This window comes from Streptomyces sp. NBC_01257 (assembly GCF_035917255.1).
Lineage (GTDB): Bacteria > Actinomycetota > Actinomycetes > Streptomycetales > Streptomycetaceae > Streptomyces.
Map to the genome: position 1 here is coordinate 512,537 of NZ_CP108472.1, position 452,538 is coordinate 965,074.

General features: G+C 71.9%; 394 protein-coding genes, 2 tRNA genes, 4 pseudogenes and 1 riboswitch (2 of these 401 only partly in view). Of the genes and pseudogenes, 180 read left to right on the forward strand and 220 right to left on the reverse strand.

All coding sequences use genetic code 11. The features are described 5' to 3' along the window. From OG408_RS02265 to OG408_RS02280, 4 genes are all read right to left on the reverse strand, one after another. On the reverse strand, positions 1-955 hold the 5' portion of the coding sequence (locus OG408_RS02265; RefSeq protein WP_285563991.1) for a metallophosphoesterase family protein. Its footprint begins 98 nt before the window's first position; the window shows 955 of its 1,053 coding nt (coding positions 1-955); the start codon lies at positions 953-955; its stop codon lies off the left edge, out of view. Positions 956-1,130: 175 nt separating this feature from the next. Then, positions 1,131-3,665 carry an ABC transporter permease gene (locus OG408_RS02270; protein ID WP_326667834.1) on the reverse strand — a complete coding sequence of 845 codons (2,535 nt, stop codon included), beginning with the start codon at positions 3,663-3,665 and terminating at the stop codon, positions 1,131-1,133. Beyond that, positions 3,662-4,492, reverse strand: coding sequence for an ABC transporter ATP-binding protein (locus OG408_RS02275; RefSeq protein WP_285563993.1), 831 nt, complete (start codon positions 4,490-4,492; stop codon positions 3,662-3,664). Before OG408_RS02275 ends, OG408_RS02270 begins: the two co-directional genes overlap by 4 nt. A gap of 116 nt (positions 4,493-4,608) precedes the next feature. Beyond that, positions 4,609-5,433 (reverse strand): SDR family NAD(P)-dependent oxidoreductase, encoded by an 825-nt coding sequence (locus OG408_RS02280; RefSeq protein WP_266787435.1) that lies wholly within the window; start codon positions 5,431-5,433, stop codon positions 4,609-4,611. A 231-nt stretch (positions 5,434-5,664) separates the two neighbouring features. Between OG408_RS02280 and OG408_RS02285 the strand changes: the two genes are divergently transcribed. The 4 genes from OG408_RS02285 (at position 5,665) to OG408_RS02300 (ending at position 11,691) form a co-directional block, all read left to right on the forward strand. After that, the gene (locus tag OG408_RS02285) at positions 5,665-6,246 is read left to right on the forward strand and encodes a TetR/AcrR family transcriptional regulator (protein WP_266787433.1); all 582 of its coding nucleotides are present in this window, start codon (positions 5,665-5,667) and stop codon (positions 6,244-6,246) included. 30 nt (positions 6,247-6,276) lie between these two features. After that, on the forward strand, positions 6,277-6,714 hold the full coding sequence (locus tag OG408_RS02290) for a glutaredoxin domain-containing protein (RefSeq protein ID WP_285563994.1): 438 nt from the start codon (positions 6,277-6,279) through the stop codon (positions 6,712-6,714). Between the two features lie 133 nt (positions 6,715-6,847). Next, positions 6,848-7,459 (forward strand): sugar O-acetyltransferase, encoded by a 612-nt coding sequence (locus OG408_RS02295; RefSeq protein WP_326667839.1) that lies wholly within the window; start codon positions 6,848-6,850, stop codon positions 7,457-7,459. Between the two features lie 326 nt (positions 7,460-7,785). After that, on the forward strand, positions 7,786-11,691 hold the full coding sequence (locus OG408_RS02300) for a glycoside hydrolase family 2 TIM barrel-domain containing protein (protein WP_326667841.1): 3,906 nt from the start codon (positions 7,786-7,788) through the stop codon (positions 11,689-11,691). A gap of 51 nt (positions 11,692-11,742) precedes the next feature. On the opposite strand, the gene OG408_RS02305 is transcribed toward OG408_RS02300, so the two are convergent. Beyond that, entirely contained in the window at positions 11,743-12,255 is a 513-nt protein-coding gene (locus OG408_RS02305) for a hypothetical protein (RefSeq protein ID WP_326667843.1), read from the reverse strand. A gap of 159 nt (positions 12,256-12,414) precedes the next feature. Here OG408_RS02305 and OG408_RS02310 point away from each other — a divergent pair, with 159 nt between their 5' ends. From OG408_RS02310 to OG408_RS02320, 3 genes are all read left to right on the forward strand, one after another. Beyond that, on the forward strand, positions 12,415-14,031 hold the full coding sequence (locus tag OG408_RS02310) for a phosphodiester glycosidase family protein (protein ID WP_326667845.1): 1,617 nt from the start codon (positions 12,415-12,417) through the stop codon (positions 14,029-14,031). Between the two features lie 59 nt (positions 14,032-14,090). Continuing rightward, positions 14,091-15,098: an alpha/beta hydrolase gene (locus OG408_RS02315; protein ID WP_326667847.1), complete on the forward strand. Its 1,008-nt coding sequence runs from the start codon at positions 14,091-14,093 to the stop codon at positions 15,096-15,098. Positions 15,099-15,192: 94 nt separating this feature from the next. Further along, positions 15,193-15,993, forward strand: coding sequence for a dienelactone hydrolase family protein (locus tag OG408_RS02320; RefSeq protein ID WP_326667849.1), 801 nt, complete (start codon positions 15,193-15,195; stop codon positions 15,991-15,993). Here OG408_RS02320 and OG408_RS02325 read toward each other — a convergent pair. Then, positions 15,985-16,479 (reverse strand): AAA family ATPase, encoded by a 495-nt coding sequence (locus tag OG408_RS02325; protein WP_326667851.1) that lies wholly within the window; start codon positions 16,477-16,479, stop codon positions 15,985-15,987. The two genes, OG408_RS02320 and OG408_RS02325, sit on opposite strands and share 9 nt — an antisense overlap. Then, complete coding sequence (gene rph, locus OG408_RS02330) at positions 16,472-19,099, reverse strand: rifamycin-inactivating phosphotransferase (RefSeq protein ID WP_326667852.1); 2,628 nt, start codon at positions 19,097-19,099, stop codon at positions 16,472-16,474. Before rph ends, OG408_RS02325 begins: the two co-directional genes overlap by 8 nt. A gap of 391 nt (positions 19,100-19,490) precedes the next feature. Here rph and OG408_RS02335 point away from each other — a divergent pair, with 391 nt between their 5' ends. Continuing rightward, positions 19,491-22,661 (forward strand): discoidin domain-containing protein, encoded by a 3,171-nt coding sequence (locus OG408_RS02335; RefSeq protein ID WP_326667853.1) that lies wholly within the window; start codon positions 19,491-19,493, stop codon positions 22,659-22,661. Between the two features lie 101 nt (positions 22,662-22,762). Here the strand turns inward: OG408_RS02335 and OG408_RS02340 are convergent, their stop codons facing one another. Together OG408_RS02340 and OG408_RS02345 are read right to left on the reverse strand one after the other, a co-directional pair. Beyond that, the gene (locus OG408_RS02340) at positions 22,763-23,479 is read right to left on the reverse strand and encodes a cupin domain-containing protein (protein WP_266787411.1); all 717 of its coding nucleotides are present in this window, start codon (positions 23,477-23,479) and stop codon (positions 22,763-22,765) included. Further along, positions 23,473-24,402 carry a PmoA family protein gene (locus OG408_RS02345; RefSeq protein ID WP_442805998.1) on the reverse strand — a complete coding sequence of 310 codons (930 nt, stop codon included), beginning with the start codon at positions 24,400-24,402 and terminating at the stop codon, positions 23,473-23,475. The genes OG408_RS02340 and OG408_RS02345 overlap by 7 nt, the downstream gene beginning before the upstream one ends. Positions 24,403-24,597: 195 nt before the next feature. On the opposite strand from OG408_RS02345, the gene OG408_RS02350 reads away from it, so the two are divergent. The 6 genes from OG408_RS02350 (at position 24,598) to OG408_RS02375 (ending at position 32,492) form a co-directional block, all read left to right on the forward strand. Further along, the gene (locus OG408_RS02350) at positions 24,598-25,728 is read left to right on the forward strand and encodes a LacI family DNA-binding transcriptional regulator (protein WP_405401454.1); all 1,131 of its coding nucleotides are present in this window, start codon (positions 24,598-24,600) and stop codon (positions 25,726-25,728) included. Next, positions 25,725-27,311 carry an FAD-dependent oxidoreductase gene (locus OG408_RS02355; RefSeq protein ID WP_326667855.1) on the forward strand — a complete coding sequence of 529 codons (1,587 nt, stop codon included), beginning with the start codon at positions 25,725-25,727 and terminating at the stop codon, positions 27,309-27,311. Before OG408_RS02350 ends, OG408_RS02355 begins: the two co-directional genes overlap by 4 nt. Before the next feature lie 128 nt (positions 27,312-27,439). Next, positions 27,440-29,569 (forward strand): hydantoinase/oxoprolinase family protein, encoded by a 2,130-nt coding sequence (locus OG408_RS02360; protein WP_326667857.1) that lies wholly within the window; start codon positions 27,440-27,442, stop codon positions 29,567-29,569. Then, positions 29,566-30,159, forward strand: a complete 594-nt coding sequence (locus OG408_RS02365; protein WP_266787405.1) for a hypothetical protein — start codon at positions 29,566-29,568, stop codon at positions 30,157-30,159. The genes OG408_RS02360 and OG408_RS02365 overlap by 4 nt, the downstream gene beginning before the upstream one ends. Positions 30,160-30,163: 4 nt before the next feature. Further along, on the forward strand, positions 30,164-31,441 hold the full coding sequence (locus OG408_RS02370; RefSeq protein ID WP_266787403.1) for a transporter: 1,278 nt from the start codon (positions 30,164-30,166) through the stop codon (positions 31,439-31,441). Positions 31,442-31,496: 55 nt separating this feature from the next. Then, positions 31,497-32,492: a hypothetical protein gene (locus tag OG408_RS02375; RefSeq protein WP_326667861.1), complete on the forward strand. Its 996-nt coding sequence runs from the start codon at positions 31,497-31,499 to the stop codon at positions 32,490-32,492. 46 nt (positions 32,493-32,538) lie between these two features. On the opposite strand, the gene OG408_RS02380 is transcribed toward OG408_RS02375, so the two are convergent. Then, complete coding sequence (locus OG408_RS02380) at positions 32,539-33,717, reverse strand: serine hydrolase domain-containing protein (protein WP_326667863.1); 1,179 nt, start codon at positions 33,715-33,717, stop codon at positions 32,539-32,541. A gap of 216 nt (positions 33,718-33,933) precedes the next feature. Here OG408_RS02380 and OG408_RS02385 point away from each other — a divergent pair, with 216 nt between their 5' ends. Continuing rightward, positions 33,934-35,142: an MFS transporter gene (locus OG408_RS02385; RefSeq protein ID WP_442805999.1), complete on the forward strand. Its 1,209-nt coding sequence runs from the start codon at positions 33,934-33,936 to the stop codon at positions 35,140-35,142. Positions 35,143-35,223: 81 nt separating this feature from the next. Here OG408_RS02385 and OG408_RS02390 read toward each other — a convergent pair whose 3' ends face one another. Further along, the gene (locus tag OG408_RS02390; RefSeq protein ID WP_266787397.1) at positions 35,224-35,958 is read right to left on the reverse strand and encodes an esterase/lipase family protein; all 735 of its coding nucleotides are present in this window, start codon (positions 35,956-35,958) and stop codon (positions 35,224-35,226) included. Between the two features lie 190 nt (positions 35,959-36,148). On the opposite strand from OG408_RS02390, the gene OG408_RS02395 reads away from it, so the two are divergent. Beyond that, a complete protein-coding gene (locus OG408_RS02395) occupies positions 36,149-37,039 on the forward strand; it encodes an LLM class F420-dependent oxidoreductase (RefSeq protein ID WP_326667866.1) in 891 nt (296 codons plus the stop codon). Between the two features lie 108 nt (positions 37,040-37,147). Here the strand turns inward: OG408_RS02395 and OG408_RS02400 are convergent, their stop codons facing one another. Then, complete coding sequence (locus tag OG408_RS02400) at positions 37,148-38,146, reverse strand: GNAT family N-acetyltransferase (RefSeq protein WP_285564007.1); 999 nt, start codon at positions 38,144-38,146, stop codon at positions 37,148-37,150. A gap of 98 nt (positions 38,147-38,244) precedes the next feature. Between OG408_RS02400 and thpR the strand changes: the two genes are divergently transcribed. From thpR to OG408_RS02420, 4 genes are all read left to right on the forward strand, one after another. After that, positions 38,245-38,886, forward strand: a complete 642-nt coding sequence (gene thpR, locus OG408_RS02405; RefSeq protein ID WP_326667868.1) for an RNA 2',3'-cyclic phosphodiesterase — start codon at positions 38,245-38,247, stop codon at positions 38,884-38,886. Positions 38,887-39,090: 204 nt separating this feature from the next. Next, the gene (locus OG408_RS02410; protein ID WP_326667870.1) at positions 39,091-40,257 is read left to right on the forward strand and encodes an alanine--tRNA ligase-related protein; all 1,167 of its coding nucleotides are present in this window, start codon (positions 39,091-39,093) and stop codon (positions 40,255-40,257) included. 84 nt (positions 40,258-40,341) lie between these two features. After that, complete coding sequence (locus tag OG408_RS02415) at positions 40,342-41,256, forward strand: alpha/beta hydrolase (RefSeq protein ID WP_326667872.1); 915 nt, start codon at positions 40,342-40,344, stop codon at positions 41,254-41,256. A 39-nt stretch (positions 41,257-41,295) separates the two neighbouring features. Beyond that, positions 41,296-42,033, forward strand: a complete 738-nt coding sequence (locus OG408_RS02420; RefSeq protein ID WP_326667874.1) for a MerR family transcriptional regulator — start codon at positions 41,296-41,298, stop codon at positions 42,031-42,033. A gap of 69 nt (positions 42,034-42,102) precedes the next feature. Here OG408_RS02420 and OG408_RS02425 read toward each other — a convergent pair whose 3' ends face one another. The 3 genes from OG408_RS02425 to OG408_RS02435 all read right to left on the reverse strand — a co-directional run bounded on the left by OG408_RS02425 (position 42,103) and on the right by OG408_RS02435 (position 44,300). Further along, entirely contained in the window at positions 42,103-43,329 is a 1,227-nt protein-coding gene (locus OG408_RS02425) for a sensor histidine kinase (RefSeq protein WP_266787385.1), read from the reverse strand. 153 nt (positions 43,330-43,482) lie between these two features. Further along, entirely contained in the window at positions 43,483-43,857 is a 375-nt protein-coding gene (locus tag OG408_RS02430) for an ArsR/SmtB family transcription factor (RefSeq protein ID WP_326667877.1), read from the reverse strand. Next, on the reverse strand, positions 43,854-44,300 hold the full coding sequence (locus OG408_RS02435) for an SRPBCC domain-containing protein (protein WP_285564012.1): 447 nt from the start codon (positions 44,298-44,300) through the stop codon (positions 43,854-43,856). The genes OG408_RS02430 and OG408_RS02435 overlap by 4 nt, the downstream gene beginning before the upstream one ends. A 173-nt stretch (positions 44,301-44,473) precedes the next feature. On the opposite strand from OG408_RS02435, the gene OG408_RS02440 reads away from it, so the two are divergent. From OG408_RS02440 to OG408_RS02450, 3 genes are all read left to right on the forward strand, one after another. Continuing rightward, a complete protein-coding gene (locus tag OG408_RS02440; protein ID WP_266787379.1) occupies positions 44,474-45,259 on the forward strand; it encodes a DeoR/GlpR family DNA-binding transcription regulator in 786 nt (261 codons plus the stop codon). Positions 45,260-45,321: 62 nt separating this feature from the next. After that, entirely contained in the window at positions 45,322-45,675 is a 354-nt protein-coding gene (locus OG408_RS02445; RefSeq protein ID WP_266787611.1) for a DUF4406 domain-containing protein, read from the forward strand. Further along, on the forward strand, positions 45,672-46,352 hold the full coding sequence (locus OG408_RS02450; RefSeq protein WP_326667881.1) for an NUDIX domain-containing protein: 681 nt from the start codon (positions 45,672-45,674) through the stop codon (positions 46,350-46,352). The genes OG408_RS02445 and OG408_RS02450 overlap by 4 nt, the downstream gene beginning before the upstream one ends. 64 nt (positions 46,353-46,416) lie before the next feature. Here the strand turns inward: OG408_RS02450 and OG408_RS02455 are convergent, their stop codons facing one another. Continuing rightward, on the reverse strand, positions 46,417-47,034 hold the full coding sequence (locus OG408_RS02455; RefSeq protein ID WP_285564015.1) for a TOPRIM nucleotidyl transferase/hydrolase domain-containing protein: 618 nt from the start codon (positions 47,032-47,034) through the stop codon (positions 46,417-46,419). An 82-nt stretch (positions 47,035-47,116) separates the two neighbouring features. Between OG408_RS02455 and OG408_RS02460 the strand changes: the two genes are divergently transcribed. Further along, positions 47,117-47,695: a GrpB family protein gene (locus OG408_RS02460; RefSeq protein WP_266787373.1), complete on the forward strand. Its 579-nt coding sequence runs from the start codon at positions 47,117-47,119 to the stop codon at positions 47,693-47,695. 68 nt (positions 47,696-47,763) lie between these two features. On the opposite strand, the gene OG408_RS02465 is transcribed toward OG408_RS02460, so the two are convergent. The 4 genes from OG408_RS02465 to OG408_RS02480 all read right to left on the reverse strand — a co-directional run bounded on the left by OG408_RS02465 (position 47,764) and on the right by OG408_RS02480 (position 51,003). Then, on the reverse strand, positions 47,764-48,348 hold the full coding sequence (locus OG408_RS02465; protein WP_266787371.1) for a hypothetical protein: 585 nt from the start codon (positions 48,346-48,348) through the stop codon (positions 47,764-47,766). A gap of 13 nt (positions 48,349-48,361) precedes the next feature. Then, positions 48,362-49,363 carry a zinc-binding dehydrogenase gene (locus tag OG408_RS02470; protein ID WP_266787369.1) on the reverse strand — a complete coding sequence of 334 codons (1,002 nt, stop codon included), beginning with the start codon at positions 49,361-49,363 and terminating at the stop codon, positions 48,362-48,364. A 153-nt stretch (positions 49,364-49,516) separates the two neighbouring features. Then, entirely contained in the window at positions 49,517-50,116 is a 600-nt protein-coding gene (locus OG408_RS02475; RefSeq protein WP_326667884.1) for a dihydrofolate reductase family protein, read from the reverse strand. After that, positions 50,113-51,003 carry a metalloregulator ArsR/SmtB family transcription factor gene (locus tag OG408_RS02480; RefSeq protein ID WP_326667886.1) on the reverse strand — a complete coding sequence of 297 codons (891 nt, stop codon included), beginning with the start codon at positions 51,001-51,003 and terminating at the stop codon, positions 50,113-50,115. The genes OG408_RS02475 and OG408_RS02480 overlap by 4 nt, the downstream gene beginning before the upstream one ends. 189 nt (positions 51,004-51,192) lie before the next feature. Here OG408_RS02480 and OG408_RS02485 point away from each other — a divergent pair, with 189 nt between their 5' ends. After that, positions 51,193-51,837 (forward strand): hypothetical protein, encoded by a 645-nt coding sequence (locus OG408_RS02485; RefSeq protein ID WP_442806122.1) that lies wholly within the window; start codon positions 51,193-51,195, stop codon positions 51,835-51,837. A gap of 108 nt (positions 51,838-51,945) precedes the next feature. After that, entirely contained in the window at positions 51,946-52,509 is a 564-nt protein-coding gene (locus OG408_RS02490; protein WP_326667890.1) for a GNAT family N-acetyltransferase, read from the forward strand. A 102-nt stretch (positions 52,510-52,611) separates the two neighbouring features. Here the strand turns inward: OG408_RS02490 and OG408_RS02495 are convergent, their stop codons facing one another. The 5 genes from OG408_RS02495 to OG408_RS02515 all read right to left on the reverse strand — a co-directional run bounded on the left by OG408_RS02495 (position 52,612) and on the right by OG408_RS02515 (position 56,797). Continuing rightward, positions 52,612-53,217 carry a hypothetical protein gene (locus OG408_RS02495; protein ID WP_266787359.1) on the reverse strand — a complete coding sequence of 202 codons (606 nt, stop codon included), beginning with the start codon at positions 53,215-53,217 and terminating at the stop codon, positions 52,612-52,614. A 111-nt stretch (positions 53,218-53,328) separates the two neighbouring features. Further along, the gene (aroQ, locus tag OG408_RS02500) at positions 53,329-53,985 is read right to left on the reverse strand and encodes a gamma subclass chorismate mutase AroQ (RefSeq protein WP_442806000.1); all 657 of its coding nucleotides are present in this window, start codon (positions 53,983-53,985) and stop codon (positions 53,329-53,331) included. A gap of 222 nt (positions 53,986-54,207) precedes the next feature. Next, positions 54,208-54,645, reverse strand: a complete 438-nt coding sequence (locus OG408_RS02505) for an SRPBCC family protein (protein WP_266787356.1) — start codon at positions 54,643-54,645, stop codon at positions 54,208-54,210. 31 nt (positions 54,646-54,676) lie between these two features. Further along, entirely contained in the window at positions 54,677-55,687 is a 1,011-nt protein-coding gene (locus tag OG408_RS02510) for an aldo/keto reductase (RefSeq protein ID WP_266787355.1), read from the reverse strand. 237 nt (positions 55,688-55,924) lie between these two features. Further along, positions 55,925-56,797 carry an NmrA family NAD(P)-binding protein gene (locus OG408_RS02515; RefSeq protein ID WP_326667894.1) on the reverse strand — a complete coding sequence of 291 codons (873 nt, stop codon included), beginning with the start codon at positions 56,795-56,797 and terminating at the stop codon, positions 55,925-55,927. 89 nt (positions 56,798-56,886) lie between these two features. Between OG408_RS02515 and OG408_RS02520 the strand changes: the two genes are divergently transcribed. Continuing rightward, positions 56,887-57,633: a TetR/AcrR family transcriptional regulator gene (locus OG408_RS02520; RefSeq protein WP_266787353.1), complete on the forward strand. Its 747-nt coding sequence runs from the start codon at positions 56,887-56,889 to the stop codon at positions 57,631-57,633. A gap of 145 nt (positions 57,634-57,778) precedes the next feature. Continuing rightward, a complete protein-coding gene (locus OG408_RS02525) occupies positions 57,779-58,279 on the forward strand; it encodes a hypothetical protein (RefSeq protein WP_285564023.1) in 501 nt (166 codons plus the stop codon). A gap of 122 nt (positions 58,280-58,401) precedes the next feature. On the opposite strand, the gene OG408_RS02530 is transcribed toward OG408_RS02525, so the two are convergent. Beyond that, a complete protein-coding gene (locus OG408_RS02530; protein WP_285564024.1) occupies positions 58,402-59,457 on the reverse strand; it encodes a methyltransferase in 1,056 nt (351 codons plus the stop codon). 456 nt (positions 59,458-59,913) lie between these two features. Here OG408_RS02530 and OG408_RS02535 point away from each other — a divergent pair, with 456 nt between their 5' ends. Then, positions 59,914-63,288, forward strand: a complete 3,375-nt coding sequence (locus tag OG408_RS02535; RefSeq protein WP_326667897.1) for a pyruvate carboxylase — start codon at positions 59,914-59,916, stop codon at positions 63,286-63,288. A 17-nt stretch (positions 63,289-63,305) separates the two neighbouring features. On the opposite strand, the gene OG408_RS02540 is transcribed toward OG408_RS02535, so the two are convergent. From OG408_RS02540 to OG408_RS02550, 3 genes are all read right to left on the reverse strand, one after another. After that, positions 63,306-65,147, reverse strand: coding sequence for a vWA domain-containing protein (locus OG408_RS02540; RefSeq protein WP_326667899.1), 1,842 nt, complete (start codon positions 65,145-65,147; stop codon positions 63,306-63,308). Beyond that, on the reverse strand, positions 65,144-66,205 hold the full coding sequence (locus OG408_RS02545) for an ATP-binding protein (protein ID WP_326667900.1): 1,062 nt from the start codon (positions 66,203-66,205) through the stop codon (positions 65,144-65,146). The genes OG408_RS02540 and OG408_RS02545 overlap by 4 nt, the downstream gene beginning before the upstream one ends. Positions 66,206-66,310: 105 nt before the next feature. Next, complete coding sequence (locus OG408_RS02550; RefSeq protein WP_285564027.1) at positions 66,311-66,751, reverse strand: GNAT family N-acetyltransferase; 441 nt, start codon at positions 66,749-66,751, stop codon at positions 66,311-66,313. Positions 66,752-67,018: 267 nt separating this feature from the next. Between OG408_RS02550 and OG408_RS02555 the strand changes: the two genes are divergently transcribed. Beyond that, on the forward strand, positions 67,019-67,591 hold the full coding sequence (locus tag OG408_RS02555) for a GNAT family N-acetyltransferase (protein WP_326667903.1): 573 nt from the start codon (positions 67,019-67,021) through the stop codon (positions 67,589-67,591). A gap of 107 nt (positions 67,592-67,698) precedes the next feature. Here the strand turns inward: OG408_RS02555 and OG408_RS02560 are convergent, their stop codons facing one another. Continuing rightward, on the reverse strand, positions 67,699-68,205 hold the full coding sequence (locus OG408_RS02560; protein ID WP_266787336.1) for a cupin domain-containing protein: 507 nt from the start codon (positions 68,203-68,205) through the stop codon (positions 67,699-67,701). Between the two features lie 138 nt (positions 68,206-68,343). On the opposite strand from OG408_RS02560, the gene OG408_RS02565 reads away from it, so the two are divergent. From OG408_RS02565 to OG408_RS02615, 11 genes are all read left to right on the forward strand, one after another. Next, a complete protein-coding gene (locus OG408_RS02565) occupies positions 68,344-68,778 on the forward strand; it encodes an RrF2 family transcriptional regulator (RefSeq protein WP_266787334.1) in 435 nt (144 codons plus the stop codon). Positions 68,779-68,831: 53 nt separating this feature from the next. Next, the gene (locus tag OG408_RS02570) at positions 68,832-69,695 is read left to right on the forward strand and encodes a DsbA family oxidoreductase (RefSeq protein WP_326674453.1); all 864 of its coding nucleotides are present in this window, start codon (positions 68,832-68,834) and stop codon (positions 69,693-69,695) included. 578 nt (positions 69,696-70,273) lie between these two features. After that, positions 70,274-71,848: an ABC transporter substrate-binding protein gene (locus tag OG408_RS02575; RefSeq protein ID WP_326667905.1), complete on the forward strand. Its 1,575-nt coding sequence runs from the start codon at positions 70,274-70,276 to the stop codon at positions 71,846-71,848. Between the two features lie 31 nt (positions 71,849-71,879). After that, the gene (locus tag OG408_RS02580; RefSeq protein WP_266787328.1) at positions 71,880-72,908 is read left to right on the forward strand and encodes an ABC transporter permease; all 1,029 of its coding nucleotides are present in this window, start codon (positions 71,880-71,882) and stop codon (positions 72,906-72,908) included. A 3-nt stretch (positions 72,909-72,911) separates the two neighbouring features. Then, positions 72,912-73,802, forward strand: coding sequence for an ABC transporter permease (locus OG408_RS02585; RefSeq protein ID WP_285564033.1), 891 nt, complete (start codon positions 72,912-72,914; stop codon positions 73,800-73,802). Then, a complete protein-coding gene (locus OG408_RS02590) occupies positions 73,799-74,689 on the forward strand; it encodes an ABC transporter ATP-binding protein (RefSeq protein ID WP_442806001.1) in 891 nt (296 codons plus the stop codon). Before OG408_RS02585 ends, OG408_RS02590 begins: the two co-directional genes overlap by 4 nt. Next, on the forward strand, positions 74,686-75,555 hold the full coding sequence (locus tag OG408_RS02595) for an ABC transporter ATP-binding protein (protein WP_285564034.1): 870 nt from the start codon (positions 74,686-74,688) through the stop codon (positions 75,553-75,555). The genes OG408_RS02590 and OG408_RS02595 overlap by 4 nt, the downstream gene beginning before the upstream one ends. Positions 75,556-75,636: 81 nt before the next feature. Beyond that, entirely contained in the window at positions 75,637-76,995 is a 1,359-nt protein-coding gene (locus tag OG408_RS02600) for an NtaA/DmoA family FMN-dependent monooxygenase (RefSeq protein WP_266787322.1), read from the forward strand. A 69-nt stretch (positions 76,996-77,064) separates the two neighbouring features. Further along, the gene (locus OG408_RS02605; RefSeq protein WP_326667910.1) at positions 77,065-77,865 is read left to right on the forward strand and encodes an alpha/beta hydrolase; all 801 of its coding nucleotides are present in this window, start codon (positions 77,065-77,067) and stop codon (positions 77,863-77,865) included. Positions 77,866-77,943: 78 nt separating this feature from the next. Next, on the forward strand, positions 77,944-78,501 hold the full coding sequence (ssuE, locus tag OG408_RS02610) for an NADPH-dependent FMN reductase (RefSeq protein WP_266787318.1): 558 nt from the start codon (positions 77,944-77,946) through the stop codon (positions 78,499-78,501). A 107-nt stretch (positions 78,502-78,608) separates the two neighbouring features. Beyond that, positions 78,609-79,154: an AAA family ATPase gene (locus tag OG408_RS02615; protein ID WP_326667913.1), complete on the forward strand. Its 546-nt coding sequence runs from the start codon at positions 78,609-78,611 to the stop codon at positions 79,152-79,154. A 39-nt stretch (positions 79,155-79,193) separates the two neighbouring features. Here the strand turns inward: OG408_RS02615 and OG408_RS02620 are convergent, their stop codons facing one another. Further along, complete coding sequence (locus OG408_RS02620) at positions 79,194-79,772, reverse strand: TetR/AcrR family transcriptional regulator (RefSeq protein ID WP_266787314.1); 579 nt, start codon at positions 79,770-79,772, stop codon at positions 79,194-79,196. Positions 79,773-79,896: 124 nt separating this feature from the next. Here OG408_RS02620 and OG408_RS02625 point away from each other — a divergent pair, with 124 nt between their 5' ends. After that, a complete protein-coding gene (locus OG408_RS02625) occupies positions 79,897-80,763 on the forward strand; it encodes an SDR family oxidoreductase (protein WP_326667915.1) in 867 nt (288 codons plus the stop codon). 49 nt (positions 80,764-80,812) lie between these two features. Here the strand turns inward: OG408_RS02625 and OG408_RS02630 are convergent, their stop codons facing one another. Further along, positions 80,813-81,913, reverse strand: a complete 1,101-nt coding sequence (locus OG408_RS02630) for a winged helix DNA-binding domain-containing protein (protein ID WP_326667917.1) — start codon at positions 81,911-81,913, stop codon at positions 80,813-80,815. A 159-nt stretch (positions 81,914-82,072) separates the two neighbouring features. Beyond that, the gene (locus OG408_RS02635) at positions 82,073-82,651 is read right to left on the reverse strand and encodes a DinB family protein (RefSeq protein WP_266787308.1); all 579 of its coding nucleotides are present in this window, start codon (positions 82,649-82,651) and stop codon (positions 82,073-82,075) included. A gap of 101 nt (positions 82,652-82,752) precedes the next feature. On the opposite strand from OG408_RS02635, the gene OG408_RS02640 reads away from it, so the two are divergent. Next, on the forward strand, positions 82,753-83,793 hold the full coding sequence (locus OG408_RS02640; protein WP_326667920.1) for a helix-turn-helix transcriptional regulator: 1,041 nt from the start codon (positions 82,753-82,755) through the stop codon (positions 83,791-83,793). A 109-nt stretch (positions 83,794-83,902) separates the two neighbouring features. Here OG408_RS02640 and OG408_RS02645 read toward each other — a convergent pair whose 3' ends face one another. From OG408_RS02645 to OG408_RS02655, 3 genes are all read right to left on the reverse strand, one after another. After that, on the reverse strand, positions 83,903-84,712 hold the full coding sequence (locus OG408_RS02645) for an aminoglycoside N(3)-acetyltransferase (protein WP_326667922.1): 810 nt from the start codon (positions 84,710-84,712) through the stop codon (positions 83,903-83,905). Positions 84,713-84,875: 163 nt separating this feature from the next. Next, a tRNA-Met gene (locus OG408_RS02650) sits at positions 84,876-84,949 on the reverse strand. Positions 84,950-85,036: 87 nt separating this feature from the next. Next, on the reverse strand, positions 85,037-85,744 hold the full coding sequence (locus OG408_RS02655; RefSeq protein WP_266787304.1) for an SDR family oxidoreductase: 708 nt from the start codon (positions 85,742-85,744) through the stop codon (positions 85,037-85,039). Between the two features lie 102 nt (positions 85,745-85,846). On the opposite strand from OG408_RS02655, the gene OG408_RS02660 reads away from it, so the two are divergent. The 4 genes from OG408_RS02660 to OG408_RS02675 all read left to right on the forward strand — a co-directional run bounded on the left by OG408_RS02660 (position 85,847) and on the right by OG408_RS02675 (position 89,373). Further along, positions 85,847-86,686 carry a helix-turn-helix transcriptional regulator gene (locus tag OG408_RS02660; RefSeq protein WP_266787302.1) on the forward strand — a complete coding sequence of 280 codons (840 nt, stop codon included), beginning with the start codon at positions 85,847-85,849 and terminating at the stop codon, positions 86,684-86,686. Positions 86,687-86,796: 110 nt separating this feature from the next. After that, positions 86,797-87,726 carry an LLM class F420-dependent oxidoreductase gene (locus tag OG408_RS02665; RefSeq protein WP_266787299.1) on the forward strand — a complete coding sequence of 310 codons (930 nt, stop codon included), beginning with the start codon at positions 86,797-86,799 and terminating at the stop codon, positions 87,724-87,726. 132 nt (positions 87,727-87,858) lie between these two features. Continuing rightward, positions 87,859-88,737 (forward strand): sigma-70 family RNA polymerase sigma factor, encoded by an 879-nt coding sequence (locus OG408_RS02670; protein WP_326667924.1) that lies wholly within the window; start codon positions 87,859-87,861, stop codon positions 88,735-88,737. Positions 88,738-88,857: 120 nt separating this feature from the next. After that, positions 88,858-89,373 carry a DUF6630 family protein gene (locus OG408_RS02675; protein ID WP_266787295.1) on the forward strand — a complete coding sequence of 172 codons (516 nt, stop codon included), beginning with the start codon at positions 88,858-88,860 and terminating at the stop codon, positions 89,371-89,373. 40 nt (positions 89,374-89,413) lie between these two features. Here the strand turns inward: OG408_RS02675 and OG408_RS02680 are convergent, their stop codons facing one another. After that, positions 89,414-89,701, reverse strand: a complete 288-nt coding sequence (locus OG408_RS02680; RefSeq protein WP_266787293.1) for a DUF2087 domain-containing protein — start codon at positions 89,699-89,701, stop codon at positions 89,414-89,416. A 159-nt stretch (positions 89,702-89,860) separates the two neighbouring features. Here OG408_RS02680 and OG408_RS02685 point away from each other — a divergent pair, with 159 nt between their 5' ends. Next, positions 89,861-90,301: a GNAT family N-acetyltransferase gene (locus tag OG408_RS02685; protein ID WP_285564041.1), complete on the forward strand. Its 441-nt coding sequence runs from the start codon at positions 89,861-89,863 to the stop codon at positions 90,299-90,301. Between the two features lie 63 nt (positions 90,302-90,364). Here OG408_RS02685 and OG408_RS02690 read toward each other — a convergent pair whose 3' ends face one another. After that, positions 90,365-91,612, reverse strand: a complete 1,248-nt coding sequence (locus OG408_RS02690) for an MFS transporter (protein ID WP_326667927.1) — start codon at positions 91,610-91,612, stop codon at positions 90,365-90,367. A 142-nt stretch (positions 91,613-91,754) separates the two neighbouring features. Here OG408_RS02690 and OG408_RS02695 point away from each other — a divergent pair, with 142 nt between their 5' ends. Next, positions 91,755-92,687 carry a LysR family transcriptional regulator gene (locus OG408_RS02695; protein ID WP_266787287.1) on the forward strand — a complete coding sequence of 311 codons (933 nt, stop codon included), beginning with the start codon at positions 91,755-91,757 and terminating at the stop codon, positions 92,685-92,687. Between the two features lie 72 nt (positions 92,688-92,759). On the opposite strand, the gene OG408_RS02700 is transcribed toward OG408_RS02695, so the two are convergent. After that, positions 92,760-94,262 carry a UDP-N-acetylmuramoyl-L-alanyl-D-glutamate--2,6-diaminopimelate ligase gene (locus OG408_RS02700; protein WP_326667930.1) on the reverse strand — a complete coding sequence of 501 codons (1,503 nt, stop codon included), beginning with the start codon at positions 94,260-94,262 and terminating at the stop codon, positions 92,760-92,762. A 452-nt stretch (positions 94,263-94,714) separates the two neighbouring features. Further along, positions 94,715-95,884 carry a S1 family peptidase gene (locus OG408_RS02705; protein ID WP_266787283.1) on the reverse strand — a complete coding sequence of 390 codons (1,170 nt, stop codon included), beginning with the start codon at positions 95,882-95,884 and terminating at the stop codon, positions 94,715-94,717. A 304-nt stretch (positions 95,885-96,188) separates the two neighbouring features. On the opposite strand from OG408_RS02705, the gene OG408_RS02710 reads away from it, so the two are divergent. Next, complete coding sequence (locus OG408_RS02710; RefSeq protein ID WP_285564045.1) at positions 96,189-97,220, forward strand: SCO7460 family lipoprotein; 1,032 nt, start codon at positions 96,189-96,191, stop codon at positions 97,218-97,220. Between the two features lie 42 nt (positions 97,221-97,262). Here the strand turns inward: OG408_RS02710 and OG408_RS02715 are convergent, their stop codons facing one another. The 4 genes from OG408_RS02715 to OG408_RS02730 form a co-directional block, all read right to left on the reverse strand. Then, entirely contained in the window at positions 97,263-98,786 is a 1,524-nt protein-coding gene (locus OG408_RS02715; RefSeq protein ID WP_266787607.1) for a carboxylesterase/lipase family protein, read from the reverse strand. A gap of 189 nt (positions 98,787-98,975) precedes the next feature. Beyond that, positions 98,976-99,425, reverse strand: coding sequence for a spore-associated protein (locus OG408_RS02720; RefSeq protein ID WP_266787279.1), 450 nt, complete (start codon positions 99,423-99,425; stop codon positions 98,976-98,978). Between the two features lie 150 nt (positions 99,426-99,575). Beyond that, positions 99,576-100,661, reverse strand: coding sequence for a PP2C family protein-serine/threonine phosphatase (locus tag OG408_RS02725; protein WP_326667933.1), 1,086 nt, complete (start codon positions 100,659-100,661; stop codon positions 99,576-99,578). Positions 100,662-100,931: 270 nt separating this feature from the next. Next, positions 100,932-101,471, reverse strand: coding sequence for a helix-turn-helix domain-containing protein (locus tag OG408_RS02730; RefSeq protein ID WP_285564046.1), 540 nt, complete (start codon positions 101,469-101,471; stop codon positions 100,932-100,934). Between the two features lie 36 nt (positions 101,472-101,507). On the opposite strand from OG408_RS02730, the gene OG408_RS02735 reads away from it, so the two are divergent. The 3 genes from OG408_RS02735 (at position 101,508) to OG408_RS02745 (ending at position 104,116) form a co-directional block, all read left to right on the forward strand. Beyond that, entirely contained in the window at positions 101,508-102,785 is a 1,278-nt protein-coding gene (locus OG408_RS02735) for an alpha/beta hydrolase family protein (protein WP_326667936.1), read from the forward strand. 136 nt (positions 102,786-102,921) lie between these two features. Next, positions 102,922-103,407 (forward strand): potassium channel family protein, encoded by a 486-nt coding sequence (locus tag OG408_RS02740; protein WP_266787271.1) that lies wholly within the window; start codon positions 102,922-102,924, stop codon positions 103,405-103,407. A 184-nt stretch (positions 103,408-103,591) separates the two neighbouring features. Further along, positions 103,592-104,116 (forward strand): hypothetical protein, encoded by a 525-nt coding sequence (locus tag OG408_RS02745; protein ID WP_266787269.1) that lies wholly within the window; start codon positions 103,592-103,594, stop codon positions 104,114-104,116. A gap of 118 nt (positions 104,117-104,234) precedes the next feature. Here the strand turns inward: OG408_RS02745 and OG408_RS02750 are convergent, their stop codons facing one another. Both OG408_RS02750 and OG408_RS02755 read right to left on the reverse strand, forming a co-directional pair. Beyond that, the gene (locus OG408_RS02750; protein WP_326667940.1) at positions 104,235-105,488 is read right to left on the reverse strand and encodes an amidohydrolase; all 1,254 of its coding nucleotides are present in this window, start codon (positions 105,486-105,488) and stop codon (positions 104,235-104,237) included. A 101-nt stretch (positions 105,489-105,589) separates the two neighbouring features. Then, positions 105,590-106,393: pseudogene (locus OG408_RS02755) on the reverse strand (isocitrate lyase/PEP mutase family protein); the annotation flags it as partial. Between the two features lie 128 nt (positions 106,394-106,521). Here OG408_RS02755 and OG408_RS02760 point away from each other — a divergent pair. Continuing rightward, positions 106,522-107,226 (forward strand): ArsR/SmtB family transcription factor, encoded by a 705-nt coding sequence (locus tag OG408_RS02760; RefSeq protein ID WP_266787262.1) that lies wholly within the window; start codon positions 106,522-106,524, stop codon positions 107,224-107,226. Positions 107,227-107,499: 273 nt separating this feature from the next. Further along, complete coding sequence (locus OG408_RS02765; protein ID WP_266787260.1) at positions 107,500-107,934, forward strand: nuclear transport factor 2 family protein; 435 nt, start codon at positions 107,500-107,502, stop codon at positions 107,932-107,934. Between the two features lie 108 nt (positions 107,935-108,042). On the opposite strand, the gene OG408_RS02770 is transcribed toward OG408_RS02765, so the two are convergent. Beyond that, positions 108,043-110,067, reverse strand: coding sequence for a prolyl oligopeptidase family serine peptidase (locus OG408_RS02770; protein ID WP_326667943.1), 2,025 nt, complete (start codon positions 110,065-110,067; stop codon positions 108,043-108,045). A 109-nt stretch (positions 110,068-110,176) separates the two neighbouring features. After that, positions 110,177-113,578, reverse strand: coding sequence for a CARDB domain-containing protein (locus OG408_RS02775; RefSeq protein WP_326667945.1), 3,402 nt, complete (start codon positions 113,576-113,578; stop codon positions 110,177-110,179). 372 nt (positions 113,579-113,950) lie between these two features. Between OG408_RS02775 and ligD the strand changes: the two genes are divergently transcribed. Beyond that, positions 113,951-114,919, forward strand: coding sequence for a non-homologous end-joining DNA ligase (ligD, locus tag OG408_RS02780; RefSeq protein ID WP_326667947.1), 969 nt, complete (start codon positions 113,951-113,953; stop codon positions 114,917-114,919). A gap of 37 nt (positions 114,920-114,956) precedes the next feature. On the opposite strand, the gene OG408_RS02785 is transcribed toward ligD, so the two are convergent. Beyond that, on the reverse strand, positions 114,957-115,775 hold the full coding sequence (locus OG408_RS02785; RefSeq protein WP_326674457.1) for an isocitrate lyase/PEP mutase family protein: 819 nt from the start codon (positions 115,773-115,775) through the stop codon (positions 114,957-114,959). A gap of 137 nt (positions 115,776-115,912) precedes the next feature. Between OG408_RS02785 and OG408_RS02790 the strand changes: the two genes are divergently transcribed. Beyond that, positions 115,913-116,716, forward strand: a complete 804-nt coding sequence (locus OG408_RS02790; RefSeq protein ID WP_326667949.1) for a methyltransferase domain-containing protein — start codon at positions 115,913-115,915, stop codon at positions 116,714-116,716. Positions 116,717-116,781: 65 nt separating this feature from the next. Here the strand turns inward: OG408_RS02790 and OG408_RS02795 are convergent, their stop codons facing one another. Next, positions 116,782-117,735 (reverse strand): immunity 49 family protein, encoded by a 954-nt coding sequence (locus OG408_RS02795; RefSeq protein ID WP_326667951.1) that lies wholly within the window; start codon positions 117,733-117,735, stop codon positions 116,782-116,784. Between the two features lie 175 nt (positions 117,736-117,910). On the opposite strand from OG408_RS02795, the gene OG408_RS02800 reads away from it, so the two are divergent. Both OG408_RS02800 and OG408_RS02805 read left to right on the forward strand, forming a co-directional pair. Beyond that, positions 117,911-118,321 carry a VOC family protein gene (locus OG408_RS02800; RefSeq protein WP_266787247.1) on the forward strand — a complete coding sequence of 137 codons (411 nt, stop codon included), beginning with the start codon at positions 117,911-117,913 and terminating at the stop codon, positions 118,319-118,321. An 81-nt stretch (positions 118,322-118,402) separates the two neighbouring features. Next, positions 118,403-118,855, forward strand: coding sequence for a helix-turn-helix transcriptional regulator (locus OG408_RS02805; RefSeq protein ID WP_326667955.1), 453 nt, complete (start codon positions 118,403-118,405; stop codon positions 118,853-118,855). On the opposite strand, the gene OG408_RS02810 is transcribed toward OG408_RS02805, so the two are convergent. From OG408_RS02810 to OG408_RS02840, 7 genes are all read right to left on the reverse strand, one after another. Then, positions 118,813-119,463, reverse strand: a complete 651-nt coding sequence (locus OG408_RS02810) for a Type 1 glutamine amidotransferase-like domain-containing protein (RefSeq protein ID WP_266787243.1) — start codon at positions 119,461-119,463, stop codon at positions 118,813-118,815. The two genes, OG408_RS02805 and OG408_RS02810, sit on opposite strands and share 43 nt — an antisense overlap. A 43-nt stretch (positions 119,464-119,506) precedes the next feature. Next, the gene (locus OG408_RS02815; protein ID WP_326667957.1) at positions 119,507-120,508 is read right to left on the reverse strand and encodes a GNAT family N-acetyltransferase; all 1,002 of its coding nucleotides are present in this window, start codon (positions 120,506-120,508) and stop codon (positions 119,507-119,509) included. A gap of 30 nt (positions 120,509-120,538) precedes the next feature. Continuing rightward, the gene (gene fdxA / locus OG408_RS02820; protein WP_266787239.1) at positions 120,539-120,844 is read right to left on the reverse strand and encodes a ferredoxin; all 306 of its coding nucleotides are present in this window, start codon (positions 120,842-120,844) and stop codon (positions 120,539-120,541) included. A 47-nt stretch (positions 120,845-120,891) separates the two neighbouring features. After that, a complete protein-coding gene (locus OG408_RS02825) occupies positions 120,892-122,148 on the reverse strand; it encodes an MFS transporter (RefSeq protein ID WP_285564058.1) in 1,257 nt (418 codons plus the stop codon). 59 nt (positions 122,149-122,207) lie between these two features. After that, positions 122,208-123,485 carry an MFS transporter gene (locus tag OG408_RS02830; protein ID WP_326667959.1) on the reverse strand — a complete coding sequence of 426 codons (1,278 nt, stop codon included), beginning with the start codon at positions 123,483-123,485 and terminating at the stop codon, positions 122,208-122,210. 115 nt (positions 123,486-123,600) lie between these two features. Continuing rightward, positions 123,601-124,302 carry a 2OG-Fe dioxygenase family protein gene (locus OG408_RS02835; RefSeq protein ID WP_266787235.1) on the reverse strand — a complete coding sequence of 234 codons (702 nt, stop codon included), beginning with the start codon at positions 124,300-124,302 and terminating at the stop codon, positions 123,601-123,603. Positions 124,303-124,355: 53 nt separating this feature from the next. Further along, complete coding sequence (locus OG408_RS02840; RefSeq protein WP_266787233.1) at positions 124,356-125,651, reverse strand: ATP-grasp domain-containing protein; 1,296 nt, start codon at positions 125,649-125,651, stop codon at positions 124,356-124,358. Between the two features lie 925 nt (positions 125,652-126,576). Between OG408_RS02840 and OG408_RS02845 the strand changes: the two genes are divergently transcribed. The 5 genes from OG408_RS02845 to helR all read left to right on the forward strand — a co-directional run bounded on the left by OG408_RS02845 (position 126,577) and on the right by helR (position 134,531). Further along, a complete protein-coding gene (locus OG408_RS02845) occupies positions 126,577-128,010 on the forward strand; it encodes a coproporphyrinogen-III oxidase family protein (RefSeq protein WP_326667960.1) in 1,434 nt (477 codons plus the stop codon). 258 nt (positions 128,011-128,268) lie between these two features. After that, complete coding sequence (locus OG408_RS02850) at positions 128,269-129,360, forward strand: DUF1152 domain-containing protein (RefSeq protein ID WP_266787230.1); 1,092 nt, start codon at positions 128,269-128,271, stop codon at positions 129,358-129,360. Positions 129,361-129,381: 21 nt separating this feature from the next. Then, a complete protein-coding gene (locus OG408_RS02855) occupies positions 129,382-130,686 on the forward strand; it encodes an ATP-grasp domain-containing protein (RefSeq protein ID WP_326667961.1) in 1,305 nt (434 codons plus the stop codon). Continuing rightward, a complete protein-coding gene (locus OG408_RS02860) occupies positions 130,686-132,050 on the forward strand; it encodes a hypothetical protein (RefSeq protein ID WP_326667963.1) in 1,365 nt (454 codons plus the stop codon). The genes OG408_RS02855 and OG408_RS02860 overlap by 1 nt, the downstream gene beginning before the upstream one ends. A gap of 339 nt (positions 132,051-132,389) precedes the next feature. Next, positions 132,390-134,531, forward strand: a complete 2,142-nt coding sequence (gene helR / locus OG408_RS02865; RefSeq protein ID WP_326667965.1) for an RNA polymerase recycling motor ATPase HelR — start codon at positions 132,390-132,392, stop codon at positions 134,529-134,531. A gap of 278 nt (positions 134,532-134,809) precedes the next feature. Here the strand turns inward: helR and OG408_RS02870 are convergent, their stop codons facing one another. After that, positions 134,810-136,357: a pectate lyase family protein gene (locus tag OG408_RS02870; RefSeq protein ID WP_266787222.1), complete on the reverse strand. Its 1,548-nt coding sequence runs from the start codon at positions 136,355-136,357 to the stop codon at positions 134,810-134,812. A gap of 632 nt (positions 136,358-136,989) precedes the next feature. Here OG408_RS02870 and OG408_RS02875 point away from each other — a divergent pair. Next, complete coding sequence (locus OG408_RS02875; RefSeq protein ID WP_326667967.1) at positions 136,990-138,081, forward strand: PucR family transcriptional regulator; 1,092 nt, start codon at positions 136,990-136,992, stop codon at positions 138,079-138,081. A gap of 40 nt (positions 138,082-138,121) precedes the next feature. Here OG408_RS02875 and OG408_RS02880 read toward each other — a convergent pair whose 3' ends face one another. The 5 genes from OG408_RS02880 to OG408_RS02900 all read right to left on the reverse strand — a co-directional run bounded on the left by OG408_RS02880 (position 138,122) and on the right by OG408_RS02900 (position 144,452). Then, a complete protein-coding gene (locus tag OG408_RS02880; protein WP_326667969.1) occupies positions 138,122-139,381 on the reverse strand; it encodes an MFS transporter in 1,260 nt (419 codons plus the stop codon). A gap of 50 nt (positions 139,382-139,431) precedes the next feature. After that, positions 139,432-140,190 carry a GntR family transcriptional regulator gene (locus tag OG408_RS02885; protein WP_326667971.1) on the reverse strand — a complete coding sequence of 253 codons (759 nt, stop codon included), beginning with the start codon at positions 140,188-140,190 and terminating at the stop codon, positions 139,432-139,434. 123 nt (positions 140,191-140,313) lie between these two features. Then, positions 140,314-141,714: a carboxylesterase/lipase family protein gene (locus OG408_RS02890; protein WP_326667973.1), complete on the reverse strand. Its 1,401-nt coding sequence runs from the start codon at positions 141,712-141,714 to the stop codon at positions 140,314-140,316. 108 nt (positions 141,715-141,822) lie between these two features. Next, positions 141,823-142,716 (reverse strand): alpha/beta hydrolase family protein, encoded by an 894-nt coding sequence (locus tag OG408_RS02895; protein WP_266787212.1) that lies wholly within the window; start codon positions 142,714-142,716, stop codon positions 141,823-141,825. 209 nt (positions 142,717-142,925) lie between these two features. Further along, on the reverse strand, positions 142,926-144,452 hold the full coding sequence (locus OG408_RS02900; protein WP_326667975.1) for a long-chain-fatty-acid--CoA ligase: 1,527 nt from the start codon (positions 144,450-144,452) through the stop codon (positions 142,926-142,928). A gap of 140 nt (positions 144,453-144,592) precedes the next feature. Here OG408_RS02900 and OG408_RS02905 point away from each other — a divergent pair, with 140 nt between their 5' ends. Next, on the forward strand, positions 144,593-145,804 hold the full coding sequence (locus tag OG408_RS02905; RefSeq protein ID WP_266787208.1) for a PucR family transcriptional regulator: 1,212 nt from the start codon (positions 144,593-144,595) through the stop codon (positions 145,802-145,804). An 89-nt stretch (positions 145,805-145,893) separates the two neighbouring features. Beyond that, positions 145,894-147,030 (forward strand): MFS transporter, encoded by a 1,137-nt coding sequence (locus tag OG408_RS02910; protein WP_326674458.1) that lies wholly within the window; start codon positions 145,894-145,896, stop codon positions 147,028-147,030. Between the two features lie 32 nt (positions 147,031-147,062). On the opposite strand, the gene OG408_RS02915 is transcribed toward OG408_RS02910, so the two are convergent. The 4 genes from OG408_RS02915 to OG408_RS02930 all read right to left on the reverse strand — a co-directional run bounded on the left by OG408_RS02915 (position 147,063) and on the right by OG408_RS02930 (position 150,041). Beyond that, positions 147,063-147,698 carry a DUF4232 domain-containing protein gene (locus OG408_RS02915; RefSeq protein WP_326667976.1) on the reverse strand — a complete coding sequence of 212 codons (636 nt, stop codon included), beginning with the start codon at positions 147,696-147,698 and terminating at the stop codon, positions 147,063-147,065. Between the two features lie 185 nt (positions 147,699-147,883). After that, positions 147,884-148,600, reverse strand: coding sequence for a DUF6215 domain-containing protein (locus OG408_RS02920; protein ID WP_326667977.1), 717 nt, complete (start codon positions 148,598-148,600; stop codon positions 147,884-147,886). A 92-nt stretch (positions 148,601-148,692) separates the two neighbouring features. After that, entirely contained in the window at positions 148,693-149,379 is a 687-nt protein-coding gene (locus tag OG408_RS02925; RefSeq protein ID WP_374771641.1) for a class F sortase, read from the reverse strand. A 140-nt stretch (positions 149,380-149,519) separates the two neighbouring features. Continuing rightward, positions 149,520-150,041, reverse strand: a complete 522-nt coding sequence (locus OG408_RS02930; protein ID WP_285564071.1) for a hypothetical protein — start codon at positions 150,039-150,041, stop codon at positions 149,520-149,522. 298 nt (positions 150,042-150,339) lie between these two features. Between OG408_RS02930 and OG408_RS02935 the strand changes: the two genes are divergently transcribed. Then, complete coding sequence (locus OG408_RS02935; RefSeq protein ID WP_326667980.1) at positions 150,340-151,047, forward strand: DUF2470 domain-containing protein; 708 nt, start codon at positions 150,340-150,342, stop codon at positions 151,045-151,047. A 57-nt stretch (positions 151,048-151,104) separates the two neighbouring features. On the opposite strand, the gene OG408_RS02940 is transcribed toward OG408_RS02935, so the two are convergent. Both OG408_RS02940 and OG408_RS02945 read right to left on the reverse strand, forming a co-directional pair. Beyond that, positions 151,105-151,602 (reverse strand): hypothetical protein, encoded by a 498-nt coding sequence (locus OG408_RS02940; RefSeq protein WP_326667982.1) that lies wholly within the window; start codon positions 151,600-151,602, stop codon positions 151,105-151,107. A 77-nt stretch (positions 151,603-151,679) separates the two neighbouring features. Continuing rightward, positions 151,680-152,777: a M20 family metallopeptidase gene (locus tag OG408_RS02945; RefSeq protein WP_326674460.1), complete on the reverse strand. Its 1,098-nt coding sequence runs from the start codon at positions 152,775-152,777 to the stop codon at positions 151,680-151,682. A 268-nt stretch (positions 152,778-153,045) separates the two neighbouring features. On the opposite strand from OG408_RS02945, the gene OG408_RS02950 reads away from it, so the two are divergent. Both OG408_RS02950 and OG408_RS02955 read left to right on the forward strand, forming a co-directional pair. Further along, a complete protein-coding gene (locus OG408_RS02950; protein ID WP_285564075.1) occupies positions 153,046-153,972 on the forward strand; it encodes a LysR family transcriptional regulator in 927 nt (308 codons plus the stop codon). An 86-nt stretch (positions 153,973-154,058) separates the two neighbouring features. Next, positions 154,059-154,697: a DUF1707 SHOCT-like domain-containing protein gene (locus tag OG408_RS02955; RefSeq protein ID WP_326667985.1), complete on the forward strand. Its 639-nt coding sequence runs from the start codon at positions 154,059-154,061 to the stop codon at positions 154,695-154,697. 95 nt (positions 154,698-154,792) lie between these two features. On the opposite strand, the gene OG408_RS02960 is transcribed toward OG408_RS02955, so the two are convergent. From OG408_RS02960 to OG408_RS02970, 3 genes are all read right to left on the reverse strand, one after another. Further along, on the reverse strand, positions 154,793-155,887 hold the full coding sequence (locus OG408_RS02960) for a serine hydrolase domain-containing protein (RefSeq protein WP_326667988.1): 1,095 nt from the start codon (positions 155,885-155,887) through the stop codon (positions 154,793-154,795). A gap of 136 nt (positions 155,888-156,023) precedes the next feature. Beyond that, on the reverse strand, positions 156,024-157,460 hold the full coding sequence (locus tag OG408_RS02965; RefSeq protein WP_326667990.1) for a sulfatase-like hydrolase/transferase: 1,437 nt from the start codon (positions 157,458-157,460) through the stop codon (positions 156,024-156,026). Positions 157,461-157,628: 168 nt separating this feature from the next. Next, positions 157,629-158,744, reverse strand: a complete 1,116-nt coding sequence (locus OG408_RS02970; RefSeq protein ID WP_326667992.1) for an alkene reductase — start codon at positions 158,742-158,744, stop codon at positions 157,629-157,631. 53 nt (positions 158,745-158,797) lie between these two features. On the opposite strand from OG408_RS02970, the gene OG408_RS02975 reads away from it, so the two are divergent. Next, on the forward strand, positions 158,798-159,175 hold the full coding sequence (locus tag OG408_RS02975) for a MerR family transcriptional regulator (protein ID WP_266787185.1): 378 nt from the start codon (positions 158,798-158,800) through the stop codon (positions 159,173-159,175). 103 nt (positions 159,176-159,278) lie between these two features. On the opposite strand, the gene OG408_RS02980 is transcribed toward OG408_RS02975, so the two are convergent. Beyond that, positions 159,279-159,620, reverse strand: coding sequence for a DUF5713 family protein (locus OG408_RS02980; protein WP_326667994.1), 342 nt, complete (start codon positions 159,618-159,620; stop codon positions 159,279-159,281). A gap of 211 nt (positions 159,621-159,831) precedes the next feature. On the opposite strand from OG408_RS02980, the gene OG408_RS02985 reads away from it, so the two are divergent. Continuing rightward, positions 159,832-160,260 (forward strand): pyridoxamine 5'-phosphate oxidase family protein, encoded by a 429-nt coding sequence (locus OG408_RS02985; protein WP_326667996.1) that lies wholly within the window; start codon positions 159,832-159,834, stop codon positions 160,258-160,260. A 19-nt stretch (positions 160,261-160,279) separates the two neighbouring features. Here the strand turns inward: OG408_RS02985 and OG408_RS02990 are convergent, their stop codons facing one another. Further along, on the reverse strand, positions 160,280-160,846 hold the full coding sequence (locus OG408_RS02990; RefSeq protein ID WP_326667998.1) for a helix-turn-helix domain-containing protein: 567 nt from the start codon (positions 160,844-160,846) through the stop codon (positions 160,280-160,282). 108 nt (positions 160,847-160,954) lie between these two features. Here OG408_RS02990 and def point away from each other — a divergent pair, with 108 nt between their 5' ends. Continuing rightward, positions 160,955-161,614: a peptide deformylase gene (def, locus tag OG408_RS02995; RefSeq protein ID WP_326668000.1), complete on the forward strand. Its 660-nt coding sequence runs from the start codon at positions 160,955-160,957 to the stop codon at positions 161,612-161,614. A 17-nt stretch (positions 161,615-161,631) separates the two neighbouring features. On the opposite strand, the gene OG408_RS03000 is transcribed toward def, so the two are convergent. Both OG408_RS03000 and OG408_RS03005 read right to left on the reverse strand, forming a co-directional pair. Further along, positions 161,632-161,964, reverse strand: a complete 333-nt coding sequence (locus tag OG408_RS03000) for an NIPSNAP family protein (RefSeq protein ID WP_266787177.1) — start codon at positions 161,962-161,964, stop codon at positions 161,632-161,634. Positions 161,965-162,081: 117 nt separating this feature from the next. Further along, entirely contained in the window at positions 162,082-162,903 is an 822-nt protein-coding gene (locus OG408_RS03005; protein ID WP_326668002.1) for an SDR family NAD(P)-dependent oxidoreductase, read from the reverse strand. A gap of 125 nt (positions 162,904-163,028) precedes the next feature. Between OG408_RS03005 and OG408_RS03010 the strand changes: the two genes are divergently transcribed. Further along, on the forward strand, positions 163,029-163,628 hold the full coding sequence (locus OG408_RS03010; protein ID WP_326668004.1) for a TetR/AcrR family transcriptional regulator: 600 nt from the start codon (positions 163,029-163,031) through the stop codon (positions 163,626-163,628). Positions 163,629-163,662: 34 nt separating this feature from the next. Here OG408_RS03010 and OG408_RS03015 read toward each other — a convergent pair whose 3' ends face one another. Further along, positions 163,663-164,250 carry a hypothetical protein gene (locus tag OG408_RS03015; protein WP_266787171.1) on the reverse strand — a complete coding sequence of 196 codons (588 nt, stop codon included), beginning with the start codon at positions 164,248-164,250 and terminating at the stop codon, positions 163,663-163,665. Between the two features lie 142 nt (positions 164,251-164,392). Next, positions 164,393-164,511: transfer RNA gene (locus OG408_RS03020), tRNA-OTHER, on the reverse strand. A gap of 199 nt (positions 164,512-164,710) precedes the next feature. On the opposite strand from OG408_RS03020, the gene OG408_RS03025 reads away from it, so the two are divergent. Beyond that, positions 164,711-164,899, forward strand: a complete 189-nt coding sequence (locus OG408_RS03025; RefSeq protein ID WP_266787169.1) for a DUF6381 family protein — start codon at positions 164,711-164,713, stop codon at positions 164,897-164,899. Between the two features lie 100 nt (positions 164,900-164,999). On the opposite strand, the gene OG408_RS03030 is transcribed toward OG408_RS03025, so the two are convergent. Further along, positions 165,000-165,398, reverse strand: coding sequence for a DUF6221 family protein (locus OG408_RS03030; protein ID WP_266787167.1), 399 nt, complete (start codon positions 165,396-165,398; stop codon positions 165,000-165,002). A gap of 223 nt (positions 165,399-165,621) precedes the next feature. Between OG408_RS03030 and OG408_RS03035 the strand changes: the two genes are divergently transcribed. After that, the gene (locus tag OG408_RS03035) at positions 165,622-166,860 is read left to right on the forward strand and encodes a cytochrome P450 family protein (protein WP_326668009.1); all 1,239 of its coding nucleotides are present in this window, start codon (positions 165,622-165,624) and stop codon (positions 166,858-166,860) included. Between the two features lie 43 nt (positions 166,861-166,903). On the opposite strand, the gene OG408_RS03040 is transcribed toward OG408_RS03035, so the two are convergent. The 8 genes from OG408_RS03040 to OG408_RS03075 all read right to left on the reverse strand — a co-directional run bounded on the left by OG408_RS03040 (position 166,904) and on the right by OG408_RS03075 (position 173,011). Then, the gene (locus tag OG408_RS03040) at positions 166,904-167,350 is read right to left on the reverse strand and encodes a nitroreductase family deazaflavin-dependent oxidoreductase (protein ID WP_326668011.1); all 447 of its coding nucleotides are present in this window, start codon (positions 167,348-167,350) and stop codon (positions 166,904-166,906) included. Between the two features lie 175 nt (positions 167,351-167,525). After that, positions 167,526-168,497, reverse strand: a complete 972-nt coding sequence (locus OG408_RS03045) for an alpha/beta fold hydrolase (protein WP_326668014.1) — start codon at positions 168,495-168,497, stop codon at positions 167,526-167,528. 128 nt (positions 168,498-168,625) lie between these two features. Continuing rightward, positions 168,626-169,138: a GNAT family N-acetyltransferase gene (locus tag OG408_RS03050; protein WP_285564086.1), complete on the reverse strand. Its 513-nt coding sequence runs from the start codon at positions 169,136-169,138 to the stop codon at positions 168,626-168,628. 112 nt (positions 169,139-169,250) lie between these two features. Then, on the reverse strand, positions 169,251-169,766 hold the full coding sequence (locus OG408_RS03055; RefSeq protein ID WP_266787157.1) for a lytic polysaccharide monooxygenase auxiliary activity family 9 protein: 516 nt from the start codon (positions 169,764-169,766) through the stop codon (positions 169,251-169,253). A gap of 275 nt (positions 169,767-170,041) precedes the next feature. Next, positions 170,042-170,761 carry a DUF4230 domain-containing protein gene (locus OG408_RS03060; protein ID WP_266787155.1) on the reverse strand — a complete coding sequence of 240 codons (720 nt, stop codon included), beginning with the start codon at positions 170,759-170,761 and terminating at the stop codon, positions 170,042-170,044. 115 nt (positions 170,762-170,876) lie between these two features. Beyond that, on the reverse strand, positions 170,877-171,392 hold the full coding sequence (locus tag OG408_RS03065; protein ID WP_326668018.1) for a DinB family protein: 516 nt from the start codon (positions 171,390-171,392) through the stop codon (positions 170,877-170,879). 41 nt (positions 171,393-171,433) lie between these two features. Next, positions 171,434-172,216 carry a DUF4389 domain-containing protein gene (locus tag OG408_RS03070; protein WP_326668020.1) on the reverse strand — a complete coding sequence of 261 codons (783 nt, stop codon included), beginning with the start codon at positions 172,214-172,216 and terminating at the stop codon, positions 171,434-171,436. 159 nt (positions 172,217-172,375) lie between these two features. Next, positions 172,376-173,011 carry a VanZ family protein gene (locus OG408_RS03075; protein ID WP_442806002.1) on the reverse strand — a complete coding sequence of 212 codons (636 nt, stop codon included), beginning with the start codon at positions 173,009-173,011 and terminating at the stop codon, positions 172,376-172,378. Positions 173,012-173,214: 203 nt separating this feature from the next. Between OG408_RS03075 and OG408_RS03080 the strand changes: the two genes are divergently transcribed. The 3 genes from OG408_RS03080 to OG408_RS03090 all read left to right on the forward strand — a co-directional run bounded on the left by OG408_RS03080 (position 173,215) and on the right by OG408_RS03090 (position 176,968). Continuing rightward, on the forward strand, positions 173,215-174,744 hold the full coding sequence (locus tag OG408_RS03080) for an SDR family oxidoreductase (protein ID WP_326668024.1): 1,530 nt from the start codon (positions 173,215-173,217) through the stop codon (positions 174,742-174,744). Positions 174,745-174,811: 67 nt separating this feature from the next. Further along, the gene (locus OG408_RS03085) at positions 174,812-176,185 is read left to right on the forward strand and encodes a cryptochrome/photolyase family protein (RefSeq protein ID WP_326668026.1); all 1,374 of its coding nucleotides are present in this window, start codon (positions 174,812-174,814) and stop codon (positions 176,183-176,185) included. Between the two features lie 168 nt (positions 176,186-176,353). Then, entirely contained in the window at positions 176,354-176,968 is a 615-nt protein-coding gene (locus tag OG408_RS03090; protein WP_326674461.1) for a YoaK family protein, read from the forward strand. A gap of 179 nt (positions 176,969-177,147) precedes the next feature. Here the strand turns inward: OG408_RS03090 and OG408_RS03095 are convergent, their stop codons facing one another. Continuing rightward, entirely contained in the window at positions 177,148-177,411 is a 264-nt protein-coding gene (locus OG408_RS03095; protein WP_266787141.1) for a type B 50S ribosomal protein L31, read from the reverse strand. Between the two features lie 62 nt (positions 177,412-177,473). Continuing rightward, positions 177,474-177,638, reverse strand: coding sequence for a 50S ribosomal protein L33 (gene rpmG / locus OG408_RS03100; protein ID WP_285564090.1), 165 nt, complete (start codon positions 177,636-177,638; stop codon positions 177,474-177,476). 220 nt (positions 177,639-177,858) lie between these two features. On the opposite strand from rpmG, the gene OG408_RS03105 reads away from it, so the two are divergent. Further along, positions 177,859-178,152, forward strand: a complete 294-nt coding sequence (locus tag OG408_RS03105; RefSeq protein ID WP_266787137.1) for a hypothetical protein — start codon at positions 177,859-177,861, stop codon at positions 178,150-178,152. A 345-nt stretch (positions 178,153-178,497) separates the two neighbouring features. Beyond that, positions 178,498-179,967: a PP2C family protein-serine/threonine phosphatase gene (locus tag OG408_RS03110; protein WP_326668030.1), complete on the forward strand. Its 1,470-nt coding sequence runs from the start codon at positions 178,498-178,500 to the stop codon at positions 179,965-179,967. A 79-nt stretch (positions 179,968-180,046) separates the two neighbouring features. On the opposite strand, the gene OG408_RS03115 is transcribed toward OG408_RS03110, so the two are convergent. Beyond that, a complete protein-coding gene (locus OG408_RS03115) occupies positions 180,047-181,543 on the reverse strand; it encodes a DNA-binding protein NsdB (RefSeq protein WP_285564092.1) in 1,497 nt (498 codons plus the stop codon). Positions 181,544-181,774: 231 nt separating this feature from the next. Here OG408_RS03115 and OG408_RS03120 point away from each other — a divergent pair, with 231 nt between their 5' ends. Beyond that, positions 181,775-182,908: an aminoglycoside phosphotransferase family protein gene (locus OG408_RS03120; RefSeq protein WP_266787131.1), complete on the forward strand. Its 1,134-nt coding sequence runs from the start codon at positions 181,775-181,777 to the stop codon at positions 182,906-182,908. 117 nt (positions 182,909-183,025) lie between these two features. Here the strand turns inward: OG408_RS03120 and OG408_RS03125 are convergent, their stop codons facing one another. Then, entirely contained in the window at positions 183,026-184,357 is a 1,332-nt protein-coding gene (locus tag OG408_RS03125) for an N-acetylmuramoyl-L-alanine amidase (protein WP_266787129.1), read from the reverse strand. Between the two features lie 401 nt (positions 184,358-184,758). Between OG408_RS03125 and OG408_RS03130 the strand changes: the two genes are divergently transcribed. Further along, a complete protein-coding gene (locus OG408_RS03130; RefSeq protein ID WP_326668033.1) occupies positions 184,759-186,972 on the forward strand; it encodes a terpene synthase family protein in 2,214 nt (737 codons plus the stop codon). Here OG408_RS03130 and OG408_RS03135 read toward each other — a convergent pair. From OG408_RS03135 to OG408_RS03145, 3 genes are all read right to left on the reverse strand, one after another. Next, on the reverse strand, positions 186,948-189,203 hold the full coding sequence (locus tag OG408_RS03135; protein WP_326668035.1) for a glycoside hydrolase family 95 protein: 2,256 nt from the start codon (positions 189,201-189,203) through the stop codon (positions 186,948-186,950). The two genes, OG408_RS03130 and OG408_RS03135, sit on opposite strands and share 25 nt — an antisense overlap. Positions 189,204-189,482: 279 nt before the next feature. Next, positions 189,483-189,983 (reverse strand): hypothetical protein, encoded by a 501-nt coding sequence (locus tag OG408_RS03140; RefSeq protein ID WP_018550733.1) that lies wholly within the window; start codon positions 189,981-189,983, stop codon positions 189,483-189,485. 95 nt (positions 189,984-190,078) lie between these two features. Further along, complete coding sequence (locus OG408_RS03145; RefSeq protein WP_266787123.1) at positions 190,079-190,489, reverse strand: ACT domain-containing protein; 411 nt, start codon at positions 190,487-190,489, stop codon at positions 190,079-190,081. A 214-nt stretch (positions 190,490-190,703) separates the two neighbouring features. Here OG408_RS03145 and OG408_RS03150 point away from each other — a divergent pair, with 214 nt between their 5' ends. Continuing rightward, entirely contained in the window at positions 190,704-192,818 is a 2,115-nt protein-coding gene (locus OG408_RS03150) for a pentapeptide repeat-containing protein (protein WP_326668039.1), read from the forward strand. 48 nt (positions 192,819-192,866) lie between these two features. Here the strand turns inward: OG408_RS03150 and OG408_RS03155 are convergent, their stop codons facing one another. The 5 genes from OG408_RS03155 to OG408_RS03175 all read right to left on the reverse strand — a co-directional run bounded on the left by OG408_RS03155 (position 192,867) and on the right by OG408_RS03175 (position 197,217). Further along, on the reverse strand, positions 192,867-193,136 hold the full coding sequence (locus tag OG408_RS03155; protein ID WP_266787119.1) for a DUF397 domain-containing protein: 270 nt from the start codon (positions 193,134-193,136) through the stop codon (positions 192,867-192,869). 111 nt (positions 193,137-193,247) lie between these two features. Further along, positions 193,248-194,414 carry a thiolase domain-containing protein gene (locus OG408_RS03160; protein ID WP_326668041.1) on the reverse strand — a complete coding sequence of 389 codons (1,167 nt, stop codon included), beginning with the start codon at positions 194,412-194,414 and terminating at the stop codon, positions 193,248-193,250. Beyond that, positions 194,407-195,459: a thiolase domain-containing protein gene (locus OG408_RS03165; RefSeq protein ID WP_266787115.1), complete on the reverse strand. Its 1,053-nt coding sequence runs from the start codon at positions 195,457-195,459 to the stop codon at positions 194,407-194,409. Before OG408_RS03165 ends, OG408_RS03160 begins: the two co-directional genes overlap by 8 nt. Further along, positions 195,460-196,401, reverse strand: coding sequence for a Zn-ribbon domain-containing OB-fold protein (locus tag OG408_RS03170; RefSeq protein WP_266787113.1), 942 nt, complete (start codon positions 196,399-196,401; stop codon positions 195,460-195,462). A gap of 15 nt (positions 196,402-196,416) precedes the next feature. After that, on the reverse strand, positions 196,417-197,217 hold the full coding sequence (locus OG408_RS03175; RefSeq protein WP_285564098.1) for a crotonase/enoyl-CoA hydratase family protein: 801 nt from the start codon (positions 197,215-197,217) through the stop codon (positions 196,417-196,419). A 166-nt stretch (positions 197,218-197,383) separates the two neighbouring features. Between OG408_RS03175 and OG408_RS03180 the strand changes: the two genes are divergently transcribed. The 3 genes from OG408_RS03180 (at position 197,384) to OG408_RS03190 (ending at position 201,332) form a co-directional block, all read left to right on the forward strand. Next, on the forward strand, positions 197,384-199,012 hold the full coding sequence (locus OG408_RS03180; RefSeq protein WP_326668043.1) for an acyl-CoA synthetase: 1,629 nt from the start codon (positions 197,384-197,386) through the stop codon (positions 199,010-199,012). Positions 199,013-199,161: 149 nt separating this feature from the next. Continuing rightward, the gene (locus tag OG408_RS03185) at positions 199,162-200,235 is read left to right on the forward strand and encodes a right-handed parallel beta-helix repeat-containing protein (RefSeq protein ID WP_326668045.1); all 1,074 of its coding nucleotides are present in this window, start codon (positions 199,162-199,164) and stop codon (positions 200,233-200,235) included. Positions 200,236-200,270: 35 nt separating this feature from the next. Next, complete coding sequence (locus tag OG408_RS03190) at positions 200,271-201,332, forward strand: methyltransferase (RefSeq protein ID WP_266787105.1); 1,062 nt, start codon at positions 200,271-200,273, stop codon at positions 201,330-201,332. Positions 201,333-201,405: 73 nt separating this feature from the next. Here OG408_RS03190 and OG408_RS03195 read toward each other — a convergent pair whose 3' ends face one another. The 7 genes from OG408_RS03195 to OG408_RS03225 all read right to left on the reverse strand — a co-directional run bounded on the left by OG408_RS03195 (position 201,406) and on the right by OG408_RS03225 (position 206,731). Then, on the reverse strand, positions 201,406-201,738 hold the full coding sequence (locus OG408_RS03195) for a TcmI family type II polyketide cyclase (protein ID WP_266787102.1): 333 nt from the start codon (positions 201,736-201,738) through the stop codon (positions 201,406-201,408). Between the two features lie 75 nt (positions 201,739-201,813). Further along, positions 201,814-202,293: an SRPBCC family protein gene (locus OG408_RS03200; RefSeq protein WP_266787100.1), complete on the reverse strand. Its 480-nt coding sequence runs from the start codon at positions 202,291-202,293 to the stop codon at positions 201,814-201,816. Between the two features lies 1 nt (position 202,294). Then, the gene (locus tag OG408_RS03205; protein ID WP_266787098.1) at positions 202,295-202,552 is read right to left on the reverse strand and encodes an acyl carrier protein; all 258 of its coding nucleotides are present in this window, start codon (positions 202,550-202,552) and stop codon (positions 202,295-202,297) included. A gap of 39 nt (positions 202,553-202,591) precedes the next feature. Beyond that, positions 202,592-203,839: a beta-ketoacyl synthase N-terminal-like domain-containing protein gene (locus OG408_RS03210; protein WP_266787096.1), complete on the reverse strand. Its 1,248-nt coding sequence runs from the start codon at positions 203,837-203,839 to the stop codon at positions 202,592-202,594. Next, complete coding sequence (locus tag OG408_RS03215) at positions 203,836-205,104, reverse strand: beta-ketoacyl-[acyl-carrier-protein] synthase family protein (RefSeq protein WP_266787094.1); 1,269 nt, start codon at positions 205,102-205,104, stop codon at positions 203,836-203,838. The genes OG408_RS03210 and OG408_RS03215 overlap by 4 nt, the downstream gene beginning before the upstream one ends. Next, entirely contained in the window at positions 205,101-205,535 is a 435-nt protein-coding gene (locus OG408_RS03220) for a cupin domain-containing protein (RefSeq protein WP_266787091.1), read from the reverse strand. The genes OG408_RS03215 and OG408_RS03220 overlap by 4 nt, the downstream gene beginning before the upstream one ends. A gap of 74 nt (positions 205,536-205,609) precedes the next feature. Further along, positions 205,610-206,731, reverse strand: a complete 1,122-nt coding sequence (locus OG408_RS03225; protein WP_266787089.1) for a SchA/CurD-like domain-containing protein — start codon at positions 206,729-206,731, stop codon at positions 205,610-205,612. A gap of 254 nt (positions 206,732-206,985) precedes the next feature. Between OG408_RS03225 and OG408_RS03230 the strand changes: the two genes are divergently transcribed. Beyond that, positions 206,986-208,620, forward strand: a complete 1,635-nt coding sequence (locus OG408_RS03230) for an FAD-dependent oxidoreductase (RefSeq protein WP_266787087.1) — start codon at positions 206,986-206,988, stop codon at positions 208,618-208,620. A 21-nt stretch (positions 208,621-208,641) separates the two neighbouring features. On the opposite strand, the gene OG408_RS03235 is transcribed toward OG408_RS03230, so the two are convergent. After that, complete coding sequence (locus OG408_RS03235; protein ID WP_266787085.1) at positions 208,642-210,165, reverse strand: alpha/beta fold hydrolase; 1,524 nt, start codon at positions 210,163-210,165, stop codon at positions 208,642-208,644. A gap of 374 nt (positions 210,166-210,539) precedes the next feature. Between OG408_RS03235 and paaK the strand changes: the two genes are divergently transcribed. Both paaK and OG408_RS03245 read left to right on the forward strand, forming a co-directional pair. Beyond that, positions 210,540-211,835, forward strand: coding sequence for a phenylacetate--CoA ligase PaaK (gene paaK, locus OG408_RS03240; RefSeq protein ID WP_326668053.1), 1,296 nt, complete (start codon positions 210,540-210,542; stop codon positions 211,833-211,835). A gap of 156 nt (positions 211,836-211,991) precedes the next feature. Next, the gene (locus OG408_RS03245; protein ID WP_266787081.1) at positions 211,992-212,783 is read left to right on the forward strand and encodes an SAM-dependent methyltransferase; all 792 of its coding nucleotides are present in this window, start codon (positions 211,992-211,994) and stop codon (positions 212,781-212,783) included. A gap of 15 nt (positions 212,784-212,798) precedes the next feature. Here the strand turns inward: OG408_RS03245 and OG408_RS03250 are convergent, their stop codons facing one another. From OG408_RS03250 to OG408_RS03265, 4 genes and pseudogenes are all read right to left on the reverse strand, one after another. Further along, positions 212,799-214,298 carry an acyl-CoA synthetase gene (locus OG408_RS03250; RefSeq protein ID WP_326668057.1) on the reverse strand — a complete coding sequence of 500 codons (1,500 nt, stop codon included), beginning with the start codon at positions 214,296-214,298 and terminating at the stop codon, positions 212,799-212,801. A 38-nt stretch (positions 214,299-214,336) separates the two neighbouring features. Further along, positions 214,337-214,679, reverse strand: a pseudogene (locus OG408_RS03255) (hypothetical protein); the annotation flags it as partial. Between the two features lie 80 nt (positions 214,680-214,759). Then, a complete protein-coding gene (locus OG408_RS03260) occupies positions 214,760-216,301 on the reverse strand; it encodes an acyl-CoA synthetase (protein ID WP_326668059.1) in 1,542 nt (513 codons plus the stop codon). Continuing rightward, positions 216,298-217,407, reverse strand: coding sequence for an NAD(P)H-dependent flavin oxidoreductase (locus tag OG408_RS03265; protein WP_266787075.1), 1,110 nt, complete (start codon positions 217,405-217,407; stop codon positions 216,298-216,300). Before OG408_RS03265 ends, OG408_RS03260 begins: the two co-directional genes overlap by 4 nt. Before the next feature lie 182 nt (positions 217,408-217,589). Between OG408_RS03265 and OG408_RS03270 the strand changes: the two genes are divergently transcribed. Then, positions 217,590-219,428, forward strand: coding sequence for a serine hydrolase (locus tag OG408_RS03270; RefSeq protein WP_326668061.1), 1,839 nt, complete (start codon positions 217,590-217,592; stop codon positions 219,426-219,428). A 60-nt stretch (positions 219,429-219,488) separates the two neighbouring features. On the opposite strand, the gene OG408_RS03275 is transcribed toward OG408_RS03270, so the two are convergent. Further along, the gene (locus OG408_RS03275; protein ID WP_326668062.1) at positions 219,489-219,926 is read right to left on the reverse strand and encodes a VOC family protein; all 438 of its coding nucleotides are present in this window, start codon (positions 219,924-219,926) and stop codon (positions 219,489-219,491) included. Positions 219,927-220,568: 642 nt separating this feature from the next. Between OG408_RS03275 and OG408_RS03280 the strand changes: the two genes are divergently transcribed. Further along, on the forward strand, positions 220,569-221,912 hold the full coding sequence (locus OG408_RS03280; protein ID WP_326674462.1) for an endo-1,4-beta-xylanase: 1,344 nt from the start codon (positions 220,569-220,571) through the stop codon (positions 221,910-221,912). Between the two features lie 105 nt (positions 221,913-222,017). Here OG408_RS03280 and OG408_RS03285 read toward each other — a convergent pair whose 3' ends face one another. After that, on the reverse strand, positions 222,018-223,100 hold the full coding sequence (locus OG408_RS03285; protein ID WP_266787070.1) for a LacI family DNA-binding transcriptional regulator: 1,083 nt from the start codon (positions 223,098-223,100) through the stop codon (positions 222,018-222,020). Between the two features lie 225 nt (positions 223,101-223,325). On the opposite strand from OG408_RS03285, the gene OG408_RS03290 reads away from it, so the two are divergent. The 11 genes from OG408_RS03290 (at position 223,326) to OG408_RS03340 (ending at position 237,286) form a co-directional block, all read left to right on the forward strand. Next, complete coding sequence (locus tag OG408_RS03290; RefSeq protein ID WP_266787069.1) at positions 223,326-224,594, forward strand: ABC transporter substrate-binding protein; 1,269 nt, start codon at positions 223,326-223,328, stop codon at positions 224,592-224,594. Between the two features lie 138 nt (positions 224,595-224,732). Next, complete coding sequence (locus OG408_RS03295; protein WP_266787067.1) at positions 224,733-225,575, forward strand: carbohydrate ABC transporter permease; 843 nt, start codon at positions 224,733-224,735, stop codon at positions 225,573-225,575. Continuing rightward, positions 225,562-226,485, forward strand: a complete 924-nt coding sequence (locus tag OG408_RS03300; protein WP_326668065.1) for a carbohydrate ABC transporter permease — start codon at positions 225,562-225,564, stop codon at positions 226,483-226,485. The genes OG408_RS03295 and OG408_RS03300 overlap by 14 nt, the downstream gene beginning before the upstream one ends. Before the next feature lie 45 nt (positions 226,486-226,530). Beyond that, positions 226,531-227,295: an SDR family NAD(P)-dependent oxidoreductase gene (locus tag OG408_RS03305; protein ID WP_285564107.1), complete on the forward strand. Its 765-nt coding sequence runs from the start codon at positions 226,531-226,533 to the stop codon at positions 227,293-227,295. Then, positions 227,283-229,070, forward strand: coding sequence for a heparinase II/III domain-containing protein (locus OG408_RS03310; protein ID WP_285564108.1), 1,788 nt, complete (start codon positions 227,283-227,285; stop codon positions 229,068-229,070). Before OG408_RS03305 ends, OG408_RS03310 begins: the two co-directional genes overlap by 13 nt. 3 nt (positions 229,071-229,073) lie before the next feature. After that, positions 229,074-231,053: a hypothetical protein gene (locus OG408_RS03315; RefSeq protein WP_326668069.1), complete on the forward strand. Its 1,980-nt coding sequence runs from the start codon at positions 229,074-229,076 to the stop codon at positions 231,051-231,053. Positions 231,054-231,055: 2 nt separating this feature from the next. Then, on the forward strand, positions 231,056-231,658 hold the full coding sequence (locus OG408_RS03320) for a hypothetical protein (protein WP_266787057.1): 603 nt from the start codon (positions 231,056-231,058) through the stop codon (positions 231,656-231,658). Beyond that, positions 231,655-232,734, forward strand: coding sequence for a right-handed parallel beta-helix repeat-containing protein (locus OG408_RS03325; RefSeq protein ID WP_266787055.1), 1,080 nt, complete (start codon positions 231,655-231,657; stop codon positions 232,732-232,734). Before OG408_RS03320 ends, OG408_RS03325 begins: the two co-directional genes overlap by 4 nt. Continuing rightward, positions 232,731-233,882: an SGNH/GDSL hydrolase family protein gene (locus OG408_RS03330; RefSeq protein ID WP_326668071.1), complete on the forward strand. Its 1,152-nt coding sequence runs from the start codon at positions 232,731-232,733 to the stop codon at positions 233,880-233,882. The genes OG408_RS03325 and OG408_RS03330 overlap by 4 nt, the downstream gene beginning before the upstream one ends. A gap of 10 nt (positions 233,883-233,892) precedes the next feature. Further along, entirely contained in the window at positions 233,893-236,307 is a 2,415-nt protein-coding gene (locus tag OG408_RS03335; RefSeq protein WP_326668073.1) for a polysaccharide lyase 8 family protein, read from the forward strand. A 4-nt stretch (positions 236,308-236,311) separates the two neighbouring features. Next, the gene (locus tag OG408_RS03340) at positions 236,312-237,286 is read left to right on the forward strand and encodes an acetylxylan esterase (protein WP_285564112.1); all 975 of its coding nucleotides are present in this window, start codon (positions 236,312-236,314) and stop codon (positions 237,284-237,286) included. Positions 237,287-237,296: 10 nt separating this feature from the next. On the opposite strand, the gene OG408_RS03345 is transcribed toward OG408_RS03340, so the two are convergent. The 7 genes from OG408_RS03345 to OG408_RS03375 all read right to left on the reverse strand — a co-directional run bounded on the left by OG408_RS03345 (position 237,297) and on the right by OG408_RS03375 (position 246,954). Then, positions 237,297-238,841: a phytoene desaturase family protein gene (locus OG408_RS03345; protein WP_326668077.1), complete on the reverse strand. Its 1,545-nt coding sequence runs from the start codon at positions 238,839-238,841 to the stop codon at positions 237,297-237,299. A gap of 70 nt (positions 238,842-238,911) precedes the next feature. Beyond that, on the reverse strand, positions 238,912-241,173 hold the full coding sequence (locus OG408_RS03350; RefSeq protein ID WP_326668079.1) for a serine/threonine-protein kinase: 2,262 nt from the start codon (positions 241,171-241,173) through the stop codon (positions 238,912-238,914). A 26-nt stretch (positions 241,174-241,199) separates the two neighbouring features. Then, on the reverse strand, positions 241,200-242,090 hold the full coding sequence (locus OG408_RS03355; RefSeq protein ID WP_326668080.1) for an oxygenase MpaB family protein: 891 nt from the start codon (positions 242,088-242,090) through the stop codon (positions 241,200-241,202). 307 nt (positions 242,091-242,397) lie between these two features. Then, entirely contained in the window at positions 242,398-244,056 is a 1,659-nt protein-coding gene (locus OG408_RS03360; RefSeq protein WP_285564116.1) for a sigma-70 family RNA polymerase sigma factor, read from the reverse strand. 106 nt (positions 244,057-244,162) lie between these two features. Further along, positions 244,163-245,341, reverse strand: coding sequence for an acyl-CoA dehydrogenase family protein (locus tag OG408_RS03365; protein WP_266787041.1), 1,179 nt, complete (start codon positions 245,339-245,341; stop codon positions 244,163-244,165). Between the two features lie 124 nt (positions 245,342-245,465). Beyond that, positions 245,466-246,623, reverse strand: a complete 1,158-nt coding sequence (locus tag OG408_RS03370) for a methyltransferase (RefSeq protein WP_266787039.1) — start codon at positions 246,621-246,623, stop codon at positions 245,466-245,468. A 133-nt stretch (positions 246,624-246,756) separates the two neighbouring features. Then, entirely contained in the window at positions 246,757-246,954 is a 198-nt protein-coding gene (locus tag OG408_RS03375) for a hypothetical protein (RefSeq protein ID WP_266787037.1), read from the reverse strand. Positions 246,955-247,206: 252 nt separating this feature from the next. On the opposite strand from OG408_RS03375, the gene OG408_RS03380 reads away from it, so the two are divergent. Beyond that, complete coding sequence (locus tag OG408_RS03380) at positions 247,207-248,031, forward strand: endonuclease I family protein (protein ID WP_266787035.1); 825 nt, start codon at positions 247,207-247,209, stop codon at positions 248,029-248,031. 78 nt (positions 248,032-248,109) lie between these two features. On the opposite strand, the gene glsA is transcribed toward OG408_RS03380, so the two are convergent. The 3 genes from glsA to OG408_RS03395 all read right to left on the reverse strand — a co-directional run bounded on the left by glsA (position 248,110) and on the right by OG408_RS03395 (position 250,626). Then, positions 248,110-249,447 (reverse strand): glutaminase A, encoded by a 1,338-nt coding sequence (gene glsA, locus OG408_RS03385; protein WP_326668088.1) that lies wholly within the window; start codon positions 249,445-249,447, stop codon positions 248,110-248,112. Positions 249,448-249,461: 14 nt separating this feature from the next. After that, positions 249,462-250,028 carry a hypothetical protein gene (locus OG408_RS03390; protein WP_266787031.1) on the reverse strand — a complete coding sequence of 189 codons (567 nt, stop codon included), beginning with the start codon at positions 250,026-250,028 and terminating at the stop codon, positions 249,462-249,464. Between the two features lie 103 nt (positions 250,029-250,131). After that, positions 250,132-250,626, reverse strand: coding sequence for a DUF1269 domain-containing protein (locus tag OG408_RS03395; protein WP_266787028.1), 495 nt, complete (start codon positions 250,624-250,626; stop codon positions 250,132-250,134). A gap of 121 nt (positions 250,627-250,747) precedes the next feature. Between OG408_RS03395 and OG408_RS03400 the strand changes: the two genes are divergently transcribed. Further along, positions 250,748-251,860 carry a baeRF3 domain-containing protein gene (locus tag OG408_RS03400; protein ID WP_266787026.1) on the forward strand — a complete coding sequence of 371 codons (1,113 nt, stop codon included), beginning with the start codon at positions 250,748-250,750 and terminating at the stop codon, positions 251,858-251,860. A gap of 67 nt (positions 251,861-251,927) precedes the next feature. On the opposite strand, the gene OG408_RS03405 is transcribed toward OG408_RS03400, so the two are convergent. The 4 genes from OG408_RS03405 to OG408_RS03420 all read right to left on the reverse strand — a co-directional run bounded on the left by OG408_RS03405 (position 251,928) and on the right by OG408_RS03420 (position 257,100). Continuing rightward, complete coding sequence (locus tag OG408_RS03405; protein WP_326668091.1) at positions 251,928-254,318, reverse strand: phosphoketolase family protein; 2,391 nt, start codon at positions 254,316-254,318, stop codon at positions 251,928-251,930. Between the two features lie 58 nt (positions 254,319-254,376). Then, positions 254,377-255,780, reverse strand: a complete 1,404-nt coding sequence (locus OG408_RS03410) for an NADP-dependent succinic semialdehyde dehydrogenase (protein ID WP_285571169.1) — start codon at positions 255,778-255,780, stop codon at positions 254,377-254,379. 178 nt (positions 255,781-255,958) lie between these two features. After that, complete coding sequence (locus OG408_RS03415) at positions 255,959-256,462, reverse strand: ATP-binding protein (RefSeq protein ID WP_266787020.1); 504 nt, start codon at positions 256,460-256,462, stop codon at positions 255,959-255,961. Positions 256,463-256,707: 245 nt separating this feature from the next. After that, complete coding sequence (locus tag OG408_RS03420; RefSeq protein WP_326668094.1) at positions 256,708-257,100, reverse strand: hypothetical protein; 393 nt, start codon at positions 257,098-257,100, stop codon at positions 256,708-256,710. A gap of 200 nt (positions 257,101-257,300) precedes the next feature. Between OG408_RS03420 and OG408_RS03425 the strand changes: the two genes are divergently transcribed. Further along, entirely contained in the window at positions 257,301-257,633 is a 333-nt protein-coding gene (locus tag OG408_RS03425; RefSeq protein ID WP_266787016.1) for a DUF6479 family protein, read from the forward strand. A gap of 168 nt (positions 257,634-257,801) precedes the next feature. Further along, a complete protein-coding gene (locus tag OG408_RS03430; RefSeq protein WP_442806003.1) occupies positions 257,802-258,629 on the forward strand; it encodes a VOC family protein in 828 nt (275 codons plus the stop codon). A gap of 24 nt (positions 258,630-258,653) precedes the next feature. On the opposite strand, the gene OG408_RS03435 is transcribed toward OG408_RS03430, so the two are convergent. After that, the gene (locus tag OG408_RS03435) at positions 258,654-259,178 is read right to left on the reverse strand and encodes a DUF6328 family protein (RefSeq protein ID WP_266787012.1); all 525 of its coding nucleotides are present in this window, start codon (positions 259,176-259,178) and stop codon (positions 258,654-258,656) included. 200 nt (positions 259,179-259,378) lie between these two features. On the opposite strand from OG408_RS03435, the gene OG408_RS03440 reads away from it, so the two are divergent. Next, complete coding sequence (locus OG408_RS03440; RefSeq protein ID WP_442806004.1) at positions 259,379-260,872, forward strand: SulP family inorganic anion transporter; 1,494 nt, start codon at positions 259,379-259,381, stop codon at positions 260,870-260,872. Positions 260,873-260,898: 26 nt separating this feature from the next. Here OG408_RS03440 and OG408_RS03445 read toward each other — a convergent pair whose 3' ends face one another. Continuing rightward, a complete protein-coding gene (locus OG408_RS03445; RefSeq protein WP_285571176.1) occupies positions 260,899-261,390 on the reverse strand; it encodes a GNAT family N-acetyltransferase in 492 nt (163 codons plus the stop codon). 60 nt (positions 261,391-261,450) lie between these two features. Further along, positions 261,451-261,855 (reverse strand): J-domain-containing protein, encoded by a 405-nt coding sequence (locus tag OG408_RS03450; protein WP_326668099.1) that lies wholly within the window; start codon positions 261,853-261,855, stop codon positions 261,451-261,453. Positions 261,856-262,085: 230 nt separating this feature from the next. Between OG408_RS03450 and OG408_RS03455 the strand changes: the two genes are divergently transcribed. Beyond that, positions 262,086-262,670 (forward strand): hypothetical protein, encoded by a 585-nt coding sequence (locus OG408_RS03455; protein WP_266787006.1) that lies wholly within the window; start codon positions 262,086-262,088, stop codon positions 262,668-262,670. After that, positions 262,667-263,338, forward strand: coding sequence for a hypothetical protein (locus OG408_RS03460; RefSeq protein WP_326668102.1), 672 nt, complete (start codon positions 262,667-262,669; stop codon positions 263,336-263,338). Before OG408_RS03455 ends, OG408_RS03460 begins: the two co-directional genes overlap by 4 nt. 30 nt (positions 263,339-263,368) lie before the next feature. Here OG408_RS03460 and OG408_RS03465 read toward each other — a convergent pair whose 3' ends face one another. The 4 genes from OG408_RS03465 to OG408_RS03480 form a co-directional block, all read right to left on the reverse strand. Next, the gene (locus OG408_RS03465; protein ID WP_326668104.1) at positions 263,369-264,295 is read right to left on the reverse strand and encodes a hypothetical protein; all 927 of its coding nucleotides are present in this window, start codon (positions 264,293-264,295) and stop codon (positions 263,369-263,371) included. Between the two features lie 140 nt (positions 264,296-264,435). Further along, on the reverse strand, positions 264,436-265,236 hold the full coding sequence (locus OG408_RS03470) for a tyrosine-protein phosphatase (RefSeq protein ID WP_266787000.1): 801 nt from the start codon (positions 265,234-265,236) through the stop codon (positions 264,436-264,438). A 282-nt stretch (positions 265,237-265,518) separates the two neighbouring features. Continuing rightward, a complete protein-coding gene (locus OG408_RS03475; protein WP_326668106.1) occupies positions 265,519-265,872 on the reverse strand; it encodes an SHOCT domain-containing protein in 354 nt (117 codons plus the stop codon). 57 nt (positions 265,873-265,929) lie between these two features. Then, the gene (locus OG408_RS03480; RefSeq protein ID WP_326668108.1) at positions 265,930-266,358 is read right to left on the reverse strand and encodes a DUF6325 family protein; all 429 of its coding nucleotides are present in this window, start codon (positions 266,356-266,358) and stop codon (positions 265,930-265,932) included. A gap of 236 nt (positions 266,359-266,594) precedes the next feature. Here OG408_RS03480 and mutA point away from each other — a divergent pair, with 236 nt between their 5' ends. Genes mutA through meaB form a run of 3 tightly spaced genes read left to right on the forward strand, consistent with a single transcriptional unit; the run spans position 266,595 to position 271,690 of the window. Then, positions 266,595-268,451: a methylmalonyl-CoA mutase small subunit gene (mutA, locus tag OG408_RS03485; RefSeq protein ID WP_326668110.1), complete on the forward strand. Its 1,857-nt coding sequence runs from the start codon at positions 266,595-266,597 to the stop codon at positions 268,449-268,451. Further along, positions 268,451-270,652: a methylmalonyl-CoA mutase gene (gene scpA / locus OG408_RS03490; RefSeq protein ID WP_285571195.1), complete on the forward strand. Its 2,202-nt coding sequence runs from the start codon at positions 268,451-268,453 to the stop codon at positions 270,650-270,652. The genes mutA and scpA overlap by 1 nt, the downstream gene beginning before the upstream one ends. A 12-nt stretch (positions 270,653-270,664) precedes the next feature. After that, positions 270,665-271,690 (forward strand): methylmalonyl Co-A mutase-associated GTPase MeaB, encoded by a 1,026-nt coding sequence (gene meaB / locus OG408_RS03495; RefSeq protein ID WP_266786990.1) that lies wholly within the window; start codon positions 270,665-270,667, stop codon positions 271,688-271,690. Between the two features lie 20 nt (positions 271,691-271,710). Here meaB and OG408_RS03500 read toward each other — a convergent pair whose 3' ends face one another. Continuing rightward, positions 271,711-272,592, reverse strand: a complete 882-nt coding sequence (locus tag OG408_RS03500; RefSeq protein ID WP_326668113.1) for a GNAT family N-acetyltransferase — start codon at positions 272,590-272,592, stop codon at positions 271,711-271,713. Positions 272,593-272,941: 349 nt separating this feature from the next. On the opposite strand from OG408_RS03500, the gene rho reads away from it, so the two are divergent. Next, positions 272,942-274,090 carry a transcription termination factor Rho gene (rho, locus tag OG408_RS03505; protein WP_285571230.1) on the forward strand — a complete coding sequence of 383 codons (1,149 nt, stop codon included), beginning with the start codon at positions 272,942-272,944 and terminating at the stop codon, positions 274,088-274,090. Between the two features lie 17 nt (positions 274,091-274,107). Here the strand turns inward: rho and OG408_RS03510 are convergent, their stop codons facing one another. The 4 genes from OG408_RS03510 to OG408_RS03525 all read right to left on the reverse strand — a co-directional run bounded on the left by OG408_RS03510 (position 274,108) and on the right by OG408_RS03525 (position 280,172). Continuing rightward, positions 274,108-275,469, reverse strand: coding sequence for an NAD(P)/FAD-dependent oxidoreductase (locus OG408_RS03510; protein ID WP_266786986.1), 1,362 nt, complete (start codon positions 275,467-275,469; stop codon positions 274,108-274,110). A gap of 132 nt (positions 275,470-275,601) precedes the next feature. Beyond that, positions 275,602-275,904, reverse strand: a complete 303-nt coding sequence (locus OG408_RS03515; RefSeq protein WP_285571313.1) for a hypothetical protein — start codon at positions 275,902-275,904, stop codon at positions 275,602-275,604. A 74-nt stretch (positions 275,905-275,978) separates the two neighbouring features. Continuing rightward, complete coding sequence (gene ctaD / locus OG408_RS03520; protein WP_266786984.1) at positions 275,979-277,709, reverse strand: aa3-type cytochrome oxidase subunit I; 1,731 nt, start codon at positions 277,707-277,709, stop codon at positions 275,979-275,981. Between the two features lie 240 nt (positions 277,710-277,949). Beyond that, a complete protein-coding gene (locus tag OG408_RS03525; protein ID WP_285571237.1) occupies positions 277,950-280,172 on the reverse strand; it encodes an NADP-dependent isocitrate dehydrogenase in 2,223 nt (740 codons plus the stop codon). A gap of 160 nt (positions 280,173-280,332) precedes the next feature. On the opposite strand from OG408_RS03525, the gene OG408_RS03530 reads away from it, so the two are divergent. Then, a complete protein-coding gene (locus OG408_RS03530; protein WP_285571240.1) occupies positions 280,333-280,833 on the forward strand; it encodes a tetratricopeptide repeat protein in 501 nt (166 codons plus the stop codon). 7 nt (positions 280,834-280,840) lie between these two features. On the opposite strand, the gene OG408_RS03535 is transcribed toward OG408_RS03530, so the two are convergent. Continuing rightward, entirely contained in the window at positions 280,841-281,872 is a 1,032-nt protein-coding gene (locus OG408_RS03535; protein WP_326668119.1) for a glutathione S-transferase family protein, read from the reverse strand. Continuing rightward, positions 281,869-283,386, reverse strand: a complete 1,518-nt coding sequence (locus tag OG408_RS03540; RefSeq protein ID WP_266786975.1) for an MFS transporter — start codon at positions 283,384-283,386, stop codon at positions 281,869-281,871. The genes OG408_RS03535 and OG408_RS03540 overlap by 4 nt, the downstream gene beginning before the upstream one ends. A 143-nt stretch (positions 283,387-283,529) precedes the next feature. Here OG408_RS03540 and OG408_RS03545 point away from each other — a divergent pair, with 143 nt between their 5' ends. Then, positions 283,530-283,925: a TOBE domain-containing protein gene (locus OG408_RS03545; protein ID WP_326668123.1), complete on the forward strand. Its 396-nt coding sequence runs from the start codon at positions 283,530-283,532 to the stop codon at positions 283,923-283,925. Positions 283,926-283,948: 23 nt separating this feature from the next. On the opposite strand, the gene OG408_RS03550 is transcribed toward OG408_RS03545, so the two are convergent. Beyond that, entirely contained in the window at positions 283,949-285,256 is a 1,308-nt protein-coding gene (locus OG408_RS03550) for an FAD-dependent oxidoreductase (protein ID WP_266786971.1), read from the reverse strand. A gap of 105 nt (positions 285,257-285,361) precedes the next feature. On the opposite strand from OG408_RS03550, the gene OG408_RS03555 reads away from it, so the two are divergent. Then, the gene (locus OG408_RS03555) at positions 285,362-285,727 is read left to right on the forward strand and encodes an ArsR/SmtB family transcription factor (protein ID WP_326668126.1); all 366 of its coding nucleotides are present in this window, start codon (positions 285,362-285,364) and stop codon (positions 285,725-285,727) included. Here OG408_RS03555 and arsB read toward each other — a convergent pair. Next, positions 285,667-286,827: an ACR3 family arsenite efflux transporter gene (arsB, locus tag OG408_RS03560; protein ID WP_326668127.1), complete on the reverse strand. Its 1,161-nt coding sequence runs from the start codon at positions 286,825-286,827 to the stop codon at positions 285,667-285,669. The two genes, OG408_RS03555 and arsB, sit on opposite strands and share 61 nt — an antisense overlap. Further along, on the reverse strand, positions 286,824-287,132 hold the full coding sequence (locus OG408_RS03565) for an ArsR/SmtB family transcription factor (RefSeq protein WP_266786965.1): 309 nt from the start codon (positions 287,130-287,132) through the stop codon (positions 286,824-286,826). The genes arsB and OG408_RS03565 overlap by 4 nt, the downstream gene beginning before the upstream one ends. Positions 287,133-287,238: 106 nt before the next feature. Here OG408_RS03565 and OG408_RS03570 point away from each other — a divergent pair, with 106 nt between their 5' ends. Continuing rightward, positions 287,239-287,661: an arsenate reductase ArsC gene (locus OG408_RS03570; RefSeq protein WP_266786963.1), complete on the forward strand. Its 423-nt coding sequence runs from the start codon at positions 287,239-287,241 to the stop codon at positions 287,659-287,661. A gap of 11 nt (positions 287,662-287,672) precedes the next feature. On the opposite strand, the gene OG408_RS03575 is transcribed toward OG408_RS03570, so the two are convergent. Both OG408_RS03575 and OG408_RS03580 read right to left on the reverse strand, forming a co-directional pair. Continuing rightward, positions 287,673-288,218 (reverse strand): DUF1697 domain-containing protein, encoded by a 546-nt coding sequence (locus OG408_RS03575; protein WP_326668130.1) that lies wholly within the window; start codon positions 288,216-288,218, stop codon positions 287,673-287,675. A 51-nt stretch (positions 288,219-288,269) separates the two neighbouring features. Next, positions 288,270-289,577: an MFS transporter gene (locus tag OG408_RS03580; RefSeq protein ID WP_326668132.1), complete on the reverse strand. Its 1,308-nt coding sequence runs from the start codon at positions 289,575-289,577 to the stop codon at positions 288,270-288,272. A 250-nt stretch (positions 289,578-289,827) separates the two neighbouring features. On the opposite strand from OG408_RS03580, the gene dhaK reads away from it, so the two are divergent. The 4 genes from dhaK to OG408_RS03600 all read left to right on the forward strand — a co-directional run bounded on the left by dhaK (position 289,828) and on the right by OG408_RS03600 (position 292,516). Then, a complete protein-coding gene (dhaK, locus tag OG408_RS03585; protein ID WP_266786957.1) occupies positions 289,828-290,814 on the forward strand; it encodes a dihydroxyacetone kinase subunit DhaK in 987 nt (328 codons plus the stop codon). A gap of 75 nt (positions 290,815-290,889) precedes the next feature. After that, on the forward strand, positions 290,890-291,504 hold the full coding sequence (gene dhaL / locus OG408_RS03590; protein ID WP_266786955.1) for a dihydroxyacetone kinase subunit DhaL: 615 nt from the start codon (positions 290,890-290,892) through the stop codon (positions 291,502-291,504). After that, positions 291,501-291,911 (forward strand): PTS-dependent dihydroxyacetone kinase phosphotransferase subunit DhaM, encoded by a 411-nt coding sequence (locus tag OG408_RS03595; protein WP_266786953.1) that lies wholly within the window; start codon positions 291,501-291,503, stop codon positions 291,909-291,911. Before dhaL ends, OG408_RS03595 begins: the two co-directional genes overlap by 4 nt. Before the next feature lie 95 nt (positions 291,912-292,006). Further along, positions 292,007-292,516 carry an NUDIX domain-containing protein gene (locus OG408_RS03600; RefSeq protein ID WP_326668135.1) on the forward strand — a complete coding sequence of 170 codons (510 nt, stop codon included), beginning with the start codon at positions 292,007-292,009 and terminating at the stop codon, positions 292,514-292,516. Between the two features lie 48 nt (positions 292,517-292,564). Here OG408_RS03600 and abc-f read toward each other — a convergent pair whose 3' ends face one another. The 3 genes from abc-f to OG408_RS03615 form a co-directional block, all read right to left on the reverse strand. Further along, the gene (gene abc-f / locus OG408_RS03605; protein ID WP_326668137.1) at positions 292,565-294,208 is read right to left on the reverse strand and encodes a ribosomal protection-like ABC-F family protein; all 1,644 of its coding nucleotides are present in this window, start codon (positions 294,206-294,208) and stop codon (positions 292,565-292,567) included. Between the two features lie 263 nt (positions 294,209-294,471). Next, positions 294,472-295,410, reverse strand: coding sequence for a M56 family metallopeptidase (locus tag OG408_RS03610; RefSeq protein WP_266786947.1), 939 nt, complete (start codon positions 295,408-295,410; stop codon positions 294,472-294,474). After that, complete coding sequence (locus OG408_RS03615) at positions 295,407-295,739, reverse strand: BlaI/MecI/CopY family transcriptional regulator (RefSeq protein WP_266787591.1); 333 nt, start codon at positions 295,737-295,739, stop codon at positions 295,407-295,409. The genes OG408_RS03610 and OG408_RS03615 overlap by 4 nt, the downstream gene beginning before the upstream one ends. Positions 295,740-296,040: 301 nt before the next feature. Here OG408_RS03615 and OG408_RS03620 point away from each other — a divergent pair, with 301 nt between their 5' ends. The 4 genes from OG408_RS03620 to OG408_RS03635 all read left to right on the forward strand — a co-directional run bounded on the left by OG408_RS03620 (position 296,041) and on the right by OG408_RS03635 (position 298,439). Continuing rightward, positions 296,041-296,709: a DedA family protein gene (locus tag OG408_RS03620; protein WP_266786945.1), complete on the forward strand. Its 669-nt coding sequence runs from the start codon at positions 296,041-296,043 to the stop codon at positions 296,707-296,709. Further along, on the forward strand, positions 296,706-297,314 hold the full coding sequence (locus tag OG408_RS03625) for a phosphatase PAP2 family protein (RefSeq protein ID WP_326668141.1): 609 nt from the start codon (positions 296,706-296,708) through the stop codon (positions 297,312-297,314). The genes OG408_RS03620 and OG408_RS03625 overlap by 4 nt, the downstream gene beginning before the upstream one ends. A 182-nt stretch (positions 297,315-297,496) precedes the next feature. Continuing rightward, on the forward strand, positions 297,497-297,916 hold the full coding sequence (locus tag OG408_RS03630) for a hypothetical protein (protein ID WP_326668143.1): 420 nt from the start codon (positions 297,497-297,499) through the stop codon (positions 297,914-297,916). A gap of 154 nt (positions 297,917-298,070) precedes the next feature. After that, positions 298,071-298,439 carry a VOC family protein gene (locus OG408_RS03635; RefSeq protein WP_326668145.1) on the forward strand — a complete coding sequence of 123 codons (369 nt, stop codon included), beginning with the start codon at positions 298,071-298,073 and terminating at the stop codon, positions 298,437-298,439. Positions 298,440-298,500: 61 nt separating this feature from the next. On the opposite strand, the gene OG408_RS03640 is transcribed toward OG408_RS03635, so the two are convergent. Further along, positions 298,501-299,145, reverse strand: a complete 645-nt coding sequence (locus tag OG408_RS03640; protein WP_326668147.1) for a DNA-binding response regulator — start codon at positions 299,143-299,145, stop codon at positions 298,501-298,503. A gap of 92 nt (positions 299,146-299,237) precedes the next feature. Here OG408_RS03640 and OG408_RS03645 point away from each other — a divergent pair, with 92 nt between their 5' ends. Further along, positions 299,238-300,080 carry an oxidoreductase gene (locus OG408_RS03645; RefSeq protein WP_266786935.1) on the forward strand — a complete coding sequence of 281 codons (843 nt, stop codon included), beginning with the start codon at positions 299,238-299,240 and terminating at the stop codon, positions 300,078-300,080. A 175-nt stretch (positions 300,081-300,255) separates the two neighbouring features. Here OG408_RS03645 and OG408_RS03650 read toward each other — a convergent pair whose 3' ends face one another. The 8 genes from OG408_RS03650 to OG408_RS03685 form a co-directional block, all read right to left on the reverse strand. Further along, positions 300,256-300,576 (reverse strand): DUF6191 domain-containing protein, encoded by a 321-nt coding sequence (locus tag OG408_RS03650; protein WP_266786933.1) that lies wholly within the window; start codon positions 300,574-300,576, stop codon positions 300,256-300,258. A gap of 99 nt (positions 300,577-300,675) precedes the next feature. Continuing rightward, the gene (locus OG408_RS03655; RefSeq protein ID WP_326668152.1) at positions 300,676-301,716 is read right to left on the reverse strand and encodes an NAD(P)-dependent alcohol dehydrogenase; all 1,041 of its coding nucleotides are present in this window, start codon (positions 301,714-301,716) and stop codon (positions 300,676-300,678) included. 57 nt (positions 301,717-301,773) lie between these two features. Further along, positions 301,774-302,547 carry an SDR family NAD(P)-dependent oxidoreductase gene (locus OG408_RS03660; protein WP_266786929.1) on the reverse strand — a complete coding sequence of 258 codons (774 nt, stop codon included), beginning with the start codon at positions 302,545-302,547 and terminating at the stop codon, positions 301,774-301,776. After that, positions 302,544-303,215: a TetR family transcriptional regulator gene (locus OG408_RS03665; protein WP_266786927.1), complete on the reverse strand. Its 672-nt coding sequence runs from the start codon at positions 303,213-303,215 to the stop codon at positions 302,544-302,546. Before OG408_RS03665 ends, OG408_RS03660 begins: the two co-directional genes overlap by 4 nt. A gap of 113 nt (positions 303,216-303,328) precedes the next feature. Then, complete coding sequence (locus OG408_RS03670; RefSeq protein WP_326668157.1) at positions 303,329-304,540, reverse strand: PP2C family protein-serine/threonine phosphatase; 1,212 nt, start codon at positions 304,538-304,540, stop codon at positions 303,329-303,331. Between the two features lie 241 nt (positions 304,541-304,781). Beyond that, a complete protein-coding gene (locus tag OG408_RS03675; protein WP_326668159.1) occupies positions 304,782-305,558 on the reverse strand; it encodes a GNAT family N-acetyltransferase in 777 nt (258 codons plus the stop codon). Continuing rightward, positions 305,555-306,475 (reverse strand): NADP-dependent oxidoreductase, encoded by a 921-nt coding sequence (locus OG408_RS03680; RefSeq protein ID WP_285571287.1) that lies wholly within the window; start codon positions 306,473-306,475, stop codon positions 305,555-305,557. The genes OG408_RS03675 and OG408_RS03680 overlap by 4 nt, the downstream gene beginning before the upstream one ends. A gap of 152 nt (positions 306,476-306,627) precedes the next feature. Continuing rightward, positions 306,628-307,365: an SAM-dependent methyltransferase gene (locus tag OG408_RS03685; RefSeq protein WP_285571290.1), complete on the reverse strand. Its 738-nt coding sequence runs from the start codon at positions 307,363-307,365 to the stop codon at positions 306,628-306,630. A 279-nt stretch (positions 307,366-307,644) separates the two neighbouring features. Here OG408_RS03685 and OG408_RS03690 point away from each other — a divergent pair, with 279 nt between their 5' ends. The 8 genes from OG408_RS03690 to OG408_RS03725 all read left to right on the forward strand — a co-directional run bounded on the left by OG408_RS03690 (position 307,645) and on the right by OG408_RS03725 (position 318,854). Further along, positions 307,645-309,291 (forward strand): ABC transporter substrate-binding protein, encoded by a 1,647-nt coding sequence (locus OG408_RS03690; protein WP_326668164.1) that lies wholly within the window; start codon positions 307,645-307,647, stop codon positions 309,289-309,291. 36 nt (positions 309,292-309,327) lie between these two features. Next, entirely contained in the window at positions 309,328-311,436 is a 2,109-nt protein-coding gene (locus OG408_RS03695) for an alpha/beta fold hydrolase (protein WP_266786914.1), read from the forward strand. Continuing rightward, positions 311,433-312,473: an ABC transporter permease gene (locus OG408_RS03700; RefSeq protein ID WP_266786912.1), complete on the forward strand. Its 1,041-nt coding sequence runs from the start codon at positions 311,433-311,435 to the stop codon at positions 312,471-312,473. Before OG408_RS03695 ends, OG408_RS03700 begins: the two co-directional genes overlap by 4 nt. After that, positions 312,470-313,294 carry an ABC transporter permease gene (locus OG408_RS03705; RefSeq protein WP_266786910.1) on the forward strand — a complete coding sequence of 275 codons (825 nt, stop codon included), beginning with the start codon at positions 312,470-312,472 and terminating at the stop codon, positions 313,292-313,294. The genes OG408_RS03700 and OG408_RS03705 overlap by 4 nt, the downstream gene beginning before the upstream one ends. Beyond that, positions 313,294-315,246 (forward strand): ABC transporter ATP-binding protein, encoded by a 1,953-nt coding sequence (locus OG408_RS03710; protein WP_326668167.1) that lies wholly within the window; start codon positions 313,294-313,296, stop codon positions 315,244-315,246. The genes OG408_RS03705 and OG408_RS03710 overlap by 1 nt, the downstream gene beginning before the upstream one ends. 56 nt (positions 315,247-315,302) lie before the next feature. Further along, positions 315,303-315,917 (forward strand): helix-turn-helix domain-containing protein, encoded by a 615-nt coding sequence (locus tag OG408_RS03715; RefSeq protein WP_266786906.1) that lies wholly within the window; start codon positions 315,303-315,305, stop codon positions 315,915-315,917. 311 nt (positions 315,918-316,228) lie between these two features. Beyond that, complete coding sequence (locus OG408_RS03720; RefSeq protein ID WP_266786904.1) at positions 316,229-317,191, forward strand: RNA polymerase sigma factor SigF; 963 nt, start codon at positions 316,229-316,231, stop codon at positions 317,189-317,191. Positions 317,192-317,585: 394 nt separating this feature from the next. Beyond that, positions 317,586-318,854: a sulfite oxidase gene (locus OG408_RS03725; protein WP_326668169.1), complete on the forward strand. Its 1,269-nt coding sequence runs from the start codon at positions 317,586-317,588 to the stop codon at positions 318,852-318,854. Between the two features lie 26 nt (positions 318,855-318,880). On the opposite strand, the gene OG408_RS03730 is transcribed toward OG408_RS03725, so the two are convergent. From OG408_RS03730 to OG408_RS03755, 6 genes are all read right to left on the reverse strand, one after another. Continuing rightward, positions 318,881-319,786, reverse strand: a complete 906-nt coding sequence (locus OG408_RS03730; RefSeq protein WP_326668171.1) for an NAD(P)-dependent oxidoreductase — start codon at positions 319,784-319,786, stop codon at positions 318,881-318,883. 55 nt (positions 319,787-319,841) lie between these two features. After that, the gene (locus OG408_RS03735; RefSeq protein WP_285569356.1) at positions 319,842-320,567 is read right to left on the reverse strand and encodes an adenosylcobinamide amidohydrolase; all 726 of its coding nucleotides are present in this window, start codon (positions 320,565-320,567) and stop codon (positions 319,842-319,844) included. 51 nt (positions 320,568-320,618) lie between these two features. Continuing rightward, positions 320,619-321,920: an alpha/beta fold hydrolase gene (locus tag OG408_RS03740; protein WP_326668177.1), complete on the reverse strand. Its 1,302-nt coding sequence runs from the start codon at positions 321,918-321,920 to the stop codon at positions 320,619-320,621. Between the two features lie 86 nt (positions 321,921-322,006). After that, a complete protein-coding gene (locus OG408_RS03745; RefSeq protein WP_266787589.1) occupies positions 322,007-323,065 on the reverse strand; it encodes a hypothetical protein in 1,059 nt (352 codons plus the stop codon). Between the two features lie 91 nt (positions 323,066-323,156). Further along, entirely contained in the window at positions 323,157-324,830 is a 1,674-nt protein-coding gene (locus OG408_RS03750; protein ID WP_266786868.1) for an OPT/YSL family transporter, read from the reverse strand. An 83-nt stretch (positions 324,831-324,913) separates the two neighbouring features. Further along, a complete protein-coding gene (locus OG408_RS03755; RefSeq protein ID WP_266786866.1) occupies positions 324,914-325,714 on the reverse strand; it encodes an IclR family transcriptional regulator in 801 nt (266 codons plus the stop codon). Positions 325,715-326,200: 486 nt separating this feature from the next. Between OG408_RS03755 and OG408_RS03760 the strand changes: the two genes are divergently transcribed. Continuing rightward, entirely contained in the window at positions 326,201-327,268 is a 1,068-nt protein-coding gene (locus tag OG408_RS03760) for a PRC and DUF2382 domain-containing protein (protein ID WP_266786864.1), read from the forward strand. A 108-nt stretch (positions 327,269-327,376) separates the two neighbouring features. Here the strand turns inward: OG408_RS03760 and OG408_RS03765 are convergent, their stop codons facing one another. The 5 genes from OG408_RS03765 to OG408_RS03785 all read right to left on the reverse strand — a co-directional run bounded on the left by OG408_RS03765 (position 327,377) and on the right by OG408_RS03785 (position 332,686). Next, positions 327,377-328,165 carry an ABC transporter ATP-binding protein gene (locus tag OG408_RS03765; RefSeq protein ID WP_266786862.1) on the reverse strand — a complete coding sequence of 263 codons (789 nt, stop codon included), beginning with the start codon at positions 328,163-328,165 and terminating at the stop codon, positions 327,377-327,379. Continuing rightward, positions 328,162-329,250, reverse strand: a complete 1,089-nt coding sequence (locus tag OG408_RS03770) for a FecCD family ABC transporter permease (protein WP_442806005.1) — start codon at positions 329,248-329,250, stop codon at positions 328,162-328,164. Before OG408_RS03770 ends, OG408_RS03765 begins: the two co-directional genes overlap by 4 nt. Further along, positions 329,247-330,314: an ABC transporter substrate-binding protein gene (locus OG408_RS03775; RefSeq protein ID WP_405401725.1), complete on the reverse strand. Its 1,068-nt coding sequence runs from the start codon at positions 330,312-330,314 to the stop codon at positions 329,247-329,249. The genes OG408_RS03770 and OG408_RS03775 overlap by 4 nt, the downstream gene beginning before the upstream one ends. A 36-nt stretch (positions 330,315-330,350) precedes the next feature. Then, positions 330,351-330,538: riboswitch (cobalamin riboswitch) on the reverse strand. A 73-nt stretch (positions 330,539-330,611) separates the two neighbouring features. Further along, positions 330,612-330,788, reverse strand: coding sequence for a hypothetical protein (locus tag OG408_RS03780; protein WP_285569369.1), 177 nt, complete (start codon positions 330,786-330,788; stop codon positions 330,612-330,614). Further along, positions 330,785-332,686 (reverse strand): acyl-CoA dehydrogenase family protein, encoded by a 1,902-nt coding sequence (locus OG408_RS03785; protein WP_326668187.1) that lies wholly within the window; start codon positions 332,684-332,686, stop codon positions 330,785-330,787. Before OG408_RS03785 ends, OG408_RS03780 begins: the two co-directional genes overlap by 4 nt. 182 nt (positions 332,687-332,868) lie before the next feature. Between OG408_RS03785 and OG408_RS03790 the strand changes: the two genes are divergently transcribed. The 4 genes from OG408_RS03790 to OG408_RS03805 all read left to right on the forward strand — a co-directional run bounded on the left by OG408_RS03790 (position 332,869) and on the right by OG408_RS03805 (position 341,137). Beyond that, positions 332,869-334,185, forward strand: coding sequence for a hypothetical protein (locus OG408_RS03790; protein ID WP_266786854.1), 1,317 nt, complete (start codon positions 332,869-332,871; stop codon positions 334,183-334,185). 109 nt (positions 334,186-334,294) lie between these two features. Next, a complete protein-coding gene (locus tag OG408_RS03795; protein ID WP_326668189.1) occupies positions 334,295-337,408 on the forward strand; it encodes an ATP-binding protein in 3,114 nt (1,037 codons plus the stop codon). 106 nt (positions 337,409-337,514) lie between these two features. Further along, entirely contained in the window at positions 337,515-337,820 is a 306-nt protein-coding gene (locus OG408_RS03800) for a sulfurtransferase TusA family protein (protein ID WP_285569381.1), read from the forward strand. After that, complete coding sequence (locus tag OG408_RS03805) at positions 337,817-341,137, forward strand: S8 family peptidase (protein ID WP_326668192.1); 3,321 nt, start codon at positions 337,817-337,819, stop codon at positions 341,135-341,137. The genes OG408_RS03800 and OG408_RS03805 overlap by 4 nt, the downstream gene beginning before the upstream one ends. Positions 341,138-341,263: 126 nt before the next feature. Here OG408_RS03805 and OG408_RS03810 read toward each other — a convergent pair whose 3' ends face one another. The 9 genes from OG408_RS03810 to OG408_RS03850 form a co-directional block, all read right to left on the reverse strand. Beyond that, complete coding sequence (locus tag OG408_RS03810) at positions 341,264-342,196, reverse strand: carbohydrate kinase family protein (RefSeq protein WP_266786846.1); 933 nt, start codon at positions 342,194-342,196, stop codon at positions 341,264-341,266. Between the two features lie 129 nt (positions 342,197-342,325). Continuing rightward, entirely contained in the window at positions 342,326-343,198 is an 873-nt protein-coding gene (locus tag OG408_RS03815) for an ABC transporter substrate-binding protein (protein ID WP_266786844.1), read from the reverse strand. 101 nt (positions 343,199-343,299) lie between these two features. Beyond that, complete coding sequence (locus OG408_RS03820; RefSeq protein WP_326668195.1) at positions 343,300-343,926, reverse strand: GNAT family N-acetyltransferase; 627 nt, start codon at positions 343,924-343,926, stop codon at positions 343,300-343,302. 85 nt (positions 343,927-344,011) lie between these two features. Next, entirely contained in the window at positions 344,012-344,338 is a 327-nt protein-coding gene (locus OG408_RS03825) for a cupin (RefSeq protein ID WP_266786840.1), read from the reverse strand. A 104-nt stretch (positions 344,339-344,442) separates the two neighbouring features. Further along, positions 344,443-346,068: a glycoside hydrolase family 13 protein gene (locus OG408_RS03830; protein ID WP_326668196.1), complete on the reverse strand. Its 1,626-nt coding sequence runs from the start codon at positions 346,066-346,068 to the stop codon at positions 344,443-344,445. A gap of 138 nt (positions 346,069-346,206) precedes the next feature. After that, positions 346,207-347,166 carry a carbohydrate ABC transporter permease gene (locus OG408_RS03835; RefSeq protein ID WP_266786836.1) on the reverse strand — a complete coding sequence of 320 codons (960 nt, stop codon included), beginning with the start codon at positions 347,164-347,166 and terminating at the stop codon, positions 346,207-346,209. 15 nt (positions 347,167-347,181) lie between these two features. Next, the gene (locus OG408_RS03840; protein WP_266786834.1) at positions 347,182-348,141 is read right to left on the reverse strand and encodes a carbohydrate ABC transporter permease; all 960 of its coding nucleotides are present in this window, start codon (positions 348,139-348,141) and stop codon (positions 347,182-347,184) included. Positions 348,142-348,233: 92 nt separating this feature from the next. Next, a complete protein-coding gene (locus OG408_RS03845; protein ID WP_266786832.1) occupies positions 348,234-349,658 on the reverse strand; it encodes an extracellular solute-binding protein in 1,425 nt (474 codons plus the stop codon). 331 nt (positions 349,659-349,989) lie between these two features. Continuing rightward, positions 349,990-354,279 (reverse strand): discoidin domain-containing protein, encoded by a 4,290-nt coding sequence (locus OG408_RS03850; RefSeq protein WP_326668200.1) that lies wholly within the window; start codon positions 354,277-354,279, stop codon positions 349,990-349,992. A 549-nt stretch (positions 354,280-354,828) separates the two neighbouring features. Between OG408_RS03850 and OG408_RS03855 the strand changes: the two genes are divergently transcribed. The 5 genes from OG408_RS03855 (at position 354,829) to OG408_RS03875 (ending at position 361,512) form a co-directional block, all read left to right on the forward strand. Next, a complete protein-coding gene (locus tag OG408_RS03855; RefSeq protein ID WP_326668202.1) occupies positions 354,829-355,566 on the forward strand; it encodes a 4'-phosphopantetheinyl transferase family protein in 738 nt (245 codons plus the stop codon). 46 nt (positions 355,567-355,612) lie between these two features. Beyond that, complete coding sequence (gene pgm / locus OG408_RS03860) at positions 355,613-357,253, forward strand: phosphoglucomutase (alpha-D-glucose-1,6-bisphosphate-dependent) (RefSeq protein WP_266786826.1); 1,641 nt, start codon at positions 355,613-355,615, stop codon at positions 357,251-357,253. A gap of 108 nt (positions 357,254-357,361) precedes the next feature. Next, positions 357,362-359,734: an FHA domain-containing protein gene (locus OG408_RS03865; RefSeq protein ID WP_285569395.1), complete on the forward strand. Its 2,373-nt coding sequence runs from the start codon at positions 357,362-357,364 to the stop codon at positions 359,732-359,734. 9 nt (positions 359,735-359,743) lie between these two features. After that, a complete protein-coding gene (locus OG408_RS03870) occupies positions 359,744-360,475 on the forward strand; it encodes a hypothetical protein (protein WP_326668205.1) in 732 nt (243 codons plus the stop codon). Further along, a complete protein-coding gene (locus OG408_RS03875) occupies positions 360,475-361,512 on the forward strand; it encodes a serine/threonine-protein kinase (protein ID WP_266786820.1) in 1,038 nt (345 codons plus the stop codon). Before OG408_RS03870 ends, OG408_RS03875 begins: the two co-directional genes overlap by 1 nt. On the opposite strand, the gene OG408_RS03880 is transcribed toward OG408_RS03875, so the two are convergent. Then, positions 361,485-362,801 (reverse strand): streptophobe family protein, encoded by a 1,317-nt coding sequence (locus tag OG408_RS03880; protein ID WP_266786818.1) that lies wholly within the window; start codon positions 362,799-362,801, stop codon positions 361,485-361,487. The genes OG408_RS03875 and OG408_RS03880 overlap by 28 nt on opposite strands. A 141-nt stretch (positions 362,802-362,942) precedes the next feature. On the opposite strand from OG408_RS03880, the gene OG408_RS03885 reads away from it, so the two are divergent. Then, positions 362,943-364,289, forward strand: a complete 1,347-nt coding sequence (locus tag OG408_RS03885; RefSeq protein WP_326668207.1) for a DUF6777 domain-containing protein — start codon at positions 362,943-362,945, stop codon at positions 364,287-364,289. Between the two features lie 45 nt (positions 364,290-364,334). Here the strand turns inward: OG408_RS03885 and OG408_RS03890 are convergent, their stop codons facing one another. Continuing rightward, positions 364,335-365,039 (reverse strand): 2-phosphosulfolactate phosphatase, encoded by a 705-nt coding sequence (locus tag OG408_RS03890; RefSeq protein WP_326668209.1) that lies wholly within the window; start codon positions 365,037-365,039, stop codon positions 364,335-364,337. Between the two features lie 81 nt (positions 365,040-365,120). Beyond that, positions 365,121-366,938, reverse strand: coding sequence for a rhamnogalacturonan lyase (locus tag OG408_RS03895; protein WP_326674467.1), 1,818 nt, complete (start codon positions 366,936-366,938; stop codon positions 365,121-365,123). 331 nt (positions 366,939-367,269) lie between these two features. On the opposite strand from OG408_RS03895, the gene OG408_RS03900 reads away from it, so the two are divergent. Continuing rightward, positions 367,270-369,294 carry a SpoIIE family protein phosphatase gene (locus OG408_RS03900; protein WP_326668211.1) on the forward strand — a complete coding sequence of 675 codons (2,025 nt, stop codon included), beginning with the start codon at positions 367,270-367,272 and terminating at the stop codon, positions 369,292-369,294. A gap of 225 nt (positions 369,295-369,519) precedes the next feature. On the opposite strand, the gene OG408_RS03905 is transcribed toward OG408_RS03900, so the two are convergent. The 3 genes from OG408_RS03905 to OG408_RS03915 form a co-directional block, all read right to left on the reverse strand. Beyond that, the gene (locus tag OG408_RS03905) at positions 369,520-369,987 is read right to left on the reverse strand and encodes a lamin tail domain-containing protein (protein WP_285569407.1); all 468 of its coding nucleotides are present in this window, start codon (positions 369,985-369,987) and stop codon (positions 369,520-369,522) included. A 392-nt stretch (positions 369,988-370,379) separates the two neighbouring features. Continuing rightward, positions 370,380-371,021 carry a DUF6629 family protein gene (locus OG408_RS03910; protein WP_326668214.1) on the reverse strand — a complete coding sequence of 214 codons (642 nt, stop codon included), beginning with the start codon at positions 371,019-371,021 and terminating at the stop codon, positions 370,380-370,382. Between the two features lie 51 nt (positions 371,022-371,072). Next, complete coding sequence (locus OG408_RS03915; RefSeq protein WP_285569411.1) at positions 371,073-371,372, reverse strand: DUF1876 domain-containing protein; 300 nt, start codon at positions 371,370-371,372, stop codon at positions 371,073-371,075. A 276-nt stretch (positions 371,373-371,648) separates the two neighbouring features. Here OG408_RS03915 and OG408_RS03920 point away from each other — a divergent pair, with 276 nt between their 5' ends. After that, positions 371,649-372,482: a PP2C family protein-serine/threonine phosphatase gene (locus tag OG408_RS03920; RefSeq protein WP_266775434.1), complete on the forward strand. Its 834-nt coding sequence runs from the start codon at positions 371,649-371,651 to the stop codon at positions 372,480-372,482. 69 nt (positions 372,483-372,551) lie between these two features. After that, positions 372,552-373,547, forward strand: a complete 996-nt coding sequence (locus tag OG408_RS03925) for an MASE1 domain-containing protein (protein ID WP_266775435.1) — start codon at positions 372,552-372,554, stop codon at positions 373,545-373,547. A gap of 23 nt (positions 373,548-373,570) precedes the next feature. On the opposite strand, the gene OG408_RS03930 is transcribed toward OG408_RS03925, so the two are convergent. The 3 genes from OG408_RS03930 to OG408_RS03940 all read right to left on the reverse strand — a co-directional run bounded on the left by OG408_RS03930 (position 373,571) and on the right by OG408_RS03940 (position 376,987). Next, complete coding sequence (locus tag OG408_RS03930) at positions 373,571-374,830, reverse strand: FAD-binding protein (protein ID WP_326668220.1); 1,260 nt, start codon at positions 374,828-374,830, stop codon at positions 373,571-373,573. Positions 374,831-374,930: 100 nt separating this feature from the next. Continuing rightward, positions 374,931-376,193 carry a glycosyltransferase gene (locus OG408_RS03935; protein WP_326668222.1) on the reverse strand — a complete coding sequence of 421 codons (1,263 nt, stop codon included), beginning with the start codon at positions 376,191-376,193 and terminating at the stop codon, positions 374,931-374,933. Between the two features lie 107 nt (positions 376,194-376,300). After that, on the reverse strand, positions 376,301-376,987 hold the full coding sequence (locus tag OG408_RS03940) for a ribonuclease H family protein (RefSeq protein ID WP_326668223.1): 687 nt from the start codon (positions 376,985-376,987) through the stop codon (positions 376,301-376,303). 192 nt (positions 376,988-377,179) lie between these two features. Between OG408_RS03940 and OG408_RS03945 the strand changes: the two genes are divergently transcribed. The 3 genes from OG408_RS03945 to OG408_RS03955 all read left to right on the forward strand — a co-directional run bounded on the left by OG408_RS03945 (position 377,180) and on the right by OG408_RS03955 (position 378,839). Then, the gene (locus tag OG408_RS03945; protein WP_266775438.1) at positions 377,180-377,362 is read left to right on the forward strand and encodes a DUF6381 family protein; all 183 of its coding nucleotides are present in this window, start codon (positions 377,180-377,182) and stop codon (positions 377,360-377,362) included. A 177-nt stretch (positions 377,363-377,539) separates the two neighbouring features. Next, positions 377,540-378,274: an SDR family NAD(P)-dependent oxidoreductase gene (locus OG408_RS03950; protein ID WP_285569428.1), complete on the forward strand. Its 735-nt coding sequence runs from the start codon at positions 377,540-377,542 to the stop codon at positions 378,272-378,274. Positions 378,275-378,296: 22 nt separating this feature from the next. Further along, entirely contained in the window at positions 378,297-378,839 is a 543-nt protein-coding gene (locus tag OG408_RS03955; protein WP_285569431.1) for an HAD domain-containing protein, read from the forward strand. 15 nt (positions 378,840-378,854) lie between these two features. Here OG408_RS03955 and OG408_RS03960 read toward each other — a convergent pair whose 3' ends face one another. Beyond that, positions 378,855-379,724, reverse strand: coding sequence for a UbiA family prenyltransferase (locus OG408_RS03960; RefSeq protein WP_266775441.1), 870 nt, complete (start codon positions 379,722-379,724; stop codon positions 378,855-378,857). 118 nt (positions 379,725-379,842) lie between these two features. Here OG408_RS03960 and OG408_RS03965 point away from each other — a divergent pair, with 118 nt between their 5' ends. The 6 genes from OG408_RS03965 to OG408_RS03990 all read left to right on the forward strand — a co-directional run bounded on the left by OG408_RS03965 (position 379,843) and on the right by OG408_RS03990 (position 384,568). After that, entirely contained in the window at positions 379,843-380,898 is a 1,056-nt protein-coding gene (locus OG408_RS03965; RefSeq protein WP_266775442.1) for a type III polyketide synthase, read from the forward strand. 12 nt (positions 380,899-380,910) lie between these two features. Then, positions 380,911-381,438 carry an isoprenylcysteine carboxyl methyltransferase family protein gene (locus tag OG408_RS03970; RefSeq protein WP_266775443.1) on the forward strand — a complete coding sequence of 176 codons (528 nt, stop codon included), beginning with the start codon at positions 380,911-380,913 and terminating at the stop codon, positions 381,436-381,438. After that, the gene (locus OG408_RS03975) at positions 381,435-382,448 is read left to right on the forward strand and encodes an NAD(P)/FAD-dependent oxidoreductase (protein WP_326668230.1); all 1,014 of its coding nucleotides are present in this window, start codon (positions 381,435-381,437) and stop codon (positions 382,446-382,448) included. The genes OG408_RS03970 and OG408_RS03975 overlap by 4 nt, the downstream gene beginning before the upstream one ends. 103 nt (positions 382,449-382,551) lie before the next feature. After that, positions 382,552-383,337 (forward strand): SAM-dependent methyltransferase, encoded by a 786-nt coding sequence (locus OG408_RS03980; RefSeq protein ID WP_326668232.1) that lies wholly within the window; start codon positions 382,552-382,554, stop codon positions 383,335-383,337. 30 nt (positions 383,338-383,367) lie between these two features. Further along, on the forward strand, positions 383,368-384,045 hold the full coding sequence (locus OG408_RS03985) for a class I SAM-dependent methyltransferase (protein WP_285569451.1): 678 nt from the start codon (positions 383,368-383,370) through the stop codon (positions 384,043-384,045). A gap of 175 nt (positions 384,046-384,220) precedes the next feature. Further along, entirely contained in the window at positions 384,221-384,568 is a 348-nt protein-coding gene (locus OG408_RS03990; RefSeq protein WP_266775447.1) for a DoxX family protein, read from the forward strand. A gap of 38 nt (positions 384,569-384,606) precedes the next feature. Here OG408_RS03990 and OG408_RS03995 read toward each other — a convergent pair whose 3' ends face one another. After that, positions 384,607-385,632, reverse strand: coding sequence for a DnaJ C-terminal domain-containing protein (locus tag OG408_RS03995; RefSeq protein ID WP_326668233.1), 1,026 nt, complete (start codon positions 385,630-385,632; stop codon positions 384,607-384,609). Between the two features lie 335 nt (positions 385,633-385,967). On the opposite strand from OG408_RS03995, the gene OG408_RS04000 reads away from it, so the two are divergent. Continuing rightward, positions 385,968-386,582, forward strand: coding sequence for a hypothetical protein (locus OG408_RS04000; protein ID WP_266775451.1), 615 nt, complete (start codon positions 385,968-385,970; stop codon positions 386,580-386,582). Positions 386,583-386,644: 62 nt separating this feature from the next. Next, positions 386,645-387,637 (forward strand): aldo/keto reductase, encoded by a 993-nt coding sequence (locus OG408_RS04005; RefSeq protein ID WP_326668235.1) that lies wholly within the window; start codon positions 386,645-386,647, stop codon positions 387,635-387,637. Positions 387,638-387,677: 40 nt separating this feature from the next. Here OG408_RS04005 and OG408_RS04010 read toward each other — a convergent pair whose 3' ends face one another. After that, the gene (locus OG408_RS04010; RefSeq protein WP_266775453.1) at positions 387,678-388,214 is read right to left on the reverse strand and encodes a MarR family winged helix-turn-helix transcriptional regulator; all 537 of its coding nucleotides are present in this window, start codon (positions 388,212-388,214) and stop codon (positions 387,678-387,680) included. Between the two features lie 119 nt (positions 388,215-388,333). On the opposite strand from OG408_RS04010, the gene OG408_RS04015 reads away from it, so the two are divergent. Continuing rightward, positions 388,334-388,747 (forward strand): organic hydroperoxide resistance protein, encoded by a 414-nt coding sequence (locus OG408_RS04015; protein WP_266775455.1) that lies wholly within the window; start codon positions 388,334-388,336, stop codon positions 388,745-388,747. 59 nt (positions 388,748-388,806) lie between these two features. Here OG408_RS04015 and OG408_RS04020 read toward each other — a convergent pair whose 3' ends face one another. The 5 genes from OG408_RS04020 to OG408_RS04040 form a co-directional block, all read right to left on the reverse strand. Further along, the gene (locus OG408_RS04020) at positions 388,807-390,570 is read right to left on the reverse strand and encodes a serine/threonine-protein kinase (RefSeq protein WP_326668239.1); all 1,764 of its coding nucleotides are present in this window, start codon (positions 390,568-390,570) and stop codon (positions 388,807-388,809) included. Between the two features lie 115 nt (positions 390,571-390,685). Then, on the reverse strand, positions 390,686-391,036 hold the full coding sequence (locus OG408_RS04025; protein ID WP_266775459.1) for a winged helix-turn-helix domain-containing protein: 351 nt from the start codon (positions 391,034-391,036) through the stop codon (positions 390,686-390,688). After that, complete coding sequence (locus OG408_RS04030; protein WP_266775461.1) at positions 391,033-391,539, reverse strand: hypothetical protein; 507 nt, start codon at positions 391,537-391,539, stop codon at positions 391,033-391,035. Before OG408_RS04030 ends, OG408_RS04025 begins: the two co-directional genes overlap by 4 nt. A 123-nt stretch (positions 391,540-391,662) precedes the next feature. Continuing rightward, entirely contained in the window at positions 391,663-392,409 is a 747-nt protein-coding gene (locus OG408_RS04035; RefSeq protein WP_266775463.1) for an IclR family transcriptional regulator, read from the reverse strand. A 93-nt stretch (positions 392,410-392,502) separates the two neighbouring features. Next, entirely contained in the window at positions 392,503-393,138 is a 636-nt protein-coding gene (locus tag OG408_RS04040; protein WP_266785949.1) for a DUF1345 domain-containing protein, read from the reverse strand. Between the two features lie 230 nt (positions 393,139-393,368). Here OG408_RS04040 and OG408_RS04045 point away from each other — a divergent pair, with 230 nt between their 5' ends. Continuing rightward, a complete protein-coding gene (locus tag OG408_RS04045; protein WP_326668245.1) occupies positions 393,369-395,702 on the forward strand; it encodes an FdhF/YdeP family oxidoreductase in 2,334 nt (777 codons plus the stop codon). Positions 395,703-395,723: 21 nt separating this feature from the next. Here OG408_RS04045 and OG408_RS04050 read toward each other — a convergent pair whose 3' ends face one another. Further along, positions 395,724-396,146 carry an SgcJ/EcaC family oxidoreductase gene (locus OG408_RS04050; protein WP_326668247.1) on the reverse strand — a complete coding sequence of 141 codons (423 nt, stop codon included), beginning with the start codon at positions 396,144-396,146 and terminating at the stop codon, positions 395,724-395,726. Between the two features lie 149 nt (positions 396,147-396,295). Here OG408_RS04050 and argB point away from each other — a divergent pair, with 149 nt between their 5' ends. Continuing rightward, the gene (argB, locus tag OG408_RS04055) at positions 396,296-397,147 is read left to right on the forward strand and encodes an acetylglutamate kinase (RefSeq protein WP_266775467.1); all 852 of its coding nucleotides are present in this window, start codon (positions 396,296-396,298) and stop codon (positions 397,145-397,147) included. Positions 397,148-397,218: 71 nt separating this feature from the next. On the opposite strand, the gene OG408_RS04060 is transcribed toward argB, so the two are convergent. Continuing rightward, a complete protein-coding gene (locus tag OG408_RS04060) occupies positions 397,219-397,740 on the reverse strand; it encodes a GNAT family N-acetyltransferase (protein WP_326668249.1) in 522 nt (173 codons plus the stop codon). Positions 397,741-397,831: 91 nt separating this feature from the next. After that, a complete protein-coding gene (locus OG408_RS04065; protein WP_266775471.1) occupies positions 397,832-398,044 on the reverse strand; it encodes an MbtH family protein in 213 nt (70 codons plus the stop codon). A gap of 149 nt (positions 398,045-398,193) precedes the next feature. Here OG408_RS04065 and OG408_RS04070 point away from each other — a divergent pair, with 149 nt between their 5' ends. Continuing rightward, positions 398,194-399,288, forward strand: a complete 1,095-nt coding sequence (locus OG408_RS04070; RefSeq protein WP_266775473.1) for an alpha/beta hydrolase-fold protein — start codon at positions 398,194-398,196, stop codon at positions 399,286-399,288. Positions 399,289-399,310: 22 nt separating this feature from the next. Here the strand turns inward: OG408_RS04070 and OG408_RS04075 are convergent, their stop codons facing one another. From OG408_RS04075 to OG408_RS04110, 8 genes are all read right to left on the reverse strand, one after another. Next, on the reverse strand, positions 399,311-401,011 hold the full coding sequence (locus OG408_RS04075) for an ABC transporter ATP-binding protein (RefSeq protein ID WP_326668252.1): 1,701 nt from the start codon (positions 401,009-401,011) through the stop codon (positions 399,311-399,313). Continuing rightward, positions 400,998-411,899: a non-ribosomal peptide synthetase gene (locus OG408_RS04080; RefSeq protein WP_326668254.1), complete on the reverse strand. Its 10,902-nt coding sequence runs from the start codon at positions 411,897-411,899 to the stop codon at positions 400,998-401,000. The genes OG408_RS04075 and OG408_RS04080 overlap by 14 nt, the downstream gene beginning before the upstream one ends. 57 nt (positions 411,900-411,956) lie before the next feature. Further along, complete coding sequence (locus OG408_RS04085) at positions 411,957-413,744, reverse strand: ABC transporter ATP-binding protein (RefSeq protein ID WP_326668256.1); 1,788 nt, start codon at positions 413,742-413,744, stop codon at positions 411,957-411,959. Positions 413,745-413,784: 40 nt separating this feature from the next. Beyond that, the gene (locus OG408_RS04090; RefSeq protein WP_266775481.1) at positions 413,785-414,843 is read right to left on the reverse strand and encodes an iron-siderophore ABC transporter substrate-binding protein; all 1,059 of its coding nucleotides are present in this window, start codon (positions 414,841-414,843) and stop codon (positions 413,785-413,787) included. Positions 414,844-414,957: 114 nt separating this feature from the next. Next, entirely contained in the window at positions 414,958-415,839 is an 882-nt protein-coding gene (locus tag OG408_RS04095; protein WP_442806006.1) for an ABC transporter ATP-binding protein, read from the reverse strand. Further along, the gene (locus OG408_RS04100; protein ID WP_266775485.1) at positions 415,836-416,906 is read right to left on the reverse strand and encodes a FecCD family ABC transporter permease; all 1,071 of its coding nucleotides are present in this window, start codon (positions 416,904-416,906) and stop codon (positions 415,836-415,838) included. Before OG408_RS04100 ends, OG408_RS04095 begins: the two co-directional genes overlap by 4 nt. Then, positions 416,903-417,961 carry a FecCD family ABC transporter permease gene (locus OG408_RS04105; RefSeq protein ID WP_326668262.1) on the reverse strand — a complete coding sequence of 353 codons (1,059 nt, stop codon included), beginning with the start codon at positions 417,959-417,961 and terminating at the stop codon, positions 416,903-416,905. The genes OG408_RS04100 and OG408_RS04105 overlap by 4 nt, the downstream gene beginning before the upstream one ends. Before the next feature lie 65 nt (positions 417,962-418,026). Further along, positions 418,027-419,382 carry a lysine N(6)-hydroxylase/L-ornithine N(5)-oxygenase family protein gene (locus tag OG408_RS04110; RefSeq protein ID WP_326668263.1) on the reverse strand — a complete coding sequence of 452 codons (1,356 nt, stop codon included), beginning with the start codon at positions 419,380-419,382 and terminating at the stop codon, positions 418,027-418,029. Between the two features lie 247 nt (positions 419,383-419,629). Between OG408_RS04110 and OG408_RS04115 the strand changes: the two genes are divergently transcribed. After that, positions 419,630-420,577 carry a methionyl-tRNA formyltransferase gene (locus OG408_RS04115; protein ID WP_266775491.1) on the forward strand — a complete coding sequence of 316 codons (948 nt, stop codon included), beginning with the start codon at positions 419,630-419,632 and terminating at the stop codon, positions 420,575-420,577. 43 nt (positions 420,578-420,620) lie between these two features. On the opposite strand, the gene OG408_RS04120 is transcribed toward OG408_RS04115, so the two are convergent. Continuing rightward, a complete protein-coding gene (locus tag OG408_RS04120; RefSeq protein ID WP_326668265.1) occupies positions 420,621-421,538 on the reverse strand; it encodes an aminoglycoside phosphotransferase family protein in 918 nt (305 codons plus the stop codon). Between the two features lie 87 nt (positions 421,539-421,625). Further along, entirely contained in the window at positions 421,626-423,149 is a 1,524-nt protein-coding gene (locus tag OG408_RS04125; protein ID WP_326668266.1) for a catalase, read from the reverse strand. A gap of 208 nt (positions 423,150-423,357) precedes the next feature. On the opposite strand from OG408_RS04125, the gene OG408_RS04130 reads away from it, so the two are divergent. After that, a complete protein-coding gene (locus OG408_RS04130) occupies positions 423,358-423,846 on the forward strand; it encodes a flavin reductase family protein (RefSeq protein ID WP_266775497.1) in 489 nt (162 codons plus the stop codon). 40 nt (positions 423,847-423,886) lie between these two features. Here the strand turns inward: OG408_RS04130 and OG408_RS04135 are convergent, their stop codons facing one another. Next, the gene (locus OG408_RS04135) at positions 423,887-424,015 is read right to left on the reverse strand and encodes an LPFR motif small protein (protein WP_266775499.1); all 129 of its coding nucleotides are present in this window, start codon (positions 424,013-424,015) and stop codon (positions 423,887-423,889) included. A gap of 244 nt (positions 424,016-424,259) precedes the next feature. On the opposite strand from OG408_RS04135, the gene OG408_RS04140 reads away from it, so the two are divergent. Then, positions 424,260-424,688: a polyketide cyclase gene (locus tag OG408_RS04140; RefSeq protein WP_285570476.1), complete on the forward strand. Its 429-nt coding sequence runs from the start codon at positions 424,260-424,262 to the stop codon at positions 424,686-424,688. A gap of 130 nt (positions 424,689-424,818) precedes the next feature. Here OG408_RS04140 and OG408_RS04145 read toward each other — a convergent pair whose 3' ends face one another. Continuing rightward, positions 424,819-425,907, reverse strand: coding sequence for a lytic polysaccharide monooxygenase auxiliary activity family 9 protein (locus OG408_RS04145; protein WP_326668270.1), 1,089 nt, complete (start codon positions 425,905-425,907; stop codon positions 424,819-424,821). Between the two features lie 674 nt (positions 425,908-426,581). Further along, on the reverse strand, positions 426,582-427,604 hold the full coding sequence (locus tag OG408_RS04150; RefSeq protein ID WP_285570480.1) for a LacI family DNA-binding transcriptional regulator: 1,023 nt from the start codon (positions 427,602-427,604) through the stop codon (positions 426,582-426,584). 469 nt (positions 427,605-428,073) lie between these two features. Between OG408_RS04150 and OG408_RS04155 the strand changes: the two genes are divergently transcribed. Both OG408_RS04155 and OG408_RS04160 read left to right on the forward strand, forming a co-directional pair. Continuing rightward, positions 428,074-429,450 carry a cellulase family glycosylhydrolase gene (locus OG408_RS04155; RefSeq protein WP_326668273.1) on the forward strand — a complete coding sequence of 459 codons (1,377 nt, stop codon included), beginning with the start codon at positions 428,074-428,076 and terminating at the stop codon, positions 429,448-429,450. A gap of 167 nt (positions 429,451-429,617) precedes the next feature. Further along, on the forward strand, positions 429,618-430,769 hold the full coding sequence (locus OG408_RS04160; protein ID WP_326668276.1) for a HEAT repeat domain-containing protein: 1,152 nt from the start codon (positions 429,618-429,620) through the stop codon (positions 430,767-430,769). Between the two features lie 391 nt (positions 430,770-431,160). Here OG408_RS04160 and OG408_RS04170 read toward each other — a convergent pair whose 3' ends face one another. Continuing rightward, positions 431,161-431,907 (reverse strand): DUF2071 domain-containing protein, encoded by a 747-nt coding sequence (locus OG408_RS04170; protein WP_266775511.1) that lies wholly within the window; start codon positions 431,905-431,907, stop codon positions 431,161-431,163. Further along, positions 431,904-432,236 carry a metalloregulator ArsR/SmtB family transcription factor gene (locus tag OG408_RS04175; protein ID WP_266775513.1) on the reverse strand — a complete coding sequence of 111 codons (333 nt, stop codon included), beginning with the start codon at positions 432,234-432,236 and terminating at the stop codon, positions 431,904-431,906. The genes OG408_RS04170 and OG408_RS04175 overlap by 4 nt, the downstream gene beginning before the upstream one ends. A 481-nt stretch (positions 432,237-432,717) precedes the next feature. Here OG408_RS04175 and OG408_RS04180 point away from each other — a divergent pair, with 481 nt between their 5' ends. The 3 genes from OG408_RS04180 to OG408_RS04190 are packed head-to-tail and all read left to right on the forward strand — an operon-like array spanning position 432,718 to position 435,864. Beyond that, positions 432,718-434,013, forward strand: coding sequence for an ABC transporter substrate-binding protein (locus OG408_RS04180; protein ID WP_266775515.1), 1,296 nt, complete (start codon positions 432,718-432,720; stop codon positions 434,011-434,013). Beyond that, entirely contained in the window at positions 434,013-435,002 is a 990-nt protein-coding gene (locus OG408_RS04185; protein WP_266775517.1) for a carbohydrate ABC transporter permease, read from the forward strand. The genes OG408_RS04180 and OG408_RS04185 overlap by 1 nt, the downstream gene beginning before the upstream one ends. Beyond that, entirely contained in the window at positions 434,995-435,864 is an 870-nt protein-coding gene (locus tag OG408_RS04190; RefSeq protein WP_266775519.1) for a carbohydrate ABC transporter permease, read from the forward strand. Before OG408_RS04185 ends, OG408_RS04190 begins: the two co-directional genes overlap by 8 nt. A gap of 99 nt (positions 435,865-435,963) precedes the next feature. On the opposite strand, the gene OG408_RS04195 is transcribed toward OG408_RS04190, so the two are convergent. Beyond that, on the reverse strand, positions 435,964-436,827 hold the full coding sequence (locus OG408_RS04195; RefSeq protein ID WP_326668282.1) for a helix-turn-helix domain-containing protein: 864 nt from the start codon (positions 436,825-436,827) through the stop codon (positions 435,964-435,966). Between the two features lie 149 nt (positions 436,828-436,976). Here OG408_RS04195 and OG408_RS04200 point away from each other — a divergent pair, with 149 nt between their 5' ends. Both OG408_RS04200 and OG408_RS04205 read left to right on the forward strand, forming a co-directional pair. After that, positions 436,977-438,023: an NAD(P)-dependent alcohol dehydrogenase gene (locus tag OG408_RS04200; protein ID WP_266775523.1), complete on the forward strand. Its 1,047-nt coding sequence runs from the start codon at positions 436,977-436,979 to the stop codon at positions 438,021-438,023. A gap of 388 nt (positions 438,024-438,411) precedes the next feature. Further along, a complete protein-coding gene (locus tag OG408_RS04205; RefSeq protein ID WP_326668285.1) occupies positions 438,412-439,797 on the forward strand; it encodes an MFS transporter in 1,386 nt (461 codons plus the stop codon). A 60-nt stretch (positions 439,798-439,857) separates the two neighbouring features. Here OG408_RS04205 and OG408_RS04210 read toward each other — a convergent pair whose 3' ends face one another. Together OG408_RS04210 and lnt are read right to left on the reverse strand one after the other, a co-directional pair. Beyond that, positions 439,858-440,340 (reverse strand): NUDIX hydrolase, encoded by a 483-nt coding sequence (locus OG408_RS04210; RefSeq protein WP_266775545.1) that lies wholly within the window; start codon positions 440,338-440,340, stop codon positions 439,858-439,860. 30 nt (positions 440,341-440,370) lie between these two features. Beyond that, complete coding sequence (gene lnt, locus OG408_RS04215; protein ID WP_266775547.1) at positions 440,371-441,966, reverse strand: apolipoprotein N-acyltransferase; 1,596 nt, start codon at positions 441,964-441,966, stop codon at positions 440,371-440,373. Between the two features lie 194 nt (positions 441,967-442,160). On the opposite strand from lnt, the gene OG408_RS04220 reads away from it, so the two are divergent. Next, a complete protein-coding gene (locus tag OG408_RS04220; protein WP_326668288.1) occupies positions 442,161-443,246 on the forward strand; it encodes an O-antigen ligase family protein in 1,086 nt (361 codons plus the stop codon). A 39-nt stretch (positions 443,247-443,285) separates the two neighbouring features. Here OG408_RS04220 and OG408_RS04225 read toward each other — a convergent pair whose 3' ends face one another. Both OG408_RS04225 and OG408_RS04230 read right to left on the reverse strand, forming a co-directional pair. Further along, positions 443,286-443,855 carry a hypothetical protein gene (locus OG408_RS04225; protein WP_266775551.1) on the reverse strand — a complete coding sequence of 190 codons (570 nt, stop codon included), beginning with the start codon at positions 443,853-443,855 and terminating at the stop codon, positions 443,286-443,288. A 69-nt stretch (positions 443,856-443,924) separates the two neighbouring features. Beyond that, a complete protein-coding gene (locus OG408_RS04230; RefSeq protein ID WP_266775553.1) occupies positions 443,925-444,710 on the reverse strand; it encodes a glutamate racemase in 786 nt (261 codons plus the stop codon). Between the two features lie 58 nt (positions 444,711-444,768). On the opposite strand from OG408_RS04230, the gene OG408_RS04235 reads away from it, so the two are divergent. Continuing rightward, positions 444,769-445,941, forward strand: a complete 1,173-nt coding sequence (locus OG408_RS04235; RefSeq protein ID WP_266775555.1) for a glycosyltransferase — start codon at positions 444,769-444,771, stop codon at positions 445,939-445,941. 16 nt (positions 445,942-445,957) lie between these two features. On the opposite strand, the gene OG408_RS04240 is transcribed toward OG408_RS04235, so the two are convergent. Then, positions 445,958-447,310 carry a TerD family protein gene (locus OG408_RS04240; RefSeq protein ID WP_326668292.1) on the reverse strand — a complete coding sequence of 451 codons (1,353 nt, stop codon included), beginning with the start codon at positions 447,308-447,310 and terminating at the stop codon, positions 445,958-445,960. 256 nt (positions 447,311-447,566) lie between these two features. Between OG408_RS04240 and OG408_RS04245 the strand changes: the two genes are divergently transcribed. From OG408_RS04245 to OG408_RS04260, 4 genes and pseudogenes are all read left to right on the forward strand, one after another. Beyond that, entirely contained in the window at positions 447,567-448,046 is a 480-nt protein-coding gene (locus OG408_RS04245; RefSeq protein ID WP_326668294.1) for a DUF6643 family protein, read from the forward strand. Positions 448,047-448,109: 63 nt separating this feature from the next. Next, positions 448,110-448,349 (forward strand): annotated as a pseudogene (locus OG408_RS04250) (MOSC N-terminal beta barrel domain-containing protein); the annotation flags it as partial. A 281-nt stretch (positions 448,350-448,630) separates the two neighbouring features. Then, the gene (locus OG408_RS04255; protein WP_266775563.1) at positions 448,631-449,236 is read left to right on the forward strand and encodes an Rv1733c family protein; all 606 of its coding nucleotides are present in this window, start codon (positions 448,631-448,633) and stop codon (positions 449,234-449,236) included. Between the two features lie 151 nt (positions 449,237-449,387). Next, the gene (locus tag OG408_RS04260) at positions 449,388-451,823 is read left to right on the forward strand and encodes a right-handed parallel beta-helix repeat-containing protein (RefSeq protein WP_266775565.1); all 2,436 of its coding nucleotides are present in this window, start codon (positions 449,388-449,390) and stop codon (positions 451,821-451,823) included. Here OG408_RS04260 and OG408_RS04265 read toward each other — a convergent pair. Continuing rightward, positions 451,796-452,538 (reverse strand): annotated as a pseudogene (locus tag OG408_RS04265) (hypothetical protein); its annotated part runs 1,527 nt beyond the window's last position; the annotation flags it as partial. The gene OG408_RS04260 and the pseudogene OG408_RS04265 overlap by 28 nt on opposite strands.

Genomic DNA, 452,538 nt, shown 5'->3' on the forward strand with positions numbered 1-452,538 from the left:
TCTGGAGCCCCTGGTTGAAGGCGCCGCTCACCGAGACCTCGCCGCCCTTGCCGTCGTCCGTCCAGCCCGCCTGGACCGCTGCGGTGTTCACCACGGTGAAGCCTTCGAGGTTGCCGGTGCCGGGGACGACCCTGCGTACCACCCAGTCGGACAGGTTGAGGTCCCAGTGGGTGTGGCCGGAGAAGAGGAACACGTCCTTGTGGCGGCCGAGGATCGAGAGGAGCCGGTCCGGCTGGAGGTAGTCGCTCATGTAGAGCTTGTTGTGCGTGCCCGACACCGTGTTGGGCAGCGGGTGATGGGTCATGACCATCACCGGCTTGCGTCGTCGCGCCCAGTGGGCGAGCCGGTCCTCCAGCCAGGCGAACTGCGCGTCGCTGATCCACACCTCGTCCCACAACTTCGCGTCGTGGTAGTGCGCGTAGCGCTCGGTGCCGAGGCTCAGGACCGGAATGCCGCCGAACGACGTCTCCGAGTAGACCTTGTTCCGGCCCGCGAAGTTGTAGAAGCTGCGGAAGAGGGAGTCCTCGGTGGTGCCGTTGGGCCAGGTGTCCTGGGCGAGCGTGTTCGGGTCGCGGTACTTCGGGACGTAGAACTCGTGGTTGCCGATGGCCCACGCGACGTTCCTGGGGTGCTGGTGCTGTCCGAGGGTGCGGCGGACGTCCGCGTACTCGAAGTCGTAGCCGCGGGGCGTGATGTCGCCCGCGATGCCAAGCCCGGCACTGCCGGGATTGATGCGGCGCAGGTCGTCGAGGGCTCTGCCGAAGTCGGTCAGGTCGCCCTGGATGTCGCTGATGATGTTGAACCGCACCGTGCTGTCCCCGCTGCCGTGGCCGCGCCTGTCGTCCAGCGGGGCGGCCGAGGCCGACGCGTCCGTCAGGGCTGCGCCGACGGTGAGGGCCCCGCCCGCGAGCACGGTGGCGCGGCCCGTCGTGGACATGAACGATCTGCGATCCATCGGTAGTACTTCCTTCGTCGTGCGGCCCCGGTACGGGGATGGGACGGGAGAAGCGTTTCCGATCCTGGTGACCTCCCGGCGTAGCGGAGGTGGCCGCGGACTGAAGTCCAAGGGCGCTCACCCCGGCAGGGGGCGGGCGGCGGTGTGATGCCGGCTCCCGCCCCCTGTCCATGCGCTACGACCGGCGGCGCAGCGCCGCACGGGCCGGCAGCGTGACCGCGAGCAGGGCCAGTCCCCCGGCGGCGGCCACGAAGGCTCCGTACAGCAGCGGGGGCACGTACGGTCCTTCGCCTGTCATGCCGCGCATCATGGGGACCAGCGTGGCCGCGGCGATCGCGGAGCCGAGGACCACGCCCACCAGGGAGACCAGCAGGCCCTCCCAGCGCAGCATCCGCAGCACCTGGCGCCGGGTGGCGCCGACGAGTCGCAGCGTGCCCAGTTCGCGGCGGCGGTCGAGAACGGTCATCACCAGTGTGTTGACGGCGGCGACTGCGGCGAAGCCGCCGAGGACCGCGGCCATGGTGGTGTTGGACCAGGCGCCCAGCTTCGCGTCGAGGTTCTGCTCGGTGGCGTAGCCGGAGGCGTCGGTGACCTCGCCCAGGGCGGCGAGCGACTTCGCCGTGCCGCCGCGCACCAGCAGCGTGCTGTCGAAGCCCGAGGTGACGTGCCCGGTCAGGGCGGCCCGGTCCATGGTCACCGTCGCCAGACCGAGGCCACGGCCGTAGACGGCGACGATTTCGGGGCGGGCCTCGGTGCCGTCGGGCAGGTAGAGCGGGAGCCGGTCGCCGACGCCGGCGCCCGCGGAGGTCGCCAGGGTCGTGTCGATGGCGACGCGGTCCCGGCCGAGCCGGTCGAGGCCGCCCTCGCGTACGTCCAGGTCCTGCACCTTCGCGAGCTCGGCGCCGGATCCGGTGACGCCCTGGGTCGCCGCGCCCTGCAGCGACTTGAACTCACCGGAGCCGACGGGCACCAGCACCTGAGTGGTCAGCAGGCCGACGGCCGCGTCCACGCCCGGCGCGCGGGCGGCGCGCGCCACGGAGTCCACCGGGAGCCCGGCCGGGTCGGTCACCACGTGGTCCGCGGTGATACCGGCGCGCAGTTGCTCGTCGGCGATGTGGGTCTCGCTCGTGTGCATGAAGACGAGGGTCGACGCGAAGGCCATGGCGAGCACGATCGGGGTGATCGCGGAGGCGAGGCGGCGGGAGTTGGTACGGGAGTTGGCGACCGCCAGCGCGCCCGCCGCGCCCGCGCCGCGCAGCGGGAGGCCGAAGAGGCCCGCGCACAGCCGCGCCACCAGCGGGCCGAGCAGTGCGACGGCGAGCATGAAGAGCATGACGACGCCGAGGGCCGCCCCTGCCGCGTCGTCCCCGGTGGAGCGGGCGGCGACACCGGTGAGGATCGCGCCGCCGACGAGGGCGACGAGGCCCAGCGCGGTGCGGATCACGCCCGGCCGCAGCCGCTCCACCGACGCCTCGGTGAGCGCCTGCCCCGGCTTGATCCTCGCGGGCCTGCGCCCTGCCGCCCATCCGGCGCCGAGCGCGGTGAGCAGCCCGGCCCCGACCGCGGCGACCAGCGGGATCCAGGAGACGTGCATCCGGACCGCCTCCGGGATCGCCCCGCGGTCCTGCAACTGCCCGAACCACCAGTGCGCGAGCCCGATGCCGGGCAGGCAGCCGACGATCCCGGCGAGGGGGGCGATGAGCAGCGCCTCCGAGGCCACCGCGCGGCGGATCTGTCGCGGCGTGGCGCCCACGGCACGCAGCAGCGCGAATTCGCGGGCCCGCTGGGAGACGGACAGCGCCACGGTCCCGGCCGCGGTGAAGACCGCGACGATGGCGGCGATGCCGCCGAAGGAGCCGCCGATCCCGAAGAGCGTCTGCTTGGCGTAGCCGAGACCCGGGTCCTCGATCGCGCCACGGTCGTCACCGGTGTGCACCTGGGCGCCGGAGCCGGCCAGGACCTTCTCCACGGAACCCGCGAGGGCGTCGGTATCGGTGCCGCCGTCGGCCCGCACGGCGATGGCGTCCGCCTTGCCGGGGTGGCCGGCGAGCGTGGGGGCCTGGGCGTCGGCGAACCAGGCAAGGGCGCCGGTGCTCCGGGCGGTGTCGCCGGGGCCGGTCCTGGCGATGCCCGCGACGCGGAAGTCCTGCCGCCCGGCGAGGGTGTGCAGCGCGACGGTGTCCCCGACGGCGGCCTTCGCCGTGCGGGCCGTGCCGGAGTCGAGCACGACTTCCCCTGCGCGGGGCGCGGAGCCGGTGGTCAGCGCGCTGCCTGTGAAGACGTGCGAGCCCCATCCGTGCCCGGTGAGCGCACCACCGGGCACGGGAAGTCCGGGGGTGCCGGAGCCCGCGCTGTCGTGCGCCGGGCGCACGGGGAAGGTGAAGTCCGCGACGGCGGCGGCCACGCCCGGCACCCGGGCGGCCCTCGCGGCCAGCCCGGCGTCCACCCGTGCGGTGTCCGGCAGCGGGACCGCTTCCTCCTCGCGGTCCTCGCCGCTGCCCGTGACGACGTACTCGTACTGGTCTGCCGCCACGACGACCGGCGCGTCGGCGTACCGCTCCGCCGGCACCGACGCCCGCAGACCGGTTTCGAGCAGGATGCCGCAGGCCGTGACGATGAGCGCGGACATCAGCAGGGCGACGAAGGTCCCCGCGAACGATGCGGGCCTGGAGCGGACGGCCGCGCGGGCGAGTCCGTTGGGAAGCATCATGCCGCGGCACCCGCCATCGTGCCCGTGCGGGAGGCAGGGGCGGTGAACGCCCTCATCCGTGCCGCGATCTGCTCCGCCGATCCGCGCTCCAGTCCGCCGGCGAAGGTGCCGTCGGCGAGGAACAGCACGCGGTCGGCCCAGGTGGCGGCCGCCGGGTCGTGGGTGACCATGACGACGGTGGCTCCGAGGGTGTCGACGGCGTGCCGGAGCAGGCCGAGCACCTCGGCCGCGGTGCCGGAATCGAGGGCGCCGGTAGGCTCGTCGGCGAACACCACGTCGGGGCCGGTGACCAGGGCGCGGGCCACGGCGACACGCTGCTGCTGGCCGCCGGACAGCTCGCCGGGGCGGCGCCGCGCCTTGTCGGCGAGTCCGACCTGCGCGAGCATCGAGGCCGCCAGACGGCGGTCCTGACGGCGGCCCGCGAGACGCATGGGCAGCAGCACGTTCTGCTCCACGGTCAGCGACGGCAGCAGGTTGAAGGACTGGAACACGAAGCCGAGGCGGCTGCGGCGCAACTCGGTGAGCTGGTTCTCGCTCATGCCGGTGATCTCCGTGCCGCCGAGGCACACGGATCCGGACGAGGGCCGGTCGAGACCGGCGGCGCACTGCAGGAACGTGGACTTGCCGGACCCCGACGGCCCCATGACCGCGGTGAACGTGCCGCGCGGGAGAGCGAGATCGATGCCCGCCAGGGCGTGCACGGAGCCCGCGCCGCGGCCGTACTGCCGTCGGACACCGCGCAGTTCGACGGCCTGACCGGGTGTGGGGCCCCCGGCCGCCTCCGCCCGGTCGTCCGCCTTCTGCCGCCTTCCGCTGCGTACCCTCATGTTCCGCCCTCTCGCGATCTTCTCGTGCCGACCGGACGGAGTGTGCGTGGACGGCCGCGCGCCGGGCGTCATACCCGGGAGCCAACATGAGGGTGCTACCGCGGTAGGGGGAGGACCTACGCCGCGTGCTCCTTCGGCTTTGTGGCGCCGGGGGCGCCCCCGGGGCCCAGGACTTTCCGGGTGACGCGTTCGGCGAGGGCGGTGACCAGGGTGCGCGGCCGGCGCGGCAGCAGGTGCGCGGACAGGGCGTTGCCGAGTCCGGGCGTGACGTAGCCGCGGTCGCGGTCGAGGGCGCGCAGGGCGGCGCGTACCACGGGCTCCGGCGTGGTGAACGAGCCGTTGACGGCCGCCTTGCGGGTGCCGATGGCGTCGAAGAACGGGGTGTCGACCGGGCCGGGGCACAGGGTGAGCACGCGTATGCCGCGTCCGCGGTACTCCTGGCGCAGGGCGAGCCCGAAGTTCAGCACGAAGGTCTTGCTCGCGCTGTAGACGGCGAAGTACGGGGACGGCTGGAAGGCCGCGGTGGAGGCGACGTTCACGACCGCGCCGCTGCCGCGCTCCAGCATGTCCGGGAGCAGGGCGTGGGTGAGGTCGACGAGCGCGACGACGTTGACCATGAGCTGGTCGTGGTCACGGTCCGGCGCGATGTCCTCGAAACGGCCGCAGGTGCCGAACCCGGCGTTGTTGACCAGCAGGTCGACGCTCAGCTCCAGGGCGGCGAGGCGGTCGGTGATGTGCCGGGCCGCGTCGGGCTCGGCGAGGTCCTGGACCAGGACATGGGCGCGGATGCCGTGCTCCGCGGCGAGGCGATCGGCGAGGGCGGTGAGCTTGTCCCCGGAACGCGCCACCAGGATCAGATCGTGCCCGCGGGCGGCGAGTTGCGCGGCGAACTCCGCGCCGAGTCCGGATGAGGCACCGGTGACGAGCGCTGCGGTGTGCATGGGAGATCTCCTTCATTCGACGAGCTACGGACCACGAGTGCGAACCACGAACACGAACCACGAACCACGAACGGCGAATCTCGAACGGCGAGCGGCGAACTGCGAATCACGAGCAACTGAGACATGAGAGTACTCACTTCTCCAGCAAGTGCAACAGCACTGATGCAGTTCACCCGAACTTGACTCACCGATGTATCGTTTTGAAGGTCACGCGGATGAGAGGGAGGCGCCATGAGCGAACCGGCGGCACGGCCGTTGCGGGCGGACGCGGAGCGCAGTGTGCGCGCGATCCTGGAGGCGGCCGAACGCGTGCTCTCCGCGGACCCCGGCGCATCGATGGAGCAGATCGCGACCGCGGCAGGCGTGGCCAGGACGACGATCCACCGGCGGTTCACCCACCGGCAGGCGTTGATCGACGCCCTGGCCTCGTCGGCCGCCCGCCAGCTCGCCCAGGCCGTGGAGGACGGCAGGCCGGACACCGCCCCGCCGATGGTGGCACTGCACCGGATCACGGCCAACGTGCTCGAGGTGAAGAGCGCCTGGGCCTTCGCCCTGGGACTGCCGGCCGCCCCCGACAGCGAAGCCACGGCACTCCATCAGGACATCGCCCGCCGTTGCCTCACCGTGCTGGAACGGGCCAGGGCGGACAGGCTCATCGACGAGGCGGCCGACCTCACCTGGGTACGGCGGTTCTACTACGCACTTCTCGGGGAATCCCTGAACGGGAACCCGGACGACGCCGGCGTCGACACCGACACGCTCGCCGCCCGCATCATCGAGACCCTGCTGCACGGCGCCGGACCGCGCCCCTGAGCACCCGAAGCGGCGGTAGCCTGCGTCATCATGATGCGCGCATGGATACCGCCGATACTGTTCGCACTCAGCGGCTCAGCCGTTGCGGCCGAGCTGATCCGCCAGGGAAACCCGTGGGGAGCAGCGGCCGTCCTGGTGGTGTTCGCGCTGCCCGCGGGCGTGAACTCGCCCCTGATCTTCCCGAAGTCGGTCGGTGCGGCGGAAGCACAACGCCGTAGCGCGGCCGATGGCCGGCCGGTCGTCTTCTGGCGGCCCGGCTGCACGTACTGCATCCGGCTGCGCATGCGACTGGGCCGGAACGCCCGCCGGTTGCACTGGGTCGACATCTGGCGCGATCCGGAGGGTGCGGCGGTCGTGAGGGCCGCCAACGAGGGCAACGAGACCGTACCGACCGTGGTCGTGGCGGGCCGGCCCCACGTCAATCCGGACCCCGCCTGGGTGCGCGCGCAGCTTTCCTCATCCGCCTGACCGGGCACGGAAACCCCTCATCGGGATCAGGCAAACCCTGCCGGTGACTGCCTGCTACACGTAGGCTCTCGGCGCAGTGGATCAGGGGCACGTCAATCCGGGGTGCCCGAGCCGGACGAGGGAGTGCCCCGCTGTGACGGACACGCACGACGAGAGAGTGCTCGCCAAGATCGCGAAGGGGCTCGTCTACACCGAGTCGGAAGCATCGTTCCAGGACTCCCAGCGGCGCACCGAGGAGATCTTCGAGTACAACCGGACACCGCCGAGCGAAGAGCAGAAGCGCAGGTCACTCCTCACCGCCATCTTCGGTTCCGTCGGTGAACGCACGGTGCTGCTGCCCCCGTTCCACGCCGGGTTCGGCAGCCGGGTCCACATCGGCGACGACTTCTTCGGCAACGTGAACCTGACGTTCGTCGACGACGTCGACATCCGCATAGGCAACGATGTCATGATCGCGCCGAGCGTGACGCTGACCACGACCGGACATCCGGTGCATCCCGCGCGCCGGGCCGACTTCGGACGCTTCTCCGAGCCGATCGTGATCGAGGACAAGGTGTGGATCGGCAGCAACGTGGTCGTCCTGCCCGGCGTCCGGATCGGCTACGGGTCGGTCATCGGCGCGGGCAGCGTCGTCAGCCGCAGCATTCCCCCGATGGCCGTCGCGCTCGGAACCCCTTGCCGGGTGGTCCGCCCCATCACCGACGAGGACCTCACCACCCGCGCCGCCGGGCACTGGGCGGACTGACCCGCAGGGGCGCCCACACGGCCGGGGGTGCCGTGACCGGCCGCTGCCGATGTGTGCCGATTCGGCCATTCGCATGGCGTGGTGCGAGGCCGCGGATCATGGACGACGCGTTGCGGGCGCCGATCGATTCTTTGCTGCCACCGTGGCCGGAGCGGTCGCGGCCAAGCCATGCGGTGCGTCCGGCCGGGGCACCCAGCCGTCAGAAAACAACAAAACCTGACGTTGTCATTGTGGTGGTTGTGTTCCCTTTCTAGGGTGGGTGCGTCTCAACAGGTGTTATCCGCCACACCAGTTGCACATCTCGGCACCCGAGGAAGGCCCCCGCCATGCCACACTCGAACCCGACCCCCCACCCCCTCCCCCACCGCGTATACGTGAGCCGCCGCCGGCTCATGGAAGCGGGCGCCGCCGTGCTCGGCGGACTCGCGCTGTCCGGCGTCCTGCCGGGGGCCCGTGCCGTCGCCGCCGCCGGGGACGTGCCGGCCGGCGGCGACGAATGGAACGGGCGCATCGACGTCTTCCGGCTCGGCACCGAGCGGCCGCACGCCACCCTCATGCCGCACGCGAACCTCAAGCAGGCTCTCGCCGCCGACCGCACCACCTCCCCCTGGCGTCAAAGCCTCGACGGCACATGGAAGTTCGCGTACGCCGACCGGCCCGCCGACAAGAAGCAGGACTTCTACCGCACCGACCTCGACGACTCCGGCTGGGAGACCACCCCGGTCCCCTCGGCCTGGCAGCTGCACGGCCACGACTACCCGATCTACGTCAACATCACCTACCCGTGGTGGGGCCCCAACGGACTCGGGGAGGACGCCCAGCCGCCCGCCGCTCCGACCCTGTACAACCCCGTCGGCCAGTACCGGCGCACCTTCACCGTGCCGAAGGGCTGGGCCGGCCGGCGTACGTTCCTGCACTTCGAGGGTGTCAAGTCCGCCCACTACGTGTGGATCAACGGGCATCTGACGGGGTACCACGAGGACTCGTACACCGCGGCCGAGTACGACATCACCCCGTACCTCAAGGACGGCACCAACCACATCGCCGTCGAGGTCTACCGCTACTCCGACGGTGACTGGCTCCAGGACCAGGACATGATCCGGCTGAGCGGCATCTTCCGGTCGGTGTATCTGTACTCGACGCCCGGCGTCCATGTCCGGGACTTCAAGCTCGACACCCCGCTCGGGGACGGGTTCACCAGCGCCGAGCTGTCCGTCACCGCGCAGGTCAGGGACTACACGGGCGACGCCGGCGGAGCCGCCCACACGGTCGAGACGCAGCTGTACGACGCCGGCGGCCATGCCGTGTGGGCACGGCCGCTGGCCCTGAGGGCGGTTCCCGCCGACGGCGAGGTGACCGTCAAGGGCACCAGGGCCGTGCCCTCACCGCGGCTGTGGTCCGCCGAGGACCCGTACCTGTACACCGCCGTCCTTCAGCTCCGCGACCCGTCCGGGAAGGTCGTGGAGACGCTCTCGCACCGCGTCGGGCTGCGCGAGTTCGCGCTCAAGGACGGTCTGATGCGGATCAACGGGCAGCCGGTCACCTTCCGCGGCACCAACCGTCACGAGATGCACCCGGAACGCGGTTCGGCTCTCAGCCGTGCCGATCTGGTCGACGACATCACGCTCGTCAAGCGACTCAACATCAACTCGGTCCGTACCTCGCACTATCCCAACAACCCGCTGTGGCTGGAGCTCGCCGACGAATACGGCCTCTACATCGTGGGCGAGACCAACCTGGAGACGCACGGCATCCGCGACGAGTACCCGGCCAGCCGCGCCGACTGGACGCCGGCATGTGTGGACCGTGCGCAGAACATGGTCCACCGCGACAAGAACCACGCCAGCGTCGTCATCTGGTCACTGGGCAACGAGGCCGGCTCCGGTTCGTCCTTCCGGGCCATGCACGACTGGATCCGCTCCTACGATCCGACCCGTGTGATCCAGTACGAGGGCGACGACGGGCCCGCCACCAGCGACATCCGCTCCAGGATGTACGAGTCGCCGAGCCGGATCGAGGCCCGGGCGAAGGACACCACCGACACCCGGCCCTACGTGATGATCGAGTACGCCCACTCGATGGGCAACTCCACCGGGAACTTCAACGAGTACTGGGACACCATCCGCCGCTACGACGTCCTGCAGGGCGGCTGGATCTGGGACTTCGTCGACCAGGCCCTCAGCTGGCCGACACCGACGCGCAAGCTGCTCACGGAGACCGGGCCCGCCGGGCTGAAGGGCGAGGTCATCAATCCGTCGGGCTCGTTCGGCCCCGAGCACGGCGTGAGCGGAGCAACCGTCTTCGCGCGGGACGACCGGCTCGATCTGACCGGCTCGCTGACGCTCGAGGCGTGGATGACCCCGCACGTCCGCGGCTTCCACCAGCCGATCCTGGCGAAGGGCGACACGCAGTACGCGCTGAAGCAGGCCGACAAGGGCCTGGAGTTCTACATCTACGCGAACGGGCAGTGGATCGCCGCCTCCTGGACGACCCCCGACGACGGCTGGACGGGCGAGGAGCATCACGTCGCGGGCGTCTTCGACGCGGACGCGGGGACGCTGACGCTGTACGTGGACGGCGAGGCCAAGGCCAGCAAGAGCACCGGTCTGAAGCCCAGCAGCAACACCGCCTCGCTCTCCCTCGCCGGTGAAGTGGAGAACCCGACACGGGAGTTCAGCGGGACGATCCGCCGGGCTCGGGTGTACGCGCGCGCCCTGAAGGCGGCGGAGCTCGCCGACGACGGACGTGGCCCCGGCGACGACGGTGTGCGCTTCTGGTTCGACGCGCGGACAGCCCGGTACGAGCAGAAGAAGGCCGGGGCGAAGACCTTCCACGCCTACGGCGGCGACTGGGGCGACAATCCCAACGACGGCGCGTTCGCCGGCGACGGCATCGTCCTGCCCGACCGTCGCCACACCGGCAAGGCGGCCGAGGTCAAACGCGTCCACCAGACGATCCGCGCGACCCGGACGGACGGGGCGGCGCCCGGCGAGATCACCCTCACCAACGACAACCTGTTCACCAACCTGCGCGCCTACAGCGGCCGCTGGGAACTCTCGGCCGACGGCGAGACGGTGCGGCGCGGCACGTTCAGCCGTGACCAGCTCGATGTGGCACCGATGAGCAGCAAGGCCGTCACGCTGCCCGTCGCACTGCCCGCCGGCCCCTCCGCCGGGGCCGAGTACTTCCTCCAGTTGTCCTTCGTCACGAAGGAACGCACACCATGGGCCGACGCCGGCTTCGAGGTGGCGCGGGTACAGCTGCCCCTCGACGCGGACAGTCCCGCGATCGAGCCGGTTCCGCTCGCCGAGGTGCCGGAACTGTCGTACCGGACCGATGAGGCCGAAGTCGGCGTCACCGGACGCGGGTTCGAGGTCGTCATCGACAGGTCGACCGGGCTCATCACCTCGTACGAGGCCAACGGCACGAAGCTCCTCGACTCCGGCCCGGTCCCCAACTTCTGGCGCGCCCCGACCGACAACGACCGCGGCAACGGCCAGCACACCCGCAACCAGACCTGGCGGGACGCGGGCGCGCGGCGCGCGGTGACCGACGTGACGGTGCGCGGGATCGAGGGGCGTGCGGTCGAGATCACGGTCAAGGGGACACTGCCGACGAGCACCGCATCGGCGTACACCACCACCCTCACCGTCTTCGGCAACGGCGAGATCAAGGTCGACAACACCCTCGCTCCGGGTGCGCCGGCCCTTCCGTACATTCCCGAGATCGGCACGATCCTGCGCCTGCCCGCGGCGCTGGAGCGGTTCGACTACTACGGGCGCGGCCCCGAGGAAAGTCACTGGGACCGCAAGGACGGCACGGACGTGGGGCGTTGGTCCGGGACCGTCACCGGTCAGTGGAACCCGTACCTGCGGCCGCAGGAGAACGGGAACAAGACCGATGTGCGCTGGGCGGCGCTCACCGACCGGCGCGGTCGCGGGCTGCTCGTCAGCGGCGACGGGCTCCTGGAAGTCAACGCCTCGCACTTCACACCGGAGGACCTCTCCGTGGGGGCCCGCCACGACTACCAGCTGACACCCCGTGACGAGGTGATCCTGCGGGTCAACCACCGGCAGATGGGCGTCGGCGGCGACAACAGCTGGGGCGCGCACACGCACGACGCGTACAAGCTGCTCGCCGACCGGGAGTACACCTACACGTACCGGCTGCGTCCGCTCACGGACGTGCGGGACGCGACGCGCCTGTCCCGTCGGCCGACGGCCGCCGGGTAGCCGCACCCCGGGCGAGGTGCCGTCCCCCGGCACCTCGCCCGGGACAGCCGCTCAGACCCCGGCCGTGCAGAACACGCACGCCTCCCAGAACGGCCGCGCGTCCAGCACCCGGTGGCGTACGCAGGAGGCCGTCGCGGCCTCGTGCGGCCCGGGCAGGACACTCCCGCCGGCCTGCGCCGTCGCGGGGTCGCCGGGGCCGCCGGGGTCGAAATCCGCCACCATCGAGCGGTAGGCGAGCAGGTATCCCTCCGCCCTGGGCGGCTCGTACGTCAGCTCCTCCCACCTGTGGCGGGACAGTGCCAGATCGAGGACGCTCAGCAGGAAGCCCTTCGCCGCCGCCCGCTCCTGCGGTGTGTCCCCCCAGTCGAGCTCGGCCAGGCCGAAACCGACCACTCCACGCCCCATCACGTTCTGGTCCTGGAGCGTCAGCAGGGCGGCGAAGCGGAAGTCCCACGGTTCACGGGCCAGCTCGGACACGGCGAGCATCAGCACGTCCACGAACACCGCCGTGCCGCCGTTGGTCATCTCCAGGAACCGGCCGTCACCGCCCTCGAACATGTTCATGCTTCCAGGCTATAGAGAAGGGGGCGTGCTCTTGCGCCTCGCGTCCGCACACCGAGCGGCCGGCGCGTCAGCAATACGCTCATTGACGTGCACACGTCTTGACTGAAGGTCTCTCCCGCACGCACCTTTGCTGAGCCCGATCTTTCCCAGGGGGTCGACATGAACAGCAAGGTCCTCGGCGCGTCCACGGTGCTGGCGCTGTTGGCCGTGGTGGGCGGCCTGCCTGCGCCCGCCTCGTCCGAGCCGCGCCCGCGGTCCGCCCGCGCCCTTCCGCTGGGCGCGGGCGGCCTGACCGAGACGCGCAGCACGCGGACACTGCAGCCCGGTGTCACCCTCACGCGGATCGTGCGCGGTGCCGAGGCCCCGGCGCTCGCGTGGACGGTCGAGCTGTCGATCCCCGGTGGTGCGACCTCGCCGGATCCCGACGCGCCGCCGACGGCGCTGAAGGACCGGGCCAGTGCCGATGAGCTGACCTCCGACGTCGGGGGCGACGGGTTCGACGCCCGGCTCGAGGAGGTCACGACTCCGGCCGTCGCCGACTACGCCGGAGGATCGCTCGGGTGGCGGGTGCGGGTCGGGCGGTTCGGCGCGCAGTCCGCCGCGACGGCCGAACTCGCCCGGCTGAAAGCGGCCGGGTACGCCGGGTCGGCCGTGTACACCGGCTGGGACGGCGATCCGGCGGACCGCGGCCCGTGGCGCGTCGACGTGCTCACCATCGACCCGCACCGCTTCCGCGGCAGGCTCGAACCGTCGTACGGCCCCGATCTGGAGAACCGCGAGAGGACCAGCGAACTGGCGGCCGCGGCCGGCGCGACCGCGGCGGTCAACGCCGGGTTCTTCGTCCTCGACCCGAAGGCCGGGGCCCCGGGCGATCCCGCCGGTGTCGGCGTCTACGACGGCCGGCTGCTGAGCGAGCCGGTGAGCGGACGTCCCGCCCTGGTGATACGTGACTCCGGCCGGCACACCGGCGTCACCCGGCTCACCTGGCAGGGGCGAGTGGCCGGCCGGGGCGCGTCGCAACCCCTGGACGGCATCGACCGCGTACCGGGCCTGATCAGGAACTGCGGCGGCACCGCCGACGACACCCCGACCTCACTGCCGCTGCACGACGCCACCTGCACCGACCCCGACGAACTCGTCGCCTTCACGCGTGAGTACGGCGGGCAGACCCCGCACGGCGACGGCCTCGAAGCCGTACTGGACAGCCATGACCGGGTCGTGGAGCTGCGCTCACCGCGCGGCGGCGCCCTGCCGGCCGGCGGCAGCTCCGTACAGGCGACCGGCAACCGCGTCGCCGGGCTGACCGCCCTGGCGCAGGCAGGCAAGCCCCTGCGCGTCGAGAAGACACTGCGGGACGGCGACGGCCGCAGGGTCCCGCTGTCATCGACGACCGGCATCCTCAACGGAGGGCCCGAACTGGTCCGCGACGGGCGGCTGCACGTCACTCCGGCCACCGACGGGATGGTGCAGCCGGGCAACGCGAGCTTCTACTACGGCTGGGTGCACAAGCGCAATCCGCGCACCCTGGCCGGGGTGGACGCGGCGGGCCGAACGGTCCTGGTCACGGCCGACGGACGCGGCACGGCCGCACTCGGGCTGAGCATCCCCGAGAGCGCCGCCGTCGCCCGGTCGCTCGGCCTGCGCGACGCGGTCAACCTCGACGGCGGCGGGTCCACCACCCTCGTCGTCGACGGAGCAGTGCTGAACACCCCGTCCGACGCCACCGGTGAACGCCCCGTCGGGGACGCCCTGCTGATCCTGCCCGACCGGAGCTGATCCCGCCGCCCGGTCCGGGAAGGCCGGGCCGGCGCCCCCCACCGCGAGGAGACGATGCCATGACCGCCCTCCCGATCCGACGAACCCGCCTCCTGCTCGTCCTGGCCGCACTGCTCCTGATCCTGGTGTCGGCCCCGTCCGCACCGGCCGACGCCGCGGAAACGGACGGGCACGCCCCGAACCGGGGTGCGGAAGTCGTCGCGGTCACCCAGGTCGCCGACCGGCAGATCGACCTGTCGGTCCGGTCTGCGGCTCTCGGCGGCCAGACCGTGAAGGTGCGTCTGCTGACGCCCGACGGGTGGAAGCCGGGCGGACGCGGCCGCCACTGGCCGACCCTCTGGCTGCTGCACGGCTGCTGCGGGGACTACACGTCGTGGACCGGTCAGACCGATGTCGCGCGGACCGAGAGCCTGCGCGATGTCCTCGTGGTCATGCCGGAAGCCGGCTGGAACGGCTGGTACAGCGACTGGTGGAACTACGGCGAGGGCGGCGCCCCGGCGTGGGAGACCTTCCACACCCAGGAGTTGCGTCTCCTCCTCGAACGCGGCTGGGGCGCGAGCCCGAACCGCGTCGTGGCCGGACTCTCGATGGGCGGCCAGGGGGCGCTGCTGTACGCCGCCCGGCACCCCGGCATGTTCAAGGCCGCCGCCGCCTACTCCGGCTCGGTGCACCCGCTGCTCAACGACGAGTCCGTGAACCGCGTCATGGGGTTCTTCGCCGGCCAGGGCAACGATCCGCTGCGGGTCTGGGGCGACCCCGTCGCGCAGCGCGGCGTGTGGGAGGCCCATGATCCGTACCACCTGGCCGGGCGCCTCACATCGATCCCCGTCTACCTGTCCTGCGGTGACGGCACCGCCGGGCCCTTCGACCCGCCCGGCGCCACGGATGCGCTCGAAGCGGACTTCAACCGGCAGAACCAGGCCCTGGCGAGCGAGCTCGAACGCCGTGGCGCGCGGCATGTGACCACCCACTTCTACGGACCGGGAACCCACGGCTGGGCCTACTGGCAGCGCGAGTTGCACGCCTCGCTGCCCATGCTGCTGCACGCGTTGCGGGTCGATCGCTGAGCGATGCCACAGGGGCCGGGGGTGCCGGTTGCGGTGTTCCGCCGACGGTGAAGTCCGGCCCGATCGGGCCGGACTCACCTTACGGTCGGTTCTCATGACGACAGTCACCGCACACCCGGTCACGTACTCGGCCGACGGCCTGACGATGACCGGACACCTCGCGCTCCCCTCCGGTACCGGCCGCCGGCCCGCCGTCCTGATCGGACCCGAGGGAACCGGTCTCAACGACTTCCAGCGCCGCCGGGCCGAAGCCCTCGCCGAACTGGGCTACGTGGCCATGCTCTTCGACCTGCACGGCGACGGGCACTGGTTCACCGACCCGGAGGAGATGCTGGCGCGCGTGATGCCGCTGCTCGCCGACCCCGGCCGGATGCGCGGCATCGGCCTGGCGGCACTCGACGTGCTGCGTGCCGAACCCCGTACCGACCCCGACCGGATCGCCGCCATCGGTTACGGCACCGGGGGTGCGATCGCGCTGGAACTCGGGCGGGCCGGCGTCGACCTGCGCGCGATCGCGACGGTCAACGGGCTGACCGCGGGCCTGCCGGGCGAGGCCGCACGCATCCGTTGCCCCGTCTGGGCCGGGGTCGGGTCGGAGGACCCGATCATGTCCGCGGAGCACCGGGACGCGTTCGCGGCCGAGATGCGTGCCGCGGGCGTCGACTGGCGCCTCGTGGTCTACGGCGGGGCCCAGCACGCCTTCCACCATCCGAAGGTCGAGCAGACCGTGCGCCCCGGCGTCGGCCACCACCCGTTGCACGCGCAGCGGGCCTGGCGCGATGTCGTCGACCTGCTCACCGAGTGCCTGCCCGTCACCTTCCCGCCGCACGCGGCACCGGCCGCGGCCGCGGACACCTCGCCCGCGCCGGACCGGACCGCGACTCCGTCAGGCTGAGCCGGGAAGGACCGGGGGCTCCTCCCCCTCGCCCACGGGGGCTTCGGAGTGCTCGGCGATCCAGGCCAGTGTCTCCCGCGAGATCACGCCGTGCTCCGGTTCGCCGTTCCGCTTCGCCAGCCTCCGCAGCAGCTCGTCGTGCGCGACCTGGAAGTGGACGAGCCGCCACCTGCCGCCGCACTCCGTGACCAGGCCCTTGTAGTCGTCCCTGACCGCGCGGGTGCCCAGGCCGTGGTCCAGCACGACCGAGCGGCCTTCCCCGAGGAGCGCGGCGAACTGTCGCCGCACGTCCTCGATCACGGGAGCCTGAAGCGCCAGGTGGTCGCTCGCGGCGTGGTCCTTGCCGATCCGTCCGTGCAGGGCCGTCATCCGGTCATCCACCGACAGACGGACGACTGCGCCCCGCGCCAACGCCGTCGCGAAGGTGGTCTTGCCGGAGCCCGGCAGGCCGGTGAGGAGCCACGCGACGGGCCGGGGGTCACTCACCGGACCGGTGCTCCGGTGCCGTGGAGGGCAGGAACTCCACGTACCCGTCCGTTCCGTGCACGCGGATGCGCTGCCCGTCCCGGATGAGCCGGGTCGCCTGTTCGACGCCCACGACGGCCGGCAGGCCGTACTCGCGGGCGATCACCGCACCGTGGGTCATCAGTCCGCCCACCTCCGTCACCAGGCCCGCGATCCCGACGAACAGCGGAGACCAGCTGGGGTCCGTGAACGTCGTGACCAGGATGTCGCCCGCTTCGAGATCGGCCTCCGCCATGTCCAGGATGACGCGGGCCCTTCCCTCGACCGTCCCGGCGGAGACCGGGAGACCGGTCAGGGCGCCGGCGGGCACGTCGTCGCGCCGGTAGGACCCGGTGACGGCCTCGCCGTCCGATGTGAGCACCCGGGGCGGTGTGAGCGCGTGGTACGAGCGGAACGCTTCCTCACGCCGCGCGAGGAGCCGGTCGTCCACCCGGTTCGAGCGTGCCACGTCGTGGAGTTCCTGGAACGTGAGGAAGAAGATGTCCTCCTTCTCAGCGAGCACCCCGGCCCGCACGAGGCGTTCGGCCTCCGCCAGCAGCGCCTGCTTGTAGACGAAGTAGCGGCTGATGATGCCGTACTTCGGGTACTCCCGGTACCCGATGAAGGTGCGGACCCGGTCGATCATCCGCTCGGCCTCGTCGGCCTTCCGGTCGCCGTCCGGCAGGTCCCGCAGGCGTGTCAGCACGTCCTGCGCCTTCTTCCCCGCCTTCTGCCGCCCCTCCTCGAAGCGGCGCCCGGCGGCGCCCGGCTCGAAGATCCTGACGTTGTCGAGGATCACGGGCACCAGCGTGCTGGGGCGTTCGCGCCAGCGTGGCCTCGTGATGTCGATCTCGCCGACGCACCGCATGCCGTAGCGGTCGAGGTAGGACTCGATGGCGTCGCGCGCCTCGGTGCCGCCCTCCAGTTTCGGCAGCCCGTCCAGGAAGTTCTCGTCGTCGACGCCCTGCAGGAACGCCACCACCTGCGGATACGGGCGGATCACGTCGGCGACGTCGAGCAGTTCGAGTCCCATCTCCGACGTGATGTTGTCGGGGGCGGACAGCGTGAGCGTGTCCGCCGCGTTCTTCTCGCCCAGCCACTCCTGCAGCTTGTCGTTGAGCCACCAGGTGGCCTCCATCCCCGCCATGATCACTTTCATGCTCTGCGGGTCGCTCAGCACGCGCCTGTGCTCGACGAACGCCTCAAGGAGGAAGTCGAACAGCTCCGGTCCGGTCTTCGTCCGGATGTCGCGCTCCAGGGCGGCGATCGACACCCTGCTGCGCTCGATCAGTTCGGTGACGATCGCCGGATCGGTGTCGATCGGGGCGGGCGCGTCCCCGGCCGGCGGGCGGCCGGGGGCCGTGTCCGGAAGCGTCGGAACGAAGTCGCCGCGGTCCAGGACGGTCTCCAGAGCGTCCCGGATCAGCGGATCGCCCTTGCCCATGGCATCCAGCAGTCCCGCGCGCGTCGCGGGTGAGGCCAGGCGCCCGGTGACGTCGACGAACAGCCGCCCGCCCGCCTCGTGCATGGCCACCATGGCCGTCAGCTGCCACATGGAGTACCCCAGGGGCTTCATGGGGTCGGTCATCATCTGGCCGTGGCCTACGGAGACGTAGACGTGGTTCTCCTCGTCGTCGGACTCCGGGACGGGGAACAGCGTCGTGATCGGTCGGCTCTGCACGATCCGGAAGCCGTCGTCGACCAGGCACCACTCGATGTCCTGCGGGCTGCCGAAGTGTGCTTCGATCCGCCGCCCGAGCCTGACGAGCCGCACGGCCTGTTCGTCCGTCAGCGCCGGCTGCTCCTGCTCCCGCGCGTCGACCGCCACTTCCTGCGTGCCGCCGGCCGGCAGGGCCTGGATGGCCAGCTGTTTGGTGCCGATCACCTTGGCGACGACTTCGTCGTTCCGCACCGTGAAGACGTCCGGGTTCACCAGGCCGGAGACGAGTGCCTCGCCGAGGCCGAAGCCGGCGTCCACCGTGGCGGTCTTCCGGTTGCCCGTGACGGGGTCGGCCGTGAACAGGATTCCGGCCGCCTGCGGGAAGACCATCTGCTGCACCACCACGGCCATGTGCACCGTGCGGTCGTCGATGCCGTTGCGCCGCCGGTAGGTCACGGCCCGCTCGGTGAACAGCGAGGCCCAGCACCGGCTGATGTGCCGGAGGATCTCCGCTGGCCCCACGATGTTCAGATACGTGTCCTGCTGGCCGGCGAAGGAGGCCGTCGGCAGGTCCTCCGCCGTCGCGCTGGACCGTACGGCGCAGGCGGTCCCCTCGCCGAGCCGGGCGAGCGCCCGGGTGACCGCCGCCGCGACCTCGTCCGGGACGGGGGTCTCCTCGATGGTCCGGCGGATCTCCGCACTCAGCGTGCGGATCCCCTCCCGGTCGTCCGGGCTCACGCGCGACAGCTCATCCAGCCGGTCGTCGAGCGACGGGGTGCCGGCGATGACCCGCCGGAAGGCGTGCGTGGTCACACACAGCCCGGGCGGCACCCGGACGCCGTCGATCCGCGACAGCGCGCCCAGGTGCGCGGCCTTGCCGCCGACGACCGCGATCTGCGTCCCGTCGACGTCCTGAAGATCCAACACATACCGCTCGTTCACCGCGTTGCCTCCGAGGCAGTCGTGTCCCATTGCCCTGCACTGGCCAAGCCAACCACCGGTGCCGCCGGCTCCGGCGCACCCTTCGTCAGGCGCGTCCCGCTCACCGTCGGCGCTCTCCCACCGGAGCCACGGCCGTCCCGTACGTCGACCGCACGCACGCCGTCGGTCCCTCGTATCCGCAGGTGGTGGGCTCGGCCGGGACATTCTGCGCCACCCCCCGGGCCTTGCCGCAAGCCCCCCGGTGCGCTATAAGTTAAGAGTGGCAGGGAGAGGTCTCCCTGCCTTTTGCTTTGGGCTCCCCCGCACGGCAGAACCCTTGACGGGTACCGGGACAGAGGAAAGGATGATCGCGCCTGACGTTTGACAACGTTGTCATCACCCGGAGGACCCCATGCCCGAAGCACCCGCCTACTGCGACCGGCGCAGATTCGTTCAACTCGCAGGACTGACCGGACTGTTGACCGCCGGTTCACTCGCTCTCCCGGGTGCGGCCACCGCCGCGGGCCCGTCCGCCGCCGCCAGCGGCAGCCGTCACGGCGGCGGTGCGGAGCAGGACAGCATCGCGGAAACGTACTACCAGGTGCTGCTGACGCACACGCGCTGGGCGGAGACGCAGTGGGACGCCGCCCTCGGCCACTACACGGCCAAGGACTTCGGCTTCGCGGTGGTGCTCGGCAACGCGGTGCTGCTGACCCAGGGCACGTACGACTCCGGACGCGCAGGCATCGCCAAGGACGAACTGCTCTCCCGCACGCTGGCCACCCTCAAGCACTTCGCCGCCTCCAACCGCCTCACGGGCGGCACCGAGTGGGGCCGCAAGCTGTTCTTCGACACGACCTTCCAGCTGTACTTCGTGCTCGCCGCGCGGCTGCTCTGGGACCAGCTCGACGACGCCACGCGGCGGAACGTCGACACGATCGCCCGCGAACAGGCGCAGTACACCACCGCCCTCGGCGACAGGACCGATCCCGACTCCGGGGACTGGACGCCGAACGGGCTCAAGGGCGGCTTCGTCGGTGACACGAAGCTGGAGGAGATGGGCGTCTACGCCCAGTCGCTGGCACCGGGCCTCGCCTGGGCCCCCACCGATTCCCGTTACGAGGCGTGGTCCGCGGCCTTCGGCCGGTGGACCCGGAACGAGGCGGGCCTTCCCGCGGCGGACCTGGCCAATCCGGCCCTGGTCGACGGGGTCGCCGTGGACGCGAACACCGCGACCAACCTGTACGACACGTTCATCGTCGAGAACCACAACTCCTTCGGCCCTCACTACCAGGAGGAGTTGTGGCGGACCTCCGGCCGCAACGCCGCCCACTTCATCGCCGCCGGCCGTCCCATGCCGCAGGTCCTGACCTCGCAGCCGAACGCGGGACCGCTGTGGCGCACGCTGCTGATGGTGATGAGCGACGCGGGCGAGCCGCTGATGCCCATGGTGGCCGACCGCGAGCACCTCTACGGACGCGATGTGATCCCGCTGGCGTTCCTGGCCCAGGTCACCGGGGACCGTGCCGCCGCCTGGGCGGAGGCCGCGATGGCGAAGCGGCTGGAGCCCTACCAGGCGTACGCGCCGGAGTACCGGCTCGCCAAGTTCTCGGGTGAGGCGAAGTACGAGCCGGAGGCCCGGGCCGAGATCGCCATCAGCTACCTGCTGCACCGGTGGCGGGCGGCCCACGGCGGCCCGGTGACACCGCTGTCCGACGAGGCGTTCTACGACCTGGCCTCCGGTGTGCGGGACTTCGCCGAGGGCCCCGGCCTGGTGGTCCAGCAGACCCGGGCGGCCTGGGCGGCCGCGGTGAGCAAGCCGGGCTTCGTCAAGTTCGCCTGGCAGCCCGCTCATGACGACTGGCTGTTCGCGCTGAGCGGCAGCACACCGATGTTCCTGCCGTCGACCGGGAGCAAGGTGCAGCGCCGCTCCGTCACGACCTACCGCAAGGTCCGCGACGGCATCGACGCGACCGCGTCGGTTCTCGAACTCGACACCGGCATCGCCGGCTTCACCACCCTCCCGTCGGGTGCGGTCGTCTACGCGACGAGCGGCACGGCCGCCGGTGAGGGGCACCTCCAGATACACAACCTGACGATGCCGGGCCTGGCGGGCCTGGACGGCAGCCGTACGTACACCTCGGCCGAGGGATCGGTCCAGGTGAAGTCGAAGGACAGCGGGAACACCTCGGGCGGGACCGGACCCCGGGTGGACACCCTCGCGCTCCCCCGGGGCTCCCACCGCTTCGTCCGCATGCAGGGCGTGGCCGGGCACCCGCAGTACGGGTACTCCCTCTACACCGTCTCCGTCCGGGACGGCGCGGACGGCACCGACCTCGCCCGCACCGCCACCGCCACCGCGTCCTCGGCGGCGACGGGCCGCGAGGCGGCATACGTGCTGGACGGGGACGGCACCACCCGCTGGGCCGTCGCCGTCGCCGAACGGGGCCGCCAGGACAGCTGGCTGACGGTCGACCTCGGCAGCGCCGTCGCCTTCGACCGCATCACTCTGGCATGGGAGTCCGCGGCCGCGGCCCGGTACCAGGTGCAGGTCTCCGACGACGGGAAGACCTGGACCGAGCTGACCCGGTTCCCCGAGGCGGAGCTCACCAGCTCCGGCGGCTGGCTCTCCGTGGACGGACGGGCCGGACTCGTGGTCCGTGACGCCGCCCATCCGCTCGCCGTGTACGGCGACATGGTCGTGCTGTCCGACGGTCCCGCCGAGGCCCTCACCGTCGAGGGCCATCCGACCGGGGATCCCGCCGTGTTGAAGGCGGCGGCGGCCCGCGAGGCGCCACGGGCCGCGAACCCCGTCGTGCACGCCAGCACGGCCGGCGGGCACCTGAGTCTGTTCAACCTCTCCCCCGACTCCGTGAAGACCGTGGTGGCCCTGCCCCGGCAGGACGCCGCACTGGTCCTCTACGCAGGTACGCAGACGGTGACCGCCTCCGGCACGGACTTCTCGGCCGAACTGGACGGCGCGACCGCGGCTGTCGCCGCGGCCCGCTTCACCCTGCTTCCGGCGACGGGGCGGACGGTGCCGCCGGGTGTCCGGGCGGACGTGGTCGACGCCGCGACCGTTCGGCTGACCGGTCCGTCGTGCGATCTGTTCGTGACGGCGGGCAACGGCCGGCGCACGAAGGTCCGGCTGCGCCGTGGCCGCACCACGACGGTGTCGGTGCGCGACGTCGTCCCCTATCCGCTCGACGACGCCGCCCTGGGCCGCGACACGTTCCCGAACGCCCCGCGTCCCGCGGGCATGTCGGACCCGTCGGCCGCGGTGGACGGCGACCGGCACACGTCGTGGACTCCGGGTTCCGACGGGGCCCGGATGGTCGTGGACCTCGGTTCCGTCCTCCCGGTGGAGCGGATCCTCGTGGAGTGGACGACGAGCAGGGTGCCGCGCGCGACGGTCGGGTTCAGCGACGACGGCGTCAGTTACCGGCCCGGCGGCACGCTGCGGGGCCGCGGCACCATGACCGCCCTCACGGCCGGCGCCACCGCCCGCTATGTGGCGCTCGACGTCTCGGGCTGGAGCAGTGGGCACGCACGTCTTCGGGCCCTCTCCGTGCTCCCCCGGTAAGGGACCGCGACACCCACGCACCCGGACACGCCCCCGCCGGCAGCACCAGCTGCCGGCGGCAGGCGCGCCCGGTGGCCGACGCCGGTTCGGCTCGCGGCGGCTCAGGCCCCCGGGAGCCGGTAGGTGTCCAGCCGCCCGCACATGCCGTACCTGCCGGCCTCCGCGGGGACCGCGGCGTGCACGGAGGCGTCCGCCAGGTGTCCGGCATCGCCCTCCGCGAGCCGGCCGAGCTGTTCCCCGGTGACCCGGGCCGCCTCGGCGGCCCCTCGTTCCCAGCGCTGCCGCCAGTCGGCGACCCGGGGCCGCACCAGCGCCGCGGCTGCCTCGTGGAACGCGAGCAGCGGGCCGTTGTCGCCGGCCTCCGAAGCGCGACGCAGCACCTCGAACCCTTCGAGCGCCAGGTCCCGGCGGCGGCGCGCGGCCCGCGCGGGGTCATCCGCCGGGAGCGCAACGGCCTGCGCGTAGCGGGCGGGGTCCGTCAGATACGGCGGGGGCAGCGTGAGGACGGCGTCACCGGCCTCCGGGAGCCCGTTGTTCTGCATGAGCACGGTGATCCGCAGCCCGCCGTCCTCGTTGACCAGCCGGTGGATCGTGCCGGGGGTGAACCAGACCAGGGACCCGGGAGCGAGCGGGGTCACGGTGAACCCGTCGGCGGTCAGGGTGTGGACCGCCCCGCGCCCGGCCTGGACCACGTACCCCTCGGAGCAGGTGAGGTGCAGGTGCGGGGTGCCTCCGTGCAGACCGTCGGCCGCCTCCCAGTCGTAGACGCCCAGATGGGAGACGCCCACGGCTCCGGGCAGTCCGGCGAAGGTCACCACGGGTGGTCCGCCAGGTACTTGACGATGTCCGCGCGCCCGAGCCGCCCGTCGGCCACGACGACCCGGTAGCGCCGGGTGAGGGTGTCGCCCGGGGGCAGCACCAGTTCGTCGTAGAACGCCCAGGAGGGGGCTACCGCGGCGAAGGGGTCGTTGCGGACGAACCAGTGGGCGGGGTGGTTGGCGCCCTCGCCGGTGTGGTCGTTCTCGGGTGCGTGCGCGAAGACGAGGGTGGCGTGTCCGTCGACGCCGTCGAGCTCGCCCGTGAAGCCGAGCCACGGCGACTGGGTGCCCATGGCGTCGGGTCCCTCGGCCCCGGCGGTCAGGATGTTCCCGCCGCGGAAGGCGCGCGGCCCGCGCCAGAAGAGGCCGGTGTAGCCGGCCATCTCGCGGCCCGCGGTCGTGGGACTGCCGAACCGCAGTTCCTCGTCACGGAGGTTGGTGATCGCGGTGGACACGGTGAGGTGCCAGCTGCCGGACGCCGGGTCCGTGACGGCCGCCTCGATCCTGCGCGTCTCGCCGGCCCACGGGTCGCCGTCGTGGTTGCGCCAGGTGAGCCGCTCCGCGATCACGGCCAGGCCGTCCTCGGCGCGCACGTCGTCGAAGCCGTCGTGGGTCATGGAGCCCACCCGGCCGGGGAGTGCGCGGTAGCCCTCGCCGTGGACGTAGCTGTTGCCGCCCCAGAGGTTCTGGCCGGAGAGGTGGGACGCGGTGATCTGCAGGCCCTTGTGCCAGCGGTGGTCGTTGGGGCGGTAGTCCGTGACGACCGCGCCCGACAGCGTGGCGAGCGGATGCAGGTAGGGCTTGGGGGCCTCGAAGGGTGCCTCGGGCGCGTAGACGTAGGAGAGCAGGCGGGTTCCGTCCTGCGACACGTCGATGCGCTCGCCGTGGACGTGTGTGAGCTTCGTACGGAACAGAGTGAACACCCCACGGTACGAGTCGGTTCAGTGAGCGCTTTCCGGGAGGAAGCCTACACAGAAAGCGCTTCCCTCCAGGTCCGGCCGCCCTGGCGCACCGGTCAAGTGCGGCGGCCCCTCGCACGGTTCGCACCGGAATCCTTGTCGAAACCCTTGACGCGCCCGGCGGGCAGCCGCAAAGTACTCCACTAATGCGCATCAGTAATGCGTATTAGTTCAACGGAGGCATGGGTGGAACACGAGAACAGGCGGACCGGGCGCGGGCGTTCGGCGTCGCCGCGCAGCCGGACCGCACGGCCGCGGCAGGCGGAGGTCGCACGGCTGGCCGGGGTCTCCCAGGCCACGGTCTCCCTGGTCCTGGCCAACAAGCAGAACGGCGTGGTGATCTCCGACGAGACCCGTCAGAAGGTCCTCGACGCCGCTCAGGAGCTGGGCTACGTCCCCGACCCGGCCGCACGCAGTCTGGCCGCCGCGCACAACAACCTCCTCGGTGTCTTCAGCTTCACCTCGACCTTCCCGACGGATGTGCGGCACTCGTACTACCCGTTCCTGGTCGGCGTCGAGCAGGAGGCCGCGGCGCGCGGCTTCGACCTGGTGCTGTTCACCGGGTCCAGCAGCGGGGGCGCGGGGGCGCAGGCGCCGGAGGCGCTCGGCCGGGTGCGGCTGGCCGACGGCTGCCTCTTCCTCGGCCGCCACATCCCCACGGACCAGCTCCGCCGGTTCGTGGACGAGGGGTTCCCCGTGGTCCACCTCGGCCGCAGGGACGAACTCGAAGGCCTGTCCTGGGTGGGTGCCGACTACGTGAGCGCCACCCGCGAGGTCGTCGCCCATCTGGCGGCCGCGGGCCACCGGCGCCTGATGCTCGTCCGCGAGAACGACGAGGCCCCCGCATCGACCGACCGTGAGCGCGGCTTCCGCGAAGGGCTCGCGGAGGCCGGGATCGAGGGCGAGGTGTTCCGCTCGGCCGACCCCGCGGAGCAGCTCACCGCACAACGGCTGCGCGGGTGGCTCGACGACGGCGTCACCGCGCTCGTCGCGGAGGAGACCGACACCGGCAACGCCTGGCGTGCGCTGCTCGCCGCGGTGCGCGCGGCCGGGCTCCGTACCCCGGCCGACGTGTCCCTCGCGCTGCTCGGCAGTCCGCCCGCGGATCTCGCCTCCGATGCCGTACCCACCGGATTCGACATCCCCCGCAAGGAGTTGGGTGCGGCGGCGGTACGCCTGCTGGCCTCTCTCGTCGCGGGGGATCCCGTCCCCGAGCCCCTGGTGGCCTGCACCTTCCGGCCCGGTGCCACGTCCGGGCCCGTCCACAGCACCTCGCAAGGAGTTTCGTGATACCCGAACCCGACATCCTCATCGTGGGCGGCGGACTGGGCGGCGTCGCCGCCGCTCTCGCCGCCTGCCGGGCCGGCCGCACGGTCGTGCTGACCGAGGAGACCGACTGGATCGGCGGTCAGCTCACCGCACAGGCCGTACCTCCCGACGAACACCCGTGGGTCGAGCAGTTCGGCACCACCGCGTCCTACCGGGCCCTGCGCGAGGGCATCCGTACGTACTACCGCCAGTGGTACCCGATGCGCTCCGAGGCCGCCGCGCTGACCGACCTCAACCCTGGGGCGGGCCGGGTCAGCAAGCTGTGCGCGGAGCCGCGTGCCGCGCTGACCGTCCTGGAGGGCATGATCGCGCCCTACCGGTCGGCCGGACTGCTGACCCTGCTCACGGAGATCCGCCCGGTCTCGGCCCGGACCGAGGGCGACTTCGTGCGCTCGGTCACCTTCGACGACGGCTCCACCGTCGGGGCGCGCTACATCATCGACGCCACCGAGACCGGTGAACTCCTCGAACTGGCCCAAGTGGAGAACGCGCTGGGCGCCGAGGCCCGTGCGGAGTTCGACGAGCCGCACGCGCCCGAGGTGGCCGACGCCGCCAACCAGCAGGGCATCACCGTGTGTTTCGCGCTCTCGCACCACGAGGGCGAGGACCACACCATCGAGCGGCCCGCCGACTACGACTTCTGGCGCGCCTACCGGCCGGACTTCTGGCCCGGTCCGCTGCTGGGTTTCCAGGCTCCCGACCCGCGCTCGCTGGAGTCCGTCCCGCGCACCCTGGCCCCCAACCCGGAGCTCGACCCGCTCGACGTCTCCGCCGACCAGAGCACGGACGCGGGCGACAAGGAGCTGTGGGGGTTCCGGCGCATCCTCGCCCGCAGGATGCACCGGGACGGCGCCTTCGACTCCGACATCACGCTCGTCAACTGGCCGCTGAACGACTACTGGCTGAAGCCGTACATCGGGGAGACCCAGGCCGAAGCACTGGACGAGGCACGGCAGTTGTCGCTCTCGCTGCTGTACTGGCTCCAGACGGAGGCCCCCCGCGAGGACGGCGGGAAGGGGTTCCCGGGGCTCCGGATCCGTCCGGACGTCACCGGCACCGCCGACGGTCTCGCCAAGTCCGCGTACGTGCGCGAGTCCCGCCGCATCAAGGCCGTCACGACGATCACCGAGCACGACGTGGCCATCGACATCGTCGGTCCGCGGGGCGGCACCCGCTACCGCGACTCGGTCGGGGTCGGCGGCTACCGCATCGACCTGCACCCGTCCACCGGAGGTGACAACTACATCGACATCGGCTCGGTGCCGTTCGAGATCCCGCTCGGCGCGCTCGTCCCGCGGCGCGTCCGCAACCTTCTCCCGGCGTCCAAGAACATCGGCACCACCCACATCACCAACGGCTGCTACCGACTGCATCCGGTGGAGTGGAACATCGGCGAGGTCGCCGGCGCGCTGGCCGCGCACTGCCTCACCGAGGGTGTCGAACCGCACCGGGTCCAGGCCGAGGACAAGCGGTTCGCACGGTTCGCCACCCTGCTCGACCGCGCGGGAGTCCAGCGCCACTGGCCCGACGTCCGGGGTTACTGACCCGGTTCCGCACCCCTGTCCCCGTACCCCGGCTCCCGCCGGGGAGCGGAACGCCGGGGGGACAGCTCCACCTGTCCCCCCGGCCCGCCCACGCAGCACAGCCCACACGCACAAGGAAGTGCCCAGCCATGACCACGCACCGCATCCGCGTCGGCATCGACGTGGGCGGAACCTTTACCGACGCCGTGGCCGTAGACGCCACGACGCTCGCGCTCCTGGGGCAAGTGAAGGTTCCCACCAGCCACCACCACGAGGACGGAGTCGCCCACGGCATCGTCGAGGCGCTCGGCCGACTGCTCGAACAGACCGGCTGCGCGCCCGATGACGTGGCGTTCCTCGCCCACGGCACCACACAGGCTACCAATGCTCTCCTGGAGGGCGACGTCGCCACCGTCGGCCTGCTGGGGATCGGCAACACCCCCGGCGCGGTCTTCACCCGCCGGCTCGCCTCACTGGCCAAGCTCGAACTGGCCCCCGGCAAGCGGCTTCCGCTCGTCTACGCCCATGTCGCCGACCCGGACGACACCCCTGCCGTGGAGCGGGCCGTCGCCGAGGTCGTCGGGCGGGGCGCCGAAGTGCTGGTCGCCAGCGAGCCCTTCGGCGTCGACCTCCCCGACGGTGAGCGCTCCGTGCTCGAATCGGCCCGGCCGCACGGACTTCCGATGGCGGCGGCGCACGAGATCACCTCGCTCTACGGACTGCACAAGCGCACGCGAACCGCCGTGGTGAACGCGGCGATCCTGCCGCGGATGCTCGCCACCGCGGACCTCGTGGACACCTCCATCACCAAGGCGGGCGTCACGGCGCCCCTGATGGTGATGCGCTGCGACGGGGGTGTGATGTCCCTGGACGAGATGCGCCGCAGACCGCTGCTGACGGTCCTTTCAGGGCCGGCGGCGGGCGTCGCCGGTGCGCTGATGCAGGAACGCATCAGCGAGGGGGTCTTCCTGGAGACCGGCGGGACGTCCACCGACATCAGTGTCGTGCGGCGGGGCAAGGTCGCGGTGCGGCACGCGACGATCCTCGGCAAGGGCTCGTACCTCTCGGCCCTCGACGTCCGCACCGTGGGCGTCGGAGGCGGGTCGATGGTCCGTGTCGGTGACGGCAGGGTCGTCGGCGTCGGTCCGCGCAGCGCTCACATCGCGGGGCTGCCGTACGCCTGCTTCGCGTCCCTGGAGGATCTGCGCGACGCCGAGGTCGCCACCGTCCGTCCGATGGACGGCGACCCCGACGACCATGTGGTCATCGACGCGGCGGGCGGCCGGTTCGCGCTCACCATGACCTGCGCGGCCAACGCCCTCGGCCGGGTCGGCGAGGGCGACTTCGCCCGGTGCGACCAGGAGGTGGCCCGGGCCGCTCTGGAGCCGCTCGCCCGGCACCTCGGTGTCGACGTGGCCGCCGCGGCCACCCAGGTCCTCGACGCCGGCTGCGCGCAGGTGCGCAAGACGGTCGACGCGATGATCAGGGACTACCGGCTCGACGAGGACGCGGTCGTCCTCGTCGGCGGCGGAGGCGGCGCGGCGGCCGTCACCCCGCACCTCGCCGCGCTGACCGGGATGGAGGGACGCACCGCCCGCCACGCCGAGGTGATCAGTCCCATCGGTGTGGCGCTCGCCCTGGTCCGGGAGCAGATCGAGCGGATCATCCCGGGGGCCGGCCAGGAGCAGATCCTCGCCGTCCGGGCCGAGGCCGAGCAGGCCGTGATCGCCCAGGGAGCTTCCCCGGAGGGCGTCGAGGTCGAGGTCACCGTCGACCCGCAGACCTCCACGGTCCGCGCCGTCGCCACCGGCGCCACCGAACTGCGCACGCAGGACCGGGCGCACCGGGCCGACGGCGACGAACGGCTGCGGGCCGCCGCCGCGAGCCTCAAGGCGGATCCGTCGGCCGTGCGCGTCCTGGCGGGCACCCCCGCCCACACCGTGTACGGCACCGAGGTCCGGCGGCGTTTCCGCGGTGTGCGCCGGCCGGTCCGCGTCGTCGACGCCGACGGCGTGGTGCGACTGCACGCGCCCGACGCCCGGGTGGAGACCACGACCGTGGCCGCCGCGCCGGAGTTCCTGGCCCGCCTGGTCGCCGAGTCCACGTCGTACGGCGACGGGGGCGTGCGCGCCCCTGCGCTGCGGCTGCTGCTCGGCGCCCGGATCGTCGATCTCTCCGGTGTCCTGGATCCGCAGCCGCTGCTCGCGCTCGCCGCCGGGGAGCTCCGCCCGCGTGCGGCCGACGAGCCGGTGGTCGCGGTCCTGGAGACACGCTCGTGACGGCCGCGCTCCCGACGGCGGCCGGCCCGGCCGCCCGGCTCGCCGCCGTCGACGACATCGCGTACGGCGCGGAGCTGCTGGCCTCGACGCCGACGCACGAGGGCCGCGATCCGGAGCTCCTGCGCCGGTGGGCCCGTGCGGCAACGGAGTTCGGTTCGGCGATGGCCCCGGTGGAGTGCCGGGCCCGGGTCGTGGAGAGCTCCGGCGGCCTCGCCCTAGGGCTGCTGGCCCGCTACCACTCGCGGCCCGTGCCCACCGTGGAACTGTTCACCGACACGATCGCCCTCGCCGAGGAGACGATCGACGCGTACGGCTGGCGGCACTGGTACCCGGCCGGTTCGGTCAGAGCCGCGGCGCTCGCCCACGAGGCCGTGCACGAGCGGCTCCACCACGGCCCCGCCAAGCGCGAGTTGAAACAGCTCCTCGGCCACACCGTGCTGCGCCTGGGCCGCCACCGCGTCCACGGCCATGTGGCCGGCGCCGACGAGGTCGCGGCGCACGCCTACGCCCGTACCGCCTGCGGTCTCGGCCGCAGCCCCCTGCTTCTGACCGCCGCCCTCGTGGCCGCGTCCTCCGGAAAAGAGAACTGACGCCATGGGTGTCGTCATCCTGCTCATCATGGCCGTCGGCGTCGTCGCGATGCTGACCCGCAAGATCCCCACCGCGTTCGCCCTGGTCCTGCTGGCCGTCGCCATCGCGTTCGCCGCCAAGGCGCCGCTTACCGGCGAGAACAGCGTCATGGACGGGGTCATCCAGAACGGGGCGCCGCTGCTGGCCTCGACGATGATCGCCATCATCCTCGGCTCCTGGCTCGGCAAGCTCCTGGACGAGACCGGCATCGCCGGCACCCTCGTCCGCAAGATCGTCGAGTTCGGCGGCGACCGCCCGGTCGTGGTGGCGCTCGGCATACTCGCGGTGTCCACCCTGGTCGGCACCGTCACCGGTTCCGCCCCGGCGGCGATGCTCGCGGGCATCATCGGGATCCCCGCGATGATCGCGGTCGGCATCCCGAAGGTGACGGCGGCCGGCACGATCCTGATGGGGATCGCGGCCGGAATGCCGTTCGAGCTGCCGATCTGGCAGTTCTTCTCCACGGCGCTGGAACTCCCCGTGGACACCGTGCGCGGCTTCATGCTGAAGCTGTTCCCGTTCGCGCTCGCCGCCGCGGTCCTGTTCGTCCTCGTCGAGTCCCGCCGCCGCGGCGTCGAGCACGCCTGGGCGCTGAAGTCGGCGCCCGCCCGCCCCTCGCAGCGGGAGCGCCGGGGCGACGCCCCCTGGTACGCGCTGCTCACACCGGTGATTCCGCTCGTCCTGGCCCTGGGCTTCGAACTCGCCATCATCCCCTCGCTGCTGGCGGGCATCCTGTTCGCCCTGTTCACCACCACCCGCCCGGGTGAGTACGGCAAGCGCCTGCTGCGGACCCTGTACAGCGGCTTCGAGGTGGCGGCCCCACCGATCACGCTCTTCGTCGCGATCGGCATGCTGCTCGCCGCGGTGAAGCTCCCCGGTGCCGTCTCCGCCCTCGAACCCCTGGTGAAGGCGGTCAGCCCGGACAACCCCGTGCTGTTCGTCGCCGTGTTCACCGTTCTTGTCCCGCTGTGCCTCTACCGGGGCCCGCTGAACGTGTACGGGCTCGGGGCCGGCATCGCGGGGGTCCTCATCGCCGCCGGCATCTACCCCGCCGTCGCCGTGCTCGGGCTCGCCACCTCGTACAACCAGGTCTTCGGCGTCGCCGATCCGACCAGCACCCAGACCGTGTGGAGCGCGCAGTACGCGGGGGTCTCCCCGCAGCAGGTGATGGTCCGCACGCTGCCGTACGTCTGGGCGGTCGCGCTGGCCGGGCTGTGTGTCACCGCCGCCACCTACCTCTGAGCGCGTCGCACGCCCGTCCCCCCACTCGCCCCTCCGAGCTCACCTGGAGCCATCGATGTCTCCTCTCGACCGTCGCCACTTCCTGCGCGGCAGCGCCGCCGCCCTCACCGTCGGCGCCGCCGGCGGCCTGAGCGCCGGCCCCGCCGCGGCAGCCGTCCCGGCCGGGTTCCCCGCGTACAAGTACGTCCGTACGCTGCTCACCCCGTCGCAGCTCTCCTACAACCCCACCGGAGAGATCATCTTCCCGTGCATCCGGGGCGTCGCCGGGCGCATCGCCTCGCCGCTGGGCCGCTACTACCTCTACTACGCGCCGCACGACGCCCCCGGCGGCATCTGCCTCTCCTACGGTGACTCGCTCGAAGGGCCGTTCACGGAGTACCCGGGCAACCCCATCGTGCGCAACGACTGGTCGCCGCACTACAAGGTCAGTCATGTCTCGTCCCCGCACGTGATGTGGAACGAGGACGCCAAGGAGCTGTGGATGTACTTCCACGGCGAGAACACCACGACCCGCCTGGCCCGTTCCAAGGACGGCATCAACTTCACCTACGACAAGGGCGTCCTCAGCACGGCGATGCTGCCCGCCGGCACCACCGAGACGTCGTACGCCCGGGTCTTCCGGCACGACCTGCCCGCGCGCGGGGCGCGGTACGTGATGGTCTTCATGCTCAACAACACGACCAACCACCGGGACATCGGCTGGGGCTGGTCGGCCGACGGCCGCACCTGGACGTTCTCCCAGACACCGCTGGTCCGTCACGACGAGGTGGGCGCGCTCAACATCGGGGGCCCGCACCTGCTCTACCGCAACGGCAGCACGTACGTCGTCTACAACTCGAACAAGGAGAACGGCGGGAACCTCCTGCTCACCGAGGTCGGCAACGACTTCAGCCTCCGCAAGCACCTCGGGATCTTCTACGACTCCGGGTCCGCGGCGCCGGAGAACGGCCGCGCGGCGGCTCCCTCGTTCGGCACCGACGGCGGTGTCCCGTACATGATCTACGAGGCCGGCGAGCGGCTCGCCGGATCGATCGCGATGGCCCGCGGCTGATCCTCCACGCGGTCGCCGGACGGCCCGTCCGGCGACCGCGTCCTGGTTACGGCCTGCGCAGCAGCGCGCAGACGAAGTTCTCCTCCACGGTCCGCAGCCGCTCCAGCAGTTCCGGCTTGTTGGTCTTGTTGACCTGGGTGGTGAGCGAGAAGGTCAGGGACCGCTTGCCGTCCGGGGTGGCGGCGATCAGCTGGGTGTAGCCGGGGAAGTTGCCCGTGTGGCCGTACACGACGCCGCACCGGGTGTCGTACCGGAAGAGCGCGAGCCCGGCCTTGTTCGTGCCGGGGCCCGCGGGTTCGGACGCGCCGTTCACCCACTTCAGCTGCTGCCGGCGGGTCCGGTCGGAGATCAGCTTTCCGCCGGCGTAGCCGCGGACGAAGGCCGTCATGTCCTTCGGGGTCGAGACGATGCCGCCCGACGCCCACACGCCCGACGCGCTGATCGCCTCGCTGACGTCCTCGGGCGGGTTCGGCGGGGTGACGTCGTAGCCGTGCATGTACGGCTCCGGCAGCCGGTAGCCCTGGGGCAGGCTGGTGCGGCGCAGGTCGAGGGGCCGGTACACGAGCCGGGCGAGCAGGTCCTCGTAGCGGCGGCCCGTCACGGCCTCCGCCATCAGGGCCACGGCGATGTTGTCGGAGTTGGAGTAGGCGTACCGGGATCCCGGGCGGAAGACCGGCGGCTCGTCGGCGACGAAGTCCAGCAGCCGGCGGGAGTCGAAGTGGCGGCGCGGGTTCGCGGTCAGCAGTTCGAGGAACTCTTCGTTGCTGCTGAAGTCCGGCAGTCCGCTGGTGTGGTTCAGGAGCTGTCGCAGGGTGATCCGGTGCCAGGCGCGGGGCAGCCGGGGCAGCACCTTGCCGATGGTGTCGTTCAGCCGCAGCTTGCCCCGGTCGACGAGCTGGAGGGAGACCGCGCCGCTGTACGCCTTGGCCGTGCTGGCGATGCGCATGTGGTCGGTGGTCCGGATCGGACGGCTGGTGCCGGTCTCGGCGACGCCGGCCCGGTAGACCTCCGTCCGGGAGCCCCGCTTGAGCACGGCGATCACTCCGGGCGGCCCGCCGGGCTCGGTGGTGAGTTGCTGCAATTGCCTCTGCAGGACGCGGTCGGGTCCGTGGTCGGCCGGAACGACGGCGGCCTGCGCGGGTGCGTACAACAGCCCGGCCGTGCAGGCGGCGGCCAGCAGGGCGACCAGGGGCAGGCGGACCTGCGGGGAGCGGGGAAGCGGCACGGAAGGTCTCCTGAGACGTGAGCGCGGTGGGGAGATCCAGCTTCGCCCTCCCGTGCGGACCCCGCGCGGGGGCTGTGCTCCATCCAGCCGACGCCGTGCACACTCCCGGCGCACCGCCCCTGTCCGTACCGGCCCGTCACACCTGATACCGGCTCACCCGGCCACGTCTCGCGCCGAGCACGGGCCGCGCGGGTGGCCGATCGTAGGGTGACGTGGGTGATCGTTCGAGAGCGTGCCGTCAACGCAGGAAGTGGCCGGCGGTCCGGCTACCTGGCCGCGGCCGTGGTGTTCGCCATCGGGATGGCCGGGACCACGCTGCCCACTCCCCTGTACGGGCTCTACCAGCGGCAGATCGGCTTCTCCGAGCTGATGGTGACCGTCGTCTTCGCCGTCTACGCCCTGGCGGTGATCACCGTGCTGGTGGTGGCCGGCAACTACTCCGACAAGGTCGGCCGCAGACCGGTGCTCCTGTGCGCCATGGCGCTGTCGGCGGCGAGTGCGGGGTGTTTCCTGCTGGAGAGCGGGCTGCCGCTGCTCTTCATGGGACGGCTGCTGTCGGGTGGCGCGGCCGGGCTGCTGAGCGGCGCGGCGACGGCGGCGGTGCTGGAGCTCGCCGGCCCCGGGCAGAAGGCGCGGGCCGGGTTCGCCGCCACGGCCGCGAACATGGGCGGGCTGGGCTGCGGGCCGCTGTTGTCGGGTTTCCTGGCCGAGTACACACCGTGGCCGCTCACGCTGCCGTTCTGGGTCCATCTGGGCCTCGTCGCCGTGGCGTGCGGGATCACCTGGCGGCTGCCCGAGACCGTGACGCGGCCTCAGCGGTGGCCCCGTCCGACCCCGCAGGGTGTCGCGGTTCCGGCCGCCATGAAGGGTGTGTTCGTCCGCGCCTCACTGGCGGCGTTCGCCGGCTTCGCGCTGCTCGGCCTGTTCACGGCGGTCGCGCCGAGCTTCGCCGCGCAGACGCTGGGCGTGCACAACCTGGCGGTCACCGGGGCCGTCGTCTTCTCCGTGTTCCTGGCCTCGACGCTCGGCCAGTCCCTGACCCGGCGCGTCGGCACGCGCCTCGCGCTGCCGCTCGGGTGCGGCACGCTCGTCATCGGCCTGCTGCTCGTGGCCTCGTCCCTGCTCGCCGAATCCCTGCCGCTGCTCGTGCTCGGCGCCCTGTTCGGCGGAACCGGCCAGGGGCTGTCCTTCCGCGCGGCACTCACCCTGGTCAGCGACGCGGCACCGGCCACGCATCGGGGCGGCACCATCTCCGCGTTCTTCATCGTCGCGTACACGGGGATCTCCGTGCCGGTCGTCGGGGTCGGTGCCCTCGCCACCTGGCTCGGCCTGCGTGAGGCGGGGCTGATCTTCACGGGCTGCGTGATGGTGCTGGCCGCGGGCGCGGGAACGTACGCCGCGCTCCGGCCGCCCGGGCAGACGTAGCCGCCATCGGCACAACCACACGGCCCGTCCCCGGCGTTTCCGGTGCCGGGGACGGGCCGTGTCCGGGTCGCGTGCGGTGGGTCAGGAGGCGACGAAGCGCGCGATCTGTCCCAGCACGACCGTGTCCGTCAGGTACCCGATGTGGGTCTGGCAGAGCACGTTGTTGTTGGTGGCACCGCTCAGCCGGGTGCTGGTGTACGGCAGGATGATGCCGTCGCAGGCCGAGTACCAGGTGGCGTACTTGGTGTCGCCCGGTGTCTCGTCACCCGAGGTGATCTGCGAGATGAACGAGGATCCCGGGTACATCTGCTGGCACGTCGTGTAGATCAGACAGGCGCCGGCATACGTGGTCCCGTGGTTGGCGCCCGCGATCGAGGCGAGGTGGCTGACGCTGGTGTTGCCGCCCAGCACCTTCAGGTAGTACTGGCTGACCAGGCCGCCCATCGAGTGGTTGACGATCGCGACCTTGCTCGCGCCGGTCCGGGCCTTCACGTTGTTGACGAAGGTGGCCAGGCCCTGGGCGTTGGTGATGTTGTTGCCGTAGGAGTTGTACTCGTACGCGAAGAGGTTGGAGCTCGACCAGCCGTTGAGCTGGAAGACGCTCCTGGCGGTGACCCAGTTGGACGCGTTGCCCGTGTACCCGTGGACGAACACCACGGGGGTGCTGGTCGACAGGGGCTGCACGGCCGCGGACCGCGCGGCCGGGGTGGCCGTGGGCGCCGCCGCGCCGGCTGTCGGCGCCGAGGAGAACAGGGTGAACGCGACCGTGACGGCCGCGAGAACGCCGAGAAGCCGGCGGGGTGAACGACGACGCATGGAGCACTCCTGACGGGGCGTGGGGATGCGGATGCCTGCCCGGACAAGAGTCGGGGTGCGGACGGCGGCCGCCATCGGTGAAATCACCGGCCTCGGCGGAAGACAGCGGACATCCGACCCCGGAGGGGGCCGTCCGTGGGAAGCACGGGAGCCACGGGAATAGGCTGCGCGCCCCGCTGTTGATCACACCATGACTTCTGAGACGCGCGAGGCATTCGGACAGGTCGGCATCTGGAGCGGGGCCCTGCACGGGTCGCGGACGGACGACGCGGGGAGGGCGGCGATCGCGGAGGCGCTCTCCGAGCTCGATGACCTGGGTTACGGCACGGTGTGGATCGGGGGCAGCCCCTCGCCCGACGACGCGGCCGCCGTCGTCTCCGCCACCCGTTCGGTGACCGTGGCCACCGGCATCCTGAGCATCTGGGACCACCCCGCGCAGGACGTGGCGGCACGGATCGCGGCGATCGAGGCCGACGCCCGCGGGCGCTTCGTGCTCGGCCTGGGCGTCAGCCACGGCCCGATGGTGCCGCAGTACGCGAAGCCGTACAGCGCGATGGTGGCCTATCTCGACGCACTCGACAGTGCGACCCCGCCCGTGGAGCCCGGGCGCCGGGTGCTTGCTGCTCTCGGCCCGAAGATGCTCAAGCTGGCGACCGCCAGGGCGGCGGGCGCCCACCCCTACCTCGTGACCACCGAACACACGGCGGAAGCCCGCGAGGCACTCGGCCCCGACGCCCTGCTCGCCCCGGAACTGACCGTCGTACTGGACACCGACCTCGACCGGGCCCGCACCACCGCGCGGACCATGCTGAGCATGTACCTCCAGCTGCCCAACTACACCGACAACCTGCTGCGTCTGGGATTCACCGAGAGCGACTTCGCGGACGGCGGCAGCGTCCGCCTCCTCGACGCGCTGTTCGCGCTGGGCGACACCGAGCGGGTGCGGGCCCGGACGCAGGAGTACTTCGACGCCGGCGCCGACCATGTCGCACTCCAGGTGCTCACGGCCGACGAGGGCGGCTCCGGTCTGCCGCGGGCCGAGTGGCGCCGGCTGGCGGAGGCCTTCGGCGACGCGCTGTAACGGGCCCTTGCGCCGGCCGGGCAGCGATGCCACCGCCCGGCCGGCTGCCGACGGATTCCGGGCCCCGTCGGACAGGTCGGACGAGACGGAGTGGACGGACCGGATGCATCAGGAGCGCATCGGCCTGCGATAGCGGACGTACTCGTTCCGGCGCCGGAACCCCACGCTCTCGTAGAGATCGTAGGAACGGTTCGGATTGGCCGTTCCCGTGAACAGACGCGCTGACCGCGCCCCGTGCTCGCGGAGACATCGCAACCCGTCCAGCAGCAGCGCCCGCCCCAGGCCCAGCCGCCTCGCGTCCGCGCGCACGCTGAGTTCTTCGACCTCGCCGACCGTGGGGTCGTGGCGGCGGAGGGTGCACAGGGCGACGCCGACGATCCCGTCCCCGTCCCGGGCGGCTCGCCAGCACGTCGGGGCGGCCGTGTCGACAAAGCGCTCGAACGTCCATTTCTGGGTGAAGGCGGCATCGGCGTAGGAGTCGACGACCGTCTTCCAGACCGCGTGGTAGCTGCTCGGTTCGACGGGCCCGATGGTGATACCGGCCGGCCGTGCGCCGTCGTGTCCTGAAAGCTCGTGAAGATCGGTCAGTTCCAGCTCCACCAGGCTGAAGACGCGCCGGTACCCGGTCGCGAGCAGCAGCTCCGTCGCGTCGGCATCAGCGAGTGCGGCGTTCGCGCCGAACACGGCGGTCCGCGCGGTTCCGTGCTCCGCCACGAGCCGGCGGATCCGGTTCTCCGCCCAGGCGACCAGTTCCGAGCCGATGCCCCGGTCGCGGTGCTCGGGCAGGAGGTGGCCCCGGTGCAGGTACAGCCAGGTCCCGTCCCGCTCCTGCCACCACCTGACCGTCGCGTAGCCGACGACCCTGCCGTGGTGCTCCACGAGTACCTGGTTCCCGGACGCGTTCTCCAGCCCGGCCGAGGCCTCGGCGATCTCCGCCGCCGTCGGAACCCCCTCCACGACGGAGTGGGGGTCGGCCCCGTCCCGCTCCGCACACCCCCGCCGCACGGCGGCCATCGCTTCGTGGTCCCCGTCGCCGCTCCAGGGCCGGAGGACGTACCCCGCAGGCCGTCCCGACGTCATGGCGCCGCTCCCGCTGTTCGCACCCATCGCGTGTCCTCCGCCAGTGCCGACCGGGACAACCCTAGGGCGTGACGACAGGCCCCGGCCCGAGGAAGCGATCGCGGCGATTACTGCTCGGCCCGCGCATGCGGTACGAAGACCGGGTGAACGAACAGACTCCGCCCGCGACCGTACGCGTGTTCATCGCCCTCGCCCCGCCCGACCGGGCGAAGGACGAACTCGCCCGGGAGCTGCGCCCCGCCTATCGCACGCACCCCGACATGCGGTGGAACCGCATCGAGGACTGGCACATCACGCTGGCGTTCCTCGGCGAGCTGCCGGTCGGGACCGTTCCGCTGCTGTGCCCGCCGCTCGCCGGCCTCGCGGCGGCCGCCGGGCCACCGCTCCTGGCGCTGCGCGGCAGCGGAACGTTCGACGAGCGGGTGCTGTGGAGCGGGATCGACGGCGACCTGGACGGGCTGCACGGGCTCGCCGCGGACGTGCGTACGGCGGTGAGAGGGTGCGGTGTCGCGTTCGAGGAGCGGCCCCTGCGCCCGCACCTGACGCTCGCCCGTGCGCGCCGGGGCGACCGGTCGTCGGCGGGGGAGATCGCCGAGGGGCTCGCCGCGTTCTCCGGTCAGCCGTGGCCGGCCGGCCGTCTGCACCTGGTCGGCAGCAACGCCGGACGCAGCAGTGGGCCGATCCACTACCGCGACATCATGGCCTGGCCCCTCGGCGGCGAGGACCGCACCCGAAATCAGGTGCGTCCGCCGGCCGGGCCGCGTTAGTGTCGTCGGTATGAACGTCAACGGCCCCGGAACCACCGCGACCGCGCGAGCGACCAGCTCGCCGGTTGCCGCCGTCTGACTTCCCTCCCCCCGGCGACCGGAAACGGTCCGCCGGCAGTGTCGTGGAGCCCCTGGCCCCGGCCGGGCAGCTGAGCGGTCCCGTTCTCCGGCGCCTCCCCCGCTGCCCCGCGAAGGAGCCGTCCCATGGACACGGAACAGTTGGTCAGCACGTTCGTCGAGTACTTCGAGGAGCGTGGCCATCGCCGGATCACCGGTTCCACCCTGCTGCCACCACCCGGCGACCCCGTGCTGTTCACCACCTCCGGCATGCACCCGCTGACGCCGTACCTGGAGGGCCGCCCCCATCCCCTGGGCAAGCGCCTGGTCAACGTGCAGCGATGTCTGCGCACCACGGACCTGGACGAGGTCGGCGACGCCACGCATCTGACCGTCTTCGAGATGCTCGGCACCTGGTCGCTCGGCGACTACGAGGGACCGGTGAGTCTCGCCTGGGGATACGGGCTGCTCACCGAGGGCCTGGGGGTCGATCCGGGGCTGCTGCACGCCACCGTGTACGCCGGCGACGACCGGACCGGGCCGGACACCGCCTCCCTGGAGCTGTGGCAGGGCCTCGGTGTCCCGACGGAACTCACCGTGGAGGACAACTGGTGGTCCAACGGCCCCGTCGGCCCCTGCGGCCCGGACTCGGAGATCTTCCTGTGGAGCGGTGACGGCCCGCCCCGGTCGACGCCCACCCGGGACGACCGCTGGGTGGAGGTCTGGAACCACGTGACGATGAGCCACCGCAGGCTCGACGACGGTTCTCTGGTGCCGCTCCCGCAGCGCAACGTCGACACCGGGCTCGGCCTGGAGCGGCTGGCCTCGCTGCTTCAGGGCAGGTCGTCCGTGTTCGACGGCGATATCTTCGATCCCTGGCGACGGCTCGTCCCGCCCCTGTGGCAGCTGGACGAACCGTCGCTGCGTCTGGTCTGCGACCATCTGCGCTCGGCCGTCGTCATCCTCGGTGACGGCGTGCGTCCGGCCAACACCGGGCGGGGCTACGTCCTGCGCCGTCTGATGCGCCGGCTGCTCACCGTGCTGTGGCGGGACGATCCGACCCGTGATGTCGGTGACCTGCCCGGGGAACTGGTGCGGCACACCCTGGACCACTTCCGGCAGGATCTGCTGCCGGACCGGGTACGTCAGGTGCTGGTCGAGGAGCAGCACCGGTTCGGCCGGCTCCTGGAGCGCGGCCGGCACGTGCTCGCCCGGCCCCGGTTCCGGGGCCCGCTGACCGAGGACGACCTCCATTACCTCCACGACACGCATGGACTGCCCCGTGCCCTGATCACCAGCCTGCGTGACGAATGACGACGGTGCCGGTGGGGTGAGGACGAGGGGCGACCGAGGCCGAGGGTTGACCTTGACCCTGCGTCAGGGTTGGAGCCTTGCCGCATGACGAACCACATCACGTCCTCCGTCCGGCCCGCCCCGCCGGTGGGAGGCTTCCAGCAGATCGGGGACCGACGGCTCTTCGTCCACCGCGCGGGCAGCGGTGGACCGGCCGTCGTGTTCCTGCCGGGTGCCAGTGCCGTCGGCCTGGACTATCTCGGTGTCCAGCAAGGTGTTTCGCGGTTCACCACCGCTGTGGTGTACGACCGCGGCGGCACGGGTTACAGCGATCCCCTCGCCCTGCCGCGCACGGCCACGGCCGTCGCCACGGAACTGCACGAGCTCCTGGGCTCCCTGGACGTCCCCGCTCCCTACGTCCTCGTGCCGCATTCCCTCGGCGGCTTCTACGCCCATCGGTTCGCACAGCTGTATCCGCAGGAGGTGGCCGGACTGGTCTGGCTGGACGCCTTCAACCGCGACTGGGACAGGTTCCTGCCGCCGGCCATGCACCTCTCGGCGCTCGAACGGGCGGCGCCCGGTCCTGAGCAGCTCGAACAGTCGCGCCCGGCGGTGCGCGACATGCGCGGCGAGTTGCTCGCGGGCTACCCGGCACACGTGCGGGAACCGCTGATCGACGCCCATGAGAGCGACGCGTGGATGCGGGTGGGCATCGCCGAACGCAGCGGACTTGCCGGACTCGCGGCCGAACTGCGCGCCGGGCCGGGCCTTCCCGACGTGCCGGCTGTCGCTCTCACCGTCCTCGGCGTCGACCCCGCCCAGCGGGCGCAGATGCCGCAGGACACGGTGCGGGAGATGCTGGACGGCAGGACGAGGATGGACGCGGCACTGATGGACTCGGTCTCGTACGGGGAGCAGCGTCTGCTCCCCGACACCCTTCACCACCGGCTGTGCTTCGACCGCCCCGACGCCGTGGTCCGGGCGGTCCGCGACATCTTCGACCGGGTGGCCCGCGTTTAGAATTACATGATCACGTGTCACGACGACCCGAGGAGGACGGTGCTCACGATCAGTCAACTCGCCGCGACCGCGGGGGTGACCGTGCGCACCGTTCGCCACTACCACCAGGTCGGCCTGCTGCCCGAGCCCGAGCGCGATGCTTCCGGCTACCGCCGCTACAGCGCGCAGGCGGCGGTGGATCTCATCCGCATCAGGACCCTCGCCGACGCCGGGGTTCCGCTGGCCAGGATCGACGCCCTGCTGCACGCGGAGCCGGAGGAGTTCGCCTCGGCGATCGACGACATCGACGCCGGGTTGCAGCGCAAGATCGACCGGCTGAGCGAGAACCGGCGCCGGATCGCCGAACTGGCAGGCGGCGAACGTCTTGTGCTGCCTCCCGAGGTCGTCGCCGTCCTGGAGCGGATGCGCGGTCTCGGGGTCGGCGAGCTGAGGATCCGGCTGGAGCGCGACGCGTGGATCCTGATGCGGGCGATGGACCCGCAGGCCGTGGCCCGGCGAGTGCGGGAGAAGAACGCCGAACTCGACGACCCCGAGACGACGCGTCTGTTCCTCGCCTGTGACCGGTCGGCCGACTGGGATCCGTACGATCCGCGTCTGGACCGGCTCATCGACGACCTGGACGCCTGGAAGGTCGCGCACGGGCGGGACGACAGCCGGGGCACGTACCTGAAGCTGGTGTCCTCCCGGATCTCCGAGGCATCGCCCGCGTGGCAGCGGATCATCGGTGCCGTGGCCCACCGGGCCGAGCAGCGCCGGACCGCCCGTCTCGACACCTGACGCCACGCTCCCGTCCACGCCCCGGCAGCACGGAGGGCAGGTGCCGACGCCCGAAGTCCGGCTGCTGTTCTACGCGTCGTGGGGAGGCGTGAGCGGGATCGCGGCGGAGAGCACGGTGCCCTCGCCCGGGGCGGACTCGATGGTCAGGGTGCCGCCGAGTTGCTCGGCCCGGACCCGCATCGCGGGCAGACCGTGGCCTCGTACGCCGCCCGGCCTCTCGACCGGGTCGAATCCCCGCCCGTCGTCGGCGATGTCCAGGACCACCTGGTCGTCGAGGTAGGTCAGGGTCAGGGCGGCGGAACGGGCGCCGGCGTGTTCCCGGATGTTGGCCAGGGCGCCCTGTGCGATCCGCAGCAGCGCGGCCTGCACCCGCTCGGGGAGGTCGGTGACGGCGGCGCCGTCCTGGTGGAAGCGGACGGGGAGGGTGTCCGACGACTCCCGGCCGGCCAGGGCGCGCAGCGCGCCGTCGAGGCTGCCGCCGCCGGCCAGGTCGGCAGGGGCGAGGTCATGGACGAAGCGGCGGGCCTCGGCGAGGTTGTGTTCGGCGATGGAGGCCGCCGTGCGCGCGTGGCGGCGCGCGGTTCCGGGGTCGCTGTCCCAGAGCCGTTCGGCGGCCTGGAGCAGCATCTGCTGACTCGACAGGCCCTGGGCCAGGGTGTCGTGGATCTCCATGGAGAGCCGCTGGCGTTCGGCGAGGGTGCCCTCGCGGCGTTCGGTGGCGGCCAGTTCCCGGCGGGTACGGATCAGGTCGGCGATGACGGCCTGCAGCCGGGCCGCCTGCCGCTGGGCATGGAGGAACACCGCCGTCGCCAGGGCGGCGACCGCCGGCGGGCCGAGCATCAGGTTGGGGTCGAAGCCGAAACGCAGACGCAGTTTGACCTGCGCGACCACGACGAAGACCGTGATCAGTGCGACGAGGACGATCGCGGATCGCGTACGCAGGGAACGCATCGCGGTGTAGAAGAGCGGCACCGCACACATCGCGAAGCTCGGAGCGAGGATCACGAGGGTGAGCCAGACCCCGATCACGCCCGCCAGCCAGAGCCGGGCGTCCCTGATCGCCGTCCCCGGCGCGGGAGCTTCCTTCGGTCCCAGAACGGGGCCGAGTACGTACAGCAGGGACAGCACTACGGCGAGGGCGATCACCCAAGGTGTCGCCGGGGTTCCGGGGTGGACGAGCAGGTACCGGGTGAGCGACGAACACAGGAGGACGAAGAACGCCACGTGCATCACGGTCGCGAGCCACCCGGCATCGGGATCGGCCGACTCCGTGTCGACCGGCGATCGCTCGTTCATCCCCACTGCGCACTCCTCACCGGCGGCCGGCCCCTGGCCTCAGGCTATCCGGAATGATCTCCTCCGATTTGGCGGAGCGCCCGCCTCAGGCACCTGCCGGCAGCGACGGCGACCGCGGGACGCGCGAGAGGCCCGCCCCGCGGTCGCATGCGGTCAGACCGCGCCCCCGTCGGACCGCGGCGGGTGCGCTTCCCGCTCCGCCGCCTCTGCCACGCGCTTGATGGTGGCAAGACGGAGGTCCCAGTCGGCCGCGAGCAAGGCCATCCACCGCGCCGTCGCGTCGAGCGCCGCGGGCCTCACCACGTACCGCACCTCGCGCCCCACCCGGGTACCGGCGACCAGCCCGGCGGCGTCCAGTACGGCGAGGTGCTTGACGACCGCCTGCCGGGAGACGGGAAGCCGTTCGGCGAGCGTCGTCGCGGTGGCCTCACCACGGGCGGCGAGCTGGTCGAGCAACTGCCGTCGCGTCGGGTCGGCAAGCGCGGTGAGGACGCTGTCGACGGCCTCGCCGTGGCGGTCTTCCGTCACGCGGCGGGCTGTTCGGCGCGCGACTTGAGCGCACCGAGCTCCAGGGGCCAGCCGCCGCTGTGGTCCTTGAAGTTCTGGCTGCGCAGCTCCTCGGAGCCGGCCAGTTCCGCGAACCCGCTCTCGACGACGCGCAGCCGCGTCTGCTCGCCCTCCGGGGTCAGCGTGAACTCGACGAGCGTGCTGTTGCTCTCGCGCAGCTCCTCCCCCGGGAACGCGCTGGTCCACCGGTACGCCAGGTACGTCGGAGGCTCGACCTTCTCCACCCGCACGGGGAAGTCGCCGTGCTCGGCGTTCTTGGCCACCATCGACTCCCCCTCCCTGGCCACGGTGCCCGGCAGGCTCGCCTTGTCGGCCACCCAGAACCCGGGCTGGGCCACCAGTGACCAGACCCGCTCCAGAGGTGCGGAGATGAGGGTTTCGCGTTCGATCCGGTCCTCACTCATGACTGTCTCCGTTCATCGTCGCCCTTGACTTGCAACTCCAGGGTTGCACGAGAATGAGACGAGTGCAACCTGTCAGTTGCACATCCATTCGTCGGCACACTCACTCGTCAGCACACTCACTCGTTCGAACATCATGTTGTTCGTTTGCACGCAAGGGTGGTAGAAATGCTCGCATGAGTGTTGCTCACCGTTTGGATCTGACCCTGCGACTGGTGCAGGGCACCGACCGGGTGTCCGTGTCGGAGCTCTCCCAGCGCCTGGGCGTGTCGGAGATGACCGTGCGCAGGGACCTGGACGCACTGGAGGGCCAGGGGCTGGTCCGCCGCGTGCACGGCGGCGCAGTGGCCACGCGTTCCCGGGCCGAGGACGCCGGGTTCGTCGCGCGGGAGCCGTGGCAGGCGGCGACCAAGGACCGGCTGGGCAGCGCCGTCGCCGCACTGGTGGAGCCCGGGTCACGGGTGCTGCTGGACGCGGGCACGACGACGGTGCATGTGGCCGAGCACCTGGCGGCCCGGGCCCCATTGACGGTGGCCGTGCTGAGTCTCCAGGCCGCGGTGTGCCTGGCCGACCGGCCGGGGATCGAACTCCTGGTCGTGGGCGGCCGTTCCCGCCCGGGTGAGCGCTCGTTCGTGGGGCCGCTGGCGCTGCGGACGCTGGAGGCGCTGGCCTTCGACTGCTTCGTCATGTCCATCGGCGGTGTCCACGCCGAGCACGGCTGGTCGGAGTTCTCCCTGGACGACGCCGCGGTCAAGCAGACCGGCCTGGTCCGGGCCGACCGCACCATCGCGGTGGCGGACGCGACCAAGCTCGGCGTACGGGCCTTCAGCCGGGTCGCCCCGCTCGACTCCGCACAGCACTTCGTCACCGACAGCGCGGCCGAGAACGCCGACACCCACCCCCACGGTCCGCAGACCCTGGACGCCCTGCGCGATGCGGGCGTCGAAACGGTCCTGGCCTGAGCCCCGCCTCTTTCCCCCGAACCAAGGAGTGTGCCGTCGTGGCCGCCGATCCCCGCCCTCTGATGATCCTGGTCGCCGGTCCGTACCGCTCGGGCACCGGCGACGACCCGCACAGGCTCGAAGCCAACGTGCACGCCATGAACCGGACCGCCCTCGCCCTCTTCCGCGCCGGCCACCTGCCCGTCACCGGCGAGGCCCTGGCCCTGCCGCTCCTGGACACCGCGGGCAGCACCGGGCCCGGCGACCCGCTGTTCGACGAGATCTTCCACCCCGTCGCCGAACGGCTGCTGGCCCGCTGCGATGCCGTACTGCGGATCGGTGGCCCCTCGCAGGGCGCGGACCGGATGGTCACGCGCGCCCACGACCAGGGCAAAAGCGTCTACACCGGCCTCGCCGACGTGCCGGCCGCCCGATGACCGCCGGTATCGACACCCCGGACCGCCGCGGCCGTACGGGCCTCGACCGGCACGGCCACGACCTGACCGGCAACCCGCGTGTGCGGATCCACGACGTGGAGGTGCTGTCCTGCGACTGGTACGTCCTGCGCAGGACGACCTTCGACTACGAGCACACCGACGGCCACGTCAGCCGCGAGCAGCGGGAGACGTACGACCGCGGTGACGGTGCGACGATCCTGCTGCACAACACCGACCACGGCACCGTGCTGCTGACCCGTCAGTTCCGCCTCCCCGCCTACGTCAACGGGCACACCGACGGCATGCTCCTGGAGACGGCCGCCGGACTCCTCGACGGGGACAGCCCGGACGAGGCGATCCGCCGCGAGGCGGCCGAGGAGACGGGACACGTCATCGGCACCCCCGAGCACGTCTTCGACGTGTTCATGAGCCCGGGCTCCGTCACCGAGCGTCTGCACTTCTACGCCGCCCCCTACGACCCGGCGGACAACCCCACCGACGCGACCGGCATCGCCGAGGAGGGCGAGGACATCACCACGGTCGAGCTCCCGTTCACCGACGCGCTCGCCATGGTGCGGGAGGGCACGATCGCCGACGCGAAGACCATCATGCTGCTCCAGTGGGCCGCCCTGGACGGTCCGTTCCGACCGCCCTCGCCACTCCCCCGGCAGAGCTGACACGCGCGCGGCACCGCAGGGCGGTCACAGCAGTCACGGCCGTTAGGACATCATCCGGCGGTCGTCAGAGGCTGGCGAGCAGGGCGTCCAGCGGGCCCGGTACGCGATCGGGGTCCAGCGCCTCGGTGAGGACCCGACCGTAGTGGATCTTGCGCCCCTTCTTCGTACCGAGGAAGCGCCGCAACTGCTGTTGCGTGGTACGGCCCCGCTGCGCGGGCTGGCGGAGGAAGGTCTGCAGGGCGCGCAGATCGCCCTCCGCCCGGATGAGCTCCTCCACGCGTGTCACGCCCAGCGCACGGATGAGTTCGTCCTCCAGGTCCGCCGCGCAGACGAAGAACTCCTGCTGTGCCGCATCGGCCCGTTCCAGGGCGCGGGAGTAGTACGGCCGCTCCGCCTCGTCGCACAGCCCGGTGAGGCGCAGGCCGAGACCGGCCGGCCCCAGAAGGAGGGCGAAACGTCCCACGCTCATCGCGCCGCCCATGGGCAGCACGCACACGCCCTCGGCGGCCAGATCCCTCCCGCGACCGGCGGCGAGCGCGCCGACCGCTGCGGCGTCGCTCGGCCCTTCCAGCAGAACGGCCGCCCGGACGGACAGCCGCGCGGCGAGTTCACGCGCGGGGTCACCGGCGCCACCCGCCGCCCAGGCAAGGACCGCATCTCGGAACAACCCCATGTCAGCCACGGTACGAGTGTCCGCCATCGCCGACGGCAACGGTAGGCAATTTCCGTCGGCGGACGGGCTGTACGGGATAGCGTGGTGAACCATGCCGTTCCCCGATGAGCCTTCGCAGGTCGATGTCGTCGAGTACCGGCCGCAGTGGCCGCAGGAGTTCGAGGCCCTCGCCGAGGTGCTCCGCGATGCGCTGGGCGGTCTCGCGCTCGGCGTCGACCACGTGGGCTCCACCTCGGTTCCGGACCTGCCGGCCAAGAACTGCATCGACGTGCAGGTGCGGATGAGGTCGGTCGACGCGGCACGTGACGTACCGCTGCTCGCGGCGATCGGCTTCCGGTGCCGCCCGGAGGCCTGGAACCGGATCGAGGTCTCCGGCGGACGGCGGTGCCACAAACTCGTCTTCGCGCCGCCGCCCGGGGCGCGCCGGTGCAATGTGCACCTCCGGGATGCCGACGGGCCCAACGCCCGCTTCGCCCTGCTGTTCCGGGACTATCTGCGCGCGGACGACGTCGCCCGCCGGGCGTGGGGCGCGTTCAAGCAGCGGCTGGCGATGAGCGTGCCCGGCCTCGTCGACTACGGGCAGATCAAGGCTTCCGCCACCGAGGTGCTGATGGCCGCGGCCGAACGCTGGGCGGCCCAGACGGGGTGGAGCGGGCCCTCGGGAGCCTGACCGAGCGTCGTCCGGCCGCGGGCTCACGGTTCTGCCGGCCCCGGCGAACGCGTCGGGGCCGCCGGACCCTACGGCTCCGGCGGGCGCCGAACGTCCAGGACGACCGCGGTTCCGGCCACGGACCGGTCCTCGTGCATGGTGATCACCTGACCGGGCGTGATCCGCCCCCACCTCGACGGGGAGAGCGGAGCGAGACGCACGGTGGCCCGTCCGCCGGGCTCCATGAGGGGCACGGACTCCGCCCACAGGGCGGCGACGCAGAGGTCCGGTTCACCCGTCGGGGTGGTGCCGCCGATGTCCCACATCGGCCGGAGGACACCGGCCCCGGAGAAGGCCGTCCGCCGGTGGGACTCGTGGACGGGCGTCAGGGTGAGCTCGGCCCGGATGATGCCGTGCCGGGTCTCGTAACCGCGCCAGTGGCACCACGCCGCGCTCGTCTCCAGCCGCAACTGCTCGGCGGCCGCGGCGAGGGACTGCCAGAAGGTGACCGGAAGCGGGCGGCCGTCACCGAGTTCCTCCAGCAGGCAGAGAGCCACTTCCCACTCATCGTGAGTGAGGTGGTCCCAGACGTCGTTCACCGTGATGTCGTTCTCGGTGGCCGTCCCTTCCGGCACCAGCAGGGAGGCCGCTTCCAGCAGGCCGACGACGTCCATGCCCGAGCAGGCCCTAATGCCGGACGCGGACGACGAGTTTGCCGGTGGCACGGTTGTGCTCCATGTCGTCGTGTGCCTGCCGCACCTGCTCCAGACCGTCGTAGACCCGATCCACGGGGAAGGCCAGCCGGCCGGCCGCCACCGCGTCGAGGATCTCCTGGAAGACGTCCTGGGGCAGATCGGCGGCATCACCGAAGTAGCCGGCCAGGCGTACTCCCTTCGGCAGGTACTCGTTCGGGGAGAAGTCCCGCACCGTCCACTGGTTGGAGAGGCTGCCGCCGAAGCAGGCCGTGCCGTGCACGCGCACCGCGCGCAACGTGTCGGGCAGGGTCGGCGTGCCGACGAGATCGAGGGCGGTGTCGACGCCGCCCGGGAACAGCTCGCGCACCGCGGGTGCGACCTCACCTGTGTCGAGCAGCGGGTGGTCGACGCCGTGCTCCTTCAGCGAAGCCAGACGTCCGGGCTGCCGGGTGGTCGACAGGACGGTGGCGCCGCGCCACGAGGCGAGGGCGGCAGCGGCCAGGCCCACCGAGGACGTGCCGCCGCGGATCAGTACGGACTGCCCGGACTCCAGTCCCAGACCGACGGTGAGCGAGCCGTGGGCGGTCTGCACCATCTCCGGCAGCGCCCCCAGCACCTCCCACGGCAGGTCCGTATCGACCCGGATCACCTGCGACAACGGCACCGACGTGTACTCGGCGTAGCCGCCGTCGAAGGTGCGCCCCATGTCCCCCATCATGGCGACGACCTTCTGCCCGGGCGCGAGGCCGCTGCCGGCCGGGGCCGCGTCCACGGTTCCGGCGGCCTCGATCCCCGGAACCCGGGGAAAGCTGACGCCCACCCCGAGCCCCAGCCGAAGCTTCAGCTCCGAGCGGTTGAGGCCGAACGCCTCGATCCGGATACGCACCCAGCCGTCCCTCTCGGGCGGGAGCGGGAGCGTGATCAGGTGGAGGTTGTCCACGGGGCCGGGGGCGGAGAGCCGGACGGCGCGCATGGTGGTCGGAGCGGACATCATGGAGCCTGCCTTCTTCCCGGAGGGTCGGACCGCGGTGTCAACACGCGACGGCTGCGCGTTCATTCCCGGCGTTCGTTCCCGGCGTTCATTCCCGACTGGGCCCGGTTGTCCGCCTGTTGACGCCGGCACCGTGGACGGCGCGGGGCGACCGGCTCAGCGGACCCGGTCGTAGACCATGGCCATCTCGCCGAGCCGGCCGGTCTCCTGCGTGGTGAGCGTCCACTTGGAAGCCGGCAGGCCGTCGTCGAACAGCCGCGGTCCGCCCCCGGCGATCTCGGGGAGGATCATGAGGTACAGCCGGTCGACGAGGTCGGCCGAGAGCAGTGCCTTGATGACGCTCGCGCTGCTGTTGACGAGGATCTCGCCCTCGCCCGTGGCCTTGAGTTCGGTGATGACGTCCGCGGCCGGGGCGTTCACCACACGGGCACGTTCCCACGGCGCCTCGGTGAGCGTGGTGGAGAAGACCACCTTCTCCACGTCCACCAGCCACTTCGCGTAACCGCGATCGCGCGGATCGGCGTTCTCGTCGTCGGCGACCGAGGGCCAGAACCCCAGGAATCCCTCGGCGTTGACCCGGCCGAGCACCGCCGTCGTCGCCTCCTCCCAGATGCGGGTGAGGTGGTTGCGTGCGACGTCAGTGGTCACGTACGGGGCGATCATCCCGAAGTCGGCGGGGCCGCCGGGCCCGCTGTACCGCCCGTCGAGGGTCAGACTCAGGTTCGCGGTCACTCTGCGGTCGGTCGAGCCGGTCATGTCGAACTCCTGGTGTCGGTGATCTCAGTGGTTTCGGTGATGTCGGTGATTTCGTTGATGTGCGAGTTCCGCGGGTCCGCGGCAAGGTTCGCCGCGAGCTTGTCGAGGCTCTGACCGAAGCCGATCTCGATCCCTGCGACGAAGGCCGCGGACTCGACCACGCTGTCGGTGATCCGCCAGCGGACGTCAAGGTCCGTGCCGGTGTCGGTCGGCCTCAGGTCCAGGGCGACATGGGCGGTGAAGGCGTGGCCGCCGTCGGGCAGCAGAGGAGAGAGCCGGTAGGCGAGGTGCTCCCCGGGGCGCACCTCCTCGACGACACCCTCCGCGCGCCCGGCTGTCACGTCGGATCCGTCGACGTCCTCGGCCTCGCGGTACTCCTGGACGACCCGCCCACCCGGTCGCACATCGAAGACGAGCTCGGAGACGCGCAGGTCGTCGGGTGTCCACCAGCGCGCCAGCAGCGAAACGTCGGTCAGGTGGCGCCAGACGAGCTCGGGGGTCCCCGCCAGCGGGCGAAGGAAGGCGAACGAGCGTCCGTCGGCCCACCCCGGCTCCTCCGCGGCCAGCTGCTCCTCTTCGACGCGGGCGCCGTAACGGTCATAGGTCGCATGCGACCCGCCTTCCTCTTCCGCCGCGTCGGCCAGCCGGCCGAGCGCAGCCGCCAGATCCCGCAGGGGGCCGGGGCGGAGTGCGTAGACGCGGCGCTGGCCGGTGCGCCGGGAGGTGACGATGCCGGCGCGCTCAAGGTTCTGCAGATGCTTCGTCGTCTGCGGCTGCCGCGCCTCGGCCAGCTGGGCGAGGACACCGACCGAACGGGGCCGTTCGGCCAGAAGGCTCACGAGCCGCCAGCGGGCCGGGTCGGCCAGTGCGGTGAGGAGTGCGTCCATAAGGACAGTATTCTCCACCACGAATATTCTTGTCAAGGAATACATCTGAAGAAGCGCGATCCGGGCGCACGCACCCGCAAACCGTTCGACAGAGCAGGCCGGCACCGAGCATGATCCGCACTCGTGACAACACAGCAGCAACTCCTGGTCGGGCACGCCGCCCGCAACAACGCCGAGTGGTGCGCGGCCATGTGCCGGTCCCATGACATGGCGGGCGAGTTCGGACCACAGTCCTGGGCCGCCCCGTCCCGCACGCCGCTGTACTACCCGGACGCGGTGACCCTGGTCCCCGGGGCCGATCCCGCCGCACTGGTGGAGCGCATCGATACGGGCGCGCCCGGCGCCACCGTCAAGGACAGCTTCGGCGACGTGGACCTGTCAGGGGCCGGGTTTCAGGTGCTGTTCGAGGCACAGTGGATCCACCGCCCGGCACATGCGCCCGCACCCTCGTCGGATCTCGCCCTGGACGTCGTGGACGACCCGGGCTCCTTGCACGACTGGGCGCTCGCCTGGGACGACGGGGGCGGCAACGCGGATCTCTTCCGGCCCGGCCTGCTCGACGATCCGGCCACGTACGTGCTCGCCGGACGGTCGGCCGACGGCCGGCTCGCCGCCGGAGCGGTGGCGAGCCGTAGCGACCAAGTGGTCGGCATCTCCAATGTCTTCGCGCTCGACGGCGGCCCCGACACGGCCTGGCCGCTCGTACTGGGAGCGGTTCACGAGCTCTTCCCGACCTTGCCGGCCGTCGGCTACGAGCACGGCGAGGACATGGCGGCCGCGGTCCGCCATGGCTTCGAACCGATCGGTGCGCTGAGGATCTGGCTGCACGGCTAGAGTCCGTCCCGCACTTCACGGGCACGGTGGCTCGCGCCGGCGGATTGCTTCGCGAATCCGGGACCACCATCGGGAGTAAAGCCGGAATCACCATGGGGAGTAGCCGCCATGACGCATCTACTGACCGCTCCGCGCCCTGACGACTCCGCCGCTCTGGGGCCGCTGCAGCTGAGGGTATGGCTGCAGACCTACTCCGACAGGGCGGCAGGGATCGACGAGGCCTGGATCCGTCGGCAGCGTGGCTCCGCCGCCACCGCGCAAGGTGTCGCCCGGTGGCGGGAGTTCATCGAGGCGGCCGCGCGGCGACCGGACCTGATGTTCTGCCGCGTGGCCCGGGAGGGCACGGAGATCGTCGGGTTCGTGTGCGGCCGCCGGGACGGCGTGGTCACCCTCGGGCCGATGTACCTGCTGGACGAGGCCCAGGGCCACGGTCTCGGCGGCCGCATGATGGAAGCGTTTCTCACCTGGGCGGGAGACGCAGCCGTGCACCTGTGGGTCACGGAGTTCAACACGCGCGCGGTCCGGTTCTACGAGCGCCACGGATTCCGGACCACGGGCGAGCGGGAGCTCTGGCGAGGGCGACTGCCCAACGTACGGATGACCCGCGCCGCCGCCACGTCGCACGAGGATCGCGGCCGGACCGTCGGAGACACCGAATCATCCGATACGTGACGACCTCCGCGGAAACGTGCGGCAGCCCGTCGGTCCGCTGCCGACGCCTTTCCGCTCCGGCGTCGGTGCACCTTCCTCAACAGACATGCCGCGCAGCCGCGTTCAGACCTGCCCCTCGGCCTCGTCCATCAGCTCGTCCAGGGCCGAGCAGGCAAGAGGGGCGAAGCGTTCCTGGGCAAGCTCGACACGCTGTGCGGTTTCCGCGGCAGAGGCCAGGTACAGGTCCCGGCGCGCCTCGTCGAGGATCCCTGCGGCGAGCTCCATCAGGTAGGTGATGGCTGGGTGGATGTGCTGGTCAATGGCTTCCGCACACTCGGCGGCGGCGCGCGCCACACCAGGAGGCCCTTCCAGTTGCACGGTGTTGGCGGCTCGGCGGACAGCCCGTACGGCGTCGATGGCCGCGCCACGCCTGGTGTCGTAACGGCGTTGGTCGTATGGCTCCGAAGTAAGCTGAGCAAGCTGCCAGATAGCGCCCTGCGCCTCGTGTGCCGAGTCCATCAGGTTCTGGTAGGCGGTCTGCCTGCTGTCCCTGCGCCACTTCCGGTGATCCGCTCTCAACTCCCTTAGCTGCACGCGCTCCTGCGCAGCCTCCTGCCGCACCTGTTGCCGTTCAGAGGCCTCGGTCTTCCGGCGTTCGGTCCGCGCAGCCACCAGAGCGGTCAGCCCACTGCCGAACAGAGTGCCGAGAACCGCGATCGCCGTCGTCATCCAGGTGCTCACCATAGGCAGACAGTCTGGAGCAACGGGCCTTACGCAACAGCCGTGCGCGGGGACACAGACCGGACGTGGGCACGAGGCTCGAAGAAGCGGGGCAGCCGCCTAAGCCGAGTGGGAGAAGGAGGATCGCGCGCAGACCGAACGCAACGCCTGCTTCAGCGCCTTCGCGTGGAGGCGTCCGAGGCGGTCATGGATCCGTACGGATGTCTCGGCGGCGGTCAGCGTGCCGCCGCAGGAACGATCCGTTCGTACGGTCGCCGTGTCGGCGATCGCAGCCACCAGGTCGGCGTTGAGCCGGTTGATCTCCTTGCGCACCTCTGCGAGGTCCGGGCGGCGCGAGGGTGCCCGGGAAGGGTCGGCGTCCCAGCGATGGTGCAGCGCGCGCTGCACCTGCTTGTTCGCCTCGATCTGGTCCCGGAAGATCCGTACCGTCGCCGCCGGATCGACTCCGGCCGCGCGCGCCTGCCGGGCAGCCGTGTCGAGGACCTGCTGCTCACGGGCAGGATCGTCGATGGGCTTGCCGGTCCCCCACTTGGCGGCCGCGACCTGGAACGCCGTGGCGAGCCGCCCGGCCGAGAGGCCGGCAAGCAGCCGGAGACCCGCATACCCACTGTCGTGCCCTCCGGTGACGGTCGCGGGCGACGGGGCAACGGCCACGGGCGGCGGGGCCGCTGCCGCGTCCGAACCGGCAAGGAGAGCCGCTGCGACCGAGCCGGAGATCAGCAGGCGTACGGCGTAGGCGGTCGGCTGCATGCGCATGGACCGATGCTACGGGCGCGGCCCGCCGGCGCCACGAGGGCCACTCCGCGTGTCCGGCAGGATTGCCCGGTCCGCGTGCCGGGTCGGCGCGCCCTTTCCGTCTGCCAAGGTCCGCGACCGCGGCTCCGGCTGAGACAGATCGTTGCCAGGCCGGGGGCCAGTCGCGGGGCTGGTGGCGACCGGACGGCCGACTGCCGCACCCGCGGCGCGGGCGGTGTTCCTTCAGGCGTCGAGCGTCCCGGCCAAGGCGGCGAGACCGTCCCGGTAGATCCCCTCGAACAGGGCCTTCGCCTCGCTCTCGCTCACTCCGTCCGGGGTGAACGTACCCGACCATTCCACCCGGGCCCCGTCCGCTCCCCGGTCGATGACCCGCAGGGTGGAGAGGTAGCCCGTGACGGGAAACGGCGCGCGGGCGATGGAGTAGCGGTAGCTGCGGTCCGCTTCGTCGAAGGCTTCGAGGCGTTCGACGATGACGCCGCCGTCGGCGTTCGTCAGCGTGCGCAGCCGTCCGCCTTCGCCGAGCCGGCTGTCCGTGATGTACGGCAGCCAGTCGGGCAGGGACCCGAAGCCGCCGATGACCTGCCAGACCCGGTCGGCGGGGTGCGGGGTGTCGAGGGTGATGGTGGTGCTGGTGCTGTTGGTGGTGCCGGTGGAAGCCATGGTGCGTCCTCGCGGAGTGGGTGTGTGCGGGTCAGCTGGTGGGAACGGGCGCGGACCGGTCGATGATCCGCTCCTCACGGAGGGCCTGCCAGAAGCCGTGCGGGACGTCCTGCGCGAGGGCGCCGAGGTCCTCGGCGATGCGGCTGGGCCGGGTCGCTCCGGGAATGGCCGCGGCAACGGCGGGGTGGGCCAGCACGAACTGGAGGGCGGCCGCCTTGATGCCGATGCCGTTCTCCTCAGCCAGTGCCTTGATACGGGCGACCTTGTCGACGATGTCGGCCGGCGCCTCGGCGTACTCGAAGTGACTGCCGCCGGCGAGGATGCCGGAGCTGTACGGGCCACCGACGACGATGTCGACGTCCTGAGCGGCCGCGGCGGGGAGCAGCCGCTGCAGCGCCCGCTCGTGGTCCAGGAGCGTGTACCGGCCGGCCAGCAGGAACGCGTCGGGCTGCGGCTCGTCCAGGTCCAGCGTCATCTCCAGCGGCTCGACCTTGTTGACGCCGAGGCCCCAGGCCTTGATCACGCCCTCGTCCCTGAGCCGCGTCAGCGCCCGGAAGGCACCGGTGCGGGCGCTCTCGTAGACGCTGACCCAGTCGTCGCCGTAGAAGTCCTGGGCGACGTCGTGGACCCACACGATGTCGAGCCGGTCCGTCCTCAGACGCTTGAGACTGTCCTCGACGGAGCGCAGGGTGGCGTCGGCGCTGTAGTCGTTCACGATCCTGTTGGGACGGCCGTGCTCGAACAGGGCGCCCTTCTCGCCGAGTTCGCGAGTCGCGGGGTCCTCGATCTCGTCGAGGATGACCCGTCCGACCTTGGTGGACAGGACGAACTCGTCGCGGGGCTGCTCTGCGAGGACGTCACCGAGGCGTATCTCAGCGAGTCCCGCGCCGTACAGCGGTGCGGTGTCGAAGTACCGGATGCCCTGGTCCCACGCGGCCTGCACCGTGGCGGCGGCCTCGTCGTCGGGGATGGCGCGGAACATGTTGCCGAGGGGGGCGGTGCCGAAGCCGATGCGGCCGGGCAGGAGGGAGCGAATGCTCATGGGGTGACCTCGATCAGAAGCTGGTGGGGGGGTGAGGTGGTGTCGAAGCGGCGCGGCGCCGGATGTGTGGTTGCCGCTCCGCCCTGGAGACAATACTTGCATGCGCGGGCTATATGCAAACGCGCATTATCGGCGTCCGCCATTCGGCACCTCCCGCCCTGTCGCACCCCACCGGCCTCACGGGTCCGGACCCGCGACTGCATCCGGACCCGCATCCAGCCGTCCCCGCACCTCCGCTCAGCGCACCCCGTCCACGGTCAGGTGCTTGCGCAGGACCTCGGCGAAGCCCGTCGGCTCGCGGCCGATCAGGGCGGCGAGGGTCGGGTCGACGGCGGAGAACTCGCCCGCACGGGCGGCGGCGAAGATGCCCAGCAGCTGATCGGCCGCATCGGCGGGCACACCGTTGCCCACCAGTTCGTCGCGGAACCGGGCGTCGGGTGCCGTGGTCCGGGTGATGGTGCGACCCGTGACAGCCGTGGCGAGGTCGGCAAGGTCGGCGAAGGTGAGCGCCTGCGCGGCGGTCAGCGGAGGCGTGGGACCTTCGAAGCGCCCCTCGTCGGCCAGGATCACGGCGGCCGCCTCCGCCAGGTCGGCGTGCGCGGTCCAGCTGACCGGACCGTCCGCGGGAAGCACCACCTGGCCGGAGTCCATGCCGTGGCCGAGGAACTGCACCGCACTGGAGGCGTAGAAGCCGTTGCGCAGCGAGGTGTACGGCACGCCGGAATCACTCAGTGCCTGTTCGGTGGCCGCATGATCGCGGCAGGCCTGGAAGTGCGAAGCGGCGTCGGCGCCCATGTGGCTGGTGTACAGGATGCGGCGGGCACCCGCGGCGACGGCTCCGTCGATCGCGGCCCGGTGCTGCCGTACGGCCTCCTCACCCATCGCGTCGACGGACACGATGAGGACCTGGGAGGCGCCTTCGAAGGCATCGACGAGTCCCCCGGCCTCGCTGAAGCTGCCGCGTCGCACCCGCACGCCACGGTCGGCGAGCGCCTGCGCCTTCTGCGGGTCGCGGACGCTGACACCGACCCGCTCCGCCGGCATACGGGCCAACAGCCGCTCGACGATCTGACCCCCGAGCCGTCCGGTGGCTCCGGTAACGATGATCATGATGAACTCCTCTTTGCGGTTCCAGTGGAATCACTTCAACCGTAACACCGATACTAACGATGGAACCAGCAAGGCTGTATCGTTGATACATGTCACCACGCTCACAGATCACGGACGGGGCCCGAGCCGATGGGTCCGGCAGCGCGGAGCCGGGTCCCCGGCAGCCGCGGCAGCGCGTCATCGAGGCCGCGGCAGACCTGCTGGCCCGTGAGGGCCGCGACGCGGTCACCACCCGGGCGGTCGCGGTCGCCGCGGGGCTCCAGCCGCCCGCCATCTACCGGCTGTTCGGCGACAAGGACGGGCTGCTCGAAGCGGTGGCCGAGCACGGCTTCGCCACGTTTCTCGCGGCGAAGCACGTCGACCCCGATCCGCGGGACCCCATCGAGGACCTGCGGGACGGCTGGAATCTGGCGGTCGAGTTCGGTCTGGACAACCCCGCCCTGTACACGCTGATGTACAGCGAGCCCGTGGGGTCCCAGTCGCCGGCCTTCAAGGCCGGCATGGATGTACTGATGGGCCGGGTCCGACGCCTGGCCGCCGGGGGCTGGCTCCGTGTGGACGAGGAGCTCGCGGCCATGATCATCCACGCCACGGCACGCGGCGCCGTGCTCACCTGGCTGTCGATGCCCGAGGACCGGCGCGATCCGGCGCTCCTGACCTCGCTGCGGGAGTCCATGGTCGCCGCCGTGACCAACGAGGAACCGGCAGTACAGCACGCGGGCCCGGCCGGTGCCGCGCGCGCCCTGCGCGCCACGCTGCCCGAACAGACGGCTCTCAGCGCCTCGGAACAGCAGCTCCTGAAGGAGTGGCTGGACCGCCTCGCCTCAGACGGCTGAAACGGCCGGGGAAGCCGGGACGGCCTGGGCATCGGACGTCGTACGCACTCACGGGCTGAGGGAATCACCGACACCGCGCATGCCGGGCGCGCCACCTCGCCGAAACCCCCTCGGCCGCGCGGCCCCGACCTGGCAGCATGCCCCCATGCCCACGCCCTGCCCCGACGGCGACTACGCGGTCACGGTCATGTACTCCGTGCCGGACGATGCCTGGTATCTGGAGCTGGACCTGGTCGCCCGTCAGCGGACCCTGGTGACCGCGATCGTGCCCGACGAGGACCCGACGCGGGAGCCCACGGTGTGCTTCGACACCCACGGTCCCCACGTGGACATCCCGTACGCCGTCATACGCTGGTTCATGGACCAGGTCGACGAGGAGATTCGCACGTCCCGCGCCTGGATGCGGATGCGGCCCGAGCTCGTCGAGGTCGTTCGCGGGCTGCGCCAGGAATACCTGGGCGCCATTGCCGACGAGGAGTTCCGCGACGTCCTGCCCGAGGTGCGCCTCGCCGTACCCGAGGCCGATCTCGCCGGCGTCCTCGCGGCCGCGTTCGGCCGGCGCCCTGACGGGAGCACCGTGGACCGACCGCCCGCACCCGTACCGGCGGAAGACCGGAGCGACGGGCGCCCGGATTCCTCGTCCTGATCGTGCCCGGCTCGTCCGGCGCGTCCCGGGTCAGCACGCCGCGGCGCGCGTGATCGGCAGCCGAGCCCGGAGCACTCAGGGCCGTACGCCGTCCGGACCGGCCCAACCGCGGCCGCTTCCCGTCACGGGGCGGAGGACGCCGCGCGCGGGGCGCAGTCCAGGATCACGTGGTCCAGCGGGGTCGTGCGGACGTCGTCGACCCGCAGCCCGGCGGCCGACGCCAGAGCCTCGTACTCGTCGATGCCGCGCTCACGGCCGCCCGCGAGGACCAGCATGCGCAGGTCCATCTCCGCGAACTGCGCCGGGTCCGCGCCGGAGGTGCCATGCGCCTCGATGACGACGACCCGGCCGCGCTCGCCTGCCGCCTCCGCGCATCGGCGCAGGAGGGCGCGTGCCCGGTCGTCGTCCCAGTCGTGCACCACCTTGTTGAGTACGTAGACGTCGGACCCGGCGGGCAGCGGGTCGAAGAAGCTCTGCCCGACGGCCTCGCACCGGTCCGCCAGGCCGCGCGCGGCGAGGAACTCCCGGCCGCGGGCGGCGGTGTCCGGCAGGTCGAGCAGGGTGGCCCGCAGCCCCGGGTGGGTGTCGAGCAACTCGGCGAGCAGGGCGCCGCGTCCCCCGCCGACGTCGGTCACATGCCGGGCCGCGGACCAGTCGTAGCCTCCCGCCGCATCCCTCACCAGCGCGGCGCCGGCGGACATGGTGGCGTCGAAGGAGGCGCCCATCCGCGGATGGGCCGCCAGGTAGGGCCAGAACGGGGCGCCGAAGACCGTCTCCCAGGCGGGCTCCCCCGTGCGGACGGTGTGCAGCAGGCCGGTGAACGCCAGATCCATCGTGCCGCCGAAGCCGTCGAGGTCGAGCGAGAGCCGCAGTTCCGCCGGGTGCTCCGAACGCAGCAGTTCCGCGGTCCCGTTGAGCCCGAAGCGGCCCGGTTCCGGCTCGGTGAAGACGCCGTGGCACACCAGGTGCCGCATCATCCGGCCGAGCGCGTCCGGATCGGTGCCGGAGCGGCGGGCGAGTTCGCCGCCCTGCCCCGCACCGTCGGCGATCAGGTCGGCCAGGCGCAGCGTGGCGGCCACCCGCAGGGCCATGGGGGTGACGAGGTCCATCAGCGGTCCGATGGTCCGCCAGGCGCGCATGACGCGCTCGCCCTCGTCGCCGGATCCCGTCCCGTCCATGGCCGTCTCCTTCGTGGCCGCCCCTGTCGCCGGACACCGGCGGCCGGGGCGGCCTTCGCGCTGCCGATGCCCGCATCAGACCAGACGGCGGGGCACCGCTCCAGCCAACAGGCCGCGCGGCCGCGTTCCCGTCCGCTCCGCCGCGTTCCCGACGCTCCGGCACGGGCGGACCCTGACGGCGCGTCGGGAGCGGACAGCCGCCGCCACTCCACGCCGGCCGGGCACATCGTGGCCCCGGCCGGGAGCGCCTGCGAGCCGGTGCGGCGGCACGTGACGCACGCCATCCTTTGCGCCCGCGATCTCTGGGAAGGTCTCCGGTACGGTGTCGAACGCTCCTGGCCGGACAGCCACGGAGTACTTCGCCACCCGCCACGTGACCATCGGATGCCGCCACGCGTACCCGTGCGACATCGCCCGTCCTGAGGCCACGCGCCCGTGACACGACTGGGGAGTTTGATGTTCGAAAAGGTATTGGTCGCCAACCGCGGGGAGATCGCGATCCGCGCGTTTCGTGCGGCGTTCGAGCTCGGAATCTCCACCGTGGCCGTGTATCCGCACGAGGACCGCAACTCCCTGCACCGGGCCAAGGCCGACGAGGCCTACCGGATCGGGGAGCAGGGGCATCCCGTGCGGGCCTATCTCTCCGTGGACGAGGTGATCAAGGCCGCCCGCAAGGCGGGCGCGGACGCCGTCTACCCGGGGTACGGATTCCTGTCGGAGAACCCGGACCTCGCGGCCGCGTGCTCCGAGGCCGGGATCACGTTCGTGGGGCCGCCGGCCTCGGTGCTGAACCTGACGGGGAACAAGTCCCGGGCGGTCGCGGCCGCCCGGGAGGCCGGTGTTCCGGTGCTGAAGTCGTCCGAGCCATCGGAGGACGTCGACGCGCTCGTCGCCGCCTCGGGTGACATCGGCTTCCCGGTCTTCGTGAAAGCGGTCGCCGGTGGCGGCGGGCGCGGGATGCGCCGGGTCGCGGAGCCGGGTGAGCTGCGCGAGGCGATCGACGCGGCGATGCGCGAGGCCAGGTCCGCGTTCGGTGACGCGACGGTCTTCCTGGAGCAGGCGGTGATCAATCCCCGCCACATCGAGGTGCAGATCCTCGCGGACGCGGCGGGCAACGTCGTGCATCTGTACGAGCGGGACTGCTCCTTGCAGCGCCGCCACCAGAAGGTCGTCGAGATCGCGCCCGCCCCGAACCTCGACCCGGCCCTGCGGGACCGGATCTGCGCCGACGCCGTCGCGTTCGCGCGGCACATCGGCTACGTGAACGCGGGCACCGTCGAATTCCTCGTCGACGAGCGCGGCAACCACGTCTTCATCGAGATGAACCCGCGCATCCAGGTCGAGCACACGGTGACCGAGCAGGTCACCGGGCGCGATCTGGTGATCGCGCAGCTGCGCATCGCCGCCGGTATGACGCTGCCCGAACTGCACCTCACCCAGGACGACATCACCCTCAACGGCACCGCGATGCAGTGCCGCATCACGACGGAGGACCCGGCCAACGGCTTCCGGCCGGACACCGGCACCATCTCCGCCTACCGCTCCCCCGGCGGGCCCGGCGTCCGGCTGGACGGCGGCACGGTCCACACCGGCGCCGAGGTGTCCGCCCACTTCGACTCGATGCTGGTCAAACTGACCTGTCACGGGCACGACTTCGGCAACGCGGCCCGCCGGGCACGCCGGGCCATCGCGGAGTTCCGCATCCGCGGTGTGGCGACCAACCTGCCCTTCCTGGGCGCGGTGCTGGACCAGCCGGACTTCCGGGCCGGGCGCATCACGACGAGCTTCATCGAGGAGCACCCGGAGCTGATCCGGGCCCGCCCGTCGGCCGACCGCGGCAGCCGCATGCTCGGCTATCTCGCCGAGACGACCGTCAACCGGCCGTACGGGCCCCGGCCTTCCGTGATCGACCCGGCGGACAAGCTGCCCGTTCTTCCGACCGGCACCCCGCCGGCCGGCTCGCGGCAACGCCTCGCCGCTCTCGGTCCGGAGGCCTTCGCCGCCGAGCTGCGCGCCCAGTCGGCGGTCGCCGTGACCGACACGACGTTCCGCGACGCCCACCAGTCGCTGCTGGCCACCCGCGTACGGACCCGTGACCTGCTGGCCGTCGCACCGCACGTGGCCCGGACCGCACCGCAGCTGCTGAGCCTCGAATGCTGGGGAGGCGCCACCTACGACGTGGCGCTGCGCTTCCTCGCCGAGGACCCGTGGGAGCGGCTGGTGAAGATCCGGGAGGCCGTGCCCAACATCTGCACCCAGATGCTGCTGCGCGGCCGCAACACGGTCGGCTACACGCCCTACCCCACCGAGGTCACGGAGGCGTTCGTCGCCGAGGCCGCGAGCGCGGGGATGGACATCTTCCGGATCTTCGACGCCCTCAACGACGTGTCCCAGATGCGCCCGGCCATCGACGCGGTGCGTGCCACCGGGACCTCGGTCGCCGAGGTCGCGCTCTGCTACACCGCCGACCTGTCGGATCCCGGCGAGACCCTGTACACGCTGGACTACTACCTGCGTCTGGCCGAGGAGATCGTGGATGCGGGCGCCCACGTGCTCGCGATCAAGGACATGGCCGGGCTGCTGCGGCCGCCGGCCGCCCGTACGCTCGTCACGGCGCTCCGCGAGCGCTTCGACCTGCCGGTGCACCTGCACACCCACGACACGGCGGGCGGACAGCTCGGCACGCTGATCGCCGCGATCGACGCGGGAGTGGACGCGGTGGACGCGGCGGTCGCGTCCATGGCCGGCACCACCAGCCAGCCCCCTCTGTCGGCGCTGGTGGCGGCAACCGACCACACGGAGCGTGCGACCGGTCTCTCCCTCCAGGCGGTCGGTGACCTGGAGCCGTACTGGGAGGCGACCCGCAAGGTCTACGCCCCCTTCGAGTCCGGTCTCGCCTCGCCCACCGGCCGGATCTACCACCACGAGATCCCCGGCGGGCAGCTGTCCAACCTGCGCCAGCAGGCCATCGCGCTCGGCCTCGGCGACCGGTTCGAGCTCATCGAGGACTGTTACGCCGCGGCGGACCGCATGCTGGGCCGGCTGGTGAAGGTGACGCCGTCGTCGAAGGTCGTCGGCGACCTGGCGCTGCATCTGGTGGGTGCGGGTGTCGAGGCGGCGGACTTCGAGTCGGACCCGGGCAAGTTCGACGTACCGGATTCCGTGATCGGGTTCCTCCGCGGTGAGCTGGGCGACCCGCCCGGTGGCTGGCCGGAGCCGTTCCGTACGCGTGCGCTGCAGGGCCGTCCGGAGAAGGCGCAGGCGCCGCAGCTGTCGGACGAGGACCTCCAGGGTCTGCGGGAGTCGCCGCGCGCGACCCTGAACCGGCTTCTGTTCCCCGGCCCGACCAAGGAGTTCAACGCCCACCGGGAGGCGTACGGCGACACGTCCGTGCTGCCGACGCAGGACTTCCTGTACGGCCTGGAGACGGAGACCGAGCACACGGTCACGCTCGACCCGGGTGTCACCCTGCTGATCGAGCTGGAGGCGATCTCCGAGGCCGACGAGCGCGGCTTCCGCAGCGTACTGGCGACCCTCAACGGGCAGTTGCGGCCGGTGTCGGTTCGGGACAGGTCCGTCGCCACGGACGTCAAGGCGGCCGAGAAGGCGGACCGAGGCAATCAGGGCCATGTGGCCGCGCCGTTCGCCGGTGTCGTGACGCTTCAGGTGGAGGAGGGCGCGTCGGTCTCGGCCGGTCAGACGGTCGCCACCATCGAGGCGATGAAGATGGAGGCGTCGATCACCGCCCAGTCCGCGGGCGTGGTGCGGCGGCTCGCGATCGGCAGGGTGCAGCAGGTCGAAGCGGGTGATCTGCTCATCGAGACCGCCTGAGGCGGACCCTCTCGGGATCAGTTGAGCCGGAAGACCGGCCCGCGGGGTGTGAACGGCAGGGAGGCACCCTGCGGGATGAGGAAGGCGTGCTCGCGCCGGATCCGCAGGGTGTCGCACCAGCCGTCGGTGATGAGGAGCAGCGGGGCCGTCGGCGGGAAGTCGTCGGCGCGCCGCAACAGGTCGACTCCGGGCTGGAGTTCGGTGCCGCCGCGGCCCCGGACCCTGACCCGGCCGGCGATCTCGGACGGCGGCAGATAGCCGGCGTCGTAGGCTGCCGCGTCGCAGAAGACGACGCGCGCCGCCGGTACGTCGCGGGCCTCCGCGTACGAGGCGATGGCGCCGAGGGCCTTGCCGAGCAGGACGGTGCTCATCGAGCCGGAGGTGTCGAGGACGACACCGAAGGTGCAGCGGGCCGTCTCCTCGGGCGGGAAGCAGCGGCCCGCGCGCGGGATGTCCGGTGTCGACGCCTGCCGCCGTGCCGGCCGCGCGTAGGACCGTACGGGCTCGGGGCGCGGGACGAACTCGTCGAACCAGCGGGCGAGTTCCGCGTCCCACGGCACGGGCGGGTGGGCCAGGGCCCGGATCTCCTGGACGAGTCCGGCGGGGAGCAGGCCGCGCTCGCCGTACCGGTGCAGGTCGAAGCCCTGGACCAGCCCGCGCCGGTAGAACTCGTCCAGGTCGGTGTACGCACGCGCCTTCGCGTGCGGCAGCGGCTCGTCGAGGATGTCGCCGGTGCCCCTGCCCCTGAGCGTCGCGAGGCGGCGCCGCAGGCGCAGGTCGCCCGCGATACGGTCGTACACCTCCTCGGCGGACAGGCCGCGCAGTTCGGGGTCGTACAGCAGCCCTTCGGGCATGTCGCCCACGCGCATCTGGACGAGCCAGTCGTTGACGACGTAGTCCGCGGCGACGTTGAAGAGGAACGAGTCGCGGCTGCCGCGGCGTTCACCGTGGCGCAGCGCGGCGTGCAGCATCTCGTGGGCGAGGACGAAGCGCCATTCCTCGTCGGTGAACGTGCGCAGCGGGTTGACGTAGATCTCGCCGGCCGCGGGGCTCACCGCGGCGACGGCGATGTTCTGCGAGCGGGCCAGTTCGGCGTCGGCCACGACGGTGAGGCCCGCGGCGATCCCGCCGAGCAGGGGGTAGGAGGAGACGAACCAGTTCAGGGCCCGGTCCCAGGGGCGTTGTGGTGCGCGCACCCCGGTGATGCTGTCCCGACGGCCGCCCGCCACGTCCATGGCGGCGGAGACGCTGCGGGTGAGCGCGTGGGCGAAGGCCGTCTCCCAGTCCGGCACGGCGGAGTTGTTCCAGGTCCGCCAGGTGGTGAGGACCTGGTCCGGGTGCGTGCCCGCGGTACCGCAGTGCTCGTACGCGGCGGGGATGCCGTCACGGCGCCAGCGTGCGGCGAGCTGCTCCTCGTCGCCACCGGGGTAGGAGTCCGGCAGGTCGGTGGGCGGACGCCCGGTGGGGTGCGTGAGCAGGAAGCGGTTGACGACCACGCAGCGCGCCGCGAGGTCGAACCGGTCGGGCTGTTCGCGCGGGTCGTCCGCGGAGGCCGGTACATGTCCGAAGCCCAGATGCAGCAGGCAGTGGGCCAGGGCCCAGGCCCACTCGGCCGGATCCGCCCGCTTGGCGGGGTGCAGGTGGAGGGTGCCGTTGGACGTGACGGCTGCCAGGCCCCCGGCCGGGGTCAGATCGCAGCCGGTCCTTCTGCACACGGATGCCTCGACGCCGGCGAAGGCGGGGTTGCGCTTCGCCATGGCGAGCCCGGCTGCGAACGCCTCGGTGGCCGGGTCGGAGGTGCCACCCGTGCCACCCTTCCCTCCCTTGCCGTTCCCCCGCCGGCCGGCGGCGAGGGTCATCGCCGCGCCTCGACGAGTCTCGGCATGTCGCGTGCGGCGTCGACGAGGAACCAGGCGGGCAGCACCGGCAGGCCGTCGGAGTCGTCCGCGATGACGGTCTGCGCGACCTCGACGGAGATCTCGGCCAGCTGCACGAGCAGCGACTTGGCCCGGTAGGAGGTCTGCCGCATCGCCGGGGACACGTGTTCCTTGCGCCGCGGCAGTTCCTTCACCAGCCGTCCGCGGAACGCCTCGGCCAGGTAGTAGAGCAGGTCGCGGTCCTCCGGTCGGGCGGGCCAGGAGGCGTCTCCCTTGAGGATCGCCTCGATGCCGAAGGTGTGGCGCACGATCTTGGCGTAGCCGCAGAAGGAGACGGCGTGGGTGGGTGTCAGCGTGCCGTGCACGACCACCTTCAGTGTCTCCTCGTCGATGTCCGGCCCGAATGAGTGCAGGGCGTCGGACAGCATGTGCCAGGACCGGGGTGTGGAGAACGGCTCCTCGGTCTTGGGCGGCTGCGACCAGAGGTGGTCGGGCCGGTCGACGAGGTAGTCCGTCACCCACGGGTGGATGCCGTTCTCCCCCGCCCACACCAGCCAGTCCGCCGCCGAGGCCCGCAGATGGACGTGGGTGAGGCGGTTGACGAGCGCGGAGGCGATGGGCCGCGCCAGCGCGTTGTCGGTGGCGCGGTTGCCGGCTCCGATGACGATCGACCCGGCGGGCAGCTCGTACGACCCGATCCGCCGGTCCAGGATCAGCGAGTAGAAGGCCTTCTGGACGTCGGGGGTGGCGGCGTTGAGCTCGTCGAGGAAGAGGCAGTAGGGCTCGTCGCGGGCGATGGCCTCCGGCGGGCAGAAGACGGAACGCCCGTCGCGGATCTGCGGGACACCGATGAGGTCCTCCGGCGCGAGCTGCGTTCCCAGGAGGCTGACGCACTCCAGGCCCAGCGATTCGGCGAACTTCCGTACGAGCGACGACTTCCCGATCCCGGGCGCTCCCCAGAGGAACACGGGCCGCACGGTCGCGAGCCCGAGGAGCAGTTCGGGGATCTGGGCGGGAGTGACGGTGACGGCGGCCTGCACGCTGAAGGGGTCCTTAGAGCCGGGGAGTCGGAGTCCGCCCAGTATGCGGAGGCCGGAAGATGCGCGCAGCCCAATTTCGTCCGGCGCGGAACGGGGACGAACGGGCTAGGAGAGGTAGCGGCGGAAGCCTTGCGCCAGTGCCTTGAAACCACATGCTTCGTAGAAGGTGTGGACGTACGCGTCGTCCGCCGCCAGCAGCTGGATCTTGTAGCAGCCCGCCGTCTCGCCCAGCCGGACGGCGGCGTCCATCAGCAGCCGGCCGACACCGTGACGCCGGAAGGAGCCGGCCACCACGACGTTCTCCACGAACAGGATGGCCCGTCCGCCGCGGGTGAGGTTCGGCATCACGAGGCAGTCGGCGGTTCCGGCCACAGCACCGTCGGCATCGGCCACCAGGACGGTACGTCCGCCCTGCCGCGACATGTCGGCCCACACGGCAGCCGCGGTCGTCCGGGACAACGGGGCGTCGTCGGGGTTCAGCTCGCCGTAGAGGGTCAGCAGATCCGGCAGATCGTCTTCGGCCGCTGTCCGCACGATGATCGTCATGTAGGGAGCCTAATTCGTGCGACGAGGCTCTCCACAGCAGCCGGGAGATCAGGTCCCGCATGTGTTCCGTGACATCGAACGTGACGCACAGCCGGCGGCCGCCCTGTCGAAGGACAACGCCTGCGCGTTACGGGCCATATGACCATCCGCCACGACCGCTTCGGGCCTGTCCCGCGGTCCCCACGGACCGGCGCGCCGCACCGGAATCGACGCACCGCGCGAGCCGTCCTGGGCACGGCCTCCCTCTCCCCGTGTCAGGGTGACGTCATGACCATTGAAGTGCGCCCGGCATCGGACTTCGACGATGTCCGCACCCTCGTCGGCCCGAAGTCACCGGCCGCCAACGTCTGCTTCTGCCTGAGCCACCGCATCCCGTCCGCCCTCAACAACGAGCTCCGCGGACCGGCGCGGGCAGAGTACGTGGCCGAGCTGTGCCGCAAGGAGCCCCCTCCCGGCGTGCTCGCCTACGACGGCGACGAACCGGTCGGCTGGGCCGCGGTCGCGCCGCGCGCGGACACCACGTTCGCGCGCAGCCGCAGGATTCCGCACATCGACGACCTTCCCGTCTGGTCGCTGTGGTGCATCCGCGTGCGGCCCGGTCACCGGAAGCAGGGGATCTCGCACGCCCTGATCACGGGAGCGGTGGAATTCGCCCGCACCCACGGCGCGCCGATGATCGAGGCCTATCCCCTCGACAACCGCGGCGCCAAGGCCGACCTGACGATGGCGTACGCCGGGCTGCGGAAGAACTTCGAGCGCGCCGGATTCACCCACGCCTCCGACACCACGTCCGTGCTGGCGGGACATCCCCGGGTCCTGATGCGTCTGGATCTGCGCTGATGGTTCGTCAGCACCGACAGGGAACCGCCACGTTCTCGGACCGGCAACCCGTCGCTCCCGTCCCCGCCATGGTCGAGCTGGTGCCCCGCTGGAGGGCGCCGCCCCGCTCAGGCCTCGTCGACCGGAAGGGCGTACAGCCTGGGCAGGTTGACGACGATCGCCTCCTGGGTGCTGCGGGCGATGACGACCACGGCCTCCTCGGCGGGGTCGGGGTTCTCCTCGCGGTGCGGGACGAACGGGGGGACGAAGATGTAGTCGCCGGGCGAGGTGCGCAGCCGTACCTCCTCCGGTTCGTCGCCCGATCCGTCGAGGAAGACGAACTCGGGGTGGCCGCTCACCACATGGATCGCGGTCTCGGACTCGCCGTGGTGGTGGTCGGAGGACGAGGTCGCGGGGGCCACGTGGGTCTGGCCCATCCACAGTTTCTCGGAGCCGACGGTCTTTCCGCTGATGGCGGCGAACCTGCGCATGCCTCCGGTCTGGGCGGTGTCGCCGTCCAGGGCGTCCGCACGGATGTGGTGCACGCGGGTGCGCAAGGGCGCGTCCGGGCGGCCCGGGGTGTCGTGGAGGTGGGGGTGGAAGCCCTCACCGGGGGTCGTCAGCGGCTCGCTCATGGCAGGGACGCTAGAGGGGTGCCGAAAAGGATGTCAAGAGGTGTCCATTGCGTTTCACCTGCGGCAATGTTCCCGCAATGAACGGGCGGAATGGCGGGAAACCCGGGTGTGGGGCGGGCCTTCGTGCATGATGTGGGCATGCATATCTCCGCGAAGGCGGACTACGCCACGCGGGCCCTCCTGGAGCTCGCCCGTGAGCCTGGCCGTCCCCTGACCTGTGAGGCCATCGCATCCTCGCAGGAGATCCCGTTCCGGTTCCTGAAGTCCGTGGTGGGCGAGTTGCGCAGAGCAGGCCTGGTGCGCAGCCAGCGCGGCTGCGAAGGCGGTTACTGGCTCGGCCGTCCGGCCGGTGAGATCTCGTTGCTGGACGTCGTGCGCGCTGTCGACGGCGAGGTGATCACTCTGCGCGGCGACTCGCTGGCCGGGCTCGACTATCCCGGGCCCGCCGTGGCCCTGCCCGGGGTGTGGCGCCGGGTCGAGGCGGAGGCCGCGGCGGTCCTCGGCGGTCTCACGCTGACGTCGCTGCTGTCCGAGGGCGTGCGCGAGCGGACGACCGGGGTCGGTGTCTCGTGACGGGGTCGCCGCTCCCGTCCCCGGTGGTGGAGGTCGTCGAGTACACCGATCCGATGTGCCCGTGGGCCTGGGGGTCGGAGCCCGTGTTCCGCAGGCTGCGGGCGGCCCTGGACGGGCGGGTGCGCTGGCGGCGTGCGTACGCGATCCTCTTCGACCACGACGACGACCCGCCGCCCGACCCGGCGGCCGAGACCGCCTGGTACGCGCGGTACGTGGAGGAGATCACCGCACACACGCTGGCGCCCCGGGCGGTCCGGCTGAGCCGGGTCGCGGCCAGTTCCTGGCCCTCCTCGCTGGTCGCCGGGGCTGCCGAGCTCCAAGGGGCCGCCGTGGCCGAGCGGGTGCTGCGGCGGCTGCGGGAGAGCGTGTTCGTACTCGGTGAACCGGCGGACACGCTCGCACGCGCGCTGGCCGCGGCGCGCGGTGTCCCGGGGCTGGATCCGGTACGGCTGGAGTCCGATGCCGCGTCCGCCGCCGTGCTCGAACGGGTCCGCGCGGACCGGGCCGAGGCGCGCCGGCCGGTGCCCGAGGTGCTGTCCGTGCAGGACGCGTCACCGCATCCCGGTGCCGCCCGGACGACCCTCGACGGCGGCAGCCGCTACGCGCTCCCGACTCTCCTGTTCCGCTCCCCCGCCGGCTACCGCGCGGTGCCCGGCCGGCGGCCCTTCGCCGCGTACGCGGCGGCGGTTGACGCCTTGTGCCCCGGGCTGCTGAGCGACCTCGCGCCGCTCCCGCCGGACGAGGCCCTGGAGCACCATCGCAGCCTGACCGGTCCCGAGGCGGAGCTGCTGGCGGAAGGCGGCCGGGCGCCTTCACACGCGGTCCGGGTCGACACCGGAAACGGCCCGCTGTGGCTGCATCCCCAAGAGGCCGCGGTGCACCCCACCACCACCCCCTGGGCAGCAACAGGGCTCTGACCTGCGGTCAGAGCCCGTCCCACCGAATGAGACACCGATTGGTGTCCATTGACAGACGCCCCGGACGGCCAGCAGGATGAGCCCATGCTCACGACGCACCCCGGTGTGGAGTGCCGATACGTGGATCTTCGGCGCACCTCCAGCGCACTCTGTCGCTGACCGCCCACCGCTCCGATCCGCAGGCGCCGCCTGACGCCCGCCGGCAGCACCGACCGCCCGCTGCCGCACCGGGCCGCACCTGCCCCCGCGCCTTCGCCTCCGTGCCCTCTCCCGTGCACGGAATGTCGTGATGTTGCCGCCCCGAGGGACTTCAACTCCCCTTCGGGAAAGCTCTCGTCCGGCACTCCCACCCCCTGTGGTGCCGTCGCCCCGTTCGGGACCCTCACACGTGTGCACGTGCACGTCTGTGGGCCTGCGTGCCCGTGTGCGCTCGGGGTGTGACGGTCCGTCCCGATGCGGTTCCGTATCACTGCCTCCTTCCGGCCGGTACCGCCCCGGTCCACTTCCGCCCGCCCTCCAGCCGCCTCCGCGGTCCGGCCTGCCCTGAACCGGGCGGGGCCTCGTACAGAGAGATCGAGATGTCTCCACGACTCAGCACCTTCCGCACCGGACCGGGTATCCGGCCCTCCCGTCGGGCCGGCAGCCTGCGTACCGCCGCCCTCGGGAGCGCCCTCGTCGCCCTGATCACACCCGCCCTGAGCGCCTGCGGCGGTGACGTCTCCGCGTCGTCCGGTGGCTCCACACTGAAGTGGGCCTCCTCCTACTTCCCCGGCCACTGGGACCCGGTGGTCTCGGGGAGCGGTGCACAGTTCCGCGAACTCGCCTTGGTTTATGCCTCGTTGACCCGGACTGACGAGAGCGGCAAGGCCGTTCCCGACCTTGCCGAGAGCTGGAAGTACAACGCCCGCGGTGACCTGATCACCTTTCACCTACGTCCCGGCCTGAAGTTCAGCGACGGCGAACCGGTCGACGCGACGGCGGTCAAGGCGGCCATCGAGCGGGCCAAGAAGCAGAAGAACTCCGCCCTGTTCGGAGATCTGACCTCGATCAGGTCGGTCGAGGCCAAGGGGCTGGACGCGGTGCTCCACCTCTCCCAGGTCGACTACCAGATTCCGCAGCTGCTCGGTGAGCGCGTGCTGCAGATCGCGAGCCCCAGGGCGGCGAAGGACCCGGGCAAACTGGACCAGAACCCGGTCGGCGCGGGACCGTTCGTCGTCAAGCAGCTGATCCCCGGCACCAAGGCCGTACTGACGAAGAACCCCGGCTACTGGGACGCGAAGAACATCCACATCGACGATGTCGAACTGAGCTCCGCCCCCGATGCCTCGACCGTCGTCTCGGGCCTGCAGACCGGTGTGTACAACTTCGCCGACCTCGACCCGAGTCAGGCCGACGCCGCGAAGAAGGCCGGCCTCGACGTCTTCTCCCAGCCCGGCTTCAACGCCTCCAACATCAGCCTCAACATCAACAAGGCGCCCTTCGACGACGACCGGGTCATCGACGCCGTGCGCCACGCGGTCAACCGCCAGGAGTTCGTCGACAAGCTGACGTTCGGCTACGGCGAGGTGACCGACCAGCCGTTCCCGAAGGGGTACGTCGCCTACGACCCGGAGTCGGCGGACCGCTACCCGTACGACCCCGCGAAGGCGAAGCAACTGCTCGCCGACGCCGGTCACAAGGCCGGTGACATCAAGCTGAACCTGGTCATCCCCTCGGAGGACCCGCAGGCCGAGATCGTCCAGTCGCAGCTGGCCGCGGTGGGCATCACCGTCACGATCAAGATCGACAAGAACTGGGCCACCCCGTTCTTCGCCAAGGACCTGACGTTCTCGCTGTATTCGACGACGGGTCGCGACTCCGCCGTACAGACACTCACCGCCCACTTCGGCCCCAACGGTCCGCTGAACCTCAGCACCCCGTACGAGCCGTCCGGCTTCGAGGCGGCCGTCGTCAAGGTCCGCCGCACGCCGCTGGACGCAACGGACTACACCGAGACCCTGCGGGAGGCGACCCGGGCGGGCCTGAAGAGCAAGGCGCTGGTGTTCACGTACTCCTCGCCGAACCTCTTCGCCAAGAGCAAGCAGGTCTCCGGCCTGCCGAAGAACCCCGCCCACATCGACTGGACCGGTGTGACCCTCTCCGGCCGCAGCTGACACCCACTCACGGAAGAGAGGAGGCAGACCCATGACGACGAACGTTCCTCAGGCCGGACCCGTCCGCCGCGGTTCCGTGGCCACGGCCAGGGCCCGGCACGCGGCAGGCCGCGTCCTGGCGGCTCTCGCCCGGTCGGTCGCGATCTTCGTGCCCGTGTTCCTGGTCGCGACGTTCGTGACGTTCGCCCTGCGGTCGATGAGCGGACTCAGCCCGGCGCGCATCCAGCTGGGCGAGGAGGCGACACCCGAGGCCATCCACCGGATCGAGGCCCAGTGGGGCCTCGACAAGCCCTTCCTGACGCAGTACTGGGACTGGTTCTCCGACGTCCTGCACGGACAGCTCGGCACCAGCTGGGTCAACGGCGCCGACATCTCGACGCTGATCGGACTCGGCCTGGGCGTGAGCCTCTCGGTCGCGACGTTCGCGCTGGTCATCGGGGTGGTCGCCGGCTTCGGACTGGGCACCCTGGCGGCGCTGAAGCGCACCACCGCCGTCGACCGCGCGATCACCGGCTTCGTCACCGTGATCTCGGTGATGCCGGCCTTCGTCGTCGGCATCGTGCTCGTCGCGGTCCTGGCGGTCGGTCTCCATCTGTTCCCCTCGGCCGGCTACATCCCGGCCGAGCAGGGCGTCGGTCCCTGGCTCGCGCACATCACCCTGCCCGCACTCGCGCTCAGCTTCGACGTCATCGCCGACGTCGCCCGCCAGCTGCGCAGCAGTCTCGTCGCGGCGTACGACGAGAACTACGTGACGGGCGCGGTGGTACGGGGGCTGAGCCCGCGGCGCATCTTCTTCGGCCATGTCCTGCGCAACGGTCTCGGTCCCGCGCTCGCCACCCTCGGCCAGAAGTTCCCGGCGCTGGTCGGGGCGTCCGTCGTGACGGAATGGATCTTCGGCCTGCAGGGCTTCGGCCGGTTCGCCAACGACTCCGCCCAGGCCGGCGACGTGCCCGCCGTGCAGGGGGTCCTGGTGGTGTCGATCGTGCTGGTCGTCTCCTTCAACCTGATCATCAATCTGGTGCTGGCACGTGTGATGCCGGCATCCCAGCGGGGGGTGTGACCCATGGTGCGCCGCGTTCTCTCACTCACCACCGGCCGGATCGCCGTCGTCATCCTCGCGGTCGTCGCGCTGCTCGCCGTTCTCGGCCCGTGGATGGCTCCGCAGGATCCGCTGGCCACCAGCGACAACGCGCTCTCGGCCGTGTCCGGCGCCCACTGGCTGGGCACCGACTACCTCGGCCGCGACGTGTTCAGCCGGCTCCTGGACGGTTCCCGCGTCAGTGTCCTCGGCTCGCTCGAAGTCGCGCTGATGGCCCTGGCCGTCGGGGCGGTCCCCGGCATCCTCTCGGTGTATCTCGGCCGGGCCTTCGAATGGTTCACGCTGCGGCTGGCCGACACACTGGTCGCGCTGCCGTTCCTGCTGTTCGCCATCGCCGTGATCGCCCTGCTGGGCAACGGCATCACCCAGGCCATGCTCGTGACGGGCGCGCTCGTCTCGCCGCTGTTCTACCGGGTGGCCAGGGCGGCCACGCTCGCCGTGGCCCGCTCCCCGTACGTGGAGGCAGCGGTCATCTCGGGGGCCTCCGTCGGATGGATCGTACGGCGCCACGTCTGGATCAAGGTGCTCCCGCCGATCGCGGTCGCGCTCGCCCAGACCATCGGCGTCGGCTTCGTCATCGTGTCGAGTCTGACGTTCCTCGGCATCGGGGTGCAGCCCCCGGCACCCACCTGGGGCGGGCTGCTCGCCTCGGACCTGGGCTACCTCAGCCACCAGCCCTGGGCCCCGGTGGCGCCCGCACTGCTGATCATGATCACCGTCTGGGCCTGCAACCTCCTCGCCGACGCCATCCGTGACGTCTCCGGCGAGGCCGGCCGGGCGCTCGTCAACCGGCGCAGGGCCCGGGCCAACCGCCTCGGCAGGACCGGTCCCGTCCCCACCGGAGGTTCACTGTGACGACGCTTTCGCAGAACATCGTCACCCGACACGCCGAACGCACCGTCACCGCCGACGGAGCCGTACCGGCGGCCGAGCCGGTGCTTGCCCTGCGCGACGTACGCATCAGCGACCGGGTCACCGACCGGGAGATCGTGCACGGCGTGAGCTTCGAACTCGCCCCGGGCAACGCGGTCGGCATCGTCGGCGAGTCCGGCAGCGGCAAGACGCTGACCTGCCGGGCCGCACTCGGCATCCTGCCCCCGCACTTCGACGTCTCCGGCGGCTCCATCGAGATCGCCGGAACCGACATCGCGACCCTGACACCGAGCCAGTGGACCGGTCTGCGCGGCTCCACGATCGGCGCCGTCTTCCAGGACCCGGCGTCCTATCTCAACCCGTCGATCCGGGTGGGTGCCCAGATCGCCGAGGTGCTGCGGGCCAAACTCGGGCTGAATCGGCGCGAGGCACGGCACCGCGCCGTCGAACTGCTGCGGGCGGTTCGGCTGCGCGACCCGGAGCTGGTCTACGGCCAGTACACGTACGAACTCTCCGGCGGCATGCTCCAGCGCGTCCTGATCGCGGCGGCCATCGCCGTCGAGCCGCGCACGCTGATCGCGGACGAGGCCACGACCGCGCTCGACGTCACCGTCCAGGCCGAGATCCTCGACCTGCTGGCCGAGCTGCGCGAGCGGACCGGTCTCGCGCTCGTCGTCGTCTCCCACGACCTGGCCGTCGTCGCCCAGCTGTGCGACGAGGTCCTGGTGATGCGGCAGGGCGTCGTGGTGGAGCGCGGCCCGACCCGGTCCGTCCTGCACGATCCGCAGCACGCGTACACCCGGCTGCTGATCGACGAGCACCACCAGTACGGCCTGGAGAAGTTCCTCGCACCGAAGGAGTCGTCGTGACCACGGAGACCGCGGACGCGCGGACGGACACCCCCGCGGAGGTCGCCGGCCCCGTCCTGGACATCGCCGGGCTGGAGGTGCGCTACGGCCGGGGCCGCCGGCGCCGGCGCGCCCTGCACGACGTCACGCTCGGCGTCTCTTCCGGCGAGACCGTCGGGCTCATCGGCGAGACGGGCTCCGGCAAGTCCACGCTCGCCCGTGCCGCGCTCGGGCTCGTGCCACTCTCCGCAGGCACCATCCGTATCGGCGGCGAGGACGTGAGCGCGTACGGCCACCGCCAGTGGCGCGCGCTGCGGCGCCGCGGCGTGGTCCAGTACGTCTTCCAGGACCCGCTGCGCAGCCTCGATCCGGACCTCACCGTCGAGGACTCGCTGACCGAACCGCTGCTCATCCAGGGCGTGCCGCGCAAGGAGGCGGCGGCCAGGGCCCGTTCGTTCCTCGACCGCGTCCACCTGGCCGCCGACCTGCTGGAGCGGCTGCCCGGGGAACTCTCCGGCGGCCAGCGGCAGCGCGTCGCCGTGGCCCGGGCGCTCGTCACCGAACCGCGGCTGGTCATCCTCGACGAGCCCGTCAGCGCGCTGGACTCCGCCAACCGCGTCCAGGTCCTGGAGATCCTCAAGGAGCTCCGGGACACCGGGGTGGCGCTCGTACTGATCTCCCACGACCTGGGGTCCGTGGCCGGGACCGCCGACCGCATCGCCGTCCTCTACCGCGGAGAGCTCGTCGAGGTGGGCGCCGCCCGGGACGTCATCAACCACCCCCGGCACGCCTATACCCGGCTGCTCGTCAGCTCGGCCCCGACCCTGCGCACGGGTCCCGCCGACCGGTCCGAACGCGAAGCCCTGCGTGCCCTGCTGAACGCCTGACCGGCCCGGAATCCGGACCCCCGTCCACACGCACGTCCCGGACCGCCCGCCCTTCGCTGTCCGCCCCCGAAAGGAACACCCATGTCCCGCACGATCCATCTCGCACTGCACCCGTACGGCGTCGGAGGCCCGGGCCAGCACGGCCTCTGGAAGGACCCGCTCGTAGCGAAGAACTCCAGCATCGACATCAACTACTACATCCAGCAGGCCCAGGCCGCCGAACACGCGCTCTTCGACGCGCTGTTCGTCGTCGACAGCCAGTTCATCAACGACACCTACCCGTCGCACTACCTCAACCGGCTGGAACCGCTCACGCTGCTGTCCGCGGTCGCCACCCACACCAGGCACATCGGCCTGGTCGGCACGGCGAGTTCCACGTACAACTCGCCGTTCAACCTCGCCCGCCGGTTCTCCTCCCTCGACCACATCAGCGGCGGGCGCGCCGGGTGGAACGTCGTCACCAGCTTCGACACCGGCACGTCCAGGAACTTCGGCCTGGACGAACACCTCGACTACGCCACCCGGTACGGCCGCGCCCTGGAGTTCGTCCAGGTCGCCCGCGGTCTCTGGGACTCCTACGAGGACGACGCCTTCCCGGCGGACGTGGCACGTGACGTGTTCCTCGACCCGGCCAGGCTGCACGGGCTCGACCACGTCGGAGAGCACTTCAAGGTGGCCGGCCCGCTCAACCTCTCCCGTTCGCCCCAGGGCCAGCCGGTCATCTTCCAGGCGGGGGTCTCCGCCGAGGGGCGCGACCTGGCCGCTCGGGTGGCCGAGGGCATCTACGCGCCGGGCGGTTCCCTGGAGCAGGCGCAGGAGTACTACGCCGACATCAAGACGCGTACCGCCGCCTACGGACGCAACCCCGACCACATCAAGGTCTTCATCCACGGCGGCCCGATCGTCGGGGCGACCGACGCGGACGCCAGGCGGCGCGAGCGGGAGATCTTCGAGGAGGACAACGACTTCGCGCGCAACCTCGCACTGCTGGGCCGCTCCTTCGGCGCGTACGACTTCAGCGTGCACGACCTGGACGCGCCGTTCCCGGACGTCTCCCACCTCGCGGAGAAGGGGGGCCGGACCGGGGCGGCGAAGCTCATCGAGCGCGCCCGGACCGAGAACCTGACCCTGCGCCAGGTCGCCGAGTCCGTCAACGCGTTCCGCAGCTCCCCGTTCGTCGGCGCTCCGGAGACCGTGGCCGACACGATCGAGCGGTGGTTCGAGGCCGGCACCTTCGACGGGATCAACCTCGCCTTCCGGAACAACGACGACCTCGGCCGTTTCGTGGACGGTGTGGTGCCGCTCCTGCAGAAGCGCGGCCTGTTCCGCACGGAGTACGAGGCCGACACGCTGCGCGGCAACCTCGGGCTGCCGGTGCCGGACAACCGCCACACCCTGGCGCGCGCGTCCGAGCCCGAGCCGGAGCTCGTGCACGACTGACCGCCCCCGGTCCACGGCGACGCAGCCGTGCCCCCGCCCCCACCGCACCCGAACCAGCAGGAGTCCGACATGCCCGAGTACACCGACCACTTCGGCCCCGAGGGCCTGCGCACACGCGGCACCGTCCTCGTGGTGCCGGGCCGGGGCGAGACCCGCGCGGCCTACGCCCGTTTCGGCCGGCGCCTGGCCGCCGACGCCTACCGCGTACGCGTCGTCGACGCACCCGGCCTCGACTCCGGCGGTCTGACCGCGGCGCTGACCCGGTTCGGCGCGGAGCTGGCGGAGGCGGCGGACGGCACCGCCGGCGACGACGACGGCGTCGTCCGTCCGGTCGTGGTGGTGGGCGCCGACTCGGGCGCCGCGGCCGTGGCCGCGCTGCTCGGTCCGGCCGCGGCCCCCGGCACCTGGCGGCCGGACGCGGTCGTCCTCGCGGGCCTCCCCGGCCTGGCGTCCACGACGGCCGGGACGTGGGAGCAGGAGCTCGACGTGCGTACGTCCTGCCCCGCCCATCGCCACACGCTCAGCCAGGATTCCGGGGTGCGGCGGGGATCGCTCGGGGAGTCGGTCCCGGAAGCGCTGCTCGCGGCGGCCTACGCCGGCGAGAGCGGCGACGGGTCGGACGCGAGCGCCGCTGTCCCGACCCCGACCCTGATCCTGGTCGGGGACGAGGACCCGCTCGCCGACCACTCCGCACTGGCCGGTACGGCGAAGTCACGCTCCCGGGCCCGCCTCTCGGTGGTCCGCGGCGGCCACCACGACGTGCTGAACGATCTCCAGCACCGTTCCGTGGCTGCCGAGACCGTCACCTTCCTGGAGACCGTGCGCAACGAGCTGACGCCTGTGATCGCGGTGGAGTCCAGTGCCTGGTGACCGATGTCGTCCGGCCGCACGTCCGCCCGGCCGGTACCGCCCCGCCCACTCGCGTTCCCCGATCCGAAAGGTTCCCCCATGGCCACCATCCTGTCCGTGTCCGGCAGCCCGTCCTCGACCTCCCGCACCGCGCGGCTCCTGCGTGAGCTGGACGACCGGCTGAGGGCCCAGGGCCACGACGTGACCTCGCTGGAGGTCCGCACACTGCCTCCCCACGCGCTCCTGGGCGCGGACTTCAAGCACCCGGCGATCGTCGGGGCCACGGAACTCTTCGAGCAGGCGGACGGGGTGGTGATCGCCACTCCCGTGTACAAGGCGGCCTACTCCGGGCTGCTCAAGTCGCTGCTCGACGTGCTCCCCCAGTACGCGCTGACCGGCAAGACCGTCCTGCCGCTCGCCACCGGCGGCAGCATCGCCCATGTGCTGGCGATCGACTACGCGTTGCGCCCGGTGCTGAGCTCCATGGGCGCCGCGCACATCGTGCCGGGGTGGTTCACGCTCGACAAGGACATCACCGTCGGCCACGACGGCGCGCTGACCGTGGCGCCCGACTCGGCCGAGGCGCTGGCGCAGGTGACGGACGGGTTCTCCGCGGCGCTGGACAGCCGGACGGCGGTACTGGCGGCCGCCGAGTAGGCAAGCTGGAGTGCCGTTGGGCAGACGGGGCCGGGGGCACAGAAGCATGCTGAGGACGCAGAGCATGCCGGGGGCCTGCATGGCCCGTTCCTGGAGGAGAGGTCCGTGTGAATGAGCTGGATTCCGCGGTCGTCCTGGTGACCGGTGTGATGGCGTCGGGGAAGTCCACGGTGGCCGAACTGCTCTGCGCTCGTCTGCCGCGGGCCGCACATGTGCGGGGCGATGTCTTCCGCCGGATGACGGTCTCCGGCCGCGAGGAGCTGCTTCCGGAGGAAACGGCGGAGTCCCGGGCCCAGTTGGAGCTCCGCTACCGCATCTCGGCGATGGTCGCCGACGCGTACGCATCGGACGGCTGGACCGCGGTCGTCCAGGACATCGTCCTGGGTGAGGACCTGCTCCGGTACGTGGAAGGGGTGCGCACCCGCCCCCTGTACGTCGTCGTGCTGGCTCCCTCCACGGACGTGGTGCGGAGCCGGGAGGCCGGGCGGGCCAAGACCGGGTACGGGGTCTGGACCGTTGAAGCGCTCGACCGGTCGTTGCGCGTGGAGACCCCGGACATCGGTCTCCGGCTGGACAGTTCGGAGCTGACCCCCGACGAGACCGTCTCGGCGATCCTCGCGCGTCTGCCCGCTGCACGCGTCGATCCCCGATGAGCGTGCGGGCCCCTCGCGGACCCGCACGCTCATCCCCCTCTAACGAGCGCCGGCACCGGCCCGCAGACCGTTGACCATCAGCTCCAGCAGGTGCTCGGCATGGTCGTCGTCCACCTGCTCGCGCATCCAGGCCGCGGCGTTCATCAGCGCGTTCACGTCCGCCGCCGTGACGCCGTCGCCCACCGCACCCGCCCCGTGCGCCGCGGCCAGCAGGTCGTCCGTGATCGCCGCCATCCGCGCGCACGCCTCGTGCAGTTCCGACGCCTCGTCACCGAGGCCGTCCATCTGCAACTCCGCAAGCCCCCGGTAGGCCGCCGCGTGTGTCGCGACGGCACGCATCCACTGCGTGAGGGCGTCCAACGGCTCCCTGTCCCTGCCCAGTTCGTCGCCGAACGCGAACAGCTTCGCGTGCCGCTCGCGCAGCAAGGCAGCACACAGAGCGAGCCGGTTGGGGAAGTGCCCGTACAGCGTCCCGATCGCCACTCCGGCGCGGCGGGCGATCCCGCCCAGTGACGCACCGGTGCCCTGCGCGCGGAACGCCTCGTCCGCCGCAGCCAGGATGGACTCCTGGTTCCGCTGCCCGTCGGCGCGCGGCCGACGTGTTCGAGTGCTGCTCATCTGTGTGCTCACCTGTCCGCCCTTGTGCCTGGTCCTGCGTCTGTTCCTGTGCCTGCCCTTGTCAAGTCGAGGGGTACTCGACTTATTATCCCGAGGGATCCTCACTTTAGACGAAGGACGTCACATGATTCTGGTCACCGGAGCCACCGGCTCCATCGGCAGACATCTGGTCCGCCGGCTGCGGGAACTCCGGGTGGAGTTCACGGCGCTTGTCCGGGATGCCGACAAGGGCCGCGCGCTCGGCTGCCGGTACGTCGTCGGGGACCTCGACGACCCCGGCTCCGTCGCGGCGGCGCTGGTGGGTGTCGACCGGCTGCTGCTCAACTCCGCGGGGGCCGCCCCCACCGCCGACGGGGCACCCCAGCCGATGATCGCCCAGCAGAAGGCCGTGATCGACGCGGCCGTACGTGCGGGCGTGACCCGCATCGTCAAGGTCTCGGTCTGGCACGCGCACCGGGGCGGCAGGCTCGCCGAGGGTGCGCACTGGGAGATCGAGCAGCATCTCAAGGCGTCGGGCGTCGACTGGTCGCTGCTCCAGCCCAGCGGCTTCATGCAGAACTTCCTCACGGGAGCGGGCACGTTCAGCGACGACGGAAGTCTCATCGCGGCCGCTCCCGACGCCCCCGTCTCGTACGTCGACTGCTACGACATCGCCGCCTGTGCGGCCTCGCTGCTCACGGAGGACGGGGGCACGGGACGCGCGTTCGTGCTGACCGGCCCCGAAGCGCTGACGATGGCCGAGATCGCCGGGCAGCTCTCCCCCGTCCTCGGCCGGCCCGTCGGCATCGTGAGCCTGGGGCCCGACGCGATGGCCCTGCGGCTCCGGACGCTGGGGGTTCCCGCGCAGTTCGCCGACGACGTAGCCCACTTGTGGGCCGAGGTCGCGACCGGCTCGCTGGCCGGGACGACCCGCGAGGTCGAGAACCTGACCGGCCGCGAACCCCGCACCTTCGCCCAGTTCCTGCACGCCAACCGGGCCGCCTTCCGTTGATGCGCGGCCAAGGACGCACCGGTTCGCCGTCTCTTCCCGCCGTCGTCCGTCAGCGGGGAGAAGGGGCGATCCGGACGCGTCGGCTCGCGTCGTCCGAGAGGAACGCCGCCAGCTCCCGCCCCTCCTCGGTGACGGCGCTGCGGTCGCTCCGGCCGAGGCGGGTCAGCGGAGTCACCGTCACGGTGTCCTCCTCGACGCTCCACGTCGCGGCGACCCGGCCGTCGACGAGGACGACACGCTCACCGGCGACCGACAGGCCGCGGTGGGCGTCGTCGATGATCCGGGTGCGGTCCTGATAGCCGAGGATCGCGTTGTCGAACGCGGGCAGGAAGCGCACCGGGGCGGGCGTGTCGGGGTCGGGCCTCGGCGCGTCGGGCAGGTCCAGGAGTTCGCGGCCCCGCTCGTCGCGGAAGGTCACCAGCTCCTCCCGGATCGCGGCGATCGCCGCCGGCAGTCCGGCCAGGCCGCTCCAGGCCCGCAGGTCGGCCGAGGCGGCGGGCCCGTAGGCGGCCAGATAGCGGCGGGCCAGGGCTTGACCGACGGGGTCGGTGCCGTCAGGAGCGGGCGGGTCGGCGGCGCGGCCCAGCCAGTCGGCGAGCGGCACGTTGCGCACCCCTCCCTTGGTGCGCCAGAGCCCGCGCGGCGGCGTCTGCACCATCGGGACGAGCGCGGCGACCAGCATCTCGCCGAGGGGGCGCGCCCCCGGCGCCGGCCAGCGGCCGGCGACCTCCCGGGCGAGCCGGCTCATCGAGCGTGGGACACCGTCGGCCATGACGGCACGGCCGGCCGCGGCGAGTTCGTCGAGGTCCACCCCGGCGAGTTCGCTCCGGTACGTGCCGAGCACCCGTTGCCGCAGCATGGCGTCGTGCCGGGCCCGCCAGGTCAGCGCGTCGTCCGCGGTGACGAGGTGGACGGTGCGGCGCATGAGGTGCGTCCGGACCACGTCCCGTCCCGTGAGGAGGTCCGAGAGCACCGCCGGGTCGAAGGCGCGCAGCCGTGACCAGAGCCCGGTGAACGGTTCCTGCGGCTCCTGCGCCTGGAGACCGCCGAGGTGCGCGACGGCGTCGAGCGCGGGCAGATCCGCGCGGTCGAGCAGGAGCTGCCGGGCGAGCGTCGCGCGGTTGAGCGCCCGCGTGCCGAGAACGGTCATCGGGGCGCACCGGGGCGCGCACGGGGGCCGGTCACCGGGGCGTTCGCTTCGGGGGCGACGGCGGGCGCGCTGCCCCGGGCGTCTGCCCGCTCCCGTTCGTACAGCTTCACAGTGGTTCCGTTCTCCTCGGTTCCGTACACGTCGCAGGTGGGCTGCCGGTCAGGTGGCGGTCCGGCCGTCGATCGTCTCGCGGAGGATGTCCGCGTGCCCGGCGTGCTGGGCGGTCTCGGCGATGACGTGCGTCAGGACCCGCCGCACGCTGCGCACCGCTCCCGGCTCGTGCCAGGGTGCCGCGGGCAGCGGGTGGGTCGCGGACAGGTCGGGTACGGAGGCGATGACCTCCTCGGTCCTGGCGGCGACCTGCTCGTAACGGGCGACGACCCCGGCCAGGGTGTCGCCGGGCAGCATCCGGAACTCGTCCTGGTGGTCGGTCATCCACTTCGGGATCTCGCGCGCGGTACCGGCCGCGAGGTCCGCCCAGGTGACTCCCTCGGGCAGGTCGTGGCTCATGGCGGACGGGCCCGAGACCACGAACCGCATCCAGCTCTCCTCCGTGGACGCGACGTGCTTGATCAGCCCGCCCAGGCAGAGCGCGCCCGCGGTCGGGGTCCGTGCGGCCTGCTCGTCGTCGAGGTCCCGGGTCGTGGCGACGAGCGCCGATCTGGCTGCCGCGAGCGCGGCGAGAAGATCCTCGCGCTCGGCGTCGACGGCGGGCCGCGGCGTGGTGGAGGGGGTCATGGCGATCGGTTCCTTCCGGTGGGTCCCGTGGTCCTGCACACACCTACCGTCGCAGGAGAAGCGGTCAGGTCATGGCCGCTTCTCCGGGCACCATGGGAGGCATGCCGAAGACATCAGCGCGACTGCTGTCACTGCTCTCACTGCTGCAGGCCCGCCGGGACTGGCCGGGGGCGCTGCTGGCCGAGCGCCTGGACGTCAGCGCGCGCACGGTCCGCCGCGACATCGACCGTCTGCGGGAGCTCGGCTATCCCGTACTGGCCTTCAAGGGGCCCGAGGGCGGGTACCGGCTCGACGCGGGGGCCGAACTGCCGCCGCTGCTGTTCGACGACGAACAGGCGGTCGCCCTCGCCATCGCCCTGCAGACCGCCACCACGACGGGGGCCGGGATCGAGGAGGCCGCTGCGCGCGCCCTGAACACCGTCCGGCAGGTCATGCCGGCCCGGCTGCGCCACCGCGTCGACACCCTCCGGGTCACCGCCGTGGAGCGTGCGGCACCCGGGGCCCATCCCCAGGCCGACAGCGCCGTGCTCATGGCGCTCAGCGCCGCCGTGCGCGCGCGTGAGGTGCTGCGGCTCGACTACGCCGCCGCGGGCCCGCCGGAGGCGAAATCACCGCGCCGGGTGCAGCCCCACCACCTCGTGACGTGGGGCGGGCGCTGGTACCTCGTCGCCTGGGACCTCGACCGGGAGGACTGGCGCACCTTCCGCGCCGACCGGATCACCCCGCGCACCCCCACGGGCCCCCGCTTCACCCCGCGCGAACTGCCCGGGGGCGATGTGACCGCCTTCGTGGCGGGCCGGTTCCGGGGCACGGACGGCACCGGCACCTGGCCGTGCCGCGGCGAGGTGATTCTCGGCCTGCCCGCGGCCGCCGTGTCGCGCTATGCCCGGGACGGCATCGTCGAGGCCCTCGGCCCGAACCGGTGCCGGCTCGTCCTGGGCTCCTGGTCGTGGCCCGGCCTGGCCGCCGCCGTCGGCGCGTTCGACACCGACATCACGGTCGTCGGCCCGGCGGAGCTCAGGGATGCCTTCGCGCTCCTGGCCCGCCGGTACGCGGACGCGGCGGGAGACCGAGCCGCCGGGCCGCCGATCGGTCACACCGCGAACCCGACCCGTGCCAGTAGCTCGCCTGCCGGTCCCTGACGGTCTGCTCGCCGGCCGGGAACACGGTGTCCGACGGCATCGTGGCTCGGCGGCAACGCGGTGTCCGGTCCGCGCCTTGCCCGAGCGGGCACCGGTACTCAGACCGCGGTCAGACGCCGTGTGCCCGCGGCCGGTGCTCGGGCAGCCAGGCCACCGCATGGGCCACGGCGTCGGTGAGCGGGAACAGCCGGGTCTCCGCGCCGCCGACCCTGCCCCGTGCCACCGGGTGCCCCTTCTCGAAGGACGCGCCCAGGTCGTCGAAGCGTTCGGAGGAGATGGAGGTGTCGCCCACCGTGCTCCAGCGGCGGCCCCGCGAGGTCATGGCCGCGAAGGAGTTCCGCACCTGCGGTGCGGCGATCCGGTACTCGGCCAGGTGGAAGGCGGTACAGGAGTCGAATCCCGCGCCCAGGAGCAGAATCCGGGCGTCCGCCTCCTCCAGCCGGGCCAACGGGCTGCGCTCGCCGAGCCTGCAGTCGAGCGCGTGCCCGTCGACGATCGCGGCGGCGCGCGGTCCCACGGCCGCGAACGAGGTCTGCGGGTGGCTGCTGCGGAGCGCTCCGGGCCAGGTGCGGAGCGTCTCCGGGATGACGCCGACCCCCAGGCTGCGTGTGGTGCGCGCGTCGAAAGCCGGCGTCGCGGCCCGGATGCCGTCCCACCAGGCCTCCGGAACGGGCGGGTTGGTCCAGTGCGCCGGGTCAGAGTTGTCCGCGGAGTGCGTCGGGACGACCAGGGTGCCTTCGGGCCCGAGGGTGTCGAGCAGCGCCGAGACCACGGCACCGGGGCCGCCGCAGACCCAGCCGAGCGAACTGAGCGAGGAGTGCACAAGAAGCGTCTCGCCCGGGCGTATGCCCAGTGCGCGCAGGTCGGAGGCGAGCGACTCACGGGTGCACAGGGGGCCGGTCGGGGGCTTGATCGTCATGAAGGGTCAGTCTCCGGGTGCGGCGGACCCGGCACCAGTGGTTTTCTCCCCGCCGGAAAGCCCTCGCCCGGTCGGCCGCGGGCCGGTGCAAGTGCACTCACCGGCCCACCGCGCACATGCAGCAGGGCCCGGAACCTGATGGTTCCGGGCCCTGCTCCGACAGTAGCGGGGACAGGATTTGAACCTGCGACCTCTGGGTTATGAGCCCAGCGAGCTACCGAGCTGCTCCACCCCGCGTCGTTGTGTTCCCCACCGTATGCCATGTCCGGGGCCCCTCCTGACCACTTCCCCGCCCGGGCCCGGTGTTCCGGGTCGCGCGCGCCGTCACCACGGCAGCGGACCCTCGGCGGAGAAGAAGCCCCCGGTGGGCCCGTCGGGGCCCAGGAGCGCCATCCGGACGATGATCGCGGCGCCCTGCTCGACCGTCTGGACGCCGGTGTTCCCGTTGAGATCGGTCTTCGTGTAGCCGGGTTCCACGGCGTTGATCCGGATGTCCGGGAACGCCTTGGCGTACTGCACGGTGATCATGTTCACCGCGGTCTTCGAGGCGGGATACGCCACACCCGGGTAGGCGTGCGTCGGGGTGCCGGGGTCGGTGACGCGGGCCAGCGAGGCGAGTCCGCTGCTGAGGTTCACGACGACCGGGGCGGCGGACCGCCGCAGCAGGGGCAGGAACGCGTGGGTGACGCGTACCGTGCCGAAGACGTTCGTCTCGAAGGTCCGGCGCATCATGTCGGCGGTGACATCCGCGGCGCCGATCACCTCGTTCTCCGCGCCCCGGCCTTCGACGCCCGCGTTGTTGATCAGTACGTCCAGTCCGCCGTCCGCCTCGATGGCGCGGGCGGCGGCTTCGACGGACGCGTCGTCGGTGACGTCGAGAACGACCGTTCGTGCACCCAGTTCCTCTGCGGCGAGGCGCCCGCGCCCGGCGTCCCGGCTTCCGATGTAGACGGTGTGGCCTGCGGCGACCAGCTGGCGGGCGGTCTCGCGGCCCAGGCCCTTGTTCGCTCCGGTGATCAGTGTGGTGGTCATGGGTCCAGATTGCGGCGGATGGCCGGGCGCAGCCAGACGTCCCGTCTTCCTGGGACTGCCGGTACCAGGAAGACACGCGGCCCTCGGGGCACACTGAGGGGTATGGCGACGTCGGAGTTCGGACAGGCACTGCGACGCTGGCGCGACCGGGTTCCGCCGCAGGCGGCCGGGCTTCCCGCCGGCGGGCAGCGGCGTGCGGCCGGACTGCGCCGTGAGGAGCTGGCCCTGCTCGCGGGCATCTCCGCCGACTACGTCACCCGGCTGGAACAGGGCCGGGCCTCGAACCCCTCGGCCCAGGTCGTCGAAGCCCTGGGCAGGGCGCTGCGGCTGTCGGGGACGGAGCGGACGCACCTGTTCGGGCTGGCAGGCCTCGTCCCACCGGGCCGGGACACGGTGCCCGCGTACATCACGCCGGGTGTCCACCGGCTGATCGACCGCCTGGGCGCGACCCCGCTGGCGGTCCACGACGCCTCGTGGACGCTCCTGCTGGCCAACCCGCCCTACGCGGCCCTGATGGGCGACCCCTCGGGGTGGCGCGGCCACGAGCGGAACGGCGTGTGGCGCAACTTCCTCGGACGGCCGGGGCGGGTACGTCACACCGAGGAGTCGCGACGTGAGCTGGAAGCCGCGCTGGCGGCCGACCTGCACGCGGTCGCCGACCGCTACCCCGCCGATCCGCGGCTGCGCGGACTGGTGGCGGAACTGCGCGCGGGCAGCGACCGGTTCGCCGCCCTGTGGGAGTCCGGCACCGTGGGGCAGCACCGTTCCGCGCGCAAGACGATCGACCATCCGCACGTCGGAGCGCTCACGCTCGACTGCGACGTCCTGACCGTGGAGGGCAGCGAGCTGCGCATCATGGTCTACACGGCCGAGCCGGGCACCGAGGACGCCGAACGCCTGGCACTGCTCACGGTGCTCGGCACCCAGGCCCTCGTCGGCTGACGCGCCGCCGCCCGCCCGCTCCCCCGTCGCCGGCTCCGACCGGTCGGCACGTCAGGAACGCCCTGTCGTAGGGTAGTTGTGGTAGCCACTCACACAGAGGGAGCACACGTATGCCGATCGCACTCGGTCTTGGTCTTCCCCAGACGAAGCAGTACGACCTCAGCCGTGACGTCGCCACCGCGGCGCGCGCCGCGGAGGCCGTGGGATACGAGAGCCTGTGGGTGTTCGAGCGGGTGCTGTTCCCCGAGCCTGCGACACAGGGTCTGTACGGGGTTCCGGGGCTGGCCTGGCCCGAGCACTACCGCGGCGTCTCCGACCCGCTGATCACGCTGACGCTGGCCGCCGCGGCCACGGAGCGGGCCCGGCTCGGCACCAGTGTCCTCGTCGCCCCGCTGCACGTGCCCTTCCAGCTCGCTCGTTCGCTGGCCACACTCGACGCCGCCAGCGGCGGCCGCGTGGTCGCCGGGCTGGGTACGGGATGGTCCCTGGACGAGTACGCGGCCGCCTCCGTCGCCCCCTTCGAGAAGCGCGGCGCGGTGCTGGACGAGCTGCTGGACGTGTGCGCGGCCGTCTGGGGTCCGGACCCCGTCTCGTACAAGGGGGATCTGACCACGATCGCGCCGTCCGAGGTGGGGCCCAAGCCGGCCCGCCCGATCCCCGTCTACCTGCCGGCCGGCAGCTCCCGGGCCAGGCGCCGTCTGGTCGACCGGGCCGACGGCTGGATGCCCGTCGCCATGGGCCCCGCGCAGCTGTCCGAGCAGTGGCGGCAGCTCCAGGACCTCGCGGCCGAGCGGGGACGCGAGCGTCCGGTCGGAGTCTGTGCCCGTGCCAACGCGCGGTACAGCGCGACCCCTGTGGCCGGCCCGGACCGGAAGCCGTTCCACGGCAACACCGCGCAGATCGTCGAGGACCTCGCCGCCCACGCCGCCACGGGCGTGCCGGAGATCATGCTGGACCTCCAGACGCAGCTGCGTGACGTGTCGGAGTACGTCGACGTGGCGACCGAGGTGTACGAGGCCGCGCGGGCGGCCGGCGTCTGACCGCACGGGAGGCGGCGGGGCTGCCGTCACGCTCCGGTCCCCGGTTCCATGACGGCTCCCCGCATCCCCGGCGGATCCCCTGCCACCTGACATTCCCCTTCCGGGACACCCGCCGACGGAGGAACGCGACCGATGGACGACCGCACCGCACTGGCCGAGCGGTTCGAGACGGACAGGAGCCATCTGAAGGCGGTGGCCTACCGGATGCTCGGTTCGGCGGCCGAGGCCGACGACGCCCTCCAGGAGTCGTGGCTGAGGGCCTCTCAGGCCGACATCAGCGAGGTCCGGAACCTCACCGGCTGGCTGACCACCGTCGTCGGCCGGGTCTGCCTGAACATGCTCCGCTCCCGCCGTACCCGGCGTGAGGATCCCATCGACGCGTACGACCGGACGTCCGGTCCCGGCGAGGGGGACGACCCGGAGCAGGAGGCCGTGCTGGCCGACTCGGTCGGACTGGCCCTGTTGGTGGTGCTGGACACGCTGGCGCCCGCGGAGCGTCTGGCGTTCGTGCTCCACGACATGTTCGCGGTGCCGTTCGACGAGATCGGCACGCTGCTCGACCGGTCGGCGGACTCCGCCCGGCAGCTCGCGAGCCGGGCCCGCCGCCGGGTCAAGGGCGGTGGTGCGGCGCCCGTCGCGGATCTGGCACGTCGCCGGCGGGTCGTGGAGGCCTTCCTGGCGGCGTCCCGCGGCGGGGACTTCGACGCGTTGGTCGCGCTGCTTCATCCCGATGTGGTCCTGCGTGCCGACCGCTCGGTCGTTCCCACACCGGAGCCCGTCGTGGTCCGGGGCGCCCACACCGTCGCGCAGGGCGCGATGGCGGCCACCGGACGGGCCCTGTTCACCGGGATCGCGCTCGTCGACGGATCGGTCGCACTGGCGATGGCGCCGCTCGGGCGGCTGCGCCTGGTCCTCGGCTTCACCCTCGTGGACGACCTGATCACCGAGATCGATGTCGTCGCGGACCCCGACCGGATCCGCGGGCTCGACATCGCCGTCCTGGAGGACTGACAGGGGCTGCGGCCGGGCCCGTTGTCATACCCCCGTGGCAGGGTTTTCGACGGATGCCCGACCGGGTGTCCGCCTCTCACTGTCGGACGCAGTCGTACGGCTGCCGAAGGAGCGCTCACCATGTCCGTGGCCGACGACACCCGCACCTCGCTCGCCGCCGCGGCGGCGCTGCTCGCACCCGCCCATCAGGCCGTCGGTGACCGGGTGCTGCACGCCGTCGACGATCCCGGGGCGTACGTGCGCGCCCACGCCGGCGCGCTGGCGGACCGGGGTATCGACGCGCCGGTGCCCGACCTCGCCTGGATAGCGCTCATCGACGCGCTGGCCGACCACCGGCTGCTGGCGGAGCTGGACTGGAAGGAGGACTCCGCGGAGATACGCTCCCAGCTGCGCGGGCTCGACTCGCGGCCGTCCGTGGATCCTTGGGTGCTGTTCGAGGAGGGCGACATGCGCCTGCCGACCCATGAGTTCCTGGAGACGTGCGGGCGGCACTACCGCGAGGTCGGCGGGGCGCTCGTCGTCCTCGACATCGAGTCGGACTGCTATCCCGTGGTGGGCCTGCGCGCCGCACGGGTCGAGGAACTCACCGCGCTCGCCGCCCGGGCGGGGTTCACCGCGCGTCCGCTCGGCGGCTGATCACCGGGCCGGGCGATCGCCCGCCCTGCGGGCCGGTCCGTCATGCCGCCGGATCCTGGGCGCGCCGATAGCTGACGCCGTCCTTCGTCCGGGTCAGCAGGCCGCCGATGACCATGTAGCGGCGCAGAGCCGCGCAGTCCTCGTGAACGGTGAGAAGGGCGTCGTTGACCTCACGTTCGGTGTACGTCCGGCCGGGCTCGAACAGCGTTTCCGTGAGGTGGACGAGGAGTTGCTCGCGGCGGGCCGTCTTGCGCGGGATCGCCGTGAGACGGCCGTGCGAGAAGAGGGCGGCCACCCCGTGGCTGGCGCTGGATCGGTTGTCGGACATGCCGCGAAGCCTGTCAGCAGCTCCGGCCTGCGGCAACACATTTCTCGGCGCTGCCCGGCGGGGACTGACCATCGACGTCCGTCCGTCGGGATGTGCTCTCAGCGGTCTGCCCGGCGGAACCGAGTTGACGCAGGGGTGTTCACACGGTTCCCTGCTGCGATGAGTGACCTTCGCATCGAGCGGGTGGACGGCGACGCCATGCTCCTGGACTGGCGCCGCGTCCACAACACGATCATTCCCACCGCGGTGCTGTCGCTCGCGGAGGTGACCGAACGCGCCGGCCGCAACCTGCTGGCCGTCGCATACCTCGACGACGTTGCGGTGGGCTGCTCGACCGTGCGGCCGCCGGCCGATGGCGCTTCGGTGGCCACCGTGATCGCGCGGGTGCTGCCGGATCACCGCGGCCAGGGGTTCGGCGGTCAGTTGTACGCGCGTGGCCTGGCGGAGGCCCGTGCGCTCGGCGCCGACGTGATCGAGACCTGTGTCCTCGCGTCGAACCCGGAGGGGCTGCGCTTCGCGCTCGGCCATGGATTCGTCGAGACGGATCGGTACGTACTGCCGGGCGACAGCGTGCCGTTCGTCGATCTGAGGCTGGCCTGATCCCATGACGGGCACCCGGTCCATGGACCGGGTGCCGGTGTCCTGGCCCGCGGTCGCGGTGTGTCACGGGTTGCTCGCGACCGGGTCGCCCTCGTGGTGCGGCGCGTGGTCCTGCCCGGGAAGCAGCAAGGGGGTCGTCAGGAGGAGCAGACCGGCGATGGCGATGGCGGTACGGGGGCCGCTGAGGGCCGCCAGCAGACCCCAGAGTGCGGTCAGCGCCGCGATGGTGAGTTTGCTGGTGACCGACCACGCCGACAGCGTGCGGGCGATCCGGTCGGGTGGGACCTGCTCGAGCCGGTAGGTGGCGAACACCGGGTTGAACACGCCCATGCAGGTGATCAGTCCGAACTCGACCGCGACGACGAGCGCGAGCCCGGCCACGCCGGGCTGGACGAAGGCCGGCCCGATGGACCAGCACGCGCGCATCGCCCCGGCGGTGAGCAGCACCTTGTGCCGTCCGAACCGTGCGACGAGCCGGCGGGCCAGTCGTGAGCCGACGATGCCGCCGACGCAGGGCAGGCCGAACGCGAGACCGTACTGCCAGGGGGCGAAGCCGAGGCCGCCGAGCATGAGGACGGCGAGCAGCGGCGAGGTCGCCAGGATCAGGCCGTTGACCAGGACCGTGTTGAGGAACAGGGGGCGGGCCCGGTGGGTCAGGATGTGCCGCCATCCTTCGAGCAGGTCGCCGGGGCGGAGCCGCCCCCGGTGCGCGCCGGTGCGTGCGGGCTGCGGCTCGTTGCCGCCGATCGCGCGGATTCCCGCCGCCGAGAGCAGATAGCTGACCGCGTTGGCCACCACGGTCATGACCGGGCCGAAGAACCCGATCGCGGCCGTGCCGGCGGGCGGCCCGAGCACGGTGGCGGTCCAGGTCGTGGACTCGAACCGCGCGTTCGCGACGAGCAGGTCCTCCGGCCGCACGAGCGCCTTCACACACGCGCCACCGGCCGCGTTGAAGGCGATGTCGGCCGCGCCGACGACGACGGACACCACCAGGAGCTGGACGAAACCGAGCAATCCGAGCGCGTACGCGGCGGGGACGCTCATCAGCGCCACGCACCGGATCAGGTCCATCGCGATCATCACCGGCCGCTTGCGCCGGAACTCCACCCACGGCCCGAGCGGCACCGCCACCACGGCCCCCACCGCCGGCCCCGCGGCCGCCAGCACCGACACCTCGGCCGGACCGGCGCGCAGTACGAGGATCGCGATCAGTGCGAACGCGTCGAACGCGAGCCACGTGCCGAACGTGCTGACCCCGTAGGCCGCCCACAGCCACCCGAACCGCCGGCCCAGGCGTCTGTTGCCCCTCATGCCCGGCTCACCCACCCCTCAAGCTCCCGTCCGCACAAACCGAGGTTGACCAGGAGGAGCAAAGCCCGCAGCACAACAGCAGGTCAAACAACCGAACTGCCCGCAAGCCACAACCAGGAGTTGTCCTCTAGGGTGGATCGGCATGGACCTCGACACCGTCCGGACCTTCGTCGCCGTGGCTGACGCGGGACAGTTCCAGGAAGCCGCCGCCGAGCTCGCGGTCACCCAGCAGGCCGTCTCCAAGCGCATCGCCACGCTGGAGCGCGGTCTCGGCGCCCGGCTGTTCACCCGCACCGCGCGCGGCGCCGAGCTGACCATCGACGGGCAGGCGTTCCTGCCCCACGCGCGTGAGCTCCTGCGTGTCGCGGAGCGCGCGTCCGCGTCCGTGCGCGGCGGCAGCCGTCCGCTGCGCGTGGACGTGATCAACTCGCGCGGCGCGGCGTCGGGCCTGATGCGCGACTTCCATCGCGCGCACCCCGGGATCGAACTCGACGTGCTGATGCTGTTCGACATCGAGGCGGCCGTCGCCGCCGTCCGGTCCGGTGCGATCGACGCGTCCTTCCGCGCCGTCGCCGTCCCCGGTCGCCCCCTTCCCGAGGACATCGAGTCCGTCCGGGTCGTCGACGAGCCGCTCCAGCTCCTCACCGGCCCCGCCCATGCGCTGGCGGGTGCCCGGTCGGTGCCGCTCGCCCGGCTCGCCGGGCACCGGATCTGGATGCCCGGCATCGTCCCGGGTACCGAGTGGGCCGCCTACTACGACGATCTCGTCGCCGAGTTCGGCCTCACCATCGAGGCGACCGGCCCCAACTTCGGCTCAGACGCGCTCCTCGACACCATCGCCGACACCCCGGCCCTGGCCACCTTCATGGGCGGGCAGACCCGCCTCGTCTGGCCCGCGGGTCACGGCCTGCGCCGCATCCCGGTGACCGACCCGACGCCCGTCTACCCGCACTCGCTGATCTGGCGCCGGGACAATCCGCACCCCGCGCTCGCCACACTGCGCGACCACCTCGGCGCCATGCGGCCCGAGCGCCCCGAAGGCGAGACCTGGACACCCGCATGGACACGGCGGTGAGCGGGGCCGCGTCGGCCGGCCGGGCCCAGCGGTGTCCGCGGAGCCCGGCCGGCCGATCCCGCGGCCCCGCGATCAGACCTGCGATCCGTCCTGCGCGGCGGCGAGTTCGCGCACCGTCGCCATGTCGCTGAAGGGGATGAGCTGTTCACCGACGATCTGGAACGGCTCGCTTCCCTTCCCCGCCACCAGCACGATGTCCTCGGGCGCGGCGGATGCCAGGGCGAAGGCGATCGCGTCGCGCCGGTCCGCGTAGCGCTCGAACGGCGTTCCCGTGGCCAGGAGCCCCGGGGTGATCTGGTCCATGATCGCCTCGGGGTCCTCGTTCCTGGGGTTGTCGGAGGTCAGGACGCACAGGTCGGAGCGGGCACCGGCGATCTCGCCCATCCTGGCCCGCTTGGTGACGTCCCGGTCTCCGCCGCAGCCGAAGACGGTGATGACCCGGCCCCGCGCGAAGTCCCTTACGGCGGCGAGGACCTTGTCCAGCGAGTCCGGCGAGTGGGCATAGTCCACGATCACGGCCGTGCCTCGCGCCGTCTCGAAGCGTTCGAGCCGGCCGGGGACCGGGGGCATCCGCTCCAGCGCGGCGACCAGCCCGGCGAGTTCGTGTCCCAGGAGGTGGCAGGCCGCCACGGAGGCCAGCGCGTTGGAGACGGAGAAGCGCCCGGGGACGGGGATCTTCGCCGGGTACTTGCTGCCGTCGTGGTGGAGGATGAACTCGGTGCCGAAGGCGTTCATGTTCAGGTCCGTGGCCCAGTAGTCGGCCGGTGCGTCGATGCCGTAGGTGGCGACCCTGCCCGGCATCGTCGGGGCGATCGCCGCACCCACCGGGTCGTCCGCGTTGACCACGGCGCTGCGGCACAGCCCCTGGAAGAGACGGAGTTTGGCGTCGCGGTAGTGCTCCATCGTGCCGTGGTCGTCGAGGTGGTCCTGGGTGAGGTTGGTGAAGATGCCCACGTCCAGGAAGGCGCGGTCCACCCTGCGGTGCAGGAGTCCCATCGAGGTGGCCTCCAGGACCACCGTGCCGACCTCCTGGTCCCGCATCTGCCCGAGGAGGTACTGGAAGTCCGGTGACTCCGGCGTGGTCAGGACCGAGCGGGGCATCGGGATGAGCGCGTCACCGATCCGGCTGCCCGCCGTTCCGATCACGCCGACCTTCGCGCCCTCGGCGATCCGCAGGACGGACTCGACCATGTACGAGACCGACGTCTTCCCGTTGGTTCCGGTGACCGCCACCATGTCCATGGACCGGCCGGGTTCACCGAAGTAGCGGGAGGTGACCACCGCGGCCGCGATACGGGTGTCCGCCACGCGCACCACACACGCACCGGTGTCGGCGGCCTGCACGGCGGCCAGGATCTCCGGCTCCCCGCTCTCCAGGAGCACGGCGACGGCGCCGCGTGCCAGCGCCGGGCCGACGGCCCCGGGACCGCCCTCCTCGTGCCCGGGAACGGCGATGTAGAGCGAACCCGGTGTGACGCGATGGGCGTCGAAGCAGGCTCCGGCGGTGATCGGGGTCTCCGGATCACCGAGGAGGACCTCGTGATCGTGACCGGCCAGCAACTCCCTCAGATTCATGCAGGGGTCCTCTCGAAAATGCGGCTCGGCCCGTCGGCCGCCGTCGTGGGGTTGCCGACGGCGCGCCGCGGGAGCTGCGCATGGTGTGGGGTGCTGCGCTCGGCGCAGCGAAGGAGGTGGTGCGGCTCCGATGGCGGAGCGGTGGAGCGCGGCCGGGACGGGAAGATCGTCGTGGCGCGGCCGGCTGCGGTGGGTTCCTGGTCAGCCGTGACCGTGCAGGGCGCGGCAGCGCGCCTGGGGAGCGGCGGGGCCCAGCAGGTGAGGCACCTGTCGCAGGCACTCCCTCACCGCATCTGTGTGACCCATGAGTGGAGTGTACGTCCCGCGGGCCGTGCCGGATCCCGGTCGTGGTCGCGGCCCGGAGGGGCGGGGTCCGGGCAGCGCACCGGGGGCCTGCCACGCGGGAGCGGTGTGCTCCCGTGCGACAGGCCCCCGGGACCGGTCGGCCGGCGTCAGGCCGTGTGCAGTGTCAGCCCGTACCGGTTCAGGATCTCGTTGATCGGCTGGTGCCAGGTCTCACCGCCGGAGCTGCAGTTGCCCCACCCGCCCGAGGTGACGCCCTGCGCCTGGTCGCCGCTGATGAAGGATCCGCCCGAGTCGCCGGGTTCGGCGCAGACGCTGGTCTTGGTCATCTCGTGCACCGCGCCCTGGCTGTAGTTCACCGTCTCGTTGGTGGCGAGCACGTTTCCGCAGTGCCAGTGCGAGGTGGAGCCGGAGCGGCAGATCGAGGCCCCGACCGGGGCCACGGCGGAGCCGCGGACCAGCTGGTCGGAGACGGTGCCCCAGCCCAGGACCACGGGGACGGTCCACCAGCCGTTGCCCACGCTGACCCAGGCGTAGTCGTCACCGGGGAAGGAGGATCCCTGGAAGTTGCCTATGCCCGAGCCGTCCCATCCGCTGACGGAGGCGCCGGCCTGCCCGCAGTGTCCGGCGGTGACGAAGCCGCCGTACACGGAGAAACCGATGGAGCACCGGACGTTCCCCGTGTAGTAGGGGTCGCCGCCCACCGTCCCGGCGGAGAGGGTCCGCGGCGCCTCGTCGGTCTGCTCGACGGTGACGGGGCCGGCGTTCCTGGCCTGCGCCAGGAAGGTGCGGACATCGTTGTCAGACTGCGCGGAGGCGACGACGTCGACGACGACCTTGTTCGCCTCGGGGTCGACGTGCCAGCTGCTGACGCCGGCGGGTGCGTGGAGCCGGTCGAGCTTCGCCTTGACGGCGTCGAGGCTGCGTTCGGTGTGGGTCACCAGGCGGACGGCGGCACCCGTCGCCCGCACGGCGGCCGCCTGCTTCCGGCTGGTGACGGCGACGGTCAGGCCGCCCGTCGACGCGTCGAACCAGGAGCCGCCGTAGGAGGCTCCGGCGGCGCGTCGCGCCTCGGGCTGTATCGCGGTCGCGGTCTTCTCCGCGGTGAGCCGCGCCCGGGCCTGACTTTCCGTCAGACCGAGGTCCTGCTGCATGGCGGCGATCAGACCGGTGGAGGCCTGACGGGTGTCGGTCCCGACGGCGGTGGGGGCGTCCGCGGCGGAGGGAGAGGCGGAGGCGGAGGGGAACCCCGCGCCCGCCCAGGCTCCGACGAGGAGCACGGCGGACAGAGCGGTTCGTAAAGCCGTGGTGCGTCTCACGGTATTGGCCCTTCTGTTGTTCCGGCGTGGTGGGGGAGGAACAGCAGGCGTCCGGGAGGCGTCTCGTCTGAGAGCGCTCTCAGAGTGTGCCGATCCGGACTGTAGCCCAGAGTCGTTTGCAGGTCCATGCCAATGACGCGGCCGGAACGGGCCGCGTACCGATGACACCCGGGGACGCCGGGGCCCGCACATTGAGTAGGCGTACTCATCCGGCAGGCCAGCCCCGGTCCTACCTTCACATCAGGTGAACGAAGCGGGGCCGCGCCGGACTTACGGGCACGGCACACGGGCGAGGAGAGCGGACATGGGCGGGCCTCCGGGAACACGCAGGTTCAGGGCCGGGGTCACCGGCGCGCTGGTGTGCGCGGTCGCACTGACACTCGCCGGCTGCGGCGTGGTGAGCACCAAGGAGGACCGGCGCTTCGCCGAGAAGCTCGCCGAGGCGCACTACCCGGGCGTGCTCCGGGTCATCGGCGCCCGCACGCTGTTCCCGCAGTCGGGCGGCTCGGAGATCACCTTCGCCGTGGCCGACGACCCCGACGCGGTCGTCCGGATGCGGGTCGACGCCGAGGCCGGCACGTGCAACACGCATGCCTGCAAAGGAGTTCTCGACGACGCGGTGGAGCGCGGGCGGTCCGAGGCGGCCGGGCTGCGCGTGCTGATCCGTACGTTCCGGAGCTGCGGCTACGAGGTGGTCGGGGTCGAACCGTCGTCCGGCGCCCCGTGGATCGTGGCCTCCCTCACCAACGCCACCGTGACCCGCGTCCTGGCGGACATCGGCTCGTGCGTACGGAAGTGGAAGGAGTCGGACACACGCGGGGACCGGCCCGCCGGCCGGCCGGGCGCCTCGGTGAACCTGGCGTCGCCCTCGGTCGCCGGGAACCGCCCGGCCGGCAATAAGTCCCAGCCGACGGCGATGCGGCTGAGCGAGACCCGCCTCCTGGCGGCCCTCCAGTCACGCCCCTACTACGCCGCGAGCTATACGGCGGCGGACGGCCGGCTCGACACCGCGGGGCGGGCGCGGATCGTCAGACCCTTCGCGACGCAGCAGAGGTTCGCCCGCACCGCGCAGCAGGCCGTCAGGACACAGCTGCTGGCCACGCACCCGCGTGTGCAGGTCAGCGAGTTCAGCGGGGTGTGGAGTCTGGAGCCGGGGACCGTCGACCGACTCACCGGGTACGTCCTCTACTGCGAGGAGCCGGACCGGGACAAGCGGTGCCTGGGCGACAAGGCCGTGGTCGTCACGACGGACGTGCGCGGCAACCCGGTGGGGCAGCCGCGCCCGGTCGGCACGGTCCGCCAGGGCCGGGGCCCCTTGCGGCTTCCGCCCTTGTGACACGTACGCGGACGGGTTCACGCACACGTCGGTGCGTGCGCATCAGGGCAGTTCGGGGCGGTAGGCGAACGGCTCCCACAGGGCGCGCAGCGCCTCGGCGTCCTGCCAGAAGTCGGGTCCCGCAGCGGACTCCGCCGTTCCCCAGATCCTGATCGCGTCGCCCGGGGCGGCGCCGGCCGGCTCCCACCCGGGGTCACCGGAGGCCGCGAAACCGGCCCAGGCCGCCACCATCCGGGCCGAGAGCCGCCGGTCATCGCGCGTGGGCGGGCCGCCGATCAGAAAACGGACGCTCTCCTCGTCCGGATTCCCGAAGGCGAAGGGCACGTCCGCGCAGTGCCAGGCGAACACCCCCGGCTCCGAGCCGCCCCGCTGCCGGGCGAAGCGCGAAAGGAAGGTGCGTCCTCCGGCGCGCACCTGCGCGTCGGCGAGCCGGTTGCTGTACTCGCCGAAGCTCCGGTCCCCGTACAGCGCGAGCTGGATGTCACGCACGCCCGCATCGGGCACGAGACGGCGATACCCGGCCGGCAGGGAGTCCGGGAGCCCGAAGTCCTTGGTGAAGCGGGCCAGTTCCTCCTCGGTCGTGACCTCGGTACAACTGCCGACGGCGGCGAGCAGCCAGTACTCCTGTGTCGTGTGACAGACCAGGAGATCGATGTCCGGGGCCGCCCCTGCCGCGATCAGTTCCAGTGGCTCGGCGCGCAGGAGCCGGCCGTCGGCGACCGGGCCGAAGACGACCGGGTCCCAGGAGAGGCGCCCGGCGGAGGGGTCCTGCCGGTATCCGTCGACGACCGCGTCGGACGCCTGGACCAGGGCCTGTGCGGACAGGGCCGTCAGTCCGGCCCGGGTCGCGGGCGCTCCCGCAGCGGCTGCCACCTGCCGTGTGAGGTGTGCGGCGAGCTCCGGCGCGAAGACCGGGCCGACCGCGCTGTGGGCGATCGCGCGCCGGAACAGCCCCCGTGCCCGGTCCATGGTCATCAGACACGCGACGGACGTCGCCCCGGCGGACTGCCCGGCCACGGTGACGTTGTCCGGCGCTCCCCCGAAGGCCGCGATGTTGTCACGTACCCATTCCAGTGCGGCGATCTGGTCGAGCAGCCCGCGGTTGGGCGGGCAGGCGTCAGCGCCGTCGGCCGGGACGTGGCCGAACCCCTCGAATCCGAGACGGTAGTTGAGGGTGACCACCACCAGGCCGGCGCGCACGAGCGCGGAGCCGTCGAAGTCGGGCTGGGCGCCGGACCCGAAGGTGTAGGCGCCACCGTGGATCCAGACGAGCACGGGCAGCGGGCGCTCGGCGGCGCCCTGCTCGCGCTCGGGCGTCCAGACGTTGAGGCTGAGCACGTCCTCGTCGCCCGGGGACCACCGCGGCGCGCCCGGCAGCTCCGCCGACTGCGGCGGGACGGGGCCGTGCTCCACGCAGTCGCGGATGCCCCGCCAGGGCCGCCGGGGGCGCGGCTCCCTGAACCGGTCGGCCCCGAACGGCGGTTCGGCGTACGGGATCCCGAGTACGCGGACGACGCCCCGGTCCGGGCGTCGTCCGCGCACCCGGCCGCTCGCCGTGTCGAACACGATCGTCAAGGCTGCTCCGCCGTCCTTCGCTCCCCGCCCGGCCGGGCGGGGATGATCACCAGGACACCATCGCCCGTGATCCGTCGCGCGGGCAACCGCATTGCCGGCAGACCGGACCGGCCGTCGCATGTGTGACGGCCGGTCCGGGAGAGCGGCGGTGCGGTTCAGGACGGCCGGCGGGCCGCCGGATCAGCGGATCTCGGTGACCCGGTGCTCCTTGCGTGCCGCGCAGTTGGAGTTGTCCACCGAGACGTACACGTTGGCGATGTTGCCGCCCCAGCTCACGCAGTGGCCCTTGCCGTAGACGTAGGCCGGTCCGGCGTACGACGTGTAGTTCCCGTTGTCCCCGGCCCACTCGTCGGTGTCGGGCACGTAGACGTACGTCGACATGTCCTTGGCCGTGCCCGGGTTGGCGCGGATGGTCGCGACGCAGTTCTTGCCGTTCGAGGGGTTGTAGGTCAGGTAGACGGTGCCCAGCGAGCCGACGGGCACCGAGTTGACGGTCTTGTAGGCACTGCCGCACACCCGCTGCGGAGTGACGTTGGGTGCGGCGGAGGCGGTGGTCCCGAACACCGCCGTGGCTCCCGCCACCAGCGTGGTCAGCGCTCCGACAGTTGCGATATTGCGCGCACTTCGCATATTTCCCCCTTGTGTCCCTGAGAGCTGATTGCTCCCACTTGTTGGGACCCGCGAGGGCTGGGGATGGTTGTGCCGGATACACGACGAAGCACAAATGGACCTATGGATCATCCGATCGGACATAAGGCGACACGGTGAGGCCGGAAAGCGTCAGACGTGTTCGCGCCCCGCTCGCTCCTCCGCCGGCAGCCGCTCCAGAGCGACCATGGCGACGTCGTCCCCCAGACTGCCGCCCGCATGGCGCAGCAGGTCCGCGCAGAGGTACGTCAGCAGGGAGTCGGGAGTGTCGCCGCGGCGCGCGGCGAGCCGTTCCAGCAGGGGGTAGAAGTCCCCGGCCGCGTTCCTCGCCTCGATGACCCCGTCCGTGTACAGGAGCAGCAGATCGCCGACGCCGAATCGGAAGGGCTCCGGAGTGAACCGCGTGACCAGCAGGTGGGCGAGCCCCAGGGGCGGTGCGGGTTCCCGCACGTTCAGGGAGGTGATCCGGCCGTCGCGCAGCACGAGCGGAGGAGGGTGTCCGCAGTTGATGAGCGAGAGGCCGTCGCCCGCGTCGGGGATGTCGAGCACGGCGGCGGTGACGAACCCCTCGGCGGTGCTCTCAGCCTCCTCTCCCCCGTCGCCGGCCGCCATGTCCGCCCGGTGCCCGGCGACGCCCTGCTCCAGCTGCTCCACCAGGCCGGGCAGCGAGGAACCCTGGTGCGCGAGGGCCCGGAAGGCCCCGAGGACGCTCGCGGCCTCACCGATCGCGTCGAGTCCCTTGCCCCGCACGTCACCGATGATCAGCCGTGTCCCGGAGGCGGTGCGGGCCCTGGCGAAGAGGTCGCCGCCCAGTTGCGCCTCGGCCGCCGCCGCGAGGTAGATCGAGGCGGTGCGCAGCGGCCCGCTGCGCACCGGCAGCGGGCGCATCACCACGCGCTGCGCGGCCTCGGCCACCGCCCGCAGCTGCGTCATCCGCGACGCGTTCCGCTCACGCACGTGGGCGAAGAGGGTGACGAGGACCGAGATCAGGAACAGGGCGATGATCTGGTAGGTGTGGTTGAGGTCGGTGAGGCTGGTGCGTATGACGGCGACCAGGGTCTGCGCGAGTACCGCGACGGCCCCGACGAGCGCCGTCATCCGCGGTCCGGCGAACGACGCCGTGACCGCGGGCGCCGCCACCAGGAACGGGCCCATGTGGACGTCCGGCGGCACGCTGACGTCGACCGCGGTCACCGCGGCGATGAGAGCGAAGGGCATCACCAGGAGAGCCTTCCCCGGGCGCCCTGAGACGTGGAGCGACTGCGCGAACCGCCGGAAGTTCATGATTCCGGCATACCTCAGACGGCCCGCCCCCGCCCGGCCGAACGCCGTGACCTGGCCCGATCGCACCAAAATGATCAGGGGCACATCAACACATCGCGCCCTGGGTGCCCGAGGAGCGGCGGCCCTGTTCAGGCAGCGCGAGCGGTCCGGTGAGCATCCCCGGCACTGTCGGCCGGCCCTCCGGCCGCCACGGCGGCCGAGCGGTCACTCGCCCTCCTGGCGCGGGCCCTCCACCGGGAAGTGGATCGGGCTCAGCAGGTACTGCGAGCGCTCGGGGTTCGGCCCGTTCGACAGTCTCGGCGCGATGGCCGCACGCAGGTCGGCGATCAGTCCGTCGAGTTCCGCCGGGCTGAGCCAGAGCGCATGCTGCCGGTAGCCGACCCGGTCGGCCACCGGGTCGGCACCGTCGCGGTCGAGATAGACCTGGAACTCCGCCAGCAGGGCGGTCATCGCGGTGGCGAAGGCCTGCCTGTGGTCGTCGGCGGTCAGGACGCGGCCCGGATCGATCACGGCCCGGTCCCGGCGCAGCCGGTAGTGGCGTTCCACCGCGCCCCGCACCCGGCGCTCCTCGGCCACTTCCAGGACCCCGCCGGACGCCAGCAGTTCGATGTGGCGGTAGACGGTGGCCTTGGACGCCTCGGGAATGCGGGTGCAGAGCTGAGTGGTGGTCAGCAGTCGTCCGCCGCCCATCGCGTGAATGATCCGCAGCCGGATGGGGTGGGCCAGGAGCTCCAGGGAATCCATGCACGAACCTTCTCATGACTGCTACCTTTCTCAATCATGCGAACGGATGAAGTGATGGCGCTCGACGTGGTGCGGGGCCTGGCCAAGCTGTTGCGGGCGGAGCGATTCGCCGAGGTGGTGGAACTGTTCGCGCCCCCGCTGCGCGCCGCGGTCTCCGCGGACGCGCTGCGCCTGGCCTGGGCGGCCGAGACCGCAGGCCGGGGCGGGGTCAGGGAGATCGGGGAGCCGGTGCCAGCAGCCGGCGATGGCGCCCCGGTGCGCGTGTTCCTCCCGGTGACGTGCGCCGACGGCCCTCTCACCGTGATCACGTCGGTGGGCGAGGACGGCCTGTTGCAGGGCCTGCGGCTCGACGGGGGCAGTGGCACCGAGTGGCAGCCGCCGTCCTATGCGGCGACGGACCGGTTCACCGAGCGGGAGGTCGTGGTCGGCACCGGTCAGCTCGCCGTGCCCGGCACCCTCAGCCTGCCCGTCGGCCCCGGTCCGTGGCCCGCCGTGGTGCTGCTCAGCGGCGGCGGCGCGTTCGACCGCGACGAGAGCAGCGGCCCCAACAAGCCGCTCAAGGACCTCGCCTGGGGGCTCGCCTCCCGGCAGGTGGCCGTCCTGCGTTTCGACAAGGTCACCTTCACGCAGCCCGGCCGTCTGCCGCCGGACTTCACCATGGCCGACGAGTACGTGCCGTACGCACGGGCCGCGGTCCGGCTGCTCCGGCAGGAGGCGACGGTGGACGCGGACCGGGTCCACCTCGTCGGTCACAGCATGGGCGGCAAGGCGGCGCCCCGGGTCGCCGCCGCCGAGCCGTCGGTCGCCGGCCTGGTCCTGCTCGCGGCGGACGCCCAGCCGATGCACGAGGCGGCCGTACGGGTGGCCCGCCACCTCACCTCGCTCTCCCCCGGCCCGAGCGCGGACGCGACGGTGGCGGCGCTGGTCCGGCAGACGGCGCTGGTGGCGGGCTCCGGCCTCACACCCGACACCCCGGCGGAGCTGCTGCCGCTCGGGTTCTCCGCCGCCTACTGGCTCGATCTGCGCGCCTACGATCCCGTCTCCACGGCCGCCTCGCTGACCTGCCCGATGCTCGTCCTGCAGGGCGGCCGGGACTACCAGGTGACCGTCGCCGACGACCTGGACCGCTGGCGGGGCGCCCTGGCGGACCGGCCCGACGTGACCTTCCGGATCCATCCGGACGCCAACCACCTGTTCATGACCGGTCGCGGCCGGCCGACGCCTGCCGAGTACGCACGGCCGGGCCATGTCGACACCGCCGTCGTCGACGAGATCGCGGCCTGGGTGACCCGTCGGCGCCACACGACGGAGTGACGGCAGCCGGCAGGACGGGGGGCGTGATGTTCGAGGTCCGGCCGGTTTTCCGGCGTGTGTCGGGCCTCCACCGCGCGTTCACACGGGTAGCGTCGCCGGAGACCTTCCCGTAACCCGGCGCCCGGGAGATCCGCCCGTGCAGCAGTCCTTCTTCCAATTGGTCGGCCGCCTCCTGAGCGACCCGCGGTGGCGCGCCTTCCACGTCCGGGCGGCGCTGGGCGTCACGTCCGCGACCGCCGCCGTCCTGCTGGCCGGCTCGGCGCTCGTCGTGCCCGCCGAGAGAGGTGCTGCGGGCGCGAACATCACCTCCTTCCCCAAGGCCGTCTGGTGGTCGATCGAGACGGCGACGACGGTGGGATACGGCGACCTCTACCCGGTGACCGCGTGGGGCCGGGTCATCGCGTCCGTGACGATGCTCGCCGGGATCACCACGTTCGGCATGGTCACCGCGGCGATCGCCACCTGGTTCGTCGACCGGGCGCAGAAGGAGGCGCGCGAGGTCGGCACGGCCGTACGGCGGGTCTCCCGCGAGGGCGAGGAAGCGGTCGGCTCGGAGATGCGGGTCCTGCACCAGCGCTTCGACCGCATCGAGGAGTTGCTGGAGCGTCACGGCGAGCGCTGACCGGAAACCGCCTCGCGGCGTATGCCGGATTCGCGCCGGACGAACGGCCCTTGACGTGGCGGACGGCACTGTCATCCCTTCCCCCTTCCCCTTCTTTCGGGGCCGAAGATCCACTACCCTCACACCTTGTTCACATTCATGAAGCAATGGCCTGTGGTTCACGGCCGGGGTGGGGTAGCGGCGTATGCGCGATCGTAGACATGGGAGATGGAGCGCTCTGGTCGGGGTGACGGCTCTCGCCTTCTCCCTCCTGACCGCCGCACCGGCACTGGCCGACGAGGCGCCGGACGGGCTTCAGGCCGTGTCGATCCCGGCGGATGCGGAGATCATCGAGGCGACGGCCCCGGAGCTGGGTCCGGAACTTCCCGCCGAAGGATCGGCAGCCCAGGCCGTCTCGCCGCCGGTCGACTGCCTCGGACAGACCGCCGCCTACGGCGCCGAAGGCTGCTTCAAGCACTACGGCGACACCGTGTGGGCGGGCGACACGGAGAAGGACGGCATGTCGGCCGCCATCGGCATCTACACCGACTACGGGCGCGCGGCCGCCGTCTGCATCAACAACCGTGGCGTGAACACGTGGGCCACGTGCAAGTACGACTACTGGGAGAAGGGACACGTGCAGTTGCGCGTGTTCCGCTACGACAGCGACACGGACACCTTCTACCAGCCCGAGAAGTGGTCGAGCTGGATTCCGGTCGACGGCGCCTGATCCGCCGTCCCGAGCAGTGAACCGACCGGTCGCGGCGCCCACATGGCGCGCCGCGGCCGGTCCTGCTGTCCGGGCAGGTGTCAGCCGCCCGGGCGGCCACAGAACGGGCGCACCGCGGTCACCCCTTGCCGAGCCAGGTCAGAGCCGCCACGACCAGGGCCTCCACACCGGTGCTCAGCGTCGGCTCGATGACGGGTGCGAAGAACGGGGAGTGGTTGCCCGGCAGTTCGTCCATCCGCCCTTCGGTGAACGCGGCGACCGTCGACTCCGTCTCCAGCCCGCCCCAGAACCAGAACACGGTCGGCACACCGAGCGACTCACCGAACACCCCCACGTCCTCGCTCGCGTTCACCTGCGGCATCGGAAGAATCCGCTGCGCACCGAAGTACTCGGAGAACGCCGCAACCGTCCTCTCCGTGGCCGCCGGCTCGCTGACGAGGGCGGGTGCGGAGGCGAACCACCTGAACTCCGGATCCCGTTCGGCGCCACTCGTCCGCGACTCCCCCACCACGACGCGTTCGACCGCTGCGCGGACCAGATCGCGTACGGCCGGTGTGAACGAACGTACGTTGACGCCCAGTTCGGCCTTGTCGGGGATGATGTTGTCCTTCGTGCCGGCCTGCAGACGGCCCACCGTCACCACGGCGGTCTCGGCCGGAGGCACCTCGCGCGCGACGATGCCCTGCAGCCGCGTGACCACGTTCGCCGCCATCAGCACCGGATCGATCGTCGCCTCCGGCCGGGACCCGTGTCCGCCGCGGCCGTGGAGCGTGATGTCCAGCGAGTCGGCGGCGGCCATGACCGGTCCGGTGCCGTACCCGATGAAGCCGGCGGGCAGCGGTCCGACGTGCTGGCCCAGGATGATGTCCGGCCGGGGAAAGCGTTCGAAGAGTCCGTCGTCGACCATCCCCCGAGCACCGACCGCCAGTTCCTCGGCCGGCTGGAACACCACCAGCAGTGTGCCGCTCCACGCGTCCCGGGTCTGCGCGAGCAGCGCGGCCGCACCGGCCAGGCAGACGGCGTGCATGTCGTGCCCGCACGCGTGCATCACCGGCACTTCGTGGCCGTCGCCCGCCACGGCACGCGCCGTGCTTGCGTAGGGCAGTCCGGTCCTCTCCTCGACCGGCAGCGCGTCGAAGTCCGCGCGCACCATCACCACCGGGCCGTCCCCGTTGCGCAGGACGCCCACCACACCGGTGAGACCGACCCCTTCGGCCACCTCGTCGAAACCCGCGGTCCGCAGTCGCTCGGCCAGCAGCGCCGCGGTCCGGATCTCCTGCAACGACAGCTCCGGATGGCGGTGCAGATCCCGATAGAGCTCGGCGAGGTCCTCACGCATCCGCGGCAGGCCCGCAGTCACCGTTCCGACCATGTCCCACACCCTCCTGTGCACCGATCCGAGCACCGTACCTCCCGGTCGGTCCGGCGGCGCGGCGGGCCCGACGCTCCGCCGCGCGTCGCAGCGGTCCGGCGCTACCGGCCCTGCGGGCGGGTGCCGGAATCCTCCGCGGTCCCCGCCAGGGCCTGCACCTCGGCGTAGGACAGGACACCCCGGTCCGCGTGCCGCCCGTCACGGATGGCGACTGCCGTGTCCACGGCAGCAGTGAGCGCCGCGCGGTAGAGGAGCGAGCCGAGACTGACCCTGCGTACGCCCAGCTCCGCCAGCTCGTGGAGCGTGGGCCCGGCCGGTGTGTACAGGATGTTCAACGGTACGGCGAGCACCGAGATCAGGCCGGCGATATCGTCCGGATCGGTCAGCCCCGGCACGAACACCCCGTCGGCACCGGCCTGTTCGTAGCATCCGAGGCGCGTCGCGGTCTGCTCCTCCTGCCGGGCCGACCAGTAGGTGTCGGTGCGCGCGTTGACGAACAGCGCGGGAGCGGCTTCCTTGACCGCGGCGATCTTCGCCGCGGTCAACTCCATGGGTGCCAGCGTGCCGTCGGGGCGGCCGTCCTCCAGGTTGATCCCGGCGGCGCCGGCCTCGTACAGCGTCCGGGCCAGTTCGGCCACCTCCGCCACGTCATCGCTGAAGCCGCCCTCGGCGTCGACGGTGAAGAGGAACCGCTCCTCCCCCAGGCGGCGGGCCAGGTCCACGGTCGCCCCCGCCGTGGCGGCCGCCCCGTCCGGCAGACCGGCGGCAGCGGCCACGCCCAGGCTGGTGGTGCCGACGGCCGCGAAGCCCTGCCCGGCCAGGGCCGCGGCGGACGCGTGGTCCCAGGCATTGGGCAGCAGCAACGGGGCGGCCAGGTGATGGAGGCTGGCGAACGGCGTCGGCGGGCCGTCCTCCGCGACCGGCGGGCGCGGATCGGAGGGGTCGGGCTCATGCGTCGGGTGCGTCATGATCCCGACGGTAGTGCCGGTACGGTTCGGCGCACCCCGAACCGTTGCGGCGGCATCATGGCCGCATGTCCTCACTCGCCGAGACCGCCGCCCTGCTCGCCGACCGCACCCGGGCCGTCTTCTGCCAGACGCTTCTCGACGGCCGCGCCTGGACCGCCGGCGAGCTCGCCCGGGTCGCCGGGGTCAGCCCGTCCAGTGCGAGTGAGCAGCTCTCCCGCCTCATCGAGGGCGGGCTGCTGGCCGAGGAACGGCAGGGCAGGCACCGCTATGTGCGGCTGGCCGGGCCGGAGGCGGCCGCCCTGATCGAGGCCGTCGCCTCCTTCTCGCCGCACACCCCCAGCCCCCGTAACCTGCGCCAGTCGGTTCGGCTCAGCGCCGAGGCGAGGGCGCGTACGTGCTACGACCATCTCGCCGGGCACCTCGGCGTGACCCTGGCCGACGCGATGGTCTCCCGCGGTCTGGTCTCCGACGAGTCCGGACTGGCCGTCACCCCGGCGGGCCGGGAGTGGCTGGCCGGCACGCTGGACTACCGGCACCCCTCGGGCTCCCGCCGGCCCTTGGTGCGCAGTTGCCTGGACTGGACGGAACGCCGGTCGCATCTGGCCGGAGCGCTGGGGGCGGCCCTGTGTGCGGCGGCGCTGGAGCGGGGGTGGGTGCGGCGGGTCGGTTCGGGGCGGGCGGTGAAGGTGACGCCGGCAGGTGCCGGGGCGTTCCGGGAGCTGCTGGGGGCGGAGACCGGCGGCCCCGTCCAGGGCGTGTTTCGAAAGTAGCGCCGTCCGCCCGAAGGGCGGGCTCGGCGGCGTCTGGTGCGTGCGATCGCAAGGCGGAGGGTCGCCCCGATACTGGGTGTATCGGGGTGATCCCGACAACGCGGCGAGGGCGCGTGCCAGGCGTCGCCGAGCAGGCGGGACTTTCGAAACACGCCCTGGCGCTGCCCGCTCATTACCCCGGAGGTAATCGACCGTTCCGCCCTTCCCCGGCAGGGTTGAGCACATCGACGGACATCCCCGCCGATGCCCCGGCCCAGCAACGAGGAGCACGCCATGTCCGCCACCTCCCCCGGCTCCACCACCGTCACCGACGCCACCCGCGCCGTCGTGCAGGAGTTCCTGGCCGCCCGGCTGGACGGGGACACGGACCGGATCGCCGCGCTCTTCGCCGACGAGGTCGACTGGCTCCTGGCGGAGAACCCCGTCGTCCCGTGGATCCGCCCGCGGCGCACCGCGGCCGAATGCGCCGCTCAGGCGGCTGAGCTGGCGCGGCACACCGTGCCCGAGGACGCGCGTGCGTCCGTCGGCACCTTCCTCGTCGACGGCGCCGACGCCGTGCTGACGGGTCATCTGTCGGGAACCGTTCGGGCCACGGGCAAGGCCTTCGCCGGCCCGTTCGCACTCCACCTCACCGTCGAGGACGGCCGCATCACCCGGCACCACCTCTACGAGAACAGCCTGTCGATCGCCGAGGCCTGCACCCCGTGAGGGAACGGCGGAGTTCCGCCCGTCCGGCACCACCTCTACGAGAACAGCCTGTCGATCGCCGAGGCCTGCACCCCGTGAGGGAACGGCGGAGTTCCGCCCGTCGCCCGCTCAGGGCGTGTCGCGCGTGAGGTGCTGCCACAGGAAGGTGTGTACCAGGGCGTTGTTGTGGGCCGCCTGTTCGTTGTCGCCGGCGCCCGCGTGGCCGCCGCCGGTGTTCTCGTGGAGCAGGACCCGGTGGCCGAGTTCGCGCAGCCGTGCGGCCGTCTTACGGGCGTGGCCGGGATGGACGCGGTCGTCACGGGTGGAGGTCGTCAGCAGCAGCGGCGGGTAGGCGCGGTCCGCGTCGAGCCGGTGGTACGGGGACAGATCGCTGAGGTGCTCGCGGTCGGTGCGGTCGTCCGGGTTCCCGTACTCGGCGATCCAGGACGCCCCGGCGAGGAGTTCGTGGAAGCGGAGCATGTCCAGCAGCGGCACCTGCGCGACGATCGCACCGAACAGTCCGGGGTAGCGGGTGACCATCGCCCCCATGAGGAGACCGCCGTTGCTGCCTCCCGTGGCGCCGAGCATGGCCTCGGTGGTGACGCCCCGTGCCACGAGGTCGGCGGCGACGGCCGCGAAGTCCTCGAAGGCCCGCGCCCGGTCCGCCCCGAGCGCGGCCCGGTGCCAGGCCGGTCCGTACTCGCCGCCCCCGCGGATGTTCGCGATCACATAGGTGCCTCCTCGTTCCAGCCACGCCCGGCCCGTCACCGCGCCGTACGAGGGGGTCAGCGAGACCTCGAAGCCGCCGTAGCCGTAGAGCAGCGCGGGGCCGGGGCCCGTGGCGGTGCGGTCGGGGCCGATCACGAAGTACGGCACACGTGTGCCGTCCCCGGAGACGGCGAAGTGCTGCTCCACCGACAGACCGGCGGTGTCGAAGCGGGCCGGCGCCTGCTTGACGATCTCCGTGCCGCCGCCGACGGTGCCGTGGTGGAGGGTGGACGGCTGCAGGAATCCCGAGACGTCGAGGAAGTACTCGTCGGAGACGTCCGGATCCGTGTCCACGACGCTGACGGCCGACAGCTCCGGAACGTCTGCGAGCGGTGCGCGGGTCCACCCGTCGCCGGGGACGGGGGTGAGCACCTCGATGCGGGTGCTGACGTCGTGCATCGTCTCCAGGATCAGGTGGTGACGGGTCCAGGTGTGTCCGGCCAGGGCCGTTCGCGCGTCCGGGGTGAACAGGGCCTGCGGGGTGCGGTCGCCCGCCAGGAAGGCGTCGAAGCCGAAGGCCAGCAGTGAGCCCGCGCGGTGGCCGAGCCAGTCGGACTTCAGGGTGACGATCAGGTGCTCACGATGGGCGTAGGCGTCGGCGTCGTCGGGAACGTCGATCCGGACGAGCGAGGAGCCCGCGGTCAGGAGGTACAGCTCGCTGTGGTGGAAGTCCGTCGACCTGACGACGAAGTCCCGTTCGAAACCGGGTGCGGTGTCGTGCCAGGCACCGGCCGCCACGTCCGCCGTCTCGCCCTCGAAGACCGTCTCGGCCTCGTCCAGCGGCGTACCCCGGTGCCATCTGCGGACGGTCCGCGGGTAGCCGGAATCGGTCAGCGAGCCCGGGCCCGTGTCGGTGCCGATGAAGACGGTGTCGGCGTCGATCCAGCCGATCCGTGTCTTCGCCTCCGCCACCCGGAAGCCGTCCTCGACGAACGTACGCGTGGCGAGGTCGAACTCGCGGACCTCCACGGCGTCACCGCCGTCGCGCGAGAGGCTGACCAGCGCCCGGCCGCAGTCGGGGCGGCGCAGCCGCGCTCCGGCCCACATCCACTTCACGCCCTCCGTCTCGGCGAGTGCGTCGATGTCGAGCAGGACCTCCCACGCGGGCACGTCGGTGCGGTACTCCTCGGTCGTCGTGCGCCGCCACACACCGCGTACGTGCTCGGCGTCGCGCCAGAAGTTGTAGAGGAAGGCCCCGTGGCGCGAGACGTACGGGATCCGGTCCGGGGCGTCCAGCACCTCCCGTATGTACTCCTTGAGGGAGGTGAACGCGCCGTCGGCCGCCAGCGCGGCCTCCGTCTCGGCGTTCCGCTCGGCCACCCAGGCGAGGGCGGCCTCTCCCTCGATGTCTTCCAGCCACTGGTACGGGTCGTTGTCGATCACCATCGAATTGTGCAGGCTCCCGGGGCGCGCCGGGACCACATCCGGCCGGTGCGGCCGGAGCCGCCCGGCGTTCCGCGGGTGAGGCGGATCGCCGGACGGCTCCGGTGCGGGACTACTTCCGGGCCGACGCCCCTCCCGCGCCGCCGTTGATGACGAACTGTGATCCGGGTTCGACGAGCACGTCGCCCTGGGCCGAGCCGGTGATGGTCACACCGGTCAGCGTCGCGCTGCCGCGCGCGCCGCCCATCGCGAGGATGCCGGACCCGTTGAGGGAGTTCTCGATGCGGACGTTCGAGATCTCCGCGCCGGGCACCGTCCCGCCGCCCGACTTGAACTGGATCCCGTCGTACGTCGAGTCGTAGATGTCGGTGTCGCGGATCGTGACACCCGGGATGTCCTGGCTCGCCGCGAACAGGGTGATGGCGCCGAACTCCTGGGCCTCGCCCCAGAACGCCCCGCCCGTGCGGTGGAGTGCGTTGTTGGCGATCAGCGTCTTCCCGGAGAAGGGCAGCGGATCGTGGTCCGTGGCCAGCATGATGCCGGGGTAGTTCATCGTGTCGGAGATGATGTTGTTCTCGATCGTGTTGCCGTAACCGCCGTAGACCGCGATGCCGTTGGCCCTCCAGGGGAGCTGGATCGTGTTGTTGCGGAAGTGGTTGTCGTGGCCGATGTCCACCGACTGGTTCTTCACGTACTTGCTCGACCAGACGGCCAGCGAGTCGTCACCGGTGTAACGGAAGGAGGAGTTGAACACCGTCGAATTGCGTGTGCCGTTCGCGAAGTTGATGCCGTCCGCGTACGTGTCGCGAATCCGCATCCCGTTGAACTCGACGCCGTCGCCCGGGCCCCAGAGCTCCGGGATGTTGTCGTAGTCGCGGCCGACCCACACACCCACGTTGGCGTGCTCGAGCCACACGTTGGTGATCTTGGTGTCCTTGCCGAAGCGGCCGTTGAGACCGACGCCGCCCTCGGCGTTGCCGTCACCGCCCCGGATGGTGCCGGAGCCGAAGATCGCGATGTCCGAGATCTGGGTGTTGTCGTCGATGTCGAAGCCGAAGTTGCCCTCGTGCGGGTGGTTGATGCCGCCCGCGTCCTGCGGCGCGGTGAGGGTGTAGAGCTGCGAGTGCCACATGCCGGCGCCGCGGATCGTGACGTCACTGATGCCGACCTGGTTGTACTGGCCCCGGTTCAGCGGGTCGTCGGTCAGGATCTTCTGCTCCTGCCGCCACTGTCCCGCCGGAATCCACACACAGCCGATGTCACCGTTCTGGTCGGCCGTCACCGCCCGCTGGATGGCGTCGGTGTCGTCGATCCCGTCGTTCGGCACCGCACCGTAGGCGGTGATCGAGGTGCAGCCGGCCGGCTGGGCGGACGCCGGTGCCACCTGCTCCAGGTCGACGAGGTCGATGACGTAGAAGGAGGCGGAGTCGCCCGCGTCGCGCTGGAGACGGAACTTCGTCCCGGCGGGGTAGGTCTGGCCGAGAAGGGCGTTGGACTCGTCGAACATCCTGCGGGCGTCGCCCGACGGCCGGTTGGTCAGCCCCTCCGGGCTGTCCGTGTCGCCGTACAGCCAGCTGTGCTTGGAGGAGAGCGTCAGCTTCCGGACGAAGGTGTTGTTGACGTACAGGCTGATGGTGGCCTCGGCGCCGCCGCCGGCGGGGGCGTCGGGTATCGAGTTGCGGACCACGATCGAGTTCGACGGCACGGTCGAGGTGACCTCCACGAACTGGCCGGTGGAGTCGAGCCGCACGGACTGGCGGCCGGAGGACTCGGTGGCGAAGTTGGTGTGCCCGAAGGTGCGCTTCTGGTCGGTCTTGAGCAGCGTGCCCTGGTAGGCACCGGCCTCCGCCTCGTACTCGGTGTACGGGACCGCGGCCCCGCGCCCGACCACGATGGAGCGCGAGAAGACGTTGTTGTTCTCGTTGGTCTCCTCGACGACCCCGGTCGCGTCCGCGGTGGCCGTCAGGTTGGCGCCGCCGCTCTTGGCGGTCCAGCTCCCGCTGAGGGGGACGGTGACCGTGCCGCCGGCGGGGATCGTGCCGGTCGTACCGTTCAGCGTGGTGCTCTCCACGAGGAGGCGGGTGACCGTCGGGGAAGTGACCGCCGTGGTACCGCGATTGTGTACGGAAGCGGTGAACGTGACCGCAGCGCCGACGGCGGGGTTCGAGGGGCTGGAGGTGATGCCGAGCACTTCGAGGTCGGGGCCGGGGCTCTGCGCGATCTGGAGCTTGGTGGCGGCGGTGCGGCTGTTGTTGCTGTTGTCCTGCTCGACGATGGTGTCGGTCGGGTCGACGACCGCCGAGACGCTGTAGGCGCCCATCGGCCGCTTGCCGACGCCGACCTGCACGGTGGCCGTGGCTCCGGCGGCCAGGGCGCCCACGGGTGCGCTGCCCGCGACCACGCCCTCGACGCTGACGTCGACCGTCGTCGCCGCGGCTGCGGCGGTGCCCGTGTTGCGTACGGTGGCCGCGACGGTGACGTCGTCCTTCTCGGACGGCGACGCGGGCGACCAGGTCAGGTCGGAGACGGTCAGGTCGGGGTTGGGGGCTGCGGTGCCGACGACCTGGACCTCCGCGACCTGGGCGCCGGGAGCGCCGGTGTTGGAGAAGAACTTGAGCTGCGCGTCCGCGAACCGCCCGCTGACGGGGATCGTGACCGTGTTCTGGCTGCCGGAGGGGTTGAAGACGTAGTCGGCCCGGGCCTTCAGCGAGGTGAAGCCGGTGGCCGACTGGGCGCGGCCGAGCACCTCGATGCTCTGGGTGCGGGTCGCCCAGGCCTGGTCCGGGGAGAGCTTGACGACGACGGCCTCGATGTCGGCGTCGGCGCCGAGCTTCACCGTCAGGGTCGAGGGGTATCCGTTCGACTCCCAGTACGTGGTGAGCTTGTCGTCATTGGCGTTGGGCGCCACATAGCCCTGCACGAACGACGATGCCTCGATGGGCTTGTTCAACGCCAGGTTGGACCCGACGGCGGGTGACGGGCCGCCGGGGTCGGTCCCGGCGGCCTCGCCGTGGACCTCCACCTGGGAGAGCTGGGCGGCGCTCCAGCCGGTGTTGGCGGTCACCTGCACCCGGATGTACCGCGTCTCCTTCGCGGTGAACCCGATGGTGACGGTGTTGCCGGCCGAGGGGCTGAACGCGCGTGCGGCCGAGGCGGACAGGGCGCTGAAGGTGCTTCCGTCGGTGCTGCCCTGGATGGCGAGGGTCTGGGTCCGCGCCTCCCAGGTGGCCGGCAGCTTCAGGACCACCTGGTCGACGTCGAACCGGCCGCCGAGGTCGATCCTGACCCACTGCGGGAATGCGCCGGCGCCCTCCCAGTACGTCTGCTGGCTGCCGTCGGTGACGTTGGACGCCGGGTAGGCACCGTGCGACCCGCCGGCCGTCACCTGCTTACCGAGGGCCAGGTCGGGGCCCTGCTCGGCGGCCGAGGCGGCGACCGGCAGCAGCCCGACCGTCATCAATGCCGCCGTCACCGCTCCGACGGCGAACCGCCGTCCGAGTTGCTTCCATCTCATGCTGTCCTCTGTTCCGTGGGGCCGCGGGACCGGGAGCGCACGTGGAGGCGCCGCCGGCCTCACGACGCGTGCGGCGTCATGCGGTCGGCGAGGGCCGGATGCGGGCTGCCAGGTACACCGATGGGGGCGATCGGGGACGCCGGCAGGAGGGGAAAGCAGACCGCCCACCGGAAACACACGCTCATTGCCTGGATTTTTGAGTGATCTGGTTCATTTTTTGCGGCGTTGCGGTGACAGGTTTCTATCAGGTCACCAGTTTGTCAACGGTCCTCACACGGGCACCGCCCGCGGCCCGGCAGCGAACGGCCCCGCCGGCGGGCGTTCGCCCGCCCCCGGTCTGCGGAGATCCGCCCGCCGTTCGATCATCGAGGCATGGTCCCGAATCCTTCCGGCGCCCCGGAGCGGCCACCGTCGATCGCACCGATGCTGGCCGTGCCGGGGCCACTGCCCGTACCCGATACGGGCTGGGCGTTCGAGGCCAAATGGGACGGTGTCCGCTGCGTGCTGAGCACGACGGGCGACGGCACGGTGCGGCTGACCTCACGGGCGGGCAACGACGTCACCGCGACCTATCCCGAGCTGCGGGGACTGGGGCGCGCGCTGCGCGGGCGCGGAGTGGTCCTGGACGGGGAGATCGTCGTCCTCGACGCGTCCGGGCGGTCCGACTTCGGCCTGCTCCAGAGCCGGATGGGCGTGGCCGACCCACGCCGCGCCGCCCTCCTGGCACGGAGCTGCCCGGTCCACTTCATGATCTTCGACGTGATGTTCCTCGACGGCCGCACCCTGCTCGCCGCTCCGTACGCCGAGCGCCGCGAGATCCTGTCGGCCCTGGGACCGGCCGGTGCGCACTGGTCGGCGCCCTCCTACGTGCACGGCAACGGGACACAGGTATGGCAGGCCGTGGTGCGCGAGGGGCTGGAGGGCGTGGTCGCGAAGCGGCTGTCCTCCCGGTACACCCCGGGAGCCCGGTCGGCCCACTGGCGCAAGACCAAGCGGGTGGAGACCCTGGACGTGGTCATCGGCGGCTGGACGCAGAGACGAGGGGCACCCGCGGGTGTGCCGGGAGCGGTGCTCGTCGGCGTGGCCGAACCCGCCGGCCTGCGGTACGCCGGCTCGGTGGGCTCGGGCATGTCGGAACGCGAACAGAGCGAACTCACCGCGTACTTCGCGGTCATCGCACGGCCGACGTCACCGTTCGCCGGCCAGGTGGACGTGGCCGGCGCGCACTGGGTGGAACCTCGGCTGGTCGCGGAGGTCACCGCGTCGGAGTGGACCAGGGCGGGCCGGCTGCGCCATCCGGTCTGGCAGCGTCTGCGGCCGGACCTGACCCGGCTGGACTGACCGCCGCCGACCGTCACACGGACGGCTCCGTGGCCGGTCAGCAGGGTGACGACAGCAGTGTGTCGAGCTCCCGGAAGTCGATCGCGTCGGCAAGGGTGCTGTAGCCGCCGGAGCCGAACAGCTCGTCGGCGGCCCGGCGGGCGGCCGCGTACGCGGACTGCGCCACACCCGAGCCGAGACTCACACGGGCCACACCGAGCGAGCCCAGGACGGCCACGTCCGGTGCGCCGGGTCCGGCCATGATGTTCAACGGCACCGGGATTGCAGCGGCCAACGCCGCGACGGTCGCGGGGTCCGTGACACCGGGGACGAAGATTCCGTCCGCGCCGGCGTCGACGTACCGGTGCGCACGGTCCAGGGTGTCCTTCAGACGGGTGTCCGGATCACCGAGCCCGCGCAGGAAGGTGTCGGTCCGCGCGTTGAGGAAGAGGTCCGCGCCCGCCCGGTCAGCGGTCCTCCTGGCGGCGGCCAGGCGCTTCGCGAACTCGGCCGGGGGCCGGGTGCCGTCCTCGATGTTGACGCCGACGGCGCCCGCCTCGATCACCCCGGCCACGGTGTCGGCCACACCCGCGTCGTCCGTCCCGTACCCGCCCTCGATGTCGGCGGTGACCGGCACGGTGACGGCCGCAGCGATCCGGGCGACCAGGTCGAGCGCGCGGTCACGGGCGAGCGCGTCACCGTCCGGGGAGCCGAGGGACCAGGCGACTCCGGCACTGGTGGTGGCGATCGCCGGAGCACCCGCCGCCTCGATGACGCGCGCACTCGCGACGTCCCAGGCGTTGGCCAGCCTGAGGGGCGCGGAGGGCGTATGGAGGGAGCGGAGGATGCGGGCCTTGTCGGCGTACGCGGTGGTCATGCCGGAATGCGTGGTGGTCATGCCGGAATTCAAGCATCGGCCGATGCCCGCGATCTGGCGAGAATCCGACATCCACCTCACCCGCGCACGGCCTGGGGCGGCCGCTGGCCCGCCGACCCTTCTGCGAGGATTGCGCCATGGCTGAACACGACACGGAACACGGTTATCTGCTGGACAACCAGCAGTCCGAGGCGGGTATCCGCTTCGGCGCCCTCAGCGAGCTGTTCGATCCGGTGACGTTCCGGCATGTCGACCAGCTCGGCATCACGGCCGGAATGCGGTGCTGGGAGGTCGGGGCCGGCTCCGCGTCCGTACCCCGGGGGCTGGCCGGGCGGGTCGGCCCGACGGGCAAGGTCGTGGCCACCGACATCGACGTCTCCTGGACGCAGGACGTCGCCGACGGCGTCATCGAGGTGCTGCGCCACGACGTGGCGGCCGACCCGCCGCCGCCCGGCGGTTTCGACCTCGTCCACGCCCGGCTGGTCCTGGTGCACGTCACGGACCGGGCCGAGGCGCTGCGCCGGATGATCCAGTCGCTGCGACCGGGCGGCCGGCTGCTGCTGGAGGATGCCGATCCGGGCCTGCAGCCGTTGTTGTGCCCGGACGAGTCCGGCCCCGAACAGCGGCTCGCCAACCGGCTGCGCTTCGGTTTCCGTGCGCTGATGGCGGCACGCGGCGCGGACCTGACGTACGGACGGACCCTGCCCAGGCTGCTGCGCCAAGCCGGTCTGGAGGACGTCAGGGCCGACGCGTACTTCCCGATCACCTCGCCCGCGTGTGCCGTGCTCGAAGCCGCGACCGTACGGCAGATCCGCGGCCTGCTGGTGACGGAGGGGCTCGCCACCGACGAGGAGATCGACCGCCATCTGGCGAACGTCGCGACCGGGAGCCTCGACCTGGCGACCTCGCCCATGATCTCGGCGTGGGGACGCAAGCCGTGACCGCCCCGGCCATCCCTGGCCGCGTCCGACTGTACCGACAGCCCGGCACGGTGCCCGTTCCCGCCCTACTTGGCGGTCCAGCCGCCCAGGGCGTTCCGTCCGGCCTCCGCCGCCCGTCGCAGCGCGTCCGGGGAACCCAGTAGTCCGTGCGGCAGATAGCCGGACCGGATGCCCAGGTCCCATCCATGCACCTGGACGGCAAGGGCGGCGAGGGCGAGCGTGCCGAGCGGCAGCAGGGTCCTGACGGCGGGATCGGGTCCCACGCTCTTCCGGTGCTCGACGAGCCGGGCCGCGAGCGCCTCGTCGAAGGCGTGACGGTCGTCGTCGAGAAGGACGCGCAGGAGACGCTGGTCGGGTGTCAGGGGACCTACCGCGTCCAGTTTCCGAGCCGCCCCCGCCCGCTCCTCCACGTCGGGCTTGCACAGCGTCACGGTCGGCCAGTCGCGGGGCAGATGCCCGGACGACGCGGTCAGATAGCCGCACAGCGCGTCCATCGCGGCCAGGTCGGCCGGCTCGGAGAGGGAGTCGAACGTCGAGTACGGCACTCCGTCGCGCACCGCGGGCGCGTAGTCCTCCCGCAGCAGCAGGCCGATCACCCGCTCCCATTCCCCCACCAGACCGCTGACCAGGCAGAGCTCGAACGCGTCGCACCACGTCCGCGCCGTGGGAGCCGCCTCGACGAGGTCGCCGAACGCTATGTCCTCGCTGCTCAGCACCTCGTCGATCAGCGGAAACGCGATCTCCTGGTCGCCGTTGGGGAAGCAGCCCACGCTCAGCACTCCGAGCGAGCACTCGGCCGCGGTCCGCAGAGCGGCGCGCGCGACCTCGTCGGGCGCGGAATCCTCCGCGGTGCGGGCCGCGACGTGGTCGAGGAGCTCGTCACACGTCTCCCGCAGCCTCCCCGGGGACGCGTCGTCGTAGCGCATCCAGTGCCATCGCCCATGGGTCCGTCCGGCGATGTCCGCAAGCGCGTCCTCCCTGCGCTGCGTGCCGACCTCGTGGCACATCACTTCCCGCACAGCCCTCGCCGTCCCCTCATGATCGTTTCACCCGGATGCGGCACGCTACCAGCGGGCTCCGACACCACCCCGGCCCAACGGACCGGCGGAGCGCCGTGGGACGCGCGACCCGATCGGCCGGATCGGTCAGGAATCGAGAAGCGCGGGCCATGGGGCCGGATCTAGCATGATCGCCATGGACATCAGCATTCACACGAGCTTCCTCCCGCACGACGACCCGGACGCCTCCGTGGCCTTCTACCGCGACGTACTCGGCTTCGAGGTCCGCAGCGATGTCGGCCAGGGCAAGATGCGCTGGATCACGGTCGGTCCGGCCGGTCAGCCCAGTACGTCCATCCTGCTCGCGCCGCCCGCCGTCGACCCCGGCATCACCGAGGACGAGCGCCGCACGATCACCGAGATGATGGCCAAGGGCACCTATGGCTGGATCCTGCTGGCCACGCCGGATCTCGACGGTACGTTCGCGAAGGTCCGGGCCGGCGACACCGAGGTGGTCCAGGAGCCGACCGAGCAGCCCTACGGCATCCGCGACTGCGCCTTCCGCGACCCCGCGGGCAACCTGGTCCGCATCCAGGAACTTCGCTGATCCGTCCGGCACCCACACCGTCTCCGGCCAGGCCAGGCCGGGACCGGAGTGCCCACGGACCCCGACGAACGGAGTTCACGCATGTGTCACCCCTCGTGGGGGCGGGCGCGCCTCGCGGCGCAGCGCCTCAGCGACCTGGCGCGGCTACGCCGTGTCCGCGACCGAATAGACAGGGAGTACGCGCGCCCCCTGAACGTCGAAACCCTCGCCGCCGACGCGGGCATGACCGCCGGAGAGCTGGGCCGGTCCTTCCGGCTGGCCTACGGCAGGTCTCCGTACGCGTACCTGATGGCCCGTCGTGTCGAGCGCGCCTCGGTGCTGCTGTGGCACGGTGGCCTCAGCATCACCGAGGTCTGCTTCGCCGTCGGCTGCCCGTCGACCGGCACCTTCAGCACCCGCTTCACCGAGCTCGTCGGCATGCAGCCCGACGTGTACCGGCTCCGCGCGACGGCGGCGGCGGCGCCGCGCGTGGTGAGGCAGGCGACCGGGCCTCAGCAGACCCGTGTGCGGCCGTCCTTGGCCACCAGCACCTGACCGTCGCGCAGGGTCCGGTGCGCGATCCCCTTCGCGCGGTAGTCGGCGGCCACCCGTCCGAGAACTTCGGACTCGGGGTGGCCGGGCGAGTCGATGTGCGGCACCACGACGTGGTCCAGGAGGCCCAGCCCGTCCCAGGTGACCGGATCGCCGTAGGTCTCCGTGACCGCGTTCGGATCGTCGCACTGCTCCAGGCCGCGCAGACTCGGTGCGAGCACGCAGGCGCCCGCGCTGTAGCCGCCGTACACCAGGTCGTCCCGGCGCAGCCGCGCGCCGAGCACGGCGTCCGCTCCGCTGCGGGCGAGGGCGTGGCGGAGCATGAACACGTTGCCGCCGCGCACCCAGACGGCAGGGTAGGGGGCGAACGCGGCCTCGACGTCCTCCCTCGGCCTGCCGAAGTACGCGCGCAGGTCGATCTCGGCCGGCCGAAGCCCGATCGAGTGGAGGGCCTCCGTCTCCCGCCGCACCCCGGCAGCGCGTCGGTCCGGGGGCTGGTCGTCCGTCGCGTTGGCGATCACCGCAATGTCGGCGGGCCCGGGCGCGTCCAGGAGGGCGAGCAGCTGGTCGGGATGGTTCCCCATGCGGAAGGAGGAGAGATACATACGCATTCGAGGGACCCTACGGCCTCGTCGCAGGAACAGGGTCCTCAGGTCAGGACCCTTCGAGCGCCCACAGCGGCGAAGTGACCGCTCCCCTGAGGGTTTTGGCCCTGAGGGACTCCATGCCGAGGTGGAGTGCGGTGGCGCCTTGGGCGTAGGCGTCCTCGATGGGGAGGTAGTAGACCAGGTTGAAGTACTCGTGTGCTCCTCGCAGTTGCGCGTAGTCGTATCCGGTGGAGCGGAGCCAGAGGGTTCCCGCGTGGCGGTAGAAGAGGCTGAAGGCGACCATGTGTTCTTCGGCGAAGGCGGCGATGACGACTCCGCTGTCGGCCATGCCGTCGGCCTGGTCGCGCATGAGCCGCGTCATGAAGGCGGGGTCGGCCGGGTGGCCGTGGCGGGCCTGGAGTTGTGCGGCCAGTGCGCCGACGGCCTCGGCGCACTGGGAGAGACGTAGCGTGCGCAGCTCGTATCCGGCTTCCGCGAAGGCGCGGCGTTCGCGGCGGATGGCGACGCGTCGTCTGGAGGGCAGGCCGGCGAGGTAGTCCGCGAAGGTGCTGCCGGGAAGCGGGATGCGGGCGTCCTCGTTCAGCCGCACGGGCTCGGTCCCGCAGACGTCGGCGAGTTCGGTGGCCGCCGTGTCGGTGACGTACAGCCACCACGGCTGGGCCTGCTCGGCGGCGGCGAGGGACCGGACCGCCGTCACGAGGTGGTGCAGCGCCTCGCGCCTGTGGTCAGGGGTGAGGGCGGGGTGCAGGAGCGGGGCGTTCAGGTAGCCGCGGCGGGCGCCCGCCAGGAGGGTCCTGACCGGAGGCCTGCCGGGGACGACCTCGTGCACGCGGTAGAGGTCGTTGGGCTCGCTGTCGACTACGTGGAGCGGGACGGCGGCGATCAGCAGGCCGTCGTCGTGGACCAGTGCGTACCGGACCTGGGCGGTGGGATCGTCCTGCTGGGCGGCGAGCCACTGGTGGCAGAGGTAGAGGCCCGCCGGACCGGACAGCGCGTCCCATGAGTGGGCGGGGATGCGCCGTATGTCGTCGACGAGGGTGATGTTCACGGCCGCACCTCCGCGGCGCCGGCCGCCATGTCATCGCGCCGCGACATGGGGGTGGTCCTTGTCGATCGGGCCGAGCCGCGCGGCGCCACCGGGCGATCCCAGGTCGTCGAAGAACTCGACGTTCGCTTTGTAGTAGTCCTTCCACTCCTCCGGGGTGTCGTCCTCGTAGAAGATCGCCTCGACCGGGCAGACCGGCTCGCAGGCTCCGCAGTCGACGCATTCGTCCGGGTGGATGTACAGGGACCGCCGGCCCTCGTAGATGCAGTCGACGGGACACTCCTCGATGCAGGCCTTGTCCTTGAGGTCCACACATGGCTCTGCAATGACGTACGTCATCGGGTTTCCTCTCTCCGGCGCGAGGCCGTCCGGGCAGTTGCGCGGGGTCAGCCGGCGGAGGCTTCGGCGAGTCCGCTCTCCGCCGCGCGGGGGGCGCGGTGCGTTTCGATGATTCCGGGGCGTACGCAGACGAGGGCGACGACGAGCGCTGCCGCTCCCGAGGCGCAGGTGAGCAGGAAGGCGCTGTGGTGGCCGTGGTGCTCGGCCAGCTGTCCTGCCGCCAGTGCGGCGACGCCCTGGCCGATGATGAGTCCGCTGCCGAGGAAGGCCATGGCTTCCCCCATGCGCTCCATCGGGGCGATGTGTTCCCCGAGGTTGAACACCGCGATGAGGTGCGGGGCCACCGCGAACCCGATACCTGCGATGGCCGCGGTGGCGCCGATGAAGCTGTCGACGAGGAGCAGCGGGAGCAGGAGGAGCGCCTGCGCGGCGATGGCGAGACGGAGCTGGAGTGTCAGCTCCATCGCGCTCGGGCGCATCGTCATGGCGAGGCCGGTGAGTGAGCTGGTCACCGCCATCGCGCCCCACACCAGACCGGCCATTCCGGTGTCGCCGAGGTGTTCGGAGAGTGCGCTCGTGCCGGCGTTGGCGCTTCCCCAGATCATTCCCTGGAGCAGCGCCATGGCGAAGACGGCGATCAGTGCGGGATGCAGCAGCCTCCCGCGTGCGGAGGTCTGTGTGGTTCTGCCCCGTGGGGCCGTGGGGTGGAGGGCGAAGAGGGTCCCGAAGACCGCGATGACCGCTCCCGCCAGGACGAGTCCGGCCGCGGGGTGGATCAGGACCACGGTCACCCCGGCGAGGGCGGGTCCTGCCATGAAGCTGAGTTCGTCGACTGCGGTGTCGAAGGAGAGCGCGCGGCGGGTCAGTTCCCGGGTGCCCGTGCCGGCCTTCCCGTCGGCGGGTCCGGTCAGCACCACCCACCGTGTCCTGGAGAGCGGCCCGATCTGCGGCACGGTGAGACCGACGACCGCGGCGAGCACGGCTTGTACGACGAGCGGCGTGCCGGTGAGCGCCGCTGCGACGAACAGAGCCAGGGCGGCCGCGTTCGCGAGGGAGGCTGCCAGGATGACGGGCCGGTGGCCTCGGCGGTCGGCGTAGCGGCCGAGGAACGGGCCGCCCACGGCCTGGCCGGTCCACAGCATTCCGGCCGCGATTCCCGCGGTGCCGATGCTGTCCAGCTCGGTCAGCATCAGGAGAGTGGCGATGGGGCAGATCGCTGCGGGCAGGCGCGCCGCGAAGGAGATGACGGGCAGCGCGGGGCCCGCGATCTGTGTGACTGCCCGAAGGCCAGTGAATGCCGGCACTTGATCGTATCCAATCGGATGGGCGACGGTTCAACAGGGGCTTTAACAAAGGGAGTTCACTAAGGGCGTTCGACCGGCTCGGCTGTGGGGGCGGCGGCCTTCTCCGTCCGTGGACCGTCCTGCGCAGGGGCGTCGCCGAGGCTCAGCACCAGCGGCACCACCAGCAGGTTCAGCGCCCCGAGGACCGCCCAGGGCCAGGCGGGCCCGTGCCCCAGGAGCATGGTGAGCAGAGCCGGGGCCATGGCGTTACCGAGGGTCCAGGACAGCTGGAAGGCGCCGAGGTAGCGGCCCCGGATGTGCTCCGGTGCCAGTGAGGCGCTCAGCTCGCCGCTCGACGGCACGCTGAGCATCTCGGCAACCGTGAACGCCGCCATCGCCGGCACCAGGCCTGCGACGACGACCCAGCCGGGCACCGCGAGCAGCAGCCCGAACACGGTGAACGCGACGGCGTTGACCACACCGGCCAGTGCCAGTACCCGGGTCGGGCGGCGGCGTTCGGTCATCCGGGCGACGAGGGTCTGCACGAGAGCGACGAGGGCCATGTTGCCGACCGTGCAGGCTCCCACCAGCCACGTGGCGACGTGCAGGGATTCGGTGAGGTAGACGGCGAGAAGGACCGGCAGCACGCTCGCGGCGAGCACGAACGCCAGGTTCGCGAGGACCAGCCGCAGGTAGCGCGTGTCGCGCAGTACGACGGCGTACCCCTCGCCCTTCCGCGTACGGATGTGCCGGGGCGACCGGTCCTCCGTCACGGGTCGCCAGCCGGCGATCAGGCATGCGGCGATCACGAAACTGGCCGCGTTGACCACGATCAGCAGCCGGATCCAGTCGCTGCCGACCGCGAGGGCCAGCGAGGCGACGGCCGCTCCGAACCCGCCCCCGATGTTGCGCAGCGCGCCGATGAAGCCGAACCAGCGGGCCTGGTCGTGACTGTGTGCGGCCAGGAGGACGAGGCCGCGGCCGGCGGTCCAGTAGATGCTGGAGCCCGCCTGGACGACGAACTGGACGACGACGATCTTCCCTACGGTGTCCGCTGCCAGGAAGGCGGTGAAGCCGGCCGCCGAGATGAGGTTGGCGGCGATGACGACCTTGCGGGCGCCGAGCCGGTCGATCAGTGAGCCCGCCAGTACGGGGGTGGGCAGGGCGAGCAACTGCCCCAGCGACAGGGCGGCGCCGATCGAGCCGAGCGACAGCGAGGTCGTGGTGGTGAAGTAGATGACGGTGAAGGCGAGAACCAGCCCGTTGCCGAGGCTGTCCATGATGTTCGCGGAGACGAAGCGGCCGTTCCCCGCCAGGTCGGGCAGCCCCCACTTCTCCAGGACCTCCCGCCCTCTCATCGCGGCCCTCCGCGGTCACCGGAGCCGGCCGCTCCCCGGCGGCTTCGGCCCGTCCCGTCGACGCCCTTGCCACCCGACGGAACGTCACGGGTGTCCGGCCGGCCCGGCAGCGGGCTCATGCACCCGCCCCGTCCGGCTCGCCACCGCGCGGGAAGAAGTCGACGAGCAGCATGTCCCTCACCCCCACGGGCATCCCGTCGGTCACCTCGACCGGCGACACACCGTGGAACACGCGCCGGTCGTCGATGATGAGCGTGTCGAAGGGCTCGCTGAGCAGTGTACGCAGGAGCGGGCTCCTGTCCCGGCCGTACAACTGGGACACACCACCGCGGACGTCCTGCCTGCGCATGAGGACTTGGGCCACGAAGTGGTGGCCGTCCTCGTGCACGCCCTCCGGCGCCGGCAGTCCCTCGGCGTCGCGGGAGGCGAGGATGCGGATCTGGTGGATGCCGATGGCGCCGGAGTCGATGTCGAAGGTGCCGGGGAGCCGGGCGAGGAGCGTGCGGACGAGAGCGGTGAGCAGGGGCGAGGCCGCCACCTCCTGCTCGATGGGCGCGAACTCCCGGTCCACCCCGCCGTGCAGGGGGTTGACCGCCAGTGCCTGGCGGAACGCTCCGTGCGGGGCGCGGACCAGGCCCTTGCCGGTCAGGTGGAATTCGCTGTAGCGGCGACGGCGGTAGCCGGCGCCGTCCTTCAGGTAGCGGTCGGCCCGGAGGCCGTCCCAGGACTCCCGGAGCTGTTTGATCTCGGACTCGCCGTGTGCGGCGAGGGACTCCAGGACGTCGGCGGCAGGCAGGTGGACGTACGGATCGGACATCGGGCGTAGAGGCCTTTCGTGCGGGGCGGGGCCGAGGACACTGGATCCGCCGGTCAGCCGACGGCCTGCGGGGCCGGGGTGGCGAGCAGCCCTTCGAGCTGCGCCAGCATGGCCGGGGAGAGAACGTGGTGGGCCGCGTCCAGGGACGTGATCCGCCGGAGGAAGCCGGCCTCGGCGCCGTACTCGCAGGAGACGATCATCAGTCCGCCGTACTCGCGCCCGTCGACCACGAGGGTGGGGGTGATCTGTACGACGTCCAGGGCCTGTTCGGCTTCCTTGGTGAAGGCGTCGGTCACGTTGTTGACCGGGAACTCCAGGGACCAGCGGCGCCGGGGCAGCACCGGCTCGGCCGGCGCCTTCCACTGGCCGAGCAGGATCTCGGTCATGCTCAGGTACGTGTTGTGGTCCGAGGCGGCCACGCCGAGGGCGGTGGCACCGGAGACCCGTGGGTTGATCTCCAGGACGTAGTAGGTGCCGCGGCTGTAGATGATGTCCAGGTTGATGACACCGGTGACGCCCAGGGTGGTGCACAGCTTCTTCAGCTTCTCCGCGACCGGCGCGAAGGCGGCGTCGTCCGCGGGGCGTGGCGCCGATGAGCGCAGCTCCCAGAAGGCGAAGGTGGGCTTGCCGCCGGTCGGACCGGTGAAGCAGAGCGGCTGCACGGCGTACTCGCCGTCCGCTCCCACGAGTTCGACCGTGCACAGCTCGCCGGTGACGCACTGTTCCAGGACGAAGTTCCCCTCGTCGGGGGTCGCCAGGTACTCCTCCAGATCCGCATGGTCGCGGATGAAGCGGATGCCGTTGCCCGAGCTTCCCCACACCGCCTTGGTGAGGAGCGGGAAGCCGATCTCCGCCGCCTTGAGCCGGATGATGTCCGCGTAGACCGGGACCTCGGCCGCACCGTTCTTCAGCAGTGTGCCGTCGATGAGCATGCCCTGCGGGGTGTCCAGGCCGTGGTCGGCCAGGATCTTCTTCGTCTCCCATTTGTCGGCCAGCAGCCGCGAGGGTTCCAGTCCGTTGGAGACCATCGGGATGCCGTGCCGGGCGAGTTTCGCCTTCACCACCGCGTCGCGCAGCCCGGCCTCGTCGGGGAAGGCCAGCGAGACGACGCCGTCGGCACCCCAGGCGAGTACTCGCTCGACGATCTGGTCGGGGGTGGCGTCCTCGGGCAGCTTCTCCCAGGTGCCGCCGGGGAAGTCCTCGGTGGCGCAGTCACCGTCGGTGTACAGGATGTGGGCGTCCCGGCCGGTGTCCGTGACGGTCCGGGCCAACGCCGGTATGTAGGGGCCGGCGCGCGAGATCGGGATCGATCGGATGTACGCGATGCGCTTGATGTCTGACGCGGTCATGGGTCACTCCAGTTCGATCGTGAGCTCGGCGCCGGCGGCATCCGGCACTCGGCCGGTCCCGTGCCGGATGGGGGCGCGCGGAATCACCCGCTGCGCGGACGTCCCTGACCCGTCCCGGCCGTGGCGGTGCCGGTCACGCGGGTGGGGCGCGACGGCACCGGTTTCCGCGCCCCGCCCCGGGGGTTGACCCTGCGGAAGGCGCCCCGCCAACCGCATGTGCGGGCAGGGGAGAACGGAGGGACGGAGGCGGTGTTCGCGAGCGGGTCAGGACCGGGGACTTCGACTTCGTACGGCTCAGCAGGCCTGTTGGCACTCATGTCGGCAATGGCCGCAGCAAGGCCGGCGGCGCCCTGGCGACCCGAAGGCCGGTCACTTCTCGAGCGGGGCGCGTATGCACAGGCGCGCAGGCCGCTCACGCACTTCCCGGCCGATGGCCCGGAAAGCGAATTCGTGTCCTTCAAAATTCAACGTGTCTTCGCGGCGCCACGGCTTTCCGGTACCTCAACTCGCCTCCTGAGTCGGCCTGTTCGGTCCGGCGACCGTAACCGTACGAGCGTCGGCAGATCACCCTTCCTCCGGTCGGTCTCACAGTGCGGACAAGTTCGGAGAAGGCAACAGTGGACACCCGAGATCGTCGTAGGTTCTGTTCCTGTCGGCCCCCTCGCTCCCACCGCTCTACTGAAAAAGCCTCCGCCATTGCTGTACGCATCGACCGACAAGCTTGATTTGCGTGGCAGTTGGGCGAGAGCAGAGCCGCCGGGGGAAGTGGCTTGCGGGGCGGGGCACCGCCCATACGAATTCCCGCGCGTGTCCCTGAACACGCCCGTTCACTCCACACCTCATTCCGTGCCGCCTTGATCTGCGGCATCGCTCCCGGCCGGCAGGCAGTCCGAAGCCGTACCTCCGTACGTAAGGATCAGGCACGTTGAGCGCTATTCGCGACGAGCTCGCCAGGCACATCGAGCAGGGCGTCATACCGCCCTTCAACTACGCGTACCCTTCCCGCTCCGCCTACCGCCCACTGAACGGAACCCGGAACATCGGGGAGATCTGGGCAGAGGATCTGCAGCGACACCCGGTTCCCGAACTCAACCTGTACCTGCACGTGCCCTTCTGTCGATACAAGTGCGGATTCTGCAACCTGTACACCGTCATCTCCGAGGACATGGACGTGTACGACGCGTACATGGACGCGCTGTGCACGCAGATCCGCGACCACACGGAGATCATCCAGAGCCGCCGCCTGCGCACCATCTACATCGGTGGCGGCACTCCCAGCCTGCTGAGCCTGCGTCACTTCGAGCAGCTCTTCGCCACCTTCGACGAGGTGTACCCCAACTGGCGCAGCACGGTGGAGGAGGTGGCCATCGAGGCCACCCCGGACTCCATCGTGAAGGAGCCCGGCACCCTGGAGGGGCTCATCGACCTGGGTCTCACCAGGGCGAACATCGGCATCCAGTCGCTGGTGCCCTCCGAGATCCGGGAAGCCGGCCGCGGCCAGGCGGGAGAGCAGGTCACCCGCCGGGCCATCGAGATAACCCGCGAGAAGCAACTGCCCAATCTCAGTACCGACTTGATCATGGGCTTCGCGGGGCAGACGCCGGAGAGCTGGCGGCACTCCGTCGACGAACTGGCGGCGCTCGCCCCCGAGACGATCAGCACGTACTTCCTGACCGTCCGGCCGGACGCGTGGTTCTCCAAGACCGGCGCGTACCAGTACATGATGAGTCCGGACCTGTACGAACGGTACGACTACGCGAACGCCACGTTCCGCGAGGCCGGTTACGTGCAGGAGTCGAACGTCCGCTACAAGAAGCTGGGCCGTGGCGGATACCAGCAGAAGGTTCTGACCTTCCACGGTGTTCCGCTGCTGGGGCTCGGAGCCGGCGCGCGCAGTTACACCAGTTCGGTCGACTACATGGTCGGCAGCGTGAAGCCGAGCCTGACCGAGGTGGCGGACTACATCACCAAGGCACGGGCCCACGAACTGACCCCGCTCACCGGCTTCGTCCTCAACGACGAGGAAATCGTCCGCAAGCGGCTCGTCCTCGACTCCTTCGATCTGGACCTGAACGAGCTCAACCGCTTCGGATACCAGGAGATGGCGCATCTCTTCGAGCCGGTACTCGAAGCGGCGGAGGAGGTCGGGCTTCTTCGCAGGCTGCCGACCAACCGCATTCAGCTCACGCCGGCCGGTTTCAAGTATCGCGACACCCTGTCGTGGATGCTCTTCTCGAAGAAGGTCATCGATCTGGACCGCGAATACTATGCCGGCCTGCACATGAGCAACAAGCGCGCGCAGAAGCACATGGGCAGCGAACCGCTCAGTATCTCAGGGCTGAAAACCGCAAAGGCCTGACTGCCTTTCTCAGCCACTCCTCCCGGTGCGGTCATCGAAGAGACGCCGGTGACCGCGCCGGGCCGGTGGTATGCGTTTGCCCGGAAACCCGTAAGGCCTGCATTCCGCACGCGGACCGCCCACCTCACGCACCGACCGATTCATGCCGGGCACCTCGCACATTCGGCCATTGAGACCTTGCACGGGGCTGGTTCACGGCCATCCACCACATTCCTCCGCTGTCTCCGGTGGAATCCTCCAACGACCGAAGGGTGCGCAATGACCCAGCTCCTCATCGCCGCCGGCGGCGGCGGCGACGTGATCGGCACGACCCTCGTGCACCGCGCGCTGCACGGCGACGAACCGGCGGTGGTGCTCAGCTACGCGTGGGAACGTCTGGTCGTCGACCCGCTCCCCGGCCCTCGTTCCGCGCGGGACTTCACAGGCCTTCGGCCCCTCACCCCGAGTGTCTCCCGGATCACCGCGGACTCGGCCGCCCTCGCGCCGGGAGGCTCCACGCTTCCGCGGCTGGCCGCCGAGCTCCCTGTCACGCTGGGGCTGCTCGATCCGTACGGAGGAGTCACTCAACTGGCCCGCCAGATCGCGGAGACAGCCGAGAGGTACGACGTCGACGAGGTCGAGGTCGTCGACGTCGGAGGGGACGTCTTCGCCCGCGGTGACGAGCCCACGCTGCTCAGTCCGCTGCCGGACGCCCTGGTGATCGCGGCGTGCGCCACGGCAGGCGTGCGGGCCACCCTCCACCTCGCGGGCCCGGGGCTCGACTGCGAGATCCCGGAGCACGATCTGCTGCCCGGTCTGGGCACCGACTACTTCACTCTCACCGAGGACGACACCACCTGTGTCGAGCACGTCTTCGCCTGGCATCCCTCGGAGGCCAGTGCGCTCCTGGTCGCCGCCGCCCGCGGCCGGCGTGGTGGGTGCGTCGTACGGGACACCGGCAGGCCGGTGGTCCTCACCGACGCCAGTCCCCGCGTCTACCGCCGCAGCATCCAGCAGGTCCTGGACCGCAACCGGCTCGCGGGCGCTCTCTGTTCGCGTGCTGTGGACACTCTCGACGAAGCCGAGCGGGTCAGCCGGGACGTCTGCGGGTTCTCAGAACTCCAGCGCGAGCGCGACCTGTCGTCGCGGCCGGACGCACTGGGCTCACCCGACGGCTCGGTGACCGAGGCCATGCGCCGCCTGGACCCGTGGCTGGCCCGCCTGCGGACCGACGACGCGCAGGCCCGCTACGTCACGTTCCGCTGCGTGGCCGAAGGCCTCGGTCTCACCGGCGACGCGGCCCGCGCCCTGCGCGCACGTCTCATCAGTCAGCGCCCGCAGCAGTACGCGGCCCCGCTGTTCGCCCTGTGACCCACACACACCCACACCCGAATGCCACGCCGGCACAACGGCGCCACCAGCACACCGACCGCCGAGGAAGGCCCCACCACCATGCCCAAGCTCCTTCTCCTCGAAGCGATGGGGAACACCGGCGAGTACGTCATCGACGCCGCTCGGGACCTCGACGTGGAAGTCGTCGTCGTCACGCACCCGGACGTCTACGAGGAGTGGTACTCCCCCACGCTCAAGCACAAGATCGAGGAAGCCGGAAAGCTCGCCTTCGTCGATCTCTCCGACAGCGAGGGCGCACTGCGCCGGCTCACCGGGCTGGCACGGGCCGAGGACGTCAACGGTGTCGTCGCCTGCTGGGAGTTCCTGACCCCGCTGGTGGCGCAGCTTGCCGCCGCACTCGGACTTCCTGGCAACGACCCGACCCGGGCGCTCAGTTGCCGTAACAAGCGCATCATGGCGCGCGCCTTCACCGAACAGGGCATTCCGGCCCCGCTGACCCTGGCCGCACGCACCCTCGAAGAGGCGTACCAGTTGGTGGACACGGCAGGCCTGGCCTACCCCGTCGTCGTGAAGCCCTCCGAGCAGTCCGGCTCCTGGGGAGTGTCCGTGGTCGGCAGTGACGAGGAGCTGGCGACGGCCTTCGCGACCGCCAGGTCCCATCTCTTCCAGATGCCGCACGGCATCCCGCTGGACGCCCATGTGATCGTCCAGGAGTACGTCGGCGGCACCGAGTTCAGCATCGAGACGGTGGTGGCCGGGGGCGTGGCGACGCCGTTGCCGCCCTACGACAAGTTCACCACCGAAGGCGCCGCACGGGCCGAGTTCGGGCACACCGTGCCGGCGGAACTGGACGAGGCGTCGGTACGCACCCTGCAGCAGGCTGCGGTGGCGGCCGCGCACGCCCTCGGCATCACGAACGGCATCGCCCACACCGAACTCAAGCTGCTCCCCGACGGCACCACCCGCATCATCGAACTCGGGGCCCGGCTGCCCGGGGACCACATCGTCGCCCTCATGCGGCAGGCCCGCGGGATCGACGAGGCGAGGATCTACGTACAGATCGCACTCGGCGAGGAGCCGTCCCTCGCTCCCACCGCCGACACGGCGGCCGGAATCCGCTTCCTGACCCCGCCCCGGGGCGGGGTCCTCCGCTCGGTCAGCGGGATCGGCGACTCGGACGCGGTGGCACGGAGCAGGCTCACCGTCCAGCCGGGCGGCCACGTGCGCGCGCCCGGGGACAACGACTCACGGGTCGGATACGTGATCCTGCACGCCGGCACCGCCGCCGAGGTGAACACGGCCGCGGCCCAGGTGCTCGCGGATGTCCGCATCGAGGTCGCCTGATGTCCGCCGCGGCCCGGCTGGTCCGGGACTACCTGACAGGACTGCCGGCCGGCTGCACCCCGGAACGCGTGTGCGCGGACTCGCCCCTCGCCGGGGACATCTACGGAAGCGAGTTCCTGACCCGTCCGGTCTTCCTCGGCCACGAGGAGAGCCGGCGGGCCGGTGCGAGGCTGAGCCGCCTGTACGACCTCCTTCTGACGCTTCCCGACCGGTTCCACGGCGGTGACCTGCGCGCCTTCACCGCTGCCCTCGGCTGGCCTGCGGTACGGACCGGCGCCGCGCTCCGGGCCGACGGCCGGCCTCGTGTACTCCCTCGCAGCGCCCGCGCCGACCTCTACCGCGAGCGGGACGGCTTCCGCCTCCTCGAACTCAACGGCGGCAGCCCGCTCGGCGGCTGGGACATCGCGCTGCTCAACCACGCCCTGTTGCGCGAGCCCTACATCGCCTCCTTCGCTGCGGAACACGGCCTGCGGTTCACCGACGGGACCGAGGTGCTGCTGGACCTGTGGGAGGAGTCGTTCCCAGACTTCGACCGCTCCGCGAACCCGGTGGTCGCCCTGGTCGAGTGGCCCGGCAGCTACGCGTCGATGGAGCCGCACCTGCGCCGCATGGCCGCCCTGCTCGCACCCCACGGCATCGACGCGGTGCCCTGCCATCTCGGAGAGGTGGAGTACCGCGCGGACGGGGTCCACGTGGCCGGTCGCCGGGTCGACCTCGTACACCGCTGGTTCGTCATCAACGACGTCGCCGACACGGAGGACGTGGCCCTGCTCGCGCCCCTCTCCCGGGCGGCGGACCGGGGGCTGGTCAGTCTGTTCACTCCGCTGGAGAACGAGGTGTACGGCAGCAAGGCCGCGCTGGCCCTCCTCAGTGACACGCGGAACCGGTCCCTGTTCGACGCTGGGGAACTGGAGGTCATCGACGGCCTGCTCCCGTGGACCCGGCTGGTCCGGGACGAGAAGACCGAGGTCGCGGGCGAGCGCGTGGACCTCGTCCGCTTCGCGTTGGCGCACCGCGAGGACCTGGTGCTCAAGGCGAGCAGTTCGCACAGCGGCCTGGACGTGCTCGCGGGGTGGCGGACATCCGCCGGCGAATGGTCAGCCCAGGTGCGCGCGGCGGTGGGCGGCCCGTCCATCCTCCAGCGCCGGGTGCGTCCCGTGCCGGAGGAGTTCCCTGCGCCGGGCGGCGGACCGACCGAACCGGGGGTGCTCACCTGGGGTGTCTTCCTGGCCGGCCACGGTTACGGCGGTGCGTACCTCCGGGGCACGCCCGAGGTTGACAGCGGGGTCATCAGCTCGGGCAAGGGCGGACGTCTCGGGACCATGTTCCTCTTCGATGACACCGACGACGAAGCGGACAGGTGACCTTCGCCGGGAACGCGCTCCGCGGAGCGCTTTCCTCCGCGGCGTCCGTCGGCGGGAATGCGGGCAAGGGGAACCCCCACCTCTTGCCACTTTCAACTTATAGCGCAGTGGGGGGCTTGCGGCAAGGCCCCGGGTGTACCGCACAATCACCCTTCGAGGCCAGAAGCTGAGGAAATGGGAGATTCACGAAGTGCATATGTTTTTGTCGGTTCTCGGGTCGTGCGGCGACGCGGAACCGGTACGGGGAATCCCCTCACGGTCGTGGGCACGGCGCGCGGAGGTGTGGGAGTGCACACCGACGGACTTCGCGGGCACCACCTCGGAACGGAGCCGCTGACCATGACCTCTCTCACCACCAGTGCCTTCGGCCTTCCCGACCGCCTCTCCCCCAAGGCCGAGCCGAAGCTGATCGCCGGCGACGAGGAGCATTTCGCGGCCATCGCCACCTGCCTCGAGGAGTCGGTCGCCGAGCTGTCCGAGCGCCTCGACGCCGAACGCAGGGCGCCCGGCGGCATGGGGCGTCAGGCGATGGACCGGGACATCGAGATCCACCGGCTCACCGCCCGCCTGCGCACGCTGCGCCGGTTCGGGATCGACCTGTGCCTGGGGCACATGGTCGGCGCCGACGGTTCGGAGCCCGTGTACGTCGGCCGGCTCGGCCTCACGGACAGTTCCGGCCGCAGGCTGCTGCTCGACTGGCGTTCCCCCGCGGCCGAGCCGTTCTTCGGAGCGACCCACGCCAGCCCGATGGGGCTGGCGAGCCGCCGCAGGTACCGCTGGGCCCACGGCCGGATCAGCGACTACTGGGACGAGGTGTTCACGCCCGACGGGGTGGCCGGGCATGCCGCTCTCGACGACCAGTCCGCCTTCATCGCCACCCTCGGCGGGAACCGGTCGGCCCGGATGCGGGACGTGCTCGGCACCATCCAGGCCGACCAGGACGCCATCATCCGGGCGGGATCACGCGGCGCTCTCGTCGTCGACGGCGGCCCCGGTACGGGAAAGACCGTCGTCGCCCTGCACCGCTCCGCCTATCTCCTCTACTCCGATCCCCGGCTCGGCCACCACCGGGGCGGTGTGCTGTTCGTCGGCCCCCACGAGCCGTACCTCGGGTACGTGGCCGACGTGCTGCCGAGCCTCGGTGAGGAGGGCGTGCAGACGTGCACCCTGCGCGATCTCGTCGCCGAGGGAGCCGCGGCGACGGCCGAGGGGGACCCGGACGTGGCCCGCCTGAAGTCGTCCGCGGATCTGGTGCGGGCGGTCGAGGCGGCCGTCAGGTTCTACGAGGACCCGCCCACCGAGGGCATGACGGTCACCACCCCGTGGTCGGATGTCCGGGTGACCGCCGCCGACTGGGCGGTGGCGTTCGAAGCGGCACCGGGTGTCCCGCACAACGAGGCGCGCGACCAGGTCCTGGAGGAACTGGTCACCCTCCTGATGGACAAGCACGACGGCGGCGCCCCGGAGGGACTGCTCCGCAAGTCCCTGCTGCAGAACCGGGAGCTGCTGCAGGTATTCGACGGCGCGTGGCCGCTCGTCGAGGCCGCCGATCTCGTGGGCGACCTGTGGTCGGTGCCCGCCTACCTGCGTATCTGTGCGCCCTGGCTCGACCGGGACGACGTGTCACGGCTGCAGCGTGCCGACGCCCGGGCCTGGACCGTCTCCGATCTGCCGTTCCTGGACGCGGCGCGCCAGCGGCTCGGCGACCCGGAGGCATCGCTGCGCAGACGCCGGCACCAGGCGACCGTCGCCGCCGAACGCGAACACATGGCCCACGTCATCGACTCCCTGCTCGAAGCCGACGCCGACGGGGAGGGCGCGGTCACGATGCTGCACGGGCAGGACCTCAAGGACACCCTGGTCGACGGCACGGAACTGCCCGGGGCCGAACCGGACCTGCTCGCCGGCCCGTTCGCCCATGTCGTCGTGGACGAGGCGCAGGAACTCACCGACGCGGAGTGGCAGATGCTGCTGCTCCGCTGCCCGTCCAGGAGCTTCACCATCGTCGGGGACCGCGCGCAGGCCAGGCACGGCTTCACGGAGTCCTGGCAGGAGCGGCTGGAGCGGGTCGGGCTCGACCGGATCCGCCTGGCCTCCCTGAGCATCAACTACCGGACACCGGAGGAGATCATGGCGGAGGCCGAGCCGGTCATCCTGGCGGCGCTCCCGGACGCCAACGTGCCGACGTCCGTCCGCGGCAGCGGTCTCCCCGTCGTCCACGGAGCGGCGAAGGATCTCGACGAGGTCCTCGGCACCTGGCTCGCCGCGCACGCCGACGGGATCGCCTGCGTCATCGGCGATCCCACGTTCAGGGCGACGTCCCGGGTCCGTTCGCTGACCCCGGAGCTGTCGAAGGGGCTCGAGTTCGACCTGGTGGTCCTCGTGGATCCGGCCGGGTTCGGCACGGGCATCGAAGGGGCGGTCGACCGCTATGTCGCGATGACCCGCGCGACACAGCAACTCGTCGTCCTCACGAGCTGACGCCGTCGCGGCCCGGCCACCGCCGCGCGATGGCCGGGCCGGGGACCGTTCCCGGGGGCACGCCCTCGGGAACGGCCGCGGGTCACTCCCCGGGGTCGGGCGGGGACAGGTGGCCGCTAGGGCCTCTCGTTTGGATCATGCCGGGCTCGCGGGCCCCGGCACGCGCATCTGCCGCGTTGTCGTCGGTCGCCAATGCTCCGCAGTGACTCCCTCCTCCGCCTTGCAGCTGCACGCACCGGACCCCGCTCCCTGATCCAGCCTGATCCAAACGAAAGACCCTAGCTGCCGTAGGTCTCGAACTCGGCGATCTTCGGGGTGCCGGTCGAGCCGGTGATCTGGAAGGTGATCTTGCGCAGCGAGGTCGGTGGGATCGTGATGTCGCCCGCCCCCGTGCCGGAGGTCAGAACGGCACCGGTGTCGCCGTTGACCAGCCGCCAGGACCCGAGGCTACCGGCGGAGCCGGACGCCTCCCGGATGCCGACCGAGGAGACGGAGGTGGCCGCGGCCCACTTGACCGAGACGGAGCCGGTGGCCCCTGCGGGTGACCAGTAGGTGCTCAGGTCACCGTCGCGCACGTTGCCGTAGCTCGTCCCGGAGGCCTTGCTGGTCCCGTCGGCGCCGGCGCCGATGCTGAGGTTGGTGCCGGTGGGCCCGGTCGGGTCCGGTGTGGGGTCGGTGGGGTCGGGCGTGGGGTCGGTCGGGTCCGGTGTGGGCGTCTGCGTCGAGCAGTTGCCGTCCGACACCTTCAGGCCCTTGTTGGCGCCTGCCGTCGCGGCCACGATGCCGGGTACGCAGGCGGCCGTGTCCAGGCTGTAGGAGTAGGGGATGCTGACGGTGGTGTTGGACTTCGGGTCGGGTCCGGCCGGGTTGTTCTCGCTGCCGGGGGCGGACCACGTCACGTTGTCGAACGTGTTGCCGCTGACCTGCCAGTAGCCGGCCGCGTCCGTGTAGAAGGTGCCCAGGACGTCCTTGGAGTCCTTGAAGTAGTTGTTGTCCACCTTCGCGCGGGCCCCGGCCCGGGAGTTGATCCCTGACTCGTTGAGCTTCACGTAGTAGTTGTTGTAGATGTGCGCGATGCCGCCCCGCAGCAGAGGGGTCCGGGAGTCGAGGTTCTCGTACAGGTTGTGGTGGAAGGTGACGAAGCCGTTGGACAGTTCGGTCTCACTGGAACCGATGAGGCCGCCGCGGCCCGAGTTGCGCAGGGTGCTGTACGACAAGGTCACGTACTGGGTGTTGTCCTTCATGTCGAAGAGACCGTCGAACCCCTCCGACTCCCCGCCCGAGGCCTCCAGACTGGTGTGATCGACCCAGACGTTGCGGACGTCGCTCTCCATACCGATCGCGTCGCCGCCGTTGGAGGTGGGCGAGCCCGACTTCTTGACGTTCTTCACGGTCACGTTCTGGATGATGATGTTGCTGGACTGGCGTATGTGGATGCCCAGTTGGTCGAAGACGGCGCCGCTGCCGACACCGACGATCGTGACGTTGCTGATCTGCTTGAGCTCGATCACTCCGGCGGCGGTGTTGCAGCTGTCGCCTGACACCTTGGTGGTGTTGCCGTGGTTGATGGTCCCCTCGACCTCGATGGTGATCGGGGTACTGCTGCTGGCCCGGCCGCACAGGGCCTGGTGGATCGCGGTGCCCGTCGTGGCCCGCACCGTCGCACCGCCCGCTCCGCCGGTGGTTCCGCCGTTCTGGGTGGCGTAGCCGGTGGCGCCACCGGTCGCGGCCGATGCCGAGGGCATCGTCACGACGACACCGGCCGCGGCGGCGAGGGCGGCCGTGGCCAGCGCCGCCTGAAGTCGCAGGGCGACTCGTCTCTTCATGTTCGTTCTCCTTGGTCCGTCTGCGGAGGGCGGGTGACTGAACGCCCGAGTGACTGATGACTGGTGACCGAATGACTGAATGACCGAACGCTTGAGTGACATGTTCATGACATGCCAAACCCCGTCGCGTGCCGCACCCCGGAGGGCCGTCACCGTCGAAGCGTGAAGAGCGGCGCGATGTGTCGCCGTCATGACGTGCGTCCAGGACCCCATGACGTACCGGCACCGCGCCCACAGCCCCCGCCGGATCGATGGCGGCTCGCTTGCGGAGTCACGGCGGGCTGCCAGGACTCCACTGTCACCGGCGGGGTCTGATGAAGATGGAAAGCGCTTTCCTGCTGTCTGCCCGTGAGGATAGGACCGCTCGCGACGGGCTGGCAAGACTCTGGACCGACAGTGCCCGCATCTCGTGGACAACAGCCTTATTATTATGGGACTTTGGCGGCAATCCCACGCACCGCAACCATGACCGACGGGGCTCCCGCGCCGCTCCTGATCCGGTGGATCATTGCGTGCAAGCGCATTCTTTCGACCTGCCATTCCGTGTGCCGGTCGTCTCAGCGCGGCGGGCAGCGATTGACGCAGGCAGGGGGCGGTGTGACGATGCGCCGATGCTTGGGCTACATGCACGCATGGCCGTGCGCAGCAGCGATCTCACCGCGGACGTCGTCGCTCGCTGTGCGGCGGAAGTGCCGTTCTACGGGGAGCTGCCGCGCCACACACTCGATGGTGAGGTGACGCGGTCGATCGCCGCGGTCTACGAACTGCTGCTGCGGGCCCTGCGTGACGGCGGGGCGATGGACCCGGGAGACCTCACGCGCCTCATCGAGTGGTCGGGCCGCAGGGCCGAGGAACGCGTGCCCCTGGAGGCGGTGATCGCCGCCTATCTCATCGGCGCCGAGGAGTGGTGGCGGGCCCTGTCCGAGACGGCGGAGCCCGAGGAGCTGACCGGAGCGGGAGCACGGCTGCTGGCCTGCCTGCACTCGGCCATGCCGGCGGTCGTCCTCGCCCACCGCAACGCCCAGGAGGACATCCACAGCGAGGACAAGCGGGTGCGCCGGGCGCTGCTGACCGCCCTGCTGACCGGTCGCCCGCACGAGGAACTGGCGGAGGCGGCAGGGGTCACGGTGGACGGCGCGCACGAGGTGGTCGCCCTGGCCTTCGAGTCGAACCCCGCGGCCAGGCTGGTGCAGTCCTCGCTCGAAGCGCGGGCCGGTGTCCCGGTGCTGATGGACCACGTCGCCGGAATCGCCCTGCTGCCGGGCAGTTGCGGCGTGACCGGTCTGGCGGAGACGCTCGGGAAGGAGGTGGGGCAGCACGTGTACGCGGCCGCCGCCCCGGCCTCGACACCGGCAGCCGTCCCCACGGCGGCGGCGGAGGCGGGGCGGGTGCTGGAACTCGTCCAGCGACTGGGCCGGCCACCGGGGCTGTACCGCCTCGACGACGTCCTGCTGGAGTACCAGCTCGCGCGCCCCGGTGACGCGCTGCGGCGGCTGGCGGCCAAGCTCGACCCGCTGGCGGGGCATCCGTATCTGCTGGAGACCCTGCGGGTGTTCGTCGAGCACGGGCACAACCGGCGCCGGAGCGCCCTGGAGCTCTGCATCCACCGCAACACCCTGGACTACCGGCTGCACCGGGTGGGCACGCTGACCGGACTGGACCTCGCGGTCCCCGCCGAGGCGCGGCTGCTCCAGGCGGCGCTCGTCGCCCGGGACCTCTCCTGACGGACGGCCGGTCCTGCGCGGACCTGCGGGTCGTGACCGCTCAGCGCGCGGGCTCCGGAGCCGTTTCGACGGGCGATCCGCGGAGGGTGCGCAGGGGTGACAGGAAGGTCGGCAGAACGCTCGAGGTCATGCCGGCCGCGCCGATCCACAGGGTGCCCGCCGCTCCGAACGCCGTCCCCGACGCCCCGCCCAGAAGCCCGCCGAGCGGGATGCCGCCCCACGCCACGAACCGGGTCGTCGCGCTCATCCGGCCCATGAGCCGATCCGGCGTAAGGGCCTGCTGGAGGCTCGACTGGGCCACCACGCGGACCACTCCCCCGAACGACAGGGCCGCGAGCCCCGTCGCGGCGGCGTACATGCTCCAGCCCGGTCGCGCCATCGGCATGACGGCGGTCAGCGGACAGGTGGTCAGGGACGCCAGCCAGATCACCCGTCCCTGGCCGGCCCGCTTCGAGAGCGTGGTGGCCGTCAGCGCGCCGAGCAGGGCACCGCACCCCATTCCCGACAGAACGAGACCGACCTCGAAGGGACGGAGGCCGAGCTGCCGGTCCAGGAACACCAGCAGCATGCTCTGATATGCGGCCAGAGAGATGTTGAAGACCGCGTCCGCGAGCACGATGGAACGCAGGGTGGGGTGCTTCAGGACGAACTTCAGGCCCTCTTCGATCTCCCGGCCCAGCCGGGGCCGCCCCCGCGGCTCCGGCATCTCCTCCCGCTTCCGGACGGTCATCGCGAGCAGGCCCGACATCGCCATCCCTGCCGAACCGGCCAGCAGCGTCACGGGGGCGCCCACCAGCCCGATCAGCGGCCCTGCGAGGGCGGGCCCGCCGACGCTGGTCACCGAGCGCGTCGCCGACAGTTTCGCGTTTCCCTCCATCAGGCTTCCGCGGCCCACCAGATGCGGGAGATAACTGACGTACGCGACATCGAAGAAGACGGTCAGCACCCCATGGGCCAGGGCGACGGCGTAGAGCCACCGGACCTCCAGCCGGCCGGACCACCAGCCCAGCGGAACCGTCAGGAGGATCAGCGCGCGGACGAGATCGGTGCCGATCATCACCGACCGCTTGCGCATGCGGTCCACCCACGCTCCCGCCGGCAGTCCGACCAGGAGCGAGCCCGCGGCAGCGGCGGCCGTCAGCAGTCCGACCTGGAACTCATCGGCGTGCAGGGCCGAGACGGCGACGAAGGGCAACGCCAGGAAGATGATGCGGTCGCCCAGCTGACCGACCGCGGTGGCGGCGACCAGACGGCGGAAGTCCGGCTGCCGCAGGAGACCGGGCCGGGACGAATTCGGCATGCGGGTGCCTCACGTTCGTCGGGATGAATACCGCTGACGCGGGTTCCGGTCTACGGGTGGTCGGCCGCGAACTCGTAGACCACTTCCCGGCGTGCGTCCGGAATGACCATGTCGGCCGTCTCGACGGGACGTCCGTCCGCGTCGTGGATGGTCCGCTCGATCTGCAGCACGAGGTCGCCCGCGCCGATGCCCAGCAGGTGTGCCTGCACAGGTGTGGCGCGGGCCGGGTGCGGTACCTCGATCACCGTCGACACGGTCACACCTATGGAGCGCATGCGCTCGACCACGCCCTTTCCCGCCAGAGGCCCCTTCTCGGGCAGCACGACGGGCGTTCCCTCCGTGATCGCCATCGGCTCCCAGGAGTCGGACAGTTGGACGGGGTGGCCGCCGGCCAGGAACTCGTAGTGCGTGTGCACACAGAGGTCTCCGACGCCGATGTCCAGGCGCCGGGCGATGGTCTCGGGGGCGGGCACCCGCACCTGACTGTGCGCGTCCCAGGCGTCGGCTCCGCCCCGCTCCCGGGTGGCGGAGCGGAGCGCAGGGCTCTCCCGGCGTTCGCGGTGCCGCGAGCGGACCAGCCGCAGGCGCTCGCGGGGCGCGCGGACGAAGGTGCCCGAGCCGGCACGGCCTTCGAGGAGGCCGTCGGTGATCAGCCGGTCCATGGCCCGCTGCATGACGTTGCGCCCGACCCCGTACTCCTCGGCGAGCCGTGCCCGGGACGGCAACCGCTCCCCGGTCCCCCACTCCCCGGCGAGGATCCGTGCGCGCAGCACGTCGGCCACGGTGAGGTACGGAGCCGCTCGGGGCATGGGTGAACCTCCGGTTGTCCTGCGTGACGGCAGTGGGTCGCTCCCAGGGAGTGAGGGAAAGCTACTTCACCGGCGAAAAGCTGCTGGAGTAGCACTACGCACAGCGTCAAGAGCACATCTCTCCTAGAGCCAGGCGGCCAGCTCCTCCTGTCGGGGTGCGAGGACGAGGCCCGTGTCGGGGTGGTCGAACACCTTCACCGGGCGGCGTGCGTCCCAGGCCGGCCAGCCCGGGTCGCCCGTGGTGGCGAAGGCGACCCAGGCCCGGTGCATGGTGTCGGCGAGCGGCTGGGGAGCGTCCGGGCCGGACAGCGACTCGCCGTGGCGGAGGTTGTCGAAGACGAAGCCGATCTCCAGGGCGTGGCAGGCGCCCAGGTCCAGGACGGGCGAGCGCCAGGCGAACTCGTACACGAAGGTCCGGGCCGGCCGGGCGTCGGCGAGGCGGTTGAGGGGCCCGCGCAGCAGCAGGTCCGTGGCCATCTCACCGAGGACCACCCCGGGGCTCGCGTCCGGCCGGGCGGCCCGGTACAGCCGCGCCACCCGCCACGGGATCCGGAGCTTCAGCAGGGCCATCCGCAGCGTGATCCCGCTGACGCGGTCCACCGCCCCGCTCGGTACGAACCAGAGGCGGTACTCCTCCCGGTTGCAGCCCAGCAGCAGATCGACCGTGGGCAGCGGGGGCTGCGCCGGTACGACGTCGTCGTCGGCCACGATGTCGAAGCCCGGGCCCCCGCTGATCGGATCGGCCCTGCCCGTCACCGCGGTCTGAGCGTCGAGCAGCCGCTCGCGGTCCACGGCGGCGAACGCCTCGGCCGTGGCGGGCACGCCGAGTTCCTTCGCGATCGCGTGCACGGTCTTCGCGGCCCGGTCGCGCGGCACCGTGTGCGGGGGGCCGCTCTGCAGGACGGCCCGGTGGAACAGGCCGGCCGCGCGTGGGGAGACCGTCAGGGCGGCGATGCTGATCGCTCCGGCGGACTCGCCGCACACCGTGACGTTCGCGGGGTCGCCACCGAACGCGGTGATGTTGTCCCGGACCCAGGTCAGGGCGGCGATCTGGTCCAGCAGGCCCCGGTTGTCGGGGGCGTCGGGGAACACGCCGAACCCCTCGACGCCGAGACGGTAGTTGACCGAGACCAGGACCACACCGTCGCGCGCGAAGGCCCGGCCGTCGTACAGCGGCATGGCGGCGGAGCCGTTGCGCAGGGAGCCGCCGTGGATCCACACCATCACCGGCAGCGGCCCTCCGCCGGCGTCGGGGGTCCAGACGTTGAGGGTGAGGCAGTCCTCGCCCGGGATGCGCACATCGGGGATCAGCCGGTCGAGCGGGGGCAGGTAGGGGCGCTGCGGCGCGGTCGGACCGAATTCCAGCGCGTCGCGCACCCCTTCCCAGGGCTCGACGGGTGCGGGGGCCCGGAAGCGGTGGGCGCCGAACGGCGGGGCGGCGTACGGGATTCCGAGGAAGGCGGCGACGCGGTCGACGACGCGGCCGCGGACCTTGCCCCGGCTCGTGGTCGCGATGGTGTCCATTGCGGGTCCTTTCACGCGTGGTGCCCGCCTCCCTGTCGCGGAGACGACCGGGAGGCGGGTATGGGGGGGCGGGGCGCCGCTCGGAGCCGCGGCGCGGCGGGTGGACGGTTACGGAGCGGTGGCCGGGACGCTCAGCGCCAGGTCGTTGCGCCGGACGTCGGACCAGGTGGCGGTGTCGGTGCAGATGCCGCAGCCGGGGCCGAAGAACTGGGCGCGGGCCTCCTGGTCGCCCATGAGCTGGGCGCGGAACCACGCCGTGGTCGGCGCGGCGAACGGGCCGGCGTCGCCCACGACCGTGAAGTGGTCGGCTCCGCGCACCTCGCCGTACAGCGCCGGTATGTGGTCGGCGGCGTCGTAGAAGGCCTTGACGAGGAAGGGGAAGACGATGCTGTCCTTCTGACCGGCCAGCAGGAGCGCGGGGACGTGCACCGAGTTGATGTTGGCCAGCGGTCCGGGCTGGATCGGCAGGATGGCGTCGATGCGGGGGTCCGAGCCGACGACGATGGCGGCCGCACCACCCTGCGAGTGGCCCGAGGCGCCGATGTGTTCCAGGTCGACGTGGTGGTGGAAGATGCTGTTCGGGTCGGCGTTGCGCTGGGTGAGCATGTCGATGCCCGCGCGCATGGAGATGCCGAGGTTGGACTGCGGGGTGTTCGCCGCGGCGACGATGAAGCCCTGGCTGGCCCAGTGCAGCAGCAGGTCCCGGTAGACGACGGGGAAGGCGAACGTGCCGTTGCCCCAGACGATCACGGGGTGGCTTCGGTCGCTGGTGGCGATGTCACGCGGGTAGTACAGGGTGGTGACCGCGCCGACCTCGACCGCGGTGGCGTACGGGCCGGGGGCACCGAAGTCGGTGGCGGCCAACGCGGTGGGGGCACCGTTGGCGACCGCCGCAGCGCCGGCCGGGGCGGCGGACCCCGTCACGGCTCCCGCGCCGGCCGGCGCCGACAGGACGAGAGCGAGTGCGGCCAACGGGACGAGCAGTTTCCTTCTCCATGACATGGCGGCTCCTGGGTCGGGGCGATCCTGACGGGTCGTCCGGATCACATCGGTGTTCGATGGCACATCCTGGGCGAGCGGGGCCCGGCAGTCTCTGCGCAATCGCGGCAATGACGGACGGCCGGGTTTGTGCAACCTGCCGACAGCCGGGGACCGGGCGGTGCTGTCATGCTCGGTCCGCGGCGTCGTTTCCACCGGCTCATCGGTGCGCGTCAGGCGGGGGCGGTGTCGCCGTGGTTCTCCGCGGCCAGTTCGCGCTTGAGGATCTTGCCGGTGGACGTCAGGGGGAGGCTGTCGCGGAACTCCACGCTGCGGGGGTACTTGTAGGCGGCCATGCGCTCACGGCACCAGGCGATCAGGTCCGCCTCGCTCAGCTCCGTGCCGGGCGCGGGGATGACGTAGGCCTTGACGTCCTCGCCGTGCGTGGCGTGGGGTACGCCCACCACGGCGGCCATGCCGACGCCCGGATGCGTGGTCAGGACCTCTTCGATCTCGCGCGGGTAGACGTTGAACCCGCCGCGGATGATCAGGTCCTTGACCCGGTCGACGACGTAGTAGTAGCCGTCCTCGTCCCGCCGGGCGATGTCCCCGGTGCGGAACCATCCGTCGCGTACCACCGACGCCGTGTCGTGGGGCCGCCGGTGGTAGCCCTTCATGATGTTGTGGCCGCGGATCGCGATCTCGCCCCGGCCGTCGTCCGGGACGGTCTGCCAGGAGTCGTCGATGAGCTTCATCTCGACGCCCCACACGGGCCGGCCGATGGACCCGGGCCGCGGGGGCAGTCCGGGCGGGTTGAAGCAGGCGACGGGTGAGGTCTCCGACAGGCCGTACCCCTCCTGTACGTCCACACCGAAGGCCTTCCCGAACCGCTGGAGGACCTCGACGGGCAGGGCGGCTCCGCCGGAGACGGCGGTGCGCAGCGGCGGCGGCGCCTGTCCTTCGCGGGTGGCGTGTGCGCCGAGCAGGGCCCAGTACATCGTCGGTACCCCGGCGAAGAACGTCACTCCTTCCCGGTGCATGAGCCGGAGTGCCTCGTCCGCGTCGAAGCGGGGCTGGAGGACGAGGGTGGCGCCCCGGAGCAGACCCATGTTCATGACCGCGCTCTGGCCGAAGGCGTGGAACAGCGGCAGCGAGGCCAGCATCACCTCGTCCTGCGCGGCCGTGAACAGCCGGTCGGCGACCATCGCGTTCATCACCATGCTGCCGTGGCTGAGTTCGGCCCCCTTGGGCCGTCCCGTCGTGCCGCTGGTGTAGAGGATCACGGCCGTCTCCTCCGCGGCCGTGGCGACCGTCTCGACGGGCTCCGTACCGTCGTCCTCCTGGTGTCCGGCCCGGCCCAGCAGCAGGAAGTGCGCACAGCCGTCCGCCCGGTCGAAGCCGGCCCTGCCCACCTCGGCCAGGGGGAGCTGCGGGGTGCCCTCGAAGCAGAGGAAGGCCTTGGCCCGGGAGTCGTCGAGGTGGTACGCGACCTCCTGCGGGCGCAGCAGCACGTTGAGCGGCACGACGACGGCGCCGACCCGGAGGATGGCGAAGTAGGCGGCCGGGAAGTCGGGCACGTTGGGACAGGACAGTGCCACCTTGTCGCCCCGGCCCACTCCGTGGCGCCTCAGTGTGCGGGCGATGTCCCGGGACCGTGCGAGCAGTTCGGCGTAGGTCTGGCGGATGTCACCGAAGACCAGGGCGGTGCGGCCGGGGTGTTCCCGGGCGCTGTGCTCCAGCAGGGACGACAGGTTCAGCATCGGTTTCTCCTCAGCGGCTGGTGAGTAGATGCTGAGGCACAGCGGGCCGCGTCGGCGGTGGGCGGACGACCTCGGATGCGGCGCCCTCCTTGTGCGACTGCACAATTGCGGCCCGGCGGCTGAACCGTATGCTGACCGGCATGCCAGTGCAGCTTGCCGAGGACGGTCTGATCGTTCCCCCGCTGTTGTCGGTGTGCGCCGCCGAACTGCTGGATCGCGTCGACGACCTCGCCGACGACCTGTTCCGTGCGATCACCGCCGAGGTCGCCCCGTACGCGCGGCTGAGCGATGAGGTCAGGGCGGACGTACGCGACTTCAACGAACGCAATCTGCGGGAGCAGCTGACCTGCATGGCGCACCGCCGTCCGATGGCCACGGACAGCACCCGGCAGTGTGTGCGCCGCCGTGCCACGCAGGGTGTTCCTCTCGACGCGGTCCTGCACGCCTTCCGGATCGGTTACCGCCTGCTGGCCCATGCCCTCATCGGACGGGCCAAGGAGCGGCCGGGCACGACGATGGACGACATCGCGCAGGCCTCCATGTCGATCTGGTCCCTGCTCGATGCCGCGTCGCAGACGGTCAACGACGTGTACCGGGACACCCTGGTCGGTCTGGCGCGGGCCGACGAGCTCCAGCGGCTGCTGCTCCTGGACGCCCTCCTCACCGGCAAGACGGCCGACTGGGCGATGCTCGGCGGGACCGCGGCCTCTCTGGGCCTGCCCGAGCAGGGGCCGTACGTCTGCGTCGTCGCCGAGCACAGCGACGTCACCGCGCTGGAACAGGCCCTGCTGCGCAGCGGACTGCGCTCGGCGTGGCGTCCTCGTCCCGACGGTCTCGCCGGCATCGTCGCGCTGCCCGGCCCGGCCGCCGGTTCCGCGCAGGTGCCGGGAACCGGTGCGGTCGTGGCGGCCGTCGGTTCCGCGACGACGGGGCGCGCTGGGCTCAGCCCCGCCTACACCCGGCTCCGGGACAGCGCCGATGCCCTGCGCCTGGCGACAGTGGCCCGGTCCTCACTGCCCGCGGGCACGCGCGGGGCGGTCACCCTCGACCACGATCCGGCCGCGGCACTGGTCGCGGCCGGGCACGACCTGGCACTGCGGATGGCCCTCACGCTGCTCGAACCCGTCCTGGCCGTACCCGACCGCAAGGACCTCATGGAGACCCTCACCGCGTGGCTGGAGTCGGCGACGGGGTCGACGTCCGAGATCGCGGAGATTCTCTACTGCCACCGCAACACGGTGCGCAACCGCCTCGACCGCGTCTCCCGCCTCACCGGACGCTCTCTGCTCAGGCCCTCGGACGTCGCCGCCCTCTACGCCGGGGTGCGGGCCATCGAACTGGGCCCGCACTGATCCGCACCGGCCGGGCGACGACGGGACGCGGCCGTCCGGTCGTGGCACAGCCGGCGCCTTGGCACGCATCCGCGGTGCTCGCGGCACTGATGCTGGCGGCCTTCACCTTCAACACCGCGGAGAACCTGCCGGTCGGCCTCCTGGAACTGATCTCCGAGAGCCTGTCGGTGTCGGTGCCGGCGGTCGGCCTTCTCGTCACCGGTTACGGCCTGACGGTGGCCGTGGTATCGCTGCCGCTCGCCCATGTCATGCGGGCCGTGCCCCGGCGGCATGTGCTCACGGGGGTGCTGGGCGCGCTGGTCGTGTCCAGCCTGCTCGCGGCCCTGGCGGACTCCTACGGCCTGCTCCTGGTGGCCCGGCTGCTGACGGCGCTCGCCCAGGCGTTGTTCTGGGCCGTGATGGGCCCGGTCGCGGTGGGGCTTTTCGCACCCGAGGGCCGCGGGCGTGTGGTGGGGGCGCTCTCGGTGGCCGGTTCGTGCGCCCTCGTGCTCGGCGTGCCGGCCGGCACCTGGCTGGGCCGGCACAGCGGCTGGCCCGTGCCGGTCGCCGGTCTCGCGGTTCTGGGCCTCGTCTCCCTGGTGACGATCGCCGTCCTGCTGCCGACGTCACGCCCGGAGGAGGAGCGCGCGGCGTACGGAACCCACCCGGACGCCCGCCGGTTCGGGGTCGTGCTGGCGGCCGGAACGCTGTCCGCCACGGGGGCGTTCGCCGGGTTCACGTACATGGTGAAGTTCCTCGGCGATGTGAGCGGCTTCGCGCCGGGCACGGTCGGCGTGCTGCTCGTCGCCTTCGGTGTCGCGTGTCTGGCCGGGGTGAGCATCACGGGGGCGTTGCTGGACCGGTTCCCGGACGGTGCGCTGAGCGCAGCCGTGACCACGCAGGCCGTGGGCATGCTCGGTCTGTACGCGTCCGGCACTGCTCCGGTGGCCGCGGTGTTCTTCCTCGTCCTCATGGGCGGGGCGCTCGGGCCGGTGTTCATGACGACGCAGAACGCGATGCTGCGGTGTGCGCCGGGCCGCACCGATATGGCGCTCGCCGCCAACTCCGGTTCCTACAACGCCGGGATCGCGGCCGGTGCGGCGCTCGGCGGGCTGGTCCTGCCGCTCGCGGGCGTGCGGGGCACCTTCCTGGCCGGCGGTTTGCTGACCGTCGGATCCGGTGCGGTGCTGCTCGCGGGGTGGCTGCTGCCGGGCAGGGGCCACCCGGGATCCGCACGGAACCGGTGAGCAGACGGGGTGGGGACGTCCCCGTACGTCTGTCAGCCGGCCACGGCCGTGGTGGTGAACCGGTCGCCGCATATGTGGGGCAGGGAGGTCCGCAGGGTCAGTGCGTCCCTGGAGCCGGGCGGGTACACCCTGAGGTAGTCGGGCCGGGCCCAGCAGCCGGAGTCCTTGATTCCCTGGTTCAGGGTGTGCAGGGTGACCCCCGCGGTCCGGCCGGGACCGATCACCGTCTGCTCCGGCATCCCGCCCTCGCGTTCGGCCGGTACCCCGATCACGCTGCCGTCGCGCTTGATCAGTGAGACACCGGGGAAGCCGCGCAGGGTGCATGCGGCGCCGGACTCGTTGGTGAGCGTGAGCCGGTAGTAGATCTGCCCCGCACCGGCGTCGCTGCGGCCGAGGCTCATCTTCAGCCCTTCCGCCTTGCACCGCCGGTCGGTCGACCCCGCTCCGGCGGTGCCGGCCGGTTTCGGGTCGGCGGATCCGCCGGTGGCGGCGGGGGTGGGGTCGGCGGAGTCCGTGCCGGACGGGGTGGCGCTGCCCGGTGCGGAGCCGGCCGACGCGGGGCGCGACGCGGCGGACGGCTCGGCGGGGACGTCGGTGCCGCCGCAGCCTGCCGTGACGAGCGTGATCGAGGCGATCGCGACCGGGACGAGGACCTGCCGGCGGAGCACTGCGGGCTTGCCGGCCGTCCTACGGTCCCGGGACCGGAGCAATCGCGCGGACGGTGTCGAAGTGGTGCGCGAGTGTGAACTCATACCTCTCGCCTGCTCGATTTCGCTCCGTCCGAACCTCTCCTGCGTTCATTGGTACGCGAGAGGCGACGGTGACGGACGAAACCCCCCGCATCCCGTCACCCTCACTTCCCGGCAGCCCACCCGGGAATCGTCGGGAACAGCTTCTCGGCGACGCGGAGCAGCACCGCGTCGTCCGGTGCCCTGCCGTCCTCGCGCCACACGGTCACGTCGTAGGAGCCGCCGCCGTCCTTCGCGTCGCGGGCGACGGTGAGGGCACGGGCCGGGACGCCGGGTCCGGTGGTGGCGTCGCTCCCGTCGAGACGGAAACCGATGCTGACGGTCTGCTGCGAGTAGAGGACCGCCGGGCGTCCCAGGAAGGTCCGTTCCTGTGCGCCGTACCCCAGCAGGGTGGCCGAGCCCTTCACCGGGAACCGGTCATAGGACGCCGAGAGCGTCACGGTGTACGACTCGAACTCGACGCGCGCCGAGGGCGTGGCGATCTCCTTGGCGCCGGCCGGCCCGGTGGACGCGTCGCTGCCGCTCGCGGACTTGGCGATCTCTCCGGGTGTGCCCAGCAGTTCAGCGAGATCGGAGCGGTTCAGTACCGCGCACAGACGCGCCCCGGAGACGGTCCGGGACGATTCGGCGGACTTCTTCGCGTCCTTCCCCGGCTCCCCGCCCGAGCAGGTGGCCGGCGTCGGTTCGCGATCGGATGGCGTGGTGCCTCCGAGCGCCCACACACCGCCACCGAGTGCCGCCACCAGCACCAGGGCCGCGGATGCCTGCGCCCATGCGCTCGGCCCCTTGCTCTTCACGGCCGTGCTGATTTCGTCGCCCATGTCCCCCACCCACCATGATCCCCTGATTCGTGCCCGGGGAACCTATCCCATGATCATCGGGCGGACAAGGCTTCGCCTGGCACGGACCGGGATCAACGGACGGAGGTGAGCCGGGCGTACGCGACGACGTTGCCGTCGTAGCCCGTCTTCCGCGAGTAGCCGCCGCCGCACGTGAGGACGCGCAGCTCCGGGTCGGCCGCGTTCGCGTAGACGCGGTCCGCGGGGAATCCGGCCTTGCTGACGACCTCCACGGCGTAGACGGTGAAAACGGCGGTGCTGCCGTCGGCGCGGCGGATCTCGATGCGGCGGCCCTTGCCGAGCGCGCCGAGGCCGTAGAAGACGGCGGGGCCCGCGGTGTTGTCGACATGCCCCACCACGACGGAGGTGCCGGGTTCGCCCGGGGTGACGGAACCCTCGTACCAGGCGGCCAGGTTGTTGTCGGACAGCGGCGGGGCGTCGATCCACCCGTCCGCGCCCAGAGCCACCTCGCCGACCGGTGCCCGGACGTCGATCGAGGGGATCGTGATCCGCTGGGGCAGGGAGCGGCTCAGCGGTTCGGGTGCCGGTCCCTGCGGCCAGGTCCCGGCGCCCGAGGCGCCGGACCGGTCGCCCACGGCCGATGCGGGCTGCGGGGGCCCGCCGTCGCCTCCGAACCCCTGCCGGAGCAGGGACAGTCCGAGGAGCAGGACGACCGCCAGGGTGCCCCAGCCGGGCCCGCGGCGGCCGCCGTCCGTCGCCCCCGGGTCCCCGTCGTCCTTGGCGGGGCGGCGCCCGAACAGGCCCCGGCGCACCGGCTCAGGGGGTTCGGCGGGTTCGATCCACTCGTGCCACACGGCTCTGTGCACGTCTTCTCCGCTTCCCGGTCATGTGGTCACGGACCGGGCCCGCGACGGGGCCCGGCCCGTCGGCGCACGCACGGTCAGACGTTGCCGCCGGAGCGGCGGCGCATCTTGTGGGCGCCGAATCCCAGCGCGCCCGCGACGAGGGCGGCGCCCGCGCCGATCTCACCCGGGCTCATGCCGGAGAAGCTGCCTCCGGCGCCGGCCCGGACGCCGTTGCCGGGCATCACGGAGCCCGTGTGGTCGCCGTGGCCGGAACCCTCGCGAATGGTCAGCGGCGTGGTGCCCTTCTCGCCCTTGCAGTCGAAGGTCACGTCGTACTCGGCACCGGGCTTGGCGTCGTCGTCGACGCGTGCGGTGGCCGAGTGCCCCTCCTCGAGCCTGACGGTGTCGAACACGCCCGAGGTGACCGTCACGGACGGGACCTCGCACCCGGTGGCGTTGAGGGTGACGGTTCCGCCGGGGGACACCGTCGACGGGGAGACCGTGAAGCCGAACGACGTGATGTTGTGGTTGCCGTCGTCGGCGAGGGCCGCCGGAGCGGCGAGTCCGAGGGCGGCGGCACCGAGCAGGGCGGCGGAAGCGACACGTATCACGCGCATGATGTTTCTCCGGGTCCTCGAGAGACAGCTGCGGACCTTTTGTCCATACAAGCGAGCAATGCCCCTCGGTCCAGGCGACGCTAGGCGCCGCCCTGACGGCCCGCCATTCGACCGGGGTGCACCCGGAGCCGAATGGAGCAGCACCCTCACACCCCGCACGGCACCGCCGACGCGCCGCCTCGGCGGCGCAGACATCCCCTGCTGCCGGCCTGTTCCACAACCCTCGACCGATGAGTTAGGTTAGGCATACCTAAGTAACTGTCATCAGGTCTCGTCACCGCTCCTCAGGAGAACTTGGATGCGCCCCTTCAGTGCCCGCGCCACACAGCCGACCCCCGCCGAGCGCATGCGGTCGATCCTGATCGCCGCCCATTCGATGACGGTGGTGAGCGACGGCCTCGACCCCGTCGAGGTGCACCGGCTCGACGGCACGGGCGCGATGGGCCACATCCACCTGCACGAACCGTCCGGGACCGGACCGGCGCACCCGGCCGCCCCCGTTCCCGTCCGGCTGGAGTTCACGGACGTCGCCCCCACACCCGTACGCGACCGGCTGCGCGCCCGCGTCACGCTGACCGGCCTGCTGGCCGCCCCCTACGACGCCGACGCCGCCGACAGCATCTGCATGGAGTTCGGCCAGGCCGTCCTCGACGACCGCGGCGGCCGTACGTTCGTCACGCTGTCCGCACTCGAAGCGGCGGCCCCCGACCCGGTCTCCGTGCACGAGGCGGACATGCTGACCCACCTCATGGACAGCCACAGCGAACTCGTCCCCCTGCTCCTGCGCCTCGTACGCCCCAGGCCGGACAGGACCATGCTGCGGGCCCTGCCCGTGGCACTGGACCGCTACGGCATCACCCTGCGCCTGGAGTACCCCCGCACGCGCCGAGACGTACGGCTGCCGTTCGCGACGCCGGTCACCGACATGGATCAGGCGGGGCCCCGGATCCATGCCCTGCTGGCCGCCGCGCGGCGCGCCTCCCACCCCAACCGGCTGCTCGCCTGACCGGGCACGAAGGCCTTCTCCGGTCAGGGTGACCGGAGAAGGCCGCGGCAGCTGCCGTCACCGCCCCACGCCGTGCGCCGCCGCCCGGCTCAGCAGGGGCTCCACCAGGGCGGGCTGCATGCCCATGGCCAGGAACGCCAGCCGCCCGGCCGCTCGCCGATCGATCTCGAACCGGTGAAAGGCCATCAGGAGCGACCCGGTGACCAGCACGTTCAGGGCCGTCACATCGCCCCACGCCACGACTCCCCGGGGCCGGCCGAACAGTCCGGTGACGACCAGTCCGCCCGTGAACAGGTAGCACCTGCGGAGCCCGAGCCTGGCGGACACGAGGCCCCACGCGCGGGTCAGTCCCCACACGACGAGCAAGATCCCGACGACGATCGCGCCCTTGACCGGGGCTCCCGAGGGCCTTTTCACGACCAGGAGCACCAACAGGACCAGGCACAGCCCGGTGAGCGCCCGCCGCCCCGTCTGCGCGAGCGCGCCTCCCACTCCCGCGACGGCGTAGTCGCCGCACATCTCGCCCAGTCCGAACCCGTTCACACCTGATCTCATCCGAATCGCCTCCTGGAGAACTGCATCGGGCTGCATGGTCGCCGCGGTCTGTGCGGCCGGCAGGGTCGGGGAGTACGTCATGACCTCGTCCGTGCGACGAGTTCGGCGAGCAGCCGGGTCCGGGCAACCATCCGGGCGACCTCCACGTACTCGGAGTCCGCGTGCGCGCCGGCGCCCACGCCGCCCAGGCCGTCCAGCGTCGGACAGCCGAGCGCCGCCGTGTAGTTGGCATCGGAGGCCCCGCCGACGGAGGCACCGCCGAGTGGCCCCGAACCCTGCTCCGCGGCGATGCGGGACGCGAGGGCGAACAGCGCGACGGAGGACTCCGGCCCCATCGGCGGACGCCGGCGGCCACCCCGCACCTCCAGCCGCGCGCCGGGAGTCCGGGGGCTCAGCCCACGCAACAGGACATCGGCCGTCTCCTGGGCCGCCGTGCTGGGCACCCGTACGTCCACCGACAAGCGCGCCAGCGCGGGCACGGTGTTACGGGCGCTCCCCGCCGACAGCAGGGTGGGTGTGACGGTCGCCGCGCCCAGCGGACTGTCGTCCGCCGCGGCGAAGGAGGCACCGAGGCCGGCGACGGCCAGTACCTGGTGGGCCGCCTCGATGGTGGCGTTCACCCCGTTCTCCGGCTCCTGGCCCGCGTGCGCGGCTCTGCCGTGCACCACGATCTCGTACCGTGAGGTGCCCTTGCGCGCGGTCTTGAGCGCACCCGTGGCGTCGGCCGAAGCCTCCAGCACGAAGGCCGCCGCACACCCGGCGGCCGACTCCTCGATCAGCTGCCGCGAGGTCGTCGAGCCGACCTCCTCGTCCCCGTTGACCACCACACACACCCCCTCGGGCGAGGGCAGGGAGGCCAGTGCGTGGAACATCTGCACCAGCCCGGCCTTCATGTCCAGAACCCCGGGCCCCCGCGCCCGCCCGTCCGTCACCGACCAGGGGCGCGTCCGGATCGAGCCCATGGGCCACACCGTGTCGTGGTGCCCGACCAGCAGGACCTTCGGGGTGCCGAAGGACCAGCGCAGATGGCTCACCCCCCGGACCACGATCCTCTCGGGTGCCGCCCCCAGCAGCCTCGTCCCGAGGCCGGCGACCACCTCCGCGCTGCGCGCCACCGCATCGAGGTCGACCGAGAAGGACTCGCAGCGCACGAGCTCTTCCAGGTCCTCCAGCATCGCGGGGAGCGAAGGCCCCCGCTCCCCGGTCATCGGTCGCGCCCGGACAGCATCCACTGACATGACAACACACGTCCCCCTTGGGTCACTTGGAGCATGGATGGAGTGGCGGAGCCCGCATGTCTGCGGCAACAGCGCCGTACGGACGACGTTAGGACGGGGCCTGGCATTCCACCAGCGACTGGATTGCATGGAAGGCATGCGCCTGATGCATGGATGGGGCCACAATGACGGGCGAGGACGCAGATAACGGAGGGGCGGCAACCGGGTGTTCGAGAACGATGCGCTGCGACTGCTCGTGGCCGTGACGGAGAGCGGTTCGTTCACCCGAGCCGCGATCCGGCTCAACTACACGCAGTCCGCGGTGTCGCGGCGTATCGCCGCGCTGGAGCAGCAGGCGGGCGGGCCTCTGTTCGACCGGCTCCCGAGAGGCGTACGGCTCAACCCCGCCGGCCGGACGCTGCACCGGCACGCCACGGAGGTCCTGGACCGGCTGTCGAGGGCGGAGCGGGAACTGGCCGAACTCCACGCCGGAAAGGGCGGTCCACTGCACGTGGGCGCGTTCGCCACCGCCAACATCTCGCTGGTTCCGACCGCGCTGAGAGCGCTCCGGGACGCCAGACCGAAGATCGAGGTGGAGGCCACGGAGGGCCCGACCGAGACCCTGGTAAGGCGACTTGTCGACGGGGCTCTCGACCTCGCCGTCGTCAGCGACTACCCGTCCGGCCTGCCGGAGGCCGACGGTGTCGGCACGACGGTGCTGTGCGAGGACGAGCTGCGCGTCGCACTTCCCCGGGGACACCGGCTGGCCGGGGCCGACGCCGTCGACCTGCGTGAACTGCGCGACGAGGCCTGGCTCCAGAGCGCGTACGGCGACCGTCCGACGATGCTCGCCGATGCCTGTACCCGGGCGGGCTTCAGCCCGAGGAAGATCATCCGTATCGCGGAGTGGACCGGGAAGTTCGGCTATGTCGCAGCGGGCCTCGGCGTGGCGCTCGTCCCCTCACTCGCCGCAGGCGCGATCCCCGGCACCCTCGTCCTGCGCCGGCTCACCGACCCGGCCCTGCGCCGGACGCTGCATGTCGCGCTGCCCACCGCCCCGTTGCCGGCCGCCCTTGAACTGCGGGAGCTGCTGCGCGCGGCGGCCAACCGGGAGAACGAGGCCGGACCGGCCTTCCCTGCGCCTACGCCGTGACCCGCGGGATCGGCCGGCTGCGACCCTGTTCGCCGTCCTGATCAATCAACATTGCGAGGCCCCGGGAACTGCACCAGAATGCCGCTATGACGGGTGAACCGCGGGCTGCCGACGACTCCTCCGGACGCGACACCAGGCCCGAACTGCGGGCCTCCGACCGGGACCGGGACCAGGTCGTGGAGGTCCTGCAGGTCGCAGCGGGCGACGGCCGGCTCACCGCCACCGAGCTGGACGAACGACTGGACGCCGCGCTCTCCGCCCGCACCATGGGAGAACTGACCGTCCTGACGGCCGATCTGCCGTCGGACGGAATGCCGCCGCAGGCCAAGGAACTGGTCAGGATCGACCAGCGATTCGGCGACGTGACCCGCACCGGCCGCTGGCTCGTTCCCCGCCGGATGGAGATCCGGCTGATGTTCTGCGACGCGAAGCTCGACTTCACGGAAGCGGTGATCACCCACGGCACCCTTCACCTCGATGTCGATCTGCGCGTCGGGGGGAACCTGACCCTGGTGACCAGGCCGGGGATCCTCGTCGACACCGATGGCCTGGAACGCAGCAGCGGCGAGATCAAGATCCGTCCCGTGCCGGAACCGGACGCCCCTCTCACCCTCCAGGTGCGCGTGTCGGGCCAGTCCCGCGGCGGCGACATCACCGCCCGTCCCCCGCGACGGAAGGTCTCGGAGCTGCTGCGACGCCGCGCGCCGGGGAACACCGGCTCCTGAGGCGGGTAGCACGCCGGAACGGCCCGGACGTCGCGGGCGATTCCCCGGGGCGGCCGCCCGGCCCGGCCATGGGCGAACAGCACGCCACGCGTCACTCAGACACGTGGGCCGAGCGCCGCCGAGGTCATGTCCGCGAGTCGTCGTGCGGTGTCGAAGTGAGGGGTGAGAAGGGTCTTGGTCAGGGCGAAGGAGGTGCCGGTCGCGGTGTCGGCGTAGACGTAGCTGCCGCCGCCACCCACCCAGCCGAACGTGGTGGGTGTCTCGTCCGGCCGGGTGCCGATGCGGCCGACGGGATAGCCGAGGGCCAGCCGTGCAGGGTTGCCGAAGACCCGGTCGGTGCCCTCGAAGGCCACCGTCGTCAGCGTTTCGAGCCGCTGTGCGTCGATGAGCCGGCCGTCGAGGACCGCGGCGTTCATGGCCGCGATTCCGCGCGCGGTGAAGGTGCCGACCGACGGGATGTCCGCTTGCAGGATCTCCTGGTTGTTCCCCAGCGCGGCGGCGGGTCGCATTTCCCAAGGCGCAAGCACGGCATCACCGTCGGGTCCGGCGACAGGGCCCGGCGTGCCGTCCTCCAGTCGTGCCAGCCGGGCCAGGTCGGATCGGGGCACCCCGAAGTACAGGTCGCTCTCCAGCCCCAGGGGCGCGGTGACCCAGTCGTGCAGGAGCCGGTGCATCGCTCTGCCGGTGGCCCTGCGTGCGAACTCGCCGACGAGGAAGCCGAAGGTGAACGCGTGGTACCCGGTCTCGGCTCCGGGACGCCACCGCGGTTCGGCGTCGGCCAGCGCGGTGCAGACCCTCGGCCAGTCGGGCAGGTCGGCCGGGCCGATGTCGCGAGGCATCGCCGGCACGCCGACCGAGTGCGTCAGCACGTGCCGGAGAGTCGCGGTCGCCTTGCCGCGGGCACCGAACTCCGGCCACAGGTCGGCCACGCGAGTCTCGTACCCGACCGCACCGGTCCCCACGAGCAGGTGGGCCAGGAGTGATGTCATGACCTTGCCGGAGGAAAAGCTGAAGACCGGAGTCTCCGGAGTCATCGTGCGGCCCGTCCCGGCGTCGGCGATACCGGCGACGGCGTCGACCACAAGGTCGCCGCGGTGGTGGACGGCCACCTGCAGGCCGGTTTCGGCACCGGTGTCGACGAGCTCGTCGAGAACGGTTTGGACCTTCTGCTGCAGCGAGGGGCTGTTCACATGACCCATCCTGTCCTGGATGGGTCATGTCCGGGCGGACAGGTCGGAGCAGCCCAGGTGCGCCGGCGGCCCGGCGATCACCGCTCCGTCCTCGATTGCCGTCCGCGGGGCCGCTCGCCTGTGGACGTGCGGCTTGCTACGGCGCCGGTTCGAAGGAGGTCGCGAGGGAGCCGGGCGTGACCGGGGTCCGCTGGCCGGAGCCGGTGACGGGGAGCCGGGCGCCGTCCAGGGCCGGATCGACGTACGTGGCGAACCAGGCGTCGAGCCGGGCCGCGAGCTCGGTGCGTTCGGCCGCGCGGGAGGGCCGGTCGGCCAGGTTGTCCCGCTCCCCCGGGTCGGCCGTCAGGTCGTAGAGCTCGTGCGGGCCGTGCGGGTAACGGTGGACGTACTTGCGGTCCCGGGTCCGGATCATCCGCACCGGTCCGTACTCGTCGTAGACGACGACCCGTTCCCTCTCCCGCTCCCGTTCCTCGTCGGGGTCTCCGGCCGCCCCGGTGAGGATGTCCGCGAACGACCGGCCCGGCAGGCGTGGGTCGTGGGTGTGGTCGAGGCCGAGGTGTTCGACGAGTGTGGGCAGCACGTCGTACTGGGAGAGCAGCGCGTCGCAGTGGCGTCCCGCCGGTATGCGCCCGGGCTGCGAGATCAGGCAGGGCACCAGGACCGAACTGTCGTACATGTTCTGCGGGAACGTCCCGTTGCCCTTGCCCCAGATGCCGTGGTGGCCGGCGTTGAAGCCGTTGTCGCTGGTGAAGATCACGAGCGTGGACTCGGTGAGGCCGAGCGCGTCGAGCCGGTCCAGGACCCGGCCGATGGAGGCGTCCATGGCCGTGGTGGCGGCGAAGTAGCCGATGAGCGCCTGCCGGGCGTCGCCCTCGCCCCCGACCGGAGCGCCGTTCTCGTCCAGCGGCTGCCAGGGGTGGGCCGGCTCCTGCGGGCAGGTGTCGAAGGCGCAGTCCTCGTACAACGCCGTGTACGCGTCGGGGTGCTGGCCGTGCCAGGGCTTGTGCGGTGCGGTGAAGTGGAGGGACAGGTGGAAGGGCTCCGGCCGGTCCGACTCGGCGGTGAGGAACGCCTCGGCGTCGTCCGCGAGGGCGTCGGTCAGGTAGGCGGGTTCCTCGGTCCGGTTGCCGTCGCGGTACATCGGCGCCCCGTAGTACGGCCCGCCGCCGCTCTCGTGCGCGTACCAGTGGACGAACCCCCTGCGCGGGCGGTCGTTGGCACCGAGGTGCCACTTGCCGCTGAGCCCGAGCCGGTATCCCTCGTCCGCCAGGAGATCCGTGAAGAGCGTCCGTCCGGAGAGGAAGTCGACGCCCGTCCGTCCTGCGTGGTGGTAGGACAGCCAGTCGTGGACCCCGTGCTGGGAGGGGAGTTCGCCGGTGAAGAGCGAGGCGCGGGCGGGCGAGCAGACCGGCGAGGTGCAGAAGAACCGGCTGAAGCGGATGCCGCGGTCCGCGAGGGCGTCCAGGTGCGGTGTGCGGATCTCGTCGTTCCCGGAGCACCCCATCGCCCACTGTCCCTGGTCGTCCGAGAGGATCAGCAGGACGTTGGGGCGTTCGGGGTCGCGGCTGGCCATGGGTTCCTCCTGGAGCGGTGGCCGGTGAGGGCCGGATACGGCGGGGGCTCACGCACGACGTTACGTTGCCCCCGGACACCGCCCGGCCGCGGTCCTCACCGGATCCGGACTCCGGCTCCGGGCTCCGGGCTCCGGCTCCGGCTCCGGCTCACGGTTCGGAGCCCGGAGTCAGAGTTCCGCCAGGGTCGGGTAGTCGTTGTACCCCTCGGCTCCGTGCACGTGCATCAGGAACTCCGGGCGGATCGGGTTGAGCGGCGCGCCCGTGCGCAGCCGCTCCACGAGGTCGGGGTTGGCGAGGAACCCGCGGCCCAGCGCGATCAGGTCGGCGCCTTCGGCCAGGAGGCGCTCCCCGCGGCGCATGCCGCCGTCTGCCGCCAGGTCCTCGCGGGAGAGCGCCGGGTTGGCGATCAGTGTGCCGGGCCACTCCTTGCGGATGGTGGAGAAGAGCGGCTGGTCCGGATCGGCGTAGATCAGGTGCAGATAGACCGGGTCGATGCGGGCGAGAGACGGCAGCAGCGCCGCGTAGATGTCCTCGGTGTCCCCCTCGTCGATGCTGTTGACGCCCAGTCCGGGCGAGATGCGTACGCCGACCCGTTCCGGGCCGATGGCCTCCGCGACGGCCCGCACCACCTCGACGGTGAAGCGGATGCGGTTCTCCGCCGGACCGCCCCACTCGTCGGTCCGGCGGTTGGTGCTCTTGGCGAGGAACTGGTGCAGCAGATGGCCGTTGGCCGAGTGGACCTCCACACCGTCGAAGCCGGCGGACACGGCGTTGCGGGCGGCGGTGGCGAAGTCGGCGATGGTGGACCTGACGTCCTCGGCGGACATCTCGATGGGCTCGACGGCATCCTGGAGCCCGCTCGGTGTGTGCAGTGTCTCCGGGAAGCGCACGGGGGACGGTGCGTGCGGGATGTGGCCGCTGGTGTCGGGGTGGCCGACCCGGCCGCCGTGCTGCAGTTGGAGGAACATCCGGCTCTCGCCGGCGGCCGCGCGCACCGCGTCGGTGACGCGGCGCCAGCCGGCGGTCTGCGCGGCGTTGTGGATACCCGGAATGTGGGGGTAGGTCTGGCCGACGGCGTTGGGTGTCGTCGCCTCGGCGATGATCAGACCGGCCGATGAGCGCTGGGCGTAGTGGGTGGCCATGAGTTCGCCGGGGACACCGTCCGCTCCGGCACGGTTGCGTGTCAGCGGCGCCATGACCAGGCGACTGGGCAGGTCCAGCCGGCCGAGGCGGACGGATTCGAAGAGGCGGGATGCGGTGGATTCCTGCTCGGTGTGCGTCATGCCGGTAACGTAGAACCTGACATTGGTGTCAGATTCAAGTCGAGGGGTGGGGCATGCGCATCGGCGAACTGGCGGCACGTACCGGCGTCGGCGAACGGTCGCTTCGCTACTACGAGGAACAGGGGCTGCTGACAGCCGACCGGACGCCCGGCGGCCACCGCGACTACCCCGAGAAGGCGGTCGACCGCGTCATCCGCATCCAGGAGCTCTACGCGGCCGGCCTGCACAGTTCGAGGATCGCCCGGATCCTGCCCTGCATGAGGGACGAGGACGGCGGTCCGTCCCTGCGGGCCACTCCGGAGCTGGTGGCCGAACTCACCACCGAGCGGGACCGGATCGACGGCAGCATCAACGACCTGCTGCGCTCCCGTGAGGTCCTGGAACAGGTCATCGACACGGCGGCGGGCCGCGCCTCCGCCGAGCCGGCGTAGTGCGCATCACGACGGCGGCGCAGCGGCTCCGGTGAGCCGCCCGCCCCCGTGTGCCCCGTCGCCTCCCCATTGACGTGATGGCCACCTGTTCCGGCCGGACGCCTCACCATTCACGAGCGGCGATGAGCGCCTCCACCTCCGCGTCGCCGAAACCGTAGGCCGTTGCGACGAACCAGAAGTCCTCGGCTATCTCCTCGCGCGCGACGGTCTCGATCTCGCTTCCCGCCGCCTCGAACTCCCCCTCCAGCGCGTTGAACTGCTTCGTCGCCGCTTCCGTGAGGGCGTACAACGCCGTGAGGTCCGAAGGCTGTTCCGCCTCGATCCGCTCGCAGAGGTCCAGGAGGATCTTCCTGCCCTTGTCCACGACGCGATCCGGGAAATACGCGTCCGCGTACAGCCCATGCAGGAACGCGTACCCCATCACTTGCTGGTTCGCGATCGACACAGTGATCCCCCACTCCTTCGGAAGCCGATGTCCCGATCCTGCACCACGCCACTGACAACGGTCCGTGCGAACGGGTCGCGGACGGAGCCCGGTGGCCCGCCCGGCGGGCATCGCCCTTCGGCCACGCTCACCGCACCACCGGCAGAAGCGGGGCGAACGTTGCATAATGCGACACCTGGAGATCCCGAGAACGAGCCCGAAGGAGTCATTCATGCCCTTGACCCATGAAGAGCGCGAGCAGTTCCTGGCCGAACCCCATGTCGCCGCGCTGGCCGTGAACGCGACGGAGACGGACCGCGCCCCTCTCACCGTGCCGATCTGGTACGCGTACGAACCGGGCGGCGACATCTGGATCATGACGGGACGTCACTCACGGAAGGGGATCTCGATCGCCGCGGCAGGCCGGTTCTCGCTGATGGTCGACCGGGTCACGCCGACCGTTCGGTACGTCTCCGTCGAAGGTCCCGTCATCGCGACCCACGCGGCCACCCGCGAGCAACTGGTGGAGATCTCGACGCGCTATCTCCCCGCGGAGCGGGTCGACGGCTACGTCGATCTCGCCTGGCGGGAGCACGGTGAGCAGGTGGTCATCCACATGCGGCCCCAGCACTGGCTCAGTTCGGACCTCGGCGAAGCCTGAGGCGGGGAGGACGGCCGGCTCACTCCTCCAGGAACGGGAACAGGCGCGTGACCACGGCCACGGCCACCGTGCCGGCGGGACGCGCGGCGGGGTCGTGGTCCCGGTCGCGGTACCCGGCCAGCAGGCGGCGGACGGACGCGCCGAGTTCGGCCGTCTCCGCCGGGGTCAGGTGGACCACGGTGCTGAACGACTCGTCCCGTTGCCACACGCTCGGCGCCTGTTCCCGGTGTGCCAGCCAGTGCTGGTAGCTCTCGTCCTCAAGTCCACGCGCCAGCGCGGCGAACTCCTGCGGCGCTTCCCGGCCGCTCACCTCGCCGGAGTGCTCCCAGCGCAGCTGCCACGGCCGCGCCCTGCCACCGCTGTGCGGCGCCTCCTCGATGAGGCCGTGCCGGGCGAGTTGGCGCAGGTGGAAGGAGCAGAGGCCGGAGCTGTGTCCGAGGCGGGCGGCGGCCTGGGTGGAGGTGACCGTGCCGACCTCCGCGAGCAGGTCCAGGAGGGCCACTCGCACCGGGTGGTCGGGGAGGGACCGGCGGACTCGGTGCAGCCGGGGGTCCATGGACGGGACTTGACGATTCTCCTCGCTCATTTTGCAAAGGGTGCTACTTTGCAAAGCATTCGGTCAAGCTGCGCCGCGGACCGGCCGCGGATCCGCGCTTCGGCTGTCCGAGACATGTGCGGAAGGCGCTGGTACCCCATGACCGTCCCGTTCGACGACACCCCGCAGGACCGCCGGGTGCGTGTCATGGGTGAACCGGTGGACTCCTACCCCCGTGTCCCGCCCGAGGCCGAACGGGGCGCGGTGCGCCGCATCACGGTGGCCGGGGAGGAGATCCTGCGGCGGCGGTGCCGCGAGGTCACCGGCTTCGGCACGCCGGAACTGTCGCGGCTGGTCGACGACATGTTCGCCACGAACCGGGTGGCGGAGGGCGCCGGGCTCGCCGCCAATCAGGTCGATGTGGACCTGCGGTTGTTCGTGTGGGACATCGTCGACGAGTGGGGGGTGCGGCACGTCGGGCACATCGCCAATCCGGTCCTGGAGGAGGTTCCGGCGGAGCGGCGGAGCCTGGTCGAGGAGTCCGAGGGATGCCTCTCCGTTCCCGGCCCCTACCGGGTCGTGCCCCGCCTCGACCACGCCGTCGTGCGGGGCTTCGACATGAACGGCGAACCTTTGGTCATCGAGGGCCGGGGCTACTTCGCCCGGTGCCTCCAGCACGAGACGGACCACCTCCGCGGCCACCTCTATCTGGACCGGCTGGCGCAGCGGGACCGGAAGGCGGCCCTGCGTGAGATGGCCGCGTCGAAGGACGAGGTGTTCGCGCGACGGGCCGCCCTCGCCGGGAAACTGGGCAAGTAGCGCCTGTGACTCTGCCGTCAGAGGCCGCTCGGGGCCTGTGACGTGCCGTCGTCGAGCGGGCGCAGGAACCGGCGTTCGTACCGGCGGATGCACTTCGTGCGGCGCGCCAGTTCGAACGCCGCCTGGCACTCGGGGTCGGTGACGCTGTCCGCGCGGTAGCGCTCGTACTCCGCGAAGCCGGGGAACGAGAAGAGGGCGTAGGCGATGTCGCTGTCTCCCTCGCTGGGCAGGAAGTATCCGTGGTGGGTGCCGCCGAACCGGTTGACGAGCACGACCCACCGACGGCCGTACTCCTCGAAGTCCTCGATGCGGTCGGGGTCGATCTCGTACTTCAGATGAATGGTGATCACCTGGGACATGGTGCCTGACCATGGCCCACCGCGGCTCACGCGCCCGTCGCGGTCACGGCCGCAGTCGCCCGGGCGCCGAGGGCTCGCGCCCGCAGGGGCCCGGACCGCCGCCCGGGGTCAGCCCGGGGCCTTGCGGCTGAGTGCTTCCCATGCCCGGTAGACCTCGGCCCGGCCCTGGACCAGTTCCTGGACCTGGTCGAAGGACCGGTCGCCGACGATGAGCCGTCGGGGCGGATCCGGCAGTGACGCCAGTTCCATGATGACGGGGGCGGCCGTGCTCGGGTCCGGCCCGGTCTCGTCGCCCCACATCTCGGCCAGCTGGGCCCGCAGGGGCGCGTAGTGCGGGAGCGCCTCCGTCGCCGTGGTGCCCTGGGTGAACAGGCCCGTGTCGTAGCCCCCCATCTCCACGATGGTGACGTTGATGCCGAGCGGCGCCACCTCCATCGCCAGCGCCTCGCTGACCGAGTCGAGCGCCACCTTGCCCGCACCGTAGAAGCCCACGGACGCCATGCCGCCGGCGGCGCCCATCGAGGTGATCTGCAGGATGCGGCCGGACCCCTGGGCGCGCATGTGCGGCAGGACGGCCTGGGCCACCCAGACCGCGCCGAAGAAGTTCACGTCCAGATGGGACCGGATCTGCTCCTCCGTGGCCTCCTCCACCATCCCGTAGAGCAGTCCCCCGGCGTTGTTGACCACGATGTCGAGCCGTCCGAAGGCCGCGGCCGCGCGCTCCACGCCGTCGAACACGGCGCGGCGGTCGGAGACGTCCAGCGCGAGCGGGACGAGCATGTCCGGATACTCCCGGGACAGGGCCGCGAGCGGCTCGGTGTTGCGTGCCGCGGCCACGACCCGGTCCCCGGCGGCCAGAGCGGCTTCGGTGAACGCTCTGCCCAGCCCCCGGGAGGCACCGGTGATGAACCAGACTCTGGCGGTCGTCATGCAATCCCACTTCCTGCAGCTTCCTGAAACGAGACGGTGCGTCTCGCTTCGATTCAGCCTGCAGGCTCGCACCGCTCTTGTCAATACGAAACGGTCCGTCTCGTTGAAGTGCTAGCCTGAGTCCCATGACCCAGCCGATGAAGCCCGATCGCTCCCGCCGCAGCGAGCGCTCCCGTCAGGCGATCCTCGAGGCGACCCGGGCACTGGTCTCGGAGGTCGGGTACGGGAAGGTGGCGATCGAGACCATCGCCGCCCGGGCAGGGGTCGGCAAGCAGACGATCTACCGCTGGTGGCCGTCCAAGGGTGCCGTCATCTTCGACGCGTTCCTGGCGCTGAGCGAGGGCGCCGAGGGGCAGGGCACGGCGCTGCCGGACACCGGCGACGTCGAGGCCGACCTGAAAGCGGTCATGCGCGCGACGGCCGCCGAGTTCGCCGACCCGGAGTTCGAGAGGCCGGTCCGTGCGCTCAACAACGAGATCAGCAACGATCCCGGCCTCGCCGCGCAGTACCACGAGAAGCTGGCCCGGCCCGTGGACGAGGCCAAGAAGGAACGGCTCCGCAGCGCGCAGCGGGCCGGCCAGCTGGCCGCGGACGCCGATCTCGATCTGGCCCTGGAAGTGCTCTACGCGCCCCTGTTCCAGCGCTGGCTGCACCGCTCGGGCCCGCTGACCGCCGCGTACGCGGACTCACTCGTCGACGTCTGGCTCAGGGCCTTCCGCCCCTGAGCGGTGTCCCCGGCGCAGCGGGCCCGGCCGGTCGTCAGCCGGCGGCCGGCCACTCCAGGGGCTCGTCGTAGAAGCCCTGGCTCAGCTGGACCGCGGCGGCCTTCTGCCCCTCGGGGATCAGGAAGGCCTTGCAGATCTTCTCCGACTGGCCCGCGGTCAGCTTCTTGAGCGAGTCGGGCGCCGGGCAGTCCGGCCACTTCGCCTCACCCATGATGACGATCAGGGCCTTCGTGCGCTCACCCTTGTCCGTCTTCACGACCAGGTCGTCGTCCATGTCGCCGACCTCCATGGCCTTGCCGCTCTTGTGCGTGACGGTCGCCCACACATACACCGGGATCTTGGGGCTCTTGTCCTTGTCCTTGTCCAGGCCGGAATTGTCCATGTCCGCCTTCGTTCCCGTCGCCACCTTCGTGGGTGTGACGGTGAACGTGCTGCCCTTCGACTCCTTCATGGTGCTTTCCTGCGCCGGGCTCGCCTCGCCCAGGCGGTAGGTCTTCTTGTCGTCGGACGAGCCGGAGCCCTTTCCGTCCTTGGCCGAGTCCGTGCCGTTGCAGCCGCTCAGCACCACGGCCAGCGCAAGCGCGCCCATCGCCGCAGGCACGGCGCGCGTCCATGTACGCATGTGTTCCTCGTTCCCCGTTCGTACGTGCTCGTTCGCCCGCCGGAAGCATCGACTCCTGTGAGCGGGCTGTGCGTTCAAGCGCACGATCCTGCCAGAAGGGGCGGCGCGGATCGCACCGGGGGCGCAGGGAGCCGGGCGGTCGCGCGGCCGACGGGATTCGAACCCGCGGACAGGCAGGGGCAGGTCCGCCCGCACCCCGTCAGTCGTCGCGAGGGGGACCTCCCCCACGACGATCGCAATGGGCCGCTCTGCCACGGCCGCGCGACCTACGGGACCGCGCGGTCCCGATACACAGAGCATAGGTGCGGGCGAACCGGGGGCATGAGCGTTGTGCGCACCGGAGCCGTCGCGGCGTTGCGCACCGTATTCCGTAGCGGCGCGTGACCGCTCGAGATGCAGTTGAGGTGGTGCGCTGATTCGCTGGTGAGGTCGGCTCTCCCCCCGAGACCCAGGAGTGACCATGAGCATTGCGGACGAAACCGGCGGCCGCGCCGAGCGTATCCGCGCCAAGGCGCAGGAAATGAAGGAGGCCGCCGAGCGGGTCTCCGATCCTCAGGAGCGGCAGCGCCTCAAGGACAAGGCGCACCGGCTGGAGGAACGAAGCGATCAGGTCTCCACCAAGGGCGAGGGCGGCACGAACCCGCTCTGACCTGCCGTGGCGCTCCTTGCGGACCGGTGTCCCCTGTCATGGGTACGAGGGGGCGCCGGCCCGCATTGAGCCAAAGAACCACGGAACCGAGAGCTACGAGCTACTGCGTGAACCTCGGCAGCCACTTCACCCGGTAGCCCGGGTGCCCCGCGTGTTCCGCCGCCATCTGCCGGACCACGAACCCCAGCCCGAAGGCCCGGCCGGACGCGAAGTCCCGCTGGGGGCGGTCGACATCGAGCTCCGCGACCTCCGCGTACTCGTCCAGGAGCACCCTGCTGGTCTCGATGCGCTGGAGGGTCCGGGCGGGATCCTGCAAGGCGATGTGGTGGTTGTAGCCGTGCGTCCTCAGGGTGAAGGCGATGGCGCCGCCCCGGTCGTGGATCTCGCCGGGCACCTCGGCCGGGCAGCGCCACCCCTCGCCGCCCGCCGCCCGCGCGATCCCCTCTTCCTCGTCGAGACGCGCCCGGACGAACGCGACCATGTCGGAGTTGTCAGTCATCTGGTTGTGCATCCTTCCGCTCGGCTCCGCGCCTCAGGAGCCGTGGTGGACAGTATCCCGTCGCGCCGTCCTCGTCCCGCAGCCGCTCTCGGCGCCTTTGCGCACAGTCTGTGAAAGTGCGCAGCGACATCCCGTCCGGGGTTGCGAGCGTGCGGCGGGTGGGCAGTGTCCCCGCGGTCGGCTCGGACGGAGCCGGCAACGGTCGCCTGCAAGGAGAACCCCGATGCACGCCGCTCCCCACGTCCTGGACCCCTTGGCGCTCGACCGGGTCCGGGAGGACGCCGGTCTCCGTAACCGCGGGCCCGCCACTCGCGTCGACGTGCTGGGCGTCGAGGCCTGGGCCGTCACTCAGCCCGAGCTCCTGCGGCAGCTGCTCACCGATCCGCGCGTCTCCAAGGACCCGCGCAAGCACTGGCCGTTATTCCCGGACGAGGTCGTCGGCAGCTGGCCCCTGGTGCTGTGGGTGGCCGTGAACAACATGTTCACCGCCTTCGGCGACGACCACCGGCGGCTGCGCCGGCTGGTCCGGCCCGCGTTCACGGCGCGGCGCGTCCGGGCCATGACCACGGTCGTGGAAGAGCTCACGGAGTCGCTGCTGGACGACCTGGCCGCCATTCCTGACGGGACTGCCGTCGATCTCAGGGAGCGCTTCTGCTACCCGCTGCCCATCCGGGTCATCAGCCACCTGATGGGTCTCCCGGACGCCTCGCAGAGCGCGTTCCGCCGGCTGATCGACAACGTCTTCTCGACCAACCTCACCCCGGAGGAGGAGAAGGCCAACAGCGCGGCGCTCTACACCGTCCTGCACGATCTGGTCGCATCGAAGCGGACCGACCCCGGCGAGGACATGACGTCCGTGCTCATCGCCGCACGCGATTCGGAGGGCGACGGCAGCGCCCTGACCGAGGACGAGTTGCTGGACACCCTGCTGCTCGTGATCAGCGCGGGGTACGAGACGACGGTCAACCTCCTCGACCAGGCCATCACGAATCTGCTCACCCACCCCGACGAGCGCGAACTGGTGCGCAGCGGCCGGGCGCGGTGGAGCGATGTGGTGGAGGAGACCCTGCGCCGCGACGCTCCCGTCGCCCATCTCCCGCTGCGTTACGCCGTGGAGGACATCACCCTGTCCGACGGGCAGGTGATACGCCGGGGCGAGGCGATCATCGCCGGGCTCGCCGCGGCCGGCCGCCACCCCGAACTGCACGGGGCCACGGCCGACCGGTTCGACCTCACCCGTGCGGACAAGGAGCATCTGTCGTTCGGTCACGGGGTCCACCTGTGCCTGGGAGCGCCGCTGGCCCGGCTGGAGGCGGAGACGGCGCTGCGCGGGCTGTTCGGCCGGTTCCCCGGTCTCACGCTCGCGGTGCCGGAGAGCGAGCTCCGGCCGCTGCCGTCCTTCATCTCGAACGGGCACGACCGGCTTCCGGTGCACCTGGCCGGCCCTTCGGGTTCCGCGTAGCGGGACGGACGGGCGGGCGTTTCGGCCCGTCCGTCCCTGCCGCTCAGTGCGGGGTGTCCGCCGGTTCCAGGACGAGGACCGGGATCTGCCGGTCGGTCTTCTTCTGGTAGTCGGCGTAGTCGGGGTACGCCGCCACGGCGCGCTCCCACCACTGCGCCTTCTCGTCCCCCGTCACCTCACGGGCGGTCATGTCCTGGCGGACCGGCCCGTCCTGCAGTTCGGCGCGCGGGTCGGCCGTGAGGTTGTGGTACCAGACGGGGTGCTTCGGCGCCCCGCCCTGCGAGGCGACCACCGCGTACGAGCCGTTGTGCTCGACCCGCATCAGGGGTGTCTTGCGGATCTTCCCGCTCCTGGCGCCCACCGTCGTCAGGACGATGACGGGCATGTCCCGCAGCGTCGTCCCCTCCGTTCCGCCCGAGCTCTCGTACTGCTCGACCTGGTCACGAACCCATGGGGTGGGGCTCGGCTCGTACTCGCCCTGGAGCGGCATGGCAACTGTCCCGTCGTCGGTGTGCGGCCGCGGCGACGTGTCGGCCGCGGACCCTCATCATGACTTCAACACCGCCGGCCGACGGAAAATCCCGGCACGGCCGACGTGTCGCGCGAACGGTCCGCCGCCCTCGGCGCGAGGAACCGGCCCTGCTGGTAAGGGAGTCCGGGGACGGTCAGCGGGCGAAGCTGTCGCGGCGGCGGGCGGACGACACGAGTCCGCCGCCGAGGAACACGGCGAGCCCTGCGGCACAGCCGGTCAGCGCGAGGACGAGCGTTCTGGTTCCCGTCGCGGCGAGGGGCCGCTGTGCGGGAGGGGTGTCTCCTGCGGCGGCGAGGATGAGGTCGGTGACCGCGTCGGGGCGGGAGGCCATGGCAACGTGCGAGGAGTTCACCTCGACGGTGTGGGCGTGGGCGCGGTCCGCCTGGAAGCGGGCCAGACGGGGCGGCACGATCCTGTCGCCGGTCGCGACCAGCGCCCAGGTGGGGATGGTCCGCCAGGCGGCCGCGGTGGCCTGCTCCTCGAACGCCGATGCGTTCAGGGGGCGTTGGGAGGCCGCCATGACGGCGGCGGCCGCTCGGGGCCGGTCCGCGGCGACGAGGGCGTGGAATCTGGCGTTCTGGATGTAGAGGTCGGCGCCCGGTGTCCCGTCGGCGTTCCGGACGGGTGCGCGCCTGAGCGCCGTACCGAGTCCGCTGCCCGGGAAGCGCGAGCTGAGTGGTCCGAGCGCCTCGCCCCGGTCCGGCATCAGGGCGGATATGTAGACCAGGGACGTGACGTGCGGATTGCCCGCTGCCGCGACGCCGATGACCGCTCCCCCGTAGCCGTGGCCCACGAGCACGACGGGGCCCGTGATGCGCTTGAGCACGTCGGCCGCTCCGGCGGCGTCCGCGGCGAGGCCGCGGAGCGGGTTGGCGGGGGCGACGACCGTGTATCCGTGGCGCTGCAGTCGCTCGGCGACCGCGTTCCAGCCGGACGCGTCGGCGAAGGCGTCGTGCACCAGCACCACCGTCGGCCTGGGGTGCCCGTCCTCGCCCCGGGCGGCCGCGGCGGGTGCGGCCGCCCCGTACAGCACTGCGGTGAGGGCGGCCGCGAGGGCGCATCCGCGTCGCGTACCCCGCTGGCCGAGGAAGGCCGGTATGCGCATGCCGATCCCGATTCTTCAGACGCCGTGACGCCCTCAGCGTCGCCGGACCCGGCCGCTGCGGCGCGGCCCGGGGAGCACGCGGGTGACGGCGGCGGCCATCCGGGTGCCGCTGGCCGCCCGGCGCCGGGTCATTCGGTGTCGGCGTACCCGAGGGTCCGGTTCATCCCGATGGCGCTGTCGTTCGCCGGATGGTGGAAGGTACGGATCCGCCGCACGCCGCTCTCGGCGGCGAACCGCATCCCGAACGTCTTCATCGCGAGCGAGATGCCGCGGCCCCGGTGGGCCGCCCGCACCCCGGTCATCTCGTTGAACAGGAAGTCCCCGTGGTTCGAGGTGGCCGCCATGCCGATCCACTCGTCGCCGTCCAGGGCGATCACGACGCCCCGCGGATCGTACGAAGGGGTGTCGAAGCGGCGTGTGCAGAACTCCTCGTACGAGAAGAACTCGCCCCGCTCCGGGATGTCGGCCGAGCACTCCTTGTTGAGTGCGTACAGCGCACGCCGGTGCTCCGGGGTGTCCCCCAGATCGGCGAGGGTGGTCAGGCGGATGCCCTCGTCACGGCACTTGGTCACGTGCCGCTCGAACCGGTCCGTGTCGAAGGCGGCCAGGTCGAGTTCCAGCCTCACCCAGGTGTCGGCCATGATGCGTCCTCCATCCGTCCCGCACGCCGGGACGAGAGGTTCGCAGGCCGGCGCCGTCGTCGGAGCCCCCACCCTACGCAGGGCGGGGGCTCCTGTTCGTACCGGTGTCCGGTCAGCTGACGTCGACGTCGATGCAGGCGTAGAAGGCGTTGGACGTGTCTGCGATGTTCCACACCGCGAGGACCTTCTGCTTGCCGGTGTGACTGCCGAAGTCCACCTGGTGGGTGACGGTGGCGCCGGGCTGGGCGCCGTTGTCGTTGAACTCGGCGATCTTCTGGCCTCCGGCGAAGTACTGCCAGGTGCTGGTGGAGTGGCGGGCGGTGAGCACCCACTGGAAGGAGGTGCTCCGGCTCACCGGGGTGACGTGCCAGCCCTTGGAGTCGTCGTCGAGATCGGCGAACCTGCTGTTGCCGCCGCTGCAGCTGGTCAGCCCCTTGGGGCCTTCCACGCTCTGGGGTTCGTACGTGATGTCGCCGCAGCTGACGGTGCCGGCGGCACACTGCGCCTGCCTGCTGGGCGGCGAGGAGATGTAGCCGTGGGCGCTGGCGGAGCTCACCGGGAGGGTCAGGGCGAGGACCGGTGCGAGTACGGCACCGATGGCTGCTGCGGTCTTCCTTTTCGCGTGCATGCTTCTCCTTCACATGAGGCGTCGCTGCGCGCGGGCGGACCGTGGGGGGTCCGGGAGCGGCAGACCGGCCTCTCAGGTGTGGGGCCAAGAGGCGCGAAGGGCACGGCAGGATGCGTGGCCGGACAACCCGCTGGAACGCGGGCTTCCGGCGCCGGCCCTGCACTTGGCCTAGACCATACCCATCGAGGAGTGACCGTCAAGGGCGCCGCGGAGAAGGGGAGTTCACGCGTGTGGCCGGTTCTGGGCCCTGTCGGCCGTGATCCGCCGGACAGCCCTCAGCGGGGTGCCTCGCCGTAGTGGACGGTGACCTTCTCGAAGCCGAGTGAGCCGAGCAGTCCCTGGAGCATCGCGGTGGTGTTCTTCTCGGCGCGCTGCGTCAGGCCGCTCTCCTTGGCCGCTTCACCGATGTGCTGGGCGGCGAGTTTGTTGACCGCCTGCTCGCTGCCCGGGTTGTCGGAGAAGAAGTCCCCGATCCGGTCGAAGAGTCCGCGCTGCTTGGACACCGCGTACGAGCGGTCCGGGTCGAGTGCGGCCTTGCCCAGGACGGCGTGCGGCAGCCTGATCTCGGCCTCCGTGCGGTCGTCGTTGACGACGACGCCGTTGCGCGCGGTCCTGCCCAGGTCCACGGAGGCGCCGACGGTGCCGGCGCCGACGTACAGCGTGCGCGAGCCGCGGATCGCGTCGGGGAGGAACTTCGTGTCCTTCTCCAGGTCGACGACGACCTGGAAGTTGCCCGCCGCCGCCTCGTACCGGCTCATGTCCTGGATCGACTTCAGCACGGCGGGACCCGAGCGGTCCCGGGTCTCCTCGCCGAAGACGTCGGAGAGCCCCGGGAGCAGGCTGAGGCGGGTGCCGAGGAGCAGCAGGACGAGGGCGGCCGCGGCGATGGCCGCGATCCTCCCCCATCGATGGGTGCGGCGGTCCCGGACGCGGCCGGGGGCTGCGGTGTCGTCGGGCTGTCGGGACTGGTCCGTTGCCGGGTCGGTGGACGTCATACTCTCCGTGTGACCCGGCACGGGGGATTCACGCCGCCTGCCGGTGCGAATTGCGTCAGGTTCCGTACGGCGGCGCAGACGCACCGGACGTACCGTCACCGTTCGCCGGCGCCCCTCACGCCCCGGTGACCCCGTCCAGCCGCTCGCGAACCAGGTCGGCGTGGCCGATGTGGCGTGCGTACTCGCCGATCATGTGGACGTGTACGAGCCGCAGCGAGAAGACCTCGCCGTCGTGGACGAAGGTGTCGTCGAACGAGGCGCCCGCGACGATCTCGTCCGCCAGCCGGCACTCCTCGACCAGCCGGGCGTAGTCCTCGGCGGCCCGGGCCGGGTCGAGGTCCTCGAAGTCCGCGTCCCTGCCCTTCTCCGGGTCGTACATCGGGGCGAGGTCCTCACCGGCGAACCGCTGCCGGAACCAGGTGCGTTCGACCTTGGCCATGTGGCGGACGAGTCCGAGCAGCGAGAGGTTCGACGGGGGCGCGGTCCGCTCGGCGAGCTGTTCGCCGGTCAGGCCGGCGCACTTCTGGAGGAGGGTGGCGCGGAACCAGCCGAGGTATCCGGTGAGCATGTCCCGCTCTTGGGCGACGAGTGAGCCGCCCGTGCGTTCGGCTTCAGGTGCTGTCCATGTCATCGGGTGATCATGCCTGCATGCGGGTGAATCGCACGAGCGCTTTATCCCTGCGCGTGGTAGTCGCTGTCGTCGGACGACGAGCGGGTCACCGACGTCGTCACGCTGCTGACGAGCCCGAGGACGAGGAAGAGAACCAGCAGCACCTTGCCCGCGGTGCTCATGACCAGGGGCCGGGTCGCGGACCGTGCCTGCTGCTGCGGTACGGACAGGGCGTCCTCGCCGAAGAACCCCTTGGGGTAGGCGGGGGTGAGCATCGAGAGGTAGGCGGACACCCGCATCTCGTAGCGCAGGGTGGCCGCGGTCGCCTCGAACAGGGGGCGGGGCATCCGGCCCAGGATCAGCGTGATCAGCCACCACACGACCGCCAGGACGCACCAGCCGGACGTGGCGAGGCTCTGCAGGATGGCGGCGGGAATCACCAGGATCAGCCGGAAGAACACCGCCAGCCGGTTGAGCCGCGTCGGACGGACGTCGATCGCGACCGGGTAGCCGGACGGCTGGGTCAGGGTGAACGGCGGATAGCGGTCGACGAGGAGCATGCCGCTCGCGGCGACCCGGGTGCGGTAGGCGAGGACCGCCGCGAGGAAGCGGAAGACGGGTTCAGGCAGCCGGCCCAGGACGAGGGCCGCGAACCAGCCGAACACCACGGTGAAGAAGGCCGCGATCTCCAGGACGAACAGCACGATGAAGTGCGGGATCAGCAGGAGGAGGCGGACCAGGACGGTGAGCCGCCGCTGGCGCGTGGGCTCGATGATGTCCAGGACGGGCAGGAATTCGTCCGCGTCCCCGGTCCTTCGCCCCGGGCTCCATTGCGCGTCGGCCATGTCGCTTCTCCTCGGCAGGTGGTCCGTACGCCTGCGGGAGATGCGGCGTCACAGTCACCCCACGCTGGGACCGCCGGGGACGGCCTGCAAACGGCCACGGTCCGATCGGGTGCCACGGCCGGGGCCCGGGCGGCTGCTCCGCCGGGCCCCGGCCGTGGGTCAGCCCTTGCGGACGCGTGTCCGGGTGAAGCCGGCCCGTACTCCCTGGCGCACCCGCGTCCAGGACGTGGCCGCCCGGCCGGTCGGCTTCCCGGTCCGGCCGGTCGGCTTCCCGGTCCGGGGACGGGCGGGCTTCGGACGCGGTTTGCGCGCCGGAGCCTCCTTCTTGCGGGCCGGAGTCTCCTCGGGCTCGGGTCCGGCGGCGAGCACGTGGTAGCGGTGGCTCAGCCGGCGTCCCAGCAGCAGATAACCGAGCAGCGCACCGGCCGTGTTGAGGATGACGTCGTCGATGTCGAACGCGCGCCCCGCGACGAGGGCTCCCTGCACCAGTTCCACCACGACGATGACCAGGACGGTCAGCAGCACCATGCGGACCATGCGCAGCCGCCGCGGCACGAGGATGGGCAGCAGAACGCCGAACGGCATGCCCAGCACCAGGTTGCCGCCCGCCTGTTTGCAGGCGGCGAGGAACGTGTAGTCCTCGGCGTACTGCCGCAGCGAGCGCCCCGGGCGCAGGTTCGACGTGACGATGTCCTCCGACGCGGGCGACGGGGTGAGCGTCACCTTCGCCAGGACGACGGAGAAACCGACCATGGCCAGGAGGGCCAGTACCAGGATGCTGACCTGGAGCAGCACACAGCCCCATGTCCTGTGCCGCGTTCCGTTGCGCGGACCTCTTCCAGCCTCTGCATTCATGGCCGACAGTTGCCCACGACCGGCCACGTCACACCTGCCGGCGGCACACTGCGTCGCGGCGGATCGGAAGCCAGACTGGTCGGAGCGGGCCGGTGTGCGAGCAGTACGCCGGACACGGCAGGACCGACTGATGCGGAGACCCCATGACGAGCGACCGCGGGAATCAGCCGCTGCACTGTCTGGTCACCGGCGCCACGGGCTACATCGGGGGGCGGCTGGTCCCGGAGCTGCTGGCGGCGGGGCACCGGGTGCGCTGTCTGGCGCGTACTCCGGAGAAGCTGCGGGACTACCCGTGGGCGGGCGAGGTGGAGATCGTCCGCGGTGACGTCACGGACGCGGATTCGCTCGAGCCCGCGCTGCGGGGCATCGACGTGGCGTACTACCTCGTCCACGCGCTGACGTCCGGCGAGGGATTCGAGGAGACGGACCGCAGGGCCGCCACGGTCTTCGGTGAGCAGGCGCGTGCCGCGCACGTCGGCCGGATCGTCTACCTCGGCGGTCTCACCCCGTCCGACGTGCCCGAGCACGAGCTGTCGCCCCATCTGCGGTCGCGGGCCGAGGTCGGCAGGATCCTGCTGGACTCCGGCGTCCCGACCGCCGCGCTGCGGGCCGCGGTCATCATCGGATCCGGATCGGCGTCGTTCGAGATGCTGCGGTACCTGACCGAACGGCTGCCCGTGATGGTGACGCCGAGCTGGGTCTCGACACGGATCCAGCCGGTCGCGGTGCGGGACGTGCTGCGCTGCCTGGTCGGCAGCGCCCGGCTGCCGGGCGAGGTCAGCCGCACGTTCGACATCGGCGGACCCGACATCGTCACCTACCGCGACATGATGCAGCGCTACGCGGAGATCGCGGCGCTTCCGCACCGGCTGATCCTGCCCGTCCCGATGCTGACCCCGCGGCTGTCCAGCCACTGGATCGGGCTGGTCACGCCGGTGCCGCGGGCGATCGCGCGCCCGCTCGCGGAGTCCCTGCGGTACGAGGTCGTCTGCCGGGAACACGACATCGCCCGGTACGTCCCCGAAGGTCCCGGGCAGCCGTTCGGCCTCGACAAGGCGCTGGAACTGGCGCTGCAACGCGTCCGGGAGGCCCGGGTCACCACCCGGTGGTCCTCCGCGTCGATCCCCGGCGTGCCCAGCGATCCGCTGCCCACCGACCCCGACTGGGCCGGCGGCAGCCTGTACACGGACGTGCGCGGCCGCGAGGTCGAGGCGTCCGCGGAGGCCCTCTGGCGCGTCGTCGAGGGGATCGGCGGCGACCACGGCTGGTATTCCTTCCCGCTCGCCTGGGCGGTGCGCGGGTGGCTCGACCGGCTGGTGGGAGGTGTCGGCCTGCGGCGCGGGCGGCGTGACACCGACCGGCTGAGGGTGGGTGACTCGCTCGACTTCTGGCGCGTCGAGGAGATCGAGCCTGGCCGCCTGCTGCGGCTGCGCGCGGAGATGCGGCTGCCGGGGCTGGCGTGGCTGGAGATGCACGTGGAGCCCGACGGCCGCGGCCGGGCGCGGTACCGCCAGCGCGCCCTCTTCCACCCGCGCGGACTGCTGGGTCACGCGTACTGGTGGAGCGTGTGGCCGTTCCACTCGGTCGTGTTCGGCGGGATGGCCCGCAACATCGCCCGTACGGCAGAGGGCGCGGCATCACCCGAACGGGCGAGCGCACCGGTGTCACCCTGACCGATGGGCCCGCGGGCGGTCCGGGGACGGCAGCATGGCAGTCCCCGGCCCCCCCAGGAGTAGCGCCATGACCGTAGCGGTCGTCCTGTTCACCGCCGATCTCCGGCTCCACGACCACCCGCCGATGCGGGCGGCCCTCGCGGCGGCTGACGAGGTCGTGCCTCTCTTCGTCCGCGACCGGGCGATCACGGAGGCCGGATTCGGTGCCCCCAACCGACTGGCCTTCCTCGCGGACTGTCTGAGAGACCTCGACGCCGGGCTGCGCGAGCGGGGCGGACGGCTGGTGATCCGCTCGGGCGATGTCGTCGAAGAGGTGGGGCGGATCGTCTCCGAGACCGGCGCCGGCGACGTCCATGTGGCCGCGGGCGTCAGCGCCTACGCCCGCCGCCGCGAGGAACGGCTGCGCGCGGCGCTGGAGTCCGGCGGCCGGCGGCTGCACGTCCACGACGGCGTGGTCACGGCGGTGGCGCCCGGTGCCGTGACGCCCGCCGCGTCGGACCACTTCGCGGTGTTCACCCCGTACTTCAGGCACTGGTCCACGGAACGGATCAGGGACGCGTTCGGCGCGCCCCGCTCCGTACCGGTCCCGGACGGGCCCGGGTCCGAGCCGGTGCCGCTCCGCCCGGACGTGTCCGGGGTCTCGCCGGGGCTCGCCGAAGGCGGGGAACGACAGGCCCGTACCCGGCTGACCGCGTGGCGGCGGCACGGGATCACGGCGTACGAGGACGGGCACGACGACCTGGCCGGGGACGCGACGTCCCGGCTCTCGCCGCATCTGCACTTCGGCACCCTGTCCCCCGTCGAGCTCGTCCACCGGGCCCGTTCCGCCGGCGGGACCGGAGCCGACGCCTTCGTCCGGCAGCTGTGCTGGCGCGAGTTCCACCACCAGGTCCTCGCGGCCCGGCCCGCCGTGTCCCACGAGGACTACCGCACCCGGCACGACCGGTGGCGGTCCGAGGCGGACGCGGCCGAGGAGATCGAGGCCTGGCGGCAGGGGCGCACCGGCTACCCGGTGGTCGACGCCGCGCTGCGCCAGCTGCGCCATGAGGGCTGGATGCACAACCGCGGCCGGCTCCTCGCCGCGGGCTTCCTGACCAAGACCCTGTACGTGGACTGGCGCATCGGCGCACAGCACTTCCTGGACCTGCTGGTCGACGGAGACGTCGCCAACAACCAGCTGAACTGGCAGTGGATGGCGGGAACAGGCACGGACAGCCGCCCCAACCGGGTGCTCAACCCCGTGACGCAGGCCCGGCGCTACGACCCGGACGGCAGCTATGTGCGCCGCTGGGTGCCGGAACTGGCGGGGGTGTCCGGGCCCGCCGTGCACGAGCCCTGGAAGCTCCGGGGGCCGGAGAGCGACCGCCCGGACTATCCGGCGCCGATCGTGGAACTGTCCGACGGGCTGGCCCGCTTCCGGCGGGCGCGCGGCCTGGACTGAGGCCGGGTCCGGACCCGGCACCGCGCCGCGCCGCGCCGCGCCGCGCCGGGGGCAACGTCGCCCGGCCTGCGGGATGGCGGCGAAGATGCTGACGTGCCGACCTCCACCGCCTCCACCGATCCGGCCGGCCGCGACACCGCGGACGATCCCCGCGGGCATGCGGCGCTCCTGCTGCTGTCGGCTGCCTCCGGGGCGGCGGACGCCTTCGTGTTCCTCCGGGTCGGCCAGGTCTTCGCCGGGGTGATGACGGGCAACCTGGTGCTGCTGGGCGCCTCGGCGGCGGGGGCCGGGGAGGACGGAGTCGCGCTGCGCGTGGTCACCGCGCTGGCCGGTTACGGCTGCGGGGTGGCCTGGGGTGCGGTGGCGGGTGAGCGGACGTGGTGGCGGCTGCCGGTGATGCTGCTGGCCGAGGTGGTGCTGCTGGCCGCCGGCGCGGTGCTGTGGGCCTGCGGCGTGATCACCTCGGACGGCGAGTCACTGGGCCTGCTGGTGCTCATGGCGCTGGCGATGGGCATCCAGGGACGGGTGCGTGCCACTCCCACGAACTACTTCACCGGGACGCTGACCTCACTGGTCGGGCGGCTCGCCCGGGGGGCCCTGCGCCGCGGGGACGGCTGGGTCGTCGGCCGGCTGGTCTCCGTGGTGGCGGGTGCGGCGGTGGCCGCGCTGGCGGTGCGCCTGTGGCCGGCGGCCGGGGCCGTGCCGGCGGCCGCGCTGGCCGCTGCGGCGCTGCTCGTCGAAGCGACGGGGCGGCGTGCGGTTCCGGCGCGCGAGGGGCCGTAGGCCCCGGGCAGAAGGAAGCCCCGGCCGGATCGGGGGAATCCAGCCGGGGCGGCTCAGGTGGCGGCGCTCAGCGCATCGTCCACATATAGGTGAACGATAAACCACCGACTCCTGTTCCCGGGAATCCGCACCCCGGACTGTGATCCAGGGCACGGAAGGCCGGGCGGTACGACTCGGCGTCACGCCCCGGGGGCGGACACCCCGGTGCCGTAGCGACGGTTGAACTGCTCGATCCGGCCGGCCGTGTCCAGCACCTGCTGGTTCCCCGTGTAGAACGGGTGGCTCGCCGAGGAGGTCTCCACGTCGATGACGGGATAGCTCCGGCCGTCCTCCCAGGTCACACGCTGATCCGAGTCGGCGGTCGACCGGGTGAGGAAGGCAGCCCCCGAGGCGCGGTCACGGAAGACCACCGGACGGGAGACGGGGTGGATTCGGGACTTCATGGATGTTCCTTCCCTGATGCGGTGGAGTGGGCGGACGGCGGTGCGGCCTGCTCGGCCGCCGGTCAGCGTTCCTCGCGGAACAGCACGTGGCGGCCGGCCGCGGGGTCGAACTTGCGCAGGACCAGCCGGTCGGGGTTGTTGCGACGGCTCTTACGCGTCACGTAGCTCTGCCCCGTTCCGGCGGTCGAGCGGAGGGTGACGACGGGACGGGCTTCACTGCGGGCCATGGGCACCTCCGGACTCGTACAGCGATCCCGGACCCTTGATGGGAACGGGATTCGTTTTCGTTCCGGTCGTGTAACGCGAGCACGGCCCGGAGCATTCCCGCCCCCTCCGCACTCCCGCACGGGGCGCCCAACGCGCTTCCGTGACGCCGTCACGCGGGGCGGCGACGCTCGTTGATCGCTGTGCCCGACACAGCAGAGGACCTCCCGAGGAATGTGAGCCATGCGCCTGAAGAACGCCCTGACCACGCTGGCGGCCACCGCCATGATCGCCGCCTGTTCGATCACCGCGGCCGGCCCGGCGGCCGCCGCGGGTGACACCGCGCCCGCCTGCGTGGCGCGCGAGGTCATCAAGCAGAACAAGACCGCCTGGACGACCAACAACTGCGGCCGCAACATGCACATCCAGCTGGTCATCGACCACGGCCCCGACCGGAGCTGCTGGACCACCACCCCCGGCGAGACCCTCGAATGGAAGTGGAAGATGGGCTCGTACGGCCGTATCGCACTCTGCTGATCCCACCGGCCGCCACCGCCCCGGCGGACCGGACCGGCCGGCCCCGGAGCCCCCGCCGGTCGCGGGGGCTCCGGCCGCATATGCCCCTCGGCCGCCCGCGCGCACCGCGCGCAACCGGCTCGCACAGGCGCTCGACCGTCACCGCGCGCCGGATGACTTGCATCAACACCCGCATCCAGCAAGGGTGTTCGACGGATCGCCGTTCCGGTCAGCCGCTGGCATATGACGGGTGCAAGAACGCATCGAGTGTTGCCAAACCACTTACGGGGTCCCTTCGGCTGTGCAACAGTCGTATTCGGTCCACCCTCAGACCCTGGTTGTACCGCGCCTGTATCGGAGTACGACATGCCGCCCCACCTGTCCGCGGACCGCCCCGCACCCCAGCCGCCCGAGCGCGATGCCGGTGATGCCGTAGACGCGTTGATCAGCCGGACGCGTCGGCTGCGCGGCGACGTGGACGCGGTGCGGCGCGACACCGTCCTGGTCGACGAGGACGACCCGCAGCTGCGCTGGCAGCGCGCGCTCTGCGATCTCGCGGTGCATCAGCTCGACGATCTGGGCGCACATCTGGGACAGCTGAAGGAAGGGCTCTCGCCCGAGGCGGCGGAACAGCTCGCTGCGCGGACGGCCCCGCTGACCGGCCAGGAGCCGATCGCCGACGAGCAGCCGGGCTCCCTGATCGGCCGGGTGGGCAGCGCCGAATGGAATCTGCTCACCGACGAGGTGACCTGGTCCGACGAACTGTTCCAGATCTTCGGCCGCACCGCCGAGGCCGGACCGCTCTCCCTGGACGACCTGCCCGCCGTACTCCTGCCCGAGGACCAGCCGCTGCTCACCGCGCTGGTGACCGACTGCCTCGTCGACGGCAAGCCGATAGACGGTGAATTCCGCATCCTGCGCCCGGACGGGCGGATGCGGAGCCTGCACATGATGGGCGAGCCCGTGCTCGACGCGGACGGCTGCACCGCCTCCATGTGGGCGGTCCTGCGCGATGTCAGCGCGCTGCACCGCAGCCGGCAGACGGTACGCCGGACGCAGGAGTCGGCCCGCCGCCAGCAGGACATCGCCCGGGCCGAGCGCCGGATGGCCATGGATCTGCAGGAGGCCGTGCTCCCGCCGTGGCGGGGCTCGCTGCGCCTCCCGGACCAGGGGCCCGGGGCCCTGGACATCGCGGCCCACTACCTGCCCTCGGAATCGAGCGCCCTGATCGGTGGCGGCTGGTACGACGCGATGGAACTGCCGGACGGCAGGACGCTGCTCACGGTCGGCGATCTCACCGGTCACGGCATCCAGGCCACCTCCGCCATGGCGATGATCCTCGGTGCGCTGCGCGGCATGGCCGTGGCCGGGATCGAACCCGGGGCGCTGATGGGGCACCTCAACCAGTTACTGGAGACATCGATCCAGCCCGCGCTGGGCAGCGCGGTGTGCTGCCGGTTCGACCCCGCCACCCGCAGGCTGGACTGGGCGCAGGCCGGACACCCGGCACCGCTGCTCTTCCGCGACGGGGCCGGGCGCCCGGTCCCTCCGCCGGACGGGGTGCTGCTCGGAGCGGCGTCCGGGGTCACCTACGAGCAGGAAGAACTGCACCTGCTGCCCGGTGACGTGCTGGTCCTGCACACCGACGGGCTGGCCCGGGACAACGGGAACACGCGCAACGGCCTGCGCCCGGGCACGGAGACACTGCTCGGACTCGCGCCGCGCTTCGCCGAGGCCCGTACCGCGCAGGAGTGCGTACGGACCGTCGTCGAGGAGTTCGGCGGCACCGAGCGTCTGGACGACGCGTGTGTGCTCATCGCCCGCATCGGGGCCTAGCGGCAGCACGGACGTACCCCGCGCGACGGCACGGCACGGGTGTCGAGGGGCGGCGCCTCCCCGTCGTGGCGCCAGCAGGTCAGATCCCGGAACTCCTGGGCTTCTTGATGATGGAGCTCTGCGGCAGCGAGAGCTGGATCTCCTCGCGCAGGTCCTCGATCTTCGCGTAGCCGGCGAACTGACCGGTCAGCCGGTACATCTCGCGCAGCCGGTCCCAGGTGCGGTGCGACGAGGTCTCCCCCATCGTCACCAGGGCGAGCCGGGCATAGCGGTCGGCCTGCTCGGGGTCGTCGGCGATGAAGCAGGCCGAGGCCAGCGAGATGTAGTCGAAGATCTTGGACCGCTGGCGTCCGTTGACCCGCAGCTCCAGCGCCTGCTTGGCGTGGCGCTGGGCCATGACGGCCGCCGAGGGGTCGTGCTCGGCCAGCGTGCGGAACGCCAGGGCCTGCATACCGTGCAGATCGGCCTCGTCGAACATCTGCATCCAACTCGGCGGGGGCACGTCGCCCTTGTCCGAGACGAAGAGCTCCTCGGCGCGGCCGAGGGTGCGGCGCATGGCCTGGCCCCGGCCCATGGACGCCTGCGCCCAGGCCTCGATGGTGTGCAGCATCGCCTGGGTGCGCGGCAGGACCATGTCGCCCGAGCCGGACTTGGCGAGCTTCATGAGGTCGAGGGCGTCGTCGGGACGGCCCAGGTGGACCATCTGGCGGGCCGCCCGGGAGAGTGCCTCGCCGGCGCGCGGGCGGTCGCCGCCCTCGCGCGCCGCGTGGGCGGCGATGACGAAGTACTTCTGCGCCGTGGGTTCGAGACCGATGTCGTGGGACATCCAGCCCGCGAGCACGGCGAGGTTGGCGGCGACGCCCCAGAGGCGTCGCTGCAGGTGGTCGGGGTGGCGGTAGGCGAGCATGCCGCCCACCTCGTTGAGCTGGCCCACCACGGCCTTGCGCTGGAGGCCGCCGCCGCGGGAGGCGTCCCAGGCGCGGAACACCTCCACGGAGCGCTCCAGTGCCTCGATCTCCTCCGAGCCGATGGGCGCGGCCTCGTACCGGTCGTAACCGGCCGGGTCCGCGTGCACGGGGTCGTCGATACGTGGGGCGTCGGCCGCCAGTACGGGGTCGGTGTGCAGCCAGTCGTGCATGGGGCCGGCGATCGTGGAGCCGGCGGCGAGCGCGGCGCCCGCGCTCACCAAGCCGCGTCGGTTGAGCATGAGGTCCATTCCCGTGAATTCGGTGAGGACCGCTGCCGTCCGCTCGGGCGCCCACGGGAGTTGGTCGGGATTGTGTTCCGTCCCGGTCTCCTGCCGTTTCCCCACACGCCCGCGTCGGCCGAACCCGAGGTCCTCGATGGTCACGACACGACCGAGCCGCTCGGTGAACAGGGCCGCCAGCACCTTGGGCACGGGATCGCGCGGGGACTCCCCCATGTCGATCCAGCGCCTCACCCGCGAGGTGTCGGTGGCCAGTTGGGGGTGGCCCATGGCCGCCGCCTGCCTGTTCACCATTCTCGCGAGTTCACCCTTGGACCAGCCGGCAAGGCCGAACAGGTCGGAAAGGCGGGTGTTGGGTTCTCCGGTCACGTCAAGCCCCCAGGTTCTCGGCTGTGTTGACAGTAACCCCCTGTCAGATGCCTTGCGACTATTCGCCAGGCTTCGCCAGGGGTCGCCACGTGGTCTGCCACGGGCGGTCCGGTGTCAGGTAGGAGTGCGCCACCCCGCCCGGCAGCCCTAGGTACTCCCCAGGGTGCCGAACGGCCGCCGGCCGGGGCGGCGCACGCAACTTGTCGGCGCACGAAGGGATCTGTCTCGCCCATGTACACAGCATCGTCCTCCGTGTCCGCCCCGCCCCGGCCGCTTCGACCCCTCGGGGCGGGCGGCGGACCGTATCTCGACCCCCGCGCCGCCGCACCGGCGCCCGGCATCGGTCGGACCCGGCGGATGGCAGGGCCGGGCGCCCCTTCGCTCAGCGGAAGACTGGACCTGTCCGGCCCGCAGGGCGCGCAGCTGAGGATGGCGATCGCCTCGGTGCAACGGATCTGCCCCGAGTTCAACCCGGTGCAGGTCCTGCGGCGGAGCGGCCGTTCGGTGCTCCTCGTCGGTTCCACCGGCCGCGCCACGGCGGTCGCCAAGTGTTTACTGGACCACTCCCCCGCGTGGTCGGAGCGTTTCCGCCACGAAATAGCGGCATACCGGGCGTTCGTCCGGCACCGCCCTCCGGTCCGGGTGCCCCGGCTCATCGCCGCGGACCCCGAGAACTGCACCCTGGTCATCGAGCGGATGCCCGGCCGGGTGGCGGCGCTGACGAGGCACCCGTCGGAGGCTCCGCCCCGGGCGGATCTGCGGGCCGTGCTCGGCGCGGTCAGCCGGGTCAACGCCTGGCGCCCGCCGTCCGGTCTGTTCGACGCCCCGCTGGACTACGCGGCACGCATCGCGCGCTATCACGAGCTCGGTCTGTTCACGGACCGTGATCTGGGCGACCTGCAGAAGCTGCTGCACGGTCTCGCCGGGGGCCGTCAGGGCATGGGCCAGTTCTGCCACGGGGACGCGCTGCTCTCCAACATCCTGCTGTCGCCCACCGGCCCGGTGCTGGTGGACTGGGAGCACGCCGGCTGGTATCTGCCGGGCTACGACCTGGCGACGCTCTGGGCGGTGCTGGGTGACGCACCGGTGGCGCGGCGTCAGATCAGCCAGCTGGCCCAGGTCGCTGGTCCCGCGGCGCGGGACGCGTTCCTGGTCAATCTGATGCTCGTGCTGACCCGGGAGATCCGGACGTACGAGACGGCTGTCCAGCGGGCCATGCGGGACACCTCCGCGCCCGCCCGCACCGGCCAGGACCGTCCGGGCGCGCTGTCGTCGGGCGAGGAGCAGCGGCTGCTGCTGCGCCGGCTGCACGACGACTGCGCCATGGCGCGGCGGGCCGTACGAGCCGCGGTCGGCACTCGCTGACCTGACGGACGGGGGATGCGCGCTGCGGGTCCGGTGCCGACACACCGGGCCCGCGGCGCGCGCTGTTGTGGTGCCGTCGGGCCGGCAGCCGGGTTCCCGGGTGCCGGCCCGACGTTTTCAGTGGGCGCGGACGATGTCCACGTCGGACGCCTTCACGAAGGCGATGCGGTGGCCGATCTGGACCGTCACGTACTTCTCCTTGCCACGGAAGTACGCGTGGTCCAGGGGGTAGGAGGCGTCGATGGTCGGCGCGTAGAAGAAGCCGGTGGGGGCCTCGCCGCCGCCGGGGTAGGACTGGCCGGCCTTGATGGTGTACTGCAGCGCCGTGCCCACCCGCTGGTCCGCGAAGTCGGCGGGGTACTCGGACTTCTCGGGGTACGCCACCCCGTAGACCGGTACCTCCGCCTTGCCCGCCTTCGGCCTGACGACGTAGCCGGCCGTGGGGGTGGTGGTGCGGGTCCGGGCCGGGGTCTGGAACCAGGCCTTCTTGCCGTACCACCAGATCGCCGTCCAGCCGGGCGCGTGGTCGGCGACGACGGCCTGCTGGGTGGCGCTGATCTTGCTGCCCCAGTCGGCGGCGCAGTTGGTGCCGGGCGAGCCGTCGGTGTGGAGTCCCGGGTCGGAGAAGAGCGGTGAGGCGGTGTCGGGTTCGGTGTGGAGCGGGACGGCGCTGGAGCCCTGGACGGGCAGGTCGATGTTCTTCTCGCAGTCGCGGAAGGCCTGCTTGTTGTCCTTGAACCGGGGGCTGACGGTGATCAGTTCGCTGCTCTTGCGGGCGGTGGGCACGGTGGGTTTGCCCAGGAGCGCCATGAAGCGGTTCCAGTCCCAGTAGGTGCCCGGGTCCCAGTGCATGCTCGCGGTGCCGGCGGCGCTGGTGGGCGGCACGCCGTCGTGGCCGATGATGTGCTGGCGGTCGAGCGGGATGTCGTACTTGGCCGCGAGGTAGCGCACGAGCGCGGCGGTCGAGCGGTACATCTCGGGGGTGTACCACTTCGCACCCTCGGTGGCGACGCCCTCCTGCTCGATGCCGATGGAGTGGGTGTTGAGGTACCAGTTGCCGGCCTGCCAGGCGACGTCCTTGTTCTTCACCATCTGCGTGACATGCCCGTCGCCCGAACGCACCACGTAGTGGGCCGACGTCTGCTTCAGCGGGTTCTGGAAGATCTTCAGGGTGGTGTCGAAGTCCTCCTCGGTGTCATGGAGGACGATGAACTTGATCTTGTTGCTGTGCGGCCGGTCCGCGGTGTCGTAGTTGCCGTACGTCTCCTTGTCGGCCGGGTCGCCGGTCTGCTGGTAGGCAGCCGGGACCCAGTCGCATGCGAGACCGCGCGGGCACTCCGGCCGCACCCCGTCCGCGCCGGCCTGGGCGGCGGGACTGAGCAGCGCGACACTCAGCGCGCCTGCGGTGGTCAACGCGAGTGCGAGTCTGGTCCTCTGCTTGGACGTCATGACAACCCTTCTTGGAGCTGGGCGTTTCCCGAGCCGTGCGTGTCGAGAGGTCTTCGTGTTCCGATCTCGTGTTCGGTGGTGCGCGCACACTCTGTGACCTGAGGTGATCGCTCGTCAAGAGCGTGGTGGAGGGCGCGAGTCGAGCCAGTGGACCAGACCAGTGGCAGGCACTCTGACCTGCGAGGGGAAAGGGGCGGCGGGATTCTGGCGGTGCCGCGTTACCGGAGTTTTACGCAGCGGCGGACCGGCGGTGCGACCGGTCGGCATCCCTCGAACGGGCGTACTCCTGGTGTGATTAATGGCCGCCGCGCGTGCCTCGAACGGCCGAAGGGTAGTGCTCGCGCGGACACGACCGAACCGCGTGACGTGCACGCGGAGGCTCACCGAAAGGCCTGACGCACATGGCACAGCCCTTCACCCTGCCGGACTTCTACGTGCCCTACCCGGCGCGCCTCAACCCGCATGTGGAGGAGGCACGACAGCACACGAAGACGTGGGCGCGGGCCATAGGGATGCTGGAGGGGTCCGGTATCTGGGAGGAGAAGGACCTCGACTCCCACGACTACGCGCTGCTGTGTGCCTACACCCACCCCGACTGCTCGGCCGAGGCCCTGTCGCTCGTCACCGACTGGTACGTGTGGGTCTTCTTCTTCGACGACCACTTCCTGGAGCTGTTCAAGCGCACCCCGGACCGGGAGGGCGGCAAGGCGTATCTGGACCGGCTGCCCGCGTTCATGCCGATGGAGCGTGGTGCGCCGACGCCGGAGCCGGTCAACCCGGTCGAGGCGGGGCTGGCGGATCTGTGGGCGCGGACGGTGCCCGCCATGTCGGACGCGTGGCGGACGCGGTTCGCCGAGGCGACGAAGAACCTGCTGAACGAGTCGCTGTGGGAGCTCGCCAACATCAACGAGGGCCGCATCGCGAACCCCGTCGAGTACATCGAGATGCGCCGCAAGGTGGGCGGTGCGCCCTGGTCGGCGGGGCTGGTGGAGTACGCGGCCGGGGCGGAGGTCCCCGAGGCGGTGGCCGGTGAGCGGGCGCTGCGCGTCCTGCGCGACGCGTTCTCCGACGGCGTCCATCTGCGCAACGACCTCTTCTCGTACCAGCGGGAGGTCGAGGACGAGGGCGAGAACAGCAACGGTGTCCTGGTCCTCGAACACTTCCTCGGCTGCTCGACCCAGGAGGCGGCGGAGGCGGTGAACGATCTGCTGACCTCGCGGCTCCAGCAGTTCGAGAACACCGCGCTGACCGAACTGGGCCCGCTCTGCGCCGGCAAAGGCCTCGACCCGGCCGGGACCGCGGCCGTGCTGGCGTACGTCAAGGGGCTGCAGGACTGGCAGTCCGGCGGCCATGAGTGGCACATGCGCTCCAGCCGCTACATGAACGACGGCGGGGCCGCGCAGGCCGCTCCGGGCTTCGGCATGTCCGCCGCGTCGATCCGCTTCACACCGCGTTCGGAGTCCGCCAGGCTGCGCAGCCTGACCCATCTGCCGCATCAGCGGGTCGGCCCGTCCCTGCTGCCCGACTTCGACCTCCCGTTCGGCACCACCCTGAGTCCGCATCTGGGCGGCGCCCGGACCCGGATCGTCGACTGGGCGGACCGGATGGGCATCCTCGAAGCGCAGCCCGGGGTGCCCGGCTCACACATCTGGGACGAGGAGCGGCTGCTGGCGATCGACCTTCCGCTGTGCGCGGCGGGCATCCATCCGGACGCCACACCGGACGAACTCGACCTGTCCTCGCAGTGGCTGGCGTGGGGGACGTACGGGGACGACTGGTTCCCGGTGGTGCACGGCCGCACCCGGGACCTGACGGGGGCCCGTCTCGCGAACGAGCGGCTGTCGCTCTTCATGCCGCTGGACGGGTCCGCGCCGCCCGAACCCGTCAACGCGCTGGAACGGGGCCTGGGCGACCTCTGGGAGCGCACCGCCGCGCCGCTGGACGACAGCGGCCGGCGCGCGTTCCGCACCTCGATCGAGGACATGACGGCCAGTTGGCTCTGGGAGCTGGCGAACCAGGCGCAGAACCGGATTCCCGACCCGGTGGACTACGTCGAGATGCGGCGTATGACGTTCGGCTCGGACCTGACGATGAGCCTGTGCCGGCTCGGGCACGGCAGGAGGGTGCCGCCGGAGATCTACGAGAGCGGCCCGCTGCGCTCCCTGGAGAACGCGGCCGCCGACTACGCCGCGCTGCTCAACGACCTCTTCTCGTACCAGAAGGAGATCGAGTACGAGGGTGAGGTGCACAACGGCGTCCTGGTGGTGCAGAACTTCTTCGGGGTCGACTACCCGACCGCGATGGAGATCGTGTACGACCTGATGAAGTCGCGGCTGCGTCAGTTCCTGCACGTCGCCGAGAACGAACTGCCGGTGCTGTACGACGACTTCGGCCTGGACGCCGAGGCGCGGGAGGTCCTCGCCGGTTACGTCCAGGAGCTGAAGCACTGGATCGCGGGCATTCTGATCTGGCACCGGGGCTGCAGGCGCTACCGCGAGGAGGATCTGCGGCGGGGCACCGCGGCCCCGTGGCACCTGGGCGGTCCCACGGGGCTCGGCACCTCGGCGGCGCGGGTGACCTCGCTGTTCGCTCAGCCCTCGGGGGTCAGTGTGTAGCTCTCCCCCGCCTGCGCCCTGATGACCTTCTCGCCGCTCGCGAACAGCGTGCTGCGGACGGTCAGTTCGCGGGTTCGGCTCGCCGTGATCACCGCGCGGCGGGCCTGCCCGCCGGCCCATTCGATGTCGACGGTGAACCCGCCCCGGGCGCGCAGCCCGCGCACCGACCCGGCCGGCCAGGCGGCGGGGAGGGCGGGGAGGATCTCGACGACGTCGTGCTGGCTCTGCAGCAGCATCTCGGCGACGCCCGATGTGGCACCGAAGTTGCCGTCGATCTGGAACGGCGGGTGGGTGTCCCAGAGGTTGGGCAGGGTGGAGCTCTTCAGCTGTTCGGAGAGCATCTTGTGGGCGTGGCTGCCGTCCCGCAGCCGCGCCCAGAAATTGATCTTCCAGGCCTTGGACCAGCCGGTGCCGCCGTCGCCGCGGGCGCCCAGGGAGACCTTGGCGGCCTCGGCCCAGTTGCTGCCGGCTTCGATCTGGCGGCCGGGGTGGAGGCCGAAGAGGTGGGAGACGTGGCGGTGGTCGTCGGCCTGGTCGTCCCGGTCGGTCTTCCACTCCTGGAGCTGCCCCCACGACCCGATGCGCAGCCCGGGGTCGAGGTGGTCGAGAGCCGTTTCGAGACGGCTGCGGAAGGCGGCGGAGTCACCGAGGGTGCCGGCGGCCTCCAGGGTGTTGGTGAGGAGGTCGTGGACGATCTGCTGGGACATCGCGGCCCCGGCGGTGAAGTCGCCGTGCTCGGGCGAGTAGCTCGGAGTGACGACGAGGAGGCCGTCGCGCGGGTCGGTGCGCAGGTTGGCCAGCCAGAACTCGGCGGCCTCCTTCATCGCCGGGTAGGCGGTGGTGCGCAGGTAGTCGGTGGAGCCGCTGAAGCGGTAGTGCTCGTACATCTGCTGGGTGAGCCAGCCGGCGGCCTCGGGGAACCAGAACGAGGTGGCCCAGTCGTGGACGCCGGTGAAGCCGTACGGGTTGGTCTCGTTGTGCACGACCCAGCCCTCGGTCCCGAACATCTCCCGCGCGGTCCGGCGGCCGGGTTCGCGCATCGCCTCGACATAGCGGTCGTACGGTGCGGTCGTCTCGGCGAGGTTGGTGGCCTCGGCGAGCCAGTAGTTCATCTGGAGGTTGATGTTGCTGTGGTAGTCGGCGGACCAGGGCGGGGTGGTGGAGTTGTTCCAGACGCCCTGGAGGTTGGCGGGCAGTGAGCCGGCCCGGGAGGAGGCGATCAGCAGGTATCTGCCGTACTGGAAGAAGAGCGCCTCCAGCGCCCGGTCCGCGGGGGCGGTGCCTCCGGTGTAGCCGCTGAGCAGCTGGTCGGTGGGTACGTCGGGGAGCTGCTGGCCGATGTCGAGGGCGACCCGGTCGAACAGGGTGCGGTGGTCGTTCACGTGGGTGTCGCGGACGCTCTCGTACGAGGTCGCCGCGGCGGCGTCGACGGCGGCCGTGACGGTGGCGTGGGGGTCCTCGCCGCGGTAGGCGGGGTAGGTGTCGGCGTAGTCGGTGCCCGCGGCGAGGAGGAACCAGGCGTTGTCGGCGGCGGTGACGGTGAGGCTCCCGTCGGCACCGGCGGTGACGTTGCCACCGGTGGCCCGCACCCGGATCTGGGCCTCGAAGCGCAGGCCGTTGTCCTGGAGGGCGCCGCGCACGGTGATCCGGTCACCGTCGGCGGAGGCGGTGAAGTCGTTGCGCGGTGAGGTGTAGCGCAGGGTGAACGTCACCTGTCCCGGCCGGTCGGCGGCCAGTCGTCCGGCGATGACGGAGCCGGGGTGGGAGACGAAGAACTCCCGGGTGTGGGCGACCCCTTCGTGGGTGTAGGCGACGGACGCGAGGGCGGTGCGCAGGTCCAGCCCGCGCCGGTAGGAGGCGTCGGGGGCGGCGGGCGCTCCGGGCACGTCGAGGTGCAGTTCCCCGAGGACCTGGTAGGCGCCGTAGCCGCGGCGCGGCTGCCCGAGTTCGGCGGCCACGGCCTCGGGGCCGAGGCCGCCCTCGCTGTCGAGCCGCTCCTGCACTCCGGTGAGGACGCCTGGTCTGGGGGCGGTCCAGTTACCGAAGTCGTAGCCTCCGGCCGAACCGGGGCCACCGGTCCACAGCGTCTTCTCGTTGAGGGTGAGGAGCTCGGAGGCGAGCGTGCCATGGACGCTCGCGCCCAGGGCCCCGCCGCCGATCGGCAGGGATTCGCGCTCCCAGTCGCCGGCGGGCGCACGGTAACTGAGTACCGGGTTCGGTACCTCCGCCATTCGTCGCCTCTTCGCCGATTCATCGGAGGTAACGGCCGCGGCCGCCTCACCGGCGAGAGCAGGAACTCCCAGCGCCAGGGCGCCTGTTGCGCCGATCACTGTCTTCACTGTGGTACGTCGCGTCATCCCTGAAGCCATGCCGAGGACGCTAGAGGTCCGACGACTGTCCGACAAGGGGCATGACAAAACGGCCTCCCGAGAGGAGGCCGTGTGTATGTGGAACGGAAATGGCGCCGCCGGGCCGGGCAGTGTGCGGCCGCCCGGCGTGCGCCGCCCGGCTCAGCCCTGCTGGAAGAGCTCCGCGGGCAGCGGCTTCAGAAGGGTGTACAGGTCGTCGGTGATCGGCCGGTCCCAGCTCGCGATGGTGACGAGCACGCCGTCGCTGCGGTCGAACTGCACGCAGGAGATCCGGCTCTCGGAGAGCTTCACGCGGCGGACGATCAGCAGGTTGTCGCCCTGCATGACGGGCATGTCCTCGGTGCCGGTGACCTCGACCGGCTCGTCGTTCTCCAGCGCGAGCAGCAGCTGGGCGACCTCGAAGGGGACCTGGCCCTCCTCGGTCTCGCGGGCGGGCGAGCCCTCCGGGAGGTTGCCGATGATCATCGCCGGGCCGCGGCCGCCGAACAGGTCGTAGCGCAGGAAGACGCCCTGACAGCTGCCGTCGGGAGCGGGCAGCAGACCGGCGCCGAGGTTTCCGGGCCAGTCGCCCGGGTCCATGGCCAGGACGTCGAAGTCGGGGCCCGCGGGTGTGGCGGCGCTACGGCGGCGGAGGAAGGACATGCAGACATGTTACGTGTCCGGGCCCACCTCGCCGAGCCGGGCCCGGACGGGCCCGCCGCGGTCTCCGCGCCGATCCGCCGGGGCCTGCCTCCGGGTCACCCGGCGCCGGACTCGGCGGCCAGCGCCTCCAGGACGGCGACGGCCTCGTCCGCCCGGTCGTACGGGACGAAGAGGTGGTCGTGGTGGAAGCCGGCCACCACGTTGCAGCTGATGCCCGCATCGGTCAGGGCCAGCGAGACGGCGGCGGTCAGTCCGACGGCCGCCAGCGCGGAGTGAACACGGAGAGTGATCCAGGCGGCCGGATAGTCGGCGGCGGTGAGCCCGGCCGCCGCCGCGTCCGCCTCGGGGAGCACGAGTGTGAGCCCTTCGCTCTCCAGGACCGTGACGACGGGGACGACACCGTCGGGCACGACGCCGCCGGGCGCGGCCGCGTAGACGTAGCGCCCCGGGTGCAGCTCCGGACGCAGGTTGCTCAGCAGGACCCGAAGATCTTTCTCACCTGTCACGCACACCACGCTACCCATGGTGCGCGGCGCCGCCCGCGAAGGCGGGCCGTACGGGCACGGTCACCGAAGGCCGGCGGCGGCCCGCACGGCGAACCGCGATGCCCCGACCCCGCTCGCGAGCCGGGGCCGATTCGCTAGGCTGCGCCGCTCGGGGGCTCGACGGTCGGACGGCCCCCTGCCCGCCATCGGTCGAAACGCCCCGGGAGTTGCCGCCATGAGTCCCACTCCGGCCCCCACCCCGCAGCGGGTCTGCGGTTACGGCGTCAACCTCGGTGCCGATTTCGCGGGGTGCCCCGGCACTCTCGTCCCCGGTCGCACGAGGTGCCTGGCCCATGTCACCGACGCCGGGCGCGACGCGTACCTCGCGGGTCTGACTCCCGGCGCCGACATCGACCACCGGAACACCGTCTTCGCCGGGCCGCTCCTCGCCTCGCTCCTCAACGCCCTTCACGATCCCGCCGGTTCCACGAACCGCACCGGCGTCGCGGACTTCAGGGGAGCGCAGTTCACCCGTGACGCATGCTTCGACCGGACACTGTTCTCGGGCGACGCCAGGTTCGACGGCGCGGAGTTCACCGGAGAGGCGACGTTCGACACGGCGGAGTTCCTAGGCGACGCCGGATTCCGCCGGGCAAGGTTCGCCGGCCCTGCCGCATTCCTCCACGCCCGGTTCGCCGCCCAGGCAAGTTTCTCCGGGGCGGAGTTCGCCATGAGCGGCACCTTCCGTCGGACACGGTTCGGCGGCGACACCGACTTCGACGGGGCGACGTTCCTCGATCTGACCGTGTTCGACGAGGCCCAGTTCCTGGGAGACACCGCATGGTTCGATGGGGCGTCGTTCGGGGGCCTCACGAGCTTCAGTGCCATGCGGGCCTCCGGAAGGATTTCGTTCGCCGGAGCGAACTTCGCGAACTTCGCGAGTTTCGACGGAGTGGAGCTCTCGGAACACGCCGAATTCGAGGCCGCGAAGTTCTCCAGCACGGCGAATTTCCACGGAGCACGTGTGCTCGGCACAGCCGGATTCGATGAGGTGCAGTTCTCCGGACCGGCTCGGTTCAGCGACACGCGGTTCGCGGGAGTCGCCACGTTCTACAAGGCGCGGTTCGCGGAGGACGCCGAGTTCGGTGGGGCGCGTTTCTCCCGGGACGCCGAATTCAGCGAGGCGCGGTTCCCGCTGACCGCGCACTTCGGGCCGCTGACGTGTGCGGGCACGGTGGACATGTCCGGCGCGGTGTTCGACACGCCGGTGACGTGGGAGATCGCGGCGAAGGCCGTGCGCTGCGAGCGGACGCGCTGGGAGTCCACGGCGACCCTGCGCCTGCGCTTCGCGGCCGTGGATCTCAGCCACGCCGTGCTGCTGTTCCCCCTGGCGGTCACCACGCATCACACACGGTTCGTGACCGGCCCCCACTCGGCGGTGGTGGACGAGAACCTGCCGGCAGGCTCCCGGGCCGGAGTCCGGATGGCCTCGATGCGGGGAGTGGATGCCGCGCACTTGGTGCTGACGGACATCGACCTGGCCGACTGTCTGTTCACCGGGGCCTTCCACCTCGATCAACTCCGCCTGGAAGGACGCTGCACCTTCGCCCCCGCGCCCACCGGCCTTCACCGCCGCCACGTCCTGTGGCCGCACCGGTGGAGCCGCCGACGCACCCTGGCCGAGGAGCACCACTGGCGCGCGCAGACCGCGGGCCAACCCGCCCCTCCGGCCGGCCGGCCGCCCTCGCCCCGGACCTGGCGCACCGGCCCCCACCACCCCGACCCGGACCTCACCCCCGACCCGGAGGACGTGGCCACGCTCTACAGGCAGTTGCGCAAGGCGTTCGAGGACGGCAAGAACGAGCCGGGCGCGGCCGACTTCTACTACGGCGAGATGGAGATGCGCCGCCACGACCGCGCCGACACCACGGCCGGTGAACGGTTCCTGCTGTGGGGGTACTGGCTGCTCTCCGGATACGGCCTGCGCGCCTCGCGGGCACTCGGCTGGCTGCTGGTGGCGGTGGCCGCCACCGTCGTGCTCATGATGGGACTCGGCCTGCCCGACTCCTCACCCGAGCAGGTGGCCACGGGGACGGTGCCCGCCGGCGGCGGGCAGGTGACGCTGACCGTGGACAAGGAAGACCCTCGGCTGACGTTGCCGGTCGGTGACCGGTTCACCGGGGAGCGCGCCGACAAGGCCGTGCAGGTGGTGCTGAACTCCGTGGTGTTCCGCGCCAGCGGCCAGGACCTGACCACCTGGGGCACGTACACGGAGATGGTCAGCCGCTTCACCGAGCCCGTCCTGCTCGCACTGGCGGTCCTCGCGCTGCGCAGCCGCATCAAGCGCTGACCACCGGGCTACCTCGGATCGTCGGTTTCCCAGGGGTGGACGAAGCGCTCACCCCCGTGCCGCACCGCGCCCCGGCGTCCCTCCGTCGAACTCACCGTGCCTCGCGTTCACGACGAACGCGCGCCATTCCAGCGGGTTGAAGACCAGCGGGCGGCTGGCCGGCCGCCCGGCGTTGCGCATCGCGATGAAGCCCTCGACGAAGGCGATCTGGACGTCTCCGATGCCCCGGCTGCCGGAACGCCAACGGGCGTTGCCGAGGTCGACCTCCGCCTTGTCCCAGCCGGCGAAGGGCCGCTGGGGCGTCGTCCTGCGAGCCACGTCGGCTCCTTCCGCTCGTCCGGTGCGGCCGGGAAGAGCCTAGCCACGATGGGCGGTCCCGAACAGGCCGCGGAGCGTGGTGGGTGCGGCCTGTCCGGGAGGGTGGGCGGGTCAGCCGGTGGGGGGTTCGGCGCCGACGAGCCACATGGAGAAGAACTGGGCGCCGCCGCCGTACGCATGGCCCAGCGCCCGGCGGGCGCCCTCCACCTGGTGCTCCCCCGCCCGTCCCCGTACCTGGAGGGCGGCCTCGGCGAAGCGGATCATGCCGGAGGCGCCGATGGGGTTGGTGGAGAGCACCCCACCCGAGGGGTTGACCGGAAGGTCGCCGTCGAGTTCGGTGACTCCGGCCTCGGTGAGTTTCCAGCCCTCGCCCTCGTCGGCGAAGCCGAGGTTCTCCAGCCACATCGGTTCGTACCAGGAGAAGGGCACGTACATCTCGACGGCATCGATCTCCCGGCGCGGGTCGGTGATCCCGGCCTGCCGGTAGACGTCGGCCGCGCAGTCCTTCCCGGCCTGCGGCGAGACGAAGTCCTTGCCGGCGAACAGGGTCGGTTCGCTGCGCATCGCGCCGCCGTGCACCCAGGCGGGCGGGTGCGGTGACCGGTCGGCTCCCGCACGGTCGGTGAGGATCATCGCGCAGGCACCGTCGGATGACGGGCAGGTCTCCGAGTAGCGGATGGGGTCCCAGAGCATGGGCGCCGCCTGGACCTTCTCCAGGGTGAGGTCCGGGTCGTGGATGTGCGCGTACGGGTTCTTGAGCGCGTTGCGCCGGTCCTTGTACGCGACGAGCGAGCCGACGGTGTCGGGCGCCCCGGTCCGCCGCATGTAGGCGCGCACGTGCGGGGCGAAGAAGCCGCCGGCGCCCGCCAGGAGCGGCTGCTGGAACGGGATGGGGAGCGAGAGGCCCCACATCGCGTTGGACTCCGACTGCTTCTCGAAGGCCAGGGTGAGGACCGTGCGGTGGACTCGGGCGGCGACGAGGTTCGCGGCGACGAGTGCGGTCGAACCGCCCACGGAACCCGCGGTGTGGACCCGGAGCATGGGTTTGCCGACCGCGCCGAGGGCGTCGGCGAGGTAGAGCTCCGGCATCATCACGCCCTCGAAGAAGTCGGGCGCCTTGCCGATGACGACGGCGTCGATGTCCGCCCAGGTCAGCCCGGCGTCCTGGAGGGCGGCCACGGCGGCTTCGCGGACGAGACCCGCGAGGGAGACGTCGTGGCGGGCGGCGACGTGTTTGGTCTGGCCGACGCCTACGACGGCCACGGGCTCCTTAGGCATGAGCACTCTCCCCTTCGAGGACGGCGACCAGGTTCTGCTGGAGGCACGGGCCGGACGTGGCGTGGGCGAGCGCCCGGTCGGACTCGCCTCGGTGGATACGGGCGGCGGCCTCGCCGAGGCGGATCAGCCCCGCGGCCATCACCGGGTTGGCGGCCAGCGCGCCGCCGGACGGGTTGACCCTGACCTCGTCGCCCAGGCCGAGCGCCTTGCGCAGCACCACTTCCTGGGAGCTGAAGGGGGCGTGCAACTCGGCTGTGTCCACCGGTCGTTCGAAGACCCCGGCGCGTTCGGCGGCGAGCCGGGTCGACGGTGACTCGGTGAGTTCGCGCACCCCGAGCCCGTGGGCCTCGATGCGGTGGTCGATGCCGCGGATCCAGGCGGGCCGGGCGCAGAGGGCCCGTGCGGTGTCCCCGGCGGCGAGAACGACGGCGGCCGCGCCGTCGCCGATGGGCGGGCAGTCGCCGGTCCGCAGGGGCTGGACGAGGTAGTCGCCGGCCGGGACGGCGCCGCTGAGCTGGGCGTGCGGGTTGTCCGACGCGTCCGCGCGGCTGCGGGTGGCGACGGCGGCGAGCGCCGCCTCGTCGGTGTCGCCCGCGTCGATCAGCGCCTGGGCCTGGAGGGCGGCGAGGGCGACGGAGTCGGGCCACAGCGGGGCGGTGTAGTACGGGTCGAGCTGCCGGGTGAGGACGTCGCGCACCTGGCCTGGCGAGGACTTCCCGTAGGCGTACACGAGGGCGGTGTCCGCCTCGCCGGTCTGGATCTTCACCCAGGCCTCGTACAGGGCCCAGGCGCCGTCCATCTCCACATGGGACTCGGAGATCGGCGGGTGTGCGCCCACGCCGTCGAGGGCCATGGTGAAGGAGAAGGCCCGGCCGGCGAGGTAGTCGCTGGAGCCCGAGCAGGTGAAGCCGATGTCGCTGGTCCTGAGGCCCGTCGCGTCGAGGACCTGGTGCAGGACGGGCATCAGCATCTCGACTTCGGAGAGTTCGTCGGTGCGCCGCAGGTGGTCGGTCTGCGCGAAGGCGACGATCGCTACGTCTCGCATCTACAGCAGCTCCTTGTACGCGTCGTAGTCGGCGTCCGGTTCGCCGGTGGGCCGGTAGTGGTCGGGGTGGCGACTGCCCTCGGTCCATACGGGCTCGACGCGCAGCCCCATCCGCACCTGGTCGTACGGGATGCCGCCGATCCGGGCGTGCAGGGCGAGGTCCGCGCCGTCGAGGGCGATGTGCGCGTAGACGTAGGGAACTTCGATGTCGAGGTTCTTCGCCTTGATGTTGACGACGCAGAAGGTGGTGACGGTGCCGCGCGGCCCGACCTCGACCCGTTCGGTGGTGGCGACGCCGCAGGTGGGGCAGGCGCCGCGGGGCGGGACGTACACCTTGCGGCAGGACGGGCAGCGTTCGCCCACGACGCGCCTGCCGGCCAGGGCCTCCAGGTAGGCGCTCTGGGCGCGGCCCGGCGAGTAGGTGTAGTCGAGGCGTGCGGGGGTGACGATGCCGGTGACGGGGTCCGCGAACTCGCCGTCGTGCGGGGCCGCTCGGCCCGGCTCGCCCTCGTACGGCTCGAAGCAGGCGATGTCCGTGATGGCGCCGGTGCGGGACTCGGCCCAGCGGACGCGGACGCGCATGCCGGTGCGGACGGCATCGGGTCCGGGTGCGTCCAGGACGTGCAGGAGTGCGGTGTCGGCGCCGTCGAGGCGGACGAGCACCCAGGCGAAGGGGGTGTCGAGCGGCTGGTCGCGGCGGGGGTGCGGGTTCCAGGCCCAGGTGGTGACCGTGCCGGTGGCCGCGACCTCGACCAGGTCCCGGATCTCCTCGGCGGTGACGGGGTCGTACTCGACGGGCGGGACCAGGATCTTGCCGTCGCAGGTCCGGACGCCGAGCACGGTGCGTTCGCGCAGCCCGGTGAGGAAGGCGCTCTGGACGGGGCCGAGGGAGCGGGTGAAGGGGAATTCGACCACCAGCGGTGCGCTGAGGACGTCGGGCACGGGTGCCTCCTTGTTTCAGGCCCGCCGGTACACGGGCGGGCGCTTCTCGGCGAAGGCGCGGGCGCCCTCCTTGGCGTCGGCGGTGGCGAAGACGGGCCAGCCGCGTTTCAGTTCGGCGGCGAGGCCTTCCGTCTCGGTCATCTCCGCGGTCTCGTAGACCGATGCCTTGACCTCCTCGACGGCGAGCGGTCCGCAGGCGTTGATCTGCTCGGCGACGGCGAGGGCCGCCTCCAGTGCGGTGCCGTCGGGCACGACCCGGCCGATCAGTCCGATGCGGGCCGCTTCGTCCGCCGTGTAGGGGCGGCCGGTGAGCAGCATCTCCAGGGCGTGGGTGCGGGCGATCTGGCGCGGCAGCCGCACGGTGGAGCCGCCGATGGGGAAGAGGCCGCGCCGGACCTCGAAGAGGCCGAAGGTGGCGCTCTCCCCGGCGATGCGGATGTCGGTGCCCTGGAGGATCTCGGTGCCGCCCGCCACGCAGTGGCCCTCGACGGCGGCGATCACGGGTTTGCGGGGGCGGTGGTGGCGCAGCATCGCCTTCCAGTGCAGATCGGGGTCGGCCGTCATCCGGTCCCGGTACTGCTCGCCCTCCATGCCGCCGCCCGCGAGCGCCTTGAGGTCCATGCCGGCGCAGAAGCAGCCGCCGGCTCCGGTGAGGACGACGGAGCGGACCTCCTCGTCCTCGTCAGCGGCGAGCCAGCCGTCGTACAGGCCGACCAGCATCGGCAGCGAGAGCGCGTTCTTGCTCTCGGGCCTGTTCAAGGTGAGCACCAGTGTGGCGCCTTCGCGCTGCACGGTGAGGTGTTCCGTACCGCCCATGGTCTGTCTCCCGTCTCAAGGCTAGAACAGGTTGCAGTAAGCGGGAGGGCAGTTCAATAGTTTTCTGACAGGGAGTCAGATTTCTTCGCCGGGCCCTCTTCCCACTTGTGGCGGTGGGCGCTCTAATGACCGCCGGGCCACTCAGCAACCGGGGTCAGGAGGAACGGTGGAGTACAACCTTGCCGACCTGTTCGAATCGGTCGTCGACGCTGTCCCGGATCGTGAGGCGCTGGTCTACCTCGACCATCCCGGGACGGGCGCCGAGCGCCGGCTCACCTACGCGGAGCTCGACGCCGCGGCCAACCGCATCGCCCACCACCTCATCGAGGCGGGCATCGCACCCGGCGAACACCTCGGCCTGCACCTGTACAACGGCATCGAGTACCTCCAGACCGTGCTGGCCTGCCTGAAGGCGCGCGTCGTGCCGGTCAACGTCAACTACCGGTACGTCGAGGAGGAGCTGGTCTACCTCTACCGCGACGCGGATCTGGCGGCGCTGGTCTTCGACGCCGAGTTCGACGAGCGGGTCGCGGCCGCCGCACCGCAGGCACCGCTCCTGCGCCACCTGGTCCGGGTGGGCGCATCGGCGGACGGGACGACCGGGCCGGAGGCCGTCGCCTACACCGAGGCGGAGGCGGCCGGGGACCCCGGGCGCGGCTTCCCGCCGCGCTCCGCCGACGACCAGTTCATCATCTACACGGGCGGCACCACGGGCATGCCCAAGGGGGTGATGTGGCGCCAGGAGGACCTGTTCTTCTCCGGGCTCGGCGGTGGCGCGCCGACCGGTGATGCGGTCAAGACCCCGCAGGAGCTGGCCGAGCGGGTGGCCGCGGGCGGCGAGGGCATCACCTTCTTCCCCACTCCCCCGCTGATGCACGGCACCTCGACGCTCACGGCGTTCATCGGCTTCAACTTCGGACAGCGGGTCGTCGTCCACCGCAAGTTCGTGCCGCACGAGGTCCTCCGTACGATCGAGAAGGAGAAGGTCACCAGCGTGTCGCTGGTGGGCGACGCGATGCTGCGGCCACTGATCGACGCACTGAAGGGACCGCTGAAGGGCACCGACTGCTCGTCGATGTTCTCCGTCTCCAGCTCGGGCGCGATCATGTCCGACTCGGTGCGGGCGGAGTTCCAGGCGCTGGTGCCCCATGTGATGCTGCTGAACAACTTCGGCTCGTCCGAGTCCGGCTTCAACGGCACCGCGACCGACGACTCCGGACCGAAGAACGGCTTCCGGATCCGGATGAACGCCCGTACGGCGGTGGTGGACCCGTCGACGTACGAGCTGGTGACTCCGGGGCAGCCGGGCCGCATCGCCCAGCGCGGCCACGTACCGCTCGGCTACTACAACGACCCGGACAAGACCGCCGAGACGTTCTTCCAGCGGGGCGACGAGCGGTGGGTGCTGCTCGGCGACATGGCGACCGTCGACGCGGAGGGCGTCGTCACGGTGCTCGGCCGGGGTTCGCAGTGCATCAACACCGGGGGCGAGAAGGTGTATCCGGAGGAGGTCGAGCAGGCGCTGAAGTCCCACCCGGATGTGTACGACGCACTGGTGGCGGGCGCCCCCGACGAGCGCTGGGGCAATCAGGTCGCCGCCGTGGTGCAGCTGCGGGACGGCGCCGACGCGCCCTCGCTCGACGATGTCCAGGCGCACTGCCGGACCCGGCTCGCCGGCTACAAGATCCCGCGCCGTCTGGTGATCGCCCCGCAGATCCAGCGGTCCCCCAGCGGCAAGGCGGACTACCGGTGGGCCCGATCCGTCGTCGCACCCGCCGGCCCGGCCGCCGGCTGAGGCGGCCCGGCCCGAATCACCCGAGTGCACGGCCCCGCGTCCATGACGGGCGCGGGGCCGTGGCATGCCCGTAAGCCATTCGGGCACGCCCCGTGTCCAACCGGACACCCTGCGTGGCATCGGGGGGTGATCGCCCATAGCTTCGGCTCATGAGGAAACGACACATCACCAGCCTCGTGAGCATCGCAGCCGCCTCGGCCGCCGGACTCGGCGCGCTCGCGCCTGTCGTCCCGGCCGCCGCCGCGAGCGGCCACGTGGTACGCCCGGGCCAGTCGATCCAGGCAGCGGTGGATGCCGCGCGGCCCGGCGACACCATCGTCGTCCGTCCCGGCACCTACCGGGAGAGCGTGCTGATCACCACGCCCGGACTGACCCTGCGCGGCTCCGGCAGCCGTACGGTCATCGAGCCGGGCGCGAGCGGGTCGCAGCCGTACAACGCCTGCGCGAAGGCCGGCAACGGCATCTGCGTCCTGGGCACCGCACGCAACACCGTGGACGACGTGTCCCTGCGGTCGCTGACCGTTTCGGGCTTCACCCGGAGCGGCGTCTGGGCATCCTGGACGGACCGGCTCGAGGTCCGCTCGGTGACGTCCAGGTCCAACGGCATCTGGGGCATCGCCCAGCAGCGCTCCACCCGCTCCGACATCCGTGACAGCACAGTCCGCGCCAACGGCGACGCGGGCGTCTTCATCGCCAACAGCGTCGACGAGGAGGGCGGCGCCTCAGACACCCTCGGCACCCGGGTCCGTGGCAACACGCTCACCGACAACCGGATCGGGCTCACCGCCCGCCGCGTGCGCAACATGACGGTCAGCGACAACACGTTCACGGCCAACTGCAGCGGCGTGAACGTCGTGGGCGACGAGGGCACGCCGAAGGCCGGCGCCATGACCATCCGGTCCAACCGGATCACCGGGAACAACAAGTTCTGCGCCGCCACCGAGCGGCTGCCCGCGATGCAGGGCTCCGGAATCGTGCTCACCGGCGCCGAGACCACCCAGGTGCGCTCCAACGTGATCCGCGACAACGTGGGTGCCACGCCGTTCTCGGGCGGCGTCGTGCTGTTCAAGAGCTTCGTCGGAGCGAAGAACACGGACAACACCATCAGCGGCAACGTGGTGACGGGCAACCAGCCGGCGGACCTGGCCAACAAGGACACCGGCACGGGCAACCGCTTCACCGGCAATGTCTGCACCACCTCCGCACCGGCCGGGATGTGCTGACCGGTGTCCCCCCGCACAAGGAGAAGCGAGACGGTATGACCACCGTGAGCACCACCCCCACCACCACACCCGTCCAGCCCGTTCCCACCCCGCAGCCCGCGATGCGGCTGCGCGAGATCGTGTTCGGCGCCGCCCGCTCCGCCGCCGTGCGCGCCGCGGCCCGCCTAGGCGTCGCCGACGCGCTGGGCGACCAGCCGGCCACCGCGGCCGAACTGGCCGCCGTGGTGAAGACCGAGCCCGTGCCGCTTCAGCGGCTGCTGCGCGCCCTGTCCTGCTACGGCATCTTCACCGAGCACGCGGACGGCACCTTCGCCCACACCGACATGTCCCGGCTGCTGCGCGAGGACGACCCGAACAGCCTGCGGGCCATCTCCCTGTGGTGCACCGAGCCCTGGACGTGGGAGGTCTGGCCCCGGCTGGACGACGCGGTGCGCACCGGTGGCAACGTCTTCGAGGACGTGTTCGGCAAGGAGTTCTTCGACTACCTCCACCAGGACGCCCACGAGTCGGCCCAGGTGTTCAACCAGGCCATGACGACCTCCAGCGTGCAGTCCGCGCTGGACGTCGCCGCTCTGCTCGACCTCACCGGGGTGTCCGCCGTCGCGGACATCGGCGGCGGCCAGGGGCACGTGCTGGCGAGCCTGCTGGAGAAGCACCCGTCGGTCAGCGGCACCCTGATGGACCTGCCGGGTGTGGTGGCCCGGGCCGACGAGCGGCTGCGGGACGGCGGTTCGCTGGCAGGCCGGGCGAGCATCGTGGCCGGTGACTGCCGTGAGGGCATTCCCGTCGCGGCCGATCTCTACATCATCAAGAACATCCTGGAGTGGGACGACGACAGCACCCGCCGGGCGCTGCGCAGCGTCGTCGCCGCGGCGCGTCCCGGGGCCCGGGTCGTCGTCATCGAGAACCTCGTCGACGACACGCCCTCGATGCGGTTCACCACCGCCATGGACCTGCTGCTGCTCCTGAACGTCGGCGGTGCCAAGCACACCCGGCAGAGCCTGGTCGAGCGGCTGTCCGACGCCGGGCTGCTGATCGGCGAGATCCGGCCGGTCAACCCGTATCTGCACGCCTTCGAGTGCGTGGTGCCGGACTGACCCGTCCGCTGCGGGCAGTACGGAAACCGCCCCGGGTCCGGCCTTGTGGCCGGACCCGGGGCGGTCTTCCTCGTCACGCGGTGGTGTCGCTCTCCCACCGGTAGAACTCCTGCGCCATCGCGTCCTTGGGTCCCCGCCACGTCTGCGGGTCGTAGGGGCTGACGAACGCGGTGAGCCGGTCGCTGATGTCCTTGAACGCCGGGTGCTCGGTCACCTTGGCGATCTCCGGGCCCGGCGGGCGCTCGGACTCGATCAGATGCAGATAGACGTCGCCGAACTGGAAGAGCTTGCGCCGGGTGACGCCGACCAGGTGCGGCAGCTCGCTGCTGTCGGAGGCGGCGAACAGTTCGGCGATGTCCGGCGCCGACTCCGGCGCCATCCGGGCGACGATCAGAGCGTGGTGCATCGGGTGATGCCTTTCTGGGACCCGGTCCGGTACCCGGCCGGGGGCCGGGCGGCCGGACCGTCGGCGGACGGTACGTCAGTTGGCCGGGACGGAGGCCGTCCGGCGCTCGCGGTCACGCTGCTCGATCTTGTCCCGGATGAGCTCCATCTGGACGCGGGAGTTGCGGTTGATGTTGTCGGTCATCCACGCGTCGTCGACGGGGGCGTCGGGGCGCATCGCGAAGTCCTGCGCCCAGTGCATGCGGGTGCCGCCGGGGACCTCGGAGTACTCCCAGTGGATGTCCATGTGCTGGAACGGGCCGGGCTCGACACGACGGGCCCTGACCTGGCGCCCGCGCCGGTCGGTGGTGCGCTCGGAGACCCAGCTCCACACCTTGTCGTTCTCGTCGGGGTGCATCGTCAGGCGGAAGGTGGTCCGCTCGCCGTCCCGCTCGATGACCTCGACCGCGGCGTACTCGCTGAACAGCGCGGGCCAGTTCTCCAGGTCGTTCGTCATGTCCCAGACCAGGTCCAGGGGGGCGGCGATGACGATCTCGTTCTCGGTGTGTCCGGACACTTCAGGCTCCTGTCATCAGGCTGTTGTTCACGAGGTCGAGGAACTCGCGCGGGGTCTTGCAGCGGTCGGCGTCGGCCGGCAGCGGCTGCCCGTGCCGGTTCTCCAGTACGCCGACGATGCCGAGGAGCCCCAGCGAGTCGAGGCCGAACTCGTCGAAGGCGGCCGCGGACCGGTTCTCCATCTCCTTGGGGTCGACGGTCAGTCCGGCGCCCTTCTTCATCAGGACGGCCAGCTCTTCGTAGGTCAGTCGGTCGGTCATGAGGCACTTCTCCTTCTCACGAGGGGTGTCGGTGGGGGCTCACGCGGGGCGCCGCAGCACCATCGCCGCGTTCGAGCCCATGAGGCCGCGGCTGAGCACGAGGGCCGTGCGCAGTTCGGCGGGGCGGGCCCGGCCCATGACCACGTCGAGGTCGTGGCACACCTCGAAGACGTTGGGCGTGGGCGGGATCAGGCCGTGCTCCATGGCGAGGACGGCGGCGGCGGCGTCCAGGACGGGGGCGCCGCAGTAGGCCCGCCCGATCCCGGTCTTGGGCGCGGTGACCGGGACCCGCCGGCCGTGCGCGCCGAGGGCGTCGGCCAGCGCCAGCGCCTCGGCCCGGTCGGCCTCGGGGACACCGAGCGCGTCCGCGAAGACCACGTCGATCTCCTCGGGTGCGCAGCCGGCCTCGCGCAGCGCGCCCGTGATGGCGTGGGCGAGTCCCTCGCGGGACTCCTCCCAGCGCATCGCGGTGGTGAACGTGGCGGCGTGACCGGCCAGTTCGGCCCGGATCCGGGCGCCGCGCTCCCGGGCCGACTCCGCCTCCTCGACGACGAACATCGCGCCGCCCTCGGCGGGCACGAATCCGCAGGCGTCCGCGGTGAACGGGCGGTAGGCCCGCGTCGGGTCCTCGGCGGGGCTCAGGTCGCGGTAGCCGAGCTGGCAGACAACGGAGTAGGGCGCGAGCGGGGCCTCGGCCGCGCCGACCACCACGGCGTCGGTGCCGCGCCGGACGGACCGGTCGGCGTGCGCCAGGGCGTCGAGGCCGCCGGCCTCGTCGCTGGCCACCACCGCGCACGGCCCCTTGAAGCCGCCGCGGATGGAGATCTGGCCGGTGCTGGCCGCGTAGAACCAGGCGATCGACTGGTAGGGGCCGACGTACTTGGAACCCTGGCCCCACAGCCGTTGCAGTTCGCGCTGGCCGAACTCGCCGCCGCCGGAACCGGCCGCGGTGACCACGCCCACGCCGAACGGCTTGTCCTCGTAGTCGGCGCGGCCCAGCCGGGCGTCGTCCAGGGCCATGTCGGCCGCGGCCATCGCGAAGTGCGTGAACCGGTCGGTCTGGACGAGGTAGCGCTCCTCGATCAGCGAGACGGGGTCGAAGCCCCGCACCTCGCCGGCCACGTGCAGCGGCAGGTCCTCGCAGCCTTCGCGGCTGACCCGGTCCAGGACGCTCAGGCCCTCCTGCGTCCGCTTCCAGAAGGCCTCGGTGTTCGTGCCGTTGGGGGCGACGACGCCGATGCCGGTGACTACCGTCTGCCGGGGCTGCCGGCCCTTTCGGGTGCTCATGGGGTCCTCCCACCGCTTCGGGTCAGGGCCACCGCGGACTGGAATCCACCGAATCCGCTGCCGACCGACAGGACGCTGCGCAGTTTCAGCGGACGTGCGGTGCGCGGCACGTAGTCGAGGTCGCACTCGGGGTCCGGCGACTCGTAGTTGGCCGTCGGCGGAACCGTCTGGTGGACCAGGGCGAGCACGCAGGCGGCGATCTCTATCGCGCCGATCGCCCCGAGCGAGTGGCCCACCATCGACTTGATGGAGCTCATCGGTACGTCGTGGGCGTGCGCGCCGAGCGCCCGCTTCACCGCGGCGGTCTCGTGCCGGTCGTTCTGCTTGGTGCCCGAGCCGTGCGCGTTGACGTAGTCGATGTCCGAGGGGGCGATCCCGGCGTGCCCGAGCGCGCTGTTGATGGCCTCGGCCATCTCCAGGCCCTCCGGGGTCAGCCCGGTCATGTGGTAGGCGTTGCCGAAGGTCGCGTAGCCGGCGATCTCGCAGTACACCGTCGCACCGCGGGCCCGGGCGTGCTCCAGCTCCTCCAGGACGAGTACGGCGCCGCCCTCTCCCATCACGAAGCCGTCGCGGCGGGAGTCGAAGGGCCGGGAGGCGTGCTCCGGGTCCTCGTTGTTGGCCGACGTCGCCTTGATCGCGTCGAAGCACGCCACGGTGATCGGGGTGATCGGCGAGTCGGACGCGCCGGCGATGCACACGTCGACACGGCCGTCCTCGATGGAGTGGAAGGCGTAGCCGATCGCGTCGAGGCCGGAGGTGCAGCCGGTCGAGACGGTCTGCACGGGCCCGTGCGCGCCGACCTGTTCGGCGACGGCCGAGGCCAGCGAGCTGGGTGAGAAGGCCCGCTCCAGATGGGGTCCGGCCGGACGGTGGTCGACGTCCCAGCGCGCTCCGCTGCCGCTGACGGCGACGTAGTCGTGCTCCAGCCGGGTGGTTCCGCCGACCGCCGTGCCGAGCGAGACGCCCATGCGCCACGGGTCGGTGCGCTCCGGGTCGAGGCCCGCGTCGGCGAGCGCCTCACGGGCGGCCACCATCGCGAACTGCACATAGCGGTCCGAGCGGGCGATCTCCTCCTCGTCCAGCCCGTACGCCACCGGGTCGAAGTCGCACTCGGCGGCGATCCGGGACCGGAAGCCGGCCGGGTCGAAGAGGGTGATGCCCCGGGTCGCGGTGCGGCCGTTGGAGAGGAGGTCCCAGAAGGCCGGGGTGCCGATGCCGCCCGGGGCGACGACGCCGACGCCGGTGACGGCCACCCGCCGGGTCATGAAGCGGCCTCGGTTCGTTCTGGCGGCGCGCCCCGCTCGGCGGCTTCGGTGGCCTCGGTGTCGACGTGGCCGAGCTCCGGGCGGGGGGCCAGCGGACCGAGGTGGAAGACCATGCGGGCCTCTACGTCACCGACGTTGCGGAAGCGGTGGCGTACGTTCAGGGGAATCAGCAGCCCCTGGTCGCGTCGCATCGCGTACGGCTCGCCGTCCAGGTCCACTTCGAGCAGCCCGTCCACGACGTAGACGAACTCCTCCGAGTACGGGTGGTAGTGCTCCGCGATGCGGTCGCCGGGCTGAATGATGGCCAGCCCCATGAAGCCGCTGGTGGCGCCCACGGCCGTCGGGGTGAGAAGGGCTCGCAGGTCACCCCCGCGCCTGGTGTTGGGCTGGGTCTCACTGAGGTCCACGATGCGTGGCCGGTGCATGGTCATGAGTGCTTTCCTCCTGGCGCTTGGCGCGTTGTGTCGACGGGTTGAGCGAGAACCCCCGGAGTGCCGAGCGTGGCTCAGGACTCCGCGGCGCGGCGGTCGGTGATCAGCTTCATCTCGGACCGGGCGAGGAAGCGTGCGGCGTCGTCGTCGCTCGTCGGCACGGCGTTCGCCTCGCCGTCGAGGAGGCGGGCGAGCCGGGCGGCCTTGCCGGGGCCGTGGATGCCGAGGGCCTTGGCGGGCTGTGCGTCGAGCGGGCCGCCCACCTCCAGCAGACGGACCACGATGTCGTCGCGCTGGAAGATCGTGCTGCTCTCGATGGGGCTGCCGGCGTTGTCGGCCTCCTCCTCGTCGTGCTCCGCGAGGAGGCGGGCGAGCGCCATTCCGCAGCCCTCCTTGGCCTGGTAGAAGAGCGCGTGGCGCTTGCGCTCCCCGGCTGCGTGGCGGCCCGTCGTCACGTGGTGGACGGTGGGCAGGGCCGCTCGGGTGAAGAACATCCGGGCGGAGTCGGGGTCGGCCAGGTCGCGGTCCTGCTCCAGGTACGGGTTGATCGCCTCCTCGACGGCCCGGACCTCGGGCTGCCGGGAGACGTGGCGCAGGGCCGCGAGGAGGTCGCCCTCGACCTCGACCGCGCGCACCACCCGGTTGCCGTGCATGAAGAGCGAGGTGCGGCGCAGCCGGGTGTGCTCGTCGACCCGGGCCTGCGGGGAGTCGTAGTCGGCGAGGATCTTCGCGACGATCTCCTCGGTGCCCGGCTTGACGGTGAAGGTCAGCGCGTGGCGCACCACCCCGTCCCCGAGGCGGGGCGCGGCCTGGAGACCGCCCTTGAGGGGCTCGAAGCTCTCCTCGAAGGCCGCTCCGGTCTCGCGCAGGACGCTGAAGCGCAGCGAGCGGGTGTCGCGGACGCAGCTGTGCAGGGGCTGGACCGTGGCGACGTGGTCCTCGCTGTTGACCCAGGCGAGGAAGGGCGGTGCGCTCTCCCACTCGCTGGTGATGAGCCATTGGGACGGGTTCTCGATGGACTGGCACAGCTGGTCGCTGATGTGTCCCGGGATCGAGGCGACCTGGTTGCGCATGTGCTCGTACGCCTCCAGGAACTGCTTCTGGGCGCCGTCGTGCAGGTCAAGCAGCAGGATGACCCGCAGCCTTGATCCGTCGAAGGCGGACTGGGAGGTCCGTTCCGAGAGGGTGGTGGTCATCTTGCGAACTCCTTCGAGACGGTGGGAGAACCGGCCGGGCCGGTGGGGAACCGTCGAGTGGGGGGGCGGAGCGGGGAATCTCCCGGCGGATGCGCACGGTCCGCCCGGACCGCGGGCGACGTCTCCGTGACCGATCGTGAAACGCTGGTCCGGCTGACGCGAGATTTATGAACCGTTCAGGTGAGGGGGCGTCCGAACCGCTCGGACAAGGGCATGGACACTGCATCTGTACGGCGTCAGAGCTGGAGCAACTGATGAACGAGAACGTCGACGTCCATGTACCGGTCCTCATCGTGGGCGGCTCCCTGGTGGGCCTGTCCGCGTCCCTCTTCCTCGGCCGGCTCGGCGTCGAGCACCTGCTGGTCGAGAAGCACGACGCCACCTCGACACACCCACGGGGCCGCGGCAACAACGTCCGCACGATGGAGATCTTCCGCCGGGCCGGGGTGGAGCCGCAGATCCGTGCGGCCGCGTCGGTCCTGGCGGAGAACCACGGCATTCTGCAGGCCGGTTCGCTGACCGGTGACGATCAGGAGTGGCTGTTCAAGGAGATCGACCCGGGTGGCGCGCTCGCCCGCTTCAGCCCGAGCGGCTGGTGCCTGTGCAGCCAGAACGACCTGGAGCCCGTCCTGCTGGACCGGGCACTGGAGCAGGGCGGCGATCTGCGGTTCTCCACGGAACTGATGTCGTTCGACCCGGACGGCTCGGGTGTGACCGCGGCCCTGAAGAACCGGCGGACGGGTGAGCACACGACCGTTCGGGCGGACTACCTGATCGCCGCCGACGGTCCGCGCAGTCCGGTCCGTGAGCAGTTGCGCATCGGCCGTTCGGGTGCCGGCGACCTGTTCCACAACGTGAGCATCACCTTCCGCTCCGCCCGGCTCGCCGAGGTGCTGGGCGACCGGCGCTTCATCGTCTGCTACCTGACGAATCCGGAGGCCGACGGCGCGCTGCTGCCGGTGGACAACGAGCGGGAGTGGGTGTTCCACGCGCCGTGGCAGCCGGACCGGGGCGAGACACTGGAGGACTTCACGGACGAGCGGTGCGCGGCGCACATCCGCAAGGCCGTCGGGGCGCCGGACATCGACGTCGAGATCACCGGCAAGGCGCCGTGGCACGCGGCCGAGCGGGTGGCGGACCGGTACGCCCGGGGCAGGGTCTTCCTGGCCGGCGACTCGGCGCACGAGATGTCGCCCACCGGGGCCTTCGGCTCCAACACCGGTATCCAGGACGCGCACAACCTGGCGTGGAAGCTCGCCGCGGTGCTGCGCGGCGAGGCGGGTCCGGGACTGCTGGACACGTACGAGGCGGAGCGGCTGCCGGTGGCCCGGGCGACGAGCGAGCGGGCCTCGGCACGCTCGGGCGAGCACAGCCACCCGGGGTACGCGCCGCCGCCGGCCGTGGGCGGCGGCAAGCGCGGCGGGATGCTGAACGTGGCGCTCGGCTACCGGTACGTGAACGGTGCGGTGCTGGGCGTCGGTCCGGACCGGCCCGTGGTGCCCGAGGGGGTGCTGCTGAACGGTGATCCGGGCAGCAGGGCGCCGCACTTGTGGGTCCGCAGGGCCGGTGAGCGGATCTCCACGCTGGATCTGTACGAGCGGTCCTTCGTGCTGCTCACCGACGCCTCGGACGTGGCGTGGCGCCGGGCCGCGGCGCGGGTCGGTGACCGGCTGGGGGCCCGGCTCGACGCGTTCGGGATCGGCACGGGACCGGGCGGCGATCTGGAGCCGGAGGCCGGTGCCGACTGGGCCGAGGCGCACGGGACGAGCGCCGGTGGCGCCGTGGTGGTGCGGCCCGACGGCTTCGTCGCCTGGCGTGCGGAGTCGGGTGTCGAGGACGCCGAGGCGGCCCTGTACGAGGTCATGGTGGCGCTGCTGCGCCGGGACTGACCCCGGGGCCCGTGTCCCGGGTCAGCCCACACCGAACGACCGGAGGGCGGCGAGGAACTCCTCCGGCCGTTCGGTGTGCACGAGGTGGCCCGCGTCGATGGTGACGTGCCGGGCGCCGGGGATCTGCCGGGCCATCCAGGCGAGGTCCTCCTGGACGATCTGGCTGCCCGGTCCGCCGCCGATGACGAGGGTGGGCGCGGTGATCTCGGCGAGGCGCTCGCGCCCCTCCGGGTCGGGCTCGTTGAGCTGGGCGTTGATGGACGGCACCACCGGCCAGTCGAAGTCGAGCCGTCCTTCGGGGCGTTCGACGGGTCCGCGGGGCGGGTCGAGCGGGAAGGGCGGGGGCGCCTCCTCCAGGACGAGCCTGCCGATGAGTCCGGGCTGCCGCTCGGCGAGCAGGAAGGCCGCGGCGCCGCCCATGGAGTGCCCGACGACCGTGGCACCGGAGAGGTTGCGGGCCTCAAGGAAGGCGTGCAGGTCGTCGCGGAACAGCTCGAAGGAGTAGCGCCCGGTCCAGTCGCTGAGTCCGTGGCCGCGGAAGTCGAAGGCGTACACCCGGTGGCCGGCGGCGAGCCGTTCGGCGACCTCGGTCCAGGTGGTGCTGTCTCCGCACCGCCCGTGGGCGAGGACGACGGGCGGTGCGGAGGGTTCCCCCCACACCCGGTAGGCGAGGCGTATTCCGCCGGCCTGGACGCTGTGCACCTCGGGGTCCAGGAACGCGGTGACGGTCCGGACGAAGGCGCCCGGGTCGTCGAGCCACGGGAAGTGCCCGGCCCCGCGCTGCACGGCGAACTCCGACTCCGGGAAGAGCGCCGCCAGTTCGGCGGCCCGGTCGGGGGTGGTGAGGCCGTCGTACTCGCCGGTCAGGACGAGGACCGGGGCCGGGAACGTACGCAACGAGGCCACCGTCTCGACGGGGTTGAACGCGCCGTCGGCGTAATAGGCCTGGGCGGCAGCGGCGTTGATCTCACGGGCGGACCGGGCCGCGTGCTCCTGCGCCGCCCCGTCCCACCGCCCGTACAGGAAAGGCCGGGAGGCGGCGCGCAGTTCGTCCGTGAAGTGTCCCGCCCAGATCTGTTCCAGGGCGGGGAGCGCCTGCGCGTACCAGGGCTCCGCGCAGCGCAGCGCGGCGGCTTCCCGGGCCGCGCGCTCCACGAAGGCGAATCCGGTGGCCCGGGTGCCGGGGGCGACCAGGATCAGGCTGCGCAGGGCCTCGGGGTGGCGTGCGGCGTAGAGCGAGGCGAGGTCACCGGCCGCCGAGTGGGCGAGCAGATCGACGCGGTCGAGTCCGAGGTGCAGGCGCAGCGCCTCGACGTCCTCGACGAGCCGGTCGCAACGGCAGGTGGACATGTCGTCCGGTACGGCGGAGTCCCCGGTACCACGCAGGTCGAGGACGACCAGTTGCCGGGTGGCGGAGAGCCCGCCGAGGTCTCCGAGGTAGGCGCCGGCCCGCATCGCGCCGCCCGGCAGGCAGATCAGCGGTGCGCCCTCCCCCAGCACGCGATAGGCGAGTTCGGTCCCGTCGTACGTATGGAAAGTCGGCATGGACCCATCCAAACAGGGCCGACCGGGTGATGCAGCCGTGTTCGGTACGGGCGTATCCGCGATGCGGGAGGGTGCCCCGGAGGCGCGTACCGGGGCTCAGGACGGTGCGGAGCTCATGGACGAGGTGTGGGGCGCGCTGCCGGCGCGGCTGCGCGTGGCCATGGCGGTGTTCGAGCCGGAGCGGCCGGCCGAGGCGGCTCTGCGGCACGAGGCGGCAGCGGTGCAGCGGGCCGGCCGGAGGCCGAATGCGTCGTCCCTCTTGCCACGCGGTGCAAGATCCTGAATTACTGCTCCCGGAAGGAACGACCGAATGATCGGTCGTCTGCGCGGTGCGCAGGGGCACGCCACGGGGCGCACGGGAAGAGGGGATCCGCATGACGGCTCTGCTGGACGCGGCGGAACGGATGGGCCGCGAGGAACTGGAGGCGCTGCAGCTGGAGCGGCTGCAGGCCACCCTGCGCCACGCCTACGACCGGGTCGGCCACTACCGGAAGGCGTTCGACCTGGCGGGACTGCGTCCGGACGACTGCCGTTCCCTCGCCGACCTGGCCAGGTTCCCGTTCACCACCAAGGCCGACCTGCGGGACAACTATCCGTTCGGGATGTTCGCCGTGCCCGAGGAGCAGGTGCGGCGGATCCACGCCTCCAGCGGGACGACCGGCCGCCCGACCGTCGTCGGCTACACGGAACGGGATCTGGACACCTGGGCGGACGTGGTGGCCCGCTCGATCAGGGCGGCCGGCGGGCGTCCCGGGCAGAAGGTCCATGTCGCGTACGGTTACGGGCTGTTCACCGGCGGTCTCGGCGCGCACTACGGCGCGGAGCGGCTGGGCTGCACGGTCATTCCCGCGTCGGGCGGGATGACGGCCCGGCAGGTCCAGCTGATCCAGGACTTCCGGCCCGAGATCATCATGGTGACGCCGTCGTACATGCTGACCCTCCTCGACGAGTTCGAGCGGCAGGGCGTCGATCCGCGGACGACGTCGCTGAAGGTGGGGATCTTCGGGGCCGAGCCGTGGACGGAGGAGATGCGCCGGGAGATCGAGGAGCGGTTCGCGATCGACGCGGTCGACATATACGGGCTGTCCGAGGTGATGGGCCCGGGCGTGGCGCAGGAGTGCGTGGAGACGAAGGACGGGCTGCACATCTGGGAGGACCACTTCTATCCCGAGGTGGTCGACCCGTTCACCGGCGAGGTGCTGCCGGAGGGGTCGGAGGGCGAGCTGGTGTTCACCTCGCTGACCAAGGAGGCCATGCCGGTGATCCGTTACCGGACCCGGGACCTGACCCGGCTGCTGCCGGGCACGGCCCGCGTGTTCCGGCGCATGGAGAAGGTCACCGGGCGCAGTGACGACCTGGTGATCCTGCGCGGGGTGAACCTCTTCCCGACCCAGATCGAGGAGATCGTGCTCCGGACGCCCGGGGTGGCGCCGCACTTCCAGCTCCGGCTGACCCGCGAGGGCCGGCTGGACGTGCTGACGGTGCGGGCGGAGGCCCGGGCGGGGGCGACTCCCGAACAGCGGGCGGCGGCCGCCGCGTCGGTCGCGGCGGCGGTCAAGGACGGGATCGGCGTCTCGGTCGGGGTGGAGATCCTGGATCCCGAGACGCTGGAGAGGTCGGTCGGCAAGTTCCGGCGGATCGTGGACGAGCGGGAGCGTCCCGGCAGTTGACCTGCGGCGCAGCCGTCCGGCCGTTCAACTGACCACGGGGCGCGCGTGGTTGCTGTGGCAGGATGCGTGCAGGGGGCACGGTGGATACGGAGATGTGCCCGGCCCCCGCGGCACCGTTCCGCGTGTCCTCCCGTACCGAAGAACTTGGAGCTCGCCATGACGACAGGCCCGGCCAGGACTCGGATCGACACCGGCAGGCCGCACCCGGCGCGCGTCTACGACTACCTCCTGGGCGGCAAGGACCACTACCCCGTCGATCAGGCGCTCGGCGAGCAGATGCCGCCCGAGGCGAAGGACGCCGTCGCGCAGAACCGGGCGTTCATGCACCGGGCGGCGGGCTGGGCCGCGCGGGCGGGCGTCGACCAGTTCCTCGACATCGGGACGGGCATTCCGACCCAGCCGAATCTCCATCAGATCGTCCAGGAGATCAATCCGGCGGCCCGGGTCGTGTACGCGGACAACGATCCGATCGTGCTGCGCCATGCCGAGGCGCTGCTCGTCAGCACGCCGGAGGGCGCCACCGCCTATCTCGAGGCCGATGTGCGCGAGCCCGGGAAGATCCTCGAACACGCCGGTACCGTGCTGGACCTCGGCCGGCCCGTCGCGCTGTCCCTGATCGCCCTCCTGCACTTCGTCCCGGACGAGGACGACCCCTACGGCATCACCCGCACCCTCCTCGACGCGCTGGCGCCGGGCAGTTGCCTGGTGCTGTCGCACTTCACCAAGGACTTCCTCTCCGGCGAGCAGGACAAGACCGACGAATACCGGTCGAGCGGCATCACCCTGAGGCCCCGGACCGGGGCGGAGGTCGCGCGGTTTTTCGACGGGCTCGACGTGGTCGAACCGGGCCTGGTCACCGCCCCTCGATGGCACCAGGACCGGGCCGTCCCCGAGAGCAGGGACGCCACCGACAGTTTCCATGTCGGGGTCGCCCGCGTCCGCCGGTGACGCGCCCGCGCCTCCTCAGGCGAAGCGGTCGCGGAGCTCCCGCTTGAGGATCTTCCCGCTGGCGTTGCGCGGCAGGCCGTCCACGAACACGATCCGCTTCGGGGCCTTGAAGTGGGCCAGCTTCTCGCGGGCGTGAGCGATCAGTTCGGCCTCGGTCGCCTCCCCGCGCAGGACGACGACGGCGGTGACGGCCTCGATCCAGCGCTCGTCGGGCAGTCCGACGACCGCCGCCTCCGCGACCGCCGGGTGCGTGTAGAGCGCGTCCTCCACCTGGCGGGAGGCGACGAGGACGCCGCCGGAGTTGATGACGTCCTTCACCCGGTCGACGACGGTGAAGTAGCCCTCCGGGTCGCGGACGGCGAGGTCGCCGGAGTGGAACCAGCCGTCGCGGAACGCCTCGGCGCTCTCCTCCGGCTTGTCCCAGTAGCCGCTGCACAGCTGGGGCGAGCGGTAGACCACCTCGCCGGCCGTGCCGTCGGGGACCTCCTTGCCGTGCTCGTCGACGACCTTGGCCTCGACGAAGAGGACGGGGCGGCCGCAGGAGTCCATCCGGCCCTCGTGCTCGTCCGGTCCCAGGACGGTGGCGAGGGGACCGATCTCGCTCTGTCCGAAGCAGTTGTAGAAGGCGAGGCCCGGCAGGCGTGCGCGGAGGCGTTCCAGCACCGGTACGGGCATGATCGACGCCCCGTAGTAGGCCTTGCGCAGACCGCCGAGGTCGCGGGTCGCGAAGTCGGGGTGGTTGGCGAGGCCGATCCAGACGGTGGGCGGGGCGAAGAGGCTGTCCGCCTGTCCCGATTCGACGAGGTCGAAGATCCGGGCCGCGTCCGGGGCGTCCAGGATCGTGTTCTCGGCGCCGACCGCGAGATAGGGCAGCAGGAACACGTGCATCTGCGCCGAGTGGTAGAGCGGCAGGGCGTGCACGGGCCGGTCGCCGGCGCGCAGGTCCAGGGCGGTGACGGCGCTGACGTACTCGTGGACGAGGGCGCCGTGCGTCATCATCGCGCCCTTGGGCAGGGCGGTGGTGCCGGACGTGTACAGCAGCTGGACGAGGTCGTCGGCGGCCGGTTCGTGCGCGGGGACGAAGGGGCGCGGGCTGTCGAGTTCGGCCAGGAGGGAGCCGGGGGCGTCGCGCAGCGCCCGTACGGCGTACCCCTGCGGGACCCGGCCGGCGAGGTCCGGGTCGGTGAGGACCAGGGAGCTGCCGGACTGCTCCAGGATGTACGCGAGGTCGTCGCCGGTGAGGTTCTGGTTGACCGGCACGTGGACCAGCCCGGCGCGGGCGCAGGCGAGATAGGCGATCAGGTACGCGTCGGAGTTGTGGGCGTAGGAGGCGACCCGGTCCCCCGGGCGCAGTCCGTGGCCGTCCATGAGGACGGCGGCCGCGGTACCGACCGCCTCGTCGAGCCCGCGGTAGGTCCAGGCCCGGTCGGCGTACCGCAGGGCGGTGCGCTCGGGGGTGCGCCGTGCGCTGCGGGTCACGACGCCGTCGACTGTGCTGCTGCGTACACCGGTCATGGCGTGATCCTGTGCGGCCGGGGCCCGGTGGTCAAGGGCCGGGAGGGCTGCGCGCCCCGGTGGTCGTCCCGTTTGAGGTGGCCGTCCTGGGTGAGCGGGAGGAGGTACTCCCTGTGCCTGACGGTCTGGACGGCGACGAAGAGGCCGTAGAGGAACAGCGAGGCGACGGCGGCGAAGGTGAGCTGGGCGCGGTCACGGCCAGTTCGCCGACGCGGTGGGCGACCACCTCGGCATGGTGCACGGCGGCCAGGACGGCGCCGGCGAGGCAGAGCGCGACCACGGCGACGCGAACGGCGGCAGCTCGCGCGCAGCCCTGAACACCAGCGCGAGCGCCGCGACGAGCGGCACGACCACGGTCCACCGGGTCGCCAGTGCCCGGATCGTCGCGCTCGTGTTCGTAGGCCGTACGCTGCCAGAACCGGCCGGACCCGCGCGGCGGGCCGGACCCGCCGAGGGGGGTTCTACTTGTGTCCCTCCCAGTACGGTTCGCGCAACCGCCGTTTGTACAGCTTGCCGTTGGGGTCGCGGGGCATCGTGGTGATGAATCCCAGGGTCTTGGGTCGTTTGTAGCCGGCGAGCAGCCCCGCGCAGTGTCCGAGGATCTCGGCGGCGAGTGCGTCACCCGCCTCGTGCCCCTCGGCCGCTTCGACCACGGCCCTGACCTCCTCGCCCCAGTCGGCGTGCGGGATGCCGAAGACCGCGGCGTCGGCGACCGCGGGGTGGGTGAGGAGGGCGCCCTCGATCTCGGCGGGGTAGATGTTCACGCCGCCGGAGATGATCATGTCGATCTTGCGGTCGCGGAGGAAGAGATAGCCCTCCTCGTCGAGGACGCCGAGGTCGCCGACGGTGAAGAAGTCGCCGATGCGGTTCTTCCGCGTCTTGCCCTCGTCCTTGTGGTAGCTGAAGCCGCCGGTGCTCATCTTCATGTAGACGGTGCCGAGCTCGCCCGGCCCGAGCCGGTTGCCGTCGTCGTCGAAGACCGCGAGTTCGCTGATCGGCCAGGCCCGGCCGACGGTGCCCGGCTTCTTCAGCCAGTCGTCGGCCGTGGCGAAGGCGCCGCCTCCCTCGCTGGCCGCGTAATACTCCTCGACGCAGCGGCCCCACCAGTCGATCATGGCGCGTTTGACGTGGTCGGGGCAGGGGGCCGCGCCGTGGATGGCGTGGCGCATCGCGGAGACGTCGTACCGCTGCCGGACCTCCTCGGGCAGGGCGAGGAGGCGGTGGAACTGGGTCGGGACCATGTGCGTGTGGGTGCAGCGGTGGGTGTCCATCGCCCGCAGCATCTCCTCGGGCGACCACTTGTCCATCAGGACGAGCGGGTGGCCGATGTGCAGGGCCGCTCCCGCGAACTGCAGCACCGCCGTGTGGTAGAGCGGCGAACACACCAGGTGGACGTTCCCGTCGAACGGCTTGATGCCGAAGATGCCCAGGAAACCGCCGAGGTAGGTCTCCTCGGGGAGCTTTCCGGGCAGCGGCCGGCGGATGCCGCGGGGGCGGCCGGTGGTGCCGGAGGTGTAGTTCATGACCCAGCCGAGCGTGCGTCCCTCCGGGGGCGAGACGGGCCGGTTCTCCAGCAGTTCGGCGTACGGGCGGAAGCCGTCGACCGCGCCGACTCCGTAGCGGTGGCTCGCGGGCAGCTTCGCCTCGTCGGCCGCGGCGGTCGCGGCCTCGGTGAAGCGTTCGTGGGCGACGAGCACCTTGGCGCCGGAGTCGGCGACGATCCAGGCGATCTCGGGCCCGACGAGGTGGTGGTTGACGGGGACGAGGTAGAAGCCGGCCTGCGAGGCGGCGAGGTAGGCGGTGAGGAACTCGACCCCGTTGGGCAGGACGACGGCGAACGCGTCGCCCTCCTCCAGGCCCGCCGCGCGCAGTCCGTGGACCATGCGGTTGGCCTCGGCGTGCAGCCGTCCGGCCGTCCAGTCCTCGCCGTCGGGTGCGATGAGGACCGTGCGGTCGGGGTCTGCGGTGGCCTGGGCCCAGAAGCCGTTGGGCGGCTGGTTCATGAGGCGCTCCGTCCGGCGATGCGGTTGATCCGGTCCACGGCCCGTTCGAAGCCGCGGGTCAGGTCGTCGAAGACGGCCTGCACACTGCGTTCGGTGTTCATCCGGCCGACGATCTGGCCGACGGGGGTGCCGAGCAGGGCGCCCGTCTCGTACTTCTGGATACGGGAGACGGCCTCGGCGACCAGGAGACCCTGGAGCGGCATCGGCAGCGTGCCGGGTCCCGCCGGGTCGTCCCAGGCGTCGGTCCATTCGGTACGGAGCTGACGCGCGGGTTTGCCCGTGAGGGCGCGGGAGCGGACGGTGTCGCCGGATCCCGCGGCGAGGAGTTTGGCGGTCAGCGCCCGGGAGTGCATGTCGGCCTCCTCGGTGGTGAGCCAGAGGGAGCCGAGCCAGACGCCCTGGGCGCCCAGGGCGAGCCCGGCGGCGACCTGTTCACCGCTGCCGATGCCGCCCGCCGCGAGGACGGGGAGCGGACCGACGGCGTCGACGACGTCCGGGACGAGGACCATCGAGGCGATCTCTCCGGTGTGGCCGCCCGCCTCGTACCCCTGGGCGACGACCACGTCGATTCCGGCGTCCGCGTGGTGGCGGGCGTGCCGGGCACTGCCGGCGAGCGCGGCGACGAGGACGTCGTGCTCGTGGGCGCGGGCGACGACGTCGGCGGGCGGTGAACCCAGGGCGTTGGCGAGCAGTCTGATGGGGTAGTCGAACGCCACGTCGAGCTGGTTGCGGGCGACCTCCTCCATCCAGCCGGTGATGCGCCAGCCCGACGCCTCGCCCTCGGCGAGTTCGGGGACGCCGTGCTTGGCGAGGGTCTCCTGCACGAACTGCCGGTGGCCGGGCGGGATCATCGCCTCCACATCGGCCTCGCTCACGCCCTCCACCTTCTTGGCGGGCATGACGACGTCGAGGCCGTAGGGCTTGCCGTCCGTGTGTTCCTGCATCCAGTCGAGGTCGCGTGCGAGGTCGTCGGGGGCGGTGTAGCGGACCGCGCCGAGTACGCCGAATCCTCCGGCCCGGGTGATGGCCGCGGCCACCGCCGGGAACGGCGTGAAGCCGAAGATGGCGTGCTCGATCCCCAGTTTTTGGCTCAGCTCCGTCTCCATGGGCGGCAGGATGCCGCAGTCCGACAACCGAGGGAAGAGATTTTCTGATGCTGTGTCAGATTCTTTGTGACTCCGGGGCCTACGGGGCGGCGAGGGGGGACAGTACTCTCTGCCTCGGCAGGAAGTTTCATGCTCGGAAGAATTTTCGAAAGTTACTTTCAGGCAGTGGGAAGGGGTTCCGGATGACCGAGGACACGGCGGGCGGGGGCATCAGCCGGCGGAGGCTGGGCAGTGGGATGCTGGCCCTGGGCGGGGCTCTCGCCCTGGCGCCCATCCCGTTCGCGGAGGCGGCGTCTGCCACGGAGTCGGGGGCGGGGTCGTCGGACATGGGCACAGGGACCGCGTCGGGGCACGGCAGGCCGACGTTGCGCCGCGGATCGGCCGCGCGCGCGGGGCTGTTGCAGGAGCCGCTCGACCAACTGGTCACCGAGGCGGAGAGATACCTCGCCGACTCGCCCAAACACCCCTGGTACGCGGGTGCCGTGCTGCTCGCGGGGCGGGGCGGGACGGTGGCACTGCAGCGTCCGATCGGCAAGGCGGTGCGTTACGCGGCGTACGACGAGACGACCGACACCGGGGTGGAGTTCCCGGCGGACCAGCAGATCGCCATGGCCGAGGACACGGTGTTCGACCTGGCGTCGGTGTCGAAGCTGTTCACCTCGATCCTGGCTGTGCAGCAGATCGAGCGCGGCACGCTGGAGCTGGAGGCGACCGTCGCCACGTATCTGCCGGACTTCGCCGGCGGCGGCAAGCAGGACATCACGATCCGTCAGCTGCTCACGCACACCTCGGGTTTCCGTGCCTGGATCCCCCTCTACACGGCGCCGACCCGCGAGGGGAAGCTGGAGCTGCTCTGGAACGAGGTCCCGGCGAACCCGCCCGGCACGGTGTACCTCTACTCCGACCTCAATCTGATCTCGCTCCAGCTGGTACTGGAGAAGATCACCGGCCGCACCGAGGACGTACTGCTCCGCGAACAGATCACCGCTCCGCTCGGGATGCAGCGCACCCGGTACAACCCGCCGGCCTCCTGGAAGCCGAAGATCGCCGCGACCGAGGACGCCCGGCTCCCCTGGTCGGGACTGGAGCGCGGCCTGGTCTGGGGCGAGGTCCACGACGAGAACGCCTTCAGCCTCGACGGGGTCGCCGGCCACGCCGGGGTCTTCTCCTGCGCCTGGGACCTGGCGATCCTCGCCCGCACCCTGCTCAACGGCGGGGTGTACGGACGCGCGAGGATCCTCTCGGCCGCATCGGTGGATCTGCTGTTCACCGACTTCAACACCGCGTTCCCCGGTGACGCGCACGGCCTCGGCTTCGAGCTCTACCAGCACTGGTACATGGGCGCGATGGCCACACCCCGTACGGCCGGCCACACCGGCTTCACGGGCACCAGCCTGGTCCTCGACCCGTCCACCGACTCGTTCCTGATCGTGCTGGGCAACTCGGTGCACCCGGTGCGCAACTGGCGCTCCGGCAGCGCGCCGCGGGTCGCGACGGCCAACCAGCTGGCCCGGGCGGTCGCGGTCCGGCCGGCCCGGGGCCGTACCGCGTGGTTCTCCGGCATGGCCAGTGCCTCGACGGCCACGCTGGCACTCCCGCCGCTCACCCCGGCCTCCTCGCGCGCCCGGCTGAGCTGTGCGCTGTGGTGGGACACCGAGCCCGCGTCGGACTTCCTCTTCCTGGAGGCCTCGACCGACGCCGGGGCCAACTGGCAGCCGGTCCCGTTCACCACCACGCCGGCCCCGCAGCAGCACCGCCCACAGCCCGAAGCGCACCCGACGGGCTCGGTCTCCGGATGGTCGGACCGGGTCTGGCACCGCCTGGACGCGGACCTCGCCCAGTGGCGCGGCACCGAGACCGTGCTGCGCTGGCGGTACACCACCGATCAGCTGTACGTCGGACGCGGCGTGTACGTGGACGCGATCAGGGTCGAGGACGGCGGACGCACGGTCTTCGACGAAGGACGGCCGGGCGACGCGCGGCGCATCGAGGCGAACGGCTGGGCCGCTTCGGCGAACTGACCGCACCGGACCGGGACGGCCCGCCTCTGCGGCCGGCCGTCCCGCAGCCGCGCATCCGGGTCACAGCAGGCAGAACTCGTTGCCCTCCGGGTCCGCCATCCAGAGGTGATCGGGCCGCCCGTCGGCCTCGAACTCCTCGACGACCGTCGCCCCCGCGGCAGTCAGCCGCTCCAGCGCCTCCAGCACGCGGGGCCACCGCACCTCCCACGGCACCTCACGGCCGCCACCGGCCTGCACGTCCATGTGCAGCCGATTCTTCCCGGCCTTCGCCTCGGGCACCTTCATGAAGGACAGGCCGGGCCCCTCACCGTCCGGGTCCGCCAGATAGGCGCCGTCGCCCCATTCCTCCTCCGGGACGTCGTAGTGGGCGAACCACTCCTCCCGGCTGCCGAAGCCCTTCGGCGGCGGCTTCTTCGCGTAGCCCAGGGCGAGCGCCCAGAACTCCGCCAGTCGCGCGGGGTGCGCGCAGTCGATCGTCAGACTCCAACGTGTCGCCATGAATCCCTCCGGACAGAAGATCCGGCCCCTCGGCCGACCGCGGGACCGATCGTGCCACGGGGGATTCCGGGGATCTCCGCGATTCGATTCAAGATTCTTTACGGACCGAAATATTTCGGTCTGTTGTGCCGTCGATTTCGATTGATCAGTCATCCGATTCGATGGCGTGAGCGGCAACATGCCTGTTCAGAAGCGCTCCGGCTTGAGCCGACTCCGCCATCGCGACGACCGCTCAACCCTCCCCTCACGCTCGACATTCGGAATCCTTTCGTAACTCTCGATGCCGAATGTACCCATCCGCCCTGCACGTCCCGCGACCAGTTGTGAGCCAAAGGGCATAAGACCAGTTCACGGCGCCACACGGTGGCGATGAAGCGGTTAATCTCACCGAAATATTTCGGAAATGTGGCGTTGACGAGCCGTCCGGGCGCGCGCATACTCTCCCTCGCTCCCTGCATCACCGATCAACTTCGCGCCGCGGAACCGTCGTTGGACGGTTCATCCCCCGCGGCGAACGAACCGCTCAGCGCACGGTCCACCCACCCGTCCGGACGGCCCGCTCAAGCCCGTCCGGCAATCGGAAGAAGGTGTTGGAAAGTGATCGTCAACTCACCGCACGGCGGCGAGGCCGCACGTCCGTGGCTGCGCTCACGGACACGACGGGCCTGCGTGCTCGCCACGGCGGGGGTACTCGCCGCCGCGGGGGTCCTCTCCCTCGCCGGCACCGCCGACGCCGCGACGACGCTCGGGGCATCGGCCGCCGCCAAGGGCCGGTACTTCGGCGCAGCCGTCGCCGCGAACCACCTGGGCGAGTCCGCGTACGCCTCCACCCTGGACACCGAGTTCACCATGGTGACCCCGGAGAACGAGATGAAGTGGGACGCCGTCGAGGCCTCCCGCAACAGCTTCAACTTCAGCTCCGCGGACCAGATCGTCAGCCACGCCCAGGGCCGGGGCATGAAGCTTCGCGGTCACACGCTGGTGTGGCACTCCCAGCTGCCCGGCTGGGTCAGCGGGCTCGGGGCCACCGATCTGCGCTCGGCGATGAACAACCACATCAACCAGGTGATGGCGCACTACAAGGGCAAGATCTACGCCTGGGACGTCGTCAACGAGGCCTACCAGGACGGCAGCAGCGGGGCCAGGCGCAGCTCGCCCTTCCAGGACAAGCTCGGCAACGGCTTCATCGAGGAGGCCTTCCGCACCGCCCGGGCCGCCGACTCCGGCGCCAAGCTCTGTTACAACGACTACAACACCGACGGCCAGAACGCGAAGAGCAACGCGGTCTACGCCATGGTGAAGGACTTCAAGCAGCGCGGGGTGCCGATCGACTGCGTCGGCTTCCAGTCGCACTTCAACGGCAACTCCCCCGTCCCCTCCGACTACCAGGCCAACCTGCAGCGCTTCGCCGATCTCGGGGTCGACGTACAGATCACCGAGCTGGACATCGAGGGTTCGGGATCGGCTCAGGCCGCGAGTTACACCAAGGTCGTCAACGCCTGCCTGGCCGTGTCGCGCTGCGCCGGAATCACCGTGTGGGGCATTCCGGACAAGTACTCGTGGCGCGCCGGCGGCACCCCGCTGCTGTTCGACGACAACTACGGAAAGAAGCCGGCCTACAGCGCGGTGCTCGCGGCGCTGGGCGGCACCGGCGGCGGGGGTGACGGCGGTGGTGGAAGCGGTGCCTGCACGGCCACTTACACCCGGACCAACACCTGGGGCGACCGGTTCAACGGGCAGGTGACCATCACGGCGGGCAGTTCGGCGATCAGCGGCTGGACGGTTCCGGTGACGGTGACGTCGCCGCAGAAGATCGCCACCACCTGGAACGGCACTCCGTCCTGGGACAGCAGTGGCAACGTGATGACGATGAAGGCCAACGGGAACGGGAATCTGGCCGCCGGGGCCTCGACGTCCTTCGGGTTCACCGTCATGACGAACGGCAACACCTCGGCGCCCGCCATCGGCGCCTGCACCGCCTCCTGATCCAGGGGCGTCCGAGGACACCGGCGCGAGGGCACCGCTTCCGGGGCGGTGTCCTCGCGTCGTCCGTGCACCGGCCGGCGGACGACGCCGACGCGCACCGGTGACTCACCGGTGCGCGAGAGCCTCCTCGGCCGCGGCCACCTCGGCGGGGGCGGAAGCCGTCGACTCCCGGACCACGAGTCTCGGCCTGATCAGGAGCGAACGTCCGGCGACCGGGGCGGAGTCGATCCGGGCCTTCAGCTGCTGGAACGTCTCCGCGGCCATCTCGGGCAGCGGCTGGCGGACGGTGGTCAGCGGCGGCTCGAAGAGGTCGGCGAGCAGGATGTCGTCGAACCCGACCACGGAGACGTCCTGTCCCGCGCTGCGGCCGGCGTCCTTCGCGCCCCGGCAGATCCCGATCGCGCACATGTCGTTGATGGCGACGAACGCGGTGGGCGGGCGCGGGCCGCAGAGGAGCTCGCGGGCCGCCCTGCGCCCCAGTTCGGCCGCGTCCTTGTCACCGAACTCGGTGGTGCCGGCGCCGGGCCAGACGATCGCGTCGGCCGGGTCGAGGCCCGCCGACTCCAGGGCGGCCCGGAAGCCGCGCAGCCGCTCGCGGCGGTTGACGCTGTTGACCGAGCCGGAGACGAAGGCCAGCCGGCGGTGGCCCAGTTCGAGCAGGTGCCGGGTGGCGAGCTCGGCGCCCATCGCGTTGTCGACGCTGATCGAGGCCAGTGACGGCGGATCGCCCGCCTGGGCGGTGCGGTCGAAGGCGACCATCTTCAGACCGCGGCTGAGCAGCGGTGCCACATGGTCGAGCGAGGGCAGCGAGGAGCAGAGCACCACACCGCTCACCCCGTCGGCCAGCAGCTCCTCGCCGTACTTGAGCTCACGGGCCGGATCGCGCTCACTGTTGCAGAGCAGTACGTGATAGCCCTCGGCCAGCGCGATGGCCTCCAGCTCCCGGGCCAGCGCCCCCCAGAAGGGGTTGGCGACGGACGGCACGATCAGGCCGATGACCTTGATCCGGCCGGTGCGCAGCATGCGCGCCGCGCGGTTGGGCCGGTAGCTGAGCTGCTCTATCACCTGCTCGACGCGAGCCAGGGTCGCCGCCTGCATACGGTCCGTACGTCCGTTGAGGACGTTCGACACGGTGCTCGCGGAGACCCCCGCGGCCTCCGCGACCTGATGGATCGTTACCCCGCTCATGCCACCTCCGGTTCGGAACGTGTTCGCCAGACTAGTGTACCGATTTACTGAACTCTCTTCACCGGTACACCCGTTAACTTTCCCGAAAATTGTTGTGCATCAGCTGTTGACGAGCCTCTTGGGGCGTTCTTAGTCTCAGTGCATCGATTTACCAGCGCTTCCCAGCCATGGCCGGGTTGCCATCGCTGGATCGATCCACTGTCTCCACCTCAAAAGGGGTGCCCAATGGAACTCAAACGACGGTCGCTGCTCGCTGCCATCGGCGCCGGTACGGCCGCGGCCGCACTCTCCGGCTGCGGCACCGGCTCTTCGACGGCCGGCTCCGCCGACGGTCCCGCCGAGGGCGAGATCACGCTGCTCACCCCGATCTACGAAGGCGCCGACGGCAAGACGCTGTTGGAGAAGGAGATCCTCGGCGGCTTCCGGAAGAAGTATCCGGACGTCAAGGTGAACGTGGACTACACCACGTACGCGCAGCTCAACGAGAAGATCACCACGGGGCTCGCCGGCGGGCTGCTGCCCGACGTGCTGATGATGGGCGTCGGCTGGATCCCGCCGTTCGCCGCGAAGAAGGCCATCGCCCCGCTGCCCGAGAAGTTCGCCACCGCGCACGACTACGAGAAGCGGGTCCTGGAGCCGTCGCGCTACGACGGCAAGCTGTACGCGCTGCCGGTCGTCCTGGACACCCGCATCGTCGTCTACCGCAAGGACCACTTCGCCGAGGCCGGCATCAAGAAGACCCCGGCCAACTGGGCGGAACTGCGGGCCGTCGCCAAGCAGCTGACGAAGGGCGGCCGGGTCGGATTCGACCCGTTCTCCATCGATCTGCGCCAGTGCTGGGAGACGTTCCTGTTCGCCAACGGCGGTCAGCTGTTCAGCGCGGACGGCAAGAAGGTGCTGTTCACCGACAACCGGGGCGTCGAGGCGCTGCAGTTCTTCAAGGACCTGTCCGCGGACGGCTCCGCCGACTACACCAAGAAGACGGCTGCCGGTGCACCGTCGAACGTCCAGACCGGCAAGGCGTCGATGATGATGACGACGAGCGCCCTGTGGGAGCAGGTCCGTGACCAGAACCCGGAGCTGCTGAAGGACGACACCCTCGGCGCGTTCATCCTGGCCAACCGCAAGCCGGCGATGCTCCAGGGCGGCACGCTCGTCACCCAGTCGGCGAGCTCCAAGCACCCGGCCGCGGCACGTGCCCTGGTCGAGTACCTCTCGACCCCCGACTCGATCCTGGGAGCGGCGAAGCAGCGCGGTTCGGTGCCGGGGCTCAAGGACCTCAACGAGTCCGGCTACGTGAAGGAGAACAAGTTCGTCGATCTCTCCCTCCAGAACATGAGCGCGGCCTGCTCCGAGGGCGGCACCGCGGCCTGGATGGAGATCCGCGAGAAGATCAAGCCGACGCTGGAGCCCGCGATCGTGGGCAACCAGTCCGCGAAGGATGCCATCGCGGAACTCGGCCGTCTCGCCGAAGCCGCCATCGGCCGGATGTGAGGCATCACTGTGGGAGCTGTATCCGTACTGAAGGCACGGCCCGCGCGGCTGCCTTCTCCGACTGAGAAGACCCGGCCCGCCAAGCGCCGGACCGGCAGGACCCCCACGGGTCCCGGGCGCCGCAGGCAGCGGGCCGGCATGCTGATGGTGGCACCCGCCCTGCTGCACGCCGCCCTCTGGATCGGCCTGCCGGTCGTCGCCTCGGTCGTCCTGGCCTTCACGAAGTACGACGTGCTGACGCCGCCGCAGTTCGTGGGGCTGGACAACTTCAAGGAGATGATGGACGACGCGGTGTTCCGCAAGTCCATCGTCAACACCGTCATCTACACCTTCTTCACCGTGCCGTTCGGCATGATGCTGGGGCTGCTGCTGGCGCTCGCCCTGCACACGGGTCTGAAGGCCCGCGGCATCTTCCGTACCGCGATCTTCCTGCCGCAGGTCACCGCCACCGTGGCGATCGCCCTGGTCTGGCTGTGGATCTACAACCCGGGCAACGGGCTGCTCAACACGCTGCTCTCGTTCGTCGGCGTCAGCGGTCCGGCCTGGCTCTCCTCGACCACCTGGGCGCTGCCCTCGGTGATCCTGGTCGGCGTCTGGCAGGGCATCGGCATGAAGATGCTCATCTACTTGGCCGCGCTCCAGTCCCTGCCGAAGGAACTGTACGAAGCGGCGTCGGTCGACGGCGCGTCCAAGGCGCGGCAGTTCTTCTCGATCACGCTGCCGCTGCTGAAGCCCGCGACGTTCTTCGTGCTCATCACGTCGATGATCAGCGCGTTCCAGTCGTTCGACCAGGTCTACATCCTCACCGAGGGCGGGCCGGCCAACAGCACCACGATGATGACGTACGAGATCTACAAGTCCGCCTTCCGGGAGTTCCGCGTCGGCTACGCCTGCGCCCAGTCACTGGTGCTGTTCGTCCTGCTGATGGGCTTCACCCTGGTCAACCGGCGGATCATGGGAGGCACCCGTGGCCACAACTGAGCTGCACAAGCCCGGGGTCGCACGGCCGCCCCGCCCCAGGGCGAACCGGAAGCCGGTGTCCGCAGGCCGGATCGCGCTCTATGTGACGCTGTCCGTGATCTCCCTGCTGATGGTGGTGCCGTTCATCTGGATGGTGCTGACCTCGCTCAAGACACCGGTGGAGATCGCGTCGCAGGACGCCGGACTGCTCCCGGAGCACTGGGAATTCGGCAACTACGCGGAGGCGCTGAAGGCCGCGCCCTTCGCCACGTACGCCCGTAACAGCTTCATCATCGCGACCAGCCACACCGTGCTCAACCTGGTGATCGCCTCGATGGCGGGGTACGCGCTGGCCCGGATCAGGTTCCGCGGCAGCGAGGTCATCTTCTACCTGTTCATCGCGGCCCTGATGATCCCCACCTACACCAAGGTGCTGCCCGAGTTCCTGATCGTCCGCTTCATGCCGCTGGCCGGCGGGAACGACCTCTTCGGCCAGGGCGGCAGCGGCTGGCTCGACACCTGGTGGGCGCTCATCGTGCCCGGTGCGGTCACCCCGTTCGCGGTCTTCCTCTTCCGCCAGTTCTACCTGGACCTTCCGGTGGAGCTGGAGGAGGCGGCCAGGCTGGACGGTCTGGGCGAGTTCCGGATCTACGCCCGCATCATGACGCCGCAGGTCAAGCCCGCCCTCATCACGGTGGCGCTGCTGACCTTCGAGTCCTCCTGGAACAACTTCCTGTGGCCGCTGCTGGTGACCCGGACGGACAGTCTGCGGGTCATCCAGGTGGGGCTCTCCGTCTTCAAGACGGAGAACGGCCCCCAGTGGCACTTCCTGATGGCCGGCACCACGCTCGCCACCCTGCCCATGGTCGTGCTCTTCCTCATCGGCCAGCGCTACTTCGTGCAGGGCTTCGCAACCGCCGGTCTCAAGTGACCGGTCCCGGTCCTCAACGGCCGGTTATCGAAAGGGTTACCCCCCATGTCTGCTGATCTCCAAGGTTCCCGCGCGCTGGTGACCGGTGCGGGCCACGGCATCGGCCGCGCCATCGCCGTCGCCCTGGCCGAGGCCGGCGCCGATGTCGCCGTCCACTACCACTCCTCCGCCGACGAGGCCGCGAAGACGGTCTCCGCGATCGAGGCGCTCGGCCGCAAGGCCAAGGCGTTCCAGGCCGACGCGACGGTGACGGCCGAGGTGGACCGCCTGGTCGAGGACGCCACCGGATTCCTCGGCGGGCTGGACGTCCTGGTCTGCAACGCCGGTCATCTGATCGGCCGGGCGACGATCGCCGAGATGTCCGACGACCACTTCGACCGGGTCATCGACACCAATCTGACCTCGACGTTCCGTACGGTTCGGGCGGCGCTGCCGCACCTGAAGGAGTCGTCCGCCGGGCGCGTCATCACGATGTCGTCGCTGGCCGCGCACAACGGCGGCGGCCCCGGATCGGTCGCCTACGCGGCCGCCAAGGCCGGCATCAGGGGATTCACCAAGGGCCTGGCCAAGGAGCTCGGCGGCAGCGGCATCACGGTCAACACCGTCGCCCCCGGCTTCATCAAGGGCACCGCCTTCCACGACACGTTCACCGCGCCCGCGGCGCAGGAGGCGATGGAGGCGGGCATCCCGGTGGGCCGGGCCGGCACACCGGAGGACGTCGCCTCGGCGGTCGTCCACCTGGCCTCGCCCGCGTCCGGCTTCCTGACCGCCACCACGGTGGACATCGACGGTGGCGTATGGCCGCGTTGAGGCGGATCGCGCGGGAGCGCGGCGGCTGGTGGCACGCGTACGTCTGCCCCGCGCACGGGGTGGAGCTCGACCACGGTGACGTGCTCGCCGGGGAGTTCCCGGAGGGCGGTGCGCGCTGTGCGTACGGCTGCCGGGTCGACAACGAGGCGGTGCGCGGTGCCTGGCTGGTGCTGTCGCACCAGGCCTGGGCGCGGCACCTGCGGGTGCTCGCCCACCGGGGCGAGCGTGCCGAGGCGGTGGCGCGGCTGGTGGAGTACACCGCTCTGTACGAGGAGCTGGCCACCGCGCAGCACGGCGAGGCGCAGGGCTGGATGCTGCGCGGCCGGCTCTTCCACCAGGCGCTGACCGACGCGATCTGGGCGGTGAACATCGGGCACACCGTCCTGACCCTCGCCGAGGGTGGCACGGAGGACCTGTCCGGGGTGCTCCCGCTGCTGGACTCCTTGGAGCGGGCCGCACTCGACGCCCGCGCCGTGCTGATCGGCAAGGGGCAGCTCGCCTCCAACTACACCGCGTGGCTCAATGCCGCGGGCGCCGCCGCAGGGCGTGCCGCCGCGGCGGTGCGCGGGCAGGAGTGGGACGGCGCCAAGGAGTGGCTGGAGGGCGACAGCGGTCTCTACGCGCATCTGCGGGTCGCGGTCGCCGGGGACGGCTGGGAGTGGGAGGGCAGCACCTACTACCACGGGTTCGTCCTGCGTGCGGCGCTGCTGGCGCTGCGGGGCACCGACCCGGCGGCCCTGCCGGCCGATGTGACGGGTGTGCTGGCCGGGATGACGGACGTGCTGGCCTCGATCGCGACGCGGGGCGGCATTCTGCCCGCGCTGCACGACGGCCCGTACCTGCGCGCACCGCTGGCCCTGGAGTGGCTGGAGCTCGTCGCGCTGGCCCAGCAGCTGGTTCCGTCGGCCGCGCTGGACGCGGTGGCCGGGCGGGCCCGGGCCGAGCTGGGTGCGGGCGACGACGGGCTGGACCGGGAGCTGGGCGGCTGGTTCACCGGCCCGCCGCTGGCGGAACGTCCGGCGCCGGGTGCGCTCACGCTGTTCACCACGGCGGGCTACGCGGTGCTGCGCGTCGCGGGTGTCCACGCGCTGCTGGACTTCGGCCCGCACGGCGGTTCGCACGGCCACCGGGACAAGCTGTCTCTTTATCTCTACGGCGACACCACGCCGTGGCAGCCCGACCCCGGCCAGGTGCCCTACGCCCACGCCGAGTTCCGCGATCTGTACGCGTCGACCGAGGCCCATCCGGCGTTCCGGGTGGACGGTCTCGAACAGGCGGAGTGCACGGGCGCGCTGCTCGGTTCGGACGACCGCTCGGTCACCGCGGAGGTGACGACGGCGTACGAGGGTGTGCGCGGGGTGCGGCGGATCGCCGCGGGCGAGGGCTATCTGGTCGACCTGCTGACCGTGACGGCCGACGAGTCCCGGCGCATCACCGCGCAGTTGCGCCCCGGCACCGCGCTGGACGTGCAGGTGCAGGCCGCGGGCCCGGTGCGCACCACCTGGTACGGCGACGAGACGCTGCACGGCTGGCACACGCACCGCGCCGACGTGCCGGTGCGCCCGGTGACCGCGCCGGGTCCCGGCCCCGCCGACGACCCGCAGCGGATGCGGACCCGGGTCGACTTCACGGCCGACACCGGCCGGGTCACGTTCGCCTCGGTCTACCAGGCCGCGTCGGCCGGGCCCGCGGTGACCGACGTACATCTGGACGACGACGGACTGACGGTCTGCCTGGCGGACGGCAGCACCGCGCGGTTCCTGACGGAGGACTGACCCTTGTTGCTCTCGGCGACCCCGCCCCCCGGGCCGCGCCCCGCACAGGAGCTGCGGCTGTTCGAGGAGGCCGCCCGCCACCGCGGGCTGACCCCGCCCCGTACACACCCCCTGGCCAGCATCACCTGGCTCGGGCCCGCCGCCTCCAATCCGGCGCTCGCCTACCGGATCTCCGGCGACCGGGCACACCTCGCGGAGAGCGTGCGGTGGATCGAGGCCGCGGTGCGGCTGCCGCACTGGGGCAAGGCCCATATGCCGGACCACGACCTGGACGCCGGCTGGCTGCTGCACCATCTCGCCCTCACGTACAAGTGGCTCGGCGACGACCTGCCGGACGGGGTGCGGGCGCTGCTGCGGTACAAGCTGCTGCTCCAGGGGCGGCGGATGTACGAGTTCGCGGTGGCGAGCGAGGGCAGCTGGTGGTCGTCGTCGTACTGGCAGAACCACAACTGGATCTGCTACGCGGGTCTGGCGACGGCCGGGTACGTGCTGGGCAAGGAGGAGTGGACCGAGCGCGCCAAGGACAACCTCGGGACCGTCCTGGACCTGATGCCCGAGGACGGTTCGCACGCCGAGGGCGTCGTGTACTGGCGCTACGGCGTGCCGTTCCTCGCCATCCATCTGGACCTCCTGAAGGAGGCGGAGGGCATCGACTGGTGGGACCGGGGCGGGTTCATGTCCCGGACGTTCCGCTACCGGCTGCACCAGACGGCGCCCGGGTTCGCGTTCAACGTCGACCACGGCGACTGCCACGACCGGCGCAGCGGCCACAGCGCCGGGCTCTACTACCGGCTGGCCGCGCAGTACGCGATCCCCGAGGCCCAGTGGATGGGCGATCTGGCATCGGGCGAACTGCTGTGGCAGGAGGCGGCCGAGAGCGGCGTGCGGCCCGGCATCCTGCCGGAGGCCTACCTCGAATACCTCTGGTACGACCCGTCGGTGCCGGCCGCCCGGCCCACCGAGACCCGCGCGTTCTTCCCGGACCTCGGGCTGCTGGCCGCGCGCACGGGCTGGGACGACGACGCCACGCTGGTGTCGTTCAAGGCCAGCCCCGGGGGCGGTCACCGGGCGTGGGAGACCGCGGAGAAGCACCGGGTGGAGAAGGGCTGGGAGACGCTCAACCAGGGTCACCACCACCCCGACTCGGGCTCGTTCGTGTTCGTCTCGCAGGGCGCGTTCCTCGCCGTGGACGAGGGCTACAGCAACCGCAAGAAGGCCGCGCACCACAATCTGCTGCTGGTGGACGGGCAGGGGTACGCGGACGAGGACCGGTACCACGTGTACCGGGACATCCCCTTCGAGCGGCAGGCCGGGCAGCGCGATGTGCTCGTTGCCGCCGACTGCGGATGGGCGCACTCCACGGCCGGGATCGCGGCGATGTACGACCCCGCGCTCGGGGTGCGGCGCCTCGACCGGACGCTGGTGTTCACCCCGTCGGGACGTCTGGTGCTGCTGGACCTCGCCGAGGCGGATTCGGCACGGGAGTGGACGTTCCTGCTCCAGACCGACCGGCCCACCGAAGCGCAGGAGGACGGCAGCCGGCTGATCCGCTCCGGTTCGGCCGCGGCCCGGCTGCGGCAGTTCGCCCCCGTCGACGGCCGCGTCGCCGTCGAGGTCACCGAGGTCGAGGCCAATCCGACGTCGAGCACGCCGGAGCTGCGCCTCACCCGCACCCTGCACACCCTGCGCTCCACCACGCCCCGGTCGGCCGAGGGGATGTTCCTCAGCACGATCACCCCGGGCACGGAGACGGACGCCACCCGGGTCCCGTGCACGGAGGGCCAGGGCGTGTCCTTCGGTGACGAGACCGTGCTGCTCTCCCCCGTCACCCGGCGGATCCGCACCGCCGGGCTCCTCGCCGACGCCGCGGCCGTGCTGCTCGGCGGGGACGACGCCCCGTACGTGGTGGCGGCGACCCGGCTGGAGCGGGACGGCGCCGTGCTGCTCGACGTGGCGGAACCGTACACAGGAAAGGTCGGCTGATCATGCAGGCATCTCTCTCGTCCGGCTGGCCGACGCTGCTGCGCCGGCTGGAGTTCGTGGCCTACCCGGCCGCCGCCGGGGCCGCGTGCGCCGTGCTGTCGCTGGGGGTGGTGACCTGGCTGCCCGCGCTCGCCGCGATGGCGCACGGGCTCCAGCGGTGGCGGGCCGAGGGGGACAGCCGGTGCGTCGTCCACACGTTCAGGGCCTTCCCGCAGTACTGGCGGGCCCTGTGGCGGCACTCGCTCGTCTCCACGGCGGCCGGGGGCGTGCTGGCCGCCAACATCGTCCATCTGCTGGGCCGTTCGGAGCCGTGGACCTTCGTACTGCTGGCGGCCCAGGTGGGCATCGCGGCCGCCCTGGTCATCCACCATGTGGCGTTCGCGGCCGAGGCCGGACGGGAGCCGGGCGGCACCGTCCGTACCTGGACCCGGGGCGCGCTCGCGCTCGGCTTCGGTTCGGCCGCCCGGGGCACCGCCCTGCTCGGCGCGGTGGTCTCCGCCGTGCTCCTCTCCCTCGTCGTACCGCTGGGGCCACTGCTTCTCGGCCCCAGCATTCCCGTACTGCTCGCTCTGTCCTTCGCTGATCCCAGGAGGCACACCCCATGAGCCACGCACTGCGCACCACTCTCGTCGCCGCGCTCGCCGTCGGCGCGCCGCTCGTCTTCCCCCCGCCGTCGGTGGCCGCTGCCGCCGCCACCGCCTACTACGTGTCGCCCTCGGGAAGCGACAGCAACTCCGGTACGTCGGCGGGCTCCCCGCTCGCCACGATCCAGAAGGCCGTCGACCTGGCGCCGACGGGAGCGGTGGTGAACCTCGCCTCGGGCACGTACCAGCAGGACGTCGTGACCAAGCGCGCCGGCGTCACGATCACCGGCCCGGCGAACGCCGTGGTGAAGGGGGCGGGCGACGCCCGGATCATCCAGGTGCAGCACGACTCCACGACGCTGAGCGGCTTCACCGTCGACGGGCTGCACGGGTCGTCCACCGATGTGGCGGGGTACCGCCTCAAGCTCATTTATGTCATGAGCACGACCCCAGGTAACGGTGTGGGCGGTCTGCGCATCACCGGGATGACGCTGAAGAACGCCGCCGACGAGTGTCTGCGGGTGCGCTATCTGGTGACCGGCGCGGACATCTCCGACAACACCATCACCGACTGCGGTGTCGCCGACTTCAAGTTCGGCGGCGGCGGGAAGAACGGCGAGGGCATCTACCTCGGCACCGCACCCGAACAGCAGGGTGCGAACGGCGCCCCGGACGCGGCTCCCGACATCAGCAGGAACAACCGCATCCACCACAACACGATCGCCACCCGCGGCAACGAGTGCGTCGACGTGAAGGAGAACTCGACGAACAACTACGTCGAGTACAACGACTGCAGCCAGCAGAAGGACTCCAGCTCCGGCGGCCTGGACGCGCGCGGCAGCGGCAACATCTTCCGGTACAACACCATCCACGACAACACCGGCGCGGGCATCCGGCTCGGCGGCGACACCGCGGCCGACGGCACCGGCACCAGCGTCTACGGCAACACGATCACCGGGAACGCCGGCGGCGGCATCAAGTTCATGCGCACCCCGCAGGGCCCCGTCTGCACCAACACGATGAGCGGCAACACCGGTGGCGACGCCGTGGGTACCTACGGCAGCGAGTACGCCCCGACCGGTGCGTGCCCGCAGTGAGCGGCCGGGGACCCGCGAGACGCGGGGTACTGACGGCGGCGGCCGGGCTGGCCGCGGTCGTGGCGACGGCGCCGGGCGCGCAGGCCGCCGAAGGACCGGGCGCCGGTGCGCGCCGCTCGCGCTGGACGACCTCGTGGGCGACCGCGCAGACCGCGCCGACGCCCACCGACGCGGTGGCGAGCGCCGGGCTGACGCAGGGCACGTTCACCGCGCACGTACGCCTGTCGGCCGGCGGCCAGGTCCGGCTGCGCTACGGGCACGCGTTCGGCACGGTGCCGGTCCTGGTCGGGCCGGTGACCGCGGGCGGCAGGCCCGTGACGTTCGGCGGGCAGCGGCAGGCCTGGATCGCCGCGGGCGCCTCGCTGACCAGTGACGCGGTCGCGGGCCTGCGGGCCGCGGACGGCTCCCTGCTGACGGTCCGCACCGAACTGCCGGGCCCCACCGGACCGTTGTCCTTCCACCGCAACACCCATGCCTCGCACGACGTGGACGGGGAACGCACCACCTCGGTGTACCTGCTGACGGGCGTCGAGGTGACGGGCGCGCACGGGCCGGTCGTCGCGGTGCTGGGCGACTCCATCGCGGAGGGCGTCGGCACGCCCGACGACTCCGATCTGCGCTGGCCCGACCAGCTGGCCAGGCGGCTGCCGGGCGCGGCGGTCGCCGATCTCGGGATCAGCGGCAACCGGGTGCTGCTCGACGACGCCCGGTTCGGTCCCGGCGGACAGGCCCGTCTCGACCGCGACGTGCTCTCCCTGCCCGGGCTCCGTACCGTCCTGATCCACCTCGGGGTCAACGACCTCCAGCAGCCGCCCGCCCAGACCGACCCGGCGCTCGTCCTGGCCGGCTACCGGCAGCTGGTGCTGCGGACCCGGGACGCGGGCCTGCGCGCGGTCGGCGCGACCATCGCCCCGTTCGGCGGCTGGACCCGCTGGACGCCCGAGCTGGAGACGGTGCGCCAGCGGATCAACGCTGCCGTGCGGACCGGCCGGGTCTTCGACGCCGTCGCCGACTTCGACGCCGCCCTGCGCGATCCGGACCACCCCGAGCGGATGCTGCCCGCGTACGACAGCGGTGACGGCCTCCACCCCAACCCATCCGGCCATGCGGCGCTCGCCGCGGCCGTCGACCGCCGACACCTTCTGTGAGGGCCGCACCATGAACCCAGGCACCACCAGGGGCACCACCCGCCGCACCGTGCTCGCCGGTGCGGCGGCGCTCGGCGCGGCCGCCGCCCTGCCGCTCACCCTCGCGGCGGGCACGGCGCACGCCGCGGACCCGGTCGACGACGCCGCCTCCCTGCGGGCCCGGTGGCACACCCTGCTCACCGGCGGCCCCGGCCTCGACCTCACGGACTCCCGGATCGCCGCGGCCGTGGCCAGGATCGGCAAGGCCGCGACGACGTCCGCGAAGGGCCTGGACCCGTCCCGTACCGACGGGCTCTTCCCCGACCTGACGAGCACCACGCTCTCCAACCACGTCACGACCTCGTTCAAGCGCCTGGCGACCGTCGCCACCGCGTGGGCCGTCCCCGGCACCGTCCAGTACGGCGACACCGCACTGCGGGACCTGCTGCTGGCGGGCATCGACTGGATGCTGACGAACCGCTACGGGCCCGGGCACACCCGGTTCGACAACGACTGGGACTGGGAGATCGGCTCCGCGCTCGCGCTCAACGACGCGGCCGTGCTGCTGTACGACGCACTCGGTACGGAACGGCTCGGCCGGATCAACGACGCCGTCCGCGGCTACACACCCGACCCCAACCTCTGGCGGGCCGACCGGCAGATCGCGACCGGTGCCAACCGGGTGTGGATCTCCACCGTCGTCGCCGTGAACGCGGTGCTGCGCGACAGCGGCGACGACCTCGTCCGGGTGCGTGACGCTCTTTCGGACGTCGAGGGTTCGGGCGCCAACAGCGTCCTCGCCTTCAACGACGCGAGCGCGGCGGCCGAGGGCACGGGCGAGGGCTTCTACTCCGACGGCTCGTTCCTCCAGCACTACAAGCACCCGTACAACGGCGGCTACGGCAAGGAACTGCTGAACAACCTCTCCCGCCTGCTGAACCTCCTGGCGGGCACGTCGTGGACGGTCACCGACCCGGACCTCGACAACGTCCGGCTCTGGGTCGACGAGGGTTTCGACCCGCTGCTCGCGCGCGGCGACGTGATGGCGTCGGTCTGCGGGCGCGAGATCGCCCGCCCGAGCAAGCAGGGTCACGTCTCGGCGCAGACCGTCATCGAGGCCGTGGTGCGGCTGATCCCGAGCTTCCCCGGGGAGACCGCCGACCGGTTCACAGCCCTGGTCAAGCAGTGGATCGCCGAGGACACCTACCGCGACTTCCTCGCCGTCACGGACCTCGCCTCGCTCGTCGCGGCCCGCAACGTGATCGCGTCGTCCGTGCCGGCCCGCGGTCCGCTGGTCGCCCACAAGCAGCACCCGCGGATGGACAAGGCGGCCCACCACCGTCCCTCGTTCGCCCTCGGCGTCTCCGCGTACTCCTCCCGGATCTACAACTACGAGTCGATCCAGAACGAGAACCTGCACGCCTGGCACCTCTCCGACGGCATGGTGCTCCTCTACACCGACGACCTCGGCCACTACAGCGAGGACTACTGGCCCACCGTCGACCCGGCGCGGCTGCCCGGCACCACCGTCATCGCCGGCCGGCCCGCCGACGCGACGGGACAGCGCACCACCAGCACCGCCGACTGGGCGGGCGGGACCGCGCTGCCGGGGACGACGCTCGGCGCGTACGGCATGGAGCTGCGGGCGTTCGGCAGCTCGCTGCAGGGCCTCAAGAGCTGGTTCTGTCTGGACGACGTCATCGCGTGCGTCGGCTCCGGGATCAGCGCGGACGCGGGCACGGCCGAGACGGTGGTGGAGAACCGGAAGCTGCGTGACCCGGCGGCGGCACTCACCGTCAACGGGCAGGCGGCGCCGGCCGACACCGGCTGGTCGGCGCGGCTGGACGAGGTGCGCTGGCTGCACGTCGCCGGGACCGGCGGCTACGTCTTCCCCGAGCCCGTCACCCTGAACGGTCTGCGCGAGAACCGGACCGCGACCTGGCGCGAGATCAACCTCAAGTACGGCACGGACACCTCCGTCACCCGCCCGTACCTGACGCTGTGGCAGGACCACGGCACCGCACCGGACCTGGCCGGATACTTCTGGCTGCAGGCCCCGATGGCCTCCGCCGAGCGGACCGCGCAGTGGTCGGCCGCGCCCCCGGTGAAGCTGATCGCGGACTCCACCGCCGTGCACGCGGTACGCCGCTGCGCGGACGGGCTGCTCGCCGCGAACTTCTGGACCGCCGGGACCGCGCAGGAACTCACCGCGGACGGACCGGCATCGGTCCTGGTCCGGCCGGAGGGCAAGACGGTCACCGTCTCGCTGTCCGACCCGACCCAGCTGCGGTCCTCGGTCGTGCTGGAGCTCGCCCTGCGCGGTCTGAGCGTCGTCTCGGCCGACCCCGGCATCACCGTGGCCCCCGCCGGCACGGGCGTCCGGATCACCGCCGACACTGCTGAACGTCACGGTGCAACCCTCAACCTCACCCTGAAGAGGAGCTAGACCCTTGCTGTTCGACATGCCCCTGGACCGGCTGCGCGACTACCGGCCGGAGCCGGAGGAACCGGCCGACTTCGACGCCTTCTGGGAGAAGACGCTCACCGAGAGCGCCCGCCACGCCCTGGACGCCGAGTTCGTCCCGTACGACGCCGGATTCGCCACCGTCGACGTGTTCGACGTGACGTTCCGCGGCTGGGGCGGCCAGCCGGTCAAGGCGTGGCTGATGCTCCCCCGGGAACGCTCGGGCCCGCTGCCGGCCGTCGTGCAGTACATCGGGTACAACGGCGGGCGCGGCATCCCCTACTCCTGGCTCACCTGGAGCGCCCTGGGCTACGCCCACCTGGTGATGGACAACCGCGGCCAGGGCGGCGGCGGCAAGAACACCGCCGACACCGTGGACATCGGCCCGGACGGGAACGGCTCCTCCTCCCCCGGCTTCCTCACCCGGGGCATCGAGGACCCGTACCGGCACTACTACCGCCGGCTGATCACCGACGCGGTGCGGGCCGTCGACGCGGCGAAGGCCCATGACGCGGTGGACGCCTCCCGGGTAGCGGTCCTCGGCGGCAGCCAGGGCGGCGGGCTCGCCCTCGCCGTGGCGGGGCTGCGGGACGACGTCGTGGCGGCCGTCGCCGATGTCCCGTTCCTCTGCCACTACCGGCGCGCCTCGCAGATCACGGACGCAGGTCCGTACGCGGAGATCGCCCGCTGGCTGTCCGGGCACCGCTTCCGGATCGACGAGGCGATGGAGACCCTGTCGTACTTCGACGGCGTCAACTTCGCGGCGCGCGCGACCGCTCCGGCGTGGTTCTCGGTGGGGCTGATGGACAAGGTCTGCCCGTCGTCCACGGTGTTCGCCGCCTACCACCGCTACGCCGGTCCGGCGCAGATCGAGGTGTTCACGTACAACGGGCACGAGGGCGGCGCGGAGTACGACCTGCCGCGCAAGATCGAAGCCCTGCGCGGCGCGTTCGGTCAGTAGCGGATGCCGGTCACCGGCCCAGCGCCGCCATCGCGGCGTTGTGGCCGGGGACCCCGCTGACCCCTCCGCCGCGCACCGCCCCGGCCCCGCACAGCAGCACGTTGGCCTGCGCGGTCTCCACGCCCCAGCGGCCGGTCTCCGGTGCGGCGTACGGGAAGGAGAGGTCCCGGTGGAAGATGTGGCCGCCGGGCAGCCGCAGGTCCCGCTCCAGGTCCAGCGGTGTCTTCGCCTCGATGCAGGGCGCTCCGTCCGCGTCGAGCGCCAGGCAGTCCGCAAGCGGCTCGTCCAGGTGGGCGTCGAGCTCGGCGAACGTGGCCTTCAGCAGTGCGGCACGGGTGACGTCGTTGTCCGCGGCGAACAGGCGCGCCGGAGTGTGCAGGCCGAACAGCGTCAGCGTCTGGTAGCCGCGGGCCGCGAGATCCGCGCCGAGAATCGAGGGGTCCGTCAGGGAGTGGCAGTAGATCTCGGAGGGCGGCGCGGTGGGCAGCCGGCCCGCGGCCGCGTCCCGGTAGGCGTCGGCCAGCTGCCCGTAGCCCTCGGCGATGTGGAAGGTCCCGGCGAACGCCTCGCGCGGGTCCACGGACCGGTCCTTGAGCCGGGGCAGCCGGGTGAGCAGCATGTTCACCTTCAGCTGCGCGCCCTCGGCGGGTACGGGCGGCGCGTCGCCGAGCAGGGCGGCGAGGGCCTCGGGAGAGGCGTTGACCAGGACCCGGCGTGCGCCGACGGTCGACTCGCCGCCGTCGGTCCGCACCGTCACCTCGGCGTGCGTTCCGTCCGTGTCGATACGGACGGCCTCGTGTCCGGTACGGATCTGCGCACCGGCCGTGAGCGCGGCGGCGGCGAGGGCGTCGGTGAGCGCGCCCATGCCGCCGACCGGGACGTCCCAGTCACCGGTGCCGCCGCCGATCACGTGGTAGAGGAAGCAGCGGTTCTGGAGCAGTGAGGGATCGTGCGCGTCGGCGAAGGTGCCGATCAGCGCGTCCGTGAGCACGACGCCGCGGACGAGGTCGTCGGCGAAGTTCTCCTCGACGGCGACGCCGATGGGCTCCTCGAACAGCATCCGCCAGGCCTCCGCGTCACCGATCCGCTCCCGCAGCGCCTCGCGGGTGGGCAGCGGCTCGGTGAGTGTGGGGAAGACCCGCTCGGCGACCTGCCCGGTGAGTCCGTAGAACCGCTGCCACGCCTCGTACTCCCGGTCCGATCCGGTGAGCGCGGCGAAGGAGTCCCGGGTGCCGTCGCCGCTGACGAGCAGTCCGGTGGCGCGCCCGTCGCGGACGGCCGGGGTGTACGAGGAGACGGTCCGCTTGCGTACGGCGAAGTCCAGGCCGAGCTCGCGGACGATCTTCGGCGGGAGCAGGGACACCAGATAGGAGTAGCGCGACAGCCGGGCGTCGACCCCGGCGAACGGGCGGGTCGAGACGGCCGCTCCCCCGGTGGTGGCGAGCCGCTCCAGGACCAGGACGGACTGTCCTGCGCGGGCCAGATAGGCGGCGGCGACCAGGCCGTTGTGGCCACCGCCGACGATCACTGCGTCATAGCTGTCTCGTACGGGCATGCCCCTTGGTAACACGGACACGCGGCGCGGACCAGGGCTCCCCCGGGGCGCGCCCGTGTGCCGGGCCGTCTCATCGCGGCGCGATGCCCCGCCGCTGCCGCAGCGCCGCCACCTGCCGGTAGAGCTCGACGGCCTCCGGGCCGCGGCCGAGCTGTTCGAGGCAGTGCGCCTCGTCGTTGCGGCCGGCGAGCGTGTCGGGGTGCTCGGCCCCCAGTATGCGGGTGCGGGCCTCGGCGACCTGCCGGTACACCTTGAGGGCGTCGGCCCAGCGTCCGAGCCAGCCGAGGCCGACGGCGACCTCACGGCGGCTGACCAGGGTGTCGGGGTGGTCGGCGCCCAGGACGCGGGCGCGGATCTCGCACACGTCACGGGATTCGGTGAGCGCCTCCTCCCAGCGGGCCAGCCGGCCCAGGTTGACGCCCAGGCCGTGGCGGGCGCGCAGGGTCTCGGGGTCGTCCGGGCCGCTGACCCGGGCCCGGTCCGCGACGAGTGCGCGGTAGAGCTCCAGCGCCTCGGCGCTGCGGCCCAGCCGGCCGAGGCTGATGCCGGTCTCGTAGCGGGCGGCGAGGGTGTCGGGGTGGTCGGCGCCCAGCGCCTGCGACCGGGCCAGGACCACCTCCCGGTAGGTCTGCAGGGCCTCCGTCCAGCGGCCGAGCCGGCCCAGGGTGTAGCCGACCTCGTAGCGGGTGACGAGGGTGTCGGGGTGGGTGGCGCCGAGCAGCCGGGCGCGCGCCTCCGCCACGTCGCGCGCCATCGCGTACGACTCCTCCAGCCGCCCGAGCCTGCTGAGGTTGAACGCCAGGTTGTGGCGGCAGCGCAGGGTGTCGGGGTGGTCGGGCCCCGTCGAGCGTTCCCGGGAGGCGAGAACGGCGGCGTACAACTGGTGGGCCTCGAAGTGGCGGCCGAGCTGGCCCAGTACGTACGCCATCTCCTGACGGGCCGCGAGGGTCTCCGGGTGGTCGGGGCCGAGCGTGCGTTCGCGGCCCTGGGCGACGCGGCCGAACTCCCGCAGCGCGTCCGCCGCGCGCCCGGTCCGGCTGAGCGTGAACCCGACCTCGTAGCGGCTGGAGAGCGTCTCGGGGTGGTCGGGGCCCAGTACGCTCTCGCGTTCGGCGGCGACCGCGCGGTGCACCTCCCCCGCCTCCTCCCAGTGGCCGAGCCGGCCCAGGTTGAGGCCGGCGCTGTGGCGGCTGGCGAGGGTCGAGAGGAGGTCGGGTGCCGGGGTGGGCCGCTCGGCGCCGGCGGGACCGCCGGCCGGAACACGCCGCTCGGTGCCGGTGGTCCACTCACCGGTCAGGCCCGCCGAGTGGTCGAACCCGTCCGGCGGGAGGTGCGCGGCCCCGGTCGCCTTGTGCCCGGTGGTCATGCCGCGGGTCCAGTCCGGCAGCCGCGGTGCGGGGACGGCCGGCCCGCCGGGCAGCGCGACCGGGGCCGGCGGCGCGAGGAGGACCCGGCCGGTGGGCTCCAGGTGCGGCTGTTCGCCGGTGCGGCCGACGGCGATCCGGCGGCGCAGGTCACCGGCGTCGACCGGCCGCTGGTCGGGCGTCTTGGCGAGCAGTTCCAGGACGACGCGGTCGAAGAACCCGGGCAGTTCGGCGCGGTGCGTGCGCAGGGGTTCGGGCGGGGTGTCCCGGTGGCCGACGAGCACCCCCCAGGCGTCGTCGAGGTCGAACGGCGGTGCCCCGGTGGCGATCTCGTACAGCACGCAGCCCAGCGAGTAGAGGTCGCTGCGGTGGTCGACCTGGCCGCCGCTGATCTGCTCCGGCGACATGTAGTGCGGGGTGCCCATGGCGATGCCCGCGCCGGTGAGCCGGGAGGTGACGGAGATGTCGTGGCCGAGCCGCGCGATGCCGAAGTCGCAGATCTTCACGGTGCCGTCGGCCAGCCGCATGATGTTCGCCGGCTTGAGGTCACGGTGGACGATGCCCTGCTGGTGGGTGTATCCGAGGGCGTCGGCGACCTGTTCGGCGATGTCCACGACGTCGTCGACGGGCAGCGGGACCTGCTTGTTGTCCTCCAGGAGCTGGCTGAGGTTGCGGCCGTCGAGGAGTTCCATCACCAGGTAGAGCACGCCCTCGTGCTCGCCGAAGTCATGGACGACGGTGACGCCCCGGTGCTGGAGGGCGGCGGCGACCCGGGCCTCCCGCCGGAAGCGTTCGCGCAGGATGCGGGTGAAGTCCCGGTCGTGCTGCGGGCCCATGGGCTTGAGGCATTTGACGGCGACCTGCCGGCCGAGCGATTCGTCGCGGGCGCGCCACACCTCGCCCATGCCGCCGCGCCCGATCAGATCGAGCAGTCGGTACCGGCTCTGGATCAGCCTGGTTTCCGCCATGCCTGCTGTCGCCCCCGTCACTCCGCCTACTGTCGCTGCGCCCTCCCCGGCCCGTCCAGTATGGCTGCCTGCCTTTTCAGTTTGTACGGGGTGGGGCGGCTGCCGGGTCCGAGTCGTGCCATGGCGTTCACAATGTGACCGGGCGGGAGCTGCCAGCGCAGCCGCGACGGGATGGCGCGCAGGGCCGTGCCGGTGGTGCGCAGACGGCGGTCGACGGTGGCCGCCGGCGGGACGGGTCTGCCGTACAGCTCATGGGCGAACGGCGGCAGCGACTGGTAGGCGAGGCTCGCGACACGCCGCCAGAGCACGGCCCGCGCCGGTACGAGCAGCGGGTGCACCGGTGGCCGGCGCAGGAAGTCGTCGACGTCCGACGCCTCCGGCGAGGAGGCGAGCCGGGGCCGTATCCGGGCGAAGTAGGCGGCGAGCTGCGCGGTGCTCGCGGGGACGTCCGCCGGATCGAGGCCGACGAGGCGGGCGCCGGTGCGGTGCTCGTCGACGTACCGGTCGGCCTGCGCGTCGGTGAGCGGGTAGCCGGAGCGCCGCTCGACCTGGAGGTAGGAGTCGACCTCCGCGCAGTGCACCCACAGGAGCAGTTCGGGTTCGTCGACTCCGTAGGTCTCGCCGCTCGGCGGGTCGGTGGCCTTCAGGAGCCGGTGGATCTTGCGGACCCGCGCCCCCGCCTTCTCGGCGGCGTCGGCGGTGCCGTAGGTGATCGTCCCGACGAAGCCCGCCGTGCGCATCAGCCGGCCCCAGGCGTCCTTGCGGAAGTCGGAGTTCTGCATCACTCCGCGCACGGCGCGCGGATGCAGCGCCTGGAGGTACAGGGCGCGGACTCCGGCCACCCACATCATCGGGTCGCCGTGCAGCTGCCAGGTGACCGACGAGGGCCCGAAGAGCCCGGGGTCGGGTTCCGTCATGTGCTCGTACCTCCCGTTGCTCCCGCCCGGCGCGCACCGGCGCACGCGTCGTGAACGGGCGCGCCGTCCCGGATCGCGGCCCCGCACCGGCGCTCCCGCCAGGATCCGCTGTCCGTCACCGCCCCGGCAACTGTCTGCCGGTCACCCGGCGATTCACCGGGCGGTCGCCGTCCACTCCTCGGGGCGCTCGTGAATCATCTGCGGCAGTGCTGTGAAGGCACCCGCGATTCCGCGGGACCGGCCGGCTCCTGTCCGGCGGGAGGAAGCGGGGGCGACGCGTCAACCGCACCGCCGGCCTTCGCACGGTTCAGAGCTTCGCGCCGAAGTCCTGCGTCCACCACGGTCCGCCGGGACCCTGGTGGATACCGATGCCGATGTCCTTGAAGTCGCAGTTGAGTATGTTGGCGCGGTGGCCGGGGCTGTTCATCCAGGACTCCATCACCGAAGCGGGTGTCTGCTGGCCTCGCGCTATGTTCTCGCCGTACGTGGACCAGCGGTACCCGGCGTCGGTGACGCGCTGTCCGGGGTCGGCGCCGTCGGGGTTGGTGTGCTCGAAGAAGTCCCGGGCCGCCATGTCGTCCGAGTGGCGCTGCGCCGCGTCCGTGAGCTGTGAGTCCTCCGTGAGCGGCCCGCACCCGGCGGCGCCCCGCTCCTTGTTGACCAGGGCGACGACCTGGGCCGCGGTGCTCATGGGGGGCGGCTGTGCGGCGGGGCTGCTCGGCACCCGCGGTGCGGTCGTCTGCTTCGGTGCCGGAGGGGCGCTCTTCTTCGGCTTGCGGCTCGGGGTCGCCGAGGCGCTCTTCTTCGCGGACGGCGAAGGCGACGCGGACACGGACGGCGAGGGGGACGGTGAGGTGGTGGCCGGGGTCTCGGGTGCGGTGAGGTCGGTGATGGGCTCGGCCGACGTGCGCGACGCCGCTTCGTCGTCACTTCCCGTACCGGGGCCCAGTGACACGTACCAGAGGCCCCCGCCGGCCACGCAGGCCGCCAGTACCGCGCCGCCCACCGCCCGGCGCCGGACGGTCCGCCTGCGGGCTCGGGCCTCGGCGCGGGAGGTGCCGCGTCCGCCCCCGTGCCGCCCGCCCGGAGAGCGGTGCCGGCCGGGTCCGGCGGGTATCGCTCCCTCGCCCGTCGGCGCGCCGAGCGGGTACGAGGCGGCGACGGGTGCCGTCCCGTCCTGCGCGGGCCACAGCGCGAGCAGGGCCACGGGCACCGCGACCAGCGCCAGCCCCGCCAGCAGGCCCTCGGCGGGCATCAGGCCGCTGCGGAGTCCGGCACACCGGTAGCAGTCACGGGCGTGCCGGGCTATGCGCTTGCGCCACAGGGCCGACGGCCGGCCGTCCCAGGCGGCGAGGACCCCGCGCAGGTCCTCGCACGGCGGCTGCGCGTCGAGCGCCCGCACGACGATGCGGGCCGTTTCCAGCTGCGCCTTCATCCGCTGCACCCGGACCGCCGCGTACTGCGGCGTGAGTTCCAGCGCCTCGGCGACCTCGGTCCGGGTCAGCTCCCCCGCGCACTCCAGCCACCACAGCGACAGCAGGCCCCGGTCCTCCGGCTCCAGCCACCGCGTCGCACGCGCCGTCTCCTGACGCTGCCCGGACAGTTGCAGACGCATCATCGTGAGATCGACGAAGTCGGCCCTCGGATCGGCGACCTGCCCGGCCTCCTCCAACGGGCCTGGCGCGCCGTTGCGGCTCTGCCAGTGGGCCCGGACCTGGTTCATCGCGATCGCCACCAGCCAGGAGCGGAAGCTCTCCGGGGCCCGCAGACCGCCGAGCCCGTGCAGCGCCCGGAGCATGGTGTCCTGCACCACGTCGTCCACGTCCGCCGAACCGTTCAGTGCCCGGCCCACGATGTTGTAGACGAGCGGGAGGTAGGCGCCGGCCAGCGCGTCCCTGGCCGCCGCGTCCCCCTCGCGGGCGGCGGTCACCAGTGCCACCGGGTCCACCGTGTGCTGATGGCTCATGAAGAAGTTCCCTGTCCTGTAGACCGCTGATGATGCCCGATGGCTGGGAGACTGCCGAGGGCGGCCCGGATATCAGTTATCCGCGGACAGGATTTTCCGCGAGGACTCAGCGGCGTACGCGCGGCATCCCGAGGCCGATCCACGAGATGATCTCGCGCTGGATCTCGTTGTTGCCGCCGCCGAAGGTGAAGATGACGGCGGACCGGTAGCCGCGTTCGAGTTCGCCGTGCAGGACGGCGCCCGCGGAGCCCTCCTTGAGCGGTCCGGCCGAGCCGACGACCTCCATGAGCCAGGCGTAGGCGTCGCGGCGCGCCTCGGAGCCGTACACCTTGACGGCGGAGGCGTCCTGCGGGGTGAGGGTGTGGTTCTGGACGGCGGACACCATCTGCCAGTTCAGGAGCTTCATCGCGTCGAGCCGGGTGTGGGTGCGGGCCAGGCGGGCGCGGACCCAGCCGAGGTCGATGACGCGGCGTCCGTCGGCGAGGCGGGTCTCGGCGGCCCAGCGCCGGACGTTGTGCAGGGCGCGGATGGCCATGGTGCCGTGGGCGGCGAGGGTGACGCGTTCGTGGTTGAGCTGGTTGGTGATGAGCCGCCAGCCCTTGTTCTCCTCGCCGACCCGGCGGGAGACGGGGACGCGGATGTTCTCGTAGTAGCTGGCGGTGGTGTCGTGCGAGGCGAGGGTGTTGATCAGGGTGCAGGAGTAGCCGGGGTCGGACGTCGGGACGAGGAGCATGGTGATGCCCTTGTGGGGCGGGGCGTCCGGATCGGTGCGGGCGGCGAGCCAGACCCAGTCGGCGGTGTCGCCGTTGGTCGTCCAGATCTTCTGCCCGTTGACGACGTAGGTGTCGCCCTCACGCACCGCGCGGGTCTTGAGCGCGGCGAGGTCGGTGCCGGCGTCGGGTTCGCTGTAGCCGATCGCGAAGTCGATCTCACCGGCGAGGACCTTCGGCAGGAAGTAGGCCTTCTGCTCGTCGGTGCCGAACTGCATGATCGTCGGTCCGACGGTGTTGAGGGCCATCAGCGGCAGCGGGACGCCCGCCTGGGCCGCCTCGTCGAAGAAGATGAACTGCTCCATCGGCGACAAGCCGCGTCCGCCGTACTCAGTGGGCCAGCCGACGCCGAGCCAGCCGTCGGTGCCCAGGCGCCGGATCGTCTCCCGGTAGAAACGCTTCTGGGCGGCCGGGTCGGCGTAGCGCGCATAGGCGTTGTCGGGAACCAGGGCGGCGAAGTACGTATGCAGTTCGGTCCGCAACTGCTGCTGTTCAGGCGTGTATTCGAGGTGCACGGCCCCTCCAGGAGTCTCGCTTCGCGTCGCCCGTGTGCGGCGGCGCACACAGTAGAACGTGTTGCAAGAATCCGGAAGGGGCACGGGCCCGCGGGCCCGTGCCCCTTCCGCGGCGGTCCGGCTGTCAGCGTTTGACGGCGCGCAGCACGACGAACTTGGGGTCGCCCGCCACCGTGGTGCAGTTGCCGAAGGTCCGGCGCAGCTGGGTGTGGTAGCCGAGGTGCCGGTTGCCCACGACCCAGAGTTCGCCGCCCTGGCGCAGCGCGGTGCGCGCCCCGTGGAACATGTTCCGGGCGGTCGCGTCCGTGGTGGCCTGGTGCGAGTGGAACGGCGGGTTGCACAGGACGAGGTCGGCTCCGGCGGGCTCGGCGCCGGTCAGTCCGTCGGCGACGACGAAGCGGGCCTCGGTGTCCGCGTCGGCGTTGGCCCGGAAGGTCGCCTCCGCCGAGGCGAGGGCCTGGTACGACTCGTCGATGAAGGTGAGCCCGGCCTCGGGGTTGGCGAGCGCGGCGGCCAGGCCGAGCACCCCGTTCCCGCAGCCGAGGTCGACGACCCGGTCCGGGCCGCTGCGCACGGGCAGGTGCTTGAGGAAGAAGCGGGTGCCGATGTCGAGCCGCTCCGCGCAGAAGATCCCGGCGTGGTTGATGACGGTGCGTCCCGCGACGGCCCCCACGTCGTCGGGCAGCTCGTAGCGGTGCGGCCAGGGGCTGGGGGTGCGGGCCAGGGAGGGGTCCGGCGTGCAGTGGATGAGCCGGGCCTTCTTGACCGCGAGCGAGGTGCGGGTGGGGCCGATGATCCGCTCGAACAGCTTGAGGGTGGAGGTGTGGATCTCCTTCACCATGCCGGTGCCGACGACGACCGTGCCGGCGTGGACCGCGGGGGCGAGCCGGTGCAGCTGGTCCTCCAGGAGCGCGAGGCTCTTGGGTACGCGGACGAGCAGCACGTCGATGCGGTCCGGCGGGGTGTCGCGCGCGGAGAGCAGGCGTACGGCACCTGCGTCGGCCCCGTTGCGCTCCAGGTTCGCCGCCGTCGCCCGCTGCGCGAGGTAGGAGTCGGTGATCTGCACGGGGCGGTGCGCGGCCAGCGCCGTGCTCAGGGCGCCCCACCGGTCGCCGACCACGACGAGGGCGCCGGAGAGGGCGACCGGTTCGGCCCCGTCGGTCCCCTCCAGGTGCCGGAGCAGGTATTCGTCGGCCGCGTCCCAGGCTCGGAACGGGTCGCGCGGGTCCTCGGGGAAGCGGGCGAGGTCGTAACCGGCCCCTGACGTCGTCAAACGGTTCATATTCCGTTCAGGCTAACCGAGCGACGGCCGACCCCCGCACACGCACTGCCGCCGCACCGCCCGGTCGCGGCCGCGCACCACCGTGCCCCGGCATGCGCCGGTGGTCACGGCGGGTGCCGCGGCCGCGGGGTGCCTACGGCAGCTGCTTGTCGATGGCCGCCCGGCCCTCCCGGGCGATCCGGCGCTCCGCCCACTCGAGATTCCGGGGTGTCAGGTCCCGCCCGGAGGCGAGCACCACGTCCTCCGCGGACGGATTGTCGCTGGCGCCGGTGTGCAGAAGGGCGTCCGGGGTCACGCCCCGTACGGATACGGATTCGGGCTCGTCACTCATGCCGCCTCCTCGTCCTTGCGGCAATTCTCGCCCCGTGCCGACGGGGGCGCATCCGATGCCGGCGGGGAGGCCCGCGACGGCCCGGGACCGACTCTCACTTGACCTGCACATGATAGGTACGCAGCGTTCACACCTCGGTCACGGTGCGTGTGGAAGGCTCCCGCTGACCACCAAGCGACACGACCACCGCGGAGCCGCCCCCCACCCTGTGACGGCGCCGCGGTGCCCGTATTTCCGGAGAGGACACCCCACATGTCCCGTCGTCACCTTTCCTGCCGGCGCCCACTGCTGGCCACGCTCGCCGCCTTCGTGGTGCTCGCCGGCACCGCGGCCGCCGCGCCGGCCGCGACACCGCAGCCCCCGGCGGCTTCCGTCACCCCGCTCGGCGCACTGGACGACACGTACTACCAGGACGCGCTCGGCAAGACCGGCACCGCGCTCAAGGGCGCCCTGCACACGATCATCAGCGACCAGACCAAGCTCTCCTACAGCCAGGTCTGGGACGCGCTGAAGGACACCGACGAGGACCCGGCCAACTCCTCCAACGTGATCCTTCTGTACACCGGACTCTCCGAGCCGAAGAGCGCCAACGGCGGCGGCGTCGGCCAGTGGAACCGGGAGCACGTCTGGGCCAAGTCGCACGGCGACTTCGGCACCGCCACGGGCCCCGGCACCGACATCCACCACCTGCGCCCGGAGGACGTCTCGGTCAACTCCACGCGCGGCAACAAGGACTTCGACAACGGCGGCACCGAGCTCGCCGACGCGCCCGGCAACTTCACCGACAGCGACTCCTTCGAACCGCGCGACGCCGTCAAGGGCGACGTCGCGCGCATGATCCTCTACATGGCGGTGCGCTACGAGGGCGACGACTCCTTCGCCGACCTCGAACCCAACGACAGCGTGTCCAACGGCTCCGCGCCGAACATCGGCCGCCTCTCCGCGCTGAAGACCTGGAGCGAGCAGGACCCGCCGGACACCTTCGAAAAGCGCCGCAACGACGTGATATTCGACCAGTACCAGCACAACCGGAACCCGTTCATCGACCACCCCGAGTGGGTCGAGTCCATCTGGTGAACCGCCCGTCCTGACGCGACTCCCCGACACGGCGACGGCCCGCTGTGCGGGGAGCGCGAACCGGACGGTCCGGCCGGCTCAGCCGGCGGCGTCCGCCACACACCGGGCCACGGCCTCCTCGCGGGTGGCGAAGCACCGGGGGGCGGCGGCGCCGTCCCCAGGCTCCCGCAGCCGGCCGTCCGGGTCGGCGACCGCGGTGCGCCGGCCGTCGGCGGTGAGCCGGGCCAGCCCGCTGCGCAGCATCGCCCGCGCCACGGTGTCGATGTCGGTCACCCGCAGCAGGTCGAGCACCACGGCGCCGGTCCCCTCCGGTCCCGCCTCGTCCATGGCGTACAGCACCCGCTCCGCCGCCGTGAAGTCCAGCGCGCCCTGGGCGGCGACGACCGCCACCTGTTCGTGCCGGGCCCGGTCCCGCTCCGCCTCCGGCGCGGACGGCAGGTCGTCGGCGGTGGTGACGAGGGTGACGGTGGAGCCCGCCAGCGCCGGGTTGTGCATGAGGTGCAGGCCGAGCCGCTCCGAGAGCCGCCCGATCGCCAGGTGCCCCCGCACGGAGGACCCGCCCGCGTCGAGCAGCGGGCTGTACGTCCCCATGCCGAAGCGGGCGGGACCCGCGGCGATCAGCCCTCCGGACACCCCGCTCTTGGCCGGCAGCCCCACCCTCAGCAGCCAGTCGCCCGAGGAGTCGTACATGCCGCACGTCGCCATGACGGCGAGCACCTGGGCGGCGACGGGTTCGGGGACCACCCGGTCCCCGCTGAGCGGATTGACGCCGCCGTGGGCCAGGGTCGCCGCCATCGCGGCGAGATCCAGGGCGGTGACCCGTACCGAGCACTGACGGAAGTACGTCTCCACCGCCGCGACCGGGTCCACGGGCAGGGGGCCGGTGCTGCGGATGAGGTAGGCGAGGGCGCGGTTGCGGTCCCCGGTGAGCGCCTCGGAGGCGTACACCTCCTCGTCCACGTCGAGCCGCCGGCCGGCGAACCGGCTCAGGCAGTCGAGGATGCGGCCGAACCTGGGCGCGGCCGGAGTGTCGGGGATGAGGGCGGTGGTGACGATGGCGCCCGCGTTGACCATGGCGTTGTCCGGGCGGCCGGTGCCGCGCTCCAGGCTGATCGCGTTGAACGCCTCGCCGCTCGGCTCGGCGTTCACCCAGCGGGACACCTCGTCGAGGCCGAGGACGGACAGGGCCAGGGCGTAGACGAACGGTTTGGACACGGACTGGACGGTGAACGGCACCTCGGCGTCGCCGGTGCTGTAGCGGTGACCGTCCATGCTGATCAGGGCCAGCCCGAAGGCGCCCGGGTCGGCGAGGGCCAGTTGCGGGATGTAGTCGGCGACTTCGCCGTCGTCGACACCGGCGAACTCGGCGTGCAGTTCCCGCAGTGCGTCCGTGACGGCACCGGTGGCGGCACTCACCGCGCTCCCGGCCGTCAGCCGCGCTCGGCCTGGGCGATGCGGGGGAACGACTTGACGCCGGCGGCCTTGCGGCTGTTGGCGTGCTCGCTGACCGTCCGGTTGGGCGGGGCGTCGGCGAAGCCGAGCACCACGGAGTCGAGCACCTTCCCCGAGGCGTCCACGAACTCCACCCGCACGGCGTAGAAGGCCGCCTTGCCGGAGCGGTTGGTGACGCGCACCAGGGCGCTGCGGAACTGCTCCGACGCCGCGACCGGGAGACCGTTGACGGAGACGTCCTCGACGGCGTTGCCCTTCCCGTCGACGCCCTTGAGCGTCGTCACGGCCTTCTGCCGGTTGCGCTCCACATCGGCGGAGACGGAGGCCGCGAAGTCGTCCTGGGTGCGCGGGCTCCTGGTGGCCTCGGGCGAGGCGACCGGCTCCGCCGAGACCGTACGGGTGCTTCTGGCCGTGCCCTGCGAGGAGGTGTCGGAGCTGTCGCAGGCGGCGGTGCCGGCCACGATCACCGCTGCGAGCACGGCGGGGGTCAGGCTGCGGGCTGCGCGGCCGCGCAGCGCGCGCCGCACGGGGCTGGTCTGGTTCACGGACGCTCCGTCTGCTCGGAAGTCGGAAGTACGGATGTGCGGAAGTACGGATGCGGGTGGGGCTGGTGAGGAGGTCCCGGACGCCGGGACCGCTCCCCGGTGGTCATGCCGCGTCGTCGCCGAAGATCTCGCGGAGCCGTTCCTCGCTCCGCGTGTCCAGATTGCTGTGGAGCAGTTCGGCCCCGCCCCCGGGGAACGCGTCGCCGATCCGGTCGGGCACCTCGTTCATGGTGAGCAGGAAGAGGGCCGAAGTGCCGGGGGTGACCTTCTCCTTGACCTCGGCGATGAAGTCGTCGTCGATGCCGACGTCGGCCAGCTTGCCGCCGAGTGCCCCGGCGGCCGCGCCGATGGCGGCGCCCAGCAGCGGCATCAGGAAGATCAGCCCGAAGAGCATGCCCCAGAAGGTGCCGCTGAGGGCGCCCGCGCCGACCAGGTTGAGCAGCTGCTTGGTCCGCGGCTTGGCGCGGTCGGCGGGCCAGCTCACGACTGCGGCGTCCAGGATCTTGATCAGCCCCTCCTTCTGCAGGGACTTCAGCGTCGTTTCCACGTCCTCCGCGCCTTCGGCCGACTGGAATTTCCACACCGTGAGCGTGGACATCGCGCATACCTCCCGAACCCGGAATGACCAACTCGCCCATATTAGGATCAAAAGGTATGAATTGACTCGTCGAATCACCCGCTCCGCACGGCAGTGCGCACGAGTCCCCGGGAGGGAACTGATGGATACGGATGCTCTGACCGCCGGTCTGTTGCAGAAGCTCCGCGCGGCCAGGCCCTATCCGGCCCTGTCCCTGACCATGCCGACCCATCGGCGTGCACCGGACAACGCCCAGGACGCCGTGCGGCTGCGCAACCTGGTGTCGGAGGCGGGCAACCGCCTCGACGCCGACCCCGATGTCACCCGCGAGGCGCGCGACGCGGTCCGCCGGCAGCTCGACCGGGCGGTGGCCGAGATCGATCCGCGCCGGGCCCTGGACTCGCTGGTGGTCCTCGCGACGGCGGACGAGTACCAGATCTGGCAGCTGCCGCGCACCGCGCCCGAGCGGGTGGTGCTGAGCGACACCTATCTGACCCGCAACCTGGTCGCCGCGAAGGCCCAGGCCCAGCCGTTCTGGGCGCTCACCGTGTCGGCGGACCACGCCACCCTGTTCAGCGGCACGGCCGACGCCGCGCACGAGGAGCGGATCGGCGGTTTCCCGCTGACGGCTCCGCGCGAGGCGCCCAACCCGCAGCGCGAGGAGCGGATCGGGGACACGCCCAGCACCTTCAGCGACGAGGAGACCCGCCAGTTCCTGCGCACGGTGGACGAGAAGCTGCGCGGGGTGCTGGCCACCGATCCGCGCCCGCTCTATCTGGTCGGCCTCGCCCCGGCGCTCGCGCTGCTCGACGAGGTCGGTGAGAGCGCCGACGTCGCGGTCGGCCGGGTCACCAAGGGCGCACCGGCCGACACCTCCGCGAGCGATCTGCTGACCGAGCTGCGGCCCGCGCTGGAGGCCCGGCAGAAGCGCTTCGCCGCGGAGATCGACGGAAAGCTGGACGAGGCACGCGGCAGGCGTGCCTTCGCCGGCGGTCTCGACGAGGTGTGGGCCGCCGTCCGGGAGGGACGGGCCGGCCTGGTGGCCGTGGAGGAGCACTACCAGCAGACGGTCCGGGCCGACCGGGAACACCTGGTGCCGGTCGGCGGGGACGCCACGGAGCCGCCGGAGACCGTCCGTGAGGACATCGTCGACGAACTGGTGGAGGCGGCCCTGGACAGCGGCGCCGACGTGGTCTTCGTCGCGGACGACTCGCTGAAGGAACACGGAAGGATCGCGGCGGCACTGCGCTACTGACGGGCCGGACGGCGCGAACACGGCCGGGGCCCGGACGGTCTGCACCGTCCGGGCCCCGGCCGCACGCTTATTGGCCCTGCCAGGTCCAGTCGGCCACTTCCGGCAGGTCCGTGCCGTGTTCGCGGATCCACTCGTGGTGGCGCGTCCGGGTGTCCGCCATCGCCTGACGCACCGCCACGGCACGGACGCCGAGGCCCGGCACGCGGTCGACGACGTCCATGACCAGCCGGTAGCGGTCGAGGTCGTTGCGGACCACCATGTCGAACGGCGTGGTCGTCGTGCCCTCTTCCTTGTAGCCCCTGACGTGCAGCTGGGCGTGGCCGGTGCGGCGGTAGGCCAGCCGGTGGATCAGCCAGGGATAGCCGTGGTAGGCGAAGATCACCGGCTTGTCGCGCGTGAAGAGGGCGTCGTACTCGGAGTCCGGCATCCCGTGCGGATGCTCACCGTGCGGCATGAGCCGGGCCATGTCGACGACGTTCACCACCCGTACCGCCAGCTCCGGCAGATGCTGCCGCAGGAGGCCCGCCGCCGCCAGCGTCTCCAGGGTGGGTACGTCCCCGGCGCAGGCGAGCACGACATCGGGTTCGCGGCTGCCGTCCTCCGTGCCCGCCCACTCCCAGACGCCCGCGCCCCGTGCGCAGTGCGCGCGGGCCTGGTCGAGGGTGAGCCAGTCGAAGCCGGGCTGCTTGCCGGCCACGATCACGTTCACGTAGTCCCGGCTGCGCAGCGCGTGGTCGGCCACGGACAGCAGGGTGTTCGCGTCCGGGGGCAGATAGACACGGACGACCTCGGGGCTCTTGTTCAGGATGTGGTCGACGAAGCCCGGGTCCTGGTGCGAGAAGCCGTTGTGGTCCTGGCGCCAGACGTGCGAGGTGAGCAGGTAGTTGAGGGAGGCGATGGGGCGTCGCCAGGGCAGCCGGCGCGAGGTCCGCAGCCACTTGATGTGCTGGTTGACCATCGAGTCGACGATGTGGGCGAAGGCCTCGTAGCAGGAGAAGAGTCCGTGCCGTCCGGTGAGCAGATAGCCCTCAAGCCAGCCCTGGCACAGGTGCTCGGAGAGGATCTCCATGACGCGGCCGTCGCGGGCGAGGTGCTCGTCGGTCGGGAGCGTTCCGGCCTGCCAGGCCTTGCCGGTGGCTTCGTAGAGGGCGTCGAGCCGGTTCGAGGCCGTCTCGTCGGGGCCGACGACCCGGAAGTCGCGCCGGTCGGCGGTGGCCGTCATGACGGCTTCCAGCAGACCGCCGAGAACCTTGGTCGGTTCGTGCAGGGTGGTGCCGGGGCTGTCCACCCGGACGGCGTGCGCCTCCAGGGGCGGGACCGGCAGGTCACGCAGGAGGAGCCCGCCGTTGGCGTACGGGGTGGCGCCGAGCCGTGCCGTGCCTTCCGGTACGCAGGCGAGGACCTCCGCCGAGGGGTGCCCCTCCGCGTCGAAGAGTTCGTCGGGCCGGTAGGAGCGCATCCACCGCTCCAGTTGCCGCAGGTGCTCCGGGTTGTCCCGGACCCCGGGCAGCGGGACCTGGTGGGCGCGCCAGGTGCCCTCGACGGGCAGCCCGTCCACCTCGTCCGGGCCGGTCCAGCCCTTCGGGGTCCGCAGCACGATCATCGGCCAGGGCGGGCGGCCGGTGTCACCGCCGGTCCGGGCCGCCTCCTGGAGCTCCTGGATGCGGTCGACGGCCCGGTCCATGGCGGCGGCCATCGCCCGGTGCACGGTGAGGGGGTCGTCCCCCGCCACGTACAGCGGTTCGTGTCCGTAGCCCCGCAGCAGCGCGTCGAGCTCCTCCTCGGGGAGGCGGGCGAGCACCGTCGGGTTCGCGATCTTGTAGCCGTTGAGGTGCAGGACCGGGAGGACGGCTCCGTCGTGGACGGGGTCGAGGAACTTGTTGGCGTGCCAGGACCCGGCGAGCGGTCCGGTCTCCGCCTCGCCGTCGCCGATGACGCAGGTGACCAGCAGGTCCGGATGGTCGAGTGCGGCCCCGTAGGCGTGCGCGAGGGAGTAGCCGAGTTCGCCTCCCTCGTGGATGGAGCCGGGTGTCTCGGGCGCGACATGGCTGGGCACTCCGCCGGGGAAGGAGAACTGCTTGAACAGCAGTCCCATGCCCGCCGCGTCCCTGCTCACATCGGGGTAGGTCTGCGAGTAGCTGCCCTCCAGCCAGGAGTTGGCGAGGACGGCGGGGCCGCCGTGACCGGGGCCCCAGACACAGAGCGCGGAGGTGCCGCGCGACCTGATGATGCGGTTCACGTGGGTGTAGACGAGGTTGAGCCCCGGTGAGGTGCCCCAGTGGCCGAGCAGCCTGGGCTTGATGTCCTCGGGGGCGAGCGGCCTGGTCAGCAGCGGGTTGGCCATCAGGTAGATCTGGCCGACGGCCAGGTAGTTGGCCGCCCTCCAGTGCGCGTCGAGCGCGGCGATCTCCTCGTCGGACGGGCCGGTCGTCGATGAGGACGGCGGTGCGTCGCTCATGGTCACCTCTCAGCGGGCGGTGTGCGGTGGTCCGGCCGGTACGGGGCCCGGACCGTGGTCAGGCTCCGTACCAGACGGTCGTGGCGTTGCAGAATTCGCGGATGCCGTGGCCGGCGAGCTCACGTCCGTAGCCGGAGCGCTTCACCCCGCCGAACGGCAGTGCGGGGTGCGAGGCCGTCATGCCGTTGAAGAAGACACCGCCCGCCTCCAGATCGCGGACGCAGCGCCTGCTCTCCTCGGCGTCCCGGGTCCAGACGTTGGAACTGAGCCCGAACGGCGTGTCGTTGGCCAGCTCCACGGCCTCGTCGAGGCTGCCGGCCCGGTAGAGCGTGGCGACGGGACCGAAGGTCTCCTCATGGTGGATGCGCATGGCGGGCGTGATGCCGCCGAGGACCGTGGGGGCGTAGAACCAGCCCCGCTCCAGGCCGCCCGTCAGGCCCTCGGGCCGGCCGCCGCCGCACAGGGCGCCGGCCCCCTTCCCCAGCGCGTCGTCGACGAGCTCCTCCAGATCGGTGCGCCCCTGCTCGGTGGCGAGCGGGCCGATGTCGGTGGACTCCTCCAGCGGATCGCCGACGGCGAGGTCGCGCATGCCCACGGTGAAGCGCTCGGCGAACTCCTCGTACACCTGGGTGTGCACGATGAACCGCTTGGCGGCGATGCAGGACTGCCCGTTGTTCTGGACCCGGGCCGTCACGGCCGTACGGGCCGCCTTGGCGACGTCGGCCGATGGCAGGACGAGGAAGGGGTCGCTGCCGCCGAGTTCCAGGACGGTGTGCTTGACCTCGTCGCCGGCGACGGCCGCGACGGCGCGGCCGGCGGGTTCGCTGCCGGTCAGGGTTGCCGCGGCCACCCGGCGGTCGCGCAGGATCGCCTCGACGGCCCCGGAGCCCACCAGGAGGGTCTGGAAGCAGCCCGCCGGGAAGCCGGCCCGGTGGAACAGGTCGCCCAGGTACAGGGCCGTCTGCGGCACGTTCGACGCGTGCTTGAGCAGGCCCGTGTTCCCGGCCATGAGCGCGGGGGCCGCGAACCGTACGACCTGCCAGAGGGGGAAGTTCCACGGCATCACGGCGAGCACCGTGCCCAGGGGGCGGTAGTGGACGTAGGCACGGGACGCACCGGCGTCCTTCACGTCGGCGGGCGAGGGATGCTCGTCGGCGAGGAGCTCCTCGGCGTGGGCGGCGTACCAGCGCATGGCCTTGGCGCACTTCGCGGCCTCGGCCCGGGCGGCCTTGACCGGTTTCCCCATCTCCAGGGTCATGGTGCGGGCGATGTCCTGCTGGTCCTCGTCGAGCAGGTCGGCGGCCCGGTTCAGCAGCCGTGACCGCTCACCGAATCCGGTGGTGCGGTACTCCCGGAATGCGGCGTCCGCCGCGGCGAGCCGCCGCTCGATCTCGTCCGCCCCCAGTGCGTCGAACGTCCTGAGCGTCTCGCCGTTCGCGGGGTTGACCGTTGCGATGGGCATGACTGTGGCCTCCTTGCCTCGGTACTTCGACCGTGCCGCGCCGCGCGCGGCGACGCAACGCGGACCCCTCCACCCGGATACCCGACCGGCGCGGACCATGCCCGAAAGGGGCAGTGGATCCGCGCCGGAGGGTGCGCCGGGGGGGCGGGGACGGCCGGGGCCGCTCCGTACCGCCGCCTCAGACGAGGGCGAGGGCGTCGGTCCGGACCGGGGCCGCCGCGGGAAGGTCCGTGACGACGGCCGGCGGCCGGCGGAACTCGCGGACCCCGGGCAGTGGCGGCAGCGGCACCAGCTCGATGAGCTGCGGCTCCTGCGCGTACCGGGTGAACCAGACGACCTTGCCCTCGGCGGTCCGGCAGGTGCCCCAGCTGTCGCTGAGCGCCATGACCCGGCTGAGGCCGCCGCCCTCGTGGAGCAGCCGCGGCATGTCGGAACCGTTGTCGGCGACGGAGACCGTGAGGTGCCGTCCGGACCAGCGGAGTTCGAGGACACAGGTGTTGTCGTCACCGACGTGCCGCTGGACGTTGGTCAGCAGCTCCTCCACAGCCCGGCACACGGGCCGGATGTGGAGTTCGAGACTCCAGTGACGGAGGTGTGCGGCGACGATCCGTCGCAGCTGGGACACACGCTCTGCCGATACCTGGAGTTCGACCAGATAGTGCCGGTCGAGTGGAACGGTCATCGTCGAGGCTCCTCACATCGAGGCCCACATGCTTCGCCCCGTTGAACCAACGACCCCCGAATACGAACAGTGAGCAGATGTCACTTCTGGGTCACTCCATAGGGTGACCCGGTGGAGCCGGTCGCGCAACATATCCGGCCCCTCACCCCCTGTGACCGGCGCATATCCGTCCGGTGTGTGCCGTCCGCAGGTCGGCGTGGCGGGCGGATGGAGCAGCGGACGGCGGGCCGTCTCCGGGAGAGGCGCTAGGCGTTCTCCAGCCGCAGCCGGACCTCCTCCTCCTGGTCGCCGGAGACGGTGCCCACGACCCGGACGGCGAAGGCGTCCGCCAGGCTCTGCCGCAGGCGCTCGACCGCCCAGTAGCCGCCCTGCGCGTCGACCGTGACGGGTGCGCCGAGCCGTACGGGCCCCGACACCACGCGGGCCTCGGTGACATCGACCGTCACGACCCATGCGGTCGGACGCTTGCCGTTGACGTCCTGCGGCACGTCGACGGAGGCCCGGTCGGTGGTGAAGGCGGCCCTCAGCACGTCGAAGACCGTGCGCGCGTCGCCCTTCTCGCACCCGCTGACGACGACCGACACCTCACTGCCGGAACGGCTCTGGTCCGTCCGCTGCTCTTCCTGTGTGCTGTTCACCGCGGTTCCTTCCGGAGGGGTCACTTCCAGGCTCGCCCCGCAGCCGCACGCCTGCGACATGAGGGGCCCGGCCGCCCCGCGGGTACCGGCGGCAATTCACCTCACATGAATTCGAAACACTTTTTACGGCCATATCCACTTAAAACATGAATTCGACCGCAGATCCGAGTGACTGCCCCGCCCCGGGGTATCCGGCAAGCATGGACGTATCGGATGGAGCCCTGAATTCCCTCGCCATCACCCTCGCGGACGGACGGAGCGCGACGGGGTGGGTGATGGCCGTGGTCGGCGTGGTCCTGGTGGCCGTGCTGATCGGCGCCGTCTGGCTGGGCAGGCGGCGTCGGGCCGAGGAGTTGCCCCCTCCCCGGCCCGACGAGCAGCCGGTGGTGCCCGATCACCGCGCCCACGTCGAGGAGCACGACGTCCATGGCGACGACAGCTTCCCCGCCGACGGCCGGGGGCTCTCGCCGTACGAGCTCGGTGATCACGGCAGCGGGACCGCCCACCGGGACGACGAGGAGCGGCGCGACTGAGCGGCCCGCGCCGCGGTCCCGGACCGCCGGCCCGGCGGGGCGCCCACCCGGTGCCGCGGCGGGCGGCGAAGCCGCGTGTTGCGGGAGCGGCCGCCCGCGGTGAGGCTGGTGAAGGCCCGAAGGCCACCGGCACACGTCTGCCGCACATCCCATGAAGGCAGTAGGACCATGACCGCAGGCACCTCTGGTATGGCATCCGCGCCCGCGCCGCTGACCGGCTCGGCCGCGCCCTGCTGGGTCAACCTGATGACCCTCGGCCTGGAGTCGGCCCAGGAGTTCTACGGCCCGGTGATGGGCTGGACGTTCCGGCCGGGCAAGCTCGGCCAGGAGTTCTCGGTCGCCCGTCGCGGCGACGTACCGGTGGCCGGCATCGGCGCCGTGGCCAGTACGTTCCGCGTCGCGGTGGCGTGGACGCCCTACTTCGCCGTCCGGGACGCCGATGATGCAGCTGCCCGGATCCGGGAGCGCAGCGGCACGGTGGCGGTGGGCCCGCTGGGGCTGGGCAAGGGGCGCGGCGCGCTGGCCGCCGACCGCGACGGCGCGGGGTTCGGCATCTGGGAACGGACCGAGCCGGCGACTTCGCCGCCGGCCCCGGACGGCCATGCGCACGCCTGGCTGCGGCTGCGCACCCGGAGCGCGTTCGACGCGGCGATCTTCTACGGCGAGGTCCTGGACTGGGCCAGCGGGCGTCCCGGCGCCTGCGAGGTGACGTACGTGAAGGACGAGGTGATCGTGGAGTGCGGCGGCCGCCAGCTGGCCCGCATCAGCTCGGACGCGGTCGAGGCGGCGCCCGATCCGCTCGTCCGCCCGCACTGGCAGGTCATCTTCCCGGTGGACGACGTCCCCGCGGCTGTCGCGGCGGCGCGTGAGCGCGGCGGTTCGCTGGTCGAGGAGCTGACCGGGCCCGAGGGCCGCGAGGCGACCCTGATCGACCCCGACGGCGGGCTCTTCACGCTGACGGACGTCCACACATCTGCGGCCACCGGTACGGCGTGAACAGCCGCCCGGCACCCGGCAGCGTCACTTCTCCCGTCGTGGTCCGGGCCGGGAGCGGGCCAGCGCCCAGGCCGGGAAGACGAACCAGCAGACCAGGAACCACAGCGCCATCCCGCCGACCAGCCACAGGGCGAGGGCGTTGTGCAGCGCCACCCGGAGGATCAGCAGGAGCGCCGAGCACATCGTGCAGAACAGCAGGACCAGCCCGATCACGGTGAGTCGCGACGCCCAGGTGACCGTCTCCGGTTTCATCCGCCTCCCGGTCAGCAGCCGGTGGTACGAGACCGGCCCGATGAGCGCCCCCGCGGTGGCCGACCCGAACATCACCGTGACGACGTAGATCGTGCGGTCGGTGTCGGAGAGGTCCGTGAAGCGCGGCTGGAAGACGACGGCGAGCAGGAAGCCGAAGAGGATCTGCACGCCGGTCTGGGCGACGCGCAGTTCCTGGAGCAGATCGGTCCACCGGCGGTCCGCCCGTTGCTCGGGCGTCTCGCGGCGTCGTCCCCACGCACCGTCCTCGCCACTGTCCCCCTCGGGTGTCGGGCTCACCGTGGACCTCCGTCCGGACAGCCGCGGCGTCCGCGTCATCGCCTTTCCCACACCGTAGACCGCCCGGTGGCCCACGGCCCCTCGCGGAGCGTCCCGGCCCCGGGGCGGGGGGTAGAGTTCCGGGGTCAGCACAACGCCCGGTGCCCGCCGCCGGGCGGGCGGTCCCGGGCTCCGCCCGAACAGGACAGGTCCCGCTCCCCTTGCTGCTCTCCCCCGCACGGTCGCTGAAGGAACTGACCGCCCCCGTCCGGTCGCCGAAGGTGCTGCGTACCGAGGTCCTGGCAGGTCTGGTCGTCGCGCTGGCCCTCATACCCGAGGCGATCTCCTTCTCGATCATCGCCGGTGTCGACCCCCGCATCGGCCTCTTCGCCTCGTTCACCATGGCCGTCACCATCTCCGTCGTGGGCGGCCGGCCCGCGATGATCTCGGCCGCGACGGGCGCGGTGGCCCTCGTCATCGCCCCGCTCAACCGCGAGCACGGTTTCGGGTATCTCGTCGCCGCGGTCATCCTGGGCGGCCTCTTCCAGATCGTGCTGGGCGCACTGGGCGTGGCACGGCTGATGCGTTTCGTGCCGCGCAGCGTCATGGTCGGCTTCGTGAACGCCCTGGCGATCCTGATCTTCATGGCGCAGGTCCCCGAGATGCACGACGTGCCGTGGGCCGTCTATCCGCTGATCGTGGGCGGCCTCGCCCTGATGGTGTTCTTCCCGAAGCTGACGAAGGCCGTGCCGGCGCCGCTGGTCTCCATCGCGATCCTCACCGCGATCACCGTCGGTGCGGCGATCGCGGTGCCGACGGTCGGCGACAAGGGCGCCCTGCCGTCCTCCCTGCCGGTGCCGGGACTGCCGGACGTCCCGTTCACCATGGAGACGCTGACGACGATCGCGCCGTACGCGCTGGCGATGGCCCTGGTGGGGCTGATGGAGTCGCTGATGACGGCGAAGCTCGTCGACGAGATCACCGACACCCGTTCCAGCAAGACGCGCGAGTCGGTCGGCCAGGGCATCGCCAACGTGGTGACCGGGTTCTTCGGCGGCATGGGCGGCTGCGCGATGATCGGCCAGACGATGATCAACGTACGCGTGTCGGGCGCACGGACGCGGCTGTCCACCTTCCTGGCCGGTGCGTTCCTGATGGTGCTCTGCATCGTCTTCGGCCCCATCGTCTCGGACATCCCGATGGCCGCGCTGGTCGCCGTGATGGTGATGGTGTCGGTCGGTACGTTCGACTGGCACTCGGTCGCGCCGGCGACGCTGCGCCGGATGCCCCTCGGCGAGACCGGCGTCATGGTGATCACCGTGGCGTGCGTGGTCGCCACCCACAACCTGGCCATCGGCGTGGTGGTGGGCACGCTCTGCGCGATGGTCGTCTTCGCCCGTCGGGTCGCCGGGGTCGCACAGGTCACCTCGGTGACGGACCCGGAGGGCGACAGCGTGCTCTACGCCGTCACCGGCGAGCTGTTCTTCGCCTCCTCGAACGACCTGGTCACGCGGTTCGACTACGCGGGCGATCCGGTCCGCGTCGTCATCGACCTGTCGGCCGCCCACGTCTGGGACGCCTCCTCCGTGGCCGCCCTGGACACGGTCACCGCGAGGTACGCGCAGCGGGGCAAGACGGTGGAGATCATCGGCCTCAATCAGGACAGCGCCCGGATCCACGGCACCTTGAGCGGCGAGCTGGCCGCGGGTCACTGACGCGGTCCGGCGGGAACGCTGTCGCCTCAGGCGACGGGCAGCACCAGTTCGGGGCGGTCCCACATGACCGCGGGCGGCGCGGCCCGGACGGTTCCCGTCCGCCTGGCGCCCACCTCCGTGTAGAAGCCCTCGGCGGGCGGATGCGACACGATGCGCACATCGGTGAGTCCGGCCGCGCCCGCCTCGTCCCGCAGGTGTCCGATGAGCAGGCGCCCGATACCGGCGCCCTGCGCGGCGTCGGCGACGAACATGAGATCGAGTTCGGGCGGGTCGAGGATCAGGGAGTAGAACCCGAGCAGCCGGCCGGTGGTCTCCCCCACGGCCACGAAGACCCGGTGCGTCTCGACGTAGTCGTGGCCCACCCGGTAGCCCGCCACCATGGGTGCGTACGGGCCCTCGTAGGCGCGGGAGGTCCGCACCAGCCGGGTCAGCCGCTTCGCGTCCCGGGCGGTGGCCCGCCGGATCCCCACCTCTTCGCCCAGCGCCCCGCGCCCCCGTGACGTAATGCCTGATCTCATACAGGGAGTATTACGTACGTGAGTCGGGCCGGAAGAGCGGCCCACGCGCGAACGACCGCGTCAGGAAGCCTCGCGGGCCGCGCGCCACTCGTCGACGAGGGCCTCGACATCGAAAGGCCGGAGGTTCAGCAGGGGGCCGGGCGGCGGGCGTCTGACGGCCGCGTCGATCTTCTCGTTCACCTCGGTCAGCATCCGCCGCACCTCCGCCTCCGTGCGGACCTCCGGCAGGGCTGCGACGGTGTCCTCCGCCTCTTTACGCAGGGCCAGGGTCGGCGGGAGCACGGACACCCCCTCGCGCTGCATCTTCGCCTTGATCCACCACGTGTCGTCGTACGGGCGGTCCATCGCTTCCAGCGGCTTGCCGAACCCCGGCAGCTGGGAGAAGTCACCACGCTGTTCGGACTCACGAATCTGTTTGTCGACCCACGACTCGAAGCTGACGCCCGTGGGCTTGCGCTCGGTCACCGTGATGCCCCTCTCGGAGATGCGTGTGATGCAGCCCCTTCACGATACCCAGGGGCCGTACGGCGGTGGCCGGAGGCCGCCCCCGACTCGGGCCGCGGGCAGACACCGTGCCTTGAACGCGAACGGCGGGGTACACGAGCAGCACGCCCGGCCGGCACAGCGCCGGGACACGGACCGAAAGGGATGGTGAGCGTGGAACACAGCGACCCGCGGACCGAGAACGGGAAGGGGTGGTGACCGTGACGACCGTAGTGATCATCGTCGCTGTCGTCCTCGTCGCCGCCTGCGCCCTCGCCTTCCTCTACACACGCCAGACGGGCGGGCAGGGAATGCGGCGCCGCTTCGGCCCCGAGTACGACCGGACCGTCGCCCGCCACGACGGCGACGCGAAGGCCGCCGACAACGAGCTGCGCGAACGCCTGAAGCGGCACCGCTCGCTGCGTGAACGTCCGTTGACCCCCGAGGCACGCGCGCAGTACGCGGACCGCTGGACGCAGATCGAGGGCGGCTTCGTCGACGCGCCCCGGCAGGCGGTCGCCGATGCGGACACCCTGCTGGCCGAACTGGCCCAGGACCTGGGCTTCCCCGACGGCACGGACTTCGGCGAGCAGAGCGACGCGCTCTCCGTCCACCACGCCGAACACGTCAACGGCTACCGCCGGGTGCACGACGCCAAGCAGAACGACGGCGACACCGAGAACATGCGCGAGGCGCTGCTCGAGGCCCGCGGGCTGTTCGACGTACTCGTCTCCAACGGCACGGACCGGCCGGTCAGCCGGCACTCGAACCACGCAGAAGGAAGTGACAGGGCATGACGCACGACGCCGATCGCACTCCTCGCATCCCCACCGACGTCCCCGAGGCGGCGAAGAAGCCCACGGAGGCCACCACCACCGGCCGCACGGTCGACCCCGCCCCCACGGGCGGCGACGCCGCACGCAAACCGGATGACGCCCCGGCCGGTATCCCGCGCATGCGGACCCCGGCGGCCGCACCGCCCGACGACGGACCGGCGACCCGACTGCCGACCGACACCCGGACGTCCGACACCCGGACCTCCGACGCCCTGTCGTCCGACGCCCGGTCGTCCGACACCCGGTCCCCCGAATCCCGGTCGACCCACACGCGGGAGAAGACACCTGACACCCGGGAGAAGACAATCGGGTCCCGCGATGAGACACCCCGCACCCGGGACGAGACACCCGGCAGCCGCCACTCCCTCATCCCGGACGGCGACCACGACAAGCTCGCCCAGCGGCTCCAGCACGCCGTCAGCGAGTTCGTCGAGAGTCCCCGCAAGGCGGTCGAGGAGGCCGAGAGCACCTTCGACTCCGTCGTCGACGGGCTCACGGCGGCACTCAAGGAACAGCGGCGCACGCTCGGCAGCTCCGGCCGCGACGGCGACCCCGGCTCCCGGACCGAGGAACTGCGGGTCACCCTGCAGCACTACCGCGACCTCACCGAGCGCCTGCTGAACGTCTGAGGGACGCGACCCCCGCACGCCGTGCCGTGATCAGTGGCCGTGTGTGTCAGGTGTCGCAGATCCGGCCCGCCCGGCTTCCGGGCGGGCCGTCGTCCTTGCCTCGACGGTGAACGCGGCGGTGTGCACCGTCCCGCCGTGACGGAAGTCGAGGAAGAGACGGTAGGTGCCCGCGCTCGGCGCGGTGGCCGCGAACGAGACGGCGGGACCGGGACCTCCCTCGTTCGGGTGGACATGGAGGTAGGCGAGGTCGCCGGAGCGCAGGGCGACGAGGTGACCGTACGCACCGAGGTGGGGCTGCAGGTCCGTGACGGGCCTGCCGTTCCTGCTGACGGTCAGTTCCAGTTCGCTCTCCCGGCCGGCGCGCAGCCCTCCGCTCAGCGCCACCTCGTAGCCGTCGGTCACCGCGGTGGGGCGCACGGCCGGCAGTTCCTTGGGACGGTAGCCGCCGGACACGGCGAGGTCGGTTCCCAGCGTCAGGTTCGAGGCGCCCCGCACGGCCGGGGTGAAGTCGGCGAACATGCGGTAGTCACCGGCGGCCGGCAGCGATACGGGCACCGACCAGGTGCCGTCGGCGGCGCGCACGGGGTGCAGATGCCGGTAGACCGTGAGGTCCCGTGAGGCGAGGACGAGGTGCAGTTCCTTGCCGTGCTCGCGCTGATACGCGGTGACCCTGCGGCCGGTCGCGTCGTCGACCACGGCGAACCGCAGGACGGTGCGGGTCCCGGCCCCGAGCGCGGCCGTCCGCAGATCCAGCGTGTAGCCGGCCTCCGAGACCTGCAGCCCGCCCGCCGCCGGGCCGGCAACCGGCTCGGCGGGTCCGTGATCCGCCCCGTGCCCACCCGCGGGCCGCACCTGGGCGGTCAGCTGCGGGCCGACACCGTTCCCCACGCCGTACGCGACACCGAAGGTCGCCGCCAGCGCGGCGGCAAAGGCGGTGATCTTCAGTCCGTTGTTCATCACGCTCTCCTCCGGTGCGGCTGCCCTACGCCTCACAAGATACCCCCTAGGGGTATCAAGTCAACCGGTCGGTCCCGATCGGCAGGACAGACAGCGGGGCGTGCCGGCACCGGAGGACGGGCCGGTCCCCTCCCCCGGATTCAGCCGGTGGAGACCACGAGCTCGTCGCGCAGGCGCCGCAGCGCGGGCTCGGGGATGCGCAGCCCGTCGCGTGCGTAGCCGTCGAGCCCTCCCCAGCGTTCGTCCATGGCGTCCAGGGCCGTGTCGAGGTAGCGGGGGCGCACCTCGATGATCGCGGAGGCGATCGCGGGGTCACCGCCCGCGTCGAGGAAGCTCTGGACGTACGGCCGGAACGCGACGCGCACCACCGGGTTCACCGCGAGGAACTCCGTCCTCGCGACATCCCGCGAGGCGCCGAGCAGCAGGAGCAGCACGGTCGCCGCCCAGCCCGTACGGTCCTTGCCCGCGGTGCAGTGGAAGAGCACGGGGCGCGCGGCGGCGTCGGCGGCCGTCTCGACGAAGGCCCGGTAGGCGGCGGCCGCGCGCGGCGAGAGCACCATCTGGCGGTACGTCTCGGCGAACATCTCCTCGGCCTTCCCGCCCCCGAGCAGCCGCTCGGCCTCGACCGGATCGGCGAGCAGGGCACGGAGCCTGGCGGGCGCCACTCCCGGGTCGTCCCCGAGCACGTCGGCGACGAACAGCCGGGCCCCGGGCGGCAGCCGGTCGGGCGCCGAGGACCGCTCGTCCGCGGTCCGCAGATCGACGACGGTACGGATACCGAGTCCGGCCACCGCCGCGTCGTGCACCGGATCGAGACCGCTGAGCTGACCGGAGCGCAGCACCACGCCCGGCCGCACCTGCCGGCCCGGGCCCACGGCGATGCCGCCCAGGTCCCGCAGGTTGAGAACAGAGGCTGCCGGGACGGCCCTGGCGGTTTGCACGATGAACTTCCTCTTTTCCCGACACGTATCCGAATTGATTTCGGGCTTGGCCGGATCAAAAGTCGCATGATGTCGGGAAATCGACAAAGTAAAACGCCGGAGATGATCGACTGGTCATTCCGGGCCGGGAAAGCGGGCGCGTGAAAGAGCTGCTTCGGGCCCGTGGCCCGGGGCGTTGCACGCTTTCACCGGGCGGGAGAGCAGCCGGACGCGGTCATGCGCCGCCGCACTCCCGGGCGGCGGCGGGAGCAGACATCCGCCGGCCCGCCCTGACAGAGGGAGTCACTCCGCCAGAAGCCTCATCTTCTGGTCGTTGAACTCGGCGTCGGTGAGGATGCCCTGCTTCTTCAGTTCGGCCAGCCGCTCAAGGCGGCTGATCAGATCGTCCGGAGCCGGCTCGGCGGCCTGCTGCTGGGCCGCTTGCTGCTGGGAGGCCTGCTGCTGGGAGGCCTGCTGCTGAGCGGCCTGCATCTGCATCTGCTGCCGCATCTGCTCCTCGGCCAGCTGGTCGGCGTCGTCATCGGCGAACCTCGCCTGCTGGTGCCGCTGCACGCGGCCGCTGACCGCCGATGCCGTGCCGGCGACGACAGCCGTGCGCGCCACCGCCCCCAGCAGACCGGGGCCGCGGCGGTTCATTCCAGGTCCTCGAAAGATCGGCATGTCGGGCGCCTTTCCGGTGCGATGCGGGAGGGGTCAGCGTTCCGTGGCGGCGGCCGCCACCGCGGCCTCCGCGACCTCGGCGGGAATCCGCTCATGGGCGACGAGCCGGCCGCCCGACGCGCGGACCGCCTCGGTGATCGGCAGCGCCCAGAGGTCCTCCCACACGATGAGCGCGGCGGAACTGCCCGGCGGCACGCTCTCGCCCAGCGTCCGGATGTCCTCGCCGTTCAGCATCCCGGTGACCTCACCCTCGACCGGCTCGAACGAGACGAGGTCGTCCGGGTCGAGGTCCTCCAGCTCGACGGTCTCGATCGCGCCGTCCTCGGTCCGGTACACAAAGGTCAGATCGAGGATGCGTACCGCTTTCGAGGCGACCGCTTCGGCCAGCGCCGGCGCGATGGCACCGGTGAAACGGCTGCCGGGAAACGCGACGACGAGGTACTCCACAGGTCCCACAGCCACGAGCGTGTCCTCTCCGGAAGAATGGATTGCCAGCAGCATAACTTCGTACTTTTGGTGCCGCACTGTGGCGAATCATCACCAATCATTGGATCCACATCGGTTACGGATGGATCCGGCAGGCGTCCACGGCACGGGTTAGGCGACGGTGCGTGAAGGATCAAGCGCGTTTCGGAGAGGGCAAGGTCACAGGTCGAGCCCCTGCTGCTGTATCTGAGACCTGTCCTAGCATCGGATCCATGACGGTCCAGCCTGCTGACGGGCTTTCGTTGGCCGCCGAATTCCCGGAACCCACCCATGAGCAGTGGCAGAGCCTCGTCGAAGGTGTGCTGCGCAAGTCGGGCAAGGACGTTTCGGGTTCGGCCGCCGAGGAAGCACTGTCCACCAAGGTGGAGGACGGGCTCATCACTCGTCCCCTCTACACCTCGCGCGACGACGCGCCCGATGCCGGTCTCCCGGGCTTCGCCCCCTTCACCCGCGGCAGTACGCCGCAGGGCAGCACGGCGGGCGGCTGGGGGGTCCGGCAGCGCCACACCTCGACGGATCCCGTCCGGCTCAACGAGGCCGTACTCGGGGACCTGGAGAACGGCGTCACCTCGTTGTGGCTGACCGTCGGAGGTACCGGCGGTGTGCCGGTGTCCGGTCTGGCCCGGGCCCTCCAGGGCGTCCACCTCGACCTGGCACCGCTCGTCCTCGACGCAGGAGACGAACTCGACGCCGCGGCGGAGGAGTTCCTCCGGCTGTGCACGGAGCGCGGTGTGGCGCCGGAAGCGGTGCGCGGCAACCTCGGCGCCGACCCGCTGGGACAGGCCGCCCGCAGCGGCGGCGCGGCGGACACGGCATCCGCCGTGCGCTGGGCGAAGCGCTGCGCGGCCGGGTATCCGGGGCTGCGGGCCCTGACCGTTGACGCGCTGCCGTACCACGAGGCCGGCGGCTCGGCCGCCCAGGAGCTGGGCAGTTCACTGGCGACGGGTGTCGCCTATCTGCGGGCGCTGACCGATGCCGGGCTCGGTGTCGAAGAGGCCTGCGCGCAGCTGGAGTTCCGGTACGCGGCCACCGCCGACCAGTTCCTGACGATCGCCAAGCTGCGGGCCGCGCGCCGCCTCTGGGCGCGGGTCGCCGAGGTCTGCGGGGCACCGGAGGCAGGCGGGCAGCGGCAGCACGCGGTGACGTCGCCCGTGATGATGACCCGTCGCGATCCGTGGGTGAACATGCTGCGGACCACGCTGGCCTGCCTGGGGGCGGGTGTCGGCGGCGCCGACGCGGTGACCGTGCTGCCGTTCGACCACGCACTGGGCCTGCCGGACGCGTTCGCCCGGCGCATCGCGCGCAACACGTCGACGATCCTGCTGGAGGAGTCTCATCTGGCCCGGGTCATCGACCCGGCGGGCGGTTCCTGGTACGTGGAGCGGCTGACGGACGAACTGGCCGACTCCGCCTGGTCGTTCTTCCAGGAGATCGAGCGGGCCGGCGGTCAGGCCGCGGCACTGTCCTCGGGTCTGGTCGCGGACCGCCTCGCGGCCACCTGGGCGGCCCGCAGCAAGGACCTCGCCCGGCGCAAGGAGCCGATCACCGGCGTCAGCGAGTTCCCTCAGCTCGCGGAGCGCGCGGTGGAGCGGGAGCCCCTGCCTGCGGCCGCCGCGCAGGGCGGACTGCCCGTGGTCCGTCGCGACGAGGCGTTCGAGGCGCTGCGCGCCCGTTCGGACGCCCATCTGGCGGCGACCGGAAACCGGCCGCGGGTGTTCCTCGCCGCGCTCGGCCCCGCCGCGGCGCACACCGCGCGTGCCTCGTTCGCCGCGAACCTGTTCCGGGCGGGCGGCATCGAACCCGTCCACGAGCCGGTCCAGGTGGACGTCTCGTCGGCCGCGGCGGCGTTCACCGCCGCGGGCACGGACCTGGTGTGTCTGTGTTCCAGCGACGCGCTCTACGCCGAACAGGCAGGCGAGGTCGCCGGGGCGCTCGTCGCCGCCGGTGCGCAGCGGGTGTACCTGGCGGGGCGGCCCGGTGAGTACCCGGGCGTCGACGAGTTCGTCTTCGCCGGGTGTGACGTGGTGGCCGTGCTCTCCTCCGTTCTCGACCGTATGGGTGTGGCGTAATGCGGATCCCCGATTTCTCCGACATCGAGCTCGGGCCGGGCAGCGGCACCGAGGTGACCGAGGACCAGTGGCGTGCCGCGGTCAAGGAGTCCTCCGGGACCTCCGACGGCGATCTCCTGTGGGAGACGCCGGAGGGCATCGCGGTCAAGCCGCTGTACACCGGCCAGGACCTGGAGGGCATCGACTTCCTCGGTACGTACCCGGGGGTGGCGCCGTATCTGCGCGGCCCCTACCCGACGATGTACGTCAACCAGCCCTGGACGATCCGGCAGTACGCGGGCTTCTCCACCGCCGAGGAGTCCAACGCCTTCTACCGTCGCAACCTCGCGGCCGGGCAGAAGGGCCTCTCGGTCGCGTTCGACCTGCCGACCCACCGCGGCTACGACAGCGACCACCCGCGGGTGACCGGTGACGTCGGCATGGCCGGTGTCGCGATCGACTCGATCTACGACATGCGTCAGCTGTTCGACGGCATCCCGCTGGACAAGATGTCGGTGTCGATGACGATGAACGGCGCGGTGCTGCCCGTACTCGCGCTCTACATCGTGGCCGCCGAGGAACAGGGCGTGCCGCCCGAGAAATTGGCCGGGACCATTCAGAACGACATTCTGAAGGAGTTCATGGTCCGCAACACCTACATCTATCCGCCGAAGCCCTCGATGCGGATCATCTCCGACATCTTCTCGTACACCTCGCAGAAGATGCCGCGCTACAACTCGATCTCCATCTCCGGCTATCACATCCAGGAGGCCGGAGCGACGGCCGACCTGGAGCTGGCGTACACCCTGGCCGACGGGGTGGAGTACCTGCGGGCCGGACGCGACGCAGGGCTCGACGTCGACGCGTTCGCACCGCGGTTGTCGTTCTTCTGGGCGATCGGCATGAACTTCTTCATGGAGGTCGCGAAGCTGCGGGCGGCCCGGCTGCTCTGGGCCAAGCTGGTCAAGGAGTTCGAGCCGAAGAACGCCAAGTCCCTCTCGCTGCGCACCCATTCACAGACCTCGGGGTGGTCGCTGACCGCGCAGGACGTGTTCAACAACGTCACACGCACCTGCGTCGAGGCGATGGCCGCCACCCAGGGCCACACCCAGTCGCTCCACACCAACGCCCTCGACGAGGCCCTCGCCCTGCCCACCGACTTCTCGGCGCGCATCGCCCGCAACACCCAGCTCCTGCTCCAGCAGGAGTCCGGCACCGGACGGGTCATCGACCCGTGGGGCGGCAGCGCCTACGTGGAGAAGCTCACCCACGACCTGGCGCGGCGGGCCTGGCAGCACATCGAGGAGGTCGAGGCCGCCGGCGGCATGGCCAAGGCCATCGACGCCGGCATCCCCAAACTCCGCATCGAGGAAGCCGCCGCCCGCACCCAGGCCCGCATCGACTCCGGCCGCCAGCCCGTCATCGGCGTCAACAAGTACCGCGTCGAGACCGACGAGAAGATCGACGTCCTCAAGGTCGACAACTCCTCCGTCCGCACCCAGCAGATCGAGAAGCTGCGCCGGCTGCGCGAGGAGCGCGACGAGCAGGCCTGCCAGGACGCCCTGCGCGCCCTGTCGGCCGCCGCCGGGCGGGCCCCGGGGCCCGGCCTGGAGGGCAACCTGCTGGCGCTGGCGGTCGACGCGGCGCGCGCGATGGCGACCGTGGGCGAGATCTCCGACGCGCTGGAGAAGGTGTACGGCCGGCACGCGGGCCAGATCCGTACGATCTCGGGTGTGTACCGCAACGAGGCAGGGGAGTCGCCGTCCGTGGACCGCACCCGCGCGCTGGTCGACGCGTTCGAGGAGGCGGAGGGACGCCGTCCGCGCATCCTGGTCGCCAAGATGGGCCAGGACGGGCACGACCGGGGCCAGAAGGTCATCGCGACCGCCTTCGCCGACCTGGGCTTCGACGTGGATGTGGGCCCGCTGTTCCAGACGCCGGGCGAGGTCGCCCGGCAGGCGGTCGAGGCGGACGTGCACATCGTGGGCGTCTCCTCGCTGGCCGCCGGCCACCTCACGCTCGTACCCGCACTGCGTGAGGAGCTCGCGGCCGAGGGCCGCGAGGACATCATGATCGTCGTGGGCGGGGTCATCCCGCCCCAGGACATCGAGGCCCTGCACGAGGCGGGCGCGGCGGCGGTGTTCCCGCCCGGGACGGTGATCCCGGACGCCGCCCACGACCTGGTCACGCGCCTGGGCGCCACACTCGGCCACGAGCTGTGAGCCGCTGAACCGATGGCCCCGAAGATCGATCTCGACAGTTATGTGAAGGGCGTTCTCGACGGGAAGCGCGCGCATGTCGCGCGCGCCATCACGCTCGTCGAGTCCACCCGCCCCGATCACCGGGCGCTGGCCCAGCAGTTGCTGCGCGAGTTGCTGCCGCACTCGGGCAGCGCCCGGCGCATCGGCATCAGCGGGGTGCCCGGAGTCGGCAAGTCCACGTTCATCGACGCCCTCGGCACGATGCTCACCGGGCTCGGGCACCGGGTCGCGGTGCTCGCCGTGGACCCGTCCTCCAGCCGCACCGGCGGCTCCATCCTCGGCGACAAGACCAGGATGGAGCGGCTCGCGGTGGACCCGGCGGCATTCGTCCGCCCCTCCCCCACCGCCGGCACGCTGGGCGGGGTGGCGAAGGCGACCCGGGAGTCCATCGTGGTGATGGAGGCGGCGGGCTACGACGTGGTGCTGGTGGAGACGGTGGGTGTCGGCCAGTCGGAGACGGCGGTCGCCAACATGGTCGACACGTTTCTGCTGCTGACACTGGCCCGCACCGGTGACCAGCTCCAGGGCATCAAGAAGGGTGTCCTGGAGCTGGCGGACGCCATCGCGGTGAACAAGGCCGACGGCCCGCACGAGCGCGACGCCCGCTCCGCGGCACGCGAACTGGCGGGTGCGCTAAGGCTGATGCACCCGGTGGACGCTGCGTGGACGCCGCCGGTGCTGACCTGCAGCGCCCGCGAGTCCAGCGGTCTGGACACCCTGTGGGAGCGCCTTGAGCAGCACCGGGCGCTGCTGGAGTCGACGGGCCGGCTCGCGGCCAAGCGCAGTGAGCAGCAGGTGGACTGGACGTGGACGATGGTGCGGGACGAACTGCTGGAGAGTCTGCGCAGCCATCCCGGGGTGCGCGCCCTCACCCCGGACCTCGAACGGCGGGTACGGGAGGGCTCGTTGCCCGCCACGCTGGCCGCCGAGCAGATCCTGGAGGTGTTCCGGGAACGGGACACGGCGGCCGGGCGCGACGAGGAGCCGGGCCCGGCCTGACCGGGTCGGGTCGGCAGACCTCAGAGGTCGAGCTGGTACTCGAAGGAGCGGTGCGTCGGCTCGTATCCGAACGCGTCGTTGATACGCCGCATGTACGTGTTGCTGTCCGCGGTGTCCGCGAGCAGGCCGCCCAGGTCCGGGTGGTGCTCGCGGGCCCGCAGGATGGACGCCGCCTTCATCCAGCGGGCGAGGCCGTGGCCCCGGTGCTCGGGCAGGACGCCCGTTCCGTAGTGCTGGGCGTCGCCCAGGCGGTCGCCCGGCACGACGAGTTCGGTGAAGCCCGCGATCGATCCGTCGCTCTCGTCGACGGCGGCGACCGTGTGCAGCAGCTCGCCCCGGTCGGCGACGGACCGGGCGACGGACCTGACCCGGTCGACGTCCCAGACCATGGTGCCGTAGTCGGTGTCGTCCATGGGCATGTCGTCCATTGCGCGGCGCGATGCGGCGAAGGTGTGGGCCAGCGGTTCGGGGACGGTGCCGTCCCAGAACTCCAGCCGGTAGCCGGGATGCGGCTCCTCGATGACGGCGGTCAGTGCCGCCGTGTCCACCTGCTTCAGCGGCAGCCGGGCGTAGGTGAGGGCGAGGACCCTGCGCAGCCCCCTGGCCCGCAGGAACAGGTCTCCCGGGGTGCCGTCCCCGGCCTGCGCGACGACGGCCCTGCGGCCGAGGTCCGCCGCGGCCCCGGCGGCCGCCTCCAGCAGCCGGGAGCCGGTCCCCCTGCGGCGTTCGGCCGGGTGGACCTGGATGTCCAGCTCGGCCAGATGGTCCTGGCCCTCCCTGGTGAACACCCGCAGGAACGCCGATCCGACAGGTGCTCCGGCCTCGTCGGACGCCAGCCACGCCAGGCGGTAGTCGTTGGCGCCGCGGTCGGGATCGGTCAGGGCGGTGAGATGTATCGGCAAGGTGACTCCGGGGTCGGGAGTGAGGACCGGACCGGAGTACGAAACCACTCCCGCACCCCCGCCGCAATGGAGTTACCCGCACCACATCGGCGCCCGGAGTCCGGCAGCCGTGCTACATTGCAATCGGTACTTGTGTACGCCTCTCATTCAGGCGCCGGTACCGATTCACCTTCACCACGCTGATGCGCCCGTCCTTTCCGACCGGCGATCCAGCTTCATCGCATTGACTTCCCAGTCCGGTTCGGACTCGTTCCCACCGGTCTTTCCTGCCCGTCGTACGGGGCGTGAGTTGTCCGCCCCCGTCCCTGCCGGGCCCCTTCATTCGCATGTCCGCGAAAGGACCACCCGCATGACCACCACACTCGAACACCCCGTATCCACCACCGCCCGGCCCGCAGCCGCAACGGCCGCCGCCGGCATCCTCGACATCACGCAGCAGGGGCACGGTTCCCTGCGCTCATCCGGCGGCCACCCGGCCCCCGGCGACGTGCAGGTCCCCGCGGCGCTGATCCGCCGGCACGGACTGCGCAGGGGCGACGCCGTCGAAGGCGTCTGCGAGCGGCGCGGCGCCCTGAGCGCCGTCGCACGCGTCAACGGGCTCGCCCCGCAGGCGCTGCGCGGCCGCCCCCACTTCTCCGACCTCACCCCGCTCCACCCCCGGCAGCGGCTGCGACTGGAGACACCGTCCGGCGGCCCCTCGACGCGCATCGTCGATCTCGTCGCGCCGGTCGGCAAGGGCCAGCGCGGGCTGATCGTCGCCCCGCCCAGGACCGGCAAGACGGTCCTCCTCCAGCAGATCGCGGCCGCCGTCGCGGAGAACCACCCCGAGTCCCATCTGATGGTGGTGCTCCTGGACGAACGGCCCGAGGAGGTCACCGACATGCGCCGCTCGGTGCGTGGCGAGGTCTACGCCTCGACCTTCGACCGGCCCGCCAAGGAACACATCGCTCTCGCGGAACTCGCGCTGAACCGCGCCAAGCGCCTCGTCGAGCAGGGCCGTGACGTCGTCATGCTGCTCGACTCCCTCACCCGGCTCTGCCGCGCCCACAACAACGCCGCGGGCAACGGCGGACGCACCCTCAGCGGTGGTGTGGACGCCGCCGCGCTGCTCGGCCCCAAGCGCCTGTTCGGCGCCGCCCGCCTCACCGAGGAGGGCGGCTCCCTGACCATTCTGGCCACGGCGCTCGTGGACACAGGTTCCCGCGCGGACGAGTACTTCTTCGAGGAGCTGAAGGGCACCGGCAACATGGAGCTCCGCCTCGACCGGTCACTCGCCGAGAAGCGGATCCACCCGGCGGTGAACATCGCCGCCTCCGGCACCCGCCGCGACGAACTCCTCGTACCGGCGGAGGAGTTGACCGCCGTACGAGGACTCCGCCGGGCGCTGCACTCCAGGGACGCGCAGACCTCGCTGGAGACGCTCCTCGACCGGATCCGGCACACCCCGGACAACACCGCGTTCCTGCGCCTGATCCGCAACACGGTGCCGTCCGCCTGACGGGTGCCGGCGCCGGCTCACATCCGGGCGTTCAGCGCCGCGGTGTGCTCACGGACCTGCTCCGGGGTGAGATAGCGGTCCGTGTACTCGAAGTCCCGCAGGGTCGCGGGCTTGCGGGACTGGAATCCGGTACGGACGAAGTCGTCGCCCGCCGCCGCGTTGATCAGCCAGTTGGTCATGACGCGCGCCTTCGCCACATTGGTCCGCAGCGCCGACCAGTGGTAGCCGCGGGCCACGGCCTGGGCGGTGATCCCGTGCATCTCGATGCCGAGGGGCTTGGAGACCGCGTCCTTGCCGCCGAGGTCCACGACGAGCCCGAGGTCCTTGTGGACGTACGGCTGCAGCGGCTGGTGCCGGAGCGTGGCCAGCAGGTTGTCGGCGAGCTTGCGGCCCTGACGCATCGCGTGCTGGGCGGTGGGCGGGCAGACCGCGCCGTCGCCCTTGGCGAGGTCCGGCACGGCCGCCACGTCACCGAGCGCGAACATCCCGTCGTACCCGGGCAGCGTCATCTCGGGCGTCACCGCCAGCCTGCCGCGTACCGTCTCCGCGTCGAAGGTGGTGACGAGCGGGCTCGCGGCGACGCCCGCCGTCCAGATCAGGGTGCGGCAGGGCAGGACCCGGCCGTCGGTGAACGTCACCTTGTCGGGGCCGGCCTCGGCGACGGAGACGCCGAGCGACACCTCGATGCCGCGGTCGCGCAGCACCTTCAGAGCGCTCTCGCCGAGCTTGTCGCCCAGCTCGGGCATCAGCTTCGGCGCGATGTCGATCAGATGCCACTTGATGAGCTTCGGGTCGAGCCTGGGGTAGTGCCGCACCGCGTTGCTGGTGAGCCGCTGCAGGCAGGCCGCGGTCTCGGTGCCCGCGTACCCGCCGCCGACCACCACGAACTGCAGCCGCGAGGCCCGCTCCTCCTCGTCCTCGCTGGCGTCCGCGAGGTCGAGCTGGGCGATCACGTGGTCGCGTACGTAGGCCGCCTCGGCCAGCGTCTTCATGCCGCGGGCGTTGTCGAGCAGCCCGGGGATGTCGAAGGTGCGGGTGACGCTGCCCGGGCTGAGCACGATGTAGTCGTACGGCTCGTAGACGACTTCGTCGGTGATCTTGCGGATGACGCAGATCTTCGCCTTGGGGTCCACTCCGATGGCCCCGCCGGGAATGATGCGCGTGCGGTGCCGGCTGCTCCGGCGCAGTGACACCGCGACGGACTGCGGTGTGAGGACGCCGGAGGCGACCTGTGGGAGCAGGGGCAGGTAGAGCTGGTACGAGAACGGCGCCACGAGTGCGATGTCCGCTTCACCCGGACGGAGCCCGCGTTCCAGTCGGCGTACGCACTCGACCCCGGCAAAACCGGCTCCGACAACGAGAATCCTGGGTCGTGCCACAGTGTTCGTCCCTTCTCGGGTCTGGACGGTCGTCCGTTCGCCTGCCCCGTCACACGCGCCCGTCACCTCTCATCTTTACGAGAGGGGCGCGGGTTCGCCTGCTGGGGCGGCAGAACGGACGATCTCACCGGGTCATCTGGCCAGGTATGTCACCACGGTGCAGGCGCCGCCCGCCGTGCCCGCGCAGACGACCGCGGCGGCGACGCAGCGCGCCCTGAGCCTGCGGTAGCGCTCGCTGTACTCGCCGCGCAGTTCGGTGGCGCGCGCCGAGACACGCATCAGCATGGCCCGCGAGGCCGCTGCCCGGTCGGCCGCGTAGACCCGCTCGACGTCCTCGCGCTGGGCCGTCGTGAGCCAGGGCAGCTCGTCGGTGAAGCGGCGGGCGAGCCGGCGCGCCTGCTCGACCTCGGCGCTCCACAGCAGGTAGCCCTCCATCCGGGCCAGGCCGCGGGCGGCCTCCTTGTCGGAATAGGACCCCACGCGTCTCTCCTCTCCCCCTGCCGTCCTGTTCACGCCTGCCGGTCCCCCGGCGCCACCGTCACCGATTGGTCGCCGCGGTTGGCGGCCTCGTCGAGCTCGCGTACGTCGGGGTGGTGCAGGTCGAACGCCGGGGATTCGGAACGGATCCGCGGCAGGGTGAGGAAGTTGTGCCGCGGCGGCGGGCAGGACGTCGCCCACTCCAGCGAACGGCCGTAGCCCCACGGGTCGTCGACCTCGACCTTCTTGCCGTACTTGGCGGTCTTCCACACGTTGTAGAGGAACGGCAGGATCGACAGGCCGAGCAGGAACGAGGAGATCGTCGAGATCGTGTTCAGCGCGGTGAAGCCGTCGGCGGCCAGGTAGTCGGCGTACCGGCGCGGCATTCCCTCGGCGCCGAGCCAGTGCTGCACCAGGAACGTGCCGTGGAAGCCGACGAACAGCGTCCAGAAAGTCAGTTTGCCGAGCCGCTCGTCGAGCATCTTGCCGGTGAACTTCGGCCACCAGAAGTGGAATCCGGCGAACATCGCGAACACCACGGTGCCGAAGACGACGTAGTGGAAGTGCGCGACCACGAAGTACGAGTCCGAGACGTGGAAGTCCATCGGCGGAGACGCCAGGATGACCCCGGTCAGACCGCCGAAGAGGAACGTGACGAGGAAGCCGATGGACCAGAGCATCGGTGTCTCGAAGGACAGCGATCCCCTCCACATCGTGCCGATCCAGTTGAAGAACTTCACCCCGGTGGGCACCGCGATGAGGAACGTCATGAACGAGAAGAACGGCAGCAGCACGCCTCCGGTGACGTACATGTGGTGCGCCCACACGGTCACGGACAGACCGGCGATGGAGATCGTCGCGGCCACCAGGCCGATGTAGCCGAAGATCGGCTTACGGCTGAAGACGGGGATGATCTCGCTGACGATCCCGAAGAACGGGAGCGCGATGATGTACACCTCCGGATGGCCGAAGAACCAGAAGAGGTGCTGCCAGAGCAGCGCGCCGCCGTTGGCCGCGTCGAAGACGTGGGCGCCGAACTTGCGGTCCGCCTCCAGCGCCAGGAGTGCCGCCGCGAGCACCGGGAAGGCCAGCAGGACCAGCACACCGGTCAGCAGGACGTTCCAGACGAAGATCGGCATGCGGAACATCGTCATGCCGGGGGCGCGCATGCAGATGATCGTGGTGATGAAGTTGACCGAGCCGAGGATCGTGCCGAAGCCGGAGAAGGCCAGACCCATGATCCACATGTCTCCGCCGACGCCCGGCGAGCGGACGGCGTCCGTCAGCGGGGAGTAGGCGAACCAGCCGAAGTCGGCCGCACCGTTCGGCGTGAGGAAGCCGGCCACCACGAGGATCGAGCCGAAGAGGTAGAGCCAGTACGCGAACATATTCAGCCGCGGGAACGCCACATCGGGCGCGCCGATCTGCAGCGGCATGATCCAGTTGGTGAATCCGGCGAACAGCGGCGTCGCGAACATCAGCAGCATGATCGTGCCGTGGATCGTGAACGCCTGGTTGAACTGCTCGCTCGACATGATCTGCATCCCGGGGCGGGCCAGTTCTGCCCGCATGAAGAGCGCGAGCAGCCCGCCGATGACGAAGAACGCGAACGAGGTGACCAGGTACAGCGAACCGATCGTCTTGTGGTCGGTGGTGGTCATCCATGTGATGACGACGTTGCCCGGCTGTTTGCTGCGCACCGGGAGTTCGTTGGCGTACGACTCGTCCTCGTCCGTCGGCCCTGCCGTGCCAGTCGTCGTCACTGGGACGCTCCTTCGGTAGTCCTCCGCCGGGTGGACCGCGCACCCGGCCGGATGCAGCAAACCAGCCGTGGGAGCCCGGTGCGTGGCCCTGCGCCCGCCGTGGCGCGACATTCACCCGTCAGGGGGTCCCGCAAACAGCTCCGCCCCGGCTCGACGGAACGTCGGCCGGGGCGGAACGGGTCACCGGTCCCATGGGCGGGTCAGGGGCACTGGTCCCCCGCGCCGCCCGCGTGACTCAGCTCAGGCGAGGCTCGCGATCGCCTGGTTGAACGTCGCCGAGGGGCGCATGACGGCGGCGGCCTTGGCCGGGTCGGGCTGGTAGTAGCCGCCGATGTCGGCGGGCTTGCCCTGGACCGCGATCAGTTCGCCGACGATGGTCTGCTCCTGCTCGGCCAGCGTCTTGGCGAGCGGGGCGAACGCCGCGGCGAGCTCGGCGTCGGCGGTCTGCTGCGCCAGCTCCTGGGCCCAGTACAGCGACAGGTAGAAGTGGCTGCCGCGGTTGTCGATGCCACCGAGGCGGCGGCTCGGCGACTTGTCCTCGTTCAGGAACGTGGCCGTGGCCCGGTCCAGGGTGTCCGCGAGGACCTGGGCGCGGGCGTTGTCCGTGGTCTGCGCGAGGTGCTCGAAGCTGACCGCGAGGGCGAGGAACTCGCCCAGGCTGTCCCAGCGGAGGTAGTCCTCCTTGACGAGCTGCTGGACGTGCTTGGGCGCGGAGCCGCCGGCGCCCGTCTCGAACAGACCGCCACCGTTCATCAGCGGCACGACGGAGAGCATCTTCGCACTGGTGCCGAGTTCCAGGATCGGGAACAGGTCGGTGAGGTAGTCACGCAGCACGTTGCCGGTCACCGAGATGGTGTCCTCACCGCGCCGGATGCGCTCCAGCGAGAAGGCGGTGGCCTTCTCCGGGGTCAGGATCTCGATCTGGAGACCGTCGGTGTCGTGGTCCGCCAGGTAGGTCCTGACCTTGGCGATCAGCTGCGCGTCGTGGGCGCGGGTCTCGTCGAGCCAGAACACGGCCGGGTTCCCGGTCGCGCGGGCGCGGGTGACGGCGAGCTTGACCCAGTCCTGGATCGGCAGGTCCTTGGTCTGGCACATCCGGAAGATGTCACCGGCGCCCACGGTCTGCTCCAGCACGGCGTTGCCCGCGGCGTCGACGACGCGCACGGTGCCGGTGGCGGGGATCTCGAAGGTCTTGTCGTGGCTGCCGTACTCCTCGGCCTTCTGCGCCATCAGACCGACGTTGGGCACCGAGCCCATGGTCGACGGGTCGAAGGCGCCGTTCGCACGGCAGTCGTCGATCACGACCTGGTAGACACCCGCGTAGCTGCTGTCCGGCAGGACGGCGATGGTGTCGGCCTCGCCACCGTCCGGGCCCCACATGTGGCCGGAGGTGCGGATCATGGCCGGCATCGAGGCGTCGACGATGACGTCGCTGGGGACGTGCAGGTTGGTGATGCCCTTGTCGGAGTCGACCATCGCCAGGGCGGGGCCCTCGGCGAGCTCGGCCTCGAAGGACGCCTTGATCTCGGCGCCCACCTGGGGAACCGAGTCGAGGCCCTTGAGGATCCCGCCGAGGCCGTCGTTCGGGGTCAGGCCCGCGGCGGCGAGGACGTCGCCGTACTTGGCGAAGGTGTTCGGGAAGAAGGCGCGGACCACGTGGCCGAAGATGATCGGGTCGGAGACCTTCATCATCGTGGCCTTGAGGTGCACGGAGAACAGGACGTCCTCGGACTTGGCCCGGGCGATCTGCGCGGTGAAGAACTCGCGCAGCGCGGCGACGCGCATGACGGCGGCGTCGACGACCTCGCCGGCGAGCACGGGTACCGACTCACGCAGCACGGTGGTGGTGCCGTCGTCGCCCACCAGCTCGATGCGCAGCGAGCCGGGCTCGGCGATCACGGCGGACTTCTCGGTGGAACGGAAGTCGTCGACACCCATGGTCGCGACGTTCGTCTTCGAGTCGGCCGTCCAGGCGCCCATGCGGTGCGGGTGCGTCTTGGCGTAGTTCTTGACCGACGCGGGGGCGCGGCGGTCGGAGTTGCCCTCACGCAGGACGGGGTTGACCGCACTGCCCTTGACCTTGTCGTAGCGCGCGCGGACGTCCTTGTCCTCGTCGCTCTGCGGGTCGTCCGGGTAGTCCGGGAGGGCGTAGCCCTGCTCCTGGAGCTCGGCGATCGCGGCCTTCAGCTGCGGGATCGAGGCCGAGATGTTCGGCAGCTTGATGATGTTCGCGCCGGGAGTGGTGGCCAGCGCGCCGAGCTCGGCGAGCGCGTCCTCGATGCGCTGGTTCTCCTGGAGGCGGTCGGGGAAGCTGGCGATGATCCGGCCCGCCAGGGAGATGTCACGGCTCTCCACGGTGACCCCGGCCTTCGAGGCGTATGCCTCGACCACGGGCAGGAACGAATACGTCGCCAGGGCCGGGGCCTCGTCGGTGTGTGTATAGATGATGGTCGAGTCAGTCACCCTGTGCTCCGCTCCACGTCTGCAACATTGCTTGACATCAAGATATCTCGTGATCGCCACTGTCTCGACAGGGCCCTGCCCCGTCCAGTCCGGAACCGGCCGTACCGCCCCCGCCCGGCGGATTTGCGATGCCTGCCCGGCCCTGGCAGCGTGCGGCGGTATGACCACGGACAGCGAGCACGACGAGGCACTGGCACAGGCGGTACGGCTGCGCGAGCTGCGGACGCCCGAGGCCCACGAGCGGCTGCTGCGCCTGGCCGCCGACCATCCCGGCCACGGCGGGATCGCCTATCAGACCGCGTGGTCGCACGACCGGCTCGGCCTGGAGGCGCAGGCCGTGCCGTTCTACGAGCGTGCGCTGGAGGGCGCGGGCCTCCCGGCCGGGAGCCGGCACGGGGTCTTCCTGGGGCTCGGCAGCACCTTGCGGGTGCTGGGCCGGTACGAGGAGGCGCACGCCGTGCTGCGCCGGGGCCTCGCGGAGTACCCCGACGACGCCGCGCTGCGGACCTTCCTCGCCATGACGCTGTACAACCTCGGCGAGGCGCGGGAGGCCGTGAGCACGCTGCTGAAGGTGGCCGCCGCCACCTCGGCGGACGACCGGATGCGCGAGTACGTCCCGGCGGTCGAGTACTACGCCGACCATCTGGACGAGACGGAGTAGCGGCGGCTCAGGGCCGGTGCCGCGGGGGTACCTCCTCGTCCGCCGGCACGGGTCCCGGCGGGGTGCCGTCACCGAACGGCCGGCCGCCCAGCTGCTCCCGGTGGTGCGGGGTGAGCCACCCCGACGGATCGGGTCCGACGGGCACGATGCCGGTGGGGTTGATGCCCGTGTGGACCCGGTAGTAGTGCTGCTTGATGTGGTGGAAGTCGACGGTGTCGCCGAAGCCGGGGGTCTGGTAGAGGTCCCTGGTGTAGGCCCACAGCACCGGGTCCTCGGCCAGTTTCGAGCGGTTGCACTTGAAGTGGCCGTGGTAGACGGCGTCGAAGCGCACCAGCGTGGTGAAGAGCCGGATGTCGGCCTCGGTGATCGTGTCGCCGACGAGGTACCGCCGGTCCGCGAGCCGGTCCGCCACCAGGTCGAGCCGGCGGAAGAGCGTCTCGTAGGCGTCTTCGTACGTCGCCTGGCCGTCCGCGAACCCCGCCCGGTAGACGCCGTTGTTGACGTCCCGGTAGATCCCTTCCATGACCTCGTCGATCTCCTCGCGCAGCGGCTCCGGGTAGAGGTCGGGTGCCCCGGGGCGGTGCAGCGCGGTCCATTCGGTGGCGAGGTCCAGGGTGATCTGCTGGTAGTCGTTGGTGACGAGGCGGCCGCTGGGTACGTCGACGACCGCCGGGACGCTGACGCCGCCCGGGTAGCCCTCCTCCCGCGCGTCGTACGCCTCGCTCAGGTAGTGGATGCCGAGCACCGGGTCGCGGCCGTCCGGGTCCAGGGTGAAGCGCCAGCTGCGGTCGTCCTGCAGCGGGTCGGCGACGGCGAGCGAGAGGGCGCTCTCCAGGCCGAGCAGTCTGCGGGAGACCAGGGCCCGGCTCGCCCAGGGGCAGGCGCGGCTGACGACGAGGCGGTAGCGGTCCGCCTCGACGGGCCAGCCGTCGCGGCCGTCGGCGGTGATCCGGTCGGCGAAGTGGCTCCGGGACCGTTTGAAGGGCTTGTGCCCGTACGCGCTGTTGCCGTCCTGGGCGGTGCCGTCGGGGTCGTTCATCGCGTCTCCTTGCGGTCGGCCGGGGAGGGTGCGGACTGTTCCGTACGGCTTCTGCCCCGCCGGGCCCCTCCCACGTCGGCCAGCGCCACGACGAGTCCGGCGAGGACGAAGGCGACGGAGACGACGAGGCCGTGGTCGTAGGCGGTGGACCAGGCGGCGGAGCCCACCTGGGCGAAGAACACCGAGCCGACGGCGGCGATCCCGATCGCGGAGCCGACGCGCTGGCCGGTCTGCAGCGTGCCGCCGGCGCTGCCCGCGGTGGCCACCGGCACCTGCGAGAGGGTCAGGGTCTGGTTGGGGGCGATGACCAGGCCGCTGCCCAGTCCGGCGAGGAGCAGCGGGGCGGCCATCGCCCAGCCGGCGCCCCGGCCGGGCACCAGGTGGACGGCGAGGGCGGTGCCGGCCAGGCCCACCGCGACGGTGGCCAGTCCGATGACGACGAGGGGCCGCCCGTACCGGCCGACCAGCCGGCCGCCGGGTCCGGCGGCGACGGCGGAGCCGAGGGCGAACGGGGTGATCGACAGCCCTGCCTGCAGGGCGGTGTAGTGCAGCCCGCTCTGCAGGTAGAGCGTGGTGATGAAGAAGATCGAGGTGAATCCGGCGAAGTACAGCAGGATCAGCAGACAGCCCAGCCAGTAGGAGCGGACGCGGAAGAGCGACAGGTCGACGACCGGCTGTGTGCCGCGCCGGCCGCACCGGGACTCCCAGCCGACGAACGCGGCGAGCAGCGCGACGGCGACCACCAGCAGCAGCCACTTCCCGTTGCCCGGCCACTGGTGGGCCTGGACGAACGGCAGCAGCAGCGCGAGGACGCCCGCGCCCAGCAGCAGGATGCCGAGGGGGTCGAGGTCCCGCAGCCGCACCGGGCCGGCCGACGGCGTGTCGGGCAGCAGCCGGCGGGCCAGCAGGAGGCAGACGAGGCCGAGCGGCAGGTTCACGTAGAACACCCAGCGCCAGCCCTCCTCGGCGCCGGCCGCCTGGATGAGCAGACCGCCCAGCAGGGGGCCGACCGCGGTGGAGATGCCGACCACCGTGCCGAACATGCCGAACGCCCGGCCGCGTTCCCGGCCGGAGAACATCTGCTGGATGAGGGCGGAGATCTGCGGCGAGAGGAGACCGCCGGCCAGCCCCTGGACCAGCCGGGCGATCACCAGCCAGGTGCTGGACTGGGCGGCGCCGCAGGCCGCGGACGACAGGGTGAAGAGCACCAGCCCGGTCATGAAGACCTCGCGGCGCCCCCGGGCGTCGCCGAGGCGTCCGGCGGGGATCAGGAAGAGACCGAAGGCGAGCGCGTACCCCGAGAGCACCCATTGGAGGTCGGACTCCGGGGTGTGCAGCCCTTCCCGGATGGACGGAAGGGCTACGTTGACGATCGACACGTCCAGGAGTGTCATGAAGCCCGCGACCAGGCAGACGGCGAGTGCCCGCCACCGCCGGGGGTCGGGGGTGTCCGGACCGGTGGCGGAACCCGCCCCCCACCCCGCGTCACCCCGGTGCGCCGCGCTCTCTGCCATGGCTCGCACCCTAGGGCGCACGCCCCGATTCCTCATCCCGACAGGGCCACCCGGCCCACCGGCATCAGTCACCCATGGCATACACCAAGCATTATCGAGAAAATGTTTGCATATGCGACCTGCGAGCCTTTAAGGTGCGGCATATGCAGACCTACACCGTCGGTCAGGCCGCCCGTCTGCTGGGCGTCAGCCCGGACACCGCACGCCGCTGGGCGGACGCCGGGCGCGTCGCCACCCATCGCGAGGAGGGCGGGCGCCGGCTCATCGACGGCCGCGATCTCGCCGCGTTCTGCGTCGAGGTGGCACAGAACGAGCCCGGCGAGGAGGACACCTCGTACACCTCCGCCCGCAACGCCTTCGCGGGCATCGTCACCGCCGTCAAGCTCGGGGACGTGGCGGCGCAGGTGGAGATCCAGGCCGGCCCGCACCGGCTGGTCTCGCTGCTGACCCGGGAGGCCGTCGAGGAGCTGGGCCTTGAGGTCGGCATGCAGGCGACCGCCCGGGTGAAGTCGACCAGCGTCCACATCGACCGCGTCTGACCGGACCCCTTCCCCGGGGCGGGTCAGGTTCCGCAGCAGCCTCCGGCCCCGTCCTGCCCGGCGGCCGGGTCGTCGAAGAGTCCGGCGCCGCCGCAGACCCCGGTCTCCGGGAGGGTGAGTTCGACGCGGTCGGCCGCGTCGGTGTCGCCGGCGAGGGCGGCGGTGACCGAGCGGACCTGTTCGTAGCCGGTCATGGCGAGGAAGGTCGGGGCACGGCCGTAGGACTTCATGCCGACGAGGTACAGGCCCTGCTCGGGGTGGGACAGCTCGCGGTGGCCGTGCGGGTAGACGGTGCCGCAGGAGTGCTGGTTCGGGTCGATGAGCGGGGCGAGCTCCACCGGCGCCTGGAGGCGTTCGTCCAGGGCGAGGCGGAGTTCGGACAGGAAGGACAGGTCGGGGCGCAGACCGGTCAGGACGATGAGCTCGTCGACCGGGTCGAGGCGCCTGCCGTCCTCACCGACGAGGGCCAGCCGGCCGCCGTCGGCGGGCTCGACGGCCTCGGTGCGGAATCCGGTGACGGCGTCGGCGTACCCGTCGTCGACGGCGGCCTTGGCGGCCAGCCCCAGCGCGCCGCGCGCGGGAAGCTGGTCGGCGCTTCCGCCGCCGAAGGTGGAGCCGCTGATGCCGCGGCGGAGGATCCACACCGAGTGGGTGCCGGGCTCGTCCTTCGCGAGGCCGGCGAGGGTGGCCAGGGCCGTGAAGGCGGAGGCTCCTGAGCCGATGACGGCGGTCCGCTTCCCGGCGTACCGGGCGCGGACGGCCGGGTCGGCGAGGTCCGGGACACGGTAGGAGATGCGGGCAGAGGCGGCGCGTTCGCCGAGGGCGGGGAGGCCGTCGGCGCCGATCGGGGCCGGGGTGGACCAGGTGCCGGACGCGTCGATCACCGCACGGGCGAGGATGCGCTCCTCGGTGCCGTCGGCGCGCGTGACGCGGAGGGTGAAGGGCTGCCGCTCGCGGTCCGCGTCGACGATCCGGTCCCGGCCGAGGCGGGAGACGCCGGTGACCGTCGTGCCGTAGCGGACCCGGGCGCCGAGGACGTCGGCGAGCGGCTGGAGGTAGCCCCCGGCCCACTCCCCGCCGGTGGGGTAGGTGTCCGCGGCGGGCCGGACCCAGCCGGCGGGCGCCAGGAGCTTCTCGGCGGCCGGGTCCGTCAGCTCGCTCCAGGTCGAGAACAGCCGCACGTGCGACCAGCCTCGCACCGCGGTCGCGGCCGTGGGACCGGCCTCCAGGACCAGGGGCTCGATGCCGCGCCCGACGAGGTGGGCGGCTGCGGCAAGCCCGGCGGGGCCGGCGCCGATGACGACGACCGGAAGGTCTGCAGTGGTGGTCATGACAGTGATGTCCTCCGGAACGGGCGACCCCACACGGCCGCTGTTTCGATCGATGTCTATATAAGAAGCTTGGCACTCGGCATCGATGAGTGTCAACATAGACGCATGTCGAAGTCAGAGCTCGTGCGGTTGCCGGTCCTGGACGCGGATGCCGTGGTGCCGTGCTGCCCGCCGATCACCGCTGGAGAGCTGTCGCAGGAGGACGCGGAGAAGATGGCCGCGATGTTCAGGGCGCTGTCCGACCCGGTGCGGCTGCGCCTGTTCTCCAAGGTCGCCTCGCATCCGGGCGGCGAGGCGTGCGTGTGCGACATCTCCGACGTCGGCGTCTCCCAGCCGACCGTGTCCCACCACCTGAAGAAGCTGCGCGAGGCCGGCCTGCTGACCTCGGAGCGGCGCGGGACCTGGGTCTACTACAAGGTCGCGCCGTCCGTCGTGGCGGGGATGTCCGCCCTGCTCGACGTGCGCACCTGAGCCGTGTGCACCGATGTGAACCTCTTCCGCCAGGCCAGCGCGACGTACACCAGCCCGATCAGGACGGGGACCTCGATCAGCGGGCCGACGACACCTGACAGCGCCTGGCCGGAGGTGACGCCGAAGGTGGCGACGGCCACGGCGATGGCGAGCTCGAAGTTGTTGCCCGCCGCCGTGAACGCCAGCGTCGCGGTGCGGTCGTAGGCCAGCCCGAGCGCCTTGCCGAGCAGGAACGTACCGAAGAACATGATCGCGAAGTACACGAGCAGGGGCGCTGCGATGCGTACGACGTCGAGCGGCCGCGAGGTGATCGTCCTCCCCTGGAGTGCGAAGAGGACGACGATCGTGAAGAGCAGTCCGTACAGCGCCCAGGGGCCGATCCTCGGCAGGAACCTGGCCTCGTACGGTCCGCGGCCCATCCTCCGCTCGCCGATGCGGCGGGTGAGGAAGCCGGCGAGCAGCGGGACGCCGAGGAAGACGACGACGTTGAGCGCGATGTGCCAGACGGGCACGTCGAGGCCCTGCCCGTCCCCCAGGCCCAGCCACCGCGGGAGCAGGTCGAGGTAGAACCAGCCCAGCGCGCCGAACGCGATCACCTGGAAGACGGAGTTCAGCGCGACGAGGACGGCCGCGGCCTCGCGGTCGCCGCAGGCGAGGTCGTTCCAGATGATGACCATGGCGATGCAGCGGGCGAGGCCGACGACGATCAGGCCGGTGCGGTACTCGGGGAGGTCCGGGAGGAAGATCCACGCCAGCGCGAACATGACGGCGGGCCCGACGACCCAGTTGATGACCAGCGAGGACACCATCAGCTTCCGGTCGCCGGTGACGGTGTCGAGCCGGTCGTAGCGGACCTTGGCCAGCACCGGATACATCATGACCAGCAGGCCGAGCGCGATCGGCAGGGAGATGCCGCCGATCTCGGTCCGCGCCAGCGCGTCGTTCATCCCGGGGACCATCCGCCCCAGCCCCAGGCCGGCGGCCATGGCGAGCAGGATCCACACCGCGAGGTAGCGGTCGAGGGTAGAGAGCTTCCGGACGACCGAGTCGTCGCCACCGCCGACCGGAGCGGGGGAGGTGGCGGGCTCTGCGGAGGTCACGGGCACGCCCTCTTGTTCTCGGAAGCGTTTCGGGCCGAGTCGGCCAGTGCGGCGAACCGCTCCGAGAGCCCGGCCAGGATCTCGGGCTTCAGCTTGTAGTAGGTGAAGCGGCCGCAGGGCTCGGTCTCCACCACTCCGGCCTCCCGCAGGACCTTCATGTGGTTGGAGAGGTTGGTCTGCCTGGCGCCGGTCTCCTCGACCAGGTGCGTCGTGCAGAGCGTCTCGCGCGCCAGCAGGGTCACGATCCGGAGGCGGAGCGGGTCGCTCAGCACCCGCATCAGATCAGCGTCGACTGAAGTCAGCATGCGCTGATACTGTCACATCACCGCAGACTGATACCAGCGGGGGCTGACCTTTCGGGCCTGTCCGCCGGGGCGGCCGCACCTGCCGCGAAGAGGGAGAACGACCACCATGACCGAGTCGGCCCGCAAGCCGTCCGTGCTGTTCGTCTGCGTGCACAACGCGGGCCGCTCCCAGATGGCCGCTGCCTGGCTGACCCATCTGGCCGGGGACCGCGTCGAGGTCCGCTCCGCCGGGTCCGACCCGGGCGCCCGCGTCAACCCGGCGGCCGTCGAGGCGATGGCCGAGGCCGGGATCGACATCTCCGCCGAGAGCCCGAAGGTCCTGACGGCCGACGCGGTCCGCGCGGCCGACGTGTGCGTCACGATGGGCTGCGGCGACGCCTGTCCCGTCTTTCCCGGCAAGCGCTACCTCGACTGGAAGCTGGACGATCCGGCCGGCCTCGGCATCGAGGGCGTGCGCACCGTGCGCGACGGGATCAGGGCGCTCGTCGAGCGCCTGATCGACGAGATCGCCCCGCCCGCTTCGGCCTGACGGCGCGTGGCTCAGGCAGCGCCCTTCTTGGCCGCGTCGAGGATCTTCACCAGGGTGTGGAAGAAGCGCGTCGTCGCGTCGTGGCCCAGGGCGCGTTCCTGGAAGCCCTTGGCGGCGGGTGCCTTGCCGTTGATCAGGTACCAGACGACGAAGGCGTCGTAGCCGGTGCTGCCGATGATCTCCATGTCCTTCTTCGGGGAGAGCAGCGGGAGCTCCAGGTCCGGATCGATCCGCTCGGTCGTGAACACCACGCAGCAGCGCATGTCGTCGGTGACCGGGACGTCCTTGAACGGGTCGAGCGCGATCAGCGCCTCCAGTTCCGGCACCGTGCGCAGGCACACCGCGACCTCGTAGCCGAGCGCGTCGGCGAGGTGGTCACCGATGCGGGTGCCGAGGACGGTCCGGTCGGTCTCGTCGGACTCGAAGAAGACGTTGCCGCTCTGGATGTAGCTGCGTACGGAGTCGAACCCCATGCCGGCGAACAGACCGCGCAGGTACTCCATCTTCACCGAACGGCCAGGCACGTTCATCCCGCGCAGGAACGCGATGTACAGCAATTCCGATCACCTGTCCGTACGAGAAGGGGAGCCGGTCCGGCGCCTGCCAGCCTATGCGGTGTCCCCTGCGGTGTCCCCGTCCGGCGTGATCGCCCGGCCGGGTGGGACCGCCTCCGTACGCGGCGATCCGCCGGGCCCGGACCGCGCGATTCCGGTCAGCGTGCCCGTCAGCGCGACGGCCAGCACGGCGCAGCCGGTCACGAGGAAGACCGGCGTGACCCCGAATCCGGCCGCGGCCGCCGTGGCGGCGGCCGCGCCGAGCGGTCCGAGTGCCGAATGGATGGTCCAGAACGCCGAGGTGACCCGTCCCAGCAGCCGGCTGGGGGTGACCTCCTGGCGCAGCGACATGGAGGAGATGCCGGCGATGCCGGTGCACAGGACGTTCACCGTCATCAGTACGGCGATCACCGGCACGCTCCGCGCCGGCCCCATGCAGACGACGGCCACGCCGGCCAGCGCGAACGCGGTGATCCAGCTCGCGCCGAAGCCCATCCTCGACCGGACCCGCGCCACCAGGGCGGAGGCGATGAACGTGCCGACCGTACCCGCCGCCAGCACATAGCCCACCGTGGTGTCGGGGCGGCCGAGGTCGTGCTTCAGCAGGTAGATGACGAGGTCCGTCAGCCCGTAGGTGAGGAAGGTCAGCAGCGAGAGCAGCACGGTCAGCGGGCGGAGCACCGGATGCGCCCACAGGAACCGTGCGCCCGCCAGGAACTCCCCCCGTACCGTGCCGCGTCCGTCCTTCCCCGGACCGGCCGGCCGGTCCGGACGGATCCTGACGAACAGCACACCGACCGCGGAGACCGCGAAGGTCAGGGAGTCGATGCCGATGGCGGCGGCCGGTCCGGCCGCCGCGGCCACGAACCCCGCGAGAGCGGGACCCGCGACCCCGGCGACCGCGTAAGTGGCGAAGAGGTGTCCATTGGCCCGCGCGATCTGATCCGGCGCCACGAGAGCCGGAACGACCGTCACATAGGTGACCTGGAACAGCATGGAGAAGACCCCGACGACCGGTACGACGGTGTAGATCAGCCAGACCGGCGCCGCGAACAGCCAGACCAGCGGGATGAGCGCGTAGAGCAGGCAGCGCGCACCGTCGCCGACCACCAGGAGCATCTTGCGGTCGAACCGGTCCGCGATCACCCCCGCGAACAGGCCGGTGACGATCGACGCGACTCCGGTGAGACCGGTGACGACTCCCATCTGGACCACCGATCCCGTGCTGTGCAGCACCAGGAGCGGAATCGCCACGTACGAGAAGGAGTCCCCCAGGGCGGAGAGCGTCTGGACCGCCAGGAACAGGCGATAGGCCGGGTCTCTCCACAGGGAGGGCGCGCCGGCCGCCCCGGCTGCCGTCATCCGTTCCCCGGACGGTGTCCCTGCGCCCACTGTGTGCCCCTCCCCGCTGCGTTCCGGCCGCCCCTGACCGTAGGCGCCGCGGCGGGGGCGGCGCGCGCGGTTTTCCGGCCGTCCCCTCGGTACCGGCCCGGGCGGGTCCAGGTGCGGTTCTTCGCACAGGGGCCCTGCGCGTCCTACGGTGGTGGTCCGACGTCGCCCGAGCCCGCCCCCCCGCACAGGTCCGACACTCTCCTGGGAGATTCCGTTGCGCATGCTGATCAACGTCCCCGAAACCGTGGTCGCCGACGCGCTGCGCGGCATGGCCGCCGCCCACCCCGAACTGACCGTGGACGTCACGAACCGGGTCGTCGTACGCCGTGACGCACCCGTCGCCGGAAAGGTCGCCCTGGTCTCCGGCGGCGGGTCCGGGCACGAACCGCTGCATGCCGGGTTCGTCGGCCCCGGCATGCTCTCGGCGGCGTGTCCCGGCGAGGTGTTCACCTCACCCGTGCCGGACCAGATGGTGCGGGCCGCGGCCGCAGTGGACAGCGGGGCGGGCGTGCTGTTCATCGTGAAGAACTACACCGGTGACGTCCTCAACTTCGAGATGGCCGCCGAACTCGCCGACGAGGAGGGGGTGCGGGTCGCCCAGGTGCTCGTCAACGACGACGTCGCGGTGACCGACAGCCTCTTCACGGCCGGCCGGCGCGGCACCGGAGCGACCCTGTTCGTCGAGAAGATCGCCGGCGCGGCGGCCGATGAGGGCGCGCCGCTGGACCGGGTGGCGGCCTTGGCGCGCCAGGTCAACGAGGCTTCGCGGAGCTTCGGCGTGGCGCTGACCTCGGTCACCACCCCTGCCAAGGGCTCCCCCACCTTCGATCTCCCGCCCGGCGAACTCGAACTCGGGGTGGGGATCCACGGCGAGCCGGGACGGGAGCGGCGCCCGATGATGACCTCGCGGGAGATCGCGGACTTCGCGGTGGACGCGGTGCTGGAGGACCTGCGGCCGCACGGTCCGGTGCTCGCGCTCGTCAACGGGATGGGCTCGACGCCGCTGCTGGAGCTGTACGGCTTCAACGCCGAGGTGCAGCGGGTGCTCTCCGAGCGGGGCGTGGTCGTGGCTCGTACGCTCGTGGGGAACTATGTGACCTCGCTGGACATGGCGGGCTGTTCGGTGACGCTCTGCCAGGTGGACGAGGAGATGGTACGGCTCTGGGACGCGCCGGTGCAGACTCCCGCCCTGCGCTGGGGCCGTTGACCCACCGGTCTCCCGGACCGGGTGACCCCTTCCGTTCTCATTCATTCGATTCATTCGACGGACCGAGGAGAGCATGTGCTCGACGCCGATTTCTTCCATCGCTGGATGACCACGACCGCCGCGTCGGTCGACCGCGAGGCGGCACGTCTGACCGAGCTCGACTCCGCGATCGGGGACGCGGATCACGGCAGCAATCTGCAGCGCGGGTTCGCCGCGGTCGTGGCGGCCCTGGCCGAGGAGCCGCCGCAGACGCCGGGTGCCGTGCTCATGCTGGCCGGACGGCAGTTGATCTCGACCGTCGGCGGGGCCTCCGGGCCGCTGTACGGGACGCTGCTGCGGCGCACGGGGAAGGCGCTCGGCGAGGCGCCGGCCGTCACCGCCGAGGAGTTGGCGCAGGCGCTGGGAACGGGGGTCGCGGCGGTGGCCCAGCTGGGCGGGGCGCAGGCCGGTGACAAGACGATGCTCGACGCGCTGCTGCCCGCGGCGGAGGCGCTCGGGTCGTCGTTCGACGCGGGACGGGACGCGGCACTGGAGGGCGCGCTGGCGACCGTGCCTCTGCAGGCGCGCAAGGGCCGGGCCAGCTATCTCGGGGAGCGGAGCATCGGGCATCAGGATCCCGGGGCCACCTCGTCCGCGCTGCTGATCGCCGCGCTCGCGGAGACCGCCGCTGCGACCGGCGGTGACGTGTGAGCGGGGAGAAGCAGGTCGGGATCGTGCTGGTCTCGCACAGCGGTCCGGTGGCCGAGGCGGTGGCCGAGCTCGCCAGGGGGCTGGCGGCCGGTGGTGCGACGGCGCCGGTGGCCGCGGCCGGCGGGACTCCCGCGGGCGGGCTCGGCACCAGTTCGGAGCTCATCGCCCGGGCCGCCCGGTCGGTGGACGGCGGCGCGGGTGTCGCGGTGCTCGTCGACCTGGGCAGCGCCGTCCTCACGGTGAAGGCGATGCTCGCCGAGGGCGACGAACTCCCGGACGGGGCGAGGCTGGTGGACGCCCCGTTCGTGGAGGGCGCGGTGGCCGCGGTGGTCACGGCGTCCGCCGGCGGCGACCTCGACGCCGTGGCGGCGGCGGCCTCGGAGGCGTACGACTACCGCAAGGCCTGAGCGGCCGGTCAGGCACGGAGGTCGTTCACGCGGCCGAGGGTCCCCCGGCCGCGTGAGCGGGGGCGCGGTTGTCCTGCGGGACCACACTGGACGGTATGGCTTCCCACACGGCTCCCAGGCGCAGCGCCGGTCTCCTCCTGTTCCGAAGGCGCGGGCCCTCCTTCGAGGTCCTCATCGGTCATATGGGCGGGCCGTTCTGGGCGCGCCGGGAGAGCGCGGCGTGGTCGGTGCCGAAGGGCGAGTACGAGCCCGGGGAGACGGCACGGGCAGCGGCCGGGCGGGAGTTCGGGGAGGAGTTCGGCCGTCCGGTACCGGACGGTGCGTGGGTGGCGCTGGGTGAGTCGCGCCAGTCCGGCGGCAAGACCGTGACGGTGTGGGCGGTGGAGGCCGAGCTGGATCCGGCGGACGCCGTACCGGGGACGTTCACCATGGAGTGGCCGCGAGGCTCGGGCGTGCAGCGGGAGTTCCCGGAGATCGACCGGTTCGCCTGGTGCGCGCCGGAGGTCGCGGCCGAACGGCTCGTCAAGGGACAGCGGGTGTTCGTGGAGCGGCTGCGCGAACGGCTGGCGGACGGGCAGGGCCCGGACCGGCACGGCGAGGACTGAGGCCGCAGCCGTGGCGGCCCGGGCCCCCCGCCGTCCGGTGGTGCCCGCTCAGGTGCGGGCGACCGGCCGTCCCGCGTCGAGTTCCAGCCGGTCGCCGGTGAACCGGCCGCGGAAGCTGCGGTCGTGCGAGACGACCACGACGGCGCCCTCGTACGCCGCCAGCGCCGCTTCCAGCTCCTCCACCAGGTCCAGGGCGATGTGGTTGGTCGGTTCGTCCAGCACCAGCAGATCGGCGGGCCGGGTGACCAGCCGGGCCAGGGCCAGCCGCCGCTGCTGGCCGACGGAGAGCGCGGCGACGGGAACCGACAGGTCCTCGGGGCGGAAGAGGCCGGGCGCGAGGAGCAGGCCGGTGTACTCGCCGGCGTGGCCGGGCCGGCCGGCCGCGAAGGTCGCGAGCAGGGTGCGCCGGGTCGGCCGGACGGGGAGTTCCTGCGGGAGGTAGCCGATCCTGGCCCGGCGGCGCACCGTGCCCGTGTCGGGGGCGAGGTCCCCCGCCAGGACGCGCAGGAGGGTCGACTTCCCGGCCCCGTTGGGCCCGCTGACCAGGAGCCGCTGCCCGCGGTCCAGTCGCAGCGCGGGCAGGCTCAGCCGGTCGCCGACCGCGACGGAGGTGAGCTCCACGAGCGGTCCCCGGTCCCCCGCGCCCTCGTCGGCGAGGGCGAGTCCGGCGGAGAACCGCAACGGCTGCGGCGGCGCAGGCACGGGCGCCCTGCGGAGGGCTTCCAGCCGGGTCCTGGCCGCCCGGACCTGCCCGGACAGCTTCGCCTCGTGCGAGCGGCGGTGCTTCCCCCAGCCCTCCCCCGGGTCCTTGCCGGTGGCGGCGAGGCGCTGTCCTGCGGCGCCCACGAGCTCTTCGGTGCGGGCCAGTTCGTCCAGCCACTCCTGGTGTTCCTGCGCCCAGCGGCGGCGGGCCGCCGCCTTCGCGGTGCGGTAGCCGTCCCAGCCGTCCCCGTACCGGACGACGCCGCGCAGATCGCGGTCGACCTCGACGATGACGGTGGTGGTCCGTTCCAGGAACGCCCGGTCGTGGGTGATCACCACGAGAGTGCCGCGATGGGCGCGCAGGTGGTCCTCCAGCCAGGTGACGGCCCGGAGGTCGAGGTGGTTCGTCGGCTCGTCGAGGAGCAGCAGTTCGGGTGCTGCCGCCAGCACACAGGCGAGGGCGAGCCGGGACTGTTCACCGCCGGAGAGACTGCCGAGGGTGCGCTCCCGGGCCAGGTGCCCGATCCCGAGCCCGTGCAGTGCGGCGTCGGCCCGCGAGTCGGCGAGATATCCGCCGCGCTCCTCGTACTCCGTCAGCAGGTCTCCGTACGCGGCGAGTCGCGCGTCGTCGGCGCCGCCCGGTGCGGCGAGTGCCGCCTCCGCGTCGCGGATCCGCCGCTCCAGCGTGCGCAGTTCGGCGAGGGCGGTGTCGACGGCGTCCTGGACGGTGCGGGCGGGGTCGAGGGCGAGCGTCTGGGAGAGGTAGCCGGTGCCGCCGTCGAAGCGGACGGAGATCTCGCCGCTGTCCGGCGTCTCGGCACCGGCGATCAGCCGCAGGAGGGTGGACTTCCCGGAGCCGTTCTCGCCGATGACGCCGACGTGGTCGCCGGGGCGGACGGTGAGTGACACCTGGTCGAGGACTACGCGGTCTCCGTACGCCTTGGAGACGTCCTTGACGGTCAGCTGGGCGTGGTCGTGCTGGAGGGGCATGGGTGGTCTTCCCTGAAGGGTGCATGCCTCGGCGGCCCGTGACGGGGCGCGGCGGTCGGGGATTCCGGACGGTCCTGTGGGGGACGGCGGTGCGCGCGGTGAACCGTGCGTCGCGCGGCGGCGTCCCTGACGGAATCAGCGGAAGAAGTAGTACGAACCCATGGATGTCAGTGTAGTCACGGACCCGCGGGGGCTGTCAGGTCCTTTTCCCGGATCGGGTGCGGCTCGGTCCACACGGCGAGCGTGCGGGAACGGGCCTGCACCTACGGGGTCTCGCCCTGGGCGGTCTCGATGCTGCTGTGCAGGTCGTAGGTGGCGTCGAGCGCGGCGGCGCCCGACACCGCCAGGCAGGCAAGGAGGGTCGCGGCCGCGGCCCGGCCGATCCGCGGGCGCACGACGGGCCGGCCCAGCAGCGCGGCGACACGTCGTGGGACGGGTCCGGCGGCTGCCGGAAGCGCGCCTGCGGGGCGGGGTGCGGGCGGGGCTCCGGCGGACCCGGCGGCGAGTGCGGCCCGCCCGATCGCGCGGGCCGCCACCCGGCGGTCCCCGACGGCGAGCGCGGCCGCCTCGTCCGCACAGCGCTCCAGTGCGTAGCCCAGAGGGGCGCGCAGGGCGCGCAGCGCCGGATGGCAGCGCACGGACAGTTCGGCGAGCACGAGGTAGAGGTGGTGGCGGCCGGTGAGATGGGCGCGCTCGTGGGCCAGGAGCACGTCGCGTTCGGCGGGTTCGAGAGCGTGCAGCATGCCGGTGGTGACGACGATGCGTCCGGGGCTGCCCGGCCGCCCCGGCAAGGCGTAGGCGTCCGGGCGGCTGTCCCGCAGGACCGCCAGTTCGTCCCCGTCGTCGCCGTCATGGCGGGCCGCCCGGTGCAGTTGGCTCCAGTGGCCGCGCACCGCACGGGCCAGGGCCACGGCGCAGCACGCGAGCAGTGCGAGGGCGGCCGCCGCGAGCGGGACGGCGACGGCCGGCGCGGCAGCCGCCAGGGGGTGGACGAACTCACCCGCGGCGGCGACGACGGACAGCCGGCCGGCCCCCGGCACCACCAGCAGGGCCAGGGCGAGCACCGTGCACAGGGCCAGACCCGCCGCCGTCACGGCGAGGAGCCGCACGGCCCGTGCGGGCGCGAGCGCGTCGGCCAGCCGGCGTGCGGCGGGCACGACGACGAAGGGCGTCAGCAGGGGAATCCATACGGCGTAGATCATCGGGCGTCGCCGTCGAGGAGCTCGCGGAGCAGCTGCTCGTCCTCGTCCGTGAGCTGCGAGACGAACCGGGCGAGCACCGTGCCGCGGTCGTGCTCCTTGCGCAGTTCGCTGTGCATCCGGCGGGCGGTCAGTCCGGCCGCGTCCTCCGTGGGGGTGTACGCGAACCCGCGCCCCGCCCTGCTGCGGGTGACCGAGCCCTTCTCGTACAGGCGCGAAAGGATCGTGGTGACGGTGGTGCGGGCGAGTTCGGTGCCGATCTCCCGTTGCACCTGACCGGGTGTCAGCGGGGTCCCGGCCGCCCAGAGGGCCGCCAGGATCGTGGACTCCAGAGCGCCGGAGGAGCGTCGCTCGACCGCGGCGCGGTCCGTCGGGGCGGGCCCGGATCCGGGCGGGGACTGCGGGCCGGGGGCGGCCGGCACCTCCTGCTCGGGTGCGGCCCGGCCCGGCCGCGTGGAGGGCGTGGCGCCGTGCTCCCGGGGGTTGCTATCGCCACCCGGTATTCCGTTCACCTGGGACATGGAACTCTCCTCCCCGCCCGAGCGTCTACAGTGATGTAGACCGTCTACATCACTGTAGTCGGTCCGGGCGTTCCGCCGGTCCGCCCGCTCACCATTATGGGAGGCCGTCACCATGCCCGTTCTCCTGTCGGCGCCGCCGCCGTTGGCGGTGAACCCGCTGGACGCCGGTTCGCTGCTGTCGGCGTTCGGTGTGCTCGGCATCGCCGTCGTGCTCTTCGCCGAGACGGGTCTGCTCGTCGGCTTCTTCCTGCCGGGCGACTCACTGCTGTTCACGGCGGGGCTCCTGTGCGTGCCCGGGACCCACGGGCCGGTCGCTCTGTCGTTGCCCCAGGTACTGGTGGCCGCGGTGGCAGGTGCGCTGCTCGGCGCGCAGACCGGGTACGGGATCGGCAGGCGCGGCGGCCGCGCGCTGCTCGCCCGCCGGAGCGCCGGGCGGCTCCGCGAGGGCGCGGACCGCGCCGAGGAGCTGCTCGCCCGGTACGGGCACGGCCGTGCGATCGTGCTGGCCCGCTTCGTCCCCGTGGTGCGCACAGTGCTCAACCCCCTGGCCGGTGCGCTGAACGTGCCGGTGCGCCTCTTCACGCTGTGGCAGGCCGTCGGCGGTGTCATCTGGACGGCCGGCCTGGTCCTCGCCGGATACGGGCTGGGGTCCTCCGTGCCGAACATCGACCGCTATCTGCTGCCGGTCGTCGCCGTGGTGGTCGCGGTCTCCCTCATTCCCCTCGCCGCCGAGCTGCTCCGCTCCCGCGCCCGGCGCACCGCCGAAGGAGAAGGCCAGTGACGACGTCCGCATTCGCCGCCCCCTCGTTCGACGACGGCTTCTACACCTGGGTCACCGAGCTGGCCCAACGCTCCCCCGGCGGCCTGGACTCCGCCGTCCGGCTCTGGTCGGACTACGGGATGGTCCTGTTCGCCGTGCTGATGCTCGCGTCCTGGTGGCGCTCGCGCGGCGGCGATCCCGCGCGCACCGCGATGGCGCTGTGCGCGCCGCTCGTCGTGGTGTCCGCGTACCTCGTCAACGACGTGGTCAAGTCGGTCTTCCACGAACAACGGCCGTGCCGGACGCTGCATGTCGTGACGGTGGAGGCGTGCCCGCCACTGGGCGACTGGTCCTTCCCCAGCAATCACGCAGCCATCGCGGCAGCGGCGGCGACGGCGATCTGGCTGGCCGACCGCCGGCTGGGTGCGGCCGCGCTCACCGCCGCGCTGCTGATGGGCGCCTCCCGGGTCTGGGTCGGGGCGCACTACCCGCACGATGTGCTGATCGGGCTGCTGGCCGGCGCCCTGGTCGCCTGGCCGCTGACCTCGGCGGCGCGCCTCTGCGCCCCTGCGGTGGAACGGCTGCGCGACAGCCGGCTGCGCCCGCTGGTCACCGCTTCACGGTGAGCGGGGCCCTGTCCGAACGAAAGGGCCCAGGGCGTGTTTCGAAAGTCCCGCCTGCTCGGCGGCGTCTGGCACGCACGCTCGCCGCGCTGTCGGGATCACCCCGGCACATCCAGTATCGGGACCGTTCATTCATGCCTCCGGAACCGGCCTCCACGCGGGGGCCGTCGGCCTATCGTGTCGCCATGTCACTGGGTCACATAGTCCTGTTGTCCGGTCGGTGGATCCAGCTCGTCGAGCTGCGGATCTCCTCGACCTACGGGGGAATGCTGGCGGGCTACCCGTGCAAGCGGGTCAACGACCGGAGGATCAGCCGACTCCGGCAGCAGGCCGAGACCGCGTACCCCTCCACGCCGGTCCATCTCGTTCAGCCCACGCCCGAGTACCCGGACCGGGCCCCCGGCCGTCTCGGCCCCGTCGAGGTGCTGCCCGGTGTGGCCTGCGTCGGCCTCTTCGACTCCGCACCGCTCGCCACGGCGATGGACGGCTCCGTCCTGGCCGCGGCCTGGTTCCAGCCGGCCCCGGAGGTGCCGGCCGGCGAGAACGCGGATGCCGCGCTGCGCGCCATCACCTGGGAGGCTCTGGCCGAGGACTACGAGCTGTAGCGACCTGCGCTGATCGCGGCGTCGGCACGGCAGGCCGCCCGGGACGCCGTCCGGCCACCGCCACGCACGCCCTCGGAAAGCCCGGGGCTCGCCGATGAGTTCTCCGTTCGTGAACGGTCCGATCAGTGCCGCGACCGTTCTCGACAGGAGTGCCATGTCCACCATCCAGCCCGTGATCCTGACCGCCGACCAGGACGTCCTGCGCCGGTTCTACACGGACCTGTTCGGCGCCGAGGAGATCTTCCGGGTGCCGGCGGCAGGTCCGGCCTTCTACCTCGGCCTGCGCATCGGCGACACCGACCTCGGCCTGGTGACCAAGCCGGACCCGGGGGACGGGGCGGCGCCGAGGATCCTGCTCAGCATCGGTGTCGACGACGTCGACGAGACCCTCGGCCGGGTGGAGGCGCTGGGCGGCTCGGTCAGCAGCGGCCCCAAGGACATGCCGTGGGGGCAGAGGGTCGCCCACATCCGGGACCCCGACGGCAACGCGGTGAACGTCACGCAGGCGACCCCGGCGGAGTGACGTCACCTCGGCACACGTTCGGAGGGTGTGACCCCACGGCCCCCGCCGTGACGCCCCGCCCTCACCGCCCCGGCAGCCCCAGTTCCCCGGCCCTCAGTCCCGCCTGGAAGCGCGAGGCGGCCTGCAGCGTCACCATCAGGTCCGCCACGCGGCGGCGGTACGTCCGCAGGGAGACGTCCAGCCGACGGGCGGCCGACGCGTCGGTGAGGCCCGTGCTCAGGGCCTCCAGGATGGCGCGGGACTCCGGGTTCAGGTGCGGGGTGTCCGTCGCCAGGTACGTCGTGTAGTCCGCCGACCGGTTCCACATCGCGTCGAACAGCGAGTGGACGCCGTCGATCATGTTCTTCGACGTCGTCACGGAGTACTCGCGGCCGGCAGGCGCCTCGCGGCCGGCCAGGATCATGACGCGGCGGTCGATGATGATCGTCTCGTGCGGGAGCTCCGCGTCGGTGATGCGCACCTGGGCACCCGCGCCCAGCACCAGCCGCAGGTGGTCCCTGGTCGCCTCGTCCGTGAGGGCCGCCGGGGTGAGCAGCTTCCGGGTCGTGAAGTCGGGGCCCGGCGTCGTCCACGTCGCGGGCCGGGGCCACGTCGTCAGGGTGCGGGCGGCGCACAGGAACTCGTTGCGGGCCGATTCGAGGAGGTGTCCGGCGCGCGCCAGCAGCTCCGCGTCGCCGTGGACCGAGAAGATCTGTTCGTTCCGCATACCGCCAGTCTCGCAGCATCCCGCAGCCCGCAGGTCTGGCAGCAAGCTGCCACGCGCTGGGCCGCCCCGGCCCCCACGGAGAGCATGAAGCCATGACCACCACCACCTTCGCCCTCGGCGGCGACCTCCCCGTCAACCGTCTCGGCTTCGGCGCCATGCGGTTGCCCATGAGCACGTTCGACGGCCCCGCCCGCACCCCCGAGGACGGCATCGCGGTCCTCCGGCGGGCCGTCGAGCTGGGCGTGAACCACATCGACACCGCCGCCTTCTACGCCCGGGGCGACGTCCGCGCCAACGAACTGATCCGCGAGGCGCTCGCCCCCTACCCCGAGGACCTGGTCATCGCGACCAAGGTCGGCCCGCTCCCCGGCCCCGACGGCATGCCCAGCGGCCAGGCCACCCCCGACCAGCTGCGCGGCCTCGTCGAGGCGGACCTGCGCGCCCTCGGCGTCGACCGGCTCGACGTCGTCAACCTCCGCGTCGGCGGCATGAGCGGCCCCGGCGGCGAGTCCGTCGCCGAGCGGTTCGCCGTGCTCGCCGGGCTCCAGCGGGAGGGCCTCATCCGGCACCTGGGCGTCAGCAACATCGACGCCGCGCAGCTCGCGGAGGCGCGGTCCGTCGCGCCCGTCGCCTGCGTGCAGAATCCGTACGCCGACGACCTGGCGCTCCTCGCGGAGTGCGAGGCGGCGGGCATCGCGTACGTGCCGTTCTTCCTGCTCGGCGGCGGACGCGAGCCGTTGGACACCCGGCGCCTGGAGAAGGTCGCGGCCCGGCTGGACGCGACCGTCGCGCAGGTGCAGCTCGCCCTGCTGCTCGCCTCGTCACCGGTCATGCTCGCCATCCCCGGCACCGGGAACCTCGCGCACCTGGAGGAGAACATGGCGGCCCGCGACCTCACGCTCACGGACGAGGACCTGGCCGAGCTGCGCGGCTGACGCGGCCCGGTCGGCCCACGGCGGGTCCGCCGTCGGCGCCTCCGGCTCGCCGGCCAGGCGCGGCGTGTGGCAGCCGTCCGCCGCCACGTGGTGGATCTGCCCGGCAAGTGGGGTGCAGCAGGGCCAGGATCTCCGCACGTGTCCTGGGACATGACCAGCACTCTCGCAACGGAGCCTAGGCGCTGTGACCGGGGAGGCGGACGACGGCGAGGCCGCCGTCGAGGTCGACGGTGGTGCGGTGGGGCGGCGCGCCGTCCTCCTCGTCGTCACGCAGGAGCAGGGCGCTCTGGCGCTCCTTGAGCTCGCTCTGCTTGCCGGGCGAGAACGTCGCGTGCAGCTGCTCGAACCCGGTCGCCGAGATCTGGCCCTGCCGCGCGCTGTTGCGCCACGGCAGCAGACCGGCCCGTCCCGCGCGCAGCAGCAGCTGGTCGAGGAAGGCGGCGACGGTCAGCCCGATGACCAGCCCGGGCAGCGTCATCAGCACGAGGAATCCCATGCGGGCAGTGTCTCCGTATCCGTGGGAGGTGCGCAACGGTCCGCGGCACGCCACCGCGGGCCGGCGCGCGATGCGCCGGCCCGCGGGGACGGGCAGGGATCAGCCGTTGGGCAGGATGACCGCGCGGCCGTTGATCTTGCCGTCGTGCAGGCGCTCGTACGCCAGCGGAGCCTCGTCCAGCGTGTACGTCTCGACGTGCACCTCGACGGCGCCCGTGCGGGCCAGGTCGAGGACCTCGGCCAGTTCGGACCGGGAACCCCAGTACGGGGCGGTCACCGACGTGTTGAACGGCAGGGAGCCGAAGCCCACCGGCAGTGCTCCGCCGCCGATGCCGACGATCGTGACGTCGGAGTCGATGGCGGCCGCGGCGCCCGCCGTGGCGACGGTCGGCGGCGCCCCGACGAAGTCCAGGACGACCTGGGCACCGATGCCACCGGTCAGTTCACGGATCCGGTCCGCGGCGTGCGCGTCGGACAGGACGGTCTCGTGGGCACCGACCGTGCGGGCCAGCGCGAGCTTGTCCTCGGTGACGTCCAGGGCGATGACCCGGACGGCCGTCATGGCGCGCAGCAGCTGGATGGCGACGTGGCCGAGGCCGCCGGTGCCGATGACGACGGCGGTCGCGCCGGGGACCAGCTTGGGCAGCGAGCGCTTGATCGCGTGGTACGGGGTGAGGCCGGCGTCGGTGAGCGGCACGGCCTGGACCGGGTCGAGGTCGCCCAGCGGCACCAGGTGGCGCGGGTCGTCGACGATCATGTACTCGGCCATGGCGCCGGGCGCACCCAGTCCGGGCGGGTTGATGCCGAGCTCCTTGGCGCGCAGGCAGTAGTTCTCCTTGCCTTCCGCGCACTTGACGCAGGTACCGCAACCCCAGGGGCCGTAGACCGCGACGGAGTCGCCGACGGTCAGCCCCTCGACCCCGTCGCCGAGTGCGGCGATGGTCCCGACGCCCTCGTGTCCGAGGGTGAGCGGCAGCGGGAACGTCAGCTGCTCCGCGGGCCAGCTCATCACCGCGATGTCGGAGTGGCAGACGCCCGCTGCGGTGACCTTCAGCAGCACCTGGCCGGGCCCGGGCTCCGGGTCGGGCACGGTGACGACCTCGGGTGCGGCGCCGACGGTGCGGTACTGGACGGCTTTCATGGGTCCTCCTTGACTTCTGCTGTTCTCTTTCTCGCCCCCCTGTCCCCCGTCCGCCACTCAGGAGGCGGAGTAGCCGCCGTCCACCAGGTGGTAGCTGCCGTGGATGAAGGACGCGCGGTCGGAGAGCAGGAAGGCGGTGAGTTCCGCCACCTCCTCCGCGGTGCCGAGGCGTCCGGCCGGGTGCAGCGAGATGAGGTGGTCGCGGGCCGGGCCGTCCGTGTTGCGCAGCAGCGGGGTGTCGATGAAGCCGGGGCCCACCGCGTTGACGCGGACGTTCTGTGCCGCGTACTCGAGTGCCGCCGTCTTGGTGAGGCCGACGACGCCGTGCTTGGCGGCGACGTACGCCGGGGAGCCGGCGAAGCCGTTGGTGCCGAGGATCGACGACATGTTGACGATGGCGCCGCCGCCCGCGGCGACGATGGCCGGGAGCTCGTGGCGCATGGAGTAGAAGACGCCGCTCAGGTTGGTGGCGACGACCCGGTTCCAGTCATCGACGGCGTAGTCGCCGGTCGGGTTGCTCGGGCCGCCGATGCCGGCGTTGTTCACGGCGAGGTGCAGGGCTCCGAAGGTGTCGACGGCGAACCGCACACCCGCTTCGACGGAGGCCGGGTCGGTGACGTCCATGGCCACGGCGGCGGCCTTGGCGCCGGTCGCCTCCAGGGCGGCGACCGCCTTGCGGGCGCTCTCCTCGTCGTAGTCGGCGACGACGACGGACGCGCCGGCGGCGGCGAGCCGGTGGGAGAGGGCCAGACCGATGCCGGAGGCCCCTCCGGTGACGAGGGCGGTGCGGCCGGCGAACTCCTGGTCGGCGGGGGTGGGGGTGGTGCTCATGATGTTCCGTTTCCTTCCGTGGTGCTGTGTGACGCCGGTCCGGCGGGCGGCTGCGTGAGCAGGTCCGCCGCAAGGACGTCGAATGCCTGCTCGACGAGCCGGGGCAGCTCTTCGGGGCAGCCTCCGCGCACCCAGGCGGCCTGGGCGGCGAGGAGCGCTCCGGCTCCGGCGGCGACCGTGACGGCGGGGCGGATGTCCTGCCGCGGGTCGACGCCGAGCCGGTCGGCGATGAGGGTGACCGAGTCCTCCTGGGCGTCCACCCGGATGTGGTGGAACGCCGCGTAGAGGGTCGGTTCCCGCTGGGCGAGGACCAGCAGTTCGAAGATCCTCGGGCGGCGGTGCCAGGCCTGCGCCCCGGGGTCCGCGAGCCAGTCCAGAACGGCCCGGCGGTACGCGGTGAGCGGCGGTTCGCCGGCGGGACGGGCCCGCAGGGCGTCGTTGATCCGGTCGCCGTCGCCGCGGACCGAGTCCAGGACGGCGGCTTCCTTGCTCGCGAAGTACCGGCTGAACGTGCGGCGGTCGACGTCCGCGCGCTCCGCGATCTCCTCGACCGTCACGTCCTTCAGACCCCGGTCGAGCACGAGCTCGATCGCGGCCTGGGCCAGCGTGTCCCGGGTCCGGCGGGCCTTGCGGCTCCGCCTCTCCGGTGTCTTCCGTTCCGCGTTCATACATGCACCGTACACCCAGAAATGTCCCGGCGCGACATAAGTCGCATCGGGACATAGTGAGGGCGCGCGGAGGCTCGGTCTCCGGCAGGACCTGGAGGTACGGGGCAGCGCCGTCAGCGGCCGCTGAACACCTCGGCGGCCCGCTGTGCGCCCCGACCGGGCAGGGCGGAGCGGTGCACGCCGGACGGCGTCCGGCGCAGGGCGAGCACGGCGATGTCATCGCGGCGCACTCCTCCGGAGAACTCCTCCAGGTCGGCGTGGAGCGCGTCGAGCAGTTCCCGGGGACCCAGGCCCGCCCAGCGGTCGAGCCGGGTGTCCAGCGGGTAGAAGGTGCCGGCGGCGTCCCGGGCCTCGGTCACTCCGTCGGTGAACATCAGGAGCGTCGCACCGGGCGGGAAGTCCAGCCGTTCCGTGACGCGCGCCTCGCTGCTGAGCTCCGCCATGCCCAGCGGCACCGAGGTGCGGCGCAGCGGGACGGGGCCCGCCACTCCGTCGTGCAGCAGCCGGGGCGGCAGATGGCCGCAGTTGACGGCCTGGACGCGTCCCGCGCCGTCGAGACCGAGCACCAGGGCGGTGACGAAGCGTTCGAGCTCGCCGGTCTGGGCGGAGAAGGCGTTGTGCCGGGCCACCGCGTCCTCCAGGGCGTCGACGACACCGGTCAGGGTGGGTTCGCGGATGGCCGCCTCGCGGAACGCGCCGAGTACGGCGAAGCCCGCGCCGATAGCGGCGAGCCCCTTGCCCTGGACGTCGCCGATGATCACCCGGGTCCCGTAGGGCGACTGGACGACCTCGTAGATGTCGCCGCCGACCAGGCGGTCCTCCTCGATCGGCGCGTAGGTGCCGTGGGCGGCGACCTGGTCGGTCAGGATGGGCAGCGGGCGCAGGATCTGGCGCTGGAGCGCGACGGCGGCGGAGCGCAGCCTGGCTATCTCGGTGGCGTGGCGGATGCGCAGCTTGCAGGCGCCGACGCCGAGGAAACACGCCAGCACCGTGAACAGCACGCTGCTGGTGATGTCCCAGAACGTCCCGCCGGACATCAGCCGCGAGATGACGGCCACCACCATGATCCAGGAGGCCACGCCCACGGTCTGCCGGACCGTGCCGAAGACGGAGACGAGCGCGGGCACGACGACCAGGAGCGGCACGATGCGCAGTTCGTCGCCCGAGCCCATGTCGAGCAGGACGATCACCGCGATGAGCAGGGCCAGACCGCCGAACAGCGCCCGGTTGCCGACCCTCGGCGCCAGCACGGCCGCCTCTCCGGGGTCCAGCCCCGGGAGCACGGGTTCCCGTGTCTTCGGCTGGTGCTGAAGCCCGATCGTCACGGCGGTGTCCTCCCTGGGATGTGCCGGCCCGCTGCCGGCGTTCATTCCCAGTGCACCCGAGCCGCCACGGTCGGCACACGAGGCTTACGGCCCCAGCCGTCGCGCCGAAGGTCCCGGAACCGGCTTCGGCAACAGCCATCGACCCGGGCTCGGCGGCCCGGAGGTCCCGGGCCGGGGTCCGGGGCCCCGGCCGAAGGCCACGGCCCGGGGCCCCCGGGAGCCGGAGGTCCCGGGCCGGCCGTCAGCGCGTGACTGCCTCACGGACGTCGTCCCGTACGGTGCCGGACCGGCGTACCGGCGGGTGCTCCGGTACGAGCGCCGAGAGGAACGGCGTACGGCGGCGGAGCGCGAAGCCGAGCGCCTCGTAGAGCCGGACGGCGTTGGTGTTGGAGGCGGCGGCGTGCAGGAACGGCGTCTCGCCGCGTTCCCTGATCTCGTGGGCGACGGCCCGCACGAGTCCGCCGGCGAGCCCCTGCCCGCGCACGGACTCGTCCGTGCAGACGCCGCTGATCTCGCTCCAGCCGGGCGGGCGCATGCGTTCGCCCGCCATGGCGACCAGCACACCGTCGCGCCGCACACCGAGGTAGGTGCCGAGCTCGACTGTGCGGCGCTCGAAGGGGCCGGGCCGGGTCCGGGCGACGAGGTCCAGCATCTCCGGCACATCGGCGGATCCGAGCCGTACGGCCTCCGGGAACGGGGCGGCGTCCACTCCGGCGTCGACGAGCTGGACGCCCTCGGCGTGGAAGACGACCTCCCAGTCGTCCGGCGGCGGCTCGTGGAACGCGGTGATGGTGACGGAGCCGCCGGGTCCGGCGAGTGCCGCGGCGTCGGCCCAGTCGGCGGCCTCCGGGCGGTCCGGCAGGGCGATCCAGGGGGTGACGTCCGGCGGGTAGCGCAGGATGCGGCCGCGGCGCTCGGCGAAGTGGGCGTGCGGCCCCCTCAGCGCGGTGCCCACCGGGTCGTCCAGGGGATGCGCACCCCCGCCGGCGCCGGCCGGGTCGATTCGTTCGGGACTCACGCGGTCACCTCGATCACGATCTTCCCGAGCGCATGACCGCTCTCCACCGCGCGCAGCGCCTCGCCCGCGCCGGCGAGCGGGAAGGTCCGGGTGACGAACGTGCGCAGGACACCGGAGACGACGAGCTTCGCCACCTCGTCGAGCACGGCCGCGTTCCTGGCCCGTTCGACGGCCGCCCCGCCGAGCTCCACCGCGAGGGGCTTGCCGCCGGCGCTGATCAGCGTGGCGGGGTCGGAGAGCAGCGGGGCCACCTCGCGCAGCGTGTCGCCGCCGACGAGGTCGAAGACCGCGTCGACACCGTCGGGCGCCGCCGCTCGGACCCGGTCGGCGAGTCCGGGGCCGGAGGCGACGTGCACGGCGCCGAGCGACTCGACGAAGTCCTTCTTGGCCGCGCTCGCGGCGCCGATGACCCGCACCCCCGCGTGGCGGGCGAGCTGGACCGCGGCGGTGCCGACACCGCCGCCGGCGCCGGTGACCAGGAGCGTGGCCCCCGGGGCGAGGCCGAGCTGACGCACCCCGTCGTACGCGGTGGCGGCCGCGACCGGCAGCACCGCCGCGTCGGCGAACGGGAGCCCGGCCGGCTTGTGCGCGGTCACCGAGACGGGCAGCAGCGTGTGTTCGGCGTACCCGCCGGTCACCGGGTTGCCGAAGACCTCGTCGCCGGGCGCGAATCCCTCGACGCCCGGGCCGACCGCCTCGACGACCCCCGCGGCCTCGCTGCCGAGCACGGTGGGGAACGGCTGGGGCTCGCTGCCGGGCCTGGTGTAGCCCGCGCGCAGCTTCCAGTCCACCGGGTTGACCCCCGCCGCCCTGACGGCGACGAGCAGTTCCCCGGGGCCGGGCACCGGCGTGTCCTGGTCCACGAGGGCCTCCACCTCCGGTCCGCCGTTGCGGGTGAAGACGTACGCCTTGGACATGGTCTGCCTCTCTCTGTTCGGGCACGGGCACCCGGGCCGGACACCGGACGCCCCGACAGCAGCAAGTCCGTTCCCCTCGCACGTATTCCCGGCGGCGGGTGTGTTCACAGGGCCGCAATGACCACGCGGGTGCGACGGGGCGCGGGCCGGAGTCAGCCGGAGGTGGAGCGCAGCACCAGGGTCACGAAGCCCCATGTCTCCCGGTAGCCGCGCAGCCACTCGGTGCGGCGGGTCGCCGCCGTTTCGAGCACCTCCGCGCTGTCCGGGTGCGCGGGGTTGTCCAGTGCCCAGGAGGCGAGGGATCCCCAGCAGGCCCACTCGTAGGCGTCCAGTTCGCCCCGCGAGCTGATGTGGCCGTGGACGGGTGTCCAGCCGTCGGCGGCGACCAGGTCCAGGGTGGTCGCCAGGTCGGAGAAGTCCCCGAGCATCTCGACGGCCTCCGGTGCCGGTTCGCGTTCCCAGTAGCCGTCACCGATCAGTACGCGGCCGCCGGGAGCGAGGTGCTCGCGGGCGGCCGCGAGGGTCGGCAGCAGTCCGCCGAAGACATGCGCGGCCCCGACGCTGAGGACGAGGTCGAACGGGTCCTGGGAGGTGAAAGCGGCGCCGTCCTGTTGGTGCAGCACGAGGCGCCCGCGCACACCGAGCCGGTCGGCGGCCTCGCCCGCCAGCCGGAGGGAGCCCTCGGAGATGTCGACGCCCTCGGCCCGCAGGCCGGGGTGCCCGTCCAGGGCGCGCAGGAGCCATTCCCCTCCCCCGCAGCCCAGATCGAGCGCCCGCGCGTCACCGTGGGGGACGGCATGGCGGAGAAGCCGTGTCACCGAGTCGTCGTCGAGCGGGGCCTTGACCGGGTGGGCGGCATGGGCGAGCGCGGAGATGTGGTCATGGTTCACCGGCGCAGCCTGACAGCGCCCCCGGCCGTGCGCACGTCGTTTTCGCTGCCGCCCGGGCGGCCCGGCGCGCAATGCCGGCTCTGTGCGGTCACCATCCGACGGCCATATCCACCCGTCGAGAACACGGAGAGCTCTACACCCCTTTCATGGCATAAGTGACGATCTGATGTCCACGTTTCGGACAGTTATTAGCCACCCTTTGACGCCCTCAAAGCCTTCGGATACTGTCCACGCCCAGTTGGGCAGCATCAGTGGACGAAGCGAAATGGATGGTTCCCGATGACTTCGGAACCGGGTGGCACTCTCAGCCGACGCCGAATGCTGGGCCTCGCCGGCATGGGCGCCCTCGCCGCGTCCGGTGTGCTCGCCGCGTGTGCGCCCCCGCCCGCGAAGGACTCCGGGGACGGCGCGGCAGGCTCGGGGACCGGTGCGCAGGGCGCCGACGCGCAGATCGGCACCCTCACGCTCGCTCTGCCGTCGTCGCTCTCCAGCCTCGACGTGGGCCGCGAGTCCGGCGTCCTCAACTACCTGGTCGCGGTGCTCGCCCAGGAGTCCCTGCTGTCGGTCGACCCGTCCGGAAAGCTGGGGCCGGGACTCGCCGCGTCGTGGAAGCAGCCCGACGCCAGGACGTATGTGTACACCCTGCGCCGCGGGGTCACGTTCACCGACGGCAGCCCGTTCACCGCGGACGACGTGGTGGCCTCCGTCGAGGCCATCAGGGACCCGAAGAACGGTTCCGCCCTCGGTTACGCCTACGCGGGCGTCGAGTCCGTGAGGGCCTCCGGCGACCACGAGGTCACCATCCGGCTGAAGGCCCCGGACGCGATGTTCGCCTGGACGACGACGGCGGGCGGTCTCCTCGTGAGCAGCCGCGCCTTCCTCACCCGCAACCAGGGGCGGATCGGTACGTCGAAGACGCTGCTGCTGGGGACCGGCCCGTACCGGATCACCGAGTTCGCCGCCGACGACCACGTCCTGCTGGAGCGCAACGACGCCTGGTGGGGCGAGAGGCCCGCCGTGCGGAAGCTGAAGCTCTCCTTCGTGCCGGACGCGGGTACGCGGCTGGTCGCGATGAAGTCCGGCGCGGTGGACGGCGCCCTGAGCCTCGCGTCGGACGAGGCCCGCGGCTGGGAGTCGAGCGCGCGCGTCACGTACACCGGCGACCGTTCCGTGGTGTCGCTCGCGTTCGACACGTCCCGAGCACCGTTCGACGACGTGCACGTCCGCCGCGCCATCGCCCACGCGGCCGACCGCACGGGCATGGTGAAGGGCATCCTGCACGGCAAGGCCGAGGTCGCCGACGCGCTGCCCTCCCGCGAGATGTGGGGCGATCTGCTGCCGGCGGACGAGGTCCGCTCCGGCTACGACGCGATCCCCTCCCCGGACTTCGACCTGGCGGCCGCACGGACCGAGCTGGCCAGGTCCTCGGCGAAGGACGGCTTCACGGCCGAACTCCACTACCCCAACAGCGGTCCCCAGCTGGGCAAGGCGGCGCTCGCACTCGCCGCCTCGCTCAAGAAGATCGGCATCACACTGAACGTCAAGGAGATCACCCTGGAGCAGTGGGTGGCGGAGCTCGGCTCCGGCAAGCAGCCCCTGCAGTTCCTGTGGTACTTCCCCGTCACCGGCGACCCGGCCGAACTCGCGGACCCGTACCTCAACGCGGCGGCCACCGCGACGGACATCGCGCACTACGACAACACGGCGGTCAACTCCGCCCTGGACACCGCGAAGACCGCGACGGACAAGGACGTCCGCGCCCGGGAACTGATGAAGGCCGTACGGACCGCGGGCGCCGAACTCCCCTACCTGCCCCTGTGGTGGGCACAGACCGCGTCCGCGTTCTCCGAGGAGTTCGTGCTGCTGGACCAGGGGCCGTTCGCGTTCATCGGCCCGTGGGCGACCCGCATCCGCAAGTCCGCCTGACCCGCCGCCACTGCCACTTCCAAGGAACGGACCCCCATGCCCAGTACCGCTGCGACCGTCGTGCGGCGCGCCCGCGAGGCGATGCTGCGCCTGGTCCACCCGGTCGAGGCCCGGATCAGCCCGGACGGCCGCGCCGTCGCCGTGGCGGCGGCCGGTCCCGAGCATGCCGCACTCGTCCTCGCCCCGGTCCCGGCCGGGGCGCGGGACGGCGGAGCGGACCCGGGGACGCCCGCGCTCCGCGCACCGTCCGGGCCGGACGCCCCGACGGACCGTCACAGTCCGCGCTGGCTGCCGGATTCCCGCACCCTGCTGCACATCGCGCAGAGCGAGGGCCCGGCCGGGACCGAGGTGCGGCTCGCGGCCCTGGACACCGTCTCCGGCACCGTCCGCACGGTCGCGACGGCCCCCGGCGCGGTGGAGGAGCTGCTGGTGTCCGACGACGGGAGCCAGGCCCTGCTGCTCTGTGCGGCGGACGGCGCCGAGCGCGACGGCATGCACCTCGGGCTGCCGGTACGCCTCGGATCCGTACCGGCGCCGGAACACTTCGCCCGGGGCACGGGCCGCCGTTCGCTGCATCTCGTCGGCCTCGCCGACGGCTCCGTGCGCGAGGCCGGGCCCGCGGGGCTCACCGTGTGGAACGTCGCCTGGCGCGGCGGGGCGACCGCCGCGGCCACGGTCTGCGAGGACACGCTGCCCGCCGGGTACTACGGCGCGCGTTTCGCCGCCCTGGACCTCGACGCCCGCACCGCCAGGACCGTGTACACGCCGCAGGGGCAGCTGGGCGCTCCCGCGCTCGCAGCCGACGGCCGGACCGCCGCGGTCTGCGAAGGCATCTCCATCGTCGCCGGACGCCCCGTCGTGGTCGGCCTGACGACCGGGGACAGCTCCGTGGTGCCCGGTGTCGAGGACGCGACCTGGCTGCGGTTCGACGACGACGCGCCCGGCGCACTGTGGTTCGCGGGCTGGGACGGGACGGGCTCCCGCGTCGGCCGCACCGGACAGCCCGCCGGCACCTGCTGGTCGGGGCCGGTGACGCTCGGCGGGGCCGGCTACCAGCCCGGACTCTCGCTGAGCGCCGACGGACGGCTGGCCGCCACCGTGCTCGACGCACCGGGCAGGCCACCCGAAGCGGTGGTCGCCCGCACCGAGGGACCGGACGCCTGGAACTGGGCGCCGGTCACCGCGCTCAACACGCCCGACCCGGTGCTCGCCCGTGTCCGCACCGCGCAGACCCTCTGGTCCGCGCCCGACGGCCGCACCGTGCAGGGGCTGGTCCTGTCCAGCGGCGAGCGCACCGGGCCCCGGCCCCTCGCCGTCCTCGTCCACGGCGGCCCCGCCTGGCTCTGGTCCGCCGGATACGCGCCGGGAGACGTACTGGGTCTCGCCCCGGCGCTGGCCGCCGCCGGATACCTGGTGCTGCTGCCCAACCCGCGCGGCAGCAACGGCCGGGGGATCGAACACGCCCGTGCCGTGGTCGGTGACGTCGGCGGCGCCGACCTGGACGACGTGCTGGCCGGGGTGCGCCACCTGGTCGACTCGGGGCTCGCCGACCCGGACCGTACGGCCGTCCTGGGCCACAGCTACGGCGGCTTCCTCGCCGCCCAGGCCGCGGCCCGCACCGATGTCTTCCGCGCCGCGGTCGTCGTCTCCGCGCCCACCGACTGGCTGAGCTTCACGCACACCAGCAACATCGGCGGCGGCTACGACCGCACCTACGGCATCGGTGGCCCGGACGCCCCGGAAGGGCTGATCCGGCGCTCGCCGGTCTTCGCCCGCGGCGGCAGCGGCACGCCGACACTGATCGTCCACGGCTCCGCGGACCGGGTCACCCCGGTCGGCCAGGCCCACGAGCTGTACCGGTCGCTGCTGCGGACCGGCCGCGCGCCCGTCGAGCTGTACGTGTACCCGGACGAGGGCCACGAGTTCACCGACGGCGGCCATCTCCTCGACGCCGCCGCCCGGACCGAGCAGTGGCTCGCCACCCACCTGGCGCCGCGTCCCGCGGCCGCCCCACAGACCGCCGTGCCGGGGGACGCTTCCCCCGAGCCGATCCCCGGCACGGCTCCCGCGGCAGGACCGGACGGCGACACCCCCCTGAAGCCGTCCGGTCCTGCCGTACCCCTGACGGCTGGAGGCGGGCGATGACCGTCACCCGGCGGGCGCGGCTGCGGTCCGCGCTCCCCGCCCGGCTCGTGGTGCGCCGTCTCGGCGGCACGCTGGGACTCCTCGTCGTGCTGTCCGTCGCCGTGTTCGCCCTGCTCCAGGCCGCACCGGGTGATCCGGCCCAGACGCTGCTCGGTCCCCGCAGCGCCACCCCCGAGGCGCTGGCCGCCGTCCGGGCCCGCCACCACCTGGACAGCCCGATGGCCGTGCAGTACTGGTACTGGCTGAGCGACGCCGTCCGGCTCGATCTCGGTACGTCGATCCGTACCGGCGAGAGCGTCGGCGCCGCACTCGGCGACCGGCTGGTGCTCACCGGCCAGCTGGTCGGTCTGGGCTTCGCCGTCGCGCTGCTCGTCGGACTGCCGCTGGGCGTCCTGGCCGGCCTGCGCAACCGGCGGGCCACCGACCGGGCCGTGCAGAGCCTCGGCGTGGTGGCGCTGTCCACGCCGGCGTTCGCGGGCGGGCTGGTGCTCATCTACGTCTTCGCGCTGATGCTCGGCTGGTTCCCCGCATACGGACCGGGCGAGGGGGCGGGCACCGACCGGCTGAGCCATCTGGTGCTGCCCGCGCTGGCGCTCGGCCTCGCCGTCACGGCCGTCCTGCTGAAACTGACCCGGGCGGCCGTGATCCGGGAACTCGACCGGGAACACGTCACGTTCGCCCGCGCCCGGGGGGTGCGGGAGCGGGACATCCTGCTGCGGTACGTGCTGCGCGGCACCGTCGTCCCCGTCCTCACCGGGATCGGGCTGGTCCTCGCCTACCTGCTGGCCGGCACGGTCATGGTGGAGGAGGTCTTCGCACTGCCCGGGCTCGGTTCCCTGCTGGTCGACTCGGTCACCTTCCGGGACGTGCCCGTGGTCCAGGCCGAGGCGCTGCTCATCGCCGCCCTGGTCTGTCTGGCCGGCCTCGCCACCGATCTCGTACAACCCCTGCTGGATCCGCGGCTCCGGACCGCACCCGCGGCGAGGACCTCGGCTGCGGCGCCGGCGTCCGGCGACCGTGAGGAGGAGAACGCATGAAGACCCGCACCTCCCGCAGGTTCTCCCCGCTCACCGTTTCCTGCGCCGTCCTGCTGTCGCTGTTCGCCCTGGCCGCGGCCGTCGGGCAGCTGGTCCTGCCGGACTGGGACGCGCAGAATCTCGCCACCGGCGCCGCCATGCCGGGCGGCGGGCATCCGCTCGGCACGGACGAACTCGGCCGCGACATCGCCCGGATGGTCGTCGCGGGCGCACGGTCCACCCTCGCCGGTGCGGCGCTGGTCGCGATCGGGTCGATGGTCATCGGCAACGTCCTCGGGCTCCTCGCCGGGTACCGGGGCGGCTGGATCGACACCGTCGTGCGGCGCTGGGCCGATCTGCTGCTGGCCCTGCCCGCGCTCCTGGTGACGATCGTCGTCGCGGGAATCGGCGGAGGCGGCTACGCCCTGGCCGTCGGCGTGCTCGTCGTGCTGACGTCGCCCGCCGACATCCGGCTGGTCCGGTCCGCCGTGCTGGAGCAGCGGCACCGGGCGTACGTCGAGGCGGCGGAGACCCTCGGGCTCTCGCGTCTCACGGTGATGACCCGCCACATCTGGCCCAATGTGCTGCCCGTCGTGGTGGCCAACACCCTGCTGAACTTCGCCGGTGCGATCGTCGCGCTGAGTTCCCTGTCGTTCCTGGGCCTCGGGGTGCCGCCCGGCGCCCCCGACTGGGGCCGGATGCTCTCCGAGAACCGCACCCTGCTGTACGACAACCCGTCCGCGGCACTCGCTCCGGCGGTGCTCATCGTCGCGGCGGCCGTGGCCCTCAACCTCCTCGGCGACCGGCTGTTCGAGGCGTTCTCCGACCGTGGGAGGTCCTGATGGCAGCGCACCCGGCGACGGACAGCCGTCCCGCCCCCGCCGCACCGGCCACCGTGCCCCTGCTCGCCGTCGACGGTCTGCGCGTGGCGGCGACGGCCGCGCCGGGCGGCCCGGTCCCGATCCTGGACGGCATCTCGCTGGCCGTCGGCCGCGGCGAGTGCATCGGCATCGTCGGCGAATCCGGCAGCGGCAAGTCCCTGGCCATGCGGGCGGTGGCGGGGCTGCTGCCGGCGGGGACCGGGGTGACGGGCGGTTCCGTTCGCATCGACGGCCAGGAGGTCCTGACCCTGTCGCCGCGCGACCGGCACGCGCTGCGCGGCCGGCGCGTCACCCTGCTGATGCAGGATCCGTTCACCATGCTGCATCCGCAGCTCACCTGCGGGCGCCAGATCGCGGACGGTCTCCGCGGCCTCGACGGCGGGCGGCTGCGGCGCGACCGGGCGGCCCGGCGTGCGGAGGTGGAGCGGCGGCTGACCGAGGTCGGGCTCTCCCCCGATGTCGCCGACCGCTATCCGCACGAGCTGTCCGGCGGGATGCGCCAGCGCGTCGCCGCGGCCGCGGCGCTCGCGGGCGACCCCGAACTGCTGATCGCGGACGAGCCGACCACGGCGCTGGACGCGGCCAATCAGCGCGCCGTGCTGGACCTGCTGCGCGGTCTGCAGCAGAGCCGCCGCATGGGCCTGGTCCTCATCACCCACGATCTGCGGGTCGCGTTCTCCGCCTGCGACCGGGTGTACGTGCTGTACGCGGGCCAGGTGCTGGAGCACGGCCGCTCGCGGGAGCTGGAGTCCGGACCGCGGCATCCGTACACCGCGGGACTGCTGGCCTCCGAACCGTCCGTGCGCGAGCGGTTCGCGCGGCTTCCGGCCATCCCCGGCTCCGTGCCCGCGCCGGGATCCCGGGGTCCGGGCTGCCCGTTCGCCGACCGCTGCGCCCATGCGGCGCAGGTGTGCCGCAGCACACCGGTCGAGCTGCTGCCGCCACCGGCGGCGGGGTCCGGGGCGGCCGCCGGGGACACGGACCGCGGGTCCGCCTGTGTACGGATCGCCGAGATCGCCGGCGTGCTCTCCGCGCCGGCGGCCCGCGAGATCGCCGCGGCCGCACCGGAGTACGGCCAGGAACCCGGCACGCGGCCGGAGCCGGAAGCGGCGCTGGTGGTGGCCTCCGTCGACCGCACGTTCCGCTCGTCGGCCGGGGACCACACCGCGCTGCTCGACGTGAGTCTGACGGTTCCGCGGAACACGGTCGTCGCCCTGGTCGGCGAGTCCGGCTCCGGCAAGACGACGCTCGCGAGGATCGCGGTCGGCCTGGAGACGTTCGACCGCGGCGCGGTGTCCGTGGGCGGGATCGCGCTGCCCGCGGGGCACCGTCCGGGCACCGCCGACCGGCGGCGCCTGGCCGGACAGGCGCAGATCGTGTTCCAGGACCCGTACTCCTCGCTCAACCCGCTGCGGACCGTGGGCGCGACGCTGCGCGAGGCGCTGGCCGCCGCTTCGGGCGGACGCGGGAAGGGCGGCCCGCCCGCGGCCGGGGTGGACGCCCTGCTCGCACAGGTCGGCCTGCCCGCCTCGTACGCCTCGCGCCGTCCGGCCGCGCTCTCCGGCGGCGAGCGTCAACGGGTGGCCCTGGCACGGGCGCTCGCGGCCCGGCCGCGGCTGCTGATCTGCGACGAGGCGGTGGCGGCGCTCGATGTGTCGGTCCAGGCGCAGTTGCTCAACCTGCTCGTCACCCTTCAGCGCGAGGAGGGCTTCGCGGTCCTGTTCATCACGCACGACCTGGGGGTGGTGCGGCAGATCGCCGACCGGGTGGTGGTCATGCACCGGGGCCGGATCGTCGAACAGGGGGCGGCGGCCCAGGTGCTGGACGCGCCGCGGCACTCCTGGACCCGCCGCATGATCGATGCCCTGCCCCGGGCCGCTGACGAGGACGCGAACCCCGGACCGGGCCACTGACACCCGGGTAGAGTGTGCCGCTGACCTGCGCGTACCACCGAGAGCGAGGAGGAGCGGTGTCCGAGCCGACCACCAGCGCCGGACCGCCCGCGGCCGCGCGTCCGCCGGAGGCCCAGCAGTCCGGCGCCTCCGGTGTGCGGGCGTCCCTGGCCGGGAACCTCAACCGCCGCCGCCTCGCCCGTGGCTGGAGCCTGCGCGAACTGTCGGCGGCGACCGGGGTCAGCAAGGGGCTGCTGTCCCAGATAGAGCGGGCCGAGGCCAATCCGACCGTCGACGTGCTGGTCCGGATCGCCGATGTGCTGGGCACCAACTGCACGGATCTGCTGCGCCAGCCGCTGCTGGAGCCGGAGATCATCCGGGCCGCGTCGCTGGACGAACCCGCGGACGAGACCACGGTCAGCCTGCTCTACGCCGGCCACGAACAGGGCCGCATGGAGATCTACCGGACCCGGCTGCACCCGCACGCGCAGAGTCAGGTCAGCTCGCACGGCACGGACTCGGTGGAGTACGTGCTGGTGATGTCGGGCCGGGTGACGCTGGTGGTGAACGACGTCCCGTATCTGCTGGAGGCGGGCGACACGGCCCGGTTCTCGGCGCAGTGCAGCCACTACTACACGACCGAGGACTCGCCCGCGGTGACGCACACCGTCGTCGGCTATCCGCGCGACTGAGTTCCGCAGGCGGGGCCACATCGGGGCACCGTCGATTTTGACTCAACTACCGCCGGATATGCGTCGCCCGGTCCCCCCGGCCGCGGTGGCTGTGGCACTCTGGAGACGACCGCCCCACCGGGCTCCCCCGTACCGGTGGGGCGGTTCTTCGTACCGGTATGCCTGGTACCGCACGTATATGACGAAGAATCACGTCACATCCAGGCCATTGGCCTGCCGCGACATGATCGACTTCCGGTTGTGTGCATGGGAGCGTTCTGACGGGGCACACGCTTAGACCTCATGGCCTACCACCAGGGGAGCGTGACGAGATGACGACGCACACTGCGCGGACTGCCGGTGCGGAGCGAGCGGAGAGTGCTGGGTCGGCGCCCGCCGGCCACGGGACGGTCCTGGCGGCTGCCGCCGGGAGCGAGGAGCGCATCGGGTCCGCACCGGCCCCCGGTGACCTCGGTGATCTGCCCTGGATCGAGGACGCGGGCAAGGTGGCCCCCACCGACGCACGGGAGCTGTCCCGGCTGTTCTTCGACCGCCTCCAGGTCCTGGAGGAGGGCACGCACGCCCATCAGTACGCGCGCAACACGCTCATCGAGATGAACCTCTCCCTCGTCCGGTTCGCCGCCGGCCGGTTCAGGAACCGGGGCAGCGGCGACATGGAGGACATCGTCCAGGTCGGCACCATCGGGCTGATCAAGGCCATCGACCGGTTCGACCTGTCCCGCGAGGTCGAGTTCACCTCCTTCGCGGTCCCGTACATCACCGGGGAGATCAAGCGGTTCTTCCGCGACACCAGCTGGGCGGTCCATGTGCCGCGCCGGCTCCAGGAACTGCGCGTCGACATCGCGAAGACCAAGGAGACCCTGGCCACCGAACTCGACCGGGATCCCACGGTCTCCGAACTCGCCGAGCAGCTGGGGCTGAGCGAGGACGAGATCACCGAGGGCATCGTCGCGGCCAACGGCTACACGGCGGGTTCGCTGGACATGCCGGCCGCTCCGGCGGACGCGGGTCAGCACAGCGCGGCGGGGCGCACCTTCGCCGATGTGCTGGGCAGTCCGGACCCGGCCATGGAGACGGTGGAGAACCTGCACACGCTGGCGCCGCTGCTGGGCGATCTCGACGACCGTGAGCGGCGCATCATCGACATGCGGTTCGGTCAGGAGATGACGCAGTCACAGATCGGCACGGAGCTCGGCATCTCGCAGATGCACGTCTCGCGGCTGATCAGCCGGATTCTGCACAAGCTCCGCGACGGGATGTTCGTCGAGGAGTGAGCGGGGACGAAGGGGCTCCCGGCCGTCACGGCCGGGAGCCCCTTCGTCGTTTCCGGGCACGCGTGACACCCGGCGCCCGTACATTGCGGCCCGATGAATTCGCGCGGGCCCGCGACCCCGTCCGCCCCCGCGCACACCGCCTCGCGCACTCCCCCGCGCGCGGCGCGTCCCCGCAGGCCCAGGGGCCGCAGGGCGGCGCCCGGCAGACCGGCGGGCCGCTCTTCGCCCTTTTCCCGCGGGCCCGTTGCCGCACGGGGACGCTGTTGACGCTCCCCCCGGCCGCTGACACGCTCGCCCGCATGCCCGCGACCGAGGCGCTCCTCCCCGCTGCGCCGAACCGGTCCGGGCTGCTCCTCGTTCACCTCTCCCCGTCCGCTCGTACCTGGAGTTGCCCATGAGACCCGTCCCGCCGTCCGAGGCCGCCTACGACGGAATGCGGCTGCGTCAGTGGTCGCGCGGTGCCGCGCGCTCCGCGGGGATCGAGCGGCGCGATCTGCTGCGGCTGGTCGCGGCGGCTTCCGTGGCGGGCCCGCTGACCGGGCTCGCCGCTCCCGCCCACGCGGCGCAGGGGGCCGCGACCGCCGCTCCGGGCATCGTGAAGCCGCTGCCGCCCGAGGTGTTCACGGTGCGCGGCACCAACGCGGAGACGAACTTCGCCGCGCTGCGGACGACCGGACTGCTCACCCCGGCCGACCGCTTCTTCGTGCGCAACCACACCGTCACCCCGCGGATCGACGCGGCCGGCTGGCGGCTGAGGGTGTGGGGCGACGGGCTCAGGGGTCCGGCGGTGGAGTTCACGTACGACGAGCTGCGTGCCCTGCCCTCGGTGACCCGTACCGCGTTCGTCGAGTGCGCGGGCAATGCCCGCAGCTACTACACGACGCAGCAGAACGAGCAGGTCACCGGGACCGCGTGGACGCTGGGCGCGATCGGTACGGCCCGCTGGCGCGGGGTGCGGCTGGCCGATGTGCTGCACCGCGCGGGCATCGCGCGGGGAGCGGTCGACGTGCTGCCGCGCGGCCTGGACGACGAGGTGATCAGCGACGGGATCAACCTCGGGCACGTGCGCCGGCCGCTGCCGGTGGCGAAGGCGCTGGACGACGTCCTGCTCGCGTACGAGATGAACGGCGAGCCGCTGCCGCCCGACCACGGCTTTCCCGTGCGGCTGATCGTGCCGTCCTGGGTCGGGATCGCGAACATCAAGTGGGTGGGCGACATCGAGGTGAGTGCCCAGCCGCTGGTCTCCCCGTGGAACACCGGTCTCTACCGGCTGTTCGGCCCCGGCTACCCGGCGGAGGGCAGTGCGCCGCTCACCCGGCAGACGCTGAAGAGCGCCTTCGAACTGGCTCCGGGGGCCGAGTTCCCCGCCCGCCGGCGCCAGGTGCTGACGGGGCGTTCGTGGTCGGGCGGGGCGCCGGTGCGCAGGGTCGAGGTCAGCACCGACGGGGGTGTGCGGTGGCGTCGCGCCCGGCTGCGCGACGAGCCGCGCAGCGGGAGCTGGGTCCGCTGGTCGGCCGACTGGGTTCCCCGGGACCGCGGTCCCGCCGTCCTTCTGGCACGGGCGACGGACCGGTCGGGCCGCACCCAGCCGGAGGTCGCCGTCCCCAACACCCAGGGCTATCTGTTCGACGCGGTGGTGCGGCACGAGGTCCAGGTCGTCTGACGGGGTGACGGTCCAGGGGGCCGGGGTCAGCCGCCGTCCGTCTCCGTGGGGCGGCCGGCGTAGTAGGTGGCGATCATGTCCTCGTCGCCGTGCCCGGCCGCCTCGGCCCGTTCGAAGCGGGCCGCCGAAGCGGCGGTCAGGTCCAGCCGGACGCCGGACCGTTCGGCCGCTTCGAGGATGAGCCGGGTGTCCTTGAGGGCGGTGGACAGGGCGAAGCTCGGGGTGAGGTCGCCGGATAGCACCGCGGCGGACTTGCCCTGAAGATAGGCGGAGTCGAGCGGGCCGCCCTTCATCACGTCGAGGAAGGTCTGCGGGTCCACGCCGAGCCCCTCGGCGAGGTTCAGGCATTCGGCGACACCGCCGACCATGGTGATCACCCAGGTGTTGACCACGAGTTTCAGCCGGGAGGCGGCGCCCGGCTCATCGGACACCCAGACGGTGCGCTGCCCGATCGCGTCCAGGACGGGTCCGGTGACCGTGCGGGCGGCGGACGGTCCGGAGACGAAGACGGTCAGGGTGCCCTGTTCGGCGGGCTGCCTGGTGCCGGAGACCGGGGCGTCGAGGTAGACGAGGCCGAGGTCGGCGGCGCGCTGGGCGAGCTCGGCGGTCGCCTCGGGCCCGACGGTGGAGCTCTGCAGGAGGACCTGGCCGCGGTGCAGCCCGTCGGACGCGGCGGTGAGCGCGGCGGCGACGGCGGTGCTGTCGTTGACCGCGGTGAGCACGACGTCGGCGCCGCGGACGGCGTCGGCCGCGGTCTCCGCCACGGTGGCGCCGTCGGCGGCCAGCGGGACGGCCCGCTCGTGCGTGCGGTTCCAGACGCGGACGTCGAGACCGGCCCTGAGCAGGCTGCGGGCCATGCCCGAGCCCATGATTCCGGTGCCGAGCACGGCGACGGCCGGCCGCTCCCGGACGATGTCGGCTGCTGGGGTCATGAGGGCGATTCCCTTCGTCGGCCGCGCCCGGTTCGGCGCGCGGCGCTTCGGATGCTCAGGCTTGTCGCAGCGCGCCTTCGAGGACGGCGGTGTGTACGGCCCTGGCGAGCCGGGCTCCCCAGCGCGAGCGGGGGCCCGCGAACGGTTCACCGGCGCCGGTGTCCGGCGAGGGGGCGGGTGCGGCGACGCAGACGGAGTCGGTGGGGGTGCCGGAGCAGTCGAGGCCGGCGTCCAGGAGTGCCTGCACCTTGGCCTCGGTCGCGGTGGCGACGGCGTTGACGAGTGCCGCGTCGGACAGCGGCACGGGGAGCGTGACGACGATGTTGACCGTCCCCGGCCGCTGCGGTCCGCCGGTTCCCTCGGCCGGTGTCGCCGCCCAGCCGCGTACGCCGAGGCCGCAGGTGGCGGTCGCGGTGACGCCCTGGTCGGCGGCGGCCGTGTACGCGGTCACGTCGGCGGCGGTCATCAGTCCGGCGCCGGGTCCGGTGAGCCGTGCGGCGGCGGCGATCTCGGCGAGGTGGCGGTCGGGGTCCGTGCGCGGATAGCCGCCGGGCACCTGGGCGTTGAGGATCCAGCCGCGCGGGCCGATGCCGCCGCCGAGCACCGCGCTGCTGCACACCCGCCATCCGGGCCCCAGCCGCCACACGAGGTGGTGCAGGTCCTGTCCGTCCTCGCTCCGTGCCAGCAGTTCGCCGCGCTGACCGGGCAGTCCGATGCGTACGGAACGGATGGGACACCCCCGGTGGTGCAGCTCGGCGGTCGGCACGGACCTGTCGATCATAGGTGCCGCGGGCGGGGCGCTCCGGAGCGCCCCGCCCGTCGCCGCGGCGGGTCAGGCCTCGCCGCGCGCCATGGCGATCAGCCGGTCGAGTACGGCGGCGTCGGCCCGGACCCCGTCGTGGGCGTAGGCGTCGGTGACCCAGGTGCGCAGGCCGCGTACGGCGTCGGCGGTGGCCAGGGCGTGCTCCCGGTCCACGTACATGTCGTCGTGGTAGACGGCGGCGACGACGGGGACCTCGTTCGCGGCGAGCCGGTCGAGGTCGTACAGGGCCGGCCAGTCGGTACGGGCGGCGAGCGCCTCGGCGGCGGCGCGCAGCGGGACGAGCGCGGGGTCCTCGTCGAACTGCCACGGGTAGACCATCTCGCCGGTGAGCCGGAGCGGGCCGCCTGCGGTGGCGTCGAACGCGGGGAACTCCTGGCGGATCCGGTGCGCGGACCAGTCCGTGGGGCGGCCGCCCTGGGCGTAGATCGGCTCGTGGAGCGCGGCGTACAGGGGGCGTTCGGCGAAGGACACGGCGGCGTCGACGCCGCGCAGGAAGGTGTCGGTGAGCTCCGGCCCGTCGGCACCCTCGGTGAACGCGGTCTCCAGGAGGTAGTGCAGCGAGTCGAACTTCGACGCGGTGCCGAAGGTGATGCCGAGGGTCTGGAAGCGGCGCACGGTGAGGCGTTCGCCGGTCGGCATCCGTACGTCGTGGGTGTCCAGGTGTGCGGCGACGGCGTCGGCGACGGCCTGGTCGCCGGGGTAGCGCGCGAAGTAGCGTTCGTTGTGGGCGAGGGTCCGGGCGTACGCGGCGCGGTAGACGTCGTCGGCGTGGCCGGTGAGCGTGGGCAGCCCGCCGGTGATGTACGCCCGGGTGAGTCCTTCGGGGGCGAGGGAGAGGTAGGTGAGGGTGGAGAATCCGCCGAAGCTCTGGCCGAGGACGCTCCACGGCTGGTCGCCCTGGAGGCGGCGGCGCAGGAGTTCGGCGTCGCGGACGATCGAGTCGGCGCGGAAGTGCGCGAGATACCCGGCGGCGGCCTCGGCGTCCGTGCCGAAGCGGGCCAGGGTGACGCGGTCGGCGGGGGTGGAGCGGCCGGTGCCGCGCTGGTCCATGAGGACGACGCGGTGTTCGGCGAGGGCGCGGCGCAGCCAGGCACCCGCGGCGTTGGGGCGCTCGGCGCGGCCGCCGGGGCCGCCCTGGAGCCAGAGCAGCCGGGGCAGGTCCTCGTGCTCGCGGTCCTCGGCGACGACCTCGCGGGCGAACAGGCCGATGGCCGGTCCGCCGGGGGTGCGGTGGTCGAGCGGCACGTCGAGGGTGTGGTCGGTGCAGACCAGGCCGCCGTGGCGGTAGGAGACGGGGGCGGGGGTGGTCATGGGCGCTCCTTGCGCGTCTCGGTGCGGTTTCACGGGTGCCGGGCGGGCCCGCACCCCCGAGGGTGCGGGCCCGCCCGACGGTCGGCTCAGTAGCCGGCGACGCCCAGGTCGCGGCAGATCCCGACGAGCTCGGGGTGCACGTAGCGCCCGTTCTCCTCGATCGCGACGCCGTCCAGGTAGATGGACGGGCCGAGGACGCTGCCGTCGGTGTGGGCGGCGGCGACCCACGGTTCGCCGCCGATCCAGGCGCCCTTGGTGCCGATGCCGAGCTCCACGCAGCCGAAGACGCGCTCGTCCTCGACGATGCGGCCGGTCGGGGCGAGGACGCCGGGGTTGAAGCCGAGCGACCAGTGCGCGATCCGGAACATGTTCGGGTCGTCGAAGGACTCCATCCAGCGGCGGAAGGTGTCCGCGTCGGCGTCGCCCTCGATCTTGGTGACGACGCCCTTCTCGACGGTGCAGCGGACCGGCGAGCGCAGCAGGCCGAGCTCGTCCGGCGGCCACAGGGCGCCGTCGAAGACGAGGACGCCGTCCTGGGTCTCCTCCAGGGGGTTCCAGGAGATCTGGCCGGAGAGCATGACGGTCTCGCCGGGCTTCTCGGCGGGCTTGCCGCGGAGGTTGATCGGCCGGTCGCCGTTGCGGCCGACCAGGTCGGTGCCGTTGGCGGAGGTGATCCGTACCTCGTCGGCGGCCTCCAGGAGGGCGACCAGCGCCTTGCCGAGGCGGATGACGCCCTGGAAGTCGGGGCGGCCGACGGTGGCGACCAGCATCTGGACGTCCATCGCGGTGAGGTTGGTGTAGCGGCAGCCGTTCGCCATGGCGGTGCGGAAGGCGTCGGAGTGCATCAGGTACGAGACGGCGAACTCGATCCACACGTCGGCGTCGGCGATGGCTCCGGCGACGGGCCTGGGCGGCTCCATCGAGGCGCCGGGCAGCGTCTCGTACCAGACGACGACGGGGTGCGCGCCGGCGGCGGCGACGGCCTGGGCGGTGGCCTCGATCACGCGGCGGTCGCTGCTGGTGTCGCCGGTGAGGACGACGTGCTCGCCGCGCTTGACGAGCATGACCTCCTCGACGAGCTTGCGGGCGGCCAGGGCGAGTTCGAAGCTGAGGTACTCGGGACGCGGTTCGAGCCTGCTGTACATGTCCACGGGGTGGTTCTCCTTGCCGTGCGGGTGGAGCTGAGTGGTGCGGTGGTGCGGTGGTGCGGTTGGTGGTTCTGGGGGTGGCGGGCCGTCAGGTCTTGAGGATCTGGGCCGAGTCGCCGAGCGAACTGCCGGCGATCAGTCCGGCGCCGACCAGGTTGAGCTCCTCGTCGGCCGCGGGGCCGCGCAGCCTGCGGTAGCCGACCCGGACGACGAGGGCGCCGAGGACCAGCCAGCAGGCCTGCGGGGTGAGGATGAGCAGGCCGGTGGCGAGCATGACGCCCATCTGCCGGCGGGTGCCGCCGAGCAGCTGGATCGCGGCGCCGGGGATGGCCCACAGCAGCATGGTGCGCACCGCGTCCGGGTCGCTGAGACCGCTCTTGATGGTGTCGGCGTAGACCTTGGCGACGGGCGGGATGAGTCCCTGTCCGAAGTAGGAGCGCCAGGCCAGGGCGACGACGGCGAGGGCGACGGCGAATCCGATGAGGGCGGCCATGAACTGCTGGCGGCGGCCCTCGCGCTCGAAGGGGTCCCAGGGACGGTGCTCGCGCCGCAGCAGCCAGCCGGCCTTGAGGTCGTACCCCATGTCGGCGAAGGCGGGTCCGGTGGCGGAGACGTACCCGACCAGCAGGGCGAGCGGCACGGACGGGATGCCGATGGCCAGGCCGAGGATGAGGAAGATCAGGGTGACGGCGAAGGACGGGAACCAGCCGGACTGCATGGCGGCGAGTCCGACGATCAGTTCGTGGACCAGGGCCGCGAAGGCGGCGAACAGCACCCAGCCGACGATGCCGAGCGGACTCATGTCGCCGATCAGCCCGCCGAGCACGGCGAGGACGACGGCGCCCGCGGTGAACAGCGCGTAGCCGCGGATCAGGGAGAGGCGCAGGGCCCGCTCGTCGACGGTGTACGCGGTGCTGGGGTCCGTCTGCACCAGCGTCGCGGCGCTCGTGGCCTCGGCCTCCGCCTCGGCGGCCTTCCGCTTGCGTTCGCGGCGGCCTATCAGGAGATGGACGGCCTGGCCGAGGGCGACGATGCCCGCGCCGACCATGACGCCGTGCGGGATGTAGCCGGCGCCGAGATCGGTGTGGAAGACGTCGGGGCTGTACTGGCGCAGCATCAGGCCGATGCCGAACATCATCAGTGCCCAGACGTTGCCGAGGAAGGCCACGCCGGCCGCGGAGAGCGGCAGGCTGAAGAGGGTTCCGGCGAGGCCGACCGCGGTGCCGCCGGCCAGGATCAGGGCCCGGCGTCCTCCCCGGTCGCCGGCCTTGATGGTCTCGGCCGCGGCGGTGCCGGGCGGCCAGGCCGCGTCGGCGGGCAGCAGCCGGGAGCCGAAGGCCCGGTACAGGACCCAGGCGTCCACGACGAGGCCGATGAAGGCGCCGGCGAGCATCGGCCAGACCAGGTCCTTGCGGCCGAAGACGTACGGCACCGCGACGGAGGTCAGCAGGGCGTTCGCCGAGGCGAAGGTCGCCGCGGAGATGGCGCTCTGGGCGAGGTTCTGCCGGTGCACGGATCGCATCCGGCGCAGGAAGCCCAGCGGGATGCGGCCGATCAGCATAGCGACGAGTGCGCCGACCACCGAGGTGTTGGCGGAGATGCCCAGCTTGGAGACCAGGTCGATGCCGATGACGGCTCCGACGGCGGAGAGCACCACCAGGATGACCAGCAGGACGGGTTCCATCACCCGCGGGTGGGACCGGGGCTCGTCGGGGCCGGCCGGCGGTGGGGCAGGGTGCGGCGCGGAGACGTGGTGCGCCATGAGGCACCCCCTTCGGTGAGCAGGGCTGTGGGTGAGGTCGGGGTGTCCCCCGGTGGCTTGCGCCGGAGAGGCCGGTGCGCGGTTCAGCCGCCGAGGGCGGCGGTGATCTCCGCCGCTCCGGCGCGTACCAGCGTCACGAGGGTGTCGGCGGCCCGGTCCACGCGGTGGGAGGGGCCGATGACGGTGAGGGAGGCGGGGACGCCGTTCCCCTGGAAGACGGGGACGGAGACCGCGGTCACGGCCTCGTCGTACTCGCCGTGGCTGATGCAGTACCCGTCGGCGCGGACCTGCGCGTAGCAGGCGAGCAGCGCGTCCAGGTCGGTGATGGTGCGGTCGTTGAAGCGTGTCAGCCCAGTGGCGCCGAACATCTGCCGGATCTCGCCCTCGGGGTGGTAGGCGAAGAGGGTGTGGCCGGACGCTCCGGCGTGGCCGGGCATGACCGCGCCGATGATCGCCGTGTAGCGGACCGGTCCGGTGCCGTCGACGGCGGCCTCGCAGCGGTAGCTGCCGCCGTGCGGGACGTTGAGGACGACGCTCTCACCGGTCTCGCGGAGCAGGCGGGCGAGTATCGGCCGGGAGATCGAGGACAGCACTCCGCTGTGCTCGCTGACCCGGGCCAGGCGCGAGAGGGCGGGACCCGGGCGGTAGCGGCGGCTGTTGTCGTCGCAGAGCAGGAAGCCGCGCGCGCTCAGGGTGGTGAGCAGGCGCTGGACGACCGCCTTGTCCCAGCCGTGGTGGCGGGCGAGTTCGCTGACGCCCCACTCCGGGCGCTGCTCGGTGAACGTGAGCAGGACGAGCAGGGCCCGGTCCACGGTCTGCAGGACTGCGGGGGCCTGCTGTCCGGCGGGGGCCGGGGTGCTGGTGTCCGTGCCGTGCTCAGCCATGGGGCCGGGCCTCCTTCGTCCACGTCGTCCGTAGGTCGGTGCGGAAATCGCAACGCCGTTGCGATTTCTGGCGAAAGGATGCGGCTGGACCCAGCGGGTGTCAAGGGTTTCCCGGAAATTCACGCGCGGCGGGAACGGCCTGTTCAGAGGTGGTGACGGGCGGGCAGCACACCCTCGCCGCGGCCGGTGTCACGGTGGCCGGGAACCGGCCTCCGCCGGGTACCGCCCGATCCGGCGCACCGTCTCCGCCGGCGGCGGCCGGATCGGAAGGGCACTCCCGAGCCCCGTTCACTCGATTGGCCTAACCGGGGCACCGACCCCGCAGCGGCATCGCACGGGGCCTGTACCGACGCGGCACGGTTCGGCGCCCGGCTGCCGGGCGCCGGGCGGTTGCAGCGTCCATCCGGGTGAGGCGCGATGGAATCCGGACGCGCCTCCCCTGGTGGACCCACCCACAGGACGCGCCCGGGCGAGGAGGAATCGGTCATGGGAGCCGCTGACGGTTTCACGGATTCCGGAGAGCTCGACGGCCTGACGGTGTACGACACCGCGGGCGAGAAGATCGGCAATGTGGGCCGGGTGTATGTCGACGACACCACCGGCCGGCCGGACTGGATCACGGTCAAGACCGGCCTGTTCGGCATGAAGGAGAGCTTCGTGCCGCTCGACGGAGCCCGTCGCGTGGGCTCCGACCTGCACATCTCGCATCCGAAGGACCGGGTCAAGGAAGCCCCGCGGGTGGACGCGGACGCCCATCTGTCCGTCTCCGAGGAGGAGGAGCTCTACCGGCACTACGGCCTGAGCAGGAACACCACCGCCAATCTCGGCGACCGCGCCGGGGCCGGCGGCACCACGAGCGCCAATGCGCCGACCACGACGGGTACCGGCACCATGGGCGCGGCCGGAGCGGGCGCGGCGGCCGGAGCCGGAGCGGCGGGCGCCGCGGGCGCCGCACGCACCTCGGGCACCGACCGGACGACGTCGGCCGGCACCACCTCCGGCACCCCGGCGGCCGGCATGGCCGGCGCGGGTACCGGAAAGCACCGGGACACCGAGACCTCGGGCACGGCCCGTCCGCTGGTCGGAGCCGGAGCGGGCGCCGAACGTTCCGCGGCGGCCGGCCTCGACGGCAAGGAGGAACTGATCCGTTCCGAGGAGCAGCTGCACATCGGGACCGAGGAGTTCGAGAGCGGCAAGGCCCGCCTCCACAAGTACGTCGTCACCGAGAACGTCACCAGGACCGTGCCCGTGACGCACGAAGAGGTGCGGGTGATCCGTGAGCCGCTCAAGCCGGGCGACAAGGCGGCCGGCCGCACGGACATCAACGAACAGGACGTGGAGGTCACCCTGCACGCCGAACGCGCCACGATGCGCAAGGAGACCGTGCCGGTCGAGCGGGTGCGGATGGAAACGAAGAAGGTGACCGAGCAGAAGGAAGTCTCCGCCGAACTGCGCAAGGAGCAGATCGACTACGCGGACGGCACCACCAAGAGCGGCAAGGACATGGGTGGCAAGGACATGGGCGGCGAGTTCGGTCAGGGCCGACGCCGCTGACCCCCCGCACATCGCGGCGGACGGCCGTACGGCACCCGGCGAGGGGCGGACCCGCACACAGGGGTCCGCCCTTTCGCGCGGCACGGCACGAGGGTCCGTACGCGGACGTCAGGGCCGCTCCGGGCGGAAGCGTACGGCGGGGCGCCCCTGCGGGCCGTCCGGTGTCACGACGGCCCGTACCCGGTAGACGTCCGCGATGAGCTCCTCGGTGATCACCTCCGCGGGGGTGCCGCCCGCGACCACCCGTCCCCCGTTCATCACCACGATCCGGTCGCAGAACATCGCGGCGAGATTGAGGTCGTGCAGGGCGACGACCGCGGTCAGCGGGAGCGAGGTGACCAGGGACAGCAGCTCCAGCTGGTGCTGGATGTCCAGGTGGTTGGTCGGCTCGTCCAGCAGGAGTTCACGCGGCTGCTGGGCCAGTGCGCGGGCGATCTGGACACGCTGGCGCTCCCCGCCGGAGAGGGTGTGCCAGGACTGGTCGCGGCGGCCGGCGAGACCGGTCCGCTCCAGGGCCTCGCCCACCGCCCGCTCGTCCTGTGCCGTCGGCGCCGACCAGGCGCGGCGGTGCGGGATGCGGCCCAGGCGCACGACGTCCACGACGCTGAGCTCGACCTGGGTGACGGCGTGCTGGTCGACGACCGCGACCCGTCTGGCCACGGTGCGCCGGCCGACGGCGGCCAGCGGGTCGTCGTCGAGGGTGACGAGACCGGCGTCGGGGGCCAGGACCCCGGCGAGGATCCGCAGCAGGGTGGACTTGCCGGAGCCGTTCGGGCCGATCAGCCCGATGGTCGCGCCGGGCGGCGGGGCGAGCGAGACACCGTCCAGGATGAGACGGCCGCCGGCCTGCCGGCTGACCCGGTCGGCCCGCAGGCCGCCGGGGGTGGTCGCGGTCATGTGGCCCGCCGGGTGCGGTAGAGGACGAGGACGAAGGCGGGCACCCCGATCAGGGCGGTGACGACACCCACCGGGACCTCCTGCGGGTCGAGGACGGTCCGGGCGAGGGTGTCGACCCAGACGAGGAAGACGGCTCCGGCGAGTGCGGTGACCGGCAGCAGTCTGCGGTGCCCGGACCCGGCGAGGGCGCGGGCCGCGTGCGGCAGCACCAGCCCGACGAACCCGATGGCGCCGGCCGAGCTCACCAGCGCGGCGGTCAGCAGCGCGGTCGTGCACAGCAGGACGATCCGGGTCCGGCCGACGTGGATGCCGAGGGTGGCGGCCGCGTCCTGGCCGAAGGCGAAGGCGTCGAGCGTACGGGCGTGGCCCAGGCAGATCAGCAGCGTCACGGCGAGCACGGCGGAGCAGGTCCACACATCGGTCCAGCCGACGCCGCCGAGCGAGCCCAGCAGCCAGAACAGCACCCCGCGGGTCTGCTCGGCGTCGGCCGCGGTCATCACGACGAAGGAGGTGAGCGCGGAGAAGAGCTGCATCGCGGCGACCCCGGACAGGACGACCCGGTCGGTGCTGCCCCCGAGAGTGTGGCTGAGCAGCATGACCAGGGCGAAGGAGCACAGCGCCCCGATGAACGCACCGGCCGACAGGGACACCGCTCCCCCGCCGACGCCGAGGACGACGACCACGACCGCACCGGTCGACGCCCCGGAGGAGACCCCGAGGACGAAGGGGTCGGCGAGCGGGTTGCGCAGCAGCGACTGCATGACGGTGCCGCAGACCGCGAGCCCCGCGCCGCACACGGCGGCGAGCAGGGTCCGCGGCATCCGCAGGTTCCAGATGATGCCGTCGCGGATCGGGCTGAGCCCCGACTCACCGATGCCGAGGTGGGCGGCGACCACGGACCAGACGTCGGCGACGGAGATCCGGGCCGGTCCGATGGTGACGGCGACCGCGACGGACAGGGCGAGCAGCAGCAGCCCGCCGGTCCACAGGAGGCCGGCCCGGATGCCGCTGCCGCCACGCCGGCCGGGGCGGGCGCGCACAGCCGCGTCCCCGGGCGGCGCCACGGCCTGCCCGGTGTCCGTCACCCCGCGAGCCCGAAGGTGCGCAGCGCGGCGGCGACGCGCTCCAGGCCCTCGACCGTCCGGATGGACGGGTTCATGGCCTGGCCGCTGAGCAGCACGTAGCGCTTGTGCCGGACGGCGTCCATGTTCTTCGTGGCGGGGTTGGACTCCAGGAAGGCGATCTTCTTCGCGGCGCTCTCGGCGGTCTGCGACTTGCGGGTCAGGTCGCCGATGACCAGCACGTCCGGGTTGCGGTCGGCGACGGTCTCCCAGTTGATCTGCGGCCATTCCTCGTGGGTGTCGTCGAAGACGTTCTTCGCGCCGAGCTCCCGGGTGATGATGCCGGGCGCACCGCAGCAGCCGGCCAGGTACGGGGCCTCGGAGTTGGCGAACCAGTACAGGAGGGACGTGCCGGAGGCGTCGATGCCGCTCGTCGCCCCGCGCACCCGGGTGCGCAGGTCGGCGACGAGCTTCTCGCCGCGTTCCGGGACGCCGAACACCTTGGCCAGGTCGCGTACTTCGGTGTAGACGCTGTCCATGGTCAGGGCGCCGGTGCGGACCCCGTCGCCGTCCTTGCTGTTGTCCTTGGCGGTGCAGTCGGCGGGCGAGACGTAGGTGGGGACGCCGAGCTTCTCGAACTGCTCACGGGGGGCGACACCGCCCTTGGCGAGCGTCGACTCGAAGGAGGCGCTGACGAAGTCGGGCTCCTGGTCGAGGACCTTCTCGGACGAGGGGCGGTTGTCGGCGATCCTGGGCACCTCGGCGTTGGCCTTCTCCAGGCCCTTCATCACCGGGTCGGTCCAGGTGGCCGTGGCCGCGAGCCGGTCGGCGAGCCCGAGCGAGAGCAGGATCTCGGTCGACCCCTGGTCGACCGGGACGGCACGCCGGGGGGCGGCGGGCACGGTGACGGTGCGCCCGCAGTTCTTCAGGGTCACCGGATAGCCGTCGGCTCCCCCGGACTTGGCGGCGGAGCTGTCCCCGCCGCCGCCGCAGGCCGTCAGCAGCAGGAGTGCGGCGGTGAGCAGGGCGGCGGAGCGGGCGTGGCCGGCTATGGGCGGCACGGAGTACCTCGGCGTCTCTGGGCCCATGCGCGGGGCCCGGTGTACGGAGTGCCGCGATCCGGTCCCGGACCGCGGGTGCCAGCAGGTCTTCGGACTCGGGTTCATGCGGACGGGGCGCCTTCCCGGGGAACCCGTGGGTCTCCCAGTGGCCGTGGCCCCGCCCGTCCCCCTCACCGCTGCGCGTCAGTTCCGGATTCGCACCGGATTCCCTGACCCCTACGTGGAGTTCGACTGGCTCCGGCACGCTACCACGAGCCTCCGTGCAGCTCAGCGGCGGTGCGGCCGGTGGTGCGGGGCCTGCCCGCATGCCACCGGCCGGCCCGGCTACGCCTTGCGGCGAACCGATTCGCCACCCTGGGTGCGCAGCCGTTCGCGCCCTCGGGACAGCACGGCCGCGGTGCCCCAGAACGCCAGCAGGACGACACCGACGCCCAGCCCCTGGACCGCCTCCGCCGCCCGGGGCAGCCGGCCGTGCGCCGCGCGCGGCGGGCCGCCCGTCATCGGGCGTCCCCGGCGGATTCCCGGGCCGGATCGCGGTGCCAGGAGGCGCCCGGGTCGTCGTAGGCCTCGGTGTAGCGCGCTCCTGCGATGGGCCAGTCGGCGAGGAGCTCCGGGGGCAGCGCGAAGGAGTCGGCGAGCTCCGGCAGCCGGCCGCTCACGGCGGCGATGAGCTCCTCGGTGGCGTCGGTCAGTCCGTCGGCCTGACCGGCGGTCAGGTGGCCGGCCGCGAGCAGGTCCCCGCTGTTGCGGGCGATCCAGCGGAGCGCGAACAGCCGGGCCAGGTCGCCCAGCGTCCTGTGGGCCTCACCGGCGGGCAGCTCCGCGAGCGCCGTCCCGTACGCGTCGGCCGCCTGCCGGTACGCGTGGGCCTCGACCCCTCGCAGCGCTGCTCCGGCGGCCGCGTTCCACCGCGTCAGCGGGTCGTCGTCCGGTACCGCGGCGAGGCGCGCGGCCGCCCGGGCGAACCAGATGCGCTCCACCTTGTACAGCAGCCGGCCGAGGAAGCGGAGGTCGTCGAGGTCTCCGCTCAGGGGACCGGCCGGCGGCTCGTCTCCGGTGTCCTGTTCCGCGTCGAAGAGCATTCCGGCGGCGGCCCTGGAGTGGATGGCCACGTTGTCGCCCTCGGCGGTGATGGCGCCCTCGACCCCGGTGACGAGTTCGGTCATCCCGTTGTTCTCCAGCAGCCCCTGGGCGCCGCACCGTTCACGGCATTCGACGATCACGGACCGGGCCTGCCAGGTGATCCATCCCTTGGCGATGTCGACCAGCCGCTCGGCCGCCTCCCGCTCCTGCGGCGGTCCCGCCGCGGCCTGCTCCCAGCGGGCCAGGGCGTGCCGGTGCAGCAGGCTCATCGCGAAGACGGTGGCCATGGCCTCGGCGAGCGGGCCGTGGTGGCTGCGGTGGGCGATCACCGGCACCCGGGGTCCCGGGTGGCTGCCCGAGATGAGGCGGTGCCCTCCGTAGCGGACCGCGATGGCCAGGGTGACGCGGGCGGAGCCCACCGCACTGGCGCTCATACAGATCCGGCCCGCCGTGACCCGCCCGATCGAGGCGAGGAAGCGGCGCCTGCGCCCCTCGGTCCCGCTGCGGAACACGCCGTCGTCACCGACCCGCCCCTGGACGCCGCCGAGCAGCGCCCCCCGCGCCACGAAGACCTGGTCGAAGGAGGTCAGGCAGTGGTCGACGGGGCTGCCCATCCGGGCCGGCAGCCGGCGTACCCGCACCCCGGGCAGGGCGCGGGAGGCGTCGGTGAGGGGCACGAGGAGGAGGAAGACGCCCTGGTCCGTGCCGTCCACGAGCAGCCGGGCGGCGACGAGCCCCGACTTGGGGCCGCCGGCCGGGCTGGTGTTGGGCATGAACTTCTGGGCGCCGGGGTGCGGGGTGTGCAGGACGAACCCGTCCCGCGCGGGGTCGTAGGTGGCGGTCGTCTCCACGGCGGCCGCGTCGTTGCCGTGCGCCACCTCCGTACAGAGGAAGGTGCCGATCCGGCGCAGGTCCAGGAAGTCCGACAGATCGCGGGGGCTGTCGGCGTCGTGGTCCAGGAGGCTGCCGAGGAAGAGGTTGTAGTGGATACCCGCCACGGTGGCCAGGGCCGGGTCGACCGGGGCCAGCCATTCGTGCAGGGCCGCCAGGGCGCGTGGGTCGGCGGCCGGCCTGGCGGCGCTGTCGAGTGCGCCGTTGAGGGTGCGCAGCCGGGCATGGGCAAGGGCGAGGCGCTCGTCGGGCGTGGGGCCGGGAGCGGGGCGTACCGGGCGGCGGAACGGTTCTGTGGAAATGAGCCGACGCCAGAAGCCGTGCTCCCGGCGGATGTCCGTACCGAGAAGAACGGAGGTGAGCAGGTCCACGACCGGCTCGGTGCCGGCTCCCGCGTGGCCGGAGCTGTCAAGAAAGGTGGTCATAAGACGGAAACGATCAGAAAACGCCCAGGACACCCCGGAAGCGCCAGCCCGTCGGTGGGACAGGAGTCCGGTACGCACCGACGGGGCGGCCCTCGCCGGTCAGCCGGCCGCCTCTCGCCCTCGTTCACCTGTTTGCAGCAACCCGCCGCGCTGCGCGGGCGGCCAGGGCATCCCCTTGGGTCATGGAACGGGAACCCGGCCGGCCGGCCGCGCCGGACGAGCACACCGAACTGGAAGCCCTGCGGGCCCGGGTGGCACAGCTGGAGGCCCGCGCCCCGGCCCGGCCCCGGCGGCATCCGCGTTCCTTCTTCGCGGTCGTCCTGATCCTGGTGGCGGCCGTGCTCACCCCGCTGAGCATCGTGTCGAGCTGGGCGAGCGACGTCGCCGGGGACACGGACCGGTATGTGGCGATGATGGAGCCGCTCGCCTCCGACCCCGCTGTGCAGGACGCGGTGACCGACCGGGTCACGGATGCCGTGATGACCCGTCTGGACATCGACGCGCTGCTGGCGGACGTCGCCCCCGCCGACCGGCCGGTCGTCGACAAGGCGCTCGGGAAGCTCGGCGGTCCGCTCACCACGGGTGTCACGAACTTCGTGCGCGGGACCGTGGAGAGGTTCGTGACCAGCGAGGCGTTCGAACGGCTCTGGCGCGATCTGAACCGGCAGGCCCACGCCTCGGTCGTGAAGGCGCTGACGGGTGAGGGCGGCGGCGCGGTGAAACTGACCGACGACACCGTCACCCTGGATCTCGCCCCCGTCATCGACCGGGTGAAACAGCGCCTCGTCGACCGCGGCCTGACGGTCGCCGGCAAGATCCCCGAGATCCACACGGACTTCACGGTGCTGACCTCGGACTCGGTCGGCAAGGCCAAGAAGGGCTTCCGGGCCCTGGAGATCCTCGGCTTCTGGCTCCCGGTGGTCACGCTGCTGGTCGCCGCCGGCGGGGTACTGCTCGCGGTACGCCGCCGGCGCGCGCTGGTCACCGCGGCGATCGCGGTCGCGGTGGGCGCCGCGCTGCTCGGGATCGGGCTCTGGGCAGGACGCGCCTTCTACCTCGACAGCCTCCCGTCCGAGGTCTCGCAGCCCGCCGCGGGAGCCGTCTTCGACGCCCTGGCCGGCTATGTGCGGGCCGGCGTCCGGCTGGTCGTGACCGTGGGCGCGGTGGTGGCGCTCGCCGCCTGGCTCACCGGCCGGGGCCGCGCGGCGACCCGGGTCATGGCGATGTGGGGCGGCGGGATCGGCGCCGTGCGGGACGCGGCCGGTTTCACGGGCGGTCCGGTCGGCCGGTGGGTGCACCGGGCGAGGCGTCCGCTGAACTGGACGGTGGTCGTGGTCGCCGTCGCGGTGCTGGTGGCGTGGGACCGGCCGACGGGCCTGGTCACCGTGTGGATCGCGCTGTGCGCCCTGTTCGCCCTGGCCGTGGTCGAGTTCCTCGACGACGACAGCACCCCGCATCTCGCGGTGCCGGGTGCCGGGCCGTCCATCGGCGGCTCCTGAGCCGGTTCGCACACCCCGCCCCGGGGAACGGCCACCGGTAACGCGTCAGTAACGCGGAGTGGGTATACCGGCCCCGTACGAATGACGGCTGATCGCTGGGGTGTGCGGCATGTCCGGACCGGGGGAACCGCCGCGCGCGGGGCGGCTGTCGCTGCAGCTGCTCGGCGGGTTCGCCGCCGAGCGTGACGACGGGGTGGTCATCGCGCGCCGCTGGCGCCGCAGCACCGCGCGGACCCTGGTCAAGCTGCTCGCCGTCGCTCCGGGGCTGCGGCGCCACCGCGAGCAGGTGATGGACCTGCTGTGGCCCGACGCCCCGATGGAGACGGCGGTCCGCAACCTGCGGGTCACGCTGCACGCCGCCCGGCACTCCCTGGAACCCGAACTGGCACCGCGGGCCCCGTCCTCCTACCTGGTGGCCGAAGGCCATCTGCTGCTCCTGTCACCGGAACGGGTCCGCGTCGACGCGGACGAGGCGGAGGACGCCGCCCGTGCCGCGCTCGTCACCCGGGACGCCGACGCGCTCGGGGCGGCGCTCGCCCCGCTGGAGCGGGAGCTGCTGCCCGAGGACCGGTTCGCCGAGTGGGCCGGCGAACGACGCCGCCGGCTGGAGGTGCTGCGCGAACAGCTCGTACCGGCCCTGGCCGGGCGGCTGTTGGCGTCGGACCGCACCGATGACGCGGTGGCCGTCCTGCGCCGTGCGGTGGACCGCTCCCCCGCCGACGAGATCCTCCATCTGCTGCTGGCCCGCATCTGGTGCGATCTGGGCCGGCCGCGCCAGGCCATCCGCCAGTACCACGCCTGCCGCGAGGCGCTGGACGACGAGTTGGGGGTGCGGCCGGGGGCCGAGCTGGAGGCGCTGCACCGCACGGCGCTGGCGGCGCTGGACGCCCTGGGTGCCCCGCCGCCGTCCCGGGGGACAGCGGAGCCCGCCGCCCTGCCGCCCGCCATCCGCAGGCCCGAACGGTTCCCGCTGTTCGGCCGGGAGCGGCCACTGGACCTGCTCACCGGACACGCGACGGCGGCCGGGGACGGCGCCCCGTTCGTCGTGGTGCGCGGCGAGGCGGGCATCGGCAAGACGCGGCTGGTCGCGGAGGCGGCCCGGCGTGCGGCAGCACAGGGCGTGTGCGTGCTGTGGGGTACCGGCCACGAGGCCGAGGGGCAGACCCCGTACGGGGTGTTCGCGGACGCGCTCGACGGGCATCTGGCCGGGTGCGACGCCGAGGAGCGGTCCCGGGTGAGTGCCGAACACATCGGGCTCGCCGCCCTGTTGCCGTCCCTGGGCGGCGGACCGCCCGCCGCCGCCAGCCCGGAGGAGGAACGCGCCCGGCTGTTCCGTGCCGTCGCCGGGGTACTCACCGACCTCGCGGCGTCCCGGCCCGTCCTGGTCGTGCTGGACGACCTGCACGCGGCCGACCCCGGCTCGCTCGGGCTGCTCCATCACCTGGTGCGGACCACCCAGGCCAGGCGGTGGCGGTTCATCGCCACCTTCCGTGACGACGGCCTGGAACCCGACGACGCACGACGGCAGATACTCGACGGCATCCTGCGGCAGCGGATGGCCGTGGAGATCGACCTCCTGCGTCTGAGCCGCGCCGACTGCGCGGCGCTCGCGGCTGCGGCCGGGGCGAAGGGCCCGCGCACCGGTTCCCGCATCTTCCGCCTGTCCCTCGGGAACCCGCTGTTCGCGATCGAGCTGACCAGCAGTCCCGAGCCCGACCTGGAACGGATGGGACCGTGGCGCGGCACGACCGCCGAACCGGCCGGGGACGCCGTGCCGGACAGCATCCGCCGGCTGGTCGGCGGCCGGCTCGCCCGGCTCCCCGCACAGGCGCGGCGCGTCCTCGCCGCACTGTCCGTGGCGGGCGGGGCGGCCGTGCCGCTCACCGAACTGGAGGCCGTCGCGGCCGGCGGACTGCATCCGCCGGTGGACGCGGCGGCCGTCACGGCGGCGCTCGACACCGCGGCCCTGTCCGGGATCGTGGAGGAACGTGACGTCGTCGTCGGGGGCCGGCCGGTGCTCGGCCACGCCTTCCGCCATCCGCTGGTGCGGCTGGCGTGCGCGGACGGGCTGAGCCGGGCGGCGCGGCGGCGGCTCCACCAGGCGTACGCGGACACGGTGCTGCGGCTGCGCCCCGAAGCGGTGGACATGATCGCCTTCCATCTCACGGTCGCCGGTGATGTGCGCGCGCCCGGTTTCCTGCGCGCGGCCGCCGACCGGGCCGCCGCCCTGTTCGCCAACGACAGCGCCTGCGACTACTACCGGGAGCTGGTCGCGCAGCTCGAACCGGCGGACCCGACGGCTGCCGCCGAGGCCCGCCTCGCCTGGGGTGAGGTACTGCGGCGCGCCGCCCGCTATCCGGAGGCGGAGGAGGTGCTGCGGCGGGCCCTGGCGGAGCTCGTACGCGACGGCGGTCATCCGGCGGCGCTGCGCGCCGCGACCTGCCTGGCCGAGGTGCTCGGCCGGGCCGGGCGCCCCGTCGAGGGGCTCGACGTGCTGCGTTCCGCCCGGGTGCACAGCCGGTCGGCCGCGGCCGACCGGGCGGCCCGGCACCTGGCCGTCGGCGCGCTCGGCTTCCAGACGGGTCGCTACCCGGACGCGATGGCGGCGCTGCACCGCGCGGAGCTGGAGACCGCCCGGATGACGGACTCCGCCCGGCTGCCGCTCCTGTCCCGGCTGTGCACGATCCGGGCGGCCTGTCTGCTGGTCTCCGGGCACCTCCGCGAGAGCCGCGAGGCCGCCGAGGAGGCGCTGCGCACGGCCGAGCGCGCCGACGACGCGGCACTCGTCTCCAGTGCGCTGTCCGTCGTCGGCGAACTGGCCCGCAGGGAAGGGAGGTGGGAGGCGGCCCGGGAGTGTGCGCGGCGTGCGGTGTCGATGGCCCGGCGCACCGGCGACCCGACCGTCCTCGCCTTCGACCGGAGCAACCTCGCCGGTGCCGAACTGCTCGCGGGCGACCACGAGCGGGCTGCCGCGCTGGCGGCAGCGGCGGTCCGTCTCGCCCGTTCGCTCGGCTCCTCCTGGGCGCTGCCGTACGCGTTGGTGGGCCTGGCGGAGGTCGAGTTGAGGCGCGGCCGGCTCGACGGGGCGGAGGCGGCGCTGCGGGAGTGCGGTGAGGCGATGGCACCGGCGCCGGACCCGCAGGTCCGGGACGGCATGCGCAGGCTGGCGGACGAACTCGCCCTGGTCCGCGCCGCGCGGGGGGCCACACCGCCGGCGCGGTAATGCCCGGGTAACAGCACCTGCCTACCGTCCTGGCCAGTCCCGGAACCCCGGGGTGTGCGTGCCCGTGTCTCCCGTCGAGGAAGAACCGCCCATGTGTGCTGTCTCGTTGCCCGCATCGCCAGGCCCGGACGACGCGGTCCGTGCCGTCGTCGACGCGGGCGGCGAACCGTGGGACCGGATCCTCGGACTGCTGGAGCGGCGCTGCCGTGACCTGCCGGCGGGCAGTGTCCTGGAACTGCACAGCGCCAATCCCCTGGTCCGGGCCTCGCTGCACGCCTGGTGCCGGCTCACCGGCTCCAGGCTCCTCGGCGAGGAGGCGACGGGCGAGCGCAGTGCTTACCGCATCGCGCTGCCGTCCCCCGCGCCGGGCACGCCGCATCCGTCCCCCCTCCAGAACCCGGAGTCCTCATGAGACCTCTCGCCCGCGCCAGAATCGTGGCGGCACTCGCCGTCGCCGCACTGTGCTCACCGACGCTCGTGCCGTCGGCGGCCGCAGGCCCCGTGTCCGTGCCCTCGTCGAACGCCTCGGGAAAGGCCGGGCACCGGACCGTCACGCTCATCACGGGTGACCGGGTGACGGTCACCACCACCCCGGACGGCAGGAAGTCGTACAGCGCGGTTCCGGCGGCCGGTTCGCGGCCGGGGACCGTCCTGATGCGGACGGACATCGACGGCGACGCGTACTTCTACCCGAGCGACGTCATCGGCAAGGTCGGCTCGGTGCTGGACCCGCAGCTGTTCAACGTCGACGGTCTGGTCCGCGACGGCTACGACGACGCCCGCGTCGGATCGCTCCCGCTGATCGTGCGGCGGACCGGTGCCGCCCGGCCGCAGGCCCTGACCGCCGGCGGACTGCTGCCCGCCAAGCGGGACTTCCGCTCGCTGAAGGCCAGCACGGCGGTGCTGGACAAGGACGACGCGTCCGAGGTCGGTGACGCCCTGGGTGCCAAGGGCGCGATCGAGGGCGTGCAGAGCATCTGGCTCGACGGCAGGGTCCACGCCGACGCCCTGGACCGCAACCTCACGCAGATAGGCGCCGACACGGCCTGGCAGTCCGGCCGGACGGGCAAGGGCGTGAAGGTGGCCGTGCTGGACACCGGCGCGGACCGGACACACGCCGACCTCGTGGGCCGGATCAGTGAGTCCAAGGACTTCTCGGGCACCGGCAACACGCTCGACAAGGTGGGCCACGGCACCCATGTGGCGGCGACCGTCGCGGGCAGCGGGGCCGGTGCGCCGGGAGTGCGCTCGGGTGTCGCCCCGGACGCGGACCTGATCGTCGGCAAGGTGCTCGGCGACGACGGTTCCGGTTCCGACTCGCAGGTCATCGCCGGGATGGAGTGGGCCGTCGCGCAGGGCGCGAAGGTCGTCAACATGTCGCTGGGCAGCGGCCCGACGAACGGCATGGACCCGGTCACCCAGTCGCTGGAGGCACTGGCCACCTCATCCGGCACGCTGTTCGTCGTGTCGGCGGGCAACACCGGGCCGAACATCGGCACGGTGTCCGCGCCGTCGATCGCCCCGCACGCCCTGTCCGTCGCCGCGGTGGACTTCGCCGGCGGCACCGCCTCGTTCTCCAGCCGCGGACCGTCGATGAACGGCACGGTGAAGCCGGAGATCGCCGCCCCCGGTGTCAACGTCGTGGCGGCCCGCGCCACGGGTACGAACATCGGGACGCCGCAGGCCGATCCCGCCTACACCGCGCTGAGCGGTACGTCGATGGCCGCCCCGCACATCACGGGCGCCGCCGCCGACCTGGCCCAGGAGCACCCCGACTGGACCGCCGACCAGCTGAAGCACACCCTGATGGGCACCACGACGGCCCCGCAGGCCGGTCAGACGATGTATGACGTCGGCACCGGCGTGGTGAACCTCCCCGCGGCGCTGAAGCAGTCCGTGGTGGCCGACACCGGCGCCGTGGACTTCGGCCGGCTCGACGTGTCGGACGGCACCGCGACCCGTACCGTGAAGCTCACCAACACGGCGGACGCCCCGGTCACCCTCGCCCTCAAGGGCTCGCTGGCGGCGACGGGTTCGACCCCGCCCGCCGGTCTGCTGAAGCTGTCGGCCTCCGTGGTCACCCTGGCGGCGGGCGAGTCCACCGATGTGACCCTGACCGTCGACACGGCGGGCACCCCGACCGGTACGTACACCGGCGGTCTGACGGCCGTGCCGTCCGGCGGCGGCCAGGAGCTGCGCATCCCGTTGCTGCTGGACCGGGCGCAGACCCTCAAGGTCACCACGCTCGACCGCGCGGGCAAGCCGGCGGCCGCCCAGATCTCCCTCCTCAACGCGGACAACGGTGCCGCGCTGAACGCGGAGGTCCGGGCGGAGGGAACCCGTGACCTCCGGGTCCCGGAGGGCCGGTACATGGGTCTGGCCATGATCGCGATGACCATCGACGGTGTGTACCAGATCGCGATCGTCAGCGCCGACCTCGCGCCCGGTGCCGACGAGATCGTCTTCGACGCCCGCAAGGCGCGCCGCTGGACGGCGTCCATGGAGGGCAAGGAGACCCGGCCGGAGTTCATGGCGGGCAATCTGACGCGCACGACGGACGACGGACAGTTCGGCATCCGGCACAGCATGCTGGCCGGCGGCGCCTACGGGGCCTTCGGCCGGGACGCGCTGTGGATCACCCCGACGACCGGATCCCACCTGGGCAAGGTCGCGTTCAACGAGCGCTGGCGGCTGGCCGACGCGGACAGCGACATCACCGTGGGCGACACGACGGCCCTCTACGACGCGGCCTACGCCCAGGACGACGTCAGCGACAACCCCGAGCGGCGGCTGACGCGCGGCGAGGTCAAGAAGTTCGCCAAGGTCCGCATCACGTACCGGGGCATGAACGAGAAGCTGCGGTACCAGGAGGGCAGCACGGTCTACGGCACCGGGCTCGAAGGACTGAACGTCTCCTCGCCGTCCTACCTGACCGTTCCCCGTCAGCGCACCGAGTACATCCAGGCCGAGGACCGGATCTGGCTGCGGTTCACGTACCGCAACGTCAGCGGTGTGCAGATGGACTACGCGCCCCTCCAGTACACCTACCGTCCGGGCAGCTCCACGCAGGACACCTGGTTCACCGGACCGTTCTCCGTGCGCGCCACCGGGCAGGCCACCGGTGCCCGGCTCCAGCTCAGGCTGGACGACAACGTCAATCCGAAGGGACTCGTCGGCGAGTACACCGACTTCAACATTCCGCAGCGCTTCCAGGCCACGACGCAGCTCTATCGCAACGGCACGCTCGTCGCCGACAAGACCTCGATGATCGACAAGACGTTCGAGGACGCCGGAAAGGCCTCGTACGAGCTGCGGCGCGGATTCACCTCCGCGGGCATCTTCCCGATGGGTGGGGAGGGGACCGCCAGGTGGACCTTCACGGCGGGCGGAACGGGTGAGACGGCGACGCCGGTGAACCTGCTCAACGTGTCGTTCGACGCGCCGCTGAACGAGCTCAACCAGGCGCGTGCCCGGCTTCCCCTTCTCGTGAAGGCCGATGTCACGGGCGCGGTGGGCGGCCTGAGCAAGGTGCGTGCCTGGGTCACGTCCGACAACGGAAAGACCTGGAAGCAGGTCCTGGTCCTGCGACTGCACGACGGCGAGTACCGCTTCCTCGCACCGCACACGGCACTGGTCAAGGGCGGCTTCCTCGGCCTCCGGGTGACGGCCGAGGACCGGCAGGGCAATACCGTGGAGTCGGCCCTCCCCCGGGCCGTCCCGGTCGTCTGATCCGGCCGCCGGTAATGCCTCGGTAACGGGCGGTTGGTAGACCGTCCTCGTGCGGAGGACGGCGGCTGGTCGCCGCCGTCCGTGGTGCCACCGTTCCCGTGGGGGGTGACGGTGGCACCGCCGCGTTCAGCCCCGGCCGAGTGCGGCCGCGAGTTCCGGTCCGTCGGGAGGGCTGGCACCGGCCCGGGACACGGTCACGGCCGCTGATGCCGCCGCGTGCCGCAGGACGTCGGCCACGGTGGCCCGGTCCAGTGACCGCAGCCGCTCCCGGCCGGCCGGCCCGAGCAGCCCGTGGGCGGCGAGCGCGTGCAGGGTGCCGGACATGAAGGCGTCCCCCGCTCCCACCGTGTCGGCCGTCTCGACCGGCAGCGCCTCGACGGCCACCTGCCCGTCGGGCAGGACGGCGAAGGCGCCGTCCCCGCCCCGGGTGACGAGGACGACGGCCGGGCCGGTGGCCCGCCACCGCTCCGCGACCTTCGCGGGATCCTGGCCCGGATACAGCCACTCCAGGTCCTCGTCACTCGCCTTGACGACATCGCTGAGCGCCACACAGAGCTCGACCCTGCGCACGGCGGCCTCGTGTTCCCCCATCAGCTCCGGCCGCACATTGGGGTCGTAGCTGACCGTCGCGGCGGACCGCAGCGATTCGACGGCGGCGAGGACCGTGGCCGCACCGGGTTCCGTCACCGCGGCGATCGATCCGGTGTGCACGTGGGCGGGCGCCCGCTCCAGGGCGACCGGGCCGAGCGTCCAGGCGATCTCGAACCTGTACGTGGCCCGGCCCGCCCCGTCCAGCGTCACGGCTGCGGACGGGGTGGGCGCGGTGGAGCCGTCCGTACGGACGTCGACCCCGGCGCCGGTCAGGTGGTCCCGGATCAGCCGCCCGTTCCCGTCCGCACCGAGCTGGGTGAGGAGGGTCGCGCCGTGCCCGAGTCTGGCCAGGCCGTACGCGACGTTGGCCGGGCTGCCGCCCGGGTGGACCCGGTCGGCCGCACCCGGCAGCCGGACGATGTCGGCGACACATTCACCGATGACCAGCAGGTCGAGTCTGTCGAGCATGGGCGTGAGCTCTCCTGGAGTGCGGTGACGTGTACGCAGCCGCCGTCGAGGTGCGCGAACGGCCCGCGGACACATGGAGTTCCGATCCTGCCGCATGTCAGGCGGGCACCGCTCGCACCCGGCCGGGCGCTACGCCTCCAGCGCGTCGGCCACCAGGCCGAGGAACCGCGCATGGGCCCGGGCGCTGCACACCGGCTCGGGGTTCCACGGCACCACGCGCGCGGAGCGCTCGACCGACGCCCAGTGCTCGTTGCCGCGGAGCTCGTCCAGCGGGGTGGCGTTGGCCCGGATGTCGGCGAGCACCACGGCCGGGCGCAGGGCCGCGGCCTGGCCCCAGCCGACCGTGGACCAGTTGGCCCCCGGCCCGTCGGCGGGTTCCACCAGGCCGACGCCGAGCTCGGCCAGCACCCGCAGTTCCGGCCACATGCGGGGGCGGGCCAGGTGCGTCTCCTCCTGGCCGGCCGGGGACAGGGCCAGGACCCTCGTGGGGCCGGGCCCCGCGGTGAGGGCACGCAACCGGTCGCGGGCGGCGTCCAGTTCCCGCGTGGCCGCCGCGGGCTCCTCGGCGCCGAGGGAGCGCGCCAGCCCGGCGAAGCGGTCACCGATCTCGGCGAGGGTGCGCGCCTGGCCGACGTCGATGACGACGACCGGGACGTGCCCCTCCAGATGTTTGGCGGTCTCCGGGTCGAGCCCGTAGACCTGACCGCCGCCGTAGCTGACGGCCACCACGAGGTCCGGCTCACCCCTCAGCAGGGTGTCCACGTCCAGCGCGGGGCCCGCCCCGACGTACGCGGTCCCGTCCAGGGGCAGCGAACCGGTCTTCGCCACGTCCGGCACCACCGGATCGTCGTGCCCGGAGCCGAATATCGCGCTCGGGCGGATGCCGTGATCCCATAACGTCGCACCGGCCTGGACATAGGCGAGCACCCGCTCCGGGCGCTGCCCGGCGGTCGACACCTGTCCGCGGTCGTCGGAGAATTGCCACACGGTCGGCTCACTCACGTCATACACCTCTCACCACCGGCTGTCCGCCCCCCGTCACGGTCTCGTCCAGGACTACCTGCCCAGCGGGACCGCGCGGCACCCCCGGTGCCGGCGACGGGCTACAGGTCCGCCGCCGTGGAGCGCACCAGGTAGGTGACGGGTCCGGGGTCGGGGACCGTGATCTCCGTGAAGCCGAGCCGGTCGTAGAAGGCCCTGGCTGGGGTGTTGGCGGTGAGCATGGACAGGTGAACACCCTTGACACCCTCGGCGTTCAGGGCCGCGAGGAAGGTGCGCATCAGCTCCCTCCCGTACCCCCTGCGCTGCCAGTCGGGCAGCAGGTCGATGTGCAAGTGGGCCGGGTGGTCCGCGAGTTCGGGCAGGATCATCCGCTCCGGGTGGTGCAGGAGGCCGATCATCTCGTCGCTGGGACTGCGTGGCGGCCCGTCCGGCCGCGGGTAGCGGTCCTCGACCAGCGGCAGCCAGCGGGTGCGGAACTCCGTCACGAACCGCGGGGTGTCGGCGGTGCCGAGGATGTAACCGACCGCCCGGCCGGTCCCGTCGTCGAGGACGAAGGCCAGGCCGGGTTCGAGGTGGGCGTAGGGCGCGGCGAAGATCGCCGGCATCAGCTCGTGGTCCGGGTACAGGTGCCGGGAGTCGCCGCCGTTGTCGGCCGTGCGGACGCAGATGTCGGCGAGGGCGGCACGGTCGTCCGGGTGATAGGCCCGTGGGCCGGGAAACAGGGTCACCGGCTCATCCTGCCGACCGTGAGAGCGCTCCCACAAGACGGCGCGGCAAAGAGGTCACCGCCGCGCACCCCGGCCGGCCGGGCCGTCAGCCGTTGACGGCGGTCAGCAGCACCGCGGCGTCCTCCAGGGCGAGCAGCCCGTGCCGCTCCTGCGGGATCGGGTACAGCTGTCCGGCCGCGAGTTCCACGTCGCCGGAGTCGGCGGTGAGCCGGACCGTGCCGCGCAGCACTTGGAGGGAGGCGGCGGGCGGGGCGTTGTGCTCGTCGAGTGCGCGGCCCGAGGCCAGCGCGATGACGGTCTGGCGCAGCGGCTCCTCGTGCAGGAGGAGGTGGGCGCTGCGGCCGTGCGGGGAGGTGCGGGCCGCGGCCAGGTGCTCGTCGGCCAGGGCATTCAGATCGTTCGGAGCGTCCATATGCCCCACTGTGCCGCAGCCCTCGTTCCCCCGCGATCCTGCCGGGCCCGGCCGTGCGTCACGCACGGCCGGGTCCGTCCACAGGTGCGTCCCGGGTCCGCCGGTCAGGCGCGCAGCCAGACCGCGGTGTCCTGCGGCAGCCTCCCCGCGTCGTCGAGGGGGCCACTGGTGAGGAGGACCGCGGTGTGCGGGGGCAGGGCGGCGGCCTCGGCGGCCAGGTTGACGACGCAGACGAGTCCGTCGGTGCGGGTGAAGGCGAGCACGCCGGGCGCGGCGTCCAGCCAGGTCAGCCGGTCGATCCCGGGCTCCCCCGCCGTTTCGAAGCCCGGCTCGGTGCGGCGCAGCCGCAGGGCCTCGCGGTACAGGCTGAGCATCGAGTCCGGGTCTCCTTCCTGGAGGTCGGCGGCGTACGAGGCCCAGCCGTCGGGCTGCGGGAGCCAGGGTTCGGCGGTGCCCCCGAACCCTGCGTACGGTTCCGCCGCCGCCCAGGGCAGCGGGACCCGGCAGCCGTCGCGGCCCGGGTCGGCGCCGCCCTTGCGGAAGTGCATCGGGTCCTGGATGCGGTCCAGCGGGATGTCGGCCTCCGGCAGTCCGAGCTCCTCGCCCTGGTAGAGGTAGGCGGCGCCGGGCAGGGCCAGTGAGAGGAGGGCCGCGGCGCGGGCTCGGCGGGTGCCGAGGGCCAGGTCCGTGGGCGTCCCGAAGGTCTTCGCGGCGAAGTCGAAGCCGGTTTCCGCGCGGCCGTAGCGGGTGACGGTGCGGGTCACGTCGTGGTTGCACAGGACCCAGGTGGCCGGTGCGCCGACCGAGGCGTGTTCCGCGAGGGTGTCGTCGATCGCGGTGCGCAGCAGTGCGGCGTCCCAGGGGCAGGCCAGGAAGTTGAAGTTGAAGGCGGTGTGCAGTTCGTCGGGGCGCAGGTAGCGGGCGAACCGCTCGGTGTCCGGGAGCCACACCTCGCCGACGAAGATGCCGTCGTACTCGTCGGCTATCGCCCGCCAGGAGCGGTAGATCCCGTGCAGTTCGTCGCGGTCGACGAAGGGGTGCGGGTCGCTGCCGTGGACGAAGTCGGGCAGGTCGGGGTCCTTGGCGAGCAGGGCGGCGGAGTCGATCCGTACGCCGGAGACGCCGCGCTCGAACCAGAAGCGCAGGACGTCCTCGTGCTCCTGGCGGACCGCGGGGTGTGCCCAGTTGAGGTCGGGCTGCTGGGTGGCGAAGAGGTGGAGGTACCACTCGCCGTCGTCCAGCCGGGTCCACGGGGTGCCGCCGAATTCGGAGACCCAGTCGTTGGGCGGGATCTCGCCGTCGGCGCCGCGCCCGGTGCGGAAGTGGAAGAGGTCGCGCTCGGGGCTGCCGGAGCCGGCTTCGAGGGCGGCCCGGAACCAGGCGTGCTGGTCGGACACATGGTTGGGAACGACGTCGATGATGGTGCGGATGCCCAGTTCGCGGGCCTCGGCGATCAGCTTCTCGGCTTCGGCGAGGGTGCCGAACGCGGGGTCGATGCTGCGGTAGTCGGCCACGTCGTAACCGCCGTCGGCGAGCGGCGAGAGGTACCAGGGGGTGAACCAGAGTGCGTCCACGCCCAGTTCGACGAGATAGGGCAGTCTCGCCCGGACCCCCGCGAGGTCGCCGGTGCCGTCACCGTCGCCATCGGCGAAGCTGCGTACATAGATCTGGTAGATGGCGGCGTCTCGCCACCAGGTCGCGGTGGCCTCGGACGGACGGTTGGCTGCCACGTGGCGTTCCTTTCGGGCAGGTGGGACTCCGCCGCCGGCCCGGCGAGCGGGGCAGGATGGGAGAGCCGGCGGCGGAGTGCTGAGGGGAAGGCGGCCGGACGGGGCCCCGGCCGGGCGGGGGCGCGGTCCGGGAGGGGGTTACCCCTTGAGGCCGCCCGCGGTCAGACCGTTCATGATGTTGCGCTGGAAGAGCAGGAAGATGAGCAGCGTCGGGATGGACGCGATGGTGAGCGCCGCGATGAGGACGTTCTCCGGTACGCCGCTGGCCAGTGAGTAGATGCCCACGTTGAGCGTCTGCTTGCTCGGGTCGGGCAGCGTGAGCATCGGCCAGAGGAAGTCCTTCCACACCCCCACGACGGCGAAGATGGAGACGACGCCGAGGATCGGCCGGGAGATCGGCAGGACGATCGAGCGCAGCGTGCGCAGGGGCGACGCTCCGTCGATGGCCGCGGCGTCCAGGAGCTCACGTGGGATGGAGTCGAAGAACCGCTTCAGCAGGAAGATGTTGAAGGCGTTGGTGACCGACGGGAGCCAGATCGCCCAGGGCGAGTTGACGAGGTTGCGCTGGAAGATCGGGACGTCCAGGACCGTGAGGTACTGGGGTACGACGAGCACGGTGGCCGGGATCATCAGGGTGGCCAGCATCATGCCGAGGATGACCTTGCCGAAGACCGGTCGCAGCTTGGACAGCGAGTAGGCGGCCGCGACGTCGAAGACCAGCTGGAAGGCGAGCGCGCCGAAGGCGTAGTACAGGGTGTTGAACAGCAGCTTGGACAGGTCCATCACGGTCCAGGCCTGGCTGTAGTTCTCCGTGTGGAGCGAGCTGGGGAAGGCCGTGGGCGGGCTCTGCACGACTTCCTGGGTGGTCTTGAGTCCGCCGGTGACCATCCAGTACAGCGGCCCGAGGAAGACCACCGTGAAGAGGATGATCACCAGGGCGAAGACGATCCAGTAGAAGGCCTTGCCGCGGGGCCGGCCGAGCTGGGCCGGTGAGATGAGGGTCCGCTGGCGCCCGAGGGCGGCCGCGCGTCCGGCCCTGCGCCGTTCCGCTCTGCGCCCCTCGCTCCCGCGCCGGGAGACTAGCGTGTTCGATGCCATGGTCGTGCTCCCGTCCTAGTCTTCGCTGCTGCGGCTCAGTCGTACGTACACCGCGGAGAATCCCGCGAGGACGACGAGCAGGACGAGGCCGAGTGCCGCCGCGCTGCCGTAGTTGTTGAAGTTGAAGGCGTACTGGTAGATGAGGTAGACGACGGTGGTGGTGGAACCCTCCGGGCCGGCGCCGTTGGTGAGCAGGAACGGCTCGGTGAAGACCTGCATCGTCGCGATGACCTGCATGAGCAGGAGCAGCGAGAGGATGAGCCGGGTCTGCGGGATGGTGACGTGCCAGACCTTGCGCAGCAGCCCCGCGCCGTCCAGCTCCGCCGCCTCGTACAGCTCTCCGGGGATGCCCTGGAGCGCGGCCAGGTAGATCAGGGTGGCGCCGCCCATGTTCATCCAGGTCGCCGCGATGACGACCGAGAGCATGGCGGTGTCGGTGTCCTGGAGCCACTGCTGTGCGGGCAGGTGGAAGATCTCCAGGATGCGGTTGAAGAGGCCGTACCCGGGGTCGTAGAAGTACTTGAAGAGCAGTACGGAGGCGACCGGCGGCAGCATCACGGGGAGGTAGACGAGCAGCCGCAGATAGCCCTGTCCGTGCCGGAACTCGTTGAGCACGACGGCGACGACGAACGGGACGACGAAGCCGAGCAGCAGCGCGAGCACGGTGAACAGGACGGTGTTGCGCCAGGCCTGCCAGAACGCCGGGTCGTTGAAGACGTAGGTCAGGTTGGACCAGCCGGCCCAGGTGGTCTTGCCGTCCTCGGTCTTCTGGAAGGCCAGGATGAATTCCCTGACCATCGGGTACCAGGAGAAGAAGGAGAAGCAGAGCACCGCTCCGATGAGGAAGCCGTGGGCTGAGATGTTGCGGCGCACGGCACGCAGGAACTCCTCGCGGGCGGAGTCCCGGCGAGCCGGGCCTGAATGTCCTGGACGAGGCCTGGTCGCCTTGTGGGAGGACAGGGTAGGGGCCGACATGGTGTCTCCTATGTGCCGGTGAACTGAAGCGCAGTAGTCGGACGGGGCCGGAATGCGGGACCGGGTCCGCGTGACCCGGTCCCGCGCGTCCGTTACTGGTTCGCCAGAACCTGGTTGACCTGCTGCTCAGCGGTGGAGAGCAGCTTGTCGATGTCGGCGTCCTTGTTGGTCAGCACACCGGACATGGCGTTGTCGAGGATCTTGTAGATCTCCTGCGCCTTCGGCGGCTCGGCCTTGCCCTGGACGGGGTTGTCCATGAAGGCCTTGAAGTTCTCGATGGGCATCGAGGCGTTGGCGGCGCGTGCGGCGTCGTCCTTGGTCTTGGAGTCGTTGAGGAAGAAGTTCGGCTGCGGCAGGCCGACGGGGAGCTTGTCGGCCTTGGTGCGGGCCCAGTCGAACTGTCCCTTGCCCGGCGAGAGGTTCTTGAAGTTCAGCCAGGCGATGCCGGCCTTGATCTGGTCGGGCGAGCTGCCCTTCTTGATCAGGTAGTTGTTGCCGCCGAACAGCGTGCCCTTGGCGCCGGGGATCGGGCCCAGGCCGAAGGTCTCGTACTTGGCGCCGAGCTGCTGCACCATGTAGGCGATGTCGTCGGGGGCGGCGAGGAACATGCCCAGCTTGTCGCTGGCGATCTGCTTCTGGAGGTCGCCCCACTTGAGCAACTGGGTCTTGCCCATGCTGTCGTCCTCCCAGCGCATGTCGTGCAGCTGCTGGAGGACCTGCTTGCCCGAGGCGTCGTTGAAGGCCGCCTTCTTGCCGGAGGCGTCGACGACCTCTCCGCCGAGTCCGAACTGGGTGGCGGCGAAGTGCCAGCCGCCGTTGTTGCCGGCGCTGTACTCACCGTAGCCGGAGATGCCCTTGCCCAGGCCCGCGATCTTCTTGGCCGCGGCACGGACCTCGTCCCAGGTGGCCGGCGGCTTGTTCGGGTCCAGACCGGCCTGGGTGAACAGCGTCCGGTTGATCATCAGGCCCATGGTGTAGTTGCTGGTCGGCAGGCCGTAGAGCTTGCCGTCCTTGCGCGCCACGTCGACGACCTGGGGCTGGATGTCCTTGAGCGCGGGCACGGACTTCTCCGTGACGTACGCCGAGATGTCCTCGGCCCCGTCGTTGTCCAGCACCTGCTGGAGGTCGGAGAAGTACGCGTAGAAGACGTCGGGCTGCGACTTCCCCTTCAGCATCGCCGTGAAGCGGGGCGGCTCGTTGCACTGGCCGGGGGTGGACTTCCCGTTGATCGTGACGTTCGGGTACTTCTGGTTGAACGTCTTGATGTCCTCGTTCCACTCGCGCAGCTCCGCGGCCTTGGCCGCCGGCGGCATGCAGTCGATCGAGATCGTCACCTTCGCCTTCGGGTCGAGCGGGGCGGAAGGGTCGGACGATCCCTTCGACGCGCTGTTCGAGTCCTCGTCCTTGCTGCTGCTCGTGCCACAGGAGGCGAGCGAGGTCAGGGCAAGTGCGGTGACAAGGGCAGCCGCGGAGGCACGGCTGATACGGCGTGTGCGGCGCAACCCAGCACTTCTCATCGATGGTCCCCTTTGGGCATGAGCGTGGATGGCCCTCGGCCGACTCTCTGCCGGGGCGAGGCACACTCAACCAGCGTCGACATGTGAACGCAATATCTCGCGCAGTTTTCGTAAAAGTTTGACAGAGGTGTGCCGGGCCATGCCGTGCACCACAGAGACGCGCCGCCCGGGCTCCACGGAGCCGGGACGGCGCGTCAGGGTGGGTTCCGCACGGTTCGCGGTCCCGCGGCTGCACTGATCATGCAAACTTCGCACGTCGGGGCGCAAGGAATTTGCGCACCTCGGAACGCCGTCCGGCCGACCGGACGGCGCCCCCTGGGTGCGGTGCCTGTTACGGGTTGATGTTGATCTTCATGGTGGACGTCGTGTTCTTCACGTCCAGAGCGTTGCCGCTGAGCTTCAGGCCGTTGAAGGTCACCTCACCGACGGCGGGCCCCTGGCCGGCCTCGGGCATCTCGTTGGCCCACAGTCCGAAGCCGGACTTGGCATCGTAGGCGTCGCCGCTCTTGCGCGCGCCGGAGATCGAGATGTCCGTCAGGATCGTGTCCTTGATCGGGAACTGTGGCTGGCCTCCCACGTAGTTGGTCTGGAACATGATGCCGCTGTACGTCGGGTCGACGATGTCGACGTGGTTGATCCTGATGCCCTGGAAGACCTTGGAGGCGGAGAACAGCCAGATGCCGGGGAAAGTCTGCGAGCCCCAGAAATGGCCGCCTGAGCGGAGCACGGAGACGTTCTCGACCGTGGTCGGATCGGTCCCGAAGCCGTTCATCGGGTAGCCGAAGTCCAGCGAGCTGACCGTGATGCCGGAGTAGACCAGGGTGTCCGCGATCAGGATGTTGCGGAAGGTGTTGTTGTAGCCGCCGTAGACGGCGACGCCCGCGGCCCGCCAGGTCAGCAGCGAGGTGAGGTTCTCGTAGACGTTGTTCTTCATGTCCGCGCCGCCGGAGTCGATCGCCGAGAACAGCGCGAAGCTGTCGTCGCCGGTGGCCCGGGACTCGTTGTTGACGACGTGGTTGTCCGTCGAGCCGTTGGTCATGTTGATGCCGTCGGCGAACGTGTTCCGGATGCGGGAGTTCCTGATGGTGATGCTGTCGGTGTTGGCGCCCCAGTAGAGGCACACCTGGTGCTCGTTCCAGACGTTGTCGATCACGATGTCCGAGACGTTGGAGAAGTCGAACACCTTGCCGGGGCCGTCGATGCGCGAGGTGTAGTTCCCGAAGTACGCGAAGTTCGCGAACGACGAGCCCTTGGCGCTGGCCTCGGCGCGGAAGCCGTTGTCGGTGTTCTCCTGGCCGGAGGGTGCGAAGAACCTGGTGTACCAGGGACCCGCGCCGACGACCTTGACGGCCTTGCCGTAGACCTGGAACTTGCTCGCGGTCTGGTAGTCACCGGCCGGCAGGTAGACACCGACCAGCTTGCCCGTGGTGTCCATCCGGACCTTGTCCAGGGCGTTCTGGACGTCCTGGTGGGTGAACCCGGTGGGAACGGCGTAGGCGGCCGCGTCCGGGTTCGGGATCTGGGTCGCCTGCTCCAGGCTGACGAAGTCGATCGCGTACGTGCTGGTGTTCGCCGCGTCCTTCTGGAGCCGGATCTTGCTGCCGGCCGGCACGGTCTTGCCCAGCAGCATGTTCGCCTCGTCGTAGATGTGCCGCGGCGAACCCGAACCCGGGGAGTTGCCCGGACCGGTCTCGGCGCCGTACAGCCACGCGTACTTCGAGGTGAGGTCGATCGCCTTGAGGAAGGTGCCGTCCACGTAGACGTTCAGCTTCGAGTCGATGCCCCCGCCGCCCGCGGAGTCCGGGATGGAGAAGCGGGTCACCAGGGAGTTGGTGCTCGCCCTGGTGGTGAACTCGACGTAGTTGCCGGTGCTGTTGAGGGTGACGGCCTTACGGCCGGACGCCTCGCCCGCGACGTCGCCGACGGTCCTGTTCGGGCCGACGACCTGCGCGCCGCCACCGGTGACCCCGTCCTCCGCCTCGTACATGTCGTACGGCATGTTGGCGCCGCGTCCGACGAAGAGGGAGCTGGTGGTGGTGTTGTTCTCGCGCTTCACCGGCAGCTCGTTGGTGTCGTCGGCGATCACCGTCCTCACGGAGTACGAGCCGTTGACCGCCGTCCAGCTGCCCAGGCTCACCGGGGCGCTGGTCGCACCCGCGGCGATCGCCCCGGTGTAGGTGCCCGTGAGGGTCTTCACCGTGGCGCCCTTGGAGTCGAGCAGGGTCAGTGTGATCGCGTGGCCGCCGGCGGCTGACGCCACCGAGCCCTGGTTCTTGATGGCGACCGAGAAGGCGACGTTCTGCCCGGCGGACGGGGCCGACGGGGAGGTGCTGACCCCGGTGGAGACCAGGTCCGAGCTGGCGACGGGCTTCACGACGAGGCCGGTCGTGCTCGTGTAGGTGTTGTCGGTCTCGTTCTGCTCGATGACCTCGTTCGCCGGGTCGGCGACCGCGCTCAGTGCGTACGTGCCCGCGTCGCGCGGACCGATGTCGGCGCTGACCTGGGCGGAGGCCCCGCCCGCCAGTGCGCCCACGGACGCGGTGGCGACCTTGGAGCCGCCGAGCCGGAACTCGACCTTGCTCGCCGGTGCCGCGACCGAACCGCTGTTGCGCACCGTCGCGGTGAGCGTGACCGGGTCCGACTCGACGGGCGCGGCCGGGGCCGCCGTCACCGAGCTGACCTGGAGGTTCGGGTTGGGCGCCGGAGCACCCAGCACCTGGAACTCCGCGACCTGACCGGCGCCCGATCCGGTGTTGGAGTTGAACTTCAGCTGGACGTCGGCGACCCGGCCGCTGACCGGAATGGTCACCGTGTTGCCGCTGCCCGGGCTGAAGGCGTAGTCCTTGGCCGCGGCCAGGCTGGTGAACGCCGAGGCGCTCTGCTCCCGGCCGAGGACCTGGATGTTCTGGGTCCTGGCCCCCCAGCTGCTGTCCGGGTTGAGCTTGACGACGACGTTCTCGGTGTCGGCGTTGGCCCCCAGCTTCACGGTCAGGGTGTTCGGGTAGCTGCCCCCGGCGCCTTCCCAGTAGGTGGTCACGCTGTTGTCGTTGGCGTTCTCCGCGACGAACGTGTGGACCACGGACGAGGCGGTGATGGGCTTGCCGACCGCGAGGTTGGACGCCGAGCCCGTGCTGCCGTTACGCGTGACGGTGTTGCTGTCTCCCGAGACGTTGCCCGCAGCGTCCTTGGCCCGGACGGTGTACGAGACGGTGGTGCCGGCGGACTGGGTGTCGGTGTAGGTGGTGACATCGCCGGCCACGCTCTTGCGCAGCACGTTGTTGGCGTAGATGTCGTACCCGGTGACGCCCTTGTTGTCGGTGGACGCCTGCCAGACCAGCTTGATCTGACCGGCGGTCGCCTCGGTGAAGCTCAGGTTCGCCGGTGCGGTCGGCGCCTGGGTGTCGCCGCCGCTCCCGGTCCGGGTCACGGTGTTGCTGTTCGCCGAGGCGTTGCCCGCCGCGTCCTTGGCCCGGACGTAGTACGACACGGTGGAGCCGGCCGGACGGGTGTCGGTGAACGTGGTGACGTTGCCCGCCACGCTGGTGAGCAGCGCGTTGTCGGCGTAGATGTCGTAGCCGGTGACGGCCGTGTTGTCCGTCGACGCGTTCCAGGTCAGCTTGATCTGGCCGGTGGCCGGTTCGGTGAACGCCAGCTGCGAGGGTGCGGTCGGCGCCTGGGTGTCGCCCGACTCGGGCCCGTAGATCTCCAGCTCGGAGACCTGGGCGCCCGGCTGGACGGAGTTGGCGCTGACGAGCACGCGTACGTAGCGGGTGGTGGTGGCGTCGAAGGAGACCGTCGCCGTCTCACCCGCCGTGGGGCTGAAGGTGTACGCCTTGGGCTGCGTCACGTCGCTGAAGTCCGTGCCGTTGGTGCTGCTCTGGATCTTCAGCGTCTGGGTGCGGGTCTCCCAGCCGTCCGGCAGCCGCAGGACCACCCGGTCGACCCGCACCGAGGATCCGAGGTCGGCCTGGATCCACTGGGGCAGGGCGCCGTTGCGGCTCTCCCAGTAGCTGCCCGCGTTGCCGTCGTTGGCGTGGGCGGCGATGTACGTCTCGGTGTAGCTGCTGGCCGTGAGTGTGCGGCCGGCCGCGAGGTTCACCGACGACTCCGCCGCCGCGCGCACCTCGAGCTCGGCGAGCTGGCCGTTCTTCGCCGCGGTGTTCGCGGTGATGTTCGCCCGCACGAACCGGGCCCGGGTGGCGGGGACGGAGATCGTCACCTTGTTGGAGCTGCCCGGCGCGAAGGTGTAGGAGGCCGAGGTCTTCAGTGTGGTGAAGCTGGTGCCGTCGGCGCTGCCCTGGAGCGAGAGGGTCTGCCGGCGGCTCTTCCAGTCGGCGGGGAGCTTCAGGGTGACCTGGTCGATGCGGGTGACCTTGCCCAGGTCGCTCTGCACCCACTGGGGAAGGGAACTGCCCGACCCTTCCCAGTACGTCGACTGTTCTCCGTCGGCGATGTTCCCGGCGTCCCTGCCGCTGCCCTCGCTGCTCGCGGCCGTCCTGTGACCGGCGGCGATGTTGGGCCCGCCGGCCGCCGACGCGTTCAGCACCGGCCCGCCGACCATCAGCAGGCTCGTGGTGACGGCGGTGGAAAGGACCCGCCGTCTCCAGCGTTGCGTTCTCATATGTCCCCGATCTTCGGCCTCGGCGCAGGGGGCGCGGCCAAGGCGCGGCTCTGTCTGCGTACCTGCTGGGGCATGAATTCCTGCACCACCAGGATGGACTTTTGCGTTTTGCGGTCAGAGAGTTGCAGAGAATTGAGGGCGAGTCCACTGTTGCGGCAGAAGAAAGAAGCTAAACGGACTCCTTCATCCCGCCACAACTGGCCCGACAATCGCGGCATTTGACCATGCGCGAGGCAGACAGGATGGACGGCCGCCACCACGCAAGGAATTTGCGTCAGAACGCAAGCCGCTGAAAGGTGCCAGCTCGGAGGGGGAGGCCGGGACGCGGAACGCCGGGCACGACGAGGAGCGGGGCCACCGTCACGGACCCCCGCGCGCCCATCCGTCACGGCCGAGGGCGCGGTCACGAGCACGGCCACGAGCACGGCCATCCCGTCGCTCTATGATCGAACGTACGTCGGACCCCGGCCGGATCCTCAGCGGATGCGCACCGGCCGCCCCGCCGTGACACGCCCTCACCACCCGCCCTGCGAAGGAAACGACGTAACGGTGTACCAGCCCGACGTGTTCGCGTTCCCCGAGGAGGGACAGTCCGGCCCGCCCCTCCTCCCCCCGCCCGGTGTCCCCTCGTTGTGGCGGGTGGACGTCGCACGGCACAGCGGGCAGGCGGCGCGGGTCGCGCCGGGCATCCTCGATGCCGGAGAGCTGGACCGGGCCGCGCATCTGGTCGTCGACGCCGACCGTGAGTGCTACGTCGCCTCGCATGTGGCCCTGCGGATACTGCTCGGCGCCCGGCTGGGAGTCGCTCCCGGTGCGGTGCCGCTGACCCGGGAGCCGTGCCCGTCGTGCGGCGGCCCGCACGGCCGGCCCGCGACCGGCGGGGGTGTGCACTTCTCGCTGTCGCACACCCGCGGAGTGGCGCTGCTGGCGTTCGCGGACGTGCCGGTCGGAGTGGACGTCGAGCTCCTCCCGAAGACCGGCGTCGTGTCCGAGATCGCCGGTCAGCTGCACCCTGCGGAGTCCCGCGAGCTGGCGGAGCTTCCCGAGGAGCTGCGGCCGGCCGCCTTCGGCCGGGTGTGGACCCGCAAGGAGGCCTATCTCAAGGGTGAGGGCATCGGCCTGGCCGACGGCCTCGCCGCCGAGCACGTCGGCACCGGCCCCCGCCCCGGCCCCGGCCCGGCGGGCTGGACGATCACCGATGTCCGGGTGCCCACCGGATACGCGGCGGCGGTGGCGGTCCGCGCGGCGGGGCAGCCCGCCGCCCGCGACGGCGACCGGCGAAGATGACGACGCGGGCAGATCGCACCGACCGACCGATACGGAGGAGTGGCAGATGCCGCAGACACGAGCCGGGCAGCAGGCACGCCCGGAGGACCTGACCGATGTGGCGCGGCTGGTGACGGCGTATTACACGCTGCACCCCGATCCGGCCGAACCGGGCCAGCGGGTCGCCTTCGGCACCTCGGGGCATCGCGGGTCGTCGACGGCCACCGCGTTCAACGAGGACCACATCGCGGCGACGAGCCAGGCGATCAGCGAGTACCGCGCCCGGCAGGGCACGGACGGACCGCTCTTCCTCGGTGCCGACACCCACGCGCTGTCGGAGCCCGCGCGGGTCACCGCCATCGAGGTGTTCGCCGCGAACGACGTGACCGTGCTCATCGACGCGGCCGACGGCTACACCCCGACCCCCGCGGTCTCGCACGCCATCCTCACGTACAACCGCGGGCGCACCTCGCAGCTCGCCGACGGTGTGGTGGTCACCCCGTCGCACAATCCGCCGGGCGACGGCGGGTTCAAGTACAACCCGCCGAACGGCGGACCTGCCGCGTCGCAGGCGACCGGCTGGATCCAGGAGCGGGCCAACGAGATCATCGCCGGCGGCCTCAAGGACGTGCGCAGGCTGCCGTACGTGCGCGCGCTGGCGGCGCCGACGACCGGGACGTACGACTTCCTGGGCACCTATGTGGCCGATCTGCCGTCGGTGCTCGACCTGGACGCGGTGCGTGCGGCCGGTGTGCGGATCGGCGCCGACCCGCTGGGCGGTGCCTCGGTCGCGTACTGGGGCCGCATCGCCGAGCAGCACCGGCTCGACCTGACCGTCGTCAATCCGCTCACCGATCCCACCTGGCGCTTCATGACGCTGGACTGGGACGGCAAGATCCGGATGGACTGCTCATCGCCGTACGCGATGGCCTCGCTGATCGGACAGCGGGACCGCTTCCAGATCGCCACCGGCAACGACGCCGATGCCGACCGGCACGGCATCGTCACCCCGGACGCGGGGCTGATGAACCCGAACCACTACCTCGCCGTCGCCATCAACTACCTCTACGCGCACCGGGACCGCTGGCCGGCCGGCGCGGGCATCGGCAAGACCCTGGTGTCCTCCGGAATGATCGACCGGGTCGCCGCGGATCTGGGCCGGCGGCTGGTCGAGGTGCCGGTCGGATTCAAGTGGTTCGTGGACGGGCTGGCCGACGGGTCGCTCGGCTTCGGCGGCGAGGAATCTGCCGGGGCCTCGTTCCTGCGCCGCGACGGATCGGTCTGGACGACGGACAAGGACGGCATCCTGCTGGCCCTGCTCGCCTCCGAGATCCTCGCGGTGACGGGCGACTCGCCGTCCCAGCACTACGCCGCGCTGACCGCCCGGTTCGGCGAACCGGCGTACGCCCGGATCGACGCCCCGGCGGACCGCGAACAGAAGGCGGTGCTGGCGCGCCTCTCCCCCGAGCAGGTCAGCGCCGACACCCTGGCGGGCGAACCGGTCACGGCCGTTCTCACCTCGGCACCGGGCAACGGCGCCGCGATCGGCGGGATCAAGGTCACGACGGAGAACGCCTGGTTCGCGGCGCGCCCCTCGGGCACCGAGGACGTCTACAAGATCTACGCGGAGTCCTTCCGGGGCACCGAGCACCTCGCCCAGGTGCAGGAGGAGGCCAAGGCCGTCGTCTCCGCGGCCCTGGAGGCCTGACACCGCGCCGCGAGGCCGCCTCCCCTGCTCCGTTCCGACACGGAACATGGGCCCTGCACGCACTGCGCTGGCCGGGCACATACCCGTACCGGTCGATAGAATTCGGGCATGGGAGAGCGGCCTGTCGCGCCGACGGCGCCCGAGCTGGTACTCGAAACCGACGCAGGACCCACGGTGATGAGTCCGGTCCGGGAATACCACGTCGGACGCGACCCCTTGAGCGACATCGTGATCGACGACGTCCGGGTCTCCTGGCACCACGCGGTGCTCAGGGCCGTGGACGGTCACTGGTCGATCGAGGACGAGGGCAGCACGAACGGCACCTACACCGGTGGCCGGCGGATCCATGAGTCGGGCATCGGTCCGGGCAGCGTGATCCGTTTCGGCCATCCCGATGACGGGCCGCGGGCGGTGCTGAGCGGCCGGGCCGTGCCGGAACCCGAGCCCGGCCCGGTGCCTGCGGCTCCGGGCCCCGGCCGTCCGTCGGCCGTCTCCGTGCCCGCCGCGACCGGCACGTTCCGGCAGCCGACCACCGTACGGCCGCTGCCGTCGCGCACCGTGCGGATCGGCCGCGGTTCCGGGAACGACCTCGTCGTCGAGGACCTGAGCGTCTCGCGCCACCATGCCGAACTGCTGGCCCACGCCGACGGCACCTACGAGATCGTCGACCTCGGATCGCACAACGGCACCTTCCTCAACGGCCAGCCGGCCACCCGGGCCGTGGTCGCCCCCGGGGACATCGTCGGCATCGGTCACTCCGCGTTCTGCCTGGTCGGCGACACCCTCCAGGAGTTCGTCGACACCGGTGAGGTGTCGCTCGACGTGCAGGACCTGGCGGTCACCGTCGACAAGGGACGCAAGACGCTGCTCGACCACGTCTCCTTCCCGGTGGGCGAGAAGTGTCTGCTGGGGGTCGTGGGACCGAGCGGCGCGGGCAAGTCCACCCTCCTGAACGCCCTGACCGGACTGCGCCCCGCCGACGAGGGCACCGTCCTCTACGACGGCCGCGACCTCTACCACGACTACGCCGAACTGCGTCAGCGCATCGGACTGGTGCCGCAGGACGACATCCTGCACGCGCAGCTGACCGTGCGCCGCGCGCTCGGTTACGCGGCGGAGCTCCGGTTCCCGCAGGACACCGCCGGTTCGGAGCGGCGCGAGCGGGTCGCCGAAGTGGTGCGGGAGCTGGGTCTGGAGCAGCGGGCCGACCAGCCGATCCACAGTCTCTCCGGCGGACAGCGCAAACGGGTGAGCGTGGCGCTGGAGCTGCTGACGAAGCCGTCGCTGCTCTTCCTCGACGAGCCGACTTCCGGCCTCGACCCCGGCATGGACCGCTCGGTGATGCACATGCTCCGCGGCCTCGCCGACGACGGGCGGACGGTGATCGTCGTCACGCACAGTGTGCTGAGCCTGGACGTGTGCGACCGGCTGCTGGTCCTCGCGCCCGGCGGAAAGATCGCGTACTACGGTCCGCCCGAGGACGCCCTGGCCTTCTTCGGCTTCGAGCAGTGGCCGGAGGCGTTCGAAGCCTTCGAGAACGACCGCGACCGGCCCTGGGCCGAGGAGTTCGCCGCCTCGCCCTTCCACCGGCAGTACATCGCCAACGCCAGCGCTCAGCCCCTGCTGCCGCACGCGGCGGCCGCGGAGGTCGCCCCGCCGCCGAAGACCCGCAGCTGGGGTGCCCAGCTGCGGACCCTCGTACGGCGGTACGCGGCCGCGCTCAGCGCCGACCGGACGTTCCTCGTCATCATGATCGCGCTGCCCTTCGTCATGGGCGCGATGGCCCGGGCTCTCGCCGGGAGCAAGCTGACGCAGGAGACGGCGATGAACGCGCTGCTGATCCTGTGTGTCGGCGGAGTGCTGACGGGCGCGGCCAACGCGGTACGGGAACTGGTCAAGGAACGGGTGATCTACCAGCGGGAGCGGGCCGTCGGCCTGTCCAGATCCGCGTATCTGATGTCCAAGGTCGTGGTGCTGGGCACCATCACGGTGCTCCAGGCCGTCGTGCTGACGCTCGTCGGTCTCGTGGGCGTCGATCTCAACGCCCCGGGCGGCAAGGGGGTACTGCTGCCACCCCTGGCCGAAATCACCCTGACGGTGGCTCTGTTGTCCTTCACCGCGATGATGCTCGGCCTCCTGGTGTCCGCACTGGTGCGCAAGGAGGAGGTCACCATGCCCCTCCTGGTGCTGCTCGCGATCGTCCAGGTCGTCTTCTGCGGTGCGCTGCTGAAACTGCACGGGGTGCCCGGCATCGAGCAGTTGTCCTGGCTGATCCCGTCCCGCTGGGCGCTCGGCGCCATGGCGGGGACGATCGACCTGGCCAGGATCGTGCCCGGGAAGCTGACCTCGGACCCGCTGTTCGAGCACGCCGCCGGGACCTGGCTCCTGAACATGGGGATGCTGGTGGTGCTGTCGGCCGTCTTCGGATGGGCGGTGGCCAGACTGCTGCGCCGGCACGAGCCCGCGATCATGCGGAAGTAGGAGCGGCCCATGGAGACCGAGGACTTCCGCCCCACCCACGTCGTCCCCCGGGACGGGCTGCCCGCCTGGGAGTCTCCGGATGTCTCCAGGCCCACCGAACCCCTCGACCCGCTGCTCCCCGTCCAATTGCTCGACCGGCGCGGCGACTGGGGCCAGGTGCTGTGCGCCAACGGCTGGTCGGCCTGGGTCGACGGGCGGCTGCTCGTCCCCGTACCGCACGACCCGCCGCAGGCCGGACGGCCGATGGCCCGGACGGCGGACCCCCGGCCGCTCGTCGCCCGGGTCCAGGAGTCCCTGGAACGGTTCCGCCGGGCGTCCGACGAGCTCATCGGGGGCCGCATCGACGGCGAGACCTTCCGCCGCCGTACCCAGGGGCTCCGGGCCGGTGTGGTCGTCGACGGCGAGGCCGTCTGGCTGTACGACGCGGAGCACGAGCGCTGGGTGTACACGGACGGGACCCGGCTGACGACGTACGCGGCGCAGTCCGGCCCCGGCCGCCCGAGCAGCGCCCCGGCGAGCGGCGGCGGAGCGGCTCCGGCCGCCCGGCCGGAGGCGACCCGGCTCGTCGGCCCCGCCGAGGTCGCAGCCGCCGGCGCGCCCCGGCCACCGGAAACCGCGGGCGGTGCTCCACCTCCGGCCGGTCCGGCTCCGGTCCATCCGGAGGAGACCCAGCTGCTGCACCCCCCGAACGACCCGGGCCCCTCCCCCACGCATCCGCCGACCAGGCGCGGTGACGGCTGATGAGCCCGTCCCCGGCTCCCCCCGGCCCCTCGCACGAGTCCTCGCTGCCCGCCGGGCGGCCCTCCGACCTGATCGGCCGGCAGATCGCGGACTACCTGGTGGAGGGCGAGATCGGGCGCGGCGGGATGGCGGTCGTGTACCGGGCCAAGGACCTGCGGCTGGACCGGACGGTCGCCCTCAAGCTGCTCGCCCCGGAACTGGCCCGCAACGACACCTTCCGCAAGCGGTTCACGCACGAGTCACGGGTGGCGGCCGCGATCGACCACCCGCACATCGTGCCCGTCTTCGAAGCCGGTGAGACGGAAGGAATCCTGTACATCGCCATGCGCTACGTGGCGGGACAGGACCTGCGCGCGCTCATCGACCGGCAGGGCCCCCTTCCACTGGGGACCGCGGTCCGGATCGCCGCGCAGGTGGCCTCCGCCCTCGACGCGGCCCACGATCACGATCTGGTGCACCGGGACGTCAAACCGGGCAACATCCTGGTCGCGGCGGGTACGGACAGCGACCATCCGGAGCATGTGTACCTGACGGACTTCGGTCTGACGAAGAAGTCCCTCTCCCTGACCGGATTCACCTCGGTGGGCCAGTTCGTCGGGACGCTCGACTACGTGGCGCCCGAGCAGATCTCGGGCCGCCCGGTGGACGGGCGCTGCGACGTCTACAGCCTGGCGTGCGTGGTGCACGAGACGATGGCCGGTGCCCCGCCGTTCCAGCGCGACGACGACATGGCGCTTTTGTGGGCCCACCAGTTCGATCCGCCGCCGGCGCTGACGTCTCTGCGCCCCGATCTTCCGGCGGGTGTCGACGCGGTGCTGGCGAAGGCGCTGTCGAAGAGTCCGGACGACCGGTACGACTCCTGCCTCCAGTTCGTGGCGGCCTTGCGCGCCGCTGCCCGCGGCGGGGCGGCGGGCGGTCATCCGGCGACGCAGGTGGACCGGCGGATCGCCGGATGGCAGTCCGGGTCCGAACCACCGCCCGCACCTCCGCGGTGGGCGCTGCCGGTCTTTCACGAGCGGTCCGGGTCCGGCCCCTGAGGTCGGCCGGGCACGTCGTCCACCTCGCCGCGACGGTGGACGCGGGCGGCGAGCAGCCCGCCGAGGAATCCGGTCACGAGCCCCCACAGCAGGGCGAGTCCGAGGGCGCCCCACAGGCGCGGGCGCAGCAGGACCTCGCCGCCGAGCCCGCCGCCGAGGTCGCCCAGGCCCAGCAGGGACAGTCCGTAGTGGGCGGAGATCCGGACGAGCAGGCATACGGCGAGCACGGTGAGGGCGAGGGCCACCGCCATGTGCACGGCGTGCTGCCAGGGGCGCGTCCGGGCCGGTGAGCGCGCGGCCATCAGGAACGCGGCCGCCAGGGTGAGCACCGCCGCCACGACGACGCACCACCACGCGCGGCCGTCCTGCTCGGCGAGCGTGCCGACGTTGAGCGTGGAGAGGTCCGGTGTCCGCAGCACGGAGTCCAGCATCTGCGGCATGGGCAGTCCGAACGGCCCGTCCACCTTCCCCTCCCAGGACGCCCCGAGCCCGATGGTGAGGACGAGCCAGACCAGGTTGGGCAGTCCGAGCAGGATCACCGCGAACGTCGCGGCGGGCTGCCCCCGTGTCACCGCGACGACGAGCGCGATGACCAGTCCGAGGGCCACGCAGACGAGCAGCAGCGCCACCATGGCGTACGCGGCCGGCCGCACCGACTCCTGGAAGCGCACCAGCCGGGCGGGGAGCGGAGCGCCGCGGGAGACGAGCAGGGCCAGGACGAGGACCCCGGCGAGCCAGAGCAGACCGAGGACGACCGTGAGCGGGATGTCGGCCCGGAATCCGGCCCGGGGCGAGGCGTCGAGCACGTCGCCGATGACACCGCCGGTCGGGTCGGCGCCGGGGATCGCGAAGGTCTGCCGGGCCAGGAGGGACAGTCCGATGAGCACCAGTGCCCAGAGCACCGCGATCCGGGCGGCCCACCCGGCGAGTTCGCGGGCGGTGGCGACGGCCCGGTGCCTGAGCGGGCGGAGGAATCCGGCGGCGAGCACCAGGGCGCCGACGAGGGTGACCGAGAGGGGCAGCACCGAGATGTCCGCGTGCGTCTGCGCGAGTTCGCCCGCGTTGCCGGACAGGTCGACCGAACCGCCCGCCGCCATGACGACGACGGCCGCGACCACCCGGGGGAACGAACCGCCGGGCAGATCCGTGGCCCCGGCCGCCCAGAGGCCGAGGGCCGCGGTGACGCCCATGACCACGAGTGCGGCGAGGACCGCCAGGAGGGCATCGCCCCAGCCGTGTGCGACGCGGCGCTCCGTCGGGCCTGCGCCGTCCGATCCCTGTGTGCTCACGGACCCACGCTAGGCAGCCGCGAGGGCGGCCGCCCCCCGGGTGGGCCGACCGCGTCGGCTTGCGGGCCGCGCGGGGGCGAGGCACACAATGGCGGATATCGGAATAATTCGATCACGACCCTGGCATGGGGAAGAAGAACCGTGAGTGACCAGCCGCCGTCGTCCGACCTGCCGCAGTCGTCGGGCCGCCCCACGGGGCCGCCGTCCGGACCGCTCTCGGGTCCGTCGCAGGAACGCCCCGTCCCGCCCCCGCCCGAACGCCCCTCCGGGCCCCCGGCCGGCCCGCCGTCGGGCAGCGGCCACGGCGGATCGGGTGAATCGGGCGGATCAGGCGGCCCCGTGGGACCGGGCGAATCCCCGCAGGGCTCCGGCCACGGACCCCGCACTCCCTGGTGGCGGTCGGTGCCGAAGGTGGCGACCATCGCCGTCGCCCTCGTGGCGGCAGTGGTGCTGACGGTCGTCCTCACCCGGCCGGACGGCTCGAAATCGGCGGGGGGCGAGGTGTTCCTCCAGGCAGCCGGTTCGGCCGGCCGCCAGCCGTTCACCGGCTCGACCGCGCGCAGCGCACCCGGGGACGCGACGCCGACCCCCGTGCCGAGCATGTCGGCGAGCGCGTCCGGGACGGGGAACAACGTCACCCAGGGCGTGGACGGTTCGGCTCCCGGCCTGTACGGCGGCACCCGCAAGGTCGCCAGCTGCGACGTGGAGAAGCAGATCACCGCCCTCACGGACCAGCCCGCCAAGAACAAGGCGTTCGCCTCGGTCGAGGGCATCGACCCGTCCGGCGTCCCGGCGTACCTGCGCGCGCTCACACCGGTTCAGCTGCGGCTCGACACCCGGGTCACCAACCACGGGTACGAGAACGGCGCCGCCACGAGCTACCAGGCGGTGCTCCAGGCCGGTACGGCGGTGCTGGTCGACGACCGCGGTGTACCGAGGGTCCGCTGCGCCTGCGGCAACCCCTTGCTGCCGCCGGTTGCGCTGAAGGGCTCGCCCGAGGTGAAGGGCGATCCCTGGCCGGGCTACCGCGCCGGCCAGGTCGTGGTGGTGCAGCCCGCTCCGCAGCCGGTGAACGTGTTCGTCATGTTCGACCCGAAGACCGACGGCTGGTTCGAACGGGACACCGGTGACACGGGCGACGGCGACAAGAAGACCGACCCGCCCGCCGATGCGAGCGCCTCCCCGTGTCCGCCGAAGCCCGGCGGAGGAACGGCGGCCCCTTGCCCCTCGGACTCCTCCTCCCGCTCCCCGGGGTCCGACGAGCCGTCGTCACCCGGGACGGATTCCGGCGGGCCGACGACGGAAGCACCCCCCTCGCCGCCGCCGACGTCCGAGGAGCCGCCGCCTTCTCCCCCGCCCTCCTCGGAGGAGCCGCCGCCGACCTCGGAGTCGGCCCCGGAGCCGGTGACCCCGCAGACCGGTGAGTCCGAGGCCCCACCGCCCGCGCCGCCGGCCTCCGGTGACGGGGCCTCGGACGGGACGGCGTAGCAACGGCGTCCGTCACCCCCGAAGCCAGGCGGACGCTGCCGCCGATCAGACCGGGTCCCCGTCGGGCCCCTGAGGGATCGCGCACGGACGCAGGATCATCAGCGGCCCTTCCGACGCCGCCACCATGGCGAAGGGAAACCGGTCGGCCTCCAGACAGAGCGCGACGTCATCGGGATGGACTCCCTGCCGCACCCCCTCCGCCAGTTCGGCGGCGGCGCGCGACCGGGCAGCGCGGCCGAGGAACCCGGCCGCGTCCGTGCCGGCGGGATCGGTGACCCTCCCGGCGATGTACTGCGCACACGCCAGGTCCTCATCGGCCCGCCCGTCCTCGCCCGTGACCACGAACGTGACACGGTCGCTGCCGCGCGCCCGCAGGAGCCGGGCCGTTGCCTCCGCCACCACGAAGCCGGCGCACAGCACCAGTTCGGACTCCTTCACCGCGAGGGCGCCGACCGTCCCCGCCGTGGTCTTCTGCACCACGGTCCGTCCGGCCAGGTCGACGGAGCGCAGCAGGCCGGGCGAGTTGACGGCGTCGAACCCGGGCGCGGGCGGACCGTCCTTGACCGCCACCCAGTCCGGGTGGCGGTCCTTGAGCGCCCGGGCTTCGTCCAGCGACCCGGCGAGCACGATCTTCTCCGCCCCCCGGGCGAACGCACAGGCGGCCACGGTGAACGCGCGCATGACGTCGACCACGACCGCCACGGAGGGAACGTCGGTCAGATCATCGATACCGAGGAAACGAGCCTTCATTCCGGTCATGATCGCGCATGCCCGGCCGGTCGGGGCGACGGGGGCGGCACCCGGTACCTCAACAGGCCTACGTGTACGCGCCTATGGCGTCGACACGGCCGGCCGCGGCGCCGCCGCCATTCCGCTCCCGATGTGGAAGCTCGGGTGCGGGGGCTGGTTGTAAGCCGTGTTCTGCCAGGCCAGCGCCGTGCGGTAGGTGGTGTCGTGGAGCAGTGTGGTGATCTTCGTGCCGGTCTCGTACGGCGTGGAGTAGATCCGCAGCGCGGTGTTGTTCGTCGTCGCCCAGACCACTTCCTCGCGCCAGTCGCCGAACAGGTCGCCGGAGATCGCGGGGGTGGCCTTGGTCCCGTTGTTGGAGTGGACCGATGCCCCGGTCAGCTGCCGGGTGTCGGCGGAGGTGCCGTACTTGTCGATGTGGGTGCCGTCCAGGAGTTCGCGGGTGGTGTCGCCGTCCCACCAGGCCAGGAAGTTGGCGCTGGAGGGCTTGCGGCTCGCCACGACGGTGCCCTTGGGGTTGCGGACCCCGTCGGCCGCGGACGACCAGGACTCGGCGCCCGCGCTGCCGGACCAGATGTCGTCGCTGACGCCTCGCCCGTTGTCACCGGCGGCCGGCGTCGACCAGATGATCTGGCCGGTCCGCGCGTCCGCCATCCACGACGAGGGCTTCGAGCTGTCCTCGTCGACCTTGAACTCCTCCGGCCCGGGCCGGGACGGGTCCAGGTCGCCGACGTGCATCGCGTCGCCGTGGCCGTTCTTCGTGGTCCACAGGGCGTTGCCGTTGTCGTCGACGGCCATGGCGCCGTACACGATCTCGTCCCTGCCGTCCGCGTCCACGTCGGCGACCGAGAGCTGGTGGTTGCCCTGGCCGTCGTACCCCTTGCCGGAGTTGGTCGAGCTGGTGGTGTCGAAGGTCCAGCGCCGGGTGAACGCCCCGTTCCGCCAGTCCCAGGCGGCGATCACCGTCCGCGTGTAGTAGCCGCGGGCCATGATCAGTGACGGCCTGGCGCCGTCGAGGTAGGCGGTGCCGGCGAGAAAGCGGTCGACGCGGTTGCCGTAGCTGTCGCCCCATGAGGAGACGGTGCCGCGTGCGGGGACGTAGTCGACCGTGCCCATGGCGGCGCCCGTCTGCCCGTTGAACATGGTCAGGTACTCGGGGCCGGACAGGACGTAGCCGGCGGAGTTGCGGTGGTCGGCGGAGGCGCTGCCGATCACCGTGCCCCTGCCGTCGACGCTGCCGTCGGCGGTCTTCATCGCGACCTCGGCCTTGCCGTCGCCGTCGTAGTCGTACACCTGGAACTGGGTGTAGTGCGCGCCCGAGCGGATGTTGCGGCCCAGGTCGACGCGCCACAGCCGGGTGCCGTCGAGCCTGATCCCGTCGACGATCGTGTTGCCGGTGTAGCCGGACTGGGAGTTGTCCTTGGCGTTGGTGGGCTGCCACTTGAGTACGAAGTCCAGTGCGCCGTCGCCGTCGAGGTCGCCGACGGAGGCGTCGTTGGCCTCGTAGGTGTAGGCGACGCCGTCGGGGCTCGTGCCGCCGGCGGGCGGGGTGATGGGCACGTCCTTGTAGCCGGTGCGGAACTGGATCGCGTGGACGGAGTCGCTCTGTTCGACTCCCCCGACGACCGCGCGCACTGTGTAGTCGGCCGAGTTGGGGGCCCCGGCGTGGAAGTAGTTCGTCGAGGCGGTGACGGGTGAGGCGTTCACCTTGGTGCCCGCACGGTAGACGTTGAAGGACACGTCGTCGGCGTCGGTGGCGAGCCAGCGCCAGCTGATCAGGTTGCCCGCGTCGGTGTGGACGCTGACCACACCGCGGTCAAGCGCCTCCGCCTGGCGTGCGGTCGCGGCGTGCGAGGTCTGGCCGGTGACGACCAGTGCGGTGGCTGCCAGCAGACCTGCCATGACGGCGCCGAGCAGTGTTCGGGTGCGGGTGGCGCGGCGTCTGCGGGGAGTCGAGGAGAGCTCAGGAGTCACGGTGCGTGCCTTCCGGAGTGGGGGCGTGGTATTCCTCAGTGCCCGCCGGGCCCGGAAAGGTTGCCGCCCGGGCGCACCGGACGGCCGGCGGGCGTTCGCGCGGCGGGGTTCACCCGTCTGCCGCAGCGCGGTGGCGGGCCGCGCGGGGCATGCGCAGGCTGTCCGGAGAGCTGCCGATACGCAGGGGTGGCGGAGCCGATGGGGGTGCGACGTGCCGGACGCCGGTCCACCGGTCCCTGGGACATCCCCGGCCGACAAGATGACGGGGGCTCTCCTGGACGCACTGTTCAGCCAGTCCGCGGTGGGGCTGCACGTCCTGGACACACAGCTGCGGGTGGAGCGGGTCAACACCCTGTCCGACGCGGTCGCACCCGAACGGATCGTGGGACGGCACTTCACCGACGCCTACCGGCTGCAGGACCCCGAGGAGTCGGAGGAACTGCTGCGCGGAGTACTGGAGAGCGGTACGCCCCTCCTGAACCATGTGATCCGCGGGCGCCTCATGGAGGCACCCGGACCTGACCGCAGCCTGATGGTGACCGTGCACCGTCTGGACGACCCCTCCGGCCGGCCGCTCGGACTGCTGGCGGCCGTCGTCGACGTCAACGAGCAGGAGAAGTCCCGCACGCGCGTGGACGCCCTGGCCTCGGTCCGCCGGAACGTGGGCCACTCGCTCGACATGGAGGCCATCTGCCAGGGCCTGGTGTCGGCGCTGGTACCGCAGTTCGCCGACTTCGCCGTGGTCGAGGTGGTGGACGACGTCCTGCGCGGCACGAGTGCGCCGGTCAGCCCGGTGAGGCCCGATGTCCCCCTGCGCCGTGCGGCCCAGCTCGGGGTCGACGGGGACACCCCGGTGGGCGAGATGCGGCACCTGCCCGCGGGCACGCCGTACGCGCTCACCGCCGTCGATCTGCGGCCCAGGCTCATCCAGATCACCCCAGGCACCCCCTGGCTGGACGCGGACCCCGTCACCGCGCACATGATCGCCACGACCGGCGCCCACTCCCTGATCGTGGCGCCGCTGAAGCTGCACGGGGCCTTCCTCGGTCTGGTCAGCCTCTACCGCTGCACCGGTTCCGAACCGTTCGACGAGCGTGACCTGACCCTCATGCTGACAGCAGCCGCCCATACGGCACTGAGCATCGAGACCTCGCGGCGCTACGCGCACGACCATGTGATCGCCTCGACCGTCCAGCGCAGACTGCTGCCCCAGCACGACGGCGCCCGGATCGCCGTGGAGACCGCCCATGTGCTGATCCCGGGGCGCAACAGCGGCTGCTGGTTCGACACCATCGGGCTGTCCGGCGCCCGGACCGCGCTGATCGTCGGCAGCGTCGCGGGGCACGGGCTCCAGACCGCCATCACCATGGGGCAGTTGCGGACGGCCCTGCACGCCCTGGCCGGTCTCGACCTGGACCCCGACGAGGTGCTGGCCCGTCTCAACGACACGGCCGACCGTCTCGCACGCGAACGCAGGTCGCTGCCGCCGGGCGACTCGCTGCACCGCCAGCCGCTGACGGCGAGCTGTCTGTACGCGGTCTACGACCCCTTCGCCCGGACCTGCACGGTGGCGCGTGCGGGGCACCCGGCACCGGTAGCCGTCGATCCGGACGGCCGCCCGGTCACCCTCGACGTGCCCGAGGGGCCCGCGCTGTTCTCTGAGGACAGCGCCCCGTTCGCCACCGCGACGATCGAACTCCACGAGGGCAGTGTGCTGGCCTTCCTCACCGGTTCCCGGCTGTCCGACGACGAGTCGGCGAGCAGGGTGCGGGACGCCCTCGGCTACCCGGACCGGCCCCTCCAGGACCTGTGCGACGCCGTCGTCTACAACCTCCCCGCGGCGTCGCACCCGGACGGTGCCGCGCTCCTGCTCGCCAGGACCGGCGTCGTCCCGCCCGAACGGGTGGCGACCTGGGAACTGGCCCACGACCGGACCACGCCGTCCGTCGCCCGCACCCTGGTCCGCGACCGGCTGGAGGGCTGGCACCTCGGCGAGGAGACCATCGAGGCGACGGAACTGATCGTCAGCGAACTGATCACCAACGCGGTCCGCTACGGCACCCCGCCCCTCCATCTGCGGGTCATGCTGGACCGCACCCTCACCTGCGAGGTCCACGACACCAGCCCGGTCGCACCGCACCTGCGGCACGCCCGCACCGTCGACGAGGGCGGCCGGGGCCTGTTCATCGTCTCCCAGCTCGCGACGCACTGGGGCACCCGGTACAACACCGACGGCAAGGCCCTGTGGACCGAGCAGGAGGTCCCGGCCGACGACAGCACGTGACGGCCGCGGGCAGCCGAACCCCCTGCGTACCGCGGCGTTCGTCCTGGCCGTCCTGTGCACGCTGGTGATGACCCTCACCGCGACGGCCCGCAGCACCGAGGAGCGTGCGGCGGCCGGTGACTCCTGACGCGGACATGGGTGCGGCGCACCACGGCGGTCGGGCCGTGGTGCGCCGCGGTCGGGCGCCGGCGGCCGCCCCGGGTTCGGAGGGCGGCCGCCGACGGATCAGTGGCGGCCGCCGTGGCGGTGGCCCCAGGACTTGGAGTCGACCTTGTGACCGTGCGCGTCCCGCAGGGTCGCCGTGTCGCTGCTGTCCCAGACGTAGCGGCGGAGGTCCTGGTAGACGTCGGTGCGGGTGTCGCGGCCCACGCCGGTGTGCACGCGCACCGAGGAGCGGCCGGGCAGGCGCAGGTCGAACCGGTAGGTGCGGCGGCTCTCGTCACGGAGGGTCCAGCCGCGCAGGTTGACCGAGTGGCGGCTGGTGTTGGTGACGGTGACCCACTCGCCGTTCAGGCTCCGGTTCGAGCCGTTGTCGCGGCCGGGGCTGTTGTACTGGATCTTGCCCAGGACGACGGTCGAACGCTGGGAGTGACCACGGCCGTGGTCGTCGGCGACCGCCGGGAGGGCGGCGGCGGCCACCAGTGCGCCGGAAGCGAGAACGGCTGCGGTGATCCGTCGTGCGGAACGGGACATGAAGACCCCTCAGGGTGCGGGCCCGGGCCTTGCGGTCCGGGCGTTGTTCGGCCCCGGCGTGGTACCGGGAAGGCACACTCTGGCCTGATGACGGCGCCCGTGGTCACCGCCCCGGTGCGTGTGACGAAGTAAAGACATTTCCGTCACGGGCGACTGTAGGCGGCATCCACCGAACCGTCCGGGTACCTGTCAATTCCTGCACGCTGCACCCACCCGCGCTGCACCGGGTTGACGGACGGTCAAGCGCCGTCGCGCCACCGTCGCGCGCCCGTCCGGGGTGTGCGGCCCGGCGTCCGGGTTCTGTAACAACCGCCACCACCCCGCAGGTGAACGCCCGTTCCGTTACTCCGGGAAAGCAGCACGGAGGTTCCCTCGAACACCGGCCGGGGTGGTCAGGGTGTCGCGCGGCCGGACGCGAGGGGCCGGCGGTCCGTCCTGCCGGACCAGCCGAGGAGAACCAATGAGCAGACGGCCGCGAACGCGCACCAGGTGGAGATGAATTCCAGCCGCCACAGCGCGGCGCACACCGCGGCCCCGCCCGCGACCAGCACCCCGAGCCATGTGAGGATCCGGTCGCCGGACAGGAGCAGGGAGCCGACGGTGGCCAGGAGGTATCCCGCGACGAGGAGTCCGGGGCGCGGCAGGTCGAGGACGTATCCGAGGGTGTGTCCGCGGATCTCCGCCGTCACCTGCCGGGTCGCGAGGCTGTACGCGAGCGCGGCGGAGGTCGCGGCGCCGGCCGCCAGCGGCACGGCGAGACGGCGGCGGGCGTGCGCGGGGGCGGCGCACATCACCCCGAGGGGCACCCACAGCGCCAGGAGCGGCAGGGCGATGACCGCCCATGCCACGGTGGCCGGGCCGGTGCCGCCGTCCGCCCGCCAGACCGCGGACTCGATGATCTGGTGGGCCCCCAGGAGCAGCGGCAGCGCCGCGAGCGGCAGATCCCGCGCCCGGCGCGCGCGTACGACGCAGCCGGCACCGATCGCCGCCACCGCGGTACCCGCGACCAGATCGGCGGTGGCGCTCCAGCACATGGGTCCCCCCGGGACTCGCGGTTCGGCCGGCCGTGGCAGGCGCTTACGGGTTCAGGCCGTGGCGTCCGACCAGGCGTACGGCGGCGGCACGGGCCCGTCCGCGGGACCCGCACCCACCCTGCCGAGTTCGCGGTCGGCGACACTCATCAGCTGACCGGCGACATCGCGCATCGCGCGGCTCGCCGCCAGTTCGCCGCCGATCGTGGGTACGTCCGGGTCCTGGGGACTGCACCGGGCGACTCCGTGGCCGGTGAGTTTCGCCGTACCGGTGTCCAGCACCGCCTCCGCCTTCGTCGTACCGTCCGTCTCGGACAGGTCGACATGGACCGTCCATTCCATCGAGCGATTCATCGCACACCTCCGGGCCCCGCACCGGCGAGCAGGCGCTGCCGGCGTGCGGGAGCACTCCCAGGATCCACCCGACCGGCCCGGCGCGCAGCTTCCCGGCCGCCCGGTCCGGCTCGGCCTGCGCGGATCCCCGGACCGAAATAGGATGCAGTCATCACGCCCGCAGCAGCCGGGCCGGGGCCCGGGCCCTCCGGGTCCGAAACGTTGGCCTCCCCGGATCGTCGCGCCACGACAGCCCTGTGATGCGGCCGGCCACCCCAGATGTCTGCGGAGCGGCCCATGAACCGGCGTCGTCCTCCCCGCTCGGCCAGTGCCGAGGAGTTGCTCACCACGCTCCAGCACCTCACCTCACGGGCACGCCGCGAGGTGGAGGTGCATCAGGCGCGGGTGGAACTGGCCCAGGCGCTCCAGCGCGAGATGCTCCCCTCCACGCTGCCCGCCCTGCCCGGGCTGCAGGCCGCTGCCCGGTACACCCCCGCGCGCAGCGGCCTGGACATCGGCGGTGACTGGTACGACGGGTTCCGGCTGCCCGACGGTTCGCTGGCGTTCGCCATCGGGGACGTCCAGGGCCATGACGTCGAGGCGGCGGCCTTCATGGGCCAGGTCCGCATCGCCATGCGGGCGCTGGCGGTGACGGCCTCGGATCCGGGCGAGGTGGTGCGCCGCACCAATGACCTGCTGCTGTCCGTGGACTCAGGTCTCCTGGCCACCTGCACCTTCGTCCGGCTCGACCCGCGCACCCTGGAGCTGCAGAGCGCCCGGGCCGGGCATGTGGGCGCCGTGTGGGCGACCGCCGACGGGCGGTCCGGCGTCACCGAGGACGAGGGCGGTCTGCCGCTCGGGATCCAGAGCGGTGAGGAGTACCCCGTCACCACGCGGCGGCTCGCGCCCGGCAGCGCGTTCGTCCTGCTCACCGACGGGGTGGTCGAAGGCCCTTCGTACCCCCTCGACGAGGGTCTGGACGCAGTCGTGCAACTGGTGCGTTCACGCGTGGGCGACAGCGCCGACGAACTGGCCGACGCCATTCTGCGGACAGCGGCGCGCACCGGGCACGAGGACGACGCCGCGGTGCTCGTCCTGCGCCACGAGGCGTCCCCCGCCGCCGCGGGATGAGTCACCGCCGGGGACCGGCGCGCGTGTCACGCGGTCGCCTCCGCTGGTGGCCGGTGTCTGATGAGAGGCGTGATCCGCAGCGAGAAGCACCGACGTACGGCCGTGGCATTACTGCGCATCCTGGCCGTCGCCGGTGCCTACTACGCGGCCGGGGCCCTGGGACTGATGCGGCAGGTGACCGTCCACGGGGCGGTGATCACCCCGCTGTGGCCGCCGACCGGGATCGCGCTGAGCTGTCTGCTGTACCTGGGGCTGCGCATCTGGCCCGGCATCGCGCTAGGCTCCCTGCTCGTCATCGCCACGCTCAGCGGATCGGTGACGGCCTCCAGCGTCTTCGTCGTGGCGGGGAACACGCTCGCCCCCGTCTGTGCCTTCCTGCTGCTGCGCAGGGTCGGCTTCCGGACGGAGCTGGACCGGCTGCGCGACGGTGTCGTCCTGGTCTTCCTGGGGGCGATCGTGGGCATGACGATCAGCGCGACCACGGCCACCCTCGTCCTCCTGGCCGACGGCAAGCTGCCCGCGAGCGGGTTCTGGTCGGCCTGGGCGGCGTGGTGGGCCGGGGACGTCATGGGCGTGCTCGTGGTCACCCCGGTCCTTCTCGTGCTGCGCAGGGTGCGGATGCCGCGGACCACCCACCGGTGGGTGGAGGCGGGGGCGCTGCTGGCCGTCACGGTGATGGGCTCGCTGCTGGCCACCCGCAGTTCGCTGTCGATGCTGTATCTGGTGTTCCCGATCATCATCTGGGCGGCGCTGCGCTTCCGGCTCGCGGGCAGCGCGCCCTGTGCCCTGCTGGTGTCCGTGCTGGCGGTGGTCGCGGGCACGGACCGGGTGGGCCCGTTCGCCAACCACACGATCATCGAGGTGATGGTCAACCTCACGGTCCTGAACGGTGCCGTCGCGCTCACCGCTCTGCTGCTGGCCGCCGTCGTGGCCGAGCAGCAGAACATCCGGCGCCGGATCGAGCGCGCCTGCGAGGACCTGGCCGACGTGGTGGAGCAGCTCGCCCCGGGCAGATCGGCGGCCGCCTGGCCGTCCCGCGCCAGGGACGAGCGCGAGACCCGCTGATCCGTCCGGGACGCGGCCGTGGCTCACCCCGGGAAGTGCCGGTCCAGGAAGTCGTTGCGGAACGTGCCGGCCGGGTCGTACCTGTCCATCAGCTTCACGAAGTCCCCGTGCCGCGGGTACAGGGCGCGCAGCACATCGGGGGCGGTGCCGAAGACCTTGCCCCAGTGCGGCCGGGCGCCGAAGGGCGCCAGCGCCTCCTCGATCTCCGCGAGCACCGGTGCGACGGCCTCGCCGTCGGGGACCCAGGTGAAGTGGAAGGCCACCGACTCCCTGCCGGAGGCGGGGCTCAGCCACAGGTCGTCGCGCGCCACCGTGCGGATCTCGGAGATCTGGAGCAGCGGGGTGATCCGGTCCCGGAGCCGGGCCACGGCCTCGTACGCGGCCGCGGCGTCCTCGCGTGCCACGAAGTACTCGGACTGGAGTTCGTCGCCGTTGCTCGGGGTGAACTCCAGGCGGAAGTGCGGGAGCCGCCGGTGCCAGGGGCCGGGGACTCCCTGCTGCCGGGTGCAGTTCCCGGCCGGCACGCCGGGGATCGGGTGCCGCGGACCGTCGGCGAGCCGGGCGCCGAGCCACTCGGCCGGGGCCTGCCCCGGCCCCTCCTCGCCCACCCGCTGCTTGAGCCACACCTGGCCCACCGGACCGGGCCGCCAGTCGGTGAAGACGCTCACGCTGTACGCGGCCGCCATCACCTCGTCGAAGCCACCGGTCAGCGCGGCCTCGGGCAGGTCCTCGTAGACCCACTGCTGAACGTCGAAGGCGGGCACCAGGTCCAGCGTCAGCCGGGTCACCACTCCCAGGGCGCCCATCGACACCACCGCGCCGGCGAAGTCGTCGTCACCGCGCCGCAGGGTGGTCCGCCCGCCGTCCGCCGTCACCATCTCCAGCGCCCGGACGGCTCCCGCGAGGGAGCGGTTCCCGACGCCCGAGCCATGGGTTCCGGTCGCGCAGGCCCCGGCCACCGAGATGTGCGGCAGCGAGCCCAGGTTGTGCAGCGCGAAGCCGCTCTCGTGCAGTTCGCCGGCGAACTCGCCGAACCGCAGTCCCGCGCCGACGGTGACCGACCGCTCCTCGGGGTCGATGTCGACCACCCGTGGCAGCCCGGCCACCGAGACGAGGTCCCCCGTGGTGTCGGCGACGGTGTTGAAGGAGTGCCGGGTGCCCAGGGCCCGTACCGAGGCCGAGGCGGCCACCGTCTCCTGCAGCTCGGCCTCCGAACGGGGTACACACAGCCGCCTCGCCCCGAAAGTGATGTTGCCGGCCCAGTTCATCTCCGCGGGAGTCACCGTGCGTCCCTCTTTCGTTCATGGCCGGGCACTGTCTCCCGGCACCGCATTCTCCCAGACGGCGGCGGGGGGACGGGCGGCGAGGCGGGCGGCGGGCTGTTCACCGGCGGTGGCTCTCCCCCGCCTCGTCGAAGACCTCGCCGAGCAGTGCGTCGAAGCGGGCGAGACCGGCCTCCCTGCTCAGATGACGTGCCACGTAGAGCGGTCCGTGGGCGCCGAGCCGGTCCGCCGCGGCGGGTTCCTCGAACAGTTTGCGGACGGCCGCGAGCACCGCGGCCGGGTCCTCGGGTGCGACCAGCAGCCCGGCGCCCGAGCGCTGCACCTCCTGGGCGGCGCCGCCCCCGTCCGCCACGGAGGCGACGACGGGGCGGCCCGAGACGAAGTACGAGGTGAGCTTGGAGGGGACACCCGTGCCGCGCACGGACGCGCACTGGGTCACGACGAGGACGTCGGCGGCGGCCAGGATGTCGGTGAACTCGTCCGCGCCGGCGGGCGGCAGGAAGTCGAGGTTGGGCAGCCCCGGTGCCCGGGCCAGCAGGGCGTCGCGCTGATCGCCGTCCCCCATCAGCACGACACGTATGTCGGGGGCGAGCCGCGCCGCGTCGACGAGGACCTCCAGCCCCTGTTTGCGCCCCATGGTGCCGGAGTGCAGAACCACGGGGACGTCGTCGCGCCACCCGAGGCGCGCCCTGGTGGCGGCCCGGTCGGCCGAAGGAGCCTGCGTGCGGCTCCAGTTGGGGACGAGACGGATGCGGCCGGGGTCCACACCATGGGCGGTGACCCGAGGGACGAGGCTCTCGTGGATGACGCCGACCAGCGTGGCCGCGCCCAGCGCGTACCGCTCGACCCTCGCCGCGAGGGCCGCGGCCCGGCCGGCCTCCCGTATCCCGCTCCGGGCGGCGGCGACGCCCGTCAGGTTCCGCACGACGGGTATGTAGGGAACGCGGTGGCGGCGGGCCAGGCGGGCGCCGATGACGCCGCTCGCGAGGCCAGGCATCTGCGCGATCACGGCGTCGGGCCGCTGCGCGGGTGGTGCGGTCAGCCCGTGCGCCAGCACACTGGCCTCGAACACCCCTCTGCGCAGGACACCCTGACGGGGCGGCACGTAGTGTCTTCGACGGTGGACCTGGACGCCCGAGCGTTCCTCGTCGGCGCGCCACACCCCTCGGTAGGGCGCCTCCGTCCGCCAGGACGGGTAGTGCGGCATACCGGTCAGCACATGGGTCTCGGCTCCGGAACGCGCCCAGTGCTCGGCGAGCTGGGCGGCGTACGGTCCGGGGCCCGTCAGCTCCGGTGCGTAGTTCGTCGAGACCACGAGCAGACGGCGGCCCTCGAAGGGCATGCGGTGTTCTGATTCCGGCATCGGGCGATCGCCTTCCCCTGGGAGCCACCTGCGTTCCCCCCAAGGAACAGCCCCAAAAGCAAGCATGTCCATTCACGGGGTGCGCAAGCGGTCCTCGGCGTACGGCGTCAGGCGGTGGCGGTCCGGCACTCCGGGTGGCCCCAGCCCTGGTCGTTCTTGGCGATCATGTCCTTGGCCGCGTAAGGCTTTCCGCAGTGGCACCGGCCGGCGAACCTGGCGCGGATGGTGGCCCCGGCGCGGGCGCCGCTCCCCGCCTTCTTCGGCGCTGCTGCGGTCCGCCGCCCCTCGGTGGCGCGGGCGGGCGCGGGGACCGGCAGGTCGGCGGTGCCCTGCGAGGTGCCGGCGGCCCGCTGCGCGACGGCCACCTCGCTGGCGGCCTGGTCGGCCAGGGCGTTGAGCGGGTCGCCGTCGACCTGATGGGCCGGCACATAGACGAACTGCACGGTGCGGCCGCTGAGCAGGGAGTCGATCCGGACCACCAGCTCGCGGTTGGCGACCGGCTTGCCGGCCGATGTCTTCCAGCCGTTGCGCTTCCAGCCCGGCAGCCACTTGGTCACCGCGTTCATCGCGTACTGCGAGTCCATCCGGACCTCCAGCGCCACGGCCGGGTCGAGGGACTCCAGCAGCTCCTGGAGGGCGGTGAGCTCGGCGACGTTGTTGGTGGCGGTGCCCAGCGGCCCGGCCTCCCACCGCAGCGGCCGGCCGGCCGCGTCGGCCACCACGTAGGCCCAGGCCGCAGGCCCCGGATTACCCTTCGACGCCCCGTCACACGCGGCGATCATGCGCTCGTTCATACCCCTGATCATGCCAGCGCCGGGGCGCCCGGATCACGCCGGTGCCGCGGCGGGTGGCCGGACCCCGCCGCCCCGGCCTCCGCACCCGCCCCACCTGGCACTCTCACCGTACGTCACGCTCCGGCGTGCGATCGTCGCTCTGCGCTGCTTCTCTGAAGGAGCCCGCTCTTCCCTACCGTTCAAGGAGCGACGATGAGCGTTGCAGGAGAAACCGACCGAGCCCAGCAGATGCGTGAGAAGGCCCGGCACATGACCGAGGCCGCGGAGCGCACGAGCGACCCGGAGCAGAAGCGCCGGCTCCAGGAGAAGGCCCGGAAGCTGCACGAGCGGAGCGAGCAGCAGGGCGCCCGCGACAACAGCGACGTCCCGCTGTAGCCGACGCGGCGCACACACCACCGATGGACCGCCACCCTTCCATGAGGGGGTGGCGGTCCATCGGCGCGTGCGGAGTCCGGGGCGGGGCCGGGGTGCGGGCGGGGCGTTGATCATGGTTGCCTACGATGGCGGTCCACCGAGGACGTCACGTCGTCGCGCAGGAGCGAGGGGATTCCCATGAACCGTCATCAGGTCACCGTGGTCACGGGCGGCAGCCGGGGCATCGGGGCCGCCGTCTGTGTCCGGCTCGCGGCCGACGGCCATGACATCGCCCTGGGCTACCGCTCCGACGCGGCAGCGGCCGATGAGGTCGCCCGGTCCGTGCGGGAATCGGGCCGCCGCTGCGTCACGGTGCGGATGGACACGAGCGAAGAGGCCGACGTCGACCGGCTGTTCGACACCGCGGCGACGGAGCTCGGCCCGGTCACCGGTCTCGTCAACAACGCCGGGGTCGGCGGCCCGCTGGGCCCGCTCGCCGACGCCGACGCGGCGGGGCTGCGGCGCGCCCTGGACGTCAACGTCGTCGGCTATCTGCTCTGCGCCCGGCGTGCGGTGCGCGACATGAGCGGATCGGGCGGCGGTGCCATCGTGAACATGTCGTCGGCGGCTGCCACGCTCGGCAGCCCCGGCGAGTACGTCCACTACGCCGCGGCCAAGGCCGCCGTGGACACGATGACCGTCGGCCTGTCCAAGGAGGTCGCGGCGGCCGGGATCCGGGTCAACGCGGTGGCGCCCGGCGTGATCCGGACCGAGTTCCACGCGGACCCGGAACGCCCCGACAAGCTCGCCGCGGGAATCCCGCTGGGCCGCCCGGGGCAGCCGGAGGAGATCGCCGGCGCCGTCGCCTGGCTGCTGTCGGACGACGCCTCGTACGCGACCGGAGCGATCCTGCGGGTGGCGGGCGGTCGCTGACCTCAGGCTGTACGGTGCGGCGGTGACCGGTCCCGGCGGCCTTCCGCTGCTCTTCCTCGATGTCGACGGCCCGCTCGTTCCGTTCGGCCCGCGCGCCGGCGGCCACCCGGTGTATCCGGGCGGGCCGTTTCCACCGGGCGCCGGGGCGAATCCGCTGCTCGGCCGGATCGATCCGTCGCTCGGGCCCCGGCTGGCCGCGCTCGCCTGCGAGCTGGTCTGGGCGACCACGTGGGAGGACGAGGCGAACACGGTCGTCGCACCGCGGCTCGGGCTGCCGCAGCTGCGCGTGGTGGCCTGGCCCCCGTCTCCGGACGAGGGTGAGGACGGGTGCGACGCCGAGGCCGAACGGGGTGTGCGGGCCGGGCTGCACTGGAAGACCCGCACGCTCGTCGGCTGGGCGGCGGGGCGCGACTTCGTGTGGGTGGACGACGAGATCACCGCGGCGGACCGGCACTGGGTGGCCGCGCACCACACGGGGCGGGCCCTGCTCCACCGCGTCGATCCCGGACTCGGCCTCACCGACGCGGACCTGCGACGGATCGGCGTCTGGCTGCGCGCGGGGTGAGGGCCGCGGCCCTCGTCACGCCGGGCCGGTGCCCCGTACCAGCAGGAGGGCCACGTCCGCGGCAGCGACGACGGCCGCGGCGGCGAGCGGTGCCTTGCGCCAGGTCCGGGCGAGCACGAGCCCCGCGACCGCCGCGGGTGCGGCGACCGCGAGCGTCACCGCTCCCCACCGGCCGGGCGGGCCCGCCGGGCCGAACGCCAGGACCGCCGACGCCGCCACGAGGGGCACGGGCAGCAGCAGCCGGGTGGCCGTGGCTCCCAGCCGCTGCGGCAGACCGGTCACCCCGTGGCGCAGATCGTCCTCGATATCGGGCAGGACGTCGCCCAGGTGGGCCGCCAGGCCCAGGAGCGCTCCCGCGGTCACCGCCCACCAGGCCGGCCACGGGCGGCCGGGCAGCGTCAGGGTGGCCACGGCGGGCAGCGTGCCGAACCCGATGACGTAGGGCAGCCAGGACAGCACCGTCGCCTTCAGTTTCAGGTTGTACGCCCAGGCGGCCGCGACCGCCGCCAGATGCACCGCGCCGGCCTGCGGGCCGCAGGCCAGGGAGAGCGGCACGCACAGCAGCGCGGCGGTGAACGCGGCCGCCCAGACCGCCCTCCGGCTCACCGCCCCCTCGGCCACCGGCTTGCCCGTGCGTCCGGCCGCGGCGTCCCGGCGGGCGTCGAAGGCGTCGTTGCACCAGCCCACGGAGAGCTGGCCGGTCAGTACGGCCGCGACGAGGAGGACCCAGCGGGCCCCGTCGAGGCCGCCGGCCGCGCCGAGGCCGCCCGCCGTCACCGACACCGCGATCACCGGCCCCGGATGGCAGGACCTGGCCAGTCCGGCCACGCGGCGCGGCGGCCAGGCGGTCGCGGCGTATCCACGCGTCGGTTCCGGAGTGCCCATCACGTGATCGTAGGTACGCGGGAGGAAGGGGACGTGACAGCCGCACGGGTTGTTTGCGGTGTTTTGTCCCTGATGTGGGGCAGAGATGGGCCATGACGCCTCCGCAGCAGGACTCTGCATGACCCGGCTCGCAGCCGTGCACGGCACGCCGGCCCCGTACCGCCACACCCAGCGCGAGGTCACCGACATGGTGGCCCGCACCTGCCTGCCGCCGGGGGCGGACCGGCGAGTCCTGGACCGTCTGCACGAGAACGCCCGGGTGCGCACCCGGAACATGGTGCTGCCGTTGGAGCGCTACGCGGAGCTGGACGGTTTCGGTGACGCGAACGACGTGTTCATCCGCTCGGCGGTGGACATGGGCGCCGAGGCGCTGCGCGGGGCGCTGCGGACGGCGGGGCTGCGGCCCACCGACGTGGACCTGCTGATGTTCACCTCCGTCACCGGGGTGGCCGCCCCGTCCGTCGACGCCCGGCTGGTGGGACGGCTCGGCATGCGCCCCGATGTGAAGCGGCTGCCGGTCTTCGGGCTCGGCTGCGTCGCCGGCGCGGCGGGGGTGGCCAGGCTGCACGACTATCTGCTCGGCCGGCCCGACGACGTGGCGGTGCTGCTCTCGGTCGAGCTGTGCTCCCTCACGTTCCAGCGCCGGGACGCGACGCCCGCCAATCTCGTGGCGACCGCGCTGTTCGGGGACGGCGCGGCCGCCGTGGTGGCGCTGGGTGAGGGGCGGGCGCCCGCGGCCGGGCCCGAGGTGGTGGCGACCCGCAGCCGGATGTATCCGGACACCGAGCACGTGATGGGCTGGGACATCCGCGACTCCGGCTTCAAGGTGGTGCTCGATCCGGGTGTCCCCGATGTCGTGCGCCGCTATCTGGCGGACGACGTGCGGGAGTTCCTGGCCGAGCACGGGCTCAAGCCGAAGGACGTGGCCCACTGGGTGTGCCACCCGGGAGGGCCCAAGGTCCTGGAGGCCGTCAGCGACGTGCTCTCGCTCCCCGACGGCGCGCTCGACGTCACCTGGCGCTCGCTGGCCGAGGTGGGGAACCTGTCCTCGTCCTCGGTGCTCCACGTCCTGCGGGACACGCTGGAGCAGCGGCGTCCCGAACCGGGTTCACCTGGCCTGCTGCTGGCCATGGGCCCCGGCTTCTGCTGCGAACTCGTGCTGCTGCGCTGGTAGGTCGGAGGACACATGATCTGGTACACCGCACTGGTGCTGGCCGTGGCCGGCGAGCGCCTCGCCGAACTCGTCGTCGCCCTGCGCCACACCCGCTGGGCGCTGGCCAGGGGCGGGACCGAGTCGGGCCGCGGCCACTACCCGGCCATGGTCGCCCTGCACACGGCGCTGCTGGCGGGCTGTCTCGTCGAGGCGGGACTGGCGGACCGGCCGTTCGTGCCCCTGCTCGGCTGGACGATGACGGCCGTGGTGATCGCCGCGCAGGCGCTGCGCTGGTGGTGCATCCGTACGCTCGGGCCGCGGTGGAACACCCGCGTCATCGTCGTCCCGGGACTGCCGCTGGTGACGGGCGGTCCGTACCGGCTGATGCGCCACCCCAACTACGTGGCCGTCGCCGCCGAGGGGCTCGCCCTGCCGCTCGTGCACGGCGCGTGGGTGACCGCGGTGGTCTTCACCGTGCTCAACGCGGCGCTCATGGCCGTACGCATCCGGTGCGAGGACGCGGCGCTCGCCTCGGCACCGGCGGCGGGTGTGCCGGCGTGATCGATCTCCTGATCGCGGGCGGCGGCCCGGCCGGACTCGCCGCGGCCATCCGGGCGGCCGCTCTCGGCATGGAGGCGGTCGTCGTGGAACCGCGTACGGCCCCCATCGACAAGGCCTGCGGCGAGGGCATCATGCCCAGCGGGGTGGCGGCCCTGCGCGCCCTGGGCGTCGAGGTGCCGGGCCGCCCGCTGCGCGGTATCCGTTACGTGGCAGGGGCGCGGAGGGCGGAAGCGGCGTTCCGCGGCCGGCCGGGGCTCGGTGTGCGGCGGACCGCGCTGCACTCGGCGCTGCACGCGCGGGCGCTGGAGCTCGGCGTCCGGATCGTGCCGGGCAAGGTCACGGAGGTGCGGCAGAGCGACGACCGGATCGAGGCCTGCGGGCTGACCGCCCGCTGGCTGATCGCCGCCGACGGACTGCACTCGCCCGTCCGCCGCGGACTCGGCCTGGACGGGCCCGGCAGCGCCGTGCGCCGGTACGGGCAGCGACGGCACTACCGGATCGCCCCGTGGACGGAGTTCGTGGAGGTCCACTGGTCCCGGCACGGTGAGGCGTATGTGACGCCGCTCGCGGACGGGCTGGTGGGGGTGGCCGTGCTGAGCGGGGAGCGTCTCGCGTACGAGAGCCAGCTGGCCGCCTTCCCCCGTCTCGCCGCCGGACTTCTCGGCCGGGACGCCGGTCCCGTGCGGGGTGCCGGCCCCCTGCGCCGGCGGGCGCGGACCCAGCGGGCCGGGCGGGTGCTGCTGGTCGGTGACGCCGCGGGGTACGTGGACGCGCTGACCGGCGAGGGGGTCGCGCTGGCGGTGGCGACGGCCGGTGCGGCGGTGGACTCGCTGGCCGCGGGCCGCCCGCAGGACTACCCGGACCGGTGGGCGCGGGTGACCCGGCGTCATCGTCTGCTGACCTGCGGCCTGTTGTCGCTGGCGCGGCGGCCCGCCACCGCACGGCTGATCGTGCCCGTGGCGCACCGGGCCCCGGCCCTGTTCGGCGCGGCGGTCCGCGCGCTCCAGTAGGCGGCTGCCGTGCCTCCGCCAACGGCGCGTGATCATCATGGAGTTGCTGTGGCAGACTGCGCCGGAGGAGCGGTTCTCACTCTCATCAGCAACGGAGTTCGCCATGACGACCGGGACGTCCCAGCCCCCCATAGACACCAGCAGGCCGCAGTCGGCGCGCGTCTACGACGCGCTCCTCGGGGGCAAGGACAACTACCCCGTCGACCAGGCCGTGGCGGAACAGCTGCCCGTCGAGGCGAAGATCGGCGCCCGGCAGAACCGCGCGTTCATGAACCGCGCCACGGCATGGCTGGCCGGTGAGGGCGTCGACCAGTTCCTGGACATCGGCACCGGCATTCCGACCGCGCCGAACCTTCACCAGATCGCGCAGGAGATCAACCCGGCCTCGCGGGTGGTCTACTGCGACAACGATCCGATCGTTCTGCGTCATGCCGAGGCGCTGCTGATCAGCCGGCCGGAGGGTGCCACGGACTACATTCCGGCGGACGTCCGTGAGCCGGACAGCATCATCGAGGCGGCCCACAAGATCCTGGACTTCCGCCGCCCCGTCGCCCTCTCCATGCTCGGCCTGCTGCACTTCCTGCCCGACGCGGCCGATCCGATCGGGATCGTCCGCACACTGACGGACGAGATGTCGCCGGGCAGCTACGTGGTGCTGTCCCAGGGCGCGTCCGACGTCAACCCGGAGCGGGGACAGCAGGGTGCCGACGAGTACGACAAGGGCGGCATCCAGCTGGCGCTGCGCACCCGCACCGAGTTCGCCCGGTTCCTCGACGGCCTGGAGCTCGCCGAGCCCGGCCTGGTGACCGCCCCCGAGTGGTTCCGCGGCACGACGGCGCCGGAGCCCGAGCACAGTGGCCTGTACGTGGCCGTCGCCCGCGTCCCGTAGCCGGACAGGCGCAGAGGAAGGGATTCCGCCATGGATGAGGAGCAGGGCCAGCCGGACCAGGGCCCGTCGGGGCCCGGCGGGACGGGGCAGGATCCCACCGCTGCTTCGGTGTTCGACGCTCTCGGAGCCGACTACGAGCGGGCGTTCGGCGGTTCGGCCGCTCATCGCGCCTCGCTGGAAAGCCTGTTGGAGCGGATCGCACCGGGCAGCCGGGTGCTGGACGTCGGCAGCGGCACGGGGCGGCCGACCGCGCGGACGCTGGCGGACGCCGGCCACGAGGTGCTGGGCGTCGATGTCTCCCCGGTCATGGTGGACATCGCGTCCCGGCAGGTGCCCGGGGCGGAGTTCCGTTGCGCCGACATCCGCGAACTCCACCTGGAGGAAGCGTCTTTCGACGCGGTGTGCGTGTACTTCTCACTCCTCCAGCTGTCGCGTGCCGAGCAGCGGGATGTCCTGCACCGGTCCGCACGCGCACTGCGGCCGGGCGGGCATCTGGCGGTGGCGACCGTGCCGTTGGACCTGGAGGGGGTGAGCGGCGTGTTCATGGGTCAGCCGGTACGGGTGACCAGCTTCGGTGAGGACGCGTTCGCCGATGTGGTGACGGAGGCGGGGTTCACCGTTCTGGAGCGGGAGAGCACCCTGTTCACCCCCACCCATCCGGCGGGGGTGCCGGAGCCGCATCTGTTCCTGCTGGCGCGGCGGCACTGACGGGTCGCCGCGCGAGCGGGCGCGACACCCTGCCCCGAGGGGTGCGGACGAGCGGGAGAAAGATTTTTCGCGGACGTGTCACGTTTCTCCGTCGGGGCGTGTCGATGCAGTGCCGGACCGGCCACCGCGGCCGGCGCGAGAACACTCCGGCACCGTCCGATGAGGAGCCTTCACCATGTCCGTCGCCCACGTCGTCGTCACTCTCGTCGCTGCCGCCATGGCCGGATACTCGGCCGGCGCCCTGCTCTTCCGCGCCCAGTGGGTCGTCCAGGCCCTGACCGACTACAGCGTCCCCCGCTCCTGGTGGACCTGGCTGGGCGCGGCCAAGGCAGCCGGGGCCGTGGGCCTGGTCGCCGGACTGTTCGTCCCGGTGGTCGGCATGCTGGCGGGGGCCGGTCTGGTGCTGTACTTCGCCGGTGCGGTCGTCACCGTGATCCGGGCCCGCTGGTACACCCACATCCCGTTCCCGCTGGTGTACGCGGCGCCGGTCGTCGGGGCCATGGTCCTGGGGCTCGCGGCCTGAGCCTCCGGGCCGCGCCGGGCCGCGGGACCGCGGCCGGTTCAGCCGTCACGCAGGCCCCCCGGGGCGTTGCGGGAGGCGAGGTCCAGTCTCACGCGCCCGTGGCTGTGGCGGGCGATCCCGGCCGCGAGTGTGTCCCAGTCCGCGGCGGTGAACCTCCGGTCGTCGGCCAGGTGGTGCCTCCCCCGGCCGGCGCCGGCCGCGTCCGCGGGTATCGCGTACAGGGCCACGGCCGGATCGTGCCGGTCGCTGTCGAACACCAGCAGTGCGATGTCCGGCCAGCGCAGTTCGTGCGTGGTCACCCACGTGATGCGGCCGCCGGGCGACCGCCGTTCCTCCCGGACCGTGACGGAATCCGGGCCCGCGGTGATACGGATGCCGCCGGCCTCGATGGTGGCGGGGCCTCCGGGCGGGGCGGCGGCGGTCCCCGGGCGCGGCGGTGCGGAGCCCGTCCGCTGCCGGGGCGGTGCGGCGCTGGTGCCCGGCCGTGCCGGCGGTCCGGCGATCAGTACGGTGAGGAGCAGGTCCCCCGACGGTGCGCCGCCCTTCCCCGGCGTGCCCCGGCCGCGAATCCTCAAGGTGCTCCCGTGCCGGACCCCGACGGGGATGCGCACGGTGACGCTCCGGGGACCGCGCCGGGTCAGCCCGGTGCCCCGGCACCGCGCGCACCTTCGTCCCGCGCCCACGGTGCGCACCCCGCGGCCGTCGCAGTGCGGGCAGCGGGCCCGCACCCGGTAGTCGACTGGCACAGTGCCGCCCCCTTCGGCCTGCTCCGGGGTCAGCGACACCCGGGCGCGCGCCGGCCGCCTCGCCCGGCTCTCCCTGAGTGCGAACCCGCAGACGCCGAGGAAGAGCAACGGGCCGACAGCGATGCCCACCCCGCCCAGAACGTGCCGGAGGCGCCGCGCGTCGTCCATGTCGTCCTGCGTGACGGCACGGGTGGGGGTGACACAGGAGTCCCCGTGGATCACTCCGCCGTCGCCGCACTCGACGGGGCCGCCGAAGAACGTGGCGAGTCCCCAGACGAGGATCACCGATCCGACGAAGAGGGCCCCGAGGCACCTCACCCGCGCCGTGCTCCTCGCCATCGCTCCCCCAGCCGTTCTGCGCGCCCCGCCATCCGCCCGGCAACGACCGGGTGCTGCGCCGCGCTCGTACGCGGGCATGTCCGTACTGACGCACGACACCTGTATGGCAGTTGCACCTGTCCGAAGCCAAGGGCGGGCCCGGCCGGGCCCGCCCCGGTGGACCGTTTCCGGCCGCCGAGATGCCGAACCCCGCACGAGGACATAGCTTCCATGTGGCGCATACCGCGCTCCGGGAGGTGCTGATGCGGAAGGCGAGCCGCGCTCGACGCCGTGTCTCCCGTATCTCCGGCCGCGGGACGGTTGGCCGAAGCCGTGTGCCGCGATCGCGGTCCGCGGCGGCACTCACCCGTACGGCGGCCGGCCGCGCGTCGGCCCTCCTGTTCACGGTCCTGCTCGTGTTCGCCGTCCTGACACCGTCTTCGCACGCCGGCACTCCCCTGCTCCGGCGTGGCGGCGACGCCGTCCGCGCGCACTGCGGCGACTCCCCCGCGTCGTGCGGGGGCACCGTGGAGTGGCTGTACCGGTACAGCTACTCGACGGGCTTTCACCCGTTCACCAGCGCCCACGACGTACGCCGGCAGCTCACCGACAACTTCTGGCTGTTCCCGGTGAGCGGCGCGTGCCCGGCCAGGATCGAGCCGGGTGACGAGTGCGATCTGCTGGGCGGCAACCCGGTCCGGGTCGAGGCCGTCGGTGCCGACGAGCTGCGGATCGCGACGCTGCCCGGTCACGGCCTGGGCGAGGGGCTGCACATCCGCTTCGCGTTCACGCGTTCGCTCGGATTCCACTATCTGGACGTCAGCGCCTGGCAGGACCGGCCGACGTGGTGCACGGAGGGGGCGCTCTGCGGCGCGGCCGGCCGGGCGGGCGCCTGGGTCCTGTGGAAGGTGCTGTCCGCGACGCTGGCGGTCAGCGCGTACGCCGCCTGATCCGGCCGGGCCGCCCGACGCCCTTGCCCTCGCGTGCGCTTCAACACCTAGCGTTCCCGGCCATGGAGACCTTGGAGAACAGGACGTTGGGGCGCAGCGGCATCCGGGCCGGCGCGCTGGGATTCGGCTGCTGGGCCATCGGCGGTGAGTGGACGGACCCGGCCGGGGCGCCGCTGGGCTGGGGGAGGACGGACGACGAGGAGTCCGTCGCGGCGGTGCGGCGGGCGCTGGAACTGGGCGTGACGTTCTTCGACACGGCGGACGTGTACGGGGCCGGGCACAGCGAGCGGCTGCTCGGCCGGGCGTTGCGGGGGCGGCGCGCGGAGGCGGTGATCGCCACGAAGTGGGGGAACGTCTTCGACGAGCGGCAGAAGGTGATGACCGGCGGGGACGACAGCGTGGGGTACGCCCGTGCGGCACTGCTGGCCTCGCTGCGGCGGCTCGGCACCGACTACGTGGACCTGTGGCAGCTGCACCTCGGGGACGCCGATCCGGAGCGGGCGGCACTGCTGCGGGAGGCCTGTGAGGGCTTCGTACGGGAAGGGCTGATCCGGGCGTACGGCTGGAGCACGGACGATCCGGCCCGCGCGGCGGTCTTCGCGCGGGGTCCGCACTGCGCCGCCGTGCAGCACGGGCTGAACGTCCTGGTGGACGCCCCGGAGATGGTGGAGTTCTGTGAGCGGGAGGAGCTGGCGAGCATCAATCGCGGTCCGCTCGCGATGGGCCTTCTCACGGGAAAGTACGGGCCGCTGAGCAGGAGCGCCGCCGGTGACATCCGGGCCACGCCGCCCCCGTGGCTCGACTGGTTCGACGCGGGTGGGGTCCCGTCGCCCCAGTGGCTCGCCCGGGTCGAGGCCGTGCGGGAGATCCTCATGTCGCAGGGGCGCACGCTCGCGCAGGGCGCACTCGCCTGGCTGTGGGCGCGCAGCCCGCGGACCGTGCCGATCCCGGGCTTCCGCACCGTCGCCCAGGCGGAGGAGAACGCGGGGGCGGTGGCGTACGGACCGCTGTCGGCTGAACAGCTGGCGGAGATCGGGAAGCTGCTCGGGCGATAGGCCGGGCGCCCCGGGGCCGGCCGGTGCGGGAAGGGTGGCGCTACTTCGCGGCGCCGCCGCCGACGCCGTCCGGTCCCTCGTCCAGCTCCGACGAATCCAGCTCCGACGCGTCCAGCGCCGCGGTGAGCCGGTTCAGCCGGTCCCGGAGTTCGCTGATCTCGTCGAGCTCGAAGCCGGTCGCGGCGGCGATCCGGCGGGGCACGAGCAGGGCCCGCTCGCGCAGCGCCGTGCCCTCGTCCGTGAGGTGCGCGTGCACCGAGCGCTCGTCCCGGGCGCTCCGCTCGCGGCGCACCAGACCGGCCGCCTCCAGCCGCTTCAGCAGGGGCGAGAGCGTGCCGGAGTCGAGCCGCAGGTGCTGACCGAGCGTCTTCACGGGCAGCTCGCCGTGCTCCCAGAGCACCAGCATCACCAGGTACTGGGGGTAGGTGAGCCCCAGGTCCTTGAGGAGCACCCGGTAGACACTCCCGAAGGCGCGCGACGCGGCGTTCAGGGAGAAGCAGATCTGCTGGTCCAGGCGGAGGTAGTCGGCCCCGGACGAGGCCGGGGCCGTGCGGGCGGGGCTGGGCGTGGCGGTCATGGACTCAGCATAACGCCGCGCACCCGATTTGATTGTGCACAACTTAATTGTGTGCTTCACTTCAGGGGAAGCGGCCGGACATCGCCGCCGGAACATGACCTTCGAGAGGACCGGTTTCCATGGACACGATCTACACCGCCGTCGCCACCGCCACCCACGGCCGCGACGGCCGCGCCGTGAGCAGCGACGGCAAGCTCGATCTCCAGCTGGCCGTCCCCGTGGAGATGGGCGGCAACGGCCAGGGCACCAACCCGGAGCAGCTGTTCGCCGCCGGATACGCGGCGTGCTTCGCGAGCGCCCTGGGCCTCGTGGGCCGTCAGGCCAAGGTCGATGTCAGCGATGCCGCCGTCACGGGCGAGGTCGGCATCGGCAAGCAGGGCGAGGGCTTCGGTCTCGCGGTCACGCTGCGGGTGGAACTGCCCGAGTCCGTCGACGAGGCGACCGGCCGCAAGCTCGTCGAGCAGGCCCACCAGGTCTGCCCGTACTCGAACGCCACCCGCGGCAACATCCCGGTCGAGCTCGTCGTCGAGTAGCCGATCCACGGAAGGACCGGCGCCCGCCCCGGAGCACGCGCTCCGGGGCCCGCCGTGCGTCAGGCGTGGAAGCCGTTGCAGACGACGGACGTGTAGTCCGACGGCCCGCCCTCGACGTGGTAGATCACGACGGTCCAGTCGCCGCGGTCGTCCCCCACCGGGATCGCGTCGACGGCCCGTTCACCGAAGTGGGCCCGGAAGTCCTGGGGGTAGCGGAGCTTGACCGTGCCGCCGGAGGTCCAGTGCGCGTAGAGGTCGACCGGCTTGCTGGTGAAGCCGATGCCCTTGCTGACGGTGGTGAGCGGCCGGCCGGTGGCGCGGTCGGTCTCGTGCGGGGGCCGGACGCCGACGGATACGTAGTACGGCTCCGGCCTCTTCCCCTCCCCCGCGCCCTCGGGCCGCATCGACACCGTCGCGGTGTCCGAGCCGGTGGTGTGGGAAACGGAGGACCTCAGGCCGTCGGGCGGTGTGACGTCGGGAAAGGCGCCGTCGCAGTCGCCGCTGAGAAATGCGGCCTGCTCGGAGTCCTCCGACAGGGTCCAGCGGTCGTGCGAGACACGGTCGTTGAGGATGTGGTCCGGCGGCCCGGCGGACTTCTTCCCACCGTCCGGGCCCTTGCCGGCCGGACTCGACACCACAGGCCGTCCGGACCGGGTGGTCCCGGGCGTGGCCGACGCGTCGTCCTCACTGCCCGATCCGGGGAGCAGCCAGACCGTCAGCGGGACGGCCGCGGCCACCGCGCACACGGCGAGCCAGGTCTTGTTCCGCGGGGCCCGGCCGGGACGGCTCCGCTCGTCCGGGCCGTCGGAGGGTGCCGTGGTGCCGGACGCCGGCGAGCCGGACGGCCCCTCGCTCCCCAGCCTCGTGCGGGGCCCGGTCCCGGTGGCCGGCAGGACGTCCGTTCCGGATTCCCATCGGCGCCGCTCGCCGGAGGGGACGGGCCGCGTCCGCTCGTCCGGTGACACGGGCACGGGATCGGCGGCCCGGGCCACGGCACGGTAGTGCGGGTCCGAGGCCAGCGGTGAGTCCACCGCGCATCCGGCGATGACGGCGGCCGGGTCCGGCCGCCGCGCCGGGTCCTTGGCGACACACCCGCGGATCAGTGCGGCGGCCTCCGGCCGTACGCCGTCCAGGTCGATGTCCTCGTAGACGGTCCGGTAGTTCACGGACGCCGCATCACCGGCTCCGTACGGGGGCCGCCCCGTCAACGCGTACGCGAGGGTCGCGCCCAGGGCGAAGACGTCCGCCGCCGGGCCCACCTCGTTGCGCAGCAGCACCTCGGGCGCCGTGTATCCGGGCGTCCCCGACGTCGCCCCCTCCCGGGTGAGGATCGTCTGCTCCAGCCCCCGCGCGATCCCGAAGTCGATGAGCTGCGGCCCCTGCGGCGAGAGGATGACGTTCTGCGGCTTCAGGTCCCGGTGCGTGACGCCGTGGGCATGCACGGCGGCCAGCCCCTCGGCGAGCGCCGCGAGCAGCCGCAGCGCACTGTCCGGCGGGAACGGGCCGCTCGCGCCCACGGCGCCCCGCAGGGTGGGCCCGGCGACGTACTCGGTGGCCAGCCAGTACGGGGACGCGTCGAGCGCGGCCTCGATCAACTGGGCCGTGTAGGCGCTGCGTACCGTCTCGACGGTCGCGGCCTCCCGCCTGAACCGGGCCAGCGCTTCGGGATGGTCACTGATCTCGTCGCGGATGACCTTCACCGCCACCAGCCGCCCGCCGGGTGACCGGCCGAGATACACCCTTCCCATGCCGCCCGCGCCGAGGCGGGCCAGCAGCTGGTAGGCGCCTATTCGCGCGGGGTCCGAAGGCCTCAGAGCATCCACGGCCCGACTGTGCCACATCCGCCCGCGCGAGGGACCGGCAGGCCACAACTCCGGTGTCCGTTCCGGTCGATGTCCCCGGAGACCCATCGCGGCACGGTCCCGGGCCGACCCCGGATCAGGGAGCGGAGTCGTGCACCGACCCGCCCGCGGTACGGGCCGAGTCGGCGATCGCCTGGAGCGCGGCGACATGACGGCCCAGCGCATCCCGGCCCGCCTGCGTGAGGGAGAGCCAGGTACGGGGACGCCGGCCGACGTGCCCCTTGCGGATGTGGAGGTAGCCGGCCCCCTCCAGAGCCGTGGAGATCTTGCTCAGCGCCGAATCCGAGAGCCCGCAGTGATCTCTGACTGCCGCGAAGTCGGCCTCGACGCAGGCCGAGAGGAAGGCCGCGACCGCCAGCCGGCTGGGGTGGTGGATCGTCGCGTCGAGCGCGGGCCCCGTTCCCCGGTCGGCGGAGTCCACACTCATACGCGTCCCCGGATCCCACGTCGGGCCCGGCTGTTGTGTGCGACGCACCGGCCCCACGTACTCAGTCCGACGACCACGGCCACGGCCACCGTGGTGACGCCCCCATCGGCCCCGGACAGGAGGCAGACGGCCCACGCGGCACCCGCGGCGGCGAGTTGCGCAAGAACTCCGGCCCCACGGCCGCGCCGGAAGCGGGCCGCGAGCGGCAGCCGCACTCCGGTGGCGAGCGTGCGGGTGCGCATGAGCAGCAGGGACAGGCCCCAGACGACGACGGCGCCCGCCCACACCAGGGCGGGGTGGTCCGCATGAGTCACCCCGCTGCCGATCACGACGACCCCGGCCGCGCCGGAGAGCGCGGCCATCAGGCCGTACCACCAGGGGCGAGGCACTTCCGCGGGCGCCGCCCTGGCCGTGTCGACGGAGCCCAGCGCCCGCGCTGCCGCCCGGGCGGACGGCTCCAGGTCATGGGGGACGGACTCCGTGGCACCTTCGTGCGCGGGCATGGGACGTGACACCTCCGGGCCGGGGACTCCTGTGTTGCCATCCTCGCACGTACTTTCCTGTATGGAAAGTACTTGCCCGGTGGATGCTCGCCGGCTGTCCGGTGCCGCGTCGGCGCCCGTGGTTCAGCCGGGGAGCGAGAGTCCCTGGGACACCCGGATCGCGGAGGAGAGCAGTCCCTGCCGGACGTGGCTGCTGCGGTACATCCGGTCCGACCGGAAGGAGATCCCGAGGGACCCGACCTGATCGCCGCTGTACACGGGCACCGCGACGCAGGTGGTGCCGCGGACGTACTCCTCACGGTCCATGACGAGCGGCGCGGTCGACGAGGTGTCGAGCTCCTGGATGAGTTCCTGCCGGTGTGTGATGGTCCGGGGCGTGAGGCCGGTCAGGGAGTGCCGGGACAGGTAGTCGGCACGTGCCTCCGGGTCGAGTTCGCGCAGCACGCTCTTGCCCAGGGCGGTGGCGTGCCCGGCATCCTCGAAGCCCACCCAGAGGTCCACGCGAGGGGTCCGGGCGCTGTCGACTATCTCCATGATCCGGATCTCGCCGTCCACGTACAGGGTCAGGTAGACGGCTGCCGACAGATCGTTCCGCAGGGCGGTGAGAACGGGGCGGACACGGTTCAGCAGTCCCTGGCCGTCGCCTCCCGCGCCCGTCCCGGCCAGGGTGAACGTACCGTCGTCCAGCTCCCGCACGTACCCGTCCCGGGCCAGCCCGGGCAGCAGCTCACGGACCGTGACCAGCGGCAGCCCCGCATCGCGGGCCAGCTGCTCCGCGGTGGCCTCGTCCCCGTGCGCCCCCGCGGCCTCCAGCAGGCGAAGGGCACGCCTGACGGCCGCGACAGGCTCGGGGCGTGCGTGGTCAGCCATGCTCCCAAGCATCACCCGGGGACCCCGGAGCGGCAACGCGTCCCGGTCACGGAGCGGCCCGGGTGCCCCCGCGGGCGGGGAGGGCTCCGTGCGTCAGCCCGTGACGATCCCGGCGACGAGGTTGATGGTGGTGGCCAGGATGCTGGCGCCGAACACGTACGACAGCAGACAGTGCCGCAGGACGATCGCGCGGAGCGGGGAGCTCGACACGTTGGTGTCGGAGACCTGGTAGGTCATCCCGAGGTTGTAGCTGAAGTAGAGGAAGTCGATGTAGCGCGGCGGATCGTCGGAATTGAAGTCGATCCCGCCCCGCGGCGCCCGGTAGTAGAGGTACGCGTAGCGGGTGGCGTACATCAGGTGGAGTGCGGCCCATGCCATGAAGACACCGCACAGCGCCGTCGCGGCCGCCGCGTGGGTGAGGTCCGACCGGTCGACCAGGAGCAGCAGCACGATGCCGACCAGTCCGCACAGGGCGGAGCCGACGACGACGAGTTCCTCGACGACGGGGCGGAACTCCTCGCGCCGGGCGTTCCGATGGGTGGTGGCGGCGTCCATGGGCCACAGGACGAGCCAGCCCGCGACGACGAAGAGGGTCTCCACGGCGGCGATACCGGCGAGCAGGCCCAGCGGGACGGTGGTCAGCAGGGCGACGACCGCGCCGGTCGCCGCGCCGACGACCGCCGAACCGGCGAGCCGGGGAACGGCGGACAGCGGCAGCCGGTGGCTGATGGGCTTCACGATCGACCGCCTCGGTGGCTGCTCGGTGAGGTCTCCGGCGCCTCCCCTCGGACACGGACCCGCGCGGAGACCGGGAACGTCGTCCCGCTGGCAGTAGAACGTGATTCCGCGGCCGTCGCCACGGGGACGGGACCGGGGCGGTGGGGCACCGGCTGCCGGATGGCGCGGGTGGACCCCCCGGCATAGCCTGCCCGGGACCAGCGTTTTGTCACCCACCCCCCATGGTGGAAGGGCTGAGGAACTTGAGCGCGAACGGTGACGGCCGGCAGCCCCGGGAGCCCGAAGTGGGGCCCGCCCCGGACGAGGAGCCGAAGTTTCGCCCCTATCACCACCCCGCGGCCGGCTGGGGGGCGGCCAGGAGCGTGACCCAGTTCCTGGTCCGTGAGCGCGCACTGGTCGACGGCCCGCGGGCGATCATGCGGATGAACCACGAGAACGGCGGCTTCGACTGCCCCGGCTGCGCGTGGCCCGACGACACCAAGGGCCTGCATCTGGACATCTGCGAGAACGGCATCAAGCACGTCACCTGGGAGATGACCCGCAAGCGGGTCGGTCGCGAGTTCTTCGCCGCCCACTCGGTGACCGAGCTGGCCGGGTGGAGCGACTTCGAGCTGGAGAACCAGGGCCGGCTGACCGAACCGATGGTGTACGACCCCGAGTCGGACCACTACGTACCGGTCAGCTGGAAGGACGCGTTCGAGCTGGTCGGGACCGCCCTGCGCACTCTGGACCACCCGGATCAGGCGGCGTTCTACACCTCCGGGCGCCTCGGTAACGAGGCCACGTTCCTCTACCAGCTGATGGCCCGCGAACTGGGCACGAACAACCTGCCGGACTGTTCCAACATGTGCCACGAGGCGAGCGGCCGCGCCCTGACCGCGTCCCTGGGTACGGGGAAGGGGACCGTCGACCTCAAGGACTGGGAGTCCGCCGACGCGCTGTTCATCCTGGGGGTCAACGCCGCATCCAACGCTCCGCGGATGCTCACCGCCCTGGCCGAGGCCCACCGGCGCGGCGCCAGTATCGTGCACGTCAACCCCCTGGTCGAGGCCGCCGCCACCCGCACCATCGTCCCGCACGACTTCGTGGACATGGCCCTGTTCAAGCCGACCAGGACCAGCACCCTGAACCTCCAGGTGCGCATCGGCGGCGACATGGCGCTCCTGCGCGGCATGGCCAAGGCGATCCTCGAGCAGTCCGCGACCGATCCCAAGGCGCTGGACCAGGAGTTCATCGACCGGCACACCTCCGGTTTCGGGGAGTACCGCACGCGGTGCGAGGCCACCCCGTGGGAGGAGATCGAGACCCAGTCCGGACTGAGCCGCGCCGACATCCTCGAAGCGGCGCGCGTGTACCGCGAGGCCGACCGCTCCATCGTGAGCTGGTGCCTCGGACTCACCCAGCACGAACACGGCGTGGACACGGTCCGGGAGATCGTCAACCTGCTGCTGCTCCGCGGCAATCTGGGGCGCGAGGGCGCGGGCCCCTCCCCCGTGCGCGGACACAGCAACGTGCAGGGCAACCGCACGTGCGGCATCGACCACCGCCCCACCGACGCGTTCCTCGACCGGCTGGCGGAGGCCTGCGGCATCGAGCCGCCGCGCCGGCACGGTCTGGACACCGTGCGCACCATTCGGGCGATGCACAGCGGTGATGTGAAGGTGTTCGTCGCCATGGGCGGCAACTTCGCCCTCGCCGCACCCGACACCCCGTACACGTACGAGGCACTGCGCGCCTGCGACCTCACGGTCCAGGTGAGCACCAAACTGAACCGCAGCCACATCGTCCACGGCAGCCGGGCCCTGATCCTCCCCTGTCTCGGCCGGACCGAGAAGGACCATCAGCGCAAGGGGATCCAGAGCACGTCCGTCGAGGACTCGATGAGCATGGTCCACCTGTCGGTCGGGATGAAGCGTCCCGCCTCACCGCACCTGCTGTCCGAACCGGCCGTCGTCGCCGGCATGGCGCGCGCCGCGCTCCCCGACAGCGCGACGCCCTGGCAGTGGTACGTCGAGGACTACGACCGCATCCGGGACACCATGGCGCGGGCCCTCGACGGCTTCGAGGACTTCAACCGCCGGGTACGCCTCCCCCTCGGCTTCCGGATCAAGCAGCCCGCCCGTGAACTGGTCTTCCTCACGCCGTCGGGTCGCGCCGAGTTCTCCGCCGCCGCCCTGCCGGACATCGTTCCCGAGGCCGGCACCCTGGCCCTGGGCACCATGCGGTCCCACGACCAGTGGAACACCACCATCTACTCCGACAACGACCGCTACCGCGGCATCAAGAACCTGCGCACGCTCGTCTTCATGAACCGGGCCGACATGCGCGAACGCGGCATCGCCGATCTCGGTCCGGTCGACATCACGAGCATCGCGAAGGACGGCGGCCGGCGGTCCCTGAACGGCTATACCGCGATCCCGTACGACATCCCGCGCGGCTGCGCGGCCGGTTACATGCCGGAGATGAACGTGCTGTGCGCTCTGGGCGACTACAGCACCCAGAGCGATCAGCCGATCATGAAGCACGTCAAGGTGACCATCGGCCCCGCCGCGTGAACCGGCGGGGCCGGTCCGGCGCTACTCGGCCCGCACTTCGGTGTTCTGGCCGGCGTGCAGGAGCCAGCGCCCGTCGTCCTGCTTCGTCATGACGTAGAGCGGAGAGCCCTCCGAGGCGCCCTCCGGTGCGTGGTAGACCTGCCGGACCTTGACGGCCGCCACATCGGGGCGCAGGAACTGCGTGTGCGCGGCCTCGTAGGTGACCTCGCCGTCCCAGCTCGCCGCGGGCAGCACGGCGCGGGTGAACTCGGCGATCGCGTCGAAGCCGATCAGGACCTTGCCGTGGGCCGTCGTCCAGAGGGCGTCGGGGTGGAAGAGTGCGAGGAACCCCTCGACATCCTTGGCCCGCTGGGCCCTTTCGACCGTGCTGACGACCAGTTCGATGGCCTTGATGTCCGCGGTTTCGGTGGCAGTGGCTTCGGTGGCTGTGGTTTCGGTGTTCATGCAGATCACTCTGGGATCTCAAGCGGACTTGAGGTCAAGGCCCTTCAGTGAAGTCGTCCGGGCGGATCCGGCCGCGGTTCCCGCGGCTCGCCACCGGGCGGATCATTCAGGTTAGGCTAACCTGACTTCTCTGAACGGGGTGGACAGACATGAGACCGGTCGTCGTCAAGTTCGGCGGCAACGCCATGGTGGACGCGGGCCTGCAACGGCTCTTCGCCCAGGACGTCGTGGAGTTGTGGCACGCGGGCCTGCGGCCGGTCGTCGTGCACGGGGGCGGGCCGCAGATCAGCGCGATGCTCGACCGCCTCGGGCTGGAGACCCGCTTCGAGGCGGGCCTGCGGGTGACCACGCCCGAGACCATGGACGTGGTCCGCATGGTGCTGTCCGGCCGCGTCCAGCGGGAGCTGGTCGGCCAGATCAACGCCCATGGACCGTTCGCCGTCGGTATGACCGGCGAGGACGCGCACACGATGACGGCGGTGCGCAGACAGGCCCATGTGGACGGCCGCCCGGTGGACATCGGCCTCGTCGGGGACATCGTGGACGTGAATCCGGCCATGGTGCGCACCCTTTTGGCACAGGGGCACATCCCGGTGGTCTCCCCCGTCGCCCGCGGCGACGACGGACAGGTCTACAACGTCAACGCGGACCTCGCGGCATCGGCCCTGGCCGTGGCGCTCGACGCGGAACGGCTGGTCATGCTCACCGACGTGGCGGGGCTGTACGCGGACTGGCCGCACAGCACCGACGTGATCGAGCGCCTGACGGCCGACGAACTGGACGAGCTGCTGCCACGGTTGGCGAGCGGGATGCTGCCGAAGATGGAGGGCTGCCTGCGGGCCGTGCGCGGCGGTGTGCCCAGGGCGCAGGTGCTCGACGGCCGGGTGCCGCACGCGGTGCTGCGCGGCACGCTCGGCGAGAACAGCCCCGGCACCGCGGTGGTTCCGGGCGTCGCCGTCGCGCCCGGCGCCGGTCAGGACCGCGACCTGAGCACCGTGTGACACCCGGTCCGCGGGCGCGCCGCGGACCGGCCTGCGGCGTCAGGGGCGGGGCGCCACGGCCCCCCGCCGCTTCACACGGCCCTCGCGAGGATGCGTGCGTCGCGCCGCGGATCCAGTGAATCCGCCCAGGCCCGGGGCGCCAGCCGGGCAGCCGCGGGAGTGAATCCGTAGCGCTGGAACAGCCTTCCGCCGCCGGTCGTCGCGGTGAACAGCGCACCGAGGGACCGGGTGCGCGCCCGCGTCAGCGCGGTACGCAGCAGCACCGCGCCCACACCGCGTCCCTGCCGGTGCCCGGCCACACAGAAGTTGTACAGCACACCCGCGGGCACACCGCCCGCCGCCGGACCGGCCGGGTACACGCTCAGCCCCACGCATCCCTCGATCGCCCCTCCGGGGCCCACGGCCACCACGAAGTCGGCCGCACGGGCGGCGTAGAGCGGGACCGGCCGCTCCCGCAGCGCCCCCGAGCGCACGAAGGGCCGGGACAGGGCGGCGAGTTCGGCGGCGTCCTCCGCGCGGCCGAAGCGCACGGAGGAGGCAGGCACGCGGAGTGCGGGCAGATCGAGGGCGGGACTCGGCGTGGCCGTGGTCAACGCTTTCCTTCCTGGGTTCCACGAACGGACGGCACGGCGGACCGGGACTCCGGGCGCCCGGAGTGCGGGCGGCGGGGCGGTCCGGAAGAGGTCAGCCGTCCATGGACGCGGCGAGGGAACGCGGCCGCAGGTCCGTCCAGTTGGCCTCGACGAAGTCCAGGCACGCCTCCCGGGTGTTCTCCTCGAAGGCGACGGTCCAGCCTCCGGGCACCTCCGCGAAGGACGGCCACAGCGAGTGCTGGCCCTCACCGTTCACCAGGACCAGGAACCGGCCTTCGGGATCGTCGAACGGGTTGGTGCTCATGGTGTCAGTACCTCCTTGGGTCCGACGGGCCGGTGGCGGCCGCGCCGGGCGTGTCCAGCGTGCATGGAAGGAGAGGCCGAGCTTAGGTTAGGCTCCCCTAATCGAATGGAGCTTAGCCTTTTCTCCGCCCCTCTCACAAGGAGACGTTCATGCCCCCGGCCGCTACCGAGAACGCCTTCGCCGCGTTCGGCCTGCCCGGCGCACCCGGGTCCGACGAGTTCTGGGCGGCGGCGCGGACACCCGCGTCGGTGCCGGCCGACGACGGCGGCTGGGTGACCCTGTTTCTCTGGCGCGGCTCCCCCGCGACCCTCGGCTTCGAGAGCTGGTCGCCGGAGATCCCTCTGCACCGATGGGACCGCACCGACTGCTGGTACGCGGAGGTGCCCATGCCCGAACGGCTGCGGGTGACCTACCAGTTCCTCGTGGACGGCACGGCGTACGCCGACCCGTTCAACCCGGCCGGCGCAGGCCTGGACCGCTCCATCGCCGCGACCCCGGACGCGCCCGACCAGCCGCACTGGCCCCTGGTCGGTGCCGACGACGTGCTGCCCGTGCCGGACACCCGGCTGCGCTGGGCCAGTGAACGGCTCGGCGGGCGGCGCACCGTGCGCGTCCACCCTGTGGGCGGCGGCGGACCCGTGGTACTGCTGCTCGACGGGGACGACTGGCTGTACCTGCACCCGGCGACGGCCGCCTTCGACTCGGCCGTGGCGGCCGGCGACCTGCCCCCCGTCACGCTCGTCTTCCTGCCGGCCAAGGACCGGGCGGGCGAGTTCACGTGCCGCCCCGCGCTGTGGGAGGCGGTCCGGGACGAACTGCTGCCCCTGGTGGCGGAGTCCGGTGTGCCCGCCGACCCGGACCGGCTGGTGGTCGCCGGGCAGAGCCTGGGCGGTCTGAGCGCGCTGTACGCGGCGCTGGAGTTCCCGGAGCTGGTCTCGCGCGTCGCCTGCCAGTCGGGGTCGTTCTGGTGGAGCCCCGGCGTGGGCGACCTGCCGGACCCCTTCGCCGGCCCGACGGGCGGCACCGTCGCCGCACGGCTGCGGGAGCGCCCCGACCTGTCCGGTCTGCGGATCGCGTTCGACGTGGGGGAACACGAGACCCGGATGCTCCCCCACTGCGAGCCGGTCGAGGCCCTGACCGAGCAGGCCGGGGCGACGGTCCGGATCTCCCGGTCGGCCGCCGGCCACGACCGCGCCGGCTGGCGGCACCCGCTGCTCAGGGATGTCGCCTGGGCCCTGGGTTAACCGCCGCCCGGCGTCGGGGCGGTCAGCGGGCCACCGCGAGGCAGTACGCCTCGTCGGTGGCCAGCAGGTTGCGATGGGTGTCCTCGGCCGCGATGACCCCGTCGGCCAGGACGAGGACCCGGTCGGCCGCGTCCAGGACGGCCGGGCTGCTGGTGAACACCACGGTGGTCCGGCCCCGGCGCACCTTCGCGATGTTGCGCGCGATGAGCTGCTCGGTGACCGCGTCGACGGCCGTGGTCGGGTCGTGCAGCACCAGGACGTCGGAGTCGGCGGCCAGGGCGCGGGCCAGGGAGAGCCGTTGACGCTGCCCGCCCGACAGGTTGGCCCCGCGGTCGCGGACGCCGTGGTCGAGCCCTTCGCGGTGCAGGGCGACGACATCGGTCAGCATGGACGCCTCGACGGCCTCGGGAAGCATCCGGCTGGTCCCGGACGGGTCGATGTTCGTACGGAGGGTGCCGGCGAAGATCTCCGCGTCGTACGGGTTCACCAGCATGAGCTCGCGGACCGCCTCGACCGACAGCCCGGCGAGCTCCTGCCCGCCGATCCGTACCGCACCCTCGTAGTCGTCCGGCGGGACGTTCACCGCGAGGATCGACGCGAAGTCGGCCGCCGCACGCGGCTGGTAGGCCGCGACCGCCACGAACTCCCCTGCTGCGACCCGCATCTTGAGCCCGGCCAGCGCCCCGTACCGGACACCGTCGATCTCCAGGTCCCCGCCCGCCGACGGGCGTTCCGGTCCGGGCGTCGTCACCGGCGGCGCCGCGAGGACCAGCGCCATCCGCTCGGCCGACGCGCGCGCCATCATCACGTACTTCGGCATCTCCGAGAACATCTTGAGCGGTTCCATGATGAACTGCGCGAGCCCCACGGCCATCACGAGGGCGCCGATGGAGATCTGGCCGTCGAAGGCCAGCCAGCCCGCTGTCAGCGTCACGGCGGCGGCGAGGACCGCGTTCAGGGCCAGTGCGGCGCCGGCGTACACACCGTTCACCCGGGCGACGGTGACCGCCTGCTGCTTCGCCTCGGTGCTGACCTTGCGGTAGGACACGAACGCCGCGTGGTTCCCGCCGAAGCCGTGCAGCGGGCGCAGGCCGGAGATCAGGTCGGCGACCTTGGCGCCCGCCCGGGCCACGCGGGCCTGCTGCTCCTGGGTACTGGCGCCGATCCGCTTGGACATCACGCTCAGGATCGACAGGATCACGACGGTTCCGACAATCACCAGCAGCCCCAGCCGGACGTCCGCCAGGCCCAGCGCGACCGCCGCGACCAGCACCGCGACCAGCGAGCTGATCAGCAGCGGGACCACCTCGATGATGTCCGCGGTCGAGTCGGCGTCCTCGGTGGCGATGGTCAGCACCTCGCCCGACTTCAGGTCGACGTCCCGGTCCACGGGCTGGAGTCCGCACTCCGCGACCTGCACCCGCCAGCGGTGCGCCTCGGTCGTGTTGGCCTTCTGCAGCACCCGCATCCCGAACCGCCACGACAGCGACACGGTGGTGATGATCACCGCCAGTGCGCCGATCGCGAGCCCCAGCGAACCGGGGCTCCGGTCCTGCAGCGTGTACTCGACGATCAGGCCGAGCGCGATCGGGAACGAGGTCTCGCCCGCCTGGTACAGGCCCATGAGGACGGTGCCCCAGACCATCGCGCCGACGTTGCGGCGCAGCGCGGTCCGCAGGATGGCGGCGCCCCGGCGGGGCGGCTGGGTGTCAGGAGTTTTCATCGAGGTGACCGGCAATCGCTTCGGGGGTTCGCAGGGTGAGCAGGTCACGGATCGTGATCACCGGACCGTACTCCCGGCGGAGCAGCCCGATCAGACGCACCGCCACCATGGAGTGTCCGCCGAGGGACACGAAATCACTCACCGCGCTCACCTCGTCGTCGTCCAGGTCCAGTGCTTCGGCGAAGAACTCGCACACCGTGATCTCGGTTTCGGTCTCCGGCGCGCGCTCCGTCCCGGTGGTCAGCACGCCGAGCGGCCTGGCCTCCGGCAGCGCCTTGGTGTCAGCCTTCCCGTTCACGGTGAGCGGGATGCCGGCGACCTCGGCGTAGTGCGTCGGGCGCAGGAAGTCGGGGAGCGCGGCGCCCACCTCGGCGGCGACGGCCGCCAGGTCGGACGATCCGTCCAGCACCAGGTAGGCGGCCAGCCGGTACGCCCCGTCGACCTGCGGGTCGGGCTGGGCGACGGCGGCGGCGAACCGCACCGCCGGGTGGGCCGCGAACGCGGCCTCGACCTCGCCCGGTTCGACCCGGTGGCCGCGGATCTTCACCTGCTGGTCGGTGCGGCCGAGGTACATCAGGTTGCCGTCGGGCCGCCTGACCACCAGGTCGCCGGTGCGGTACATGCGCTCGCCGGGTCCGCCGAACGGGCACGCGACGAACCGGTGCGCCGTCTGGGCGGGCTGTCCGAGGTAGCCGCGCGCGATGCCGACGCCCGATACGTACAGCTCGCCCGGGACCCCGTCCGGCAGGGGCCGCAGCCACGGGTCCAGGACGTACACCTCGGTGTTGTCGATCGCGACGCCCACCACCGGGTCCTGGCATTCGAAGGTGCCGACGCCGAGCGTGTTGATGGTGTACTCGGTGGGTCCGTACAGGTTGTACCCTGCCGTGCCCTCGGTCTCCGCGAGCCGCTGCCACAGCGCCGGGGTGACGGCCTCTCCGCCCAGCAGCACCAGTGCGGGCCGCCGTGCGGGGTCGTCGAGCAGTCCTTCCGCCACCAGTTGCTGGGCGTAGGTCGGCGTCACGTTGACGACGTCGATCCCGTGCTCCAGGCAGTACGCGACCAGCCGGGGCGCGTCCCGGCGCAGTTCCTCGTCGCAGATGTGCACCTCGTGGCCGTCGGCGAGCCAGAGCAGTTCCTCCCACGACATGTCGAAGGCGAACGACACGGTGTGGGCGATCCGGAAGACCCGGTGGCCGTGGTCGGCGAGGACCGGCTCGAAGATCCGGCGCTGGTGGTTGATCAGCATGTTGGTCAGCCCGGCGTACTCGGTCACCACGCCCTTGGGCTTCCCGGTCGAGCCGGAGGTGAAGATCGTGTACGCGGGATGGCGCAGCCGGTCCGGGTCGTCCGGTGCGAACGTGGTGTACGGCTCCGCCTCGGGCAGCGGGCGGTCGAGTTCGATCAGGTCGCCGGTGAGCCGCGGCGACACGGCGCTCACGGTGAGGATCACGTCGGGGCGGGCGGCGTCCACGATCGCGGCGATCCGCTCGTCCGGGTGGTCCAGCTCCAGCGGCACGTACGCGGCGCCGACGCGCAGCACGGCGAACAGCGCCACGATGGAGTCGAGGGAGCGCGGGATCGCGAGACCCACGGTCGTCTCGGGTCCGATGCCGCGCCGGGCGAGCACGCCCGCCACCGCGCGGCTGCGCTCCTGGAGTCCGGCGAAGGTCATGACCGAGCCCTGGGCGACGAGGGCGGTCCGCTGCGGGTCGCGGTCGGCCGCCGTGTCGAAGCGGTCGACGACGGTGTCCGTGCCGATATCCGTCCGCACGCCCGGCTCGGGCCTGGGGCCCGGCCCCGGAAGGGCCGCGAGCGGGCCGGTCGACCTGGCCAGGTCCTCCAGGACGCGCAGATAGTCGTCGAGGAGCCGGCGGGCGCCCGCGGGGTCGTCGTCGCGGTGTTCCAGCTTGACCGTGAGCCGGTCGCCGGGCGTGACGACCCAGGTGAACGGGTAGTGGGTCGAGTCGTCGGACTTCACCGAGGTGATGCCGTGCCTGCTGTTCATGGCGGCGAACGCGTCCATGTCCAGGAAGTTCTGGAGCACGAACAGGTTGTCGAACAGGCTGTCGTGGCCGCTGGCCCGCTGGATCTCGCCGAGCCCGAGGTGCTCGTGCTCCATCGCGTCGACGCGGGCCGTCTGGACGGCCGTCAGGTACTCCCGGACCGTGTGTTCAGGCCGGGCCCGCGTCCACATGGGCACGGTGTTGAGCAGCACGCCGACGATGCCGGACAGCCCTTCGCCCTCCCGGCCCGAGACGGTCACGCCGAACACCGCGTCGCTGCGGCCCGTGTGCGCGCCGAGCAGGAGGCCGAAGGCCCCGGTCAGCACCGAGTTCAGCGTGACGCCGTGCACCCGGGCCGCTTCGCGCAGCAGGTCGGACAGCTCGGCGGACATCGTGTGGACGAGGGCGCGCGGCAGGTCGTCCGAGACGGCCGGCTGCGGGCCGGCGAGCAGCGTCGGGCCGGTCAGCCCGTGCAGGTGCTCCGCCCAGAAGCGTTCCGACACGGCGGAGTCCCTGGCGGCGAGCGTCCGGGCGTAGTCCTCGAAGCCCGGGGTGAGCGGGGTCGCGTCGAGGGTCTCGCCGGCGACGACCGCCCGGTAGGCGTCGAACAGGTCGCGCAGCAGGATCTCGCGGGACCAGCCGTCCCACAGCAGCAGGTGGTAGCTCAGCAGCAGGCTGTCCCGGCCGTCGGGCAGCCGCACCACGGTCAGTCTGATCAGGGGCGGCTCACCGGGGTCGAATCCGGTGTCGCGGTCCCTGGCGCGCAGGGCGTCGGCCTCCGCCTCCGTTTCCAGGTGGACGGTGCGGACGCCGACCCGCCGGCCCGCCTTGAGGACCTGGACCGGGTTTCCGCGGTCGTCGGTGGTGAAGCCGGCGCCGACGACCGGGTGCCGGGCGATGACGTACGCCATCGCGTCGGCGAGCGCGTCGGTGTCCAGGCGCCGGTCGAAGGTGAAGTAGCTCTGCGCGACGTAGTGTCCGGCCGTGCCCGCCAGCTGGGCCTGGAAGTACAGGCCGCGCTGGAGGGGGGTGACCGGTGCGGTGCGCTCGGCCGTCGTGGCGGCGTCGGCGATGTGTTCCAGGGCGCCGAGCCAGTGCTCCGCCAGCTCGTCACCGATGCCGTCGGCGAGGGTGAAGGCCGCGTGCAGGCTGCCGGTGGCCTCGTCGGTCCACGCGTTGACCTCGACGGCGTACGGGCTGCCCTCGTCTGCGCCGGTGATCCGCGGTGCCTGGGACTCGCCGCCCCGGCCGAGGTAGTTGAACAGCACCTGGGGGCGGGCGGTGAGCAGCGGGGCCGTCTGCGGGTTGAGGTAGCGGAGCCCGCCGTAGGCGAGGTGTCCGTCCTCGTCCGGCTGGCGTGCGGCCAGTTCGCGGGCGGCCTCGACCGGGTCGGTGTGTGCCGTGAGCCGGACGGGCGCGATGGCGGTGAACCAGCCGACGGTGCGGGTGTAGTCGTGGTCTTCGCGTGCCGGGACGCGGCCGTGCCGCTCCAGCTCGATCGCGAGGTCGGTGGGGGCCGGCTGGACGTGGGTCAGCGCGGTGCGGAGCGCTCCGCACAGCAATTCGGTGAGGCCGACACCGAGTACGGCGGGTGCGGTACGGGTCACCCGGTCGCTCACCTCGGGCGGGAGCACCACGGTGGTCTCGCGCAGGCTCCCGACGGCGGGCAGCAGCGCGGGGGCCCCGAGGGTGGTGAGCCAGTCCCCCAGGCCCTCGGCCGTCCCGGCGGACCGGGCGCTCAGTGCCTCGGCGTACTCGGCGTAGGACGTGGTCGGCGGCGGCAGGGGCGTGCCGGCGATTGCGGTGGCCAGGTCGTCGAGCAGGACCAGCCAGGACACCGCGTCGACGGCGAGGTGGTGGACGGTGACCACCAGGGTGCGGCTCGCCGCCAGCCAGCTGAACGCGATGACGTCGCCGGCCTCGGGATCGAGGCGCCCGGCGGCGTCGTTCGCCGCGGCCGCCGCGTCGGCCGGGTCCGCGGGGACGACGGTGACCTCGCGGCGGGGTCCGGTGCGCAGGGCCCAGACGCCGTGCTGGACGTCCAGCTTCAGCCGGAGGACCGGGTGCGCGGCCACGACGGCGTTCGCGGCGCGTTCGATGTCGGCGAACCCGGCGTCGTCGGGCACCACCCACGTCCTGGCCTGGGCGAACCGGGCGAGCGATCCGCCCAGTTCGCGCCGGCGCAGCATGATCGGCGTCGGGATCAGCGGACCGTCCTCGGGGCGGACGGGCCCGGGTGCGGCGGCCCGCGGCGTCCGTGTCTCCACCTGCGCGGCGAGTGCGCGCGGGGTCTTGAACAGGAAGACGTCCCGCGGCGCGATCGACAGTCCGAGCGCCCTGGCCCGGTTGATGACGGTGATGGCGAGGATGCTGTCGCCGCCCGCCATGAAGAAGTCGGTGTCGGCGTCCGCGTCGGAGCCGGGCAGCGTGGCGGCGAAGATACCGGTCAGCGCGTCGAGCGCGGAGCCGGTCGCGGCCACCGGGACGACGTCGTGCGCGGCGTGCTCGGTCAGTGCCTTGCGGTCCAGCTTGCCGTTGACCGTCAGCGGCAGCGCGTCGACGCCGCGCACCTGCCCCGGCACCATGTGCACGGGCAGCTTCGCGGCCAGCAGTCCGGTGAGGTCCCCGGGCACCCGGCCCACGACGTGTGCGATCAGGTGGTCCCCGCTGTCCGCCGCGGTGACGGCCACGTCGACGACGCCGTCGAGTTCCCTGATCGCGGACTCCACCTCACCGAGCTCGATGCGGAATCCCTTGAGCTGGACCTGGTCGTCGGCGCGGCCGGCGAACTCCAGCTCACCGTCGAGCGTACGGCGGGCGAGATCGCCCGTGTGGTACATCCGGGAGCCGTCGTCCGCGAACGGGTTCGCGACGAACCGGCCGGCGGTGAGGCCCGGCCTGCCGAGGTAGCCGAGCGACAACTGGTCGCCCGCGACGTAGATGGCGCCGATCCGGCCGGGCGGCACCGGACGCAGCCGGTCGTCCAGGAGATAGGTGTCGAGACCGGGGATCGGGCCGCCGATCGGGCTGACGTCGGCGTCGGCGCCGAAGTCGTCGTCGGTGAGCACCCGGTGGGTGACGTGGACGGTGGTCTCGGTGATGCCGTACATGTTGACCAGCTCGGGCGATGCGGTGCCGTACCGCTCGGCCCAGCCGCGCAGCCTCACGGGATCGAGCGCCTCGCCGCCGAAGATGATCCGGCGCAGCGCGGTGGCCGGTTCACCGGCGTGCCGGTCGGCCTCGATGAACTGGTAGAACGCCGAAGGTGTCTGGTTGAGGACGGTCACCCCGCGCTCGCGGACCAGCCGGTGGAAGTCGACCGGGGACCGGGTCAGTCCGTAGTCGGGCACCAGCAGTTCGGCGCCGTGGACCAGCGCGCCCCACAGCTCCCAGACGGCGAAGTCGAAGGAGTACGAGTGGAACTGGACCCACACGTCGTCGGGGCCGAACCCCATGGCGGGCCGGGTGTTGGCCAGCAGGGTCACCACGGCGGAGTGCGGGACGACGACGCCCTTGGGGCGTCCGGTGGATCCGGATGTGTAGATGACGTACGCGGGATCGTGCGGGCGGGCCCCGGGGTGGGCGGTGTCCGGCGCCGGCTCGTCCGCCCGCGGCAGTTCCTCGCCGAGCACGAGCACCCGGGCCCGCACTCCCGCCCGGCTCAGGAGCCCGGTGAAGCGGTCCTTCTGCTCACGGCTCACGAGCACGACCTGCGGGGCGGCGTCGGTGAGGATGTACTCAAGACGGTCGTCGGGGTACGCCAGGTCCAGTGGTACGTAGGCGCCGCCCGCGGTGACGATGGCGACGAGGGCGGAGACCTGCTCCAGCGAACGCGGGACGGCGACGGCGACACGCCGGCCGGGTCCGACACCGGCTGACCGCAGGAGCGCGGCCAGTTCGTCCTTGGCCGCGGCCAGTTCGCCGTAGGTCAGGGACCTGGTACCGCCGTCGAGTCCGCACTGGGTGACGGCGGTTGCTGCCGGGGCACGGCCGGCGGCGGCGTCGAACAGTGCGCCCAGGGTCGTCGGTGCGAAGGCCTCGGGGCGCCGTTCCTGCTCGGCGGCCAGTTCCCCGACGAGGGCATCCGGCCGGGTGAGCAGTGCGGTGAGGGTGCGGGTGAAGGTGTGCAGGATCGCCTCCGCGCTCGGCTCCCGCAGCAGCGCGCCGTCGTAGATCAGGTTGAAGCGCGGGCGGCCGTCGGGGGCGCGCTCCACCACAAGTGTCAGCGGGTAGTGCGGGGCGCCCTCGTTGACGATGCCGGTGACGGCCAGTTCGTCGTCGGGCCCGCGCAGCGCGGCCACGTCGGTCGCGACGTCGAACACCACCAGAGTGTCGAACCGGGCGTCGGCGCCCGTCTGCCGGCCGATCCTCGCCAGCGAGACGTGCTGGTGGGGCAGCACCGCGCTCTGGTGCTCCCGTACCGAGGCCAGCAGTCCGGCCGCGGTCGTGGTGGCCGCCCAACGGGCGCGTACGGGGATCGTGTTGATGAACAGACCCACCATGTCCGCGATACCGGGGACGTCCGCGTCGCGGCCGGACACGGTGGAGCCGAACACGACGTCGTCGCCGTGCAGGATGCCGCCGAGCGTCACCGCCCAGGCGCTGTGCACGGCCACGCTCAGGGGCACACCGGCCGACCGTACGGCCGTGTCGATGTCGTCGGCCGGCTCCACGGCGGTGTCGGCGAACCGGTCGGACGGGGTGTGTCCCTCCGCGACCAGCGACGGGCCGGGCAGTCCGGCGAGCTCACCGCTCCACACGCGGTCGCTCTCGGCGTCGTCGCGGCCGGCGAGCCAGTGCACGTAGTCGGCGAACCCGCCGAGGCGGTATCCGGTGCCCGGCCGGTGGTACTCGGCCAGCAGGGTGCGGAGCATCGGCGGCACCGACCAGCCGTCGGCGATGATGTGGTGCACGGTCTGCACCAGCACGTCGCGGCCGTCGCCCCTGCGGACGAGCGTGTACCGCATCAGCGGTCCGGTGGCCAGGTCGAATCCGGCGCGGCGGTCGCGCTCGGCGTACGCGCGGATCTCCTCGTCGGTGATGCCGGGGCGGTCCAGGACGGTGAACGGGGCCTCGGCACCGCTCTCCAGCACGGAGACCACCCGGCCGTCGGCGAGCGCCACGAAACGGGCGGCCAGGTTCGGGTACAGGGCGAGCAGCCGGGTCGCCGCCGCGCCGAGCCGGCCCGGGTCCGCCTCGCCGTCGAGGGTCAGCAGCTGCTGCTCGACATAGCTGCCCGCCGACTCGTCGTCGAAGACCGAGTGGAAGTACAGGCCCTCCTGCAAGGGAGTGAGCGGCAGGATGTCCCGCAGTCCGGGGCCATCCAGCGTGTCGACGTCGTCCTGGGTGAGCGGCACCAGGGGGAAGTCGCTGGGCGAGTGGCCGCCCTCGTCGAGCGCGGCCAGTCCGGCCAGCGCTCCTTGCAGGTACCCGCCGATCACCGTGATGTCGGCGTCGGTGAACATGCCGTCGGGCCACGAGATGGTGGTGACCAGTTCGTAGGTGCCGGCCGCCGCGGGTTCGGCGATGAGGTTGAACTCCAGGGCGCGCGGCAGGCGCATCCTCGGGTCGCGCTTCTCGCCCAGCTGCCCGGTGGCGCCCGCGGGCTGCCAGTCCGCCGAGGTGCCCGAGTCGAAGCGGCCCAGGTAGTTGAAGAGCACCTGGGGTGCGGGCGCGTCGAAGCGGGTGTCGGCGAGGTGGCGCAGCGCGCCGTAGGAGAGACCGTTGCTGGGGACCCGGGAGAGGTCCTCCTTGACCGCCTTGAGCGCGGCGGCCAGGTACGCGGGCGAGGTGAGGTCGGCCGCCGGTCCGGGGTCGACGGTCACCGGGAAGAGCGTGGTGAACCAGCCCACGGTACGGGACAGTTCGGGCTCGAAGCCGGCGGCGTCCGCCACGAAGCGTCCTTCGCGGCCGTGGCCCTCCAGCTCGATGTGCGCGAACGTCTGGTCCTGGCCGAGGTCGCGCCGCCAGCGCGCGAGGGCGACGGCGAGCGCGGTGAGCAGCACGTCGTTGACGCCCGCGTGGAACTTCGCGGGGATCTCGCCCAGCAGCGCAGCGGTGATCTCGGGGCCGACCGAGAGGGTGCGCTCCCGTTCCTTGGCGACGGTGTCGGATGCGGACAGCGGGCGGCGGCCCACCGGCCCGTCCGCTCCGGGCAGGGCGCGGCCGAAGTAGGAGCGGTCCGCGTCGAATCCGGCGCGCCCGAGAAGTTCCGTCCAGCGCCGGAACGACGTGCCCACCGGGGGCAGTTCGACCGGTGCGCCGGCGGTGCACTGCCGCCAGGCCGTGGCCAGGTCGTCCATCAGGACGCGCCAGGACACCCCGTCGACCACCACGTGGTGGACGACCAGGACCAGTTGGCGTGCCTCGCTGCGCCAGACGGCGCGCAGCATCACGCCGTTGTCCGGGTCGAGCGCCTCGGTGGCGAGCTCGACGCATGCGTCGAGCGGCAGGTCACTCTCCTGCCACCGGGCGACGGCGCCGTCCGCCTCGGGGATGTCGAAGCCCCAGCGGTCGCCGCGCACGAGCCTGGCGCGCAGCATGTCGTGCCGCGCGACCAGCGCGGTGAGCATCCGGTCCAGGGTGCCGGCGGTGAGCTCCGCCGGGGTGTTCAGGACCACGGACTGCACGAAGCCGTCGACGGCGTCCGTGGTTCCGCCGAGCCACTGCACGATGGGCGAGCCGACGACCGATCCGGTCGCCACGTCGTCGTCCTCGACCGGTGCCACGTCGTCGCGGCTCGCGACCGCCGCGAGGGCGCCCAGGACGCTGTGGGTGAAGATCTGGCGGGCCGTGACATAGAGGCCGGCCTCGCGCAACGCGCTCAGCAGGGAGATCGCCAGGATGCTGTCTCCGCCGAGCCGGAAGAAGTCCTGGTCGACACCCACCTCGTCCACGCGGAGCACCGCGGCGACGGCCGCGCAGACCACGCGCTCGTCGTCGGTGGTGGGGGCGACGACGGGCCCGGCCGAGAGCACCGGCTCCGGCAGCGCGGCCCGGTCGATCTTGCCGTTCGCGGTGAGCGGGAACTCCTTCATCACGACGGTGTGGGCGGGCACCATGTACTCCACCATGTGCGCGCCGGCCCAGGCCCTGACGTCGTCCGCGCGCAGTTCCCCGCTCCCGGCGGCGGGGATCACGTAGCCGACGAGGTAGGTACCCCCGGCCGAGTTCTTCTTCGCGACGACACAGCTGTGCCGTACGCCGGGGTGCTCGGCCAGACCCGCCTCGACGTCCTCGATCTCCAGGCGCATGCCGCGGATCTTGATCTGGTTGTCGGCCCGGCCGAGGAAGTCCAGCGAGCCGTCCGGGGCGAACCGGGCCAGGTCGCCGGTGCGGTAGAGCCGGGAGCCGTCGGCGGCGAAGGGGTTCGCCACGAACCGGGAGGCGGTGAGGCCGGCCGCGTTGACGTAGCCGCGTCCCAGCAGGAAGCCGCCCACGTACAGCTCGCCGCCGACCCCGACCGGGACCGGGCGCAGCTCGTCGTCCAGGACGTACAGCTGGGTGTTGGGGTTGGCCTTGCCGATCGAGGTCGACAGGCGTTCGGCGGCGCCCCGGTAGATGACGTGCGAGACGCCGATCGTCGTCTCGGCGGGGCCGTAGCCGTGGTACATGGGGATGTCGAGGCGGGTGCGGAAGCGCTCGTAGAGCTCGGGGGTCAGGACCTCGCCGCCGCACCACACGTGCCGCAGGCTGTCCAGCCGCCCGGACTCCCCCGCGATCTCCAGCAGGACGTCCAGCATGGACGACACCAGGTAGGTGAAGGTGACGCGCTGCCCGGCTATCACGCTCAGCAGGTGGTGCGGGTCGCGTTCGCCGCCGGGCCGCAGGACCACCAGCCGGCCGCCGCAGACCAGGGGCAGGAAGATCTCGTTGATGGAGATGTCGAAGGACAGCGGCGCCTTGAACAGTGACGCGTCGTCGTGACCGAAGCCGAGGATCTCGCGGGACTGCCACAACAGGCGTTCGCTGATGGCCTCGTGACGGATCATCGCGCCCTTGGGGCGGCCGGTCGAGCCGGAGGTGAAGATCACGTACGCCAGGGCGGGGCCGGGCACGACGACCTCGGGGGCCTCGGCGGGCTCGGCGGCGAACCGCCAGTCGCCGAGGTCGACGGCCACGGCGTCCGGTTCGCCCGGGGCGCACTCGCCCGATGCATTGAGCTGGAGCACGACGCGGGCGTCCTCGACGACGACCGCGCGGCGCGCGGCGGGCCACTGCGGGTCGAGGGGGACGAACGCGCAGCCGGCCTGGAGCACGCCGAGCAGGGCGATGACCATGTCGGCGGAGCGGCCCAGCGAGATGCCGACGACCTGCTCGGCGGCGAGTCCGCCGCGGGTCAGGTGGTGGGCCAGCTGGGCGGAGAGCTCGGCCGCCTGACGGTAGGTCAGTGACCGGTGTTCGTCGACGATCGCGACGGCGTCCGGCCGGGTCCTCGCCTGTTCGCGGAACATCTCCACGACGGTCGGGCGCTCCCGCCCGGCCTCGGTGTCGTTCCAGCGGGCCAGCGTCTCGACGCGTTCGGCGGCGCCGGACGGGCCGATGGTTCCGAGCGGCCGGTCGGGGAAGTCGGCGAGGTCGTCCAGGGCGCGCTGCGCATCGGCGGCCGGGACGCCTTCGGGGACGGCGATGGTCCGGCCGTCCGCGCCGGCCTCCCAGCCGGCGGGTGCGCGGCCGCCGTTGTCGGCCCAGCCGAGCACGTCGGCGAACAGGGTGGCGGGGGTGAGTTCTATGCCGTCGGGGCTCCGGCCGGTCGCCCAGTAGGACAGGCCGATGGCGCACGCCTCGGCGAGGGTCCGGTCCTCGTAGTCACCGGTGCGCCTGCGCAGACCGGCCAGGCCCGCGGCAGAGAGCAGTGCGAGGCGAGCGCCCGTTTCCAACATCGAAGACTCCGCTTCCCGTCCGAGATATGCGACCAAGCCAGTTTAACTAAGGCTTACCTAACTACCTTCGCGCCAAGCCTGCCACAGTCGCGCATACCGGCCCCCCAGGGCCACCAGTTCGTCGTGCGTGCCCTGTTCCACCACACGCCCCGCGTCCAGCACGGCGATCCGGTCCGCGGCCATCGCCTGGGTCAGCCGGTGCGCCACGAACAGCGTGGTGCGGCCCGCGCAGGCGGCCAGCACGGCCCGCTCCAGCTCGGCGGCGCCCTCGCTGCCCGCCTCCGCCGTCGACTCGTCCAGCACCACGACGGGCGAACGGGCCAGCACCAGCCGGGCCAGCGCGATCTGGGCGACCTTGGTGACGTCCAGGCGTTCGCCGCCCTCGCCGACCAGGGTTCCCAGCCCGTCGGGCAGCGCGTCGGTCCACGCTCCCGCGCCGACCGTGCGCAGCGCCGCGACCAGTTCGGCGTCGGTCGCCTCCGGCGCGGCGAGGCGCAGGTCGTCGGCGAGCGGGCCGGAGAACACGTGTGTTTCCTGGGTCAGGATGCTCACCAGGGCCCGGGCCCCCGCCTCGTCCATTCCGGCGAGGTCGTTCGGCCCGATGCGCACCGAACCGGCCTGTGGTGTGCCGATGCCCGCGATCAGTGCGGCCAGGGTCGACTTGCCCGCACCGGTCGCCCCGACCAGAGCGAGTGAACCACCGGCCGGAATCGTCAGACTGACATCCCGCAGGACCGGGTCCTCGGTGTCGGGATAGCTGAACGTCAGCCCCTCGACGGTGACTTGATAGGGCACGTCGTCCGCCGCCGCCACGGTGGCATCGCCCACCAGGCGGTCCTCCGCGTCCTCCGCCAGCACCCCGACCAGACGGGTCAGGCTGGCGCCCGACTTCTGTGCCTCGTCGAAGGTGAACATGATGGCGCCGAGCGGGGTGAAGAGCCGGTGGAACATCAGCGGGGCGGCCGAGACCTCGCCGAGGGTGGCCGCGTCGCCCTCCAGCAGCGCGTAGCCGACCAGGAGGATCAGGACCAGGCCGATGAACTCGGCGCGGTTCTCCCTGCCGACGAAGCGGCCGAAGAACCGGAAGACCTCGACACCGAGTTCACGCACCCGCCACGACTCGCTCGTGACCTTCTCGCGGAAGGCCCCTTCGAGGCGGTAGGCCCGGACGGTCTCGATCCCGTTCAGACCGCTGATCAACGCCTGTGCCCGGTCGGCCTGGGCGGCCCGCTGCTTCTTGTACAGCGGCGCGGAGCGGGGAAGGTACCAGCGCAGGGCCAGTGCGTACGCCGGCAGCGCGCCGGCTCCCGCCAGGCCGAGCCGCCAGTCCAGTCCGAACATGCCCGCGGTCGCGATGGTGACCAGCACCCCGGCCGAGAACACCGTGGGGATGGCCGACCTGATGCCCCGGGACAGCACGGCCACGTCGTCGCCCACCCGGGACAGCACGTCCCCCCGGCCGACCTGTTCGATGCGCGCGCTCGGCATGCCGAGCACCGCGCGGACCGCGCCCTCCCGCAGCCGGGCGAGCAGGTCCGCGCCGAGCCGCCCGATCAGATACGTGGAGGCCGCGGTGGCCGCCGCACCGAGCAGGGCGGCGGCCACCATCAGCACTCCGACCCTGACCAGGACCGCGCGTGACTCGCCGTCCACGACCCCGTCGACCACCTGGCCCAGCAGCAGCACCGGGAGTACCTGGAGCGCCGCCCCGGCCACCGTGGTGAACAGGGTCGCGGCACTCAGCCACGGCACCTCGCGACAGTGTGCCGCGAGCCATCGGGTGGCCTCACCCCCCGTCGCCGTACGCAGGGTCGCCGGGGGGATGCGGGTCGCGGTGGTGCTCACACGTGGGCCAGTTCAGGTAGGGGGCGGGACGGCGCGGACCTCACTGGCCGGCCGACTTGACGAGCTCGTCGATCGCGTACGGCATGGACAGCAGCGTGCCCTGCGAGATGGCGGCACCGACCGCCGGGCCCTCGCCGTCGAGGAGGTACGACACGCGTCCCTCCTTGACCGCCTTGAGGTTGGCGAAGAGCTTGGACTTCTTCAGGGCTTCCTGGTCGGCCTTGTCGTTGATGACGAAGATGCGGTCGACGTCGACGAGGTCCATGCGCTCGGGTGACAGCTTGGTGTAGAACTTGCCGCCGGCGATCTTGTCGATCTCGGTGGCACCCTTGTAGCCGATGCCCGTCAGCAGGCGTCCACGGACGTCGGTGGTGGTGAACGGCGCGACGGAGTTGTCGTACCAGGACAGCGCCACGGCGGTCTGCTTGGCGAACTCGGGGTGCGCCTTCGCGGCGGCGTCCAGCTGGGTCTGGATGCCGCTCACCATCTCCTTGCCCTCCTTCTCCTTGCCGAGGGCCTTGGCGATGTGCAGCGCGTTGTCCTGCCAGGGCGCGCTGAAGGGCTCCTTCTCCGCCTTGGTGCGGCCAACCGTCGGGGCGATCTTCGACAGCTTGTCGTAGGCGGCCTGGTCGATCTCCGAGTAGACGGCGATGATCAGGTCCGGGCGGAGGCCCGCGATCTTCTCGTAGTTGGGGCCGGAGTCACCGTTCTTCATGATGACCTCGGGGCGGGCGTCCCCCCACTTGTCCTTCACCCAGGGCCACTGGGTGTTGACGTCGGGGGTCTTGCCCTCGGGGTTCGGGTACTGGTCGACCATGCCGACCGGCTTGATGCCGAACGCCAGGATGGTCTGGTCGTCCGTGTAGCCGACGGAGACGACCCGCTGGGGGGCCTTGGTGATCTTCGTGGATCCGAACGCGTGCTCCACGGTGACCGGGAACGCACCGGCGGCGGCCGGGGCCTTGTCGCTCGCCTTGTCCGTCTCGTCCTTCGAGTCGGAACCGCATCCCGCCAGGAGGCCGATGCCGAGGGCCGCGGCGGACACCGTCGCCGCCACCCGCTGCCAGGGCTTCGTGAGCATCGTTCTATGGAGGAGCATCCGGATTCCCTTGCGTTCGCACTGTCCACTGGCCCCTGTGTAAGGGCAGCCAAACCTTACCTCGAATGAATGAGGGCAGCCTAGCCTAACTGGCGTAATTCCCGTGTTCGAGACCTAGTTGAGTTGTACGTGCGTCCGGCCGATCGGCACGATGAGCGGCCGGTCGCCGACCGGGTCGTCGATCACCATGGCCCGCAGCCCGAACGCCTCGTGCAGCAGATCGGCCGTGATCACGTCGCGCGGGTGCCCCTGCGCCAGGATCGCCCCGTCCCGCATCACGACGAGGTTGTCGCTGTACCGCGTGGCCAGATTGAGGTCGTGCAGCACCATGACGACGGTGCATCCCGACTCGTGCAGGTCGTCCACCAGATCGAGCACGTCGATCGCGTGCGCCAGGTCCAGGTAGGTGGTCGGCTCGTCGAGCAGCAGCAGGTCGGTGCCCTGGGCCAGGGTCATCGATATCCACACGCGCTGGCGCTGTCCGCCCGACAGCGAGTCGACGGGGCGGTCGGCCAGTTCGGACACCCCGGTCATCGCCAGCGCCTTCGCCACGACGTCGGCGTCGTCCGACGACCACTGCCGCAGCCAGCTCTGGTGCGGATGGCGGCCCCGGGCGACCAGGTCGGCCACCGTCAGGCCCTCCGGTGCGACGGGCGCCTGCGGCAACAGGCCGAGCTTCTTCGCCACATCCCTGGTCCGCAGTCCGGCGATGTCCTCGCCGTCCAGCACGACCGCGCCGCCGGCCGGTTTGAGCAGGCGCGTCAGGGTGCGCAACAGGGTCGACTTCCCGCAGCCGTTGGGGCCGATGATGGTGGTGATCACCCCCGTCGGGATCTCGACGTCGAGGCCCTCGATGACGGTGCGGCCGCCGTAGCCGACCGTGACGTCCCTGGCCGCCAGTCGTGCGGCGCCCCTGTCCACCGACGCGACCTCGGTGGTGGTGAAGTGAGCGGCCACGGGCCCCCCTTTGTCCGGGTAGTCCAATTCGAATGTCATGCCGACTGCCTGAGGTTCGCCCGTACCAGCAGGTACACGAGGAACGGGCCGCCGATCGCCGCCGTGACGACGCCGACCGGAAGGCTCTCAGGCAGTGCGGCGCGCGCGATCAGGTCGGAGCCGGTCAGCAGGAGTGCGCCGACCAGCCCCGAGGCCACCATCGGCGGTGTGGGGCACTTCGCCAGACGCATCGCCACCTGTGGCGCGACCAGCGCGACGAACGGTACGGGGCCAGCGGCGCTCACCGCCACCGCGGCGAGCAGGACCGCGCACAGCAGCAGGACGGCCCGCACCCGGGTGTACCGGACGCCCAGGCCCGCGGCGACCTCGTCGCCGAGGTGCATCGGCTTGAACTGGAACGCGGCGCAGGCCACGACGGCCAGCAGCACGAGCGTGCACCAGACCGCCACCCGGACATCGTCCGACGACCGGTTCTCCAGCGAGCCGACCAGCCACGCCTGGGCCCGGGCCACATCCCTGATGTCGGCCGAGACGAGCAGCCAGGTGGTGATCGCCTCCATCACCGCGCTCACCGAGATGCCGATGAGGATGAGCCGGAAGCCGTCGATCCCGCGCCGCCACGCCAGGAAGTAGACCAGCAGTCCCGTGCCGAGCCCGCCGGCGAGTGCGGCGGCGGACAGTCCCATGGAGCTGACGACCGTCGCCGCGGTACCGCCCGAGACCGTCACCGAGAACACCGCGACCGCGCCGGCGCCCCCGGTGATCCCCAGGATGTCCGGGCTGGCCAGCGGATTGCGCGCCACGGACTGGGTGATCGCCCCGGAGACACCCAGCGCGATCCCCACGACGAGGCCGGCCAGCGCACGCGGCATCCGCAGATCCATGATCACGAACTCGTCGACCTGCTCGCCCCGGCCCAGGAGCGTGGCGAACACCCGGGAGAGCCCGATGGGGAAGTCCCCGACCGCGATCGACAGGCAGAACACCAGAAAGGCCGCCGCCGCCAGCACCAGCGTGACCAGCACCATCCACGGCCGCCACACGAACGACATCCGGCCGAGCCGGACGCCCGGAACCGGGGAGGTCTTCGTCTCCGTCACGTTCATGCGCTCCTGAACTTTCCACGCCACACCAGAGCCGCGAAGAACGGCGCACCGACCAGGGCGACGACGACGCCCGCGTCCAACTCGCCCGGCCGCACGACCAGTCGGCCCACGATGTCGCAGACCAGCAGGACGACGGCGCCGAGCAGACCGGCGTACGGCACCAGCCAGCGGTAGTCGGGACCGGTCAGATAGCGGGCCACGTGCGCGACCATGAGCCCGAGGAACGCGATGGGGCCGCACGCCGCGGTCGCCGCCCCCGCCAGCAGCGTGATCGCGAGGATGCCGATCGTACGGCTCCGCGCGATGTTCACGCCCAGGCCCCGCGCCACGTCGTCGCCCAGATTGAGCAGGTTGAGCGAGGGCAGCATGGTCAGCGCAAGCACCAGGCCGGCCGCGACGAACGCGGTCATCGGCCAGATGAGATCGAAGCCGACGCCGGCCACGGAGCCCGCGTTCCAGAAGCGCAGCGCGTTCAGCGACTTCTGGTCCGACAGCGCGACCGCTGTCGTCATCGCCGCGAGGAACACCGTGACCCCCTGACCGGCCAGAGCCAGCGTCAGCGGATTGCCGGCGCCCCTGCCGATGCTCGCCAGCCCGAACACCACGACACCGGCGACCGCCGCACCCAGGAAGGCGAACCAGATGTACTGGAGCGGATCGCTGAGCCCGAACACGGCGATCACCGACACCACGGCGAACGAGGCCCCGGCGTTCACACCCAGCAGCCCGGTGTCCGCGATCGGGTTGCGCGTGTACCCCTGGATCAGGGAACCGCCGACCCCGAGGGCGATGCCCGCCACCACGGCGAGCACCGTCCTGGGCACCCGCACGGTCTGCACGATGAGCCTGATCTCGGTGAGGCGCTGGTCGGATTCCGGCGCGGCGAACAGCCCGTGCCACACCTCGGCGGGACTCAGCGCACGCGCCCCGACCGCCAACGACAGGGCCCCCGCGACCAAGAGGATCAGCAGAAGCACCCCCAGGCCCACAACCCGCCGCCGGCGGGCCTTCGTTGTGCCCCGGAGTATGGGGCGCTCCACTGCAGTCGTGCTCATGTCGACGTACGTTATCCCTTTGATCCGTTCGCTCCGCAGGACGGTCCGAACAGGTGGTGACCGCGCTAGCGGGGTGCGCTGCCGGTTCCGCCGACGACCGGACGGGCCTCGGCGGCAGCGGTCCCGGCGCCCTGGCCGAGGAGCGAGTCCAGGATCTCGCCGACGCGTATCGCGGTGTTGGAGAGCAGGGCCGACGTGATGCCGTGGGTGTGCTCGGTGCCCCCCTGGAGGTAGATACCGCAGCGCAGTCCGGGCTCCGTCGCGATCCGGTAGTCGCGCTCCACCCGCAGGCGGCCCTGGTCGTCGCGCAGGCAGTTGTCCCCGACCTCGCCCAGCAGGCCGAGCGGGTCGGCGGGGCTGTAACCGGTGGCGAACACCACGACGTCGGCGTCCAGGTAGGTCTCCTCGCCGGTGACGAGGGATCTCACGGTGGCGCGGACGTTGTCCGGCGTCTCCTTGACCTCGTCGAGCCGGGAGACGTTGAGGAAGCGCAGCCGCTCGGTGCCGAGCACCTTCTCCTGGTACATCTGCCGGTACAGGTCGTCGATCAGGTCGATGTCCACCACGGAGTAGTTGGTGTTGCCGTGGTACTCCATCAGCTTGCGCTTGACGCCCTCGGGGGCGTCGAAGTACTCGTCGACCGCGCCGGGATCGAAGATCTTGTTGGCGAAGCTGCTGTCGTCCGCGGGGCTGTAGCCGTAGCGGGAGAAGACCGCGCAGACCTCCGCGTCGGGGAAACGGCGGTGCAGATAGGCGACGTTCTCGGCCGCGCTCTGCCCGGCACCCACGACGACGAACCGGGAGGGCGAGGTGCCGTCCAGTTCACCGACGCGCATCAGCAGTTCGGAGTTGTGCCAGACCCGGTCGCCGCGCTCGACACCTTCCGGCACGAGAGGGCGCAGGCCGGTGCCGATGACGAGGTTGCGGGCGCGGTGGACCGTGAGCCCCTCGCCCGACCGGACCGTCACGTCCAGGTACTCCACCGTTCCGTCGTGGACGACGGGTGTGACGGAGACGACTTCGTGGTCGTAGGAGACCAGGTCCGCGACCTGCGCCGCGGCCCACTCGAAGTACTCGTGGAACTCGACCCGGAGCGGGAAGAGGTTCTTGTGGTTGATGAAGTCGATCAACCGCCCCTTGCTCTGCAGATAGCAGAGGAAGCTGTACTCGCTGGACGGGTTCCGGAGCGTCACCAGGTCCTTGAGGAAGGACACCTGCATGGTCGCGTCGTCGATGAGCATGCCCCGGTGCCAGCCGAAGCGCGGTTGCTGCTCGAAGAAGTGAGCGCTGACCGCCTCCTGGGTGCCACTTCGTGCGTTGTGCTCGCTGATCGCGATCGCCATGGCCACATTGGACGGCCCGAAGCCGATACCAATGAGGTCGTGGACCGGTGGTGCGTCGCCAGGACGAACCTGTGACATGTCACTCCCATCGTGCGGGGACGCCGCCTGTCAGGTGTGGGGAACGTGTGAAAGACGGGCACGCCGACAGAGCGCCCCGATGAACTTAGGTGAGCCTAAGCTAATCCTGTAACGCTGTCGATAGGCGGGTTCCGGACAGACCTCGCCCCGATGCCGTTCAACTGGGGCAAATCGTGTGCCCGTTGCACGATAAGGTAAGCCTTGCTTTACTGGGCGTCGCTCCATTCCTACGCTGAGGAGGAACCCCATGCGGGTCGTCATGTTCGGTTACCAGACCTGGGGGCACCGCACCCTGCAAGCCCTCCTGGACTCCGAGCACGACGTGGTGCTGGTCGTGACACATCCCAAGAGCGACCACGCGTACGAGAAGATCTGGAGCGACTCGGTCGCCGATCTCGCCGAGGAGCACGACGTCCCGGTTCTGATCCGCAACCGCCCTGACGACGACGAGCTGTTCGAGCGCCTCAAGGAGGCCGACCCGGACATCATCGTGGCGAACAACTGGCGGACCTGGATCCCCCCGCGCATCTTCGCCCTCCCGCGCCGCGGCACGCTGAACATCCACGACTCGCTGCTGCCGAAGTACGCCGGCTTCTCCCCGCTGATCTGGGCGCTGATCAACGGCGAGAGCGAAGTGGGCGTCACGGCGCACATGATGAACGACGAGCTCGACGCCGGTGACATCGTCCGGCAGGAAGCGGTCCCGGTCGGACCGGCGGACACCGCCACCGACCTCTTCCACAAGACCGTCGACCTCATCGCCCCGGTCACCACCGGTGCACTCGACCTCATCGCCTCCGGGCAGACCGAGTTCACCAAGCAGGACCGCACCCGGGCGACCTTCTTCCACAAGCGGTCCGCCGAGGACATCCGCATCGACTGGAACTGGCCGGCCCAGGACCTCGAACGCCTGGTCCGCGCCCAGTCCGAGCCGTACCCCAGCGCCTACGCCTTCCACAAGGGCAAGCGTCTCGAGGTCCTCGCCGCCGTCGTGTCCCAGGGCCGCTACGGCGGGACGCCGGGCCGCATCTTCTACCGCGAGGGCGAGGGCGTGGTGATCGTCGCCGGCGCCGACGCCCGCACCGGCCGCAACCACGGCCTGGCCATCACCCGCGTGCGCACCGAGGACGGCCGGGAACTGGCCGCGACGGAGTACTTCACCTCCATGGGCGGTTACCTGACCAGCCGCGCCTGACGAGCAGGACCGCGGGCCCGGCCGCCCTCCCGGCCGGGTCCGCTCAGCGGGCCGTGGCGACGAGACGCCGCAGCGCGGCCCGGCCCGGCGGACCCCAGCTGGGCTTGCCGCCGGGGCGGCCCCGGACGCCGGCCTCCCCGATGAGGATGCAGCTGAGAGCCGTCCGCACCGCCCAGCCGCGCGCGCGGCGCAGGGCCGCCGCGTCGGCCGCCGGCCGGTAGGCGGCGTGGAATCGGTCGATCGCGCCATCGGGCAGCAGCACCCAGGGAGCGGCGAGGTCGCAGGCGGGATCGCCCGCGCAGAGGTCGCCGAAATCGATCACCCCGCAGATGGTGCCGTCCGCGGTGAGGATGTTCGCCGGATGCAGATCGCCGTGGAGCCACAGCGCCGGCCCCTCCCACTCGGGCGCGGTCACGGCGTCCTCCCAGACCGCGCGCACGACGTCCGGGGCGGGGACCAGCCCCTGCCCGGCCGCCTCGTCGAGCGTCCTGAGGGTTCCCTCGGAGCCGTCGGCCAGCGACCCGCCCCGGCCGAACCGGCCGACCGGCGCCGTGTCCGGGGCCGGCCGGTGAAGCGCCGTCAGGAATCCGGCCAGGGCATCCGCGGCCTCGGCGGCCTTCGTGGCGGGAGCGCGGTCGGCGGGCGCGCCCGGCACCCAGGTGGTGACGATCCAGGGCCGCGGGAAGCGCTCGGACGGCTCACCGAGCCGCTGCGGCACCGGGACCTCCAGCGGAAGGCCGGGGGCGAGGGCAGGCAGCCAGGTGTGCTCCACCCGCAGCAGCTCGTCGGCGGACTGCGTCGCCCAGGGCAACCGGACCGCGAGATCGTCACCCAGACGCCACAGCTGGTTGTCCCAGCCACGCGCCCCGAGCGTCAGAGGAAGGCCGGCGAGGTCGGGGTGCTGTTCGCGCAGCAGCTCCCGGACCAGCTCCGCGGTGATCTCGGTGTCGGTGTGTGTCATGCGGACCAACCGTAGTCGGCGCGCATATCCGCCGGGTTCCGGAGCCCTGCCCGGAACCCGGCGGCTGTGCGCGCCAGGCCCTTGCCGTCAGGCCTTGTCCTGCATGTCCCGTCGTGCGGGGTTGCTCTGCTGCGCGGCCTTGGGGTCCTTCTCGTCCGCCTTCGCGCGGACCCCCTGCTCGATCCGTTCACCGATCGACTTGTCGACGTTGGACCAGTACTCGAAGGCCCGCCGCAGCACGGGCTCCGTCACCCCGTTGAGGAGATGGCCCACCACGTTGTCCACCAGGCGCTCCCGCGCCGCGTCGTCGAGGACCTCACGCACCAGGGTGCCGGCCTGGCCCCAGTCGTCGTCCTCGGAGTGGGAGACGTATGCGGCCCGGGTGATGTCCCCGTCGGCGTACCAGCTGGGCGGAGTGCCGTGGCGAGCGGTGTCGGCCGCGGGGCCGCCCTTGGAGTTCGGCGCGTAGACGGGGTCGGCCGTCTTGCGGTACGCCATCGCCCCGTCCTTCGAGTACGTGTGCACGGGGGCGACCGGCGCGTTCACGGGGAGCTGCTGGTAGTTGGCGCCGATGCGGTAGCGGTGCGCGTCCGCGTACGAGAAGAGCCGGGCCAGCAGCATGCGGTCCGGGCTGGGGCCGATGCCGGGGACCAGGTTGTTCGGCTGGAACGCCGCCTGCTCGATCTCCGCGTGGTTGTCGGTGGGGTTGCGGTCCAGCGTCATCCGGCCGACCTCGGTCAGCGGATAGTCGCTGTGCGGCCACACCTTGGTCAGGTCGAACGGGTTGAACCGGTACGCGGCGGCGTCGTCGTACGGCATGACCTGTACGTGCACGGTCCAGCTCGGGAAGGCGCCGTCCCGGATGTGCTCGAACAGATCCCGGGTGTGGTAATCCGTGTCCGCCGAGGCCATCTGGTCGCCCTCGTCCTGGGTGAAGTACTCAATCCCCTGGTCGGTCTTGAAGTGGTACTTCACCCAGAAGCGCTCGCCCTGCGCGTTGATCCACATGTAGGTGTGGGAGGTGTAGCCGTTCATGTGGCGCCAACTGCGCGGAATGCCCCGGTCGCCCATCAGCCACGTCACCTGATGGGCGGACTCGGGCGAGAGCGTCCAGAAGTCCCACTGCATGTCGTGATCGCGCAGATTGCTGTCCGCGCGGCGCTTCTGGGACCGGATGAAGTGCTGGAACTTCATCGGATCCTTGATGAAGAAGACGGGGGTGTTGTTCCCCACCATGTCGTAGTTGCCCTCGCTGGTGTAGAACTTCACCGCGAAGCCCCGGGGGTCACGCCAGGTGTCCGGGCTGCCACGCTCACCCGCGACGGTGGAGAAGCGGGCCACGAGATCGGTCGTGGTACCGGGCTGGAACACCGCGGCCTTGGTGAAGGCGCTGACGTCACCGGTCACCTCGAAATGCCCGAAGGCACCGCTGCCCTTCGCGTGCGGCTGGCGCTCCGGGATCCGCTCCCGGTTGAACTGGGCCATCTGCTCGATCAGATAGGCGTCCTGGAGCAGGATCGGGCCCCCGGGTCCGACAGTGAGCGAATGTTCGTCGCTCTCCACCGGAGCTCCGGAATCGGTGGTCGTCGGTTTGCTTGCGTTGTCGGTCATCCGGCTGCCCTCCATCATGTCGCTGTGGGTGCGAAGCTGGTCCCGCCGGATCGGCGGAACGACGTCACGACAGTTCGACTAGCCCGGTACGAATGATGTCAAACCTGGATGAACAGCACCTTGCACCGTCAGGGCATGACTCATTGGCGCCACGTGCGGCCGCGAACGAGACCCCAGCGTCCGATCCCCGGGAGAGGAGCCGAGAACCGTGGCCGAACTGAATGCGTTCACCGACGCGCTCGACTGTCCGCTGTATGTCGTGACCGCCGAGGCGGCGGGGGAACGGGCCGGCTGCCTGGTCGGCTTCGGTTCGCAGTGTTCGATCCGGCCGCCGCGGTTCATGGTGTGGCTTTCGAGGGCCAACCGGACGTACCGGGTCGCCGACCGCGCCGACCGGCTCGCGGTCCATGTGCTGGCCCATGACCAGGAGCACCTGGCCCGCCTCTTCGGCGGCGAGACCGGTGATCACACCGACAAGTTCGCCCGCACCGCATGGCACCGCGGCCCGGGCGGGGCGCCCGTCATCGACGGGGCGCCCGCCTGGTTCGTCGGCCGTGTCGAGAGCCGCGTCGAAGGGGGCGACCATGTGGGGTTCCTGCTCGCGCCCGAGGTGGTGCAGCACCCCGCGGGCGACGCTCCGCGTCTGCTGTCCATGTCCGACGGCCGCGGCATCACGCCGGGCCATCCGGTGAACTGACAGAAACCCGGCCGGCCCCGGACGCGCTGCTCCGCCGGCGTCAGCCGTGGCGGTGCGCCGTACTCGAGGCTCCACCGAAGAGACGGCCGAGCGCGCGGAACGGCAGACTGACCACGGTGGCGACCGCACTGCCGATTGAACGGAAAACGTCTCCGATTGCCTTGAGCATGCGAATGACCTTCCTTCCGGCTCACCCCCGGACGTAGTACCGGGGGTGAGGGTTACGTGATCGAGTGTCCTCGTCGCGTACCCCTGCTCCCCGTCGGGAAACGGGCGCTGCCCGACCGCTGGTCACGTGCGCGGACGCGATCGCCGCACACACGGAGGCGGGAGCGGCGATGGCTTCCCTGTCGGCTCCGCGTGCGTGCGAGGGTGTGTCCATGACTATAGAGCGCTTCGAAGTGCGACGTCAGATGACTGCGAGCCCGGAGAGGATCTTCGCCGTGCTGTGCGACCCCGCCGGACACGTGGCGATCGACAGCTCCGGCATGCTGCAGTCGGCCGAGGGCGACCCCGTGCGCGGGAGCGGTGACGAGTTCGTCGTGCACATGGACCGTGAGTCGCTGAACGACTTCCCCCTCGGCAAGTACGACGTCACGGTGATCATCACCCGGTTCGAGCAGGACGCTCTCATCGAGTGGACCATCTCCGGCCAGGTGCAGCCGCCCATTCGCCACCTCTACGGCTACCGGCTGGAGCCGAACGAGGGCGGCACCCTGGTGACCTCGTACTACGACTGGAGCGCCATCGAGGAGCGGTACCGGGGCGCGGGCATCTTCCCCGTCATCCCCGAGGCGGGCCTGCGCGCGACCCTCGGCATTCTGGCGCGGAACGTGGAATAGCCACCGACGGGGTGCGACGTGGGCCGGCCACGGGGCCCGTGCGGCAGCGCTCGGCGAGGCCTCGTCGCCGCTCGGCACGGCAGTGCCGACCCCCGCGCGATGCGGGAACCGGCACTGCGCTCACCAGCGGCTACGGGTTGACGCAGCCGATCGAGCCGACCGGGAAGTCGTTGCCGGTCGATGTCGCGGTGAACCCGAAGGTGACGCTGCCGTCCGGCGGGACGGTCCGGTTGTAGTCGAGGTTCCTGACCGTGACCGTGCCATCGGAGCCCCTGGTCAGCGCACCGTTCCACACACTGCTGACCTCGGCGCCGGCGCCCGGCGTCCATTTCACGGCCCAGCCCTCACGCGCTGCCGTGCCATGGTTCATGACCTCCACCGACCCCTGGAAACCGCCGCTCCAGGAGTTGGTCACGCTGTAGACGGCCATGCACCCGGTGTGCGGGTCGGTCGGCGTGGGGTCCGGAGTCGGCGTCGGGTCCGGAGTCGGCGTGCTGCCCGAACCGCGGATGCCGGTCACCTCGCCGTTGCCGCCGTCGAAGGCGATGTCGGAGCAGGAGAAGAAGTTCTCCTGGCTGTCCGAACGAACCCACTGGATGAACATCACCGCGTCACCCGAGCGGCCGGACGGCAGGTCCAGATCCCAGTAGTAGTGGCCGCCGTCCGTGCCCGGCGAGCCCGACTGCGGCGGGTTGGTGACGGTGTCGATCAGCTCCAGGTCGTCCCAGCCCAGTTCGGTGCTGGGTGAGTAGCCGGGCTTGGACATGTACACCCGGAACGAGCCCGGGTGCGCTGCCCAGTTGCTGTGCTTGACCTGGATCGTGGTCCCGGACGTCAGGTGCGTACGGGGCCAGTCGGCACGAGCGGCGTTGTATCCGGTGAAGTTGTACGGCGACCGGTCACCTGCGCTGCACAGCTTGCCGTCCGGGACGTAGCCCTGCCCTCGCCCGCCGGCGTTGGAGTCGAGTACGGCGAACCAGTTGTACAGCGCGGTGGCGCCGCTCTCGTCGAGCGCGGCCCTGCACGCCGGGTTGGTCGGATCCAGGGAGCCGGTACTGGTCTTGGCGTCCAGCCAGCAGAGGTAGGTGCGCGACCCCGGCGTCATCGCCACGCCGTGCGCCTGCGCGTTGCCCTGGCCCAGAAATGTCAGGGCCAACCCGCCGAGCAGCGTCGCGAGCACCGTCGCCAGGGAGGCCAGTTGCTTCCTGCGTCGAGCCATGGTGTCTCCTGTTCCTGTGGGGGATCTGCTTCCGCTTCCGCTTGCGCTCTTCTCCTTCGGGCGGCGGGCCCGGGCGGGGGCTGCATGGCAGGTGGGGGCGGCCGGGGCGCCGGGTGGCCAGGTGGCCAGGGCAGTCGTGGCCCCTGCGGGCGCCGGATCGCGCAACCAGGGAATCCCGGGTGCATACCGACCACCACACATGGGAGCGCTCCCATACTCTGGTCCGTAGGGGACTGTAGGAGCGTGACCGTGTCCCTGACAACCCGTCGGAACGGAATGCGTCGACGGGATTTCAGTAGGGGCAGGTCAAGGACGGTATGAGGATGCGCCGAATTCGCCGCGCGGGCGCGAACGGCCTGGGAGCGCTCCCGTACGCGCGCCGCCGCAGGACTCGGACGCCGGCGCGAACAGGTGCCGCCGGAGAGCGGAGCGAGCGTTGGAGTCGGCGGTGGACGGCGCCCTTCGCGGAAGGCGGGTCGTTGAGCTGTCTCCCGGGGACCTCACGAGGAAGGGCGCGGTGACGCCTGAACCGGATTTCGCGGCATCCCCTCTCCCCCGGAGGGAATCCGGCGGCGCGCGTCACCTGGCGGGGCGGCCCAGCCTCCGGGGCTGTCGGACCGCCGCTCGGACGGGCAACCGCCCGAGCGGCGGTCGAAGTGGGCGCGCGAGGAACCTCAGGCCGACTCGCGCACCACCAGCCGCGTCCGGAGGATCGCATGACGCCAGGCCACCTGCGGCTGGCCCATTTCCTCCAGCAGCAGCCGCACCATGGTCCGGCCGATCTCCTCCATCGGCTGACGCACGGTCGTCAGGGACGGTTCCGTCTGCTCGGCCAGCTCGAAGTCGTCGAAGCCGATCACCGCCACGTCCTGGGGCACCCGGCGCCCCGCCGCATGCAGGGCGGCAAGCGCTCCGGCGGCCATGCTGTCCGACGCGGCGAAGACGGCGTCGACTTCCGGGTGCCGCTCGATGAGTCCCGTCATCGCCCGGCGCCCGCTGGCCTCGCTGAAATCTCCCTGTACGACCAGCGACGGCACCTCGTCGAGCCCGGCGTCACCCAGCGCCTCCCGGTAGCCGCGCAGCCTGCACTGGGCGACGTACATCTCGGGCGGGCCCGTGATCGCGGCGATGACCTTCCGCCCGCCGCGCGTCAGATGGCCGACCGCGGCCCGAGCGCCGCCGACGTTGTCCGCGTCCACGTAGGTCACCCGCTCCTCCCCCGAGCGCCTGCCCAGCAGCACCGTGGGCACCCCGGCGTCGGCGAGCATGTCCGGCAGCCGGTCCTCGGCCCGCATGGACATCAGCAGCACCCCGTCGACCCGGCCGCCGCGCACGTACTTGACGAGCCGCTGCCGCTCGGCGTCCGTGCGGACCAGTGTGAGCAGGAGCTGCACGTCCACCTCGGCCAGGGCATCCCCGACCGCCCGTACGACCTCCGAGAAGAACGGCTCGCCGAACAGCCGCCAGTCCGCCTTCGTCATCACCAGGGCGACGGCGTCCGCGCGCCGCCCGGCCAGTGAACGCGCGGCCAGATTGGGCACGTAGTCCAGTTCGTCGATGGCGCGCAGCACGGTACGGCGTGTGGACGCCTTGACGCCCGACGCGTTGTTGATCACTCGGGAGACCGTGCCCCGCCCCACACCGGCAAGGGCGGCCACTTCCTCCAGCGTCGGTGTGCCGGAACTTCGCTTCAGCATGTTCCCACCCCCAGGAGTACCCGATCTTACGGCCCGACAGGTCCTGGGCCTGGGCAATCACGAAGAACAGGGCCGCATAGAGGGGCAGTTGGCACCCGCGGTCGCCCGGGAGACCGCACGCGGGTGACTCCTGGTCCGGACGTGGGCGGCGCGGCGGGGGATGCGGCCCCGGGACGCCGGCCCCGACCACGGACGCCGCCGCACCGCACACACGACAACGGTGGCGGATCCTGTCCAACAGCTTGACGGCGGGTCTCACGCGCACCAAATTGGGAGCGCTCCCAAACCGTACGCCCCATCGGACGCACACTGCGGAACACCCGGGCCTGCGGGACGACTTCACGCGTCGAGGCCGGCCCGGCGGGAAGCGAGGCCGCTTCCGTCCACCAGCAAGGTTGGCCATGACCGAATCCTGCCGTTCGGGAGCGCTCCCATCATGTCGTTTCCACTTCGCACGAGGAGGAATGCTGTGAAACGCTTCTTGGCCCTACTGGCGGCCTGCGCGACGATCCTGGGCCTCACGGCCCTGTTCGGCCCCCAGGCGGTGGCTGCCACCGGATGCAAGGTCGACTACACGGTCACCAGCCAGTGGCAGGGCGGCTTCCAGGCCGGCATAAAGATCACCAACCTGGGTGAACCCGTCAGTGGGTGGACGCTCTCGTTCGCCCTGCCGGACACCGGACAGAAGGTCGTGCAGGGCTGGAACGCCACCTGGTCGCAGTCGGGTTCCACGGCCAAGGCCGTCGGCGTCGACTGGAACCGCACGCTGGCCACCGGCGCGGCGGCCGACGTGGGGCTGGTGGGTTCCTTCACGGGCGCCAACCCGAAACCGACGGCGTTCACGCTCAACGGCGTCTCCTGCACGGGCTCCGTCGACGAGACCTCGCCGCCCGACCCGGGCGGCAACGGCACCCCGGTGGACGTCAATGGCCAGGTCCACGTCTGCGGAGTACACCTGTGCAACCAGTACGACCGCCCCGTGCAGTTGCGGGGGATGAGCACGCACGGCATCCAGTGGTTCAGTCAGTGCTACAACAACGCGTCCATGGACGCGTTGGCGAACGACTGGAAGTCGGATCTGCTGCGCGTCGCCATGTACGTGCAGGAGGACGGTTACGAGACCGACCCGGCGGGCTTCACCAACCGCGTGAACGGCCTCGTCGACATGGCCGAGGCCCGCGGCATGTACGCGCTGATCGACTTCCACACCCTGACGCCGGGCGATCCGAACTTCAACCTCGACCGTGCGAAGACGTTCTTCGCTTCCGTCGCCGCGCGCAACGCCGACAAGAAGAACGTGATCTACGAGATCGCCAACGAGCCCAACGGTGTGAGCTGGTCGGCCATCAAGAACTACGCCGAACAGGTCATCCCGGTGATCCGGGCCGCCGACCCGGACGCCGTCGTCATCGTCGGCACCCGCGGCTGGTCGTCTCTGGGAGTCTCGGACGGTTCCAACGAGAGCGAGATCGTCAGTAACCCCGTCAACGCAGCCAACATCATGTACGCGTTCCACTTCTACGCCGCAAGCCACAAGGACTCCTACCGCAGCACAGTGAGCCGGGCAGCCTCTCAACTTCCGCTGTTCGTGACCGAGTTCGGCACGGTGAGCGCCACCGGCGGCGGAGCGATGGACCGGGCGAGCACCACGGCCTGGCTGGACCTGCTCGATCAGCTGAAGATCGGCTACGCGAACTGGACCTATTCCGACGCCCCCGAGAGCAGCGCGGCGTTGCAGCCCGGCACCTGCGACGGCAGCGACTACAGCAGCAGCGGCGTACTGACCGAATCGGGGACCCTGCTGAAGAACCGGATCAGCACCCCCGACAACTTCCCCACGAGCTGATCCGGTACGGGGCTCCGGCTGCACCGGAGCCCCGTCCGGCATCCGCCCTCGGCCGAACTGTGGTGTCCCGCCCAATATGCCCGACAACGCGGCGAGGTGCCGCAGCTGTCGTCGTGCGCCCGCCAGGAATGTTGGCTGTCGGTGCTCCCTGCTGGAACGATCCTGGGATGACCGACAACCGTGACGCCGTCCTCCGCCTGTGGGGTCGCCAGCTCTACGAGCGTCAGGGCGAGCCACTCGCCTGGGCGGAGGCGGTCCTGGAGGCCACCGGTCGCCCGCCGGCCTCCGTCACCGCGGCGATGTCCGGCCGGCTCGACGCCCTCGCTGATTCCCCATCGGACCGCGCACGGCTGCTGTTCCGTACGGTCGCCAAGCTGGCCGCGAACCTGCGGGGCGACGGCCGATACGACGCGGACGTCGGCACCCGAATCGGCCCACTGGCCCTGTGGTTGGGCCAGCTCGAACCGCCGCTCACCGGCCCGCTGGGAGACGCACTCGGCCACCCACCGGACGGGCCGACATCCCTCGTCACCGTCCACGCAGCCGAGTTGAGCGAGAGCCGCACGATCCGGGTGCGGGCGATCGACGCCCTGCTGGAGTGGGCCGAGCTCGGCCATCCGCAGGCCCGGGCAGCCCTGTCCGAAGTCGCCTCCGACCACCGGACGCAGGATGTCACCGTCTGGACCAAGGCGCTCAACCGGATCGCCCTGTTCGGCGACGCGAGCCTCGAACCGGGCCTTCTGCGCGCGCTCGCCGACACCGGGCACTGCGGGGTGCGGTGGTCGGCGCTCGCCTGTGCCGAACTCGGCTTCCGCCGGGCTGTTCCGCTGATCACCGCCCTGCTGGAGCATCCCGATCCGATGGTCCGCGAGGGTGCCTGCGAGGCACTGGGCCTCTTTGCGGAAGATGCCGCCGTGCCCGCCCTGACAGCCCGGCTGAACGACGAGACCGACTGGGTACGCAGCAGAGCCGCCCTGGCGCTCGGCCAAATCGGCGGCGCCCGGGCACTCGCTGCGCTCTGGCAGGCCATGCTGGAACGCCGGAACCCGAAGGCGAGTCATCTCGCGTCGGCGATCGCTGCCTTCGGCCCGCTTGCGGTGGACGACCTGATCGCCCTCACCACCGATCCCGACCCGGACCTCCGAGCACTGGCCTGCCGCGCTCTCGGCTCCACCGCCGACGACCGGGCCCTGCCGGCACTGGAGCGCCTCGCCGCCCACGACCTCGCCAGAACCACCCTCGGCGGCCTCGTGGCAACCGCCGCCAAGCAGGGACTGCGGACCGCGCACCGCATTCGCGCGCGCACCGCATCGACCTGAGCTCGACGCTCGTCCCGACTGACGTTCGCTCTGAGCCCGTCGATCGACCTGCCCGTACAGCGGCTGAGCGTGAGGCGTAGGGGAGTTGCCTGACGTCTCGTATCGGGAATGCACCGACCGTCGACAACTGCCCCAGGCAACAGGCCTCAGCCCACAGCGAGATCGTGCTGAGGGGCGCGGACGAGGGCCCACAGGTCGTCGAGGCGGCGGCGGGCGAGAGCGAGGATCGACTGTCTGTGGCTCTTGCCCTCGGCTCGCTCGCGATCGTAGAAGCTCGTGGACGTGGGGCAGAAGCGGGCGGTGATCCGGGCGGAGAGGTAGAAGACGGGCCCCTCGGTCTCCCGATCGTACGAAGGACCGGAAGCAGCCCTCCAACACGGTAAGGAGCGCTTCACTTGGCGAGTTGAGCGCCTCGGTTGGCTGCCATGGCCGGGAGCGGGCGCCAGTCGGCCGGCACGTTGCGCATGACCAGAGCGCAGTCCAGGGTTGCGGTCCCCGGCGGGAAGCGGTCCGGGTCGTCGAAGAAGGACGACGCGGCGGAGCGAACCCGGCCGGCTTCCACGTGCCAGGCGTCGGTGTGCAGCTCCATGCCGTCCAGGTGGCGGCCGGACCTCGTGGCCGAGTAGCCCTTCACCCCGGACCGAAAGAAGCGGGAGGCCTCGGTGAGATCGGCGAAGAGCTCGCTGCCCCGCAGCTCGTCGGACGGCTCGACGGTGACGTCCACCCGGATGTCGCCGTCCCACGTCGCGAGGGCGACACGCACCTGGCCCGGTGTCTCGTGCACCTCGAAACCGGCACCGCCGTGCTCGCCGGGGAAAACGCGGCCTCCGGCCCAGACGTTGAGCCGCGAGGCGGTATCGCGACGCGGGATGTAGACGCCGGTCTCGACGCCGTCCGGTCCGTCCCACTCGACTGCGATCCGATGCGCCGCGTTCTCGCTCCGCAGCCCGAATACCTTGGGGGCCCAGACCGGCCGGACACTTCCCAGCCGCAGCAGACAGATCCCTGCGACCGCATGGCCGTGCACCAGTTGCGGACGCAGCGGCTGGGGAAGCAGGCGTGCCGCGGCGTCCGGGGCGACCCGGTAGTTCACCAGAAGCCGTCGTTCAATGACGCTGGACAGGCACGGCTGCCTCATGATCCCTCGCTCTGCGCCCCGGAGCGCCATTTGGTGTGGCGCAGGACGATCTGCTCGGGGCAGACGACGCTGAGAAACCGGCCGATCGAGGTGGCCAGGCGATCCTCGGCCAGTGTGTAGAGGATCCGGTTGCCGTCCCGCCGCTCGGTGACCAGTCCCGCTCCCTTGAGCACGCCGAGATGCCGTGAAATGGACGGCGCGCTGATCGCGAACCTGCTCGCGATCTCGCCTGCCGCGAGTTCGCCACCTCTGAGGTCCTCAAGGATCTGGCGCCTCGTCGGATCAGCGAGTGCACGGAAGGCCCCTGCCTCGTCCTGAGCTTCTGCCATGTTAGATATTTAGCACATGAGCTAAAGAGCTAACAATGGGTCCGGCGGTCTTCAACGACATCGTCGCGGCGGCGGCCCATGACCTCGTCTCAAAGTCGCACCCTTCGCCGACTCCGCCGCTCACCGCTTGAGGCGGGGCCGTCGCACCCGCGGTCGCCGTCGGGATCGTACGAACCCACGCGGGCGAGCCGCGTGCCGCCACCCTCCACCGACGCCTTTGCCGCATCGCCAATCCTCGTACGCCGCACCCCAATTCGGCCGTCACGGGGTTGGGTGGACGGCTCCGATGCCGCGAAAGGTGCTCAGAGGGGAGCGAGCGATGCGCAAAGATGATTCAAAGTACCCTTGACCCAACAACTTTGAGCAAATAGCGTCTGGACGTTCCGTTTTTAGGGCAGCGTCCCCCGCGGAACGGACAGTTCGGTCCCATGGCTTCTCCCGCGCGGTGAGGCTGCGACCCCCCACCCCAGGAAGGCTCCGCGTGCGCAGACGTTCCCTCCTCACGGCGGCTGCCGCCACGACGCTCGCGGCGGCCCCGCTCGCGTCCGGCTGCAGTTCCTCCTCGTCGCCCTCACCCTCCTCGGGCGGCTCCCGGCGCGGCCATCTCACCTACGGCGTCTGGGACGTCTACCAGGTGCCGGCCATGAACCGGGCGGCGCGGGAGTTCGAGCGCACGCGGCCGGGCGTCACCGTCGATGTGCAGCTCACCCCCAACGGGACGTACTGGACCAAACTGCGCACCGCGTGCACCGGCGGTGCCGCACCGGACGTCTTCTGGATGAACGGGCCCAACTTCGGCCTCTACGCCGATGCCGGGCAGCTTCTCCCGCTGGAGACCGAGGGGTCCGAGGCCGTGCTGCGCCCCGCCGACTTCCCGGCCGACCTGATCTCCCTCTACCGCTGGAAGGGCACCCAGTACGGCGCCCCCAAGGACTTCGACACGGTCGCGTTGTGGTTCAACAAGGAGATCTTCGACCGGGCCAAGGCCGACTACCCGGACGCCTCCTGGACCTGGCAGGACCTGATCGCCACCGCCCAGCGTCTCACCGACCGCAAGCGCGGGATCTACGGCGTCGGGGCACCGGTCCGCGCACAGGAGAACTACTACAACTCCATACCCCAGGCCGGCGGCTGGGTCATCTCCCAGGACAAGGAGCACTCCGGCTACTCCGACGACCGCACGCGGGAGGGGCTGCAGCTGTGGATCGACCTGATCCACCGCTACCGCGCCGCCCCGTCCCTGCAGCAGATGACCGACACGGACCCCACCCAGATGTTCCAGTCAGGAACGCTGGCCATGACCTACGAGGCGTCCTACAACGCGGCGACGTTCTACGCCGACCCCGAGCTGCGGGCCAAGGTGGACGTCGCGCCGATGCCCAAGGGCCGCCGCCGGGCCACCGTCCTGCACGGCCTGGCCAACGTCGTCTACGCCCGGACCCCGCAGCCCGAGCTGGCCCGGGAGTTCGTGCGGTTCCTCGGCGGGGAACAGGCCTCACTGCTCCAGGGCAAGTACGGCACCGCCATCCCGGCCCGCAACGGCACCGCGAAGCCGTGGGCGGCCGGAATGCCGCGCTTCGACCTCCAGGTGCACCTGGACGCGCTCGACTACGCGGTGCCCTTCCCCGGCTCCGCCAACAGTGCCGCCTGGCAGCACAAGGAACAGATGTGGCTCGCCAAGGCGTGGAGCGGCGACGCCACCCTCAAGGGCGCCACCGGCTCCCTGACCGATGCGATGAACCAGCTGCTCGCCCAGGAGAGGAAGGGCCGGTCCTGATGAGCCTCGATGTGCGTACGCGTTCCGCCGTACCGGCGCAGCGCTCCGGGCCGGACGTCCTGGACCAGCGGGAGCTGCGCCGGCGCGAGCGCCGCTTCAGGAACCGGGACAAGTGGTGGGGCTACGCCCTGATCGCCCCGGCCGGCCTCGGCCTCGCGGTCTTCTACCTGTGGCCGGTGGTGCAGACGCTGTACTACAGCTTCACCGAGTGGGGCGCCTTCGGCGGGACCACCTGGATCGGCCTGTCCAACTACCGCACGCTGGTGGGCGACCCGGAGTTCTGGCACTCGCTGGGCAACACGGGCATCTACACCGGGCTGGTGCTGCTCGGCATCCCGCTGTCGATGGCCCTCGCCGTGCTGCTCAACATCAAGGGCCTGCGCGGCACCGGCGTGTACCGCACGCTCTACTTCCTGCCGGTGGTCACGATGCCCGCCGCCGTCGCGGTGGTCTGGCGCTGGCTCTACAACGGCGACGCCGGCATCCTCAACCACGCACTGTCGTCGATCGGCATCGACGGCACCTACTGGGTGTCCGACCCGCACACCATCCGCTTCGCGGTGGCGGTCGTCGGCGTGTGGATGACCGTCGGCTACAACATGATCCTGCTGCTGGCCGGACTGCAGAGCATCCCCGGCGACTACTACGAGGCGGCGGCACTCGACGGTGCGGGACGGGTGCGGCAGTTCTTCTCGGTCACCCTGCCGCTGCTGAGCCCCACCCTGTTCTTCACCACCGTGCTCTCGATCATCCAGTCCCTGCAGGTCTTCGACCTGGTGTACCTGATCATCGGCGCCAACACGACGAACTCGCTCCAGAACCCCGCCTACGGCGAGGGCCAGACCGTCGTGATGCTCTTCTTCCAGAAGGCGTTCTTCGACAACCAGCGCGGCTACGGCGCGGCCATCGTCTGCGTGCTGTTCGTCCTGATCATGGCGCTGACCACCGTCCAGTTCCGGTTGCAGAAGAGGTGGGTCCACTATGCGTGAGGCGACTGTGCGTGACGCTGCGCGTAAGCCGGCGCGGCGGGCGAGCCGCGAAGGCAGGATGTGGCCCGCCCACGTCCTGCTCACCCTCGGCGCGGTCATCACCGTGTTCCCCCTGGTGTGGGAGCTGCTCACCTCCTTCAAGAGCTTCGGCGAGTCCGTGCAGGTGCCGCCGACGATCCTGCCCGCGCACTGGGACTGGTCGAACTACAGCAAGGTCTTCGACGGGATCCCGTTCGGCCGGCAGTTCATCAACACCGTCGTGATGGCGCTGCTGCGCACCGCGGCCCAGCTGCTGCTCTGCTCGATGGCGGCCTACGCCTTCGCCCGGATCCGCTTCCCCGGGCGCGGGGCGATCTTCCTGGCCTTCCTTGCCGTGCTGATGGTGCCCGGACAGCTCTTCCTGCTCCCGCAGTACCAGATCATGCAGAACCTCGGCTGGCTGGACTCCATGCAGGCCCTCGTGGTGCCCGGCATGTTCTCCGCCTTCGGCACCTTCCTGCTGCGCCAGTTCTTCATGGGGCTGCCGGAGGAGCTGGAGGAGGCGGCACGCCTGGACGGTGCCAATCCGTTCACCGTCTTCTGGCGCATCGCTCTGCCGCTGGCCCGCCCCGGGCTGCTGGCGCTGGGCATCCTCACGTTCCTGTGGTCCTGGAACGACCTGATGTGGCCGCTGATCGTGAACACCGACCCGGCCAAGATGCCGTTGTCGGCCGGCCTGGCCTCGCTCCAGGGCGCCCACCTGACCGAGTACCCGGTACTGATGGCCGGCTCCCTCCTGGCGACTCTCCCGGTGATCATCGTGTTCGTCGCGATGCAGCGCCAGTTCATCCAGGGCATCGCCTTCTCCGGCATGAAGGGCTGAGCACGCCTGACCGGCACGTCCATCCGTGCCGAGGGCCGGCTGGAGCACTCCCCCTGCGCGGCTACGGGCGGCGCAGGGGGAGGGAGCCACGGCGCCGGGTCAGCGGTTCACCGGCCGGGTGTCGGTGTCGAGGCCCCAGCTGCCGAGCAGCCGCATCGACTCCTCGGCGGCCGAGCCGGGCGCGGCATGGAAGGTGACCAGCGACATGTCCTGGTCGGCCGGCAGCTTCAGCGTCTCGTAGGACAGGGTGAGGTCACCCACCAGCGGATGGTGCAGCCGCTTCGTGCCGTACCCCTTCTCCTGGACCGTATGCGCGGCCCACAGCGTCCTGAACTCCTCGCTCTTCACCGAGAGTTCTCCCACCAGGGCCGAGAGCAGCGGATCGTCGGGCCAGCAGCCCGCGCACAGCCGCAGCGCGCTCACCAGCTCGACGGCCTTGCACTCCCAGTCCACGTACAGATCTCGCGAGTGCGGGTCGAGGAACACGATCCGGGCCATGTTCCGCTCCTCGGGCGGCAGCGCGCTCTCGTCGCCGAGCAACGCCCGCGCCATCCGGTTCGACGCCAGGATCTCCATCCGCCGCCCCAGCACGTACGCGGGCACGCTGTCCATGGCATCGATCAGGTACTGGAGCTCCGCCCGCAGCCGCTGCGGGCGGGCGGCGGCGGCACGCTTCTTCTTCGTCTTCGGGTTCGCCAGGTGTGTGAGGTGAGCATGCTCCGTGTCCGACAGCCGCAGCGCACGGGCGATCGCGTCCAGCACCTCACCGGAGACGTTCCCGCTGTTCCCCTGTTCCAGACGTGTGTAGTAGGCCACGGACACGCCGGCGAGCTGGGCCAGCTCCTCGCGCCGCAGCCCCGGCACCCGCCGGGCCCGGCCCACGTCGGGCAGACCCACGTCCTCGGGCTTGAGCCGGGCCCGCCGGCTACGGAGGAATTCGCTGAGTTCGGCGCGCTGGTCCATGTCCTCCAGTATCCGGGTACGGCGCGGTGCCCACCGTGACCCTGCCAGTAGTACGCACAGCAGACGTAGGCACAGCGGGGACCTGGGTGTTTGTCGGGGCATGAGGCACAGTTGAAGAACCACCCCACCTTTGAGGAGATCATTCCCGGATGACTGTCACCACCGTCGCCGCATACGCCGCCCCCACCCCCAAGGCCCCGCTGGAGCGCACGACCGTGCCGCGCCGCCCGGTCGGCGAGCACGACGTCCTGATCGACATCAAGTACGCAGGGATCTGCCACTCGGACATCCACCAGGCCCGTAACGGCTGGGGCGAGGGCATCTTCCCGATGGTTCCCGGCCACGAGATCGCAGGCGTGGTCGCCGAGGTCGGTCCCGGCGTGACGAGGTTCGCCGTCGGCGACCGGGTCGGCGTCGGCTGCATGGTCGACTCGTGCCGCGAGTGCGAGAACTGCAAGGCCGGCCTTGAGCAGTACTGCTCCGAGGGCAACGTCGGCACGTACAACGCCATCGGCAAGGACGGCGAGCCCACCTACGGCGGGTACTCCACCCACGTGGTGGTCGACGAGAACTACACCCTGCGCATACCCGAGGGCATCGCCCTCGACGAGGCCGCTCCGCTGCTGTGCGCCGGCATCACCACCTACTCCCCGCTCGCCCACTGGAACGCCGGTCCCGGCAAGAAGGTCGCGATCGTCGGACTCGGCGGTCTCGGGCACATGGGCGTCAAGATCGCGCACGCGCTCGGCGCCGAGGTGACCGTGCTCAGCCAGACGCTGCGCAAGGAGGCCGACGGGCTGAAGCTGGGCGCGGACCACTACTTCGCTACCAGCGACCCGAAGACGTTCGAGCAGCTCAAGGGCTCGTTCGACCTGATCATCTCCACGGTCTCGGCGCCGCTGCCGCTGGACGCGTACCTCGCGCTCCTCAAGACGGACGGCGCGATGGTCAACGTGGGGGCGCCGGAGGAGCCGGTCTCGCTGAACCTGTTCTCCGTCATCGGAGGCCGGAAGACCCTTGCGGGCTCCGGCATCGGCGGCATCCGTGAGACGCAGGAGATGCTCGACTTCTGCGCGCGGCACTCCCTCGGCGCCGAGATCGAACTGATCCGCGCCGACCAGATCAACGAGGCGTACGAGCGCGTGCTCGCCAGCGACGTGCGCTACCGCTTCGTGATCGACACCGCCACCATCTGACGTCCGTACGCCGATGCCCGTCCTGTCGCGGATACAGACCGGCTGATCGCGGAAGGCACCGTTGTCCGCCCGAGGGGCCGCCGCCGGCGCGGCCCCGAGGGAGGCGTCCCCCGGAGGGGGCTGGTCGGGGGCGTTGTTGACACGGGTGTACGGCGAGGATGCGGACGTTCCGGCCGGGGGGTCCGGGGCGTTGGCAGTGAAGCGGCGGTTGGCGGGGCTCGGGTTCGGCATTCGGGGCGGCTCGGGCGGGTTCGGCGTGCCGGTCATGGTGGCCCCACGCACACCCGGCCCGGGAACTGTGGTGTCCCGCCACATACGCCCCTGACCTGGCCCTTCCTACGGTGTGGCGACACGAACCGTCCCCGCCCACCGTCCGGAAGTGGTATCCATGGCCGCCCCAGCATCCGCTCCCCCACCCCCCGCCAGCCTCAAGCGCATCGTCGCCGCCAGCCTCATCGGCACGACCATCGAGTGGTACGACTTCTTCCTGTACGGATCAGCGGCCGCCCTGGTCTTCAACAAGCTGTTCTTCCCCGAGTCCGAACCGCTCGTCGGCACTCTCCTGTCCTTCCTCACGTACGCCGTCGGCTTCGCCGCGCGGCCGATCGGCGCGCTGGTCTTCGGGCACTACGGCGACCGGCTCGGGCGCAAGAAGCTGCTGGTGCTCAGCCTGCTGATGATGGGCGGGGCCACGTTCGCGATCGGGCTGCTGCCGACGCACGCGACCGTGGGGGTCGCCGCTCCCGTGCTGCTCACCGTGTTGCGGCTGGTGCAGGGCTTCGCCCTCGGCGGTGAGTGGGGCGGGGCCGTGCTGCTCGTGTCGGAGCACGGGGACGCGAAGCGGCGCGGGTTCTGGGCCTCGTGGCCGCAGACCGGCGCACCGGCCGGGCAGCTGCTCGCCACCGGGGTGCTGTCCGCGCTCACCGCGCTCATGTCGGACTCGGCCTTCGAGGCCTGGGGCTGGCGTATCCCCTTCCTGCTCTCGGGCGTTCTGGTCATGGTCGGTCTGTGGATTCGTCTGTCTGTCGATGAATCGCCTTTGTTCAAGGCCGCGCTGGCCCGTGCCGAGGAGCGCAGGACCGCCTCCGGGGCTGCGGAGAAGATGCCGGTCGTGGCCGTGCTCCGGCACCACTGGCGCGATGTGCTGATCGCCATGGGCGCCCGGATGGCGGAGAACATCAGCTACTACGTCATCACGGCGTTCGTCCTCGTCTACGCGATGACCGCAGCCGATCTGAGCAAGCAGACGGCGCTCAACGCCGTGCTCATCGCGTCGGCCGTCCACTTCGCCGTGATCCCGCTGTGGGGCGCGCTGTCCGACCGGGTCGGGCGCAGGCCCGTCTATCTGGTCGGCGCCGTCGGGGTGGGGCTCTGGATGTTCCCGTTCTTCGCGCTGATCGACACCCGCGGCTTCGGGAACCTGCTGCTCGCCGTCACGGTCGGGCTGTTCTTCCACGGCGCGATGTACGCGCCGCAGGCGGCGTTCTTCTCGGAGCTGTTCGCGACCCGGATGCGGTACTCGGGTGCCTCGATGGGTGCCCAGTTCTCGTCCGTCGCGGCCGGCGCCCCGGCCCCGCTCATCGCCACCGCGCTGCTCGCGGACTACGACAGCTCGACGCCGATCGCGCTGTACGTGATCGCGGCGGCGATCATCACCGTGCTGGCGGTCCTGTGCGCCAAGGAGACCCGGCACCGCGATCTGGCGGACGTCGAGCCGGGTGCCGGGAAGGACGCGCCCGCGGAGCCCGCCCCGGACGCCGTGCGCAGCGTCTGATCCGGAACGGGCCGGGGGCCGGGTGGTGCGTGCGTGCACGGACCACCCGGCCCCTTCCCGTCAGGCCTGCGGTGCGGTGGCCTCGAACCAGGTGGGGGCGTCGGACATCGACTGCTTGATCCGGAAGAGCGCGAACTCCTCCAGCGGCGGCAGCGCGTCCACGTGGAACCAGCCCACCTCAAGCGACTCGTCGTCGTTCACCCGGGCCGTGCCGCCGGTGGCCCGGCAGCGGAAGGTGACGTCCAGGTACTGGCAGCGGTCGCCGTTCTCGTACTGCATGGCCGGCAGGGCCTGGGTGAGGACCACCCGCTCCGCCACGCAGTGCACGGCCGTCTCCTCGTACACCTCGCGCTCCGCCGTCGCCGCGGGCTGCTCGCCCGGCTCGGAGATGCCGCCGATGACCGACCACTCGCCGGTGTCGGAACGCCGTCCGAGCAGCACTCTTCCCTCGTCGTCGAAGACGATGGCGGTGACGCCCGGCAGCAGGAGCAACTGGTGACCCGCGGTGGCGCGGATCTCGCGGATGAAGTCAGGAGTGGCCATGGGACGACCCTACGTGGCGCCCGGGCCGGGTCAGCGGGCGCGTCGGGCGCGTACCGCCCGCGTGGCCACCCAGCCGAGGCCGATCACCGCGAGCAGCGACAGCAGCCCCTCGGGAAGCGGGCCCATCCGGGTCGCGGGGGTCAGCGAGGAGCGCAGGGGCACCTCGTCCACCAGGGCGTCCGGCGTGAACATCTTCGTCTTCTGGACGATGGTGCCGTCCGGGCGGATGACCGCGCTGACCCCGCTGGTGACGGGGACGACCACGGACCGGCTGTGCTCGACCGCGCGCACCCGGGACATGGCGAGCTGCTGGTAGGTCATCTCGCTGCGGCCGAAGGTGGCGTTGTTGCTGGGGACTGCGATCATCTGGGCGCCGTGCTCGACGGTGTCGCGCACGGCGTCGTCGAACGCGGCCTCGTAGCAGGTGACGAGCCCGACGTCGGTGCCCGCCAGGTCGAAGACGCCGACCTTCTTGCCGGGGCCGAAGTCGCGCTGCACCCGGTCCACGTCCGAGCTGAAGATGCGGACGAAGGACCGCATCGGCATGTACTCGCCGAACGGCTGGATGTGCCGCTTGTCGTACGTGGCCACGGGGCCCTTGTCCGGGTCCCACTGGATGAGGGTGTTGCGGAGGTTCCCGGTGTCGGGTTCGACGACCGCGCCGACGACGGTCGGCACCCCGATCGCCTTCACCGCGTCGTCGATGACGATCCGCGCGTCGGCGTTGCGGTAGGGGTCGAGGTCGGAGGAGTTCTCGGGCCACAGGACGAAGTCGGGCTGGGGGACCTTGCCCGCCTTCACGTCCCGGGCGAGCTGCTCGGTGCGGTTGGCGTGGTTGTCCAGGACGGCGCGGCGCTGCGAGTTGAAGTCGAGTCCGAGCCGCGGCACGTTGCCCTGCACCGCGGCGACGGTGGCGGTGCCGTCCTCGGCCGAGTCGTCCACCAGCGGCAGCGACGCGAGGGCCGCGGCCACGGGTACGAGGACGGTCGCGGCCACCGCGACGACGGCGCCCCGGGGCAGTTCACCGGTGGCGCGGTGGATGCGGAAGCGGCGGACCGCCTCGAAGAGGCCGAAGCCGCACAGCACCACGGCGAACGAGAGCAGGGGCGTACCGCCCAGTGCCGCGAGCGGCAGGAACACGCTGTCCGCCTGCCCGAAGGCGATCTTGCCCCAGGGGAAGCCGCCGAACGGCACCCGGGCGCGGAGCGCCTCGTCGAGCGTCCAGACCGCGGCTGCCCAGAGCGGCCCGCAGGCGAGCCGGGAGACCGCGGAGATGCCGATGCAGCCCACGGCGATGAACAGCGCCTCGGCGGCGGCCAGCGCCAGCCACGGCACCGGTCCGACCTCCTCGCCGGTCCAGTGCAGCAGCGGCAGCATGAAGCCGAGCCCGGCGAGCAGGCCGAGGCCGAACGCGGCGCGGAACCTGCGCTCGAACAGCACCCAGCCGAGCAGCGCGAAACCGGGCAGAACCAGCCACCACAGCGGCCGGGGCGGGAAACTCGCGTACAGCAGCACCCCGGAGAGCACGGCGGCGGCGGGCCGCGCGAGACGCGGCAGCAGGCGCCCTGCTCGGGGGGCGGGGACGGGCTTCTGCGGGTCGCCGACCTGGGCGATGGTGGTGCTCACCCGGCGGAGTCTACGGTGACGGGCCAGTTCTCCGGCAGCCCCGTCGTGCTGACGGAATCCCTGCCGCCGGATCGTTTCTTCGCATCTCGCGCCCATATGACCGCTGTGACCGTTAACCTGTGCGCCAGTCCCCCGCCGACCGGCCGGATCCGGCCTTCGCGATCGGGACGGTCACAGGCCGGGGGACGGACGTGATGACTGCACGAGCAGAGCGCGGGCCCGAGGACGCGAACGCGTCCGACGCCGCCGGGGCCCTGATTCTCACCGCGTGTGCGATCTGGTCGCTGATCAGCGCGGCCGGCCGCGAGACCCGGCCCGAGGGCGTGCTGCTCGCCCTGCTCGCCGTCGCCGCGGGATTCGCCTGCGGACGCATCTGCGGAACGCTCCTGCCGGTCGCCACCGCGGCCGTGGCCGCCCTGGCCTCGCTCGTCATGGCGTTCGTCTGGCGCCACGGCATGCCCGGCGCGACGGCCACCATGGACACCGCCCCCGGACACACCGGTGCGGCCGCGGCGCTGCTGGTCCTGGCGGCCGGGGCCGCCTGCTGCGCGGCGGCCGCGGCCCGCGGGGAGTCACTGCGGCTCACCCTGCGGCTGCTGGCCCTCGGCACGGCCTGCGCCTCGCTCTGGCTCGGCTCGGTCGCCGGGTTCGCGGCGGCGCTCGGCGTGCTGCTGTGCTCCCTGGCCGCGGTCAGGACGCGCCGGCGGCTGCTCGGTCTCGCCGGGCTGGCCCTGGCCGCGGCCCTGATGGCCGGACTCTCGTGGGCGGTGGCCGAGGACGTACTGCCCGACGGGCTCACCGCCTCCCTGGAGGGCCGGCTCACCGGCTACCGGGTGCGGCTGTGGCAGGACGCGGCTCGGCTGGCCGGTGAACACCCGTTGCTCGGCATCGGCCCCGACCGCTTCGCCGAGCTGAGCCCCACCGCGCAGCAGACCCTCGGCTCCGACGGCAAGCCGCACTCGGCCGCGCTGCAGCAGGCGGCCGAGCAGGGTGTGGTGGGGGTGGTGCTGCTGGCGGCCGCGTTCGGCTGGCTCCTGTACGTCCTGTGGCGCTCGCCCCGCAGCACCGCGGTCGCCCTGACCGCCGGCGCCGCGCTCACGGCTCTGGCGGCCCTGGCGAGCGTCGGCAACGCGCTGAGCTTCACACCGGTGACGGCGGGGGCGGGGCTGCTCGCAGGACTGGCATCGGCGCGGCGGCCGATCGGGGCGGAGGGCTCTCCGGACACTCCCGGGGACGGGATCGGTGCGCGGCGGCTGCCTCGCGACCGCGCGGGCCGGTGAGACGCGGAGCCGCACCGCACGCAGAGGTACCTGCGGCGGTCAGGCGCCCGCCGGTGCTCCCGTGGACGGCAGGTGCAGGCGGTCGCGGATGAACCGGACACCCGCCTCGGCGTCGTCCACCGTGACCGTGAAGGTCCGTCCGTCGCCCAGCCTGAGCACCAGGCCCTCGCCCCGGCGCACGACCACGGCCGTGCCCTGCTCGGGACGCCAGCGGTAGCCCCAGCCGCCCCACTGGCGCGGGGTGACCCGCGGGGCGAAATCCGCGCCCACCACATGGGTGAGCAGGATCCTGCGGCGCGGCAGCCCCATGTGGCCGCAGCGCACTTCGAGGGCGTCGCCGTCGACGCGGACCGCCACGTTCACGAAGGCGAGGGTCCCGAACAGCATGAGCAGTCCGGCCGCCACACAGCCGATCACCGACATGAGCAGCGGGGCGATGCCGGAGGTCCAGGTGGAGCTGACGGCGAGCTGGATGCCGAGCGCCAGGCAGGCGGCGCCTGCGGCCGCGAGCACCCACTGGGTCCGGTTGCTGGCCCGGCCGGTCCAGACCGCGGTGGCGGCGTGGGTGTCGGCACCGGTGCGCGTCGGTTCTCGGGAGTGGTCCCTCATGCCAAGCAGCGTACTGAAGAATCCGCGCGCGGGGACGGGCCCGAAGGCTCCTGTCGGGCCGCCGGAGGGTCAGCGGGCGGAGCCGACGACGGCGAGCAGGCGCCCTTCCGGGTAGGCCAGGGCGACATCCGGCAGTTCGCCGGCGTGTCCGCCGAGGAGCACGGCGATGCCTGCGGCGGGTTCGGCCGACGGGGCGGGTTCGGCCCCGATCCGGCGCAGGGCCTGGGCGGCCACGGCGTCGGCCGAGCCGTACAGGTCCACGCCCGGCCGGCCGGGCTGCCGCACGGCGTCGCGGATGCGCTCGGCGACGAGCTCGTAGTGGGTGCAGCCCAGGACGACGGCGCGGACGTCGGGCGGGGTGAGCGCCGCGGCTGCGGCCAGGGCCTTCTCGATCCCGGCCTCGTCCGCGTACTGCACGGCGTCGGCCAGTCCGGGGCACGGCACCTCGGTGACGGCCGCGGTCCCGGAGAAGTCACGGATGAGCCCGCGCTGGTACGGGCTGCCCGTGGTGGCCGGGGTGGCCCAGATCGCGACCGGGCCACCCGCCGCGGCGGCGGGCTTGATCGCGGGGACGGTGCCGATGACGGGCAGCGCCGGCTCCAGCTCGGCCCGCAGTGCCGCCAGCGCGTGGACCGATGCCGTGTTGCAGGCGACGATCAGCGCGTCGGGCCGGTGGGCGGCGGCCGCCCGGGCGACCGCGAGGGCGCGCGCCGTGACGTCCTCGGGCGTCCGGGGCCCCCAGGGCATGCTGCCGGGGTCCGAGGAGAGCACCAGATCGGCGTCCGGCCTCAGCCGGCGTACTGCGGCGGCGGCGGCGAGCAGGCCGATTCCGGAGTCCATGAGCGCGATCTTCACCCGGTCACCATAGTCGACCACCCTTGCGGTCCCGGCTCAGTGGGGCAGACTTCGGCGAATGAGCGCCGTTGCCTGGATCGCCGTGGGTTCGCTGGTCGTGTGGGTGTGGCTGCTGCTGGGGCAGGGGTTCTTCTGGCGGACCGACCAGCGGCTGCCACGCCGGGCGGAACCGGCGCACTGGCCCTCGGTCGCGGTGGTCGTGCCCGCGCGTGACGAGGCGGACATGCTGCCGGTGAGCCTGCCGTCGCTGCTCGCGCAGGACTATCCGGGGGCCGCCGAGATCTTCCTGGTCGACGACTGCAGCAAGGACGGCACCGGTGATCTCGCCCGTGAGCTGTCCGTACGGTACGGCGGGCTGCCGGTCACGGTGGTCTCGCCCGGGGAGCCCGAGCCCGGCTGGACGGGCAAGCTCTGGGCCGTGCGGCACGGCATCGCGCTGGCCCGGTCCCGGGATCCGGAGTACCTGCTGCTGACGGACGCCGACATCGCGCACGAGCCGGACAGTCTGCGGGAGCTGGTGGCCGCCGCCGGGTCGGGCGGCTTCGACCTGGTCTCGCAGATGGCGCGGCTGCGGGTGGAGAGCGTCTGGGAACGCCTGGTCGTGCCGGCCTTCGTCTACTTCTTCTCGCAGCTCTATCCGTTCCGGTGGGTGAACCGGGCGGGGGCGCGGACGGCGGCCGCGGCGGGCGGCTGCGTACTGCTGCGGACCGAGGCGGCCGTGCGGGCCCGGGTACCGGAGTCGATCCGGCAGGCCGTGATCGACGACGTGTCCCTGGCCCGGGCGGTGCGGAACAGCGGGGGGCGGATCTGGCTGGGGCTCGCGGAGCGGGTGGACAGCGTGCGGCCCTATCCGCGCCTGGCGGACCTGTGGCGCATGGTCTCGCGGAGCGCGTACGCCCAGCTGCGGCACAGTCCGCTGGTGCTGGCCGGCACGGTGCTCGGGCTCGCGATCGTGTACCTGGCCCCGCCCGTGACGCTCGTGGCGGGGCTGCTGGGCGGCGATCCGGCGGCCGCCTGGGCCGGTGGCGCGGCGTGGGCCGTGATGGCCGGGACGTACATGCCGATGCTCGGGTACTACCGGCAGTCGCTGTGGCTCGCCCCGCTGCTGCCGTTCACCGCGCTGCTGTACCTGCTGATGACGGTCGACTCCGCGGTGCAGCACTACCGGGGCCGCGGTGCGGCCTGGAAGGGGCGTACGTACGCCCGTCCCGAGGCCGCACCGGATCAGTGACCGGCGCCTCGGCCCGCTACTTGCGGCCGGGCGTCCAGTTCATGCCCCAGCCGTAGGCCTGGTCGATGGTGCGCTGCGGGCTCACTCCGCGCTGCGGTACGAGATAGCGGGCCTCGCGCTGCACGGTGAGGTCGTTCCCGTTGGTGGTGATGAGGGCGAGCGCGCAGACCGTCGAGGGGACGGTGCATTCGTCGAGCGAGAAGTCGATCGCCGCGCCGTGCTGTGGCTGGAGGGTGACGGTGGCGTGCAGATCGGCGAAACTCCGGGCGCCCTCGTAGATGGTGACGAAGATCAGGACCCGGCGGATCCTGGCCTTCTGGTCGAGGTTGATCGTCAGGTTCTCGCCGGAGGCGACGGCGCCCGTGCGGTCGTCGCCGTCGAGCTGGATATAGGGCGGCTGGTGAAGAGCGCCGAAGGCGTTTCCGAGCGCCTGCACCACGCCCTTGCGGCCGTCGGTGAGTTCGTACAGCGCGCAGAGATCAAGATCGAGATCCGCGTGGTGCGCGACGGCCCGGCCGAGTTTGCTGCCCCACCCCTTGAACTGCTTGCGCACTTCCCAGTTGAGATTGACACGCATGGCGCCCGAGGTGCCGCCCTGTTTCGCGAGCGAGACGGACGGGGCCTCCTTCGTCAGCGTCACCTTGGTGAGGCGGACCGGCTGGGGTGCGGGCGGCGCCGGGGGTGCGGGAGGGGCCGGCGGTGCCATCGGGGCGGCGAGCGTCGGCTGGGGGTACTGCGGAGGAGGCGGGGTGGCGGCCACCCGCGTTGCGGGGTGGGGCGGTTGGGGCTGCGGAGGTGCTTGGGGCTGAGGGGCCTGCTGCGGCTGCTGCGGTTCGTCGACGGAGATCCCGAAGTCCGTGGCGAGGCCTTCGAGTCCGGTGCCGTAGCCCTGGCCGACCGCCCGGAACTTCCAGGCGCCCTGGCGCCGGTAGAGCTCCCCGAGGATGAACGCCGTCTCGACGGTGGCGTCGGTGCTGTCGAAGCGGGCCAGCTCCGCCCCCGTCGCCGCGTCCGCGACCCGTACGTAGAGCCCGGTCACCCGGCCGAACGAACCGCCGTCCGAGGAGGCCGCGAGGACCACCCGGTCGATGGCGGGTTCCACCCGGGCCAGGTCGACGGCGAGCGTGTCGGTGGCCGCGCCCCCGGCGGTCCGCTTGCCCTCGTGGCGCACCGCTCCGGAGGCGTGGGCCGGCTGGTTGTAAAAGACGAAGTCGGCGTCGCTGCGGACCTTTCCCGAGCCGAGGAGAAGGAGCGCCGAGGCGTCCACGTCCGGTGTCCCGGGGGCGGTGCGCCACCCCAATTCGACGCGCACGGCCTGAGCCGTCACCGGAACATTGGTTCCTTTAAGCATGGTCATGCTCGCCCCCATCGCGAGTCCTGCTGCCGAGACTTATCCCGGTCAACCTAATGCCCCTCGCGCCACGAGGCCCACAGTGGTGCCGGGACGGGTCCGCGGACCCGTGGGTAACCCCTCGTGATCTCGCCTTTTACACGATCGCTACGCTTCCGGGCGCCCTTTTTTCCCAAGTTCGCTCGCATTGGGGATCGCCGTTCACTCACAACACGTAAAACAACCCTCTTATCGGGCTCCCCAATCAGCACATCGTGGGCTTAACTTAGGTGCCATGACCTCCCCCCGCTCCACCTACGGCGGCGGCTACTACGCCGCACCGTCGTTCCCCGACACTCCGATCTACGACTCCCTGGTCGCGGAGCGGGGCACGCCTCAGATCGCACCGATCCGAGTGCCTGCCGCCTATGACACCGGCAACAGCTATCTGCCGGCGCTCCCGTCGGCCCTGCCGGCCCTCCCCGCGGCGCCGTCCCAGTCCGGGCCGTCCTACGGCTACCAGCAGCCGATGGCGCAGCAGGGCTACGCGCCGATGCAGCCGGCGCAGCTGCAGCACGCCCCGGCGCCGTACATCCCGCAGCAGCCGACCGCGGCCCGCGGCGGGTACCAGTCGCCCCCGCAGCAGCATCAGCAGCAGCGGCCCGCGCCGGGCACCGGCTACGAGTCGATGCGTCCCGCGTCGCCGCGCCCCGCCCCCGCGCAGTCCCCGTACGAGGACCCGTACAACCGTCCGTACCAGGGCCGGGGCTACTAGGGAGCACCGCGCCCGCGGCGCGGCCGACCCGCGGGCCGCCGGGTGGTGGCAGGCCATGGGTGCATGCTCTCCGCCGAACTGCGTGCGGTCCACATCCATCCGGTCGGGTCGCCGGCCGCACAGGCCGTCGGTGAGGCCGTCGTCGAGCCATGGGGACTCGACGGCGACCGCCGCTGGATGCCGGCCGGCACCGCGGGCAAGGTCGTCACGCGACGTCAGCAGCCCCGTACGGCGCTGATCTCCGCCACCCCCTCGCCGGGTGGCGGCATCACGCCGGCCGCGCCGGGGAGCGCGGCACTGACCGTGGAGGTCCCGGAGCCACGGGGGACGGTCAACGCGCTGCCGCACCGCGGGCCGGGCCGGGAGCTGCGCTTCGGCCGGAGTCCGCATCTGATCCCTGGCACGGCGGGCGTCATCCGGGCCGGGGACCCGGTCAGCATCCTCGGCCGAAAAACCTCCCCGAGAGCGGGAACTCTCGGGGAGGCGTGGTGCGTTGGCCGGGTGAGGTTGCTCTCTCTTCGTCTCTTCAGCGCGCGGACCGCGCCGTATCGGGTTAAGACGGATACGGAAGGGGGTGCAGGACTGTGCGAGCGCTCACGGGAGTCTGGCGTTGGCGGCACAACCCCCTGCGCCGCGCCACGGACAGGCGCGAGGCGTGGGTGGCTCTGGTCGCGTTTCTTCTGCTGGTGCTGGCCGCACCGGCCCTCGGCTGGTACTGCGGAGCGCGTACCGACGACACACTGCAGCAGTCCGTGCGCGCCCAGCACGCGGGCCGGCAGCTCACCACCGCCGTCGTGGTCCGCCAGGTCTCGCCCCGGCACTACGTGTCCGACCCCGAGGTCGCCACGGACCGGATGGCGCAGACCCCGGTGGTGGCCCGCTGGCACGCCCCGGACGGCACGGCGCGCAGCGCCACGGTGACAACCACCTCGCACGACACAGCGGTCGGCGCGCGGGTGCGGATCTGGACCGACCGGTCGGGCAATCCCGCGCTGCGCCCGATGGACGCGCCGACGGCGCACACGCACGCCGCGCTGGCAGGTTTCGGTGCGGCCCTGCTGGCCGTGGTCCTGATCGAGGGCGGTCGCCGTCTGGTCGTATGGCGCATGGTGCAACGGCGGTACGAACGGCTCGACCGGGCCTGGGCCAAGGCCGGTCCGGACTGGGGCAGGACGGGCACGGGCAGCTGACGACCTGCTCATCGGGTCAACTCCCGCCCTCCGCGCGCGCTACGGTGGACCGGCCAGCCCGTCACTCCTTCGAGGGGATCCCGGGTGGTCGCTGCCGCGAGGCCGGTGACACGGGCATCACACACGCACGAGGTGGGGGCACAACAGCGCCATGGCACAGGGCACGGTCCAGGTGACGCACACCGGCACATCGCGGTGGCGGCGCCGCACAGGCGAGTACGCCTCCCTCACCGCGGCTCTGGAAGCGGCGGCGGACGGTGATGTCCTCACCGTCGCACCGGGCACCTACCGGGAGAACCTGGTCATCGCCCGCGCGGTGACCCTGCGCGGGCCCGAGGGCACCGTCGGCTCCGTACGGATCGCGCCCGTGGACGGCGTGCCGCTGACCCTGCGCGCCTCCGCCGTCGTCCAGGACCTGCATGTGGAGGGTCAGGACTCCGCCGCGCCGGCCCTGCTGGTCGAGGAGGGCGCACCGGACCTCTCGGACCTGCGGATCGTGACGCGCTCGGCCGCCGGCATCGAGGTGCGCGGCGCGGCCCGGCCTACCGTGCGCCGCTGCACCGTCGACAACCCGGCCGGGGTCGGCATCGCCGTACTCGACGGTGCGGGCGGGGTGTTCGAGGAGTGCGAGGTCGTCTCGGCCGGCCAGTCCGGAGTGTCGGTGCGCGACGGAGCGCACCCCCGGCTGGAGCGCTGCCGCATCCACCACTCCTCGGGCGCGGGACTCTCCGTGACGGGTGAGGGCAGCGGTCTGGAGGCCGTCGGCTGCGAGGTGTACGAGATCAAGGGCAGCGGGATACAGGTGTCCGCCCGGGCCTCGGCCCATCTCACCGACTGCACGGTGCACCGCACCTCCGCGGACGGGGTCACCCTCGACACCGACGCGGTGCTCACGCTGGCCGACTGCGACATCCACGACATCCCCGAGAACGCGGTGGACCTGCGCTCGCGCTCGGTCCTCACCCTGACCCGTTCGACGGTGCGGCGGTTCGGCCGCAACGGGCTCTCGGTCTGGGACCCGGGCACCCGGGTCGACGCGAACCAGTGCGAGATCCACGACAGTACGGGCGACTACCCGGCGGTCTGGGTCAGCGACGGTGCCACCGTGATACTGGATTCCTGCCGGGTCCACGACGTGCCGGACGCCCTCTTCGTGCTCGACCGGGGCTCACGCGCCGACGTCGTCGACAGCGATCTGTCCCAGGTCCGCAACACCGCGGTGTCGGTCAGCGACGGGGCGACGGCCCAGCTCGACGACTGCCGGATCCGGGAGGCGTCCACCGGCGCCTGGTTCCGCGATCACGGCAGTGGCGGCACGCTGAACAACTGCACGATCGACGCGGCACAGACCGGCGTGATCGTCACCAAGGGTGCGGATCCCACCATCGAGCGCTGCACCGTCACCTCCCCCGCCGAGGCCGGTTTCTACGTGTCGGCCGAGGGGCGCGGCACCTTCCACAGCTGCCGGGTGACCGGGAGCGAGGGCTACGGCTTCCATGTGATGGACGGCTGCCGTACGACGCTGACGCGCTGCCGTACCGAACGGTGTGCCCGTGGCGGGTACGAGTTCGCGGAGGGCGGGGCCCACGGGGACGGTTCGGGGACGGGGCCCGTGGTGGAGGACTGCACGAGCGACGAGAGCGGTCTGCGGACCGCCACTCCCCCGCCGCCCGCCGTGCTGACGGCCACGCAGTCGGCCCCCGGGCTGCTGGGCGCGGTGCCCGCACCGCGAGCGGTGGAGCCCGTCGCGGTGACGGAGGAGCCGGCCGAGCCGGCGCGCACCTCCGGCGCGGTGCTGGGTGAACTGGACGCGCTGGTCGGCCTCGACAGCGTGAAGCGCGAGGTGCGCGCCCTCACGGACATGATCGAGGTGGGGCGGCGGCGTCAGCAGGCGGGGCTGAAGGCCGCGTCGGTCCGCCGGCATCTGGTCTTCACCGGCTCCCCCGGCACCGGCAAGACCACGGTCGCCCGCCTGTACGGCGAGATCCTGGCCTCCCTCGGGGTGCTGGACCGGGGCCATCTCGTCGAGGTGTCCCGGGTCGACCTGGTCGGGGAGCACATCGGCTCGACGGCCATCCGCACCCAGGAGGCCTTCGACCGGGCGCGCGGCGGGGTGCTGTTCGTCGACGAGGCGTACGCCCTGTCCCCCGAGGACTCCGGCCGGGACTTCGGCCGGGAGGCCATCGACACGCTGGTGAAGCTGATGGAGGACCACCGGGAGGCGGTCGTCGTCATCGTCGCCGGGTACACCCACGAGATGGAGCGCTTCCTCACCGTCAACCCCGGCGTGGCGTCCCGGTTCTCACGGACCATCACCTTCAGCGACTACGACCCGGAGGAGCTGCTGAGGATCGTCGAGCAGCAGACCGAGGAGCAGGAGTACAGCCTGGCGTCCGGCACCGGGGACGCGCTGCTGAAGTACTTCACGGAGCTGCCCAAGGGGCCGGCCTTCGGCAACGGCCGTACCGCCCGCCAGACCTTCGAGTCGATGGTCGAGCGGCATGCCGGCCGGGTCGCCCAGCTCGCCGAGACGAGCACGGACGACCTCACTCTGCTGTATCCGGAAGACCTTCCGGAACTCCCCTGACGCCTCGGCCGGACCCGTCCGCCTGCTGGGGCAGGACGGGAGCCAGCCGTTCCAGGAGTGCGGCCCGCTCCTGGGCGAAGACGGGGTCGGCCTGGTAGTCGGAGTGTCCCAGCACCGGCTCGGGCAGCGGGTGTTCGGGAGTGCGTCCGTAGACCAGCGGGTCCTTCAGCGGGCCCCGGTCCACCTCGGGTCCGGACTCCTCGCCGAGCCGCACCGCGCCGCCGATCGGATCGGTGGCCCGCCACAGGTTGCGCCAGCAGTGCACCGACCGGTGCAGCCCGTGGAGCTGGGCGGGGCCGAAGTAGGCCGGGAACCAGCGCCCGTAGAGCCGCTCGATGGGCGATCCGTAGGTGAGCAGGGCGACCCGGCCACGGGTCTCGGCGGGCAGCTGCCAGACCGCCGACGCGGCAAGCACGCTGCCCTGGGAGTGGCCGGAGATGACGAGCCTGCCGCGGGTGCGCGCGGTCCATCCGGACATCCGCGAGGCCAGGTCGGGCACGGCCCGCTCGGCGTAGCAGGGCGGTGCGAAGGGGTGCGCGGCGCGCGGCCAGAACGTACCGACGTCCCAGAGGATGCCGATGGTGCGCCGGGCCGAGGCGTCGCGGTAGGCGCGCCGCCCGCAGGCGACGAACAGCAGGAAGCCGAAGCCGATCAGCCAGGAGCCGGTGGACTGCGCGGCCTCGGCCACCGATTCGATGAAGGGGCTGCTGCCGTC

Excerpts from the sequence above, each read along its gene's own strand:
- OG408_RS02270 (WP_326667834.1), bottom strand. The coding sequence starts at position 3,665 with ATGATGCTTCCCAACGGACTCGCCCGCGCGGCCGTCCGCTCCAGGCCC.
- OG408_RS02275 (WP_285563993.1), bottom strand. The coding sequence starts at position 4,492 with ATGAGGGTACGCAGCGGAAGGCGGCAGAAGGCGGACGACCGGGCGGAG.
- OG408_RS02280 (WP_266787435.1), bottom strand. The coding sequence starts at position 5,433 with ATGCACACCGCAGCGCTCGTCACCGGTGCCTCATCCGGACTCGGCGCG.
- OG408_RS02285 (WP_266787433.1), top strand. The coding sequence starts at position 5,665 with ATGAGCGAACCGGCGGCACGGCCGTTGCGGGCGGACGCGGAGCGCAGT.
- OG408_RS02290 (WP_285563994.1), top strand. The coding sequence starts at position 6,277 with ATGATGCGCGCATGGATACCGCCGATACTGTTCGCACTCAGCGGCTCA.
- OG408_RS02300 (WP_326667841.1), top strand. The coding sequence starts at position 7,786 with ATGCCACACTCGAACCCGACCCCCCACCCCCTCCCCCACCGCGTATAC.
- OG408_RS02305 (WP_326667843.1), bottom strand. The coding sequence starts at position 12,255 with ATGAACATGTTCGAGGGCGGTGACGGCCGGTTCCTGGAGATGACCAAC.
- OG408_RS02310 (WP_326667845.1), top strand. The coding sequence starts at position 12,415 with ATGAACAGCAAGGTCCTCGGCGCGTCCACGGTGCTGGCGCTGTTGGCC.
- OG408_RS02315 (WP_326667847.1), top strand. The coding sequence starts at position 14,091 with ATGACCGCCCTCCCGATCCGACGAACCCGCCTCCTGCTCGTCCTGGCC.
- OG408_RS02320 (WP_326667849.1), top strand. The coding sequence starts at position 15,193 with ATGACGACAGTCACCGCACACCCGGTCACGTACTCGGCCGACGGCCTG.
- OG408_RS02335 (WP_326667853.1), top strand. The coding sequence starts at position 19,491 with ATGCCCGAAGCACCCGCCTACTGCGACCGGCGCAGATTCGTTCAACTC.
- OG408_RS02350 (WP_405401454.1), top strand. The coding sequence starts at position 24,598 with ATGCGTATTAGTTCAACGGAGGCATGGGTGGAACACGAGAACAGGCGG.
- OG408_RS02360 (WP_326667857.1), top strand. The coding sequence starts at position 27,440 with ATGACCACGCACCGCATCCGCGTCGGCATCGACGTGGGCGGAACCTTT.
- OG408_RS02370 (WP_266787403.1), top strand. The coding sequence starts at position 30,164 with ATGGGTGTCGTCATCCTGCTCATCATGGCCGTCGGCGTCGTCGCGATG.
- OG408_RS02375 (WP_326667861.1), top strand. The coding sequence starts at position 31,497 with ATGTCTCCTCTCGACCGTCGCCACTTCCTGCGCGGCAGCGCCGCCGCC.
- OG408_RS02390 (WP_266787397.1), bottom strand. The coding sequence starts at position 35,958 with ATGCGTCGTCGTTCACCCCGCCGGCTTCTCGGCGTTCTCGCGGCCGTC.
- OG408_RS02395 (WP_326667866.1), top strand. The coding sequence starts at position 36,149 with ATGACTTCTGAGACGCGCGAGGCATTCGGACAGGTCGGCATCTGGAGC.
- OG408_RS02400 (WP_285564007.1), bottom strand. The coding sequence starts at position 38,146 with ATGGGTGCGAACAGCGGGAGCGGCGCCATGACGTCGGGACGGCCTGCG.
- thpR (WP_326667868.1), top strand. The coding sequence starts at position 38,245 with ATGCGGTACGAAGACCGGGTGAACGAACAGACTCCGCCCGCGACCGTA.
- OG408_RS02410 (WP_326667870.1), top strand. The coding sequence starts at position 39,091 with ATGGACACGGAACAGTTGGTCAGCACGTTCGTCGAGTACTTCGAGGAG.
- OG408_RS02415 (WP_326667872.1), top strand. The coding sequence starts at position 40,342 with ATGACGAACCACATCACGTCCTCCGTCCGGCCCGCCCCGCCGGTGGGA.
- OG408_RS02425 (WP_266787385.1), bottom strand. The coding sequence starts at position 43,329 with ATGAACGAGCGATCGCCGGTCGACACGGAGTCGGCCGATCCCGATGCC.
- OG408_RS02435 (WP_285564012.1), bottom strand. The coding sequence starts at position 44,300 with ATGAGTGAGGACCGGATCGAACGCGAAACCCTCATCTCCGCACCTCTG.
- OG408_RS02440 (WP_266787379.1), top strand. The coding sequence starts at position 44,474 with ATGAGTGTTGCTCACCGTTTGGATCTGACCCTGCGACTGGTGCAGGGC.
- OG408_RS02445 (WP_266787611.1), top strand. The coding sequence starts at position 45,322 with ATGATCCTGGTCGCCGGTCCGTACCGCTCGGGCACCGGCGACGACCCG.
- OG408_RS02450 (WP_326667881.1), top strand. The coding sequence starts at position 45,672 with ATGACCGCCGGTATCGACACCCCGGACCGCCGCGGCCGTACGGGCCTC.
- OG408_RS02460 (WP_266787373.1), top strand. The coding sequence starts at position 47,117 with ATGCCGTTCCCCGATGAGCCTTCGCAGGTCGATGTCGTCGAGTACCGG.
- OG408_RS02465 (WP_266787371.1), bottom strand. The coding sequence starts at position 48,348 with ATGGACGTCGTCGGCCTGCTGGAAGCGGCCTCCCTGCTGGTGCCGGAA.
- OG408_RS02470 (WP_266787369.1), bottom strand. The coding sequence starts at position 49,363 with ATGATGTCCGCTCCGACCACCATGCGCGCCGTCCGGCTCTCCGCCCCC.
- OG408_RS02475 (WP_326667884.1), bottom strand. The coding sequence starts at position 50,116 with ATGACCGGCTCGACCGACCGCAGAGTGACCGCGAACCTGAGTCTGACC.
- OG408_RS02480 (WP_326667886.1), bottom strand. The coding sequence starts at position 51,003 with ATGGACGCACTCCTCACCGCACTGGCCGACCCGGCCCGCTGGCGGCTC.
- OG408_RS02485 (WP_442806122.1), top strand. The coding sequence starts at position 51,193 with ATGTGCCGGTCCCATGACATGGCGGGCGAGTTCGGACCACAGTCCTGG.
- OG408_RS02490 (WP_326667890.1), top strand. The coding sequence starts at position 51,946 with ATGACGCATCTACTGACCGCTCCGCGCCCTGACGACTCCGCCGCTCTG.
- OG408_RS02495 (WP_266787359.1), bottom strand. The coding sequence starts at position 53,217 with ATGACGACGGCGATCGCGGTTCTCGGCACTCTGTTCGGCAGTGGGCTG.
- aroQ (WP_442806000.1), bottom strand. The coding sequence starts at position 53,985 with ATGCGCATGCAGCCGACCGCCTACGCCGTACGCCTGCTGATCTCCGGC.
- OG408_RS02505 (WP_266787356.1), bottom strand. The coding sequence starts at position 54,645 with ATGGCTTCCACCGGCACCACCAACAGCACCAGCACCACCATCACCCTC.
- OG408_RS02510 (WP_266787355.1), bottom strand. The coding sequence starts at position 55,687 with ATGAGCATTCGCTCCCTCCTGCCCGGCCGCATCGGCTTCGGCACCGCC.
- OG408_RS02515 (WP_326667894.1), bottom strand. The coding sequence starts at position 56,797 with ATGATCATCGTTACCGGAGCCACCGGACGGCTCGGGGGTCAGATCGTC.
- OG408_RS02520 (WP_266787353.1), top strand. The coding sequence starts at position 56,887 with ATGTCACCACGCTCACAGATCACGGACGGGGCCCGAGCCGATGGGTCC.
- OG408_RS02525 (WP_285564023.1), top strand. The coding sequence starts at position 57,779 with ATGCCCACGCCCTGCCCCGACGGCGACTACGCGGTCACGGTCATGTAC.
- OG408_RS02530 (WP_285564024.1), bottom strand. The coding sequence starts at position 59,457 with ATGGACGGGACGGGATCCGGCGACGAGGGCGAGCGCGTCATGCGCGCC.
- OG408_RS02535 (WP_326667897.1), top strand. The coding sequence starts at position 59,914 with ATGTTCGAAAAGGTATTGGTCGCCAACCGCGGGGAGATCGCGATCCGC.
- OG408_RS02540 (WP_326667899.1), bottom strand. The coding sequence starts at position 65,147 with ATGACCCTCGCCGCCGGCCGGCGGGGGAACGGCAAGGGAGGGAAGGGT.
- OG408_RS02550 (WP_285564027.1), bottom strand. The coding sequence starts at position 66,751 with ATGACGATCATCGTGCGGACAGCGGCCGAAGACGATCTGCCGGATCTG.
- OG408_RS02555 (WP_326667903.1), top strand. The coding sequence starts at position 67,019 with ATGACCATTGAAGTGCGCCCGGCATCGGACTTCGACGATGTCCGCACC.
- OG408_RS02560 (WP_266787336.1), bottom strand. The coding sequence starts at position 68,205 with ATGAGCGAGCCGCTGACGACCCCCGGTGAGGGCTTCCACCCCCACCTC.
- OG408_RS02565 (WP_266787334.1), top strand. The coding sequence starts at position 68,344 with ATGCATATCTCCGCGAAGGCGGACTACGCCACGCGGGCCCTCCTGGAG.
- OG408_RS02570 (WP_326674453.1), top strand. The coding sequence starts at position 68,832 with ATGTGCCCGTGGGCCTGGGGGTCGGAGCCCGTGTTCCGCAGGCTGCGG.
- OG408_RS02575 (WP_326667905.1), top strand. The coding sequence starts at position 70,274 with ATGTCTCCACGACTCAGCACCTTCCGCACCGGACCGGGTATCCGGCCC.
- OG408_RS02580 (WP_266787328.1), top strand. The coding sequence starts at position 71,880 with ATGACGACGAACGTTCCTCAGGCCGGACCCGTCCGCCGCGGTTCCGTG.
- OG408_RS02585 (WP_285564033.1), top strand. The coding sequence starts at position 72,912 with ATGGTGCGCCGCGTTCTCTCACTCACCACCGGCCGGATCGCCGTCGTC.
- OG408_RS02600 (WP_266787322.1), top strand. The coding sequence starts at position 75,637 with ATGTCCCGCACGATCCATCTCGCACTGCACCCGTACGGCGTCGGAGGC.
- OG408_RS02605 (WP_326667910.1), top strand. The coding sequence starts at position 77,065 with ATGCCCGAGTACACCGACCACTTCGGCCCCGAGGGCCTGCGCACACGC.
- ssuE (WP_266787318.1), top strand. The coding sequence starts at position 77,944 with ATGGCCACCATCCTGTCCGTGTCCGGCAGCCCGTCCTCGACCTCCCGC.
- OG408_RS02620 (WP_266787314.1), bottom strand. The coding sequence starts at position 79,772 with ATGAGCAGCACTCGAACACGTCGGCCGCGCGCCGACGGGCAGCGGAAC.
- OG408_RS02625 (WP_326667915.1), top strand. The coding sequence starts at position 79,897 with ATGATTCTGGTCACCGGAGCCACCGGCTCCATCGGCAGACATCTGGTC.
- OG408_RS02630 (WP_326667917.1), bottom strand. The coding sequence starts at position 81,913 with ATGACCGTTCTCGGCACGCGGGCGCTCAACCGCGCGACGCTCGCCCGG.
- OG408_RS02635 (WP_266787308.1), bottom strand. The coding sequence starts at position 82,651 with ATGACCCCCTCCACCACGCCGCGGCCCGCCGTCGACGCCGAGCGCGAG.
- OG408_RS02640 (WP_326667920.1), top strand. The coding sequence starts at position 82,753 with ATGCCGAAGACATCAGCGCGACTGCTGTCACTGCTCTCACTGCTGCAG.
- OG408_RS02645 (WP_326667922.1), bottom strand. The coding sequence starts at position 84,712 with ATGACGATCAAGCCCCCGACCGGCCCCCTGTGCACCCGTGAGTCGCTC.
- OG408_RS02655 (WP_266787304.1), bottom strand. The coding sequence starts at position 85,744 with ATGACCACCACACTGATCACCGGAGCGAACAAGGGCCTGGGCCGCGAG.
- OG408_RS02660 (WP_266787302.1), top strand. The coding sequence starts at position 85,847 with ATGGCGACGTCGGAGTTCGGACAGGCACTGCGACGCTGGCGCGACCGG.
- OG408_RS02665 (WP_266787299.1), top strand. The coding sequence starts at position 86,797 with ATGCCGATCGCACTCGGTCTTGGTCTTCCCCAGACGAAGCAGTACGAC.
- OG408_RS02670 (WP_326667924.1), top strand. The coding sequence starts at position 87,859 with ATGGACGACCGCACCGCACTGGCCGAGCGGTTCGAGACGGACAGGAGC.
- OG408_RS02675 (WP_266787295.1), top strand. The coding sequence starts at position 88,858 with ATGTCCGTGGCCGACGACACCCGCACCTCGCTCGCCGCCGCGGCGGCG.
- OG408_RS02680 (WP_266787293.1), bottom strand. The coding sequence starts at position 89,701 with ATGTCCGACAACCGATCCAGCGCCAGCCACGGGGTGGCCGCCCTCTTC.
- OG408_RS02685 (WP_285564041.1), top strand. The coding sequence starts at position 89,861 with ATGAGTGACCTTCGCATCGAGCGGGTGGACGGCGACGCCATGCTCCTG.
- OG408_RS02690 (WP_326667927.1), bottom strand. The coding sequence starts at position 91,612 with ATGAGGGGCAACAGACGCCTGGGCCGGCGGTTCGGGTGGCTGTGGGCG.
- OG408_RS02695 (WP_266787287.1), top strand. The coding sequence starts at position 91,755 with ATGGACCTCGACACCGTCCGGACCTTCGTCGCCGTGGCTGACGCGGGA.
- OG408_RS02700 (WP_326667930.1), bottom strand. The coding sequence starts at position 94,262 with ATGAATCTGAGGGAGTTGCTGGCCGGTCACGATCACGAGGTCCTCCTC.
- OG408_RS02710 (WP_285564045.1), top strand. The coding sequence starts at position 96,189 with ATGGGCGGGCCTCCGGGAACACGCAGGTTCAGGGCCGGGGTCACCGGC.
- OG408_RS02720 (WP_266787279.1), bottom strand. The coding sequence starts at position 99,425 with ATGCGAAGTGCGCGCAATATCGCAACTGTCGGAGCGCTGACCACGCTG.
- OG408_RS02725 (WP_326667933.1), bottom strand. The coding sequence starts at position 100,661 with ATGCCCTTCGCTCTCATCGCCGCGGTGACCGCGGTCGACGTCAGCGTG.
- OG408_RS02730 (WP_285564046.1), bottom strand. The coding sequence starts at position 101,471 with ATGGATTCCCTGGAGCTCCTGGCCCACCCCATCCGGCTGCGGATCATT.
- OG408_RS02735 (WP_326667936.1), top strand. The coding sequence starts at position 101,508 with ATGCGAACGGATGAAGTGATGGCGCTCGACGTGGTGCGGGGCCTGGCC.
- OG408_RS02745 (WP_266787269.1), top strand. The coding sequence starts at position 103,592 with ATGCGCGATCGTAGACATGGGAGATGGAGCGCTCTGGTCGGGGTGACG.
- OG408_RS02750 (WP_326667940.1), bottom strand. The coding sequence starts at position 105,488 with ATGGTCGGAACGGTGACTGCGGGCCTGCCGCGGATGCGTGAGGACCTC.
- OG408_RS02760 (WP_266787262.1), top strand. The coding sequence starts at position 106,522 with ATGTCCTCACTCGCCGAGACCGCCGCCCTGCTCGCCGACCGCACCCGG.
- OG408_RS02765 (WP_266787260.1), top strand. The coding sequence starts at position 107,500 with ATGTCCGCCACCTCCCCCGGCTCCACCACCGTCACCGACGCCACCCGC.
- OG408_RS02770 (WP_326667943.1), bottom strand. The coding sequence starts at position 110,067 with ATGGTGATCGACAACGACCCGTACCAGTGGCTGGAAGACATCGAGGGA.
- OG408_RS02775 (WP_326667945.1), bottom strand. The coding sequence starts at position 113,578 with ATGAGATGGAAGCAACTCGGACGGCGGTTCGCCGTCGGAGCGGTGACG.
- ligD (WP_326667947.1), top strand. The coding sequence starts at position 113,951 with ATGGTCCCGAATCCTTCCGGCGCCCCGGAGCGGCCACCGTCGATCGCA.
- OG408_RS02785 (WP_326674457.1), bottom strand. The coding sequence starts at position 115,775 with ATGACCACCGCGTACGCCGACAAGGCCCGCATCCTCCGCTCCCTCCAT.
- OG408_RS02790 (WP_326667949.1), top strand. The coding sequence starts at position 115,913 with ATGGCTGAACACGACACGGAACACGGTTATCTGCTGGACAACCAGCAG.
- OG408_RS02800 (WP_266787247.1), top strand. The coding sequence starts at position 117,911 with ATGGACATCAGCATTCACACGAGCTTCCTCCCGCACGACGACCCGGAC.
- OG408_RS02805 (WP_326667955.1), top strand. The coding sequence starts at position 118,403 with ATGTGTCACCCCTCGTGGGGGCGGGCGCGCCTCGCGGCGCAGCGCCTC.
- OG408_RS02810 (WP_266787243.1), bottom strand. The coding sequence starts at position 119,463 with ATGCGTATGTATCTCTCCTCCTTCCGCATGGGGAACCATCCCGACCAG.
- fdxA (WP_266787239.1), bottom strand. The coding sequence starts at position 120,844 with ATGACGTACGTCATTGCAGAGCCATGTGTGGACCTCAAGGACAAGGCC.
- OG408_RS02830 (WP_326667959.1), bottom strand. The coding sequence starts at position 123,485 with ATGAGAGGGCGGGAGGTCCTGGAGAAGTGGGGGCTGCCCGACCTGGCG.
- OG408_RS02835 (WP_266787235.1), bottom strand. The coding sequence starts at position 124,302 with ATGTCCGATCCGTACGTCCACCTGCCTGCCGCCGACGTCCTGGAGTCC.
- OG408_RS02840 (WP_266787233.1), bottom strand. The coding sequence starts at position 125,651 with ATGACCGCGTCAGACATCAAGCGCATCGCGTACATCCGATCGATCCCG.
- OG408_RS02850 (WP_266787230.1), top strand. The coding sequence starts at position 128,269 with ATGACCCAGCTCCTCATCGCCGCCGGCGGCGGCGGCGACGTGATCGGC.
- OG408_RS02855 (WP_326667961.1), top strand. The coding sequence starts at position 129,382 with ATGCCACGCCGGCACAACGGCGCCACCAGCACACCGACCGCCGAGGAA.
- OG408_RS02860 (WP_326667963.1), top strand. The coding sequence starts at position 130,686 with ATGTCCGCCGCGGCCCGGCTGGTCCGGGACTACCTGACAGGACTGCCG.
- helR (WP_326667965.1), top strand. The coding sequence starts at position 132,390 with ATGACCTCTCTCACCACCAGTGCCTTCGGCCTTCCCGACCGCCTCTCC.
- OG408_RS02870 (WP_266787222.1), bottom strand. The coding sequence starts at position 136,357 with ATGAAGAGACGAGTCGCCCTGCGACTTCAGGCGGCGCTGGCCACGGCC.
- OG408_RS02875 (WP_326667967.1), top strand. The coding sequence starts at position 136,990 with ATGGCCGTGCGCAGCAGCGATCTCACCGCGGACGTCGTCGCTCGCTGT.
- OG408_RS02880 (WP_326667969.1), bottom strand. The coding sequence starts at position 139,381 with ATGCCGAATTCGTCCCGGCCCGGTCTCCTGCGGCAGCCGGACTTCCGC.
- OG408_RS02885 (WP_326667971.1), bottom strand. The coding sequence starts at position 140,190 with ATGCCCCGAGCGGCTCCGTACCTCACCGTGGCCGACGTGCTGCGCGCA.
- OG408_RS02890 (WP_326667973.1), bottom strand. The coding sequence starts at position 141,714 with ATGGACACCATCGCGACCACGAGCCGGGGCAAGGTCCGCGGCCGCGTC.
- OG408_RS02895 (WP_266787212.1), bottom strand. The coding sequence starts at position 142,716 with ATGTCATGGAGAAGGAAACTGCTCGTCCCGTTGGCCGCACTCGCTCTC.
- OG408_RS02900 (WP_326667975.1), bottom strand. The coding sequence starts at position 144,452 with ATGCTGAACCTGTCGTCCCTGCTGGAGCACAGCGCCCGGGAACACCCC.
- OG408_RS02905 (WP_266787208.1), top strand. The coding sequence starts at position 144,593 with ATGCCAGTGCAGCTTGCCGAGGACGGTCTGATCGTTCCCCCGCTGTTG.
- OG408_RS02910 (WP_326674458.1), top strand. The coding sequence starts at position 145,894 with ATGCTGGCGGCCTTCACCTTCAACACCGCGGAGAACCTGCCGGTCGGC.
- OG408_RS02920 (WP_326667977.1), bottom strand. The coding sequence starts at position 148,600 with ATGGGCGACGAAATCAGCACGGCCGTGAAGAGCAAGGGGCCGAGCGCA.
- OG408_RS02930 (WP_285564071.1), bottom strand. The coding sequence starts at position 150,041 with ATGCGCGTGATACGTGTCGCTTCCGCCGCCCTGCTCGGTGCCGCCGCC.
- OG408_RS02935 (WP_326667980.1), top strand. The coding sequence starts at position 150,340 with ATGCGCCCCTTCAGTGCCCGCGCCACACAGCCGACCCCCGCCGAGCGC.
- OG408_RS02940 (WP_326667982.1), bottom strand. The coding sequence starts at position 151,602 with ATGAGATCAGGTGTGAACGGGTTCGGACTGGGCGAGATGTGCGGCGAC.
- OG408_RS02945 (WP_326674460.1), bottom strand. The coding sequence starts at position 152,777 with ATGCTGGAGGACCTGGAAGAGCTCGTGCGCTGCGAGTCCTTCTCGGTC.
- OG408_RS02955 (WP_326667985.1), top strand. The coding sequence starts at position 154,059 with ATGACGGGTGAACCGCGGGCTGCCGACGACTCCTCCGGACGCGACACC.
- OG408_RS02965 (WP_326667990.1), bottom strand. The coding sequence starts at position 157,460 with ATGGCCAGCCGCGACCCCGAACGCCCCAACGTCCTGCTGATCCTCTCG.
- OG408_RS02970 (WP_326667992.1), bottom strand. The coding sequence starts at position 158,744 with ATGACGCACACCGAGCAGGAATCCACCGCATCCCGCCTCTTCGAATCC.
- OG408_RS02975 (WP_266787185.1), top strand. The coding sequence starts at position 158,798 with ATGCGCATCGGCGAACTGGCGGCACGTACCGGCGTCGGCGAACGGTCG.
- OG408_RS02985 (WP_326667996.1), top strand. The coding sequence starts at position 159,832 with ATGCCCTTGACCCATGAAGAGCGCGAGCAGTTCCTGGCCGAACCCCAT.
- OG408_RS02990 (WP_326667998.1), bottom strand. The coding sequence starts at position 160,846 with ATGAGCGAGGAGAATCGTCAAGTCCCGTCCATGGACCCCCGGCTGCAC.
- def (WP_326668000.1), top strand. The coding sequence starts at position 160,955 with ATGACCGTCCCGTTCGACGACACCCCGCAGGACCGCCGGGTGCGTGTC.
- OG408_RS03005 (WP_326668002.1), bottom strand. The coding sequence starts at position 162,903 with ATGACGACCGCCAGAGTCTGGTTCATCACCGGTGCCTCCCGGGGGCTG.
- OG408_RS03010 (WP_326668004.1), top strand. The coding sequence starts at position 163,029 with ATGACCCAGCCGATGAAGCCCGATCGCTCCCGCCGCAGCGAGCGCTCC.
- OG408_RS03015 (WP_266787171.1), bottom strand. The coding sequence starts at position 164,250 with ATGCGTACATGGACGCGCGCCGTGCCTGCGGCGATGGGCGCGCTTGCG.
- OG408_RS03025 (WP_266787169.1), top strand. The coding sequence starts at position 164,711 with ATGAGCATTGCGGACGAAACCGGCGGCCGCGCCGAGCGTATCCGCGCC.
- OG408_RS03030 (WP_266787167.1), bottom strand. The coding sequence starts at position 165,398 with ATGACTGACAACTCCGACATGGTCGCGTTCGTCCGGGCGCGTCTCGAC.
- OG408_RS03035 (WP_326668009.1), top strand. The coding sequence starts at position 165,622 with ATGCACGCCGCTCCCCACGTCCTGGACCCCTTGGCGCTCGACCGGGTC.
- OG408_RS03040 (WP_326668011.1), bottom strand. The coding sequence starts at position 167,350 with ATGCCGCTCCAGGGCGAGTACGAGCCGAGCCCCACCCCATGGGTTCGT.
- OG408_RS03045 (WP_326668014.1), bottom strand. The coding sequence starts at position 168,497 with ATGCGCATACCGGCCTTCCTCGGCCAGCGGGGTACGCGACGCGGATGC.
- OG408_RS03050 (WP_285564086.1), bottom strand. The coding sequence starts at position 169,138 with ATGGCCGACACCTGGGTGAGGCTGGAACTCGACCTGGCCGCCTTCGAC.
- OG408_RS03055 (WP_266787157.1), bottom strand. The coding sequence starts at position 169,766 with ATGCACGCGAAAAGGAAGACCGCAGCAGCCATCGGTGCCGTACTCGCA.
- OG408_RS03060 (WP_266787155.1), bottom strand. The coding sequence starts at position 170,761 with ATGACGTCCACCGACCCGGCAACGGACCAGTCCCGACAGCCCGACGAC.
- OG408_RS03065 (WP_326668018.1), bottom strand. The coding sequence starts at position 171,392 with ATGACATGGACAGCACCTGAAGCCGAACGCACGGGCGGCTCACTCGTC.
- OG408_RS03070 (WP_326668020.1), bottom strand. The coding sequence starts at position 172,216 with ATGGCCGACGCGCAATGGAGCCCGGGGCGAAGGACCGGGGACGCGGAC.
- OG408_RS03080 (WP_326668024.1), top strand. The coding sequence starts at position 173,215 with ATGACGAGCGACCGCGGGAATCAGCCGCTGCACTGTCTGGTCACCGGC.
- OG408_RS03085 (WP_326668026.1), top strand. The coding sequence starts at position 174,812 with ATGACCGTAGCGGTCGTCCTGTTCACCGCCGATCTCCGGCTCCACGAC.
- OG408_RS03095 (WP_266787141.1), bottom strand. The coding sequence starts at position 177,411 with ATGAAGTCCCGAATCCACCCCGTCTCCCGTCCGGTGGTCTTCCGTGAC.
- rpmG (WP_285564090.1), bottom strand. The coding sequence starts at position 177,638 with ATGGCCCGCAGTGAAGCCCGTCCCGTCGTCACCCTCCGCTCGACCGCC.
- OG408_RS03105 (WP_266787137.1), top strand. The coding sequence starts at position 177,859 with ATGCGCCTGAAGAACGCCCTGACCACGCTGGCGGCCACCGCCATGATC.
- OG408_RS03110 (WP_326668030.1), top strand. The coding sequence starts at position 178,498 with ATGCCGCCCCACCTGTCCGCGGACCGCCCCGCACCCCAGCCGCCCGAG.
- OG408_RS03120 (WP_266787131.1), top strand. The coding sequence starts at position 181,775 with ATGTACACAGCATCGTCCTCCGTGTCCGCCCCGCCCCGGCCGCTTCGA.
- OG408_RS03125 (WP_266787129.1), bottom strand. The coding sequence starts at position 184,357 with ATGACGTCCAAGCAGAGGACCAGACTCGCACTCGCGTTGACCACCGCA.
- OG408_RS03130 (WP_326668033.1), top strand. The coding sequence starts at position 184,759 with ATGGCACAGCCCTTCACCCTGCCGGACTTCTACGTGCCCTACCCGGCG.
- OG408_RS03135 (WP_326668035.1), bottom strand. The coding sequence starts at position 189,203 with ATGGCGGAGGTACCGAACCCGGTACTCAGTTACCGTGCGCCCGCCGGC.
- OG408_RS03140 (WP_018550733.1), bottom strand. The coding sequence starts at position 189,983 with ATGTCCTTCCTCCGCCGCCGTAGCGCCGCCACACCCGCGGGCCCCGAC.
- OG408_RS03150 (WP_326668039.1), top strand. The coding sequence starts at position 190,704 with ATGAGTCCCACTCCGGCCCCCACCCCGCAGCGGGTCTGCGGTTACGGC.
- OG408_RS03160 (WP_326668041.1), bottom strand. The coding sequence starts at position 194,414 with ATGCCTAAGGAGCCCGTGGCCGTCGTAGGCGTCGGCCAGACCAAACAC.
- OG408_RS03165 (WP_266787115.1), bottom strand. The coding sequence starts at position 195,459 with ATGCGAGACGTAGCGATCGTCGCCTTCGCGCAGACCGACCACCTGCGG.
- OG408_RS03175 (WP_285564098.1), bottom strand. The coding sequence starts at position 197,217 with ATGGGCGGTACGGAACACCTCACCGTGCAGCGCGAAGGCGCCACACTG.
- OG408_RS03185 (WP_326668045.1), top strand. The coding sequence starts at position 199,162 with ATGAGGAAACGACACATCACCAGCCTCGTGAGCATCGCAGCCGCCTCG.
- OG408_RS03190 (WP_266787105.1), top strand. The coding sequence starts at position 200,271 with ATGACCACCGTGAGCACCACCCCCACCACCACACCCGTCCAGCCCGTT.
- OG408_RS03195 (WP_266787102.1), bottom strand. The coding sequence starts at position 201,738 with ATGCACCACGCTCTGATCGTCGCCCGGATGGCGCCGGAGTCGGCGCCG.
- OG408_RS03205 (WP_266787098.1), bottom strand. The coding sequence starts at position 202,552 with ATGACCGACCGACTGACCTACGAAGAGCTGGCCGTCCTGATGAAGAAG.
- OG408_RS03210 (WP_266787096.1), bottom strand. The coding sequence starts at position 203,839 with ATGAGCACCCGAAAGGGCCGGCAGCCCCGGCAGACGGTAGTCACCGGC.
- OG408_RS03215 (WP_266787094.1), bottom strand. The coding sequence starts at position 205,104 with ATGACCCGGCGGGTGGCCGTCACCGGCGTCGGCGTCGTCGCCCCGGGC.
- OG408_RS03220 (WP_266787091.1), bottom strand. The coding sequence starts at position 205,535 with ATGACCATGCACCGGCCACGCATCGTGGACCTCAGTGAGACCCAGCCC.
- OG408_RS03225 (WP_266787089.1), bottom strand. The coding sequence starts at position 206,731 with ATGACCACCACCCTCTCGGAACGGACCTCCCAGTCCGCCTTCGACGGA.
- OG408_RS03230 (WP_266787087.1), top strand. The coding sequence starts at position 206,986 with ATGAACGAGAACGTCGACGTCCATGTACCGGTCCTCATCGTGGGCGGC.
- OG408_RS03235 (WP_266787085.1), bottom strand. The coding sequence starts at position 210,165 with ATGCCGACTTTCCATACGTACGACGGGACCGAACTCGCCTATCGCGTG.
- paaK (WP_326668053.1), top strand. The coding sequence starts at position 210,540 with ATGACGGCTCTGCTGGACGCGGCGGAACGGATGGGCCGCGAGGAACTG.
- OG408_RS03245 (WP_266787081.1), top strand. The coding sequence starts at position 211,992 with ATGACGACAGGCCCGGCCAGGACTCGGATCGACACCGGCAGGCCGCAC.
- OG408_RS03250 (WP_326668057.1), bottom strand. The coding sequence starts at position 214,298 with ATGACCGGTGTACGCAGCAGCACAGTCGACGGCGTCGTGACCCGCAGC.
- OG408_RS03260 (WP_326668059.1), bottom strand. The coding sequence starts at position 216,301 with ATGAACCAGCCGCCCAACGGCTTCTGGGCCCAGGCCACCGCAGACCCC.
- OG408_RS03265 (WP_266787075.1), bottom strand. The coding sequence starts at position 217,407 with ATGGAGACGGAGCTGAGCCAAAAACTGGGGATCGAGCACGCCATCTTC.
- OG408_RS03270 (WP_326668061.1), top strand. The coding sequence starts at position 217,590 with ATGACCGAGGACACGGCGGGCGGGGGCATCAGCCGGCGGAGGCTGGGC.
- OG408_RS03275 (WP_326668062.1), bottom strand. The coding sequence starts at position 219,926 with ATGGCGACACGTTGGAGTCTGACGATCGACTGCGCGCACCCCGCGCGA.
- OG408_RS03285 (WP_266787070.1), bottom strand. The coding sequence starts at position 223,100 with ATGAGCGGGGTAACGATCCATCAGGTCGCGGAGGCCGCGGGGGTCTCC.
- OG408_RS03290 (WP_266787069.1), top strand. The coding sequence starts at position 223,326 with ATGGAACTCAAACGACGGTCGCTGCTCGCTGCCATCGGCGCCGGTACG.
- OG408_RS03295 (WP_266787067.1), top strand. The coding sequence starts at position 224,733 with ATGCTGATGGTGGCACCCGCCCTGCTGCACGCCGCCCTCTGGATCGGC.
- OG408_RS03305 (WP_285564107.1), top strand. The coding sequence starts at position 226,531 with ATGTCTGCTGATCTCCAAGGTTCCCGCGCGCTGGTGACCGGTGCGGGC.
- OG408_RS03310 (WP_285564108.1), top strand. The coding sequence starts at position 227,283 with ATGGCCGCGTTGAGGCGGATCGCGCGGGAGCGCGGCGGCTGGTGGCAC.
- OG408_RS03320 (WP_266787057.1), top strand. The coding sequence starts at position 231,056 with ATGCAGGCATCTCTCTCGTCCGGCTGGCCGACGCTGCTGCGCCGGCTG.
- OG408_RS03325 (WP_266787055.1), top strand. The coding sequence starts at position 231,655 with ATGAGCCACGCACTGCGCACCACTCTCGTCGCCGCGCTCGCCGTCGGC.
- OG408_RS03335 (WP_326668073.1), top strand. The coding sequence starts at position 233,893 with ATGAACCCAGGCACCACCAGGGGCACCACCCGCCGCACCGTGCTCGCC.
- OG408_RS03345 (WP_326668077.1), bottom strand. The coding sequence starts at position 238,841 with ATGCCCGTACGAGACAGCTATGACGCAGTGATCGTCGGCGGTGGCCAC.
- OG408_RS03350 (WP_326668079.1), bottom strand. The coding sequence starts at position 241,173 with ATGGCGGAAACCAGGCTGATCCAGAGCCGGTACCGACTGCTCGATCTG.
- OG408_RS03355 (WP_326668080.1), bottom strand. The coding sequence starts at position 242,090 with ATGACGGAACCCGACCCCGGGCTCTTCGGGCCCTCGTCGGTCACCTGG.
- OG408_RS03360 (WP_285564116.1), bottom strand. The coding sequence starts at position 244,056 with ATGAGCCATCAGCACACGGTGGACCCGGTGGCACTGGTGACCGCCGCC.
- OG408_RS03370 (WP_266787039.1), bottom strand. The coding sequence starts at position 246,623 with ATGAACCGTTTGACGACGTCAGGGGCCGGTTACGACCTCGCCCGCTTC.
- OG408_RS03375 (WP_266787037.1), bottom strand. The coding sequence starts at position 246,954 with ATGAGTGACGAGCCCGAATCCGTATCCGTACGGGGCGTGACCCCGGAC.
- OG408_RS03380 (WP_266787035.1), top strand. The coding sequence starts at position 247,207 with ATGTCCCGTCGTCACCTTTCCTGCCGGCGCCCACTGCTGGCCACGCTC.
- OG408_RS03395 (WP_266787028.1), bottom strand. The coding sequence starts at position 250,626 with ATGTCCACGCTCACGGTGTGGAAATTCCAGTCGGCCGAAGGCGCGGAG.
- OG408_RS03400 (WP_266787026.1), top strand. The coding sequence starts at position 250,748 with ATGGATACGGATGCTCTGACCGCCGGTCTGTTGCAGAAGCTCCGCGCG.
- OG408_RS03405 (WP_326668091.1), bottom strand. The coding sequence starts at position 254,318 with ATGAGCGACGCACCGCCGTCCTCATCGACGACCGGCCCGTCCGACGAG.
- OG408_RS03410 (WP_285571169.1), bottom strand. The coding sequence starts at position 255,780 with ATGCCCATCGCAACGGTCAACCCCGCGAACGGCGAGACGCTCAGGACG.
- OG408_RS03415 (WP_266787020.1), bottom strand. The coding sequence starts at position 256,462 with ATGACCGTTCCACTCGACCGGCACTATCTGGTCGAACTCCAGGTATCG.
- OG408_RS03425 (WP_266787016.1), top strand. The coding sequence starts at position 257,301 with ATGGACGTATCGGATGGAGCCCTGAATTCCCTCGCCATCACCCTCGCG.
- OG408_RS03430 (WP_442806003.1), top strand. The coding sequence starts at position 257,802 with ATGACCGCAGGCACCTCTGGTATGGCATCCGCGCCCGCGCCGCTGACC.
- OG408_RS03445 (WP_285571176.1), bottom strand. The coding sequence starts at position 261,390 with ATGAGATCAGGCATTACGTCACGGGGGCGCGGGGCGCTGGGCGAAGAG.
- OG408_RS03460 (WP_326668102.1), top strand. The coding sequence starts at position 262,667 with ATGACGCACGACGCCGATCGCACTCCTCGCATCCCCACCGACGTCCCC.
- OG408_RS03465 (WP_326668104.1), bottom strand. The coding sequence starts at position 264,295 with ATGAACAACGGACTGAAGATCACCGCCTTTGCCGCCGCGCTGGCGGCG.
- OG408_RS03475 (WP_326668106.1), bottom strand. The coding sequence starts at position 265,872 with ATGAACCGCCGCGGCCCCGGTCTGCTGGGGGCGGTGGCGCGCACGGCT.
- mutA (WP_326668110.1), top strand. The coding sequence starts at position 266,595 with ATGACGGTCCAGCCTGCTGACGGGCTTTCGTTGGCCGCCGAATTCCCG.
- scpA (WP_285571195.1), top strand. The coding sequence starts at position 268,451 with ATGCGGATCCCCGATTTCTCCGACATCGAGCTCGGGCCGGGCAGCGGC.
- meaB (WP_266786990.1), top strand. The coding sequence starts at position 270,665 with ATGGCCCCGAAGATCGATCTCGACAGTTATGTGAAGGGCGTTCTCGAC.
- rho (WP_285571230.1), top strand. The coding sequence starts at position 272,942 with ATGACCACCACACTCGAACACCCCGTATCCACCACCGCCCGGCCCGCA.
- OG408_RS03515 (WP_285571313.1), bottom strand. The coding sequence starts at position 275,904 with ATGGAGGGCTACCTGCTGTGGAGCGCCGAGGTCGAGCAGGCGCGCCGG.
- OG408_RS03530 (WP_285571240.1), top strand. The coding sequence starts at position 280,333 with ATGACCACGGACAGCGAGCACGACGAGGCACTGGCACAGGCGGTACGG.
- OG408_RS03535 (WP_326668119.1), bottom strand. The coding sequence starts at position 281,872 with ATGAACGACCCCGACGGCACCGCCCAGGACGGCAACAGCGCGTACGGG.
- OG408_RS03540 (WP_266786975.1), bottom strand. The coding sequence starts at position 283,386 with ATGGCAGAGAGCGCGGCGCACCGGGGTGACGCGGGGTGGGGGGCGGGT.
- OG408_RS03545 (WP_326668123.1), top strand. The coding sequence starts at position 283,530 with ATGCAGACCTACACCGTCGGTCAGGCCGCCCGTCTGCTGGGCGTCAGC.
- OG408_RS03550 (WP_266786971.1), bottom strand. The coding sequence starts at position 285,256 with ATGACCACCACTGCAGACCTTCCGGTCGTCGTCATCGGCGCCGGCCCC.
- OG408_RS03555 (WP_326668126.1), top strand. The coding sequence starts at position 285,362 with ATGTCGAAGTCAGAGCTCGTGCGGTTGCCGGTCCTGGACGCGGATGCC.
- OG408_RS03565 (WP_266786965.1), bottom strand. The coding sequence starts at position 287,132 with ATGCTGACTTCAGTCGACGCTGATCTGATGCGGGTGCTGAGCGACCCG.
- OG408_RS03570 (WP_266786963.1), top strand. The coding sequence starts at position 287,239 with ATGACCGAGTCGGCCCGCAAGCCGTCCGTGCTGTTCGTCTGCGTGCAC.
- OG408_RS03580 (WP_326668132.1), bottom strand. The coding sequence starts at position 289,577 with ATGACGGCAGCCGGGGCGGCCGGCGCGCCCTCCCTGTGGAGAGACCCG.
- dhaK (WP_266786957.1), top strand. The coding sequence starts at position 289,828 with ATGCTGATCAACGTCCCCGAAACCGTGGTCGCCGACGCGCTGCGCGGC.
- OG408_RS03600 (WP_326668135.1), top strand. The coding sequence starts at position 292,007 with ATGGCTTCCCACACGGCTCCCAGGCGCAGCGCCGGTCTCCTCCTGTTC.
- abc-f (WP_326668137.1), bottom strand. The coding sequence starts at position 294,208 with ATGCCCCTCCAGCACGACCACGCCCAGCTGACCGTCAAGGACGTCTCC.
- OG408_RS03610 (WP_266786947.1), bottom strand. The coding sequence starts at position 295,410 with ATGATCTACGCCGTATGGATTCCCCTGCTGACGCCCTTCGTCGTCGTG.
- OG408_RS03620 (WP_266786945.1), top strand. The coding sequence starts at position 296,041 with ATGCCCGTTCTCCTGTCGGCGCCGCCGCCGTTGGCGGTGAACCCGCTG.
- OG408_RS03630 (WP_326668143.1), top strand. The coding sequence starts at position 297,497 with ATGTCACTGGGTCACATAGTCCTGTTGTCCGGTCGGTGGATCCAGCTC.
- OG408_RS03635 (WP_326668145.1), top strand. The coding sequence starts at position 298,071 with ATGTCCACCATCCAGCCCGTGATCCTGACCGCCGACCAGGACGTCCTG.
- OG408_RS03640 (WP_326668147.1), bottom strand. The coding sequence starts at position 299,145 with ATGCGGAACGAACAGATCTTCTCGGTCCACGGCGACGCGGAGCTGCTG.
- OG408_RS03645 (WP_266786935.1), top strand. The coding sequence starts at position 299,238 with ATGACCACCACCACCTTCGCCCTCGGCGGCGACCTCCCCGTCAACCGT.
- OG408_RS03650 (WP_266786933.1), bottom strand. The coding sequence starts at position 300,576 with ATGGGATTCCTCGTGCTGATGACGCTGCCCGGGCTGGTCATCGGGCTG.
- OG408_RS03655 (WP_326668152.1), bottom strand. The coding sequence starts at position 301,716 with ATGAAAGCCGTCCAGTACCGCACCGTCGGCGCCGCACCCGAGGTCGTC.
- OG408_RS03660 (WP_266786929.1), bottom strand. The coding sequence starts at position 302,547 with ATGAGCACCACCCCCACCCCCGCCGACCAGGAGTTCGCCGGCCGCACC.
- OG408_RS03665 (WP_266786927.1), bottom strand. The coding sequence starts at position 303,215 with ATGAACGCGGAACGGAAGACACCGGAGAGGCGGAGCCGCAAGGCCCGC.
- OG408_RS03680 (WP_285571287.1), bottom strand. The coding sequence starts at position 306,475 with ATGTCCAAGGCGTACGTCTTCACCCGCAACGGCGGACCGGAGGTGGAG.
- OG408_RS03690 (WP_326668164.1), top strand. The coding sequence starts at position 307,645 with ATGACTTCGGAACCGGGTGGCACTCTCAGCCGACGCCGAATGCTGGGC.
- OG408_RS03695 (WP_266786914.1), top strand. The coding sequence starts at position 309,328 with ATGCCCAGTACCGCTGCGACCGTCGTGCGGCGCGCCCGCGAGGCGATG.
- OG408_RS03700 (WP_266786912.1), top strand. The coding sequence starts at position 311,433 with ATGACCGTCACCCGGCGGGCGCGGCTGCGGTCCGCGCTCCCCGCCCGG.
- OG408_RS03705 (WP_266786910.1), top strand. The coding sequence starts at position 312,470 with ATGAAGACCCGCACCTCCCGCAGGTTCTCCCCGCTCACCGTTTCCTGC.
- OG408_RS03710 (WP_326668167.1), top strand. The coding sequence starts at position 313,294 with ATGGCAGCGCACCCGGCGACGGACAGCCGTCCCGCCCCCGCCGCACCG.
- OG408_RS03720 (WP_266786904.1), top strand. The coding sequence starts at position 316,229 with ATGACGACGCACACTGCGCGGACTGCCGGTGCGGAGCGAGCGGAGAGT.
- OG408_RS03725 (WP_326668169.1), top strand. The coding sequence starts at position 317,586 with ATGAGACCCGTCCCGCCGTCCGAGGCCGCCTACGACGGAATGCGGCTG.
- OG408_RS03730 (WP_326668171.1), bottom strand. The coding sequence starts at position 319,786 with ATGACCCCAGCAGCCGACATCGTCCGGGAGCGGCCGGCCGTCGCCGTG.
- OG408_RS03735 (WP_285569356.1), bottom strand. The coding sequence starts at position 320,567 with ATGATCGACAGGTCCGTGCCGACCGCCGAGCTGCACCACCGGGGGTGT.
- OG408_RS03740 (WP_326668177.1), bottom strand. The coding sequence starts at position 321,920 with ATGACCACCCCCGCCCCCGTCTCCTACCGCCACGGCGGCCTGGTCTGC.
- OG408_RS03745 (WP_266787589.1), bottom strand. The coding sequence starts at position 323,065 with ATGTACAGCAGGCTCGAACCGCGTCCCGAGTACCTCAGCTTCGAACTC.
- OG408_RS03750 (WP_266786868.1), bottom strand. The coding sequence starts at position 324,830 with ATGGCGCACCACGTCTCCGCGCCGCACCCTGCCCCACCGCCGGCCGGC.
- OG408_RS03755 (WP_266786866.1), bottom strand. The coding sequence starts at position 325,714 with ATGGCTGAGCACGGCACGGACACCAGCACCCCGGCCCCCGCCGGACAG.
- OG408_RS03760 (WP_266786864.1), top strand. The coding sequence starts at position 326,201 with ATGGGAGCCGCTGACGGTTTCACGGATTCCGGAGAGCTCGACGGCCTG.
- OG408_RS03765 (WP_266786862.1), bottom strand. The coding sequence starts at position 328,165 with ATGACCGCGACCACCCCCGGCGGCCTGCGGGCCGACCGGGTCAGCCGG.
- OG408_RS03775 (WP_405401725.1), bottom strand. The coding sequence starts at position 330,314 with ATGGGCCCAGAGACGCCGAGGTACTCCGTGCCGCCCATAGCCGGCCAC.
- OG408_RS03780 (WP_285569369.1), bottom strand. The coding sequence starts at position 330,788 with ATGACGGGCGGCCCGCCGCGCGCGGCGCACGGCCGGCTGCCCCGGGCG.
- OG408_RS03785 (WP_326668187.1), bottom strand. The coding sequence starts at position 332,686 with ATGACCACCTTTCTTGACAGCTCCGGCCACGCGGGAGCCGGCACCGAG.
- OG408_RS03790 (WP_266786854.1), top strand. The coding sequence starts at position 332,869 with ATGGAACGGGAACCCGGCCGGCCGGCCGCGCCGGACGAGCACACCGAA.
- OG408_RS03795 (WP_326668189.1), top strand. The coding sequence starts at position 334,295 with ATGTCCGGACCGGGGGAACCGCCGCGCGCGGGGCGGCTGTCGCTGCAG.
- OG408_RS03805 (WP_326668192.1), top strand. The coding sequence starts at position 337,817 with ATGAGACCTCTCGCCCGCGCCAGAATCGTGGCGGCACTCGCCGTCGCC.
- OG408_RS03810 (WP_266786846.1), bottom strand. The coding sequence starts at position 342,196 with ATGCTCGACAGACTCGACCTGCTGGTCATCGGTGAATGTGTCGCCGAC.
- OG408_RS03825 (WP_266786840.1), bottom strand. The coding sequence starts at position 344,338 with ATGGACGCTCCGAACGATCTGAATGCCCTGGCCGACGAGCACCTGGCC.
- OG408_RS03835 (WP_266786836.1), bottom strand. The coding sequence starts at position 347,166 with ATGGCATCGAACACGCTAGTCTCCCGGCGCGGGAGCGAGGGGCGCAGA.
- OG408_RS03840 (WP_266786834.1), bottom strand. The coding sequence starts at position 348,141 with ATGTCGGCCCCTACCCTGTCCTCCCACAAGGCGACCAGGCCTCGTCCA.
- OG408_RS03845 (WP_266786832.1), bottom strand. The coding sequence starts at position 349,658 with ATGAGAAGTGCTGGGTTGCGCCGCACACGCCGTATCAGCCGTGCCTCC.
- OG408_RS03850 (WP_326668200.1), bottom strand. The coding sequence starts at position 354,279 with ATGAGAACGCAACGCTGGAGACGGCGGGTCCTTTCCACCGCCGTCACC.
- pgm (WP_266786826.1), top strand. The coding sequence starts at position 355,613 with ATGCCGCAGACACGAGCCGGGCAGCAGGCACGCCCGGAGGACCTGACC.
- OG408_RS03865 (WP_285569395.1), top strand. The coding sequence starts at position 357,362 with ATGGGAGAGCGGCCTGTCGCGCCGACGGCGCCCGAGCTGGTACTCGAA.
- OG408_RS03870 (WP_326668205.1), top strand. The coding sequence starts at position 359,744 with ATGGAGACCGAGGACTTCCGCCCCACCCACGTCGTCCCCCGGGACGGG.
- OG408_RS03875 (WP_266786820.1), top strand. The coding sequence starts at position 360,475 with ATGAGCCCGTCCCCGGCTCCCCCCGGCCCCTCGCACGAGTCCTCGCTG.
- OG408_RS03890 (WP_326668209.1), bottom strand. The coding sequence starts at position 365,039 with ATGAAGGCTCGTTTCCTCGGTATCGATGATCTGACCGACGTTCCCTCC.
- OG408_RS03895 (WP_326674467.1), bottom strand. The coding sequence starts at position 366,938 with ATGGCAGGTCTGCTGGCAGCCACCGCACTGGTCGTCACCGGCCAGACC.
- OG408_RS03900 (WP_326668211.1), top strand. The coding sequence starts at position 367,270 with ATGACGGGGGCTCTCCTGGACGCACTGTTCAGCCAGTCCGCGGTGGGG.
- OG408_RS03905 (WP_285569407.1), bottom strand. The coding sequence starts at position 369,987 with ATGTCCCGTTCCGCACGACGGATCACCGCAGCCGTTCTCGCTTCCGGC.
- OG408_RS03910 (WP_326668214.1), bottom strand. The coding sequence starts at position 371,021 with ATGTGCTGGAGCGCCACCGCCGATCTGGTCGCGGGTACCGCGGTGGCG.
- OG408_RS03915 (WP_285569411.1), bottom strand. The coding sequence starts at position 371,372 with ATGAATCGCTCGATGGAATGGACGGTCCATGTCGACCTGTCCGAGACG.
- OG408_RS03920 (WP_266775434.1), top strand. The coding sequence starts at position 371,649 with ATGAACCGGCGTCGTCCTCCCCGCTCGGCCAGTGCCGAGGAGTTGCTC.
- OG408_RS03935 (WP_326668222.1), bottom strand. The coding sequence starts at position 376,193 with ATGCCGGAATCAGAACACCGCATGCCCTTCGAGGGCCGCCGTCTGCTC.
- OG408_RS03940 (WP_326668223.1), bottom strand. The coding sequence starts at position 376,987 with ATGAACGAGCGCATGATCGCCGCGTGTGACGGGGCGTCGAAGGGTAAT.
- OG408_RS03945 (WP_266775438.1), top strand. The coding sequence starts at position 377,180 with ATGAGCGTTGCAGGAGAAACCGACCGAGCCCAGCAGATGCGTGAGAAG.
- OG408_RS03950 (WP_285569428.1), top strand. The coding sequence starts at position 377,540 with ATGAACCGTCATCAGGTCACCGTGGTCACGGGCGGCAGCCGGGGCATC.
- OG408_RS03960 (WP_266775441.1), bottom strand. The coding sequence starts at position 379,724 with ATGGGCACTCCGGAACCGACGCGTGGATACGCCGCGACCGCCTGGCCG.
- OG408_RS03965 (WP_266775442.1), top strand. The coding sequence starts at position 379,843 with ATGACCCGGCTCGCAGCCGTGCACGGCACGCCGGCCCCGTACCGCCAC.
- OG408_RS03970 (WP_266775443.1), top strand. The coding sequence starts at position 380,911 with ATGATCTGGTACACCGCACTGGTGCTGGCCGTGGCCGGCGAGCGCCTC.
- OG408_RS03980 (WP_326668232.1), top strand. The coding sequence starts at position 382,552 with ATGACGACCGGGACGTCCCAGCCCCCCATAGACACCAGCAGGCCGCAG.
- OG408_RS03985 (WP_285569451.1), top strand. The coding sequence starts at position 383,368 with ATGGATGAGGAGCAGGGCCAGCCGGACCAGGGCCCGTCGGGGCCCGGC.
- OG408_RS03990 (WP_266775447.1), top strand. The coding sequence starts at position 384,221 with ATGTCCGTCGCCCACGTCGTCGTCACTCTCGTCGCTGCCGCCATGGCC.
- OG408_RS04005 (WP_326668235.1), top strand. The coding sequence starts at position 386,645 with ATGGAGACCTTGGAGAACAGGACGTTGGGGCGCAGCGGCATCCGGGCC.
- OG408_RS04010 (WP_266775453.1), bottom strand. The coding sequence starts at position 388,214 with ATGACCGCCACGCCCAGCCCCGCCCGCACGGCCCCGGCCTCGTCCGGG.
- OG408_RS04015 (WP_266775455.1), top strand. The coding sequence starts at position 388,334 with ATGGACACGATCTACACCGCCGTCGCCACCGCCACCCACGGCCGCGAC.
- OG408_RS04025 (WP_266775459.1), bottom strand. The coding sequence starts at position 391,036 with ATGAGTGTGGACTCCGCCGACCGGGGAACGGGGCCCGCGCTCGACGCG.
- OG408_RS04030 (WP_266775461.1), bottom strand. The coding sequence starts at position 391,539 with ATGCCCGCGCACGAAGGTGCCACGGAGTCCGTCCCCCATGACCTGGAG.
- OG408_RS04035 (WP_266775463.1), bottom strand. The coding sequence starts at position 392,409 with ATGGCTGACCACGCACGCCCCGAGCCTGTCGCGGCCGTCAGGCGTGCC.
- OG408_RS04045 (WP_326668245.1), top strand. The coding sequence starts at position 393,369 with ATGGTGGAAGGGCTGAGGAACTTGAGCGCGAACGGTGACGGCCGGCAG.
- OG408_RS04050 (WP_326668247.1), bottom strand. The coding sequence starts at position 396,146 with ATGAACACCGAAACCACAGCCACCGAAGCCACTGCCACCGAAACCGCG.
- argB (WP_266775467.1), top strand. The coding sequence starts at position 396,296 with ATGAGACCGGTCGTCGTCAAGTTCGGCGGCAACGCCATGGTGGACGCG.
- OG408_RS04065 (WP_266775471.1), bottom strand. The coding sequence starts at position 398,044 with ATGAGCACCAACCCGTTCGACGATCCCGAAGGCCGGTTCCTGGTCCTG.
- OG408_RS04070 (WP_266775473.1), top strand. The coding sequence starts at position 398,194 with ATGCCCCCGGCCGCTACCGAGAACGCCTTCGCCGCGTTCGGCCTGCCC.
- OG408_RS04075 (WP_326668252.1), bottom strand. The coding sequence starts at position 401,011 with ATGAAAACTCCTGACACCCAGCCGCCCCGCCGGGGCGCCGCCATCCTG.
- OG408_RS04080 (WP_326668254.1), bottom strand. The coding sequence starts at position 411,899 with ATGTTGGAAACGGGCGCTCGCCTCGCACTGCTCTCTGCCGCGGGCCTG.
- OG408_RS04090 (WP_266775481.1), bottom strand. The coding sequence starts at position 414,843 with ATGCTCCTCCATAGAACGATGCTCACGAAGCCCTGGCAGCGGGTGGCG.
- OG408_RS04095 (WP_442806006.1), bottom strand. The coding sequence starts at position 415,839 with ATGACATTCGAATTGGACTACCCGGACAAAGGGGGGCCCGTGGCCGCT.
- OG408_RS04100 (WP_266775485.1), bottom strand. The coding sequence starts at position 416,906 with ATGAACGTGACGGAGACGAAGACCTCCCCGGTTCCGGGCGTCCGGCTC.
- OG408_RS04105 (WP_326668262.1), bottom strand. The coding sequence starts at position 417,961 with ATGAGCACGACTGCAGTGGAGCGCCCCATACTCCGGGGCACAACGAAG.
- OG408_RS04110 (WP_326668263.1), bottom strand. The coding sequence starts at position 419,382 with ATGTCACAGGTTCGTCCTGGCGACGCACCACCGGTCCACGACCTCATT.
- OG408_RS04115 (WP_266775491.1), top strand. The coding sequence starts at position 419,630 with ATGCGGGTCGTCATGTTCGGTTACCAGACCTGGGGGCACCGCACCCTG.
- OG408_RS04120 (WP_326668265.1), bottom strand. The coding sequence starts at position 421,538 with ATGACACACACCGACACCGAGATCACCGCGGAGCTGGTCCGGGAGCTG.
- OG408_RS04125 (WP_326668266.1), bottom strand. The coding sequence starts at position 423,149 with ATGACCGACAACGCAAGCAAACCGACGACCACCGATTCCGGAGCTCCG.
- OG408_RS04135 (WP_266775499.1), bottom strand. The coding sequence starts at position 424,015 with ATGCTCAAGGCAATCGGAGACGTTTTCCGTTCAATCGGCAGTGCGGTC.
- OG408_RS04140 (WP_285570476.1), top strand. The coding sequence starts at position 424,260 with ATGACTGCGAGCCCGGAGAGGATCTTCGCCGTGCTGTGCGACCCCGCC.
- OG408_RS04145 (WP_326668270.1), bottom strand. The coding sequence starts at position 425,907 with ATGGCTCGACGCAGGAAGCAACTGGCCTCCCTGGCGACGGTGCTCGCG.
- OG408_RS04150 (WP_285570480.1), bottom strand. The coding sequence starts at position 427,604 with ATGCTGAAGCGAAGTTCCGGCACACCGACGCTGGAGGAAGTGGCCGCC.
- OG408_RS04160 (WP_326668276.1), top strand. The coding sequence starts at position 429,618 with ATGACCGACAACCGTGACGCCGTCCTCCGCCTGTGGGGTCGCCAGCTC.
- OG408_RS04170 (WP_266775511.1), bottom strand. The coding sequence starts at position 431,907 with ATGAGGCAGCCGTGCCTGTCCAGCGTCATTGAACGACGGCTTCTGGTG.
- OG408_RS04175 (WP_266775513.1), bottom strand. The coding sequence starts at position 432,236 with ATGGCAGAAGCTCAGGACGAGGCAGGGGCCTTCCGTGCACTCGCTGAT.
- OG408_RS04185 (WP_266775517.1), top strand. The coding sequence starts at position 434,013 with ATGAGCCTCGATGTGCGTACGCGTTCCGCCGTACCGGCGCAGCGCTCC.
- OG408_RS04190 (WP_266775519.1), top strand. The coding sequence starts at position 434,995 with ATGCGTGAGGCGACTGTGCGTGACGCTGCGCGTAAGCCGGCGCGGCGG.
- OG408_RS04195 (WP_326668282.1), bottom strand. The coding sequence starts at position 436,827 with ATGGACCAGCGCGCCGAACTCAGCGAATTCCTCCGTAGCCGGCGGGCC.
- OG408_RS04200 (WP_266775523.1), top strand. The coding sequence starts at position 436,977 with ATGACTGTCACCACCGTCGCCGCATACGCCGCCCCCACCCCCAAGGCC.
- OG408_RS04205 (WP_326668285.1), top strand. The coding sequence starts at position 438,412 with ATGGCCGCCCCAGCATCCGCTCCCCCACCCCCCGCCAGCCTCAAGCGC.
- OG408_RS04210 (WP_266775545.1), bottom strand. The coding sequence starts at position 440,340 with ATGGCCACTCCTGACTTCATCCGCGAGATCCGCGCCACCGCGGGTCAC.
- OG408_RS04220 (WP_326668288.1), top strand. The coding sequence starts at position 442,161 with ATGACTGCACGAGCAGAGCGCGGGCCCGAGGACGCGAACGCGTCCGAC.
- OG408_RS04225 (WP_266775551.1), bottom strand. The coding sequence starts at position 443,855 with ATGAGGGACCACTCCCGAGAACCGACGCGCACCGGTGCCGACACCCAC.
- OG408_RS04235 (WP_266775555.1), top strand. The coding sequence starts at position 444,769 with ATGAGCGCCGTTGCCTGGATCGCCGTGGGTTCGCTGGTCGTGTGGGTG.
- OG408_RS04240 (WP_326668292.1), bottom strand. The coding sequence starts at position 447,310 with ATGGGGGCGAGCATGACCATGCTTAAAGGAACCAATGTTCCGGTGACG.
- OG408_RS04245 (WP_326668294.1), top strand. The coding sequence starts at position 447,567 with ATGACCTCCCCCCGCTCCACCTACGGCGGCGGCTACTACGCCGCACCG.
- OG408_RS04260 (WP_266775565.1), top strand. The coding sequence starts at position 449,388 with ATGGCACAGGGCACGGTCCAGGTGACGCACACCGGCACATCGCGGTGG.